Genomic DNA, 384,506 nt, shown 5'->3' with positions numbered 1-384,506 from the left:
GTGCGCACAAGCGCGCGACTGCTCTACGACATGCTGGGTTCCGTCTACGACCGACTCGGGTTCGACGTCGTCGACGATGGTGTGTTCAAGGACCTGGTGATCGCCCGGATCGTCGAGCCGACCTCGAAAGTTGATGCGCTACGGGTGCTCGACGACCTCGGCGCGACAACGGTGTCCTACAAAACGATTCAACGGCATCTGGCGCAGATCGGCTCCCACGGCTATCGAGACCGGGTCGCTGCCCGGTGTTTCGAGTACGCCGCAGAAACCGGCGGCCTGAGCTTGGTGTTGTACGACGTTACGACCCTGTATTTCGAGGCGGAGAAGGAAGACGAACTCCGCAAGGTCGGGTATTCGAAAGAACGCAGGGTCGATCCACAGATCGTGGTCGGGCTGCTCGTCGACCGCACCGGATTCCCGCTCGAGATCGGCTGCTTCGAAGGCAACAAAGCCGAAACCCACACCATCGTCCCCATCGTCCGCCAGTTCCAGGCCCGCCACGACATCGCCGGCGTCGAGATGGTCGTCGCCGCCGACGCCGGCATGCTGTCGGCGGCGAATCTCACAGCCCTCGACGAGGCAGGCTTGAAGTTCATCGTCGGCTCCCGCGTCACCAAAGCGCCCGGCGACCTGGCGAACCATTTCCATTGGAACGGTGATGTTTTCACCGACGGGCAAACTATCGACACCGTTACGCCGCGGCACGGGCGCAGTGTCGTCAACGACGTGAAGAGGCGAGCCGAACCGGCCTGGAATCCCGGCACACACGCAAGTTCCTGGCGGGCGGTCTGGCAGTACTCGAAGCGGCGGGCGGTCCGTGACAATCAGACGCTCAATGCCCAGGAAGCACGCGCCCGAGCGGTCGTCGACGGCGACAAAGCCCCGAAATCAACTCGGTTCGTCAAGACCACCCCCGTCGGCCGCAGCCTCGACACCTCTGCCCTGGAGCGTGCCCGATCGCTGGTCGGGCTGAAGGGCTACGTCACCAATATCCCCGCCACGACAATGGGGCCGGGTGAGGTGATCTCCAAGTACCACGACCTGTGGCACGTCGAGCAGTCGTTCCGCATGTCCAAGACAGACCTGCGAGCACGGCCGATGTTCCATCACACCCGTGACGCGATCGAGGCGCACCTGACCATCGTGTTCGCAGCGTTAGCCGTCGCCCGCTGCATCCAGGATCAGACCGGCGTCGCGATAGCGAGACTGATCAAGCAATTCCGGCCGCTGCGGACCTCCACCATCGCCATCAACGGCGTCACCGAAGACTTCCCACCGGTGATCCCGCCCGATGAGCGTGAAATCCTTGCTCTGCTCGGCCTCGAGGCGGGGCACTAAGCGAAATGTCCTAAGTCAGGTGTTCGGCGAGCACATGCAGATCGATCTCGTCAACGACGGACCGGTCACGCTGCTGATCGACGTGTAGTGGCGCAGTCACTCCGGGCGCAGCGTGAGAATCCTCGGACCATCCTCGGTGACGGCCACGGTGTGCTCCCAGTGGGCAGCACGCGTACCGTCCGCGGTAACCACCGTCCAGTCGTCTTCCAGGACAACGGTATCGGTGGTGCCGAGCGTCAACATCGGCTCGATCGCGAGCACGGATCCGACCACCAGCTGGGGACCCTTACCCGGAGCTCCCTCGTTGGCGAGGAACGGTTCCATGTGCATTTCCCGGCCGATCCCGTGCCCGCCGTAGCCGTCTACGATCCCGTACTTCCGGCCGTGTGTTACTTCCGCCGCGCGGGTTCCCAGTTCGATCGCATGAGAGATGTCGGTGAGACGGTTCCCGGGCAGCATGGCTGCAATTCCCGCGTCCATCGACAACCGCGTGGCTTCGCTCAAATCCTGATCAGCCTCGACGAGTTCACCGACACCGAACGTCCAGGCCGAGTCACCATGCCACCCGTCGAGAATTGCACCGCAGTCGATCGAGACGAGGTCTCCCTCGGCGAGGATGTCCTGCGCCGAGGGAATCCCGTGCACCACACGATCATTGACGGACGAACATATCGATCCGGTGAACCCGTGATAGCCCTTGAACGACGGCACCGCACCTGCGTCGCGGATTACCGACTCGGCTACCTCGTCGAGTTCGAGCGTGCTCACACCAGGCTTGGCCGCATCACGCACCGCCACCAGCGCTGCACCGACGATGGCGCCCGCGGCCGCCATCGCATCGAGCTCACCGGCAGTCCGGAAGGGAACAACTTTGCGCTTGCGCCCGAAGCCCATTTACTTGCCCAACGCTGCCAGTGCGCGCGAGTTGACCTCGTCGACCTCACCCAGTGCGTCGACGGTGAGCAGATCGTTCTTGTAGTAGTCGAGCAGCGGCGCCGTCTCCTCGCGGTACACCCGGAGCCGGTTGCGGATGACGTCTTCCTTGTCGTCGGCGCGACCACGGGCCAGCATCCGTTCCACGACGATGTCCTCGTCGGCCACGAACGAGAGAACGCCGTCGAGCTTGGTGTCCAGATCAGCCAGGATCGCCTCGAGTGCCTGCGCCTGATCGACCGTGCGCGGGAAACCGTCGAGAAGGAAACCGTTGGCGGCATCCGGCTCCGCGACTCGCGCCTTCACCATGTTGTTGGTGATTTCGCTGGGAACGAGATCTCCGGCGTCGAGGTACTTCTTCGCCTCGAGACCGAGCGGTGTCTCCTGGCCGATGTTCGCCCGGAACAGGTCGCCGGTCGAGATGTGCGGGACACCGAGCTTCTCGGAAAGAATCGCGGCCTGGGTGCCCTTGCCTGCACCGGGAGGACCAAGGAGGACAAGTCTCACTTGAGGAACCCTTCGTAGTTGCGTTGCATCAATTGACTTTCGATCTGCTTGACCGTGTCCAGGGCGACACTGACGAGGATCAGCACTGCCGCGCCACCGAAGATGCTGCTGGTGGTCTGGCTCCCGGACAGGAAGAAGTGGGGCAACACTGCGATCAGGCCGAGGTAGATGGACCCCGGGACCGTGATGCGGTTGAGCACGTAATTCAGGTAGTCCGCGGTGGGGCGTCCCGGGCGGATGCCGGGAATGAACCCACCGAACTTCTTCATCTCGTCGGCGCGCTCTTCGGGGTTGAACGTGATCGCGACGTAGAAGAACACGAAGAACACGATCAACGCGAAGTAGATGGTGATGTACACCGGATTGTTCGGGTTCACCAGATACTCGTTGATGATCCGCTGCCACCAGCTCGGATCTGCAGCCGACGTCGCCCCGGTGAGCTGCGCGATGAGGTTCGGCAGATACAGCAGAGACGACGCGAAGATCACCGGGATGATGCCGGCCTGGTTGACCTTCAGCGGCAGGTAGGTGGACGAACCGCCGTACATCTTTCGGCCGACCATGCGCTTGGCGTACTGGACGGGGATACGGCGCTGGCCCTGCTCGACGAAGACCACGCCGGCGATGATGGCGAGAGCGGCGACACAGATGATCGCGAAGATCAGCCCGCCGCGACTGTCGAGAATGGCTTTGCCCTCCGACGGCAGCCGGGATGCGATACCCGCGAAGATCAGCAGCGAGAAGCCGTTACCGACACCGCGTTCGGTGATGATCTCGCCGAACCACATGACGAGCGCGGCACCCGCCGTCATCACGAGGACGATGATGACGAGCCCGAAGATGCTCTTGTCGGCGATTATTTCTTCCTGACAGCCCTGCAACAGCTGACCGCGCGCTGCGAGCGCGACGATGCCGGTGGCCTGCAGAATCGCCAGCGCGATCGACAGATATCGGGTGTACTGCGTCATCTTCGCCTGGCCGGACTGGCCTTCTTTCCGAAGCTGCTCGAACTTCGGGATGACGACCGTCAACAGCTGAACGATGATGCTTGCCGTGATGTAGGGCATGATGCCGATCGCGAACACCGAGAGCTGGAGCAGGGCTCCACCGGAGAACAGGTTGATCAGAGAATAGATACCGGCGGAATCGCCGCCCGACAACTGGTCGACACAGGCTCGGACGTTGGCGTAGTCGACGCCGGGTGACGGCAGCACGGCACCGACGCGGTAGAGCGCGACGAGGCCGAGCGCGATGAGGATCTTCCGCCTCAGGTCCGGGGTCCTGAGGGCCGAGACGAAGGCGGAAAGCAAAGATCCTCCTGGCACGACGGTGGGTGGACGAGTCACTGGGACTTTGTCCGTGAATGAACTCTAGAACTCTAACAGTGGCGACTGAACGTGCAGTTGGGAGACCTGGGGCCGACCCGGTGCACAGCGGCAAATGGCCGCAGTACAGCCCGAAGCTGTACTGCGGCCATCTACTGGCTAGCGGTGATTGCTCACAGCTCGGTGGCGGTACCACCGGCAGCAGCGATCTTCTCCTTGGCGGAGCCGGTGAACTTGTCGACCGTCACCTGGACGGCGACAGTCAGGTCGCCGTCGCCGAGAACCTTGACGAGCTGGTTCTTGCGAACGGCGCCCTTGGCAACGAGATCCTCGACCGTGACCTGCCCACCCTCGGGGAACAGACGGGCGATGTCGCCGACGTTGACGACCTGGTACTCGGTGCGGAACGGGTTGGTGAAGCCCTTGAGCTTGGGCAGACGCATGTGCAGCGGCATCTGTCCACCCTCGAAGGCGACGGGCACGTTCTTGCGGGCCTTGGTGCCCTTGGTGCCGCGACCCGCAGTCTTACCGCGCTTGCCGCCCTCGCCTCGACCGACGCGGATCTTGGCTGACTTGGACCCGGGCGCGGGGCGCAGGTGATGCAGTTTGATGGTCATGGTTAGACCTCCTCAACTGTGACGAGGTGGCGCACCACGTTGATCAGACCGCGGTTCTGCGCATTGTCCTCGCGGACAACCGTCTGCCGGATGCCCTTGAGACCGAGGGTGCGCAGCGAGTTCCGCTGGTTCTGCTTGGTACCGATGGTGCTCTTGATCTGAGTGACCTTGAGTTCGGCCATTACTTCACGCTCCCAGCCTGTGCACGCGCACGCAGCATGCCGGCGGGGGCCACATCCTCGAGGGCGAGACCGCGACGAGCGGCAACTTCCTCGGGGCGCTGCAGACCCTTGAGCGCAGCAACGGTCGCATGGACGACGTTGATGGCGTTGTCGCTACCGAGCGACTTCGACAGGATGTCGTGGATGCCCGCGCACTCCAGCACGGCACGCACCGCGCCACCGGCGATGACACCGGTACCGGCGCTCGCGGGACGCAGCATGACGATGCCGGCAGCGGCTTCACCCTGGACGGGGTGCGTGATGGTGCCGCCGATCATCGGAACGCGGAAGAAGCTCTTACGAGCCTCCTCGACACCCTTCTGGATGGCCGCAGGAACTTCCTTGGCCTTGCCGTAGCCGACGCCGACCAGTCCGTTGCCGTCACCCACGATCACCAGTGCGGTGAAGCTGAAGCGACGACCACCCTTGACGACCTTCGACACGCGGTTGATCGTGACGACCCGCTCGATGTGGTTCGACTTCTCGGCTGACTGTCCGCCGCGACGATCGTCGCGACCGCCACCACGACGGTCGCCGCCGCCACGGTTGTCCCCCGTGTTGGGTCCATTCTGTCCGGCGGGTCCGCTTCCGCCGTCACGCCTCTGACGTCCCGGCATCAGGCTGTCCTTCCGTTCGAAATGATGGTCATCAGAACTTCAACCCGCCTTCGCGAGCTGCGTCTGCCAGGGCCGCGATGCGACCGTGGTAGCCGTGTCCGCCGTGGTCGAAGACCACGGTCTCGACTCCGGCAGCCTTCGCGCGCTCGGCGATCAGCTGACCGACCTTCGCGCTGAGGGTCTTCTTGTCGCCGTCCGCAGCGCGCACGTCTGCCTCGGTGGTCGACGCCGCGGCCAGCGTGTGGCCCGCGAGGTCGTCCACCAGCTGGACGTGGATGTGGCGCGAGGACCGGTTGACGACCAAGCGGGGACGCTCGGGCGTGCCGGACACCTTCTTGCGGAGACGGAAGTGACGACGCACCTTCGACAGGCGACGCTTCGTGGACGCATCCTTGCCCAGCGGAATTCGCTTGGCTTTCTGGTTTGCAGTCTGGCTCATATCACTTACCCGTCTTTCCGACCTTGCGGCGGATCTGCTCACCCTCGTAACGCACGCCCTTGCCCTTGTACGGGTCCGGACGGCGGAGACGACGGATGTTGGCCGAGATCTGCCCGACCTTCTGCTTGTCGATGCCCGACACGGAGAACTTGGTGGGCGACTCGACCGCGAAGGTGATGCCTTCCGGAGCCTCGATCGGGACCGGGTGGCTGTATCCGAGCGCGAACTCGAGGTCCTTGCCCTTGAGAGCAACGCGGTAACCGACGCCGTGGATCTCCATCTTGGTGGTGTAACCGTCGGTCACACCCGTGACCAGGTTCTGCACCAGCGTGCGAGAAAGACCGTGGAGTGCACGGCTACGACGCTCGTCGTCCGGACGGGTGACGCTGAGCGTTCCGTCCTCGTTCTTCTCGATGGTGATCGGCTCTGCGATGGTGAGGCCGAGGGTGCCCTTCGGCCCCTTGACCGTGACGTCCTGGCCGTCGATCGACACGTCGACACCGGCGGGGACGGTAACGGGAATCTTTCCGATACGCGACATTGTGGTGGCCTCCCTTACCAGACGTAGGCGAGGACTTCCCCGCCCACTCCTTGATTGGCCGCCTGGCGATCGGTGAGCAGGCCGGTGGACGTGGAAATGATCGCCACGCCGAGGCCGCCCAGAACCTTGGGCAGGTTGGTGGACTTTGCGTACACACGCAGACCGGGCTTCGAGACACGACGCACGCCGGCAAGGCTGCGCTCACGGCTCGGGCCGTACTTGAGGTCGACGATGAGGGTCTTACCGACCTCGGCGTCCTCGGTGCGGTAGTCGGCGATGTAGCCCTCCCGCTTGAGGATCTCGGCGATGTTCGCCTTGATCTTCGAGTGGGGCAACTTCACCTCATCGTGGTACGCCGTGTTGGCGTTGCGCAGACGTGTCAAGAAGTCTGCGATGGGGTCGGTCATGGTCATGAGGTTGACCTCTACCTTTCTCACAACGGTTCCCTCTGCCGTGTCCGGCGCAGGCCTATCGCGAAGTAGGTCTTACGTTTCCCGGCCCGAGATTACGAACCGGAAGTCTGTGGTGGGTGACGTCGTCATCGTCGAGGCGACGACGTCACCGGATCACCAGGAGCTCTTGTGAACGCCGGGCAGCTCGCCGGCGTGCGCCATCTCGCGGACGCAGATTCGGCACAGGCCGAACTTGCGGAACACCGAGTGCGGACGACCGCACCGCTGGCAGCGGGTGTAGGCGCGCACCGCGAACTTGGGCTTCTTGTTGGCCTTGTTGACCAATGCCTTCTTAGCCATTAGCTCAGTTCTCCTTGAACGGGAAGCCGAGGTGCTTGAGCAGGGCACGGCCTTCTTCGTTGTTGGTCGCGGTGGTCACCACGGTGATGTCCATGCCGCGCGGGCGGTCGATCTTGTCCACGTCGATCTCGTGGAACATCGACTGCTCGTTCAGGCCGAACGTGTAGTTGCCGTTGCCGTCGAACTGGGTTCCCGACAGGCCACGGAAGTCCCTGATGCGGGGAAGGGCCACGGAAACGAGACGGTCCAGGAACTCCCACATGCGGTCGCCACGAAGCGTGACGCGGGCACCGATCGGCATGCCCTCGCGAAGCTTGAACTGCGCGATGGACTTGCGTGCCTTGCGGATCTCGGGCTTCTGACCGGTGATCAGGGCGAGGTCGTTGACGGCACCGTTGATGAGCTTGGCGTCGCGGGCGGCGTCACCGACACCCATGTTGACGACGACCTTGACGACGCCCGGGATCTGCATCACGTTGGCGTAGTCGAATTCGCTGTTCAGCGCAGCCTTGATCTCTTCGCGGTAGCGAGTCTTCAGGCGCGGCTGGATCTTGTTCTCAGTGGAGGTCATGTCAGATGTCCTTCCCGTTCTTCCGGGAAATCCGAACGCGCTTGCCGGACTCTTCGTCGGTCCGGTAGCCCACGCGGGTGGGGTTGCCGTCCGAGTCGATGACCGCGACGTTGGAAACGTGGATCGGGGCTTCCTGCGTCACGATGCCGCCGGAGGAAGCTCCGCGCTCGTTCGCGGAAACCGCGGTGTGCTTCTTGATGCGGTTCACGCCTTCGACGAGGACCTTGTTGGTCGCGGGGTAGGCCTGAATGACCTTGCCCTTCGCGCCCTTGTCCTTGCCGGCGATGACCAGCACGGTGTCACCCTTGTGCACCTTCATCACAGCACCTCCGGGGCGAGCGAGACGATCTTCATGAACTTCTTCTCACGCAGCTCACGGCCGACGGGGCCGAAGATGCGGGTGCCACGGGGATCGTTGTCCGGCTTGATGAGGACGGCGGCGTTCTCGTCGAACTTGATGTACGACCCGTCCGGACGGCGACGTTCCTTCGTGGTGCGGACGATGACGGCCTTGACGACCTCGCCCTTCTTGATGTTTCCACCCGGGATGGCGTCCTTGACGGTGGCGACGATGATGTCACCGATCCCGGCGTAGCGGCGTGACGAACCACCGAGAACGCGGATGCAGAGAATCTCCTTGGCACCCGTGTTGTCGGCGACGCGCAGCCGCGACTCCTGCTGAATCACTTACTTCTCCTTGACCTGGTGTTTTCGACTGGAGCGACCAACTGGCGATCACTCTGTCGTGCACGGCAGATTTCCGACCCGACGTGCGCGGTCCGTACCCGTACCCTGCATGAGGCCGCCCTGACGGGTGGCACAACGGTGGGGTTGCCGTGCATCTGTCGCAAGGCAACCCCACCATCATACTGGACACATATTGTGGTTCTTACTTGGCCTTCTCGACGACCTCGACGAGGCGCCAGTGCTTCGTCGCGGACAGCGGACGGGTTTCCATCAGCTGCACGAGGTCACCGACACCGGCGACACCGTTCTCGTCGTGGGCCTTGACCTTGCTGGTCCGGCGGATGATCTTGCCGTAGAGCGGATGCTTGACCCGGTCTTCGAGCTCGACCACGATCGTCTTCTCCATCTTGTCGGAGACGACGTATCCGGTGCGGACCTTGCGGCTGCCGCGCTCTGTAGTGCTCACTGCTTTTTCCTCACTCATGCCGCGTCACCTGCGTCCGGACCAACGGCCAGCCCGAGCTCACGCTCACGCAGAACGGTGTAGATACGCGCGATGTCGTGACGGACGGTCCGAAGCCGGCGGTTGTTGTCCATCTGGCCGGTGGCCATCTGGAAACGAAGGTTGAACAGCTCTTCCTTCGACTCACGAAGCCGGGTGACCAGCTCTTCTTCGGTGAGCTCGCGGAGCTCTGCGGCTGGGGTTCCAGTAGCCATCAGAACTGCTCCTCCCTTGTCACGATCCGGCACTTGCAGGGGAGCTTGTGCATCGCGCGGCGCAGGGCCTCGCGTGCGATCTCCTCGTTGGGGTAGCTCATCTCGAACATCACGCGACCAGGCTTGACGTTCGCGATCCACCACTCGGGGGAACCCTTACCGGAACCCATGCGGGTTTCGGCCGGCTTCTTGGTGAGGGGGCGATCCGGGAAGATGTTGATCCAGATCTTGCCGCCACGCTTGATGTGCCGGGTCATGGCGATACGAGCGGACTCGATCTGCCGGTTGGTGATGTAGGCAGGCTCGAGGGCCTGGATGCCGTAGTCACCGAAGGTCACCTGGGTTCCACCCTTGGCGGCACCCGAACGGCTCGGATGGTGCTGCTTGCGGTGCTTGACCCGCCGTGGGATCAACATGCGTCAGCCCTCCTTCTGTTCAGTCGTAGCGGGTGCATCGGCGGTGGCGGTCGCTGCGCGACCGGCCTCGGTGCTGGTCGCGGTGGTGCCGGTGGCACCGGAACGACGGGGGCGGCTCGGACGCTCGCGCCGCGGACGATCGCCGGCGGGAGCAGCCACGTTGGCGGCGAGCTCACGCTTGCCACCGACGATGTCGCCCTTGTAGATCCAGACCTTCACGCCGATGCGGCCGAAGGTGGTCTTGGCCTCGTAGAGGCCGTAGTCGATGTCGGCGCGCAGCGTGTGCAGCGGGACGCGACCTTCGCGGTAGAACTCCGAGCGGGACATCTCGGCACCACCGAGACGACCGGAGCACTGGACCCGGATGCCCTTGACGTTCGGCTGACGCATGGCCGACTGGATGGCCTTACGCATGGCGCGACGGAAAGCGACGCGGTTCGAGAGCTGCTCGGCGACACCCTGGGCGACGAGCTGAGCCTCGGCCTCGGCGTTCTTGACCTCGAGGATGTTCAGCTGGACCTGCTTGCCGGTCAGCTTCTCGAGCTCGGAACGGATGCGGTCGGCCTCGGCGCCGCGGCGGCCGATGACGATGCCCGGACGCGCGGTGTGGATGTCCACACGCACACGGTCACGGGTGCGCTCGATCTCGACCTTCGCGATGCCCGCGCGCTCCATGCCGGTGGCGAGGAGCTTACGGATGGCGACGTCTTCCTTGACGTACTCCGCGTACTGCTTGTCTGCGTACCAGCGGGACTTCCAGTCGGTGGTGATGCCGAGTCGGAAGCCGTGCGGGTTGATTTTCTGGCCCACTACTGAGCACTTCCCTTCCGGCGATTACGGGTCGATGTTCCGGTCTTCGGCAGGCTCTCCACAATCACGGTGATGTGGCTCGTCCGCTTACGGATACGGAACGCACGTCCCTGTGCACGCGGCTGGAACCGCTTGAGGGTCGCGCCCTCGTCCACGTACGCCGTGGCAACGACAAGCGTGCTCGGGTCGAGGTCGAGGTTGTTCTCGGCGTTGGCTGCAGCGCTGGCGATCACCTTGGCGACCGGCTCGCTCGCTGCCTGCGGCGCGAACTTCAGGATGGAGAGGGCGTCTTCAACCGAACGCCCGCGGACCAGGTCCACAACTCGACGCGCCTTCATCGGCGTGACGCGCACGTGGCGCGCAATTGCCTTGGCGGTCGGGTTGGCGGTTTCGGTGTTGCTCATCGCCTCTTCGCCTTCCGATCATCCTTGATGTGACCCTTGAACGTGCGGGTCGGTGCAAACTCTCCGAGCTTGTGTCCGACCATCGAGTCGGAGACGAACACGGGGACGTGCTTGCGGCCGTCGTGAACCGCAAACGTGTGGCCGATGAAGTCCGGGATGATCGTGGAACGACGGGACCAGGTCTTGATGACCTGCTTGGTTCCCTTTTCGTTCTGCACGTCCACCTTCGCGAGGAGGTGGTCATCGACGAACGGGCCCTTCTTGAGGCTGCGTGGCATCCTTCACTCCCTCCTAGCGCTTGTTCTTGCCGGTACGGCGACGACGGACAATGAGCTTGTCACTCGCCTTGTTCTTGCGGGTGCGGCCTTCGGGCTTGCCCCACGGGCTGACCGGGTGGCGACCACCGGAGGTCTTACCCTCACCACCACCGTGCGGGTGGTCGACCGGGTTCATCACGACACCACGGACGGTCGGGCGCTTGCCCTTCCACCGCATACGGCCGGCCTTGCCCCAGTTGATGTTCGACTGTTCGGCGTTGCCGACCTCACCGATCGAGGCGCGGCAGCGAACGTCGACGCGACGGATTTCGCCGGACGGCATACGCAGCGTGGCGTAGGTGCCTTCCTTACCGAGCAACTGGATGCTGGAACCAGCCGAGCGGGCCATCTTGGCGCCGCCACCGGGGCGGAGCTCGACGGCGTGGATGGTGGTACCCGTCGGGATGTTGCGCAGGGGCAGGTTGTTGCCGGGCTTGATGTCGGCGCCTGCACCGGACTCGACCGGCGCACCCTGGAACAGGCCCTTGGGGGCGATGATGTAGCGCTTCTCGCCATCTGCGTAGTGCAGCAGGGCGATACGCGCGGTGCGGTTGGGGTCGTACTCGATGTGCGCGACCTTGGCCGGCACGCCGTCCTTGTCGTTGCGACGGAAATCGATCAACCGGTAGGCGCGCTTGTGACCGCCACCCTTGTGCCGGGTGGTGATACGACCGTGTGCGTTACGTCCACCGCGTCCGTGGAGCGGGCGAACCAGCGACTTCTCGGGGGTCGACCGAGTGATCTCGGCGAAGTCCGAGACGCTCGAGCCACGACGGCCCGGAGTTGTCGGCTTGTACTTACGGATTGCCATGAGTCTTCTCGTCCTCTATGTCTCGTCAAGTCCCGGCGCTTACGCGACCGGTCCTCCGAAGATCTCGATGGGCTTGCTGTCGGCCGAGAGGGTCACGAGCGCGCGCTTGGTGTCCTTGCGCTTGCCGTAACCGAACCGGGTCCGCTTGCGCTTGCCCTGACGGTTGGCGGTGTTGACGCTTGTCACGGTGACGCCGAAGATCTTCTCGACGGCAATCTTGATCTGCGTCTTGTTCGAGTCCGGGTGCACCAGGAAGGTGTAGGTGCCTTCCTCGATCAGTCCGTAGGACTTCTCGGAGATGACCGGAGCCAGCAGGATGTCGCGGGGGTCAGCGATGGTCGTCACTTGGCCTCCTCCTTGTTCTCTTCCTGGACGCTCTCGGCGGGCCCGTGGATGAACGTGTTGAGCGCCTCGACGCTGAACACGACGTCATCGCTGTTGAGCACGTCGTACGTGTTGAGCTGGTCGGGTGCGATGGGATGCACACCGTCCAGGTTCTGCACGCTCTTCCACGCCGCGATGTCTTCACGTCCGACGACGAGCAGGACCTTCTTGCGGTCCGAGATCTCGCCCAGGAACGCCTTGGCGCCCTTCGTCGAGGGAGTCTGACCGGCGACCAGCTCGGTGATCACGTGGATACGCTCGTTGCGCGCCCGGTCGGAGAGGGCTCCGCGCAGGGCGGCGGCCTTCATCTTCTTGGGCGTCCGCTGGCTGTAGTCACGCGGCTGCGGGCCGTGGACGGTGCCACCACCGGCGAACTGCGGTGCACGGGTCGAGCCCTGACGGGCGCGGCCGGTGCCCTTCTGGCGGTACGGCTTCTTTCCACCGCCGCGAACCTCGCCGCGGGTCTTGGTGGAGTGGGTGCCCTGACGCGCAGCTGCGAGCTGAGCGACGACAACCTGGTGGAGAAGCGCGATGTTGGCAGGCGCGTCGAAGATCTCCGCGGGGAGATCGACGGTGCCGTTGGTCTTGCCGCCGGCGACCTTGACGTCCAGCGTCAGCTTGGTCGTCGATGTCTCGGTGCTGGTCATGCCCGTGCACCACCCTTCACTGCACTCTTGACGATCACGAGGCCACCCTTGCGGCCGGGGATCGCACCCTTGATCAGCAGCAGGCCGTTCTCGGCGTCCACCTTGTGGACCGAGAGGTTCTGCGTCGTGATGCGGTCGCTACCCATGCGGCCGGACATGCGCATGCCCTTGAACACGCGGCCCGGAGTGGCGCAGCCACCGATGGAACCGGGGCGACGGTGCACAGCCTGGGCGCCGTGCGAGGCGCCCTGGCCGGCGAAGCCGTGGCGCTTCATGGTTCCGGCGAAGCCCTTACCCTTGCTGGTTCCGGTGACGTCGACGTAGGCGCCGTCCTCGAAGACCTCGGCGGTAAGTTCCTGGCCGACCTCGTACTCCGAGGTGTCGGCAACGCGGAGCTCCACAACGTGGCGGCGCGGGGTGACGCCGGCCTTGGCGAACTGGCCGGAAGTCGGCTTGTTCACCTTGCGCGGGTCGATGGCGCCGAACGCGAGCTGCACGGCGCTGTAGCCGTCACGCTCTTCGGTACGAATCTGGGTCACGACGTTGGGCCCGGCCTTCACGACGGTGACCGGAACGACCCGGTTGTTCTCGTCGAAGACCTGGGTCATGCCGAGCTTCGTGCCCAGGATTCCCTTGATCTTGGTATCAGTCATTGTTTTTGTCTCCGCCGCGCTCACTGAATATTGACGTCGACGCTGGCCGGAAGGTCGATGCGCATGAGCGCGTCCACCGTCTTGGGCGTCGGGTCGAGGATGTCGATAAGCCGCTTGTGAGTACGCATCTCGAAGTGCTCGCGCGAGTCCTTGTACTTGTGCGGCGAGCGGATGACGCAGTACACGTTCTTTTCGGTCGGCAACGGCACGGGTCCAACGACGCGGGCCCCGGTACGGGTCACCGTCTCGACGATCTTGCGCGCTGACGCGTCGATCGCCTCATGGTCGTAGGCCTTGAGCCTGATGCGGATCTTCTGTCCCGCCACGCTTAGTGTCCTTTTCTTGCCGCGTTTCGTAGAACCACCCGAGTCGGGCCGAACTACCTCGTCGTCTGCACAGTCCTTACCTGGGCCGCAACTGTCCGAACGCTAGGCGACCGGGACGCACCCGATCCGCTGCCGCTGTTCATCTGTCATGGTTCTCCGGTACACGCGGTCGGGCGTGTCGCCCTCCCACTCATTCTCCGACCCGCAACTTTTCAGCTTTCGGGCCGGGAATTCGCACCGGATGCACTCGAAATCGAGTGCACAGTAGGTACTGCTTCCGTCTTGCATGGGCCGCGAACAGCTCTTTCGAACCGCTCGACGACGTTCTTCACCCCACCTGTTTCAGGCCGCAATAGATCGCGTCCCAGACAAGGCAACCCGACCAGTATGCCGTACGAGGCCCGAGACTTCAAACCGACCCGGACCGGTGCCGCAGCCGCAGAACTTACTTTCGAGTAAGGTGTCGGGATGACGACTTCGAGTCCTACCTTCGCCGCCTGGCAGAAGCTTCCGGACAACGCCCTCGGTCACACTCTCTTCTCTCTGGCGATGTGTGTACGCGTTCCCTACTTCGGCTCGGTGCTCCCCCGCGTCGTCGACATGCGGCCCGGACGTTGTGAGGTTCACGCCCCGAAATGGTGGGGCGTGCGCAACCACCTCGGCACCTTTCACGCGATCGCCGCCTGCAACCTCGCCGAGGTCGCCATGGGCATGCTGTCCGAAGCGACCGTGCCGAGCACGCATCGATGGATTCCGAAGTCCATGACGGTCGACTACCTCGCCAAGGCGAACGGATCGCTGCGGGCGATCGCCGAACTACCGGAGCCGCCGGACTTTGCCACCATCACCGAGGGCGCCGAGCTGGTCGTGCCGGTACGCATCGTCGACCGCGCGGGGAACGAGGTGGTCCACGCTGACATCACGACGTGGGTGACACCCCGCAGTGCGGGACCGGAGACTTCCTAGCTCTCGGGCAAGCAGCCACGGTGAGCGCACCGACGCGGAAGCGGAGGTGGACGACGGCACGACGCATGTCGAAGCTCACATTTCGGTCCCGGCCCCTCCGCGGCGGTGAATTACCCTGCGGGAGTACCGCGGACACCGGGCCTGACGTTCGCACACCATGGCCGTCGACGTGGAAGACGCAGAGGTTGCGGCGGTCACGGGAGTGGAACTGGTACAGGTGTGCGGCATTTATCGTGTACCTGTCTGCGCGCGTTACAGAAGTTTCCCCGGCCCCTTCCCCGGGCGTGGACATGGTTCGCGGGTCTGGCTTCATCTCACTTCTCGCGTGCCATACTCGAGGACATGCCTGCACCTGACACCGCCGTACTTGTCGAGGGAATCGAAAAATCCTTCGGTGACGTCGCAGCGTTGCGGGGCGTGAGCTTCGAGGTACCCCGCGGCACGGTTCTGGGCATCCTGGGCCCCAACGGCGCGGGAAAGACCACCACCGTCAACGTCCTGTCCACACTGCTCCGGCCTGATGCCGGACGGGCCTTCGTCGCCGGGCACGACGTCGTCACCGAATCGGCGGACGTGCGGCGGAGCATCATGATGACGGGGCAGTACGCAGCCCTCGACGAGTCGTTGACCGGCCGCGAGAACCTCGTGCTGTTCGGGCGTCTGATGGGTCTGCCCAAGGGCGACGCGAAGGCGCGGGCCCAGGATCTCCTCACTCAGTTCGACCTCCTCGACGCCGGTGACCGAAAGGTATCCGGCTACTCGGGCGGTATGCGTCGACGCGTCGACATCGCGTGCGGTCTGGTGATCCGGCCGGAAGTGGTGTTCCTCGACGAACCGACCACCGGTCTCGACCCCCGCAGCCGTCAGGGTGTGTGGGGTCTCGTGTCTGCGCTGAAAGATCAGGGCATCACCATTCTGCTCACCACGCAGTACCTCGAAGAGGCCGACTTGCTGAGCGACAACATCGTGGTCATCGACAAGGGCACGGTGATTGCCGAAGGCTCGGCGGACGACCTCAAGGCCCGCACCGGCGGCAGCTATTGCGAAGTGGTGCCGGTCCAACTCTCCGATCTGCCGCGCGTGCGCGAGGTTCTTGCAGGCCTGTGCCCTCCCGACCGCGTCATCGAGGAAGGTTCCGACCGCTTGTCGATTCCGGCCGAGCACGGTGCCCAGACTCTCGCCGAGGTGCTTCGTCGCCTCGACATGGCTGGTGTGAAACTTGCCGACATCGCACTCCGACGGCCGTCGCTCGACGACGTGTTCCTCTCGCTCACCGGACATGCACGCGTCGACGAGAGCCTGCCGTCGTGACGGCGCCCCCGCAGGTAGCCTTCGAACGCGCTCTCGCGGGCAAGCACCGCAAGCCCCAGCCGTCCAACGTGCAGCAGTGGGTTGCACTGACCCAGCGAAATCTCCACACCATGTCGGTGACGGGTCAGTTCTTCATCGCGGTGCTGGCGCCGTTGATCTTCACGGTCGGCTTCTACCTACCGCTGCGTCTGGTGATGAAGTTCCAGGGCGTCGACTACGCCCAGTTCGTCATGCCGATCATCGTGCTCCAGGCGATGGCGTTCACGGCCGTGTCCGCCGCGCATCGAGCGGCGACCGAGGCGTCGAACGGTATGAATACCCGATTCCAGACCATGCCCGTGGGAGCAGCCATACCCTTGGCGGCGCGCATGTCGGCGTCACTCGTGCACTCGTCCATTTCGCTCGTCGCTGCCGTGACCTACGGGTATCTCATCGGTTTCAGGTTCGATGGCGGCACGCGGCTGACCCTCGGCTTCTGTGCCCTGGCGATGCTCATCGGGTTCGCACTCACGACCGGTGCCGATGCGCTCGGAACGCTGACGGGGAGCCCGGAAGTCACCAGCCAGGCGCTCACGCTCCCGCAGCTGATTCTGGGGATGTTCTCCTCCGGATTCGTTCCGGTGAGCCAGTTCCCGGAGTGGGCGCAGGGCTTCGTGCGGAACCAGCCGATATCTCAGTTCTCCGAATCGATGCGTGCCATGACCGAGGGGACGATCACCCTGCACCAGATGACGCCGACTCTGCTGTGGTGCGCCGGACTCGTGCTCGCTTTCGTTCCGTTGTCGATCTGGTCGAATGTGAGGCGCGGATGACCACCGAGTATCGAGCCGAGGCGCCAACCCGGGTGACGTTCCCCGCGGTGTCGAAGCCGCATCCCGAGAATTCGGCTTCCGCCCTGGTGGTTCACAGCCTGTTGCAGACGAAACGGCTTCTTGTGCGTTGGGCTCGCGACCCCGGAACGATGATCCAGGCCATCGTCTATCCCGCGCTGATGCTCGTCATGTTCTGGGCCGTGCTGGGCATTTCGATCACCAAGGCCACGGGCGTCAACAGTCTGTACGGCACCGTCCCCATGATCACTCTGGTCGGTGCCATGTTCGGCTCCATCGCGGGGGGACTGTCCCTCAAGAAGGAATGGGCCAACGGCCTGCTCGGCAGGTTCTGGGTTCTCCCCGTCCACAGGGCTTCTCCCCTGGTCAGCCGGCTGCTGGCCGAGTGTGTGCGCATCTCTCTGACGACGGTCCTCATCATCGCCGTCGGAATTGCCCTCGGTTTTCGGTTCGACCAGGGCGTCCTCGCCGGCGTGGGCCTCATGCTTCTGCCACTTCTCTTCGGCGTCAGCTTCGCGACGATGGTGACGGCCCTCGCTGTCAACGCGGGGAAGGCGCCACTCGTCGAACTGCTGTCCCTGCTCTGCACACTTCTGCTGTTCTTCAACTCGGGATTCGTACCCACCGCCGCGTACCCGACCTGGTTGCAGTCGTTCGTCGAGAACCAGCCGATGTCCTGTGCCATCGACGCGATGAAGGGTCTGTCGATGGGCGGTCCGGTGGCGGAACCACTGATCAAGACGATCGCCTGGTCGATCGGTGGACTGATCGTGTTCACCTACCCCGCGGTGCGCGGATACCGAAGGGCCGCAGGGACTCCCCCGTAGCACCCACGTCCGCCTGCGGTCCCGTCGAGTCCCGCGGAATCAGCGAGGGGTCCTGCCTGTGAGGGGTGGCTGAATCACCAACGGGTCGTCTGCGGCCGGCGGACCGTACACACCCCCGCTCCGAGTCGCGTTCTCCTGCCCGAGATCGTCGGGGCGTGGAACATTGACCGCACCACGCTGTTCGAGGTACTCCTGCGACTGGCACGTCCAGTCGAGGGCCGGTTCACGTAATTCCGCCTCGGTGACCAGTCGGCGGGGGGCGTCGTACACGCACATCGGGCCCTGCGTGCCGACGAGGAGCAGATCGGCCAGTCCGCCCTTCTCGATCGAACCGATCTTCGGCAGTGCCGTGGGCATGATCGACAAGCCGTAGTCGAGTGACGGTTGCCGATCCGCCACGATGCGGGTGGGGAGGACCAGATCGGCGAGCATGGTGCCGAGGGAGTCGCGGTTGCCGGCAAGCAGGGAGTCGAGGCTCGCCATCGTTTGGGGCGAGCGCCCCATCAATTCGACGAGGGCCGCATCGTTGGCCTGCAGTTGTTCGAAGACATTTCGTGCGGTGCTCGCCGATCCGGGCAGTGCTGCAGCCAATCCGTCGGCGCTGTCCAGGAGTGGCATTCCCGTGTCGACGATGGTGGTGAGCGCTTCTGTGCGGCTGTCGAGTAGCTGCGCTGCCTCGGCCGAATTGTCGAGCAGGTTCTGCAGGTCCGGTCCGGTTCCCTGGAAGGCGGTGCCGAACGTGTCGGCAATCGTGGAGAGGTCGCGCACGTCGAGTGTGTTCACCAGGTCGGTCGCCTGAACGAGGGTAGCGTCCAGCGACTTCGGAACCCCGTCCGCCGGGATGGCGATGACGTCTCCGTCGACCAGATAGGGCGGCTGGTCGGTGGTGGGCATGATGTCGAGCGACTGAATGCCGACCGGATTCTCGGTGCTGATCTTCGCGACGGACCCGATCGGTATCTCGGTGCCCGGATGCAGTTCGATTCCGAGCACGATGCCCGAACCGGACGGGCTGACGTCGACCGAATCGACTGTGCCCACTCCCACACCGCGGTAGTTCACCGAGGTTCCGCGGGCGAGCCCGGCTGCGTTGTCCAGCTCGGCGCTCAGCCGGAGAGGATCGCCGAACGTGTCCGGTCCGGCGACGTACCGCAACCCGAACAGGATCGCGACCAGCGAGATCACAACGAACATGACGAGCTGCGCCACGACGTGCCGGGTCATCAGCGGACACCTCCGCCGAGGACCTCGGCCAGCGTCCGGGCTTCCGGGACCTCGAGGGGCGCCGAGCCGGTGAGCAGTTTCGCGATGACCGCCGTGACGTCGAAAGTCCCGTTGAAGGTCACGTAGTCGCCGGGTGTGGCGGCGGCGAATCCACCGAGGAACCGTGCGACCGCGTCCAGTGTCGGCGCCAGCTCCGATTCGAATCCTTCGAGGGCGGCCAGTACCGTGCCGGCGTCATCGATTTCGGCCGACAGCTCCGTTCCGGCGCTCCCGAGGACACGTTCGGCTTCCCCGGTGAGTGCGGACGCCTGGTGCATGAGCGCGGTGATCTGTTCACGCTGGGACAGCAGTAGGTCGATCACCGGCGACATTTCGGTCAGCGCGCGATCCAGTATCGGCTGCCCGGCCGCCAATTCGGCGGAAAACGCATGGGACGCCCCTATTGCCCGGTTCAGTTCGTCACGGTGGTCGTCGACGACGACCAGCGTGTCGTTCAACATGTCCGCGAGGTCTCGCACCTTGTCGGAGCGGCCGGCGAAGGCTGCGCTCAATTCCCTCATGATGGTGCTCATCTGATCGATTCCACTGCCGTTGAGCACGGTGGCGAGCGCTGCCAGTCCACTTTCGATGTCTGGGCCGCGCGACGTGCGTACCAATGGAATCGTGTCACCGTCGCCCATCGGCGCCCCGATTCCGTCCTCCAAGTTCAACCGCACGAACGGATTGCCGAGGGCAGTGGGCAACTCGATCCGCGCGGTGACATCTCGAGGCACACGGACGTCGTCACGAATCCGCATCTCGAGCCTGGCCGTGAAGTTTCGGGTGGACACCTCGGATACGCGACCGATCACATCCTGTCCGGTCCGGACTTCGGCACCGGGTACGACCCGGTCGGCACCCGCGAACTCTGCGGTGATGCGATACGACGGCCCGTCGGGCGCGTGACCGACCGACAGGCCTTGAAGGCTGAGCGAGCATCCGGACGTGATCGCGGCGGCCCCGAGGATCACCACAGTCGTCAGTGCGTGCATTCTGCTGAGAATCGTCATCGTCCTCCGACCATGAGTTCACGTAGCCCGAACGGATCGGACATGCTGGGAGGGAATTGAATCGGGTTGGTGATTCCTGGTCCGCGGCAGAGGATCGGATCGACAACCTGACACAGAGGCGACGTCGGCTCGGCCTGCGCAAGATTGGTCGAGATGTTCAATCGGATGCGGGCACGCTGGTCGGGGGTGACCGCACGCTGAATGTTGTCGACGAGCAAGGGCAGCAGATCCATGATCTCGGCGAGGTCGGTGTCGTGCTGTCGAAGAACTCCACTCATTCCGGCGAGGTTGTCGATACTGGCACTCAGGTCGCCGCCGCGAGCGGCAACGAGCTGATCGATGTGGTCCAGCAGAGTCATGAGCTGCACTATCGTGGAGCCGGTCTCGAACTGCTGTCCGGCGAACTCGTCGCCGACGACAGTCAGCGACTGTGCCAGCGAGTCGACCTGAGCCTGCCGCGCCGAGATCGTCGTGACGAGCACCTCCACATTATCGATGAGGGCGCCGATGTCCTCGCTGTTGCCGGCGACGACCGAACTCGCCTGGGACAGCGTGCGGATGGCATCGTTCATCGCCTGGCCCGTACCGTGAGTGGACGCCGCGGTGGCCGAGAGTGCGGCTCCCACGTTGCCGCCTTCCGGACCGAGCACCTCGACCACAGTCTCGACACTGTCCATCAGTTGATCCCAGGTAATCGGCGAGTGACTGCGCTCGAGCGGGATGGTGTCGCCACTGCCCAGTACCGGTCCCCCGGTGTAGGCCGGTCCGAGTTCGACGAAGCGTTCACCGATCGCGGACGACACCAGCACATACGAATGCGCATCCGCAGGAAGGCTGACGTCGGCGGCGACCGACATGGTGACCAGAACGGTCGCACCCCTCGGTTCCACCGCCTCGACGGCGCCCACCGGGACACCCAGCACGGTGACCTTGGTTCCGGGAAAGACCCCGTTCACGTAGGCGAACTCCGAATGCACTGTGGTTGAGGACGAACGGAAGATCACCAGCCAACCGGCCACGGCGATCGCCACGACGAGCCCGACCGTCAGAGCGATCCCCACAGCCCTGCGCGCCGCGGTCTTCACGAACACCCCGTCAGCAGTCCGACGACGCACAGCAGGTTGTCCGCGATGAAGGCGGAGGGTGCGGAGACGTCGGCCCAATCGCCCGTTCCGGTCGAGTTGACCAGGGCGCGTGCGGCCGGTGCACCCTGTGTGAGGAGGGTATCGATATTGCCCAGGTTGGCGTTGAGGCGGTCCGTCACCGCACGTGCGTTCGCAAGCAGGAGGTCGAGATCGTGTGTGTTCTCGCCGAGGAACTGCGACGCCTGAGCTACCAGGGACTCCAGATCGTCGACCATCTGACGTATCGCTTCCCGTCGCGTCGCCAGCGTCTTCATGACGACCTCGGCGTTTCCCAGCAGCGTCGACAACTGGTCCTGTTGACTTACCAGCACATCCGTCACAGTTCGGGAACTGTCGAGCAATTGCGTGATCTGGTCGGCATTCTTGGCCAGGATCGCGGACGCTGCGCTGATCCCTGCCAGCGCATCCCGGTTGAGGGTGGCATCCGTGGGCATCGTGTCCGTGACCGTCGCAACCATCTTCTGCAGTCCCTCGACGTCCAGTTCGCTCGCTGCTTCGATCGCGCCGGACCCGATGTCGTCGAGGGAGTAGGGCACGCTGGTGCGGCTCAGCGGGATCACTCCGTTCGACGGCGTTTCACCCGGCCCGGAAGGCGCGACATCGAGATATCTCTTACCGAGGATGGTCGACAGTTTCACTCCCGCCGAAGTCGTGGAGCCGAGCCGTCGTTCACCGTCGAGCCGGAAATGTACGTGGACCCGATCGCCGGCAAGCTCGACCTCCGTGACCCGGCCGGCAGGAACTCCGGCGACGTAGACGTAGTCCGAGGTGGTCAGGCCTGCCGCGTTGGCGAGTTCCGCCGTGTACGCGTCGGTCCGAACGGTAAAGCTCAGCCGAGGCACGACGAGGACGACTGCCAGAACCAGTGTGGCGGCCGTGATTCCCACGGCTCCCACGGCAAGAGGACTGACCGGTCGCACACGTTTCTTGCCGGACAGGGAGTCCCAAACGTCCCGAACCTTGTCCACGAACGTCATTGGCAATACCTCGAATGCAGGTCTGGACCCAATGCGCCTTCCTGACCGTCGACATTGACGATGAAGGTGCACAGGTAGATGTTGAGCCACGATCCGTACTCGCCGGCGCGGTTGACGGAGGCGAAGAAGCTCGGAGTCGCCGTCATCAGATGGTCGAACTCGGCGTTCGCGCCGAGCATCGCACCCGTAAGCGAATTCATCCGGTCTACCGTTCGGGTGAGTTCGGGAACTCGGCCGTCGAGGATGTCGATCATGGAGGCACTGACGGCAGCCGTGTTGTCGAGGGTGTCGATCAACACGTCGTTGTTCTCGGCGAGCATCCCGGTGAACGCGGTGAGGCTTTCCACCAAGTGCGAGAGTTCTGGTCCCCTGGCGGCCGCGGTGGTGGCGACGACCTCGAGATTGCCGATGAGCTCACCGATGACCTGATCGTGATTCGCCAGATTTCCGGTCACCGCGGTGACCCGTCGCAGCAGGGTGTCGACACTGGTTCTCCGGCCGTCGAATACGGCGACGACCTCGGAGGCGAGTTCGTTGACCAGTGTGGGGTCGATCGCCTCGAACAGGGGCTTGAAACCATTGAACAGACTCGTCAGATCCAGGGCAGGCGAAGTGCGGTCGAGCGGGATCGTCTCCCCCTCCTCGAGCGTGCCTTTCCCGATTTCTCCTGCACTCAGGTCGAGGTACCGGACACCCAGCAAGTCGCCGTACCGGATGGCGACGGTGGTGTCGGCGGGCAACTTCTGATCGCGCTCCACCCGGAAATCGACCAGGGCAGAGGCGGTTCCGGCATCACCGTCCACGATCTGCACCGAATCGACCTTTCCTACTCGCACGCCGGCGATGGTGACGTCGCTGCCAGGCGTGACGCCCTGGGCGTCGGTGAACATCGCCTTGAATCCGACCGTCGGGCCGGGGACGGGGACGCGCAGGGTGTTGACCACGAGAACTGCGGCGAACACCGCGATGACCAGGAAGATCGCCAATTTGAAGGCCGATCTGCGGACGTTCATCGACCACGTCCTTCACCGCAGTTGGGCCCGCTGAGGCCGGGATAACGAGGGCAATCCGCAGCGGTGTACGGCCGCGGATTCGACAGGTCGGCGGCGACCCGCACAGCAAACTTGCCGGTCGCGAAAACCGATGCCCCTGCCTCGCCGAACGGACCGAGCTCGTCGAGTGTTGCCCGCAGCATGTCGGACTTACTCGCCATCGTGCCGAGGGTGGGTGAAAGATTCAGTGCCACAGCGATCAACGAATCGGCGTTCTCCTCCACGACTGCCCCCGAGTTCCTGGAGACGACGAGACTGGCGGCGAGAAACCCGGTGAAACTGTCGGCGTTCTCCACCAGGGTGTGCGACAGGGACGTCGCCGCCTCCATCGTTGCCAGTAGATCCGGGGATGCCGCACCCAGCTGCTCACTGAGACGGGCGATCTGCGGGGCGCGCTGCGCCACCGAATCGACGAGCGGCGCTGTCGCCTGCGCGACCTCGTGGAAGCTGTCGAGAGTGTGACCCAGCTGCTCGCCTCGGCCGCGCAGCGCGTCCGCGATCGCACTGAGGGCCGCCTGCATCTGTTCCGGCTCCACCTCGGACAACAGCTGGTAGACGCGCGAGTACAGGTCGTACATCTGCACCGTTTCGGTAGAGGTGTCGGGTGGGAGGTGCGCTCCCTCGGCGAGCCTCGCTCCGGCTGCGGCGCCGGTGGGTACGAGGTCCACGATCTGGTCGCCGAACAGGGTGCGGGGCACGATCCGAACGCGAACGCTCGCCGGGATGTAGTGGATCTGCTGGGGATCGAGGCTGATCTCCAACCCCGACTTCTCGATGCCGGGATCGACACTGGCCACGGTGCCCACCGCGGCGCCGCGGTACGACACCGTCGAATGCGACTTCACGGCGCCCGCCTCTGCAGGCAGGGTCGCGTGCACCACGGGATCGGTCACGATCGACTCGGTGCCGAAGCCGACGAGGAGAATCGATCCGGTGGCGAGGACGACGACGCCGAGCAGTCCGCGAACGGCGAGGGCGATCGTCCCTGGGCCGCCCGGGCGGCCCCGCATCACGGCAGCCCCAGCGCGGGAGCGGACGGCACGAGACCCCAGAGTGCAAGAGTCAACAGCAGGTCCACGATTCCGATGGCGAGGATGCTGGTGCGCAACGCGCGCCCGGCGGCCCGGCCGACGCCCTCGGGACCTCCGAATGCGTGATACCCGTACGAGCAGTGCACCAGCGCAATGATGGTGGCGAAGACGATCGCCTTGACGAACGAGTACAGGATATCGGTGGGAGTGAGCATGAGATGGAAGTAGTAATCGTAGGTACCAGCGGACTGTCCGGCGAAGGTGACGATCACCAGCCGCGACGCCAGGTAGGACGACAGGAGCCCCACGATGTAGAGCGGCACGACACAGATCAGGCAGGACACGAGCCGGGTGCTCGCCAGAAACGGCAGCGAGCGGATCGCCATCGCGTCGAGCGCGCTGATCTCCTCCGAGATCCGCATCGATCCCAGCTGCGCGGTGAACCCGGTCCCGACCTTGGCCGCGAGCGCTATCGACGCAATCACCGGCGCCAGCTCACGCGTGTTCAGAATCGCGGACAGGAGCCCGGACAACGACCCCATTCCCAGTAGATCGAGCCCGCGCAAACCCTCGATGCCCACCTGAGTGGCCGCAACTGCGGACATGGCGAACACGACTCCGATCGCGCCGCCGCCGGCGAGCACAGTGGCGCCACCGAAGCTGATGTCACCGACCTGGCGCATGATGTGCCGCCAGTACTTCACCACTGCGAGGGGGATTCCGGCGATTGCGCTTCCGTAGAAAGTGAATTCCCGGCCCAGACCCGTCAGCAGATTCAGGGGTTGACGAGCCTTCGACTTCGCCCAGTGCGCCGCGGACCATCTGGCATCAACCACCACCATCAGTAACCACCCACTGGGACGACGAGAACGGAATAAAGCTGACTGAGAACGGTATTCACGATGAACACCAAGATGAAAGCGAGGACCACTGCCTCGTTGACGGCATCGGCAACACCACTGGGACCGCCCTTGGTGTGCAGGCCCTTGAAGCTGGCGATCAGCGCTGAGGTGACGGCGAAGGCGGCGGACTTGACGAGCGCGACGACGAAATCCGAGAGCCGGGTGTACTGGGACAGTGCGGTGAGGAAGCTGCCGGCCGAGGTGTCCTGGACGACGACCTGAAAGAAGAAGCAGGCCGACACACCGATCGCCGTGACCATCGCACACAGCGCGACCCCGACGACGACCGATGCGAGAACCCTCGGGACGACCAGCCTTTCGATCACGTTGAGCCCGATGACTTCCATGGCCTCGACCTCTTCCCGGATCGTGCGCGACCCCAGATCGGCGCAGATTGCGGAACCCCCGACACCGGCCAGCATCAACGCGCATACCAGTGCAGACGCCTGCCCGACGATCACGAAGCCGACGACCGCCCCGGTATATCCCTCGGCACCGAGCTGACCGGCGAGACTGCCGATCGTCACAGCGATCAGAACCCCGATCGGGATCATGAGAAGCAGTGCAGGCGCCGAGGTGACCGACGCGAGCCGCCACGCCTGGTCGAGAAATTCTCGCCATGCCAGCCTGCGCCTGATGAGCACTCGCACTGCGGCAACCACAGTCGCAATCGAGAAACCGATGAGCGCGCCGACCTCATGGGCGAACTGGCTCAACGGCCCCTTCGTGGGTGGCAGTTCGAATGTCATCTCGGCACGGGTTCAGACTACGACGCTGTTCGCGCCGTGCATTTTTCGAAGTTCGCCCTTGACGACCTTGCCGCTGGCATTGCGCGGTAACGCCTCGACGACGACGACGTCTTTCGGATGCTTGTAGCGGGCCAGTTTGTCGTCGAGCCATGCCGTGAGCTCGTCGGCCGAGAGGTCGTCACCGTCGTCGGCGAGCGCCACGATGGCCACGGGCACTTCGGTCCACTTCGGGTCGGGGCGGCCGACGACGGCTGCCTCGCGGATCCTCGGATGTGCGAACAGTACGTTCTCCACCTCGGCGCAGTAGATGTTCTCGCCACCCGAGATGATCATGTCTTTCTTGCGGTCCACGACGTAGACGAAGCCTTCCTCGTCCTGCCGCACGAGGTCACCGGAGTGGAACCAGCCGCCGGCGAAAGCCTCGGCTGTGGCGGTCGGGTTTTGCCAGTACTCCTGCATCATGGTCGGTCCGCGGTAGACGATTTCGCCGACGGTGCCCGGCTCGACGTCGTTCATCTCGTCGTCCACGATGCGGGTGTGGAGCGTCGGGATCGGCTTGCCCACGGAACCGATTTTGCGCATCGCGTCGTCGCCGTCGAGCACGCACGTGATCGGTGACATTTCGGTCTGCCCGAACACCGCGACGATCAGAGCGTGCGGGAAGGTGTCCGCCATGGAACGGAGGACCGTATCCGACGCCGGGGCTGCACCCCAGCTGATGACTCGCAGCGCGAGATCGCGACCCTCGACGGTGGGGTCGGCACACACTGCCTGCCACTGAACCGGTACCAGGAAAACGGAGGTGACCCGTTCCTGTTCCCACACGTCCAGCATCTCGGTGGGATGAAAGGCCTTGAGGGGATGGATCACTGTGGTCCCCCCGAGCATCAGCATGGGGGCGACGGAACCGAGCGCGGCGACGTGGAATACCGGTGACGCAAGGAACCCGATGTCGTCACCCCGGTCGTAGCGCATGGCGCGGATGCAGGTGATGGCCTGCCCGACCATGTTCGAGTGGGACAGCACCGCCCCTTTGGGGGTTCCGGTGGTTCCGGAGGTGTACAGAATGAGCGACGGGGTGTCCTCCGGAAGGTCGACAGGGTTGTACGCAGGCCCGCCTTCGACGAGTAGCGCCTCGTAGCCGAGCACGTCGCCCTCGGTCACCGCGCCCATGTTCACGACCAGGCTCAGCTCCGGAACTTCCTGGCGTACGGCCGCGACCAGCGGCGCGAGCGCCGGCTCGGTGAACACGGCACGTACACCGGAATCGCGTGCGATGAACGCGACCTCAGGGGGTGTGAGCCGAAAGTTGACCGGCACGGCGATGGCGCCGAGCGCATTGATCGCGAGCACCGCTTCGAAGAACTCGGTCCGGTTGAGGGTCAGGAGGAGGACGCGATCACCGAACGCGACTCCACGGCGGGACAGTGCCCCGGCAAGCGCCTCGGAGCGGTCGTGGAGTTGACGCCAGGAGGTGTTCTGCCCGAGGAAGCGAAACGCGGCATGGTCCGGCTTCATCTCGGCATGGGTCGCTACCCAATTGTTCCAGTGGTTGCGGCGGGATTGCAGTGGCTGGGTGAGCAGCTCGCTACGAGATGGCATTGTGTTCGTGGTCCCTTCGCTGTACTCGTCTCTTCCAGCACGCTTCGACGGACCTGCGCGATGGCTGTGACGAGTATTACAGATCATGACTGTGATCGGAACGGTTTTGTTAACCGGAATTCGCATGCTGAACGGATGCGGACGGCTCGAATGATCGGTGGAATCACCCCAGGAAGCGAGCCGCTCGCTTGCCGAGCATCGCGGTCACTCCCTCGACGAAATCCTGCCCCTGCAGCAGTTCGGTCTGCCCGGCCTTTTCCCGCTCGAGGGCACCTTCGAGCGCTGTCAACGTCGATGCCGTGAGCGCCCTCTTGGTCAGTTCGACGGCACGCCGCGGACCATGAGCCAGCTTCGCCGCGACGGCGTCGACGTGAGCCGCCAGTTCACCGGCCGGTAAGACTCCCGTGATCAACCCTTCGCGCTCGGCCTCCGGCGCCCCCAGGCGTTCACCGAGCAACGCCATCCGGGTGGCCCTCGCGCGGCCGATCGACGCAGCGATGAGCGCACTGGAACCGCCGTCGGGCATCAGCCCGATGTTGACGAACGCAAGGAGCAGGTACGCATCCTGGCAGGCGTAGGTGAGGTCGGCTGCCAGCGCGATCGAGGCGCCGACCCCTACTGCGGCGCCGCTCACCTGCGCTATGACAGGCACCGGCAGGTCGACGATGGCTCGTACCACCCTGTTCGCCGCCTCCATCACCACCTCGGGTGACGCCTCCCTACCTCCCGCCGCCGCAGCGGCGGCAAGGTCGGCGCCCGTGCTGAAAGCCTTTCCCGCTCCGGAAATGACGACGACCCGGACGGAGCGGTCGGTGGCCGCGCCGGTGAGGATCGCGCCGAGAGCTGTCATGTGCGCCAGGTCCAGCGCATTCATCCGGTCGGGGCGATCGATGGTGATCCGGAGGATCCCGCCGTCGCTGACGACGCGGAGGCCGTCGACCGCGGGAGCGGTCACGACGCTGCCCCGACGCGCGTACCCGTCGCGTCCGAAAGTTTTCGAGTGATCAATGCTTCGGCTTCGGTGAATTTCGTTCTCAGCATCTCAGTGCACCTCTTCATAGGTGCCGCCCGGCGGCGGCCCGGTTATCGACGACGTAGAGCGCGCGCGGCCCCGAACCGGCTGAACGCGCATGCGAATACTGGTTAACTTATTCGCCAACTCACACCGGTGTCAATGCTGGGCAAGCACTATCAGTATGGGTACACAGCGATTTCGGCATGTTGGCGCGAGCCGGGACCCGGAACTGCACCCGGAGTCGATCGATACGCACGGGAGTGCCGGTTAAGATGACGAACAGATAAACTGGCAGCACAGGCCGACTACCGGAGGTGACCGTGGCCCGGACCAACACGGCGGCCGGCGCCGCCACCGAAAGGCCCATTCGCCGTCGGCCGAAAGACCGCAAGGCGCAGATCGCCACCGTCGCGGCGGAAGCGTTCAGCGAGCGCGGCTACCACGCCGTCGGCGTCGACGACATCGCAGCCACCATCGGAATCTCAGGTCCCGCCCTCTACCGGCACTATCCCAACAAGTACGCCCTGTTCGTTCATGCAGCCACCACGACCGCCGATGCACTGCGCACCGCCGCCGACGATGCACTCGCAGGCCTCGAAGAGGCGGCCGCCGGGGAGCGGCTCGACCGGCTGATCTCCGCGCTGGTCACCAACACGATCGAACACCGCAAACTGGGGGGCCTCTACCGGTGGGAGGGCAGGTACCTCCAGGCCGACGACCGCACGCGCATCCGGAACGTCTTCGTCCACGTAACCCAATGCGTGGCGGCGCCGCTGCGACAGCTGCGGCCGGAACTGTCGGCCGTCGATGCCACGACTCAGGGTGCCGCGACGCTCAGCGTGATGGCCAGTATCAGCGCACACCGCACCGCCCTGGCTACTCGTCGCCTCCACGCGCTTCTGACGAGCGCGTGTGAGTCGATTCTCCGCACAACCCTTCCGCCTGCCGTACCGACCGGTGACGTGCCGGCACGAGTCGAGGGCACGGGCGGGCTGACCATGACGTCCAAGCGCGAGTTGCTGATCAACGAGGCCGTGCACATTTTCGACCGGAACGGCTATCACGACTCGAGTATCGAGGAAATCGGCGCGGCCGCTGGAATCAATGCCTCCAGTGTGTACCGGCACTTCCCCAGCAAGGCAGATCTTTTGGCGGCAGTTTTCTATCGTGCGGCGGATCGGCTCGCAGTGGCGACGTCGGCTGCCCTGTCCGCCGCTACCGACCCTCGGGAGGCGCTGTGCACCCTGGCGGAGTCGTATCTGGAATTGGCTTTCCGCAATCCGGCCGTGCTGTCCGTCTACTTCGCCGAAATCGGGAATCTGCCCGAGAACGAACGACGAAATCTCCGCAACGTGCAGCGTCTCCACGTCGAGGAGTGGGTACATCTCGTCACCGCGGTGCGGTCGGAGCTTTCGGCAGCCGAGGCGCGGTTCCTCGTACATGCCGCGCTCGGCCTGGTACTCGACATCGGCCGGCTCATCCACTTCGATACCGCCGAGGAGTCACGCGCCCGGCTCCACGCTCTGATGGTGGCCGTCCTCCTCGGACAATGACGGACCAAGGGCGCCGCGGTGGTTGTCCTTGTCTGCGCCGAGGTCCCGCGGCCGGTAGCCCACCGGATAACCCGGATAAGTGCGATTGCGCGCGTCCCGGGCGGCCTTCGAGCTGGTGCGCGGCGGCAGGAAGCGTACGAACTTGCCCCGCAATCGGAGCACACGCCGGGCGGTGTGCTGCAACCACACCGGTGCAGCGTCGAAACCGAACGCCGACAGCATCATCGGGTCGAGCAGAGCATTTACTCCCTGCGCCACGAAGGGCCGCAACGGCCTGGGGAACCATGAGCAGAACAAATCTCGCGTGTAGGTTCCGACGCGGTGGTTGTCCTCCGTGTACCGGAAGTGTTTCCGCTCGTAGTCGGCTTTGAACCGGTAGAAGTCCTCGTAGCTCGTGGGAATGTCCTTGATACCCATTCGAACCCCGACGCCGCGGTAGAAGTGGAAACACGCGAGGCGCTCGTGCGGAGTGAGCCGCCGCCACCCGAAGCGGTCGATCCAATCGATCGGCTCGTAGATGAACGTGGTGAGCACGTACAGCATGTCGTCATTGTCGATGTCGTACTTGCCGTGCATGCGGTTGACCACACGCAGGGATTCGATCCCCCGCTCGGAGTCGTACCCGTGTTCGACCAGTTCGGCCATCAGGAGGGCCGTGTCGTCGTAGCGCTTCTGTGGCCGCTTCTCGAATTCACCGGTGCGCTGGAGCAATTCGGAGACAGTCGGGACACAGTAGGTCCGGAACAACGCGAACTCGAGGGACCGCTGGTAGTCCCAGGGAAACTCGAAACCTGCCGTGATGCGGTGAATCTCCTGGTGATCACGCACCGGATCGAGTTGTTCGATTCGGTGTACCCAGCCATACCTGCCGCGGGGAGCGGCGCCTGGGGACCTGTCGGCACTGTCGTTCTTCATCAGCATGGGATTGTCGCCCTTTCCGGCCGCACTCAACGCCCGTGACGGTTCTTCAGCATCCAGGCGGAAACAAGCATGTCGCGCTTCTTTCGCTCCATCGTCAGCAGATTCAACGGTGCCGCGAACCGCTGCCGGGCGATCGACTTGACCCTGCAGAACTCGCGCAGCCCGTCCGCTCCGTGGATGCGACCGAAACCTGAGTCTCCGACGCCGCCGAAGGGCAACGCAGCGACACCGGCGAAGCCGAGTACCGAACCGATCGTGACGACACCGACCCGCAAGGCTTCGGCCACGCGCATCGCCTTTCCGGCGTCCTTCGTGAATACGGAAGCACCGAGGCCGAAGGCGGTGCCGTTCGCTCTCGTCACCGCCTCGTCGAGACTCGCGACCTTGTTCACCACGACCGTCGGCCCGAAGGTCTCCTCGCAGATCGCCGTGCTGTTCTCCGGGACGTTGGTCAGGACGATCGGGCCCACGTAGCCGTCCTTGATGGAGTCGAGCCCGCCGACCACGGCGGAGCCACCCTTGTCCAACGCATCCTGTACGTGACGGCGCACGACGTCCGACTGGCTGGTCATCGTCATCGGCCCGTAGGACGCATCCTTCGGGCCTGGGTGCAAAGCTTTCGCCTTGTCGGTGACCAATCGGACGAAATCGTCGTAGACAGAATCGACCACGTAGATTCGCTCCACTCCGGCGCACGTCTGCCCGGCGTTGCCCATGGCACCGAAGACGGCGAAGCCGGCCGCTTCCTCGAGATCTGCGTCCGAGTCGACCAGCATGGCGTCCTTGCCGCCTGCCTCCACGACGAGCGGAGTGAGCGTTTCCGCACACGCGGCCATCACCCGCTTGCCCGTCGCGGCAGAACCTGTGAAGGCGATCTTGTCCACGCCGGCTGCGACGAGCGCCGATCCGGTGGACCCATCACCCGTGACAACCTGGAGGACAGGCTGATGCGGGACGAGGGCCGCCCACTTCTCGGCGATCCATACCGCCACCCCGGGGGTCAGCTCGCTGGGCTTGAACACTACGGCGTTGCCCGCCGCCATAGCGTAGGAGACGGAGCCCATCGGGGTGTACACCGGATAGTTCCACGGACCGATGACGCCGACCACACCCATCGGCTCGTATCCGACGCTGCTCGCCTGATTGGCACTGACCAGGCCGGAAGCCACCTTGCGGCGGCGCAAAACTTTGCCGGCGTTCTTGGCCGCCCAGTCGAGGTGCTCGATCGCGAGCATGACCTCGAGGAGTGCGTCGTCGTACGGCTTTCCCGTTTCGGCCGCAACCAGCCGGGCGAGTTGCTCGCCGTCCCGCGCCATCGACTTCTTCCAGTCGAGCAGCCACTTCTTTCGGCCGTCGAAACCGAGTCCCTTCCACCACTGAGCTGCGCTGCGGGCTCGCTCGACCGCGTCACGCACGTCACGCTCGCCGTGGATGGAGTACTCGGCCAGTACCTCGCCGGTGCGCGGGTCCAGGGACGAGAACGTTCCTGGTGACGGCTCCGCGGAAGGCAACGGCGTGGTGCCCGCACTCGTGTCGGTCGTTTCGGCCTGCTGTGGCATGGCACTTCCTCCCTGGGATCACATCAAATATATGTGATGTGATGTAATGTAGTGGACATCACAGTATGCGGCAGACCGCATTCCGGCAAGCCCCGCACAGACCCCTGCGCCGGGCCGGCCGTCCGCCGCCTCACCCACGAGGAGCCCTTCGCACATGAGCGTCGAATTCACCAGTGAACAGAAAGACTTCGCCGCGGCGATCGCCGATTTCTGCAGGCGCGAGACCGGCACCCGGGAACTGCGGGACAAGCTGACGAACCACGGGGAGCACAACCACAACCAAGACGTCTACGAGAAGATGGCCAAGCTCGGCTGGCTCGGAATCACGGTTCCGGAGGAATACGGCGGCTCGGGCGCAGGCCTCGTCGACATGTGCATCCTTCTGGAGGAGGCTGCCAAGGGAATGGCCCCGATCGGTGGCATCGGGCCGACGTGGATCACCGGTGGCGCATACGCCAAGTTCGGTACCGAGGCCCAGAAGGACGTCGTCCTGCGCGGCATCGTGGCCGGCCGATCGCAGTCGATCTCGATGTCCGAACCGGAGGCCGGATCGGACGTCGGAAATCTCAGCACCCGCGCGGAGAAGACCGCCGACGGCTGGGTGATCAACGGGCACAAGACGTGGTGTTCCAACGCGCACTTTGCCGACAACATCCTCCTCGTGGCCCGCACGGGGCAACCGGTCAAGCGCGGCGCGGGGAGTTCTGCCGGGGAGGGAAAGCACGAGGGGCTGACGATGTTCCACGTGCCCGCCGGGACGGAAGGGCTGACGATCAGCGGCATCGGCACCATGGGCGGCAAGGAGGTGAACGACCTCTACTTCACCGATTGCGCGCTTCCCGCGGATGCCGTGGTCGGCGAGGTCGGCAACGGCTGGCGGCAACTGATGACCGGCTTGAACTTCGAACGCCTGATCCTCGCGGCCATGATGCTCGGTACGGCGCAGCGGGCGTTCAACGACACCCTCGAGTTCATCACCCAGCGCAAGCAGTTCGGGAGGCCGGTCGGAACGTTCCAGGTACTACGTCACCGTATCGCCGATCTCGCCACCGAAATCGAGTGCTGCAAGCTTCTCGTCTACAGCGTCGCCAAGGAGGCCGACGCCCACCCGGACAAGATGCTGGCCCGCGAAGCGTCGATGGCCAAGTTGAAGGTCACCGAGACTGCCAAGAAGGTGGCGCTCGAAGGCATGCAGATGATGGGCGGTTACGGCTACGCCACCGAGTTCGACATGGAGAAGCACGTTCGCTCGACCCTCGTCTCCAGCATCTACGGCGGCACCAACGAAATTCAGCGCGACATCATCGGTAAGACCTACGGCTTGTAAGCACCGCTCGCGGTTTATGCTGGTTGCCGCATCTAAGGAGTTACCCATGACGTTGCCCTCCGTGTCACGAAGCTCAGCGGCCCTGCGCCGTCGACCGCAGCTGTCCGACGACGTCGCCGTGCACGTGCGGAACCTGATCATGTCCGGGGGCGTTCGTCCCGGTGACTTCATCCGCCTCGACGACACCGCCGCGGAGTTGGGAGTCAGCGTCACGCCGGTGCGCGAAGCCCTCCTGACCCTGCGCGGTGAAGGGCTCGTCGAACTCGTCCCCCACCGCGGCTACGTGGTCGCCCCACTCAGTCGCGAGGACATCCACGACCTCTTCTGGCTCCAGAGTCAGATAGGCGAGGAACTCGCGGTGCGGGCCACCCGGGCGGCCACCCCCGAGGCCATCGAGGAATTGACCGACATCAACGACAAGCTCGAGCGGGCGGTGGAGGACAACGACGCCGCCCGCATCGAGGATCTCGAGTTCAAGTTTCACCGGGTCATCAACCACCTGGCGAACGCGAACAAGCTGTCGTGGTTCCTTCTCAGCGCCACTCGCTACACGCCGGCGCACTTCTACTCCTCGGACCCCGACTGGGGCGAGTCGGCGGTCGCGAGCCATCGCCGTCTCATCGCGGCCATGGCGGAGAAGAAGGCCGACGTGGTGGGAGCCGAGAACAAGGCACACTTCATGGACGGTGCCCAGCGATTGGTCGCCCACCTCGACGAGATCGGCATCTGGGACTGAGTCCGTCCCGACTGGGTGCCGCCCTCAGGGCACGTCTCAGCCCACCTCACATGGGGCCGGGTTCCGGTCGGCGTACGTGGGGTCGAGAGCCCGCTGAATGATGTAGAGCGCGCGCGGATCGGTCGTCAGCTCGTTGTGCTCGGCAGCGTTCGACTCGCACCCGTCCTGAAGCCACACGTTGTGCACGGTCGCACCCGGTCCGGCGGTGAGGAACGTGTTCTCCGGCGGAGTCGAGACCGTGTCCCGGCGACTCGCGACCACTGTGTACTCGATACCCGGGTCCGTGTCGCCCGCGGCATTGAGAACCTGCAGGAACGGCGAACCGACCATCTGCTGGATGTACGAGGGCCCGACGGCCACGCCGGCGAGCGTCGTCACGGGCACACCCAGAGCCTGGGCGACGGCACCGAGCATCTGCACGTCCCCGAAACTGGTGCCGTGATTGGTAGCACCCAGCGTGACGAGCGAATGCACCTTGTTCAGGGCGGGATTGTTGCGATCGGCGCCACCCTCGAAACGGAGGTACTGCCGGGAGAGCGTGCCACCGAGCGAGTGCCCGACGATGTCGACCTGCGGGGCACCCGTCGTGGAACGGACCCGATCGACGAACACCGCGAGTTGCTGGGCCGACTCGGCGATGTCGGCACCGCCGAACATGCGCAGCAGATTGCCTTCGGTGAGACCGGCGACCTGCCCGTAGTTGAGGGCGAAGACGCAGTACCCCTCGGCCGCGAGAGCCGGCGCGAGGTCCTTCCAGGTGGCCGCCATGCTGACCCACGTGCCGTGCACGAGCACGACCGGGCGGGGGTGCTCGGGCGAGGGCTTGCAGTTCCAGTCATTCGCCCCGGGCAGCACCGCAGGATCTGCGACGGGCTCGGGCTCAGTCGCCGCAGGGTCCGCCGCTGCAGGTGCCGCACCGAGCATCAAGATGCCCGCAAGCACTAACATCAGGGCCTGGGTGGCCGACGAAATACGCATATGCCTCATATCCTGGATAGGCCGAAAATAGACTTCTGGTTACGTTACCCAAAAGTCCATCGAAGTCTCAATCTGTGATTGAGACTATGGGGGTGATCACCACCGGTTCGCATCCGCAACCCGACATTTCGCCGTCTCGGCAGTCCGGGAGGCGCGGAGAAACGAACCACCACTGACACACGATAGTCGGGATGAGAAAGCTACTGCCGATCGAGTGACTGGGGCGACTATGTATTTCTCCGTAGAAGAGGGGAAGAGCGATGATTCCGGAAAGGCCCCTGACGCCTCGGCGCACCAGGCACTCGAGGATCTGCGCGCCGAACTCGACGCCGTCGACGCCACGCTGCTCGACGCCGTAGGCCGGCGACTCGAAGTGTGCCGACGTATCGGTGAACTCAAGCGACGCTCCGACATCGCGATGATGCAACCGCACCGGATCGGCCTGGTGCACGAACGCGCTCGCCGCTACGCGGACAGCCACTCCTTGTCCCCCGCCTTCTTCGACGCGCTCTACGACCTGCTGATCGCCGAGACCTGCAGGCTCGAGGAGTTGGTCATCAACGGCGAGACGGGCGCGAGCGGTCCCGGTGACAGTGGCCACAACGGCCACCACCGCCCCCATCCCTCGACGAATGTCGAATCGTCATGAGTACGCGGACGCTGCTCGTCGACAACTACGACTCCTTCACCTACAACCTCTTCACCTTGCTCGCCGAGGTGAACGGCGAGCCCCCGACCGTGGTGCACAACGACGTCGAATGGGACTCCGTGCGGTGGTCCGAGTTCGACAACATCGTCATCTCCCCCGGTCCAGGACGCCCCGAACGCCCCCGTGATTTCGGCATCAGCGCCCGGGTCATCGCCGAAACCGGACTGCCCGTCCTGGGGGTGTGCCTCGGTCATCAGGGACTGTGCCAGTTGTTCGGCGGACAGGTCGTCCTGGCGCCGGAGCCGATGCACGGACGCGTATCGCTCGTCGAACACCACGGCAGCGAACTCTTCGAGGGCATCCCGTCGCCGTTCCCCACCGTGCGATACCACTCGTTGATCGCGCGGGATCTGCCCTCGGACCTCGAGGCGACGGCCTGGACCACCGACGGTCTCCTGATGGGCGTGCGTCACCGGAGCCGGCCCCTGTGGGGCGTTCAATTCCACCCCGAGTCGATCAGTACGGCGTTCGGACACGAACTGCTCGCGAACTTCCGCGACCTCACCCCGACGCACTCGGGTACACCGACTCCCGGGTCGATGCTGAAGATCCCCGTCCCGCACGCGCCGTACGTCATCTCGCAGGTCCGCATCGACCACGAGGTCGACCCACGCACCACCTTCGAGGATCTGTTCGCCACGGGGCCGAACGCCTTCTGGCTCGACGGCACGTCGGCATCGGAACCGACTTCGCGCTTCACCATCATGGGCAACTGCTCCGGGCCCCGAGCCGAGTACATCACCTACGACGTCGGTGAATCGATCGTGCGGATCATGCGCGAGGGGCTACCGGTTGAACAGGTCCACGCCCCGTTCTTCGACTACCTCGAACGCCAACTGGCGGCCAGGTCGGTTCCCGGACTCCCCGGCGTGCCGTTCGGGCTGGGCTACGTCGGCTATCTGGGCTACGAACTGAAGGCCCAGACGGGTGGCGCCGCCGCCCACCGATCGCCCACCCCCGACGCTGCACTCGTGTTCGCCGACCGAGCCGTGGTCATCGATCATTCCAGCGAACGCACGTATGCGCTGTGTCTCAGCGATCACCAGGACGATCCCGAGATGCGTCGGTGGCTCGACGAGATGGAGGCGGCGCTACGGCGGCTCGCGGAGCCCGACCACCCGGCGTCGGCAGTGCCTCCTATCAGGAAACCCGAATCGACCGAGCTGGCACTGCGTCACGACCACGACCGGTATCTCGAGCACATCGCGTCCTCGCTCGCCGAAATTCGGACGGGCGAGTCGTACGAGGTGTGCCTGACCAACATGGCGACCGTCGATCAGACGATCGATCCACTGCACACCTTCGAGCTGCTTCGCACCATCAGCCCCACTCCGTACAGCGCGTACCTCCAGTTCGCGGGCCTGTCGGTTCTCAGCGCGTCGCCCGAACGCTTCCTGCGGATCGGCCCGGACCGCGTGGTGGAGTCGAAACCGATCAAGGGAACGCGTCCGCGTGGGGCGACCCCGGCCAAGGATGCGGCCCTGCGTCAGGACCTGCTCGACAGCGAGAAGGACCGCGCCGAGAACCTGATGATCGTGGATCTCACGCGCAACGATCTGGCGCGGGTGTGTGTGCCGGGGTCGGTGCACGTTCCCAAGCTCTTCGACGTGGAAACGTATGCAGCGGTCCACCAGCTGGTGTCCACGGTGCGTGGGACGCTCAGTGCCGACGCCTCGGTCGTCCAGTGCGTCCGCGCCGCCTTCCCCGGCGGTTCCATGACGGGCGCGCCGAAGATCCGGACGATGGAGATCATCGACCGGCTCGAGTCGGGACCGCGCGGTGTCTACTCGGGAGCGATCGGCTACTTCTCGCTGACCGGCACCGCCGACCTGTCGATCGTCATTCGCACCATCGTCGCTACCGACAGCGAAGTGACCTTCGGGATCGGCGGCGCCATCACGGCACTGTCCGATCCGGAGGAAGAATTCGACGAGGCCATGGTCAAGGCCGCCACCATGGTGCGGGCATTATCCGTCACCGCGGACACCCCGAACGAAATAGGACCATGACCATTCCGGCGACATCATCCCGGACCGTCGCACTGATCGGCGGCCGCGGTGATGTCGGCCGAATGCTGACCGGTCGCCTCCGCGGCGACGGCATGCGCGTCCGGACCGTCGACATCGGCGTTCCGGATGTGGCCGACGCCGACTCCGTGCAGGGCGACATCACCGATCCGTCACCCGAGGTGCGCGCGCTGGTGCAGTCGGCTGACGCGGTGGTGCTGGCGGTACCGGAAACCGTGGCGTTGAACGCACTGACGTTCCTGTCCGAGTCGCTGGCCGAGCACGCCCTGCTGGTCGACACCCTGTCGGTGAAATGCCGATTCGACGCCGCTCTGCGGGCGAACCCGCTGCCCAACAGTGCGCTCGGAATCAACCCGATGTTCGCCCCCGCACTGTCGCCGCAGGGCAGGCCGATCGCGGCGGTGAGGTATCAGGACCGCGGTGACCTCGGCTGGTTCCTGACGTCGCTGTCCGGGTGGGGTGCGTCGATCGTCCATCTGGACGCCGAGCGCCATGATCGGCTGACCGCGCTCACCCAGGCACTCACCCACGCCGGTGTGCTCGCATTCGGACTGGCGCTGGGCGAACTGGGGGCCGACGGCGCCGAGCTGACGGCGATGGCAACCCCACCGCACCTGATGTCCCTCGCCCTCCTCGCACGCGTGGGGGGTGGGGTACCCGAGGTGTACCGGGACATCCAGGCCGGCAATCCGTTCGCCGCGCAGGCCCGACGCGCGCTCACCGACGCGATGCGCACGGTCGACCACACCGTCGAGAACGGCACCGACCAGGACTTCGCCGACCTCATGTCCCGGTCGGTCTCGACACTCGGTGACCGGCGCGAGCCCCTCGCCCGCCTGTGCGCCGAACTCTTCGCCGACCTCCAGCACACCGCGCCCCGGTTCTGGGACGGGAACGGAGAATCCTCATGACGATCGACAACACCCACGCCCTGCCGGAGCACGACCCGAACGACCCGGTCGAAAGCGCCGTGGTTGCCCGGCTCGCCCGCAATTGGGGGCAGCGGGCGACAGTGAAGAAGCCGGAACCTGATCTCGACGCCCTGTTCGACCTCGACAAGCGGGACTACCCCGACGAACTGCTGCCTTTCGCCGACCACGACAGTTTCCGCCACGCACCTGAGGATCAGCAGAACAGACTTCGCGCGTGGGGCTGGATCGCGTTCAACAAGAACGTGATGGACATCGAGCAGTACGTCGTGAATCCGGGCTTCGATCTCGTCGCCCACGACGCCCTCGACACCGGTATCGGCGACACGTTCGCGGTAGCGGTACACGAGGCCATGGTCGACGAGCAGTACCACACGCTGATGCATCTGAACGCGAGCGCGGTGACGCGCAGGCGCCGCGGCTGGGCCATGCCGAACAACGCCTTGCCGGACGTGCTGACACTGCGCCGCCAGCGTGCCGCCACCGCTGACGCCGCCGACCCCCGGAAGCGGGCGATCACCACCTTCGCCTTCATGACGGTCGCCGAGATCTCCATCAGCTCGTACCTGGACCTCATCTCCGAGAACGAGGCGATCCAGCCGGTGAACCGGGCCACGGTGCGACTACACAATCGCGACGAGTACTGCCACGCCTCCATCGCCGACGAGATCGCGGGCGTCGTCTACGACACGCTGGGGCCCGACGACCGGCGGCACCTCCTGGACGGGCTCGTCGATGCGATGACCGCCTTCAGCAGCAACGACTACTCGACGTGGCGCACCATCGTCGAGGTCATCGACCTCCACGACGGGCAGGCGATGATCGACGACGCCGAACACGACACAGGGCGTTCTGCTCTGGTGCAGGACTTCGGCGGTATTCACAAACTGTGCAAGCACCTCGGCGTCGCGGGCGAGATGTCGTTCGACTGGGCATAGCACCTCACACGTGCGCGCGAGGCTGCGGTCGCCGTTCGGCGCCGGCGAAGAGGCGGCCCAGCGAGAACGACTCCCGCTCGGGATCCCACGCACGGAACGGCACCCACATGAGGAGATAGAACGGCATCGCGGTCGCGGCGACAGCGAACGTCCCGAGGGCCGCCGACAGGCGCTTGCCGTGCAGCGCAAGCGTGCGAGGACCGCGCAGCACGTAACGCCAGTAACTACCCACCGGAGACAGATACCGACGACCGGAGATGCTCGCTTCCATCCCCGGCACCATCGCACAGGACAATCCCTCGCTCTGCAGGGTCAACGACAGATCGGTGTCTTCGTGGACGTCCTCGCCGTCGTGTAACGCGGACTTGATGTCCTCCCACGCCGTCTTGAGAATCGCCATGTTCGAACCGAAAAGTCCGGGCGCGGCGATCGACTCACCCCGCTCGAGTTTCGCCTCATTCTTCGCATTCATCTTTCGCTGCAAGGACGCGAACAGCCCCTGAAACGGAAGGTCATAGCAGATGCAGGTACCGGTCGCCGCGGCATATCTGTCGCTGTGCCGGGAAAAGAACGATTTGATATTCGCGGCCCAATTCTCATTAATTTTCGTGTCGACATCAATTCTCGCCACGATATCTCCCGTCGCGGAATTCATTCCCGTGCTACGCGCAGGCGCACAGCCCTGTGTCACTTCCTTGACGAGCCGCACCTTGGGTTCCCGGTGCTGCGCAGCAGCAACTATCGCTGCCGTCGCGTCGGTCGAGTTGTTGTCGACCACGATGACCTCGTCGATGTGATCGATCTGCTCGAATATCCTGTCCAGACACTCCTGGATTGCCGCTTCCTCGTTGTACGCCGGGATAACCACAGAGAGAGTTGAAATCGACATGCCTCAGTAATAGCAAAGGTGGGGCATATCCGCGCACCGAGGCCATCATTTGGACAATTGTTCAAAATACTCTAGGTCTGTCGCGAAGACCCTCGCCACCTGGAATTATCGAGTAATTCACACTGCACGGTACCGAAGGCGGGTTATGCGCCGATTCAGTGAACTCGAGGTATTTACCGAGGCGGAAATACCACCGGGGTCGGCTCCGGCCCGTCCTGGCGGCGGAAGAGACGAGCTCTCCCACCGCTCGGACGATGCGTCAGCGTCCGGCTCGGGACCGCGCCTGTGCCACCAAACCGGTCAGTGCCGCTACCCAGCACTGCCCGAAGTCGTCCACCTCGGAGGCCGTCAGAATTCCCGGGGGGAACGACATGAACGCCGTCAACTGCCGACCATCCGCGGTATCGGTGATCACCGACTGAATGTCGAGCACCGCCTGGGCAGGCATCTCACTGTTCACCTGTCCACCCGTCACCGAAGTCTCGAAATCGGGCAGCCAGTCCAGGCCCTGCGCCGCCTCGGGAATTTCCGCAGCATTGACGCGGCCGATGTAGTTGAACACGATCTGCGGTTCCGGCCAGTTGCTCATGACCGCGGCGGTCTCCGGGTTCAGGTAACGCAGCAACCCGTAGCCGATCCCCTTGTCAGGTACGACAGCGAGCTGATTCCGTACCGCCTGTACCGCGGCTGCCGCACTCGGGCCACCCTCGATCGCCTCACCGATATCGACCCCTGCGAGATCGAGTCGAGCCGGATACATCGTGGTGAACCAGCCGACCGTACGGGACAAATCTGCACCGGGAACCACTGATTCTTCGCGACCGTGGCCCTCGAGAGTGACTACCGCCGACGGCTCGTCGATCCCACGGCCCTGCCGCCAGGCGGCGACCGCGAGTGCGAGGCCCGCGGCGAGCACGTCACCGATTTCCGCGTCGAGTGCGCCGGGAGCCGTCCCGAGCAAGGCCTCGGTGACGGGGGCCGGCACATCGACCCGGGTGCGCTCGAGAGTGCTGACGACGTCGGACCGAAGATCCAGTTCCCGCGACCCCAGCAGGGGGTCCGGGCCGGTGAGCATCCGCTCCCACACGGCCAGTTCGGCCACCCGCTCCGGACTCGCGGCTGCCTCGAGGAGGCCGTCGGTCCACCGCCGCAGTGACGTTCCCACCGGCTCCAGCGACGGCGTCTGCCCCGCTGCGATCTGGGCACCGGCCGTTGCGAGGTCCGGCACCAGAATGCGCCACGAGACCGAGTCGATCACGAGGTGATGGGGCACCACCAGCAGTCGGCCCGCCCGGCTCGAATCGGCCGGGTCGAACCACACGAACTGGAGCATCGAACCTGTTCGGGGGTCGAGCCGGTCGAGCGCCTGCCCGAAGGCGGCACTCGCCACCTCGTCGAATTCCGGTGAACCGGGTTCGGCGGTGACGGCGACACGCTCCACGGCACCGTCGAGGTCGACACTGCCTGCGGGTGCGATCTCGAGGGCAGGCTCCGACGACTCCGACACCAGCGTGGCACGGAGAGCGTCGTGCTTGTCCACCACCGCGGAGAGTGTCGCGATCAGCTGGTCACGTCCGATGCCGGCAGGAAGCGTCACCATCAGCGGCATCACGAAGCGGTCGAAATTCCCACCGCGCTCGACCATCTTCCGGGCGACCGGAGTGAGCGGCACCGTGCCGACACCGCCGCCCTCGTATTCCTGCAACGCAGCTGCCGCGGACTCGCCCGAATCGGCGACCGCCGCCAGCTCGGCGACGGTGCGCCGCTCGAACACGTCGCGTGCCGTGAAGTGGATCCCGGCCGACCGTGCCCGCGCCACCAGCTGAATGGAGACGATGCTGTCGCCACCGAGCTCGAAGAACGAGTCGTCGACACCCACGCGGTCCCGCCCGAGCAGTTCCGCGAAGATCGACGCCAGCGCCCGTTCGCTGTCGGTGCGCGGCGCCCGGAACTGGGCCGCCGAGGCGAAGTCGGGCACCGGTAGGGCACGCCGGTCGAGCTTGCCGCTGGTACCCAGTGGCAGTTCGGCCAGAACCATCACGGCGTCCGGCAGCATGTAGTCGGGCAACGATTCTGCGACGAACCCCGTGAGCGCAGCCGTGTCGACAGCCGAACCCGGCTTCGGCACGACGTACGCCACGAGCCGTGCGCCGACCTCACTGTCCCGCACGATCACAGCCGCCTGCGCCACGTCGGTGTGGCGCACGAAGGCCTCCTCCACCTCACCGAGTTCGATACGCAGGCCGCGGACCTTCACCTGAAAGTCGGTACGGCCGACGAACTCCAGTTCACCGCTCTCGTTCCACCGCACGAGGTCACCGGTGCGGTACATCCGTGCGCCGTCGACGCCGAAGGGGTCGGCGACGAATCGTTCGGCGCTCAGCGCAGCGCTGTTGATGTATCCGCGCGCCAGCTGGGCCCCGTCGAGGTACAGCTCACCGGGCACACCGATCGGCGACGGCGTCAAGTTCGCGTCGAGCACGTAGGCCCGGGTGTTCCAGACCGGGCTACCGATCGGCGCGATGGTTCCGGTGCGCGAACGGTCCACGACCTGAGCCGCCGAGTTGATCGTGACCTCGGTCGGTCCGTACAGGTTGACCAGCTCGGCGGAACCAATCCGTGCGAGCCGATCCGCCGCCGACTGCGGAAGTGGTTCACCGCCGGCGAAGACCAGCCGCAGCGAACCGCACAGGTCGGCCGTGGCCGCGTCGAGGAACATCGTCAGGACCGACGGAACGAACTGGACCACGGTCACCGACTCCGCGCCCACCGTCTTCGCCATGTACTCGGGGTCGCGGTGACCGTCCGGGGAAGCGACGACGAGGGTGCCGCCGACCACCAACGGCAAGAACAGCTCCCACACCGAGGCGTCGAACGTGAAGGGAGTCTTCTGCAGAATCACGTCCTCGGCACCGATGCCGTACTCGTCCCGCATCCACTCGAGCTGGTTGGCCAGCGCCGAATGCGGAATCGCCACACCCTTGGGGCGTCCCGTCGAACCGGACGTGTACAGCGCGTACGCCAGGTTCTCCGGGTGGAGTTCACCGAGCCGCTCGGCATCCTCGACTGCAGTGTCGGCGTAGCCGGAGAGGTCGAAGTCCTCCACCAGATACACGGGCACGTCGACGTCGAGATTGGCGATGTCGTCGGCAACGCTCAGCACACACGTCGGGGCAGCGCTGTCCACCACGTAGGTGGTCCGGTCGGCCGGATGCTCCGGGTCGATCGGCACGTATGCACCGCCCGCCGCGTGCACGGCGTACAGGCTGATCACCATGTCGAGGGAGCGTCGCATCGCGATGCCGACCACCGAGTCCGGTCCCACGCCCAGCGCGATCAGGTGACGGGCCAGCCGGTTCACCCGCGCGTCGAACTGCGCGTAGCTCAGCCGATCCTGCCCGGCGACCACGGCGGTCGCATCCGGGGTGCGCGCCACCTGAGCACGGAACATCGAGGTCACGGACTGGGCGGAGACGCCGTGCGCGGTGTCGTTCCACCGGGACAGGACGAGGTCGCGTTCCTCCGCCGCCAGCAGGTCGAGATCGCCGACCAGCGTGGCACCGCCGGCAGCGATGGTGTGCAGGATGCGGTCCAGGCGTGCCCCGATCCGCTCGACAGTGTCTGCCCCGAACACGTCCGGGAGGTACTTCAGTACCAGCTGGACCTCGGCGTCCGACTGCGCCAGGAGGCTCAGCGGGTAATGCGAGGCGTCGCTGATCTGCGCACCGGTGACCCGCAACCCGTCGATGTCGCTGGACTCGGTGAGACCGGCCCGATCGATCGGGTACGACTCGAACACCGTCAACGTGTCGAACAGTCCGCCGATTCCGGCGATCTGCTGGATTTCGGGCAGCCCGATGTGGTGATGCTCGAGGAGGGCCGACTGTTCGGCCTGTAGACGCTCGAGAAGCCCGAGGAGCGACTCGCGGGGATCGATGCGCACGCGGATCGGGATCGTGTTGATGAACAGACCCACCATCGATTCGATGCCGTTGACCTCCGGCGGACGACCCGACACCGTGGCACCGAAGACGACGTCGTCGGACGCCGTCATCCGGGACAGGAGCAGACCCCACGCTGCCTGGACGATGGTGTTCATCGTCAGGCCACGATCCCGGGCGACGCGCGCCAGGTTCTCGCTGACCGCCGGACCGAGGCGTACCGCGAACTCGGCGGGCTCGGGGCGTACCGGACCGCTGGGTGCGGGGGCGAGCACGGTGGGACCGTCGAGCCCGGCAAGTGCATGCGCCCACGCCGTGTGTGAGGCGTGCGTGTCACGCGCGGACAGCCAGCTGAGGAAGTCGCGGTAGCCACGTACCCGCGGCAACACCGAGCTGTCTCCCCGGGTGGCGTACAACACCAACAAGTCCTTCATCAGCAACGGCATCGACCATCCGTCGAGCAGGATGTGGTGGTTGCTGATGGAGAAGCTGAAGGTATCCGGCCCCGTGCGAATCAGCAGGAAACGCATCAACGGGGGTCGCGCCATGTCGAAGCGAGCCGAGCGGTGCTCACCCAGAAGGGTGCTCATCCGTTCTTCACGTGCCGCCTCGGACAGTCCGGACAGGTCGATCTCTTCCCAGGGCAGTTCCACGGAATCGACGACCACCTGCACCGCTTCCCCGGCATCGTCGGTGACGAAGGCGGTACGCAGGTTCGCGTGACGCGCGATGAGCGCCTCGGCGGCAGCCCGCAATCGGGCGGCATCGACGGTGCCTGCGAGGCCGAGCACCACCTGTGCGGTGTACACGTCGACGGCGTCCTCGGCGAGCACCGAGTGGAAGAACATGCCGGACTGCAGCGGTGCCAGCGGCCACACGTCGGAGGCCTCCGGGTAGCGCTGTTCCAGGATCTCGAGATCGTGCTGGGTCACGGTGACGAGCGGGACGTCCGACGGGGTCAGGCCGCCGCCGTCGGGCCGTGACGCGTGCTCTGCCAACGCAGCCGCCGCCGCGTGCCAGAGTTCGGCCAGCTCCCAGACGTCGGATTCGTCGAGGATCTCCTCGGCGAACGCGATCTTCGCCTCGAGTTGGGGACCCGATGCCGATTCGGAGGTGACGGCGTTGATGCTGAGCACAGCAGGCGCGACCATCTCGTCGTCCATTGCGCCGCCGAACTCGCCCGAGTCGCTGTCGGGGACCCAGCCGAGGTCCCGGATTTCTTCCGGGAGGTCGACCGAACCCGCGCGACCGAGATAGTTGAAGCCGATCTGCGGCGTCGGCAGCGCTGCCAGCGCCGGGGCGGTCTCGTCGTTCAGGTAGCGCAGCAAGCCGAAGCCCATGCCGCGGTCCGGGACCGCCAGCAGCTGTTCCTTCACGGCCTTCAGAGCCGCACCCGCAGACCGTCCGCCGTCGAACGCCTCGGCCAGGTCGGCACGGGAGACATCGAGGCGCACGGGGAACAGGCTGGTGAACCAGCCCACGGTCCGCGACAGGTCGGCACCCGGGACAACGGATTCTTCACGGCCGTGGCCCTCGAGATTGATGAGCACCGACTGGTCGCCCGGGGCGTCGTCGACTCCGGTCTTGTTCCGGCGCCACTGCGCGACAGCGAGCGCGAGCGCCGCGAGAAGGCCGTCGTTGACGCCACCGTTCACGGACTGCGGGATCGAGGTCAGCAACGCCTGCGTCACCGGTGTGGAGAAGGTCATGCTCAGACTGTGAGTCCGGGCGATCACATCCCGCTCCGGGTCGAAAGCCCGCTTGCCCAGCAGCGGATCGGTGCCGTCGAGCATGGTCCGCCAGAAGTCGAGTTCGGCCACGCGGTGCGGAGACTTCGCTTCCTCCACCAACCCGTGCGCCCACGCCCGCACCGACGAGCCGACCGGCTCGAGCTGCGGCTTCTCCCCCCGCGCGATCTGTGATCCTGCGGTGGCGAAGTCGGGCAACAACACTCGCCACGACACACCGTCGACGACGAGGTGGTGCGCCAGCACCAGCAGTCGTCCGCTCTGTCCGGGCAGCGACTCGGCGGGAGCGAACCAGACGAATTCCGTCATCCGCCCCGATGCGGGATCGAGTCGGCTCGCGGCGCGGTCGAGTGCCGCACGCCCCAGCCGCTCGAATGCCTCGGTCCCCGGCTTGTCGGTGAACTCGACGCGTTCGAACAGCTCATCGGCGCCGAGAGCCTCGCCGACGGGCAGTGCGTCGAACACCCAGTCGTTCCCCGAGCGGGTCAACCGGGATCGGAGGATGTCGTGGTGACTCAGGATCGCGTCCACGGTCTCCACCAGCTGCTCCCGGGTCACGCCGGCGGGCGTGGTCAGCAGAACGGCCTGCGAGAACCTGTCGAATCGGCCCGCGCTTTCGGTCAGCCAGTGCGCGATCGGCGTGAGGGGTATCGAACCGACTCCGCCGCCGGGCAGTTCCTCGAGGGTCACCGACTCGACGTCGGTGGCCCAGGCGGCGACGTCGGCGAGTTCGGCAACAGTCTTGCGCTCGAACACGTCTCGCGCCGAGAACAGGACACCGGCGTTCTTGGCCCGCGTGGTCAGCTGGATCGACACGATGCTGTCGCCGCCGAGGGCGAAGAACGAATCGTCGACGCTGACCCTCTCCACACCGAGGACCTGCGCGAAGACGTCGGCGATGGCCTTCTCCATCGGCGTCGACGGCGCGCGGTACTCGGTGGCGACCGATACGAACCGGGGTTCCGGTAGTGCCTTGCGGTCCAACTTTCCTGCGGGTGTCAGCGGCACCGAGTCGATCGGCATGATCGAGGAGGGCACCATGTAGCCCGGCAGTGTCTCGGACACGAACGCGGACAACTCGGCGACGTCGATCGACGCGCCCGGGGCAGGCATCACGTAGGAGACGAGGACGGTCTGACCGGTCTGCTCGCGATGATGGCCGAGGGTGACCGCGAAGTCCACGCTCGGATGCCTTCCGAGTTCGGCATCGATCTCGCCGAGCTCGATCCGGAATCCGCGGACCTTCACCTGGAAATCGGATCGACCGACGTAGTCGAGGACGAGCTCGCCCTGTCCTTCCGATCCTTCGTCGTCGGCGTAGACCCAGCGGACGACGTCGCCCGTGCGGTACAGCCGCTCCCCCGGACCACCGAACGGGTTGGCGACGAAACGCTCTGCAGTGAGGGCGAATCGATTGTGGTAGCCGCGTGCCACGCTCGGCCCCGCCACGTAGAGCTCACCCGCGACACCGACCGGGACGGGGCTGAGCCGGGAGTCGAGCACGACCACGTCGACACCGCGCGTCGGACCGCCGATGGTGACGGGCCGATCGGCCCTCATCGGGGAGCTCGACGTGCTCCAGATCGTCGCTTCGGAGGGGCCGTACAGGTTGTACATGCGCCGGCCGGGCGCCCACCTCTGCATCAGCTCGGGCGGGCAGGCCTCACCGGCCACCGACAGAACCTCGATGCCACCCAGGCCGGCCGGATCCACCGTCGTCAGCGCCGCCGGGGTGATGAAGGCGTGGCTGACCTCCTGCTCCCTGAGCAATCGCGCCAATTCCTCGCCGCCGTACACGACTCCGGAGGCGATGACCATCGTCGACGAGGCGGCAACGGCCAGAAGCAATTCGAACACGGACGCGTCGAAGCTCGGCGACGCGAAGTGCAGGACCCTCGACTGCGGCGTGAGCCCCAGCCGTTCGACCTGTTCCCGCGTGACGTTCGCCAGCCCGGTGTGGGTGACGACGACGCCCTTCGGCAGACCGGTCGAGCCCGAGGTGTAGATGACATATGCGGCGTCGTCCACCCGCGTGGGGCGGATTCGGGTGTCGTCGGTGACGGCCTCGGACGAGACGTGGGCGCATGCACTGTCCATGTCTTCGTCGCCCAGGACGAGCCACCGCACCGTGTCCGGCAGGTCGGTGCTGTGCGCCGCCGTGGTCAGGCCGATCTCCACGCGGGAATCGGTGACCATGTGCAGAATGCGGTCGTACGGGTAGCTCGGGTCGACGGGCACGAAGGCGGCACCCGTCTTCGCGACCGCCCAGATCGAGAGGATCGACTCCACCGATCGGGTGAGTGCGAGAGCCACGAAATCGTCCGAACCGATTCCGCGGCCGATCAGTACCCGGGCCAGACGGTTCGAGCGCTCGTCGAGTTCGCGGTATGTGACCTGCTGGTTCCCGCACACGACCGCCACAGCCTCGGGGTTTGCCTCCGCCGCGGCGGCGAGGATGCGGGCCAACGTCTGCGGCGGAACCGATGCTGCACCGCGCACGGGCGCGAGGACCCGCTGCTCGTCGCTGTTCAGGACGTCGATGTCACCGATGACCACCGAGGCGTCACGGGTGATCGCCTCGAGGATGCGGCGGAACCGGAACGCGAACGCGGCGATGGTGCGTTCGTCGAACAGGTCGGTGGCGTAGGTGAACACCGCGCGCATCGGGGCGAAGCCACCGGTGTCCGCGGGCTCTCCGGCAGCGTCCGCGAGAGTCAGCTGGAGATCGAACTTGGCCGCGCTGACTCCCCCGTCGAGACCCTCGACTGTCAGCCCCGGAAGTTCGAGGTGGGCCTGCTCGATGTTCTGGAACGCCAGCGCAACCTGGAACAGCGGCGAGAAGGCGGTCGACCGCTCCGGCTGCAGAATCTCCACCAGACGCTCGAACGGAACATCGGTGTGCGTGAACGCGCCGAGGTCGTGCTGGCGGACCTGCGCGAGCAGGTCGGCGAATCGGTCGTCGACATCTACCTGCGAGCGCAGCACCAGGGTATTGACGAACATGCCGACGAGATCGTCGAGAGCTGCCTCACCGCGTCCTTCTATCGCGGTGCCGATGGCGATGTCCTGCGTGGCGCTGAGCCGGGCCAACAGGACTGACAACGCGGCGTGCGCCACCATGAACAGCGACGCATTGTGCTCGCGGGCGAGCACGCCGAGGCGTCGACGGAGTTCCGCATCGATCTCGAACTCGAAGTTGGCGCCTCGCATCGACTGGGCCGGAGGCCGGGGTCGGTCCGTCGGCAGCGGCAGCACGTCCGGCAACCCGGCCAGGGTCTCGCGCCAGTAGTCGATCTGCTTCGCGGCCAACGAATCCGGGGCGTTCTCGTCGCCGAGCAGTTCATGCTGCCACAACGCGAAATCGGCGTACTGGACGTCGAGCGGGGCCCAGTTGGGTTCGGATCCGGCGGCCCGGGCGCTGTAGGCGACCACGACGTCACGCGCCAGCGGCGCCGTCGAGGCACCGTCCGCGGAGATGTGGTGGACGACGATCACCAGCACGTGATGCTCGGAGTCGAGCCGCAGGAGGCGGGCCCGGACGGGTACTGCCTTCGCGACATCGAATCCGGCGGTGACGAGGGCGATCACGTGGTTCCGCAGACCGTCCTCGTCGGCGACGCTCTGGACTTCGAGTTCTGTGAACGCCTCGGCGCGGGACACGACGACCTGCCCGGGACCCTCTCCCGTGTCCGGGTAGCGGGTGCGCAGGGTCTCGTGCCGTTCGACGACGTCCCCGAGGGCCTGTTCGAGGGCTCGGACGTCGAGTTCACCGGTCAACCGAATGGCGAGCGGGATGTTGTAGGCCGCCGATGCGGTATCGAACTGGTTGATGAACCACATCCGAGATTGCGCCGGGGACAACGGGATCCGCGCCGGACGCGGTTGCGGGACCAGCGCGGGCCGGCCGACCCCCGCCGATTCGGATTGCTCGACCCGTGCGGACAGGGCGATCACGCTGGGCGCCTCGAAAAGCTCACGCACACCGATCGAGGAATCGAGTGCGGCGTTCACCCGGGCCACCACACGGGTGGCCACGAGCGAGTTGCCACCCAGGTCGAAGAAGCTGGAATCGACACTGACACGCTCGTGGCCGAGCACGTCCGCGAACACTCCCGCGACGATCTCCTCGACCGGGGTCCGCGGCGCCTTGTACTGGTCCGAAACCCCTGCGAACTCGGGCTCGGGCAGCGCCTTGCGGTCGATCTTGCCGTTGATGTTGAGGGGCAACCGGTCGAGCGTCACGAGTGCCGCCGGAACCATGTATCCCGGCACCGAGCGGCCGACGGATCCGAGCACGTCCGCGATGTCGAGTGCATCTTCGGACTCCGGCACGACGTAACCGACCAGCCGGTCACCGGTGTGGCGATCGCTGTGCACGACGACGACTGCCTGAGCCACCGCGGGGTGCGCGAGAAGCGCACGCTCGATCTCGCCGAGCTCGATGCGGAATCCACGGACCTTCACCTGGAAGTCGGAGCGGCCCACATAGTCGAGGTTGCCGTCCCTATTCCACCGCACCAGGTCACCGGTCCGGTACATCCGGGCACCCGAAGGCCCGAAGGGGTTGGCCACGAACCGTTCCGCGGTGAGGTCGTGGCGGCCGAAGTAGCCGCGAGCCAGCTGGTCACCCGCCAGATAGAGCTCACCTGTCACGCCGGTAGGCACGGGGTGCAGCCGGGTGTCGAGAACGTACGTCTGCGTGTTCCACTCGGGTCGCCCGATCGGGACGGAACCGCCCCGTTCGACGCCGCACCGGTAGTGCGTGACGCTGACCGCCGCTTCGGTCGGGCCGTACAAGTTGAAGATTTCGGCACCGCTGACGTCCCGCAGGCGCTGCACGGTGTCGGCCGGGAGAGCCTCACCGATGCAGAGAACCCGTCGCAACGACGCAAGCTGGGCAGATTCCGCCACCGAGACGAAAGCCGCGAGCAGCGACGGAACGAAGTGCACGTTCGTGACCTGCTGCTCGGCAACGAGTCCGGCGAGGTACGACGGATCTCGGTGACCGTCCGGCTTGGCGACGACGAGCCGTGCCCCCGAGGTCAGCGCCCACCAGAACTCCCACACGGAGAGGTCGAAGGTGGCCGCCGTTTTCAGCAACACCGCATCGTCGGCGGTCAGGGGGTACTCGTCCTGCTTCCATCGCAATTGGTTCGCGATGGCACCGTGCGTGATGGTCACGCCCTTGGGCCGGCCGGTCGAGCCGGACGTGTAGATCACATAGGCCGCGTGGGTCGACCGCAACGGTGCCCGGCGATCGGCATCGGTGATCGACGTGTCCGCCGCCCCGGTGAGGTCGAGCTCGTCGAGGACGACGACATCGACACCCGTCGGCAGCGACGCGACGACGCTCCGGAGAGTCAGCACACACACGGGTTGCGCGCTGCCGAGCACGTAGGCCGTCCGCTCGACGGGATGATCCGGATCGATCGGCAGGTACACGCCGCCGGCCTGCGCAATGGCATACATGCCGACCAGCAGTTCCACCGACCGCGGAAGGGCAAGGCCCACGACAGTTTCCGGTCCCACACCCAGATCGATGAGGTGGCGAGCGAGCCGGTAGACCCGTGCGGCGAATTCGCCATAGGACAGTGACTCGTCCTCGAACACGACCGCGGTGGCGTCCGGATCCCTGACGGCCGCGGCGGTGAACATATCGGCGAGTGTCGTCTCGGGCAGTGCCCGTGCCGTGTCGTTCCAGCCCGACACCACCTGGGCGCGCTCGTCGTCCCCGATCAACGGCAGATCGCCGACAGCGACCTGCGGTGACGCGACGGCAGCGGAGAGCACCCGCAGGAACCGATCCGCGAAGCCCTGCACGGTCACCGCGTCGAACAGGTCGGTGGCGTAGGTGAACACCCCGGACATCTCCTCGTCCTCGGGGCTGTCCCCGAGGACGAGGTGCAGATCGAACTGAGCTGTGTCGCCTTCCATGTCGAGCGGTGCGACGGTCAGGTCGGGTAGCTGCAGGTCGGACTTCGTCGTGTTCTGGAACGAGTAGCCCACCTGGAAGATCGGGTGATGGGCCATCGAGCGTGCCGGATTGAGCACCTCGACCAGCCGCTCGAACGGCACGTCGGCGTGCGAGAACGCCTCGAGGTCCGCTTCACGTGCACGGTCGAGGATCTCGTCGAAACTCTGCCCGTCGTCCACCTGCACGCGCAGGGCGAGGGTGTTGACGAACATGCCGACGACGTCGTCGAGTTCACGCTCACCGCGGCCGGCGATCGGCGTTCCGACCGAGATGTCCTCGGTGCCCGACAGCCTGCTCAGGAGCACCGCGAATGCCGCGTGGACGGCCATGAACACACTGGCGTTGTGCCCTCGGGCGAGCGCCGCCAGGCCTCGGTGCAGCGCCGCGTCGATCGTGAAATCGACCCTCGCTCCGCGCAGCGACTGCACGGGCGGACGCGGGCGGTCGAGCGGAAGCTCGAGAAGGTCCGGCACACCGGCCAGCGCCTTCTTCCAGAAGTCGAGCTGTGCCGAGATGAGACTCTGCGGATCGTCTTCGCTGCCCAGCAGTTCGCGCTGCCAGATCGCATAGTCGGCGTACTGCACGGGAAGCGGACCGAAGCCCGGCTCCCGTCCCGCTGCACGGGACGCGTACGCCACCATGACGTCGCGCACGAACGGTGCCGTCGACTCGCCGTCGGTGGACACGTGGTGCACGATGAGCGCGAGCACGTAGTCCTGAGGGGCAGTCTCGAACAACCGCATCCGGATCGGGGGCACGTCGGCGGTCACATCGAATCCCGCGGTGGCCATCTCCACCAGGCGGGTGCGTAGTTCGTCGCCCGTCACGGCAACCGGCGCGAGATCGACCGGTACCTGCTCGGCGGGGAGGATGACCTGATGGGGTCCGTCCGCGGAATCCGGGTAGGTGGTCCGCAGTGATTCATGCCGTTCGAGGACGTCGAACACCGCGGCCCGCAGCGCCTCCACGTCGAGGGCGCCCGTCAGCCGGACCGCCAACGGGATGTTGTAGGCCGCCGACTCGGGATCGAAGCGGTTGATGAACCACATTCGCGACTGCGCGAGGGAGAGGGGAATGTGATCCGGCCGCTTCCGTGGCCCGAGCACGGGTCGAACCTCGTCGCTGGTGGCAGTGGCCGAGATGCGGACGGCGAGCGAGGCCACGGTCGGCGCCTCGAACAACTCCCGGACGCCCACCCGGAGCCCGAACGCCTGCCCCACCCGGGACACGACGCGAGTGGCGCTGAGCGAGTTGCCGCCGAGGTCGAAGAAACTGTCGTCCACGCTCACCGCGGACAGACCGAGGACCTCGCAGAAGATCGTGGCGACGGTTTCCTCGGCCGGTGTCGACGGTGCGCGGAACTCTGCACTCGAGGACACGAACTCCGGCTCGGGCAGGCGCGCGCGGTCCAGCTTGCCGATTCCGGTCAACGGGATCTCGTCGAGCAGGATCACCACCGACGGCACCATGTACGGCGGAAGGGTTTCGCCGACAACCGTCTTCAGCGATTCCGGATCCACCGTCGCACCATCGACCGGCAGGACGTAGGACACGAGGGTCGTCAGGCCCGCGGGGTTCTCCCGGCCCACGGTCACGGCGAACTCGATGTCCGGCTGGGCCGCCAGTGCGGCGTCGATCTCACCGAGCTCGACGCGGAACCCACGAACCTTCACCTGGAAGTCGGACCGGCCGACGTACTCCACGCGGTGGTCGTCCGCCCACCGCACCACGTCTCCGGTGCGGTACATACGCGAGCCGGGCTCGCCGAACGGGTTGGCAACAAACCGCTCCGACGTGACCGCCGGACGGTTGTGGTATCCGCGGGTCACCGACGGTCCACAGATGTAGAGCTCGCCGGGAACGCCTTCGGGCACCGGGCGCAGGCGGGAGTCCAGGATGAGTGATTCGACACCGCGCAACGGCTTACCGATCGTCACCCGTTCCCCGGCCACCATCGGTTCGGTGATCGTGACGATCACCGTGGTCTCGGTCGGCCCGTAGGCGTTGCGCATCTCGCGGCCGGGCGCCCATCGGGCAACCAGTTCCGGTGTGCACGTGTCGCCGCCGACCACGACGGACCGCACGGAGTCGAGTCCCTCGGGATCGACGGTCATCAGTGCGGTCGGCGTCATGACGACGTTGTTGACCTGCTCACGGCGGATCAGGTCGGCGAGCTCGTCGCCGCCGTACACGTCCGCGGGTGAAATCACCAGAGTGGCGCCGGCACTGAACGCGGCGAGCATCTCACCGACCGAGGTGTCGAAGCTCGGCGACGCCACGTGCAGGAAACGCGAACTCGGCGACACGACGTAGTGCTCACGAACCTCGCTGGTGAGGTTCGCCAGACCGCGGTGGGTGACCACGACGCCCTTCGGTTTGCCCGTCGAGCCGGACGTGTAGATCAGGTACGCCGGGTGATCGACGGTCAGCTGACGGCGACGATCGGCGTCGCATACCGGAGCCGCCGACACCGTACGCGTCTGGTCGGCGAACTCGGGAGCATCGAGGACCATCCAGGACACCGTGTCCGGCAGGTCGTCTCGATGACGATCGACCGTGAGACCCAGGACAGCACCCGAATCGGACAGCATCTCGTTGATGCGCTCGAACGGAAGCTTCGGGTCGACGGGCAGGTATGCGCCACCCGCCTTCGCGATCGACCAGATTCCCAGGATCGATTCCACGGAACGGGTGATGGCGAGCGCCACGTAGTTCTCCGGCCCCACTCCCCGATCGATCAGCACGCGCGCCAACCGGTCCGACTGCTCGTCGAGTTCGCGGTAGGTGAGCTCGCGGCCCTCGAAGGACAGCGCCACCGAATCCGGTGCGAGGTCCACGCCCGAACGCAGCAGCTCGGGCAGTGTCCGCGGTTCGAGTGACCGGGGACCGCGCACAGGTGCGATGGCAGCCTTCTCGGCCGCGTCGAGAATGTCGATGTCGCCGAGAATCACGTCCGGCTCGGTCGCCACCGCTCCGAGAATCCGGACGAACCGATCGGCGAACCTCTGCACCGTCCGCTCGTCGAACAGATCGGTCGCGTAGTTGAACGACGCGACGATGCCTGCCGCTCCCCCGTCGACGTAACGCTCACCCACACTGAGCTGGAGATCGAATTTCGCGACATCCAGCGGGGTCTCCAGGACCGAGACCTCGAGGCCGGGGAACTCGAGAGCCGAGCTACCGGTGTTGTTGAACGCCAGGGCAACCTGGAAGAGCGGTTGGTGGGCGGTGGAACGGGGGACGTTGAGCACGTCGACGAGCCGCTCGAACGGAATGTCTCCGTGTGCGAATGCCTCGAGGTCGGTCTCCCGAACCTGCGCCAGCAGCTCCAGGAACCGCAACTCCGGATTCACCGAACTACGCAGGACGAGGGTATTGACGAACATGCCGACCATCTCGTCGATCTCACGCACGCCGCGGCCAGCGACAGGCGTGCCGATGGCGAGATCGGTATTCGAGCTGAGCCGCTCGAGCAGTACGGCGAACGCGGCATGCACGACCATGAACATGCTCGCGTTGTGCCGGCGGGCGAGCGCCGCCAGTGCGCGATGCGTGTCCGGGTCGATGTCGAAGTCGAACGTCGCCCCGCGCAGCGACTGCACGGGCGGACGCGGGCGGTCGGTGGGAAGTTCGAGCGACTCGGGAAGGTCGGCAAGTGCGTGACGCCAGTAGTCGACCTGGCGCGACGCGATCGAATCCGGGTCGGATTCGTCGCCGAGCACCTCACGCTGCCACAGCGCGAAATCCGCGTACTGCACGGTCAGTGGTTCCCAGCCCGGTGCGTCACCGCCGGCGCGGGCCACATACGCCTGCATCATGTCCCGGAACAGTGGTGCCATCGAGGCGCCGTCCGCGGCAATGTGGTGGACGACGAGCACCAGAACGTGCTCGCCTCCACTCATCTGGAGGAGGCGGACCCGGAACGGCACCGAGAGACTGACGTCGAAACCTGTGTTCGCGAGCGCACGCGCTCGGCGATAGGCGTCGGCCTCGTCCGTGGTCGGCTCGACGGTCAACTGCTCCACGGCCTCGGCGGTCGGAAGTATCACCTGATACGGACCATCGGGCGACTCGGGGAACAGGGTGCGCAGCGACTCGTGACGCTCCACCACGTCGGTGAGAGCAGCACCCAGCGCATCGATGTCGAGGTTTCCCCGCAGACGCACCGCCATCGGCAGGTTGTACGCCGCCGACTCGGTGTCGAACTGGTTGATGAACCACATCCGAGACTGCGCCAGTGACAGAGGGATTCGTTCCGGCCGCGGCCCCGCGGTCAACGGCAGGCGCTCGCGGTCGGCGTCGGCCGAGTGCTCGGCAACGGCCGCAACGCCCTCGACCGTCGGGTTTTCGAAGACCGAGCGGACAGTCAATTCCGTGCCGAGAGCCTCTTCGAGACGCGCCACCACCCGGGTGGCACTGAGGGAGTTTCCACCGAGGTCGAAGAACGAATCGGTGGCGCCGGCCCGTTCGATACCGAGAACGTCGGCGAAGACGCCGGCCACGATCTCTTCGAGCGGAGTACGGGGAGCGACGTACTCGTGGTCGTCGGAGTCGAAGTGCGGTTCGGGCAGCCGCTTACGATCCACTTTGCCGTTGTTGTTCAGGGGCATGGATTCGAGGACTACGAGGACGTCGGGAACCATGTGCGCGGGAAGTGTCTTCGCGAGCGAGGACAAGACTTCCCGCGAATCGATATCCCCGGCAGCCGGCACGGCGTAGGCGACGAGCCGCTGTCCCTGCGGGGTGTCCCGGACGACGACGACTGTCTGAGACACGTCGGGGTGCGCCAGCAGAGCGAACTCGATCTCGCCGAGTTCGATGCGCAGGCCGCGGATCTTGACCTGGAAGTCGGTCCTGCCCAGGAAGTCGTAGTTCTTGTCGCTTCGGCGCCGCACCAGGTCGCCGGTGCGGTACATCCTGGTGCCGGGAGCGCCGAACGGGTCCGCGATGAACCGCGTGGAGGTGATCCTGAACATGTTGCCGTAGCCGCGGCCGACCGCGATACCACCGACATAGAGCTCACCCGTCATACCGTCGGGAACCCGGCGGAGCCGGCCGTCCAGAACATACAGCGCCACGTTGTCGAGCGCGGGGCCGATGGGAAGCCGCAATTGATCGGACACCGCATCTTCGGGTGTGATGACGTAGGACGTGACGATGTCGGACGCTTCGGTAGGCCCGTAGCTGTTGTGGCAGCGGACTCCTCGGTCGAGGAACTTCTTCAGCGGCGCAGCCTTGACCGCCTCACCGCCTAGCGCGATGGTGCGGACGCTACGAAGTTCCTCGTTCTGCTCGAGCTCTGCGACGATCTCGAAGGCGCCGGGCGCCATGTTGACCACCGTCAACTCGTTCTCGTCGATCTGACGGAGAATCGACTGGGGCTCGAAACCCTCGACCGCAAGGTGGATCGCTCCACCCGATGACAGCGTTCCCCACACCGTCTTCTGCGTCAGGTCGAATCCGGGTGCCGAGGAGACCAGGACGCCGTCGCCCTGCTCGAGCGCGAGTTGGCCGCGGAACCACACCATCATGTTGCAGAATCCGGCCATCGGCACCAGCGCGGGTTTGGGCCTACCGGTCGAACCGGATGTGGAGATGACGTAGGCCAGGCGAGCGCCGGATCCGTCCTCGGTCCAGTGATTGACCGGGTCGGAGTTCTCGTGTGCCGCCAACTCCGATGCCACGGTGGGATCGTCGAGTACGAGAACGTCGGCCTCGACGTCGTCGGCGCCTGCCCACGCCGTCGTGGCGACGACGGCACGAGCACCACAGTCGTGGAGCATGGCGCCGATACGTTCCGCAGGGTAGGCCGGATCGATCGGTGCGTAGGCGGCGCCCGCTTTCCACGTTGCCAGCATGCCGATGATCCACTCGATCGAGCGGGGAACCACCAGGGCAACCACGTCGTCGGGACGGACACCGCGGGACGCCAGCTCACGGGCCAGCTGATTGGCCCGGGCGTTCAATTCCCGGCGGGAGAGAGCGTGGCCGTTCCCCTTCAACGCAAGGGCGTCCGGATTTGCCCGGACCTGCTCCGACCAGCACTCCACGAGGTCGACGGGAAGCGCACCGGCGCGGCGATCCGACGCAGAAGTGGCTTCGGCGATCACCCCCGCGAGCATGCCGGCGAACTGATCCGCGAAACCTTCACCGGATGCTCCGTCGAGCAGACCCGGCAGCAAGGTCGACAAGGCCACCGTCACAGCAGCCTCCGGTCCGACACCGACGCTCGCAAGCGTACGCGCCAGCTCACCGGACTTCTCGTGCCATTGCCGGTAGGTCACATCGTTACCGTTGTGAGACAACGCAATACCGTGAGGATTGATCGATGCTGCCGCATCGAGCAACTCCGGCAACGGCCGCGTCGCGAGCTCTTCCGCGACACTGTGCGACCCCAGCGATTCCACCGCGTCGCTGGAAGTGCCACCGAGTTCGGCATGTTCTGCGGCCGACAGGATGTCGATGTCACCCACGATCACCGAACTGTGCGCCACGACCGCATCGAGGATCGCCAGGAACCGAGACCGGTAGCCCTCGATCGTCGCTTCGTCGAAGATGTCCGTCGCGTAGCTGAACATCGCCTTCGTCGGACCGTCCGCGTCGGCGCCCTGCTCGTCGACGGCGAGGGTGAGATCGAACTTTGCCAGGTTGGCATCGTTGTCGAGTGCCGTCACCGTCAGACCGGGCAGCTCGAGCTTGGCCGCTTCGTTGTTCTGGAAGGTCAGCGTCACCTGAACGAGCGGTGCGTAGGTGTTCGACCGCGCCGGGGCGAGTGCCTCGACGAGCCTTTCGAAGGGGATGTCGGTGTTTCCGAAAGCACCCAGATCCGTGTTGCGCACGCTGTCGAGCACATCGGCGAAGGTCGCCGACTGCGAGACCTCTGTCCGCAGCACCAGCGTGTTCACGAACATGCCGACCAGATCGTCCAGGGCGGCGTCGCCGCGGCCGGCGACGGGCGTACCGACCACGATGTCCTCGGTACCGCTCATTCGCGCCAGCAGTACGGCGAACGCCGCGTGTACCACCATGAACACGGAGGCCTGGTGCGCCTGCGCGACCTCCGCGAGGGCGGCTTTCAGGTCAGGACCGAACTCGAACTCGACTCGCGCGGACTGCGGAACCCGGTTGGGCGTGCGCTGGCGATCGAGAGGTAACTCGAGAAGCTCGGGCGCATCGGCGAGCGTGCTCACCCAGTAGTCCAGCTGCCGGGCAGCCGGCGACGCCGGATCTTCCTCCGAACCGAGCACCTCCCGCTGCCACAGGGCGAAGTCGGCGAACTGCACCGCGAGGGGCGCCCATGCCGGAGCGGAGCCCTCGACCCGCGCGCTGTACGCCGTGAACAGGTCACGCGCCAGTGGCGCGATCGAGCCGCCGTCCGCGGAAATGTGGTGGATGACGATGAGGAGAACGTGCTCGGTGGAGTCCGCCTCCCCCACCCGGAAGAGCGCTGCGCGGACCGGCACGGACTTGGTGACGTCGAACCCGGTGGTGGCGACGGTCAACAGACGATCGCGGAGTTCCGACTCGTCGGCGACGTGCGTCACCCCGAGGTTCAGATCCACCTCGGCGGCCGGCCGGATGACCTGGTGCGGCCCTTCAGGGGAACTCGGGAACTGGGTACGGAGAGATTCGTGGCGTTCGAGCACATCGGCGAGAGCGGACTGCAGCGCTGTGACGTCGAGAGCACCCGACAGGCGCAGTGCCATCGGGATGTTGTACGACGGGGAGGACGGATCGTAGCGGTTGGCGAACCACATCCGCTGTTGCGCGAGCGACAGCGGGATGCGGTCGGGACGCGGACGCGGTGCCAGAGCAGGGCGGGCGGCGATGCCGGTGCCACGCGCATCCACCCGCGACGCGAGAGCGCCGACGGTGGGAGCCTCGAAGAGTTCGCGGACACCGATGTCCGTATCGAGGGCAGTGTTGATCCGGGACACGACGCGGGTAGCGATGAGCGAGTTGCCGCCGAGTTCGAAGAAGGCGTCGTCGAGCCCCACACGCTCGACACCGAGAACCTCGGCGAACACAGCGGCCACCGTCTGCTCGATGTGTGACTGCGGAGCGCGGTATTCGCGTGTGACGGCGAACGTTTCGGGAACCGGCAACGCCCGCCGATCGAGCTTGCCCACAGGGGTCAGGGGCACGGATTCGAGAGCGATGACAGTGGCCGGAACCATGAACGACGGCAGGAACTCACCCGCGAAGTCCATCAGTTCTGCCTGGTCCACAGTTCGTCCCGCCGCGGGCAGCACGTAGGACACCAGGGCGGCGTCGCCGGAAGAGGTGGTCAACGCAGACGTGGTGACGAAATCGACCGACTCGTGTCGCGCGAGGACGGCATCGATTTCACCCAGTTCGATCCGGAAGCCGCGAACCTTCACCTGTTGGTCCGACCTTCCGACGTAGTCGGCCGTCAGAACACCGCGTTCGTCCCGCTTCCATCGGACGATGTCGCCGGTGCGGTACATCCGGTCGCCGGGTGCGCCGTAGGGGTTGGCGACGAAACGTTCGGCGGTCAGCGGCGTACGCCGGTGGTATCCGCGAGCCAGCCCGAGCCCCGACAGATAGAGCTCACCTGCGATACCCACCGGAACAGGACGCAGACGATCATCGAGCACGAGGGCACTGGTTCCCCGGATCGGGCCACCGATCGTGACCGGGCCGTCAGCGGACATCGGGTCGCTGATGTTGGTCATGATCGTGGTCTCGGTGGGTCCGTAGCCGTTGAACAGTGAACGCCCGGGGGCCCAGCGCGCGGCGAGTTCTGCCGGGACCGCTTCGCCGCCGGCCACCACGAACTGGAAGTCGTCGAGACCCGCCGGGTCGACGGACGCGAGGGCGGAGGGCGTGACGAAACCGTGCGTGATCCGGTTCTCGCGCAGGAACTTCGCGAGCTCGGGACCGCCGTACACGTCCGTGGGGGCGATCACCATAGTGGCACCGGCGCCGACCGCGAGCAGCAGTTCGAGCACCGACGCGTCGAAGCTCGGCGAGGCGAAATGCAAGGTCCGCGACGCGGTGGTCACCTGGTAACGCTCACGCTGTTCGGCAGCGAAGTTCGCCAGACCGCGGTGGCTGACGACGACACCCTTGGGCTGCCCGGTGGTGCCGGACGTGTAGATGACGTACGCGCTGTTCGCCGGTGTCACCGACGAACGACGGTCCGCGTCGGTGACCGGAGCCGCCGAGTACTGCGCCCAAGCGACGTCGGCGTCGTCACCGTCGAGGAGTAGCCAGTCGACGCCGGCCGGCAGCCGGTCGAGCTCAGATGCGACGGAAAGCCCCAGCGTCACACCGGAATCGGTGACCATGTGGGCGATACGCTCGTCTGGGTACTTCGGGTCGATCGGCACGTAGGCGCCGCCACTCTTGGCAACGGCCCAGATGCCCACCACGGAAGCGATCGAGCGGGTAATGCCCAGGGCGACGAACGACTCGGCGCCCACCCCTCGCTCGATCAGTGCCCGCGCGATGCGGTTCGAGCGTGCGTCGAGTTCCCGGTAGGTGATCGATTCGCTGCCCGCGACGACGGCGACACCGTCCGGGTCGGCGGCAACGGCACCCGCGAGCAACTCCACGAGCGTCTGCGGCGCCGCTCCCTCGACGCCTCGGACCGGAGCCAGCTCAGCGGCCTCCCGCGGATCGAGGATGGGGATGTCTCCCACGGCAATGTCTGTGTCGGTCGCGACGGACTCGAGGATTCGCAGGAAGCGATCCACGAAGCCGTGAACCGTACTCGAGTCGAAAATTTCCGTCGCATACCCGAGCGACCCGGTGATGCCGGTGGCCACTCCCGCGTCGGACCACTGCTCCTGCAGGTCGACGGTGAGGTCGAATTTGCTGAACTCGACGTCGACCGCACCGGGAACGGCTTCCAGTCCCTCGAACTCGAGCGACGGAATTCCGTTGACCTGATGCGTCAGAACCACCTGGAACAACGGCGTGTAGGCGGTGGACCGGGTCGGCTTCAGGGCGTCGACCAGCTGCTCGAACGGAACGTCCTGGTGGCTGAAAGCTGCAAGATCCTGCTCCCGAACGTGTTCGAGGAGAGCCGTGAACGACGCACCGGGCTCGACCTGCGTGCGCAACACCAGCGTGTTGACGAACATGCCGACGAGGTTGTCGAGCGCCTCCTCGCCGCGGCCGGCAATCGCCGCGCCGATGGCAATGTCGGTACCCGCACTCACGCGCGCCAGCAGCACGGACAGCGCCGCATGCAACACCATGAACGAGGAGACATTGTGCTCGCGCGCAAGATCACTCAGCCGGCGGTGCAGGTCGGCATCGATGGTGAAATCGACGGCGGCACCCGTCATCGACCGCACTGCCGGCCTGGGCCGATCGGTCGGCAATTCGAGAACGTCGGGCAGACCCGCCAGAGTCTTCGCCCAGAAGTCGATCTGCTGCGCCGCAAGCGAGTGCGGGTCGTCTTCGGATCCGAGCAGAGCGCGCTGCCAGATCGCGTAGTCGGCGTACTGGATCGGGAGTTCGGGCCACTGCGGCTCCCCTCCCGACACACGCGCGGCGTAGGCCGCCATCACGTCGCGTGCCAACGGCAGTGTCGACGCGCCGTCGGAGGCGATGTGGTGCATCACCACGACCAGAACGTGATCGTCCGCGGCGATGCGGAACAGGCGAGCGCGGATCGGGAGCGTGTCCGTGACGTCGAACCCCTGCGAGCCGAACTCGAACAGGCGAGCCGTCAGATCCGACTCGGCGACCTCGACCGGATCGAGACCCAGGTCGACGTCCGATGCGGGAAGAATGACCTGGTGTGCGCCGGCATCGGAGTCGGGGAACACGGTTCGCAGGACTTCGTGACGCGCCACGACGTCGGACAGAGCCGACGCCATCGCGGTGACGTCGAGATTACCGCGGAACCGGACCGTCAAGGGCACGTTGTATGCGGGCGAGGTCGGGTCGAAGCGGTTGAGGAACCACATGCGCTGCTGCGCCAGCGACAACGGAAGCTGCTCGGGCCGCTGCTGCGCGACCAAGGCGGGTCGGGGCGCCCGATCACCGTCCTGCCGCTCGATGAAGTCGGCGAGTTCGGCGACAGTGGGGACTTCGAAGAGATCTCGCATGCCGACGGTGGCGCCTGTCGCCGCCGACAGACGGGACGCGACGCGTGTGGCGCTCAGCGAATTACCGCCGAGATCGAAGAACGACGCGTCGACGCTCACGCGGTCGACACCGATCACGTCACCGAAGACCGCGGCGACGACCTCCTCCAGCGGTGTGCGGGGTGCGACGAACTCGGCATTATCGGTGGCGAATTCCGGTTCGGGAAGCGCCTTGCGGTCGATCTTGCCGCTCGCGTTGAGCGGCATCTCGTCCACGACGACGAGCGCATCGGGAACCATGTGCGACGGCAGAACCGCACGCAGACGCGAGGTCACGTCGTGAGCCGTCACGGAGGCACCCGCTGCGGCGGTGACATAGCCGACGAGTCGCTGCAGTCCGTGACGCTCGGAGACCACGACGATCGACTGCTTGATGTCGTCCATCGCCGTCAGAGCCGACTCGATCTCGCCGAGTTCGACCCGGAGGCCACGAATCTTGATCTGGAAGTCACTGCGCCCGAGGAAGATCAACTCTCCGTCGGCGCGCTCGCGCACGAGGTCGCCGGTGCGGTACAGGCGCGAGCCCGCATCCCCGCGGGGATTCGCGACGAAGCGCGAGGCGGTGACATCGGCCATTCCGCCGTAACCGCGCCCGACCACGACACCGCCGATGTACAGCTCGCCGGTCACGCCGGCCGGGACGGGACGCAGACGCTTGTCCAAGACGTAGTACTCGGCACCGGGCAGCGGCGACCCGATGGGGATCGGGGTTTCCTCGGCGTCCGGAGCCGTCAGGTCGAGCTCGTAGGACGCGGTGACATCCGACGCTTCCGTCGGGCCGTAGGAGTTGACGAGGCGGACGCCTCGTCCGACCAGCTTGGCGTACGCGGCCGGTCGAATCTGCTCACCGCCGAGGACCACGCAGTCGAGCGACGCCATCGTGTCGTCTGCGTCGAGTTCGGCCAGCAATTCGAAGGCGCTGGGCGCCATGTTCACGATGCGGACGTCCGCCATAGCGAGGTGCCGCAGAATGTCGGCGGGGTCGAAGCCCTCGGCCGCCAGATGGACGACGCCGCCGGACATCAACGGAACCCACACGTTCTTCTGCGTCAGGTCGAACAACGGCGAGCTCGCCACGAGAACACCGGTGCCCTCGGCGATGCGCATCTCGTCGCGGTACCAGCGGTAGGTGTTCAGCACACCCGCCATCGGCACCATCGTCGGCTTCGGCCGTCCCGTCGAACCCGATGTCGAGATGACGTAGGCGAGACGTGCTCCCGCCTCGTCGCCCACCCACGGGTCGAACGCGAGATCGCTTCCGTCGCGGGAGTCCAGTGCTCGAACGGTGTCCGGGTCGTCGAGGACCACGGCCGTGTCGAGGACGCGATCGCCCAGCGGCTTCCGTGCGAGTTCGCGCCACGACGACGTCGTGATCGCCGCGCGAGCTCCGCTGGTGTCGATGAGACCCGCGATGCGTTCGAGAGGCCATGCCTGGTCGAGTGGTGAGTAGGCGGCACCGACCTTCCACACCGCGAGCATGCCGACGACCCAGTCGAGTGAACGAGGCAGGATCAGGGCGACGACGTCGTCGTCGCCGATACCCCGCTCGGCGAGCTCGCGGGCCACCTGGTTGGCGCGCCTGTTCAGCTCGGCGCGCGTGGTCGATACTCCCCCGGCGACCACCACGATCGCCTCGGGGTCGCGTTCGACGCTGTCCTGCCACGCCGCGAGGGGGGACTCCAGCCGGGCCGTCGCCGCGTCCGCCGGGGCCGGCTCCACGACGGCAGGTGCGGCCGCGAACTTCTCGAGGTCCGCGTCGCCGACAAGCCGGTACGCGTCGGCGATCACCTTGTCCAGGATCGCTCCGAAACCGTCCTGCCCGTCCTCCGACGGCGGAGCCATCATGATGGTCGGAACCAGACCGGACAGAACGACGGACACGATCGCGTCCGGAGCCATTCCCCGCTCAGCCAACGGCGCAGACATCAACCGGAGGCGTTCATCGAACTCCCGGTACGTCACCTGCATGCCGTCGTGTGCGACGGCTACGGCGTCGGGCGCGACGTCCACCGCGGCTGCCAGCAGCTGCGGTAGTTCGCGGACCGTCATCGTGCGGGCAGGTCGTGCTTGGCTCAACTTTGCTCTCTCGTGTTCGGTGAGAATGTCGATATCGCCTACGGCGACGAGTGGGTTCTCGACGACGGCCTCGAGGATCCGCACGAACCGCTGCGTGATGCGCTCCACACTCTCCCGTTCGAAGAGGTCGGTGGCGAAAGTGAAGCGGCCGCCGAGGCCGGACGGCCGGCCCTCGTCATCAGCCTTCTCGGACATGGTCAGGGTGAGGTCGTATTTGGCGCCCTCGGCCATGTCCTCGATGACCCGTACGGTGAGTCCGGGCAGTTCGAGCGATTCCAGGCGGTTGTTCTGGAACGCCAACATCACCTGGAAGAGCGGCGAATACGAGGCGGACCGGCGAATCTGCAGCGCTTCCACCAGTTTCTCGAACGGCACGTCGGAATGCCCGAACGCCGCGAGGTCGTTGTCGCGGATCCGTTCGATCAGCGCTGCGAACGAGTCACCCGCGTCGACCCGGGCCCGCAAGACGAGCGTGTTGACGAACATGCCCACCAGATCGTCGAGCATCTGGTCGGTTCGCGCCGCATGGGGCGTGCCGACCGTGATGTCGTCGCTGTTACTCAATCGTGCCAGCAAGGTGGTCAACGCCGCGTGGGTCACCATGAACAGTGACGCTCCGTGGTCTCTGCCGAGCTTCTCGAGCCCGCTGCGCAGTTCGGGCGAGATCACGAAGTCGACGGAATCACCGATCATCGACTGACGGGCAGGCCGCGCGTGATCGCGAGGGAGGTCGATCAGCTCCGGTACCCCGGCCAGTGCGTTCTCCCAATAGGAGATCTGCTCGGCCGCGAGGGACGTGCTGTCGGAGGGATCGCCGAGCACCTCGCGCTGCCACAGGGCGAAGTCGGCGTACTGCACCGGCAACGGCTGCCAGAGCGGAGCCGCACCCGCTGTCCGGGCGCTGTAGGCGACCATCACGTCCCGCGCCAACGGAGCCAACGAGGCACCGTCTGCGCAGATGTGGTGGATCACCAGCACGAGGAGGAACTCCGTGTCGCCGGTCGCGAACAGGCGGATACGCAGCGGCGGGGCCGCCGTGACGTCGAACCCTTCGGTGGCGAATGCGGTGAGTACCGAGTGAAGCTCGGACTCGCGCACCGGCACGGGCGTCAGATCGACCGGCACCTGGTCTACGTCGACGACCTGCTGGTACGGCCCGTCGGCGGAGTCGGGGAACACCGTCCGCAGTGACTCGTGCCGCGCGAGGACATCCGACACGGCGCTCGACATCGCCTCGATGTCGAGGCTGCCGGACAACCGGACCGCAAGCGGGATGTTGTACGCCGACGACGTCGTGTCGTACCGGTTCATCAGCCACATGCTCTGCTGGGCCATCGACATCGGAACCCGCTCGGGACGCGGCCGTGCGACCAGCGCCGGCCGGTCGGACCCCGAACCCGCGCCGTCGGTCACCAAGACAGCCAGGCGCTCGACCGTCGGCGCCTCGAAGAGCTCGCGCACACCCAGTCGTGTTCCCGCTGCCGCGTTCACTCGCGCGACCGCCTTGGTGGCGAGGAGTGAGTTACCGCCGAGGTCGAAGAACGACTCGGCCACACTGATTTTCGACAGTCCGAGTACCTCGGCGAAAACCCCGGCGACCAATTCTTCTGCCGCCGTTCGGGGTTCGACGACCTCACCCTGCAGCGCGTCGAAATCGGGCTCGGGCAGTGCCCGGCGGTCGAGCTTGCCCGCGGTGGTGAGCGGAATCTCGTCGAGCACCAGAACAGCACTGGGCACCATGTGTGCAGGCAGCGTGCCGGAGACGAATCGGGTGACCTCGGCGGCGTCCACCGTGCTCCCGGCCGACGGCAGCACATAGGACACGAGCGCTGTCGCGCCCGAGGGCATCGTGCGGCCCACCGTGGTCGCGAACTCGAGAGCGGGATGCTGAACCAGGGCAGCGTCGATCTCACCGAGTTCGATCCGGAATCCGCGGACCTTCACCTGGAAGTCACTGCGGCCCACGTACTCGACGCCGTACCCGGCGCGATGTTCGGAGTCGACGACGAACCGGACCACATCACCGGTTCGGTACATCCGAGAGCCGTTCCTGCCGAACGGGTTCGCGACGAAGCGCTCGGCCGTGAGGCCGAAGCGGTCGTGGTAGCCGCGAGCGAGTCCAGGTCCGGCGATGTACAGCTCGCCGTCCACACCGACCGGCACGGGACGCAGCTGCCCGTCGAGGACGTACACGGTGACGCCGCAGACCGGCCCGCCGATCTCGATCCGCTTGCCGGGCTCGAGCACGTTACTGACGTTGCTCATCACGGTGGCCTCGGTCGGACCGTAACCGTTGTACATCCGGCGGCCGGGAGCCCAGCGCTCCACCAGTTCCGGGGGGCAGGCCTCTCCGCCCACCACCACGACACCGAGTCGGTCCAACCCCGACGGTTCGACCGACGCCAATGCTGCCGGCGTGACGAACGCGTGCGTCACCTCGTGTTCAGCCAGGAAGCTGCGGAGTTCTTCACCACCGTACAAGTCTGCCGGCGCCACCACCATCGTGGCCCCGCAGCCGAAGGCGAGCAGGAGTTCGAGGACGGACGCGTCGAAACTCGGAGACGCGAAGTGCAGCGTGCGTGCTGCCGGAGTGACCCCGTAATGGGTGCGCTGTTCGGCGGAGAAGTTGGCCAGCCCTGCATGGGTCACGGTGACACCCTTGGGCAGACCGGTGGTGCCGGAGGTGTAGATCATGTAGGCAACATGGAGGGCCCGCAGCGGCGCGGTACGCTCCGAATCTGCCAGCGGTGCCGAAGATTCCCGCGAGCAGAGTGCATCGCCCTCGGCGGAGTCGAGGACCAGCCAGTCGAGGTTCTGGGGAAGTCCCTCACGCTGCGCCTCGACGGTCAGGCCCAGCATCGATCCGGAGTCGGCGATCATGTGCTCGACCCGCTCAGCCGGATAGCGCGGATCGACGGGCACGAACGCTGCCCCCGTCTTCGCGACCGCCCAGGTGGCGACCACGGAGTGCAGAGAACGCGTCATACCCAGCGCCACAGCAGTTTCCGGACCGACACCGCGCCCGATCAGGACGCGCGCGAGCCGGTTCGACCGCTCGTCGAGTTCGGCGTACGTCAGCGTCGCGCCGTCGGCGATGACTGCGAGGTGCTCGGGATCGAGTGCCACCGACGCGGACAGGATGTCGGGCAACAGAAGCTGTTCGGCGTCCTCGGTGCCGGACACCGCGAGGAGCGACGCACGTTCGGTGCCCTCGAGGATGTCGATGCGGGCGACCGGTGTGTCGACGTCGCCGGACACCGCCTCGAGAACACGGACCACCCGTGCCATGATCTGCCGCACCTGGGCGGATTCGAAGATCTCGGGCAGGAACTTCGCGGTCAGATGAAGGCGCGGGTCCGTCATCGCGACGATGGCGAGCGGGTAGTGGGTGGCGTCGTTGGACGTCACGTCGAGAACGCGGAGCCCTTCGATGTCACTGCTCTGCGTGAGTGCCTCACGGTCGAGTGGGTAGGACTCGTAGACCATCAACGTGTCGAACAGCGCGCTCAGACCCAGGCCCTGCTGAATATCGGTCAGTCCGATGTGGTGGTGGTCGAGGAGCTCGGTCTGCTCGTGCTGGATCCGGTCGAGCAGGGTTCGAACGGAGTCGCCGGGGCGCACCCGCACCCGCACGGGAAGGGTGTTGATGAAGAGGCCCAGCATCGATTCGATTCCGGGAACCTGCGGCGGGCGGCCGGAAACGGTGGTGCCGAACAGCACGTCGTCCCGTCCGGTCAGCCTACCCAGCACGATGCCCCAGGCCGCCTGGACCAGGGTGTTCATGGTGACGCCGAGCTCACGCGAGCGTTCGGTCATCGCCGCGAGCACCTCGTCGGGCAGGTCCACGACGAGTTCGTCCGGGGTGAGCGTCGCAGCCGTGTCCTCGTGCGCCGGCGCGAGAAGGGTGGGTTCTTCGACGCCGGCCAGTGCCTGTGCCCACGCGGCCACGGACTGCTGCGGATCCTGGGTGGCGAGCCACTCGAGGTAGTTCCGGTACGGGCGCGGCTGTGGCAGCGCCAGAGCCTCACCGTCCACCGCGTACAGGGTCAGCAGGTCCTGGATGAGGACCGGCAACGACCAGCCGTCGAGCAGGATGTGATGGTTGGTGACGGCGAAGCGGTACCGATCCGGCGCGGTCTCCACCAGCAGGAAACGCACGAGAGGCGGCGCCGTCATGTCGAACCGGTCCGTCCGGTTCGCGAGCATCAGCGCGTCGACTCGAGCTTCGCGGTCTGCCTCCAGCAGCGATCGCAGATCGACGTGCGTCCACGGGACGTCCACATGGTCGACGACGACCTGCATACCGGTGCCGTCCTCGTCCAGGACGAAGGCGGTGCGCAGGTTGGGGTGCCGCGCGACGAGGGCTTCCGCGGCCCGGCGCAGGCGATCGACGTCGACCGTTCCACCGAGGTCCATGACGAGCTGGGTGGTGTAGACGTCGGTGGTGCTACTCGCCAACGCGGCGTGGAACAGCAGGCCCACCTGCAGCGGGGCGAGTGACCACACGTCGGCGAGCGCAGGATAGCTGCTCTCGAGCGCATCGATCCGGGGCTGGTCCAGTGGTACGAGATCGAGATCGGAGGGAGTCCGTCCGCCGGCGTCCGGCCGCCGAGCGTGCTCGACGAGAGCCTCGAGCGCACGTTTCCACAGCCCGGTGAACTCCTCCACCTCGGCGGTGGTGAGCACACCCTGCGGAAAATCGACTGTGGCGGAAAGACGTTGCTCCCCTTCGACATCGACGATCATCGCATTGATGTCGAGCGCGAAGTGCACCGGCATCTCGCTGTTGCGGGTGCCGGTGAGTTCCATGGTGTCGGTGTCGGGCATCCAGCCCGCCGCACGCAGGGCCGCTGGGATGTCGCCCACCGACACGCGACCGAGGTAGTTGAAGCTGATCTGCGGGCTGGGCAGATCGGCGAGTACCGACCTCGTCTCGGCGTTCAGGTAGCGCAGCAGGCCGAAGCCGATACCGTGCTCGGGCACCTGCGCCAACTGCTCCTTGACGGTCTTGAGCGCCGTGCCCGCAGCCTTCCCACCGGCGAGCGCCTCCCCCAGATCGTCCACTGGCGCCGCCAGCCGAACGGGATACATGCTGGTGAACCAGCCCACTGTCCGGGACAAATCTGCTCCCGGCAGGACCGTTTCTTCACGGCCGTGACCCTCGAGGTGCACCAGAGTCGACGACTCGGAGATTCCGCGCTCCGCACGCCACGCAGCAACCGCCAAGGCAAGCGCCGTGAGCAGCCCGTCGTTGACACCACCGTGGAACGCACGCGGCACGTGGGTCAGCAGACCGTCGGTGACGTCGGCGGAGACCTCGAGCCGAACCCGACCGGTGGTGGAGACCACGTCGCGGCCGTCGAGAGCCCGCGAGCCGATCAACGGATCGGAGCCGTCGAGCGTGTTGCGCCAGAAGCCCAGTTCCGCAACTCGCCGTGCACTTTTGGCGTTGTCGGACAGTCCGTGCGCCCAGCGGCGCACAGACGTGCCCACCGCCGGAAGCAGCGGATCGGCCCCTGCCGAAATCTGCGACCACGCGGCCGCGAAGTCGGGCACCAGCACCCGCCACGACACACCGTCCACCGCGAGGTGATGGATGACGACGAGCAGCCGACCGGACTGCGGCTCCGTGCCCTCGCCCTCGCCTTCGGCGCTCGCGGCTTCGATCCCCTCGGGGGCGTCGCCGCCCGCTGCGAACTCCGCGGGCACGAACCAGACGAACCGCACCACGCGGCCTGCGGTGGGGTCCAGGGTGTCGACGGTTCGTTCGAGGGCGTGTGCCGCCAGCGCCTCGAACGAGTCGCTGCCCGGCCCCTCCGTGAACTCGACCCGGTCGACGAGCTCGTCGACGTCGACCGAGCCGATCGGCGAGATCTGCAGCGTCCAGACATCCGCAGCGTCGTTGCGCCGCAACACGGAACGAAGAGCGTCGTGGCGATCGACGACCGCCGACAGGGTGCGAAGCAGCCTCTGCCTCTCGACCTTCGGCGGGAGCGTGAGGAGAATGGACTGGGAGAAGCTGTGGAAGTCGCCGCCCAGTTCCGTCATCCAGTGCACCACCGGGGTCAGCGGCATCGTGCCGATACCGGCACCCGGCAGTTCCTCGAGAACGTGGACCGTTGCGGAATCGGAGGCCGAGGTGGCCACCTCGGCGAGAGAGGCCACGGTCTTGCGCTCGAAGACGTCGCGGGCCGTGAAGAGGACGCCGGCTTCCTTGGCCCGGGACACCAGCTGAATCGAGACGATGCTGTCGCCGCCGAGCGCGAAGAACGAGTCGCCGACGCTGACGCGCGGAACGCCCAGAACCTCGGCGAAGAGGCCTGCGATCGACTCCTCCATGGCGCTGCGGGGAGCGATGTATTCACTGGCTTCCGCCGCGAAGACAGGTTCGGGCAATGCCTTGCGGTCGAGTTTTCCACTCGCCCCGACCGGCATCTCGGCGATCACCATGACGGAATCGGGAACCATGTAGGACGGAACGGCGCGGCCGACGTGGTCGATCAGCGCTGCGACATCCACGTCCGAGCCGGATTCGGGGACGACATAGCCGACCAGCCGCTGCCCCAGGGAGCTGTCGTGCACCACCGCAACCGATTGCGCGACATGGGGATACGAGGACATAGCGGCCTCGATCTCGCCCAGCTCGATCCGCAGGCCCCGAACCTTGACCTGGAAGTCCGTGCGGCCGAGGTACTCGATACTGCCGTCCACCCGCCACCTGACCAGGTCGCCGGTACGGTACAGCCGGGACCCGGAAACCCCGAAGGGGTTGGCTACGAAGCGTTCTGCCGTGAGGTCGGGCCTGCCCTCGTATCCGCGAGCGGTTTGCGCCCCCGCCAAATACAGCTCTCCTGCGGACCCGACGGGCGTGGGTCGCAGGTGACCGTCGAGCACGTACGCCTCGGTATTCCACACGGGAGTTCCGATGGATACCGTGTGGACGGCCTCGCGGTCGACTTCTCCTGCGGTGGCGTGCACGGTGAATTCGGTGGGGCCGTACAAGTTGTGCAGCGCCGCGTCGGATCGTGCCCGGAACGCAGCCGCCACTGACGGCGGAAAAGCCTCTCCCGCAACGAGAACCAGCCGAAGAGAGGCCAGTTGGTTCCGGCCGGCCTCGGAGGTGAACACCGAGAGCATCGACGGAACGAACGAGGTGGCCGTGACCTTCTCGCGGGCGATCAGATCGGCGAGGTATGCCGGATCGCGGTGCCCCTCGGGCGCCGCGATCACGACGCGTGAGCCCGAGACGAGTGGTGCGAACAGCTCCCACACCGAGACGTCGAAGGTCGTGGGGGTTTTCTGCAGCACGACATCGTTCGCGTCGAGGTGGTAGCGCTCCGCGATCCAGGCGACCTGATTCAGCACGGACCCGTGGCCGACCGCCACGCCCTTCGGACGTCCGGTGGACCCGGAGGTGTAGATGACGTAGGCGGGATTGGCGGGCCGAAGGTCCGCCAGTCGCTCGGCATCACGGATCGGGCCGGCGTCGATGCTCTCGAGGTCGAGTGCGTCGATCTCGACCACGTCGTGGCCGGGCGGAAGTGTCAACCGGTCCCGGGTCACCGTCAGGATGCACTGCGGTCGGGCGCTGTCGAGGACGTAGGCGGTGCGCTCGGCTGGATGATCGGGGTCGAGCGGGACGTAGGCAGCACCCGCCTTGACCACCGCGTACATCGCCACCATCGAGTCGAGGGAGCGGCGGATCGCGAGGGCGACCTTCGTCTCCGGTCCCACACCACGCCCGATCAGCACCCGGGCCAGACGGTTGACGCGCGCGTCGAACTCGCGATACGTCCACTCCTGCCCCTCGAACACCAGCGCCGTCGCGTCGGGGGTTCGGGCGACCTGGGCGTCGAACAGGTCGACGATCGTTCCGGCCGGCGGTGTGACGACCTCGCCGTTCCAGCCCGACACCACCTGCTCACGTTCCTCGGAACTCATCGGGGCCAGATCCGACACGGGCGCGTCGTCGCCGGCCCCGAGGAACCGCTCGAAGAAGTCGAAGAATCGGCTGTGGTGCCGGTTCAACTCGTCCGCGGAATACAGATTGGGGTTGGCTTCGAAGTCGATGTGGATCTTGTGGCCCGCGACGCCCTGGTAGATGTTCAGGGAAAGATCTTCGACCGGGCCCGTCGTGAGCACATTCTGATGTCCGGTGACGGTGCCCAGCTTGATCTCGCTGTGGAACATCATGATGTTGATGGACGGGCCGAAGAAACCGCGCTGTCCCTGGGGCGCGCCGGCGTCGCGGCGGATGTCCTCGTGCCGATAACGCTGACGGCGCAGAGCGCCCGTCAGCTCGATCTGCACACTCTTGACCAGCTCCGGAACCGTCATCTCCGGAGTGATCTGAAGGCGGAGCGGCACGATGTTCGACACCATTCCGCCGGAGCGGCGCAGCGTGGCGGTGGTGCGTGCCGAGACGGGGAGGCTGAGCACGACGTCCGTGCGGTCGGTCATGTGGGCGAGGTAGGCGGCGAATGCGGCCACCACGACGGGAGCGGAACTTGCGTTCGTCCCGTCCAGTGCCTCGTCCAGCAAGGTCGCGGTCGATTCGGGCAGTGCCTCGGAGGAGAGCCGCGCGAACTTGCCCACCTTCGCGGCGCGACCGGCGAGGCTGGGCGCTTCCGGCAGGTGCGCGGTGCGTTCGGCCCAGTATTCCCTGTCTTTCGCGAACCGTTCGGAGCTGCGGTAACGCTGCTCGTCTTCGACGATCCGGACGAGGTCTTCCGCGCGCGGTGCAGGCGGCTCCGTGGACTCGACCAGCGCCGTGTAGATCTCTGCGATCCGGGCGATGAGCGCCATCGCCCCGAACCCGTCGAGCGCGATGTGGTGAATGCGGCAGAACCAGAAGTAGTGATTCTCACCGACGTGCAGAAGGTAGACCACGACCAGACGGTCTTCGAGAAGGTCGACGGGAGCGCTGTAATTGGCGCGCATCCACTTCTGGGCAGCGTCGACGGAGTCGTCCTCGCCGCGGAGGTCGACGTACGTGATGGCGTCATCCAGCGTCTTGTCGACGTACTGGTGCGGCACACCGTCGATCTCGACGAGGCGGAGGAAGCCCGAGCCGAATTCCCGGCCGGAACGGATGGTGGCTTCGGTCAGAAGGTCGAGGTCGATGTCTCCGCGGAGTTCGATGTACTGAGCGATGGTGAGAGGAATGTCGCCCATCGCATGTTGAGCGAACCAGATCCCTCGCTGCGCAGCTGACAGCGGAAAGGCTCCGATGGGAGCACCGTTACTACCCGCTGCATGTCCCGACCCCAAGGGTTACTCCGTTCTCGAACGCGTGGCTTGCCGCCGCCTGTGTGACTGGTGATTGGTAGCTCTGAACGCCACTACATGCACGTGCCTCGGTCCGAGGCCACTCGCGAATCGGGAACGGGACGGCCCACCTTGGGCTGATCGACGAGTTCCACCACAGTGGAGATCGATGCAGTGCGCCCTGGGGCGCTCTGGCATCCCGGATCATTCGCGGTGAGCGGGTTCATTCCTGGCTCCGTTCCTTCATCGATCCAACAAGCGGCCACCCAATCGGTGCTCGTCACCCTCGGAGTCGACAGACGTGTCTACGGCGGAAATGGACGTCCGAACTTTCGCCACACTCATGCCTGCACCCTCCTCTCACTCGTCGGTGACCATCTCGGTTCGTCCTGTGTCGAAATAACGCCGGGGTATACATCGGTCACATACCCACCACTGTTACCTGCCGAGCTGTGACCTTCCCGACCGTCGATACTTCCAGAATCAGTCGAAATTTGGATCGGCGACGCGCACATGTTCAACAGCGAGAACCACATTCCGGGCGTCGCGTACACGTGCGAGGCGAAAAACGTACCGCGGGTCGGAATTCCGCCGGACGGACAAATGTCGTGTCCACATTTATCGCCCCCTTCCCGAACAATCCACTTCGCGCGGTACCAAACGATCGGCTGATCGGCCGCGGGGGCGGACGTCGCACCGACCACCGCTTGTTTACCAACCATCGTGTCTACCAAAGCCCCGCGCAGGTCTCAAAGCGGAACACTCGCGGCGAAGGCGAGGCGGGAATGAAATCGAGAGCCGCCCAGGAGTGACGCGCACGCGCCTCCGGCAGCGACATCCCATGCGCTCGAAACTGAACTTCAGGGCGGAATTCGCCTTGACCTGCATGGGCGCGGTCAGTGGGGTCGTCTGGCGCGCGGATGCGGCACCGTATCGCCCGCGGCGGCGATCACACTTGGCCGACGATGAGACGAGATGCAGCGCGCGTGACGTCCTATTTGTCGCATCCCGGCGCGGGCGCTCGCTGGATCAATAGGGAGATATCTCACACCCCACGCCAAGCACCACGCCCGACCCACCTCTTGTTACCGGTCAGTAACAAAAGCAAGCCTTACCTGGTCAGCCACCCTGAGCCGCCGTGCGGCCATGCCGGGCGAACCAGTCGAGCAGTGCTGGATCATCGACGGCGCTGCGGTCGACTGAACGAGCCGCGTCCGCGCCTTGGAAAATTTTCTTGAGTGGCACCTCGAGCTTCTTGCCGGTGCGAGTGTGAGGAATGCCGGGCGCGAGGATGATGTCGTCCGGCACATGCCGGGGCGAGGCCTGCTCACGGATCGCACCCCGAATTCGGTCTTGCAACGCGTCGTCGAGCTCCACCCCGTCGACGAGGACCACGAAGAGCGGCATCCAATATCCGCCGTCCGGCAGGTCCACCCCGACTACCAGTGCTTCTGCGACCTCGGGCAGCTTCTCCACCACCTGGTAGATGTCCGCGCTCCCCATCCGGATCCCGTTGCGATTGAGTGTGGAATCGGACCTTCCGTGCATCAGCACGGTCCCGCGTTCGGTGATCGTGATCCAGTCACCGTGCCGCCACACACCGGGAAACACGTCGAAGTAGGCGTCGTGGTAGCGCTTCCCGTCCGGGTCGTTCCAGAACGACACCGGCATCGACGGCATCGGGGCCGTGACCACCAGTTCACCGACCTCGCCGCGCACGGGACTGCCCGTTTCGTCGAAGGCGTCGACGGCGACACCCAGACAGGGAGCGGACAATTCACCGGGCCAGACCGGAACAGTCCGCGCTCCACCGATGAAGGCCGAGACCACGTCGGTCCCACCGGTGATCGACATGACGGGAATGTTCCGACCGACGTTGTGCGCCAACCACAATGACGACGCGGCAGGCAACGTGGACCCGGTGCTGCCGACCGCGCGGAGCGCCGTCAGGTCGTGGTCGCGGACGGGTACCACCCCGGCCTTGTCGCAGGCGAGTACGTATCCGGGACTCGTCCCCACCACCGTCACACCGAGACGGGAGGTCAACGCCCACAACGCATCCGCCGTGGGCCACCCGGGGCTCCCGTCGTAACACACGATGGTGGCCCCCACGAGCAGGCCCGCGGTCTGGAAGTTCCACATCATCCAACTGGGACTGGTGTACCAGAAGAGGGTGTCGTCTCGGCCGACGTCGAGATGAAGCGCGAGTGACTTGAGGTGTTCGAGAAGCACTCCGCCGTGGCCGTGCACGATTCCCTTCGGAAGTCCGGTGGTTCCCGAAGAAAACACCACCCACAGGGGGTGGTCGAACGGGACGGCCACCGGTTCGAGTGCGGCCTCCCGGCCCGTGGCCTCAGCCCACGTGGTGGCGTCGCCGACCTCCGATTCCCGTCGAAGATGGGGCACGATGACGGTCAGGGCCAGAGAGGGCAGCCCGGCCTGCAGGTAGAGTACGGCATCGACGCGGTCGTGCTCTTTGCCGCCGAACCGATACCCGTCCGCGGTGATCAGCGCCTTCGGGTCGAGCTGTCCGAGCCGATCGAGGGCTGCCGGCGCGGAATAGTCCTGCCCGCACGCGGCCCAGAGTGCCCCCACCGAAACGGTCGCAAGGAACGCGATCACTGCCTCGGGAATGTTGGGCAGGTATCCGACGACGCGATCGCCGACACCGACGCCGTGATCCCGCAGTGTGGCCGCGAGCGCCGCGACCTGCGAGCGCAACTCGTCCCACTCGACAGCGACGTCGACCCCACCCTCACCGACGTACCGGATGGCGGGCCTGTCGGAGCGGGCATTGCGGAAGACCTGATCGACGTAATTGAGAGTGGCGCCGGGAAACCACACGGCGCCCGGCATGGAGGACTCGGCCAAGGCCGGACCCGGATCGGTCGCAGAGCGGATGTCGAAGTAGTCCCACACGGCTTGCCAGAACGCGTCGGGATCGGCCACCGACCAACGCCACAACGCCCGGTAGTCGTCTACCGGAACGTTGTGGCGCCGTGCAATGAAAACACCGAAGTCGGTGATCACCGCGTTGCGCAGATCAGCCTCGGTCGGTACCCACTGCGGATCGGCTGTCATGGTTCCATCTTCCCCGACAGCCGGAGTGCTCCGCGTTCTTTTGGTACCTAGCTGGTGGGAACGCGCACGATCAGTGCGTCACCCTGACCGCCGCCGCCGCACAGCGCGGCCACACCCACACCGCCGCCGCGGCGCTGCAACTCGAGGGCCAGATGCAGGGTGACCCGCGCCCCGGACATGCCCAGCGGATGCCCCACAGCGATCGCCCCACCATTGACGTTGACCTTCGCCGGATCCAGCCCCAGCTCACGGGTCGAGACGATCCCGACAGCCGCGAAGGCCTCGTTGATCTCGACGAGGTCGAGATCCTTCGGGTCGATGCCCTCCTTCGCGCACGCCTTCGCGATCGCCCGCGCCGGCTGCGACTGCAACGTCGAGTCCATACCCGCAACCACGCCGTGCGGGCCGATCTCGGCCAGCCACTCGAGACCGAGCTCCTCGGCCTTGGCCTTGCTCATCACGACCACAGCCGCCGCACCGTCGGAAATCGGTGACGCGGACCCGGCCGTGATCGTTCCGTCCTTCGCGAAGGCGGGACGCAACCGTCCCAGCGTCTCCACCGTCGTATCGGCACGCACTCCCTCGTCCTGGCCGAACACGATCGGTTCACCCCTACGCTGGGGAATGGACACCGGCACCACTTCGTCGTCGAACAACCCGTCCTTCCAGGCCCGGGCCGCGTTCTGGTGCGACGCCGCCGCGAACGCATCCTGCTCCTCGCGGCTGGTCTGCCGACCGGGTTCCGTGTTCTGCGACTCCGTCAGACTTCCCATGGCCTGATCGGTGAAAATGTCGTGCAACCCGTCGAACGCCATGTGATCACGCATCGTCACATCGCCGTACTTGAACCCCTCCCGCGACTTCTCCAGCAAATGCGGCGCCCGCGACATCGACTCCTGCCCACCGGCAACGACCACCTCGAACTCCCCCGCCCGGATCAACTGATCCGCCAACGCGATCGCATCGATCCCCGACAAACACACCTTGTTCACCGTCAACGCCGGCACATCCATCGGAATCCCGGCCGCGACCGCCGCCTGCCGCGCCGGCATCTGCCCCGCCCCCGCCGTCAGGACCTGACCCATGATCACGTATTCCACCTGATCCGGCGCCACCCCCGCCTTCTCCAGCGCACCCTTGATCGCGATCCCACCCAGATCCGAACCCGAGAGATCCTTCAACGAACCCATCAACCGACCCATCGGTGTACGGGCCCCGGCAACAATCACCGACGTAGTTCTTTCAGGCACTGCAGTTCTCCATTCCTGTGTTGTAACCGTGTGTACTCGTCAACCATCCGCGGCTGAAGAGTATTCACGGGGTCGTGCCGGATCTCCTCAGGATCGCCTCTGCGTGACGCAGGACGGGTGCGTCCACCATCTTGCCCTCGAAGGCGAAAACTCCGCGTTGCTCGTCGACGGCGGCCAGGACTCTCGTGGCCCAGTCGACGTCGTCGTCGGAGGGTGCATACGCCTCGCGGATCACCACGACTTGGCTGGGATGGATGGCGACCTTGACATCGAACCCGACCGCTACGGCGTCGTGCGCCTCGGCGCGAAGACCGTCGAGGTCCTTGATGTCCAGGTAGACGGAATCCAGGGCGAGGCGATGGAAGCCCTTCGCCGCCAGCAACGTGGACGACCGTACCTGCCGGGCCACATCGCGGTACGTGCCGTCCTCGCGGCGGCTGGAGTTGCCGCCCATCGCGGCCACCAAGTCTTCGGCACCCCACATGACACCGATGGTGCTCGCCGCGAGCGCGATCTCGCCGACGGCGAGCGCCCCGAGCGGCGACTCGACGAGGGCGATCACCTCGCGTGGCGCCAGCGACAACACCTGATCGGCGGTCTCACATTTGGCCAGCATCAATCGGGTGTAGCGAGTGCCGTCGAGGGCGAGGAGGTCGAGTTCGTGGTCGTCGGTGCCGACGGGATTGACGCGGACCACTGTTCGCTCCGGATCGAGCGGGGTGTCGATCAGCGCGACCCGCGCCGCTTCCTTGTCGGCCTGCGCGACTCCGTCCTCGAGATCGAGGATCACGACGTCGGCCGCCGCAGCCGCCTTCGCATACCGTTCGGGCCGGTCGGCCGGGCAGAACAACCAGGCCGGTCCGGGCAATGCCCAGCTCACGACGGCTTCTTCTGGACGAGGGTCTTGCGCACGGCGATCGCCACCACGTCGCCGTTCTGGTTGCGCCCGGTGTGCTCGAGCGTGACGATGCCCTCCCCCGGTCGGCTCTTCGACTCCCGCTTGTCGGCGATGCGTGTCTCCGCGTAGAGCGTGTCGCCGTGGAACAGCGGCTTCGGGAAACTGATCTCCGAGAATCCCAGGTTCGCGACGATGGTCCCCTGCGTGAGTTGCGCCACCGACAACCCGACCAGCGTCGAGAGGGTGAACATCGAGTTGACGAGGCGCTCACCGAACTGGGTGCCCTCGCTGTAAGCGGCATCGAGGTGCAGGGCCTGGGTGTTCATCGTCTGGGTGGTGAAGAGGACGTTGTCGGCCTCGGTGACGGTGCGGCCGGGGCGATGCTCGTAGACCGCTCCGAGTTCGAACTCCTCGAACCACAGCCCACGCTGGACGATCCGGTTCGGCTCCTCGGCTCCTGCTGCGCTCACAGTCCGGCCTCCCGCGCGATGAGCATCAACTGCACCTCGGTGGTGCCCTCGCCGATCTCGAGAATCTTGCTGTCTCGGTAATGCCGTGCCACCACGTACTCGTTCATGAATCCGTAGCCACCGTGGATCTGAGTGGCGTCCCGCGCGTTGTCCATGGCGGCCTCGGACGCGACGAGCTTGGCGATCGCGGCCTGCTTCTTGAACGGCTTGCCCGACAACATCAGTGCGGCGGCGTCGTAGTAGGCGGTGCGGGCGGTGTGGGCGCGTGCCTCCATGCGCGCGATCTTGAACGCGATGGCCTGGTTGTGCCCGATGGGTCGCCCGAATGCCTCACGCTCCTTCGCGTACTTGACGGACTCGTCGACACACCCCTGCGCCGCACCGACACTCAGTGCGGCGATCGCGATGCGGCCCTCGTCGAGGATGCGGAGGAAATTCGCGTATCCGCGACCCCGCTCGCCGAGCAGGTTCTCCTCGGGGACGCGCACGTCCGAGAACGTGAGGGGGTGGGTGTCGGAGGCGTTCCAGCCCACCTTGTTGTATGCAGGTTCGGCGGTGAAACCGGGGGTCGAGGTGGGGACGAGGATCGTGGAAATCTCCTTCTTGCCGCCGTCCTTCACGCCGGTCACGGCGGCGACGGTGACGAGCCGGGTGATGTCGGTGCCCGAGTTGGTGATGAATTGCTTGTTGCCGTTGATGATCCACTCACCGCTGTCGAACTTGGCGGTGGTCTTGGTGCCGCCCGCGTCGCTTCCGGCGCCCGGTTCCGTGAGACCGAAAGCAGCGAGGCTCTTTCCGCTCGTCAGCTGCGGCAGCCACTCCTGCTTCTGTGCTTCGTTGCCGAAGCGGTAGATCGGCATCGCACCGAGGGACACGCCGGCTTCGAGGGTGATGGCAACGCTCTGGTCCACCTTGCCCAGCTCCTCGAGGGCGAGGCACAACGCGAAGTAGTCACCGCCCATTCCGCCGTATTCCTCGGGGAACGGGAGGCCGAACAGACCCATGTCGGCCATGCCCGACACCACCTCGTACGGGAAGGTGTGGTTGGCGTCGTGCTCTGCCGCGACCGGTGCCACCACGTTCTTCGCGAAATCGGCGACCGTCTTGGCAAGCTGCTGGTATTCGTCGGGAAGCTGGCCGGTGGCGAGATATTCGGTCATGACTCGTTCTCTTTCGTGTCGGTGTGCGGGGTGACTCGTGCGAGCAGCTGGTCGACCATCACCTGGTCGCCGGGCGCGACGAGGATGTCGACGACGCCGTCGACGGGTGCGGTCAGCGAGTGCTCCATCTTCATCGCCTCGACGACGACGAGCGTCTGGCCCGCGGTGACGTGGGCGCCCGCTTCGGCGCCGACGGCGATGACGGATCCGGGCATGGGGCTGGTGATCTCGGCCTCGCCGGCATGTACGTCACCGGTGCGGACGCTGAGCTCCTCGACTTCCCGGAGCATCGTCGTGCCCTCGGATCCGGCGAGCCAGATGTGCCCGTCGGTCTGGGCGACCCGGTAGGTTTCACGTCTGCCGTCGATCACGACGGACAGTGTGGTTCCGTCGAGGGCCGCCGTCAGGGACAGGGTGTCGCCGTCCTCCACCTGCGCGGTGGCGTCGGCGGGGTGACCGGTGATCCGTACGTGGTCGGTACGCGTCGGCGATGCCAGCCGAATACTGGTGGGCGCGGGAACCCCGACCCGCCAGCCGCTGGGAACGTCCCACGGATCGGCCTGTGAACGCTCCGGCCAGCGCTGCAACCAGCGGAAAGCGGCCGCGGCGACGAGCGCGGCATCGGTGGCCTCCGCAGCGACGAAGTCCTCGAGCCGGCGGTCGAGCAGACCGGTGTCGAGGTTGCCCGCCACCACATCGGGATCGGCGAGCAGGAAGCGCGCGAACTCGATGTTGGTCACCACACCGAGCACACCGGTGCCGGCCAGCGCCCGGTCCAGCTTCCGCAACGCACCGGCGCGGTCGTCGGCGTGCGCGATGACCTTCGCCAGCATGGGGTCGTAGTCGCTGCCCACCACTGTGCCCGCGCGAAGACCCGAGTCGACGCGGATTCCCGGGCCCTCGGGTTCGACGACGTCGGCGACGAGACCACCGGTCGGCAAGAAGCCTCGGCTGGGATCCTCGGCATACACGCGGGCTTCGATGGCATGTCCGGTGAGGGTGATCTCGCCCTGGGTGAAGCCGAGCGGTTCGCCCGCCGCCACCCGTACCTGCCACTCGACCAGGTCGAGTCCCGTCACGAGCTCCGTCACGGGGTGTTCGACCTGAAGCCGGGTGTTCATCTCCATGAAGAAGAACTCGTCCGGCTTGTCGGCGGAGACGATGAATTCGACCGTTCCGGCACCCGAATAGTCGACACTGCGCGCCGTGTTGCACGCCGCCTCGCCGATACGGGCCCGCGTCTGCTCGTCGAGCAGAGGCGAGGGCGCCTCCTCGATGACCTTCTGGTGGCGACGCTGCAAACTGCACTCGCGCTCACCGAGATGCACCACGTTGCCATGCCGGTCGGCCAGGATCTGCACCTCGATGTGCCGGGGACGCAACACGAATCGCTCGAGGAACAGGGTGTCGTCACCGAACGCGGACGCGGCCTCGCGGCGTGCGCTGAGCAGGGCGTCGGCCAACGCGCCGGGCTCCTCGACCAGGCGCATCCCCTTGCCGCCGCCGCCCGCCGACGGCTTGACGAGGACCGGGTAGCCGATCTCGCCTGCGGCCGCGATCAGTTCGTCGTCGGACAGGCCAGGCCGGGCGATGCCCGGTACGACGGGCACGTCGAACTTCGCGACGGCGTTCTTGGCGGTGATCTTGTCGCCCATCACCTCGATGGCGGCGGCGGAGGGACCGAGGAAGGCGATGCCGGCGTCTGCGCAGGCACCCGCGAACTTCGCGTTCTCCGACAGGAACCCGTATCCGGGGTGGATCGCCTGAGCTCCCGTGGCCTGGGCTGCCGCGATCACCTTCTCGATCACCAGGTAGCTCTCCCGGGCGGCGGCCGGGCCGAGCAGGACCGCGGTGTCGGCCTCGCGGACATGCCGCGCGTCCCGATCCGCTTCGCTGTACACCGCGACCGAGCGGATTCCCATGGTCCTCAGGGTGCGGATTACCCGCACGGCGATCTCACCGCGGTTGGCGACGAGGACGGTATCTATCCGTGTCATGTCAGTCATGTCCGTTCACATCCGGAAAACGCCGTAGGAGACCGGTTCGAGCGGTGCATTCGCGCACACCGAAAGAGCCAGCCCGAGAACAGTTCTGGTATCGGCGGGATCGATGATGCCGTCGTCCCACAGGCGGGCGGTCGAGTAGTACGGGTTGCCCTGCGCCTCGTACTGCTCGCGGATCGGCGCCTTGAACGCCTCCTCGTCCTCCGCCGACCACGGGTTACCCGCACTGTCCAACTGCTCACTGCGCACCGTCGACAACACCGACGCCGCCTGCTCACCACCCATCACCGAAATTCGCGCATTCGGCCACATCCACAGGAAACGCGGGGAGTACGCCCGCCCGCACATCGAGTAGTTGCCCGCCCCGTAGGAGCCGCCGATCACGACAGTGAGTTTGGGAACCCGGGCACAGGCCACCGCGGTCACCATCTTCGCGCCATGCTTCGCGATGCCGCCCGCCTCGTAGTCGCGGCCGACCATGAAGCCGGCGATGTTCTGCAGGAACAGCAGCGGAATCCTGCGTTTGTCGCACAGTTCGATGAAGTGGGCACCCTTCATCGCCGACTCGGCGAACAACACCCCGTTGTTCGCGACGATGCCGACGGGATGTCCCTCGATGTGCGCGAAGCCGGTGACCAGCGTCTTGCCGTACTCGGCCTTGAACTCCTGGAAAGTTCCGCCATCGACGATGCGGCCGATGACCTCGTGAACGTCGTACGGGGTGCGCGGGTCGGTCGGGACCACGTCATACAACTCGGTCTGCGGCGCCGACGCGGGGACGGCGCTGATCACGTCCCACGGACGCTCGGCGCGCGGGCCGAGCGTGGCGACGATGTTGCGCACGATCCGCAGCGCGTCCTGATCGTCTTCGGCGAGGTGGTCGGTCACTCCCGACACCTTCGAGTGCAGGTCTCCGCCGCCGAGATCTTCCGCGGTGACGACCTCACCGGTCGCGGCCTTCACCAGCGGCGGACCGCCCAGGAAGATCGTGCCCTGGTTTCGGACGATGACCGCTTCGTCGCTCATCGCCGGCACATAAGCGCCGCCGGCCGTGCAGGAGCCGAGGACCGCCGCGATCTGCGGGATGCCCTGCGCGCTCATCGTCGCCTGGTTGTAGAAGATCCGGCCGAAGTGCTCGCGATCGGGAAACACCTCGTCCTGCCGGGGCAGGAACGCGCCGCCCGAGTCGACGAGATAGATGCACGGCAGCTGGTTCTGCAGAGCGATCTCCTGCGCCCGCAGGTGCTTCTTCACCGTCATCGGGTAGTACGTGCCGCCCTTGACCGTGGCGTCGTTGGCCACGATCACGCATTCACGGCCGGACACCCGGCCGATACCCGCGATCACACCCGCTCCGGGGCATTCGTCGTCGTACAACCCGTTGGCCGCGAGCGGGGCGATCTCGAGGAAAGGACTCCCCGGGTCGAGCAGGGTGTCGACTCGATCGCGCGGGAGCAACTTGCCCCGGCTGACGTGCCGCTCCCGCGACTTCTCACTACCGCCCAGAGCCGCAACGGCCAGCTTCGACCGCAGCTCGTCCACCAATTTGGTGTGCTCTACCCGGTAGCCCTCTCTCGTAGTGCTTCCGCCCAGTGCCATCCTGCCGCCTTCTCGTCTTGACGCCCGTGCCGAGTGAGTTAATACTCGATAACTGAATTCAAGATAACTGTGATTAACTGAGTTGTCCAGACCGCAACCCGAAAGGAGCGAGGCAATGACCGCACACGTCGACGAAACCGGACCGCCGGCAGCACCGGCAGCACCGGCAGCACCGGCAGCACCGGCAGCACCGGCAGCGTCCACCGACGGCGCCGGAGCACCGATCACGCGTCGCGAACAGATGAAGGCGGATCGCCGCCGGCAACTTCTCGACGCCGCCGCTCGCCTCATCGCCGAACGGGGATTTCTCGGCGTCCGGCTCGAAGACCTCGGATCCGCCGCCGGGATCAGCGGTCCCGCCGTCTACCGCCACTTCCCCAACAAAGACGCCGTATTGGTCGAACTACTCGTCGGCATCAGTACGCGACTTCTGGAGGGCGGTTCCCTCGTCGCGGCGGAGGCATCCTCCCCCGAGGCGGCACTCGACGGCCTCATCGATTTCCACCTCGACTTCGCACTCGGCGAATCCGAACTGATTCGCATTCAGGACCGCGACCTCGAAAGCCTTCCCGCCGAGGCGCGGCGTGAGGTCCGGCAGAAGCAGCGACGCTACGTCGAACTGTGGGTGCAGGTGCTGCTCCGGGTGGACCCGTCGCTCGACGAAACGGATGCCCGTACCAAGGCCCATGCAACGTTCGGGTTGATCAACTCCACACCGCACAGCGTCGATCCCGCGACTCCGGCGCGCACTCGGAAGGTTCTGCGCGAGATGGCACTCACCTGCCTGCGTCCGTAATTTCGGCTACCCAGGCGCACGGCAAGGGCCCCGCCCTGGATCGGACGGGGCCCGTGCACAGCCGGGTATCTACACTCTCCGCTTACTGGTCATGGACGTGTACGCCAAGGTCAGCACAGCTGCCGCAGCGATACTGATAATCCACCGTATCCAGTCGATTCCGCCGGTATCACCCTTGTCGCTGATCGCGCCCCACACCCAATATCCGATGAGGGCGCCTGCAATGCCGAGGACGATGGTGATGAGCCACCCCATCGCCTGCTTCCCTGGGATGACCAGACGCGCGAGCACGCCGATGACCGCACCGAAGATGATGGTGCCGATGATGTCTCCAACCATTACCCTCTCCTCTCCACACGCGAGTGCGAGCGGAAGGCCACCGCTCCTTCGCAGATTAGCCAGCGTGGCAGCGGTTCAACCGTGGTTGGACAAATCGTTGCCGAATGGTTCATCTCCGGGACACGAAGAGGCTTATGACCCGCCGATCAACGCCATCGACTGTTCACGCATCTCCACCTTGCGCACCTTGCCGGTCACCGTCATGGGGAATTCGTCGACGATGTGCACATATCTAGGGATCTTGTAGTGGGCGAGCTTGCCGGTGCAGAATGCCCGGACCGCGGCTTCGTCGAGCGGCTGCGCGCCGTCCCGCATGCGGATCCACGCCATCAGTTCCTCGCCGTACTTGGCGTCGGGAACACCGATCACCTGGGCGTCGAGAATGTCGGGGTGGGTGTAGAGGAACTCCTCGATCTCGCGGGGATAGACGTTCTCCCCGCCCCTGATCACCATGTCCTTGATCCGGCCCGTGATCGCCACGTACCCGTCGGCATCCATCACGCCGATGTCACCGGTGTGCATCCACCGCGCCGCGTCGATGGCCTCGGCCGTCTTTTCCGGGTTGTTCCAGTACCCGAGCATCACCGAGTATCCGCGGGTGCAGAGTTCACCCGGCTCGCCGCGGGGAACCGTCAATCCTGTTGCAGGGTCGATGATCTTGACCTCGAGATGGGGTCCGACCCGCCCGACGGTCGTCACCCGCTGGTCGATGGTGTCGTCGGAGCGGGTCTGCAGCGACACCGGTGACGTCTCGGTCATGCCGTAGCAGATGGACACCTCGGCCATTCCCATCTGCTCGATCACCTGCTTCATCACTTCTACAGGGCACGGTGATCCCGCCATGATGCCGGTGCGCAGGGTGGACAGGTCGAACCGGTCGAAGTCCGGGTCGGCGAGTTCGGCGATGAACATCGTCGGCACCCCGTACAGCGACGTGCATTTCTCTGCCTCGACGGCTCGCAAGGTTGCCCTCGGGTCGAAGGAAGGCCCGGGAATCACCATGGCGGCGCCGTGACTGGTGCAGGCGAGATTGCCCATCACCATGCCGAAGCAGTGGTAGAACGGCACGGGAATGCACACCCGGTCGTTCTCGGTGTAATGACACAGTTCGCCGACGAAGAATCCGTTGTTCAGGATGTTGTGATGACTGAGGGTGGCCCCCTTGGGGAAACCGGTTGTTCCCGAGGTGTATTGGATATTGATCGGGTCGTCCGACGACAACCCGGCCTGCGCTGCCTCGAGCCGCGACGGGTCGTCGGCGAGGGCCGCCGCGCCGTCCGTCATCAGCGTGCTCCACTCGGGACTGCCGAGGAGAACGACCATGTCGAGATCGGGGCACTCCGGGCGCACCTCCTCGATCATGGCGCCGTAATCGGAGGTCTTGAACTCAGAAGCTGACACCAGGAGCCGGATCCCTGCCTGCCCCAGCACGTACTTCAGTTCGTGCGCCCGGTAGGCGGGGTTGATGTTGACCAACACCGCACCGATCTTCGCTGTGGCGTACTGGATGAGCGTCCACTCCGGGCAGTTCGGCGCCCAGATGCCCACCCGGTCACCTTTGACGATGCCGCGGGTGAGCAGGGCCGCCGCGAGCGTGTTCACGTCCTGCGCCAGTTCGGTGTACGTCCACCGGCGACCCGAGGGAACGTCGACCAGGGCGTCGCGACGACCGTGCGCGGCCACCGTTCGATCGAAGTTGTCTCCGATGGTGTCCCCCAACATCGGGGCGTCGCCGAGCCCGGACGTGTAGCTGGGAAGTGGCGTTGTCATAGCTTTCCTCTCCAGGCGTCGCGACGGACACCTACGGGACGGGCAGGCACACGAGGCCGTTCCGTTCTCGAATTTACTCCCGGTCGACGTGACGCCCGGTCAGAGAGCTTCGTCCTTCGTCTCGACGAGCGCCTTCGTGCACACCAGGCTCACCACGGCCAGCCCGGCGAGCATGACGCCGATCGCTGCACTTCCGTATGCCGACGCGAGCGGCGCTGCGATCAGGGGCGGTACTGCCCCGCCGAGCACACCCGCGAGGTTGTAGCCGAGGCCTGCCCCGGTGTACCGGTAGCGGGTCTGGAACATTTCGGGCAGCAGCGCCCCGCAGGGGCCGTACGCGACTCCGAAGATCGCGAGCGTCACCATCACGCCGATCGCGAAGGCGACGGGTGAACCGGTGTCGAGCAGCGGGAACAGTGCCAGCGCCCACACCACGGCCAGCGCACAGGAGATCATGATGACCCGGCGGCGACCGATCCGGTCCGAGTACAGCGCGGACACGATGATGGTGAGCCCGAAGACCACCGCCGAGACGATGCCGACGGTCAGAACGAAGGGACGGCTGAATCCGAGCGTCGCGGTGCCGTAGCTGGTGAGAAAGGCTGTGCCCATGTAGAAGAAGGCGAAGAGCGTGGCGAGGGCACCGGCGGAGAGAAGGATTTCCTTGGTCTGGTAGCGCCACGCATCCATGAGCGGGAGCGTCCGGGGTGCAACATCGGCCCGGTCGGCCTCCTGCACGGCGCGGAACACCGGTGTCTCCTCGATCGCGAGGCGCATGTAGAGACCGATACCGACCAGGACGGCGCTGAAGAGGAACGGTATCCGCCACCCGTAGTCGAGGAAGGTGGAGTTCGTGTCACCGAAGACGGCGCCGGTGACGAGGAAGGTGGCACTCGAGAGGATGAACGCGACGGCGGGGCCCAGCTGGGGGAACATCGCATAGAGTCCGCGTTTGCCCGGTGGGGCGTACTCGGCGGTGAGCAGTGTGGCGCCTGCCCATTCACCGCCGACCGCGAATCCCTGACCGAATCGCAAGAGCACCAGAAGAATCGGGGCCGCGACACCGATTGTGGCGGCACCGGGAAGCAGTCCGATCAGGAACGTGGAGACGCCCATCAGGATCAAGGTGGAAACGAGGGTCTTCTTACGACCGATTCTGTCCCCGTAGTGACCGAAGAGCATGGCTCCTACCGGTCTGGCGACGAAGGCCACCGCGAACGTCGCGAACGACGCCACGGTTCCGGCGGTGGAGCCCAGGGCGGGGAAGAACACCTTGGGGAAAACCAGCGCCGCAGCGGTTCCGTAGATGAAGAAGTCGTAGAACTCGATCGTCGTCCCGATGCCACTGGCGACGGCCACCTTACGAACGCTGGTGCCGCCCTTGCGCACCGGCGCGGGAGTGTGGGGCACTCCCGCACTCGATGTGGAGACTGTGCTCACTCGATTCCTCCGTGGTCCGTGTGGATGTCCCGACTTCCGGGACAAGAGGAAAGGTAGTGACCTGGCTCACGTCGTCACCACCCCCGAATGGGGGGTGGTGACTTCCGCCTGCCCGGGAGGGCTTCAGGCCGGCGTGCCCGCAGCGCCCAGCAGCTCCCTGCGCAGTTCCGTCCACACCGTGGCATAGGAGTCGATGACCGGCTCGGCTATCCACTTCTTGTCTCCGGCAGCGGCTTTCGCGAGCGCGTCCGCGAACAGGTCCTGATAGCGGGACAACCGCGGGACGAACGCCGACAGGTCGTCGAACACCACGGAGGCGCGGCGATCGAGGTCTGCAAGCTGATCGGCGTCCGCGGTGTCGATCAGTGCGACGAACTCCTCGTGGAACGGCACGAAGCTCTCGTACACCTCCGCGATGGAATCCTCGTCGATGGACACCCGCTCGGCGTCGAGCTGGTCCTCGAGTTCGGCCAGTCCCGCCTCGGTCAGAGCGATCCGGCCGCTCGATACTTTCTCCGCCTTGCCCTGGCTCAGCAGGGCGTCGTAGGCGGCCTGCGCGGACGCCGCGGCGACTCCCAGGTGTTCGGCGAGCACATCGGCACTGACCTGCTCTTTCAGACGCACAGCCTGCAGTAGGGCCAACTCGTCCACATTGCCAGCGAAGGCCATAGGTCTTCTCCTCGTCATACCCGTGCAGGGTCGTTACGGGCAGACCCGGGCGGACCTGCCGACCCTCTAGGTAACACGACTACAGTTCGAGGATCTCCGAGGGGGCCGCCAGCGCATCCGCGCGGGAGGTGTCCTTCAAATCCACACCGGATCTGCCGAGCTTCCTGGCACCGACGACGAGCGACGCCACGACGCGCGCCGCGACCTCGTACCCGAGCCCTCCGGGGGGATGGATATTGGATACGCAGTTCCGGTCTGCGTCGGTGCGTCCGGGCCGGGGAAGGTGGGTCAAGTAGACACCCACACTGTCGGCCACCGACAGGCCGGGCCGTTCCCCGATGAGCAGTACGAGCGTCTGCACTCCCATCGCCTCGGCGATGTGATCACCGAGCGCCACCCGGGCCTGAGTGGCGATGACGGGCGGTGCAAGAGCGTAGGTGTCACCGAGCTGCGCGACCAGAGCCGACAGGAGTGGAACCCCGTGATCGGCCAGCGCGCGGGGTGAGAGACCGTCGGCGAGCACGAATCCGACCTCGGCGGTACCCCTCGGAATGGAGGACAGGTCGGCGGGGGACCTGCCGAGGTCCGGTCGTCTCAGGTACTCGCCACGGTCGCTCGCCTGACTGGCGACGACTACCGGCCGTCCCAGACCGACCGTCTCGACCTGGTCCGCCAGCGCTGCCGCGTCGAGCGGCTGGTGCACCGCATCGCGCGCCGCGGCGTGCGCCGAGCGGAACTCGAGCACCCGCCGAGTGGGCAGCGCATCACCGGCCCGGCCCAGCCCGATTCGGGCCTGCGTCGTGGCGCGCAGTTCGGTCCAGAAGTCCTGCGCTGCAGGTTCGTGCGCACTGTGGTTCACGATGCCACCGTCAGAGCCCGCAGCGGTGAGGCCGCCGCATCCACCGGCAGAATCCTGCCGTCGCCGTCGACCATGCCGAGACGGCGCAACCAGTCCTCGAACTCGGGTGCAGGCCGGAGCCCGAGGACCTGACGAGCGTAGAGGGCGTCATGGAACGACAGGCTCTGGTAGCCGAGCATCACGTCGTCCGCACCGGGCACCGCGATGACGAACGCCGCGCCGGCGACACCGAGCAGGGTGAGCAGCGTGTCCATGTCGTCCTGATCGGCCTCGGCGTGATTGGTGTAGCAGACGTCGACGCCCATGGGCAGTCCCAGCAGCTTTCCGCAGAAGTGGTCCTCGAGCCCGGCCCTGATGATCTGTTTTCCGTCGTACAGATATTCCGGTCCGATGAACCCGACCACGGTGTTGACGAGAAGCGGCTCGAGGTCGCGCGCCACGGCATACGCCCGGGCCTCGAGGGTCTGTTGGTCGACGGCCCGGCCGCCCGTACCGAGGTGCGCGCCCGCACTGAGCGCCGATCCCTGCCCGGTCTCGAGGTACATGACGTTGTCGCCGACGGTGCCGCGCCGCAGCGAGCGGCCCGCTTCGTTGGCTTGCCGCAGAAGCGCGATATCCACACCGAAACTCGAGTTGGCGCCCTGGGTTCCGGCGATGGACTGAAACACGAGGTCGACGGGAACGCCTGATTCGATCAGTCCCATGGTGGTGGTGACGTGAGACAGGACGCACGACTGCGCAGGGATGTCGAATCGCTGACGGATGTCGTCCAGTAGATGAAGGAGCTCCGAGGTGGCATGCGGGGAATCCGTCGCCGGATTGATGCCGATCACCGCGTCTCCGCACCCGAGGAGCAGACCGTCGAGTGTTGCGGCCGCGATCCCGCGCGGGTCGTCGGTGGGATGGTTGGGTTGCAACCGGGTGCCCAGAGTGCCGGGCCGGCCGAGCGTGGTTCGGAACCCGGCGGTGACGTGCACGGCCCGGGCCACAGCGATGAGATCCTGGTTCCGCATGATCTTGCTGACCGCGGCCACCATTTCCGGAGTCAGTCCCGGGCCGACTCGCCGCAGGATCTCGGCCGCATTCTTGCCCGCTGCCACCTCGAGCAGCCAGTCCCGGAATCCGCCGACCGTGAGATGGGAGATCTCACCGAAGGCCACCCGATCGTGCGAGTCGATGATGAGCCGGCTCACCTCGTCGTCCTCGTAGGGCACGACGAGTTCGTCGAGGAAGGTGGTGAGGGAAACGTCGGCGAGGGCCCATTGCGCCGCAGCACGTTCGGCGTCCGAAGACGCGGCGCAGCCGGCGAGCTCGTCCCCGCTGCGAAGCGGCGTGGCCTTGGCCAACAGGTCGACGAGCCCGTCGAACGTATATCCGACACCGGCTATCGAGTGCGTGTACATGGTCATCCCAGCTCTTCCTCTGCCTCCGCAAGAGCAGCAAACTCCTCGTCGGGGGAATTGGCAACCAGGTGATGGCGGCTGTACAGGCCGAAGTAGGCCATGAACCCGGCAAAGGCGATCAGCGTCCACAGTGCGGCGACCGGGTCGACGAGGAACGTGGCAATCACCGCAGCGGCCGCGATCACGAGGGCGAAGGAGGTGGTGGCAATTCCGCCCGGGGTGCGGTACGGGCGCGTCATGTCGGGTTCGCGGCGGCGGAGCACGATGTGACTGATCATCATCAGCACGTAGCTGACGGCTGCGCCGAACACCGCCATGTTGAGCAACATGGCACCTTCACCGGTGAGGGAGAGCGCGAAACCGATGACGCCCGGGACGATGAGCGCGAGGGTGGGAGCCTTGCGGGAATTAGTAACCGACAGATTCTTCGGCAGGTACCCGGCACGCGACAACGCGAAGGTCTGCCGCGAGTACGCGTACATGATCGAGAAGAAGCTTGCGACCAGCCCGGCCAGGCCGATGTAGTTGACCACCTTGGCGGCGGTACCGTCACCGAGGGCCTCGACGAGTGGATTGCCCGAAGTCGCCAGACCCTCGGCGCCCATCGCTCCCGTGGCGAGGAACAGCACAGCCGCCGCCGTAACGAGCAGGACGAGCATGCTGATGATGATCCCGCGCGGTACGTTCTTTTCCGGCTCACGCGCTTCTTCCGCGGCCAGCGGAACACCCTCTACCGCAAGGAAGAACCAGATCGCGAACGGTACCGCAGCCCAGATGCCGAACAGGCCGAACGGCAGGAAGCTCGACGCTCCCACCGCGTCGGTGGGAGCGATGTCCGTCAGATTCCCCGCATCGAACAGCCCGATCGCCGAGATCACGAAGATGACGAGCCCGACGAGGGCGATCGCGGTGATCACGAACATGGCCTTGAGAGCCTCGCCCGCACCCGTGAGGTGGATGCCGATGAAGATGGCGTACACGGCGAGGTACACCCACCAGCCGTCGGTGATCCCGAAGAGCTCGAGCGATTCGACGTAGCTGCCGATGAAGGTGGCAATCGCGGCGGGTGCAATCGCATACTCGATGAGAATGGCCGTGCCGGTGGCGAATCCACCCCACGGACCCAGTGCGCGCCGGGCGAAGGTGTAGCCGCCTCCCGCCGCCGGGAGCGCAGACGACAGCTCCGCCATACCGAGAACCATCGCCAGGTACATGCCTGCGATGACCACACCGGCGATCAGCAGACCACCGAATCCGCCCTCGGCGAGCCCGTTGTTCCACCCCGCATAGTCACCGGAGATCACATAGCTGACTCCGAGGCCGGCGAGAAGTACCCACCCTGCCGATCCCTTTCGGAGGGTGCGCTTTTCGAGATAACTGCTGTCCTCGGAGTGATAGTCCACACCATCGTGGTGGTCACCGGTTCCGGAATTCTTGGATGGTTCAACGAGTGACATTCCGTCCCCTACATCGATATGAATGCTGCCGCGGCGCACGTGCCGAGGCGAACGGTAAGCGTGCTGTGTACACGTCGTGTCAGCGTGGGGTGTCCACGACGTAAAAACCGGAGCCGCGTCATGTGCCCGGGCGGGCGCCGGGCACGGGGCAGGCGTCGACCGCCTCGGCGACCACCTGCGGCTCGGCGGACGGGGCGGGCCGCCAGCCCTGCTCCCACCGCTCACCGACGATGACGTCTTCGGCTGCGAGGCTGGTGTTCTCCTCGGGTGTGAAGGCGCGGGCCCGGCTGAGGAACCGCATCCCTTCGGGGCTTTCGACGCTGAAGCCCGACCCACGACCCGGCACGACGTCGAGTACGAGCTGCGTATGCTTCCACGCCTCGAACTGCGAACCGGAAATCCACACCGGAACCGCGTCGACGCCCTCGGGGTGCGTCGGCAACGTCTCACCGACGCCGAGACGGAGGTCCAGGACGCCGAGCAGCACGTCCCGGTCCCCCACGATGAACTCGCCGTCCGGGTAACACATCGGCGCGGAGCCGTCACAACATCCACCCGACTGATGCATCATCAGCGCGCCGTGGATACCGCCGAGGCGGCGGAGAAGCTCCACCGCCCCGGCGGTTGCCTTCAGGCGCGCGGGCGCCCGAACCGCGTCCATCAGAAGAAGCCCTGAGCCTTCGCGGCGTAGCTGACCAGCAGGTTCTTGGTCTGCTGGTAGTGCTCGAGCATCATCAGGTGGTTCTCACGGCCGATGCCGGACTGCTTGTAGCCACCGAATGCGGCGTGCGCCGGGTACTGGTGGTACGTGTTGGTCCACACCCGGCCGGCCTGGATGTCACGGCCCGCGCGGTAGGCGACCCCGCCGTCACGCGACCACACACCGGCTCCCAGGCCGTACAGGGTGTCGTTGGCGATCTCGATGGCCTGCTCGTAATCCTTGAACGAGGTGACCGACACGACGGGCCCGAAGATCTCCTCCTGGAAGATCCGCATCTTGTTCTGGCCGGTGAAGATGGTCGGCTGAACGTAGTACCCGCCCGACAGATCGCCGCCGAGTTCCGCGCGCTCGCCACCGGTGATGACCTTGGCGCCCTCACCCTTGCCGATCTCGATGTAGGACAGGATTTTCTCGAGCTGATCATTGGACGCCTGCGCGCCGATCATCGTGTCGGTGTCGAGCGGGTCACCCTGACGCACGGCCTTGGTGCGAATGGCGGCCATCGCCAGGAACTCGTCGAAGATGTCTTCCTGGATCAGCGAGCGCGACGGGCAGGTGCACACCTCGCCCTGGTTGAGGGCGAACATCGTGAATCCCTCGAGTGCCTTGTCCTGGTAGTCGTCGTTGGAGGACAACACATCCGAGAAGAAGATGTTGGGGCTCTTGCCACCCAGCTCGAGGGTGACCGGAATCAGGTTCTGCGAGGCGTACTGCATGATGAGCCGGCCCGTGGTGGTCTCGCCCGTGAACGCGATCTTCCTGATCCGGGGGCTCGACGCCAACGGCTTGCCCGCTTCGACACCGAAGCCGTTGACGATGTTCACCACACCGGCGGGCAGAAGGTCACCGATGACGGAGATCAGGTGCAGGATCGACGCCGGAGTCTGCTCGGCGGGCTTGAGCACTACTGCGTTTCCGGCGGCCAGTGCGGGCGCCAGCTTCCACACGGCCATCAGGATGGGGAAGTTCCAGGGAATGATCTGGCCGACCACGCCGAGCGGCTCGTGGAAGTGGTAGGCGACGGTGTCGTTGTCGATCTCCGACAGCGCCCCCTCCTGCGCTCGAATGGCCCCGGCGAAGTAGCGGAAGTGATCCACGGCCAACGGAATGTCCGCGTTCAGGGTCTCGCGGATCGGCTTGCCGTTGTCCCAGGACTCGGCGAGCGCGATGGATTCGAGGTTCTCCTCGATACGGTCGGCGATCTTGTTCAGGATGATCGCGCGCTCGGCCACGGACGTCTTGCCCCATGCCGGTGCCGCGGCGTGCGCGGCGTCGAGCGCGAGCTCGATGTCCTCGGACGTAGACCGGGCGACCTCACAGAACGGCTGGCCGGTGACGGGTGTCGGATTCTCGAAGTACTGGCCCTTGACGGGCGCAACCCACTGGCCGCCGATCCAGTTGTCGTAACGCGATTGGAAGGACATGACGGCGTCGGGCGAACCCGGGCGGGCATACACGGTCATCGATAACTCCCTGGTGTCGTGAAGCTCAATTGCTTTTCGGATGTGACTCACAACACTAGGGAACGTACCGTTGCAACTACGTTGCGTACTGCTGATCGAACAGATCGACCCGAGACTTGACCTGCGAGTACAGGGGCGAACGTGGATCGAGTCCGGCGAGATAGGCCTCCCACGCGGCCACGTCTGCTCGGCCGTGCACCGACGTGGTCCACCGCGCCAGCAATCGCTGGTCACCCTCACGGAGCAACGCGGCCTGCACCCGCGCACGCAGTTCGTCCCGGATGTCCTCGACGCCGGGTGCGTCGGATCCGGGCAGCACCGGACCGGAATAGATGTCCAGTGCAGCGGCGAGCTCGCCCCGGTCGAGGGCACTGCGCACCTGCTGCACATCCGACACCAGGTCGGCGAGCAACCGATACGGACGCGAACCGATACCGGCCGTCCCGAAAACTTTTCGGAGCCGGGACATCTCGGCCCTGATCGTGACCGAGTCCAGATCACTCTCGTCGAGGAGGACGGCGAGACGGTCCGAACTGAGCCCCTCGGGATGCTCGGCGAGGAGCAGCAGGATTTCTGCGTGGCGCCGCGACAGCGGAGTACGCCGGCCTTCACGGACGAGGCTGGGCCGACCCGAGCCCAGTACCTCCAATCGGGTGACGGTGTCGACGAGGGGCTGCGGCGAGCGCAGCAGATTCAGCCGTAGTTCGGCTTCTGCCGCGGCAACGGTGGCCCGAATCAGCGAGAGCACCTCGGGGACGGCTACCCGCGGACCACCGGTGATGTCGATCGCCCCGACGATCAGCCCGGTAGCAGGATCGTGGACCGGGGCAGCCGAGCAACTCCACTCGTGGACCGAACGGCTGAAATGCTCGGCACCGAAGATCTGCACGCAGTGATCGAGGGCCAGAGCCGTTCCCGGCGCGTTGGTGCCGACGGTGTCTTCACTCCAGTCGGCACCCTCGACGAAGTTCATGTTCAGCGCGCGATCCTTGGCCGTGGAATCGCCTTCGACCCACAGTAGCTGTCCCTTCTCGTCGGTGATGGCGACGAGAAGACCGGTATCGGCCGCGTCCTCGACGAGCAGTTTGCGCACGACCGGGCGGATCAGCGCCATCGGATGCGAGGCCCGGTACTCGGCCAGCTCCGAGGCGGCAAGATGATCTGCCCGGGCGGCGCCGTCCGGATTGACGCCCTTACGGGTGCTCCGCATCCACGAATCGAGGATGACGGAGCGGACGGCATTCTGCTCCGTGTCGGGGACGGCGGGCACGGACCGGTCGACGAACAATTGGTGCGCCGAAGACACCCGTCGTGCGAGCACTGCGACATCGTCGCCGGGTCGTACGGCGACCCACGGGTTGCCCCCGGTGGGCGGTTGCTTCTGCATCGGATCCTCCACGGCGTCTCTACTACTGTAACGCGGGCCACACTTCCGGCGGGCAAGGGCTGTCGGGCAGGTAGGGGCTGTCACCCCGAGAGGAAGGTACTGACCCGTTCGGCCACCATCACCGCGGTGGCGTGCGGGCCACGACTCGGCACCACCGGGAACACCGACGTGTCGGCAATGGTGAGTCCGTCGATTCCGTGGACGTTGCAGCGCTCGTCGACCACCGCGCCGGCGTCGTCCGAATCCCCCATTCGGCAACTGCCACAGAGGTGCTGCGACGTCCCCAGGTGGGCGCGCACCGCGTTGTCCGACACTTCCTCTGATACCGACTCCACCAGCGGGCGGAAGGCCGGCGATCGGAGAAGTTCCACACCGAGCGCGACGCCGTCCCGGAGCGCCCGGCGATCGGAGTCCGTTTCCGCGTAGCGATACTCTATCCGCGGACGAACGCGGCGGTGCGGGGACGCCAGCCGAATTCGACCCCGGCTCTCCGGGGTCATCATACCTATTCCGAGCCGGGGAACGGGCTGACCGGACCCGGGCACGAGGACATCGAAAGATGCCGTGTACGGACGGATTTCGATCTGCCCGACGTTGAGCACGGCCTCGAGCACCGGACTGGTGGCGTCGCGGCGCAGTGGAGCCCGCACCCGATAGGGCAGACCCACTTCAGGGTGGTCGCTGAAGTCGCTCCCGACACCCGGTGCATCCGTCACCGGACGAATGCCGTTGTCCCGCAGATGTTCAGCCGGCCCGATTCCCGAGTGCATCAGCAGCACAGGCGTCTCGACGGCGCCTGCCGTGAGAACGACCCGATCCGCCCGGACCACCCGTCGAGCGCCGCCGCTGTCGATCTCGACGCCGACCGCCCTGGTGCCGGAGAAAAGAATGCGAACGACGTGCGAGTCGACGTCGACCGTGAGATTGGGGCGATCGAGGGCGGGCAGCAGATAGGCCGACGCCGTACTGACCCGCCGGCCGTCGCCGACATTGAGCGGCACGGGTCCGATTCCCTCGCCGTCGCGCCCGTTCTTGTCCGCTTCCTCCGCGAACCCCAGGTCGAGGGCGGCGAGGTGGAAGGCTGCACTCACCGCACTCAGCCGATCGGCCGGTTGCCTGCGCACCGGCACAGGGCCCGTTGCCCCATGCAATGGGCCCTCGAAATCCACGTCTGTCTCCAGCGCGCGGAAGAAGGGCAGCACGTGCTCGTACGACCAGGACGGCGGCCACCGATCGAAGTCCGGCGCCGTCCCGCGGATGAAATATGCACCGTTGACGGCGCCCGAGCCTCCGAGGACATGACCGCGCACCATGGCCGAAGGTATGCCGGGCGTCAGTTCGATCCCGTAGGTGTCGCCGTAGGGACTGCGCGGGCCGACCGGCAACGTGCGGTAGTCGAGCACGGAGGAACACTCGGCCGCCGATCGATACCCGGGACCGGACTCGAGCAGGACGACGGTTCGGTCAGGATCCTCGCTGAGCCGCGCAGCGACGACACAACCACTCGAACCACCGCCGACGACTACCACGTCGGCAGCTCGGACGGGACCGGCCACTACGATTTCAGCCGAGGCTTCACGGCGTCGAAATCACGGGCAGCGATCACGCCCTTCCACAGTCCGGCACCGTAGGCGATGTCGTCGATCCGTTTGAACGCAGTGTGCCGCACGGGACCCAGTCCGCCGGGTTCACGGTGGGTGACCCAGTCGGCGACCCCCTCCGCGATCGCGATGGCGAGGGCGATCCGGCGGATCCGTCTCGACAGCACCACCGCCACGAGCGTGATCGGCCAGTAGTGCCGGCACATCGCGGAGGCGAGCTGCCAGGCACCGCCCGCAAACCCTTGGGCTGCGAGGATCGCGGCGATGCGGGTGGGCTGATCGAGCCCGGTGAACATGCGGCGAAGACGCACCACCATCATCGCCAGGGTGGCGACGGCTCCGAGCAGACCGAGCCGAGTGCAGGTGGCCGCGGCGATGCACGCGAAAAACGTCCACGGAGACATGGACAGCGGCGGAACCATCCCCGCGTGCCGCGAGGCGAGCGGCGCCGCACCTGTCCCGTAGAACAACTTGCGGTCGAACCACTTGCCGAAGGTGACCCGGTGATCATGCGCCACATGAGCCACAGGCTCGTACCGCAGCCGCCAGCCGGATTCCTGCAGGCGCCAGCACAGGTCTACATCCTCGGCGACGTGCATGGACTCGTCGAATCCACCGAACTCGTCCACCACCTCACGGCGGGCGATCATCGCCGCGCTGGGCACATACGACACGGGCCCACCGGATTGGACCGCCGATTCCTTGCGCCCCAGATCCAGTGAGGATCGGCCGTGCTCATATCGCGCGAGCGTGCTCGCCTCGGGGTCGAGAGCGACGATCCGCGGGGCCACGAGCGCGACCGCAGGGTCGCTGAAATGGCCGAGCATCACTTCGATCCATCCCGTTCGAGGCAGCACGTCGGAGTCCAGAAAGGCAACGAAGGGGGTTGCCGCGGAACGGAGACCGGTGTTTCTTGCCGCAGCGGGACCCCTGGCGGTGTCGTGGCGGAGAACGGTGACGCGTCCGCACCCGTTCTGCAACGCGGGCGAGACCACCGGAACGTCGGAACCGTCGTCCACCACGATCACTTCCAGGCCCCGCAGCGACGCAAGGAGGCGGTGGAGCCCGCCCGGATTGTTCTTCACCGGAATGACAACGGTGACGTCCTGGGGTGAGGGAGTGCTCATCGGCCGCGGATTGGCGACGCCGGAATCGAGGAGTCTGCGGGCGACCACCGCCGACTGCGGATCGACGACCTCCAAGAATCCGTCGCCGATCATGGCCGCAGCGGTAGGCGCGAGTTTCAACATGCGTGTCGGTGAACCGCCGATGAGGACTCGGCCGCCGGAATATGCGCGCACCTTCGGATCGATCCGGATCCCGAATCCATCGGGAAGTCGAGCTTGGCGCATCAGTCGATGGTATGCGGGTCGGACAGCACGGGCAGGTCATACCGGATATCGGGAACACCGAAGGTACGACGATGCGTCCTCAGCCACCCGAGGACTCCCGCGTGGGTCATGTGAGCCTCCCATCGGGGCCCGGCTCCCACCGGGCCAGTGCCTTGGACACGTCTTCGACGAGTGCGCCGAACAAGTGCGCCCCCTCCGCGGCCGTGGCGCCCGTCGGATCACCGAGCACGCCGTTGGCCGACACGGCGACCATACCGCCTTCGCGCAGTCTTGGCATCAAGCTTGCGAGAGGTTCGACATTGCCGGGTTCGGCGCTGGACAAACGTACCCGGTCGGGTGAAAGGTGTAGCAACAGGGACGTTTCCGTACGGCCGGCGTGCGCATCTGCACCCGGCACGGCGCAGGGTACCCAGGCGACATCCCGGCCCTCGTACCGGAGCAAGGCAACAGCCTTGACCAGCGCGGGACCGTTGCCGCCGTGACCGTTGACGAACAGCACCCGACCCGCCCAGCGGCACGCCGACCTCCCGTACTCCACCAGCACCGTGTCGAGCGCATCCGCGCCGAGCGACACCGTTCCCGGGAACGCCTCGTGCTCGCCGCTGGCTCCGTAGGCAATCGCGGGCGCCGCCAGCACGCCGGGCAAGGCCCCTGTCACCGCTGCGGCGATTGCCGTGTCGGTGTCCAGCGGAAGGTGCGGGCCGTGCTGCTCGAGGGAGCCGACGGGGACGGCGACAGTCGCCCCGCCGCGGTCCAAATCCGTCCACACTGCGTCCTCGAGGGGCCCGGAAGCGGTCATGCCCCGATGCTATGCGAGGCGGAAGAAGGCGCTGCCATCAGAGCGACAACGCGACCCGTTCACCCTCGATGACGGCGGAGTGCGCACGCCGCGGGGCGAGGACGTCGCCGATGCGATGCACGTCGAAGCCCGCGTCAGTCAACGGGGCCCACAGGTCGTCGTCGGGCTCCTGATGGACGGAAACCACCACCCAATCGACGGTCAGTCTGCTGACCCGCCCGGTCGGGTGATGCAGCAACGCAACGGCGACCCGCGATTGCTCGCCGGGATCACTGCCGGTCGGCACCACCTCGGTCAACTGGGTGATGCCCTTGCGGTGCGCCCGCTGGTTCCAGCCCTCGAGGTCCAGGGTGATACCGAGGTCCTGACCGACGATCATTCCCGGTGTACAGATCGTGACCTCGCACCCGCCGTCCGCAAGGAACTCCGCCACCGACGTTCCCTGATGGAACCCCAGGTCGTCGACCACCAGCACCGTCCCCTGCGGCCCGGCCCGTCTTTCGAGGACGTCGCGCACATCCACGATCCGATCGGATCGGCCGGCCCAGTGGGGGCGCACCGGACGAGCTCCCGTTGCCAGCACCACCACGTCCGGGGAGCAACCGGCCACGGCCTCTGCCGTCGCCGGTGTGCCGGTGCGCAGATCCACCCCGAGGCGGCGGCACTCCTTCTCCAAATTCGTGACCAGACTGAGTAATTCACGGCGGCCGGGTACCACTGCGGCAGTACGGACCTGTCCCCCGAGTTCCCGCGCCCGCTCGTACAGCGTCACGGTGTGACCACGCAGCGCGGCCGTCGCGGCTGCCTGTAATCCCGCCGGACCGCCCCCGACCACAACAACACGGCGCCCGCGGACCCGCGGTTCGGGCAGTGCCACGGATTCCTTGCCCGCACGCGGGTTGACGACGCAACCGAGCCACCGGCCGAGGCCCATCCGGCCGACGCATTCCTGATTGCACGACAGGCACGTCCGGATGCCGGCCGTGTCCCCCGCCAGCGCCTTCCCGGCGAAGTCGGGATCGGCGACCTGTCCGCGCACCACACCGATCAGGTCGCAATGACCTTCTGCCAAAGCCCGGTCGGCCTGAGCTGGATCCGTGAACCGTCCGACACCGACCACGGGAAGACCCACCCGTTGCCGGATGGCGTTCGGAATGAACAGTGCATAGCCGCGGGGCACCGCCATCGACGCTTCGATCATGTGCAGGGTTTCGGTGGCCATCCCGATCGAGGTGTTGATGTAGTCGACCTGCCCACAGGAATCGACGAAGGCCGCCACCTCCACGGCCTCGTCGAGCTCCACGCCTCCGTCGAACCGATCGTCACCGGCGAGCCGCACCCCGAGTGCACGGTCCGGTCCGATCGCCTCGCGAACCGCGGCCACGACCTCGAGGAGGAACCGTGCGCGGTTGCGGAGCGAACCCCCGTAACGGTCGGTGCGCTGGTTGGTCGCCGGCGCCAGGAAGCTACGGACGAGCGAAGAATGGGAGCACTGCAGTTCGATGCCGTCGAAGCCGCCGCGGATGCACTGCTCGGCGACGAGTGCGTACCCCTCGATCAGCGTCCGGATCTCCCCGCTGTTTACCTCCTTCGGTACTTCACGAAACAACGGGTCGGGTACGGCACTCGGCGCCCACAGTGGCCGGCGTGAATACAGGCTCGACCCCTGACCACCGTTGTGGTTGAGCTGAGCGAGGATCGGCACGCCGTACTCGTGCACGGCGTCGGTGATCCGCCGATACCCGGGCACCACCTCGGGGCGGTAACCCGCGATTACCTTCTCGTACGGCCAGTCACCGGGATGGGTGGCATGTTCCTCGGAGATGATCAGCCCGGCCCCGCCCCTTGCGCGCGCCGCGTAGTAAGCGGCGTGTTGCTCGGTGGGGAGTCCGTCGACGGCGTATCCCGTGAGGTGCGCCGAGAAAACCACCCGATTGCGCACGGTGAGCGGTCCGAGGCGCAACGGGGTGAAGAGGTGACGGTAGGCGGTGTTCACACCTTGGTGTTGCCCATGTCGAGAGCGACCTGACTTCCGGTGACCGTGCGGGAACCGTCACCCGCCAGCCACAGCACCGCATCGGTGATGTCGTCGGTGCCGGCCAGCGGATGCTCGGTGAGGATCGTTCCGAAGCTCGACAGATAATGGGGGTGCTTCTCGAGTATCACCAGACTGCCGGGGTCGGTGCCCATCGGGGTCTTGACACCGTACGGGTGAATCGAGTTGACCCTAATCTTGTACTCACCGAGCTCTTTTGCCGCCGTCTGCGTCAGGCCGACCAATCCGAACTTGGAAGCTGCATAATTGGCCTGACCCGGCAAGGGTTTGATACCGGCGACCGAGCTCACGACGATGATGGACCCACCCCGCCCGCCCTCGATCAAAGCCGGCACTGCCGCTTTCAATGTCTTCCACGCACCCGTGAGATTGACATCGATCAGCGTCTCCCACTGCTCGTCGGGCATCTCCCAGAATCTGCTCCAGTTACAGATGCCCGCATTCGCGATCACGATGTCGAGCCGCCCGAACTGTTCGACGCCCCGATCCACCACAGCCCGCAGCGCGGCGCTGTCCCGGACGTCGGCCTGCTCGGCGAGGATTTTGCCGCCTTCGGACTCCACCAGGCGCACCGTTTCGGCCAGATCGTCGGGCGTCGCCGGTTCATAGGTGTTGTACGTCGATACCGGTCCGCAGATGTCGACGGCGATGATCGCCGCGCCCTCACGGGCGAGCCGCACAGCGTGCGTCCGCCCCTGCCCTCGGGCGGCCCCGGTGATGAACGCTACCTTGCCGTCGAACTGTCCCATGACATCGTCCTATCTCTCGTTGACGCGGGTAACCGAAGGGCATGTGCCTCGAGGCGGCCTTCGCGGATCGCTTCGAGAAGTGTTCGGGGAGCGACGCAGTCACCGACTCGAACCGCGCCGGAGCGCAGAGTGTTGTCGGGTAACCGGGGGGAACAGTCGATCACGGCGGCACACGGCACCACTGTTTCCGTACCGGTGTACCGATTCCGGATCCGCGCACCCGAGTGTCCCGCCGACACGATCCGGCTCGACACGTGACGGGCGACACCCGCCCGTTGCAGACGCCCGTTGGCGTCGAACAGGTCGCCGCTCGGGCCCAGACGCGATCCGGCCACCGGGTCGGGAGTCACCACACCGACCTCGCGCCCCGACGCCGCGAGCCATTCGGCGAGGGCGACCGCGATCGGGCCTCCGATCGGATCGAAGACCAGAACCGGACCCTCGTGCAGGGCGGCGCCGCTCAACACGTCGACGGCGTCGACGCACTGGGTGGTCCCGTCGACGGGAAATGGCGCTGGGCGGGGCCGGCTACCGGTGGCCACCACCACAGTCACCCCGTTCTTGTGGGCGGCATCGATGTCCGCGTCGGACACAGTGACACCGAGGCGGAAATCGACACCCAAGGACCGGCACTCGGCTTCGAGCCAGTCCGTCAGAGGCTGCAGGTGCGGTGCATCGGCGGCGGCTGTCCTCACCAGACCGCCGAGGCGGTCTGCCGCCTCGGCGACCGTGACACTGTGACCGGACGTCGCGAGGATTCGCGCCGCTTCGAGTCCCGCCGGCCCCCCGCCCACCACGAGCGCCGTCTCCGCATCTGCGGATATACACGGATACGGTTGCGGTTCCGGTGGGTCGACGACCTCGTGCCCGGCGGTCGGATTGCCGACACAGGTCACGAGAGGATTGCGGGGGTCACGCACCCGGCAGGTCTGATTGCACAGGATGCAGGGGCGCGGCGCGGAACCGCTCCGGATCTTGGCGACCAGATCGGGATCCGCGATCTGCGCTCGCGTCATCTCGATGACGTCCGCGACACCGTCATCGAGCGCCCACCGAGCGAGAGCGGGATCGATCACGCTGCCCTGCAGGGCGACCGGAACGCCGTCCGCCACCGCCCGCCGAACAGACAAGCACGTATCCGTGTTGAATCCGGCCGGAGTGTGAAAATCGGGACGGTACGCCGTGACCGACAGTGCGCCGCCGCGGACCACGACCACGAGATCGAGCGCACCCGCCAGGGTTTTCGCCTGCTCTGCGGCGACGTCGGGTGTGATGCCACCCCACGACGTCCGCTCGTCGCACGAAAGACGCAGCGACAGTACTCGCCCCGGACCCAGTTCCTCCCGGACAGCGGCAATCACCTCGCGGGTGAGCCTGAGACGGTCGGCCCCGTACTCGTCGCCGCGTACATTGGTGAGCGTCGAATGGAATTGACGCAGTAGCCCCCTCGGCCCGGCGTCGAGTTCGACCCCGTCCATGTCTGCTTCGACCACACGGGCCGCGGCGGCGCGGAAACCCTCGACGAGTTCCTCGATTTCGCGCCGCTCCATCTGCATCGGCATCTCCCGCGACACCACGTCGGGCACGCGGGACGGTCCCCACAGCACGGACTGTGAATAGGCGCTCGAGCCCTGGAGTCCGGTGTGGCCCAGCCCGGCCAGCACCAGAGTGCCGTGTGGGCGGCACGCCGACACGACGTCACGCCAGCCGTCAACGCAGTCGGCAGCGAGTGGCGCGCGCTCGTAGGGCCAGTCTGAGGCGTGCACCGACGCGACCTCGGTGACGACGATTCCCGCACCACCCCTTGCCCGCCGCTCGTAGTACGCAACGTGACGCGGGGAAATAGACCGTCGCACACCGAGATTCGTGACATGCGGACCGAAGAGCACCCTGGAGGAGGCATGACGCCCCGCCAGGGTGATCCGGTCGGTCAGCTGCGCAGCCATCTACGCGTGTCGAGTCAGGATTCGGCGCCCAGGACGCGTTCGAATCCGGGCGGGATCACGACGTCGGATGCGCTGAGGTCGTGAATGGACGAGTGCCCCAGTCCGAGGAGCGCCGAATCGATGCCACCGCGCAGGACGTCGAGAACGTTTTCGACCCCGGCCTGACCATTCGCCGAAAGGCCCCACAGGTACGCGCGGCCGATCATGACAGCCTTGGCGCCGAGAGCGAGCGCCTTGACGACGTCGCTGCCGCGGCGGACGCCACCGTCCAGAAGGATCTCGACCTGATCGCCGACCGCATCGGCGATGGCGGGCAGCGCCCGAATCGGCGCAGGTGTGCCGTCGAGGTTGTTACCACCGTGATTGGACACCGAGATGGCCGTGACACCGGCGTCGACGGCACGCTTGGCGTCGTCGATGCGCATGACACCCTTGAGCATGAACGGTCCACCCCACTGCTCACGGAGCCACGCGATGTCGTCCCAGGTGGGCAACGGTGTCTGCATCCATTCGCCGTACGCCCCGAAGAACGTGGGCGGTTCCTGACCGGGTGCCGCGAGGTTCGGTGTGGTGAGATCCGGGATCTTCCGCGTCTTCGCGAACTCGTAAAGCCACTTCGGACGCGTGATGCCTTCCGGTGCGAACTGGATCATCGCCTTCAGATCCATCTTCTCCGGGATGGCCGGGCTGCCCCAGTCGCGCCCGTAGGAGAAGGACCAGTCGGTGGTGATGATCAGCCCCGTGGCGCCGGCCGCACGAGCCCGCTCCATCCGCTGAATCAGCACGTCCCGGGTACCGACCCAGTACATCTGGAAGAAAGTCTGGGGATTCGCCGCGGTGACCTCTTCGACCGACTTGCTCGCGAACGAACTCAAGCCGATCGCCGTCCCCCGGGCCGCCGCAGCACGTGCAACCGCGACCTCGCCGTCGGGGTGCACCGCCTGCACACCGGTCGGGGAAATCACGACGGGAAGCGAAATGTTCTGCCCCATCACGGTGGTCGACAGCTCGCGCTTGTCCGAGAGACCGACGGCGTGCGGGGCGAACCCCAGCTCACCGAACGCGGTGACATTGTCGTCGACCGTCAGCCCGCGCTCGGAACCGGCGATGAGCGCCGCATACACGGACTTCGGCAAACGCTTCTTCGCGCGACGCTGGGCCTCGGCCACAGTCTCGAAGAACGGATTCTTACCCATGTCGAAAAAACCTCTCATACCGACAGACGGTTTACGTCTGTTCCATTCCCGCAAGCGGGTTCTCGTCACAAATCTTTGCGGGCGGACGCACCATCAACGTCAGCGGAACCGGTGCCCGCGGAGTCCGACGCTGGCCGGTGCGGGAGTGGTCGACGCTGGATTTCGGAATGTCGCCGCGCTCACCTGCGAGCGCCGCCTCGCCGTATCCCTGAACACATTCGGGGTCGGGCCCGTCCATCGGAAGTCCGGTGAAGAACTTCGCGGCCATACAGCCACCGCGGCAGGAGTCGTAGTGGGCGCACTTGCTGCACGCTCCCCCGGTCTGCGGAGACCGCAGTTCCTGGAACAGGTCGGAGTGCTGCCACACATGTTGAAAGCCGCCGTCCGCCACGATATTTCCGGCGAGGAACTGCTCGTGGATGGCGAAGGGGCACGCATATACGTCACCGATCGGGTCGATCAGGCAGACTACCCGGCCGGCGCCGCAGAGATTCAGACCCGGCAACGCGTCACCGTAAGCGGAGAGGTGGAAGAACGAGTCGCCCGTGAGCACGCCGTCACCGTTGGCGACCAGCCAGTTGTACAGCTCACGCTGCTGCGCCTGGGTGGGGTGCAGCTCGTCCCACACGTCCGCTCCTCGGCCGGACGGGCGCAACCGGGTGATGCGCAGGGTGGCGCCGTACTTGTCCGCCAGGGCCTTGAAGTCGTCGAGCTGGGACACGTTGTGCCGGGTGACCACCACGGAAATCTTGGCGTCCTTGAAACCGGCCTCGGACAGATTCTCCAGCGCCCGCACCGCCATCGCGAACGATCCCGGACCACGAACGGCATCATTGACCTCGGCCGTCGCGCCGTCCAGGGAGATCTGCACGTCGACGTAGTCGCTCGCCGCGAGCCGGGCGGCAACCTTCTTGTCGATCTTCACCCCGTTCGTGGAGAACTTGACTCCCACCTGGTGCGCGGTGGCGTAATCGACGAGCTCCCAGAAGTCGGAGCGCACGGTGGGCTCGCCGCCACCGATGTTGACGTAGAACACCTGCATACGCTGCAGTTCGTCGATGATCGCCTTGCACTGCTCGGTGCTGAGCTCCCGTGGGTCACGCCGCCCCGACGAGGACAGGCAGTGCACACACGACAAGTTGCACGCGTAGGTCAGTTCCCACGTGAGGCAGATCGGGGCGTCGAGTCCCAGTTCGAACTGGTCGACGAGTCGGCCGACCGGGGCGAGCGAAGCGACGGGGGTTGTCACCGCGGAGGGCCTTTCGAGCATGGAGGTCATGGGCTGGATCCTCTGATACGGGGCGAAGAGAGCTGGTCAGGCGGGGACGATCATGTGCGACTCGGCCAAAGTGCCGAGGGCTCGCGCATACTGCGGAGCGGTGTCGTCCCCGATGCCCTGCGCCCGCAATGCGGACCGGGCGTCGGAGTGGTCGGGAAGGGCCTCCACCACCGCGACGATTGTGCGGTTCTTCAGGAACGACAGCTTGCGTGTCCCGAAGTGGTAGAGCAGCGCCCCGAACGGCTCGGGACGCAGCGCCACCTGCGGATGAAGCTTCCAGCCCACATCGAGATCGATACCGGCTGTACCGGTCGCTGCGGGTGCTTCGGGCATGTCAGTACACGCCGCACATGCCGTCGATCGACACCTCTTCGACGAGAGATTCCTCGACGAGGTCGTTCTCCAGCACGTTGTTGTCACGATCGGACATGATTTCCTCCTACTGTTCGGTGATACGTGGGCGAGTCACTGGGATGCTTCCCGTCATAGAGAGTTCTTCTGTGACTCGCCTCACCACTGTAATGGCATCGAGTGCAGAATGACAGACCGGGAGGGACGAAACATGAAAAGTCGTCGAAAACCAGCCAGTCGGATAGGGCGACGCCCGTCCACAACGCAGGACCGGATCAGTACCGTGGGGATCGAGCTGTTCACCCGGCAAGGGTTCGACGCCACCAGCGTCGATGAGGTCGCCGAGGCATCCGGCATCGCCCGGCGCACCCTGTTTCGCTACTTCCCGTCCAAGAATGCGATCCCGTGGGGCGATTTCGACGCCCACCTCGCCGAGATGCGCGCTCAACTCGCCGCACAGCCGGACGACATTCCGATCGCGGATGGCCTCACGGCCGCCCTCCTCGAGTTCAACGCCTTCCCTGCAAGCGAGGAAGTCAATCACCGCAAGCGAATGGGCCTCATTCTGCGGGTACCTGCGCTGCAGGCATATTCGGTGGTGATGTACGAAGGATGGCGCAACGTCATCGCCGAGTACGTGGCCGGCCGACTCGGAGTCTCACCCACCGACCACATTCCGCGCACTGTCGGCTATCTCCTACTCGGGGTTGCGATGTCGGCATACGAGCAGTGGCTCGATGACGATTCCCTCGAACTGAACGAACTACTCGCCAGCGGAATGCAATCGCTTTACGATGGGCTGAGTTCCCTCGGCGAGCCCGACACACGAACCTGATCTCCTCCCGCCGTCACCACTAGGCAAGGTTGCCTCGAATGTCCTCCACTCTCGACACCCCCGCTTTCGACTCTCTCGCTCCGTGCGAATCCGGTCTCTGGTCACACGGCCACGTCACGGTAGAGCGCGTCGCCGCCGGACCGCTCACGCTGACTCGCGACGGCGACTACTTGCGGGTGCGGCATGCCCTGACACCGGGGGATCTGAGCGAGCGGCTCGTGGCCTCGGTGACCGCGTCGATCGAGGACGCCGACTTCGGTCAGGACGAGTTCGAGTCGACCATGGTCGGGCTTGTGCGCTCCACCGTCGACGGTGCGCTCGAGGCCTGGACCGTCTACTACCGCAACTCTCTCGACGAATTACTGGACGGCACCGCCGACTTCGCACCGATCCACGAGAAGGCGGAGGAACTCGTCCGCGGTTCCGTCCTGGACCTCGGGTCGTGCTTCGGATTCTTGCCCCTGCGACTCGCCCGCGCGGGGCGCTCCGTCACCGCGACCGACATTCTGCCCGGCACCATGACCCTCCTCGACGCCGTGGCACCAGAGCTCGGACTGGACCTGGACACCCTCGTCTGCGACGCCGCGCACGTACCGGTTCCCGACGACAGCTTCGACACCGTCACCGCCATCCACCTCCTCGAACACGTCGACGACAGCATCGGTACCGCGGTGATATCCGAGGCCCTCCGCGTTGCCCGCGACCGGGTTGTCGTTGCTGTCCCCTATGAGGACGAGGCAACCGCGTGCCACGGACATATCCGCACATTCGACACCCGGTCGCTCACGAAGCTCGGCGAAGCGACAGGACGCCCGTTCGCGGTGTTCGAACACCACGGCGGCTGGCTCGTCATCGACTGCTGACCGCCTCACGATGCGCGCAGGTGCGCGGCCGCCGGTAGCGGTGGGGCCGTGGAGCGATAGTGGTGTCCGGTCGGGGTGCCGAGGTCGATGAGGTGGGTGCGGCCGGGATTGCGTAGCGGGCGGGCGTTCCATCCCGGTGCTTCCTTCGCGTAGTTGCAGGCCTCGCACAGCCCGGACCCGTTGTCCGCGCTGGTCGCACCCGCGTTGCTGTACGAGCGGATGTGGTCGTGATGGCGGATCGGGGCATCGCACCACGGTGTGCGGCAGGTGCGGTCCCGGAGATCGATCAGCGTCTTCAGGCTCTTCGGGAACGTGCGCGACTGGGATTCCATCGCCGTCAACGCCCCCGACTGTGGGCACGAATACACCCGCCGCAATGTCGTCTCGGCAACTCCATCGATGGCGTCAGCAACCATGTGTCGTGCTATCCCCGCCGGCACCGGCCCGAACCCATTCAGGTGGGCCGCCTCGTGGCCGCCGGCCAGCAGCGACTCGTCCGACAGCACCAGGTTCACCGACACCGGCACACCTGACGCCAGTGACGCTCCGGTGCCGCGCGCGAACAACAGGTCCACCATCACCTGATTGCGGGTGCGGCCACTACTGTTGCCGGTGGCGATGAGACTGTCGGCGTCCCGGCCCAGCGTGGCCTGCAGGCAGACAACCTGTTCCACAGGCATCAACACGCTGAGATACGCCATCGAGTCCGGCGCCGGACGGGTGGTGACCCGTCGCTCCGAGATTGCCTTGCGGTGCCTTCGGAGGACCGCCGCGGCATCGAGCTCGACCGCCAGGGCTTTTGCTCGTGCAACCAGACCCCGGTCGCCGACTCCGTCGAGAATGCCTGGGTCCGTGCACAACCGGCGATCGACGATCCCCCGATCATGCGCTGACAGACAGGCTGTCTCCCGTACCAACAATGTGGCCCGCCATTCGTTCATCCGCCCCGATCGCAACAAGTCCAGGGTGTGCGGCATTTCATGCACCAACGCCCGCGCGAACCCCAGATGCCGGCCACCTCGGTTCGGGGATTCCCTGCGCGCCAATGTAATTTGCGACGCAATCCCCCGGTCCCACTCGGACCGCGGCAGTTGTCGAGCTTCACGGTCTTGTCGGATACTCGTGGCGACGTCGTCGGTGATCACCGCCTGCACTGCGCAGCCCACCGACTTCATCGTCTCGATCGCATCGAGTAGATCGATGCCCAACCCCGCATCGCCGTCGGCAGAAGCCAGACGAAGCCGTGCGGTGAACGCACGCACCTCGTCCAGATCCGGTACCGCTAACTCCCCCATAACCAACCTCCCCCAAGGCCGTTCGAAACTTCGTTCGAGTCTAGCAACTGCGGGCCACCAGAGCAATAGACAGCGCGAATCACATTGCCGCGCAGGGTTTCGAAGCCGCCGGACCACTACTCAGGAGCCGCGACGTGATCCCGACACGTCAGCACGAGTGGCGCGCCGTCGGTGACGGCGATGGTGTGTTCGCTGTGTGCGGTACGGGACCCGTCGGCCGAGCGGATGGTCCACCCGTCGTCGTCGTAGATGATTTTGTCGGTGCCGGCGGCGAGCCATGGTTCGAGTGCGAGGGTCAATCCAGGCTTCAGCTTCAGACCACGTCCGGCGCGTCCCATGTTGGACACGTGGGGGTCTTCGTGCATGGTGCGCCCGAGTCCGTGGCCACCGAATTCGGTGTTGACCGGGTACCCGTAGTCGGCGGCGACGGCGCCGATCGCAGCAGAGATGTCGCCCAAGCGGTTACCGGGCAGCGCAGCGGCAATCCCCGCCGCCAGGGCACGCTCGGTCGCCTCGATGAGACGCTCGTCCTCCGGCCGCGGAACACCCACGATCACACTCCGCGCCGAATCGGCGACCCACCCGTCGATCGATACCGCGATATCCATGCTCAGCAGGTCTGCGTCACGCAGAACGTAGTCATGCGGAAGCCCGTGCAGCACTGCATCATTGACCGACAGACAGATGACATTGCGGAACGGCCCTCGCCCGAACGACGGCGCGTAATCCCAGTAGCACGACTGGGCACCGCGGTCGGTAATCAGCTGGCGGGCGCGGTGTTCGAGTTCGAGCAGGTTTACCCCCGGCTCGGCCCGGGAGGCGAGGTCGTCGAGCAGCTCGGCGATGAATACACCGGTGACGCGCATCGCTTCGATCTCCCGAGGGGTCTTCAATTCCAGCACAGATTTTCCTCTCCATCCGACCCGATAGCCGGTATTAAAATACCACCATAGTCGATGGTCCGGTATTTTTATACCAACCGTCGAGTAGGCTGGTGGCATGGTGCGTCTCCCGCTCACTCCGGCCCAACTGGCGGCAGGTCAGCGCTTGGGGGCGTATCTGCGCCGTGCCCGGGGCGATCGCACTCTCGCCGAAGTTGCTCAGGAGGCGGCGATTTCACCGGAGACTCTGCGCAAGATCGAGACCGGCCGGATGCCCACTCCGGCATTTACGACAATTGCAGCTCTGGCCCGAGTCCTCGCCGTACCCCTCGACGACCTCGCGCAGGCTACGAATTGGTGATGTCGCGTCGCCGGAACAGCACCACCCCGACGGCGATCACGACGACGGCGATCGTCGCGAGCAGCACGAGCGGCGCGGCCGTCACCTCCGCCGCGGGAACGGCGGGGACGTGTGTGAACGGCGACAGGTCGCGCACCACCTGAGGCAGACCGAGCAGTGGTCCGAGGAATCCGAAGATCAGGCAGGCGGCGAGCACGCCCCAGGAGATCCCGGTCGACCAGGCCGGGGCACCACCGAACGACACCACCGCCACGGCCGCGACCACTGCGATCGCAGGCACGAAGACCAGAGCGGCACCGGTCAGATGCACCACCTTTCCCGGTACGTCGTCGGTCACGAGACCGTACGCGAGCCCTGTTGCCGCCCCGGTCAGTGCTTGCAGGACAACGATTCCCGACACGACCAGGCCTACATGCGCGAGCATCCACCGCGGACGTGAGAGCGCTGTCGCGAGAACCGGTTCGAGTCGTCCCGCCGATTCCTCACCCCGCATTCGGAGTAATGCCTGTACGGCGTAGCCCGCGACCGCGATCGCCATCATGCCGAAGATGGCGGCAAAGTAGGCATCGACCATGTCGGTGGTACCGCCACCGAGCTGCTCCATCATGTCGGCCACCTGCTCGCCCTCGCCGAGGAAGTCGTCGATCTGGTCCGCGATTGCGCCGTACACCACGGCGAGGACGGTGATGCCGAATGCCCACCAGAACAGGATCGTCCGTTGTATCCGCCACGCCGAGCCGAGCGGCGTCGGCAACAACCCGGACGCGCGGGCGGGGCCGGGTCGGGTCGGTACGAGGCCCGAGCCGATGTCCCGGCGTTCGGTGAGGGCGAAGCCGACCGAGCCGACCGTGAGTGCAAACAGGACGGGCAACACCAGCACCCACCAGGCATTGTCGTCGTAAGAACGGACCTGTTCGGCCCAGCCGATCGGCGACAGCCAGGTCGGCCAGCTACTCACCACCCGGGTGCCGTTTTCCGTCACCGTCCCCGTCATGTCGCCCACTGCACGCAGCAGGAACGCCACACCCAGGGCGGCGCCGGCCAGTCCGTTGGCGGTGCGGGCACTGTCCGTCACCTGCGCGGTGACAGCGGCGACGGCGGCGAACGCGATGCCGGCCCCCGCGACAGCCGCGCCCAGAGCCACAGAACCCGCGAACGGCAGACCCTCCGCGACCAGAACGACGACGTTGATCAGTCCGAGAAGCAGATTGGCGCCGACCGCGACAACCAGTGCGGCCGTGAGCAAGGCTCTGCGCCCGACGACGGCGGCCTCGACGAGTTCGGCGCGGCCGGTCTCCTCGTTCTGCCGCGTATGCCGCACGACGAGCAGGGTGGTCATCAGGCCGGCAGCGAGAGACAGCGGCATGACGATCTGGCTGGCGAGCACGGCACCGACGCTGTACCCGGACACCAGTCCGTTGGTGGCCAGCGCGACCGGTGATGCCGCAGTGGCCACCGCGAAACTGCGCAGGTCACCCTCCGTGGGGTACAGGCCGAGCACACTCGACGCCGAGAACGCCTGCAGCGCTGCGAGTGCGAGTAACCACACCGGCAGCTGGACACGGTCACGGCGTAACGCGAGCCGCACCAGCCGGGCGGTTCCCGCGTACTGCCCGCGCCCCACCTTCTCCGGTGCCGTCACGGCGCTCATCGTGTCTGCGCCCCGGATTCGGCGCGCCGGTGGTTCACGCCCTCACGGGCCAGTTCGTCGCCGTAGTGCCGTAGGAACAACTCCTCCAAGGTCGGTGGCGTCGACGTCAGCGACGAGATGCCGAACGACAGCAGGTGGCGCAGCACCCCGTCGATCGCACTGGTGTCCACCTCACATCGAGAGTGCAGGCCGTCGACCCGCACGTCGTAAACCCCCTCGATGCTCTCGAGTCCGGTCACCGGCCGCTGTGTCTCGGCCGTGATCGACGTACGCGTGAGATGACGCAGTTCCGCCAGTGTGCCGGTCTCGACGGTCCGGCCCTCGCGGATGATGCTCACCCGATCGCACAGCGCCTCGACCTCCGCGAGAATGTGGCTCGACAGCAGGATCGTCCGCCCCGAGTCGGACATCTCCTCGACGCAGTCCTGGAACACCGACTCCATCAGCGGATCCAGCCCGGACGTGGGTTCGTCGAGCACGTACAGTTCGACGTCGGACGCGAATGCGGCCACCAGCGCGACCTTCTGCCGGTTGCCCTTGGAGTACGTGCGCGCCTTCTTCGTCGGATCGAGTTCGAACCGCTCGAGCAGTTCTGCACGCCGGGTCTCGTCGAGACCGCCGCGCAACCCCGCGAGGAGATCGATCGCCTCACCCCCGGTGAGATTGGGCCACAGATTCACATCACCCGGAACGTAGGCGAGCCTGCGGTGCAACGACACCGAATCACGCCACGGATCCCCGTCGAGTAGACGCGTGGTACCGGAGTCGGCGCGGAGCAGTCCGAGCAGGACCCTGATGGTGGTCGACTTGCCGGAGCCGTTCGGCCCCAGGAAACCGTGCACCTCACCGGCGCGCACCTCGAGATCCAGGCCGTCCAGCGCGCGGGTGGCGCCGAACGTCTTCACGAGTTTCTCCACCGAAATCGCAACAGCCATGGTAGGGACGGTACGCCGATCGACTACCGGTCACGGCTGTTTCAGATCAGTCCGAGCTTGCCCGCCTCGTACACGGCCTCCGCGCGCCTACCCACGTCGAGCTTGCGCATGATGTTGCTGACGTGGAACTTCACGGTGGTGGCCGAGATGAAGAGCCGTTCACCGATTTTCGCGTTCGACAATCCGGTGGCCAGCAGTTGCAGGACCTCGAGTTCGCGCTCCGTGAGTCCTTCCCGCGGGGTCGTCTGCCCGTTCAGCGACCGGATCACCGCGGAAGCACTCCGCGAGTCGAATGCGCTTTCTCCACGCGAGACCGCGCGGATGGCGCGCACCAGTTCGGTCGTGTCCACGTCCTTCACCACGTATCCCCGGGCGCCGGCTTGCACGGCACGGACCACCAGCTGCTCGTCGAGGAACGTTGTCAGCACGAGAAGTCCCAGTCCTTTGTTCGCGGACGACAACTGCGCGCACAGCACGAGCCCCTCGTAATCGGATGCCGCCGACAGCTTGAGATCCATCAACACGACGTCGGGTTTCACCTGTCCGACGACGTCGAGTGCCTCCCCGCTCGTGGACGCTTCCCCGACCACCTCGAGATCCGGTTCACGCTCGAGTACCGAGCGCAGCCCCTGCCGAAGAATCGCGTGATCGTCGACGAGGACGAGCCGGACCACCGACGTTGCTCGTGCAGCCCTCGCCTCGTCCTGCATAGGAGTTCGCATCGTCATCGCTCCACCTCGTTGTCGTTGTCTCCCCCGGAAGGTCTGTCGCCGAGAGGAATTCGTGCAGCCACTCGCACGCCGCCGAGTCGCGCCCTGGCCACTTCGAAGGTTCCACCGAATTCCGCAGCCCGGGCCTGCATGTTCGCCAGACCGCGATGGTGTCCGTCCAGGTCGTTGTTTGCCGCCATCCGCAACATGAGCCGCATCTGCTTCGGATCCCCGTCCCCGTCATCAGCGACGGACAGGAGTACAGAATCCGCCGAATAGGTCAGGCGCAGAACGGCGCGCGTCGCGTTGGCGTGGACAGCAGCGTTGAACAAGGCCTCGCCGGCAATGCGCAGCAGCGCGTGCTCGCGGTCACACGACAGCTCCGCCGGTGTTCCGCCGACCCGGACGCTGACCTCGAGGTCGTCGGGCATGTGCACCACACCGAGCTGCTCGAGCATCCCGGGCAGCGACGTGCGGTCCGAACTCTTGGAGTGATTGAGCGCGTAGATGGCCGAGCGTAACTGCTCGACCGCGCGACGAGTGAGATCCTTGGCCAGGTCGAGTCTTTCGCGACGTTCGTCGTCGGGCACTCCGCTCCTGCAGACCTCGATCTGCATTCCGGCGGACAGTACCGCCTGCGTGACGCTGTCGTGGAGCTCACGGGCGATGCGGTGGCGTTCCTCGTCGAGTACCTGATGCCGGTGCGCGGCGCCGAGCTGACGTTGGGTGGACTCGAGTTCGGCGTTGCGGACCGCAAGATCCGACGCGGTCCGCCGCGCCTCCGCGTATGCGTGCTCGGCGTGTTCAAGGAGCCGCTGCCCGCGCTGGTAGAGCGCCGAATTCTGCAGGGCTACCGCGGTCTGGCTCGCCAGGATACTCAGTACCGCACCATCGGTGGTGTCGAGTGTGCGTTGCGGCGCTGTCCACGCGGCAAAGGCTCCCACCACTCCGCCCTCGAGCACGATCGGCACGAAAGCATGGTGCGCGTCGATGACGGGCGCCCTGCCGGTGCGGGCGGACCTGATGTCGCCGAGACACGTGACCACCTCGTCCGGCAGCGGAGGTCCCTCGACGTTGTCGACCAGAAACGGGGTGGCGTCCGGTCCGAGAACCAGCCGGCGGGGACCGGCATCGGGCAGCATGCCGTCCGCCAGGGCGAAAGCCACCCAGCGCGCGTCGAGGTGTGCACGCGCCGCCTCGGCCACCGCGCAGATCAACGTCTCGGGCCCCTCGACCGTTCGCACCAGCGCCCGAGAGATGAGCTCGAGCGCATGGACGACGCGCTCGAGACGTTCGGCGGCGCCGCGGTACTGCGGGTAGAACGTCGGTTTGCCCGACCGGAGTCCGGTGAGTGCCGAGAGGTCCGGGGCGTTCATCGGCTCACATCGCAGTCCGGAAAAGTGCCACCATCTGCTGGTGTGTGGCCGTCCGCGGATTGGTGGACATGCAGGCGTCCCGCAGGGCGAACTCCGCGAGCCGCGGAAGGTCGGTTTCACGCACACCCAACTGCCCCAGTCCTCGCGGCACACCGACCTCCCGAGCCAAACGCTCCACTCGGTCCGCGACCGCGAGGGCCGCTTCCTCGGGGGTTCCGCGATGTTCCTCCAGTCCGAGTGCCGCCGCGATCGCCACGAACGGGGCAGCGTCGCTGGCCGCATTGAACCGAATCACGTGTGGAAGCAGGACACCGTTGATCACGCCGTGCGGCAGGTCGAGCAGTCCACCGACCTGATGGCTCATGGCATGCGCCGCACCGAGAATGGCGTTGGTGAAGGCCAAGCCCGCTTCGAGGCTCGCCTGGGCCATGACCGCTCTCGGCTCCATCTCCAGCGGGTCTTCGATGGTGTGGACCAGGGTGTCGGTGACCAGCCCGATCGCGCGAAGTGCGTGATGGTCCGTAAGCGGGTTGTGCGCCAGCGAGACGAACGCCTCGATGCCGTGTGTGAGCGCGTCGAGCCCGGTGGCCGCATTGAGCCACTCCGGCATGGTCGTGAGCAGGCGGGGATCGATCACGGTGACGTCGGGAACGAGCGCGCGGCCGATGATCGTGATCTTAGTACCTCGGGCCGTGTCCGTCACGATGCAGAATTGCGACACGTCGGCACCGGTGCCGGACGTGGACGGGACCATGACCAGAGGAGGGATCGGACTGGTCGCCTGATCCACCCCTTCGTAGTCGAGAATGCTGCCCCCGTTCGCGGCGAGCACCGCGATTCCTTTGGTGGCATCGATCACCGAACCGCCTCCGAGCGCGATCAAGACATCGCATCCACCTTCCTGGTAGGCCTCGTGGCCGGCCGCGACCTCGTGATCCTTCGGATTAGGCGTCAACGCACTCCATACAACGGGCGTCAGTCCCTGTTCCCGGAGCTGGTCCTGCAGTTCGGCCGCCCAGCCGGCGTCGATCAACCCGGGGTCGGTGACCAGCATCGGCCGCGAGCCGCCGAGGCGGAGGACGGCGTGCGCGGCCTCGACCATCGACCCGATACCGAAGACGATTTCCGGTGCATGGAATTTGACCAGCCGGTCGGTAGCGGTGGTGCGGGTGACCGGATACGACACAGACAAGACGACACTCCTCCCACGCCCCCGTGATGTGATCCAGGTTACAAGCGCTGAACCTCGACTCTACGGGCAGGGACGGACGCGCACACTGACCGAAGGGCAGGTCCGGCACCTACCCGATCGGGTAGGTAGGCAGCAGCCGTGATCAGGTCCGACCCTGCTCCACGACCCAGGCCGCGATCTGAGTCCGAGAGGCGAAGCCGAGCTTGGCGAGAAGGTGTTCGACGTGCCCCTGCGCGGTGCGAGGTGAAATCACGAGCCGGGCAGCGATCTGCTTGTTGGTCAAGCCCTCGGCCACCAGGTCTGCAACCTCTCGCTCTCGTTTCGTCAGGTCGGCGCCGGCGCGCGAAGAGGAAGGACGCTTGGGAGACTGCTCGCCTAGAGCGAACGCCACAGCGTCGTCGACGGCCAGCGTCCTGCCCTCGTCCCACGCCGACTCATATTCCTTTCTTCCGAGGGCACTGCGCGCATGCTGTTCGCACTCCTCGTGATAGACGAGTAAATAGGGGAACAGCACCGTGGAGCTTCTCGTAGATTTCGCGACCGACTCCGCCGCTCCCATCAGAATCGCGGCGCGTCGTGGATCGTGGTCGCCCGCGAACCACGCCAACGTTTCCAGGCAGGTTGCCAGGGTGACCGCGCTGTCGACCCGCCTGGCCAATGCGAGCCCGTCCTCGACATATCGGGATGCCTGCCGGACATCACCCTGACGCCACACGGCTACGCCCATCGCCCACATCGTGTGCGATCGGTACATCGACTCGCCGGTCGATTCGGTGATCTCGAGGACCCGCTCGTAATACTCGATCGCCCGAGCGGAGTCTCCGAGCAGTGTCCTGACGGTGCCGAGCGAGTCCAGGACCTCGATGTGCAGGGCCGGCCGGCCACAGTCCCCGGACACTTCGAGGGCGGATTCCAAACACTCGAGCGCGCCGGGCAGATCACCCGTGAACAACTTCAGCACACCCTCGGCATGAGAGATGTGCGCGCGGATCACGACGTTGTCCGTCTGTGCCGCGAGCGTCTTCCCTTCCGCGACCAGCGACGCCCCGGCAGCCACGTCGTTCTGGGCCTCGGCCAGCACACTGTTTCCGTACAGCGCCGCGACCCGTTCCTCGCTGACCTCGACCGGCGAGGTCTCCAGGAAACGGTCGAGCCAGTGGCGGCCCTCGCTGAACATGCCTCGGGAGAGCCAGAACAGAAACAAGGCGGTCGCGAATCGCAACCCGGACACCGAATTCGGCTCGGTCAGACAGAACTTCATCGCCTCCCGCAGGTTCGGCTGCTCGCGAGCGAGGCGGCGCATCCACGTCACTTGCTCGCGGCTGATCCACTCCGCCTTCGCAGTTTCGGCCAACTGCAGGTACCAGTCCCGGTGCCGCCGCCTCAGCCGGTCGGCTTCGCCGGCTTCCGTCAACTTTTCGCTGCCGTAGTCACGCAGTGTCTCGAGCATGCGGAACCGAACCACCGAGGCCGATTCCTCACGGATGAGGATTGATTTGTCCACCAGCGAGGTGACCGTATCGAGCAAGTCTTCGGCATAGGGAGGGCCTGCGCACACGCCTTCGGCCGCGTCGAGTTCGAAACTCCCGGCGAACACCGACAGCTGCGCCCACAACTGCTGTTCCTGCTGGCTGCAGAGCTCATAACTCCAATCGATCGACAGACGCAGAGTCTGCTGCCGCGTGGGTGCGCCCCTGCTGCCGAGGGTCAGCAGAGCGTAACGGTCTGTCAGGCGACGCAGGATCTGCTCGGCCGACATGGCCCGCAGCCGCGCTGCCGCCAGTTCGATCGGGAGTGGCAAACCGTCCAGTCGCTGACAGATCAGCGCCACTGTCTCCGTGTTCTCCTCGGTGAGCTCGAAGCCCGGCACCGCGGCGGCGGCGCGGTCAGCGAACAACGTGACTGCGTCGTACCGGGGCATTGCCTGAAGGGACGGGGGGCGGGCCGAGTCGGGGACGGTCAGCGGGGGAACCCGAAGCACGACTTCTCCGCCGATCCCGAGGGGTTCCCTGCTCGTCGCCAGGATCCGCAGATCCGGACAGCTACGAAGCAAGCTCTCGGACAGTCTCGCGACCGCGCCGACCACCTGTTCACAGTTGTCGAATACGAGCAGGATCCGGCGCGTGGCCAGAAAGTCCACGAGGGTGTCTTTCAACAAACTCGCCGGCCCGTCCCGCAGGCCCAGGGCCGCCGCGACGACGTCGACCAGAAGGGATTCGTCGTGCAATTCTCCGAGTTCCACCAACCACGCGCCGTCGGCGAATCCGCGTCGGACGTCGGCGGCCACACGGAGCGCGAGACGCGTCTTCCCGACACCGCCGATGCCCGTCAGGGTCACCAGGCGCGCATCGGACAGCTTCGCCTTCGCCTCCGTCAGCTCGCGTCGCCGACCGATGAAGCTGGTCAGTTCGAGTGGCAGGTTACCGTCGGCGCCGATCAGCGAATGTGCCGTGGGCTGCGCTGGTAGACGGGACCTCACTTGCGATCGGCCGGGCGCATCCCGCGGGGCGGCCATATCGTCGACGGGGAGTCCATTGTCTGCTTGCATCTGCCGCAGCGCGTCACCGAGTTCCGCAGCGGTCGCGGGTCGGTCAGCGGGGTCGGCCGCCATCGCGCGCGCGACCACCGCGCTCACGTCCTCGGGAATGCCTTTCTCCCGCAGATCCGGGACGGGTTGCGAGGTGATCCGGAGGAACTGTGCGATGACCTGCTCCCCGCTCCGGCGTTCGAACGCCGCGTGACCGGTGACCGCACAGAACAGCGTGGCGCCGAGGCCATAGATGTCCGAGGCCGGGCTCGGCGGATCGCCCCGCAGAACTTCGGGTGCCGTGAACGCCGGCGATCCCGTCACCGTTCCGGTCGCCGTTTCGAATCCCCCGGAGATGTGCGCGATCCCGAAGTCGGTCAACGCGGGTTCGCCGTAGTCGGTGAGGAGGATGTTGGCGGGTTTGACGTCGCGATGGAGGATGCCGAGGCGGTGCCCCGTCTCCAGAGCCCCCGCGATCTTCACACCGAGCCGAAGGACCTCGCCCAGTGGAAGCGGACCGCTCTTCCGGATCCGGGCGTCGAGTGAATCCTGCGGGTGGTAGGGCATCACGATGTAGGGACGACCGCTTCCGGTGACACCGACCTGGAGGACATTGACGATGTTGGGGTGTCCGGTCAGCCTGCCCATGGCCCGCTGCTCACGGAAGAACCGCGCCGTGTTCTCCTGGTCGAGTTCGGCGGTGAGGACCTTGACCGCCACCGTGCGGTCGAGCTCCGGCTGAACACACCGGTAGACGACCCCGAAGCCGCCGTGCCCGATCTCGTGCGCCTCCTCGAATCCAGCCGCTGCCAACTCCGTCGCGACGTTCGACGCCACATCGCGCTGGGTCTCGAGGGATCTTCAGCCGTCGGCACCATGCGCTCACCTCTCGATGACGTGCCCTCAGGATATCCCCGGCCACGGTATCGGAGGCACACTCGGCGGGGGCCGTTCATCGCAACGCGTGACCCAGTTCGGCGGCGCGGGCCAACAGTTGGACCGCGTCCCGCGCAACTACCACTCGGTCGCAGACTTCGGCGTACCGAGGCATCGCGCACGACGCCTGATCCCAGTACCGCTCGGGCTCCGGCGTAATCCACGCGAGGCGGTGCACCTTTCTCCGCAGAGCGGCGAACTCGTCGAGGCCCGGTGGCAATCCGTTGCCCCTTCCGTCACCCACGACGAGCACCGAGGTGCGCGAGTGAACCTCGTTGCCGAACGCGGTGAGGACCTCGGAGAACACCCGGCCGTAGTCGCTGCTCGCCTCGAGATCGATGCGGGGATCGGCGAGCACGGCAGCGAGTGCGTCGTCGTCTCCACCCGCGAGGAGTGTGTCCGTGACATCGACGGGCCTGTCCACGAATGCCAGGACTCGGCATCGACTCGCGCGGCGGTGCATCGCCTGCGCCAACCTCAGGGTGAAGGCCGTGACCGGTCGAACGGACAGCGAGACGTCGGCGAGAACGAGCACACGTACGCGGTCAGGACGCGGCGCCTTCACCATCAAGCGGAAGGGCACGCCCTCGGTCCGCAGGCTCGCACGGACCGTGCGCCGCATGTCCAGCCGTCCCGCGGTCAGCTCCCTCGGACGGGGACGCGCGGGGCCACGCATCCGCCGAAGGATCTCGTGGCATGCCTGATTGACCTCGGCGCGTGAGACCGCCGAACCCTGGCCGTCCGCCGTCGGGACATCCGCAGCGGCCTGCCCGGCGGCGTCCCGGGCGTCGGCCAGCGCTCCGACGAACGCCTCGACTGCGTCTGCCAGACGATTCAACTGGGCAGCAGTCAGCGGCTCGTCGACACCGGAGTCCGAGTACACCGCGCTGGGGTCGTAGGCGTCGAGCCACGCCAGAATCGACGCCGGATCGTCCCAGGACAGCGACCCCACGACGGCGCCACTCGTCGACGTCGCCAGGTCACCGACGGCAGTACTCGCCGCCCGCGAGACGTCGACGGTGTAGGTGACGCCGCGTCGGCCCGAATCGGCCTCGGAGTCGACGGACAGTTCGGCATCGCTCGACGTCATGCTGACGTCGTCGTCATCCTTGTGAGGATTGAAACCCTTCTCGGCCTCCGGCGTATCGAAGTGGTCGCCGACTTCCGCGGCGCGCTCGTTGTATTCGGCATAGCGGGCCGTGTCGACGTTGTCGGCAACCTGGAGGGCAGTGGGAAGCCCCTCCGCGAACTCGGTTCGGGACGGTGCGCGGAGATCGGGGGCGGCCGTGGCGACAGCACCGAAGAACACGTCGAAGGCCCGGTCGAATCCCGATTGCTCGTAGCGGTACTTGGCGCAGACCGCGCGCAGCGCGGCCCGCGTGGTGTCCGGCTGCCGTGCGCCGACGAGCCCCAGCACACGCCGGACGTCGATCACCTCCGCCGCAGACGCTGCCACACCGTACCGGCGCAGCAGTGCGCCGAACGACGCCGCCAGCACATCGAGGAGCTGCGACTCGGGCGCCGGCGCGCCTCGGACCGCGGACATCGTCATCGCCTCGCAGTACGGCCGTTGCCGACGCCGATGCCACCGCGGTCGCGGCCGCCGTGTCCGCGGAACACCGCTGTGGTCGTGTTGGCCGGACGGGATGCGACGGTGACGCGCTCTCTACCGTCAGCCTCCGGCGCCGGCGCCGGGGCCGGGTTCGCCACGCCGTCGAGTCGGCCGCGAGCAAGATCGACATCGCTGGTGTACTTGAGCAGCGCAGCGAGGAGGATGTCGCGGATCGCCGACTGCGATGTGATCGCCACACCGGTCGCCTTCAGCACCACCGCGGCGCGGGCGGCGTCGATGACCTCAGCGATGGACGGGCTCTTGCGTAACGGTAGTGCGCGCAGAGTCCGCGCAAGTTCGACGACATCCGCCGCGACGGCCGATTCCACCTCGGGCGCACGGGCGGTCACGATGTCCCGCTCACGTTCGGGGGTCGGGTAGTCGAGGTGGTAGTGGAGGCAGCGCCGTTTCAAGGCGGGCGAGAGCTCGCGAGTGTCGTTGGAGGTCAGGATGACCCACGGCGCAGAACGGGCGGTGAACGTGCCGATCTCGGGAATGGTGACCTGTCCCTCGGCGAGAACTTCGAGCAGCAGCGCTTCCATCGATTCCTCGGTGCGGTCCACCTCGTCGACGAGCAGCACCACAGGTTCCGGCGACAGGATCGCCTCGAGTAGCGGCCGTACCGACAGGAATGCTTCCGAGTACAGACCGAAATCCTGCGCCGCCAGAAACCTCGACGCGTCGGCGACGTCGTCGAACGCGGCCACCTGATCACTGAGCCGATCGCGCAGCATCTGCACGTGCAGCAGTTGTTTGGCGTAATCCCACTCGTACAGTGCACGGTTGTCGTCGAGACCTTCGTAGCACTGCAACCGGACGAGCCTGCGGCCCGCGGCCTCCGCCAGGGACTTCGCCAACTCCGTCTTCCCGACACCGGCGGGGCCCTCGAGGAGGAGCGGCCGGTCGAGCGCGGTCGCCAGGTGTACGACGACCGAGAACTCGTCGTCGGCGATGTAGTCGACTTCGCGCAGGGCTGCTTTCAGTTCGATTCCATCGGCGAAGCGGACATCCGCCAGGGATGGAGCGGTGTGCGGTGCGGTCATAGTGCGGCTTCCGTCCTTCGTCAGCAGTGTCGGTCGTGGGAACGCGTCCGGGGCGGGGCCAGGCCGAGACACGGGGCAAAGGCTGGGACACGCCCGCCCCGGACGCGAGTTCGGTGGAGCTAGTACGAGCTGTTGATCGCGTGGTCGACGACGGGCACCATCGACTCGACCGTCACCTCACGGGGATTTCCGGGCGTGCACCAGTCACCCTGGATGTGCTCGGAGATGGCGCGGATAGTCTTCTCGTCGCCCCGGATGGTGTCGCCGCGGCCCTCGTACTTCTTGGTGTTCATCTGGTTCTTCTCGTACGAGTCGGTGCGGACCTGCCCGAAGTTGTCGGGGATACCGACGTCCTTGGCCAACCGGATCGCGGCCTCGACGGCGGCGTCCGCGGCCTGCACCGTGGTGAGGTTCCGGGTGTCGACACCCAACGCCCCTGCCAACTGCGCGTAGCGCTCGTACCGCGAGGGAAGGTTGTACTCCCACACGCGGGGAAGGGCGATCGCGTTGTTCAAACCGTGGTGGCTGTCGAAGAACGCACTGACCGCGTGCGAGATGGAGTGCACGATGCCGAGACCACCGGAGTTGAATGCCTGCCCGGCGATGTACTGCGCGTTCATCATTCCCTCACGGGCCTTCAGGTTGCGCGGCTCGAACACCGCCTCCCGCAGGTTCTTCGCCACTAGCTCGACGGAGTAGAGCGCGTTGCCCAGAGACGGTGCGAAATCGAGACGGGACACGTAAGGCTCACTGCCGTGGGCGAGTACGTCGAATCCGCAGTAGGCCGTGAAGTGCTGGGGGCAGGTGTAGTACAGCAGCGGGTCGTCGATCGCCAGCGTCACGATGGTCGCCTCGTCGAAGCCGACCCACTTGTGCGGGTTGTTCATGTCGGACGTGTCGGTGATGACGTACGCCCATGAGGTTTCCGAACCGGTACCGGCAGTGGTGGAGACGGCGATGTGCGGCGGGTTCTCCTTGTTGGTCGACTTCGCGAATCCCTCGAACTCGTTGATGTTGCGACCGTCGTGCGCGACCACCACTCGAGCGCCCTTGGCCGCATCGTGGCTGGAGCCACCTCCGACCGAGATGATCGAGTCGCACTTCTCCTTCTGATAGAGGGCCGCGGCCTCCATCACGTTGTAGTCCTTGGGATTCGACTCCACCTTGTCGTACAGCACCACCTCGACGCCCTGGTACTCGATCTTGCCGACCAGTTCCTCGATAATTCCCGAACCGCGCAGACCGGTGGTCATGAGCAGCGTCCTCTTGAACCCGAGGTTCTTCGCCTCCACTCCGATGATGTCGTGCGCGCCCACTCCCATCAGTGCCCGCGGGAAGGGGTGGAACTCCTTGATGGGGAAGTCCCAGATCTGGTTGAGCTCGATGGCCATGGCCGTCTCCTCGAAGTTGTCGGTGTCGAAACTGAGCTGCCGGTGGAAGGAAAACCGTCTGCCGGTGTGATCGGCGTCTCAGCTGAGATTCACTGTGACTCACTTCGGGCACTCGTCACAGACCTGCGGGCCCGAACCGTCCGACTGCGGCGCACGAACTCTCCGATCGGCCAGGTGGGCACGGGCCGAACCGGTCAGGGCGGGGCTCGTTACGCTGGAGCGACCCGCTAGGCAAAAACTAGAACCTGTTCTATATTTGAGGCAGATGCAGGAGCGTTTCGACGCTGCGAATCATGGAGAGGACTACACACGCGATGACGACTGTCGAGGTGCCGCACAGCTCACGATCAGCGGTGCTCACGGTGTCCGAAGTGGTCGAGGAAACGTCCGACTCCCGGTCGCTGGTTTTCGACGTCCCCGCCGACCTCGCCGCGAAGTTCGCCTACAAACCCGGTCAGTTCCTCACCCTGCGCATACCCAGTGACCGCACCGGCTCGGTCGCGCGGTGCTACTCGCTGGCCAGCTCACCGTTCAGCGACGACGCACCCAAGGTGACGGTCAAGCGCACCTCCGACGGATACGGGTCCAACTGGCTCTGCGACCACGTCGCCGTCGGTGACACCCTCGAGGTGCTGCCGCCGTCGGGTGTGTTCACCCCGAAGTCCCTCGACCACGACTTCCTGCTGTTTGCCGCAGGCAGTGGCATCACGCCGGTGATCTCGATACTCAAGGCCGCCCTCACGGAAGGGTCCGGCAAAGTCGTACTCTTCTACGCCAACCGGGACGAGAAGTCGGTCATCTTCGCCGAAGAGTTGCGGGAACTCGCCGGCCGGTACCCGAGCCGCCTCGTGTCGATCCACTGGCTCGAGACCGTTCAAGGCCTCCCCTGCGTCGATCAGCTCGCCTCCGCTGTCGCACCCTACGTCGGGCACGAGGCGTTCATGTGCGGACCGACTCCGTTCATGGACACCATCCACAAGGCGCTCGCTGACGCCGGCATGCCGCGCACCCAGGTGCACGCCGAGGTATTCAACTCACTCGCCGGTGACCCCTTCCGCGACGCCGATGTCATCGAGGTCACCGACGACGAAGCGGCCGACGCCGCCACAGTGGAGGTCGAACTCGACGGGGAGGTCCACAATCTCAGCTGGCCCCGCAAGCAGACGCTGGTGGAAATCATGCTCGCCAAAGGTATCGACGTGCCCTATTCCTGCCAGGAGGGCGAGTGCGGATCGTGTGCCTGCACGGTACTCGAAGGTGAGGTCGAGATGGAGAACAGCGAGATCCTCGACCCGGAAGACATCGAGAGCGGCTACATCCTCGGCTGCCAGGCCCGGCCCGTCACGGACCATCTGAAGATCGAGTTCTGACACCCGTCGGCCGCGCCCCTCACTCCAGCCGGCCGAATCCAACCACTGCGGAGTCGCTCGACCAGTCGACGGTGTGCACGCGCACCCGGCCGAACTCGTTGCCTCCCACCGTCGTTGCGGTGTCGTCGTCCACCGCGACGACGAAGTTGGTGTGCTGACCGACCCAACTGGTGTTGTCGTAGAGCACCACGTCGCCGACCGAGGGCCGGTATCCGCTACCGACCTCCTCGAACCGGGACTGCGATTCGTAGTACTCCTGCAGCGTGTACACCCCAGGAATGCGCCAATGTCCCGAATTGGGGTTCGACAGGGGCCGACCGGACTCTCGCATGATCCAGCTGACGAAGTCGGCACACCAGGGTTCCTCCACTCCCTCGGAGTAGAAGGTGCCCGGTCGCTGCCGGCTGTGCTCGGTTTCGAGCAGGTCGATGATCGTCGCCTGCTGGGGCGACAACGCGGACCTGTCCACGGCAGGAAAGTCTGCGGTGTCCCAGGGCAGGTAGCGCGTCGGCGCCCACCACCACACCCCGACTGCCAGCACGGCTGCGAGGGCAAGGACGCCGACGAGGACCGACCCCGTGCGGCGGCGGCGACTAGGGGGATCGGCGAGGGTCATGCCACCGAATGTAGCGGTATCGCGTGCGGCACGGTCAGCGCTGCGCACGGTAGGCGGCTCGCTCCTCGGCCGTCAGGTGCTCGCAGGCATAGCTGAGCGCGGTCCGGCCCATCACGGCGGCGTTGCGGTCGAGAAAATCGGTGAGCAGAGCGCGGTCGACCCGCTTCCCCACCTCCCGCAGCATCCACCCCGTCGCCTTCTGGGTCAGATCCCGTCGGTCACCGAGCACCCGCTGCGCCACCTCCAGCGTGGTCGACGCGTCCCCTCGCCGGATGAACGCAAACGTGCTGAGTAGAGCCACGCGCCGGCGCCACAGGTCGTCATCCGCGGCCAGTCGGAATATCAGGTCCCGTGGTTTCTCGACAAGCCAGGTGCCGAGGATGTGATCGGCGGAGGAATCGACGAGGTCCCAATTGTTGACGCGTCCGCGTAACACGAGGTCGAGGTAGAAGCGGGCCACCTTCTCGACCACGGCGTCCTCGCCGGCGCTGGCTGCAGCCGTGCACTGGGACACCAGAATCAGCAGGCCGGCCAGACGGTGCTCGTGCACGGGGCTGTCGAGCAGGGTCTCGACCTCGGGCGGTTCGAGATCGCGGTGCCGGCGCACCACCCCCCGGGTAGCCGGAACCCGCACACCGATGAATACGTCGCCCTCCCCGTATTCACCCGGTCCGGTCTTGAAAAAGCGCGCGGATCCGACAGCGACTTTCTCGTCTGCCAGTTCAGCGAGTGCCTGGATCACGTCGCGCGCAGTGGAGGTCACCAACGCACTGTCCCACACGCCACCGACACCCTCGAGAATGGTTACGAAATGGCTTTGACCAGCGGCTGACGTTACTGGACTGCAACGACGCAAATATTGATCGGGCGGTCAATCAGGCGTGTACTCGAGGTGGACACAATCCGTTCCGAGGAGGCTGGACATGAAGTCGTGGAGTCGCATGCAAGATATAGCGGCCATCGTGATCGGAGTCTTCGCGGCGCTCTCGCCGCTGTGGCTCGACACGAATAATGCCGCCCGGTGGTCCCTGATCGTGCTGGGCGCTCTCATAGCGCTGTCCGGTCTGGTCCACATGTTCCGTCCGGATTTCACGATGGCCGAATACGCCATGGGCATCTTCGGTGTTCTGCTGTTCCTCTCCCCCTGGGTGATGAACTTCGACGGACTCCGGGGAGCGTCGTGGACCGCGTGGGTGGTCGGCGTGCTCGCGGTGGTCGTGGCCGTCACGGCAATGCCGGTGATGAGTTCCCGGATGCACGGACACGGAGGGCTTGCCACCCATCACTGATCCGTGCCGCATACCGAGAACACCGATTCGAGCGGGGCGAAGGAACGTGGATCCGGCGAAGTCATCGCCGCCCCGGCCTTCGCCCCGCCGTTCACGTCCGGAAAAGGCTCATGCACGCACCTCATCTCGGAATACCCGGCGTTCCCCCACCCCGCAAAGGACGGCGACGGCGTAGCGCGAAGATCGATGGCGATGCCCGGGAGCTGATCCTCGACGCCGCCGAATCCCTTATTGCGACACACGGATTCGACGCCACATCCACCGCCTCCATCGCCTCGGCCGCCCACGTCCCGAAAGGCTTGGTGTTCTACTATTTCCCCGCAAAGACCGACATCCTCCTGGCGTTGCTGTCCGAACGGCTGCCCACCGAACCGTTTCGTGACGTCAGTCCCCTCGTGAGTCCAGGCGATCCGGCGGCGAGCCTGGTGAACCTCGATGCCGCGTTGAATCTGCGCGACCACCACTCGTCGGTGATGCGGTTGATCATCTGGCGCGAGGCCGAGACCCACCCGGATGTTCGCGCTCATCTGCGGCGGTTCCGCGATTACCTCAGAGATATCACCGAACGGCTCCTGCAGGCGAGTTCGCCGTATCCGGTGCAACCGGGCACGTTGCGCGCGTGCGCAACGGCCTGGGTGGCTGCCATGTTCTCGATGGCGGGCAATGACCGTCTCCACGACCTCGACGACCTGCCACGCAGGTACGGCGACGAATTGGACAATGTGGCGCGCGTGGTGGCCGCCGGGATGGTTCAGCTGGGTTGAGACGCGCCCGCTGTGAGCAGTCGGCCGACCGGAAACGCACGCGCGCTCTCGGGGAGGCTGCCGGGTCGACCACTCAGGTAGACCTCGACGGAGCCGGTACGAGCGTGGTGTGCCCCTTCACCGTCACCCGCCTCACCGAGTGCATCGATGCGGCGAATGGTCTGCGCCGCTACCGCTTCCGCGCTGTCGAACAGTTGCACTCCCGCGGGGAGACTTGCCGCGATCTCGTCCGCCACCAGTGGGTAGTGCGTGCATCCCAGCACCACTGCCCCCACATCGTCGGGGGTGCGTGCTGCGGCCGAAGCGATGGCTGCTGTGGCCGCCTCGCGCTCGCCCCGGTCGATGGCCTCGGCCAGCCCGTGACAGGCAATGCTCACCACGGAACTTCCGTTGCCGAAACGCTCGATCAGATCGGCCTGGTACCGGCTCGCCGTGGTGGCCGCTGTCGCCCAGATCGCAACCGAGTCACAGGCAGCGGCCGCGGGCTTGATCGCCGGCACCGTACCGATCACCGGGACACCCGGTCCGACCAACTCCCGCACGTGCTCGAGTGCGGTGACACTCGCCGTGTTGCACGGCAGCACGATCACCTGTGCACCGCGGTCGAGGCAGCGCTGCGCGGTCTCGAGGACTCGATCGATCACCCACTGTTCCGGTTTGGGGCCCCACGGCGCTCCATCCGGATCGAGGGCGAGCATCAGGTTCAGCTCCGGCCGCTTCGTGCGTAGCCACAACGCAGTGGGCAGCATCCCCAGGCCCGAGTCGATGAGCGCAACAATCACCGGTCGAATCTATCGCGTCCTCGCGAACCGCCCTACGCCGACGCGGCCTCGAGAACCTCACCGATCGGTGTGCCGGCGGCGATCTTGGCGCGCATTTTCATCACCGCTCCTGCCATCCCGGCGCCGACGACTCCCGACAGGATGCCGTCGCGCTCGTAATACGCGAGGAACTTACGTCCGTCGTCCTTGACCACGTGCACCACGTCGGTGCCCGCCACGGCGCCCAACGCCTGGATCTTGAGGTCGTACTGGTCGCTCCAGAAGTACGGCACGTGCGCCGCGGGACTTCCACTCCCCGTCCCGGTCAGCGCACCGGCGAGAAGCTTGGCCTGCTCGCCGGCGTTACTCCAGTGCTCGACGCGTTTGCGGCCGCCCACCTGCAGCTGCCACGCGGCCACATCGCCGACGGCCCACACGTGCGGAACCGCTGTCCGGCCGACATCGTCGCAGACCACGCCGTTGTCCAGTTCGACGCCCGACCCCTCGAGCCAACCGGTGACCGGCACCGAGCCGACACCGATCGCGACGACGTCGGCGGTCACCTCGCTGCCGTCACCGAGCACAGCCCCGGTGACCCGATCTGTCCCGGTCAACGACTGCAGGCCGACCCCGGCCCGGAGATCGACGCCCTCGTCCACGTGCAGTCGCGCCACCAGGCCACCGATCTTCTCGCCCAGGATCGACGCGAGCGGTGTCGGTTGCGGCTCGACGAGCACCACATCCAGCCCGCCGGCCCGCATGCTGGCCGCGAGTTCGCAACCGATGAAACCGGCGCCCACGATCAGCGCACGCCGGGCATCGGCCATGTCCGATCGCAGCGCGAGGCACTCGTCGATGGAACGGAGAACGTGGATGCCGGCCAGTTCCGGTAGACCGGGGATGCGGCGTGGCACGAGGCCGGTGGCGATCACAAGTTCGTCGTAGGCCACCTCGGAGCCGTCCGCGAGTCTCAGGATGCGGGATTCCGGATCGAGAGAGGCCGCTACGACACCGAGCCGCAGTTCGATGTTCTTCTCGTCGAAGAATTCCCGCGGCTTGAGGGTGGTGTCGCTCTTCTCGCCACGCACCACCTCCTTCGACAGCGGCGGCCGGTCGTAGGGCAGGTGTGGCTCACCGCCCAGAAGTACCAGGTCACCCGCGTACCCCGCCCGTCGGAGTTCCTCAGCTGTGCGCAGGCCTGCCAGACCCGCTCCTACGATGACGATCTTCTGCACTGTCCCGTACCCGCCCAATCTGCCGACGCGACCCACATGATCGCCATCACATTCCGTGCACCAGTCATATCAAATGCTCACGGGTCAGAGGTCGGCGATGGCCTCGAGCGGGCGAGTGCGTGCTGCCCGGCTCGCGGGCCACAACGCTGCCAGCACCCCGACCACGCCGGATCCGAGGAGCATGGCGGTGACCTGCCCCCACGGCACCGTCACCTGCTCGAGCCCCTGATCCTTCAACGTGCTCACGAAGCCCCACCCGAAAGCGATTCCGAGCAACACCCCGACCGCGGCACCGAACACCGCGATGAGCATCGACTCCAGGTAGATGGTGCGACGCATCTGCGCACGCTGCATTCCGACGGCCCGGAGCATGCCGATCTCGCGGCGTCGCTCCACCACGGACAGGGCGAGCGTGTTGATGATTCCCAGGATCGCGATCACGACGGCGAGGGCGAGCAGTCCGTAGAGAATGGCGAGGAGGGTGTCGATCTGAGCACCCTGTGTTCCCTTGAACTGCTCTCGGTCCTGCACCTGAACCACGACGAACTGTTTGGTCGCGGCCTCGAGGTCTGACCGTAGTTGCGTCAGGTCTGTTCCCGGCTTCGCGTCGATCAGCACGGTGAAGGCCGGCAGGGTTGCGGCGGGCATCACCTGGCGATACACGTCGTCGGACACCACCCACTCCCCGATCAGCTGGTTGTCCTCGAACACTCCCGCCACCTGCGCGTCGACGACCTTGCCGTCGGCGCTCTTCATCGGAACCGTCGAACCGAGGGTCCAGCCCTTGTCCGTGGCCGCTGTCTGGGAGACCAGCAGGTGATTGGCCGTGAGGTCGGCGGCGCCCTCGACGAGGGTGTAGTCGAGCACCCCGTCGATGGGACCTTCGAGTGAGGCGCCCTGCTCTGCTTCGTCGTCGACCGTGACGGACACGGGGTGCAGAGCGGTGGCACTCTGGACGCTGTCGAGGTTCCGGACGGCGCGCGCCGCGCCGGACGGGACACCGATCTGGTTGGGTCCGGTGAGGATGTAGTCGGCGGTCACTCCCACGTCGACGAGCTGATTGACGCCCGTTTTGGCCGAAGACCCGAATACGCCGATCACCGAAACGAGCATGAGTCCCAGCGTGAGGGCGAACGCAGTCGCGGCCGTGCGCCGAGGATTACGGACGGCGTTGGTGCGGGCGAGCCTGCCGACCGGCCCGAACGGTTTCGCGAGGACGGCGCCGAGTGCACCGACCACCGGCCGGGACAGTGCAGGCGCGGCGAACAGCACGGCCAGGATCAGGCCCAGGGCACCGATACCCACCACTGCGGCCGCACCGCCTCCCGTCCCTCGCGAACCGACGACGAGGCCCACCACACCGAGCGCGCCGAGCACCGCACCGACGATCGTCCGGATCCGCAGCGAATCCCCGGTGGACGCGAATTCCTCACGCATCGCTGCCACGGGCGGAACCTTGGCCGCTCGACGGGCCGGTGCGTACGCACTGACCGTCGTGACGACGACACCGATCACCAGGGCGACGAGGATGGTCCGTGGTCCGACCTGGAGCGGCCCCTCGGGCAGGCCGAGGTCGAACGCGTTGAGCACTGTGCGCAGAGCGTAGGCCAGGCCGATCCCGGCGGCGATTCCGATCGCACTGCCGATCACTCCCACGACGAGTGCTTCGAAGACCACCGACCGGCCGACCTGCTGACGGCTGGCTCCGATTGCACGAAGCAGGGCCAGCTCGCGCAGTCGCTGAGCGACGATCATCGAGAACGTGTTGTAGATGATGAAGGTGCCCACCAGAAGGGCGATTGCACCGAATGCCAGCAGGAAATAGTTGACGAAACTCAGTGCCTCCGAGATTTCGGCCTTGGTCTCCTCGCGCACCTCGTCGCCCGTCTGCACCTGGGCATCGGGAAGGGCCGCGGCGATCCGGTCCCGCAGATCAGCCTGCGACAGACCGGTTCCGGCGACATCGAGGTACTCGACGTGCTCTCCGTCGGTGAACAGCTCACGCGCCTGGGAGTCCACGAACGTGGCGCTGAGGAAGCCACCGGTGTCGTTGCCCGTGGAATAGATGCCGGACACCGTCACGTCCACCATGCCGCGGGCAGGGACCAGGACCTTCGTGGTGTCGCCGACGGTGAGACCGGCGCGCTCGGCGGCGCTCGCGTTGACCGCGATCTGGCCGACCTCGGCCGGCGGAGTGCCCTCGAGGTACTCGTCGGCCTCACCCAGCGCCTGGTCCGGCGGCAGGTAGGACTCCCCGACGCTCGGCGCTCCCCCGGTCTGCACGGCAGCGCCATCGGAGCCGATGAGCACGATTTGTCCGCTGACCGAGGGCGCCACCTTGCGGACTCCGTCGACCGCGACGACCGTGTCCACGTCCGCGAGTGGAATACCGCGCGAGTTCTCCTCGGCGCTCGACACCCGGACGTCGACGCCCTGGGCGGTGTTCTCGAAAATCGAATCGAAGGTCTTCTGAAGTGTGTCGGTGAAGACGAAGGACCCGGCGACGAAGGCGGTGCCGAGGACGACGGAGAGGACGGTCAGGGCGAGCCGCACCTTGTGGGCGGCGAGATTGCGCAGAGAAACCTTGCGCATGGGAGCGCGAGAGGTGGACGCCATACCGTCAGACCACCGCGTCCGTGGCGAGTGCATGGGCGCCGCCGGATACCGATGCCGGCTCGTCGAGCCGCTTCATCGTGTCGAGGACCGAATCGGCGGTCGGATCTCTCAACTCGTCGACGATCTTCCCGTCCGCGAGGAACACCACCCGGTCGGCGTACGCTGCCGCGCGCGGATCGTGCGTGACGATCACGACCGTCTGGTGGAACTCGTCGACGGCCGCACGCAGGATGGACAGCACCTCCCCCGAGGACTTCGAGTCGAGGTTTCCGGTGGGCTCGTCACCGAAGATGATCTCCGGCTGTCCGGCGAGCGCCCTGGCGCATGCCACCCGTTGCTGCTGTCCGCCGGACAACTCGCCGGGGCGATGCCCGAGGCGGTCCTGCAGACCCAGTTTGTCCAGCACGTTGTTCAACCACACCGCGTCGGGGGCCCGGCCCGCGATGTCGAGCGGAAGCGTGATGTTCTCGAGAGCGGTGAGGGTCGGCACCAGGTTGAACGCCTGGAAGACGAACCCGATACGGTCGCGGCGCAGCTGCGTCATCTGCTTGTCCGACAGCGTCGTCAGCTCGGTGTCGCCGATGAGCACCGAACCCGAACTGGCCGAGTCCAACCCGGCGAGGCAATGCATCAACGTCGACTTACCGGACCCGGAGGGGCCCATGATCGCAGTGAACTCACCACGGGCGAACTCCGCGGATACCGCGCTGAGCGCGTGGACCTGGGTGTCGCCGGTGCCGTAGGTCTTCGACAGCTCGACAGCACGGGCAGCGACAGCGGGGGCATGCGTGCTCATGATCGCCTTTCGTTTCTTCCGTGACGGCCCCACCCCGTGGTGACGGGTCGGGCCGGCGCGCGGGGCGCACTCCACCATCTTGTCGAGAGGTGGGTCGGGCCGCCATCGGGGACCACCCTGATCTTTCGCGGACGACGATCGTGGACCGGCACCGCGGAAACCTGAGCAGCGCGAGAGGCGGGCTGAGAGAATTCGGACACACCGGCGCGAAGGAGAAGCTCATGACCACCGAGTCCCCTAAGCCGAGAGCAGGCGCGCGATTCGTCGACGCCTTCCTCCAGTCGCCTTTCGCCGGACTGACTCCGTGGATCGTGATGTCGCTGCTGTCAGGTCCGGGACGGTTCGAGGAATCGGTCGCCGCCGCTCTCGCGTTGTCGATCCTGTTCCTGTTTCTCAGCCATCGCCGGGGTGGAACCCTCAAACCCCTCGAAGTGTTCGACATCGTCTACTTCGGCTGCCTCGCCGCTATCGGACTGTTCGCCTCCGACACGGTGATCACGTGGCTGGAGACGTGGTCGGGTGAAATGTCGAGCCTTGCGCTGGTCGTTTTCGCGTTCGGCTCACTGCTGCTGCGCAACCCGTTCACCCTGCCGTACGCGAAAGAGACCACACCTGAGGAGTATTGGAGCTCACCGCTCTTCCTGGCGATCAACCAGCGCATCACACTGGTGTGGGCCCTGTCGTTCACGGTATCGGCGGCGGCCGGGCTGTTCGGCGACGCGGTGCTGGGGCAACCGGACAACTTCTGGACGGGCTGGATCATTCCGATCGGGGCGTTGCTGTTCGCCCTGTCCTTCACCGAGTGGTATCCGGATGTGGCGACTGCGCGGGCGCCGCGGGAACCCGGAGAACCGGAAGAAGTGGCACCACCACTCCTGAAACTGTTCGAGTTCCTGCCACCGTTCGTGATGGGCGTGGGAATCGCCATGCTCGTCACCGACAATGACCCGGACTGGCTGGCGATCGCGCTCATCGTGGTCGGAATAGTCGCCGGCGCCGCGTTTCGCCGCACCGGCGCACGCAGGCCGGCCGCTTCCGCCGGGTGAGGGCAAAACCGTCCTGAGCCGTCCCCCGGCCACTAACCTTGTGACTGATGTCACACAGGAGAGGTGGGCGCATGTCGGACGCCGCGAACGGAATCATCTTCGACCGGCTCGCGCACTGGGCGCAGTTCCGACCGAACACCATCGCCGTGCAGTTCCAGGATCGCGCGTACACGTGGTCCGAATGGCGCGACCGCATTCTGCAGATCGCCGGAGCTCTGGCGGAAGGAGGAATACGACAGGGAGACACGGTGGCCTTTCTCGACAAAAATCACCTCTCCTGCCTGGAGGTGACCTACGCGGCGGGTGTGCTCGGAGCGGCCACCGCGGTTCCCAACTGGCGGCTCGCCGGCGAGGAACTCGACTACGTGATCAACGACTGCCATGCCCGAATCCTCTTCGTCGGGAACGAGTTTCTGCAACAGGTCATGGCGCTGCGCGATCGGATGACCGGTATCGAGCAATTCATCACCGTCGGTGGTGAGCACGACGAATTCGAGCCGTGGTTGACGGAGGCGTCCCCGTTGTGGCGGCCGCCCGTCGTGGATCCCGAGTCGACGACGTTGATTCTCTACAGCTCCGGAACCACCGGTAAGCCGAAGGGAGTGCAGCTGACGCACCGCAACCTGAACGCCCACAACGTCGACGCACTCGCCGTGCTTCCCGCCCGGGAGGACGACTGCTTCCTCGTCGCGATGCCGCTCTTTCACGTCGGTGGTAGCTGTTACGCGATCATGGGAATCCACGCCGGCGCTCGATGCCATGTCGCTCGCGATGCCGATGCCCCGTCACTGTTCGCAGGTCTTGCCGCCGGAGCCACTATCGCGTTCCTCGTTCCGCCGGTGATCGCGGGCGTCCTGGCCGCAGGCGAACAGGCCCTCGCCGCATTCGGCGCGCTCCGCCGCATCACGTACGGAGCGGCGCCGATGCCACTGCCGCTACTCCGGAGCGCGTTGGCTGCTTGGCCCAGGACGGAATTCGTCCAGGTGTACGGGATGACCGAATGCGCCGGTGTCGTCACAGCCCTCCTCCCCGAGGTGCACCGCGACGAAACGCAGGTCGAACGCATGGCGTCGGCGGGACAGCCCATTCCCGGCGTCGAGATGCGCATCGTGGACCCCGTTACCACCCGGGACGTCGCTCCCGGGGAAACCGGCGAATTATGGTGGCGCACGGAGCAGCGGACGCCGGGCTATCTCGGCAAACCCGAGGCGACGGCCGAGGCGATCACCGCCGACGGGTGGCTCCGCAGCGGCGACATGGGGCGCGCGGACGCGGACGGATTCGTCTACATCGAGGACCGTCTCAAGGACATGATCATCACCGGCGGCGAAAACGTCTACTCGCCCGAGATCGAGCGGGTGCTGGTCGAACACCCTGCGGTGGCGGAGGTGGCGGTGATCGGTGTGCCCGACGAGCATTGGGGCGAAACTGTGAAGGCGATCGTCGTCCCCGTCGAGGGAACCGTCGCCGACCCGGACGAGCTGATCCATTACACCCACCAGCGTCTGGCAAAGTTCAAATGCCCGACCAGCATCGACGTCGTCGAGATGCTGCCGCGCAATCCGACGGGGAAAATCCTCAAACGGGAACTACGTGCACCGTACTGGAAGGACCGCAGCCACAAGCTGGTGTGAGCACCATCCATACTGGAGTCGTGACCGGTCGATGCCCCTGCCTTCTCGGTGAGCCGTACGACGACTGCTGCGGACGGTTCCACCGCGGCGAGGCCACCGCCCCGACCGCCGAGCGGCTCATGCGGTCCCGTTTCAGCGCCTTCGCCGTCCTCGACGCCGACTATCTCCTGGCAACCTGGCATCCGAGCACCCGGCCTGACGGCCTCGACCTCGATCCCGCGCAGCGGTGGACCCGGCTCGACATCCTCGGGTCGAGCGGCGGCGGACTCCTCGACACCGCCGGCACCGTCGAGTTCCGGGCCCATTTCGTGTTGGACGGCGAGCGCGGCTCGCTCCACGAGAACAGCCGTTTCGTCCGCGTGGACGGTCGCTGGCTGTATCTCGACGCACGTGCGGCCGGCCTCTCAGTAATTAAGCCGGGGCGGCGGCTCCCACCTGTCTGATCGCCTCCGGCTTACGATCGAAACATGAACAACCACCGGATCGGCCCCGTCGCCGTCTTCGCCGCCTGCGCGCTGGCCTTGACACTCACCGGATGTTCGGAGTCGAACTCCGCCAGCAGTGTCGCGGCGACGTCACCCGCCGCCGCGGCGACCACGAGCACCGCACTCGAACCCGACGCATCGACGGTCCCGACCGACGCGTCGCCGAAGTCGTCCGAGGCGTCCGGTCCGGCGAAACTGACGGTGACCGACATCCGGATCGGTCGGCACGAGGGCTTCGATCGAGTGGTCTACGAACTCGGCGGAACGGGCACGCCGGGCTGGCGGGTCGAGTACGTCGACGAGGCCGTTCAGGACGGCAGCGGCAGGTCGATCCCGATGTCGGGCAACGGAATTCTCCAAGTGCTGATCGACGGCTCCGCATATCCCTTCGACAGCGGCGTGGAAGGGTATGCCGGTCCGAACCCATTGCCCGGGGAGCCCGGCGGGGTGGTGACCGAGGTCAACGGTGCCCTCGTCTTCGAAGGTGTCACCCAATCGTTCATCGGCGTGACGCGCCCCGACCTGCCGTTCACGGTGTCGAGTTTGTCGGGACCGACGAGGGTGGTCGTCGACATCGCGAGGTAGGGAGCACGCTCGGCACCCCAGCGCTTGACCTCGAGTTCGGTTCAGGTTCTACCGTCGTGTCATACCCACGCTCTACCGTGTGGGTAGCGACAGGAGGCCGCCGGCATGAGCATGGAAGTCACAGCGTGGAACGCGATGTACAACGCGATGCACGCCCAAGAGGATCGTCGACCGTTCTCGCGCACCACGTTGCGGCGGATCGCCCGCTTCGCCGCGCCGCACCGACGGAGCCTGGCGTGGTACCTCCTGCTCAGCGTGATCACCGCGGCGCTGGCCGTGGCCACACCGGTGCTCGCCGGCCGAGTGGTGGAGGCGATCATCGACGGCGACGCCGTGTCCGCCGTGGTCCGTCTGGCCGGGCTCATCGCGCTCATCGCCGTCCTCGAGGCCGCGCTGGGCCTGTGGACGCGATGGTTGTCGGCCAGCATCGGCGAGAACCTGATCCTCGATCTACGAACCGCGGTGTTCGACCACGTGCAGCGCATGCCCATCGCGTTCTTCACCCGCACCCGCACAGGTGCCCTCGTGAGCCGCCTCAACAACGACGTGATCGGAGCGCAGCGCGCGTTCAGTGACACGCTCTCCGGTGTCGCCGCCAACCTCGTGACGCTCGGTATCACCCTCATCGTCATGATCGGAATCTCCTGGCAGATCACCCTCCTCGCGCTGCTGCTGCTGCCGATCTTCGTGTTGCCCGCCCGCCGGATGGGTGCCAAGCTCGCGCAGCTCAACCGGGAGGCCGCCAACTACAACTCGGTCATGAGCACCCAGATGACCGAACGGTTCTCGGCACCGGGAGCCACCCTCGTGAAGCTGTTCGGCCGTCCGTCGGAGGAGTCCGCCGAATTCGCGGTGCGGGCACGGCGGGTCCGCAACATCGGGGTCCGCACGGCGATGTTGCAGTCGGTGTTCGTCACCGCACTCACCCTGGTGTCGGCGTTGGCGCTGGCCCTCGTCTACGGTCTCGGCGGGTTCTACGCATTGCGCGGTCAGCTCGACGCCGGCGCCGTCGTCGCCATGGCGATGCTCCTCACCCGGTTGTACTCACCGCTCACCGCGCTCGCCAGTGCCCGCGTCGACGTGATGAGCGCGCTCGTCAGTTTCGAGCGCGTCTTCGAGGTTCTGGATCTGCAGCCGCTGATCCAGGAAAAACCCGACGCCACGGTAGTGCCCGACGGCCCCGTGTCGGTGGAATTCCGGAATGTGGAGTTCGCCTATCCGGCCGCCGACAAGGTGTCGCTGGCATCCCTCGAGGAGGTCGCGACCCTCGACACCCGGGAGGGCGTCGAGGTGCTGCACGGGGTGTCGTTCCGCGCCGAACCCGGCCAGATGGTCGCCTTGGTGGGATCGTCTGGAGCGGGAAAGTCCACCATTGCCCAGCTCGTCCCGCGGCTCTACGACGTGGATGCCGGAGTGGTCGAACTCGGCGGTGTCGATGTCCGGGATCTCACCGCCGACTCCGTCCGCGCCACCGTCGGCATGGTGACGCAGGACGGGCACCTCTTCCATGACACCGTCCGCGCCAACCTCCTGCTCGCCCGCCCGGGCGCCTCCGCCGCCGAACTGGACGAGGTGCTGGAACGGGCCAGGCTCACCGAACTGGTCGCAGCACTGCCCGACGGCCTCGACACGGTGGTCGGCGAACGTGGCTATCGGCTCTCCGGCGGTGAGCGACAACGACTGACCATCGCCCGACTGCTGCTCGCCCATCCGCGCGTCGTCATCCTCGACGAGGCCACCGCGCATCTCGATTCGACGTCGGAGGCGGCGGTGCAGGAGGCATTGGGCGAGGCACTGGCCGGACGAACCGCCGTGGTGATCGCACACCGGCTCTCCACCGTCCGCGCCGCCGACCTGATTCTCGTGATCGAGGCCGGACGAGTCGTCGAACGCGGCACCCACAGCGAACTCCTCGCCCTGGGTGGCCGCTACCAGGAGCTGTACCGCACCCAGTTCGACACGGGTACCCAGTCGTCGCCCACCCTGACGGAGGTCATCTCGGCTACGACGTAAGCCGGCGGATCGCGCCGAGGGGCAACGACATCCACCGCGGGCGGTTCCGGGCCTCGTACACCACTTCGTACACGGCCTTGTCCAGTTCGTAGGCGCGAAGCAGGACTGATGAAGACCGAGGGTCGTCACCGGCGACCGAGGTATATCCCTCGCAGAAGGCCGTTCCGTTGCGGTGGGCCCACTCACGCGCGCGGAACTCGCGCTGCGACGCTGCCGCTTCCGTCACGGAGTCGGCGAGCAGGTGATGTGCGGCGTAATCGAAGGAACGCAGCATGCCAGCGACGTCGCGCAGGCGGCTGTCCGGTTCCCGCCGCTCGGTCAGCGTCTTGGCAGGTTCTCCCTCGAAGTCGATGAGCAACCACCGTTCGGGGGTTCGGAGCACCTGGCCGAGGTGGAGGTCGCCGTGGATCCGCTGGACCGTGATGCTCCCCAGCGACTCGGCCTCCGCGTACCGTTCCCGAATGGCGGGGGCCACTTCCGCCAACTCGGGAACGACCTCGGTAGCCGCCTCCAGACGGCGCAGCATTGCCGCCACCGTCGTGGACGTGACTGCCTTGTCCTCGGTGCCGAGCGCCCGCGCGAGGGTGGCGTGCACCTCGGCGACCGCAGCGCCCATGCGATACGACTCCCCCGCGAAGTCCGTCCCGACCTCGTCTGCGCGGAGGTCCGCCTCCATGAGAAGGTCGCGCACGCTCCCGAGTGCCATGGTCCACCCGTCCGCGGAATTGGCGGCGAAGTCCTGGACCATCGCCAGGGTCGTTTCGATGCCTTCCACGTCGGATTCGATCCACGCGCGCAAGGTGGCCACGTACTCGCTGCCTGCCTCGCCGAGTACCCGGTGCATCTCCACGTCCGGGTTCGTCCCCGGGGTCACGAGGCGGAAGATCTTCATCAGCAACTTGTCGCCGAGCACCACGGACGTATTCGATTGTTCAGCGCCGAGGGTCCGCCCCTTCAGGCCGGGTTCGATGACGCTTCCGGGAGCGGTCCGCAGCCGGATCGGCCCCGAGCCCTGCGGCGACGCGAGCCGTTCCGCGTAGAGATCGATCACTTCGGCGTCGTGCAGGCCGTCGTAGGCGAACCATTCCGAACCGACATCTCCGTCGGGCGCAGGTAGCGCCCAGGGCACCAGGTCTTCGGGAAGGTGACTGCGGAAACCGAGCGGCACCTGATAGACCTGCGGTGGCCCGGTCTCGAAGTCCACCGAGACCAGGAGGTGATCGACCGCGAACCCCGGCACACCGGCGAGAGTCTGGCGCAGCAGGATCCGGACACCGGAAATGGTGTTCCCCTTGGCAGCGAACCAGCGGCGCTCGGGTAGCCATCGAGCGAGCTGGGGCTCGAGGATGTGGTCGGGGATTGTCGTCGGTTGATTCACGGCTGTACCGCCTGTTCTGCCTCGCTGCTCACCGGGTGACCGTCTGTCACTCCGCCGTCCCGTGGATCCGGTTGCAGGGCAAACCAGAAGAAGCCGTGCCCCGGCAATGTGACCATGTATCCGTCGTCCGTGATCGGCGGGAACGGAACCGATCCGGTGAGTTCCACCGGGATGCGACCGGCGTATTGCGACAAGTCGAGGATCACCGCCTGCGGATATCTCGACAGGTTGTTGACACACAGGATGACATCCGCGGGTGCGCCTTCCGAGCTGGGCGGCGTTTCCCGCACATAGGACAACACGGCCGGGTTGGCGCTGCCCAGTTCGGTGAACGAGGCGGTACCGAACGCCGGATGCTGTTTCCGCACCTGGATCATTCGCCGCGTCCAGTGGAGCAGGCTGTTGGTCGAGTTCATCTGCGCTTCGACGTTCACCGACTGATATCCGTACGTGGGGTCCATGATGACCGGCAGATACATTCGGGCCGGATCCGCGCGGGAGAACCCGGCGTTGCGGTCGGGCGTCCACTGCATGGGAGTACGGACGGAATCCCGATCACCCAGCCAGATGTTGTCGCCCATACCGATCTCGTCGCCGTAGTACAGGACGGGAGAGCCCGGCAGGCTGAGTAGCAGTGCCGTGAAGAGCTCGAGCTGGTTGCGATCGTTCTCGAGCAGCGGCGCGAGACGACGGCGAATACCGATGTTCGCCTTCATCCGCGGGTCCTGTGCGTATTCGGCATACATGTAGTCGCGCTCCTCGTCGGACACCATCTCGAGCGTCAACTCGTCATGATTTCGCAAGAAGATTCCCCACTGGCACGAACTGGGAATGGGTGGTGTCTGCGCGAGAATCTCCGAGATCGGGAAGCGGTTCTGTCGGCGCACGGCCATGAAGATTCGCGGCATCAGCGGGAAGTGGAACGCCATGTGGCATTCGTCGCCGACGTCCGGTTCGCCGAAGTACTCGACCACGTCGGAGGGCCACTGATTCGCCTCGGCGAGCAGCGCGCGGCCCGGGTACTCGGCGTCCATCACGGCCCGGCACTTCTTCAGGAATGCGTGCGTCTCGGGCAGGTTCTCGCAGTTGGTGCCTTCACGCTCGAACAGGTACGGGACGGCATCCAACCGGAATCCGTCGATACCGAGGTCCAGCCAGAACCGGAGCACGTCGATCATGGCGTCCTGAACTTCGGGATTGTCATAGTTCAGGTCCGGCTGGTGGGAGAAGAAGCGATGCCAGTAGTACTGTTTGCGCACCGGATCCCACGTCCAGTTGGATGTCTCGGTGTCGACGAAAATGATTCGCGCGTCCGGATATCCTTCGTCGGTGTCGGACCACACGTAGAAGTCGCCGTACGGGCCGTCGGGGTCGCTGCGCGACTCCTGGAACCAGGCGTGCGTGTCGGACGTGTGGTTCATGACGAGATCGGTGATCACCCGGATCCCGCGCCGGTGCGCCTCGTCGAAGAGGTGAACGAAGTCCTCGACTGTACCGAATTCCGGTAATACAGCACGGAAGTCACGGATGTCGTAGCCGCCGTCACGCAATGGGGAGTCGTAGAAGGGCGGCAACCACAGGCAGTCGACACCGAGCCAGGACAGATAGTCGAGCTTGGCGGTCAACCCCTCGAGGTCGCCGGTGCCGTCTCCGGAAGAGTCGTAGAAGGCGCGGACCAGGACCTCGTAGAACACTGCGGTTTTGAACCACTCGTGGTCGACCGTCAGTTCCCGGGCATGGGAGAAATCTTCGGACCGTGCCTCGACGATGTGGCCCTCCAGGTCGTGTTCCGGCTCGGCGTTGACGGAGGGCGACGGTTCTTCCAGGGGCATTAGCACCTCGGTATGCGACTCGATCACAGGAACCGCGAGGTTCCTCGGACACTTCCTCGATCGTAGGGCGGGTCAGCCTGAAGCGCTCGGAACGCGGGCAGCGGAGCGTCCCCGGAAGAGGCCGGCAACTTTCCTTGACTTCGACGGTAAACGCGGACAGAAGGTGTCCTCTATCGGCGCGAGACTGTGTTCATGAACGAGACGACGCACAACGACATTTCCGACGAACGCAGCCTGCTGCTGCTCCTACTCGAGCATCAGCGCACCGCGTTTCGCAACGCCATGTCGGGCCTGACAGAGGAGCAGGCGCGCAGCGTGCCCAGCGCGAGTGAGATGAGTCTGTCCTCACTCCTCAAACACGTGATCGACGGGGAGGAATCGATGACGGCCCGCGTTCTGGGAACACCGCGCGCCGAGGGGTCCGACCCGGTTGCCGCATGGACGGCTGCCTGGAATGTCGCCGAGGACGAAACCGTCGAAGTACTCCTCGCCCGGCTCGACCGAGCCGGGCGAACCACGGAGGCCGCGATCGCCGCGGAACCCGATCTCGGCAGGGACGTCCACCTGCCCGCCGACGTGGCGAAATGGATGACGCCGGGTGTTGTTTTCACTGTCCGCTTCATGCTCGTCCACCAGCTCGAGGAGATGGCCCGCCATGCCGGGCATGCCGACATCATCCGACAGTCCATCGACGGTGCACGGGCCGATACCCTGGCCGGCGGCACCGCCTGGTCCTGACGGGCGCGCAGTGCTCGGGTAGATTCACCGCTCGGACGGCGCTGCAGAGCCGCCCGAGGAGCGACGACGAGGAGTTCAGGTGGACGGTGTCAGCGGAACGCGGCGTGTGGTCGCCGCAGCAGCGGTCGGCATTGTGGCGACTTTCGGTCTGTCAGGAACGGCGTCGGCCCAGCCCTCGGCACCGAGTGTTCCCGGACTGGCGGAATTGCGCGCCCAGGCGGACAGGCCCGGTGAGCAGGTCGCGGTCGAGGCCCTGGCCTCGTCCACGGCGCTTCGGGACGTGGCCGGGACACACACCCCGTTCCTGTACACGGCACCGACAGTGGGCTGCGGCACCGTCGCCCCGGTCACGCTCACCCTGGCCTCGGGAACCACCGACCCCGCCGCCGCGGCGATCAGCTTCCAGGCGCTCTCCGCCTACCCCGGCGTCGTCCAGTCGTCCGGGCTCACCGTCGCGTGGATCAACACCAATACCGGCGCCAGCGGCATCCTGCCGCTCGACGGCGTCACCGAGGGCGGCTACCCGTCGCTGTCGAAGGTTGTGGCCACCGGACCGGGCACCGTCGTTGCGTCGATCTTCGGCACCGTCGGCTACACCGGCGCCACCTGTTATGTACTGCCCACCGTGGGGACGTTCCTCGTTCCCACCGAGGGTCCTCTACCCGCCGACGCGGCCGGTCAGCCGGCGCCGGCTCCCGCTCCCCCGGCGTAATGACCGGGGGCTCGGCAGGGCCTCTTCTCGGCGAGCCGCGCGGGTACTACTCGCGCGGCTTTCTTCTACTGTCGCGGTCACGCTGGAACTTGCCGGCGTCGCGGTCGCCCCGGGCAGGCCTTCCCGACGGTGGGCCGGAGTCGGGCTGAAGCTGGATCAGCACACCGGAGATGCGGGTGCGCCGCAGGGCCTCGAGCGTCTCCCGGGACAGGTCTGCTGGTAGTTCCACCAGGCTGTGATCGGGACGGATGCTGATGTGCCCGAAATCGCTGCGCCGCAGCCCACCCTCGTTGGCGATGGCACCCACGATGGCGCCGGGCACCACACGATGCCGCTTCCCCACCGCGATGCGATAGGTGGCGAGTTCCTGACCCTCCGGGCCCCGCGACCGGGTGGGCGGGCCGTCGTCGAATCGACGGGCCGGACGCTCCCGGGGTTCGCGAGGTTCACGCTCGCGACGCGGCGGAGGCGGCGGTTCGGGTGACATCAGGAATGCATCACCGTCGCGCGACTGCACCGCGAGCGCTGCTGCGATGTCGGCGAGCGGCACGTCGTGCTCCTGCTCGTAGTCCTCGATCATCTTGCGGAACAACGCAAGGTTGTCGGAGGTGAGGCTCTCGGTGATGGAGTCGCCGAACTTCGCGACGCGCTGCGCGTTGACGTCGTCGACGCTCGGAAGCTGCATCTCTGCCAGCGGCTGGCGTGTTGCCTTCTCGATCGCCTTGAGGAGGTGCCGTTCCCGGGGTGCGACGAACAACAGAGCCTCGCCCGCGCGTCCTGCTCGACCGGTACGGCCGATGCGGTGCACGTAGGACTCCGTGTCGTGCGGGATGTCGTAGTTGACCACGTGAGAGATGCGGTCGACATCGAGACCGCGGGCAGCGACGTCGGTGGCGACAAGGATGTCGAGAGCACCACTCTTGAGCTGGCCGATGGTTCGTTCACGCTGCGCCTGCACGATGTCGCCGTTGATCGCGGCAGCCGAGAACCCACGGGCGCGCAGGCGTTCGGCGAGATCTTCCGTGGCCTGCTTGGTGCGCACGAAGATGATCATGGCCTCGAACGACTCCACCTCGAGAACACGAGTGAGGGCGTCGAGCTTGCGCTGATGCGCCACCTGCACGTACCGCTGCGAGATGTTGGACGCGGTGGACGTCTTCGACTTCACCGTGATCTCGATGGGATCGTGCAGATACTGCTTGGAAATTTTGCGGATCGCGCCCGGCATGGTGGCCGAGAACAACGCCACCTGTTTCTGTTCCGGCGTATCGGACAGGATCCGTTCGACGTCCTCCTGGAAGCCCATCTTCAGCATCTCGTCGGCCTCGTCGAGGACGAGGTACGACAGCTTGGACAGGTCGAGCGTGCCCTTTTCCAGGTGGTCGATGACCCGGCCGGGCGTGCCGACGACGACGTGGGCGCCGCGGCGCAGCCCGGACAACTGGACGCCGTAGCTCTGGCCGCCGTAGATCGGCAGCACATGAAGACCCGGAATATGGGTCGCGTACTTACCGAACGCCTCCGCGACCTGCAGAGCCAGCTCACGCGTCGGTGCGAGCACCAGGGCCTGCGGCGACTTCTGGGTGAGGTCGATCCGGGAGAGGATCGGAACCGCGAACGCGGCAGTTTTGCCGGTACCGGTCTGGGCCAGTCCGACGACGTCGTTACCTGCGAGCAGAGGCGGGATGGTGGCTGCCTGGATCGGCGAGGGCGACTCGTAGCCCACATCGGACAGTGCCTTCAAGACCCGATCATCGATGTCGAGGTCGGCAAAAGTGGGCGGTTCGGGTTCACGTTCGATATCACTCATTGACCAGCAGTTTAGTGCACGACTCGGCGCCGCAGCGCCATGCCGGGTAAATACGCGGCCACCGGCACGGGAGACACCTGTGCCGGGTCGTCGCCTAGCGTGGACGGCATGGTCGATGTCGCCGTCATTCAGTTCGCCCCCGGTCAGGACAAGCAGGAGAACGCGAGCACCCTTCGCAGGCTGGCCACCGAGGCGTCGGGTCGCGGCGCACAGGTGGTCGTGGCCCCCGAGTACGCGATGTTCACGGCTCCGCGGACGGACCACCGACTCGTGGAGTCGGCGGAGGGACTGGACGGCACGTTCGTGACAGCGCTGGCCGAGACCGCCGCCCAGCTGCAGATACACCTGGTGGCCGGAGTCAACGAATTGCTGCCCGGCGACGACCACATCTCCAACACGTTGGTGGCTCTCGGCCCGACGGGAGACATCGTTGCCACGTACCGCAAGCTGCACCTCTACGACGCCTTCGGGTACAAGGAATCGGAGGTGATCCGCGCGGGCGAGATCGGGACCCCCGAGACGTTCGCCGTCGACGGTCTCACCTTCGGGATGCAGACTTGCTACGACCTTCGATTCCCGGAGGTCACCCGCCGCATCGTCGACGCAGGCACCGACGTCCTGCTCCTCCCTGCGCAGTGGGTGCCGGGACCGCTCAAGGAGGATCACTGGTCCACACTCGTGCGGGCACGAGCGATCGAGAACACCATCTACGTGGCCGCGGCCGACCAGAGCGCGCGCACGGGGGCCGGAGCCAGCATGATCGTCGATCCCATGGGTGTGACCGTCGCTGCGCTCGGCGAACGGGTGGGTACCGCCATCGCCACGGTGACCGCGGAACGCATCACCGAGGTGCGCGAGAAGAACCCCGCGCTCGCCCTGCGGAGATTCACCGTCACGGAGATCTGAGTTGTATTTCCGCGCCCGGAAGTGGAGTAGTTTCGAAGACGAACCGTTCTTCCCGATTCGGAGCGTTCGATGCAGTACACCAGTCGGGCGGACGCCGGTCGTCGGCTGGCCGCCTCACTCGAGCATCTACGCGGAAACGACCTGGTGGTCCTGGGCCTGCCGCGCGGCGGCGTCCCTGTCGCCTTCGAGGTCGCCGCGGCGCTCGCCGCCCCCCTCGATGTGGTTCTCGTACGCAAACTCGGTGTCCCCTGGCAGCCCGAACTCGCGATGGGCGCGATCGGCGAAGGAGACGCCCGGGTCGTCAACGACGACGTGCTTCGGATCGCCCGGGTCAGCAAGACAGCCCTCGCCATGGTCGAGGCCAAGGAGCGCCGGGAACTCGAGCGTCGAGCGCAGGTGTTGCGCGGCGGCAGGAACCGCGTGCCGATACGAGGACGCACCGCCGTCATAGTCGACGACGGCATGGCGACCGGTGCGACGGCGGCTGTGGCCTGCCAGTTCGTCAAGAAGTCGGGGGCGTCGCGCATCGTCGTCGCGGTTCCGGTGGCCGCGCCCGAGGCCGTCTCCCGTCTGCGCGTCACGGCCGACGAGGTGGTCTGCCCGTACACCCCATTCGACCTCGGTGGCGTTGGCAACGCCTACGACGACTTCCATCAACTTGCAGACAGCGAGGTCACAGACCTGCTCGCCACGATATGACAGTCGTTCTCGAGTAAATCTCAGCGAGAGTGCAACGTTCCTGGAGTGACGGTCGATACACCGGACAGAGCACAGAACAGACTGCCTTTGGAGGATCTCGTGACCGTCTCTGCCGATACCGTCGAAACCGTGGTGGCCGCATGTCGCGACCGGCTGGGTGATCCGTCCGGCTGGGTCACCTCTGATGTCTATCGGCACAGCCTCGCCCTGTGCATCATCGAGTCCGTGCAGTCGAGCGCGGGACACAGCGAGGTCGCCGTCGTCGATCGGTATCTGGCGTACCGCCGGGCGGACGCCGGACGGCCGCTCACCGACGGTGCCCGTGACCTGCTCCGCACGTTCGAGGAGGCAGGCAGTTCGGATCAGTGGGCCGGCAAGGTCGGCTCCTACAAGCGCCGCTACACCGCGACGGGTGTGCCGATCGAGGCACGCCACATCCAGCAGGCAGCCGAGCGACTACACCAGCTCCGCGTCAACAGCATCGACGACCTCCTCGAGGCCGCTCGGGACGAGGCGGCGCTGGAGCAGATCCATCAGGCCTGGGTCGACGTGTGCGGTGAGAACAGCGACGTCACGTGGGCGCACTTCCTGATGCTCGCGGGAATCCCCGGGGTGCGACCCAACCGGGTGGCGGAGGTCTTCGTCAACGGCGCCCTGGGCATCTCGGAGGCGACCGATGCCGGTGCCGCGGACGAAATCCTCGAGGCCACCGCGACCGAGCTCGGGGTCGACCCCGAGCAGCTCGACTACGCGATCCGGCGGTGGCTTGCGGCCAATTCTCGCCGCCTCGACGACGTCGCGTAGATACCAGTTTACGTCTGGTTACACATATTCTCGCAGGTCAGAAGCAACTTACCCAAAACGGACATCGGCGCTAGTGCGAAACCCGGACAATTGTGATCGAATGCACATCCGTCATGTTGTTTCAGTGGAGGGGTCATAGTGCGAGAGTTTTCGGTACCGCAGTCGTTCTCAATTCCGGAGGACGCCTCTATGGCCGACTCGGTCTTCCGTCATGCCGAGGAGGATCCGACGTTCGTACCGTTCAAGCGTCCGAGTAACGGCGGCTGGACGGACGTCACCGCCGCCGAGTTCGCGAAGCAGGTCTCGGCAGTCGCGAAGGGTCTGATCGCGTCCGGCATCGAACTCGGTGATCGTGTCGCAATCCTGTCCGCGACCCGGTACGAGTGGGTTGTCATCGACTACGCGATCTGGACGGCCGGCGGTTGCACCGTCGCCATCTACGAGACGTCCGCGCCCGATCAGGCCAAGTGGATCCTCGAGGATTCCGGCACATCGCTGCTCGTCGTCGAGAACGCCAAGCACGCGCAGGCCCTGCGGGTCGTCACCGACGAAGCCGCGGATCTGCGGGAGGTGCTGCAGATCGATGCCGGGGCGAGCGAAGCGACGGGAGAATCCTCCGGGGCTATCGAGGAACTGACGAAGCGTGGGCAGAGCGTCACGGACGAGCAGTTGCACGAACGTCGTCACCAGGTGCGAGCATCGTCGCCCGCCACCCTCATCTACACCTCGGGCACCACAGGCCGGCCCAAGGGCGTGCAGTTGACGCACGCCAATTTCTACGCCGAGTCCGCTGCCGTGAAGCTGGCGCTCTCCGATGCGATGTACGCGGGCCGCCGCACTCTGATGTTCCTGCCGCTCGCGCACGTCTTCGCCCGCGCCATCTCGTTCGGCGCCTTCGACGCGAAGGTCACCGTTGCACACACCGCGGATCTGACGACGCTGCTCGACCAGTTCGCCGCGTTCAAGCCGCACTTCATCCTTTCGGTTCCCCGCGTGTTCGAGAAGGTCTACAACTCCGCGAAGCAGAAGGCGTACGACGGCGGTAAGGGCAGCATCTTCGAGAAGGCGTCCGCCACCGCCATCGCGTACAGCGAGGCTCAGGACAAGGGTGGCGCGGGCCTCGGGCTCAAGCTCAAGCACGCCCTGTTCGACAAGCTGGTGTACTCGAAGCTGCGCACCGCGCTCGGTGGCGAATGCGACCGCGCCGTCTCCGGTGGTGCGGCTCTCGGTGCCCGGCTCGGCCACTTCTTCCGTGGCGTCGGCATTCCCGTGTACGAGGGTTACGGCCTCACCGAGACCAGCGCCGCCATCTCCGTGAACACAACGTCCGCGCAGAAGGTCGGCACGGTCGGGAAGCCGATCGACGGCCATGCCGCGAAGATCGGGGAGGACGGTGAGCTGCTCGTCAAGGGACCCGTCGTCTTCAGTGGGTACTGGCACAACGACCAGGCCACCGCCGACTCGATCCGCGACGGCTGGTTCCACACAGGTGACCTCGGGTCGATCGACGAAGAGGGATTCATCTCGATCACCGGCCGCAAGAAGGAAATCATCGTCACCGCCGGCGGCAAGAATGTGGCGCCGGCGGTCCTCGAGGACGCCCTTCGCGCACATCCGCTGATCAGCCAGTGCCTCGTGGTCGGTGACGGTAAACCGTTCATCGGGGCGCTCATCACCCTCGACGCCGAGACCCTCCCCGGCTGGAAGGAACGTCACGGGCTGGCCGCCGACACCCCGGTGTCCGAACTGGTCAAGAACCCGGACCTGGTCGCCGAGATCGACGAGGCCGTGGCCGAGGGCAACAAGAAGGTGTCCAACCCGGAACGGATCAAGAAGTACCGGATCCTCGAGGTCGACTTCTCGCAGGAAACCGGCGAACTCACCCCCACGCTGAAGCTCAAGCGCAACGTCATCCACAAGGAACACGGCGCGGCCATCGAGGCCATCTACGCGTAAGCGGCTCCGCCGCCCGTGAGTGGCCGAGGAGTGCATCGACTCCTCGGCCACTCACGTGCGCGTAGCGCCCAAGATGAAGTCGCGTACCACCGCGGTGACAGCGGGGTGAACCTTCTCGTGCAGTAGGTCGTGGCCGGCGTCGTCGAACTCCCGGAACTCGAGGCCGGCGATTCCCGTCGCCCATGTCCGGATCGGGTCGATGGGTGCGATGCGGTCGTCCACGCCGTGCACCACGAGCAGCGGCATCTCGAGAACGCCCAACATATCCGCCGTCTGCGCCGCGGCGGCGGACTTCGGTGTCCCGCACAGAATCGCACACCGGAAGCCCGCGTTCCCACGCGCGAGGAGTTCCATCGAGACGGCGGCACCCAGCGAATGTCCCATCAACGCCGTCGGGACGTGCGGTGCGCCTTCTTCGGCGAGGGCGGTGAGGAGCGCGCCGTCCTCGGCCAGTTCCGCGACGGATCCCGGCTGGTCGCCTTCGGACAGGCCGTGTCCCGCCTGGTCGATGCCCCACACGCCGATACCTGCCGACGTCAGGGCGCGCGCGAAGCGATGGTAGTGACCCGTGTGCTGACCCATCCCGTGCAGGAACACGAGCTGGGCGACCGGATTGTCGGCCGGCCAATGCCGGTAGTGCACTCGCCCGGAGTGGCCGTCGAAGAAAGGCATGGCTGCCATTCTGGGGCTGTCACACCCCGATGGCACAATCGGGCGCGTGAACTCACCGGCAGAACTGGGGACATAGCTGTGTTCCTCCTCGACGACACGATCGTCTACAGCGCGAGTGATCTCGCCGCGGCTGCCACGTGCGAGTTCGCCTTGCTGCGTCGACTGGACGCCACCCTCGGGTTCGCGGCGGCCGGCGCGGCCTGCTCCCCTTCCGACGATCCCATGCTGCGGCGCACCTCCAGCCTCGGTGACGCACACGAACACCGCAGGCTCGAGCAGTTCCGCACTGCCTTCGGCGACGGAGTGGTCACGATCGATCGGCCCGACTACACCGCGCTCGGCTTGTTCGAGGCCAATTCCGCTACCGTCGAGGCGATCCGGGCCGGTGCCGACGTCGTGTACCAGGGAACGTTCTTCGACGGCCGCTTCCTGGGTTTCTGCGACTTTCTCATCCGGGACGGCGACACGTACGCCGTCTACGACACCAAGCTTTCCCGACACGCCAAGGTGTCAGCCCTCCTGCAACTCGCCGCGTACGCGGAAGCTCTGCAGCGCAACGGTATTCCCACCTCCCCGGAGGTGCACCTGCTGCTGGGCGACGACAGCGACTCGTCGCACTCCCTCGGTGACATCGCGCCGGTGTATTCCGCCCGCCGGTCCGCCCTCGAACGGGTACTCGACGAACACCGCGACGAGCAGTCGCTCACCGAGTGGGGCGATCCCCGGTACACGGCGTGCGGCCGGTGCGACACCTGCGGGCCGGAGGTAGAGGGGCACCGCGACCTCCTGCTCGTGGCCGGGATGCGTTCGACGCAGCGGAGTCGGCTGATCGCGGGCGGTATCGACACCATCGATGCGCTTGCAGCGCACACGGGTAACGTCGACGGTCTCGCCGAGCGCAGCCTCGACTCGCTCCGCGCCCAGGCCGCGCTGCAGCTACGGCAGGAGGCGTCGGGAACACCCGAATTCGAGGTGTACTCGCCCGGCGCACTCGGCGGGTTGCCCGCACCGGACGACGGGGACATCTTCTTCGACTTCGAGGGAGACCCGCTGTGGGCCGAGGACGGCTCGTCCGACTGGGGTCTCGAGTACCTTTTCGGTGTCGTCGAGGGGCCGCCGCCGGGCGAGAAGTCCGCCGCCCCGGTGTTCCGGCCCTTCTGGGCACACAGCCGCGCCGAGGAGCGTCAGGCCCTCGTCGACTTCCTCGACTACGTCATGGAACGCCGCGCCCGCTACCCCGACATGCACATCTACCACTACGCCGCGTACGAGAAGTCGGCGCTGCTACGGCTGGCGGGGCGCCACGGAGTCGGTGAGGAGTGCGTCGACAATCTGTTGCGCGACAACGTTCTCGTCGACCTGTATCCCGTGGTCCGCTCAGCCCTGCGCATCGGCGAACGTTCCTACAGCATCAAGAAACTCGAACCGCTGTACATGCCCGAGCAGCCGCGCGACGGAGACGTCACCAATGCCGCGGCGTCCGTGGTCGCCTACGCCGATTATTGCGATCACCGTGACAACGGCCGCCTCGACGAGGCCCGCGACCTGCTGCAAGGCATCGCCGACTACAACGAGTACGACTGCGATTCCACCCTGAGATTGCGGAACTGGTTGCTGACACAGGCCGAGAAGCATGGTGTCGCTCTCCGGCCGCCGGGCGCGGCATCCTCTCCCGCCGCAGACGAGTCGACGCCCACGGAATCGGCTCTACGACAGTTCGCCGGCTCCGGACCCGGCGACACCCGCGGGCACGATCAGCAGGCGGCCGCCCTCATGGCGGCCGCGGTCGGATATCACCGCCGGGAGCGGAAGCCCTTCTGGTGGGCGCACTTCGACCGTCTCGTCGTCCCTGCCGACGAGTTGTCGGACATCCGGGACGTTCTGGTGGTCGCCACGGCCGCCGTCGAGGAGACCTGGCACAAGAGCACACCGCGGCAACGCAAGCTTCGTCGGCGCCTGAGACTCACCGGACGCTTCGGAACGGGCAGCACCGTCGGCCCCAAGACCACGATGTACGCGCTGTACGACACTCCCGCACCCGAGGCGGTCGCGGGTGACAACCCTCAGCAGAGGGGGACGTCCACCGTCAACGTGCTCGAGGTCGCCAAGGACGAGCGTCGCCGCGACGTCGTGACGGTCGAGGAGCTTCTCGGCGGCGAGGAGTATGCCGAACTGCCGGTGGCCGTCACCCCAGGTCCGCCGATCACGACGGACCGCATCGAATCGGCTATCGCGTCCGCGGCCGACACGATGTGCGAGGCCCTGCCCCACCTTCCCCTGTGCGCGTCGGCAGACATCCTGCGGCGCTTCGACCCTCGGACCCGGAGCGGACGAGCGCTTCCACCGGTTCAGGGCACCGACTACGCGGCGGCCATCACCGCCGCCCTCCTCGACCTCGACAATTCCTACGTCGCCGTCCAGGGGCCGCCGGGCACCGGCAAGACCTACACCGGCGCCCGTGTGATCAAGACTCTCGTCGAGCAACACCACTGGCGGGTGGGAGTTGTGGCGCAGTCACATTCGGTCATCGAGAACATGCTCGGCGGTATCGTCAAAGCTGGCGTGCCCGCGGAGTTGGTGGCGAAAAAGGACGGACGGCACCGCGCTGCAACGTGGACGGACATCGGCTCGAATGACTATCCCGGATTCATCGCCGAGGCGGAGACCACCGGATGCGTGATCGGCGGTACGGCCTGGGATTTCGCGAATACCGATCGGGTGCCACCCGGAAGTCTCGATCTTCTGGTGATCGACGAGGCCGGACAGTTCGCGCTGGCCAACACCATCGCGGTCGGCGGTGCTGCCCGCAACCTCCTGCTTCTCGGTGACCCGCAGCAGCTTCCGCAGGTCAGTCAGGGCACTCATCCCGAACCCGTGGACACGTCCGCGCTGGGCTGGCTCGCCGAGGGGCACGGTGCGCTGCCCCCGAGCCGGGGCTACTTCCTCGAACGCACCTGGCGGATGCACCCGCAGCTGTGCGCACCGGTGTCGGTGCTGTCGTATGACGGGAAGCTTCGGTCTCAGGAAACGGCAAGCACGGCGCGAAGACTCGACGGTATGGAACCGGGAGTGCACACGGTCATCGTCGATCATCAGGGCAATGCCACCCAATCGCCCGAGGAATCGCGGGAAGTGGTCAATCGGATCACCAAGCTGCTCGGGGCCGGGTGGACCGATCCCAGCGAGTTCGACGGCACGCGCCCACTGGACGAATCCGACATTTTGGTGGTGGCGCCGTACAACGCCCAGGTAGCGCTCATCGAGCGAGATCTCGCAGCGGTCGGACTCGACAAGGTAGAGGTGGGAACGGTCGACAAGTTCCAGGGACGCGAGGCGGCCGTCGCCATCGTGTCGATGACGGCGTCCGCGATCGAGGATGTGCCCCGCGGTATGTCGTTCCTGCTGTCCCGTAACCGGATGAATGTGGCCGTCTCCCGCGGCAAGTGGGCTGCCGTCATCGTCCGATCGGAATCCCTGACGCGGTACATGCCGAGCACACCGGAAGGGTTGACCGAACTCGGCGCCTTCATGCGCCTGTGCACGGATCAACCGAAGCATTGACCTTCGCCGCGATAGGTCGGTACCACGGTGCGGGAGCCGTCCGACTCGACGAGATGCAGCTCGGTAAATCGTTCGCACAGCTCACCCGCCTTCGCGTGTCGAAACCACACGCGGTCGCCGACCGCGAGTGACCGTGCCGCCCTCCCGGTCACGGGTGTCTGTACCTCCCCGGCACCTTCGTTGCGCAGCAGAGTCAGGCCTGACGGCCACACGGGCCGGGGCACGCGTGCGGAGCCTGCAGGCCCGGAAGCGATGTAGCCGCCGCCGAGCAAGGTGGCGATCGCGGGCGCAGGTCGGCGGACCGCAGGCAGAGCGAAGTACAGGGCGGGATGCGGGCGGAAGGACCGGTACCGGTCGAACAAGGTGGGAACGTACAGACCCGATCCGGCGGTCACCTCGGTGACCACCGGGTCTGCCGAGCTCACCTCCAGGGAGCCGGTGCCTCCGCTGTTCACGATCGAGAGGGTCCCCACAGCCGTCTGCACCGCATCCACGACGGCGCTCCGACGGGTGGCGAGTTCCTTCGCCGACGCGCGTTTCATCCATCTCACCGGCAGGCTGGAGTCGGGCAACCCGGCGATCTGGGCCTCGTAGAACATCACCCCGACGACGGTGAATCCGCGCTTGTCTGCACGGGTGGCGAGATCGGCGACCTGCGACGGTAGGCGCAGCGGTGAACGGCGTACTCCCATATGCACGGGCCCGAGGCGCAGCGACGCGTCCACGTCGATGCACAGCCTGGCGGGGACGGATTCGGTGCCTGCAGCGGCGGTGATGACGTCGAGGTGCTCGTCGCTGTCGACCATCAGCGTGATCCGGTCGAGAAGGACGGGGTCGGACGCCAGTTCGGCGAGGGCGCCGCGGTTCGCGGTGGGATATCCCATGAGGATGTCCTGGGCGCCGGAGCGGGCGAGCCACATGGCTTCGCGCAGCGAGTACGTCATGATGCCGCGAAATCCGTTGTCGGCCGTAAGACTTCGGCCGAGCGCGACCTCGAGGACCGCCCGGCAGCGTACCGACTTGCTGGCGACGCGGACCGGTGTCCCCCCGGCTCGTCGCACGAGATCCCGCGCGTTGGCGCGCAGGGTCGGTAGGTCGACCGCGGCCAACGGTGGATCGACCTCCGCCGTGGAGGCGATGAGCCGGTCGAGCGTCGAGGCGATGAGGCGGTCGAGCGTGGGGGTCACGGATCGTCCAATCGTTGCCGCGGGAGGCTGACTCGAACCGTCAGTGAACCACCGTGTTGGACGATTGTCCAGATCGTCTCGGTCGGTCGAGTACTCAGGATCAGGAGTGCTCGACGGCCTTCGACGCAATAATGTGCACCAGGTCGTCGAGCGCCGCGATCATGGCCTCGCTGTCGCGGTCGACGAGCCACCGCAGCACCAACCCGTCCAGCATGGCCAGGCCGAAACGCGCGATGGACTCGACGGGAGTGCTCCAGCCGACGTCGGAAATCCGCGCACACTCCGCGAGGAACTCGATGGCCTCATGGTCCATGGTGCGGTATTGCCGCCCGGCGATGTCGCCCGCCCGTTCACTACCGGAGGCGCGATGCCGCAGCGCCTGGGCGGTGATCTCGTAGGTGAGTAGCTGCCGGTCCGGGGTGGCCTCGATAATCGGCCACATCCCGCTGATCCCGATATGGAGAAGTTCACGCAATCCCGCGGCCCCCCGCAGGTCCGGCGCGTGCCGCACCTGACCGAAAGCCAGCCTCATCGATTCGCTGAGTTGCAATATCAGGCTCTCCCCCATCGCGGCGAGCAACTCTTCCTTGCTCTCGAAGCAGTAATGCACCACCCCGAGCGACACGCCGGCCTCCTCGGCTACGGCTCGAACAGTGACCGAAGCGACGCCACGTTGCTCCGCGATGGAGAGGGCCGATTCGACGAGTTGAGCGCGACGTTCGTCCGCGGGGAGCCTGTTCAGCATTCTCCGATCGTAGGACCTGAGCCGGTACCGGCACGGAACAACACGGGGTTGCGCGGAAGCCGTCATTTGCCTGGACGAGCGTCCAGGTTCATGATGAGCCCATGGGACAGGACACGTGGCACAACTGGGCGGGCACCGAAACGGCAAGCCCGTACCGTTATGCGACGCCCCGTTCCGTCGACGAGCTGAGCGCCCTCGTATCCGAGGCCGCGGAGCGAGGGCTGCGTGTGAAGGCGGTGGGAGCTGCGCATTCGTTCACCGGGGTCGCAGTCACGGACGGGATTCTCGTCAGCCTAGACAATCTGAGCGGAATCGATTCCGTGACGCTCGACGACCGTGCAGGCGCTCTCGTCACCGTATTCGCGGGCACCCGGTTGCACGAGCTGAACGAACAACTCTGGCACCGCGGATTGGCCATGATCAATCTCGGCGACATCGATGTGCAATCGGTGGCGGGCGCCCTTTCGACCGGCACCCACGGCACCGGAGCGCGTTTCGGTGGCCTCGCCACTCAGATCCGCGCATTGCAGGTGGTGCTGGCCGACGGTTCGATCGTCGAATGCTCGCCGGCCGAAAATCCCGACTTGTTCGAGGCTGCGCGTCTGGGCCTCGGCGCTGTGGGAATCATCTCCAAGGTCACGCTGCAGTGCGTCGCGCACTTCGTGATGCACGCCGTGGAGGCGCCCGGGTCATTGGACTCGACGCTCGATCGACTCGACCACGACCGCACCGGGGTGGACCATTTCGAGTTCTACTGGTTTCCCCACACTCGGCGGGTGCTCACCAAGCGCAATACCCGGCTGCCCGGCGACACCCCGATCTCGCCCCTTCACCCGCTCCGCGCCTACGTCGACGACGAGGTGCTCACCAATGTCGTCTTCGAGGGCCTCAATCGGGTGGCTACCCTTGCGCCGTCGGCGATCCCGAAGATCAATAAGCTCTCCTGCCGCGTTCTGGGCACACGCGAGTACACGGATCGGAGTTATCGCGTCTTCGCCTCGCAGCGGCGGGTGAAGTTCCGCGAGATGGAGTACGCGGTACCCGTCGAGGCACTCCCGGATGTCCTCGTCGCCATCGATTCGTGGGTCGAGAACTCCGGTTTCACGGTGGCGTTCCCCGTGGAGGTGCGGTTTGCCGCCGCGGACGATGTGTGGTTGTCGACGGCGAACGGCCGGAACACCGCATACATCGCGGTCCATCAGTACTACCGCCGCGACCACGAGCCCTACTTCGCGGCGGTCGAAGCCATTGCCCGCAATGTGGACGGCCGTCCGCATTGGGGAAAGATGCACGGCCGCACGGCCGACGACCTGCGCACCACCTACCCCGACTTCGACAGGTTCGTCTCCGCACGCGACAAGTACGATTCCGCGCGAATGTTCGGCAACGCGTACCTGCAGCAGGTCCTCGGTCGCTAACGTGGTCTAGGTGCCCCCCAGTCGATCTTTCGATCGTCGCGCATTTCTCCGCGTTGCCGGAATCTCCGGAGCGGCAGCGCTCGGCGTCACCGTGCTCGGCGCCTGCGGTGAACGACTTCACGACCCGGAAGTCCCCCCGTTGCCCGACGGCAGCCTGTTCGACCCGAACGCCGGTACCTCCGAGTTCGTGCCCACCGACAAGGCGACGTGGCGTCTGCAGGGCGCTCCGCTCGTCGCACCGACCGGTGACGGAGCGCTTGCCGGACTACGGGTTGCCGTCACCGATCTGTATGCCGTGGCCGGCAGGCAGATCGGGGCAGGCAGTGGGCGGTGGCTGGCCGGGGCGCCCGTCGAAACCACCACCGCCATAGCCGTGGCACGTCTTCTCGAGCACGGCGCCGAGGTCGTGGGTATTGCTCAGACCGACGACCTCGGTTACGGCCATTCGGGTGTCAATCAGCAGTTCGGGACACCGCCGAATCCACGGGCGGAGGACCGCCTACCGGGCGGAGCAACGTCGGGTGCGGCGAGCGCGGTCGCTCAGGGCGAGGCCGACATCGGACTCGGAATCGACACCACCGGGTCCGTCCGCATCCCCGCGTCGTATCAGGGCCTGTACGGGTTCTCTCCGTCGCGCAGTGCCGTGTCCAGTGAAGGCCTCGTTCCCCTCTGCCCGACCTTCGACACTCCGGCGTGGGTGTGCAGCGACATCGACACTCTCGCAGCCGTGTCGGGCGTGCTGCTTCCGCTCACAGCGGAGCGCCCCTTCGCCACAGCGCTGAGTTCGGACGGAATCAATGCCGTCGCCGACGCCGGGGTCCTCGCTGCGGTGCGGCGCGCACTCACCGCCTGGGAGAAGAGCAGCCTGCCGCGACTCGTGCGCACCGACACGGACATCGGCCGGCTACCCGACTGGTACGACGCCGTCAGCGACGTGCAGGGGTACGAGGCGTGGCGGCTGCACGGCGAGTGGATCGGGCAGGCGATCACCTCGCTCAGTGACGAACCGCGCCGCAATTTCGCCGCCGCAGGGCGGACCTGGGACTCGACGTACGCCCGTCAGATGAGAGTGCTGGCCGAGGCATCCGACACGATCACCCGTTTCATCGGAAACAGCCTGCTGGTGCTGCCTGCGACCTCCTCGGCTGCGCCGCCGAGGCAGAACGACCCGAGCGGCGAACGCTTCCGCAACATCATGCGCACCACCGGAATGCTCACCTCGCTGGCGACCATCTCCGGCCTTCCCAGTGCAACGGTGCCCCTACGCACGGACGACGGAATCCCGGTCGGGCTCTGCGTGGTGGGCCCTTTCGGGCGCGATCGCGACGTGCTGGCGGCCGTCACCAGTGTCGGCGACGCCGGGCTGACCGACTGAACCTCAGCGCCGGAGAAGTTCCGCCTTGCGTGCCTCGGTCGCGAACGAGGCCTTGATGGAGTTGCGCGCCAACGTGTCTTGTTCGGCGTCCGTGAGTCCGAGCTGATCGCGCAGCTGGGCGAAATTGTCGTCGACGTATCCACCGAAATAGGCGGGATCGTCGGAGTTCACGGTGACCACCAGTCCGGCGTCGAGCATGGTCCGCAGGGGATGCTCGGCGAGCGAGTCGACAACGCACAAGCGCACGTTGGACAGCGGGCACACGGTGAGGGGAATCTCCTCGTCCACCAGTCGTTCGACGAGCGCCGGGTCCTCGAGGGCTCGCACGCCGTGGTCGATGCGCTCGGCACCGAGGAGGTCGAGCGCCTGCCAGATGTACTCCGGCGGACCCTCTTCTCCGGCGTGCGCCACCACGTGCAGTCCTTCCGCGCGGGCGCGGGCGAAGACGTCCTCGAACAGTGACGGCGGATTGCCCCTCTCCGCCGAATCGAGTCCCAGCCCGATGATCGGAGACTGCAACCGGAGAATCTCCGAGAACATCTCTTCTGCTTCGCTAACCGGACGGTCACGCAGAATTGCAGCGATAGCCGCACTGCTGAGCCCGAACTCCCGCTCGCTGCCTGCGACAGCGTCCATGATTCCGTCGAGAACTTCGGTCAGCGGCACACCACGATTGATGTGCGCCTGCGGATTGAAGAAGAACTCGACGTGCGCCACACCGGCCGCCGATGCCCGGGCGAAGTAGGCGCGGGTCAGATCGGCGAAATCCTGGGCGGTCCGCAGAACCTGCATGTTGGCGAAGTAGAGATCGAGGAACGACTGCAGGTCGGTGAATTCGTACCGCGAACGCAGATCGTCCAGGTCTGCGTACGGCAGTGGCACCGCGTTGCGTTCGGCGAGCCCGAAGATCAATTCGGGTTCGAGCGACCCCTCGATGTGCATGTGCAACTCGGCGACGGGGAGGTTCACGGGAATGGTGCCTGCTTTCTCGGCGCCTAGGCGGCGACGTCGCGTTCGACGATACGGACGAACCCGTCGCCGTCGATACTCGCGGTGTCGCCGGTGTGAAACCAGCCACCCGTGAAGCTCCGTGCGGTGGCCTCCGGGCGGTTCCAGTAGCCACGTGTCACACCCGGTCCCCGACAGCACAATTCACCGAATCCGTGCTGCGCTTCCGGGCCGAACAGCGCCACCTCCATTCCACCGAACGCGATTCCCACACTTCCGGCGTGGGTCAATGCGCATTCGTCGGGAAGGGCCAGTCCGGCGCCGCACGTTTCGGTCATCCCCCACCCCAGGAAGTGCTTGGCGGCCGGGAATGTTCTGCGCAGGAACTGGGCCTGCTCGACGGACAGGCCGGCGCCACTGTAGTCGATCCACCGCACTGCCCGACGACCGAAGTTGGTCACCGGCGACTCCTCGACCGCACGCAGGAGGGTGGCCGGCGCCGCGGTCAGAACGTCGGCGCCCGTTCCACGCCACGACGCGGAATCCGTGCTCGTCGTCAACAGGGCGGTGCCGCCGACCACGAGTGTCGACAATAATTCGACGAGCGATCCGACGGTGTGCAGTTCGGGGTCGACCAGCAGATTACGCAGTCCCTCCGAGCTGAACCGCCGCGCGTGGATCACCGATTCGAGGGTGGACAGGACGTTCTCGTTGCTCAGTTCGACACCCTTGGGCGAGCCGTCACCGGTGTACGACAGCAGCACCAGTTCCTCGGGACCGGCGCCGTCGTCGATGAACGAGATTCCGTCGGGAAGCTCCCCGTCGAGGACCATCACCGACTCGCTGTCGGCGAGGACCGTGTCGGTGGCGGACTGGTCCAGTTCCGGACCCACCCCGACCGGTACCCCGCCTGCGAGGAGGACGCCGAGGAAGGCTTCGACCCAGCGCACTCCCACCGGTTGCCGGACGGCCACCCGGTCGCCGATCTCGACTCCCCTCGTCTTCAGGCCGCCGGCCACCCGGGCAGCCGACGTCCACAACTGCGAGAAGGTGAGCGTCCGGCCACCGTCCTCCTCGACCGCCACCCTGCCTGCGTAACGGTGCACGGCGATGTCGAGCAGTTCGGTGAGTGACGGCGTGAGACCGCCGTACCGGAGGAGGCCGTCGCGTCCGCGGGCCATCCGGTCGTCGTGGAAGAAGGCGGAACTGCACGGGTACTCGACGAGGGACGACGGCATGTGGACCTCCGCTGACTGACCGGAACGCTGCCCCGACTATATGACGCCGGTCACAATCATGTGCACAGTCGGGCGACCCTAGCGGCCTCGGTACGAGGCCTTGCCCGGCCCGTCGGTAAGAAAACTGCGGACCGCACCCGACAGGTCTTCGGTCTCGAAGAGCGCGCCGGACACTTCCGGTGTGATCGAGTCGGCGTGCGCCACTCCACCGGATCGCCACGCTGAGATGATCTGTTTCGTCGCATCGTGGGCGCGGGTCGGTCCGTCCGCGAGGCGCGTGGTCAGTGCCCGGGCCTCGGTGTCGACGTCGTCGTAGACCGCGTTCACCACACCCCAACCCTGCAGTGTCGCGGCGTCGTACAGATCTCCGGTCATCACCAGTTCGCGGGCACGGCCGGAACCGGCACGCTCGGCCAGTCGCTGAGGTCCCCCCATCGACGGAGTCAGACCCACCACGGTCTCGACCAGACCGAACTTCGCCTTCGGTGCGGCCAGAATGATGTCGCAGGCGAGGGCGATCTCGAATGCCGCGGTCAGGGTCAGTCCATGGGCGGCGTAGACCACCGGGCACGGCAGTGCCTCGATCGGATGGCAGATGTCCGCGAACAGCTGCTGCCACAAATCCGCAGCTTGCTCGGCGCTGAGCCCGTCGAAGAGATGGACGTCGACGCCCGCCGACACCACTTTGCCCTCCGCACGCAGCAGCACGGCACGCGGGGGGTCTTCGGTGAGAGTCGCGACATCGGCCTGGACGGCGTCGAACATGGCCTGGTCGAAGAGGTTCAGCGGGCCGTGGGCGAACGTGAGGGTCGCGAACTCGGCACCCGCATCGGTGCGGACGCGTTCGAGTCGGGTGGGGTGCGATGCGACAGCGGGATCGGTCATGCCGCCACACTGCCACACCGGCAACGTCAGTCCTGGAGCGACGATTCGCTGCTCGTCTCGACGTCGACAGTGTCGGCGGAATCCTTCTCCCGCAGCGGGCGGGCGAAGCAGACGGAGGCAACGAAGCCGACCAGCAGAATCGCGGCGGGTAGCCACACCGATTGGGACATGGCCGTGGCGAACGGGTCTTTCATGACCTCGGGCAGCTCGCCGACACCGGCGTCCTGGCTCCCGCCTGCCATTCCCTGCGCGGACAGCCGCGCAGTAATGAGCGCGCCGATAGCGGCGCTACCGAGCACGGCCCCGACCTGGCGGGTGGTGTTGTACACGCCGGCCCCTGCGCCCGCCTGATGCGGCGGCAGGTTGTGGGTGGCGGTGGCAGCGAGCGGGGACCAGATACACGAATTGGCCACGCCGATCAGACCGATGGGGAGCAGCAGCTGCCAGATGGCGACACCGGGCGACATGACCATCGCCAGCCAGCCCAGCGCGATCGCGAACAGCAGGAAGCCCGTCCCGGCGATGTACCGCGGGTGCGTGCGGTCCACCAGCCTCCCGACGAACGGGGCGAACACACCGGTGAAGACGGCCATCGGCACCAGCAACAAGGCCGACTCCGTAGGCGACAGGCCGCGCACGCCTTGCGTGTAGAACATCAGTGGCAGAACCATGGCCGTGACCGCGAACCCCATCGCGGTGATCCCGACGTTGGCGAGGGCGAAGTTGCGATCCCGGAACAAGCTCAACGGCAGCAACGGTTCGTTGCGATTCCACGACTGATACCAGACGAAGATCCCGATGAGGACCACCCCGGCGCCGATCGACAGCCACACGATTCTCGACCAGTCGTACGAACTGCCCTCCTGGATGCCGAACACAAGCAGGAACATGCCCGACGCACTGAGCACGACACCCGGGATGTCGAACTTGTGCGCGTGGGTTTCGAGCGCGGGAACGAGCCGCCATGCGAGCACGAACGCGATCACGCCGACCGGCACGTTGACGATGAAGATCCATTCCCAGCCCAGGTTGTCCACCAGCACACCGCCGGCGAGAGGACCGACCAAAGTCGCGACGCCCGCCACCGCACCCCACAGGCCCATCGCTGTGCCGCGCCGGTCGGGCGGGAAGGTACGGGTGATGACGGCCATCGTCTGCGGTGTCATCAGCGCGGCACCGAGTCCCTGGAACACCCGGGCGACGATCAGCATCGTGACGGTTCCGGACAGGCCGCACCACAGCGATGCACCGGTGAACAGCACGAGCCCGATCAGGTAGACGTTCTTGGGTCCGAATCGGTCACCGAGCCGGCCGGTGACGAGGAGGGGAACCGCGTACGCCAGCAGGTAGGCGCTGGTGACCCACACCACGCTGGTGATGTCGGTACGCAGGTCCGTCAGGATCGCCGGGTTGGCCACCGCCACGATGGTGCTGTCGACGAGGATCATGAAGAACCCGATGACCAGCGCCCACAGGGCGGGCCAGGGGTTGCCCTGTTCGGGCGGGGCGGCGGCAAGTCGTGCGGTGCGCTCGGTATCCATCGTCAATCCTTTGCTGAACCGGAATGGTCCGGGCGTGCGAATGTCAGGCCTTCGAGGAATTCCAGCCAGGACAGCGTCCCGGAGTCGATATCGCTCACGAGCGCGCGGAGCCAGTCGCGTTCCGCGCGGGCGACAGTGAGCAGATATTCGTTTCCCAGGCTGAAGATGCGCGGCGGTGCCTCGTTGCCGTCGGCGGAGGCCACGAGTTCGTCGATCTCCTGGTCGAGGCGGCCCAGACGCTCGCGTAGCAGGTTTACTACCGCACCCGACTCGAGGTTGTGTGCCTCCGCGAGCGCGAGCGGGAACTGCGGGTACTCCCGGGCGGGGGCGGCGAGCATGTCGCTCACCCGGCGGCCGAGGGCGTCCCGCCCGGAGTCCGTGATCTCGTACATTGTGCGCTCGGGCCGGTTGCCCGCCCTATCGGTGCCCGTGGTGCGCACCAGGCGTTCGGCCTCGAGCCTGTTGACCGTGTGGTAGAGCGATCCCGGCCTGATCTTCACCAGGCGTCCGCGACGGGTGTCGGCGAGTTGGTACATCTCGTACGGGTGCATCGTTCGCTCGTTGAGTAAACCGAGAATGGTGACGGCGAGCGGCGTCAGCACCATCTGCATCGCCTTCCGCCGTCGAATACTCCACACGGAATATACCGGACCGGCCACACGGGATCAGCGGTTACCGTTGCTGCGTGGATCCGCATCATCTCGACATCGTTCGACTCGCCTGGTCGCGTGAACTCGGACTCCCCGACGACGCGCTCACGGACAGGCCCGGCCGGGCCACCCGTGCCGATCCCGAGGCGGACACCCTCCGTTTCCTCGACCTGCGGGGCACCTCGGCCATGGTGGGTCCCGACTGGATACTCCGGCGCGCGGAACGACTTTCGGACCGGGACCTGACCGAACCCGCAACTCTGCTCGGCCTCGTCCAGGATCGTTCGGGCCGCTGCTCCGGACCGCTCACACTCTGGTTCACCAGCGACTATCAGGAACCGGCGACCGGGCGACCGCCTGTGGTGTCGGACGACCGCGAGCACGTGCGGGAACTGGAGACCGCCTGCCCACCGGACGACGTGACCGAAGCCCACCTGAGCACTCGAGACCGGTGGTTCACGATCCTGGACGACGCGCAGCAGCCGGTCAGTTCCGCCGGGTACAGCGAATTCCAGGGATTCGTCGCCGATGTCGCCGTCCTGACCGCTCCCCTCTTCCGGTGCCGGGGGCTCGGCACCCAGGCCGCCGGAATCGCCACCGACGATGCGCTCGACAGCGGACTGATCGCCCAGTTCCGTGCACCGCGCGATGCCCCGGCCTCCTGTCGGCTCGCTGCCCGCTCGGGTTACCGCGAACTCGGAACATACATCGAGGTCACCGTCTCCCGAAGTACGCTGTGAGACACCATCGACGGACGAGGACGGGTCGATCATGACCGAGCAGAAACAGGACGAATCGGGTTCGGCCGGCTATGTCGAACCCGGTTCCGAGTTCACTCGGGACACTCACTACATCGCCACGCGGATCACCGCTGACGGACGAGACGGGTACCCGGTCGAGCCGGGCCGCTATCGACTCGTGGCCGCGCGAGCGTGTCCGTGGGCGAATAGGGCGATCATCGTGCGGCGGCTGCTCGGACTCGAGGACGTGTTGTCGATGGGCCTGTGCGGCCCGACCCACGACGAGCGGAGCTGGACCTTCGACCTGGACCCGGGTGAGGTCGACCCCGTGCTGAAGATCCCGCGCCTGCAGGACGCCTACTTCGCGCGTTTCCCGGACTACGAGCGCGGAATCACCGTTCCCGCGATCGTCGACGTGCCCACCGGGCAGGTGGTCACCAACGACTATCCGCACATCACCCTCGATCTGTCCACCGAGTGGACGAAATACCACCGCGAGGGAGCGCCCGAGCTGTACCCGGAGGAGCTTCGCGACGAAATCGACGAGGTGGCCGAGTTCGTCTTCCGTGATGTCAACAACGGCGTGTACCGCTGTGGTTTCGCCGGCTCACAAAGCGCCTACGATTCCGCATACGACCGCCTGTTCGCGCGCCTCGACTGGCTCGAGGAGCGGCTGACCACCCGCCGGTACCTCGTCGGCGACACCATCACCGAGGCGGACGTGCGGTTGTTCACCACATTGGCCCGCTTCGATTCCGTTTACCACGGGCATTTCAAGTGCAATCGCAACAAGCTCAGTGAGATGCCTGCCTTGTGGGGCTACGCGCGTGACCTGTTCCAAACCCCGGGATTCGGAGACACCATCGACTTCGTTCAGATCAAGCAGCACTACTACATGGTGCACACCGACATCAACCCCACCGGAATCGTCCCGAAAGGCCCGGACCTGTCGGGCTGGTTGCAGCCGCACGGACGTGAGGAGCTCGGTGGCAGGCCGTTCGGGACCGGCACACCGCCGCCCCCGCCGCGGACCGGGGAGGAAGTGCCCGCGGGCCACGGCGCCTGAGCGGGTGGGGCCGTCTACGCGCCGGTGTAGGTGCCGAAGCTCCAGAACACGCCCTCGGGGTCACGGCAGGTGAATCCGCGCGATCCGTAGTCTTCGTCCCGCAGTCCGCGAACGATCGTGGCCCCGGCAGCGACCGCGCGCTGGTGGAGCGCGTCGGGGTCGTCTACGACGAGGTACACCGAGCCCGTCCCTGGCGGCAGGTCGCTGATGACCGAGTCCTCACTGGGCGAGCCGAGCATGATGCCGCCGCCCTTCGGCCAGCCGAGTTCGGCGTGCTCCACCCGGTCGCCCTCGCCGTACACCGCCTTCTCGACGAATCCGAAGGTGTCGACGAGGAAGCGGATCGCGGCGCGCGCGTCGCGGTAGACGAGGGTGGGCCATACACACGTAATTTGCGTCGAAGTAGTCATGTCGTCACTCTGCGCCGTCGTCGTGGTCGGAGTCTTGGACAAATGAGAACGGTTCGTTCTCGCGCCACCGCGACGGTGCGACACCCGCGAGGTCACGCCAGTCGCGGGCCATGTGAGCCTGGTCGTAATAGCCGCATCGTGCGGAGACCTCGGCGAGCGTGGCGCAGTGGGCCCGCTTCAGCATCCGGTGCGAGCGGTGAAAGCGCGACAACCGCGCCACATCTTTGGGCGTGACGCCGTACTCCGCAACGAATCGGTTCACCAGATGCCTTCTGCTCCAACCTATGTCGCGAGCGACCGCGTTCACTCGCACTGCCCCTTCACCGGCGAGCAACGTCCAGGCCTGCACGAGATGGGGGTCGATCTCCGCGTCGGCGATGCGCCGCCCGAGTACCTCGTCGAGAATGCGGAACCTCTCCTCCCACACCGATTCGAGGGACAGCCGTTCGACCAGTTCCGTCGCATCGGCACCGAGGAGGTCGTCGAGTCCGACCACCCAGGCACCGAGGGCCGACGCGGGCACGCCCAGCAGAGCCCGCGCACCGAGGGGACTCAACGCCAGCTGGATCCCGTGCTGATTGCCGTCGTGCCGAATCGTCACCGGGGCCGTCGCGATGCCACTGGCAAGCGTGTCGTAGAAGCCGGGCGCCTGCTCCGGCGCGGCCTGCTCGGCGATCTCGAGCGGCGCATCGAGCGAGACGACGACGGTGAGCGACGGCGAGGGCAGACCGAGGTGAAGTCCGGGCTCGAATCCCGTCAGGCGATAGCCTTCGTACCCCGACACCAGGGCGCGCAGCGGCGGGGCCGGTCGACGGCGTGCACCGTCGGACACGCCCCGAACCGGAGAAACGCTGCCCGCGACAGTCACGACAACAGCGTAAGCACCGCCACCGCCGTCGGCCACCGTCTTTTTCCCACCTACAGTCGTATCCGGCACACTCGAAGTACACGGCGAGACGGGAGCCCCGATGGCTGACAATGGTGGACGGATCGAGAAGGCCCTGGTCTCGGTTCTGGACAACGGGAGCAGACTGCAGGCACCCGCTGTGGCCAAGTACGTCGAGTGGGTCCGGCGTTCACATCCCGACGAATCGCCCGCCCAGATCGTCGAGCGCATGGAAAAGATGTTCCTGCTGGCAGTGACGGGTAGCGGCAGCGCAGTGGGCGCCGCGGCCGCGGTTCCCGGTGTCGGGACGGTGGCATCGATTGCGGCCGTCGGCGCCGAGTCCGCGTTCTTCCTCGAATCAGCGGCGTTGCTGACGCTCGCCGTGGCATCGGTGCACGGCATCTCCGCCACCGATCATCAACAGCGCCGGGCGCTCGTCCTGGCCGTCGCACTCGGTGAATCGGGCATGGAGATCGTCCAGAAGGCGACGGGCGTGACCGCGAAGAACTGGGGGACGGCCATCACCAGCCGCATCCCGGGCCCCACGATGAGAGGCATGAACAGCCGCCTGCTGCGCAAGTTCGTCACCAAGTACGCGGCCCGGCGCAGTGCGCTGATTCTCGGCAAACTCGTGCCTGCCGGGATCGGCGCAGCGATCGGCGGCGCCGGAAACCGGGCCATCGGCAAGGGCGTCGTGAAGAATGCGCGCGAAGCTTTCGGTCCCGCACCTGCCCGCTGGCCGGATCAGCTGAGAGTCATCGAGGCCTGACCGGTTTCGCGCAGATCAGTGCGCGAAGTGCTGCGCCGCCGAATGTCCGCCGCCCTTCTCGCGTAGTTCCGCGCAGACTTCCTCGATCGCCTCGGAGACCAGCGATCCCAGGTCTGCGCTGAACCCCTCGCGGACGACGATGCGCAGCACCGCCACCTCTTCTGCGTCTGCAGGCATCGTGTAGGCAGGCACTTGCCAACCCCGCGCCCGGAGTTCGTGCGACACGTCGAAGACCGTGAATCCGGGGTCCCCGACGAGCTCGAAGGCGATCACCGGGATGTCACTTCCGTCGCTGATCAACGTGAAGTGCTCGATTTCGGCGATGCGCTTACCCACACGGACAGCGGTGTCGCGCAACGTCTCCATGATCGCCCGGTACCCGGATCGGCCGAGGCGCAGGAAGTTGTAGTACTGCCCCACCACCTGATTGCCGGGACGCGAGAAGTTCAGCGTGAACGTCGGCATATCGCCGCCGAGGTAGTTGACCCGGAACACCAGCCCCTCGGGCAGATACTCACCGGCGCGCCACACGACGAACCCGATACCCGGATACGTCAGCCCGTACTTGTGGCCGCTGACATTGATCGAGACGACTCGTGGGACCCGGAAGTCCCACAACAGTTCCGGTTGGAGGAACGGGATCACGAAACCCCCGCTGGCCGCGTCGACATGAATCGGGACGTCGGGACCCCCCGACGCCGCCAGCTGCTCGAGTGTGTCGGCGATCTCGGCCACCGGTTCGAGCTCACCCGTGTAGGTAGTGCCGATGATCGCCACCACCCCGATGGTGTTCTCGTCGACCGCACCCCGTACCTGCTCCGGCGTGATGATGTACCGGCCCTTCTCCATCGGCAGGTAGACCGGCTCGACGTCGAAGTACCGGCAGAACTTCTCCCACACCACCTGAACATTGCTGCCCAGAACGAGATTCGGCCGGGTGGCGTCCTTGCCTGCCTCTTGACGCTGCGCGCGCCATCGCCACTTCAGTGCGAGACCGGCGAGCATCACCGCCTCGCTGGACCCGATCGTGGAGACACCCGTAGCGCTGGCCGGGTCGGTGGTGGAGAGATCCGGCGCGTGAAAGAGATCAGCAACCATCGACACGCACCGGGACTCGATCGCGGCCGTCGCCGGATACTCGTCCTTGTCGATCATGTTCTTGTCGAACGTCTCCGCCATCAGCTTGTCGGCCTCGGGATCCATCCACGTGGTCACGAACGTAGCGAGGTTCAGCCGCGAGCTACCGTCGAGCATCAGCTCGTCGTGAATGAAGCGGTAGGCCGCCTGCGGATCGGTTTCCTCGTCCGGCAACCGCAGCGCCGGGAACGGTTCCACCGACATTCGCCCCGTGTACGCCGGCGCCAGAACATCTCGGTGATGGTGGTGGTGCTTGCTCATGTATGCCCCCAATCGACTTCATACAGGATGCGCTGCGCCGAAGAGCCCTGTACGCCAGTTGGTGAATATCGGGACGGCTGCCCAGTAGGGTCGAGTCGATTCCACACGATCGTGTTCAGGGGAGGACGGCTTGACCACTGCAATGCCGGCAAGTGTCGCGGCGCCGATCGAGGTGTCCGGGCTGTCGAAGAGCTTCAAGAACGTCACCGCCGTCTCCGACCTCAGTTTCTCCGTTCCGCACGGTTCGATCACCGGTTTTCTCGGCCCCAACGGCTCGGGTAAGACGACGACGCTGCGGATGATCCTCGGACTCGTCCGGCCCAGCGCCGGAACCTCCGCAGTCGAGGGCGTCCCGATTCGGGCGCTGCGAGATCCTGCCCGCACGGTCGGCGCCGTGCTCGACTCACAGAGCCTGCACCCTGCGCGCACCGCGCTCGATCACTTGAAGGTGTACGCCTCGGCCATCGGGGTGCCGGACGCGCGGGCCCGACAGGTACTCGCGCTGGTCGGGCTCGAAGACGTGGCGGGGCGTAAGGCCGGCGGATTCTCCCTGGGCATGCGACAGCGCCTTTCGCTCGCGACCGCCCTGCTGGGCGATCCACGCATCCTGGTCCTCGACGAACCGGCCAACGGACTCGATCCCGAGGGGATCGCGTGGCTGCGGGAGTTCCTGAAAGGCTTCGCCGCCTCCGGGCGGACCGTCCTCGTCTCGAGCCACATCCTCCGGGAGGTCGAGCAGACGGTCGACACACTGGTCATCGTCAGTCGGGGTGCACTCGTCTATCAGGGAAGGATGGAGGACCTGCGGAAGTCGCAGCAGAGCCGCCTACTGGTCGCCTCCTCGAGTCCGGCTGCGCTGGCGACTGCTCTGGCCGCGCGAGGCATCGTCGATGCCCGGTCCCTGGCCGACGGCCGTCTCGCCGTGACGGGTGCGGCACTCGACGTCGTGCAGTCGGTGGCCGCCGGAGCCGGAGTGACGATCTTCGGCGCCGTGGCCGAGCACATCGACCTCGAGCAGCTCTTCCTGTCGATGACGACCGGCCAGTACGTTGCCGGTGCGAGCGCGGCTGCGCCCTCCGGATACGGCCCGCCCCCGGCCTACCCGCAGCAGCCCCACTACCCCGGCCACCCGGGTGCCGGCCCTCCTCCGGGGTACGGCCCGCCGGCTGGGTATCCGCCCGCGTATGCCCCGCACCCGCAGGGGCCGATGTCCGGAGGTCCGCGATGACCGCACTGCTCACCGCGGAATTCCGCAAGGTCACCACGTTGCGGTTCTGGTGGATGCTCGGGCTGACCCCGCTGGTCGTCGGGATGTTCTCGAGCGCCATCTCCCTGCCGGTGTTACGCGCCTTCACCGACGCGTTCGAAGCCGATCCGGCCGACGCCAACCTCGCTGCCACAGTGTTCGGGCTGGCCGTCGCCCTATCGCTCGTCGTGCTCTTCGCCGCCCTCTTCGGAGCAGTGAATGCCGGTACCGAGTTCCGCTACAAGACACTGACCACCACTTTCCTCACCGCACGTGGCCGAGACGGGGTGATCGGCGCGAAACTGGCCGTCACTGCCGCGTTCGGATTCTTCTACTGCCTCGTCGTCGAGATGGTCAGCGTCGCCCTGCTGCTGACGTTCGGCGGGGAGAACTTCGCACTGCGAGGTTCCCTCTTCGCGATGTTGGCCGCTGCCTTGGTTGCTGCCGCATGCTGGGCGCTGATCGGTGGCGGGATGTCGATGCTGACCGGCTCCTCCGTCGGCAGCTGCATCTCACTCGTCGTGTGGTACACCCTCGGCGAGATGATCCTGCGCTCGATTCTCAGCGGCATCGGCATCGGCGCAGTGGGCGACGTCCTCCCCGTGTCGGCCACCCTGGGATCCGTCGCCAACGCGGCCGCGGGCAACGACATCGACTGGTTGCCGTTGTGGCCCGCCGCACCGATCTCGGTGGTGGTGTGGACGGCACTCTTCGCCCTCGCCGGATGGGCCCTGACCCGCAGTCGCGACATCACCTGAGGAACGCCGCGACTGCGGTGTCGGACCGCAGCGCTAACGTGGACACAGTGGCTAACGTGGACACAGCGGCAGGTGAGAGCACATCCGGCTCAGTGATCGAGCGGGAGCAGAGGCGCGTACGCGACACGGTACGGCCCGGCTGGATACGCCGGCTCAGCGCCGAGTGCTGGGCACATCGCCGCGCGACCGTCGGGGCACTGACCGTGACCGTCGTCGCGGCCGGCATCGACATCTCGTTCCCGCTGCTCACCAAGTACGCGCTCGACGCCGCCGGTACGGACCGCGCCACCGAGGTCATCGGCATTGCAGCGCTCCTGATCGCGCTCCTCGCCTGTGTGCGCTTCGCGTGCCAGTACGGCCGGCGGATGCTGGCGGGCAAGCTGTCGCTCGACGTCCAGCACGACCTCAGGCTGGGTCTGCTCGGTGCCCTGCAACGCCTCGACGGACGAGGTCAGGACCAGATTCGCACCGGCCAGGTGGTGTCGCGGTCCATCACCGATCTGCAACTGGTGCAGGGACTCCTCGCGATGGTCCCGTTGTCGGCGGGCGCGTTGCTGCAATTCGTCCTCGCCCTCGGCATCATGGTGTGGCTTTCCCCGCTGCTGACAGTGGTCGCGCTGGTGATCGTCCCGCTCGTCTGTCTCGTCGTCTACGCGATGCGCCCGACGCTCTTCGCCGCCACGTGGTCCGCCCAGCAGCGGGCGGCCGACCTCGCGCAACACGTCGAGGAGACGGTCACCGGGGTGCGCGTCGTGAAGGGCTTCGGGCAGGAACGGCGGGCCGTCGATCAGCTCGAACACCACAGTCGGGCGCTGTATGCGGAACGCCTGCGGGCCGCCCGCATCAACTCCCGCTTCACGCCCACCATGGCCGCACTCCCCCAGCTGGGGCTCGTCGGTGTGATCGCGGTCGGCGGCTACCTGGCCCTGCACGGGTCCATCACGATCGGCACCTTCCTCGCCTTCGCCACCTACGTCACGACGATGACGGCGGTGACCCGCACCCTGTCGTCCGTGGTGATCATGGCGCAACTGTCCCGGGCGGCCGTGGAACGGGTGTACGAGGTGATCGACACCGAACCGGAGGTCGCGGATCCACCACACCCCACCCCGCTGCCGGGCGGACCGCTCGGCGTCGATCTGCGGTCGGTCACCTTCGGGTTCGAGCCGGGCCGCGACACCCTGCGTGGGCTCGACCTACAGATCGCCCCCGGTGAGACGGTCGCGGTGGTGGGAATGGCGGGTTCCGGGAAGACGGCGCTGTCGCTGCTGCTTCCCCGGTTCTACGCGCCCTCCTCGGGCACCGTTGCGCTGACATCCGGCGAGGACGTGTTCGACGTCGCCCAGCTCAGCGCCGAGCACCTTCGTGAAGCCGTCAGCCTCGTCTTCGACGAACCGTTCCTCTTCTCCGACACCATCGCCGCCAACATCGCACTCGGCAGGCCCGATGCCAGCGCCGAGGAAATCCGGGAAGCGGCGACGATGGCGGCGGCCGACGAATTCGTCTCCGCCCTCCCCGACGGCTACGACACCGTGGTCGGGGAACGCGGTCTCACACTGTCGGGGGGACAGCGCCAGCGGATCGCCCTGGCCCGCGCGCTGCTCACCGATCCGCGGGTCCTGATTCTCGACGATGCGACGTCCGCCGTGGATGCGACCACCGAGGCGTCCATCTTCGAGTCGCTCCGGGCAGGCCGCGGCCGCACCGCGCTCGTCCTCGCGCACCGACGTTCCACCCTGTCCCTCGCCGATCGGGTGGCCGTGCTCGACGGCGGAACGATCATCGACAGCGGCACGGTGGCCGAACTCGACGAACGGTGCGCCCTGTTCCGGGCACTGTTCGCGTCCCCGGAGGAGGAAAACGGTTCGGAAGCAGGCCCGCGCGCGGCCGATCCGATGTCGACCCAGCGCATCCCCTCCGCAGCGGAACTGTGGCCCGAGAGCCCCCGAGAGGTGCCGGACGCCACTCTCGCCGCCACCACGGCCGGGCGGACCCCGGCGCCCGCCACCGGACCCGGCGGCGGAGGTCGCGGCGGCGGTGGACCGATGGCCGGCGCCCTCGGAAACATCGCTGCCACCCCCGAATTGCAAGCCGCAGTCGACGCTCTGCCTCCCGCGCTCGAGAGTCCGGGCCTCGACACCCGCACCTTGCGGCTACCCGAGCCGAACTTCCACCTGTCGCGCATCCTGCGACCGGTCCGCGGCCTACTGTTCGCCGTGGTCGCCTGCCTCGCGCTCGATTCCCTCGCCGGGATCGCCTTCCCCTCCATCGTGCGATTCGCCATCGACAACGGGGTGCTCCCGCAGGACTCGGCGACGCTGTGGACCGCCACCGCGGTCGGAATCGCCCTGGTCGCCGCCGACTGGCTGGTGGTCGCGGCCATGACGGTGCTCACCGCCCGCGCAGGTGAACGCGTGCTCTTCGGACTCCGGGTGCGGAGCTACGCGCACCTGCAGCGGCTCGGCCTCGACTACTACGAGCGGGAGCTTTCGGGCCGGATCATGACCCGCATGACCACCGACGTCGACGCGTTGTCGTCGTTCATCCAGACCGGGATGTCCACCGCGGTGGTCAGTGTGCTCACCGTCGTGGGGATCTCGGTCGCACTCGTCGTCACCGACCTCACTCTCGCCGTCGTCGCCCTCGCCGTCATCCCGCCCCTCGTGCTCGCGACGCTGATCTTTCGCCGGATCTCTTCGGTGGCCTACACGGTGTCCCGGGAACGGATTTCCCTCGTCAACGCCGAGTTCCAGGAAAACATCGCGGGCTTGCGCGCCGCGCAGGCCTACCGCCGCGAAGAGTTCGCCGCCCGCAGGTTCGCCGAACGCGCCGACAGTTACCGCCGCAGCCGCATGCGGTCCCAGCGCGCGATCTCGCTGTACTTCCCGTTCATCGCGTTCCTCTCGGATCTGGCGCTTGCCGCTGTCGTGTTCGTCGGTGCCCGGCAGGTCGCGGGCGGCGAGACGTCGTCGGGAACGCTCGTCGCCTTCGTGCTGTACCTCGGCCTGCTGTTCGGGCCCATCCAGCAGCTGTCGCAGGTGTTCGACGGTTACCAGCAGGCCAGTGTCGGCCTGCTCCGGATCGGCGATCTGCTCCGCACTCCGAGCTCCATCGAGCGCGCCGCCGGCGACCATCGGACTCGGATCGACGGGCACCTGAGAGGCGAGGTGCGTCTGCGTGACGTCGGCTTCCGTTATTCCGGCGCGGAGAGTGACGCGCTGACCGACATCGACCTCCACATTCCGGCGGGCGCCACGGTGGCGCTGGTCGGCAAGACCGGCGCGGGCAAATCCACCATCGTGAAACTGCTCGCCCGCTTCTACGACCCGACGTCCGGCTCCGTACTCGTCGACGACGTCGACCTGCGTCACTATTCGCTCGGTGAGTACCGCGGGCGACTGGGCGTGGTCCCGCAGGAGGCGCATCTGTTCACCGGCACGGTCGCGACCAACATTGCGTACGGCAGGCCCGACGCGAGCCGCGAGGAGATCGAGAATGCCGCCCGCGCGGTCGGAGCGCTCGGCACGATCGGCCGGCTGCGGGGTGGGATGCGTCACCCCATCGGCGAGCGGGGGCAGGGGTTGTCGGCGGGTCAGCGCCAGTTGATCGCGCTTGCTCGCGCCGAACTGGTCGACCCCGACCTCCTGCTCCTGGACGAGGCCACCGCCACCCTCGATCCGGCCACAGAGCAGCTGGTTCTCGAGGCCGGCAGCCGCGTGACCCGGCGCCGGACGTCGGTCGTGGTAGCCCACCGACTGGCCACCGCAGCGCGCGCCGACGTGATCCTCGTCATCGACGGAGGCCGGATCGTGGAGACCGGATCGCACGCCACCCTGCGCTCGGCAGGTGGCCACTATGCGGGACTGTGGGATGCGGCGGAGAGCGGTGCAGGGAATAATCGCGGGGCGAGAACCGTCATCGATGGTGACCCCATCCGATGGCCGTGAGACAGCTCACACGTGCAGGCCTGGCGATTCGCACGTCACACGCGAGGGCTACTCTCATGTATATAGGCGCTCTGATCGGGTACCGAAATAGAAACGAGGCGAACACCTGCCGTGAGCAGCAGCTCTACATCCCAGTTCGGACAGAACCAGTGGTTGGTCGACGAAATGTACCAGCGTTTCCAGGACGATCCGTCGTCCGTGGACGCGAGTTGGCATGAATTTCTGACGGATTACTCCCCCGATGCCGCCGCCAAGGCCGGCGTAGCCAACGGACGCGGCACGAACGGCACCACCACCGCCGCATCTGCTGCCGCTCCCCCCGGCAAGACGTCGCCGCCGCCGGCCGCCAAGGCCGAGACCGCGCCCACGTCGGCGACCAAGACGGGCGACGGCGCCCCGGCGAAGTCCGCCGCCAACGGTGCAGCTCCCAAGGTAGCGGCGCCCAAGACGGCCGCACCGAAGGCCGCGCCGGCCAAGACCGCACCGGCCAAGGAGTCGCCCGCGAAGGCGTCCGCTCCCGAGACCGCTGCCGAAGAAACGAAGGTTCTGCGCGGCGCCGCTGCTGCCGTCGCGAAGAACATGTCGGCCTCGCTGGCCATTCCGACCGCCACCAGTGTTCGCGCCATCCCTGCGAAGCTGATGTTCGACAACCGGATCGTCATCAACAACCACCTCGCCCGTACCCGCGGCGGCAAGATTTCCTTCACCCACCTGCTGGGTTACGCGATCGTGCAGGCGGTCAAGGCGTTCCCCAACATGAACCGGCACTTCGCGGAGATCGACGGCAAGCCGCACTCCGTCACGCCCGCGCACACCAACCTCGGCCTGGCAATCGATCTGCCGGGCAAGGACGGCAGCCGGTCCCTCGTCGTCGCCGCCATCAAGAACACCGAAACGCACAACTTCACGCAGTTCTACAGCGCCTACGAGGACATCGTCCGGCGCGCGCGTGACGGCAAGCTCACCGGTGAGGACTTCTCGGGCGTCACCATCTCCCTCACCAATCCCGGTGGCATCGGCACCGTGCACTCCGTGCCGCGTCTGATGCAGGGACAGGGCGCCATCATCGGTGCCGGTGCCATGGAGTACCCCGCCGAATTCCAGGGCGCGAGCGACGAGCGCATTGCCGACATGGGCGTCGGCAAGCTGATGACGCTCACCTCGACGTACGACCACCGCATCATCCAGGGTGCCGAGTCCGGCGACTTCCTCCGGACCATTCACAACCTGCTGATCAGCGACGAGTTCTACGACGAGATCTTCCACGCGCTGCACATCCCGTACGAGCCGGTCCGCTGGCGTCAGGATGTGCCCGAAGGCGCCGTCGACAAGAACACGCGTGTCCTCGAGTTGATCGCCGCGTACCGCAACCGCGGTCACCTGATGGCCGACACCGATCCGCTGCAGTTCGTCAAGGACAAGTTCCGCAGCCACCCGGACCTCGACGTCATCACGCACGGCCTGACCCTGTGGGATCTCGACCGTGAGTTCAAGGTCGGCGGCTTCCACGGCCAGGAGAAGATGAAGCTCCGCGACGTGCTCAGCGTGCTGCGGGACGCGTACTGCCGCCACGTCGGCGTCGAATACACGCACATCCTCGAGCCGGAACAGCAGCAGTGGCTGCAGGACCGCGTCGAGGCGCATCACGTCAAGCCGACGGTCGCTCAGCAGAAGTACATCCTGAGCAAGCTGAATGCCGCCGAGGCGTTCGAGACGTTCCTGCAGACCAAGTACGTCGGCCAGAAGCGCTTCTCCCTCGAGGGCGCCGAGTCCGTCATCCCGATGATGGACGCCGTCATCGACCAGGCCGCCGAGCACCAGCTCGACGAGGTCGTCATCGGCATGCCTCACCGTGGTCGTCTGAATGTGCTGGCGAACATCGTGGGTAAGCCGTACTCCAAGATCTTCACGGAGTTCGAGGGCAACATGAACCCGGCTGCCGCGCACGGCTCCGGTGACGTGAAGTACCACCTCGGCGCCGAGGGCACGTACATCCAGATGTTCGGCGACAACGACATCACGGTGTCGCTCACCGCCAACCCGTCCCACCTCGAGGCCGTCGACCCGGTCCTGGAGGGACTGGTCCGCGCCAAGCAGGACATCCTCGACAAGGGCGAGGACGGCTTCACCGTCCTGCCGTTGATGCTGCACGGCGACGCCGCATTCGCGGGACAGGGCGTGGTGGCGGAGACGCTCAACCTCGCGCTGCTGCGCGGATACCGCACCGGCGGCACCGTCCACATCGTGGTCAACAACCAGGTCGGCTTCACCACCGCCCCGGAGCACTCGCGTTCCTCCGAGTACTGCACCGATGTCGCGAAGATGATCGGCGCGCCGATCTTCCACGTCAACGGTGACGACCCCGAGGCCTGCGTGTGGGTTGCCCAGCTCGCTGTCGACTTCCGGGAGAAGTTCCAGAAGGACGTCGTCATCGACATGATCTGCTACCGCCGTCGCGGTCACAACGAGGGCGACGACCCGTCGATGACCCAGCCGGCGATGTACGACGTGATCGACACCAAGCGCAGCGTTCGTAAGAGTTACACCGAATCGCTGATCGGCCGTGGCGACATCTCGCTCAAGGAAGCCGAAGACGCTCTCCGCGACTACCAGGGACAGCTCGAGCGGGTGTTCAACGAGGTCCGCGAGCTGGAGAAGTACAAGCCCGAGCCGAGTGAGTCGGTCGAGCTCGACCAGCCGCTGCCCACCAAGTTGACCACCGCGGTCGACCGTTCGGTCCTCGAGCGGATCGGTGACGCGTTCGTCAACGTGCCCGAGGGTTTCTCGGTGCACCCGCGCGTCAAGCCGGTCATCGAAAAGCGCCGCGAAATGTCTCGCGAAGGCAAGATCGACTGGGCGTTCGCGGAACTGCTCGCCTTCGGTTCGCTGGTCGACCAGGGCAAGATGGTTCGCCTCTCGGGTCAGGACTCCCGCCGCGGTACGTTCACGCAGCGTCACTCGGTGCTCATCGACCGCAAGACGGGCGACGAGTACACGCCGCTGCAGAACCTCGGCAGCCAGAACTCGGGTAAGTTCCTGGTCTACGACTCCGCACTCAGCGAGTTCGCCGCCGTCGGTTTCGAGTATGGCTACTCCGTGGGCAACCCGGACGCCCTCGTGCTCTGGGAAGCCCAGTTCGGTGACTTCGTCAACGGTGCGCAGTCCATCATCGACGAGTTCATCTCCTCCGGTGAGGCCAAGTGGGGTCAACTGTCCGACGTCGTGCTGCTCCTTCCGCACGGTCACGAGGGTCAGGGTCCGGACCACACGTCCGGCCGTATCGAGCGCTTCCTCCAGCTGTGCGCCGAGGGATCGATGACGGTGGCCGTGCCGTCCACGCCGGCCAGCTACTTCCACCTGCTGCGTCGCCACTCGCTCGACGGAATCCGCCGCCCGCTGGTGGTGTTCACGCCGAAGTCGATGCTGCGCAACAAGGCCGCCGTGTCCGATATCGAGGACTTCACCACCGGCAAGTTCCGGTCCGTCTTCGAAGAGCCGGTTTACGAGACCGGTGACGGCGACCGCAGCAAGGTCACCCGGGTGCTCCTCGTCAGCGGCAAGCTGTACTGGGAACTGCTCGCGAAGAAGCACAAGGACAACCGCGACGACATCGCGATCGTCCGTATCGAGCAGCTGTACCCGGTGCCGAGCCGTCGCCTGCGTGAGACGCTCGATCGCTACCCGAACGCCGCCGAATTCCGGTGGGTTCAGGAGGAGCCGGCCAACCAGGGTGCATGGCCGTTCTTCGGTCTCGCGCTGCCCGAGTTGCTCCCGGAGAAACTCGCCGGGATCAAGCGGATTTCGCGCCGTTCGATGTCGGCACCGTCCTCGGGTTCGAGCAAGGTCCACGCCGTCGAACAGCAGGAGATTATCGACGAAGCCTTCGGCTGACGTCGACTGAACTACCACTGAGCCGGGCCGAGTTCGCTGTACGAAGCGAACTCGGCCCGGCTTTGTGGTGTCCGGATCCGCTCGGTTAGGGGCTTGCGCTGGTGGCCGCGACCAGTGCTGCGGCGATCTCGGGCGCCGCCGCGACCGCGAGGGCGGGCAGCGCTTGGACGTTGAGTTCGATCAATTGCTCGCGGGTGAGCTGCGGATCGCGCAACCAGCTGATCGTGACCTCCTCGACGTATGCGATCCAGCCACGGACGGCCAGTTCCACCGCGGGTGTCCGCTCGACGCCGAGGATCGGGAGCTGCTCGAGGGTGCGCTCGGACATCATTGCCCGGGTCTCCTCGAAGACAGCCCGCATGTCGGGGTCGCCACTGGCTGTGCCTCGAAGCAGCGAGACGTAGGTGCCACGGTTCTCCGACACGTAGTCGACGTATGCGGCCAATACGGACCGCAGAATCTGTAACGGATCCCGGGCGTCGTCCACGTAGGGGTCGGGCGCGGTCCGGGCCAGCATCTCGCTGCTGGAGTGGCGCACGATGGCGAGATGGAAGTCGTGCTTCGAGGCGAAGTAATGGAAGAGCAGTCCCCGCGAGACTCCGGCCTGGTCGGCGATCTCCTCGACCGAGATCTGCTCGAGCGGCCGTTGCGCCAGCATCTTCACACCGAGGTCGATCAATTGTGCCCGTCGTTGCTCCGGGCTGAGACGGGTCCGCTTCACGACGTCCATGACAGCATCTTACTGAACGGAGGTCAATAGCTATTGACTACCCCTCAATAGCGCCCTATTGTCTCTTACATGAGTCTTCCCGTCACAGACACTTACGACACGACCGCGGGTGCCCGATACGTCGATACCTTGATCATCGGCAGCGGGTTCGCCGGACTGGGCGCGGCTATCAAGCTCACCCAGGCAGGCAAGACCGACTTCCTCGTGCTCGAGCGCGGCACGGAGGTCGGCGGCACCTGGCGCGACAACACGTACCCGGGCGCAGCATGCGACGTGCCCTCGCACCTGTACTCCTACTCCTTCGCGCTGAACCCGGAGTGGACACGTTCGTTCTCGACCCAGCCCGAGATCCAGAAGTACATCCAGTCGGTGGCGGACAAGTACAAGGTGCGCGATCGCCACGTTTTCAGTTGTGACGTGAAATCCGCGCATTGGAACGAGCAGACCACCCGGTGGGAAGTCACCACCACCAAGGGGAACTTCGTCGCGAAGATCGTCGTCTCGGCGGTCGGTGCACTGTGCGAGCCGGCGCTTCCCGACATCAAGGGCATCGAAGAGTTCGAGGGCGAGATCTTCCACTCCGCCCGCTGGAACCACGACGCCGACCTGACGGGAAAGCGGGTTGCCGTCATCGGCACCGGCGCCTCGGCCATCCAGATCGTCCCGGCGATCGGCAAGAAGGTGTCGCACCTCGACGTCTACCAGCGCACGGCCCCGTGGATCCTGCCTCGCGCCGACCGCGAGTACACGAAGGCCGAGCACGCCGCGTTCAAGTACCTGCCCGGTTTCCAGAAGCTGTGCCGTAGCGGGATCTACTGGATGCGCGAGAGCCAGGTCGTCGGGCTCGCGAAGGCACCGGTGTTCATGAAGCCGCTGCAGTTCGCGGCCGAGCGCCACCTGCGCCGCCAGATCAAGGACAAGGACCTGCGCAAGAAGGTCACCCCGAATTTCCAGATCGGGTGCAAGCGCATGCTGATCTCGAACAACTACTACCCGACGCTCGCGCAGGACAACGTCGACCTGGTGACCGAGGGCATCGCCGAAGTCAAGGGCAACGCAGTCGTCTCGAAGACCGGCACGGTCCGCGAGGTCGACGCCATCGTGGTCGCCACCGGTTTCCACGTCACCGACTCCCCCACCTTCCAGGGAATTTTCGGCAAGGACGGCCGCTCGCTCGCCGAGGTTTTCGACGAAGGCGGGCAGCAGGGTTACAAGGGCGCGGCGATCGCGAACTTCCCCAACATGTTCTTCCTCGTCGGTCCCAACACAGGACTGGGCCACACCTCGATGGTCTTCATGATCGAGTCGCAGCTCAATTACCTGGTCGACGCACTCGACACCCTCGACAAGTACGGCATCGGCAAGATCGAGGTCCGGCAGGACGCGCAGGACCGCTACAACGCCGACCTCCAGGAGAAGCTGTCGCACAGCGTGTGGAACAACGGCGGGTGCGCCAGCTGGTACCTCGACAAGCACGGCAACAACACGACACTGTGGCCGGGGTTCACCTTCCAGTTCCGCAATCAGACACGGCGTTTCGACCTCGCGGCGTACGACAGTGTGGCTGCCGCCGACCTCCCCGCACCGGTGCAGGTGAACGGTCAGGCCTCGAACTCGTTCGCCATCTCGGCACAGATCGACCTCGACGACGACAAGGTGGCAGCACAGTGAGCACATTCGCAGGCAAGGTGGTCGTGATCACCGGCGCCGGTTCGGGCATCGGCAGGGCTCTCGCCGTCAACCTGGCAGGGCAGGGCGCCAAGCTGGCGATCTCCGACATGGACACCGTCGGTCTCGCCGAGACGGCGCGACAGGTTGCCGCCCTCGGCGCCGAGGTAAGGTCGGACCATCTGGATGTCACCGAGCGCGAAGCGGTACTCGCGTACGCCGACGCCGTGCTTGCCCACTTCGGAACGATCAACCAGGTCTACAACAACGCCGGTATCGCGTACCACGGCGAGTTCGAGAAGTCCGAGTTCAAGGACATCGAGCGGATCATGGATGTGGACTTCTGGGGAGTCGTCAACGGCACCAAGGCATTCCTGCCGCACCTCATTGCCTCGGGCGACGGCCACCTGGTGAACATCTCGAGCCTCTTCGGTCTGTTGTCCATGCCGGGACAGACCGCCTACAACTCCGCGAAGTTCGCGGTCCGCGGCTTCACCGAGTCGCTGCGACAGGAAATGCTGATTGCGAAGCATCCCGTCAAGGTGACCTGTGTGCATCCGGGAGGCATCAAGACAGCCATTGCCCGAAATGCCACCGCAGGCCCCGGCGAAGACTTGGACACGTTCGCCCAGTTCTTCGACAAGAAGCTCGCCCGGACCTCACCGGAAGATGCTGCTGCCACCATCGTCAAGGGTGTGAGCAAGGGTAAGGCGCGGGTACTGATCGGCGCCGACGCGAAGTTCCTGGACGCCTGGGTGCGCGTGGTCGGCCCGAGCTACCAGCGAGTGGTCGCCGCCGTCGCCGGGCGTGTCCTTCCCAAGCCGAACTGAGGTCGCCGTGAGCTTCTCCTTGCCGCTCCCGGTAGTCGCCGCCGCGCTGCGGCCGTTCTACCGGCTGAGCCTCAACTCGCGGCTGCCGTATCCGGCGCAGAGGGCGCTGCTCGAAATGGCCGCACCGCTGCAGCAGATGCCGGAGGGGGCGGCCTGCCGGCCGGCCACCTTGGCCGGCCGGCCCGCCGAGCGGATCACGGTGGGCGCCACCGAGCGCCGGACCGCCGTGCTCTATCTCCACGGTGGCGCGTACACCATCGGCTCGCCCGCGACCCACCGGTCGCTGGCCGCGCATCTGGCACGTGAATCCGGAAGTGTGGTTTACACACTCGACTACCGCCTCGCCCCCGAACATCCGTTTCCTGCCGGGCTGGAGGACGCCGTGGCGGCGTTCCTCGAGCTGACCACGGAACACGGGTACGAGACAGGACGACTGGCCATCGCCGGCGATTCCGCGGGCGGTGGTCTGGCGGCGGCCACGGCGCGGCGCCTGATCGACCGGCACGGGGTCACCCCGGCCGCGTTGGGACTCATCTCACCGTGGGTCGATCCGTGCAGGCGCGACACTATCCGGGACCGTGACCTCGTGGTGAATACCGCGTGGTCGTTCCACGCCGCCGAGAAGTACCTGGGGAGCGGAAACAAGTTCGATCCCGGTTATGCCCCGCTGCACGGAGATTTGAAGGGGTTTCCGCCCACTGTCGTTCACGTCGGACTCGACGAGGTTCTGTATCCACAGATCTTGGAGTTCGTCGACAAGCTCGAGAAGTCGGGCGTCGACGTGACGCTCACCGAATACGCCCGACTCTGGCACGTTGCGCACCTCCAGGCCTCGTTGGTACGCGAGGCTGCGGAGGCCGTCGCCGAACTCGGGGCTTACCTGAAATCACACATGTGCGTCCAGCCAGACACGAGCGACGTCGGCTGAATCGGCACCACCGCGGACCTGTCCGATCATGTCGGCCAGGTCCGCTGTCGTCAGCTCCCCCGCCACCACGTTCAGCGCCTTGATCTGGGGCTCACCGAGCGCCCCGACCCGGTAGAGCGGCACCACGTTCTGGGCTGTGAAGATCGCCTCGTCGTCGTCCAGCAGAACGAGGTCCGAGCTCGCGACTTCCGGGGTCGCGGTGGTCACTCCTGCCACCACGGCGCCATCCGCCTGTGCGGGGACGGAGAGTTCCGCGACCGCCGCGGCTCCGTCCGGAACCGCGCGCGTCTGCGCGAACGTGCAACCGGTCAGATCGGCGAGTGAGCCGGCCTCGAAATCGGGGGTGAGCACCGCGACGCTACGACGGCACGCGGGAATGAGCTCGTCGAGCGTCGTCACCGCCATCCGGGTAGACGTGTCCGCAGACACCGCCAGCGCGGACCGATCCTCCGCCGCCGCGTAATCGGAGATCGAAAGACCTTGCGGCAGCGCCTGACTCAACGCCTCGAACACCTCGTCCTGTTCCTTTTCGGTCGACTCCGGATCGTAGTAGCGCAGCAGCCGGCCGGTGAACTCGGGCACCAACGTCACTTCGCCCGCATCGAGCCGCCGAAGATAGGCGGTGCGGTCGCCCAGTCCGGTCTCGGTGGATGCCGGCGCACCCGTCGATCGGAGAGCGCCCGCGTAGATTTCGGCCAGGACCCGGCTTTCCGCCGTGTCGCCCGACCCCACCACCACCTCACCCGCGGTCTGTCCCGCGGAACCGTCGAGAGCAGTGTTGCCGACATCGCAGGCCGACAGCGCGCCGGGAATCAGAATTAGCACCGACGCTGCCGCCCACGCCCCGAGACGAGCGGACTTCCGGGAACTCCCGCTCCCCGATCCGCCCTTACCTGTCTGTGCCACCTCGCACGCCTTCCCTCGCATCACGCTGAGCCGAAACCAGTGTTGCCCACCTGCCTATCGTTACACTGACGCCACATCGGCCCGGCGGTGTGCCCACCGGATCTCCCGATCATGCGGCAGTAGTGAACAACGGCAGTAGTGAACAAACGGCAGTGGCGAACAAACGGAAGGACGCGCATGCGCACCTCGAACACATCCTCGGGTCGCGGGTTCGCCCGCCGCACTCTGGGCGGCCTCGCGGTCGCCACGGTTGCCGTGGTCTCCCTCGCCGCGTGCGGGGGCGGTTCCGATCCGTTGTCGGCCGAGGGTGAAGGGTCCGGTGACGACGCGAACGCCGTCATCGTGGGTTCGGCGAACTTCCCGGAGTCCGAGACGGTGGCCAATATCTACACCGAGGTTCTCCGCGCCAACGGTTTCGACGTAACCACGAAGTTCGACATCGGAAGCCGCGAGGCCTACATTCCAGCGCTGAAGGACGCGTCGATCGACGTCATTCCGGACTACACGGGCAACCTGCTGCAGTACCTCGACCCGCAGTCGACCGCCACCAGCGCTGCCGACGTCGACGCGGCACTCCCGGGCGCACTCGGATCGGAGTTGACGATCACCACCCCAGCTCCAGCCGAGGACAAGGACGCCGTCGTCGTCACCGCGGAGACCGCGCAGAAGTGGAATCTGACCTCGATCGCGGACTTGGCAGCGCATTCGGCGGAGGTCAAGTTCGGTGCCCCCGCCGAGTTCCAAGAGCGCCGCGCCGGACTGCCCGGACTGAAGGAGAACTACGGACTCGACATCGCACCGGCCAACTTCGTCCCCATCGCGGACGGCGGCGGACCCGCCACGGTCGAGGCTCTGGCATCGGGGCAGATCACCGCGGCGAACATCTTCACCACCTCGCCGGCAATCGAGAAGAACAACTTTGTGGTGCTCACGGACCCGAAGAACAACTTTCCGGCTCAAAACGTTGTTCCGGTGGTGCGCGCAGCCAAGTCGACGGCCGAGCTGACTCGAGCGCTCGACGCACTGTCCGCGAAGCTGACGACGGAGGAGCTGGTGAAGTTGAACGATGCCGTGTCCGGTGACGCCAAGACGGAGCCGGCGGCAGCCGCGAAGCAGTGGGTCGTAGACCAGGGGCTCGACAAGCCGGTCTCCTGAGGAGTCGACGGTGATCACATTTTCGGGCGTCACCAAGCGGTACCCGGACGGCACCACGGCGGTCGACAACCTCGATCTGCATATCGACGCGGAGTCGTTCACGGTCTTCGTCGGGCCTTCCGGCTGCGGCAAGACCACATCGATGCGCATGATCAACCGGATGATCGCCCCGACGGCCGGAACCATCTCGGTCGACGGCCGGGACATCGCCTCGACCGATGCAGTGAAGCTTCGCCTCGGGATCGGTTACGTGATTCAAAGCGCCGGACTGCTACCGCATCGCACCGTGATCGACAACGTCGCGACCGTACCGGTCCTTCGCGGTGACTCCCGCCGTGCGGCCCGCATGGCTGCGCTGTCGGTGCTCGAGCGGGTGGGTCTCGACCCCGCGCTGGCGGGCCGTTATCCCGGCCAGCTGTCGGGTGGGCAGCAGCAGCGTGTGGGCGTGGCCAGGGCGCTGGCTGCCGACCCGCCCATTCTGCTGATGGACGAACCGTTCAGCGCGGTGGACCCCGTGGTCCGCGAGGATTTGCAGGCGGAGATGCAACGTTTGCAGGCCGACCTGCGCAAGACCATTGTGTTCGTCACGCACGATATCGACGAGGCGGTCAAGCTCGGTGACCGGCTGGCAGTCTTCGGACCGGGCGGCCGACTGCAGCAATACGATGCGCCCGACACGGTGCTGTCCTCGCCGGCCACCGATTTCGTCGCCGGATTCGTCGGCCGCGACCGCGGCTATCGTGGCCTGTCGTTCCGCGCGGCAGACGAGGTTTCCCTTCATCCCCTCCGGACGGCCACCGAACGGGAGCTGAGCACACTGCGGCTCGACCGCGGCGATTGGGCACTCGTGGTGACCGATTCCGGTGTTCCGCGGGGCTGGATCGACGTCACGGGCGTCGAAGGCGTGCGCTCGGGCCGCCCACTGTCGGAATGTACCGCCGCAGGCGGCTCACTGTTCCCGCCGGGCGGAGACCTGCGGCAAGCGTTGGATGCGGCCATCTCGTCGCCGTCGGGAATAGGCGTGGCCGTCGACAAGGACGGTGCCGCCCGCGGCGGCATCCTCGGGTCCGAGGTCATCGAGAAGCTGACGCAACAGCGGGCCGCCGAGGATCGCGCGCGGAACGCGCAGTTCTTCGCGCCCGCGTCCACTTCTCCCGACAGGCCGTGATCCTGTGCGGTGGCTCATCGACAATTTTTCCGTAGTCGTCGACCTGACGAAGACCCACCTGTACCTGGCGCTGATGCCACTCCTACTCGGCCTGGTCATCGCCGTCCCGGTGGGCACCGCGATCCGGGGTGCATCGGTGCTACGCAAGGTCACCACGACCGTCGCCGGCGTCGCGTTCACGATTCCCTCGCTGGCTCTCTTCGTCACCATCCCGTCCGTCGTCGGACTGCAGATCCTCGATCCGCTCAATGTGGTGATCGCCCTGACCATCTATTCCACCGCCCTGCTCGTCCGCGCCGTCCCGGAGGCCCTCGACTCGGTACCCGCCGACGTCGTCGACTCCGCGAATGCGATGGGTTTCCCACCCTTGCGCCGGGCACTGACAGTCGAGTTACCTTTGGCCCTACCGGTTCTCGCGGCAAGTGTGCGCGTGGTGGCAGTCACCAACATTTCGCTGGTCTCGGTCGGTTCGCTGATCGGGATCGGCGGTCTCGGGACCCTCTTCACCCGCGGCTACCAGCGTGACTATCCCGATCAGATTCTCGCGGGGATCATCGCCATCGTCGTCCTCGCACTGGTCTTCGACCTGGCGCTGTTCCTCCTCGCCCGTGCGCTCACACCATGGACGCGGCAGAAGAAGGAGGCGGCGGCATGAGCATCTTCGGCGGGGCGTGGGACTACATTGTGGATCCGGCCAACTGGGAGGGCAGGGCCGGAATCGGGGCCCGCATCCTCGAGCACCTCTGGTACAGCCTTCTCGCCGTCGCCCTCTCGGCCGCCGTCGCGGTTCCGCTCGGTGCGGTCATCGGCCATCTGCGTCGAGGCGAGGTGCTGGTGGTGGGCTTGGTCAACGCGCTGCGTTCACTGCCCACGTTGGGCCTGCTGACCTTCCTCGTGCTGCTCCTCGGGCTCGGTCTCATCCCGCCGATCCTCGCCCTCGTGGTGCTCGGCATTCCGCCGCTACTGGCCGGCACCTACTCCGGTGTCGCGAACGTCGACCGGACGGTGGTAGACGCCGCCCGCGCGATGGGCATGACCGAGTGGCAGGTCCTCAGTCGCGTGGAGGCACCGAATGCGCTGCCGCTCATGCTCGGCGGACTGCGCAACGCCACACTGCAGATCATTGCAACCGCAGCGGTGGCCGCGTACGTCAACCTCGGCGGGCTCGGACGGTACATCTTCGACGGACTCGCCTTGCGTCAGTACGACCGGGTACTGGTCGGTGCGCTCCTCGTGACGATCCTGGCCCTCGTCGTCGACGGGCTTCTCGCGCTCGCGGTGTGGGCATCCGTCCCGGGCACCGGCCGGCTACGTCGTGGAATCAGCGCCCAGGAGTGGGCCGACCTGGCCGCCGCCGCGAAGTCCCGCTAGAACGGCAAACACCCCGGGCGGGAACCTTGGTGCGGGCTCCGGTCCGGGGTGTTCAACGGATTCTCGCTAGTCGGTGACGCCTTCTGCGCGAGCAGCGGCGGCGACTGCCTCCGCAACAGCGGGGGCGACGCGAGGATCGAGCGGGCTGGGAACGATCTTGTCTACAGCCAACTCGTCACCGACGACCGAGAGGATTGCCTCGGCGGCGGCAAGCTTCATGCCTTCGGTGATACGGCGGGCGCCGGCGTCGAGCGCACCGCGGAACACACCGGGGAAGGCGAGCACATTGTTGATCTGGTTCGGGAAGTCGCTACGCCCGGTGGCCACGATCGCCGCGTGCTTCTTCGCGACCTCGGGGTGGATCTCCGGGTCCGGGTTCGACAGCGCGAAGACGATGGCGTCGTCCGCCATGGTCGCGATGAGTTCTTCGGGAACCGTGCCCGCGGACACACCGAGGAACACGTCCGCACCGTCGAGGGCTTCGACGATCCCGCCGTGCCGGCCGGTGGGGTTGGTGCGGGCCGCGAGGTCGACCTTGACCTCGTTCAAGTCCTTGCGATCGGCCGAGACGATGCCCTTGGAATCGAGCACGGTCACGTCGGCGATGCCGGCGGCGAGCAGGATGTTCGCGCAGGCGACACCGGCGGCGCCGGCGCCGGAGATGACGACGCGCAGCGCGGAGATGTCCCGCTTCTGCACCTTCACCGCACCCTTGAGGGCGGCGAGGACCACGATCGCGGTGCCGTGCTGATCGTCGTGCATGACCGGGCAGTCCAGGGCCTCGATCACGCGCTTCTCGATCTCGAAGCAGCGCGGTGCGGAGATGTCCTCGAGGTTGACCGCGCCGAAGCTCGGGCGCAACCGGATGAGGGTTTCGACGATTTCGTCGGGGTCCTTGGTGTCGAGCACCAGCGGAATGGAATTGAGGCCCGCGAAGTTCTTGAACAGTGCGGACTTGCCTTCCATCACCGGAAGGGAGGCGCGGGGGCCGATGTCGCCGAGGCCGAGCACCGCGGAGCCGTCGCTGACGACGACCACGAGGCGGCTGGTCCAGGTGTAGCGGTCGGCGAGGGTCTCGTCGGCGTGGATCGCGCGGGAAACCTGCGCGACGCCGGGCGTGTAGGCAATGGACAGGGCGCGCTGGGTATCGAGGGCGGTCGTGGTCTCTACCGAGAGCTTCCCCCCGATGTGGCCGGCGAAGATCTCCTCGTCGGTCAGCTCGACCTTCTGCGGTGTGGTGGGTTCGGACACGATGGACACGATGACACTCCTGCTAAGTCCAGGCTCACTCGGGGCCGGGTTACTGTGAAGTAACCATGCGGATCGGCGCTGATCTACGTAGTTACTCCGCGAACGACAACTGGTGAAGCTTCCGGTGCGCGCGATCACTTTGGCCGCAGAACTTCCGAAGCGTGGATGGCGCTGGGCGGGTGAGCCCTTGGCAACGCTGCCATAAATCCCCGCCGAAGGGCGGTGGCGCCGACGTCGGAGTGGTGCTAAGTCAAGCACGAAGATCGCTGCACAATCAAATCGCCACGGGAGTCAGACGTCTCACGTTTTCCGGCTTCTACCTGTGAGAACAAGTTACCGACGGGTCACCGTGAGAGCCGGTTTCACATAACTCTCCGAGGGTCGGTCAACCCCACCATTGGGTGGCCAGCAGAAGCGCTGCCGCAGCGAGGACGGCGACAGATGCGAGCACCGCGGCGAGACCGTCACGGCGGTCGGCGATCCGCTGGGCCACGACCACGACCACGGACGCGACGATGTGCGCGGTGATCGAGACTGCTCCCGGCCCCGGGAATCCCCTGCCGCCGCCCACATAGGCGGACCCGATCACGACGAGACACAAGATCACCACACCGGCCGCGACGGCGCCACTGAACGCGCGCGACGCCCTGACGACAAATGAGCCGCGACGTGGCTCGCGCGGGGGCATGGACCTCGGCGTCGTCGGGCCGTAGGGGTCGTCACGGTCAGCGTCGTAGCCGTGAGGGTCGTAGTGGTCGCGGTTGCCGTAGCGGTCCGAATCGCGTGCAGTCATGCCGAAATCACCTGTGTACCGGAGGCTTTGGAGGCGAGCTTGTCGAACTCGTCGGGGTCCGTGCCGAACTCGCCCAGCCGGATCGTCTTGTTCGTCCCGTGGTAATCGGAAGATCCGGTGACGACGAGCCCCAATTCGTCGGCCAGTCCCTGAAGGACCGCGACATCGGCCGACGAGTGGTCGGGATGATGCACCTCGAGCCCGTGTAGACCCTCACCGGCCAGCTCCCGGACGTGATCGAGCGACAGCAGCCGTCCCCGCGCCCGCGCCCGCCCGTGGGCGAGAACGCTCACCCCTCCGGCCTCGGCCACCAGTTGCACCGCCTCGTCCAAGGGGGTGTCGGATTTGTCGACGAAGTACCGGCCCCGCGGCGCCAGCAGGTCGACGAACGCCTCATTGACACTGCTCACCACTCCGGCCCGCATCAGCGCCCTCGCCAGATGTGGGCGACCCGCGGCGGGACCCGCTGCTGCCAGGACCTCGTCGGCGTCGATGGGCAGGCCGTCCTCCATCATCAGCTCGGCCATGGCCCGGATCCTGACGACCCGCTCGGTTCGCAACCGTTCACGTTCCCGCGCGAACGCGGCGTGCGCGGGATCGAAGAGGTAGGCCAGCAGGTGAACCGCGACGGGACGACCGTCCTCACCCCGGCCCGCGCAGGACATCTCCATGCCCCGAACCAGGGTCAACCCGGCAGGCATCGCCGCAACCGCCTCTGCCCACCCCGCCGTGGTGTCGTGATCGGTGATGGCCACGACGTCCAGACCCGCGGCACCGGCCGCGCGCACGAGGTCTGCCGGACTGTCGGTACCGTCCGAGGCCGTCGAGTGAGTGTGGAGATCGATGCGCACCTGCCCAGTGTGTCAGGTGCGCTCGGGAAGGGTCCGGGCGTGCGTGCGTCGAGCGGTGTCGTGTCGTCCGGTCGTCGGGGATTCAGGACTCCGGTGCTCACGTAGGATTGCGCGACACCAAGTCCTCGGTCTCGACGCTGAAGGGAGTGCTCGCGCCCATGCCCTCACTTCCGGCACAAGGCCGCGACAAGTCCGCGGGTCCCCGGATCCGCATCCCCACCGCCCGCGCCGTGGTGGATTGCGGCGTGTATGTGGACGGCATCCGTCTGCCCGGTAAGTACACCCATCAGGCTGCCCTCGCCGAGGTCCGGCGGCGTGGCCGGGGATTCGTGTGGGTCGGACTCCTCGCACCCGACGAGGGTCAGATGGAGAGCGTGGCCGAGACGTTCGGCCTGCACGAACTGATGGTTGAGGACGCTGTCCACGCGCACCAGCGGCCCAAACTCGAACGCTACGACGACATCCTGTTCCTGGTGCTGCGGACCGTCAATTATGTGCCACACGATTCGGTGGCGACCGCCAGTGAGATCGTGGAGACCGGCGAGATCATGGCCTTCGTGGGCGCCGACTACGTCGTGACCGTGCGGCACGGCGATCATTCCGGGCTCGCGAACGTCCGGCGCTCGCTCGAGGAGAATCAGGAGCGGCTCGCGCTCGGCCCCTATGCCGTCCTGCACGCGGTGGCCGACCATGTCGTCGATACGTACCTCGAGGTCACCCAGGCCATCGAACACGATGTCGACGGCATGGAGGAGGCGGTGTTCAGCCCGCGGAACACCGTCGCGGTCGAGCACATCTACCTGCTCAAGAGGGAGATCGTCGAACTCCGCAAGTCGGTGAACCCGCTGTCGAACCCGCTGCTGCGGTTGACGCAGTCGCCTGGCAATCCGGTGCCGAAGGAAGTGCGGCGGTACTTTCGCGACGTGCTCGACCACCACACCACCGTCGCGGAGCGGATCGCCGAGTACGACGAGGTGCTCAGCTCACTCGTCGACGCGGCTCTCGCCAAGATCGCCGTCCAGCAGAACACCGACATGCGCAAGATTTCGGCATGGGTGGCCATCGCCGCCGTGCCCACGATGATCGCAGGAATCTATGGCATGAATTTCGACAACATGCCCGAATTACATTGGCAATACGGGTATCACCTCGTGGTGGCCTTCATTGTGTCGGTCACGGTGGGGCTGTTCGTCACCTTCCGCCGAAACAACTGGCTCTAGAGGGACGCCGCGCCGCGGTTCGGGTCGCGCACGTCGATGCCCGCCTCGGTCCACGCTTCCCGTAATGCCTCGGCGCCGCGCAGTCGCACCCACGCTGCCTCGGTTCCGGTGAGGGGCACGGCGGCGAGGAACTGCACCGCGTCGGCGGGTTCGGGAAGGGCGAGGTCCGGAATCGAGGACTTGCCCAGGAGCACCGCCGTGAACGGCGTGTCCTTCCACAACGGCTCGCCGAGGTCGAGGAGCGCGTCCTCGACGAGGACCACCCCCTCCACCGACGGCGCGGCCGCCAGCACCGCGAGCGTGCGCGCGACACCCGAGCTCACCCCGGCTCCCCCGCGCAGCGTCAGCACGAGTTCCGCGCGCGGACCCCGCATCGGGTCGGCCACCAATTCCCCGGGATCACCCATCGGGTGCCGGGAGCAACCCAGAGTCACGTACCGGACGAGGTCGTCTTCGGCGGGCGGGAACCGCAGCACGTCGAGAGGCTCGACCCCCAGAAACGTCACCGAGGCGGCGGTCGGCTCGGGCCCCCCGATCTGTTCGAGCAGGTGCGCACGAACGGCTGCCACAACGCTGTCAGTCACCCCGCCATCAAACCACCGCCCGCGCTCACTCGTCCCCCGGCCTCTCGAGCCGGTAGCGTCGGGCCATGGTCTCGGTACTCGCGGTCTCCGACGAGACGATCGAGTCGTTGTGGACCCCGCAGGGGCGCACCATGAAGGTCGACCTCGTCCTCGGGGCCGGTGATCTGCCCTTCGACTATCTCGAGTATCTGATGGACGCACTCGATGCACCGTGCGTGTTCGTGCCCGGCAACCACGACCCCGACCTTTCCGGCTATTCCGCGGGCCGTGTCGGATGGATGCGTTCCGGTATGCCGTCGACGTGGCCCGGCCCGTGCGGCGCCGTCAACGCCGACGGACGGATCGTCCGCATCGCCGGCCTGCGGATCGCCGGCCTGGGCGGATCGATCCGGTACAACGACGGCCCCAATCAGTGGACCGAACGGCAGCAGCGCCGGCGTGCCCGCAACTTGGCCATGACGAGTGCGTGGCATGCGCGCCGATCCGGAGTAGCCGGTGTCGACGTGCTCCTCACGCACAGCCCCCCGCGCGGAGTCGGTGATCTCGAGGACCCGCCGCACCGCGGTTTCGAGTGTTTCGAGCAGCTGGCCGCACGGTTGCAGGCTCGGACACTCGTTCACGGCCACGTGCACCCGTACGGGACGACGCCCGTGGACAGAGTGCTCGGCTCCACGACGGTGATCAACACGGTCGGGTTCACTCTCATGGAGATGTCTTCGGGTACCGAACCGACGATCGTGAGGCGACGGCATGGCACGTGACACCGGTTTCCCCTCCGCCGACGCGGAGAACGACTTCACCCGTCAGCGCCGCCGCGCCGAGCTCTCCCGGCTGGTCAACTGGTTACGCAGGGAACCGGACGATGTCAACGAGATCCTGCCGTTCGACGAAGTGGTGGCCGCGCTCGGGAGGATCGGCGAACGGTCACTGGGGTTGCAGGTGATCCCCGTCAACTCGATCGTCGGGAGCGTCGACCGCACCAGTGATTTCGACCGGTACTTCCGTCCTACGTCCGCCCGGATACGCGAACGCTGGCAGCGGCTCGCCGCAGCGCAGCGCCGCGGCGAGTCGGTTCCGCCGATCCAGGTGTACAGAATCGGGTCGATGCACTTCGTCAGCGACGGCCACCACCGCGTGTCCATCGCCTACGCGATGCACTGGAGCACCATCGACGCGTACGTGACGGAGATCCTGACCCGGATCTCGCCGGACGGCATCACGCAGCGTGGCGATCTGCTGATCAAGGACCATCGGCGGCTGTTCCTGAGCCGGGTGCCCCTCACGGGCGCCCAGCGCAAGGCGGTGACGGTCACCGATCCGTGGGAGTACGCGGAGATCAGCGAGTGCGTCGAAGCTTGGGGGTTCCGTCTCATGCAGGAGATGGGCGAGTTCGTGGGTCGCGACACCGTGGCGCGTCGGTGGTTCGGCGAGGAATTCCTCCCGGTCGTGCGCATGGTCCGGGCCGCCGACATGCTGCCCGATCACACCGATGCCGAAGCCTACCTGTGGGTGGCTCGCGAACGATATCGCCTGGTGCGCCAACATGTCTGGAACGACGAGATCATCGCCGAACTGAGCCAGCGGGCGCCCCGCAAGCACCGGTCTACGAGTCCGTGAACCGCACCTCCCGAGTGACGGCCTCCGGGTGTGCGAACTTCAGCAATCGGCGACCCTCCGCTTCGATGGCCGGCCGATGAGACTTGGCGATCGTGGTCAACGGCTCCACCTCGAGGATCACCGCGTCCTTCCCCACGGTGGTGGTCGTGAAGCCCGCGACCCTGCCGCCCACCAGCACAGCAGGTTTGATGATCCCGTTCTGAGTGAAGACCCGCTTCCGCACCTCGTCGTCGAGAATCCGTCTGCGATCCGCATGGGAAAGAAGCACATTGTCGAAGGGCGCGAGGATGCGCACCGGCGCAGGCACCCCAGCCTCCGGCCGCGGCGCGTCCGGAAGGTCGAAAAGTTCCGTTCCCGATTCCGCGGTGAACACCCGCAACTGCGGGCGCAGCTCGTCCAGTATCTCGCCGAGCCGGGTCAAGCCTGACCACGCCTGTGCATCCAGGGCACTCGCCGGGCCGAACGCGGCGAGGTATCGCAGGACCATCGTCCGTAGTGACGGCGCCGGGTCGAGTGGTTGCCCCACCCACGACTCGAGTGTCGCCAGCGCAGGCTGTCCCGACCTGCCCCACAACCCCCGCGGTGGCACCTGGACCATCGGCACGAGCCCGCGCACCCCGTGCGCGAGGGCCGCGCCGTCGCGTCCGGGAAATCGCTCCTCGAGCAACGGCCGCATCTGCAGTTGCGTGCGCGGCCGATCCCGGACGAGGTCGCGGCCCGCAGCAGCGAGAGCGGCGACATCGATCCCGTCGAGGTGTGCGCGGTACTGCGTGTTGATGCGCAGATCCCGATCGAGGAGCGGCTGGACCAGCGGGCGGAATGTCAGGGCGTCGGCCGCCGACAACGCGAACACGGTTCCACGCATGGCGACGATGCGCACCACTTCGCGTCGCTCGATGAGCTCGGAGAGGGCATCGGGCCGGAATTTCTCGATGCGTGCCCACAGAGCGAAATACGGCGGCATCGGGGCCTGGGCCTGCAGCCCGCACAAGTGCTCGATCATCTCGAGAGCCGACGTTCCTGTTCGGCGTAGCAATCCCTGGCGGGCCAGCGTGGCCCGTCCCAGCGCCCGATCCGACATGCGTTCGGAACCCACCGCGTCGACCCCCTTTGTTAGTTAGCCCCAGTACCGTGTTTATCTGTCAGTGTCGACAGGACGACGCACGGAGGACCACATGAGCGCAGAACCCGGACCCACGCCGAGGATGCTGCTGCCGGTCATGTGCTTCATCGTCATGATTCTGGCGGTTCTCCAGACCCTGGTGGTACCGATCGTCGGCACGATCGGCGCCCAACTCGAGGTCGGGCCCACCGCCGTCGGGTGGCTCCTCACCGCCAACCTGCTCGCAGCGGCCACCGCGACGCCCCTACTCGGCCGGCTCGCCGATCTTCGCGGCACACGTCCGGTGCTGCTCGGTGTGCTCGTGATCGTGCTGGTGGGCTCGTTGCTCGGTGCGGTCGCCACGTCGATCGGTGTGCTCATCGTTGCCCGAGTGCTGCAAGGCGTCTCGTTCGCACTGTTCCCCATCGGAATTGCAGTCCTGCGCGACGAGCTGCCCCCCGAGAAGCTGACCGGGGCGATGGGCATTCTCTCGGGAACTCTGGGTTTCGGCGGATGTTTCGGGATCGTCCTCACCGGGGTGCTCGTCGCCGACGGCGCCGACTTCCACCGGATCTTCTGGCTCTCCTCTGCGATCACGCTTGCGGGTCTCGTCCTGGCGTGGTTCGCGATTCCCCGGCGCGCGCGGACGGGATCGGGATCCATGGACTGGATCGGTGCGGTGGGTCTCGCCGCCGGGCTCGTCCTCGTCCTTCTCCCGTTGTCCGAGGGAAGCACCTGGGGATGGGGTTCGCCCGCCACCATCATCAGCGGTGCTGCCGGACTGCTCGTCCTGACCGGGTGGTTCCTGTACGAGCGCAGAAGCGCCCATCCACTGGTGGCACCCCGGTTGCTCACCGATCCGCCGGTCCTCGTCACACACCTGTCCGCCCTCGTGGTGGGAATGTCGATGTTCGTGATGTTCCTGGGCAGTTCGTACTTCGTGCAGACTTCTCGTTCGGTCGCCGGGTACGGCTTCGGCGCCACCGTGCTCGAGGCCAGCACCGTGTACCTGTTACCCGGCGCGGTCAGCGGAGTCCTCGCCTCGATCCTCAGTGGCACGATGATCCGCCACGTCGGCGCGCGTGTCGTGCTCATCGGCGCCAGCGTGGTCGGCGTCGCAGGCTTCATCCTTTTCATCGTCGCCCACGACCACACCTGGCAGGTGATCACCGCCATCCTGCTGATCAACACCTACATCAGCCTTGCCTACGCGGCGCTGCCCTCGCTGTTGGTCGCCGAGGTCCCGCAGGACGAGACCGGCGTGGCCAACAGCATCAACTCGATCGCGCGGTCGGTGGGCAGCTCGTTCGCCAGCGCCCTCATCGCGACCCTGCTGGCCGAAATCACTCTCTCCGGCACCGACCTCGCGGCCGAATCCGCCTACCTCATCGCGTTCGCCACCGGCGCCGTTGCCGCCGCTCTCGCCGGGCTGCTGCCTTTCTTCGGTATCACCCGCGTGATCCGCATACCCTCCGACGCGGAAGAGGACGAGATCCATGCCACCGCGCTCGCCGCCGAATGGGGCACCGTAGGCGGCCTCGGTGGCGCGAACACGAGCTCCGGCGAACGGCAGAGGACATCGTGAGTTCGCCTTGTCCCCTCGGTCAGCGAGTGATATTGGCCCCGGAGTCCTGATCGAACACCGCGACTTTCGCGGGGTCGAACCACAACTCCACCGGGCTGCCCTGCGCCGCAGACGACTCGGTCGACAACCGGGCCACCAGATGTCCCCCACCCGCGACCTCGGTGCCCGAATCGGCAGCGAGCTCCTCGAGTTCCCGCGAACTCACCTGTGGTCCTTCGGCGGAGAAGTAGACGTACTTGTCCGAGCCCATCGACTCGAGCACCTCGACCTGGGCGGTGAACGTGGCACCAGCGGCTTTTTGATCCGCGTCGATCAACCCGGCGTCCTCGAAGTGCTCCGGGCGGATACCGACCACGACGTCCTTCGACGCCCCGGAGGAGGTGACCTTCTCACGCGAGCGCGGAGGCAGCGCGAAGTTCCCGAGGGGAGTCGAAATACCTTCCGCTGTCAGCTGTCCGGGGAAGAAGTTCATCGACGGCGATCCGATGAACCCGGCAACGAACAGATTGTTGGGATGGTCGTACAGCTCCTGCGGTGCCCCGATCTGCTGGACGAGTCCCCCGCGCAGCACCACCACCCGGTCGCCGAGAGTCATCGCCTCGGTCTGATCGTGGGTCACATACACCGTGGTCGTTCCCAGACGTTGCTGGAGGCGGGAAATTTCGGTACGCATCTGCACGCGGAGCTTGGCGTCGAGGTTGGACAGCGGCTCGTCCATCAAGAACGCTTTCGGACTGCGGACGATCGCCCGCCCCATCGCGACCCGCTGTCGCTGTCCGCCCGACAGGTTGGACGGCTTGCGGTCGAGGTGCTGGGTGAGATCGAGGATCTTCGCGGCATCGTCCACCTTGGCCGCGATCTCCGACTTCGACATCTTCGCCAGCGTCAACGGGAACGCGATGTTCTGGCGCACCGTCATGTGCGGATACAACGCATACGACTGGAACACCATGGCGATGTCCCGGTCCTTCGGCGCCTTCTCGTTCACCCTCTCGCCGGCGATGCGAAGCTCACCGGACGAAATGTCCTCGAGGCCCGCGATCATGTTGAGAGTCGTCGATTTACCGCAACCCGACGGACCGACCAGAATGATGAATTCGCCGTCGGCGATCGTAATGTCGACGTCGCTCACCGCCCGCGCACCGTCCGGGTAGAGCTTGGTTACCTTGTCCAGCACAATCTCGGCCACAGGTTTATCCCTTCACTGCGCCGGACGTCAGACCGGCCACGATGCGTCGTTGGAAGAAGAGCACGAAGACGATGATCGGAATGGTGATCACCATCGCAGCGGCGGCGATCGACCCCGTCGGCTCTTCGAACTGCGAAGCGCCGGTGAAGTTGGCAATCGCCGCCGGTGCGGTGATCGAGCGCTCCGTGGAGGTCAGCGAAATCGCGAACAACAGGTCGTTCCAACAGAAGATGAACACGAGGATTGCCGCGGTGACGATACCGGGCGCCGCAAGCGGTGCGACCACTTTCCGGAACGCCTGCGCCGGTGTGGCGCCGTCCATCTTGGCCGCCTTCTCCAGCTCCCAGGGGATCTCCTTGAAGAAGGCCGACAACGTGTAGATCGCCAAGGGAAGCGCGAACGTGATGTACGGCAGGATCAAACCGGCCCAGGTGTCGAACAATCCGAGTCGGCGCTCGATGTCGAACAGCGGGCTCACGAGGGAGATCTGCGGGAACATCGCGATCAACAGCGCCACACCCACCAGGAGCTTCTTGCCCGGAAAGTCGAGCCGGGCAATCGCGTAGGCAGCCATCGTCCCGATTACCACCGCGATCACCGTGGCGATCAGCCCGATGCCGATGGAGTTGATCAGCGCGCTGGTGAACGCGTCGGTGGAGAAGATTCCGCGGTAGTTGTCGAGCGTCCACTTCTCCGGGATGAGCTTGCCGTCCTTGATGGTGCCCGCGGGCTTGAACGACAAGCTGGCTATCCAGAGCACAGGAACGAGCGCATACAGCAGGACCAGCAAGTTGACCGCCGACCAGCTCAGCCTGCGTTGCCTTGTTTCGACCATGGTTATCGCTTTCCTTCCGTGTCGGACCCGGGAGCCGAGGCACCGAAGAGCTTGATGAAGACGAATGCGAGGACGGCCACGCAGAGAAAGATGAGAACGCTGATGGCCGAACCGATTCCGAGATTGAAGGCCTTGAACAGGTTGTCGTAGCCGAGGATCGACAGGGATCCGGTGTCGTTGGCGCCCTTGGTGAGCACGTAGATGTTGTCGAAGATCCGGAACGCGTCGAGGGTGCGGAACAACAACGCCACCAGGATGGCCGGTTTCATGAGCGGGAGAATGATGCGCACCAGCCGGGTCCAGGCCCCGGCGCCGTCGACCTGTGCCGCCTTGAGCAGATCGTCGGGTACCAGAGCGAGACCGGCCAGCAGCAGCAGGGCCATGAACGGCGTGGTCTTCCAGACCTCGGCGAGGACGATGATCGCGAGCGACGGAATCTGCTGCGTGAGGGGGGCACTGCCGTCGGGTAACAGATTCGCGAGGTATCCGGTTCCCGGCGTCCACGCGTAGTACCAGCTGTAGGCAGCGGCCACGGTGACGATGCCGTAGGGAATGAGCACCACTGTCCGCACGAGCCCCTTGCCCACGATCGTGCGGTGCATGACCAGGGCGAGGATCAGACCCAGCACGAATTCGATCACCACCGACACGGCAGTGATGCCCACCGTGACCGCGAACGCCTGCCACCAGTACGCGTCCGACAACACCGACACGTAATTGGCAAGGCCGACGAACTTACGCTCGTCGGGGAATCGGAGGTCGTAGCGCTGCAGGCTCAACCACACCGCGTAGACCACCGGATAGGCCGTCACGGCGATCATGAGAATCGCCGCCGGTGCCACCAGCCACAGTCCCAGCCGGCGCTCGGCCTTCTTCCCTTCGGACACCTGTCTCTTCGTCGGCGCTGCCGGCTTGTCGGTCCGGTCCACCGGCACGGCTTCGGTCGTCACGGAATCAGTCCTTCCGAGTTGACCGCCTTACGCACCTGCTCGGCGAGTTCGTCGACGGTACGCGGCGGATCGATGTCACCGACCGGGTTCAACGTGTCGGTGATCAGGGTCGAGATGCTCTGGTAGGCGGGTGAAACCGGACGCACTGCCGCCGTGTTCAGGCCGTCGCGCACCTGCTGCCAGGCGGGATACGCCTCCTGGAATGCCGGATCGTCGTACAGCCTCGCCAACGTGGGCGGGACACCACCGTTGACGGCGTTGTTGCGCTGGTTCTCCTCGTTACGCAGGCAGGACACCGCTTCGAACGCGAGGTCGGGGTGCCGGCTGGTCTTCGCGACCGCGATGTTGAATCCACCGATCGTGACCTCGGCCGGCCGGCCGGGAATCACCGCGGGGTACGGCGCGGCGAGGAAGTTCTGCTGCCCGTCGACCGTGAGCACCGTGTTGCCGGTATCGACGGAGGTGGTGTTGCCCTTGTCGTCGATGAACGGCAGGTCACCCTTCTCCGCGTTCTCGATCATGCCGGGAAGCACGAACGGCCAATTGACCTCGAAGGCCGCGCGTCCGCTTTCCATGCCGAGACGGGACGACGCCTCGTCGCCCTGCGAGATCGACGGGTCGGCGCCCTGTGCGGTGGCTACTCGCTTCATCACCTCGAGGGCTTTCAGCGCACCGTCACCGTCCGCGACGGTCACGGTGGTTCCGTCCTCGCCGACGACGGAACCGCCCGCGCTGGCCAGCAGGGTGTTGAACCACACCATCAAACCCTCGTACTGCTTGCCCTGCACCCCGATCCAGCTGGGCCGGCCCTCGCTCGCCAGCCTCTCGGAAATGTCGATCATCTGATCCCACGTCTGCGGCGGTTGCCCACCAGGCATGAGGTCCTTGCGGTACCAGAGCAACTGCGTGTTGGTGTTCAGCGGTGCGGCGTACAGCTGATCCTGCCACCGGGCCGACTCGAGGGGGCCTTCGAGCGTGCCCTCGGTGACCTCGGCCGCCACATCGTCGGGCAACGGCAATGCCCACCCCGCCTCGGCGAACTCGGCCGTCCACACGACGTCGAGCGTCATGATGTCGAGCGAGGTGTCGTTTCCGGTGAGGCGCCGGGCCAACTGCAGTCGCTGATCGTCTGCCCCCTTCGGAAGGGTGCGTTGCTCGATCGTGTATCGGCCACCGGCCGCGGCCGTGCAATTGGCTGCGGCCTCGGCATACTGTTCCGCACCGTCGGCCGCCGTGTAGAAGCTGAGCACGGTGCCGCTGTCCGGTGAAGCGCACGCCGCCAGCAGCGGAACCGTCAGGACGGTGGCCGCGCCGATGAGACCCCATCTGACTGCGAGTCCGGGCCTGCCCGGACGACCGGATTCTGTCGATGTACGCCGCACAGCCGCCTCCTCGAGCGGTCCTCACGAACCCAGTCGCGGTACGGCTGGCACGCAGGCCCGCACAGTGGTTCCTGCCGGATCGTGCAGTCCCGCCAGGTCACGGTTTCACCGAGGGGAAGACCCCTCGCATTGCGCCGTAAACCTATCCGAGATCGACCTGAAACTGGCGGAAATCACCGCGAACGAGACGAAAAGCGCGCAATCCGTAATACGAGCCCGCCCACGTCTCGGTTCAGAGCGCCAGCTTGGCCAGCATGTCGCGCGCCGCCTCCGCGGTCTTCGGCTCACACAGCACGTCGTATCGCCCGGCGACCAATTGCATGGTGGACGCGAAGTCACGGGTACCGCGAGTGGCCGCATACGGGATGGTGGTGGAGATCAGCCCGAAGATGATGCCGCCGACGATGCCCACCACGAGCGGTGCGAGGAATCCGCCCGTGACGATACCCAGCAGAAGGCCGAAGAAGACACCGAGCCAGGCACCTGAAACGATGCCGCCGCCAATGACTTTGGCCCACGTCAACCGGCCGAGTACTCGCTCGACCTGCATGAGGTTCACTCCGACGATGGTGACGTCCTCGACCGAGAACTCCTGATCCGACAGGTAGTCGACGGCACGCTGCGCCTCCGCGTACGTCGGGTACGAACCGATGGGCCAGCCCGTGGGAGGTTCCGGCAGAGCCCCTCGCCGCGCCCCGTTGGACTGTCCGAGTGGATTCGTCATCGTCAGCTGGTCTCCTCGTGTAATTCTCTCAGGATCGATCCTGTGAGAACCATTCTGCCTGTTTCGGCTAACCCTCGTCGGGCGGCGTGAACTCGGAGGTCCGCGTCATTCCCGCGGCCCGGCCCTTGGCCGAGATCACGAGGGCCATCTTCCGACTGGCCTCGTCGATCATCTCGTCACCGAGCATCACTGCGCCACGTCCTCCACCGGCCGCCGACGTGTGGAACTCGTAGGCGTCGAGGATCAGTTCGGCGCGGTCGAAATCGCTCTGTCGGGGGCTGAACACTTCGTTGGCCGCATCGATCTGCGTGGGATGCAGCACCCATTTCCCGTCGAAACCCAGAGCGGCGGTGCGCTGCGCAGAACGCCGGAACGCCTCCACGTCGCGGATCTGAAGATACGGCCCGTCGATGGCCTGGATGCCGTGTGCCCGTGCGGCCATCAGGATCGTCATCAGTATGTGATGGTAGGCGTCACCGCGGTCGTAGCCGTCCGGCTGTTCCCCGACCACCAGCGTGCGCATGTTGATACTCGCCATGAAATCCGCCGGCCCGAACACCAGCGTCTGCACCCGGGGACTGGCCGTTGCGATGGCGTTGATGTTGGTGAGTCCGATGGCGTTCTCGATCTGCGGTTCGATCCCGATCCGCCCGACCTCCAACCCGTTGGCCTTCTCGATCTGGGTCAGCAGTAGGTCGAGGGCCTGAACGTGGCTGGCGTCCGGCACTTTCGGCAGCAAGATGGCATCGAGGTGCGCGCCCGCACGCCCGACGACCTCGGCGACGTCGGCATGGGTCCACTCGGTGGTCCAGTCGTTGACCCGCACGACCTTGATCTGATCGCCCCACCCGTCCTCGGCAAGGGCGGCCGCGACGGTGACGCGGGCTTCCTGCTTCGCCAACGACGCCACGGCGTCCTCGAGGTCGAGGAACACCTCGTCCGCGGGAAGCCCCTTGGCCTTGTCGATCATCTTGCGACTGCTGCCCGGAACAGCCAGAACCGATCGGCGTGGCCTGAAGACGGAACTCATGACGGACGATCCTCCACTTTCCGCAGGTGTTCGATTCCCTGGATCCCCGTACGAGGATCTAGCCTGGCAATCATGGCAGCTGCGAACAAGGTTTTTGCAGCCAGGCTGGCCGGCCTGGTGGTACTCGGGCCCGACGGTGAGTCGATCGGCCGGGTGCGGGACGTGGTCATCACCGTTCGCATCGGGCGCCAGCAACCCCGGGTGCTGGGGCTGGTCATCGAATTGTTCACGCGCAAGCGCATCTTCGTGCCCATGCTGCGGGTCACGGCGATCGAGCCGAGTTCGGTGACACTGACCACGGGGAACGTCAGTCTGCGCCGGTTCACGCAGCGTCCGGGCGAGGTTCTCGCGCTCGCGCAGGTCCTCGATTCTCGCGTGCGGGTGGACGACCCGGAACTCGAGGAACTCCACGGGGTCGACACGGTGGTGGTCGATCTCGGCATCGAACTGACCCGTAGCCGTGACTGGGTGGTGTCGAAGGTCGCGGTGCGCGGCCATCGGGGCCGCCTCGGCAGGCGTACCGCCATTCACATCGTCGAGTGGCAGCACGTGCAAGGGCTGACGCATTCCGATCTGTCGATGCCGGGCCAGGGGGTGTCCGCACTCCTGATGCAATACGAGGGCATGCGTCCCGCCGACGTGGCCAACGCCATGCGTGAGCTCCCGGACAAACGGCGGCACGAGCTCGCACTCGCTCTCGACGACGAGCGCCTGGCCGACGTCGTGCAGGAGTTGCCGTCCGATGATCAGACCGACCTTCTGATGCACCTCGAGGTCGAGCGGGCCGCCGACATCCTCGAGGCCATGGATCCCGACGACGCCGCCGACCTTCTCGGCGAGCTGCCCGAGACGGAGGCAGAATCACTGCTCCAACTGATGGACCCGCAGGACTCGGAACCAGTCCGCAGGCTGCTCGAGCACTCGCCGGACACGGCCGGTGGCCTGATGACTCCCGAACCGGTGGTGCTCACGGCGTCCACAACGGTGGCGGAAGCATTGGCCCGCGCGCGCAACGAGGATGTGACGCCCGCGCTCGCGAGCATGATCTTCGTCGTCAGGCCTCCGACGGCCACGCCGACCGGCCGCTATCTGGGATGCGTGCACCTGCAGAAGTTGCTGCGGGAACCACCCGCAAGCCTCGTGGGCGGTCTGCTCGACACCGGTCTCCCACGTCTCGCGGCCGACGACTCCCTGGCGGCCGTCACGCGGTACTTCGCCAGCTACAACCTCGTGTGCGGCCCCGTGGTGGACGACGAGAATCACCTGATCGGCGCGGTCACCGTCGACGACGTCCTGGACCATCTCCTTCCGGAGGACTGGCGTGAAGAGGAGATCGACGGATGAGCGAGAAGGTCCCCAGCGTGTCGGCCCGTGGACTGTCGGATCGGCAAAGGCTCGACACCCCTCGCGGCGCCCGGCGCTTCCGCTTCACCTACGACGTGGAAGCGGTCGGCCGTGCAAGTGAGAACTTCGCTCGTTTCCTAGGGACCGGCCGGTACCTGGTGATCCAGACCGTGGTCGTGATCATCTGGATCGTCCTCAACATCTTCGCCGTCGAGCTGAAGTGGGATCCGTACCCCTTCATCCTCCTCAACCTCGCGTTCTCCACCCAGGCCGCCTATGCGGCCCCGCTGATCCTGCTGGCCCAGAACCGACAGGAGAACCGGGACCGCGTCTCGCTCGAGGAGGACCGGTCGCGGGCGGAACAGACGAAGGCGGATACCGAGTTCCTGGCGCGCGAACTCGCCGCCCTGCGCATCGCGATCGGCGAGGTGGCCACCCGTGACTACCTCCGCCGTGAACTCGAGGAGATCAAGACCCTGCTCGGCGACGAGGAAGAGGCCCGGCCCCGGCGCAAATGATCGCCGGTCATTCGCCCATTCCTCGGCACACGCAGTCACGAATATGTAACGTCGATCACAACTTCTCGGATGTACGCGGTGTGCGACAAGCAAGAGCACCGCAGGGGGTGGTGGAGTGCGGATACGTGGACTGGTGACGGTTGCTGCCCTGACGGTGGGCGCCGCCGCAACGCTCGGATCCTCGACGGGTAGTTCAGGCCCTGTCTCGGCCGTCGACACCCGTCAGAACGCGGCGGTCGAGACGGCCGCGCTGGCGTCCGCCACGCGTCTGTCTCCGGTGAGTGAACCGCAGGACGCCTACCTACCGCCCGCAGGCTTCGCGGCGCCTGCGCCGCGGGTCGCGAGATCGCAGCGCGCGGCGCCTCCGCCTCCCCCACCCGTGGTGATAAATCCCACATCGCCCGCGTCTCCCACCGGAACAGGGTTGATCGCCGCACCGGTGATCCTCAGTTCGCTCGGCATCCCGGAGATCGTGCTCAACGCGTACCGCTCGGCGGAACTCACGTTGATGGTGGAGGCACCCAAGTGCGGGGTGCCCTGGCATTTGCTGGCGGGTATCGGGCGCATCGAATCGGGGCATGCCGGTGGAGGGCGGACAGACTCGTCCGGCACCACCGTCACCCCGATTCTGGGACCGGTGCTGGACGGCCGGCTGGCCGGCAACGAGGTGATCCGCGATACCGACCGCGGCGCCACCGACGGCGACGCCGGACACGATCGGGCGGTGGGGCCGATGCAGTTCATTCCGTCCACATGGGCGAAATATGCGTCGGACGGCAACGCGGACGGCGCCGCAGATCCCAACAACGTATTCGACGCAACCCTGGCCGCCGCCCGGTACCTCTGCTCGGGCGGACTCGACCTCCGTGATCCCCTCCAGGAGACCCGCGCGGTTCTCCGCTACAACAATTCGGGGACCTACGCCGCCAACGTCATTACGTGGTCGAACGCCTACCGGAATGGCGGTACGCCCACCCCGAGTCAGCTGTCCGACTCGAGCACTCCGCCGCCCGGTGGCCTCACCGACGCTGCGGCGAACGGATCCGACCTCGCCCGTGAGCTCGCGGCTCCACCGGAGCTCCCGCCCGACGCGACACCGACTCCGACCACTCCGGCGCCTGCACCGCTGATCCCCGGCTTGCCTGCGCTACCCGCACTCCCATGTGTGTTCTTCTGCCCACCTGCCGACCCGGCCGCTCCCGCACCCGCGCCGGCGCCTGCGGAACCGGCCGCTCCCCCGCCGGCAATCGCCCCGGCCGTGGGAGTTCGCTAGAAGTTTCCTCGATCGCCGCCGCCCGGCCGAAGCCGGGCGGCGGCGGCGTTTTCGTATGCCTTCCGGGTTCTGGCGCCGCGTCGCGCTGCCTTCCGCGCTGAGCCGCATGCGGGCGTGACCTTTCCGTGTTCGTTACCCTTGCTAGACGGGTCCCTCAGGTAACAGACCCGCGCGCCTCACCCGTATTGATCACGGTTGCGTAACGGAAATGTCTCGAATCGGGTAGCCTCGTGCCGTCCAGTTCACAGGCACATCCCGAACGGGGTCGCAGGAGGCAATCGAGTGGGTCGGCACAACAAGAAGACGGATTCCCATATCCGCCGCAATTCGGTCATCGCGCTCACCGGACTGATTCCCATCGGTCTGGTCACCGCAGCCAACACGGCCGGCGCCACCCCCAAGGTCCCGTTCTTCAGCTCCGAAGCCGCCGCAGACGTCGCGGACGTTGCCCAGGAAGCGACCGCCGCACCGAACGCCGAGGCCGTCACCCCTGTCGCCGACACCGCCGCCGTGGAGGCCGCGCCCGCAGTCGAGCAGGCCCCCGCACCTGCCCTGGCCCCGGTTCAGGCCACGCCACCGCTTCCGGCCAGCATCGCCCAGGGCGCCCTCGGCATACCTGCCATCAACGTGTCGGCCTACCAGAACGCCGAGCGCATCCTTGCTGTCGAGCAGCCCGGGTGCGGTATGTACTGGACGCTCATCGCCGGCATCGGTCGCGTGGAGTCGACTCACGCCTACGACGGCAAGGCCGACGACAAGGGCAACATGCTCGACGCCGTTCTCGGTCCGGTCCTCGACGGTCACCTCGCCGGCAATGCCGTGATTCGCGACACCGACGGTGGACGGCTGGACGGCGACAGCAACTACGACCGCGCGGTCGGGCCCACACAGTTCCTTCCGGAGACGTGGAACCGCTACGCAGGCGACGGCAACGGAGACGGCGCCGCCGATCCGCAGAACCTCTTCGACTCCGCGCTCACCACCGGAAAGTATCTGTGTGACGGCAATTTGGATGTCCGCGACCCGATCCAGGCGGCCAAGGCGGTCCACCGTTACAACAACTCGGCTGCCTACGTCGCCAATGTCTTGGCCTGGTCCGCGGGCTACGCCAGCGGTATCGTCCCGGCTGCGTCAGACCTGCCGCGCATCCACTGAGGACACATCCCTACCATTGAGTTATGTCAGTCCTGAGCGAGTCCGCTGTTCGTAGCGCCTTGGCGCGCGTCCAAGATCCCGAGATCCGGAAACCGATCACCGAACTCGGGATGGTCAAGAGCGTCGACATCGCCGACGACGACAGCGTCGATATCGCCATCTACCTCACCACTGCCGGCTGCCCGATGCGGACCGAGATCAGCGACCGCGTCACCAAAGCCGTGGCCGATGTGCCGGGTGTGGGCGCGATCCGCGTCGAACTCGACGTGATGAGCGACGAGCAGCGCACCGAACTACGTAAGTCGTTGCGCGGCGACTCCGCCGAGCCGGTCATTCCCTTCGCACAGCCGGGTTCACTCACCCGCGTGTATGCGGTCGCCTCCGGTAAGGGTGGCGTCGGCAAATCGAGTGTGACCGTCAACCTGGCCGCATCGCTGGCCGCGCGAGGTCTGTCCGTCGGTGTCCTCGACGCCGATATCTACGGTCACTCCGTCCCCCGCATGCTCGGCACCGACGCCAAACCCACCCAGGTGGAGCGGATGATCATGCCGCCCGTCGCGCACGACGTGAAGATGATCTCGATCGCCCAGTTCACTCAGGGCAACACTCCGGTGGTGTGGCGTGGCCCGATGCTGCACCGCGCGCTGCAGCAGTTCCTCGCCGACGTCTTTTGGGGCGACCTCGATGTCCTGCTCCTCGACCTTCCGCCCGGAACCGGTGACGTCGCCATTTCCGTGGCCCAGCTCATTCCGGGGGCAGAGATCCTCGTGGTCACGACACCGCAACAGGCGGCGGCCGAGGTGGCGGAGCGGGCGGGGGCCATCGCCTTGCAGACCCGTCAGCGCATCGTCGGTGTGGTGGAGAACATGTCGTGGATGGACCTGCCCGACGGCACCCGGATGGACGTGTTCGGTTCGGGTGGCGGTCAGGCCGTTGCAGACCGGCTGACGAGGGCCGTGGGCGCCTCGGTGCCGTTGCTGGGGCAGATCCCCCTCGAGCAGGCGGTGCGTGAGGGCGGCGACGGCGGCGTGCCCATCGTGCTCGGTCATCCCGATTCGCCGGCGGCAATCGCACTCCGCGAGGTTGCCGACAAGCTGGCGGTGCGCAAGCGTGGGCTCGCGGGAATGTCGCTGGGGATCGACACCACCCGCCATCTCTGAGGCGCTTCGCGCCTGTGCGCCTTTCTGGTAGCAGGTACAACCAGAAAGGCGCACGAGCCCGGAGGGCCTAGGTTGCGTCGGTGTCGATGGGGGGACGCTCGCCTGCAGCGAGCGGCGTGTTCTGCGGCGGGGCGGGCGTCGACGGATCGGCGCTGACCGCCTTCGTTCCCGGCTTGTCGAACGACACCGTATTCGGCTTGTCGAAGTTGCCGGTGAGAATCGAATCGTCGCCGTCGAGCAGATGTTTGGTGATCACGGCGCGGGGGGTCATACCGCGAAGTTGATTGAGGTCGGCCAGCGGCTTGCGGAGATCATCGAACTCCGGTCCGAGTTCATCCTTCAGTTGCTGGCTCGCGCCGCTCGCGTACTCGCGGACCTGCCGCAAGGATCGCGTGACCCAACTGACCGCTCCCGGAAGCCGCTCGGGTCCCAGAATGACCAGAGCTGCGACGAGGAGGACCATGAACTCGCCCCAACCAATGTTGCCGAACACGTGGTCAGCCTACTGTGCGGTACGGGCCGACGCCCAGGCGGAAGGGGAACTCACAACGAATCGGGAGTCAATCCGAGGCCGGGGTCACGTCGACGTCGACGAGCCGCCCCTCACGGATCAGCTGAACCCTCACCGGCTGGCCGATCTTCTGGAGATTGACCGCGACCACGAGTTCGTCTGCGCTGGTCACCGTCCGATCCCCCACCTTCACGATCACGTCCCTCTCCACGATGCCGGCCTGCGCCGCAGGACTGTCCGACTGCACGTTGGCCACCTCTGCGCCGCTGGTGTTGTCGTTGACCACGGTGCGCGCATTGACCCCGATTTCGGGGTGGTGCATCTCCCCGTCGCGAATGAGGGTTTGCGCCACCGTCGTGACGTCGTCGATCGGGATTGCGAAGCCGAGGCCCACCGAGCCGCCGGACTCACTGAGCATGGCGGTGTTGATGCCGATGACGCGTCCGGTGTCGTCGACGAGCGCGCCGCCCGAGTTGCCGTGGTTGATCGCGGCGTCCGTTTGAACCGCGTCGATGACGGCGTTGGTGTCGGAGCCCTCGCCCGACAGCCGCATCGGCCTGTGCAGGGCGCTGACGATTCCGCGTGTGACGGTCTTGCTGAGGCCGAGCGGCGAACCGACGGCCACGACGTCCTCGCCTACCTGCACGTCCTCGGACCGGCCCAGCTCCGCCACGGTGAGGTTGTCGGCCGCCACCTTGAGCACGGCGAGGTCCATCTTGATGTCGCGCCCGACGATCTGTGCCTCGGTTTTGGTGCCGTCCGCGAAGATCACCTGAATCTTGCCGCCGTCCGGCGCGGTGGCCGCGGCGGAGATGACGTGGTTGTTGGTGACGATGTAGCCGGCACCGTCGATGACGACTCCCGAACCGGTGCTTCCCTGATCACCGACCGCCACCTGGATCGACACGACGGCGGGGAGCACGGCGTCGGCGACCTGAGCCACCTGCGACTGTCCGAGGTCTTCGTCTCTACCGTTCTGCGCGAGCGTGACCCGCTGGCTGGTGAGGGAGCTGCGGTCGGCGGTGATGACCGCGGCGAGGAGCCCGCCGATCAGGCCGATCGCCAGTGCGAGTGCGCCCAGTGCCGCGAGTGCGCGGGGTGCGACCTTGCCACCGAAGAGAACTTCGCGGGCCGTGAGGGCCGGGGCAGGGGGCTCCGTACGTTCCCGGGCGTGCAGGGCGGGCGATCCCAGTTCGACTCCCGCTTCGGGGTTCCGCCAGGGGTCGGCAGGGGGTGCCTCGTCGGGCGCTGCTTCCGGTGTGGTGTGGGGATCGCGCTGGATGGTCTCCGTCTCACCGGGCGGTCGGCCGAAAGCTTCCGCGAGGACGGGGTCGGGGGTGCGTACCTTGACGGCCGGTTCGCTCTCACGCTCAGCGCCGGACGGAGCGAAGGAGCCGGTGACCCCACTGGGGCGGCCGAATGCACGACTGGACGCTGCGTCGATCTGCGGCCGGTAGACCGGTCGGGGGTCGAGTCTCGGAGCGTCGGCGGGCCGCAGGGCCCCGTCCCCCGACGCGCGAGCATCGGATTCCGCAGCGTCGGTAGCCGGGGTCTTGTAATCCGCCGTCACGCTGTCGTGTCTCCCTCGTAAGAGTCAGTTCCGGGCCCCAGTATCACCGATGACTCCAGTATCACCGATGACTGCGGGCGCACGGACACCGCCGTCCCCGGTACCGAGAGGGTCAACGGCGCCAGCGCCGCGACCACAGCCGACTACTCACCGTCGAGTCCGCAGTGGGTCCGGCAAACGGGGCCTTGTCGGCGGGTTCGCCCGAATTGCAGCTGGGGATCTGGCTCAGCAGACCGAGAAGGCCCGACGGCATCGCCACGTCGGCACTGCGACGGAGAGCCCGCCGCGCCTGCTGCTGTGCGTCCACCTCGAACGCGCACTCGGCGCAGATCGACAGGTGGTGGGCCGCCCGCAGGTAGGCGGACATACGGAGTTCACCGTCGACGAAGGCGGCGATCGCCTCACTCGCCAAATGCTCCGTCGAGCCAAATTGGCGAGGTACACGCCCCTGCGTCATTCGTCCCTCCTGATAACTACCCGACACCGATCTGATCGGAGTCAACCTTTCCGTTCACAGCCAGATGCTCACGCAGAGCCTGACGGCCGCGGTGGATGCGACTGCGCACGGTTCCGAGTTTCACACCCAGTGTGGCACCGATCTCCTCGTATGACAGACCTTCGATGTCACAGAGCACGACGGCGGCGCGAAACTCCGGTGCCAGCGAGTCCAGCGCTGCCTGCAGATCGGCGTCGAGCCGGGCGTCGTGGTAGATCTCCTCGGGGTTGGGCCCGTCGGCCGGGACCCGGTCGTAGTCCTCGGGCAACGCTTCCATGCGGATGCGGTTGCGGCGGCGGACCATGTCGAGGAAGAGATTGGTGGTGATGCGGTGCAACCAGCCTTCGAAGGTGCCGGGCTGATAGTCGGACAAGGAGCGGAACACGCGAATGAACGTGTCCTGGGTGAGGTCTTCGGCGTCTTGCGCGTCGCCCGACAACCGGTAGGCCAGACGGTAGACACGGTCGCCGTGTTCCCGGACGAGTTCGTCCCAGGACGGCATGGCCGACTTCTCGCCGGTGGCGTCGAACACAGCGGTGCCCGTCAGCTCGGGTTCAGAGACGGCGTCACCACCGACCAGCGCGGGCTCGACACCCGGCTGCTCGGTTCTGTCACCGTCTCGCGCCATTGTGTGGTTACTCATCGAGTTAAGTGGATCCTCCTGGTCAGGACCGCGGATCACGTCACGTGGTATTAGGGGACAACTCCCGACGGTCCGGAATTGTTCCCGGGCCCCCGCCTGTACTTCACCTCGTTGCAATCTGCCCGCCGTGCGGTCTTCGGATCTGGCGATGGTCATACTCTCTCCCACCGCGATATGTGTGTGGTGTGAGCAAGCTGAGGTATTCCTGAGAATTTCGCTGTTCACCGGGCAACCCGCACACGCCGATCGGGTGGCATCGAGCGCGCCTCGCAGCGGCGATGACGAGACCCCGATAGCCTCATGTGCGTGCAGACTAACGCCGAACGGATACTCACCCACGCGGAAGGGGCCGTCCGTGAGGACGAGGCCCTCGGTGCGGCCAGGGAGCGGGCGGACGACCTCGGTGCCGCACCGGTACCGCCCGCGGTCGGTGCTGCTCTCGCTCTGTTCGCCCGCATGCTCGACGCCAAGACAGTAGTCGAGGTCGGCACGGGCGCAGGTGTAAGCAGCCTGTGGCTGCTCCGCGGCATGCGCGAAGACGGCGTTCTCACCACCATCGACAGTGAACCGGAGCACCAGCGCGCCGCCAAGTTGTCCTTCCGGAGCAACGACATCGCGCCCGCACGCACGCGGCTCATCAACGGACGCGCCCTCGATGTGCTCCCCCGCCTCGCCGACGGCGCGTACGACCTCGTCTTCGTCGACAGTGCACCCGTCGACCACCCGCATTACGTGCGTGAGGGCGTCCGGCTCCTGCGTCCCGGCGGCGCCATCGTCCTGCACAACGCGCTCCACGGGGGACGTGTGGTCGATCCGAGCCAGCGTGATGCCGCCACCGTCGCTGTGCGTGAGGCAGCCAAGGCTCTGGCCGAGGACGATCAGCTGATCCGGGTGTTCCTGCCGATCGGCGACGGCCTGCTGTGCGCGTCCAAGCTGTGAGCTAGATCCACACGCCCTTGCCGATGGCGACGACCCCGCCGTTGCTCACCGCGAAGCGCTGCTTGTCCCGTTCGAGGTCGACGCCGATGATCTCGCCGTCTCCGACCACCACGTTCTTGTCGAGGATGGCGCGGCGCACCACAGCGCCCTTGCCGATGCGCACGCCGGGCATGAGCACACTGCCCTCGACGGTGGCGCCGTCGTCGATCATCACGTTCGAACTGAGAACGGAGTTGCGGACCGTCGCTGCGGAGAGGATGCACCCGGCGCCCACCACCGACTCCTGGGCCAGCCCACCCTTCACGAATTTTGCGGGCGCCAGGTTCTCCGTCGCACCGCGAATCGGCCATCGACGGTTGTAGAGGTTGAAGATGGGGTGGACCGACACCAGGTCCATGTGTGCGTCGTAGAAGGCGTCGAGTGTTCCGACGTCCCGCCAGTAACCACGGTCGCGGTCGGTGGCGCCGGGAACGACGTTGTCCTTGAAGTCGTAGACCGACGCCTCACCGGCCTCCACGAGCGCGGGGATGATGTCGCCGCCCATGTCGTGGTCGGAGTCGGAGTTCTCGGAGTCGGCGCGGATGGCGTCGACGAGCACCTTGGTGGTGAAGACGTAGTTTCCCATCGAGGCGAACGTCATGTTGGGGTCGTCCGGTGTGCCGGGCGGATGCGCGGGCTTTTCGAGGAACTGCACGATGCGGCCGGATTCGTCGCTGTCGATGCACCCGAACGCGAAGGCCTCGCTGCGCGGCACACGAATTCCGGCGACCGTCACGCCGGCACCGGAATCGATGTGATGCTGCACCATCTGTTCGGGGTCCATGCGGTACACGTGGTCGGCACCGAACACGACGATGTACTCGGGATCCTCGTCGTAGACGAGGTTCAGTGACTGCAGAATCGCATCCGCGCTGCCCGTGTACCAGCGTGGACCCAGACGTTGCTGCGCGGGCACCGGAGTGATGTACTCCCCGGCAAATCCCGACAACCGCCACGTCTGAGAGATGTGGCGGTCCAACGAGTGCGACTTGTACTGCGTCAGTACACACAGGCGGAGATATCCCGCATTGACCAAATTGCTGAGCACGAAATCGATCAGCCGGTAGGCACCGCCGAACGGTACGGCCGGCTTCGCCCTGTCCGCTGTGAGCGGATAGAGACGTTTGCCCTCGCCGCCGGCGAGCACGATTCCAAGCACATGTGGCTGGCTCCTCACCCTGTCAACCTATCGGGCGGCCCCTCCCCCCGCCAGCGAAGCGCCGAGTCACCATTCGTCCGATATCCGAATGTGTCCGACATCGGTTGGCCCGAACAGGCCCGGACGGTTACGTTAGGCGCGTGCGGGTGGCGATGATGACCAAGGAGTATCCACCGGAGATCTATGGCGGTGCCGGTGTACACGTCACCGAGCTGGTTGCTCAGTTGAAGCAGCTGTGCGAGGTGGACGTGCATTGTATGGGTGCTCCGCGCGTCGGCGCCTTCGTGCACAATCCCGACCCGGCACTGACGGGAGCCAACGCCGCACTGGCGACATTGTCTGCCGAATTGCGCATGGCGGACGCCGCAACCGGCGCCGACGTCGTGCACTCGCACACTTGGTACACCGGGCTGGCAGGACATCTGGCGGCCGCACTGTACGACGTCCCGCACATCCTCACCGCTCACTCACTCGAACCCCGCAGGCCGTGGAAGGCGGAGCAACTCGGTGGTGGCTACCGTGTGTCCTCCTGGTCCGAGCGCAACGCCGTCGAGCACGCAGACGCCGTGATCGCCGTCAGCGCCGGGATGCGACTCGACGTGCTCGACGCGTACGCGTCGATCGATCCCGCCCGGGTCCACGTGGTACGCAACGGGATCGACACTTCGGTGTGGCATGCCGGGCCTTCCGGTCCCGGACGGTCCGCGCTCACCACGATCGGCGTCGACCCCGACAAGCCGATGGTCGCCTTCGTCGGTCGCATCACGAGGCAGAAAGGTGTCGGGCACCTCATCGCGGCCGCACACCATTTCGCGCCGGACATCCAGTTGGTGCTCTGCGCGGGCGCCCCGGACACACCGGAGATCGCCGCGGAAACCGAGCAGGCCGTCGCCGCCCTCGCCGCTCACCGGGGCAATGTGTTCTGGGTACGCGAAATGCTACCGACCGAGCAGGTGCGAGAAATCCTCGCAGCGGCAACAGTATTCGTATGCCCGTCCGTGTACGAGCCGCTAGGCATCGTCAATCTCGAGGCGATGGCCTGCGAGACGGCGGTAGTGGCATCCGACGTCGGTGGCATCCCCGAGGTTGTGGAAGACGGCGTCACCGGTCGTCTCGTGCACTACAACTCGTACGAGCCGGACAGTTTCGAACATGCATTGGCAGAGACGGTCAACGAGGTCGCTTCCGATACCGCCGCGGCCGCCGCGATGGGTAAGGCGGGGCGAGCCCGTGCCATCGCCGAATTCTCCTGGGCCGCCATCGCACAGCAAACCCTCGACGTGTACCAGGACGCCCTCTCCCGGCGTTGAACCGACTGCCGGGGACGGCCTTGTCAGCGGCGCCGGTACGTGGAGACCGTCACGGACGCCGTCACCGGATACTCGCGGGGCAGGTCGGCGATCGAGGTTGCGAGCCGCTCGGGTGTGAGATGGCGAGCCGAGGGCCCCATGCCGACCAGGCGCGTGAGGTCGTCGTGCGTCAGCGACATCGGGTACTCGACGTCCCTGACGTCGGTGCGGTCGAAGCGCCCGGACATGGCCGCACCGAGCCGCTCGACCTTACGGTCGTCGACACGCACCATGCCGAGTAGGTCGACGAGTTCGGCCAGGTGTCGCTCGGTCGGGGTGAGGACCACCAGTGCGCCGCCGTCGCCGAGCACTCGATGCGCCTCCTCTGCATTTCGCGGCGCGAACACGCACAACACGTGGCTCAGGACTCCGTCGCGCACCGGCAGGTGGTGCCAGACGTCGGCGACCACCGCCCCCGCACGCGAATGCGCCTTGGCGATGCGGCGGGCCGCGTATTTGGAGACGTCGAGCCCGATGCCTCGGGCCGTCGGAACCGCGTCGAGGACACGGGCAAGGTAGTGACCTGTGCCTGCGCCGATCTCGAGAATCGCCGGCTCGGGATCGTCAGTAACTCTGACCGCGTCCGCAGTAACTCTGACCGCGTCCGCGACGGCGTCCATCAACGGGTCGAAGCTCCCACCCGCCAGAAAATCGGCCCGTGCGGCAATCATGTCGGGACTGTCACCGTCGAACTTGCCGCCGGCGCCGGTCATCAGGCTGACGTAACCCTGGCGGGCCACGTCGAAGCTGTGGCCCGCGTCGCACAGGAGCGTATTTTCGTCGAGTTCGAGGCCGGCCCCGCATTGCGGACAGGCAAGCAGGTCCACCACATCAGACAACACGAGCGCGCGCCTCGTTTCCTTCCGGACAGGGAACAGGCCCCGCACCGACAACGGCGACGGGGCCTGACCCATGAGGTTCTCTCTGCACCCGACTAACTGGTGACGCCCTTGAGCTCTTCACCGAGTGCAGCAGCTTCCTCCGGGGTGAGCTCGACGACCAGACGTCCACCACCCTCGAGCGGAACCCGCATGACGATTCCTCGTCCCTCTTTGGTTGCTTCGAGGGGACCGTCCCCGGTCCGGGGCTTCATGGCCGCCATCCTCTGCTCCCTCCAGATCTGCGCTGCCTGCGTGCGCCTCGACAACTTGTGGTGCCTCGCCGAATCACTCGGCGAGGCTCGTGACAACCATTCTTCCCTATGGACACGAGTACCGGGAACCTGAGTTCCAAATAGGCGCGTTCACCGGCGGCTCAGGCGGCCGGTGGAACCCAGCACCCGGCGACATGGTCGTCGACCATCCCGGTAGCCTGCATCAGCGCATACGCCGTGGTAGGGCCCACAAACTTGAATCCGCGGCGCTTGAGTTCCTTGGCCATTGCGGTGGACTCGGCGGTGACGGCCGGAACGTCGTTCACGGTGGCCGGCCGGCTCGGGCGCGGCGGCGGGGCGAACGACCAGAGCAGGGTGTCGAGGTCGGTGTCCTGCAGCTCCAGAATCGCCCGCGCATTGCTCACCGAGGCCTCGATCTTGGCACGGTTGCGCACGATCGACGCGTCCGCCAGAAGGCGTTCGACATCCCGTTCCGTGAACCTCGCGACCACCTCCGGGTCGAACCCGGAGAACGCAGCACGGAATGCGTCACGTTTACGCAGGATCGTGATCCATGACAGTCCCGACTGGAACGCTTCGAGGCACAGCCGCTCGTACAACTCGTTTCGCCCGTGCAGCGGCCGGCCCCATTCCTCGTCGTGGTAATCCCGGTACAGCCGGGAGCCATTCGTGTCGACCGCCCACGTACACCGCACTCGATCATCGGGCTCGGTCACGACGACTCCGCCGGACGGTCGCGCGCCGACTCAGCCTCCGCCAATTGTTCACGCAGCGAATCGATTTCGCGAGCCAGCCGCGCCAGCGCCCAGTCCACCTCGCTCGCTTTGTATCCCCGCAACGTCTGCTGAAAACGCAAGGCCTCCACGTCCGCCCCGGTTACGCCCCGTGCCGGCAAGACCGTCAGGGTGGTGCCCGGAGGCAGCGGCTCCAGTTCCTCGGAACGGCCGAACACCGCACTGGCGGCGAGGAACAACATCGCACCGACGAAGGCCATGACGAGCAGATAGAGCAGGGCTGTCACCATGCTTCGATCCTGTCACGGACCTCCGACAGCAGCCACAGGCCGGGTTCCCGTCAGGGGCACACGGTGTTCATCGGAGGACGATCCGTCAGAGCCACTTCCGTCGTCGTCGGGACGAACGAATCGCCGTCGACGAGGAACTGGGTGAGACCGGCCCCCGAATCCTCCACTCCACACCTTCGCATCATCGTGCCGATGATCTGCCTGCTCATCACACCGAGTTCGGACAGCGGGCGGTTGCGGTGCTTACGCACCCCCAGATTGACCTGGCCGATGGCACCGAGGCCGAGGCGGTCGTAGGTGTCGAGCAGCAGCCCGATCTCGACGCCGTACCCCGGCGCGAAAGGCACCGCCGACAGCAGTTCGCGGGTGCCCGCGTATTCACCACCGAGCGGTTGCAGCACACTCGTCAATTCCGGCCGCAGAGCCGCCAGCAACGGACGCGCCACCAGTTCGGTGACACGACCCCCTCCGTTGGCATCCTCCGTCCCGCTGAGCCGCAACGGACGACGGTAGTAGCCCTTCACGAGATGGATGCCGTCGACGGTCAGCAGCGGTCCCAGTAATTTCGGCACGAAGGCGGGGTCCGGGTTGATCAGATCGGAATCGACGAAGGCGATGAGGTCGCCGGTGCTGGCGGCGACGGACCGCCACAACACCTCACCCTTGCCCGCCACCGGCGGGTACGCGGGCACAGCCTCTTCGCGGCTGATCACGGTGGCGCCGGCCGACCGGGCGCGTTCGACCGTCAGATCCGTCGACCCGGAGTCGAGCACGATCAGCTCGTCGACCAGCCCGCCCAGCAAGGGGTGGATCGTGTCGACCACGGCCGCGACGGTCTCTTCCTCGTTGAGCGCAGGCAGGACCACCGACACGGTCCTGCCCGCCTTGGCTCGTTCGAGTTCGGCGATACTCCACGACGGCTGATCCCAGCTGTTCGCCTCCGCCCAGGTGCGAGGGGTGTCGACCGCCAGCATCGAGCGGGGCACGCCCGCCCCGACCGCGCTCATGCCAGCCCCCGCACCGTGCGGGCGGGTGCGCGCCTACCCTGAATCGCGGCCACCATGTCCACCACTCGTCGAGTGGGGGCAACTTCGTGAACGCGGAAGACGCGTGCGCCTCCCGCTGCGGCCATCGCTGTCGCTGCCAATGTTCCCTCCAACCGCTCGGCGAGATCTACCCCTAGAGTCTCCCCGACGAAGTCCTTGTTACTGAGCGCCATGAGCACTGGCCACCCCGTATTTACAAGATCTTCCACTCGCCGCAACAACTCGAGCCCGTGATAAGTGTTCTTCCCGAAATCGTGGGTCGGATCGATGAGGATGGAGTCGGTGGGGACGCCCAGTCGAGCGGCTCTCTCGGCGGCAGTGACCACCTCCCGCAGGACGTCGGCCACGATGTCCGCATAGCGAACCCGGAACGGCCGGGTCCTCGGTACCGCTCCCCCCGTGTGCGAGCAGACGATGCCGGCTCCGGTCTCCGCGGCCACCTCCACGAGCGCCGGATCCGCGCCCGCCCAGGTGTCGTTGATGAGGTCGGCCCCCTCGGCGCGGGCCAGTCGCGCCACCTCGCTGCGCCAGGTGTCGACACTGACGAGCAGCTCCGGGAAGCGTTCGCGGATGGCGGCGACGAACGGCACCACCCGCCGCGTCTCCTCGGCGGCATCGACGACGTCACCCGGCCCTGCCTTCACACCCCCGATGTCGACGAGGTCCGCGCCCTCGTCCACGGCGCGCTCGACCGCCGCCATCGCCGCCGAGTCGGTGAAGGTGGACCCGCGGTCGTAGAACGAATCGGGGGTCCGGTTGACGATGGCCATCACCAGCGCGCGGTCGGTGGCGACCGGTCGCCCGCAGAGCGTGGACGACGGGCAGTCCGGGGCGGGTGGTGTGTCTTCGTCGGCCATGTCACCCATATTGGCACGCAGCGGAATCGAACCACCCGTGAGCACTTCTCAACAGTGGGCTGTTAACAAGTACTCACGGGCGGCGGAGGCGCATCGTCACCCCTTGGGGAGCGCGCCCTTCGCGACTTCGTCGACGTAACCCTCGTAGGACGGGCAGTATCCCTTGCTGCGTCCGGCGAGAACGAAGAGCCGGGCCGCGTCCTCCACGTCGTACCCTTCCTTGCGCAGTTCCACCTTGCGGCTCTTGAACGTCGACGTCTGTTCGAGGGAGTCGACGACACGGACGAACAAGGGCACGGCGTACGACGGCAGCCGCTCGAAGAGGAGGGACGCCACCTCCCGGCCGTCGAACTTCTCGCCGTCACACAACGTCACGGCCGCCATACCCGCGCGCCCGTCCGTCCCCGGGATCTCGACCCCGTAGACGACGGCATGCTCGACCGCGGGGTGCGCGAGGATCGCCCCCTCGACCTCGGTGGTCGCCACGTTCTCGCCCTTCCAGCGGAAGGTGTCACCGAGCCGGTCGACGAATGCGACGTGCGACCACCCCTGGCGGCGCACCAGGTCGCCGGTGTCGAACCAGCAGTCGCCGTCGTCGAAGCCGTCGCGAATCAATTTCTTGTCGGTCGCCTTTTCGTCGGTGTACCCGTCGAACGGCGCCCTGTCGGTGACCTTCGACAGCAGCAGCCCGACCTCACCGGTGCGCACCTTCCGCAGCCGGCCGTCGGAGTGGCGTTTCGGCGATCCGCTGTCCTCGTCGTACTCGACCACCGCGTGGGGAAGGGGACAGATTCCCGCGGTCTTGTCGAGGTTGAGGGCGTTGACGAAAGCGATGTTGCATTCGCTGGCCCCGTAGAACTCGGCCACCCGCGTGATGCCGAACCGCTGGGTGAATTCCGACCAGATTTCGGGGCGAAGGCCGTTGCCCACCATCAGCCGGATGGAGTTGTGCCGATCCCGCGGATCGGCCGGCTGGTTGAGCAGATACCGGCACAGTTCACCGATGTAGGTGAACGCCGTGGCACCGTTCAGTTCGACGTCTGCCCAGAAGTTCGACACGGAGAACTGTTTGCCCAGGGCAAGGGTAGCGCCCGACCCCAGCACCGAGGAGAGGGAGACCGTGAGCGCATTGTTGTGATAGAGCGGCAGGCAGCAGTAGAGCGTGTCGCTGCTACGCAGACGCACACCCATGTTGCCGAGGCCGGACATGCTCTTGAGCCAGCGGAAGTGGCTCATCAAGCTGGCCTTGGGAAGGCCCGTCGTGCCCGAGGTGAAGATATAGAAGGCCTTTTCCTTCGCCTGGATCTCCTCGCACACATCCGGGTCGTCCTGTTCGGCCGATTCCGCGAGCTGATCGAGGTCGTCGTAATACAGGACCGAGGACACCGCGGGTGGTTCGTCGAGGGAGTCCATGGCCTCACCGCAGGCCTCGGACACCACCAGCAACCGGCTGTTCAACAGCGCGATGCTGTGGGCGAGCACCTCACCGCGCTGGTTGTGGTTGAGCATGCCGGCGGTGGCACCGAGTTTCACCACCGCCAGTGCGATCAGCAGCGTCTCGGGCAGGTTCTTGCCGAGGATCCCGACGACGTCTCCGCGCGCGACGCCGAGGTCCGCGAGGGCGTGTGCGTAACGGTTGACGCGCGCATTGGCGGACGCGTAGCTGATCGATTCACCCTCGAATTTCAGGAAGGTGCGATCCGGGTGTGCCGCTGCCACCCGTTGGAAGACGAGACCGATCGATTCCTTCGCGTCCGGGGTGCGCATCAGGCCCCGGACACCCTTGGCCATGATCGGCAGTTCCGGGATCATCGCCGGCAGCCGCCAGGCAAGGTCGACCACACTGATCGTCGAACGTGCTTCAGAACGCATGACATCCCCTCAGGCCTGCAATATGAATCAGGTCACCTTACTGCACGGTAACAACCAGCGCCACGACGCCGGGGGATGCGGATCTCAGACCACGCAGGCGTCGAGCGCAGCCTCGACGTCGGTCCGGACGAGCAGTCGGTCGAGGGCACGTTGGGCCACGAATCCGCCGCCGCGCAGGCTGTCGAGCCATTCCAGCAGCCCGGTGTAGTGCCCGACCGGGTCGAGCAGGACCACGGGTTTGTCGTGCATGCCGAGGTAGCCCGCTGTCCACGTTTCGAAGAGTTCCTCGAGCGTGCCGATTCCGCCCGGCAGCGTGATGAAGGCGTCCGCTCTGTCTTCCATCACCTGTTTGCGCTGCCGCATGGTGTCGGTCACGACGAGTTCGTCGGCGTCGACATCGGCGACCTCCCGGTGCACCAACGCTTTGGGGATGACACCCACCGTGTTGGCGCCCGCAGCCCTCGCCGCTTCGGCCACCGCGCCCATCATCGACACATTTCCGCCACCCGAGACCAGTTGCCAGCCGCGGGCGCCGATGTGGGTTCCGATCTGGCGGGCGAGTTCGAGGAAGTGTTCGCCGACCGGCCCGGAGGCACAGTAGACGCACACCGACAATGGCTCGGCTACAACACCTTTCGGCATCACCACTGGTCCTCCGTGCCGGCCAGTGCGCCGTCGTCGACGCCCTGTTGCGCCTTGACGACGATCTGCACGGCCTCCTCGACACTGTCGGTCACGTGCAGCAAATTCACGTCCCCTTCGGAGATTTTGCCGGTCCGCTCGAGCGTGTTCCGAAGCCAGTCGACGAGCCCCGACCAGTACTCGGTGCCGAACAACACGATCGGGAAGCGGGTGACCTTCCGCGTCTGGACCAATGTCAGCGCCTCGAAGAGTTCGTCGAGAGTCCCGAACCCTCCGGGCAGGCAGATGAAGGCCTGGGAGTACTTCACGAACATCGTCTTACGCGCGAAGAAGTACCGAAAATTGATCCCGAGGTCGACCCACTCGTTGAGTCCCTGCTCGAAGGGCAGTTCGATGCCCAGGCCGATGGAGTAGCCCCCGGATTCGCTGGCGCCCCGATTGGCCGCTTCCATCACACCGGGGCCCCCGCCGGTGATGACGGCGAACCCTGCCTCCGCCAAGCCCGCACCCAGCGCCCGGCCCGCCTCGTACTCCGCATGGTCGACCGACGTCCGGGCGGAGCCGAACACCGTGACCGCCCGGGGCACCTCGGCAAGGGCACCGAAACCTTCGACGAATTCGCTCTGGATCCGCAGCACCCGCCACGGGTCGGTGTGCACCCAGTCGGTCGATCCCCGCTCGTCCAGCAACCGCTCGTCGGTGGTCGTGGCCTCGTCCTTGCGGGCGCGCCTCAACTGGATCGGGCCGCGGTGCTTCACGGACGACGACTTGCGACCGTGATTGTTCTTCTCGGGTGCCATGCGCCCCAGGCTAACGGGTCGCCCGAGCCTCCGATCGGGCAGTCAGGACGCCGTCAAGTACGCCCGCAGGACGGTCGAGACGTCGGTAATCTGCTGCACGGGCACGTGCTCGTCCCGCTTGTGCGCAAGATTCGGGTCGCCCGGACCGTAGTTGACGGCCGGGATACCGAGGGCCGAGAACCGGGATACGTCCGTCCACCCGTACTTCGCCCGGAACCGGCCGCCCGCGGCCTCGATGAGGGCGGCCGCCGCAGGATCGCTCAGCCCGGGTAGGGCGCCCGGCGAGAGGTCGGTGACCTCGAAACCGAGTTCGAGCCCGTCGAAAACCTCCCGGACGTGCTCGACCGCCTGCTCGGCACTGCGGTCGGGCGCGAAGCGGAAGTTCACATCCACCTCTGCGGCATCGGGGACCACGTTCCCGGCTACTCCGCCCGCGACCCGCACCGCGGACAGGCCTTCGCGGTACACACAGCCGTCGATGTCGACCGATCGCGCGGTGTAGTCGGCGAGGCGCTGCAGGACGGGTGCGAATCGGTGGATGGCATTGTCACCGAGCCATGACCGCGCCGAGTGTGCCCTCGTCCCGCGGGTCGTGAGGGTGACACGCAACGTTCCCTGGCACCCGGCCTCGATCTGTCCGGCCGTCGGCTCTCCCAGGATCGCCACGTCCGCCTGCAGCCATTCGGGCATCTCACGTTCGATCCGTCCGAGCCCGTTGTGGACGGCGGCAATCTCCTCGCAGTCGTAGAACACCAGCGTGAGGTCGTGCACCGGGTTCTCGATGGTGGCCGCCAGATGCAGGAACACCGCGTCACCCGACTTCATGTCGACGGTGCCGCACCCGTGCAGCAGGTCACCCTCCCGCCGCGACGGCACGTTGTCCGCGATCGGCACCGTGTCCAGGTGTCCGGCGAGCATCACCCGACTCGGGAGCCCCCGGTTGGTCCGGGCAAGCACGGCGTTTCCGTTGCGGACGATCTCGAATCCGTTCGTCTGGGTGCGCAGGGCGGACTCGACGGCCGCGGCGATCACCGACTCGTCGTGCGAGACACTCGGGATATCCACCAGCGCGGCGGTGAGGTCGATGGGATCGGCATGCAGGTCCAGTGTGCTCACCCGTCCACCCTAAGCCGCGGCCACACACGGCGTGCCTTGCCGCTAGCCAGGACGCGTTGTCGAGCACGCTGCCGTAGCCGGCGCAGACCTGCAGGGTTTCCCGGGGACGACCCGTTGCCACGACCGCGGAGGGGCACCCCCCTGACCACCCAGTAACCTCTAGTGCCGTGAGCACACAGGGAGCATCAGCAGTAGGCATCGCCAACGTGACGGTCGGCGGCACGGTTCTCGACACCTGGTTCCCGGCGCCCGAGCTGGGCACCTTCGAGGAAGCGGGCACCGTCCGGGTCGAGGGTGGCGACATCCCGTCCGATCTGGCACTCCTCGCCGGACCCGACGAGGCGCGTGAGGTGGACCAGATCGTGGTCCGCACCACGATCACCGACCTCTCGGCGCCGCCCGCGGACGCCCACGACGCCTACCTCCGCCTCCATCTTCTCTCGCATCGCCTGGTCGCACCCCACGGTGTGAACCTCGACGGCCTGTTCGGGTTGCTGTCCAACGTGGTGTGGACCAACTTCGGTCCGTGTGCCGTCGAAGGATTCGAGAAGGTGCGTTCCCGTCTGCGGATCCGCGGCGTCGTCACCGTCTTCGGTGTCGACAAGTTCCCGCGCATGGTCGACTACGTGGTGCCCTCCGGTGTCCGCATCGCCGACGCCGATCGGGTACGCCTCGGCGCACACCTCGCCAGCGGCACCACCGTCATGCACGAGGGATTCGTCAACTTCAACGCGGGCACACTCGGTAACTCGATGGTCGAAGGCCGCATCTCCGCCGGTGTCGTCGTGGACGACGGATCCGATGTGGGCGGCGGCGCTTCCATCATGGGCACCCTGTCCGGTGGCGGCAAGGAAACCATCTCGGTCGGCAAGCGGTGTCTGCTCGGTGCCAACGCCGGTCTCGGTATCTCGCTGGGCGACGACTGCGTGCTCGAAGCCGGTCTCTACGTCACCGCAGGCACCAAGGTCACCGGCCCCGACGGCACCGTCGTCAAGGCAAAGGAACTGAACGGCAAGTCGAACCTGCTGTTCCGCCGCAACTCGGTGTCGGGTGCCGTCGAGGTCGTGCCGTGGAAGGGCACCGGTGTCGAACTGAACGCCGCACTGCACGCAAACGACTGACTCTGTGAGCGGCACGCGAACACCCGACACCATGACCGACTCGGACACCCTGGGCCGCGGCCTGAAGGTCCGCCATCTCACGATGATGGGTCTCGGCTCGGCCATCGGTGCCGGACTGTTCCTCGGTACCGGTGTCGGAATCGCCACGGCCGGTCCCGCCGTGCTCGTGTCCTACCTTCTCGCCGGCCTGATCGTGGTCTTCGTGATGCGCATGCTCGGCGAGATGGGAGCAGCGATCCCGACCAGCGGGTCCTTCTCGCACTACGCCCGAATCGGCATCGGCGAGTGGGCCGGGTTCGTGATGGGCTGGCTCTACTGGTTCGGCTTGAGTAAGTGGCAGTTGTCCACTACTCACAGAATCGAGCCGCAATGTACAAGGTCATCGCCACAATCGTTACCCCTGTAGCCGCACTCCTCATGTTCGCCGGCACGGCCCACGCCTCTGAGATCACCACTTCAAACGATGCCAGCGAGGGAAGCTCCTCCTACGAAGGAACAAGCAACGACACCGCCGCTTCCAACACTCAAACAGGTCTCGTCACAGCAACCCCTCCCGGAACTGTCCTCAAGGTCATTGGCTACAAGCCCGTGCTCGATTCAGAGGGCAACCAGGTGTATCAAGCAGATGGTGTGACCCCAATGATGTTCAGTGTCTTCGAGTCCCTGCCCATCAGTTCCGGCGTGGCACCTGCAACTATCGTTCACAACTAGTTTCCTCAGCAAACCAAACAGACTCGGTGGTCCGCTTCAGGGTGGGTCACCGAGTCTTCTGCTGTTCGGGGTGGCATTATCGTTCCCATGGTTGAACGCAATCTCAACATCGACGGGGCAGTGTGCGTCACTACCTCAGCCGCGGAGAGGTAGCCGAATACCTGGGGATTTCACTCAACACCATCAAGGGATACGACAGGCGCGGATACCTTCCACCGCCAGATGCGCGAATAGGCCGCAGCTTCGGTTGGCTCCGCGAAACCATTGATGAGTGGTTGCTGACACGACCAGGTGCAGGGGCGAGGACCGACCTGCACGACCAATAACCCAACACCCATAACGGTGCAAGGTCACCCTGAAACCAGCCAGCGGTACGAGACGCCCGTCTTTGACGCCCACACCATCAGAGTCTGCGTAGACGGTTCTGTGCGCCCATTGATCCAACGGCCCACAGTTTCGCGAGTCACACCCAGAAACACGGACATCTCCCCAACAGTCAGACCACTGACCCGAAGCGCCTTACGCATCCGGTCCGCCTGATCAAACCGGGGAACAATCCCCGTGTCATCTTGAGAAATCATGTCTCAACTAGACAACACCACAAGTCTCATGTCAATATGAGACACGAAACGTAAAGACCCGCCGCGAGTTCGCACCTCACGACGGGTCAGGGTCCGACTAATTGGGAGTCGAACTGTGCATAAGCATACCTGCTCGCAGGTGACCGCATGAGCATCCGCCGTGGTCCCCGCGTAGCCGACAACTTCACCATCCTCCGCAACGCAGTCATCACCGATGAGCGCCTGTCCTACCGTGCACGAGGTGTCCTCGCAGACATCCTCTCTAAGCCGGCGGACTGGCGTACCCGTGCCGAAGACCTTGCCCGCAGATCCCCCACCGAGGGCCGCGACGCCATACGCACCGCACTGCGCGAGCTCGAAGTGGTCGGCTACCTCGTCCGTGAACGCAAACAGGATCCCACCACTGGGCGTTGGTCGAATGAGTCCACCGTGTACGAAGTCCCAGTTGATTGCTCTCCTGAACCGGAGCCTGGCAAACCGACTTCCGGAACCCCGAACCCCGGTCAGCCCGGCTCTCTTATAAGTACTGAGTCACAAAGGACTGAAACAAACCACCACCGCTCACCTAAGGCAGGCAAGTCACCTTCACCCAATCAGTCGGTGGTGAAAAGGTTCCCCGAACTGGATGCCCTCGCGGTGGCGTGCCGCCACGCGGGGCTGACCGCCCGTTGGGATGCACTCAAACCTGAGACTGCAGCGTCCATCACGGAACTGCTGGACCTCCACGGCGTCTCTGCGCTCGTTCATTCGGCTGTGACAGCGCACCGGCCCATCAACCCCACCAGGTACGCGCAGGGCTGGATTGAAACCTGGCGTGCACTCCCCCTCCCCCGCCCGAAGGCTGCACCCCTGTGCGGCTCCTGCGATGAAGGTTGGCTCCCGGACAACGAGTTGGGGCAGGCCGTGAAATGCCCGTGCCGTCTCACCAAAGCCGCCTGAACTTCCCCTCCCCAGATCGGAGTGACCACATGTCTGAACATCCGAATCACCTCTACGCCTCACTTGCCTACCTCCGCCAGTTCGAACTGTTCTCGCCGGAATACAAGGCGGTCGACGGGCTCATAACCGAACTCATTGAGAACAACGTCTACACGTACGCAGACCAGTACGAGTTTGAGCAGTACATCAAGGACACCGACGCGCAGCGCAACGCACAGAAGGGTGCCACCCAGTGAAGAACCTGTCCCGCAACATCGACTCCTATGCCACCTACGGGATTGCGGTCCTCGCGTTCGCGCTCTCCTACTCCAAGCTGACCGACCTTGCGTTGCGCGCCGGCTACGGGGAGATCATGGCGCACGCCTGGCCGCTCATCGTTGACGGATTGGCGATAGTTGCAACCCGTGGGGTGATGCGACTCCTCAACTCCCGCTGGTACGCCTGGACGCTACTTGCCGCGAGTACGTCGGTGTCGATCGTTGCAGCGGTTGCGAACGCAATGCTTCCCGCTGGCCCACTGCCACCAGTTGCAGCTGCAGCCGTATCGGTGGTGCCGCCACTGTGTTTGCTGGTCGCACCGCACTTGGCGGTTAAGTTGCACCGGGAGGCTCAACCGGCGGAGATTGCACCCGAGGAAGTTGCACCCGAGGTTGCGGATCCGGAAGTTGCGCCGCAACCCGACATGGCACCCAACAACATGGCAGCCGTCTCCCTGATCAAAGTTGCAACCGGAAGTGCCACCAACATTGCGACGAAGCGGAAGAGTAATCAGGAGAAGCGCGCCGAAGCAGTCGCACTCGGACTGACCCGCAACTACAAGAAGCGCGAGATTGCACGGATGGTTGGCGCATCAGATACGAGTGTGCGCCGCTGGCTGGCAGAGGCTGGGATTGCAGAAGAGGAACCCGCCCAAGTCGCAATGAACCTGTAGAACACACGTTCGAAGGTTTGATATCATGCGTGTGGCGGTTGCAGCTGGGAGGGAAGCCCACTGCAACCGCCCATCACATGTAGCACGGGTCTGATATGAATTGGCAATGGTCGACTACTTGAATCACGTCTCGTTCGCCCGCGGCTTCGCAACTATCCTTGCCGCTGCGGTGGCACTCGTGGCAGTACTCATCGGCGCACTGCTTGCCGCTGACGTGTATGTGATGTCGCTGCCGAGTTGGTTCGGCTCCTGGCCCGTCAGGTAGAGGCCTGAACACAGAAAAACGCCCCACCCTCGCAATGAGGATGGGGCGCATTCGAAAATTGCACTACGCGGCACCGCCCAAGAAGGACGCCAGCACGTAGTTGCCATGCCGATCAAGGTTTCCCCGCGCACGGTCGTACCGCTGAGTCATGCGTGGATCCGAATGGCGGGCCATGATCTGCACATCCCGCAACGGGATACCAGCGTCCAACGATGCCGTCACGTACCCGTGGCGAAGCACATGCGGAGACACCACCTTCGCGATGCCGCACTTCCTTGCAAGACGCTTCACCACACGATCCGCCGAACGCCTAGTCATCCGCGAACCATCCGAACGCAACACCAACGCGCCAGCGCTCCTGCCAGCCGCTGCACGGTCCATTGCCCTTGCAACAGGAACCGGAAGTGGGATCGTTGCCGGCTTCCCACCCTTGCCCACCATCCGCAACACCCGATGGTCACGCTCGAAGTCCTGGAAGCTCTCAATGTCCACGTTGCACGCCTCACTGACACGCAACCCCAGCAGCGCAAGCATCGTGATCAACGCGCCATCCGAAGCAGACGACGCACGAGCCGTCGCAACAAGTGACGACATCTCAGTACGAGACAGGCCAGTGATACGGGCTTCGTCGTGGTAGACCTTCGGCATCTTCACGTACTCGGCGGGATTCCGGTTAACATGCCCATCAACATGAGCCATCCGGTAGAACATCCGCAGGCACGACAAGCGACGATGAACCGTGGAAGGTGCGTTCCCACGTTCAATCTCAAGATGCCGTGCGAACAGTTCCAGATGCGGACGCTCAGCGGACAGCGGATCCAGCCCCACAGTGTTGCACCAGTTCGTGTACAGGCGAAGGTCAAGCTGATATGAGTCAAAGGTGCCACCCTTGTAGCGAGCAAGGAACCCGGCAACGATCAGTTCGAACGGGCTGAACCTGAAGCCGGTAACCGAGGTTGAGGCAGAAGAAGGCAGACGGGTAGCGTCGTGCAAGGTCATCACTCCATCGACGTGGTGTGGTGGCAAGGCTCCGTCTCGGTGTTGACGCACCGGGCGGGGCCGCTCCTGTTTCTCAGGGCCGACTTGCGATCGTACACATGTTCGATTGAGGACGCTAGGAGTTATGTGTCGCAGTCTTGAACGCAAAAAAGTGCCCCAGCCGGTGAGGGATTCTCACAAGCTGGGGCACTGTCGAACGGAACATAGTGAGCAATTCTGGGCGGGGTTGTGTCATTCACGCGACCAACGTAACCGGCGAGTAGGTACCGGTCGGTCTATATTACTTGAACCCCCCGGTTATGGGGGCTGAGATTCTGAGGGGACTCCGTGGGTAGTCAGACGCTTAAGCCGCCGAGGGTGCACAGCAATGATGCGGTGTGGTATCTCGCCGCCGGGGTGGTCGCAGCCATACTCGGGGTGGCCGTGGTCCTCTCCGGGTGGATACTGCTGGCCGCGATCCTTGCGCTGGGCGGGGCGGCTTGGCTCATCTCACTGCCCGCCAGAAAAGCGGTCATCGTGAGCACGGGACTCGCTCTCGCGATCCTGTTTGCGGTGCCGATCATGCGGGTGTCAGGCGAGCACACCTTCCTGCGCATCCCCGTACTCGCGTCGATCGTGGCTCTCGCGGCGCTCGCGTTGGCTCGATCGAAGGCCCGCGTCAGTGGCCGACTACTTGCTGCGCTCGGAGGAATCCTGGCGACCGGCACTCTTGCGAACCTCCGCGTCGATGATCCGTATCAGTGGTCGACGCTCGGCATGTTCGGGATCATCGCCGCAACCGGGCTGATCTTCGGGGCAGCAACTGTCCGCATGGATGCCATCCGACCCGTGTATGCCTGCGTCGTGTTCCTGGCAGCTGCCGAAGCTGCGCTCGCACTATTTGAACTGCAAACCGTCATGGAGCCATTGTGGCGAGGCGGCAAGGTTCTGCCCGACGGCGAGTCGGTTGCCATGCGATCGGAACTCATCCCCGGCCTACTGCGGGCACAGGGGACGTTCGCGCACCCGCTGATCTTGGCGTCCGTCCTGCTCGTCGCAGTGGCTATCACGCTCGGGTCTGACGTGTTCGTCGGCAAGGCGTGGATGAAGTGGGGTGTGACTGCCCTCTGCACGGCAGGAATCGCCGCGTCCGGTAGCCGGAACGCCGTCATTCTCTTGGCGCTGCTGTTCATTGCCCTCGCGGGGAAACGGGCGTTACGCGGCCTGTGGGCTCGGCTGGTGATCTACGGTGTTCCGCTTGCGGTCATCGCTGCAATCCTGCTGTACCCGCAGCTGAGTTACGTGGTTACGACAGGATCGTGGACTCACCGGATTGGGTCTATTACCGCCCTTCCCGAGTTCGCGTTCGGCCGGGACACCCTGACCATGTTCATAGGAGATGGCACCGCATCCACGCCACGGTTGTTGCAGGCGGGGCTGCTATTCAGCAACCGTTTCCTCGCGGTCGACAACCAATTCGTACTGATCCTGATTCAGTTCGGGCTGATCGGATTCGTGCTCATGTGCGGAATCCTCGTCGCAGCTCTCTCTCGGAGTAGCAGGTTGACCCGGATTCTGCTCGCCCTATTCGTCGCGCAGTTCTTTGTGTTCGATGTCCTGGCGTGGCCCAGCGTGGCGGTCCTGCTGTGGATTGCGGTGGGCCTGGCTTTCTCGACCGCACCGCAATCCGAGGAGCCTATGCCGACGTTGAGTCCACGATCAGCCCCAATGCAGCGAGTTTCGTGAGCAGATCGGCAAGCGCCGCATTACCGCCACGCGAGCCTGTCACCGACGACCGGGCTACAGGTGTAGCACCGAAGAAACCCATCTTGGACCCGGATGTCCCGATCTGAGACCCAGTGCCGCCACCGATGCCAATATTGCGGCCGTCGATGAAGGACATGCTCGTATACACATCGACCGATCCAGAGGCTGCGACCTTATTTCCCGACCACGTGGTGTTACCGCCGAACGTTCCAGTCTGGTTCACGTTGTCGAGGAAGTAGTTACCGACCACGTTGTTCGACCCAGAGCTGCCGGTTTCCTCCAACGCCACGTTGTGCGCCGCACCCGAGACGAAGTTCCCGGAGAACAAGCATTTGATGGCGTTGCGGGAGCGGATGCCGCAGGCGTTGGGTGTGGTATTCCCGCCCTGGTTGCAGTCCTTGACGGTGTTTCCAACAACGGTGACGTAGGACGACTGGTAGGTGACATGTCCGACCGAGATGCCTGGGCCGTTGAGTTTCCGGCAGGTATTGCCTGTGACGGAAACGTTCTGGCTGCCGATGACCACGATGCCGGGGTTCTGGTCGGAGGCGATTGCAGCTTCCCCGTAAACCGTGTTACCGGACACGGCGACGTTGCGGATGGTGCCGCCGCTGGATTCAGTCACCACGATCACACCCGTGGGAGTGCTGCCGCTTACCAGCGTTGTGCCGGTTCCGAAGTTGTTGCCCGTGACGGAAATGTTCTCGGAAACAAGCCCGAGCCCAGGCTCAATACCAACCACTTCCCGATAGCAGTCCTCCGCGATGTTGTTCGCGATGGCACCGTTGACCACACCACCGAACTGGATGCCGAAGTTGTCGGTTCCCTTCATGTGGCAGTTCACCACGCGGACGTTCCGGCACTGCTCCGACGCTGGTGGGACTGTCGGCGCGGCGCTGAAGCCGCCGATGTTGATGAACCCGCCCACCGTGGAAGGTGTGCCGAAACAATGCAGCCCGTCGACCAGGATGCCATCACAGTTGCGGAACAGGATTCCGTGCTGAACGTTCGCCCCACTGCGGTCGATGGCGAAATCGCGCAACACAATATGTGTGGTCAGGACCGAGTAATCGCTGCGGATCACATAGTTGGTGGGGCTGGAATAGACCGGCTTCAGTACCGAGGTCCTGCCGGAACCGATCAGCTTCGTGTTTGACCCGATAATCAGTCCCGTCGAACCGTTCAACAGGAATGTGCCTGGCGGAAGGAATACGATGCCGCCGCCCGCATTCTTGCAGGCATCAAGCTTCGCTTGAATGTGCGCCTTGGCATCGACTAGCCCAGTCCCAAAGGCGGGATCGACAGCGTAGGCGGCCTGATATGAGGTGGCCGCTGTTGCGATGCTGAGCTTCGCGTTCAGTGCGTTCTGCTGCGCTGTCGACACAGGCTTGTCCGCGTCAGACGTGTTGGTCACGTTGCCGAGTCCGACATGCGCCTTCGTGATACCGGTGGGAGTTCCCGTGAAAGCGGGCGAGTCCAGCGGGGCATAAGTGGCATTACCAACTGCGGTTGCCTCAGCCTGGGTGATATACCCATCAAGCTCAGTGCGCACCTCAGGAGCAAGCTTCGCCCGACTCACAACATCGTCAGGAACAGCGCCAGCCTCAACCTGATCCAAAATATTCTGCGCGTCAACTACCGCCTGCTGAGCATCCTCTTTAGCCTGCACGACCGTGGAAACAACCGGCGGCTCATAGATGAGCGTGGACTCAACCAACTCCCAGAAGTCGATTGACTCCTGATCTGGCAGCACCTTCTCAAACGTCTTCCGCCAGTTCCCACAATCGGCAATCAGCTTCACCGGGCCAGGCGCAATATCTGTGGTTGTGAACACCCCGTCCACAACATCGAAGTCACGTTCGTTGCCGTCGATCAGGGCACCGTCGTACCCGTAAATTTTGTTCGCTTTGACCGTGAGCATGCCATTCGACAACTCGCCGGCCGCGTTCTTAATAGTTCCTGTTATGACCGTCATGCGGTCGCCTCCTGGTATCCGACAGCGGCAAGCGCGTCAGCATGGGGAATGAATGATCCGGAGTGCCAGATGCCTTCCATGGTCGGTGCCTCAACAAAACCGGTAGCGTCACAGCCGATCACGAAAGACTGGTTGAAGGGCTCGCACGCACACACGTTCACGTATTGGAATCCCTCTAAGGGCTCATCCAGTTCGTACAGATTCGTTCCGGGAGGCATCCCAGCCACATCGGCCGCGATCAAGGTTGCATACATCCGCTATCCCTTCACTGTCACAAATACGGCACCGGATGCGCCCGCACCGCCAGAGTTGACACCCGACCCGCCACCGCCACCGGGCCAACCGCCAGCGCCACCGTTAGCGCCACTGACCGCCCATGCTGATCCAGCACCACCACCGCCACCGGCAACCGCGAGACCGTCTGTGGGGCAAGATGCGCCAGGCTGACCGGGGACTGTCGAGCTTCCGTAGAGTCCGCCGGGGCAAAGCGCGTTACCCGCGCCGCTACTGCCGGGGGTGCCGTCTGCCAGTTCCGCCAAACCGCCGTTGCCGGCGTCACCCGCGGAGGCGACGATGCCCTGCGCGGAGATGATGCCGCCCTGTGAGGTGGAGGGTGTTACAACGAGGTATGTGCCGAACGAACTCGTCAAACCGACAGACCCTGTTCCCGTGCCAATGGTCCGCCCCGCACCACCGGAGCCGACAGTGACCGTCACCGGGTAGGTCAATTCCTCAGAGGCGAATTCTTGGTACACGTACGGACTTCCGGTACCCCCGGGGTTCTGGGTGCTTGAGTCCCGGCCACCACCCTGCCCGCCACGCAGAACAGCCACACAAACCGTCTTGCCAGGGCCAGGATCAGCGAACGTCCCCGACAGCATGTACGTACTACGCACACCGCCCGAGAGCAACGATTCAACTTTGTTCTCAAGTGCAATCGTCTGCTCCTGCTGCGCCTGGGCATGATCAAAGATCCCGGAGAAGAACCCGCCAGTGCCAGCCGATGAACCAGTAAACGCGCTCGTCAAACCAGCCAGAAAGTTGGAAATGCTCGTGAACCCAGACCACTTAGCCTTCGTGTTGTCCTGCGCCGCGATATACCCAGGCAACGCCTTAGAACGGATCTCGGCACGAACAGACGGGTCATCATAATTCTGTGAATCGTGAACCGTCCCCCACACCCATGCACCATCAGGGGCATCCCCCACAGGCATCGTCATCGTTCACCCCTGTACTCCGCCAACTCGGCGCGCAACTCAGCGATCTCAAACAGCGCCGCTTCCAAAGACGTTTGTGTCTCCGTCAACTGGGCGCGCAAAGCTGACATCTCATGCTCATGACGAACCGCTTCCTCACGGCCCTGCCTCAGCACGGACTCCAACTGCGCAGCAACACCAGCCAACTGAATCGACAACGTAGAAACCCGCTGGTCATTCAAAATCTGGGCGGCAGCCTCAATTCGGGCCTGCCGTTCAATGCGTCTCACACGCCACCCCGAAACCCACTCGGCAACAGGGCGCAACATTTCTCTCACCTTGGTGAACGCGACCGAGGCAACCGCAATGATTGCCCCGATCACTCCCGCCCAAATAACCCAAGGATGAGTTTCGGGCGGCACCCGCTACTCCGCCGAGTGCTTGCCCACAGAAGGCTCCGCAGCCAGGAACGGCACGAAGTCCTCAATGAACTTATTCACACCAGGCAATGCCAGAACCTTCGTTACAGCGCCGGCCACAACAAGAACCTGTGCGCCGAGAACAGTCGCATCAAGGTCCGTGGTAACCAGAATCGTAGGAACCAACGTCACGAGCGACACCAGCACCGCAAATGCAGTGCGGGCAGTTGCACGCCAAGAGTTCTCAACCTGAGTAACAGCCATTACTTACCTGCCTTAACTACTTCAGCCACCTGGGCTGTGAGTGTGTTGAACTCACGCGTAAGCTTTTCCAGCTTCGCGTCCTGTTCCTGAATGAAGCGGGTCACCGTTCCGTGGAACACCTGATCACCGCTCTTTCCGTCCCGAACATCAAGCAGTGACGGATGGCCGGGATACTCCCCAGCGTTCCGCCCGCCAGTAAGTTCGAAGCGGACATCTTTCACATCAGACCCAATAGGGCCAACGAACGTTTCCAAGCACTCAAAGATGATCGACTTCAGATCATCACGCGAATACGGCAAGTCATCCTCCTCAGAACCAAACAGGCCCGCCAACTCGGCAGCAGTGCCCCTAAATGCGTTGACATCCAACGCGTAACCCGCAACAGCACCCTTCTGGGAGTACTGGAAGATTGCGACATCGAGACCGGCATAACCGTTCCAGCCCACGTCGCCATCACCCGGATAGATCGCCTTCGGGTTTCCGGCCCGCTCATTCCCATAGTTGGAAGACATCAGCGGAGGCAGACCCGACAAATTCGGGGAACCGATATGACCCGACCAATACCAGCGAGGCAGATAAATCAGATTGACTCGGTAGCCTCGCGCCACGAACTCGTTATGCACGGCCCACAACACACCAGCGTTACCGGAGGTCAGTTCGTGATCCAGCATCACCGGAATCTTCCGGTCAGGCTCCACCGACTCATAGCGGTCCACCTGGGCTCGCGCAGAATCCGCAGCCTTCACATAGTGGTATGCGCCGAACAGAAGCCCGTTCGCCCGCGCACCGTCCCGCTGCTCCCAATACCGTGGGTTCGTGTAGTCCGCACCCTCGGTGGCCTTCGCAATCACATACGAGAAGCCCTCAGCCTTCACGCGGGACATATCCAAACCGGCCTGCCAAGAGGCAATATCAATACCGAAGAACGTCATACGCCCATCTCCAACCGGGGCCGGATCAGCCGCTACCGGCTCACCAGGGAACTGCGCCCCTTCCAACATGGGCAGCGGATCCAACCTGTTCACGCCAGGCTGAGACCACACATACCGATGCCACTCCAAATGCAAATGCGGATCCACACCACCATTCAAGCTCGAATCAGGATTGATCCGGGCAATACGCTGCCCAGCAACAACCCGCTGATTCAAACCAACCTCAGGGATGATGTGGCCGTAAACCGTGGTGCCACCACCAGCCTCAGTTGGATGGTCCAGCACAACCCATTGGCCGAAACCGGAAGCCGGTCCGACCATCACCACCGTTCCCGATTGCACCGCGTACACGGGCAGCCCGCCAGAGCCGCCGTTTCTGCCGAAGTCAACACCCCAATGAGTTGTCCCCCAGCGAGCACCGAAACCGGATGTGACTACATGACCCCGCTGCAACGGCCAAAACTTCGCCGCCATCAAATACCTCTATTCTTAGGGTTGTTCAAAATCCCCTGACGTGCCTTACCGGTCATCTCCGCGGCCATCACCCGCCGCTTCTCCGTCATCGGAATGGGCGCGAGCAGATAGCAATTGACACCGTTGACTGTGTGATCTGCAGGGTTGAACTCTTCCCCGTACTCAACCGACGCCCCCGCGGGACCAGTCTCCATCTCGGGCAGTCGCCCCAACTGTCGGTAACGCTCCAACTGAACAGCCTGCTCGTGCGCCGTCAATAGAGCCGGATCCTGAATCACCATGGGAGGCGAGTCGGGTTCGTCAATGCCAACGACCGTTGCAGAACCGTTCAGCGAATGCTGCTGCCCCCGATGTGGTGCCAGAATCTTCTTCGTCTGCAGTTCCGGGTGGTGACGCAACCCGAGATCCCAGAACAGTTTGGACCAGTCGGGCCTGATGTTCGGCTCCACCGTGAACCATTCGTCACCGGTAAGCGGCAGTTTGTTCAGGAACCACTGGAAAACTTGGCGGGGATCCGGCTCCTCACCCTCTGCGGGCTGGCAGTCTTCATAGGTCGGAAATCTCATGATCACCTTTCAGATGCCCGCAGAGGGCTTGGAATGTTTACAGGACCCCGAGATCCCGCAGGAGTGAAAAGATGTCCTGGATGCGCTGCCAGGCCGCGGCAATGGGGTCTTTAGGCTCGCGTTGGCCGATCGTGATCTCCCAATGGGGAGTAGTCGCCCGATCCCACTTCAGAACCAACTCTGAAACACGGTCAACCCAGATCACCCCAGGAGGCTGACCCAGAACCGTGCAACCAATACGGTCACCGAGGAAGAAATGCCCATGCCCCCGCTGGCCAATGCGCCACGGTGCACCATCGGCAACCTTGAATTGCAAACTGATGTATTCGCGGGTTTCCCACATCCCAGCACGCATTGCCAATAACCATGCGAGCGTATAGGCGCGATCCGCCCCATCAGCCCATTTCTCATGATAATGGCTCCAACCAAGCCTTTGCGCACGCGCAATGTTCTTATGCTTACCGAAGGCCAAGAAAACATTTTCGTACAATGGCCGAAGAATGGCGTCCGCCACGCCCCCCAAAGGCGGCACCCCTGGGATCATTGCGCTTAGATCCCCAACCATCTGCACCCCGGCTGAAATGGCCTCATTAACGCCGGGCATTGACGAACCGCCAGCCACCACGCCCACATCAGTTGCAGGCTTCCAAACAACCTCAGAAGACTGAATACCCGTATGCTCAGACTCGCGGTAAATAACACCAGGAACAGACGGAACCGAACCCTTGTAGCCCGGCGTCTTATACTCGTTAGGCATATTCGGATCAGCCAGAACCTCAGAAGTCTGAGTAATTCCGTCGCCACCGATATTGATCAACTCATGAATCAAACCGTTAAAAAGGTCGCCACCAAATGACGTGCCTGTATTCCAGCCGGATTTATTGAGCAGATCGATCACCAAGCAGCCATGGCGAAGATCAGCACCAGGCCACGGAGGTTCATCGCCATCCAGGTAGCGCCTAAACTCCCAGGTCAACTGTGAATCGGCAACGATGTTCTTCGTCGCATCGTGCACAGTCTTGAACCGAGAAACGATCAGAGCGCGAACACTCGTGTCCTCATCCTGGTCAGGCTTAACAACCATCGACCACGTGGACTGATCAAAATTGAACCACTGATTTGGGTCAAGCGGATTATCGGGAAGCATCCACAGAGACGACTCCAAGCGCATAATGTTACAAAGCAGAGTCGTTTTACATACCCAGCGACTTCTGCCATAGAGCGCCCATACCTTCGGGAATTGTATTTCCGCGGGCAAGAATGGATTACTCCACGCCAACACATGCTTAAGTTCTTCATAATCATGTTTGAAAGTGGCTCGAATGTATGCGCGGTGGTTCTCATCCTTGATGACACGCATTTCTTCGAGCCGACCACCCCAACGGGCACCATCCTTATCCACAGTGATGTGAATATTGGTGGTTGAACGCGCCTTAACATCGTTCATCCACTTAGACAGGTAGTAGTCCAGCGGCATCTCAAGGACACCGATACCGGTTTCGTTGTCCAGGTACTGAAACTCGGCGCTGTTTTCTTTTTTGCAGATTCCCCGCAAGTTCCAGTCGCCATCCCACAACCGGATCAGGGGTGGAAGTATCCGGCGTTCTTTCTCCCGAATCTGCCGATTAGTGATTTCCTCGAAAACGGCATCGAAATCGATAGTCTCGACAGTTGCCATTACTGCAACCCCCACGGACGCGTCCACGTGCGAGGCATCCGCACCTGCACCCCCACACCGGCAGGCGCGTTCTTCACAGAGACAGGCAGGTACTTCTTCGTCTTCTGATACGGAGGGACCGGATACAGGAAGGTGACACCGTTCATCCGGAGCCACACCTGCGTGTCAATCGAGGACGCGACCTGCTCGTCTTCCTCATCGGTATTGACCTTCAGATGCTCCCCAGCCAGCAACTCAGGCATGACGATCTGTCGAGTAGCGTGCTCGTCCGCCATCTCGTAGCGGTCATCACCGAACGAGTAGTCAGGCAGCCGATAGATCGCGCCCGGATACGCCTGCACCGTCCACTTCAACCAAATCTCGGTATCGGTGGGATTCCAGACCGGAATTGTGCCCGTGTTCCAACTACCATCAAGGGTGTCGGTGTTCGAGATCCACTCTTTGGTGACATCAGGTTCCAGCCAGCGCGGCTTACCCGCCCTGCAGTGCATGTCGATCGTGCCGAACTCTTGCCCGTGTGGATCAAACTCGGGCTTCGCAACCGGAGTCTCAAACGGCCTCAGCGGCAGGTGCCGGCGCGAAGTCTCGGTCTGAACCCAAAGCTTCGAGTCCTTCTTGTAATTCCACGCCTTGCGCCACTCGGAATCGTTTGTCTCCCAGCTGGCGTCTGATGTCTTCTTGATGTGCGCCTTGAACAGCACATCCCTGTGATTGATGCGAATACCACCGAAGGTGGATCCGATCTGATACGCGTGCGAGTTCCAGATACTCTCGGTCGGCTCGTCATCAAACGCACCATCTACCTCAGTGCCGAGATGGACCCCCCGATTACCCTTGCCATCCCCGAGGAGCGTGAACCACTCCGTAGTTCCATCCGAAGTCGGCGCACCCTCCAACTCAATAAGTGTTTCCATTGACTCTCCTGTGAAACAAGAAACGCCCCCAACCCCGAAGGGTTGGAGGCGTTCTGTTGTGTGGTGCGCGCTACCTGCGGTTGAACGACAAGGACCGCTTACGCTGCTCCAGATTGAGCATCGAACGGAACTCGTTGATGTCAGCCACCGTCACGCCACTGATGTTGATGCTGTTATCCACCGACTGCCCCCCACCAGCCTCAGCCGGCGCAAGAGCATTGCCAGCGAACTTCCGCAACTGATCAGGGCTGTTGAAGATCGGCTCAGGCCGGTTAGACAGGTTGATGCCCATCTCCCCCGGCTGCAACCAACCACCGTTGTCGAACACCTTCGGAGCTTTGAACTTCTCCAACAACTCTTCAGGAGCACCGAACAGCTTCACCCAATCCGCAGGTGTGCCGGGAAGGCCACCGGTCTGACCAGCGATCTCCGCATCCGGCCATGAACCGGGAATGGCCTCCAGCTTCGGCTTCACAGCGTCAGCCAAACCACCGCCCGACTCACCAGAAGCGGCCTGTGCGGAAGTCTCACCGTTTGAACCAGTCTTGGTGAAGTCCGTAGTCCACCAACGTGACGAGGTAATCCCGAACGGGTCCTGGCCCTCAAGCGCAGTCATTCCGACATCCAGCATGCGAGTGCCGAACGTCTTCAGAATGCCCTTCAGGGAGTAGTCGCCCGATCCCGAAGAATCCGACTTCTTATCCTTGCCGTCCAGAACTTCCTGCAACGAGTTCTGCGCCTTCGCCAAAGCCATGTCAGCCTTGATGCGATCATTCTCAGTCGCCGTAGGATCCGCATACACTTCGTTGCGGCGCTCATTCGCATCATCCACCGACAACTGGGCGTCAATGCGCTCCATCTCCTTATCGGAGTACGCCTTAGCCAAAGCCGGGGCCTGCGGTGCCGGGCCTTCATCAACCCCAGCGGCAGCGTCGTCCTTCTTCTTCTGAAGTTCAACAACCCGCGCCTCAGCCTTACGGACCCTGAGGTGGGCCTGATCCAAGTCAGCCTGAGTCTTCTTACCCTCATTGAACTTGGCCTGAACCGCCGCTAGATCCTCCTCAGCCTGCGTGACAGACACATCAGCCGACTGCAGATTGAGTTCGTCCTTATCGGTCCACTCAACCTTCTTCTTCGTCCTCCCATACGAACCCAGCCCGAGAGTGCCGCTGACGACACCACCCGCAACAGCAGAGTTCGGAAGATGGAAGTACTCGGAGAACTGCGGATCAGTAGCACCGACCGCGGGAGCCCCAATGCGGGAATCCCCGTGCGAACCACCAGACTCGGCTGGCTGACCACCAACCGTGGCAGCCATATGCTCCTGGCTGACACCGACCTGGAACTGTGTCCCCGCCGGCCCCAAACCAGGCAACAACCCAGCGAACCCGTTCGAACCCATGAGATCGTAAGTGGTGTACAGCCGTTTGACCGATCCGGTGATACCCATCGCGATCTGCTGCAACCAACCAACAAACCCGGAGCAGTCGAAACGTTCCGGCCCGGACCCACCCCACAGGTACTTGTTGCCTGTGACCGCACGCCCAGCATTCAACGCAGCCTGGATGCCACCGCTAACACCGCCAATTGCGCCACCCTCAGCAAACTTGCCAACGACACCAGCTGCCAGCGCGGCGCGGAACCTGTACACGCCAGCCTGCCCGCCGAGCCGATCCACGTCCGCCGTAGTGAGCATGTGCTCACCTGGCATCGCGAGGATGGGAACGGAGTCTTGGCCGGCAATGCCGCCTGTGATTGGTCCACCATCAGCCTTCGGAGCACCGGGGAAGTTCAGGCTAGGACCACCCAGGCTCCCACCCGGAGAGTTGACGTTCACCTGCGGGGCAGGAAGGTTCACTTCCCGCGGTGCAGTAATGTTCGCCAGCAGGGTACCGATGTACCCCAGTTGGTCCTGTACCTCTTTGGCACCGTTCAGCTTGATCGCTGTAGCGATCTCAGGCGGATACAACTTGTACTGATCCGCGATCGCAGTAGCCTGCTCAAGGGTGTAACCAGCCTCTACGCGTTGCTTAATGAACTCATCGCGCACACGCTGACCAGCAGCCTCAGATGCCGCCGCAGCAGCTTCCTGTGACTGCCCCTGCTCGACTGCAGACTGATAGGCCGAAGCCCCAGCCTGATCGAACGCTGACTGAACCTGCTTCATCGAGTTGAACAGTTGCGAACCGGCAGCCGTAGCTGTATCGATCTTGCCTGATGCGTCGATAACACCAGTGCCGGCGGATGCAGCGGCCTCACCGAACCCGCGTAGGGCGTCATTGACCCTCTGCTGCGCTTCCTCAGCTGTCATCTGATCGCCACGAAGACGACCCATAGCCGAAGTCAAACCATCAACACCCTGCGCCGCCGAAACAGACTTGGTGTCGATGTCAGCAAGAGCGGTCTTGAACTGTCCCGCACTCGTCTGAGATGCAATGATCTCGGTGCGCATGTCCTTCAGTGGGCCAAGTAGCGCTAGACCCTCATCGCCCATCCCGTGCAGCTTCGCCGCAAGGTCCGAGAACTTATCGGAAGGACCAGTCAGCACCTTCCCCAGGTCACTGCTCGACATCCCCAACTTGTCGAACGCGGCTGTAACCTTCGCACCCGACAGTGACAGATCCTCAGCCTTCGCCGCGGTCTTGATCGCCGCACCATCCAACTGGCCATCCAAGATGTCCCAGCCGGTAGCGAATGAGCTGCCAATCTTGCCCCAGAATCCGGGACCGTCCTGCGCCAACTGTGCTTGTGCGCTCTTGAGGTCGGAAATCTGTCCCTCAACGATCTGAGACACACTCCGGTCAGCAACACCACCACTACTGTTGAACGCATCCTTCAGCTTCGAGTTGGACTCTTTAAGCCCATCGACGTAGCTTCGGTATGTGCTCGCGGAATCCTCAATACGCTTGTTCGCGGAACTGAACTGCGACCCCATGTAGATCGCCGCGGCACCAGCAGCCATCAAACCAGCCGATACCGGACCACCAAGCAGGCTGACCGCACTACCCAGACCGCTACGCAGGCCACCAACTGCAGCACCACTCAGGTTCTGAACACGACCAGCCATCACAGCGGCACCAGCAGCAGCGTTACGCAGGCCACCAACCATCAGCCCGGACGTTGCCGCCGCTCGCTGCTGGGCCGCCGCATAGGCACCCAACGCGGAAGTCTCCGACACCACTGCCGCGGTACGCACCCGGTGAGCAGCAGCAGTCGCAATCTCCGCTATCCTGGCCCGCAAAGTGAGCGCAGTGTTCGGGGCCTGAGCCCCTGTGTTCGCCCACAACGCCGCCGTATGGGCAATAAGTGCCCGAGTGAGCGCCATCTGGGATGCGATCTGTGCGGGCATCATGATCGCATTTGCGATCTTCGCCGCATGGAATCCGGTTTCGACCGTCTTAGCGATCGCCACCGAAGCCGCAAACCCACCCAGGGCTACAGTCGCCAACCCGGTGTGATCGGCAAAGAAGCCCATCACACTGCCGAGCGCCTTGATGCCCGCAACGGCAACGGTCGCCGTATCGCCACCCAGGGCAGCCAAAGCGAGACCGCCACTAGCCGCAGCATCACCAACCGACTTGAGAACACCGGTCAGGGTGGTAGCGCCCTCCTCAACCTTCCCCATTGCGCCGGCAGACTCATCGCCGGAACCCTTCAGCTTGTCAAGGAATGCAGTGAACTTCTCACTCGACGGATCCTTGATCGCCGCCCACAGGGCAATCGCACCTTCACGGATTCGGAACAGGATGTCAACGGCTTTCGAGTTCTCATCCAACCCGAAGGTCAACTTAGAACCGGCGAACTCGCCATCCTTCAGGATGGACCAGATGCCCTTAAGCCCGTCGCTCACATAGCGGGCTTTGACACCGAACTTCTCAAAGTTGCTTGCAGGACCATCGATAGAAGCACCGGATGATTGGAAGGCGCGACCCATCTCAGTCAGACCGGTAGCAACGAACTCGGCTCCCTGCTTGACCTTCGGGGCAATCTTGTCCGCCCACTGGGTGAGCGCGCCCAAACCGGACTTAAGCATGGGCAGGAACGGTTCGATAGCACCCGCACCCACACGCCCAAGGGCTGCCTTCATGTTCTCGTAGGAGCCACGAAGCGTCTTGCCCGACTCTAGGGCTGCACCACCAATGTTCTCTTCAATGACCTTACGGAAGGTCTCGGCATCAACCTTGCCTTCCTTCACCATGTCGGACAGGCCGTCAGCGGTTACGCCGTACTCTTCCTGCAGCCACTGGAAGATCGGGATGCCCCGGTCAGCCAACTGGTTCAGGTTGTCAGTGTAGGCCTTACCTGAGGTTGTGACCTTGTTGAAGATTGATCCCATCTCACCGAGTGAGGAACCTGCGATTGTCGCAGCATCACCCGTCAGAGACAGATACTTCGTCAACTCCTCACCAGGCTTGATGCCCGCGGCAACAGCCGAAGCTGCAATGCCCGCCGCATCACCCAACCCGTACGCGGTGCCCTTAACGGACTTCAGCGCCGAATCCATGATGGTGGCAACACCCTCAGCCGTATGACCGAGACCTGCCAACTTGCCCTTAGCGTCATCAATTGCGACAACGCGTTCCATGCCCTTTGTGAGGGCAGTGCCGATAGCGAGGCCGGCAGCCGCACCGATCGCAGCCCCACCAACCTTCAGGGTTGAGCCAAGCCCTGATGCAATCTTCGAACCAACACTCTTACCTGTGTTGTCGGCTTGCGCCTCAACCCCCGATAAGGCGGTCTTAACCTGACCGGGGATCTTCTTCGTGTCAACAACCAGCGACACATACGCGGTAGCGAGTTCAACGCCAGCCATAAGTAACCCCCAAATATGCGCTACTCATTGGCTTTGCTACGCCGTCTGCGCGCCAACTCATTACGAATTTCATCCAACGGAACCGCCTCAGAGTCAGACGACCGTTCCAGTTCCCAAACCTCACGAGGTCGCACACGCACCTCAGGCGGATTGCCCTTGCTGCCCGACCGCTGCCAATTCGCACCCTGCGACGCATGAACCAGCGCCGCCAGCAAATCGGTATCGTGCGTCCACCACCACGACTGAGGGAACCGCGCCCGGTAAAGGGCGGAGTCCCCCGTGGGGGGAAGATGCGTTACCAGTGAGGAAAACTCACGCCACGACAACCTGAAGGTTCCGATGTCCGCAAGACGGAACCCGCGAACCAACAGGTCGTACTCAATGGCCCCGGAATGCTCCTCTAGGAGGCTTCCGAGGCCGTAGATTCCCCCACCGAGACCGCGGACGAATCAACCCACGCAGTCGAAAGCGCCTCAGCCTGATCATCTTCAAGTGCGTCCACCGCTTCGAACGCATCAGGGCACTCAATCTCGACAAGCTTGCGGAGGAGGTCAGCTTCAGTGACCTGGCCAATGGATGCGCGAATAACCTTCGCGGACTCACGCGGCAGGAACTCCAGCTTCGGCAGCGAGTAAACCTTGCCGTTCGCCTTCAGCTTGAACGTGAAACGGTTCTCATCCTTCGCAGCAAGCTCAGGAACCTCGGACTTGGGAACAGTGAAAGCAGTCATTGACCAGACCTCAACTTATCGAAAAATGTGGGACCAGGCCCGAAAGCCCACCCGGCAAGGGTTGGCCTGGTCAAAGAAACACTCACCGGGTGAGTACTAGTTAGGAACCGGAGAAGATACCGTCGTCCAGGATTTCCCGAACATTGAACTTCTTGCCGCTGCCATCGACGTAGGCGAACGTTTCGAACGTCACCACGTACTTCACGATGTCGTTGTTGACCTGAACCACGTCACCAACAGTGGTGGGCTGGGCGATAGCAGCGATCTGCCGGCGCAGGCCCTTCCCTGCAACCGTGTCAAGCACATAGGTGCTCTTCGGGAGGGTCTCAGAGTTGTGATCCACAACGATCTGGGCACCCTTGGTGGAAGTGGCGGCAGTGAACGTCACATTGTCGTCACCGAACACCGTCTTCAGAACCTCAAGGCGGGTCGATTCCACGAACTCAACCTGAAGGGTTTCCGTGTAGTCAGACTGCGGGGTAGCAATGGTGTCCCCACCGAAGTCCTTGATCTTCTGAACGTCACGCGACATGGCATTGGTAATGCCGGCGTCCGAGATGCCGCCCAAATCCTTGAACGCAGCATCCAGATCTTCGGTTGCCGTCACAGGCAGCGTGGTACCCAGGGGTGCACGGTGGATGACACCCTTCACCTTCGGAGGTGCGGGAACATAAACCTTGGAAGTATCAGTAGCCATACTGGCTTCTCCTCAAATAGAAGAAGCCCCAACCCGCACAAGGGGTTGAGGCTCCATGAAAGTGTGTTTAAACGTTGGTCGCTATGCCCAGTTCGACTGTGAGCGTCCAGCGCCCCTTGTTGGGGTAGTCCGGATCTTTGTTGCTTGCCGGGCCACCAATTTCGTTGTGACCACTGATCCATGCCTGCGCAGTGCCACCATCCCCAGTCATATAGGGGACATATCCGCCCGGTGAGCCTTCGAGGATGTCCGCAACCTCCATTGCCAACTCCTCCGCAACAACCTCATTCGGTCCCCAACACTCCAACGTCAACATCGGAGAATCAGTGACCAGGTTGCGCTTCACCCCACCAACACGGACAACCCTCACCCACGAAGAGGGCAGGTTCTTCGGTGCCTCATCCATGACGGGCACCGGCAACGCGGCATTCAGCAAGGCAACAACCACCGACACCGCGGGCTTGCGTGCGTTACCTGCCACTGTCCAACGCCTTCAGTAATGAATGGTTCTTAGCGTTCCGGCGCATAGCTTTGATGTCAGCGGTGGCGATCGACACCCGCCAACGACCCTGAGGTGCCTTCTGGCCCTGTTGGGAACTCATGACGTACTTGCCCCCATCAGAGGAAGCTGCACGCTTCACCCTGCCCCCACGGGATTCCAGATCACCTCTAACGCCAGGGGCGGAACGCAACTGGTAGTAGCCGGCCGCATTGTGCTGGATCCGGACGTTACCCATGAGTCACCGCCGACACCCAACCACCCTCCGCAAAGGCTGCGAACAGGCGTCCCCCATCATCGCTGTACACCTCAAGGTTGTTCGTCCCCGTGGTATCAGTACGGAACGACGAATCAGGGAAGTCGCAGGTGTCCCCGAACTGATCTTTCACCGTCACAGTGGCCATCAGCCATCCACCTTCCCCAAGTTCACAACAAACCCTGGCTGGAAACCGAACGGGCCGTGGTTGAAGTCATCAGGATCACCGATGACATCGAGCTCACCCTTACCGGGCACGATCACCTTGTCGTACGGACCCACATCAAAATTGGGAGGTACAAGGAGTTCGACTTGCACAGTCACCCGGTTGTGGCCTGCAACTTTCGGCTCACGCGAATCCGGAACCGACCAACCATACAAAGCCTGTTCGACGGGTTCGGCCCACACATCGATCTGGCTGCCATGAGAGTTTGTGCCCCCACCCTCCAGATACTTCTTCGTCTGCACCTTCCACAGCAACGGCACAGGATATGCAACGGTCATCCCGCCACCTGCCTATCCGACGCAGACGGAACAGAACGCATCGAGATGCGGAACCGGCGCAACATCGTCTTCTCAGTCGCACCGATCCATGTAGCTGATCCATCCCCCACAAAGCTGCGGTTCACAGTGAACGGGCCAGCAGTGAACTGCTCCGACGACACAGCAGCAGAATCCTGTGTCGTCGGTGTCGTCAATGCGCGGGCCGCGATACGCGAAGTGACCAAACGCACCGTGGAGGGAACAGGATCGAAATCCTGATTGCAGTACCCCTCCACAAGTGCGGATGCCTCATCAAGCAAACCGGGAGCCTCAGCCGCCTCATCCGCCGTCAATGCCCGACCCAACCGGGTCGCAACGTCACTCAACTCAGCGAAAGCCATGCCGAACCCCCTGAGAACTTAGCTACCGGCAGCGACAGGTGCCACGAGAGCGACAGGCGAGTTCGAAGCCGCGGCAGCACCAGTAGCAACGTTGTCACCGAGCACGTATGCGTAGCGGGCAACGAAGCGGAGAGCAACCATGTCGCGCTCAGCCAGGTTGATGCCACCAACAGTGGCCTCCGACAGGTACTTAACCGTCACATCCTGGCGGATACCGATGATGACGCGCTCACGGTCAACAACGATGGCCTCAGCCGCCGTGCTGTCCCAAACCGGGGTGTCTCCACCTGCGCCGTTGTCAACGGTGCCGGTAACCCACGACGCGTTCAGGCCGTGGACCGAATCTTGAGCGCCGGGAGTGCCAGACAGGGCCGGGATGAAGATCGGCGCGCCGTTAGCATCTCGCTGGTTGGCGAGACGGAACCGCAGACCCTTGCGGGAAACGATGTTCGACGGGTCGTAGTGGCCGGCGACAACTTCAGCCGCCTGCAGGATGGACCCGGACAGGTCATTCGCTCCGGTGCCAACCGTGAACACCTGGCCCGCGTCCGTCGCAGCCGTAGCAAGGTCCTTCGAAACCCAGGTAGAGGGCTTGTTCACACCGAAGAAGATCGCAGCGTCCAGAGCGTTAGCGATTGCCTCACCACCAAGACCGGCGAGCTCCGAAAGAACATCCTCAGAGGCATCCGCGAGAACATTCTCGTGAATGGGGATGATGACTGCCAGTTCCTCGGCAATCAGTTCCTTCTTACCCCAGGTAGCCTGCGCAGTGGGCTTCTTGCCCTCATCGGCGGTTGCAGACTCACCAACCCACTTCGCGTGGGGCTTGGTCGCCAGAACCGGCAGACGAACAGCCTTGTTGCCCATGTCCCGAGTCGGGAAGGTAGCGAGAGCAGCGGAAGTGTCCCGTGCACGCCGCAGCAGGTCGGTTGCATAACCGTCCTGGATGAGGGATGCAACTTCGTCACGCGAGATATCAGCCATTTGTATTACTCCTAGAGAGAATTAGTTAGACAACGCCGGCACGGAGAGCCGCAACAGCGCGTTCGCGAGGATTCACAACAGAGGCCTCACGCACATATCCGGACCGCAAAGGCTTCTTGGGGGCAGGAGCATTCGCGTCCCGCCACTTCACGAGCTCGTCAGCCGAAGCCTCAAGCTCTTCCTTCGTGGTTCCGGTGAGATGGCCAACGGGAACGCCCTTTTCCCGCGCAACATCAGACTTCAACGCCTTCAGTTCCGTCTTGGACAGTTCCTCAGCCCGCTCAGCCGCCAACTTCTCGGCAGCAGTGAGACGTTCGGTCAGCTTCTCCAGATCCGACTGGTTAGCCTTCTCAAGCTCATCGAGCTTGGAGGCCTTCGACCTCAGATCCTCATAGTCAGCGAACTTTGCGCGCTCACGACCCAACCGCTCCGAGATAATCCGATCAAGATCGGCCTGTGAAGCGGGCGGCTGGTAACTACCGCCATCGGTGGACTCGACACCAGGCTTAACCTCGGTGGTGGTGGTCTCGACAGCGTTGTTTTCAGACATGCAAATATCCCCTTATAGGTATGGCAGAGCACCAGCCGTTAAGCGCCGGCTGTGAGCGCAGAAACCCGCCGAAACGGGGAAGTGTTATTTGTTGCGACGCATGTGGTTCAGAACCGCTTGCGTATCAATCGCGCCGTACTTACCGACCTTCTCGGTCGCGTTCACAGCGTCTACGTACTGCTTTTCCCAGTCATCTACGTAGGAAGGTGCCTCGTAGACCTCGCCAGGGCGGACGCATACCGCCATGCAACGACAGTTGTCATGGAACCGATCCCCAGACTCCTGACTGCCACGAACACGACCCCTACGGCCGATATCCCCACCAGTTCGCTGGCCCTTGTAGTTCCGCTTCGGCTCCCAGCGATCAGCACCCACCTCAAGGGCGGACTCCTCAGTGGAATAGGTACTTCCGCGGGTCGCAAGCATCTTGCAGAACGGGCACGCCGTTGCTGAGGCGTACCGGGCATACGTTGCCCCGGTCTCCATCCGCACACTGCCAACGATCGTTTGACGGGAAGCGTTGAACACCATCCGTTGCAGCGAACCCGCCAACAGATCCAATGGTGTTGCTGAGATGTCCCGGTGCAGTGCACTCAGCGCCCACCTGGTAGATCCTTCAACCTGGGCAGGCGGTGGCGGAGGTGCGACTACCGCCCGGAACGAAGAGTCCGGCAACCGCGAATCATAGAACTCGGCAGAAGCAACCCCTGCAATCGTCGCGTATTGGTCTGCGATCTCCGGAGTGGCAGCCAACAGGAACTCAGACGCCGTTCGGGCATCCAACTCCTCAATCCGACGCCAAACCTCCGCCAGATCCCGCTGCGCCAACGTCGAAACATCAACCAATAGGGCCTGCAACTCTTCAATGTCAGCTACCAGCGTCAACCGGCACACCTCCAGCCGGAACAGTGCGCTCAGACAGGCCAGCTACAACCGGATCAGCCTTCGCCGCGGCAGCTGCACCCCGGATCTGCTCCATAAACGCAGACACCTGACGCTGCTTCTGCAGCTTCGCAGCAATCTCCTGAATGCGCCGCTGCGTCATGCCTGGCACCAGATGCAATGTGTCTTCAATCGGAACGCCCTGGGACGCCATCTTGACCACACCGTCAACGACAGCACCGAAGCTACGAGCCTCAGTGTCACGCCAAATCATCTCAGCCTGATCGTCAACAGCGTTCGCTTCGTTGCCCTCAATCTCGGCACCAACCCGCAACAGACCACGGTGGCCTTCACCGTAGGAAGCCCGCATTGTCTTCAGCTTCCGCTGCTCATTCGCCTCCGCGGCAGCAAGAGCGTCAGCATTCACGTTCGCGATAGAACCAGTCACCTGAGAAGGCGAAATCTGTGCGACCATCGCAACGTGCTCAAACATCTCATTGAGCTCTTCGTTGTACGGTCCGATTGCAGCAGCCGGGAAGTGCTGGGCCTTCACGAACTCGTCTTCAAAGGTCCACACACGACGTGCAGACGCCGCAAGAACCTCACCCTTGCTACCTGACCAACCAGAGATGACCTTCTGCGGGAACGCGCCGAACCGGGACACGATCAGACGATCGAAGTTCGCCTCATTGATCTGTTCCTGCAAGGTGAGAAGCTGCTCAATCTCCCCAAGGACAACCCCGTCCTCATCGCGCCGGTTCACGTACCGGACAACGGGACAATGCGAAGCCTTATGAGGGAACGGCTTACCATCCAACTGAGGCGCAATCGAATTGACCTTCGTGCCCGAGTCAACGATCTCACCGAGTCTGACCGGGTAGACCATCTCATCCGAGTACACAAAACCCTTGCGGAACTTCCGCCGGCCCTCAACCTCAGTCCAGATCTCCAAAGCGACTTCCGGCCACTCGTCAAGCTCAGGATCCGAGTACGCTGCCAGCATCTTCAGAGGCGAACGCAACCGAAATTGCGCCTTCCCATTCTTGTCAGGGACTGCCGCACCGTAGGTGAACCCGTACGTGATCCCCGGAACGTAAATCTCCGCCTGTCGAGACTCCATTCGGTTGCGGGTCCACATATCCCACGCCGGGAGGTCTTCACCCGTCGCTGAGGACTTGTAACCCACTACGGCCAGGTTCTGCGCGAACGCCTCACGAACCAGAGTCAAAACGTTCTTATACGAGATACGAGCGATAGCCTTGACCTCAGCCGAAGCATCATCCGGAACAGTCGGACCACCCCTCCGCTCCTTCACGAACTCGCGGATACGGTCCAGTTCACCGCGCTCTTGCAAGTGCAAAGCCCACAGATCACCTGCAGCGCCAACAGCATCAAACTCTGACATAATTCCCCTAAACGAACGTTGCGCCGCCCGACTTACGCAACGGCTTCTTGACGTCAACCGCTGTAAATCCCCACAGCGCGAGGGTTGCCGCCACGACCGGCGTAATGTCCGACTCAGGATCCTTACGGGACCACGCCCACATGTCTTCAAGCTTCCGCTTACGCGCAGCACCGACCGCGACGTTCAAACCCGCCTGGTTCAGATGCCGCAGGTTCTTCGCAGTCACCGCAGCCGTGTAGAACTGTCCGCATGCCCGCTTCATGTGTGACGAGTTAGTGACAGTCGGCTCAATCTTTGCGTTCCGCAACGGATCGATGAGCTCAGATGCCGGTCCAGCCCCGTCAATCACGACAGCGCGCACATTGAACTTCCGGCAAGCCTCAACAATCCGCGGTATCACCCACTCGGGGTTGCCCAACTTCGTATCCTTCACATCGATGCAAGGGAACCCTCCGGCCACCGCCTGCACCGAGCACAACGAAGTCATGCCCCCATCGGGAGCCATATCGACAGCAATCGCCATCTGCCCGCCCGCATCCTGCGCGGATTGCAGCGAAATCGCTTCCCATGCCTCTGCGGAGATAACCCGCGCAGAACCCTTCGCGCCCCAGATGCCCAGGCGCTCACGCCCGAACTTCACATCCGACATCGAGTTACGCTCATCCTGGATCGCATTCAGCGGAACACGAATGCCAAGTGCAGGGTTCGCCTGAGCCCAAGCGGCAACGTCATCGAAGTCCGACTCAGAATCCGCAGACCATTCCATCCAGCACAAACGCTCATCGACACCACTCATGCCGGCATCCCGAATGAGCGTGAACACCTCACCGTTGTTCTTCTCAGACGGAGGAGTGCCAGCAATCCAAGCCTGAGGGTTATCCCTCGCAGCCATAGACGGCAGAATGTCCGACCAAGTGTCTTCCGAGAGCTCCTGGGCCTCGTCCAACATCAACGTGTCACACGAGAACCCGCGACCCTGACCGTTCTGACGGGCCATGAACCGCAAACGCTGACCATTCAGCAGTTCGATAGCCTGCTCACCGTTGGCCTCACGGATCTTGTAAACCTTCTTGCGGAGATCGTCCCAGTTGTCGAAGTACGCCTTCATGCGCCGGAAAGCCTCAAGGGCCGTAGGCACCAGGTGGGCGGAATGAATGATCAGCTTGTCACCGAACAGGCACAGGCCGGCCAATTCGCGAGCCTCAAACAGTGCCGTCTTCCCCGACTGTCGAGGAACAGACAACCCCACGCGAGAAGCAGCCCATTTACCTGCCTCATCTTCACCGAGAGAGCCTTTAAGGACGTACTCCTGCCAGTCATCCAGGATCAGGCCGTAGGAGCTACAAAGCTCAACCACGTCCTCAAAGTCATTATCGAAGAAATTCGGTATAGACTCGTAATGCGGTCTCTGGACCCCCAAAACCGTCATACCGAATCACCCCATTAGCCGCCCTTACGCTTAGCGGCTCTACGCGCAGCAATCTCATCCGCCTTCGACGTAGCCGCCGGCTTCTGGGACTCCAAAACCTGAATGCGTTCAACAACGCCCATGTAGCGGTTAGTAAGGGCCGCTAGGTCCCTTTTCGAATCACAATCATCGATTGCCTGCGCCAAGATCAGCCGTAACGCCCTCAGCTGCTCCAAGCCCGCCAAGTTATCCACAGCGGCCAGGGACGCAACGCTTTCACCAGCCATTTCTAATTTCCTCCTGTGGAAAACGGACCTTGGAGAGAGAGTGGAAGCAATGCCTGAGGGGCTTCCGTTGAGCCTGAAGGGGGTACCCCCCCACCCCTATTGATTGCTGCCCTCTGGTTGCTTCTGTGGGGCGTGTTTGTGGGGTGGGTAGGGTTACCAGTCCCTGAGGTGTGTTTGCGTGCTTGGTAGCGCTTTGTTTCCCCTGCTGCTGTTGCATCCGTAGTGTGCTGCTTGTAGGGGTCCGAGGTTGTGTCCGCCTTTGGACACTGGGGTGATGTGGTCTGCGCTGAAGCTCATGGGGTGTGGGTGCTTGAGGTCTGGGTTGATCCATCCTCCGCATAGGGCGCAGATGTCTGATTCGCGTTTGAGTTTGGCTCTTTTGGCCCGGTAGGTTCTGTGCCCTGTTCGCCCCATGTGTTACCGACCGAGGATGCTTGGTGCCTTGTCGGTGTACCCAACGAACTGGCGTTGACTGAACTTGGCGAAGGCTAGAGCTACATCCTCAACGTTCACTGTGTTGATGGTGATGGTGTTGTCCACCTTGGGTGCAGCAGCCTTAGGCTTCTCGGGTTCCCTCTGGATGTAACGCAACCGGTACATCGGGACCATGGCTTCAAGCTTCTGGGTGTCTTGTCCGCTCCAGAACTCTGCGACTACTACACCTTCAGCACTGTCATTGGTTGCGATGTGATCAGCGTTGATGGTCAGTGTGTCGTCGTTGTCGAGTCCAACAGTCCAAGTACTCAAGGTTATTACTCCAAAGGTGTTGTGGTCTGTGACCATGTGTCTCGCGTGCCAACAGTCCAAGCCTTGCGTGGTTGTGTTCTCGGCTTACCGTCTGCGTGTTGGATCAGTGTTGGTCCGTCGAGGTGGTCCACGAGTGAGGGGTTGGTGTATGCGATGGGGTGCCCATGGTCTTGTGCCCATGCCCCTATGCGGTAGTCGGCAGGGGTGGTAGCTGAGCCCACGTTGTTCAGCATGTCTGCCACTAGGTCTGTGCGTATGGCTACTGCTACTGCGTGCAGGAGTTGGTCGCAGGTGAGCCAGCAGGTGTTGTGCTGTAAGGCCCGTTCGATCCGCCCTTGGTATTGGGGTGGGCGTGACGTTCCTGTGTACAGGCTGACGATGGGTGCTGGTGCAACAGTGAGTGCAGCCTCAACCTGCTCATTGAATCCCTGCACTGGTTGTGCGTCATCTTCTAACACCACACACCAGTCGCTGTCTGCTTCTGCGGCTAGGTTCCATGCACGATCATGGTTGACACCTTGCCCGTAGGTTCCATCGTCTAGGGCTATGCGTGCGCCACCGAGTAGGGCTGATAGTCCGTGTGCTTGGTGTGCGCGTTCCTTATGCCCGACTATGGCGTAACTGATGGTGGTCACAGAGCATCCACCTCCGCCTTGTTGCGTATCGCCGCGAGCGTGACCGGTCCGTCTAGCCAGTTGCCGCAGTCTCTGCACTGCAACCGGTTGAACTTGGGTGTGCCGAATATGATCTCGTCCCCGTAGATCCCACGAAGTCGCGAGTGTGGGCACGTCTTCCAACGGTTACGTTCACGCCACCACTCAGACAGTCTCGTCATGCACCGGCCTTAACGTCTTGATGAACATGACCTGAGGGTTCCTAGACGTGTACAGCATCGGCAGTGCGCTAGCCATGAACTCTTCGGTGCAGCGCCTGTCTGCGTCATCCAGAATCAGGAGATCTGCAGTGAACCCACGACCACCACCATTGGTTCTTGCCGCCGAGATGATCGTGCCGCCATTGGTGAACTCCACGCGGGTAAAGCCGTTCGCCCGCGATATACGCTTCAGTAAGCCCCGCAACCCTTGGTGGGTGTCGATGACCTGGATCAGGTGGTTCATGTCGTCTCGTGCAATGTTGAAGTGGGACGAAGTATGGATGATTCGTTCCCCGTTGATCAGTCCAAGGATCTGCCTGGCAATGATCGTTTCGCGTCTGGCTTGTTCGCTGTGGGCTTCTATGTGGACCTCGTTCAGGATCACTTACGCCCCTTGCCCTCAAGTCCTTCGATCAGGGCTGCGAGGCCAAGCAGTCCGCCGGCCACCGCGAAGATTGCGGTCAGTGCTCCAGCCCAGATCCACAGCGGCGATGTAACCCACCACCAAGACCAGTTGATTGTGTCGGTGACCTTCAGGATCAGGAAGACGATGAAGACAACGAGGACAGGTCCGGGCTTGCGGTAGTGCTTTTTAGCGGTGCTCACGAAAGCTCCTTGTTTTGGGTATAAGAAAAGCCCACCGTGACCGAAGTCCGTGGGCACTCCCGAAGGAGAAAAGCTGCAGGTCAGGCAAGTGTCTCCACCGGCGGGTGAATCATGGTCACCAGTAGCGGTACATCTTGCGGTCCACTATCCAACCGTGGTGATACTCGGCGCGTTCTTCAGCCCGCTTGTACGAGTGCAGGCGGCACACCTTGAACGAATCAGGACCGTATCCGCATTTGTTGGGGATGCGAACTTCCCACCTTCCAAGAAACATCAATCTCCCAGTCGGTCAGTTTTTGTAGGCGCTCAATCTCAAGCAGAGCTTCCCGATACAGGTCTTGCAGATTCATCAACCCGCCGTCCCCGATCATGAACTGCTTAGCCCACGCGCTAGCGTCTTCGGGCACGTCACCCACCTCGTAGCTGTACGCGGTGCAGCGAATGAGTTCATCGATCTGCGCGAGTGACAAGGGTACGAACTCGGACAACACTTCTCCTACCGTTGTGGGATCAGTTCCCGCATCACATCAGGCTTACCCTCAGCGAACCTGTACAACTGGCAGCGAGATCGACCAGGATTCTCAGGACTCAAATCCCTGTCCGCCTCATGCCCAAACGCGTGCACAACACCCGGTATCCGTGAAACCGTACTCAGCGTGGAAGCGGCCAGATGGAAGGCGTTGTCCTCGTACCCCCATCGGGCGAAGCGCTCATCTTGCCCACCCAAAGACCAATACGTGGACCGAGTAGCAACAACCATGCCCCCAACAGACTGCCGATACTCACGCTCAACAACCCACTCACTCTCGGGTAGTCCAACTGACTCGGTGGTCAGGTACCTGTACCTGTCGAATGGGTACACCACACCAACCGGGTTCCGCACAGCCAAGCTCAGGGCGGTTTCATCTGGGATGGTGTCCGCATCCGCAACAATCACCACATCTGAGGTTGCCTTACTGACTGCCAGGTTCCTGGAAGCGGCAACGTTGAAGGTTTCGTGTTTGCGCGAGTCTGCTGTGATGACGTTGTATCCGCGGGCTTCGTACCAGGCTTTGACTCGTTTGAATGCTGGTAGCCGTTCAGGTTGCGATCTCCACGGTATGCAAACGTCAATAGCCATAACCTGAGCGCACCCCTTCGTGGTGGACTTTGATGCCGGGCACGAACCCGAACTTGTAACCCTGAGCCAACAACTGATCCCGCTTCGCATCCTCGGACCACTGGCCATCAGGCCAACCCTGTGCCGCAATCCCCCGCTGCCACACAGCAGGATTGCAGGTGAACGTTGCCGTCTGCAGGTAGATGTTCCGACTGATGCGCAGCCCAGGTTGGGCGACCAGTTCGAACTTCTCACCCTTAGCTTCCAACGCCTGAATCAAACCGCCGTGCTCATGTTCAATCGGGAAGTGGGGTCCACGGAGCAAAGCCAACTGGGCAAGTTTCGGGCGCTGATCCAACACTTCACCGAGCTCGGTCAGGTCGAACTTCACTACCGCCTTGAAGTCCTCTTCCCAGAAGCAAAATTGGCTACTTCCAGCTTCCGCGCACACAGCCTTCATTGCGACGTTGTACCCGCTGCGCCCGGTGTCCACGACCCTGCCGAACTGGGACAACCAAGCCTGGTGTTCAGGATCCCCGGAATCATCCACGAAGACGATTTCAGAAACACCCGAGACGTACTGGTCAATGCTTTCGAGGGCTTGGTTGATGTAGGCCTGTTTGCGGTACGTGCCGATGATCAGCTTCATGGGGCCACCGTCGCGAAATGCTCGTGATAGCGCCACACCCGCGGTTGCCGGTAGCAGTACACCTCAGGCAACGGGGTCAGATCAGGCTTGAAGTCGTCCAACGCTTCGTTGAGCCGTAGCGAGGCTTCTTCTGCAGTCCAACCGCCACGCTGCAGACCCCAGTTGTAGTCGAAATCCGAGCTTTCCTTCAGTCGGGACGCATCAACATCCTGGGTGAGATAGCGGGTCTTCCACACCAGTTCTGCAGGATCACGGAACTGGGGATTTGCCATCTCGTGCCGCGCAAGGTGAAGGGTCTTCTCTACCCGGTGAGAGTCAGACCCAGTTGACCACGTTTCAATCTCGCGGTCATACGACTTCTCCGCCAGCGTTCGCGCATCTTCTACATCCGTGAAGACGCCTATGACACTATGATCGGAGTACCCAGAGTCGCCATCATCTTCTACAACGACGTACACAACGTCACTCACTGTCGATCTCCAGTCTTCCGTTCCGGCATAAAGATCAACCCAGGACGTTCACGATCCGGCTGCTCATCCCCGTACCAACCTGAAGGGCGCGAATCTTCGTGCAACGAGTAGCCCAGGAAGTCACCCGGCGCATGCGCCAGCCATGGTGCGATCCAGTCCAAGAACTCTTCACTGGGGACGTACTTCGCTGAGGCGTGGACAACTAGTTGTACTGACCTGAGAGGTTGGGTACGCGGGTGGCGGGTGGTTGGCCGCCGAGTGCGGTGTGGCCTCGGTGGTAATTGTAGGTGTGCAGCCATCGCGGGAACTCGTCGCAGCGTTCGCGGTCGCTGGTGTAGAGGCGGGCGTAGGCCCATTCGTCGGCCAGGGTGCGATGGAAGCGTTCGACTTTGCCGTTGGTTTGGGGTCGGTAGGGGCGGGTTCGGCGATGCTTGATCTCACCGAGTGCGTCTCGGAACGCGTGTGATCGGTAGCAGGAACCGTTGTCGGTCAACACCTTTTCGACCGTGATGCCGTGCTCGGTGAACCACGCGTTGGCGCGTAGCCAGAACGCGGCGGCGGTGGCTTTGCGTTCGTCGCCCAACAATTCGGAGTAGGCCAACCGTGAGTGGGCGTCGATCGCGGTGTGCAGGAAGTGGTAGCCGCGGACCGGACGGTAGTACTTGTCGACCTCGCCGCCGCTTTTGTCGGCCCGGGCATTGCGGCTGCCTGCCGAGCGACCGACCTTCCGCCATCCGCCGCCGGCGGGGATCTTGCCCAGTTTCTTGACATCGACATGAACGAGATCGCCGCAGTGCGGTGAGTGCATGCGACGGATCACCCGTCCAGTCGGGCGGTCGAGCCACCGCAGCCGAGCCAACCCGTACCGGCTCAGGACCTTGTGCACTGTCGAAACATTCAGACCCAGCAGATACGCGATCCGGGCTGGACCCCAGCGACGGATGACACGGACCTTGATGATGCGCCGCTCGGTGCGCGTCGGGGTCTGGTTCGGGCTGCGATGTGGCCGTGAGCTGCGATCGGCCATCCCGGCCGGCCCCTCGGCGCGGTAACGAGCGCTCCAGCGTGCTGCGGTGGTGACCGCGACCTGGAACCGTTCGGCAGCCCGCCGCAGCGGCCACCCATCATCAACGACACATTGAGCAAGGCGCAGGCGACCCGTTTCGGACAACGGGGCATTACGGTGGACCACGAAGACCTCCTGAGTGAGTGATGCGTTCCTAGACAGCTCGCACTTCACTCGGAGGTCTTCTCTGTGTCACCTCGCCACGCCGTCACCAACGTCCGTGGTCAGTACAACTAGTTCGTGGTAGTACTGCCCGGACAGAAGGTTCATCCGCGTGAATTGCACCCGCCGGCTGATCTGATACACAGCGCCACCACTGCAGAAGATGCGGTCCCAGCCGCCGCCTACCGTGAAGTAGGGGTGATCATCGTATGGTTCCCAATCCCCATCACCGTTCGCCAAGTTGTCGAACCAGTCAACCAGAGCTTCGGGTGCATCTTTCTTGAGGTGCATCCGCATGAAGACTTCGGTGTACATGCCCACTGACTAGTTTCTCCTCGCGTATTCGCACATGATTGATCCGTCTGGGCGAATGACCTGCCCAATGCGTTGCACCTTGATCGGCTCACCAGACGTGTTCTCAGCCCAACCTGGACCTTCGATCACACCGCCGACAGCGAACTTGTCCGTGTCTGCATCTGAGAAGTAGCCCACTACGCATCAACCTTCAGAAGCGGATTCGACCATGACAGCATCTTTTCCAGATACTCATACTCATGCACATGCTCAATCTGATCACTGTCGTTCACACGCACACGCCCACACCAGCGACCCCAACCCACGGAATCGTGAGTCACATGAAGCGGGTCGTAGATCCCTAGAAGGTTTCGTGTGGCAGTCTCCACATCCACAGCGCCAGGAAGGCCACTGTCGTACCTCAGATTGAAGTCCGCATCCCACAACCTCGTGCGGATCGTGTTATCGGTCGGCAAACGATCGTTGGCACTCAAGCAGAACCCCTCATCGCTAGGTACACGTCATCAAGCGGACCCAAAACACCATCCAACTCGACCCTCGTGGGAAGCCAAGGGAACAACGCCCCCAGTTGCGCCCATACGTGAGAAATAGCCTCATCGACAATCCGCGGAACAGCCACAGCCTCAAACACCGCGGACAAATCACCCTCATACGGGTAGTCAGTCACACTCAGCCTCAACTTCATTCAGTGAAGCGATCAGTTCCGGCACCTTCCCCAACAAACCCTCCAACGAATACGTCACCACCCCGCCGAACGGAAGCAACAACGTCTGCGCAGACTCAACACCAAAATCCCCGAACCTTTGCTGACCAACCACAGTGGCGTAATGCGACACAACCCACGCTTCTTCAGTGCCCTGGTCTTCCTCGTTGGCGGCAACCAGTTCCTTCAGTGCAGCATCGAACGCCTCATACGCAGCATCCAGACGCTCACTCATCCAGGTCACCCAAGTCCAGGCCCCTGAAGTCGATGCTCAGCCGGTTCCGCAGTTTGCGAAGGAGTTTGCCCATGTCGGCACCTATGCTTTCTAACTCATGCCGAAGACACGGCAACAGCCTTGATTCAGGAAACTCAAGCCCATAAGCTTGACAGGGCAATCAGAAGACGTTCGCTGAAGACCAGCCACGCTCAGAGAAACCGGCACCCACAAGCATCCCCAACATGCCAGGTGGCGACCACACACCGAACTGATCCTTCATGTACTCCTTGGAACCCTCCGTGGCCTCCAGTGCAGGGCAACCGAACAATGTGCGCCCCTCGAACTCCAGGCTATAAAAGTGGTGGTAGTGAGCCATGAACCACAACCGTATGGAAGCGAGTCCAATGTCACCAAGGATTTGCTTCTCAATGGCGTTCTTCGTCTTCAGTTCGGTAGACGTGCCGCGGCCCTTCTCGATATACCCGTGAGAGAAGTAGCAACGCTCACCGGAGAGCTCAACAACCACACCAGGATCATCGTCACCGATGGTCCATTCAATGTGCGGTCCACCGAACTCTTCAGCCTCATCGAACAGCCGCTTAGCCTGCCGGGCAACGAACGTTGAAGCATTGTCATTGCGGGATGTCACGGGGTCCTTGGTGCCATTGCGGGTCCACTCCCCATGATTCGAGATCACCGACGAAGCGGACATGCGCAGCCCCAGCTTCGCGATCTCCTTCAGCGCCCACACTCGCAACTCAAAGTCCAGTTCCAACTGCTGCGTCTGGTTCAGTTCAATGATGTGAGACTGGTTGGTGTAGTTGTTGCAGACGCCTTCGCCCTCATCGCCCATCCAAGCAACGTGAACAGCCTCAGGGGACCGACCAAGCGCAATGAGGTCCTTGGCAACCTGAATGTGTGCGAGCACGCCACGTTTGTAGTTGGCGACCGCCTTCTGAGTGCCGACCTTCCCCAACTGGGGATCCGCAATCAGCATCACGTAGGTAAACGGCAGAGTCAGGCCTTGCTTCTGCGGGGTTACCCAGCCGTTCAGCAACTCCTGCCGGCAACGCTCCACCAACGCGGAACTGAAGTCCTCTGTAACCGGCTCCAGCTTGTACCTGTAGGTGCTGACCCGAGTGCCATCCGCCTTCCAGCGAACGTAAACGGACGGGGGCGCTCCAAACCTCACGCGAGAGGGGTCGTGATCACACGCCCGAAGGATCGCCTCATAATCAGAGGCATCGTGTGCACCCTCGATCACAGTGGTGAGCGCACGCCCGTCCTGCACGGGGATGCTTGGCTGTGGGGTTTCAGTGGTCCCGGTGAGTAGATCAGCTAAAACGCCCACAATGTGTTCCTAACTGTCAGTCAGCCTTAGCCCGATGCTCAAGGAGTTCCTTGAACAGCGCCGCCAACGTTGCGTGGTAGTCATCCGCGTAGTACGGCGGGAAGGTGTCCTTCGGCATTGGGGATTGACCTTCATAGTCGTCCCAGTCGAACTCTGCGTCGTACAGCCATTCACGCAACTGGTCATCGGTTGGGCGCTTTATGTGATGAACCTTGCTCACTGGTTACCCCTAGCCGAGCGTCGATGCCGTTGCGCTTGTTCCTTGCTCACCTGTTCGCGAGCCTCCGCCCAGATTCGTTCGACCGCCGCAGGAGACGACACGTCACGAGCTCCACGTTCGTACGGCCACAGCCGTTTGCGTGGAATGATTGTCGAGATCCACCCACCGCAATCACCACAAAGTTCCCTACGCTCGCCAGCAGTTGTCCAGAACCAACCGTCAGACTCGCGTACCGGATAGGTGACTGTCTCAGTCAGTTCAACCATCCTGTGGTCGTGGGCATCCGCATCGGGATCGCTTGTGGTCCTTCGTGGACGTGAGCCCGCCAGGAAATCCCGCAGTCTTGCAATGATCATGCAGTTCCTTCAGTTTCCCCGTCCAGGCTTCGAACTGTGCCCGATCTTCGTCGTCTTGCTGCTGTAACCACTGGGCTGTCACACACGCCATCAGACAGCCTCATAAGTGGCTGCGAAGATGTCCGGCTTGCAAGGATAGAAACCCTTTGCGTCCTGGATGATCCACTCACCAGTTTCGATCGCCATCCACACACGGTTAGCTGCAACGAAAAGCTCAGCAGTGCAGTCAGGGTTGCCGCACACCATGCGATCAATCTCTGCGAGTATGGCGAACTTGCCTTCACCGGTGAACTCGTGCACCTCGGTGAGGTTTTCGCCGGTCCATCGAACCGCCTGGATCTCGACTGGCCTCTTGCGGAACGTTTGGGGATGCACGTCTCTCCTAAGCTCGGGGTGGCCAGTTCCAATGACCAGGCGTCGGCTCCTCCGCAAACGGAAGCGCACGATCAGGGAAGAACAAGCCAGTCGGATTAATCACCGCGAGACGCACCGCCGACACATAACCGTCAGGGCCACTGTTCGGCTGCTCACTCAGCAGTTCCGGAACTTCCGTGATGATCGCAGCGCGAGGTTCAGGCAGGTATTCACCGCCAGGCGTGCCGTAAGAGGTGTAATGCACAATTGCTCCCACACTGGGCTTCTGAGCAGACATCGTTACCCCTTGTCCTCAACATCAGTGCGGTCCTCAACACCAGAAGCGCGACGAACCTCACGCAACACGTCAGGGTGCTCCTTCAGTGCGTCAATACGGTCAGGCGAATAGCCGTAGAAGACCGTTGTCCCACACTCAACAACCGGGGTCTGCTGAAAGCCGAGATCCTTCAACCGATCCGCAGCCGCCTTGTCCACCGACACGTCAACCTTGGTGTACGGGGTCTTGTTCTTGTCGAGCCTGCGCGCAACAGCAAGGCAGGGCTGGCAAGAAGGGCGGGAATACAGAACTACAGGCTTCAAAGCACACTCTCTCTAGTATCTTCCATGGAGTTTCACAAAGTTGGGAACCACACCAGCAAGCCCCAGAACACTCCGAGGCCAATCACAGATTGGATCCCCAGGAACACACCGGTACGTCACATCCGCGCCACCCAACGAACCCCTAGGGCCGTTCATCGTGTATCCCTGAACCTTCAGCCACGTGAAGGCCAGTTCAACGCCGCCGTTAGGGTCACGCGGATCTGATAGCAATTCCGCTGTGATGAAGCTGGTGTCCATGCCTTCTGCGTAGAGTTCAGCGATCGCATCCCCGGCAACACGGCTGCCCTGCGAATGCCCGATCAGATGAACTGTTGCGCAGGGGTTCAAAGCCCGATACTCGCGGATAACCCGTTTGGTTTCATCAATACCCATACGCACTGATGTGTCATACGTGTACGGCCCAATGGGGAATATCGATCCTGGGTAGCGGATGATCCATGCACCTCTGCCGGCGCGCATCTTCACGATACTGTTCGGATCCCCAACACTCCCGGTGCCGTCAACCCCGATCACCAAGTCTGCGCATGGTTTCGCGACGGCAGGTTCGGGGTTGCTGAACGCTGCGATTGCGTGGGAGGAGAGTAGGCCCGCGATGACCGCGGGAATGAGCAGGTATTTGCGCATGGTCACTCCCGGTGCGGACACTCGTTCTCAGGTTTGTTGCAGGTGCAGGTGAGCCCGTCGTTTGGGCAGCCGTCGTAGTCGTTTTGGGACTCGTATTCGTCCAACCACTTCTGAGTTGCGCGCTTCTCAAGGTTGCGGGCGCGACCGTTGCGCCGCGACACTGCTGGGGAGTGTCGGCGGCAACATCCATCGGTGTTGGCAAATGAAATTCCAAGCATCCGTGCCACAACGCACCCTCTCTGAAGTTTGTGTGCGGAAGATTGAGGAATCGAACCCCATGCACGTTCCCGTGCACCCATCGCTTTCAAGGCGAGTCCCGGCCCAGCCGAGTTAATCTTCCAGATACCAGTGCGGATTACAGGTCGTGAGGGATACCCACTGGCATGGGGCCGCTTTCGTCCATCTTTAAACCTGCGGGACGCGCCTCTCCCTGGATTTGAACCAGGAACAACACCCCATTATGTAGGGGCCGCTTTGACATTTGCGTAGAGAGACGATCTACCAACTGCGCTCGCGGGCAGTCGGCGCTACTTACCCGAAGGTCGACCAGCCGGCTACGGGGTCAGCTGCGTTGCCGGAAACTGATGCTGTCGGGGCTAAGCGCGCACTTGCCCTGAACGGTTGATGGGCTGGTTTGAATCCCAGCCAGAGCAACACGTACCCAATGCATGGACGGAGGGATTCGAACCCCCAACCGGCGGCTTTGGAGACCGCTGCTCTACCAATTGAGCTACATCCATTTGGCTGCAATGCCAGGGTTCCACACCTGGACCTTCCCCATGAACGGTGGGGCGCTCTATTTCGGGAGCTACCCAAGTTGAGCTACATCGCAGCAGGTCGCACACTTGTTCAGAGTGCCCGTTGCCCGTCCTCCAGCCAGGATTTGAACCTGGGTCGCCGGTACCACAAACCGGAGCTCTACCGATTGAGCTACAGGGGGTAGATGGTTGATAGTGAGTGACCCCGGAACACGCTAAGTGTCTTGGGGTTCCGAATGCCGCCACTCACACACACAAACAACATTAACAACCACACCCGCAAGGTCTTTTACGCTCAGAAGAGAACACCCTGTTCAACTTGCTGATGTGCGCGCCCACGACCAGGACCAGGCACAACCCGATGTTCCAGCATCCGCCGGCGGGCTTCCTTCTTCGCCGCCCGAAGCGAGTCTTTATCGAAGTACCATTGGCCGCGGCGTTTGCCGACCTTGACGAGTCCGGCTTTGCGCCAGCGGTGCAGGGTGTCGGGTGATCGGCCAACGAATCTTTGCGCATCCCAAATGTCCAGCCATACCACCACAACACCCCTACCGGTTATGTCCCCTTGACGTTTAGGATCTGCCGCAACTCGTGGGTCACGGTCACAAGATCCTTTGCGTCCTCCATCACCACATCAATGTCCTTGTAAGCGTCCGGGATCTCGTCAATCCACTCCGCGCCATGCCGGTACTCGATGCCCTGCATGCGATCCGCGAGGTCAGCCTCAGTGAAACGCTTCTTAGCTTCCGTGCGCGAGAACCTACGGCCAGCCCCATGAGGTGCAGACAACAAGCCCTTCTGGCTGCCCTTGCCGATGACGACATAGGAACGTGTCCCCATGGATCCGGGGATCACACCAGCCTTACCCTCGCTGGCATCGATCGCACCCTTGCGGGTCAGCCACACATTTGTGCCGCTGATGTCGGTCTGTTCCGTGTAGTTGTGGTGGCAGTTGATGCGCTCCACCTCAACCTGCTCCGGTTCACCAGTGGCACCCAACCAACCGTGGAACACGCGAATGTAACGGTCCATCATCTCGGCACGGTTCTCCATGGCGAATGCCTGCGCCCACCGCAAGTCATTGATGTACCGCCAAAACTCATCGGTGCCATGAGAGAGGAAGGCGTGATCCTTGTCCTCCAGTGGGACGAACCACTTCTTGCAAATATCCTGGGCTACCTTGATGTGCTTCTGGGCGATTTTGTTGCCGACGCCGCGGGATCCGGAATGCAGGAACAACCACACCTGGTCAGACTCGTCTAGACACAGTTCGATGAAGTGGTTTCCGCCACCCAACGATCCCAACTGTTCCCGCCACTTCGGGGAGTGTGAGAGGTCCACCCCATCCGCAGCCGCCTTGGCCTCCAGGCCGGCAATGCGATCTTTGGTGAAGTCGAATTCGTGGAGCGTCTTGTTGTAGTTCCCCGGAGACAGTGGGATAGCTGCTTCGATGGCAGCCCGCAGTTCGGCAAGGTTCAGGTCGGTGAGGTCCAGTGCGTGGACGTTGGTGCGCACTGCGATCATGCCGCAGCCGATGTCCACCCCAACCGCGGCTGGGATGACAGCGCCACGGGTGGGGATGACTGTTCCCACTGAGCTTCCCTTGCCAACGTGAGCGTCAGGCATTAGAGCGATGTATGGGTGAACGAATGGCAGGCGCGATAGTGCGTCAGCCTGTTCCAGCGTCTTTGGGTCGATGTCGGATGCAAAGTTGACTACTTCGGACACTCAGAATCCTCCGGATAGTTGGTCTTCGTACTCATCTACTCGGGCGTTGGGCAGTTTGAAGCCTCCGTAAACTGACCCTTGCTGCCCTGGTTCGTTGCTCTTGGTGCATTCGTGACCGTGGTAGGTGGCCTTGGGGCAACGTTTGCACCCGCAGTCTTTGCAGACGATCATGCCGTGGCTGATCCGACTCACCCAACCGTCAGGGTCGATGTCGTCCATGCGGTTGTGCCACTCGGTTTCGCAGTAGTGGCACCAGCAGACGTTGACTGGTTCCTTCTGCCCTTGGTAGTAGATGAGTTGGGGCTGGTACTCGGTTGTCACAGTGACTTGTTCCCGTGCCTGTAGGTCCGGGTCCGGTTGTACTCGATCTTGTGGGCCAAGGCGTCAACCACGGGGATCTTCCGCTCACGGGCCGTATCCAAAATACGAATGATCACATCCGCGAACTCCGCAGCCACACCCTCAGTCTTGTTCGGAACACCATCAGGGTCATGTGAAGGCGCACCAGGCTCACCGTCAACATCCCGGAAGTAGATGGCCGGAGAATCAATGCGCACCTCCTCCAACGCCTCAGAGAGCTCGGAGTGCATCAGTGCAATCTCTTCGCCCAGCGACCTTGGTTTGTCGTGCCAGCCTTTGTCTGTGGCTGTTTGGTGTACGTCCGCCTCCAAAGCGTTGAGTACGGATTTCACGAACACCGGATCCAGCGTGTCAGTCATTCTTTCCCTTCAAACAGTTTGCGTTCCAGAAACTCTGAGAACAGGTGGCCGAAGGCGGAGAAGCCGTAGTTGAGGTATTGGTCCACCCAGGCAACTCCGCCGTCTTCGGGTCGCGTGTCGTCCATGGCTTTGGTCATGAACTGTTCGATCTGTTCATCTGTGGTGGGCAGCATCAGTCAGCTTTGAGCGCTGCGAGGAAGTTCTCGCGGAGGTAGCGTCCAGCAGATCCGTACGTCTGGTACACATCCTCATCAGCGTCTTCATCCGGGTTGAATAGGTCCGGATCCGCGGCCTTGATGCGGTCAATGACAGCAAGCGCCTTGGCGATCCTGCCCGTCAACAGTTCGAACATCTCGATCGGGTCGCCCTCAATCAGCTGCTCCCGCATCTCATACAGGTCATTCACGGGTTCACCACCGTGATAGGAACCGCTCCGGGAGTATCCGAATAGCACCAGTCCCAGGTGAACTCTTCATCGAAGCGGCCAGGCTGAAAGTTGTGCGCCCACCGCCGCTTGATGCCGTCTTCAATGTCACGACCCATCATCGCGTCACGAAGATCCAGACCCACACCCATCTCCCGAACTTCGCGGTTGATCGCTGCGAGCAGACGCCGCGGATGGGGATGCCCGAATGCCGTCCACCCCCAGTCATCCTCATGACTGTAGAGGTGCACCCCATAGCGGTCCGGTCCGAACGTCTCAGGTGTGATTGTCCGGATGTGCGCCGAGTGCGTGGTGTTCGTCGGACTGCACGTCAAACCATTGCGGTTCATCCACCCGTCTGACTCATCCAGCTTCAGCACCTCGCCACATCCAGGGCAGTCCAACTTGTCCCCCACCTTCGGATCAACAACAACATTCACCACAGTGACTCCTGCCCATCATCAACAACCCGCTCCTCAACCGGACGCTCCAAATACACATCCAACTCAGGCCACACCCTCAAATTTGCGTCACGCACAGCCCGCACACCCTCCAACATCCCATCCGGGGCAACCCACCCATCACGCAACAAGCCGCAAATGTTCGCCGCCAAAGACCGCACTGGGCGCATATCCCCGTACAACACACCCTGAGGAATCCCGTTGACCCGCCACACCTGACCCGTATACGGGATGCCCACATGTTCAGCCCATGCCACGAGCACAGCCATTTCTGCATCGGCTGCGTCCATGGCACCCAGGTTCATGGGTGGTTTGGATTTGGGCTTGTCACCGGTTGTGACTTCGCGCCCGGTTTCTTCCCGCCAGGTGTCGGTTTGGTCTGCACCGTCTTGGGGGTTTGCTCCGTTGAGCATTTGGCTGCGGAGGAACATGATTGCGTCTTCGGTGTCTTGGATCAGGTCCGCTAGTTCACTGGTCATATGTCCTCCTCGGATGGCCTGTGAATGATCAAGGGCGGGCAACCATATTTCGGTCACCCGCCAGTCTTTCGAGAAGGAACTGTTAGATCGTTTCGTACACGGTGATCAGCTTCTCCACCGGCTTCACCTCAACGGTGGGACCCTCGTAATGCCCACCGTCATACGACGCATACCAACCGAGACGCTCAAACAGGCGGACCGAACCCTCAGCATCAGTGACGGAAATGACCATCGAGTAGCTATCGCCCTGGCCTTCGCCGCCCTCGGATTCGATCAGTCGGACAGTGCCGATACCTTCAAGCTCCGCGGTGACATCTTGATCCTTACGGAAGGAGTAGATGTCCTCTTCCAGACCATGCCACTCTGCACTGCCGGCGTCGTCGTAGTACTCGAAGTCGCCGTCGAACTCTTCGTCGTACTGCTTAGTGATCGCCCGGTTCAGATCATCAATCGTGTAGCTCATGCCAAACCCCTTCAGTTGATTTACGCCCGGCCCCATACAGTGATTACCTTCTCGACCTGCTTAGCCTCGAAGAAGTCACCGTCCCACTCAGTTCCGTTGTACGACTGGTAGTAACCGTTCTTCCGGAAGTGTCGAACTCCCCCCTCCGAGTCGGTCACCTCAAACACCACGAAGACGCCCGCCGCGTAGTCACCTTCGCCGGCATCCTCGCCATCAATCGCCTTGACCATGCCAATGCCATCAACCTCAACCGCATCCGCCTTGGCCTCGTACAGTTCAGACCACTCATCCCAGCCGCTGCTTCGACGGGTCCGCGTTTCACCCCCATACGTGTACGTATCAACGAACTCGTGATCCGCGATGGCGTTCTCTGCATCCGTGACTGTGTAGCTCATGTTCTCCCCCTACTTGACGCGTTCAAAAACGGTGATCGTCTTCTCAGCACTCACAACTTCGTAGAAGTCGCCGTCCCACTCGGTGCCACCGAAGGATGCGTAGTAGCCGTCCTTCTCGTACAGCTTCACCACGCCCTCGGCATCAGTGATCTCGAATATGAGGTAGGTGTGTTCCCCGGCACCCTCGTGCCCACCGAAGCTCTTGATCATGCGAACCTTCCCAACCTCGGGAACATCCTCGCCGGCGTCATCGGCTTCCCACTTCCACATGTACCAACCCTGCTCGCCGTCAGAGTTCGTGTAGTTCTCCAGTGCACTTTCGATGCTCACGCTGCATCCTCCAACTCGATCAACTTGTGTTCATTCGCAAGATGCACCGCCACATAATCCACATCAGGCCGGCGGAACACCTCAAAGTTCTCAACCAGGAACCGCGCAGACCAACCCTTAGTCAGGCTGGTGATGGTTCGACGCAACGCCCACGCATACGCCCGAGAAGGCGAGTACTGGTAGTTGTTCGGCACCATCAGGCGTTCCAGTGCGGTCACGTAGATCTCTTCGCGGAACAACCGCACCTGATCCTCAAATGGCATTGCCCGCAGCTTCTGCATATCCATCTGCACGGACTTGCCGTCCTTCAGCACAGACTCATACAGGGGCCGGTCACCGTAAGCCACCGACTCATGCAGGGAGTCGTGCACGTACCTGCGTCGGACAGCATCCGTGAAGAACTCATCTGACTCTTGGGTAAGGTCCACGATCTTCTTGCCGTGCTCGTCTTCCCAGACCCGGTACAGCAGGTTGTGCAACTCCAGGTCCAGGACCGCGCCAGCCCGCTTCAGTGCCACCACGTCGAACATGTGCTTGTTCCACGACCCGTTGCGCAACTCCCAATACGAGTGCGACACCTTAAGCGTGTAGAGCTCGTCCAGGGTCGCATGCCGGTTGGTTCCTGCCGGGATCCAATCTGCAAGGCGTTCGTCCCAGAATGCATCAACGCCCTCTGCCGGGGTTGGCGAGAGGGCGTCAATGTCTTTGGGGGTTCGGGTTCCCGGTATCAGCCGTTGGAGGGCTGTGGATCCGATGATGAGTTGTTGCATCAGTCACCGACCTTCCAGGGTTTCTTCAATGCGCCGCGCATACATGCCCGAAACGCCCATGGGTGAACACCACGTGTGCATGTTCGCCGCCATATCCCGCACCCGCTGTATCGTTGCCCGCGCCTCAATCAGATCCGCAACCGTGCCATCCAACATCGCCGTATATTCCTCATAGCTGGATACATGCGATGGGAACTTGCTGTGCCGCGACCAATACGCCAAGTCCTCATCAGTTGGTGATAGTGGCCCGTCGTCCACGTGATCTTCCTGGAACACATCCCGAGTAGGCGGATAGAAGTACGTCACTCAGCCCACTCTCCTTCACGGTTGATGCAATCCAGAACCTCCTGCGCAGCGCGATCGCCCCAGTCCTGCACCCGCATCCGGCAATGCTCCTCAACCTCCTGGAGGAGTCCCGCCACCTTGTAAAACGCCTTCTCGTAGTCGGGCGCATCACTCAAAGCTTCACGCCCACAAACCGCTTACCAGCAACCGTCACATGAAAATCCTCATCATGACCATCCGGCATGGCACACTCAATCAACCACGAGCCGCCAGCCTTCTTACGAGACAACATCGCCTTACACGGATCACCCGCCGGCCCCAAACCATCCAACGAAGACAAATCCAAAGTCGTATCCATCAAACCCTCCACACTCGAAACAAGAACGGCAATCACGCCGCAACACCCAACGAACGCGTCACCGCGGCAATCAAATCCCTCGCGGCAGGCGGAGTCACCGCATTCCCCGACATCCGAACCTGCTCACGCTTATTCCCCTTAATCACATACTCCGCAGGAAACGCCATCGCAGACTTGATCTCATGAGGTTCCAGCATCCGGAACGTCACATCATCGATCGACACTGACTTACCCTGAAGTGCCAGGGCATGAGTATCAACAGTCGTCACAGTCGGAAGCTCACGGCCCATCGGGCGCGCTGTCCCATTCCCGTAGTACGGCACCACCAACCCGTGATGAGTGCCCGACGCCGTAACAGTGCACAGCGGATCCGACACAGGCCTTGCAGTCGACCCGCCACCACGCAACTCGGCAATGAACGGGGCAATAGCAACCCCAGTCTCATTCCGTGTCGTCTGCGTACGCAACGGACGATCCGCGGGAGCAGCCTCCTTGCCGTCTCGACCCTCAACCGGAACCATCAACGGACCCCAGTACCGATCCATACCCTTCTGGATGCGTGCGAGAGTCTTCTCAGCCAACGGCTTGGCCCGATCCCCAATCCGCTTACCCTCAAGCGTCCAATCGATGATTGAGGAAGCAGGCAACCAGTCCGGTTCCAACACCTGGTTACGGCACGCCACGTTCGGGCACCGATACAGGTACTGAGCCCTATACCTACCCCACCGCTTATCAGGATTCTTGAATGCCTGCATGGCTCGAACCTCACCGCACACATCACAATGCGCGGTCGGACGTTGCATCGCCTCCATATCCGGCTTACGGTCACCCTTGCGCCAGAATGACACATACATACGGTCACGGGACTGCGCAGCCGGCAAACCCTCCGCCTGTGCATGCATGGAGTTCAGGAACACCAACTGGTGTTCGTAGCCGACCGAGTGCATAGCCATCAGCCACGCCTGGAACGGTGGCCAATGCCAGGCGTCCACTACATTCTCCACGAGGACCGCCCGGTACTTGTGATGCTCAGCGAACCGCACCACATCCCACATCGTTGCCCGTGAACGCTCCGCAGCATCCGCGGGCAGAACCTCCCCGAACAGGTCCGGTTGGGTGTCTGCCCGCTTCACTCCCTTCGCAACACTGTGATTTGTGCACTCCGGGGAAGCCCACAGGATGTCCGTCCGCGGGAACAGTCGCGGATCAACTTGCGACAGGTCAGCGCAGGCATGGTCCGCGTCGGGGTGATTCGTGTTGTGGGTTTCAACGGCTAACGCCCAGTGGTTGGCTGCCATCCGAACTTCGACCCCTGGCACCTGAACTGCACCTGTGCTGGAACCGCCAGCGCCGCAAAACAAATCTGTCATGGTCAACAACGCCGGTGACTCCTCTATTCGATTGGTGTGCCGTACCCGGCTTTGCGTAGAAGTTCCACGCCGCCCTCCAGGGGCATCACAAACAAGTTCAACGGCTTCTTTCCGGGACGTGACCGCTTCACGGAGAGGAACCCAACCTCAGCCCGCGCTTCACCGATCTGTTCATCCAGACCTTCCAGCCACTCTGACCACAGGGGGGTCTTGACGTCTTTCGCCTGGCAGATCACTGCCGGTCCAACTCCAAGCACGGGATCTAGGTGGAGGTCGCCGGCGTCACGTTCGTATCCGGCTTTGGTCCTCTCGCAGCCGGGGAAACCGTTCCCTCGTAGCCATTCGCGCAGGTCCCGTTCGTACCTGTCGCCTTTGGCCTTCATTCGGTTGGCCATATTCTCCTCTGTGTAGTTGTGGGTAGGGGCAGGCACGAACCTGCCCGAAATCAGTCAGCCCCCGAGTCGTTCAATCTCACGCTGAACGAACACCAGGCTCTTCCGTAGATCCTCAATCGTGTTGCCCTTGTTGCGTCCATCTAGTCGGCAAGACCGGGCAATGTACTGAACCGCCTGGCCTGCGTTGCTGGTCAACCATTCGCTGATGTGGATGACTTCAGCCCCGTTGGGGAACTGGTAGTGGTTGGGGCTGACTGGATCGTTCTTCTCCGCTGCAACCGGGCGGCTAAACCGTTCCGCTGTGGTCGTCACGGCGCGCTGGTAATAGTTCGGGTCAATCAGATCATCACTCATCGGCATCCTCAGGCTCCTCTGCACCATCGAACGGGTCATCGGGTAGACCGCGGCAGTGCCAGCAGTAGGCGGGGATCAGATCGGAACGGACACAGCGCCCATCAACAAGAGCCACTAGGCAACCAACCCCTTCGGGATGTCATCATTCTCAATGAGAACCTTGAACCCCTGCCGTGCCGCCGGCAGGTACACAATCACACCCTCAGGCTTCGCGAACCCCGGCTGAGCTTCCGAACCGTTGCGAGCAAGGTCCGCAACAACAGCATCGATTGTGGATGTGTCGAACGCTCCGCGATGCAGCACAGGAACCAAACCCAAATTATCTACTGCAGCCAATTCGTCGGCGTGAGACTGCCAACGGTCGGCGTTGAACAAGCTGAACCGCTTGTCGCCGTTCGTCAGCCCGTAGTCGCGTTGGATGCCCGAACCCCACCATTCGCCATAGTGGTAGCCCGGTCCGAGAGTGTCCGCGAGTGCGCCAGCATTGTCGTACACCCAACGGGCAAATCCTGCGTTGTCCGCTTCGGGGGTGATCACCCGGTTGCGGGACTGCGCTCCTACCTCGGTGCCATCTGCTGACACGATGACGCAAGCGTTGGTGCCATCGATCTTCTCAGTAATGAGCATTGAACGGTTGAGTCTGGGCGTTTTTGGCCAGGCGCGAAATTCGAAGTCGGTCATTGGGTCTCCTCCTAGTTAGGCAGTGGCTTTGTCGCGGATCAGCTGGGCAATGGGAGTGCCATACACGAGGGCAGCCCGTATAGCAGCAACCACAAGATCGGCCACCGCCTCATCCACAGCACCAGCTTCAGGTCCCGCAGTAGCGATCTGAAACCGTTCGAACGCTGACCGGATGGTTTCCGTCGTCTGGATTTCGTCTTCCCACAGCGGACCATCAAAGTCCCCACCCTCACTGGCATGGATCTCTGAAACCAACTGCACCAGATCCCCGGTGGGTGCCAGGCGGTAGCCGATGCTCCGCAACGCTGCCTCATGATCGAAGCCGCTGACGGAACCGATCAGGGCGTCAGCTGTGCCGGCGAGTGTGGACACTTCCCCGAAGATCAGCGTTTCCTGGTCCACCGAGTCGGGGTCCAGGTGGTGTGGGATTTCAACGCTGGTGACTATGACTCGTTCGAAGTAGTTCCGTGAGTTGGGGTCGTAGTGTGGTCTGCTCAGTTCGTATTCGGTGGGGTTGCCGAACCATTGTCCGCGGGGTGCGCCTACGGGTGTTGCGGTGTTGCTCACTCAAACTCCTTCAGGGCATACAAATGGGGTGCACCACCAACAGGCACACCCCTCGAAGAAACCGGTCAGATCAGTTGTTACGCGCCCACGTGAAGATGTCCTCACCCAGAGGAATCAGCATTACCTGCATGAAGCCGTCCAGCGCGTAACGGAGAGCTTCCACTTCAGTTGCGAACATCGCCGCAGCCGACCCATCTGATTGGTATGCAACCCATATCCCCGGGTTGTCAGGAGACAAGCCCATCAGTAACCGCCATGAGACGAAGGAGCCTTACCCCACGGATCCCCGCCACCGGAACCCTGCCCGCCGGATCGAGCCTCACGCTTCGCAACCGGGGCACCAACCTGCCGCACCGTCAGATCCAACGACACACCATCCGACCCATCATTCCGCTGATACTTCCGCTGGTACGCCTCACCAACCAGATCGATCTCCGTCTTGGTTTCGAACTTGTCCCGGATGAACTCAGCGAGCTCGCCCCAAGCCGTGCAGTTGTACACAACCTCCTGGGTGCGTTCCCACTCCCCCGTCTGTTCGTTCTTCTTGCTCTTGTTGAAGGCCACCGCGAAGTTCGCCACGGCCTGGCCGCTGGGGAGGAACTTGAACTCAATCTCCGGGGAGATGATGAAGCCGCGGCCTGAAGTGGTGGGAAGACTCATACTTTGTAATCCTTTGTTAGATGATGGTGTTGGGCTGTGAAGCTCTTCAGTGTTTGCGCACGACGGTATCCACCGCTACCCCGAAGAAGGTCGAACAAACGACAACAGTCATCACTGAGAAGATGATGTCGGCAGACGATCCGACATCCGCCAGGAGCAGTGCCACGCTGAGCACAACAAGAACCGCTTCGAACAAAACAAGCAGAAAAGCCATATCAAACCTCAATCTCATACGTAGTCGTCCATCGATCCGTAGTACTCAGCCTCAGGAGCCCACGGCAACCCAATCTGGGCCATATGCAACTTGTCCGGCCACGCCCGCTCCTCACGCGAACCACGCCACGACACAACATCCACACGCTCAGCACGACCCTTACCCGGATCGTCCTTAGCCCGCCGCAACCCAAATCCGAACTCAGGCCACCGACGCCACAGAGACGAACCAATCGGGCGCATCACCCGATTCCCCTGCATGTCATTCGAGTTACCCGCATGCGCCTCAGTCAGCAACGCGAACTCATGCCGCTCCCGTAACCCGTCAATCACATGGGCAACCTCACGCGCCGACACCTCTTCGGACGGATCCCGGTGGTGCAGCTTGTACAACGGCCCCAACACCAACAAGTCCGGGGCAATCGACGTGATGCAATGCTCCAACCACCCCACATCCCGACCCGACAGCAGATCGATCCCGCCGGGCCTGGTGTCAATGAACATCTGCTCATTCAGATCCACCGGACCACACCCGTGGGTTTCCCGGATCGCAGCTACCCGGTCAGTGATCCACCTGTACCGCCGGCGCGACTGATCCGCCGAGTTCTCACAGTCGATCACCAACACCCGAACCGTGTGATCCCCGTCGCCCATCACGTGCCCGCCGAAGGGATGCACCCCATGAGCCAGGGAAGCAGCTATTTGGGAACACAGAACCGATTTACCGCCACCCTCAGCGCCGGTAATAACCGTCCGGTCCATTCTTTCCAACAAACCAGGAACAAGCCATTGCCTTTTCTGATTCTCAATAGACAAGAATTGCTGCATACCAGTCGGCAACGGTATTTGTTTGTCAGTGGCCGTGTCCTCAGCTTTGTCGCACGCTTCACGCAATTTTGCCGTTGCAACCCTCAGGTCGGCTGCCCCGTCGATGTTGGATAGCGATTGCAGGCGCTGCACGGTCTCTAGGGCTGCGTTTAGTAGCTGCCGCCTACCCGAGAGCTCCCGGAGCCTCGCCGCGATCTGAGAGGCGCTCTCAGGTCTCCACGACATCTCCGTCAGTTTGAAGACTTTATAACCATCCCAATACCGGGTTAATCCCTGAGCCTGCAACTGCCCCGAAACAGTAACCGGATCCACCGACTGACCGGTCCGCAACATTTTAGTCAAAACACCGGCAAGTTCTTTATGATGCGGGTTATACCAATCATCCGGACCAATAGTCAGGAACGCATCACCACACTTATCCGGAAACATAACCGCCATACCTAATGCGGCCTGCTCCCCCATCTCGTCATACGATGGCTCATGGTCAAGCAGTTGATTCAATTATCACTCTTCCCAGTTTGAACCCGCCATGACCAAGGAATTACTCGGCTTCTTATCAGCCCGAATAATCCAGTTATTGAACGCGGCATCCCAGTTCGACTTTCTTTCATCCTTCGAGGCAGCCCAATTGCGCATCTCTTCGGCCAGCACGTTCACGTCCATGCCCTTGGCGGTCGCCTTCTGGATGTGGGTGTCGTTGGGGGTCCAGTCGGCTGGGAGGTGGATGCTGGGGCGCTTGCGCCTAACCCCCTGTTCCCCTGTTCCTCTGTTCCCCTGTTCCCCTGTTCCAGACACTGAAATTGCTGCAAGTTGCATGTCGTTTGCTGCAATTTCGGGATCGTCGCTGGTAGGGCGCGAAAAACGGGGCAGATTCGGTCTCGCGATGTGCTGATGCCGATCCCAATTGGAAACGTACAAAAGTGGCAGCCCGTCACCAACGGGAACCTTGTTCCGCAACTTGTAACCGGTGTACCGCACAATGCGATCATTTGCTGCAAGTTGCTGCAAGTTACATGCAACCCACTCGAAAGTGCCCGAAGGATCCCGCTCCAAGTCCGGAGCCCAACAGTCAGCAACAATATCCGCCAGACGATCAACACCCACACCATTGTCATCCACATACGACCAAATGGACAGAAACAACAGCCGCTGATCGCGAGTCAAAGAAGCAATATCCGGGCTACGCCAAAACTCGGGTTTGAATGATCTAATTCGCAATTCGCACGAAACCTCCTTCATTGTCTAAAAGGCGCATCGTTCCCCGATAAAGCACAGGGATTAAAGCGGGATCCCCATAGCTGGGGACAACATGACCCTCTTCGATGGCCCGATCACGCCTGGACTCAACGAGAGCATGATCTAGCGCGCACAGACCGAGCAGATTCGACGGGTAGTTGATCGCAGGATCCCTGGTTCCCCCAGCACGCCTGGGCTTCCGATGATGTACCTGTTGGATCTCGGACAGTCCGCAGATCTCACAGAGGTTGTCCGCCCGTTCACGCACAAGCTCGATGGTCGCCTTGCTTGGGCCGGTCTTTCTCACCCTTACGTCTCCTCCATTGGTAGCAGGCGGTACACAGATCCGTTGTGTGCCGTGCGCGCACACCCGCAACCTTCTGCGTGCCCTTTGCCCGCATGGGGCAGCCACACGAAACACAGTTAGGAAGGGCAGCTGAACGGGAAACTGTGCGCACCGCATCCCCGTCCAACCCGGCAATCCCCGCCAGCAACGCCAGAGGCGAGTCATCGTTGCCAAGCAGATTCCGGTAGCACCGCCTGCAGTAAGTGGCGTTTGATCTACGCGTCCAGGTGCTTGCCCGCTGATCCTCGTGGTACCTGTGCTTGAACATTGATCGGTCACAGTTCGTGCAGTAGCCACCGAAGGATTTGTTGTCGTCAACGGGTTTGCCCTCAGCGAGTGCTTGGGCTTTGTCCGCGGCCCTCACGAAGCTGCCGCCACGGATCGGACCACATCCGACTCCCACACCTCCCGGCACCCACCGCACATGCCGATGCCCCGGAATTCCTTGTTCGCACTCTTGCATAGCGGGCAGAGGACACGGGTAGGTCTGCGGTGGCAGGTGAAGCACTTGTCCGCTGAGGCTGCGTACACCCAGCCCCGTTCCTGCCCTTCCTTCGCGTACCAGGCCCGGTATCGTCCGCGCCCACAGTCCGTGCAGTAGCCGGCGAAACCATCCGGGGTGTCCTCGCCTGCGATGGCCAGGAGTTCAAGGATGGCGTTCACGTTGGCACGCCAGCCACAACCACACCCGAGATTCGCAGTGTGTAGGGCTTCTCGATCTGTTCCATGCCTAGTCCGAGGTCTCGTCGCACACCGGGCATGTAGAAGGGCCTGACTGCTGCTGCGGCGCATTCTTTGGTTACTGGGCAGCCATCGCACAACGCTTTGGCTGCTTCCTTTTCTTGTCCTGCAGGCAGGTTCTCTGTCTCCCAGTCGCGGGGGTCGCCGCCTGCGCACAACCCCCGACGCTTCCAGGCCTCACTCAATTGGTCACCCAGTACTTCACACCTGAGATCAGTGTTGTGTCATCGATCTCGCCGCGATCATGTTGGGCGGACAATGCCCGAACCTTAGCCAGGGGTACAGCGACCTGTTCGGCAGTGTTTGAGGCTATCCGGTACTGCTGGGACAGGGACTCAACGCGCTGCCACAGTGTGCGTACGTAGGTGACGACACGCATTTGGTCTGCGATGGCGAGTCCATCAGCGCGTGCGTCGCGGGTTTTGAACTCCAGGGATTTGAGTTCGTCGTCTGTGATTGTGCCGCTCACTCAACAACCTCCGTGAAAGGTCCGAACATGTCCAGCCAGTAGTCCCAGGTCCCATGAGTGTTGTGGTGACTTCGATTCACCCACCACCAGGCAGTCGGGCAAGGCGAAGTGCCCTTGGTGGAGTGTTGCCCGTATCGAAGGACCTTGCCGGTTGTGCTGCGGATTGCGATCGTGTCCCGGTCTTCAGGTTCAGGATCGCCAACGCGGAACACGCGTGGTTCAGGCTTCGGAGCCAGGATCTCGTGCGCAGCCTGGGCGGCCAGCAGCCAATGGTGCCCGTTCCGTGGGGTCGCATCATCAAAGGCGGGCGCATGGGCATCTGCCACACGCTCGTACATCTGCCGTGCCAGAGCCGCATGCGGACTCTCACTCACCGCTTGACGGAACCGCAACCGGTCAATGTAGGAGTCCAATTGGCCTAACGCATCGTCGTACTCCCCAAGCGTCGCGGCGGGCTCATCAGCGAGAGCACTCCGCACAGCCGCAACCTGATCAATAGTGACACTCATTCGGTGTACTCCAAGTCCTCAGTCGAACCGGTCTCTGAAGTTACTTCACGCCAACGGAAACGCATCTCGCTCCACTCACCGCTATCTCGCTTGTACTCCCAATGGTCCGGACCGACGTACCGAAAGAGGTCACCTTCGTAGTCGCGGAGGAACTTCACATCAGTGGGTTCCTGGTCCTCATTTGTGAACTTCCGGGGCTCACGGGGCTCTTCCATAACCTCAGTGAAGGGGCCGAACTCCTCAAGCCAGTAGCTCCAAGCAGCGTATGTCCGCTCACCCTCGGAGTCATTGACCTGCCACCACTCGGCGCGAGGTGTGCGTCTAGTCCTGCCATAGCTCGTCAGGTACTGGATACGCGCCTTCTCGCCAACGTGATTGCCAACCCCGAAGAAGCTTTCTTGAATAATCCGCCCCTCAAGGATCAGGCCATCCCTGTCGACAGGTTCAGGGTCCCCTGCTTTGAACACCCGAGGTTCCCGCTTCGGGGCCAGGTGGTCGCGTGCAGCCTTTGCCATCCGCAACCACTGCTCAGGACTCCGGGAATCGCCCAGCACCCGCAACAGGCCATCGTCGTAGTAGGCATCCCGGATAGCCTCAGCCAAACCCCGGTCAGGATTAATGTCCAACTCCAGCGCCCGTTCCAGATCCGTACGGGCTGCCTCCAGGGCCAACTTCGCCTGATCCACCTTGTACTGGGCCTGATCAACAATCGCACTCATACAGCAACCTCCGTCAAAGGGAACTCGAAATCGAACCAGCCACCACGCTTCGTGTTCGCCGGCAAATACCCGCCATCCCCAACACGCTCAGACTCCACGAACTTGCCGTTCTCCCCACGCACAAACACATGCCCGGAGATGGTGGTTACGGCTTCTACTTCGTCGGGGATGAAGTCCCCAACACCGAACTTCCTCATGCTGTTGGTCCTCCGTCATTCGCCACAGCGCAAGCCAAGGCAAGAGTTGCGTTAACCTGGGCCTGAGCAATCAAGTCCTCAGTGCTCAGATGCTGGTAGCCGTTGATGCAGGAGTCCGACATCCCCAGCAGTTCGATAGCGTTTGCCTTGAACGTGTCGAAGTCGCTCACGGCCTACCCCTTCCGGAAACGTTGATCTCAGAGCGCAGATTGCTGCTCCTCGTCTGCAACGCGTTCAACTCCTTAGACCCCTCATGCACCAGATCCTGTGTGTGCTTCAACGCCAACTCCGCGAACTCCACCGCATCCCGCTGCCCCTCCGTCTTCTGAAGAACCTCGGCATCACGAATGTCTTTGGAGTTCCCTGAAGCGTTCAGGCGGGCGTGCGCTTCAGCGTTGCGCAGAGCCGCCTTGGCCCTGCTGACCTCTCTCCGCGCACCATCAAGACGCTGCGCATTGCCCTGAAATTCCTGTTCCAGAAGCATGATGCGAGTGTTGATGTAGTGCGGAGTGCCCTGGTCGATCTGTTCGTACAGGGGCGGAACGTGAACATCACTCAAGGTCAACTCTCCCTGCACGTCGGATTGCCGCACCAATGGCGCGTATGCGAGAACGTGTAGTCGCACGGCTCGACCGCTGCCACCTTCTGGAACCCGGCAGCAATGATTGCGTCAGCAACCGCCACCAGGTTGAAATGACCATCCAACGTGGCATCCGTCAGATACGTGCAATCCGTGTAGTTGTTCATCGACGTTTCGTCATTACGCAACGTCCGCTCGATGATGTTTGCGATCTCTCCACGGTCACTCATCAGAGGCCTGCCACATGCGCACGGAACCGTTCAAGCAACTCCGCATCCCCACACTCCGAGATCTTGCCCTTACCACCAAACTCAGTGAACAACGCCGCTGCAGCATCAGGGGCGATCTCCTTCGCCCGCAGCAGATCAATCACCTGACCGCGAGCAACCTCAACCAGTGACGCCCCCCGCTCCTCGTACTCTGAATCAGGATCCGGGTCGTCAGTCGGCAAATGCAACACCTGCAGCAGCGCCGTACGATACGCAACCGACATCGCCTTAGCTGTTGCCTTATCCGCGAAGTCAGTGGCCTCCGAGGCCACCTCACAAGTCAAGACCGCACCATCAGTGCTGCGGAACGCATACTCAACCGTCAGCAACACCCACGCCTGACGCTTACCGCCACCCGATGTGATCTCCCTGGTGTCCTTCTCGACAACCCTCGGAGTGACAATGATGCCGCGTTCAGTGAACGCCTCGTGGGTTGCGTTCACCACCTGGTCAATGCCGCGGAAGTTGAACTTCTGAGCGGTGTTCTTCTGGTCCTTCTTGACGGCACCAACCGCCTTCGAGACTTCAGAGAGAAGCTGAACGATGTTAGTCAAGAGGATCGCCTTCAATCTCGTCTGCGTACTTCACCGCGGCACCCCAGGCCCAGCCAATGTCTTGCTTCACCTGAACCTGGAATGCCCAAGCGCGCACCCGATCGGAAAGCGAGTCAGGCAACACCGACTGCGCATCCGCAACGTCAGCGTTATCCCATGCAGCTACATCAGCAATCGGCTCACCCGCACGGATCGCGCCCTGACCGATCAGGCATCCACCGCACAGTTTGCCGCCAACATCATGAACGTAGAAGCACGATGTGCCGCCACCAGCCTGTTGCCCGCCCTGGTTCTTGTACACGTAGTCGGGGTTCTCGGCCGCCAACTCCCGAACAGCCGCAACCAGCGACCTATCATCCAAACTCACAGCACCCTCACTTCATCCGGAACCTCAGTTCGACCCACCAACTGGTTCTGCGACAGCACATAACCCCGCGGCTGAGGAACACCCAACACACCACGAGCGAACGCCGCATACCGGAACAGCAGCGCATCCGGCAACTCTGCGAACGAACCAACACCATCGAGATTTGGAACCAGCGCCTTCATCGCATCCCAGCCCGCAGCCGCAGCCACAAACTGGGGATCCGACTCCTGACGCTTCCTCTCCTCCTCCATCGCAACTCTGCGCTTCTCAGCCTCCGCGGCCAGCTGGCGTTGGTACTCTTCGCGAACCCGCTTCCGCTCTTCCGAGAACTCCTCAAGGCGGGAACGAATCGCGGTCTTCTCTGCGTCGTAGTCGCCTTCCAGCCACTCCAGTGAGTGAAGGATTTCCTGTAAGCGGAACTCGGAGATCTGATCCAGGTTTCTGATCACGCAGCAGTCAACTCCTTCAGTTTGGGGATCTTCCGCACACGCTTAACCTCAGCCGCAACCTTCGCCGCCTCCCAACCAAACGACAGATCCAACGGGTACAAACCAACCTGGGGATTCTCAGTAAGAATCGGGAAGTGCACCAACAGGCCAACAGTCGGATCGAGTTCCGGGTGAATCTCCCAGCGCCTACCCGTCTTCTGGTCATAACGCACACTGTGGCTGTAGCCAGACAGCTGAGTGGTAGGTGACAACGGATAGTTCGGGTCATGCTTACCCGTCTTCAGATCACCGATGACAACCTTGTTGCTGATGTCCTCAACAGTGCCGTCGAACCGGGTCAGCGTGCAGCCATCAGGCAACCGAACAACGAAGTCCGTAGAACCAGCCAACTGCAACTCGTCCTGGACCACAAACAGTTCCGCACCCAGGAACTCCAACCGCGACACCTTGCGCCGGTACTCATCGAACAAGCCCCGCAACTCCGGTGCCACAAACGCCGGCGACTTACCCTCATGCTCAAACTGGGCCAGCATGTGGAACTCGGTGCCAGCAGATGAGGCAGTCTCAGACCCTGCAGCCTGCCTCGCCTTCCACACAGCATCCTTCAGACGCTTCTTGCCGTCCGAGTTCCAGGGGTCACCGTTGAACTCGTTCATCAGCGAGTACAGGTCAGACCTGGCGGAGTCGGATCGGATGACACCCATTGCGGCCTGGCAGGCAGCCCAGTCGATCAAGTTTGACTGGTCGTCTAGAAGTTTGGAGTGCCCTGACATGCGGGAGTAGGCGGTTGCGTTCGTCGCGAGGAACCACTCTTTGAAGCGGTTCTTCTTGTGTTCACCTTGGAGGGGTTCACCGTTCTGGGTCACCCATGGCTGCCCTTTGTAGGAACGCAAAATTTCGTAGTCGGTGATTTTGACTCCTAGTTTCGTAGGGCCACTTCGCGCCCTTCTTGATGTTGCAAGGCGCACACGCCGGTCTGATGTTCGACAACATGTGAGGGCCACCCTTGGAGATGGGCTTGACGTGATCGACATGCTCGAACGGTCCGCCACACATCCAGCACTTGTTTCCGAAGTACGTCATCCGGGAGGCGATACGCTCCGGACTGATCTTTGCTACGCGTGAATGGGTGATCTGGCCGTTTCGGACTGCCATGTATGCCCTGTGCTGGGCACGATGCTTTTCGTCGTACCGCTTGACGTAGAGCCGGCGCTTATCCCGGTTCGCATCCGCCCACCTACGCTGGTAGTCAAGGATTGAGTCCTTGTTCTCCTCGTAGTGCCTTCGGGAGTATTCCCTGCACTTGTCGGGATTAGCGTCACGCCACACCTTGTTCACTGCCAGGATCTTCTCTTTGTTCTCCTGGTATCGAACCTTGCCCTTGGCCGCGAAGGCTTCCCTGTTCGCGGCGTAATAGGCGCGTTGCCGGGAACGACGACAGCCCCTACAGGTGTACTGCAACCCGTCAGGGGCGTGCGTCAGCTTCCCGAACTCTTCAAACGGTTTTTCCTGCTTGCATCGATTGCAAGTCTTCAAGCGGGCAGCACCTCAGCGAAAGGCGCGTACCGGTTCGCATACAACGAGTTGGGCGGGGCCACCACCGTGGAGTCGAACCACTCATTGGCGTTCACATTCCCTTGGTAGTCCGCGAAGTCGTAGTAGCCACGCTTCGAGCCGCGGAGGAACTTTCCGTTGTCGTTTACGTCCTGCGGGGTGAACCAAACACCGTCCGGAACATCCTCGGCGCGATCCCATTTGCGAGGCTCAGTGATCAACGTGAGCGAAGACGCCTGAATGTAGTCCCCATACGCGTCGCCACCGTGCGGCCAAACGAACAGGTCTCCGTCGCTGTCCTCAACCCCGTTGTGCCTGAACTCAACGATATCGCCAGTCTTGAACGTCTCACTCTTGATATCAACGCCCCAGATCGCTTCGCCTGTTATCCGCGCCCGGTCCCCCTCCTTGAAGACGTGAGGCTCAGTAGCAGCCAGGAGCTCCTTCTCCCAGTCTGCCAACTCTTCAGGCTCATCCTCGCCATCGTTCAGTACCGCCTGCGCGAACACCGCATACGTCACCTTCAACTTGTGCGGCAAATCCCCGAACGCTTTGATCTCCCGGCAACCCGTACTCGCATCATGGTTGGGGTTCCGCTTCCGCAGCGCATTCCAGCCACGCTCAGCCGCCTCAGTGCCGCCCAGGGCTTCCAGTTCAGCAGCCTCATCCTCAAGCGCCTTATCCAGCGCCAACTGGGCCTTACGTGCATCCTCCTCGTACTGCAACTGATCGTGGTAACCATCCAGCTTCATCCACACATCAAAGAGCCCATCCCGGATCCGATGACCATCGAGCACCGCATTCAGTGCCTTGCGAGTCTCATCCAGAGTCAACGACAGTTCAGCCATAACAGCCCCTTTCGGGCATAGCAGTGCCCCACGAAGGACACAAAAGGGAATCGGGCTAGAACCAGCCCAAACGAAACTTCAAATACGCCAAACCCGCCAGCAACATCACCGACGCAAACCCCACATCAAACCCATCCGGCAAATCAGGCTTAGGCAGCTGCTGCACCGACATACAAATTCACCCGCTTGCCATGCCGATCCAACGCAGACTTCCGAGAACCAACGCGACGAATCCGCTTCGCATTCGACTGCAACAACCTCGTCGCCAACGTCTCATCAGCCGTACACGGCAACCCCTCAGCAGTGAACACCTCACCAGACGCAATCAAACGATCCAACACAACCGCAGCCTGCACCTCATAGTGTTGAGGCCGACGCACACCCAACCTCCGAGCGCGACGCACCAAATGCTCCAACGTCATACCCAAACGGAACGCAATCTGCTCATCCGAGAACCCAAAGTCCCGAAAATGGTTGTACTCGTGAATGAAGTCATCCTTCGAAAGCGCCTTCACCGCAACCTCACATTGTGCTTGCGGGCAACCATCTTCGACAGCCAGCGCGGACCATTCACAATGGCATCCATATCAGTGGCTGTGCCCGCGGGATCCGCGAACGTCACCCGCGGCTCAACCCAACCATTCTCATTCAGCAACTTGGTTGCCTGCTCCTCCAACGTCACGCCACACCACCCACGTAAGCCCACATGGGGTAGCCGACGATGAACACTGCAGCCGCAGACCACACAGCAACCTCAACACGCCTCCGCATCAGACAGCCATGCCCATCACTCGTGCCAGTTCGGAAACACCCTCAGGGGTGACCCGAACCACAGCCGGCCGATGCCCGTTCGCCTTGTCGGTTTCGACCAGGTACTTGTCAGCAACCGGGCGTGGGGATCCGAATCCGTCCGTCCAGGCGATGCCGGTGTTCAGGAAGTTCTTGAGTCGGTTCTGACCGGTGTCGATGCCTTGTTGGTTGAGGATTTCGGCAGCCTCACGCAGCGTGTAAGCAACCGACTCGGGGGCTTCGAGGAGAACTTCAGTCAGTGGGTAGTCATCGCCAGAGAAGCTTTCGAAACCTTCGTCTTCGACGCCCTTACCTGCCAAGCGAATCGCATCTTCGAGGGTTGCGAACTCCCAGCCACCCCCATGATTCCGGAATGCGTAGTACTGCGTGTCATCGGAAGACCAAGGCTGAGCCTCAACCACCTTCACGTCTTCGGGGATTACGTCACCGTGATGAAACACCCGAGGAACGCGGACCGTTGCAACCTCGGGCTCCAACTCCTCCACCAACGCATACGAGATCGGCTCATCAACCTCAGCCTCAACCCCCGCAACACATGGATGACCGACCGCAACAGCCAAATCCTTCGCCAACCGATCAGCACGCTCACACTGATACGCAGCCTCAGACCGCAACTCAGCATTCTCATTCACCAACAACACCAACGCCCGAGACGCAGCCAAATGCGTTTCAACCGGCACAGTGATAGATTCAGACATCGAACAACTCTCTTCTCTCATCAGGTGGGGTTACGTTCACGGCCTGGCAGGTGCGCCAACACCTGTCAGGCCAAAGCTCTCTCGGCGCTCACGATCCGAGTACGGGGCAACATCAAAATCCCGCTGCCAATCCTCCCGCGAAGACCACACAGCAGTCACAACCACCATCACGTCCCCATCGAACTTCGTCGCCAAGGTGACACGACCAAACCGCCGGTTCATCGCACCTGGATACGCAAGCGACTCAACTACATCGTCTGGATTCGTCAGAGCACAAACAACCTCCGCAGGATCCAACGCCATATCCTGGATACGTTCCGTAGCGTGCCGACTCAAATACACCTTCTGCCCGTTGATTTCACGGACCGACTTCGCCGGAATCACAGTCCCATCTGCTCCATGATCGAATCCGCCAACCACATCTGGGCGAATGAAACCGTGGACCACAACTCAAGGGCAACCAACGCAACTGACTTCATGACATCTCCCGCCTCAGTGATTCGGTATCAACATGCGCGCCCCATGCCGGGCTCGAACCGGAACAACAACCAACAACTCACATGGGGCTACTTCTCAGATGTATTGCGCTCGACACCGTTACCTCAGCAACAGCTGGTGTAGGACTACTTGTCCCGTATTTCGTGTCGAACCTGCGTACTCCACCGCTACCGACACCACCCCTTGCGGACACGTCACGCAAAGGTTCAGGTACGATTACACGGCACCACGCAGCACTATGGAATTCTCAGGGAACATGCAGACAGCGATCTGACGAAGCACCACAACTGCGAACAGGTCTGGCAGGACCTGGAAGAAAGAAACTGAATGCAGCCCCATCGGGGAATGCGCGTCCCGGCACGGAATCGAACCGCGACCCTGAGGGTCACCACTCCGGGACTAGAAGGAATCAGGAAGCAAGCTGCACATCAAGAGATGCGGGGTTCTGGACGACAGACTCCGCGGCCTTCTGAAACTCGAATGTCAAGATGTCCAGCTGGCGCTGAGAGAGAGGTTCACACTTGGCCAGGAAGTTGGAGATCCACTCTTCCTCGGTCATGTACCTGACCGTGTTAACACTTCCGAGGTTTTCACCCCTACGTGCCGACAGATCTTGTGCACTTCTGAGAAGTTGAATCCCGTACGTGCGGTGCCGGCCAGCTTCTTCTTCAGCCTTCGGCGGGGGATCCCCGTAGAGGTTGAAACTGAGCGGATCGATGCAGCGGATTCGTGGAGGACTTGTCGTATCGTCTGCGATACGGCTTGGTCGGTTCGTTGCATATGGCTAGATTACGGTCCATATGGACCGATTGCAACCCGTTTGGGCAGAAATCTCAAGGATGTGATTCGAGTCACATCAGACCTGCAGGTCAGGGCACAGAAAAAGTAAAACCCCAGGTACAAAGCCTGGGGCATAAGAAGCCGAAACACATCAGGAACAAATAAAACCAACCGCCCCTTACCGCGAAGTAAGGATGCACTTGCGCATCGGTCCAATTGGACTACTATCAGTCACATGGGAACGAACGATGAAGACGCAGCGATGCTCATTGAACTCGGTAAGCAGATCCAGTTCGCCCGTATTGCACTCGGCCTATCTCAACTCCAACTAATCGAAGCGACCGGATTGGGAGACTCCACAATCCGGCGCATCGAAAAGGGAACCAGATCGGCAACCATTACCCAGCTAGGTAAGATCGCCCAAGCCCTCGGCATCACCGTCGGAGAGCTTGCCGGGCGCGCCGAACAGGCCATCGAAAGCAGCAAAGACGACTGACATAGGGCGACCCAACCAGCGGGCAGTCACCATAAGCTCCCACACATTGAACTCCACCACCCCATTCAGGCGGTCGTGGAGTTCTTGTGCATTCAAGCCCAACCGCTCACCCAACGCGGCGCAATCCATGGACCGCAACTCCTTCAACAGCGGACCCATAGCAGTGCGAATCATCTTCAGTCGTTCCCCTCAGTCAGTCCGTTCGAACCTTTGTTCGAACGATACAAGCACGGTGTGACACTCACAGCCGTATCGGTGTGATGTCGATGTCTTCTAGCCTGAACTTGCGCGTCCCCCGAGACGAGCGTTTGATCTCCACGGTCATCAGAGCCCGAACAACATTCCTCTTCCCGAGGATGCCCATGCCCTTCCACACCTCGGGTGCGTTAGGGCCGGCTAGCTGCTCTAGCTCTGGGATGGCGAAGGATGGCGCGGCTCTCCGCTCAGCGTCTTCGATCTTCCGCTGCAACTCCTGCGCGATACGTTTGAACGAGGCCGGTGCGATCTCAAGCTTCTGGGCCATCTCTTCGTACTCTTCGAGAGTCTCTTGAAGGGTGCGCGCCTCATCGGCTGCAGCAGCCGCCTCCGGGTCTTGCCGAGACTTACTAGGGATCGAAAGAGTCTTGCAGCGAGCAAGAACCGCTTTCGTAATGTAATCGTCAACCTGCTTGAGGTTTCGGCTGACACACCTGGTGTTCGCCGAGCATGTGTACGCGTCACGCCCGTGTGACTTGTTTCGGTGTACGACAGATTTGCAGACACCACATATGGCAATCCCTGACAAAAGATACTTCGGCTCAGTCCCGCGATGGGACCGCCTACCCGGCTTAGACAGAAGGGCCACGATTTTCTCGTGGTCCTCCGCGGTAATTATAGGTTCCCAAGTCCCTTTCGTTACAAACCCTTTGTGTGTCCTAAATCCTGCGTAGGTGGGACTTTTGACCATTGTATGAATACCCCAAGTGTGCCACCTAGCACCCCCTTGGGGGGTAGGAACGCCACGTTCGTTGAAGCTTTTAGCAATAGAATATCCGGTCTCACCAGCCAAGATGCGGCGGGCAGCCTCCTGGATAATTGGTGCATTCTGTGGGTGCGGGACCCGATTGATGATACTGCCCGAAACATCATCCACCACGGCCTTGTAGCCCCAAGGGACCCGGCCATGAGCGTTTCCATTCTTCGCGGATTGCGCATGGGCGGAACTCATCCGCTTACGGGCATGATCAATCTCGTGCCTTGCTACCGCACCAACAATCCGGGCGGTCATCTGCCCAGCAGGCGTAGATAAATCTAATTCCCCGGATTGAACTGTCCTAACAGTCACATGGTTTGTTTCACAAAGATTGATGAACGTCTCCAATTCCGCAGGAGACCTGTGCAACCTGTCGGTGTGCCATGCAATGATGGCTTCCGCTTCCCCGCGCCGCAGCGCATCGAGCATTGCCGTGTAGCCAGGCCTAGGCTTGCCGCTGTACGCCGAAATGTCGTTGTCCGCATAAACGAACACCACATCCCACCCCAGGCTGTCTGCGAGCCTCCTGCAGTCAGCCTCCTGGCGCTCAACACCCAACCCGGCACCAGTGCGGTCCTTCGAGATACGGCAGTAGATGAAGACCCTCATTCGCCCTCATCCATCTCACGAACGCGTGCAACAAGCTCATCACGGAAACACTCCGCGGACCCCTCCAGCGGCGGCAGGGCACCACCCTGTGCAATCTGCTCGCGAACAGTCCTCAGCAGGTTGTCCCGCAACCGAGACTCCTGCAGCGCCCCAGCGCCTTCCCTCACAATGTCTTTCATGCGGCCAACCGTAGCACTGCCAGTTTGACAAACTCTACTGGTTCATGCTGATCATGGTCCTCGGAGCCGAGATCACCGGCGCCTCGGGCATCGTCAGCGGCTGGCTGCCCGGGGTCCCGCAGTGGGTGGTTGCCCTGGTGTTCGTGATCTTCTTCGCGGCCGTCAACCTTGCCAAAGTCAGCAACTTCGGTGAGTTCGAATTCTGGTTCGCCGCTATCAAAGTCACCGTCATCATCGCCTTCCTCGCAATCGGTGTGTTGCTCGTGTTCGGGCTGCTCCCCGATACCGAGCCGGTCGGTACCACCAACCTCCTCGGACACGGCGGCTTCATGCCCGAAGGGTTCGCCGGTGTCGCCGCCGGTCTCCTGGTGGTGGCCTTCGCCTTCGGCGGTATCGAGATCGTCACCATCGCCGCCGCCGAGTCCGAGAACCCCGAACGGTCGATCGCCGTCGCGGTCCGCAGCGTCGTCTGGCGTATCAGCGTCTTCTACATCGGCTCGATCTCGATCATGGTGCTCGTCCTCCCGTGGGACTCGTCCGATCTGAAGAGCGGACCCTTCGTGGCGGTGTTGAATCAGGCGCACCTTCCCTACGTGGCCGGATTCATGGAACTGGTCGTGGTGATCGCGTTGCTCTCGGCGTTCAACGCCAATATCTACGGCACCTCCCGGATGGCGTACTCGTTGTCCCGCCGCGGCGACGGTCCGGCGTTCATGGCCCGGATTTCCCACTCGGGGGTGCCGCTCAACGCGGTGTTGTTGTCCGTGTTCTTCGGTTTCGTGAGCGTGCTCCTCAATTGGTGGCTGCCCGACGACCTGCTCGGGTTGCTTCTCAATGCCGTCGGTTCGGCGCTTCTGGTGATCTGGATCTTCATCGTCGTCTCCCACCTGAGACTGCGTCCGCGCCTCGAACGTGAGGGCAAGCTGACGGTGCGGATGTGGCTGTTCCCCTGGCTCAGCTACGCCACGCTCGCGCTTCTCGGCGGGTTCGTCGTGCTCATGCTCTTCGACACCGACGCCCGCACCCAGCTGTTCTCGACGTGCGTACTGTTCCTCGGAATCACCGCGCTCGCCTTCCTGAACGCGCGATACCGCAGGAAGGCCGTTCCCGCTACCGACCCCGGGCAGCGAGCGCGTTGACGAACACGTTGGAAATATCCGCCGGATCCTTCGCAACGTAACTCGACCCACCCGTCACCCGCGAGATCTCGGCGAGAGTAGCCGCGTCGGCGTCGTCGGTGATACCGATCGTCACGATGATGACGGGACGCGCCGGGTCCTGCTCCCGCTCGAGGATGCTCAGCAGCTGCTCCTTGGTGATGGAGTCCGGGTCCTCGTTGGCACCATCCGTCAGGATGATCACACTGTTGACGGCGCGTGGGTCGTACGATTCCTGCACGGTCCTGAAAGCGGCCAACGCCGTGTCGTACAGCCCCGTGGCGCCGCCGACGAGACCGTCCACCTTCTCCGCTTGCTGGGCCATGATCTGCCGTTGTGTGAGGCCGTCGACCACCGTGTCGTAGCGCCGGATCGGCACCATCTCCCGGTAGTCCTGCGGTCCCCCACCGAGACCCTGCGAGAAGGCCCACAATCCCGCCGACACGCTGTCCGGGAACATGGCGTTCCCGGCGAGCGCGGCGTCCACCGTGAGGTCCATCCGAGACCGGTTTCCTGCCGGCGTCTCCATCGACCCCGACACATCGATGGCGACGAGGGTGCGGATGGGCAGCGCCATCAACGCCCATGCACCGAGTGCCTCCTGCAACACCGTCTCGTCCACCGGCCCCAGCTCGGGGACCTCACCGACCCCGCGCCCGTCAGGCAATGGGCTGCCATCTGGGCAACGAAAACCACTGTTCTGCAGCACGGTTCGAGCGGAGTCACTCCCGAGAACTCCCGCGACGGCGCGCGCAACCTGGGTGGCCTTGTAGTGGCGGTCGGGTGCCGGAGACGTGACGACCAACGGATAATTCACGAAGGTGCTGCCCGTCGGAGGCACCGTCGCAGCGAGCGCCTGACCGGTATCGGCGTTGTAGTTCACTACGGCCTGTTCGGTGGCGACGGCGACGCCGCCGTTGTCGGCTACCCCGCGCAGCATCTCTTCGCCGATGGGTTCGTCTGCGGTGCGCGCACTCTCCTCCTGCGCGAGGGGCACCAGGGCGGCCCGCACGGTGCCCGCGGACACTGGGTCCGATCGGCCTTCCGCGAGGGCTGCGTCGATCGGCCCCTGTGCGACGCCGGTGACGAGCGGATTACCGAGCTGCAATTCTTTCAACTGCAGCGCAGCAAGCCAGGTCTCGGCCGCCGGCGCCTCACCTTCGCGGGACACCAGGACGATGGGCGAAGACGCGACCGACCCCGTCATCACTTCCACCGGACCCGCAGCGGTGAGTGCCGCTTTCCCTACCCACGCCCCGGTGTCGGGGATCCACAAGTCGGGGGCGTCGGCGCCCTTGCCCAACCGTCCGGCTATGTCACCCGAGGTGGCAGCGCTGACGGCGATGGTGGCGCAACCGGTGTCGGTGTCCTTCGCTGCGCTCAGAATGTCGGTGACCGCCGGCGCGATACTCGGGTCCGCCGCAAGGGTGTAATCGACCAGGCGGTCGCAGCCACCGGTCCAGGAACGCACCGCTTGCACGATGACGACGACGGACACCACCAGACCGATGACCACGGCGGCACAAACGACGTAGAACCCGAGGGAACGGCCGCCGCGCTCGTCGCGCGTACTCGAATGACGACCTCCGGCCATCGCCTGCCTCCCTGACTTTTCGGTCACGATCTGCCGAAGCTTCTACGCTTTGCTGCACTGCAGGTTCGATACCGACGCTCGTGGTCAGGCGATCGTATCGGCCGACCCGGGGGTCAGCCTTCGCGTTGGGCCACCTCGAGTTTCCGGGCCACCAACGCGGCCTGTATCTGACGCAAGCCGGAAGGTCGCGTCGGGTCGCACCCGGTCAGCTGCGCAATTCGCTTCAACCGATAGTCCACCGTATTGGTGTGCAGGTGCATCTTCTTCGCGGTGCGCTGACGGTTCAAGTCGTGGCTGATGTGCACTTCCAGGGTTTCGACCAGCTCCGGTGAGTTCGCCAACGGATCGAGAAGGCGTGCGAGATGGGTGCGGCCCGGACCGGGACGGGTGAGCTGATACTCGAGTGCCAGATCATTCATCTCGTATAGACCTGGAGCCAACGACAGCTGATGTGCGAGGTCGAGAAGTTCGTGTACCTGCTCGGCCGCCGTCGGGATGTCCGCCGTACGGACCCGGCTCACCGTCGCGGTCAGGGGTACTTCCGCGGCCGCGCCGACGCGGTCGAGCAGCGACACGATCCACGCCCGTTCCGGCGAGCCGGGAAGCAGAATGGTGCCGCCATCGGGACTCAGCGAGCACAGGGCTGCCCCGCCGGAGGCCTCGGCAAGTTCGATCTGCAGTCGCCGTAACTTCTGCCGCGCCACCACCGCCTTCCGCCGGTGCGCGATCGCCTCTGCCGGATGCGGCGGTACGGCAAGGCCCATGACGACGTAATTCTCCGCCGGCTCGACCCCGGCGTGCCGGGCGGCCGACGCCGCCTTCCGACCGCTGAGGAGGGCCGTGACGAGGTTGACGGCGGCGCCGTCGCGCTCACTGTTGACCGCCTCGAGTTCGTTGACGTAGCTGGTTGTGGCCGCGACCGTCACGCACTCGAGAAGCGCGAACATCACCTTCTGGATGACCAGAAGGCCCGGCAGGTCCTCTTCGCGGGCGTTGGCCGCCGCAAGGTCGCCGGCCTTGGTGATTCCCTCGTGGAGGATGCGCAGAACCAGCGTCAAGGGGAAGCCCTCGCGGGCCCACCGAGCCGAGGCGTCCCGCACTTCGGCGAGATCTTCGTCGGTGGGCGAAGTTCCCCCGTCGAGCATCTGGATGCCGAGGCGCAGGCACACGACCGTGAAATCGGTGACGTCGCTCTGGAGTTGCTCACCGGGCAGAGAACCGCACGGCGTCACGTTGTCCGCGAAATGCCGTACGAGTTTTCGGGCGACTGCGTGCGTGTCGCGCAAGGGGGCAGAAGCCGGCCTACCGTCGACGAGAATCTGCAAACCCGCCCCCGCACTGTGATCTGTCATAGATCTCATCACTCCAATATGTGGATGACACCGAACTCGCGCACCATCGACATCACGTGCACATAACGAGGGTTCGCTTCTATAACTGTTTTATCACGACAACGCTCTGTGCAGGGGGAATACGGCGATGTGCGGACCACAAGTCGGTCGGGAGCAGACCCGGCACCGGCCGGGCGGACCTCAGTCCTCCTCGGCGACCCGGACCACCAGCTTGCCGAAATTTCTTCCTTCGAGAAGGCCGATGAATGCTGACGGAGCGTTCTCGATGCCCTCGACGAAGTCTTCCCGGTAGGCGAAGCGTCCCTCCGCGATCCACGCCGCAACGTCCCGCTGGAAATCGGCGAACATCTCCGGCACGAACTCGCTCTGAATGAAACCGCGAATGGTGAGACTCTTCACCAGGACACGAGTGAAGAAGCCGGGCAACCGATCGGGCCCCTCGGGAGCCGCCGTGTCGTTGTACTGGGCGATCAAACCGCACACGGGAACGCGAGCATAGAGGTTGAGGAGCGGGAGCACCGCGGCGGCGACAGCGCCACCGACGTTTTCGAAGTAGACGTCGATACCGTCCGGCACCGCGGCTCGGAGTTGTTCGGCGAAATCAGGAGCCCGATGGTCGACCACGGCATCGAAACCCAGCTTCTCCAACACATAGGCACATTTCTCGGGACCGCCGGCGATCCCGACTGCCCTGGCGCCCTTCACTTTCGCGATCTGGCCGACCGCGGAACCGACCGGTCCGCTCGCCGCCGCGACGACGACGGTCTCGCCTGCCTTCGGTTGCCCGATCTTCAGTAGTCCGGAGTAGGCAGTGAATCCGGGCATTCCGAGAACGCCGACCGCGGTCGACAGCGGCGCCGCGGCGGGGTCGAGCGTGCGTAGGTGGCGACCGTCGACCACCGCGTGCGACTGCCACCCCGCGTAGGCGAGGACATAGTCACCGGCAGAAAATTGAGGATGGCGCGATTCGACCACCTGGCCGACAGTGCCACCCACCATCACCTCGTCGATCTCGACCGGATCCGCATAGGACTCGGCGGTACTCATCCGCCCTCGCATGTACGGGTCGAGCGAGAGGTAGATGACGCGGATCAGCACCTGCCCCTCTGAAAGTTCGGGCAAACTGACCACCTCGAGACGGAAGTTGTCCGTCGTGGGCGCGCCGTCCGGCCGGGACGCCAGGACGATCCGGGTGCTCTGAACAATGCTGTCGACACTCACTGTGCGCCTGCCCATCCGTAGTCGTCCGGTTCCGAACGCCACACTACCGACGTCAGAAGAGTTGGTTCTTCTGCACCTTTCCCATGGCGTTGCGGGGCAGGGAGTCGACCACCCTGATTTCGCGGGGTCGCTTGTGCACCGACAGTTCGGCGGCGACGTGGTCGATCAACTCGGTCTCCGAGACGTTCTCCCCCACCACGAAGGCGACCAGTCGCTGGCCGAGGTCGGGGTCGGGAACGCCGACCACCGCCGCTTCCCGCACACTCGGGTGACCGAGCAGCGAAGTCTCCACCTCGCCCGCCCCGACCCGGAAACCGCCCGACTTGATGAGGTCCGTGGATTCGCGTCCGACGATGCGATGAAACCCCCCTGGGTCGATGACGGCGACGTCGCCGGTCTTGAACCAACCGTCCTCGGTCCACGATTGGGCGGTCGCCTCCGGACGGCCCAGATATCCGTCGAACAGCATCGGACCCCGCACCTGCAGTCCGCCTATCGATTTCCCGTCGCGGGGAACGTCACCGCCCCGTTCGTCCCGCAGTCGGGTCTCGACGCCGCGAAGGGGGACGCCGACCCAGCCGGGGCGACGCTCCCCGTCCGCCCGCGTACTGAGGGTCAGCATCGTCTCGCTCATCCCGTAGCGCTCGATCAGTGCGAGGCCGGTCAGCTCGCGGATCTTGTCGAATACGGGCACCGGAAGAGGCGCACTGCCCGACACCAGCAACCGCGCACTCGACAGCGCACGAGCCGACTCGGGGTCGTCGGCGATGCGGCTCCACACCGTCGGAACGCCGAAGTACATCGTTCCGCGGGCGGCGGCGTACGCCTTGGGGACCGGTTTGACGGTGTGCACGAGCGGGCCGCCGAACCGTAGCGGTCCGAGCACCCCGAGAATCAGCCCGTGGATGTGGAAGAGCGGGAGTCCGTGCACCACGGTGTCGGCGCCGGTCCACTCCCACGCCTCGGCGAGCGCGTCGAGTCCGGCGGCAATCGCCTTCCGGCTGAGGAGTACGCCCTTCGGCGGTCCCGTCGTCCCGGAGGTGTAGAGAATGAATGCGGTGGCCGTGTCGGGCGGCTCGGGGTAGCTGTGCCAGGAGCGGGCGTGAAGCCGGACGGGGATGACGGGCAGCCCCGCCGCGTTCTGCGGAGCCTCGCCGAGCCACGCCTGGGCCCCGGAGTCACGCAGGATGTGTTCGAGTTCCGCGCGACCCGAATCAGGTGGAACGGGCACGGCGGTGACGCCGGCGATGAGACAACCCACCACCGCGAGCACAGTCGTCACACTGGGGGTGGCGAGGATCGCGACCCGGTCTGCGCGCGAGACCCGTTCCGCCACGGAGGTCGCTGCGCCGAGCACATCACTGCGCGACAGTGTGGAATCGCCGATCCGGACGGCGTCAGGAATGTCGTCGCCGCGGGCGACGGCCACAGGATTCAGGGATCGCAGAAGCACAGGGACAGCTTCTCACAGGGGGCGGGCGGCGCCGGCCGGGTCTCCCACGGGCGGACTGACGGTCGCCAGGGCGGCGCCCAGCAATGCCCCGGTGAGCACCGCGAGTCCGTGAGCGTCGCCTACCGCGACGAGCAGAACACCCGCCAGCACCACCCCCGCACTGAGGGCGAGGGATCGCCATTCCTTCGACTGCATGACCACCAGCCCGGCGATGGAGGCCGCGAGTGTGAGGGTGGCTCCCGAGTTGCCGGCGCCGGAGGAAGGAAAGAGAAAAGCGGTGAACAATCCGAAGATGACTTGACCGGCCACGAACAGCAGGACCGTCCGGGCGCTCCCCCACACCTTCACCGCCAGCGGCGCCACCCACGCGAGAACCGCCAGATTCAGCAGCGTGCCGGCGATCCCGCCGTCCTGAACCGCGACGGAGGTGACGATGCGCCACCACTGGTCGTCCCTGATCCGGTCGGGCTCCCGATCGAACGCATCGAGAATCGCCGGAAACACGATCTGCAGCAGCGACGGAACTGCGACCACCGACCACAGCACGACGGCGGTCCGGGGCGGGTGAGCCGGCAGTCGGTAGCCGACGAGAACCTGCCCGAGCAGCGCAGACAGCACGAGGACCACCGCGAAGAGGACCGCACCGGTCCATCCTTCGACTGAAGTGGTCACCGCGAAACTCTACAACGGCGCAGGCCCGGCCCCGTGTCCGTGGCACACCATGTCAGTGCCTGCTGACCACCGACCGGAGGAAGAATCGCAAGTTCGAGGGACGCTCCGCGAGGCGGCGCATGAAGTAGGCATACCACTGAGTTCCGTACGGTACGTACACCCGAACCTGCTTGCCCTCACCCGCGAGCCTGCGTTGTTCGAGGTCTCGGATGCCGAACAACATCTGGTGCTCGTATTCTGCGGATGCGCGCCCTGATTTCGTCACAAGTGGCCCGACTGCAGCGATGACTGCCGGATCGTGCGACGCCACCATCGGGTAACCCGATCCGTCGATCAGAACCTCGAGGCACCGTAAATACGACGCGTCGACCGCAGCACGGTCTTTGAACGCCACCGACTCCGGCTCCTGATAGGCACCCTTGCAGAGACGAACCCGGGAGCCGGCACCCGCCAGTTCGCGGCAGTCCTGTTCGGTGCGCCGCAGATACGACTGCAGCACGGCCCCCAGCCAGGGGTAGTCCCGCCGGAGTTCGCGCACGATCGAGAGAGTCGAATCGGTGGTGGTGTGATCCTCGGCGTCCACGGTGACCCAGACACCGGAGGCCTCCGCGGCCGCGCAGATAGTGCGGGCGTTCTCGGTGGCCACTTCAGTTCCACGGTCCGGGAGCGCCAGCCCGAGCGCCGACAACTTCATCGACACCTCGAGCCGGCGCACGCCCGACCCGCCGGGCGCCGCCTCGGGTAACGCTCCGAGGGCGGCGACGAGTTGCAGATACTCGTCGACCGTTGCCTGCGCTCCCTCCTCGTCGCGGGTGTCCTCACCGAGAAAATCGATGGAGACGGAGCGGCCCGAGTCGAGGAGGTCGCGGACCGTGCGCAGAACCGCGTTCCGGTCGTCGCCGGCGATGAATCGATCGACGAGCTTGCGGGTGACCGGTGTGCCCGTGACCGCCCGTTTCACCCGGGACGAACGCGAGGCCGCGAGGATCGCCGGCCGAAGCGGATTCGCGAGGGACGCGGGCGCTTTCATTCCGACCCCATGTGTGGGTAGCGATAGTCGGTGGCGGGCGAGAACGTCTCCTTGATCGTGCGCGCCGACACCCACCGCAGAAGGTTCAGCTTGGAGCCGGCCTTGTCGTTGGTACCCGAGGCGCGGGCGCCGCCGAAGGGTTGCTGTCCGACCACCGCTCCGGTCGGTTTGTCGTTGACGTAGAAGTTCCCCGCGGTGAACCGCAACGCGGAGGTCGCGGCTTCCACCGCACGGCGGTCGTCGGCGATCACGGCCCCTGTCAGCGCGTACGGGGCCGCCGTATCGACCGCGCCGAGGATGTCGGCGAACGCACCGGGCGCCGAATCGTCGTAGACGTGCACGGTCAGGATCGGGCCGAAGTACTCGGTGGTCATCGCCTCGTCCACCGGGTCGTCGGCGAGCAGCACGGTCGGACGGACGAAGTACCCGACGCTGTCGTCGTACTTGCCGCCCACGGCGATCTCGACGCCGGTGGTGGCGCGTGCGCGCTCGATGGCCGCGACGTTCTTCTCGTACGCGCGGCGGTCGATGAGAGCGCCGCCGAAGTTCTCGAGATCGGTGACGTCACCGTAGGTGAGCGCGTCGACTTCCGCGGTGAAGGTGTCGCGCATCCTGTGCCACAAGGACTTCGGTACGTAGGCGCGGGACGCCGCCGAGCACTTCTGCCCCTGATATTCGAACGCTCCCCGGATCAACGCGGTGCGCAGTACGTCCTCGTCCGCCGAGGCGTGCGCAACCACGAAATCCTTGCCGCCGGTCTCGCCGACCAGCCGCGGATAACCGGCATAGTTGCCGATGTTCTCCCCGATCTGCCGCCACAGGTGCTGAAACGTCCGGGTCGACCCAGTGAAGTGGATCCCGGCGAGACGAGGATCGCTCAACGCCACCTCGGACACGGCCTGCCCACTGCCGGTCACCAGATTGATGACGCCCGGTGGCATTCCGGCGGCCTCGAGCAGCTTGATGGTCCAGTACGCCGCGACGGTCTGCGTCGACGACGGCTTCCACACCACCGTGTTACCCATCAGCGCCGGCGCGGTAGGCAGGTTTCCGGCGATGGCACTGAAGTTGAACGGGGTGATTGCGTAGACGAAACCCTCGAGCGGCCGGTATTCGAGCCGGTTCCACACACCCGGTGACGAGATCGGCTGATCGGCGAGGATCTGCCGGGCGAAATGAACGTTGAAACGCCAGAAGTCGATCAATTCACACGGTGCGTCGATTTCCGCTTGTTGCACCGACTTGGACTGGCCCAGCATCGTGGCCGCCGCCAGCGTCTCCCGCCACGGTCCCGACAGCAGGTCGGCGGCACGCAGGAGGACTGCTGCTCGGTCGTCGAAAGACAGTGCCCGCCATTCCGGCGCTGCTGCTGTGGCGGCGTCGATGGCCGCAGATGCGTCGTCGTGGGTCGCGTTGCGCAGCGTGCCGAGCACCGCGGAGTGCCTGTGTGGTTGCACGACGTCGACACGGTCACCGGCGCCGTGCCGATGCGTCCCGCCGATCACGTGCGGGATGTCGATGGGATTTGTCGCGATGTCGCCGAGTGCGGTCTTGATTCGTGCGCGTTCGGGACTGCCCGGCGCGTACGAGTGGACCGGCTCATTGGTGGGCACCGGAACCTGGGTGATGGCGTCCATGCTGCCTGCCTCCTGCCCTCAGATCGTGAGGAACTGTGACCGGGAACGAACTGTGACGGGAACTTTTCGGACGGGACACCCGACCGAGTTGGACCCTGTGCCCAGGTTAGCGCCGGAGAGGGGGAGCCATCCGGTTTTGGCCGCGACTACACGTCGCGGGCGTTCGAGACCATCTGATGCACGTCCTGGTCGGCGGCGCCGAGACCGAAACTGATGATGCGACGCGGATGGATACGAATCGTCGGGCCACCGAGGCCCTGCGTCTGCGCAGCGTCCGCGTCGATCGCCTCCCCCCGGCCGCGGATCTCGACGCACCGCACCCGCCACGGATCGACGGAAGGAACATCATCTACCACGAAGGCCACCCGCCCGTTGTCGGCGACGTTGCGGAACTTCCGGCTCGCCGCCATGCGATAGCCCTGAATGTCGATCGTCGACGTCGTGGGGTTGTAGTGGAAGCCGACAGGGCTGACCTGCAAAGTCCCGTCGGGCTGGACCGTCGCGAGGCGTCCGAGGCGCTGAGTGGACAGGTACGCGAGTTCGTCGTCTGTGAAAGGCATGAACTCACGCTAAAACCTGAACCACGCTGGAGGTCAAGTGCTCACCGAAGATCCCGGACCGCCTGCTTCGCTTCGTCCACCCGCTGTTCGGCCCGGTCGAGTTCCCGTTCCGTCCGACGCACGCTCTCCGCCGACACCTTCTCGGCGTTCCGGGTGAACTGCCGTTCCTGCTCAGCGTGTTCGAGTTCCGCGCGCAACTCGTCGATGCGCCGGTCGATCTCCGCCAGCGTCGAGCGCGCCTGTTCGAGTTCCGACCGCGCACTGCCCAGCGCGTCCCGGATCTCCTCCGCTTGGGACGTGGCCTCGGCGAGCTCCGTCTCGGCGGCCGCTCGCTCGGCGTCGCGCTTGCGCGCCTCCGACTTCGTGTCCTTCCGAGATGCCGACCTCGGCTTGGACTCGGTCGCTGATTTCGGCTTGGACTCGGTAGCCGACATCGCGGACGAACCCGCGTCCGACGCGGTCGAGCTCCCCGATTTCTCGCTCTTCTTCGCCGGCTTCCCCGAGACGACACTCAGTCCGGCCGGACCGAAACCGCTGTAACTCGCAGCAGTCACCATCCGGCCGAGCCGAACCTGATCCGCCGTGTCGGAATCGGCGAGCGCCGCTGTAAGCGTCTGCCCCACCTCGCGTAAAGCGTCTTCACCGACCTGCCGCCCGCGCTCGGCCGCAATGTCCCCCGCCCGGCGAGCCAGGGCGCTCACTGCCTGCTGCCGTTGGGCGGACAGTTTCCGAAGGTCCGGCCCCGACAGATGACGTTGAGCGTCCCGAAGCGCCTCCCCCAACTGCAAAAGCGCGCCCACCTCCTCCGGCAACTCGCGCGAGAGTAGGTTGACCAGCCACCCCACCGTCGTCGGTTTCCGCAGCTTCCCGATGGCAGTCGCCAGCGCACGATCCCCAGCCTCACGGGCCGCTTCCACCCGAGCAGTGCGCGCCGCGACGAACTCGCCGGGGTCGAGGCCGTACAACTCGTCGGCGACATCGTCGAGGTTCACGGACACAATCCTGTCACCGCGAACCACCGCACCTCAGCGCAACCGCTCGGCCGCCGCCTCAGCGCAACCGCTCGGCCGCCGCCTCGATCCGCTCGTCACTGGCCGTCAGGGCGATCCGCACATGCGTGCCGCCACGGGGACCGTAGAACTCCCCCGGGGCGACGAGAATGCCGCGATCGGCGAACCACTCGACGGTGTCGCGGCACGACTCACCGCGGGTGGCCCAGATGTAAAGCCCGGCCTCGGAATCGTCGACGGTGAACCCGGCACCCCGTACTGCGGCGAGGAGGATGTCGCGGCGACGACGATAGCGCTCGCGCTGCTCGTTCTCGTGCTCGTCGTCGGACAGCGCGGCCGTCATCGCCGACTGGATGGGCAGTGGCACCATCATCCCAGCGTGCTTGCGCACCTCGAGGAGTTCGGCAACCAGCACGGGATCACCGGTGACGAATCCGGCGCGGTAGCTCGCGAGATTCGACGTCTTCGACAGGGAGTGCACGGCGAGCAAGCCGGTGAGATCGCCGTCGTTCACCCGCTCGTCGAGGATCGACAGCGCCTCACCCTCCCAGGTAAGTCCCAGGTAGCACTCGTCGGAGACGACGAGGGCGCCGCGCCGCCGCGCCCAGTCGACCACCTTGCGCAGATGTTCGAGGCCCAGCACCTTGCCGGTGGGGTTGGACGGCGAATTGACGAAGATGAGGGACGCAGCCTCCGGCCCCAACCGGTTGAGCCCGTCGGCGCGGATCACGCGGGCACCCGCGAGAAGCGCCCCCACCTCGTACGTGGGATACGCGAGTTCCGGAATGACCACCAGATCGTCGGACCCGAGCCCGAGGAGGCTGGGCAGCCAGGCGATCAGTTCCTTGGTACCGATGGCGGGGAGCACCGAGACCGGATCGATCCCCGCGATCCCGTACCGGCGTTTCAGCGACTCGACGGCAGCGACACGTAACTCCTCCGTGCCGTGCGTCGTCGGATATCCGGGGACAGCCGCGACCGCGGCCAGCGCCTCCTGGATGATCGGCGCAACGGGATCGACGGGCGTGCCCACCGACAGGTTGACGATGCCGCCCGGGTGCGCGAGTGCTTTCGCCTTGGCCGACTCGAGCGAGTCCCAGGGAAAGTCGGGAAGTGCCTTGGCTACCGAGATACGCGACACATCTAGTCCTCGCCCATGGGCGGCAACGCCTTGATGAACGGTGGGTCGTAATCGACCTTGCCCAACTTCGCTGCGCCACCGGGGGATCCGAGGTCGTCGAAGAAATCGACGTTGGCGGCGATGTAGCCGTTCCACTGTTCCGGGACGTCGTCTTCATAGAAGATGGCTTCTACCGGGCAGACAGGTTCACAGGCACCGCAGTCCACACACTCGTCGGGATGGATGTAGAGCATCCGCCCGCCCTCGTAGATGCAGTCGACAGGGCACTCCTCGATACATGCCTTGTCCAACACATCTACGCACGGTTCAGCAATCGTGTAGGGCACTGCCGCTCTCCCTGCCTTTCTGACGCCACCAACGAGCTGCGGAAGACCCGCAGAAGACCCTATTATCCCCTGCCCGGACTCCCACTTTTCGCTGAGGGTTACCTGACCCGGCGCAGTCCCGGGGTGAGCGCCGCGCGGGAGCTGATCCATTGCTCACCCTGCTTCGCCGCCCGCGCCAGCGCTCCCCGTTCACCGAGATACGCGGCCACCACACCGATCACCGGCACGTTGCCGAGCAGAGAGTAGGTGCTACCGGGCCCCGGCCGTTGATCGAGCTCGGTGGTGAGTGCACGCAGCGTGCGGGCCGTGCGCCACAAGACGCCTATCAGTGCGAACGGACGCCACGACGACTCCCCTGTGTCGGGGCGGGGCTCGTCACCGTCGGCAGACAGGGCGCGAGCGTCGGCCTCACGCCGGCACAGCACCGATGCCAGCAGCTCCACCTGCTCGGCCCGCTCGGTGACACCGTGCTCCCGCGCGACGGCGACGAGTACCAGAGCCTGGTTCGCGAACCCGAGCAGGTCTCGGATGGGCAATCGGTTCAGGAGAACGCCGAACATGCCCGGAAACGCGACCGCGATCGTGTTGAGTGCCCCGATGCGCGTCACCCACCACCGAGCGCGTTCGTCGTCGGACGCCTTCTCCCACGACGCCGTTCCCGGGAACTGGATCGTGTCCAGCACCCAGGCGATGCCGTCGAGCAGGGCTTCTGCGGCGCTGCGCTCCTCCGGTGTCGGGACGAACGTCCGGCCCTTGATTCCGAACGGGTCCGTCAGTGCCAGATCGAGCACAGGGTTGATGCCGCGCGCGGCCCGATCCAGTATCGCGACGACCTTGTCGTCTCCGAGCCGATCCGTATCGCTCATGCTGCCGGTGACCTTCCTTCGCGTCGGGCGTGGGTGGTGGTGCGTTCGCGTGCCGGGCGGCCGATCCCCTCGGCGATGGCCCGTAGTTCGGCGACGGTCTTCTCCGAACCGTGCTCGGACCCGGCCATCCGGGAGATGGTTTCCTCCATCAGGGTGCCGCCGAGATCGTTGGCACCGCCCTGCAACATCACCTGAGTACCCGTGACACCGAGCTTGACCCAACTGGTCTGAATGTTCGGGATCCGCCCGTGCAGCATGATCCGGGACAGGGCGTGCACGGCGCGGTTGTCGCGGTTGGTCGGGCCCGGACGCGAGGCACCCGCGAGATACAGCGGCGCGCTCTGATGCACGAACGGCAACGGCACGAACTCGGTGAAACCACCGGTCCGGTCCTGGATTCCGGACAGCACCCGCAGATGCCCCACCCAGTGCTTCGGATTGTCGACGTGGCCGTACATCATCGTCGAACTCGACCGCAGCCCCACCTCGTGCGCGGTGGTGACCACCTCGACCCAGGTGGCCGTGGGCAACTTCCCCTTCGTCAGCACCCAGCGGACCTCGTCGTCGAGGATCTCCGCGGCCGTGCCCGGGATGGTGTCCAGACCCGCCTCCCGCAATTCGGTGAGCCAGTCCCGGATGCTCTGCCCACCCTTGGCGGCACCGTTGACGATCTCCATCGGCGAGAACGCATGCACATGCATCGACGGCACCCGCTTCTTCACCGCCCGCACCAGATCGGCGTACCCGGTGACCGGCAACTCCGGATCGATACCCCCCTGCATGCACACCTCCGTCGCCCCGGCGACGTGCGCCTCCCACGCCCGGTCCGCGACCTCGGACGTCGACAGGGTGAACGCATCCGCATCACCCTTGCGCTGCGCGAACGCACAGAACCGGCAACCGGTGTAGCAGATGTTGGTGAAGTTGATGTTCCGGTTCACCACATACGTGACCTCGTCCCCGACCGCCTCCCGGCGCAGGGCGTCGGCCAGCGCCACCATCGCCTCGAGACCCGGACCCTCGGCCGTGGCCAACGCCAGGTACTCGTCGTCGGTGCATCCGGCCGGGTCGCGTTCGGCGCTGCGCAACGCCGCCAGCACATCGGTGTCCACCCGCACCGGGCCACTGAGTTCGAGGACCTGCTCACGGACGGTCTCCCAGTCCCCGAACGCACTGCCCAGATCGCTGCGGGTATCGGTGTTGCGGCCGTCGGTGTCGATTCCGGTGTGCAGATCCACCCGCCCGGTCGACTCCCACGACTCGTCCGGCTCCTGCCACGGCAACCCGACCGGGACCGTCTCCGGCCGCGCCAACCCGGTGTCCGGGTCGGCGAGGGCCTGCACGTGCCCGAGGATCCGCGGATCGATCCACGGCGAGCCGGCGAGCACGAACTGTGGCTGCGCCGCCGTGCGTTCGGTGAGCACGAACCCGGCCTGCGCGGTGATCTCGGCCAGGGTGTCCAGATTCGGCCACGGGCGTTCGGGGTTCACATGGTCCGGGGTCAACGGCGACACCCCACCCCAGTCGTCGACACCGGCACCGAGCAACGCCGCACATTCGGTGTTCGAGACCAGGTTGGGTGGTGACTGGATCCGCATCCCCGGACCGAGCAGCAACCGCGATACCGCAATCGACGCCAGAAATTCGTCGAGACCGGCATCGGGGACATCGCGCATCGCGGTATCCGGTTTGGCCAGGAAGTTCTGGATGATCACTTCCTGAATGTGCCCGAACGCCTTGTGCGATTTGCGGATCGCCATGATCGACTCGGCACGCTCGCGCACGCTCTCGCCGATACCCACCAAAATCCCCGTCGTGAACGGCACGTTCAACCGCCCCGCGTCGGTGAGCGTGCGCAGCCGCACCGCCGGATCCTTGTCCGGGCTGCCGTAATGGCATTCACCCTTGTCGGTGAACAACCGGGTGGCCGTGGTCTCGAGCATCATCCCCATCGACGGCGCCACCGGCTTGAGGCGGGAGATCTCTTCCCAGTTCATCACCCCGGGATTCAGGTGCGGCAACAGCCCGGTCTCCTCGAGCACCCGGATCGACATCGCCCGCAGATAGTCGAGCGTCGAATCGTAGCCGCGCTCGTCGAGCCACTGCTTGGCCTCGGGCCACCGCTCCTCGGGACGATCACCCAACGTGAACAGGGCCTCCTTGCACCCCAGTTCAGCGCCCCGGCGGGCGATCTCGAGCACCTCGTCCGGCTCGAGATACGCACCCCGGCCCTCGGCCCGCAGCTTGCCCGGCACGGTCACGAACGTGCAGTAATGGCACTTGTCGCGGCACAACCGCGTCAACGGAATGAACACCTTGCGTGAATACGTGACCGCCCCGGGTCTGCCCGCCGCCAGCAACCCAGCATCACGCACCTTCGCCGCCGACGCACACAGATCGACCAGATCATCACCACGCGCCTGCAACAGAACAGTGGCCTCGTCGACATTCAACGTCGCACCGTCCCGGGCACGCCGCAACACACGCCGCATAGCCGAGGCAGAAGGTGCCACTTCCTGCACCGATGCGCCAGTCGAGGTCGCCGCTCGAATACCCGGTATGGGAAGCATGGTGGGCCGGCCGGTCTCTTCACCTGAATGGGTCACCCAGCGATCATGCGCCACCCACTCGCGCACGTGCCACTCAGACTCCCCCGAGCGGCCCGTAACGCTATTCGCGCGGATAGTCTTCGTCGTCCGGGACGACTCGGCTCTGCTCCGCGGCATCCGCCTCGTTCACTTCCAAGGACGACACCCCTTCTACCTGGTCAGTGGGCTCGTCGTCGACGGCCAGTTCCTGCTCCAGACGGTCGGCCTCGGGAACCTCCGGAGAGTTGGCCGCATCGAATGACGTCATGTCTGCGCTCCTTTCGCTTCGGGGGTCCTCCCACGATAGGTCTGTTCTCGACAGAATGCCGGTGCACGGCCAAAGTAGGGGCATGAGTGCGCCCGCTACCGTCACCATGGCCGATCCGCTGTGGCGGCCCAGCCCCCGAGCCAGGCAGCTGTGGGCCATCAACGCCGCACTCTTGTGGCTCCCGGTCTTCGCCCTCCAGGCGGTGGGTGCCTTCGTCGGCACCTGGTGGCCGACCTGGGCTCAGATCAGCGTTGCAGCGGCCACTGTCGTCCTCGCCCTGTTGCATGTCACCGTCGTTCCGTTCTGGCGCTATCGCGTGCATCGCTGGGAGATCAGCGACACCGCCGTATACACGCGCACCGGATGGTTCACGCAGGAACGGCGCATCGCCCCGATCTCCCGGGTGCAGACGGTCGACACCGAACGCGGCCCGATCGACCGCATGCTCGGTCTCGCCACAGTCACTGTGACCACGGCGTCGTCGGCCGGTGCCGTCAAGATCACCGCCCTCGACCAGGACACCGCAGATCGCACCGTGGCCCAGCTCACCGAGATCGCCGGAACCAACGTCGGCGACGCCACGTGACTGCGCCGCCGCCGCCCGGAGTCGCGCCTCCCCTCGCTCAGGGGGAGGCCGCGGCCGCTGCCGAGGCAGAACAACCTTGGCTCCGCCTGGATCGGCGGATGCTGCTGGTTCATCCGGTGAGCGAGATCGTGAAGCTGCTGCCCGTGCTGCTGCTGTCGCTGATCGTCGGCAGCCAGAGTGGGAACCACGTGTGGGGTCTGATCGCGGTGGCGGCGTTCGTGGCACTCGGCCTCTCGCGCTGGTTCACCACGAGCTACCGCATCGGTCCCGTCCACGTGCAATTGAGGCAGGGACTCTTCCGCAAACGACTCCTCTCCATTCCCCGGAACCGCATCCGCTCGGTGGATGTCGAGGCGGGAGTGCTGCATCGCCTGCTCGGATTGTCGATCGTCCGGATCGGCACGGGACAACAGGTCGGTTCCAAGCCGGACGCGGCGAAGTTCGAACTCAATGCCCTCTCCGCCGTCCTCGTACCGGATCTGCGCGCCGCACTGCTCTCCCACACACCCGAAACAGTGCCCGGACCCGGCACGATCGCCGCCGAGCGTCCCGTACACGAGATCGGGCACTGGAGGCCCTCCTGGGTGCGATACGCCCCGTTCTCGCTGACGGGCGTCGTCACCATCGGCGCGATCGTCGGCATCGCATTCCAGTACGGAATCGCCCGCGAGATCGCACGGTCCTCGACGGTGACCGAAGGTATCGAATCGGCCGAGCGGCTCGGTATCGCGCTCGTGGTGGTCTTCGGAATCGTCGTAATCCTGATCGCTGCCAGTGCACTGGCATGTATTCGCTATCTCCTGGCGTACGGCAACCTGACCCTCACCGACAACGGACGGACACTGCACGTCAGCCACGGTCTCCTGAAGACCCGGCAGACGACGCTCGACCGTGCGCGGTTGCGGGGCACGACCTTGAAGGAGCCGTTGCTTCTCCGGCTGGCCGGCGGTGCCCGGCTCGACGCCGTCATGACCGGGGTCAGCGCCGAGAAACACGAGTCCTCGCTTCTGCTTCCCCAAGCGCCGCGCCGTGAAGCCGAACGGGTGATGGCCACGGTGATCGGAGACAGTCGTCAAGCCGCGGTGGCACTGAGGCCGCACGGAGCTGCCGCACGACGGCGGCGATACACGAGGGCGCTGATCCCGGCGGGTGTCGCACTGCTTGCCGCGCTCGTCCTCGCGGGGGTCGGCCGTCCGGTGATCTGGCCCGTGTGGGCAGGAATCGGTGTGGCCACGGTCGCCGGAGCTGCCCTCGCCTGGGACCGGTACCGCGGGCTCGGCCACGCGATTCTTCCCGGTTGGCTGATCACCCGCAGCGGCTCCCTCGACCGGGCCCGCGACAGCCTCGAGGCGAACGGCATCATCGGTTGGACCGTCCGCCAGACGTTCTTCCAACGCCGGTCGGGGGTGGCCACCGTCATCGCCGCCACCCCCGCGGGCACCGGAAAATACCTCGTGATCGACCTCCCCGCCGATCAGGCGTGGACTCTCGTCGAGTCCGTGACTCCAGGCGGAGGTGACGTGTGGGCGCGCCGCTGAACGATCTTGCGCGCCTCGACGCCGAACTCGTCGACTGCCGCGCCTGCCCACGTCTGGTGGAGTGGCGAGAGAAGGTGGCTCTCGAGAAGCGCGCCGCCTACCGGAACGAAACATACTGGGGCCGACCCGTTCCGGGATTCGGACCACCCGACGCCGCCATGCTGATCGTCGGACTCGCTCCTGCCGCACACGGCGGAAACCGGACGGGGCGGATGTTCACCGGCGACCGCAGCGGCGACTTCCTCTACGCGGCGCTGCATGCCGTCGGTCTGGCGAGTCAGCCGACCGCCACGCACATCGGTGACGGCCTCGAACTGTTCGGCACCAGGGTCACGGCACCCGTGCACTGTGCGCCGCCCGACAACAAACCCACGCCTGTGGAACGGCAGACCTGCCGTCGCTGGCTCGACGCCGAATTGAGAATCCTGCAGCCTCGGCTGCGCTCGGTGATCGTGCTCGGCGGATTCGGCTGGCAGGCACTGCTGCCCGTGCTGGAGGACGCCGGATGGGTCGTCCCGCGACCCCGCCCGAAGTTCGGCCACGGCGCCCACGTCGAACTCGCCGGCCGAAGCGGCCCTCTGCACCTGTTCGGGTGTTACCACGTCAGCCAGCAGAACACCTTCACCGGCCGCCTCACCCCCGCGATGCTCGAGTCGGTGCTCTCCGAAGCCGCACGCGCGGCCGGGTTGATGGGGTGATCCGGCTCCCCGGGCGAACGGTACATCCGACCCGTCTGAAGCGCCGAAAGTGCCGTTCACCCCAGTTGGCGCCGGTTGGGCAGTTCCTCGATGATGTATTTGGCCATGCTGCCCAACCGTGAGCGGGTGGGTTGCATGGTGTCGACACCGAGCACGGTGAGAGGCGACGCCGTCACCGAACCGACGCAGATCGCGGCCACCGGCCCGTTGAACGCGCGGACGAGAGCGTCGACGCGTCCGACGTCCTTCGCAGTGCTCAGCAGCGAGGACACCGCCGGCGCGCTGGTGAAGGTGACCGCGTCGACGTCACCACCGGTGATGCCGTCGACCAGCGCCCGCAGGGGTCGTTGATCGACGGGCCGTATCCACCGGTACACCGACACCGCGGTGGTCCGCGCGCCCGCCTCGGCCAGGGAGACGCTCAAATCGGTGATCGGTTCCCACTCCGTGATCGTGCCGTGCAGTTGGACCGCAACGTGTAGCCCCTGCACTCCCTCGGCGATGAGGTGTTGCGACACTTCCTCGGACGACTCCGTCTCCGGCGACCACTCCTCCCGCAGGCCCGCACCGCGTACGGCGCCCTTGGCTTTGGGACCGCGGGTGATGATGCGTGCCGAGCTCAACGCGCCGACGAGGGCCTCGTCGTTACCCCAGGCCCGTGCGGCGTCCATCCACCCCCGGAAGCCGACGGCCGTGCTGATGACGACGAGGTCCGGCGGAGAGGCGATGATGTCGGCCGTTCGCGCTTTCAGATCGGAGTCGTCGACCAAGGGCAGCACGTGGATGGCAGGTGTGTGCGTCACGGTGGCACCGTGACGTTCGAGCAGCGTGATGAACTCCGCGGCTCGGCGTTCGGCGGTGACGGCGATGGTCAGTCCCGCAAGTTCATCGTTCGACATTGTCCCAGTGTGACGGACGTTCCGGCTTATGCTGACGAGATGATCACTGCCGTGCACACGCTCGTCTATGCCGACGACGCCGAAGCTGCCCGCGACTTCTTCCGGGACGTGCTGGGCTGGGACCACGTGGACGCGGGAGGCGGGTGGCTCATTTTCCGCACCGGCCCCTCCGAGATGGGCGTGCATCCCACGTCGGACGACCGCGGCGGGGAGCCGTGGTCGACGCAGCCTCACCATGAGATTTCGCTCGTCTGCGACGACATCGAGGCGACAGTTGCCGAGTTGAAGGCGAAGGGCGCCGAGTTCACCCGCGACGTTCGCGACGAGGGGTACGGCCTGACCACCGCGCTGAGGATTCCCGGCGCCGGCGAGATGATGGTCTATCAGCCGCAGCACCCGGTCGCGTACTGAAGGTCGGGTACCCAGAGGTCCAGGCGCTCAGGCAGGAACTGGGGACGTGGGCGGCAGCGGCGACCCGACCTTCCAGAGATATGCGGCAGGCGGAATCAACGCGCCGAGAAACAGCAGCAGGGTCCACACGGACGCGAGCAGGAGAACGTCGCCGCCCGGCCCCCCGAGCATGCAGAGCAGGAAACCCACGATCCACCCGACGAGTGGGAGGACTGCGGCGCCCACCCGGCCGGTCGCGGACCGCGCGGCGATCACCAATGCCACATTGACCGCTCCGGCGACGAGGATGCTCACCGGGAACGGCGTCGCCCCGAGGTACAGCGGAAGGAAAAGTACGGCGAGGACGGCACACAAAAGGCCGTCGAACACCAGCAGGGCAAGGGTGGCCCTTGCCAGAACGTCCGTATGTTCACGTTTTTCTGCGGTGCCGACGGCCATGTGTCAATAGTGGATCAGGGGACCGGTGGGTAACCCAGCAGGGTCAGCAAGTGACTCTGCATGTCGGCAAATCCATACAGCACGCTGTAGTACAGCTCGCGCTGAGCGGGCCATGACGGCCTCAGCGAGTCGACGAACGCCACTATGGCGTTCTGAACATCCCAGTTGTACATCGAAGACCTCTCCTGACGGGCGTCACACGGACTCGGACTGAGCCACTGCGTGATGTGCGCCACAGTGTAATACGTAATGCCAGTCACAGTTAAGTGCGGTCATGCCCGGCACCGCAGAGGTCAGAGCTCTACACCGGCGAAGAGGTCACGCTCACGACCACGGTCGTCGACCTCCCCCGACCGACCACGGGCCAGCACGAAGTGTTCCTCCGAAAGGATCGGCTGGGCGACGGCGTTGGAGAGCGCGAACTCGGCACCTCCGGGCGCCACCCTCACCTGCGTGGCATGAGCCGCGAGTGCGGCCTGCTTGGCGTCCAGCACCGCCCGCACGTCGATCACCGTGGTGACCTGGGAGTCGGGCACGCTCGGTAGTTCGCCGGGCTCGGGCAGTCGCCATCCTTCGGGGAGGTCGCCGATCCGGCAGATCCCCGATTCGAGCGCGCTCGCCTCGGTGACCGTCCAGTACAGCTTGGCCACCGGCCACGGCTCACCGGCGTCGGGAAATGTCGTCGTCCCCGACGCCTCTACCGCCGCCTCCGTGAGGCGATGCGCCTGGATGTGGTCGGGGTGCCCGTAGCCGCCGTGCTCGTCGTAGGTGACGACGACGTGCGGTCGCAGCTCCCGGATGACCGCCACCAAGGCTACGATCGCCGTTTCTTTGTCGGCGTTGACGAAGGCGCGCGGATGAGCTGCCGAGGGCGTACCCGCCATTCCCGAATCGCGAAAGTGCCCCGCCCCTAACAGGAACCGCGGCCGGCCGGCGCCGAGAATCGACAGGGCAGACCTCAGTTCGCCGATCCGGTATCCGCCGAGCTGATCGGCGGCACCGGCAACGAGCCCGGCCCACTCGTCCCCGATCACCTCGCCTTCCTCACCCAGCGTGCAGGTCAGGACGTGTACCTCGACACCCTCGGCGGCGTAATGCGCGATGGTGCCACCGGTGGTGATCGTTTCGTCGTCGGGATGGGCATGGATGAAGAGAAGGCGCCGATCGGTCATTCCTCGATCCTGCTCCAACCGGACGCGTCACTGAAAATCCCTACCGGCACAGCGCCCGACAGCGACACTCCCTCGACACCGGGCCCTACCGCCACCAACGTGCGGTCCTGCATGATCGGTAGCACGGCAGCAAGATCCCACAGTCGGCGATCTGCGTCGGCCAGAGCCTGGGATACGTCACCCGCACCGCGCAACGCGGCGTCGATCGCGGGCTGCAGCGAGGGGTCGCACAGGCCGGACAGATTGGACGGCGCTTCCGCCTCTGCGGCGGAATTCCCTTCCGGTGCAGCCCCTTCGGCTCGAGCCGGCGTGTTCGTCGCTGCGGCGGGCGGGCAACTGTGCCGGGAGGCCAGCGCGGTTGCCGGATCGGAACCGTCGCGGGACCATCCGACGACGGCACCGATCTCGCCGCTCGTCAACGCTTCTCCGTACAACTCCTCCGCGGGTATTGCTTGCACACTGGCGTCCACTCCGGCACTACGCAGTTGGTCGGCAGCCGTGTTCGCGACAGCATTTGCGGTGTCATCCCCCTCCGGAGTTCCGATGACGAGCGAGAGCGGCACGCCACCACGGACGAGCCTCACCTGCGGCACGGTTGCGGCGGGATCGGGAGTGGGCGCGGCAATGTCGGAGACATAGCCGTATTCCGCGAGCTGCGCCAGCACCTGTTCGCGGGACGGGCGCGCGGGGGCGGTAGCGGTGTAACCCGGGTCGGACGGGGCGTACACCTGCGAGCGGGTGGGTACGGCGGCCGCTTCGCTTCCCGCCCCGACGACCGCCAGAAGGTCGGTATCGAGCAAGTCCAGCAGACTCCGCCGTACCCGGACGTCCGCGAGTTCGGGCACCCGTCCGTTGAGGGTCAGCGACAGCCCTCGCGGCTGGAACGACGCACCCGTGCGCACGGTCGGGATCGCCGCGAGCTGAGCGGAAGTGGCTGTGCCGCCGTGAATCTGCACGATCTGCGTGTCGTTGTTGCGCATCGAGTCGGCGAGCTGCGCGGGGGTTCCGTCACGCCGCATGAGTATCTGGTCCGGGGTCGCCGGCTTGTCCCAGAATCGATCGTTACGTTCGAGCAGAATTTCGTCGCGACCGCGGTCGATGTTTTTGATGTGGAAGTGTGCGCCCGACACCGGAATGTTCTCGGACAGCCCGGTGGCGAATCCCCCCGGCGAATCCTTGATCAGGTGCGACGGCAGGAGGTCGGTGAACAGCTCTCGCCACGCCGGGTACGCGGACTTCATCACCACGTTCACAGTCTTGCCACCGCCCGACGACCGCACGTCCTCGATGAGTTGATAGCCGGCCGGGTCGACGGCTCCCGGGGCGCTGATCATCTGCTGCCACAGGTAGCGGAAATCCTCCGCGGCGATCGGCGCACCGTCGGACCATTGCGCTTCGTTGCGTAACTGATAGGTGATGGTGAACGGTTCCTGCGACGAGACCTCGGCGGATATCACGAGCGAGGTATCGGGGATCCAGTTACTGCCACCCACACGCTGCGGGTCGGGGACGGGGCGGAACGGGCTCGGAAGGACGAGTGCGCTGACGGCGGAGTTCGCCGGCGACTGATCCGACAGGAGATGCGGGTTGAATCCACTGCCGACGTCGTCGATGGCCACCACGACGGGCTGCTTCTCCGTGGGTGAGACGGTGGGTTTGGGGCTGTCGGTGCTCTCGACGGGAGGCGGCGGGTCGGCCGTACACGAGGTGAGGACCGTCGTGGACACTGCGAGAAACACCGCGGTGGTCACGAGCCCGTTGCCACGCCTTCGACGCCGAACTCCCCACGCTCTGTCGATCGAACCCCCAGCAACCACCGCGCCGCCTTTCCTCAGAGAGACCGGAAGGCTCCGGAAACCCTCGAGCGAATGTACCTTCGGTCGGCGATCGACCGAAGGTACATTCGCCCGGTTGTGTCTTACGTGGTCGGACGCCGGACCTACAGGGCCGCCTTGTCGCGGGCCTTGGAACGCGAACGCTCACGGGCGCGGTCGGTGGCCGACAGGTGCACCTTGCGCACCCGCACGACCTCCGGGGTGACCTCGACGCACTCGTCGCCGGCGCAGAACTCCATCGCGCCCTCGAGTTCGAGCTTGATGGGCTTGGCGAGGGTCTCCATCACGTCGGCGGAGGACTGACGCATGTTGGTCAGCTTCTTCTCGCGGGTGACGTTGATGTCGAGGTCCTCCTGGCGCGGGTTGATGCCCACGACCATGCCCTCGTAGGTATCGGCACCCGGCTCGACGAAGAAGGTGCCGCGATCGGCCAGCTGGATCATCGCGAACGGGGTGACGGTGCCGGTGCGGTCCGAGACGAGCGAGCCGGTGTGGCGTGCCCGGATCTCGCCGGCCCACGGTGCATAACCGTGGAACACCGCATTGGCGATGCCGGTGCCGCGGGTCTCGGTGAGGAAGTCGGTACGGAAACCGATGAGGCCACGCGACGGGACGATGAACTCCATCCGAACCCAGCCTGCGCCGTGGTTCGCCATCTGGACCATCTTGCCCTTGCGGTTGGCCAGCAGCTGGGTGATGGCACCGAGGTACTCCTCGGGGCTGTCGATGGTGAGCTCCTCGAAGGGCTCGTGCACCTTGCCGTCGACCTGCCGGGTGACCACCTGCGGCTTGCCTACGGTCAGCTCGAAGCCTTCGCGGCGCATCTGCTCGACGAGAATGGCGAGCGCGAGTTCACCACGGCCCTGCACCTCCCAGGCGTCGGGGCGACCGATGTCGAGGACCTTGAGCGAGACGTTGCCGACGAGCTCCTGGTCGAGGCGGGACTTCACCATGCGGGCGGTGAGCTTGTGCCCACTGACCCGGCCGACGAGCGGCGACGTGTTGGTGCCGATGGTGACCGAGATGGCGGGCTGGTCGACGGTGATCCGAGGCAGCGGGACAGGGTTCTCCAGATCGGCGAGCGTGTCACCGATCATGATGTCGGGGAAACCGGCGACGGCGACGATATCGCCGGCAACCGCCCTCTCGGCAGGCTGACGCTCGACACCCTTGGTCGCGAGCAATTCGGTGATCTTGGCCTTGGTGACGACGGGCTCGCCGTCCACCTCACGGCACCAGGAGACGGTCTGACCCTTGGTCAGCTCGCCGTTGTGGATGCGCACCAGCGCGAGGCGGCCCAGGAATGCGGAGGCGTCGAGGTTGGTGACGTGAGCCTGCAGCGGCGCGTCGACGTTGCCCTTGGGTGCAGGAACGTAGTTCAGAAGCACGTCGAACAGGGCGTCGAGGTTCTCGGCGTCCGGTGCGTGACCGTTCTCGGGCTGACTCTTGGACGCCTTGCCCTCACGGCCGGAGGCGTAGAGGACCGGGAGGTCGAGAGCGAGTTCGGCGGCTTCCGCGGCCTCGTCGTCGAGGTCCGAGGCGAGGTCGAGAAGCAGGTCGTGACTCTCGGAGACGACCTCTTCGATGCGGGCATCGGGACGGTCGGTCTTGTTGACCACGAGGATCACGGGCAGCGAGGCAGCGAGGGCCTTGCGGAGCACGAACCGAGTCTGCGGCAGCGGGCCCTCGGACGCGTCGACGAGCAGGACGACACCGTCGACCATGGACAGGCCGCGCTCGACCTCACCACCGAAGTCGGCGTGGCCCGGGGTGTCGATCACGTTGATCACGGTGACGCTGCCGTCGGCATGGTGCTTGTGGACGGCAGTGTTCTTCGCGAGGATCGTGATGCCCTTCTCGCGCTCGAGGTCGCCGGAGTCCATGACGCGATCGACCAGCTCGGCGCGCTCCTCGAAAGCCCCCGATTGGCGCAGCATGGCGTCGACGAGAGTGGTCTTGCCGTGGTCGACGTGTGCGACGATGGCAACGTTACGGAAGCTGGTGATGGTCACGCGATGGCTCTCCTGGCTGAGTTGATTCGGCCACGCGAAAGTTCACTCGCACGACCTTCTGGCGGCCGCATTGTCATCCTGATTCAGAAATCCCTCGTCGAGGCGATGGCAAAATCGCTCATACAGGCATCGCGGCCACGTAAATACTACCCGCCCGCGGCCCGGTTCCGCGCATCGCGGACGTCGAGGGGCATCGGGCACCAGCGTAAAGTGATCTGCGCCACGCAATGTGCGGGCCGGTTCCAGGTCGGCAGCGGACGAAGTCGCGGCCACGCTAGCCTGGGTCGAGCGTCGCATCCGGTGTTCCGTCAGAGCTAGGGAGGCCGAGCCGAGCATGGGCAAGATCAAGGCCACCGAGGTCTCGGGCCTCAAGCCGAAGAAGAAGTGCTGCCGCAGCAAGAAGCGTTGCCTCAAGTGCCCGGTGGTCATCATGCGGATGAAGAAGCTCGAGAACGAAGGCGCCTCCAAGAAGGACCTGAAGAAGGGCCTCGTGAAGGCCCGTAAAACCTGAGCCGGCGGCCCGATCGACCGTTGTTCTCAGTTTCCACCGTCGAGGTACGGACGCAGGTCCGGCACCCATCCCCGATCGTTGCCGACCAGGTCGATCTCCCCGAGCTCTCGGCCGTTCACCCACCGCACCTCGGCATGGTCGAGCGCGGACGGTGTTCCCGACACCAGGTCCACCCGGTAGGCGCGGAGCACGCGCCCGTCGGGAAGGGGCACGTCGTCCCCTACCCTCGTGCCCCCTGCCACCTCGACGCCGAGTTCTTCTCGCAGTTCCCGCCTGAGCGCGTCCTCGGCCGTCTCCCCTGCTTCGGCCTTGCCGCCCGGCAGTTCCCACAGGCCCGCCAGCTCGGGCGGTCGCCTCCGCTGGGCGAGTAGGAGGCGTCCGTCGACGATTATCGCCGCAGCCACCACTTCGCCGTTGTTCGTGGCGGGTCTTGCAGGTTGCGTCGACACCGCACCATCATGGGGTATGACCGAGTTGCTGTCAGACGGAAGTATCGATGCCGGGCTCGCCGGACTGCCCGAGTGGCGGCGCACCGGCGACTCGCTGGTCCGCACCATCGAGTCGCCGAGCTTCATCGACGCGATCGAACTGGTCCGCAAGGTTGCCGCGGCCGCCGAGGCCGCCAACCACCATCCCGACATCGACATCCGGTGGCGCCAGGTCACCTACACCTTGTCGACCCACTCGGCCGGGGGGATCACACAGCTCGATCTGGATCTCGCTGCACAGATCGACGTGCTGGCAGGGTAGGCGTCAGCTTCGCCCGCCTGCCCGCCCAGGCAATCCAGGCATACACGGCGAATGCGCCCACCACGTCGACGGTGCCGAGCCACGCGAGCACCGCAGGCCGTGAGATGAGCCAGATCGAGTCCTGGAAGAAGCTCAGAACCCACGGCACCCCGATCAGCGTCGTGACGAGCCAGTACCCCGCGACGACCCGGGTACCGAGCATCGATCCGTAGGGACCGTGAAGAAGCCAGATCAGCATCGGGATCACCCATACCCAGTGGTGTGACCACGAGATCGGGGACACGAGCAGTCCCAGCAGCTCCACGACGACGAGTGTGCCCAACCTGTCGTCGCGGGCGAGAGCGCGCCAGGCGAGCACCGCGAGGACCACAGTGAGCGCGACGCCCACCACCCAGACTGCACCCGTTCCGACGTCGTACCCGAGCAGCCTCGACAACGCCCCGCGCAGAGATTGGTTCCATACCGAACCGACCGGACCGATGCGATCTGCGTCCCCGAGGAGGTGGGTGAAATACTCACGTGCCTCGGAACCGACCAAGAGATAACTGAGGCCGACGGTCGCCGCGAACGCGACGCCCGAGAAGACCGCCGCTTTCCACCTGCGCTGGAGCAGAAAATACAGCCCCGTGATGGCCGGGGTCAGTTTGATGCCCGCCGCGAAGCCGACGAGCGCACCCGACAGCCACCACCATGAACTACGTACCGCAGTCATCACGAGCAAGGCGAGGAAGACATTGATCTGCCCGTAGTCGAGTGTGGTGCGCACCGGCTCCAGCCAGACGCCCACCGTCGTCCACAGAAGTGCCACCGTCCGCCAGTGGGGTCGACGGGCCGCCGCGCCGAGCACGAGACTCAGACTCATGCGGGCCAACGCATACAGCGCGAGGATGGTGAGCAACTGCCAACAGACGCCGACCAGGGTGAACGGCAGGAAGTGCAGGGGAAAGAAGACGAGCGCCGCGAAGGGTGGGTATGTGAACGGCAGTGGAAAGTCCGGTGTCACTTCCGAATAGGTGAAGTCGTACAGGTTGCCACCGCCGAGAGCCTCCGAACCGTCGACGTAGACGTGTAGGTCGACGAGGTTCATCCCGTTGGGGCTCAGCAGTGTCCACGCCATCCGTCCGAGCACCGACAACGCGAGAAGCACAGGCGCCCAGCGCAACAGCGCCCGGCTTCCGGAAACACGTTGTGACGAGGGAGAAGACGGGGCCTCGGAGTCCACTCCGCCGTCGGACGCTCCTTCGTGGGACGCTGCTTGGTCGGACACAGTGTGGCGCTCTCCCGTGAGGTGTGTAGACGTCTCAGCCGATCCCGAAACGGTCCCGCACAGCGTAGACGCCCGGCCGCACACGCCCCGCTCTGTCCGTAGCAGCGCGTAACAGTTGCATCACCATCAACACTGATCACACCAGCCACAGGCTATGGTTCCGGGAAGGATCACCGCCGGGGTCACCATGCCATACACTCCCACCGGGGCGCCGCAGCTACCACGGGATGCACTCGTCAGCTGTACAACCCGGGGGCGCTGTACATAGAGTGGCCCCCCGAGCCGTAAGACGTGGATTGGATTGTCGTTCACGCTGTTATGACAAGGATGGGGAGACTGTGCTTCGAACCCGAGGTATGCGCAGGGCATTTACTGCTTTCGCAATTGCCGCAGCAGCAGCGATGGCAGTGCCGGTACAGGTATCCGCGCAGCCGACGCCGCCGCCCGTGCCCGAGGGCATGCCTGTGGAGATGCTCGCATCGTTCGCTCCCGCGATCATCGGCGCAGCCGCTGGTACCGAAGACATCGCTGCAGGCCCGCAGGCCGAACTTCTCGCGCAGGCACGCAACCTTCTCGAGTCTCCCGGCATTCCTCCCGAGATCAAGTCCACCCTCGAGCGCGTCATCACGTTCCTCGACGGCAGCGGTGGCGGCGGACCTGAAATCCCGCAGGACAACGCACCCGTCATCGCCCAGTTCCTGTACCCGACGCTCGGTAAGGGCTGCATCGGAGAGGGCGCCGATTCCGTCGGCACCGCACTCGCCGTGCCCGGACCCGCGCAGCTCCCGCCGCCCGGACCTGCGGCCGGACAAGCCGGCTTCGTGTTCACCGCGCTCGGAACCAGTGCGGTCGCTGCCGAGCAGCCCAATCCGCTGACCGTCACGTGGATCAACCTGGACAACCAGCGCCGCGAGACGCAGAACCTCACCAACGAGGCACGCATCAACCCTGACGGCCCTGCCACTCTGTCCGCGATTGCCGACACCGGCCCCGGTCGCGTCATCGCCGTCATCTCCGGCGGACTCACCACTCAGAAGGAAGGGGCGGCACCCATCACGTGCAGCTTCCTCCCGACCGTGGGTATGTTCCGCGTCGCATAGCAGTTCGACTTCACGAAAGGGCCCCCGGACTTCCGGGGGCCCTTTCGTCGGTCCAGCCCGATCACCGTGTGCCGACGACACCAGCGTGGTAGACCGAGGAATGCCCTCCACGCACTCGTTCCGCCGTTCTCGGCACGCCCACCGATCGATACTGTCGATTCGCTCGGAAGGGTCCATCCTCTCGATCGGGTCGGCCTACTCGGTTCTGTCGATCGGCAGCGTCGGCTCCGTCCTGTCGATAGGGTCGGCGGGCTCGATCGGGTCGGTGTTGAGCACGGGCTCGTTCGCCAGCCTGGGCTCTGCCCTGTCCGGACTCTCGGGCTGGTCTCTGATGTCCTGGCGGGGATGGCACGAGTCACCTCAGGAGCATCCCCAACTCACGGTCATCGCCGAAGAACCGGACCTTGCCCGGGACGCGACCGCGCACGTGCAGTCCTGAGCGCTACGACCCCGGCCGACCTTCCTTCGATCGGCGAGGCCAGCTCCGGCCTTCCAAGTTCTCTACCTCCGCGTTGAACTTCGACAGCAGTCGACGCAACTCTTCACGGTCGCCGTCGCTCCATCCGCCGATCACCCGTTCCACGCCGCTACGACTCAGCTGTCGATCACTGCGCAGGTGTTCGAGCCCGAGATCGGTGGCCTGCACCTTCCGCGCCAGTCCCCCGTCGGGGTCGGGGACGCGCTCGACCAGTCCTCGTCGCAGCAGTGCCCCGATCTGCCTGTTGATCGTCGAGATGTCCAGGCGGAACGCTTCCGATAGTTCTTTCAGAGTGACCGGATGCTCCAGTTCGAGGCGGCTGAGCAACAGGTAGGCCGAGCGATCGATCTGCAATCCCGCCCGTTGGGAATGCACGTAGTGCCTCGACAACAAGGTCAGCTCGTTCTCGATGTCGGCCGTCACCGCCTCGCGATCGGACACCGTCACCTCCAGAAGTTTTCTTCATCCTGCCCGATCGGCAGCGTTGTGCACCATACACATGATGTGTAGGGTACACATCTCTGGTGTCGTGAACGCGTCGCGCCGAACCTGTACACCCCGGGAGGTGTCGATGTCCGTTCCACCGCCGAACGCGGGTATCCGAAGCCGGCGGCACGCACCGTCCCTCATCCTCGGCGTCCTCGGCTCGTGCGGGATCGTGGTGGCGCTCATGCAGACGCTCGTCATACCGATCATTCCCGAGTTGCCCCACCTCCTGGGCGCGAGTGCGGCGAATACGTCCTGGGCGGTCACGGCGACTCTGCTCGTCGCCGCCGTCGTCACGCCGATCAGCGGTCGACTGGGTGACATGTTCGGCAAACGCCGCGCCCTGATCGGGAGCCTCACACTGCTGGTGCTCGGATCGGCGGTGTGCGCGATGGCCTCCTCATTGATTCCGATGGTGACGGGTCGTGCCCTCCAGGGTGCGGCCATCGGCGCGATCCCACTCGGAATCGCCATCCTTCGCGACGTGCTCCCGCCGAAAAGGGTCGGCGGCGCGATGGCGGTGATGAGCGCGACCCTGGGAGTCGGGGGCGCCGTGGGATTGCCCATCGCCGCCACCATCGCGCACTACACCGATTGGCACATGATGTTCGTCGTGTCCGCCGTACTCGGCTGCGCCTGTATCGCCCTGACCTTGCTCGTCATTCCCGAATCGCCCGTGCGGCGGCCCGGCCGCTTCGACTTCCTCGGAGCTGTCGGCCTGAGCGTCGTTCTCGTCACGTTCCTGCTGCCCATCACGAAGGGCGACGACTGGGGATGGGCGAGCGGGCAGACGCTAGGACTGTTCGCGGCGTCGTTCGTGAGCCTGCTCCTGTGGGGGTTCCTCGAGCTACGGACCGCCGCACCCCTGATCGATCTCCGCGTGAGCGCACGACCTCCGGTCCTGTTCACCAACCTTGCCTCGGTTGCCGTCGGCTTCGCGATGTACGGCACCTCCCTCTCGTTCCCCCAGTTGCTGATGGCTCCGGAGTCGACCGGTTACGGGTTCGGCCTGTCGATGATCACCGCGGGCCTGGTTCTCGCTCCCGGCGGCCTGGTCATGATGGCGCTGTCCCCGGTATCGGCGCGCCTGTCCGCCTGGCGGGGACCGAGGGTGACCCTGATGACCGGCGCCGTGGTGATCGGCCTCGGTTACGCAGTCGCGTACGTGGCGGTGTCCGCGGTCTGGCAGGTCCTGCTTGCCGGAATGGTGATCGGCGCGGGCATCGGCCTGTCATACTCCGCCATGCCCGCCCTGATCATGAGTGCGGTTCCCATCACGGAATCGGCGGCGGCCAACGGATTGAATTCGCTGATGCGGTCGATCGGCACGTCCACGTCGGCAGCCGTCGTCAGCGTGATCCTCGCGGGAATGACGGTCACCGTCGGCACGGCCGTCATCCCGTCGCTCGATGCTTTCCGCGCCGGGTTCATCGCCTCGATCATCGCCTCGATGGTCACCCTGGTTTTCGCCTGGCTGATCCCGTCGCCGAGGAAGGACCTACGACCCGTTGACGAAGAACGCGGTGTAGAGGACGGAGGCGATCGTGTAGCCGAAATCGATGAGCAGATCCATGGTGGAACTCCCGGTGTCGAAGTGAATGAAGTGACACCTGATGCATCGGCGTCGGCTCGCCGAGCGTTTCACCTCGCATCTCGCCCAGCGGAAACTTCCCCACGAACCGACTGAAACGTGTTCTCATTTTCGTAGGCGCACCCCTACGGGCGCCACGAGGGAAGGACACGGGGATGTCGTGGAGTCGGGCCGAACTGAACGACGCGTTTGCGCACTACCAGCGAACGGTCAGCCGGTGCGTCGAACTCGGGAATTGGAACGGCTTCGCCGATCTGTTCACAGAGGACGCCACCTATGAGGAACACGCGTTCGGGAATTTCGAGGGCCGCGAGGCCATCCGGGTATGGGTCACGCGGACCATGTCGACGTTTCCCGGCAGCCGGATGACACAGTTTCCCGCGAACTGGCACGTGCTCGACGAAGAACGCGGGTGGGTGATCTGTGAGATCGACAATCCTATGGAAGATCCCGGAGACGGTTCAGTGCACGCGGCCGCCAATATCACGATTCTCCACTACGCGGGCCACAACCTGTGGTCGCGGGAAGAAGACGCGTACAACCCGCTGAATTTTCTCGCCACGGCCAAGAACTGGTGCCGCGCAGCGGAAACCGCGGGAAAACTTCCCGACGACGCTCGCGAGTGGCTCGTTCGGATGGGCGAGAAAATCTCTGGCTAGCCGCCTCGGCACAGGTTAGCGGCGGAGCGAGCCCGAACGCTCACCACTGGCCGTAATCGGGCGCGAGAATGTCATTGAGGTCGATGCCGACTCCGTCGACAGTTCTGGCATCGATTTCGTACTGGTGCAGATGAGCTTTCGGGTGGACGTACCCCTCCGGAGTGCCCCAGTCGTGCTGCCAGTACCACGACCCGAGTCCGGCGAGAATAGCCAGATCCAACGTCGGCGAGTTTGCGTAGATACCCGTATTCGCCTTGCCTACCACCGATTCCCACCCCGCGAGATACGGCGCGATCATCGTGAGGAAGTCTGCGGGCGTCGGATTGTCGTCGATCGATGCATAGATCGGCCGATTCTCGGGACCTCCGGCGGCGAGGTGGAGTTCGAGTCCACGCTCCGCGTGACGCTTTCCGGCTTCGAATCCGCCGCGCCAATCCGCCGTCGACCCCTTGCCGAACTGGTAGCACGACACGACGGACAGCCCCGCCTCTTGCAGAGCGCTCGCCTCGTCGGCGCGGAGCGGCTTGCCCACCATCCACTCGGCTCCCGGTCGCCGGTCCGACACGTAGCGGATGGCCCCGGCGTATCCGGCTGCGCTGATCGCCTCGGCGGACGGAACGCCACCCGAGTAGTCGATGAGTGTGCCGAGGCTGTCGGCGTGCGCCACCGCGCCCGACACCAGGGTGGAAGTGAGCGCGGCCACTCCGGCCACGGCCGACCCCGCGGCCGCATACCGGAACAAGTCCCGTCGAGAAATATGCACTGTGCCCCTCATATCCAATCGGTCGCGCCCCGGCGTGTCGTCGACAAGTGTTTCTGCTCAGTCGCTATGTTGTTCGGTTTGCATTCCACCACACTCACTGGTGTCCCGCCAGCCACTTGGACGACATCAGTCACACTGGACACTCCCACGGCCGGGACGCGACATCGCCCTCATCACTGCGCTGCGTCGTTGTGGCGCGCAGCCGCCTGCCGGGGCGCCGTGAGAGACCCCACGTTGCACGTTACTTCAGATAACACTTACCTTGGGGCTGTGGGGCATAGACGCCTCGCACGACAGTTCGTTCCATCGCGAAAGGGCGGTGCGTCATGAGCATTGCGGTTGTCTCGATTCTGATCGCCATCGGGCTCGCTCCACTCTTCGTGAGCGGCGGCGCAGGGCTCGACTTCCGGGCCCGCCAACTCGAATACCGGATGCGGGCCCGCCACTGAGGCAGAGAGTTACGCCTTCGCCGCGAGGGCGAGTGCGGTCGATCCCAGTTTAGGCAGACGAAGGTCGGCAATAGGCGTGAGCATGTTGCCCAGCCGATTCGTGACGAAGGCAATCGACAGGCCCGTCTCCGCGTCCGCGAACGCACCCGACCCGCCCAAGCCGTAGTGCCCGAACGTCTTTGACGGCTGGGTGCGTCTCGCCACCATGCCGGCGTGGTAGCCGAGACGCCAATTCATGGGCAGACCCAGCACGTAGTCGCGACCCGTGGTCTGCACCTCACCGAGTTGCGTCACGACATCGGGTGCGAGGAACTCGACGCCGCCCACCGATCCGCCGTTTGCCAACGCCCCGTACATCTTTCCGAGCGCGCGGGCGCTGAACACTCCATTCCACCCGGGCATAACGCTGTCGTGAACAGCCGGGTTGCGGACGAGTAGATCGAAACCTGCCGGCATTCCGGCATCAGCGACGTTGCGCAGTCCCGGAAGTCGAGACATCGCAAAGGACGTCGCGGCCCAGGGGACACCGAACGGGTTGATGTGCGGAAAGGTCCGGGCGATCCGGCCGCGTTCGTCGAGCGGAACCGCGTACCAGAAGTCTTTCACCCCGAGCGGTTCGGCGATCTCGGTTTTCACCAGCTCGGTGAAGGGCTGTCCCGACGCCCGCGACGTCACTTCGGCGATCAGCGAACCGAACGTGACCGCGTGATACCCGGGAGCGCGCAGTCGGCGGCGATCGGGGGTCGCGGCAGCCAGCGCGGCGCTGACGAGGGAGTGGTCCATCAGGCTCAGCGGTTCGGGCACCAGGCCGCGAACCCGATGGAGTCCGGCACGGTGCGACAGCAGCTCGCGTACCGTGATCGCCTCCTTACCCGCCGCTGCGAACTCGGGCCAGTACTGCGCGATAGGGACGTCGTAATCGATGAGGCCGCGCCCCGCCAGTCGGTGTAGCACCGTGGATGCGACACCCTTACCGGTGGAGAAGGTCAGCGTGACAGTGTCGCCGTTCCACTGCGTCTTCCGGCTGGCCCAGCCCGCCCAGACGTCGACGACGGGCTCGCCGTGCAGATAGACCGACAGGGCGCCGCCGCCCTGCCTCGTGTCGCGGAACAGCTGAAAGAACTGGTCCACGAGCCTTCCGAAGCGCCGGTCCACCAGCATCCCTGCCGGCGGCCGCGCCGTTCGGCCGATCAACGGCCACGGCGTTGTGGTCGTCATGCCTGTTGTCCTAACAGTCTTTTCCCGTGAGCACTGTGCACACCTACTTCCTCTGTACACACCACGGAGGCTGCGGGTGGCGGTTGGCGGCCTACGTGACCGGTTCGTGGCCATACCGCAACGGAAAATGCGCCTGAACAGCGCACGAGCACCGCTTTTGCTATTTCGGTTCGAGTGAGCGGAAGTAGTCCGAGCGGACCTCTACGTCCTCGACGAGACGGGTGGTGGTCTGCACTCCCAGCGCGTGCTCCTTGAGCAGGTCACACAGCCGGTCCCCGTCGATGAGATCGATAGGCGGTGCTCCGTCACGCTTCGACTCGGTGCGGGCGTCACCAGTGAAGGTGCCGGTGGTGATGAGTAGCCCCTTCTCGCCGCGACCAGCCATTGCGCCACGGAAGTCGCGCACGGCGCCGGCGCCGACACTGCCGTTGTGACGCTTGCACTGGAAGAAGACCGGAAAGCTGAGCAGCGACAACTGGTAGACGCCGAGACCCTCGATGTCGCCCTCTCCCCCGCGCCACGTGACGGATGCGCTCGAGAACCCCGCTTCGCGCAGCAATCGCTGCGTAAGGCGTTCGAACGCGGCGGGCGACATCTTCAGAACGGTCTCGAGGAGCACGTCTTTCCAGCCGGCATCGGTGTCGACTTCGGTGATGTTCGTTTCCGGTTCGTCGGTCCTGCGAGACGCGGCCTTGGCCGATTTTCGGGCAGCGTTCCTCTTGCGGTTCTCCGCCGAGGACTCGGCATGCAGAGGCCGGATCTGACTTTCGGTGACCTCGCGGCCCTTCTCCGTGACACTCCACACCCCGCGGCGGCTGTTCGTGAGCAGACCCATCCCCTTGAGGTGGGTGCGGGCCCACGCCAGCCGGTATTCGATCTCGGTGCTCGGCCCGTCTCCGTGCAGCACACCCTGAACGTCGGACGACAGTCCTTCACGCTCGATGACCGCGTTGTCGAGTTCTTCGTTGGACGCCGAACCACCGAGCGCAATCACGGCCTGAAGTGCTGGCCACAGGAGGTCGACGTACCGAGGAACCTGAACAATCATGGCGACAAGCATGCCGGAATCGACCGGGCCCCCCACACACCGGACCCCGATCCGTTCACCCGGGCGAATTCTGCAACTGCCGAGCCTCCTCGCGGTTCTCGAGCTGTGCCCGGTAGATCGTCTTTCCGGATCGCCGCACGATGAGATATGCGAGGGCGACGGCAACCATTCCCGGGGCCAGCACACCGATGCTGCCTGTCATCTCGGCCACCATCAACATCACCGCGAGCGGCGCCCGGGCGATGCTGCCGAAGCAGGCCATCATGCCGACGATGACGAACGGTGCCGGACTGTCGGAGACGCCGGGAGCGATCGGTTCGAGCAGGCGCCACACCGCGGCACCGGTGAATGCCCCGATCACCATGCCGGGGCCGAAGATACCGCCGGAACCACCGGACCCGATGGACAACGAGGTGGCGAGAATCTTCGCGAACGGCAGCAACAGCACCACCCACAGAGGAATGGCCGCGAGGTCGACGCGGGCCATCGATTGCTGGATCCAGCCGTATCCGCTGCCGAGCACCTCGGGTAGTGCCAGCGCCATCAGCCCGACGAGTAGCCCCCCGACCGCCGGTTTGACGATGCGACTGCCCGGCAGCCGGTGGCTCAGGTCGACGAACGCATAGAACGTCCCGCTGTACAGCAATCCGATCAGTCCTGCCAGAATTCCGATGATCGCGAACCACACCAACTGTATGGGGGATTCGAACGTGTACTCCGCCGCGGCCGCACCGAACAACGGCCCGAAACCGAGGATGCTGCCGAACACCGAGTAGCTGACGATCGAGGCGACCATGCCCGGCACGAGTACGTCGTATTCGAAGTCGTCCTTGTAGGGAATCGCGCAGCACAGCACCGCCCCTCCCAGAGGTGCACCGAAGATCGCGCCGATGCCGGACCCGATGCCCACCGCGACAGCGATTCTGCCGTCGCGGTCGGACAGGTCGAGCTTGCGGGCGAGCAGCGAGCCGAAACCTGCCGAGATTTGCGCCGTCGGCCCCTCACGGCCGCCCGACCCGCCCGACCCGATGGTGATCGCGGAGGCGACCAGCTTGACCAGGACGACGCGGATCCGGATCATCCGCGGATTGCGGTGAAACGCCTCGATCGCCGCATCGGTTCCGTGCCCTTCAGCCTCCGGCGCCAGGGTGAACACGATCACTCCGGAGACAAGCCCGCCCAGTGCCACCACGAGTGGGACGGCCCAGGGGCGGGTGAATTCTCCGCTCCCGGCTGCACCGCCGTCTCCTGCCGCAGTCGGGGGCTGATACCCGGCGAGTTCACCGAGGAGCAGATGCGTAGCCCCCGCGAGGGCGACGGAGAACACCACCGCCCCCAGCCCTGCGATTGCGCCGATCACAATTCCCAGCACGAGCCACTTCGGTAGGTAGCTCGCATTCCGGACCCACGTTGCCACCGACGTCGGGATCGACCGCACGGCCTTCGCCAGGTGCGCCACGCGGGTCACTCCAGCTTTCCGAAGACCGTCCGGCCCTCCAGAATCGTGGCGAGCACCTCGAGACCCGCGATGTCGTCGGGGTCCACGCGCAACGGATTGGCCGACAGCACCACGAGGTCGGCGTGCTTGCCGGGTGTGATCGATCCGATGGCATCCTCACTTCGCAGGTGCCATGCCGAGTTGATCGTCTCCGCTCGCAGCGCCTCGAGGACGGGAATTCGTTCCTCGGGTGCGAGGACGCGGCCCGACCGCGTCCGGCGTGTGACCGCATCGGTGATATTGCGTAACGGGTTCGTGGGAGTGACCGGACCATCGTTGTGGAACGAAATACGCTGACCGGCCGCGATGGCCGAAGCGGCTGCCGCCCAACGAGACCCGCGCTCGGCTCCGAACAGGTCGTCGACGAGGACGTCACCCCAGTAGTAGAGATGGTCGACGAACATACTGCAGGTGACGCCCAGTTCCGTCGCTCTGCGGAACTGCTCCGGTCGCATCGCGCCTACGTGCTCGAGGCGCAGACGGTGGTCTTCGCGCGGTACTTCGGTGAGCATTCTCTCCCACGCGTCGAGGACCAAGCTGACCGCGTCGTCGCCGTTGGCGTGACACGAAATCTGCCAGCCCTTCTCGAAATAGGGCCGGCTGATGTCGTGGACCTCCTCGGCCGTGTAGTTCGCCTTGCCGCGTGTTCCGGCGAGCCCCAGCGCCCGGGTGACCTCCGAGTCGATGTACGGAAAACTGGTGGCGGCGTTGCCGACCCACGGAGACCCGTCCGACCAGATCTTGATACCCACCTGCCGCAGAAGGTCGTTCCCGACACCCGGCGACACCGCAGTGGCCCGTTGAGGATTCGACATCTCGTAGAGACGCAGTCGAGTGGTGAGCGCACCGGACCGTGCGATCGCCGTCAACGTCGCACTGAATCGAGGGTCGAACGCCATCTCACTCACGGTGGTGATGCCCACAGCGTTCATTCGTGCGCATTCAGCCGCGAGAAGCTCTGGCAGCCGGGCGGTAGCGCCGGCAAGCACATTGGCGGCCACCGCCATGACGGCGGGCGCTTCGAACGCCGAACCGTCGAGTTCGCCCGACGGGTCCCTGCCGTAACTTCCCCCTTCGGGGTCGGGCGTCTCGCGGGTGAGCCCGGCGTCGCGCGCTGCGACATCGTTGAAGTAGGCGACGTGCCCGGTGTTGTGCAGGATCACCATCGACGTCTCGGGCGCAACCGAATTGAGCCATTCCCGCGTCGGAGCGGGCAACCCCTTCTGCAGCAGCGGATCCCATCCGTTGAAGACGACACCCTCCTGGTGCTCGCCGACGGCCCGGCGGACGGTGTCGACCACCGTGTCGGCATCGGCGATGGTGACGGGGCGGATGTCCACCACGGGCTCGCCGAGCAGGACGGCCGAGTTCAGCGGATGCCCGTGGGCCTCGACGAACCCCGGCATGATGCACGCGCGGTGCACGTCCACCGTTGCGGTGGTGGGTCCGATCAACGGGAACACCGCGGCGTCATTTCCGACAGCGGCTATCCGCCCGTCGCGCACAGCAACGGCCTGCGCTCGCGGCCGCGTGTCGTCCATGGTGACCACGTCACCGAACAGCACCAGATCCGCTGCCTTCTCGTCGTTCGTGCCCATCAGTGCACCCTCCCGTCAGACCGGGCGCGGGCGAGTGCCCGCACGCCGGCAGCGAGCGTCGACTGGAACTTCAGATTACAACCCGGGATGCAGGCCATAGGGAGAAATAGGCAGCAAGAAGTTCCTGTCTCGGACAGCGATGACCCGAGCACTGCCCGATGGGGTTCGCGGCGACGGCGCAGCGGGGTACTAGACGGCGCAGCGGGGCACTACCGGAGTCGGGCCACCGTCGGAGTGGGGCTCGGCCGCACCGTCATGCACTGAGCTCCGGTATCGCCGGTCAATTACCCTCGACGGTGACGTCGGCCTGGTCGACGTTCACTCCCTCACCGGGGTTCGCCGTACCGTTCACGGAAATCCGGCCTTTGTCGACACCCTGCGCGACGAGCGCGTCGGCGACCGCATTGGCGCGTTGCTCGGCGAGTGCCTCCGCCGCAGCCTCATCGGAGTTGGCGGCGTACGCCGTGATTTCGACCTTGTTGTCGCTGGCTTTCAGTGCGGCGGCCACCGCGTTGATGGTCACGCCGGAGACGGCATTGAGTTCGGCGGACCCCGACTCGAATCCGATGGGGACCGCCGAGATCGCCGAATTGATGGCGTTCTGCGTGGCCTCGCGGGCCGTGTTCACCGCCGAGGACGCGGTGGCCTGCACGCTGCTCATCGCCCCTTCCATACGGTCCGACATCGACGCCGACGTCGTCGTCGTTGCTATCGGGGCCTGATCGGAGCTGTCGTCGGTGCAGCCGGCAGCGCCTACGACGGCGAGGGCCGCCACTGCGATGCCGCTGACGAGGGTCTTGCGCATCATGGATCCCCTATACGTGTGTATTGCCGGAAGCCTTCTCGTGAGGATAGCCGCGGTGCGAGCCCTCGACGGTGGTATTCGCACGAGTCCGAGTAGATCGGCCGGGTCCGTGTAGATCCGCAATCGGCGCCGCCACCGATTATTTACTTTGCGTTCCTCGCAATTCAATCTCTCGAATTGCGATCCCCATTCGATCACGGTAAGAAGGTGGACGGCGCCCGCTCAGCGCCACAAATTCCCACGACCGAGCAAGGAGTTATCAGCATGGATCTGTCCTTCCTTTCCGAGTTCTTCACCGCAGTCTCCGACCTCGTCGGTGCCCTCGATTTCTTCTCGGGCTCCGCTGAGGCACTGAGCGGTACGGAAGAAGCCGCATAGGCATCCGCTCCACTTGGCTGGCCATTTGCGCTGGTAGCTAGCTCGACAGCACGCGACGGTGCTCGCCCGTTCCTTGGGAGAGCACCGTCGCTTTGTCATTTCCTTGGCAATTATCGGTGCACGTAAACGCAAATCACAAGCGTGTAACGGAACCCTGCGCGCGCATCAACACTCGTGATCGTCGAGCATCAATTGCTATTTTGGTCGAACGACCAGTTGCATAATTCCCAAGATCAACTTTCTTCGCCGAAGATTAATTCACTCAATCCCCCGCCTTTGCGCATGCCGCGTGCCGGCAGGCAGCTCACCCGGCAGATTGAGTGCACATCTGTACACTCAAACCTCATGACCAAATCCGAGCTGCGGCGTCGATCCGAAATACAGGCACTCGCCCGGCTGGCCCTCGACGAAATCGGGGGCGCGGCAGACGGCATCGGGTCCATACACCGCGCCATCGCGACCCGCATCTTCGCCGGCATCCGCGCAGGCCTCGGGCCTTCGGTGCTACCTGTGCAGTCGCTGCACGACGCTCTCTCCGACGCGATCTACACCGCTGTCGCGAGCACCGCTCGCGTCGGCGGCGCTCTGGCCGGACATCTGCTCGACCTGCCGACTTCCGACAACGTCCCGCCGTCGCAGACGAAAGCCGGCGCTCAGGCGATCGCCATCATCTCGGGCCTGATCGGTGACGTGCTGGAAACGGAGGGCTCCCCCCTCGCGGAACCGATGGCGGTGCGGGTCGACGGGGCAGCTGTCCCCGTGGACAGCGGCGCGCTCGCAGCAGCGTTTCCCGAGGCGAGCCCACGTATCGTCGTCTTCCTCCACGGCCTCGTGGAAACCGAGAGTGCGTGGACGCTCGGCGGAAGGCCGACCTACGGCGAACGCCTCGAAACCGATGCAGGGTTCACAGCGCTGCAGATCCGGTACAACTCAGGACGCCACATCTCCGACAACGGGAAGTCCTTGTCCGAACTTCTCGACACGCTGACCGCGCGGTGGCCGGTCGAGATCGAGTCGATTGCCCTGGTCGGGCATTCGATGGGCGGACTGATCGCCCGTAGCGCCTGCTACGCCGCCGCCAAGGACGATCGACCATGGGTACAGCAGGTACGGCAGGTCGTGAGCCTCGGATCCCCACACCTCGGGGCGCCGCTCGAGCAGGCGGTGCACTACGTGAGCGCGGCGTTGGCGGCACTGCCCGAGACGCGTGCGGTCTCCGGATTGCTCCGTCGGCGGAGCGCGGGTATCCGCGACCTCAATCAGGGGTCGCTGGTCGACGAGGACTGGCGCGACCGCGACCCGGACGCGCTACGCGCGGCTGCCTGCAACGAGGTGCCCCTGCTCGAGGGCGTGATGTACTTCTTCGTCTCCGCCACCATCACGCGAAGTCCCAGGCATCCCCTGGGACGTCTGCTCGGTGACGGCATGGTTCTCGTGCCGAGCGCATCGGGCCGCAATAGAACTCGGATGATCGGGTTCCGCGAGGAGGACGGGATGCACCTGGCCCCCGCGAACCATTTCACGATGCTCAACCACGACTCGGTGTACGAGAAACTTCTCGGCTGGCTGACGTCCGCGACACCGGAGTCGGCCGGAAAGCCCCCGAACCCCCCGGCCGACTCTGGTCGTCACGAACTGGAGTCGTGATCGCATCAGGTTAACGCGACTCGGGCCGGCCGTCGGCTGTCTGTTTTCCCAGACTCCGCGGAGCACCGGTTATGTTGCCTCACAGGCTTCGAAAGCCGATCAGGCCATCGTCGTCTGCCACACGATGGCGGCCGCAAGCGCGCCTGCACCGTTCAACGACCAGTGCAGCGCAATCGGCGCGATGAGGCTACCGCTTCGGCGGCGCAACCACGTGAAGACGACGCCCGCCGCGGCGGTGGCTACGACCGCGGCGAGAACGCCGAGTATCTGACCGAGCAGCCCACCGCCGAGGAACCCTGACAGTCCCTTGTTCCCCGAGGTCAACCCGAGCGAAGACGCGATGTGCCAGAGGCCGAACAGAAGCGACCCTGCCGCGAAGACTCCGCGCGCACCGTAGACGCGCTCCAACGTTCCGTGGAGGACACCGCGGAACGCGAGTTCTTCCGGGATGACGGTCTGCAACGGGATCACGATCATCGAGGCGATGAGCGCCCCGGAGAGGGTGGCATACCGGTCGGCCATGAAGAACGGGCGAGTGATGGGTAGCGCTGCGCCGATCGCCACGACACCGATGACGATGGCCATCGCGGCCAGGGCGTACACCGACCCACGCCGCAAGTGGCGGGGTGAGAGTCCGAGTTCGGCCCAGCCGAGCCCTCGGCGACGCGTGAGAACGAGGAGGACAACGGCGGAGATGGGGACGGTCGCGATACTCGCCCACACGGTGGTGAAGTGCGCGATCAGGTTGGTGGCCGCGAGGACGATCACCACGATCGCGATGTCGAGGTAGGCGTGCAGCACGGGTTTGCCCGCGCGCTCGTCGCCGGATCCGGGTTCGACGGCAGTCACACAGCCAGCTGGTGAGGTCATGAGGTCAGCCGCAGTCGTTCGTGTCGTCGCATCAATTCAAGTGTACGGATTTGTCTGTGAGAACCCTGTGACAGCTATTTGAGAAACCCTGTGACAGGGGCCACAACGTCGCCCCCGGCCTCTGCCGCCTCACGTAGCCGCGTCTAGCCTGAGTACGAACTTCACACCCCTCGCTGTCCAGGAGATAGAATGGCCGACTTCCTCTACGAGGACTTGCTGCCGATCGGTGACGACCCCACCGAATATCGGTTGCTGACCACCGAGGGGGTGTCGACCGTCGAAGGACCGGACGGCCGCACCTTCCTGTCCGTCGAGCCCGAGGCCCTTCGCCTCCTGACCGAGACCGCTCTCCACGACATCTCGCATTACCTGCGCAGCGACCACCTGACGCAGCTGGCGAGCATCCTGGACGACCCGGAAGCCTCCGGCAACGACAAGTTCGTCGCCCTGGACCTGCTCAAGAACGCGAACATCTCCGCGGCGGGCGTCCTCCCGATGTGCCAGGACACCGGCACGGCGATCGTCATGGGCAAGCGCGGTCAGCACGTCCTCACCCCGGGTGACGACGAGAAGGCCATCGCGCGGGGTGTGTACGACGCGTACACCCGGTTGAATCTGCGCTACTCCCAGAACGCTCCGATCACCATGTGGGAGGAGAAGAACACGGGAAGCAACCTTCCCGCGCAGATCGAGCTGTACGCCGACACCGCGGCAGGTCACGAGAACTCCTACAAGTTCCTGTACATGGCCAAGGGCGGCGGCAGCGCCAACAAGTCGTATCTGTTCCAGGAGACCAAGGCCATCCTGAACCCGGACGGCATGATGCGGTTCCTCGAGGAGAAGATCCGAGCGCTCGGCACCGCCGCCTGCCCGCCGTATCACCTCGCGATCGTCGTCGGCGGTACCTCGGCCGAGTTCGCGCTGAAGACCGCGAAGTACGCGTCCGCGCACTACCTCGACGAGCTTCCGAACGAGGGTGCGATCACCGGTCGCGGCTTCCGGGATCTCGACCTCGAGGAGAAGGTGCTCGAGCTGACCCGCCAGATCGGAATCGGTGCGCAGTTCGGCGGGAAGTACTTCTGCCACGACGTCCGCGTCATCCGCCTTCCGCGGCACGGTGCGTCGCTGCCTGTCGCACTCGCCGTGTCCTGCTCCGCGGACCGCCAGGCCAAGGCGAAGATCACTCCTGAGGGCGTCTTCCTCGAGCAGCTCGAGTTCAATCCCGGCCGGTTCCTCCCCGAGGTCACCGACGCCCAGCTCGACGCCGAGACCGACGGTGTGTCCGGTACCGGCAAGGGTGCCGCAGTGAAGATCGACCTCACCAGGCCGATGCCGGAGATCCTTGCCGAGCTGTCGAAGCACCCGGTGAAGACTCGCTTGTCGCTCACCGGCCCGCTCGTTGTCGCCCGCGACATCGCGCACGCCAAGATCAAGGAGCGACTCGACGCCGGCGAGGACATGCCGCAGTACCTCAAGGACCACCCGGTGTACTACGCCGGCCCTGCCAAGACCCCCGACGGCATGGCGTCCGGTTCCTTCGGACCCACCACCGCCGGTCGCATGGACTCCTACGTCGAGCAGTTCCAGGCGGCGGGCGGCTCGATGGTCATGCTCGCGAAGGGCAACCGCTCCAAGCAGGTCACCGATGCGTGCAAGAGCTACGGCGGCTTCTACCTCGGGTCGATCGGCGGTCCCGCGGCGCGTCTGGCCCTCGACTGCATCAAGAAGGTCGAGATAGTCGAGTACGAAGAGCTCGGCATGGAAGCGGTGTGGAAGATCGAGGTCGAGGACTTCCCCGCGTTCATCGTCGTCGACGACAAGGGCGAGGATTTCTTCGCCGGTGTCTCGACTCCCACCCTCACCATCGGCAAGCGCCCGGGGCTCTAGGCGCTCCGCGCTCGTGCGCCTTTCTGGTAGCTGGGACTACCGAAAAGGCGCACGGGCGGAAGCCAGGGCAGTCAGCGTTTCGGCGCTGCTGTAGCGGGGCTGCCAGCCGAGGTTCTTCTTCGCCTTCGAGGTCTCCATCACCACGGACGTGCGCCCGGTGTGCAGCCATTCCAACATGGCCGGCACCGCCGGGAGCCATTCGAGGGCTGCCGAGGTGGCCTGCGCGACGGCCAAGGGGATTCGAACAGGCCTCGCACCCAACGCTGTCGCCACCTCGGACAGCGACACGGTTCCGTCCCCGGCGATGTTGTAGGCGCCGGGCGGTGCGTCCGTCGTGACCGCCGCGTCGATCGCCGCGGCCACGTCGTCGTGATGGACCAGTTGCAGCGGGATGCCGGGGTCGGGAAAGAGCGGGCGCGGAAGGGGCAGCGCACCGACGACCTTCGTCACAACTCCGGGGAGGCGATCGGCGACCTGACGCCACGGCATGGCGTCGGCCAGCGCGGTGGCGGTCGGTCCGGCGACGATGCACGGCCGGAGCACGAACACCTCGAGCCCGTTGCCGTCGGTGATTTCTGCCAGCACCGTCTCGAGTTCGGCCTTCTGTTCCGAGTAGTAGTGCTGCCGGGATCCTCGGGTGGGCACGTCCTCGGTGAGCGGGGTCGGATTGTCGGAGTGATACCCGTAGGCCGCCACCGAGGAGGTGTACACCAACCGGGTGGGGCGGGCGGCCGCGACAGTGGCTTCGAAGACGTTTCGCGTTCCGGTGAGGTTGATCCGATTGCTGTCGGCTCGCGATCCCATGATGAGGAATGCGAGGTGAACAACCACATCGGCTTCACCGACGAATCGCTCGACCGCGGCGCGGTCGAGGATGTCACCTTGCCGATATTCCGTCTTGGTCCATCCGCGCTCGCCTGGGTCGAACGGCCGTCGCGCCATGCCGAGGATCCGGTCGACGGTTGGGTCGTTCTCGAGCGCGGCAACCGCGGCGAGGCCGATCTCGCCAGTGGGGCCGGTGACAGCAACGGTGATGCCCATGGGTTCCACATTTCCCCGCGGAGGCCGTATCGAAACTTCCGCCTCGGTGCGGCCGAGCACGCTGTTAGCGTGGTCGGCAGACTCTGCACGGCAACCGAGGGGACAGCCATGACGTTCAGTCTTGCTCTCACGCCAGCTCAGAAGGATCTCGTCGAGCGGACGCACAGTTTCGCCGAAGACGTGATCCGGCCGGTCGCCGCCGAGTACGACCGCAAGCAGGAGTTCCCGTGGGACGTCCTCGAGAAGGCGGCAGCAGAGGGGTTCTACAGTCCACTGTTCTACCGCGACCTGATCGGTGATCCGACGGGATTGTCGTTGCCGTTGTTCATGGAGGAACTGTTCTGGGGTTGTGCAGGAATAGGACTCGCGGTCGTGATGCCGGCGCTCGCCTTGTCGTCGATCGGCCAGGCCGCGACTCCGGAGCAGATGCTCCGGTGGGCACCCGAGTGCTTCGGGCAGCCGGGAAACCTGAAACTCGCGGCCCTGTGCATCTCGGAACCGGAGGGCGGAAGCGACGTGCGGAACTTGCGGACCACCGCGACGCGGGACGGTGACGAATGGATCATCGAAGGTCACAAGATGTGGATCGGGAACGGCGGCATCGCGGACGTGCACGTCGTCAATGCGACGGTCGACCCCGACCTCGGTCATCGTGGACAGGCCCTGTTCGTCGTGCCCGGCGGCACGCCGGGCATCGAACTGGTGCGCAAACTCGACAAGCTGGGGTGCCGCGCGTCCCACACCGCCGAACTGAAATTCCATCAGGTGCGGGTGCCGGCGGATCATCTCCTCGGCGGTGACGACAAGCTGCAGAGCCGCATGAAGAAGGCTCGCGCAGTGCAGGAGGAGGTCGCGACAGGTGCACCGCGCCGGAAGTCGGCGACACTCGGCACGTTCGAGCAGACGCGTCCCATGGTTGCCGCGCAGGCGCTGGGAATCGCCAGGGCAGCACTCGAATACGCAACCGAGTACGCGAACCGTCGCGCCGCCTTCGGCGGTCCGATCATCGACAACCAAGGCATTTCGTTCCCTCTTGCCGAACTCGCCACCGAGATCGATGCGGCGCGGCTGCTGACGTGGCGGGCGTCATGGATGGCTGCGGCCGGCGTCGAATTCCGGCACGGCGAAGGCTCGATGGCCAAGCTCGCGGCCTCGGAGGTCGCGGTGAAGATGACGGAACGCGCACTGCAGACGATGGGGGGCTGGGGTTACATCAGCGACCACCCCGTGGAGAAGTGGTACCGGGATGCCAAGCTGTACACCATCTTCGAGGGCACCAGCGAGATTCAGCGGATGGTGATCGGGCGGGCACTGGGAGCAGCAGACGGCGCCCCTCCCCTGCATTTCGATCAGGCGACCGAGGGAACCGCTTTCAATCGGCGCTTCGGCCGGGGCACGTCGGTGCGCACCAGGGCCGGGGAATTCGCGATGTCCATGAAGGATCGGATGCCCGAGTCGGCGCAGCGACTGGCGATGCGCGTACTGGCGCCGCCGAAGAAGTGATCAGGTCCAGAGTGCGGCCACCAGAACGGTGACGACGGCCAAACCCCCGACCACGTGCACCAGTCCCGGCTTCTCCTGCCCGCGTTTCTGCCTGCCGCGCAGAATTTCGGCGAGCGCCACCACCACGAGGGACAGCAGAAGTTTCACACCGATCTTGACGTGGTTGTACTCCTTGTCGAGTGCCCCTTCACCGAGTCCGACGAGGATCAGTCCAGTGACGAACTGGAGTCGGGCACCCCACACGATCACCTCGGAGATCCGCGGAGCCGACAACACAGCGAAGTAGCCACCCACGAGTGCAGCCATGCCGAGTAGGTGGCCTACGAAAACGATGTTGTACACGACGGACATATGCGGAAGCCTAGCGGCCGAATCAGACCTTCACGATGCCCGCCTCGATCGCGGCCTCCCGGTACGACGCGGCGAGAGTAGTGACGGTTTCGTGCGCGTTGAGCCCACTGGGATTGGGCACCAGCCACAGGGCGGCCCCCTCCAGATCACCGGGCTGCCTTCCCTTCTTCGCCGCACGCTCGCGGAACGCCGTCCGGTATGCAGTAATTCCGGCAACCGCTACGACGTGCGGGCGGGTGCCGCGCACCACCGCGCGAAGTCGCTCGGCGCCGACCGCCAACTCGTCGGCGGTCAGCTCGTCGGCCTTGGCGGTGGCGCGCACCGCCAGATTGGTGATGCCGACTCCCCGCTCGATCAGATGGTCCCGGTCGGCGTCCGACATCCCCGCGGTGGGGTCGATAGACCGGTCGATGATTCCGGCAGCCAGCAGAGCCGGGTAGAACCGGTTACCCGGTCTCGCGAAGTGCGCCCCGGTGGCGGCGGTCCACAGTCCCGGGTTGATACCGACGAAGAGTAACCGGCATCCGGGTCCGATCAGGTCCGGAACTTCTGCGTCGCGGTACGACTCCAGCTCGGCACGGGTGAATCTCACAGTCGGCCGGCACCCATGAGACCCGCAACGGTGTCGGCGAGCGTCTCCGCCGAAGCGCGGTACTCGACACCGAGTTCCACCTCACTGGGCCGGTCGTCCGTGTCCGGCATCCGCGTGTAGTACTCCATCGCCGCTTCGGACACCGGCGTGTCGAAGGGAACGAATCGGTCGACCACATCGACGAGGCGTCCGACGAGGCGCAGCGCGCTGTCGGGAACCGGCAGGATACCCATCCTCCGTCCGGTGACGGAGGCGAGCATGTCTGCCACTGCGCTGATCGGGAGCCGGGGACCGCCGAGCATGAACCGTCGGGGGCCGTGCCCCGGCTCGAGCAGGGCGGCGTGTGCTGCCGCCACGTCCCGCACGTCGACCATCGTCCACGCCGCACTCCGCCCGGGCAGAAACCGCAGTCGGACGGCGGCCTCGACTCCCTGCGCCGCCTCACCGAACTGGTCGCCCGCGGGCGGGCCGATCACCATCCCCGGGTAGGTGATGGCGATCGGCGCACCGCCCGCCTGCAGGTCACGCGCATACTCCTCCACTCGGGCCTTGCTCTGCCCATAGGCGTCCGAGGGACCGCACACGGGCAGGTCCGGGGTGAGCAGGTCGACCCCGGGCTGGAACAGTGCGGCGATACTCGAGACGTAGACGACGGGATCGCAGCCCAATTCGATCGCCGTTCCGAGCACGTTCCGAGCACCGGCGAGGTTGGTCTGCTTCATCTCCTCGGCCCGACGCGGGTCGACCGCGACGACGGCGGCGGCGTGGACCACCGCGTCGCAGCCGTCCAACGCACGCCGCACCGAATCCGGGTCGGTGATGTCTCCGACCACGTGATCCGAGGTGTCGAGACCGAGCTTCGCCGCGCTGCTCTCGAGTCGAGCAGGATTCCGGACGAGGAAACGCACGTGGTGACCGGCGTCCACCACCGCCTTCGCGCTCCATGCCCCGATGAATCCTGTTCCCCCCGTGACCAGAACTCGCAAGGTGTGTTACACCGTCCCGGCGAGGCGATTGGCGAGGAGACTCGTGAAGTGCGCGGGATCGTCGAGTTCGCCACCCTCCGCCAACAACGCCATCCCGTAAAGGATTTCGGCCGTCTCCTTCAGGCCCGGATCCTCGCTACGTTCGGCGTGCGCCGTCCGCAGAGCCGTCACCAGCGGGTGCTCCGGATTCAGCTCGAGAATGCGCTTGCTGGTCGGCACCGGCTGCCCGGAGGCGCGATACATGCGTTCGAGCGCCGGTGACATGCTGAAGGCATCGCCGACCATGCAGGCCGGGGAGGTGGTCAGTCGCGTCGACAACCGCACCTGCTTGACATGCTCGTCGAGAGCTTCGGTCATCCAGGTGAGCAGGTCGGCGAAGTCCTTTTCCTTCTCCTCCCGCTCGGACTCGTGAGCCTTCTTGTCGTCCTCGGTGTCGAGATCGACTTCTCCCTTGGCGATCGACTGGAACGACTTGCCGTCGAACTCCGGAACCGCGCCTACCCACATTTCGTCGACGGGGTCGGTGAGCAGCAGCACCTCGATGCCTTTTGCACGGAAGGCTTCCATGTGGGGCGAACTTTCGAGCAGCTGGCGCGACTCGCCGGTCGCGTAGTAGATCTGCTCCTGACCTTCCTTCATCCGCGATACGTAATCCTCGAGCGACGTCAGCTGGTCGTCGCTGTGAGTCGACGCGAAAGACGAGATGGACAGCAGCGTTTCACGGTTGTCGGTGTCGGACAGCAGGCCTTCCTTGATCGCCCGGCCGAATTCGTTCCAGAAGGTGCGGTACTCCTCGGGGCGCTCGTTCTTGATGTCTTTGATCGTCGACAGAACCTTCTTCGTGAGCCGACGGCGGATGGCCCGGATCTGCCTGTCCTGCTGGAGGATCTCGCGAGAGACGTTGAGCGACAAGTCCTGGGCGTCCACGACGCCCTTGACGAAGCGCAGGTACTCCGGCATGAGCTGGTCGCAGTCGTCCATGATGAAGACGCGTTTGACGTAAAGCTGCACACCGACCTTGGCGTCCCGCATGAACAGGTCGAACGGGGCGTGGGACGGGATGAACAGCAGCGCCTGGTACTCGAATGTGCCCTCCGCCTTCATCGGAATGACTTCGAGGGGATCGTCCCAGGCGTGGGCGACGTGCTTGTAGAACTCCTTGTACTCCTCCTCGGAGACCTCGTCCTTCGAGCGGGCCCACAGGGCCTTCATGGAGTTGATCGTCTCGTCCGAGATGGTGACCTGTTCCTCGCCGCCTTCCTCGGCGGGCGGGGTCTTGCGCTCCACCTGCATCCGGATCGGCCACGCGATGAAGTCGGAATAGCGCTTGACGAGTTCCTTGATCTTCCATTCCGACGTGTAGTCGTGGAGGTGATCCTCGGTGTCCTCAGGCTTGAGGTGCAGCATCACGGAGGTGCCCTGCGGCGCGTCGTCGAGTGTTTCGATGGTGTAGGTGGCCTCGCCGGCGGACTCCCAGCGCGTGGCCGAACTCTCCCCCGCCTTCCGGGTCACCAGCGTGACCTTGTCGGCGACCATGAACGAGGAGTAGAACCCGATGCCGAACTGACCGATCAACTCTTCGGAGGCGGCGGCGTCCCGCGCCTCACGCAGCTTGCTGCGCAGTTCCGCGGTGCCGGACTTGGCCAGCGTGCCGATGAGGTCGATCACCTCGTCGTGCGACATACCGATGCCGTTGTCGCGGATGGTGAGTGTGCGCGCTTCTTTGTCCGTCTCGATCTCGATGTGCAGATCGGAGGTGTCGACGTCGAGGTCCTTGTTGCGGTAGGCCTCGAGACGGAGTTTGTCCAACGCGTCGGACGCATTGGAGATCAGCTCGCGCAGGAACGAGTCCTTGTTGGAGTAGATCGAGTGGACCATGAGGTCGAGCAGCTGACGAGCCTCCGCCTGGAACTCGAGCTGCTCGCGGCGCGGTGCGCCGCTCTCCACCGTTTGTGCGTTCACTTCGATTCCCTTCGACAGCAGAACCCTGGACACAGAGTCGTTTTTCGGAATGATATCCCGCCGGGATACGGCGATTTCATGGTGTCGGCATGGCGGGTTCAGCGGTATCCGGTGACGTCGGCGGGCATGCCGGCGTCCTGTACTTCGTCCATGTATCGCCAGCAGTCGGGCCGACTACCGTCGAGGTCGTCGAAGTCGTACACCCTCGCCAGTTGGCCGCTCGACAACGACTGCCCGTTCCACCTCGACACCTCCGGATCCTGGGCGAGCGCCGCCACCGCCCGTCCGACGAAGGCGGGACTCTCGGAGATCGCGAAATGCGGGACACGCTCGGTGGCGTCACGCCAGTTCGCCTCGGTGACACCGAACGCCTCGAGCATCATCTCCGAGCGCAACCATCCCGGCGTGAGCGACACCGCCGTCGCCCCGTGGGGCGGGAGCTCGTGCGCCAGCGCGAATGCCATTCTGTTCACCGAGGCCTTCGCCAGGTCGTAGAAGAAGGACACCCGGTAATGGGCGGAGTTGTAGTCGTCGGTTCCGTCGGTGACCTCGACCACCAGCCCGCCCGGAGTCTCGATCAGCAGCGGAAGAGCGAAGTGACTGGTAACCGCGTGGGTCTCCACGCCGTGTCGCAGATAGTGGAGGCCGATGTCGAGGGAAGACTCCCAAACCGTCTTGTCCCACTCCATGGTGGTGGCGCCCCAGATGTCGTTGACCAGCACGTGCAGGGCACCCTGTTCGTCGCGGATGCGGTCGACGAGGGCGCGCACCTCGCCCCGCACCAAGTGATCGACCCGGACAGCGATGCCTCGTCCACCTGCCTCGTCGACGAGTTCGGCGGTCTCCTCGATCGTCTCCGGCCGGTTCATCTCGGACGGCTGGGTGCGAGTGGTACGCCCGGTGACGTAGACGGTGGCTCCCGCGGCACCCAGTTGCACCGCAATGCCACGGCCCGCTCCCCTGGTCCCTCCGGCCACCAGGGCAACCTTGCCCGTCAACGGCTTCTCCATGTCTCGAACCTAACGCCCGTCGAGGCCGCCCGCGGAGGTTATTCGAATACGACTCGACGACCTGCCGAGCCGGTCGCGGAAACGTAATCTACTTCTGTGCAGGCCCCGTAGGCTTGCGAGATGGAACGAACTTCGACGAGGTGACGGTTGTGACCGAACTGATCCTGGGACCACTTCTGCGGCACGTGGGCAGGTGTGACGCGACGGTGTGGGTGGAGACTTCCGGACCCTGCACGGTCGGCGTACTCGGGCACACCGAGCACACGTGGGAGGTCGCCGGCCACCACTACGCGCTGGTGGTGGTGGAAGGGCTGGAAGCGGGGTCGAGCACGCCCTACGAGGTCACCCTCGACGACCGCCTGGTGTGGCCGCTGCCCGACGCGAAACCGTCGACCATCCGCACACTCGCCGACGACGGTTCGCTGGTTCTCGTCTTCGGTTCGTGCCGTTTCGCCACCATGTCCACCACCGAGGACAACAACCACCTCGGCACCGACGCTCTCGATGCCTTCGCGTTGAGGATGACGGAACAACCGGAGAGCCAGTGGCCTGATGCTCTCCTCCTCCTCGGCGACCAGGTGTATGCCGACGAACTGTCGGCGGAAACCGAGCGCAGGCTCGCCGAGATTCACGACTTGAGCGAGCCGCCGGGACCGCAGGTCCGTAACTACGAGGAATACACCTGGCTGTATGCGGAGTCGTGGTCCGACCCGCAGGTGCGCTGGCTGATGTCGACCGTGCCGACATCGATGATCTTCGACGACCACGACGTTCGTGACGATTGGAACACCTCTCAGTCGTGGCGGGACGAACTCGAGGCCAGCTCGTGGTGGGAGGAGCGGATCGTCGGCGCGTTGTCGTCGTACTGGGTCTACCAGCACCTGGGCAATCTGGGACCCGCGCAACTCGCCGAAAACGAACTGTATCAACGTGTTCGGAACCATGGCGGTGACGTGGAACCGATCCTCCGCGAGTTCGCATCCGCCGCCGACGAGGAAGCCGACGGCGCAAAGGGTGCGCAATGGTCCTATCGCCGCGACCTCGGGCCGGCGCGGCTCCTCGTCATCGATTCGCGCTGTGGACGCGTCCTCACCGACGGCCGGCGTGAGATGGTGTCCGATCCGGAGTTCACCTGGATCGAGCGCCAAACTCAGGGAGACTACGACCACCTCCTCGTCGGGACGTCGTTACCGTGGCTGCTGCCGCGCGCGCTGCACGACCTCGAATCGTGGGACGAGCGTCTGGCCGAAGGCAGCCGGGGACCACGCCTGGCCGCCCTCGCCGAGAAGATCCGGCGTGGGGCCGATCTCGAACACTGGGCGGCCTTCCGCAGTTCGTTCGATCGACTCACCAGATTGTTCGGCGACGTCGGCCGCGGGCAGTGCACCGGCCCGGGCGGGCGGGCGCCGTCCACCATTTCCGTGCTGTCCGGGGACGTGCACCACGCGTACGTCGCGGAGGCACACTATCCGGAGCCGACTCAGTCGCACGTCTACCAACTGACATGTTCGCCGCTGCACAACTACGTGCCTGCCGCAATGAAGGTGGCCTTCCGCATATCGTGGCGGCGCGCCACCGAACGGACGACCCGCTTCATTCTGGGCCGGGTCTCGAAGGTTCCGCCGGTGCCGATCGAGTGGAGCAAGATCACGGGACCGTTCTTCGGCGATCAGGTGGCCACCCTCCGACTGCACGGCAGGGCAGCTCACCTCGTCATGGAACAGGCGACCACCGACAGTGCGGGCACCCCGCAGTTCACCACCATGGCCGACCTCGTGCTGTCGACGGCGGACGATTCGGTGCCTAGCGCTTCTCGGCCTCCGCTTTGAGCTGTGCCAGGCCCTTGTCGAAGTCCTTGCCTACGAGCTTGTCCATATTCACGATGAAGCCGAACAATTTCAGCATCCAGTTCTTCCGGCCGGTCATCTGCCAGCGGACCGTCGTCCCGGCGCTGTTCGGCTCGAGTAGGAGCGTCGTGACGTTCTGCGCCGGAAACGGCTTCTGGAACTCCAGGTCGAGGACGACCTCGGTATCGGGTACCGATTTCGTGATCGACATCGAGCCTTTGCCCGCCTTGCGATTGCCTTCCCAGCTGTAGGTGGCGCCCACCCCGGAATCCGGCCCCGTGTAGGTCCGCCGCAGATTCGGGTCGACTCCTTCCCATGGCGACCACGCCGTCCATCGGTGGAAGTTGTCGATGAGGGGAAACACGGTTCCCGGGCTTGCATCGATCACGATGGATCGTTCGACGCGGAACTCGTCGGAAGTCTTCGGTGCCAACACTGTCTCCGTTTCGTCGCTCGAGAAGCCAGGTCGCTCGAACCGACCCTGCCGGTACCGCCCGAAGTCGGGGCGTTGCGCGGTATCGTCGAGGACGACCCGTACGACATGCTGTGGTAGGGGGTGCGACATCGTCAGCGACTCGATAGGTAATGTTAGCGACTCGATCCGCAATATCGCTCTGGTGGGACATCAGGGGAACGGTAAGACGAGCCTCGCGGAGGCAATGCTGTTTCGTGCCGGCGTCGTCACCCGTCCGGGGCGCGTCGAGAACGGCAACACCGTGCTCGACACCCAACCGGAAGAGCACGACCGTACCCAGTCGTTGACTCTCGGCCTGGCGTCGTTCGAGTGGGCCGATTGCCGGATCAACCTCCTCGATGCGCCCGGTTACGCCGATTTCGTCGGTGATGCGATGACGGCGCTGCATGTCGCCGACGTCGCCGTATTCGTCGTCGACGGTGTCAGCGGTCTGCAGGTCAACGACGAATTGCTCTGGCAGGCGGCGGCGGAACGCTCGATTCCCCGGATCGTGTTCATCAACAAGATGGACAAGGAGAGGGCATCGTTCGATCAGACGCTGGCAGGTCTCCGAGACCATTTCGGCGCCGGGGTGGAACCGCTCGATCTGCCGGTCGGTGAGGCGTCGGAGTTCACCGGCGTGGCCGATCTTCTCAGCGAGCACGTCATTCTCTACGACACCGGCTCCGCAACCACCAGCGACGAACTCCCCGCGGACATCGCCGACCGCGAGCACGAGCAGCATGAACACCTCGTGGAGGACGTCGTCGAGATCGAAGACGATCTGCTGGCCCGATACCTCGACGGTGATGCCATCAGTGTTCCCGAACTCGAGCACGCACTGCGTCGGGGATTTGCCGGCGGATCCCTGTGGCCGGTGCTGTGCGGATCGGCGACCGAGGCGATCGCGATCGACCGGCTGCTGGACTTCTTGTGTCACATCGCGCCGGCGCCTTCGGAGGTGCCCGGTGTCGAGGTGCGCAACGGGAACGGATCCGACTCGCTGACGTGTGATCCGTCCGGCGATCCGCTGGCGTTCGTCTTCAAGACACAGACCGACGAATACGTGGGTCAGGTTGCGTTGATGAAAGTCCTCTCCGGCACGCTCCATGCCGATGATGTGCTCGTCGACCAGCGAACCGGCACCAAGGAACGCCTCCACAACTTGCTCCGGGTTCTGGGCAGCAAACACACCCCGATCGACACCGCAGTTGCCGGCGACATCGTGGGGGCGATCAAACTCACCGACGTCACCACCGGTGACACCCTCGCCCCGATCGGGTCCTCGCTCACGGTCACACCGGTCGAACACAAACGCCCGGTCTACGGAATCGCCGTCGCCGCCGACAGCGCGGGTGACGAAGACAAGTTGTCGACCGCCCTGGCCGAGCTGGTGGGTGACGATCCGACTCTGGAAGTGGTCCGCGACAGCGAAACCCATCAGACCGTGCTGCGGGGGGCGGGTGACGTCCACGTCCAGGTGGCCCTCACCCGTCTGCAGCGGCGATACGGCATCACCGTCCGCACCGAACCCGTAAAAATCGCCTACCGGGAAACACTGCTCGCCCCGGTCGAGACGGAAGGCAGGCACAAGAAGCAGAGCGGCGGTCACGGGCAGTTCGGTGTCGCGACCGTCCGATTCGAACCTCTCCCCCGCAACGGTGGCTACGAATTCGTCGACGCCACGCGGGGCGGCGTGATCCCCAAGTCACTCATCCCCGCGGTGGGCAAAGGTGTCGCCGAATCGATGGAACGCGGCGGGCGACACGGGTTCCCGCTCGTCGACCTGCGGGCGACGGTTCTGGACGGCAAACACCATTCCGTCGACTCGGACGATTTCAGCTTCCGGATGGCCGGGGCACTCGCTCTGCGCGCCGCCATCGACAAGGTGGGCACGCTGATCCTCGAACCCGTCGACCGCGTGGAGGTCACGGTGCCCTCCTCCCTTCAGGGCGATGTGATGGCAGATCTCGGGCGGCGGCGTGGCCAGATCGAGGGCACCGAGCCCGCCGGAGACGGAGAAGTCACCGTGATCGCCTCAGTGCCCACCAGCGAGGTCGTCGACTACCCCGTCGCCTTGCGCTCGATGACGCATGGACGGGGCCGCCTCGCGCTGTCGTTCGAGCGCTATCAGGAGCGCCCTGACCCTCGGTAACCGCCACGCCCTTCCCCGTGATGGAGCTCAGTGTGGCGCAGCTTCGTCGCGGCTCCAGGTGTCCGTCTGGGTAAGCCAGAAGAGGTAAGCCAGCGCCGGCACTACCGTCACCGCGGCGAGGCCGACGACCACAAGCAGTCCGATGAGCGTTGCTCTCGCTCCCGCGGCGTCGGCGATGAGAACCTGGTCGACGAGAATCCAGGGTGTCTGGGCGACGCCCCAGCCGATCACGATCGCTGCCACGGCGACGAGCGCCGTGATCCGGGCTGCACCGAAGCGACTCCGCCACACCAAGATCAGTGTGGCGACACCGGCGAGCGCGGAGACAACGATCAACGGCAACGCGCTGCCGAGGAGACCTTCACCGAGAGTGGGCGAGTCGCGGCGGATGGGTTCGATCGCGGCCAGTGCGACTGCGCCGACGACGACACCGACGACAATCGTGCGCGGTCGCAGGTACGCGGCCAGCGTGCCGTCGCCCGAACGATCGGCGTCTGCGGTGAGGAAGACCCCGGCCAGGAATGCACACGTTCCGACGGCAATCATGCCGCCGAGGACGGATGTGGGATTGACCCATGAGATCATAACGTCGCCGTATCCGTCCGCGGGCACACGCCCCGAGGCGACTGCGCCCGCCACCGTGCCCAGGAAGAAGGGGGTGATCAAGGACGAACCGGCGAAGAGCACTCCGAACAGTCGCGCCTGCCCCATGGTCGCCGAGTACTTACGAAACGCAAAGTTGGCCCCGCGCAGCACAATGCCGAGAAGGGCGAGAATCAGCGGAATGAACAAGGTGGTCATGATCGCCGCGAACACGGTCGGGTAGGCCGTCCACAGAAATACCAGGATGTAGATGAGCCACACGTGATTGGCCTCCCACACCGGACCGATGCTGTGGTCGATCAGCACCCGAAGCCGACTTCCGCGATGCGGTCCGCCCGCCGTGAGATCCCAGAAGCCGGAACCGAAGTCGGCTCCACCGAACAACGCGTACAACACCACACCGGTGAACATGGCCACCGCAACGGTGTTCGACAGAGTCATCGCCCACTCCTCTGCCCGGCCTCCCCGGAGCGCTGCGTTTCGTCGACCGCCGAAGCCCCCGGCCCGTAGGGGCTGGCGAGATCCTCGTCTCCGGCCCGCCAACGCCTGGCCATGGACCGCAGCACGACGTACGCACCCACCGTCATCCCGAGATACACCAGCACGACGCCGAGGTAACTCCACCACAGGCCGCTGTTCTCACTGGCTGCGTCAGCCGTGCGGAGCACCTGCCATACCGTCCACGGCTGACGCCCGACCTCGGTGGCGATCCACCCGCACTCCAGAGCGATGATCGCCAGCGGTCCGGCAACAACGGCGCCTCGCAGGAACCATCGGCTGGTCAACGGGTCGTGTCGGCGCCAGCGCAGTAGCCAGAACACGACGACAGCGACCGCGAGCAGAGTGCCGATCACCACCATCGTCTGGAACGCGAGGTGCGTGATGTTCACCGGTGGCCGGTCCTCCGCCGGGACGGTGTCGAGTCCGGGAATCGGTGCCGTCAAGGAGTTGCGGGCGATGATCGAGCCCAGGCGGGGAATCTCCAGCGCCCACTTGACCTCACCGTCGATGAGCAGGCCGCCCAATCGCAACGGTGCAGGCCCTTCGGTGGTGTCCGCGAGTTCGAAGGCGGCCAGCTTGGACGGTTGCGTGTCGTGGACGCGCATTCCGAGGACGTGACCGATCACCGGTTGGAGTAGGGCTGCCACGCTGGCGAAGGTGAACGGCACGATGAAACCCAGACGGTGATGTTCGTCGCGGCGACCACGGAGGAGTCCGGCGGCGTACACGCCTGCCACCACGAATCCGACGAGCATGAACGCGCCCACCCACATGTGGGCGAACTGCAACCAGACACCGGAGTTGAACATCGCCTTCCACGGATTGACGTCGGTGACCTCACCGTCGACGAGTCGGAAGCCGGTCGGATTGTTCATCCATGCGTTGACGCTCACGACGCAGAAGGTGCCCACCACACCGGCCAGCCCCATCGGGACGAGCATCGCCAGATGCCGGCGCGGCGGCAGACGACCCCACCCGTAGAGGTAGATGCCGAGGAATATCGCTTCGATGAAGAAGGAGAGGCCCTCGAAGGCGAACGGGAGTCCGAGCACGTCCCCGTAGCGGCCCATCAGCCCAGGCCACAGAAGACCCATTTCGAAACTGAGCACCGTGCCCGACACCGCGCCGATCGCGAACAGAATCGCCGACACCTTGCCCCACCGTTTGGCCAGGCCGAGAGCGACCGGGTCGTCACGCACGATGCCGCGTCGATGCAGGACGTAGATCATGGCGGGGAAGGCCACCCCGAAACACGCCAAAATTATGTGCCAGCCCAATGAGAAAGCCATCTGCTGACGTGCGGGCAGCAGTCCGGCCGGACCGTCGGCGGCGAGCAGCTGGACGGCAACACGCCCACTCGGCACCATCACAGACCCTTCCCGTTCGTCCACCGTGCGCCGGTCATGCACGCCCGCGGCGTCTCCGCCCGCGCTTCCACCGGCATACCCGCTGGGTGGGCGAGGCAACCCGGCTCAGGAGGAGTCGGTCCGATCATGCGGGGCTGGTGTAGATCTCGAGACCCTTGGCGGAATTCACGGCGAGTGGCGGGCCGGTGGCGGATCCGCCATCGTTGTGAGACGCGCCCATGAATCGGGGTCAACGGACCGCCGAACGCCTCAATTGCCCGGCTCTAGATCACTCGGGGTGTCCCGATTGACGCCCCGAAAGCAAAATCATCACCGGACGGGTCAAACGGGAACGCGCAGCTCAGGGAGTCTCGGTCAACGCCCCCTTCCGGAGATGTGCCGATCAACGTTCCGCGTACGGCGAAGATTCCGCAACGAAGCATTGAGGACTCGTTCGTGCAAATTGTGACAGGATCGCCGAGGGTCGAAAAGGGTCGTCGGAACGATGTGAACGGCCGACGCGTCCCGCAATACGGTCCGTGCGCTGGCGCCTTTGCTGTGTGAGGGTCGTTCACGCGCGGAGCCAAAGGGGTGGCGGGGAAGTGTAGCCTCGTGGATGTCGAGGGTCATTCGAATATGCGCGGTCAAGCCATGTCGTCCTCGGCGCCCAAACCGGCCCGAAGTCAAAGGTCCGAGAACTGGAGCGCCGCGATGGCGTCGAACCCGACCAATGTGTCGAACTCTCTAGCGGTTTCCAAGTCATCTAGCCCTGCACGGGCACTGGAATCGACGCTGTCCTGCACGGCATGTCCGCACAGCCCCGATTCCCACGATGCGCTCGGTATTCGGTTTTGCGCCGTGACCTCGGACCGAAACCTCGACCGAAAGTGCATCTGCGCTGGCGAACAGACGACTGGACAGTTCTACTCCCGGTACTGAACGAGAAGTTCACCCAAACGGGAGCGTCGATGGCGGTACCCGGAGCACGGCATGTTTGGTGGATTTGAGGATCTCGAATTCGCCCGTTTCTCCGAACAGCCAGTGGTCGCGGTGCTCGGCGGCCGCGCTATCGCCGAGGAACACACCGCAGTCCTCGATCGTTCAGCCACCGGTCTTGCGGCCGCGGCAGGGATCAGTCGAGAGCGGGTCTACCAGATTCGCGATCGTCGCCGCTAATCCCAATCAATCCAATGGGAGTCATCGACCTCTCACATGACGTCGCTAGTTTGCGATAAAAGGTGTCGATACAACGTGGCGCGGCCAATCCCCAGGAGGCAGCGAACAGACCGCAAAGAGGGGTAGAACCTTTTGAGAGCCAACCTCCGGCCGGCGGGTGGCAGGAAGACGTTCCCGCGGATTCCAAGATAGTTGTGGCACTCTCATGACGCTGAGCCGGGTTGAGCGAATTCTGTCGGTCGTCCCGGGCATAATCCATCGGCGTGGGGGCGTGTTCGTGCTTCCCGTTTAACCGGAGGTAAGAGCATGTGGCAAGTGATCGGGGTTCTGGTCCTCGTCGGAATAGTGGTTGCAGCGATCAAGACTCTTTGGCCAGTCGCCCTCGTCGCGGGAATTGGTTATCTCCTGTACCGGCTTATCCGGCACATCTTGAAGAAGCGCTACTTCGCCAGCGAGGGGTTCCTGGCGCATAAGGCCGAGATCGCATCGGTGGCCGCTGAGCACAACGAGATCGCTGGCTACGTCGCCGAGATCCGCAGCCGAGGAACCTTCGTACTTGGCGGGTCATCGACCAGTGCGCGGGCGCACCTGGCGACGTTCGACAACACCAGCCGTCACAAGTACCGGCGTGACCGCAACCTGGCCACTTATCAGGCCCCAAACGTTCACAACTGCTCGCTGCAGGTCGTTCGCAACGCCAGTGTCGACCCGGTCAAGTACCTAATGAAGTACTTCGACATCAGGGCCAACGAGGAAGACCTCGCCGAGGTTGAGAGCCTCGGAGACGGCATCACCCGTCTGGAGGATGCGGTCGCGAATCTTCAGCACCGGGAAGCCAGCATCACCCAAATGGTCAACCCGCCGAAGTTTATCCTCAAGCACTACTCTGACGAGTTCATGAAGCACGTCGGAGTCGAGTTGTCCCCGATCAGCGTGCCGTATCCGGTCTATACCTTCGAGTACGTCAGTGCCGGTGGAAACAGCAGTCAGCAATCATCTGTCACTCTCAACCGGCAGACAATCGACGCGCTGATCGAAACTATGTCGCAGAAGATCAAGTGGCGGAGGAGTGCAGCTGGCCAGCGCGCGCTCATGACCACGAAGCTGCGCAACATGATCAAGACCCGTGACCAACACACTGCCGGTACTGCTCGATTTCTCTGTCGGCGGAACCGCACTTGTTGCTAGAGGTGGATCACATCATGCCTGTGTCCAAGGGTGGTCTGACAGCGCCGGGGAATCTCCAAACCTTGTGCTGGCGGTGCAACCGGACCAAGTCGAACAAGCTCATCGCGTCGGGGTAGGGCTTGCCTGCGGAGCGCCATATCGCCTTCCCCAAATTCTTCCGAAGCCGACCCGCCGGATCGAACCCAACCCGCCTGTCTGGCCATCTGTCCGCTCCCCTAGCCTCACGCCGTGATCTGACTGAGCGTAACGCGTGCAGCGTCTCGGCCGCTTGCTCCGACACCACACGGACTCTGTTGTTGTCCGCTGGCGGATCCATCAACGGTCGTCATTCATGCGGACCGCATCGCGGCTGTCCCAGGTCGTCGGTATTACGCGATCTGGAAGCGCTCGTCGCCGAGTTCGACCTCGACGCGTAGGGCTCCGCCGACGGCTTCGACATACCGGCGCAACGTGTCGATCTGCACACGTTCGAGGTCGCCGTGCTCGATGTTGGACACCCGGTTCTGCCCGACTCCGAGCCGCTCGGCCAGCTGTTTCTGTGTCATCGCCACCGATTCACGCAGCTCCTGAAGTCGATACGCACGCACCTCGTCGATCATGCGGGTCTTGTGTGCCTCGACTGCGCCGCGATCGACAGGACGCTCGGCGAGCATCTGCTCAAGGCTCTTTGCCATCGTGTTCACCTACCTTTCAACTCGTCGAGATGGGCCGCGAAGCGGTCATCGGCGATCGGGATGTTGAGCTTGTACCAGGTCTTCCATTGTCCGGCCTTGTTGCCGGCAACCAGCAGTATCGCCTTTCGCTCGGGGTCGAACGCGAACAGCACCCGCAGCTCCGAGCGGCCACTGGACCCCGGCCTGAGCTCCTTCATGTTCTTGTGACGGGACGCCTTCACCGCGTCGACCAAAGGGCGGCCGAGCTGCGCTCCGCGAGTAGCTCGAGTGCAAGCCACTCTTCGACCAGCGTCTACTTATATCTCATACTATCTGCCACTGACGCGGCCGATGCCGGAGATATAGGTACGTCACGGCTACCCGTGACACCGTGCGATGTGGCGGGTTTGACCGTGTCCCACACCGACGCTCGAGGTGCAGGAACAATTCTTATCTGATTCACCCCCGCCCGGGGTGTCGCGGTGGGAACACTGCGGCGGGCCCGGCGATGACGCGGCCGGCTCGGGGTGGGACTGGTCTTGTCGCGGCACTGCCGGACCGGCGCATGTTCGGTAACCCGAATCTCCGGGTTCTTCCCGCGCTTGCGAACAACTTTGCTGCGCCCCAGTAGTGCACGTTTAGCGAGGTTCACCCCTGCTACGTGATCACGATTGCCGCCGACCTTGCACCGTGCGCACCACGCCCGGTGATAGCCGCCCGGGCGGGAGAGCGTGTCGTTACAGCCCGGGCACAGCGCCGACGTTCCGCGGGCCGGGACGGACACCACCGTCACACCGACCCCCGCGGCCGTGTGTGCGAGAGCGTCGACGGCTTGGCGGCGGACGGACTGCGCGGCCCGATTGTTGTTCACCCGGCCGTGCCCCCGCGTTTCGAGGGTGCTGAGGTCTTCCACCCCGATCACCTTCGCGCCCGCCGCGATAGCGTAGTCGGTCACTTCCCGGCCGAAGTGAAACGCTAGCTCCCGGTTGATCTTGCCCCGTTTGACACCGACCGCGGTGCGGTGGGCGTCGAGGACCGCGATCTTGTTTTCCAGGTTGGCGCGCACCTCGGGTGGTGCGGTCGCGGCGAGCCGCGTCAAACGTGCGGCTTTGCGGTGCAGGTGTTGGCCTTCCGCTTGCAGGCGGGCCAGTTTGATTCCCAGACCGCGGTCGTCGTAGGTGAAGCCCCGGTAGTCCGAGACCAGTCCGTCGGGGCGTTCGGTGACGATCGCGGCTGCTCCGAGGGTGGCCGGTGACCAATCCACCCCCACGGCGGTTGTTGCCGCGTTCAGATCAGTGGTGGGCACGTGCTCGGTGGCCGCGCAGCGCAGCAGCACACCTCGGTGGTCGAGGACGAGGGTCGGCAGATGCCAGTCGGTGATTGCTCTGGTGTGCAGGTGTGGTGGGATCGCGGCGATCAGGCGGACCCTGCGCCAGTGCGCCCGACCTGTCGGGGCGGCGGTGGTGGGCAGTTTGACCGTTAACACCATCACACCGTCTGCGACGGTGATCTGCGAGAGTTGTCGATCGGCGGCGGAAAGCCTGGCCATCACCGATGTCCGCGGCGGTTCCTGTACATCGGTGATGCGTAGGCGTTCGGTGGCCGCGCCGTCGGTGCGGCGGGCGCGCGCAGTGAGTTGTCGTGCCACGCCGCGCGCGTAGCCGTGCGGCACGTATTCGCCGGCCGTGGTGGGCGGCGTCAGCCGGCCGGTGACGGGGTCGAACCTGGCCGACAGCGACCCGATGGCGTCGTCCCGGTAAGCCAGGGTGCGCAGCGTGCCGATCGCCTGGGCGGTGACCACCCGGCTCACCCGCGACGGCACGTACACACCGGTCGGGTAGGACGGGTTCCACCCCAGACGCGCCGCAGCGACATGCCCCTGCATCGGGAGCTTCCGGCCCTGACCATCACGTCCGGCGGTAAGGGCATCGAAGGTGGCCGGGTGCCACAACCGAAACACCAACTCCGACTGCGCGGCGCCGATCAAATCGAGCAACCACCGAACACGACGATCGATCTCGTCGAGCCCGAGCGAGGCGCCGGTAGCGTCGTCGACCGCCGCATACGGGCGGGTGGTGAACGAAAACTGGCGCGGCACAGTGAATCCGGCAACAGTCATCGGCTATCCCTCCTCCAACCTCGCTGCCGCATCGCCCGAGAAGTCGGCGTTGATTCTGCTTCGACCGCAACCGGTAGCACCGGCCCGAAAACGACGCCGGCAACCCCATGAAGTCATCGATCAACTCTTCCCCCCACCGATGTGTCGCCATGCTCCCGCAGGACCTCGACCGTAACCCCGACCACCGACATTTAGCCTCGGAGGGAGTCCGCAGGCGGGCCGAACGATCCCGCCACACCACCCGCACCACCGTGAAGTGGCCTTCGGCGGCGTCGTCGACGCATCCGGTCCACACCGGCCCGCGTTTCCCTCACACCAGAACCGCGATCCTTGTACACCCGGTACACGGCCCCGGAAGCGCTCTCACGCAACATCGACTCCTGATCGGCGAGCGAGGACTCCTGCCCCGTCGAGCCGGACACCCGGCAGTACAACGCTTCCACCCGGTCGACCAGAGCCTTGTCCAGGGCAGGAGGACGGCCGAGGTAGGCATCGAGGTCAGTGCGATCAAACACGCGCTGGCCGGAACCCGTACGCCGGGACGGCAACCGGCCTTCCGACGCGGCCTTACCGACGCCCACGACTGACATGTTCAGATACGCCGCGGCCTCGCCAATGCGCATGAATCGAGAGGAGCAGAAAGAATCAGGGAGTATCATATGTCAAACCAACTGTTGAGAGCCTTTCCGTCCGTGGGTGTCCGGCGTATAGACCAGCGCGGCGCGGGAAACTCATCGGTGCGCGATCTGGGCTCGCCGGTAGTCCTCGTGCTCGGGGCTCAGCGTGGCGTACTCGGCCGATTCTGGCAAGCCGCCTGATCTCGACCGTTCGCAGTGCCTACGCTGTTCTGGGCAGGGCCGCGCCGGCATGCGCCTGCTTCCGCAGGGCCTCGAGATTCTGTCGCCTCTGGGGTCGCATGTCCCGATGCTGCGGGATCAGACGCTAATCGAGCGAGAGCAGTGGGCGGTACGGCAGTCGGTCGATCCGATACGAAACCGTCCTGGCAGCCATGCGCAGCGGCGGCACTCGGGGCTGCGTTCGTCGATGCGCGTGACGCCGGCGACCGCGTCGTACCGCTGCCGGGCTTTCAGTGCTGCTTTCACACTCGGCCCTTCGGGACGTGCACCTCCTCCGCCGTCAGACGGACGGCGCAGTGGCCATGCGGTCGGCGGCGCCGCGTAGTGCGCGTGAGATCGCGTACATGGCGGGGGTGTACTGGCGGCGGGCGAGAGAGGCGATGTAGATGACGCGCGTCGGCACATGGTCCTGCTCACGAAAAGTCACCGTCCGGACGTCCGGCCGGTGGTAGGCCACGGCGAGTCTCGGTACCATGGCGATTCCGACGCCGGCGGCGACCATCGCTTCGATCTCTTGGTAGTCGTGGGCTTCGTAGACGACGTCGGGTTCGAATCCGGCTGCGCGGCAACTGCGGAGAAGAACCTCCCCTGCCGGATGGTCGTTGCTTCGGATGATCCAACGAGCATCGCAAAGATCCGGGAGCGCGATCTCGTCGTCGCTCCGATGATCGATGGGCAGCAACAGGACCGTCTCGTCCTCCATCAACGATTCCAGCGATAGCGACCGCTCGGCTTCCTCGGTCCACGAGTAGCTCCACAGCAACGCCAGATCCACCTCGCTCGAGTGCAGCATGTCGAGAAGTTGCGGGCGTACCGCCGAACGCACCCGCACGTCGACTTCAGGCCACCGTGAGTGGTACTCCTTCAGCGCGTCAGAGAGCAGCGACGCGCTGACCGTAGGGAAAGAACCGAGCCGCACAGACCCGCGCTGCAGGCCACGGATCGCTTCGAGATCGCCGCTCGCGGCGCGCATCTCGCGTCGGAACAGGCGAGCGCGGCTGGTCAGGACTTCACCGGCCTCGGTGAGCTGGACCCCACGGGGCAGCCGGGTGAGCACCGGCTGCTTGATGCTGTGTTCGAGCTTGGCGATGCGCTGCGACGCAGCCGAAGGGGTCATCCGAGCGCGCTCGGCACCGGCAGTCAACGAACCCGCTTCCGCAATGTCGAGCAACAGGAACAGCGTGACGACGTCGAATGAGTGCTGCACTCGACCTCCCGACTTCAGTTGAGCTAAAGGGATCAGTAACGAAACGGTATTGCCCTTAAGCCGGTGCCGTCAATAGTGTGATTTGGACGACGTTCAAGCGCTGAATGTGACCTTCTGCCCACGCCTGGAAAGCTCTCTTATGACCTCCATCGAGATCCTCCCGCTCATCGCGCTCGTTGCGATGTTCGCGATCGCCACCTTCTTTCCGATCAACATCGGCATTCTCGGCTTCATCGGCGCTTTCGTCTTCGGCTATTTCGCACTCGGGTACGACGACAAGGAAATTCTCACCGCGTTTCCGAGTTCGATCGTGCTCACCATCGTCGGAGTGACCTACTTCTTCGGCATGGCCAAGCGCAACGGCACCATCGACCTGCTGGTCAACAGCTGCATTCGTGCGGTGAACGGACGGGTCACGGTCGTTCCCTGGGTGTTCTTCTTCACCGCATCCGTGCTCACCGCACTGGGAACTTTCAGTCCCGCCGCCGTCGCTCTGATCATCCCTGCCGCGATGGCGTTCGCCGCCCGCACTCACATGAGCCCGCTGGTCATGGGCATCATGGTCATCAACGGGGCCCACGCCGGCGCCTTCTCCCCGATCTCCGTCTCCGGTGTCCTGGTCCGAGACATCGTCGAGTCGAACGGCCTCTCGATCGCCCCGTGGACGTTGTTCTTCTCCAGTTACGGCATCAACCTGCTGCTCTCGGTGCTGACGGTGGTCGGCTACGCCGCGCTCGCCCGCACCCGAGGACTGGAGTTCTCCGCAACCGGGTCGACTGATACCGCGCCCCTCGGCGGTTCACGTGACGGCGCGCCGCACCGGACGACACTGCCCACGGGCGGCAGCAGCAGCAGCTCCGGAGCACCGGGCACGCGGGTACTCACGCGGCCGGTCTCGACCACCCTCATCGATGCACCCGCACCCGTTACCCGCGCCCAAAAGCTGACACTGTTCCTCATCGGGGCCCTGTTGGTGCTGGTCCTGGTCCTGCATCTGCCGATCAGCTTCATAGCCATCGCGGCGGGAGCAGTCCTGGCGTTCACCGATCTGAAGAAGCAGAACGACGCGATCGCGGACATCAGCTGGTCGACGGTCCTGCTCGTGGCGGGCATGGTCACCTACATCTCCATCCTCCAAGAGGTGGGCACCATCGACCACCTGGCAGAGATGGCCATCACCATCGGCGCACCGCTCATCGTCGCGTTCGTGCTCTGCTACGTCATCGGCGTCACCTCCGCCTTCGCATCCTCCACAGCACTGCTCGCCGCGGTAATTCCGCTCGCCATGCCGCTGCTGGGAACGGGAGCGCTACCAGTGGTCGGTGTCGTCGCCGCTCTCGCCATCTCCGCCACCGTCGTCGACGTGTCCCCGTTCTCGACGAACGGCGCCCTCGTTCTGGCCAATGCCCAGAACATCGAGCGGCCGCGCTTCTACCGTCAGCTGCTGCTCAACGCGGGCATCGTCGTCGCCGTCGCCCCGGCGCTGTGCTGGCTGATCCTGGTCGTCGTGCCGGCACTGCTCTGACTCTTAAGCCGCACTGAACGACCACGACAGATTTCTCCATTGTGCTTGAACCTCGCGGACCACAGCCTGGAAGCACAGACACGATCGAAAGGTCCATCCGATGTTCACTCTCCGAGGCACCTGGATGCGAGGCGGGACCAGCAAGTGCTGGCTTTTCAACGCCGTCGACATCGACCCCTACATCGCCGGCGCCGGCGGACTCGACAACATCCTCACGGCCGCTTTCGGGTCCGGCGATCCGAGGCAGCTCGACGGCGTCGGAGGCGGCAGCTCCACCACATCCAAGGCCGCCATCGTGCGGCGATCCACCGTGCCGGACATCGACGTCGACTACCTGTTCGCTCAGGTGGCGATCGACGACCGGACGGTCGAATGGGGCAGCGACTGCGGTAACTGCGCCACCGCGATCGGCCTCTACGCAGTGCAAGCCGGGTTGGTCGCCATCGACGACACCCTCACCATCGTGCGCATGCGGAATCAGAACACCGGAGCCGTACTGCGGGCAGAGATCGCCACGCCGGGTCGCCACGTCCCCACCGAGGGAAGCGCCTCGGTCCCGGGCACGCCGGCACTCGGCGTGCCGGTGGGTCTGACGTTCACCGGGTTGGACGCCGATCGCACCACCCTGCTGCCGACCGGACAGGCCGTCAACCGAATCGAGCTCGGCAGCAACATGTATCGAGGAACACTCGTCCGGGCCGGCGCTCCAGCCGCGCTGTTCGACGCGACGGACCTCGGGCTCACCGGCGCAGAGGACAACGACACCCTCGCCGACCGGCTTCCCACGCTCATCGCCCTTCGCCGCGAGGCTGCACTCCTGATGGGACTCGCACAGGAGGTCATCGGTCCAGCTTTCGAAGGTGCGGCCCCGCTGGAGATCTGACCCGCCCATGCCCGGCCGGTCCGCGCATACGAATCTCAGTCCATTGGCCTTCGCATACGGATCGAACAGTTCCGCCTCCAGTCGGCTCGATGGTCCCCCGTGGTTGTGCAGCACGAGTGGTCCGCCCGGGTCACCGGCTTCGAGATACGTGATGGTCCGGTCGCCGACCTGGATACTTCCCTCTCGCGTCACCTGGACTCCTCACCGTGTTGGCCGGAACCCGAACCCGGGTCGGCGGCGTCGAAACTGCAGTTCCCTCGCAGACGTCAGCGACGCTGCTGAAGCCAGTCCCGATAGTGCGTGGGCGCCAGACGAGCGTCTGAACCCGCTGTGAGCACGTCTCCGGTAACTGCGCCGAACAACCCGGCGTTCTCGTCGAGAGTCACGGTCCGGGCATCGCCCTGCGCCGCCAACGTGATTCTGCCGAGTTCGTCGAGAGGAAAAACCTCCGGACCGGCAATGTCTCGGATACCTCCCAGCGGTGTACCAGTGGAGACTTCGACGAGCGCATCGACCACCTCCGCAGCGGCAATCGGCTGGAGTGGGGTGGAGGGCAGCCGCACTGTGTCGCCGTCGGAGGTCCAGGACAAGACGGCGTCGACGAACTCGAAGAACTGGGTGGCACGAAGGATGGAGTACGGCGTCGGTCCCTGCCGGAGCAGGTTCTCCTGGAGGGTCTTTGCCCGGTAGTAGTCCAACTGGGGCACTTGATCGACACCGACGATCGAGAGGACCACCTGATGCCGGACACCGGCACGTTCCCCGGCCGCCAGCAGGTTACTCATGGAGGCCCGGAAGAAGTCCAGGGACGCCTCATCGAAGGTCGGAGAGTTCGAGGCATCGATCACCACATCTGCACCCTCGAGTGCGCTGTCCAGACCCTGACCCGAGAGCAGGTCGACGCCGGTGGACTGCGACGCGGGAATCGCCTCGTGACCGGCTTCGTTCAGCTTGCGGACCACCTGCGATCCGATCAACCCGGTACCACCGATGACTGCAAGCTTCATCGTCTCACCTTTCACGGCCGTCGCCGACGGTCGGCGCCGAGATGCCGGAGGCCTCTGCCCATTGTCCTCGCTCGGCAACGCGCTGTGAACCGCTATCGCCGGGTCCGTTCGTATCTGGACATCATCGGACGACGGGAACTTTGACCGGATGCGCCTTCATTATCGGAGCGGGCTTCGACCCCGGTCCTGCGCGCTCACGATCGCTGCCGCGGTGGACGCGATCGTCCGGTCGCCGTCGTCGGTGAGCCTGCCGAGTGCCGCCCGGGCCGCCGTGCCGGGAATCTCCGCGAGGGCCTGTGTGATTCGCAGCCTGGTGGGTGCATCGTCGGCGTTGTCGAGTTCGCGCTGCAGGGCCTCGACGATATCTTCCGCCGGAGATGCAATGGTCGTCAGCAGGCCCAGGACTTCGGCCGCCTCGACATCGCGCCGCCCGTCGACGACCATCTCGAGGAGGGCCGGTATCGAGTCCACGTTTCCCCGAGAGCCGAGAGCCAGGGCGGCGTACCCGCGGATGCCGGCATCCGGATCATCGAGGGCTCGTCTCAGATGTACCGTTGCCTCCGCTGTGTGGACAGCCGCTATCGCGGCAGTCGCGCGACGCCGGACGTCGACCTCCTCCGCGTCGAGACCCTTGGCAAGATGCGCAAGTCCGCGACCGGCGACCCTCGCCAACGACCAGTGCAGCGCACCGGCCACATTGGGGTCTTCCTCCGCGAGGGCGGCCTCGACCAGCGCTTCGACGGGTAGCGATGCCTTCCCGCTCTGCGACAGGATCGCTTGTTGACGACGGGCCGCCGACTCCGATTCGAGTGCGCGCAGCAGGGCGACGATGCGCAGGACATCTTCCCACTCCGCCGGGGAGGCGGCGTCTACACGTTCGAGCTTCGCGAGCAGTTCCTGATCGGCAGCGATTCGCTGGCGGGTGTGCCGGATGAGGTCTCCCACCAGATCGGCCGGAGTGAAATCGGGCCCGTCCAATGCTCGTTTGACCTCGTTCAACGACAGCCCCAACGTCCTCAGGCTCTCGACGTGGAACAGCCGTCGGATGTCGCCGGCGGAGTATTCGCGGTAGCCGCCAGTGGTGCGGCCGGTGGGACTGACCAATCCCAACGTGTCGTAGTGACGCAGCATTCGCGTACTGACGCCGCACCGCCGAGAAACCTCGCCGATCAACATCCCCTCTCCTTCCGCTACGTGTCCGGGCCGGCGACCGCGACGCGCGTTGCCACCTCGAGTGCAAAGGTGAATCCGCTGTCGGGGTCGTGACAGAGCTGCTTCGTAGCATCGGCATGCGCACGAATCCTCGGATCGGGACTCGCCCTCGCGTCGTCGAGGACCGGTAGGACAGCATCCCCGAGTCCGACCAGCGCACGGCTCAGACTGAGCTGCAGGTGCTGATCGCCCCGACCTAGTTCTGTCGCCAGATCGGCCGCGAGCGCGGCCTCCTCGCCCGGCGGCACGAGCACCACGGCCGCCCGCCACGCGCTGCGCGCGACCTCGTCGTGGTCGTCGTGCAGCAGTCCCGACACCCCGGGCCAGGCGAGCCGATCCCCGATCTTGGACAGGGTGTGCAGCGACTGACTGCGGGCCTGCGCAGTGTCGGACCCGAGCTCTCGGACCAGTCTCGGCACCGTGAGCTCGGGCGGCAGGCGGCACAATGCCCAGGTCAGCATGTCGCGGACGAAGAAGTCCGGTTCGACGGCGCACCGAGCGACGAGAGCGTCCATGAACTGGGGGTCTGGGCGCGTGCCGGCCGCGAGCGCCGCCCGCAGCCGGCTCGACGGGCCGCCCGCAGCCAGAGTGTCGACGAGGTGAGCGCTCGACCCACCGTGGTTGGTTGTGTTCACGACAACCACCTCCTTCGCCGACCATTCGAGTCCTTGTCACTGTGTCAGGGTCAAGCGTTGCCGTCAGGGTGGGCGTGGATCAACTCGCAGATCCGGTTGCACGAGAAGAGTCACCCGCCTTCTCTACTGTGAGGGGTGCGAGTTCCACCGATGAGTTTGTCCGGCTCGCGGAGTCCAACCATCATCACCCTCTTCGACAGTGCAGGAGAAACTGAATGGATCAGCTGCTGAGAGTCCAGAACTTCACGGTGTCTCGCGACGGGTTCGGCGCCGGTGAAAACCAGAGCTTCGAGAGACCGTTCGGCCACGCCGACCCCGGCGAAATGTTCACCTGGGCCGGCGCCACGGCGAGCTGGCCCATGCGGACCGACCCCGGCGGGAGCCGCGGACTCGACGACTACTTCACGCGGGATTTCGCCCGAAACATCGGCGCCGAGATCATGGGCCGCAACAAGTTCGGACCCCAACGGGGGCCGTGGGAGGACCACAGCTGGCGCGGCTGGTGGGGCGACGAACCGCCGTTCCATACTCCAGTATTCGTGATGACTCATCACGAGCGTCCGTCGTTCACCCTCTCCGACACCACATTCCACTTCGTCGGAGGTGACCCTGCCACGGTTCTCGAGCAAGCGCGTGACGCCGCGGGCGGCAAGGACGTCCGACTCGGCGGCGGGGCTACCACCATCCGGCAGTTCCTCGACGCCGACCTCGTGGACACCATGCATGTGGTGGTCTCTCCGGTGCAACTCGGGTCCGGCGTGCGACTGTGGGATTCCCCCGATGAACTGCTCGACCGGTTTCATCTCGAGGTTGTGCCGAGCCCCAGCGGTGTGGCACACCACCTGTTCTGGCGCAGGTGATCACTCTGCCCGACGCACCTGCGGGGAACCGGCGCCTGCCGGTTCCGTCGCAGGGCCGAATCGGAGCCGCGCAGCGAGTTCGGCGCGACTGCGAACTCCCGTCTTCGCATAGACGGATTTCAGGTGATCCTGCACGGTATTCGCAGTGATGGCACGGCGCTGCGCGATGTCGGATGTGGCGTATCCCGCCACGACGTCGCTACAGATTTCGCGTTCTCGTGCGGTCAACCCATAGGCGGCGAGCAGCAGACCGGTGAGGTCGCTGCCACCGGCCGATTCGAAAGTGACCACGGTCTGCGGTTCGTCGCCACCGAGCATGGCGGTTGCTCGCACCAGAATCCAGCCGCCGTGTGCGTCACGGATGCGGGCCCGGAACATCCCGGAACTGCTGGACCGTGCACCGAATGTCGCGGCCCGTAGCACCACGGTCATCCGCCCGTGGGCGACTTCCTCGACGCGATCCCGCCAAGTTCGGGCCGCGGAAGTGAAGGAAAGGGGATCGCCCGTGGCACTCGTCAACACCACTGCCGGCCCCTGATCGTCCGGTGGGTGGGTAGCCGGAGCGTGCACTGCCGCCGCCCGGGTCGCGGCCGCCAACCCCGGTGCCACCAGCGCGAGGAACTCGACATCGCGGTCGGAAAAATCTGGCCCCGATCGAACGAAGCCGGCTCCACCCCAGCAGGTTCCGTCCACTCGGAAGATGACCCGAACCTCTCGTGGCAGACCGAGGGGCCGCCACACGGAACTGTGCCGGAGACTGCGCGCCACCTCGTCGACGTGCAGGTCGGAGGCACGCGCGACTCCACGACCGGTACAGGCGAGATCGGCGAACGTCGCGGGATCACTTCCGCCGTATTCCGACTCGGCAAGCAGCGGCTCGTATTCCTGAGGAATGCGATTGCGCCCGCTGGTCATCGAACTGATCGCGAGCGACTCCGGGTCGATCATCGCCCAACACGTCAGGTCACTGCGCACCGTCTGCTCGACCAGCTCGATGGCGCGCTCGTGCACTTGCGTGACGCCGGCACCCGATGCCGCCAACGCCACCACTTCCCGGCGGATCCTGTCCGCTCGGATCTCGAGCATGCAGCCAAGTATGCGCTGCTCACACCGTCGCGGCTATCCCAGATTTCTGGGATGGGCCACCGATCATCCCGGTTCTACGGTCGCAGTATGTCTACCCACGTTCACATCCTCCGCTCCTGTGACGGCCCACGCCTCACCATTCCCGACGCGGATATCACGGTGCTGGTACCCGGCGAGGTCACCCGCGGGGCATACGAGGTCTTCCTGGTCGAGAGTCGGCAAGGCAGACCGGGGCCACTGCATACCGAGCCGTGGCCGAAGTCCTACCACCTGTTGCGCGGCCGGATTCTCGTTCAGGCGGCCGACACCGGTTACGAACTCGCCGCGGGTGAATCCATCACCTTCCCCCCGGGAACGATGAACACCTTCACCGTTCTCAGCGAGTCTGCCGAGTTCCTCCTCGTCACGGCCGGTGCGCACATGAGCGGGTTCTTCACCGAACTCGACGCTCTCGGTCGCGCTCAGCACTCGGAGGAGGACGCCGCACCCCTTCTCCTCGAGGTCGCGAACGAGTACGGGATCACGCTGGCGAGCCAAGCGGGTGCGTCATGATCGTCATTGCTCAGATTGCCGCGCTGATCGCGGCGGCCGTTCACCTACTCGCGTTCGTGTGGGAATCGGTGGTGTTCCTCCGGCCGTCGGTGCACGAGCGGCTGTTCAGGATTCCCACCTCCGACGTACCGGCTGTCCGCCTGTGGGCGTTCAACGTCGGGTTCTACAACTTGTTCCTCGGTTCCGGCGCAGTGGCCGGTGTGGTTCTCTGGTGGGCCGGGTCGGACACCGCAGGCCGCACCCTCGTGATCTACACCTGCATCTTCATGTTCCTCGCAGGAATCGCCCTGGCCGCCTCGGACCGTATGGCCCTGAGCCGCCCTCGCGGGTCGGGCGTCGCCGGAGCCCTGTCCCAGAGCACACCTCCCCTGGTGGCGTTGGTGGCCCTGGCGATCGGATGAGCACGATCGTCTCGCGATTGCCAGTAAGTTCTCAGGCTCCGAACCCACCCGGGAGCGTCACCGGGCGGCACCATGGAGTGATGTCACAGATGACCGTGCTCGCCGTCGGTGGCACCGGCGAATCCCGTCCCGATGACCGCCGCACCGAAGTCTCGGGCCTCCTCCGCGAGGTGACCGTCCGACTCGACGACCGTTTTGCGCCCCGATGGGTGGGTTACCCAGCGTCGTACGGGCCGGTCGCGACGGGTGGCCTCAGCTACGTGCAGAGCACCGAAGCGGGCGTCTGCGCGTTACTCGACCGACTCCGGGAGGACGCCGGCCCGATCGCCCTGATCGGCTACTCGCAGGGGTGCACGGTCATCCGGGAACTTCTCGGAATGATCGCTGCGGGCATTGTCCCAGCGGGCCGCATCGTTGCCGCCGGATTCATTTCGGATCCGCAGCAACCGGCCGGGGTGGTGCCGGGCTGCGAGGGACGCGGCGTCGCCGGCGAAGGCCCGCCACTCCCCGCCGCGGTTTCGGTGATGTGGGTGGCGAACCCGCAGGACATGATCTGCAACGCCAGCGACGACAGCTACATCCGCGACATTGCGGATCTCACCCGATCGATGTCCTTGCACACCGTGCACACCTGGTGTACGCACATGTGGCAGCTGCTCCGCCACAACAGTTTCCAGAATGCGGCGAAAACCCGCTTCAGCCCCCGTCAGTGGCGTACCGACCTCCGGCGTCTGCGTATCGCACTCGTCGAAATTCTTGGCTACCTCCCGCCACGGCTGGCCTGGCGTGGCATTCGTATCGCCAACCGGCGGGGTGGACGGCACATCGCGTACGCAACCGAGCCCCTCGACGCGAGTGGGTTGACCGGATGTCAGGTGTTGGCACGCTGGCTGTGCGACACGGTGGATGACCACACGGTCTCCGAGTCACTGAGCCCGGCCGCCTGAACCGAACGCGCTACGACGGCCATCGACGCTCCCTCACCGACCGCACTGTGCACTGCCATCAGGCCGCCGAGGGAGATGAGAGCCACTCCCGCGTCGAGCGCCAACCTCCCGACCGCGAGTGCACCGGTCACCGTTTGTCGCACACTCATCAGGATCTCCCTCCGGTTGCCGACCGCTTCTGACACCTTCCTAAAGAGACGTGCCCGGATACCCGATTGCTCAACCACAGCTTCAGACCTGCGCCTGGAACGCCTCCCCTGGCGCCGACCGCCGCCGCAGTTCTGGAACGCCCTGGTTCCACATCGAAGGGGCGCGGGGTCATAATGGGTCGTTATGGACGCATATCACGCTGATGCGGCCACCGCAGATTCCGTCCTCGCCTCACCCGAGGACGCCCCCGCGGTGGTGAAGAAGGTTGCCCAGTCTGCCGCGACGCTGAGCGTCGAGCGGTTGGCTACGTTGGTGACCGCTATGGGCGGGTCGATCTCCGACGAAGATCACCTGGTGGTTGTACTGCAGCGAGCAGTGGAGATCGCGCACGAGGCGATCGACGGCGCCGACAGTTGCGGCATCACCATCGTGTCCGGCGGCCGCACCTTCACCGCAGTGCACACCGATGCGCGAACCCTGCAGGTCGACGCCCACCAGTACGAAATCGGCGAGGGTCCGTGCCTGCATGCGGCCACCACGGGCGAGACAGTGCGCGTAGACGTCGACAGTGCCGACGCACGCTGGCCCCAGTTCATCGCCGCCGCGAAAGAAGAAGGCGTCCGCTCGTTCCTCGCTGCCCCGCTCTACACACCTAGCGAGCGTTTCGGTTCGCTCAACATCTATGGTCGCAGGCCCGACGCCTTCACCGAGCAGGACGAAGCCGTCGTCGATGCCCTGACCGCCGCTCTGGCCCGTGCCATCGGAGACTATGCGCGCTTCCGGCATGCGCGGGATCTCGCCGACGGGCTACGCGAGGCCCTCGAAAGCCGCGCCCCGATCGAACAGGCCAAGGGCATGCTGATGGCCATCCACCGGATCGACGCCGACGCCGCGTTCCAGATGCTCGCCGAGAATTCGCAGCGCAGCAACCGAAAGTTGCGGGTTGTCGCGAAAGAACTGCTGGCCGCCGTCTCCGGAGTCGACGCCACAACCGCCGACGAGACGGCCAAAGAACCCTCCTGATCCGCTCACTGCAGCACAAAGTCCTGCCCGGCATAAGACCCACCGAACAGGACCGTGCGCGCCCTCGGAGCTGCTTTCTCAACTCCGCGCGCTGAGCAGATGCACACGTAGGAACGAGCAGCCACTTCCGGTCGAGAGTACGCGTGCTTCGGCGGCCCACGCCTGCGACAATGGGACGGTGTACGACGACGTCACCACACTGGGCAGCGAAAAGCTGACCGCCATCCTGGCGGAGCAGCGGGCACTCCTCGGAGAATCTGTTGCCAACGACTACGGCGAGGCGTATTGCATCCACGCCCGTGAGCGCATCGAAGAACTCGAGGCCGAGGTCGCTCGTCGCGGGTTGTAGTTCTCGCCGCACTGTCCCAAGTACGTGATCTGCTCAGAGCGCATAGTCCACGACCACCGGAGCGTGGTCACTCATCCGGCGGTCCGCCGCCGGATCCCGGTCGGTGCCGGCCGCGACCACCGCCCCCGCCAAACCTGGCGTCGCAAGGTGGTAGTCGATGCGCCACCCGACGTCGTTCACGAACGACTGCCCCAGCCACGACCACCACGAGTACGGACCGTCGACACCCGGATGCTGTCGCCGGACGACGTCGACGAGCGTGCGCGGCGACAGGATGGAGTCGAACCACTCACGTTCCTCCGGCAGATAACCCTCCACCTGGTTGCTGCGGCGCCAGTTCCGAACGTCGTGACGGGTGTGCGCAATATTGAGGTCACCCATCACCAGCAGTTCCCTGCCCCGTGCGCGTGCCGTGCGGCGCGCGCGGGTCAGCTGTCGCGCGAATGCGGAGAGGAACCGCATCTTGCGGTCGTAGCGGGCTCCACCGTCGGGCGCCTCCCGCATGCGCCCCGGCTTCTGGAGGTGCGCCGGAAGGCCGCCCTTCGGGAGGTACATCGACACCACGGTGATCGGCGCCTCGTCAAGGTCCACCTCGAGGTACCGGCCCTCGTTGGCGAACTCGCCCAGCCCACGGGCCAACGGCACAGGTTCGAGTTCGACTGTCTCGGTGTGCGTTTCCCCCGGTCGTTGCACGAGCGCCGCACCACTCCACGTTCGAATCGCGAGGGGCGCACACCGAGTCAGGACCGCCACACCATTGCGGCCCGCGAGCTCCCCCTCGTCGTACGCCAGGTGGTACTCGCCGAACACACCCGGCGGAATAGCGCTGGCACGGGCCCGCATCTCCTGGATCGCGACCACATCGGGTCGACGATCGGCCAGCCACTCCTCGAATCCGCGCCGCTGCGCCGCACGAATCCCATTGACGTTGAAGGTCGCGATCCGCACGGGACACAGTGTAGGGAGCCGGCTCGAGCGGCCGAAATCGGCTGGGTGGTCAACCGGGTCTACACGTTGAAGCGGAACTCCACGACGTCTCCGTCGGCCATGATGTAGTCCTTGCCTTCCATACGCACTTTGCCGGCGGCTTTGGCGGCGGCCATGGAGCCGGCAGCGACGAGGTCGTCGAAGGAGACGATTTCGGCCTTGATGAAGCCGCGTTCGAAGTCGGTGTGGATGACGCCGGCGGCCTGGGGGGCGGTGTCGCCCTTGTGGATGGTCCAGGCCCGTGCTTCCTTGGGGCCTGCGGTGAGGTAGGTCTGCAGGCCGAGCGTGTGGAAGCCGGTGCGAGCGAGTGCGTGGAGGCCGGGCTCGGACTGTCCGATGGAGTCGAGCATCTCCTGCCGGTCCTCTTCGTCGAGCTCGAGCAATTCCTGTTCGACCTTGGCGTCGAGGAACACGGCGTCCGCGGGGGCGACGGACGCGCGCAGCTCGGCGACCTTCGCCTCGTCCGTGAGCACTGCCTCGTCGGCGTTGAACACGTAGAGGAACGGCTTGGTGGTGAGCAGGCTCAGCTCGCGCAGCAGTGTGAAGTCGAGCTTGTCCTTCGCGCTGAACAGCGTCTTGCCGGTGTCGAGCACTTCTTGCGCGGCCAGTGCGGCCTCGTGCAGGGGCTTGAGGTCCTTGTTCTTCTTCGCTTCCTTTTCGAGCCGCGGCAGAGCCTTCTCCAACGTCTGCATGTCGGCGATGACGAGCTCGGTCTCGATCACCTCGATGTCGGACGCCGGGTCGACGCGGCCGTCGACGTGCACCACGTCGTCGTCGTTGAACACGCGTACCACCTGGCAGATTGCGTCGGCTTCACGAATGTTCGCCAGGAACTTGTTGCCGAGACCGGCGCCTTCGGAGGCGCCCTTCACGATGCCGGCGATGTCGACGAACGACACCGTCGCAGGCAGGATCCGCTGGGAAGCGAAGATCTCGGCGAGCTTGTTCAGCCGGGGATCGGGCAGTTCGACCAGGCCGACGTTGGGTTCGATGGTGGCGAACGGGTAGTTCGCGGCCAGCACGTCGTTGTTGGTCAGCGCGTTGAACAAGGTGGACTTGCCGACGTTGGGCAGTCCGACGATTCCGAGGGTAAGGCTCACGGTCGTTGGATTCTACGGCCTCGGCCGCGGTGACCGGTCACCAGTTGCGCGGGTCACCGTTCGGGGTGTAACCCAGTGATAACCCGGAGATGCCACACGGCTGCCGAAACTCCTGGCCGGGACCCGTAACGGGGGGCGTCGGGTTGACGATGTAACAAGGCTAAGCACCACACCGGAAGGACACAGTCAGCACGCGGTCCCGAACGATCACCGCACCGTAACTGAAACCCGTACCCCGGGCCCCTCTGACCTCCACGCCCCTACGGGTGTGGCGGTCACCCGCGACCCTCGGTCGTTGCATGGAGGGATCCTCCCCTTGGATTCTTCAACTTCATCCGACTCCCACACCGACAGGTTCGGTGCCGGCTTCCCGCTGTCGTCGGCGCAGCGCGGGATGTGGCTGGCGCAGCGGCTGACGCCCGAGGTTCCCCTCTGCATCGCGCAGTACGTCGAAGTGCACGGACCCTTGGATGTGGCCTTGCTGGACGAGGCGTCCGTGACCGCCGCGCGCGAGTTCCACTCCCCATACCTCCGGATTTTCGAGGTGGACGGCGAACCTTTCCAGGTGGTCGACCCGACCCTCGAGTTGTCGACCGAGTACGTCGACCTCCGGGCCGCCGCCGACCCGGTGGCGGCGGCGCACACGTGGATGGAGGACGACTACACGAGACCCGTCGACCCCGAGGCGGACATGCTGGCCGCATCAGCGGTTCTGCACGTCGGGGATCAGCATTACTTGTGGTACAGCAGGATTCACCACGTCGCGCTGGACGGATACGGGGCGATGACCATGGTCAATCGCATCGCCGCCCTCTACACGGCTTCCGTGCAGGGGCGCCCCCCGGAACCGAATCCCGCGGCGGATCTGCGCACGCTCTACGCCCTCGACCAGCAGTACCGGTCGTCGTCTCGATTCGAAGCCGACCGCGACTACTGGGCCCAGCGGATCGCCGGGTTCGCGGAGGGGTCGAGCCTGTCCGAGGTGGTCTCGCCGGCGGTCGCGAAGAGCATCCTCCTGACCACCTCGCTGTCGGATGCCGCGTCAGAGCGCCTGATGCACTCGGACGAGGTGTTCGGAGTTCCCGCAGCCGGCGTGGTCGTGGCTGCCTTCGGCTGCTACCTGGCGAGAATGAGCGGCCGCGAGAAAGTGTTACTCAGCCTGCCCGTCTCCGGTCGAACTACCACCATCCTGCGACGTTCCGGTGGAATGCTCGTCAGCCTCGCCCCACTGCACATCACCGCGCCGCCCGAGGACCGGGTGGGCGAGATGCTGCGCCGGTCCCAGTTGGAGCTCATGGGCGCACTCCGCCATCAGCGCTACACCCTCGAGGACATTCGCCGTGATGCCGGCGACCGATCGTCCGGCCGCCGTCTCACCGGTCCGATGGTCAACGTCATGCTCTTCCATCCGGAAATCACGCTGGGCCCGGTGACCGGGGAGTTCCACGTCGTCACGTCCGGTCCCGTCGAGGACCTCCTGGTGAACGTCTACCGCAGCGGCACACCCGAGAGGACGCTGGTCGAGTTCCGGGGCAACCCGCACCGGTACACCGACGAGGACTTGCGTCGGCACCATTCCGCTTTCGTCGCCCTGTTGGAGGAGCTGCTGGGGGCCCGCCCCGAAGACGCGACAGCGGACGTTCATCTCGAATCCGCCGCCGAAGGAGCACGCCGACGGCGGAAGATGGCTGCGCTCGACTATTGGAAGCAGACCCTCGACGGCCTGTCCGCGAACGACATTTTGCCCACCGACCACCCACGGCCCGTCGATCGCACACTCGTGGCCGACGGACGGGTCGATGTTCGCATCCCGGCCGAACTGCACCAACGCATGCACAGTGTCGGCGGCGACTGCCGATTCGCAGCCTTCTCCGCGATTCATACCGGTCTGGTCGCACTGCTCTCGCGACTGGGGAGCACCGACGACATCGCGGTCGGCACCTCTGGCGGTCCGGGCGGTGGGCCGCTGATCCTGCGCACCCCCGTCGACAGTGCTCAGACGTTTACCGACCTGCTCGGACGGGTCCGCGACACCGAGCTGGGCGCGTACACCCACTCCGACGTTCCCTTCGACGAGATCGCGGAGGCACTGGGCCGACGGGACGAGTCGTCCGGCCGGTACCCATTCCAGATCGGTCTCGAATTCGTGGGTACGGTAACGGACGCGTCACCGACCGACGGCGCGGACCTCTCGGTCATCTGCACGGCGCACCCCGACTGTTCGGGCGTCGATATCCAGCTTCTTTTCGCGACGGCCTTGTTCGAACCCGACACCGTGCGGGAGTTCGGGGACCGCATGGTGCGCCTGCTCGATGCCGCCACGCTCGACTCCAGTGCGGCCGTCGGCGATTTCGACGTCCTCACTCCCGCCGAACGCGCAAACCTGGTACCCGCTCTGGGACCACCTGCGCTGCCGCCCCGACTGCTGCCCGACATCCTGACTTCGGCCGCGGAGATCGATCCCGACGCCATCGCCGTCTCCGAGCGGGGCACGGACATGTCGTACCGGGAACTTGACGAGGAATCGAATCAGTTGGCGCGCCTGCTGATCGCGCGCGGTGCCGGACCGGACACCATCGTCGCGCTCGCACTGCCGCGATCTTCCGAGTTCGTGCTCGCGCTCTGGGCCGTCGCCAAGTCCGGTGCAGCGTTCCTCCCGGTGGACCCGAACTACCCGCAGGCCCGCATCGAGCACATGCTGACCGATTCGGGCGCAGTGCTGGGCGTGACCGATCACCGGCACCGCCTGCGTTCGCCTGCCGTGTCCTGGCTCGACTTGGACGACACACGAACCGAGACGACGGTCGCCGGGTGCTCACCTACCCGTGTGATCCAGGCGGACCGATTGCGGCCACTGCGGCGTGACCACGCGGCCTACGTGATCTACACGTCCGGTTCCACCGGCATCCCGAAGGGAGTGTCGGTCGGTCACCGGGGCATCGCCGACCTCGTCAGCGCGGAACGCGAAGGTCTGGAAATTTCACGGAAGTCGCGGGTCTCCCATTTCGCCTCGCCCAGTTTCGACGCTTCCATCTTCGAACTGCTCAGCGCATTCGGTGCGGGCGCGCGGGTGGTAATCGTGCCACCTGCCGTCGTCGGCGGCGCCGAACTGACCCGGGTACTCGCCGACGAGCACGTCAGCCACTCAATATTTACGCCGACTACTGCGGCGACACTCGATCCCGCAGCCCTCCCCGAGCTGACCGATCTCGCGCTCGCCGGCGAGGCAAGCCCGCCCGAGTTGGTCACGCGGTGGGCGTCTGACGCCCGGAGGGTCCGCAACGCATACGGCCCCACCGAGGCCACGATCATGTCTACGCTGAGCCCACCGCTCACGCCAGGGCAACGGGTGACCCTGGGCGGGCCGATCCGGGGATTCTCGATACTGGTTCTCGACTCCCGACTCCATCCGGTTCCGCCGGGAGTCGCAGGCGAGGTGTATCTGGGTGGTCCCGGCCTTGCCCGCGGGTATCACCGGCGACCCGGCTTGACCGCAGCACGTTTCGTTGCCGACCCGCACGGTCCACCGGGCGAGCGCCTCTACCGCACGGGCGACGTCGCCGCGTGGCGGAAGTGTGCCGGCCTTCCGGACGGAACACCCTCCAGCCTGTCGCTGGAGTATTTGGGCCGCAGCGACTTCCAGGTCAAGATCCGCGGGTTCCGTATCGAACTCGGCGAGATCGATGCCGTCCTGATGCGGCATCCCACGGTGAGCTTCGCTGCGACGGTCGACCGCGCCACCAGCGCAGGCGACCCCACACTCGTCGCATACGTGCGACCGGCGCAGGGCGCGCAGGTGGACGTCCCCGGATTGGAAACGCTCCTGCGACGCACCCTCCCCCGGTACATGCTTCCGTCGGCCATCGTACCGCTCGAGGAGGTCCCGCTCACCCCTGGTGGGAAACTCGACCGTGCGGCGTTGCCCGCACCCACCTTCCTGCCCGGCAGCACTCATCGGAAGCCGGCCACACCGACGGAGGCCACCGTCGCCGCCGTCTGGGAGACCGTGCTGGGGGTCAGCGGCATCGGCGCCGACGACGACTACTTCGATCTGGGCGGGAATTCGCTGACGGCGACCCGAGTGGTGGCGCGGGTGAACGCGGCCCTCGGCACCACGATGGGGGTCGCTGAACTGTTCGAGGCGCCGACCGTGGCGACACTGGCTGCGAGACTCGACCGGAAAGAGCATCGCGGGCCCGACCGTCCCGCCCTTGCCCCGGTGGCACGCCCCGCCGTCATTCCGCTGTCCTCCGCTCAACAGCGCATGTGGTTCATCAATCAGTACGACACCACGTCACCCGCCTACAACATTCCGCTGGTCGTCCGCTTGACGGGACGACTCGACGTGCCCGCCCTGGTGGCCGCGATCGGTGACATCGTGGAACGGCACGAATCGCTGCGCACCGTGTTCCCCGCATCACCCGACGGCCCGCACCAGGTCGTGCTGCCGGCCGCCGACGCGGTACCCGTCATCGAACCGACCCTCGTGGAGAACGAAAGCGAACTGGCACAACACCTTTCCGAGGTGTGCTCGACGAGGTTCGACGTCGCCACCGCCGTCCCCTTGCGCTGCACCCTCCTTCAGCTCGGCGACAGCGAGCACGTCCTGGCACTGGTTCTGCACCACATCGCGGCGGACGGGGCGTCGACCGCGCCACTGGCTCGGGACGTGACCACGGCGTACGCCGCGCGCACCGCCGGCCACGCCCCACAGTGGCCACCGCTCGCCGTGCAGTACGTCGACTACACCCTCTGGCAGCGTGCATTGCTGGGAAGTGACACGGACCCGGACAGCCTGCTGTCGCGGCAACTCGACTACTGGACCGAAACACTGAGCGGAAGTCCCGCTCTGCTCGAGTTGCCCACCGACCGCCCGCGCCCGGACACCCGGTCGCTGCGTGGCGGCCGTGTCGAATTCGCGATCGACCCCGAGCTGCACGGCGCCGTGCTCGAGCTTGCGCGAAACTCCACGTCGACGGTGTTCATGGTGTTGCACGCCGCACTGGCAGTTCTGTTGGCCCGGCTCAGTGGATCCGACGACGTCGCCGTCGGCACTCCGGTGGCAGGCCGCGGCGAGGCAGCGCTGGACGACGTCGTCGGCATGTTCGTCAACACCGTGGTGCTGCGTACCCAGACAGACCTGTCGACGGGTTTCGGCGACACCCTTCGGCACGCGCGGGACACCGATCTCGCCGCCTTCGGTCACACCGACATCCCGTTCGAACAGCTGGTGGAGGTGCTGGACCCCCCACGTTCATCGGCATATTCCCCGCTCTTCCAGGTATTGCTCGAGTTCGAACACATCTTGCCTTCGGGCCGGGAACTGCACGGTCTCGAGCTGCCCGGACTCCGCCTGGAGCCGGTCGACTACGACGCGGGAATGGCCAAGTTCGATCTGCAGCTTTGGCTCTCCGAACGCCTCGACACCAACGGCTCCCCCCTCGGTATGCAGGCGGGGGTCGTGTATGCCACCGATCTGTTCGACGAGCAGACGGTGCGGAAATTCGCCGAGCGTTTCGTGCGCATACTGGAGGCGGTCACAGAGAATCCGCAGACCCCGATCGGTGACATCGAAATCCTCGATGCAGCCGAGCGGCACGCCGCGCTCACGCCTTGGCGGCAGCCCGTCGCTCTGAGTGAAAGCCACACTCTCGCAGAAGTATTAATCCGCGCGGCAGCGACGTCCTCGAATCAGGGAGCCGTCACCTACGCGGGTGACACGGTCTCGTATGCCGAGCTGGCTACCCGCGTCACTCGCCTGGCCCGCCTGCTGATCAACCGCACGCTTACCCCCGAAACCGTAGTCGCCGTGGCGGTTCCCAGGTCCGTCGACTGGGTGGTCGCCGTGCTCGCGGTGATCGCAGCGGGCGGTGCCTGTCTGCCGGTCGAGGTGACCTGGCCCCCCTCCCGCGTCGAGCACGCCCTAACGTCGGCGGATCCCGCGATGATCATCACTCATCTCGACCTCGCGGCTGAACTCCCCGACACCGGTTCTGCTGTCGTCGCGCTCGACGCTCCCGACACGGTGCACGAACTCGCTGCCACGTCGGATGCGCCGCTCACGCATGCTGCGACGCCGGACTCGGCCGCCTATGTGCTGTTCACCGCCGGTTCGACGGCGCCGCCGAAGCCGGTCTCTCTCTCGCACCGCACCGTGCTCGCCGCCTTCGCTTCCGCATCCCAGTCTTTCGGCTTCGACCGTTCCGATGTGTGGACGACGTTCCCCACCCACACCGTCGATCTCTCCGTGTGGGAGCTGTGGGGTGCGTTGCTGCACGGTGGGCGGTTGCTGATCGTCGACGAAGACACCGCCCGATCTCCGCGGGAGACCGCAGCATTGATCGCCCACGAACACGTCACTGTCCTGAGCCGGACCCCCACAGCATTCGATCCGATTCTTCGCGCCCTGCCTACGGCGGGAAGTACTCCACTGTCGGCTCCGCGACTCGTCGTCCTCGGCGGCGAGGCCGTCTCCGCCGACCTGGCCGCACGATTGTCCACGCTGCCGGCGTCGACCACCGCGGTGCAGATGTATGCCTCGACCGAGACCGTCACCTGGGTGGCAGCGTCGGAGGTGCTCGCGACCGCACACCGGGAACAGGCCCTCCCGCTGATACCCGCGCCCGGGCGGCCGCTCGTCGTCCTGGATCGTCGGCTGCACATCGTCCCCGCGGGTGTCGTGGGCGAGCTGTATGTGGGTGGTACCGCCCTCGCACGTGGCTATCACGGCCGGGCACGTGCCACCAGCACCCGCTTCGTGGCGAGTCCGTTCGATGGTCCCGGGGAACGGATGTACCGCACCGGCGATCTGGCGCGAACCGACCGAGACGGGGGCCTTTACATCATCGGCCGTTCCGACTTCCGGTCGTCGCTCCGCGGATACCGTATCCCCCTCGACGAGATCGACGCGGCGATGTCCGCGCACCCGTCCATCGACCGGGCGGTGACGGTCGACTACACCACCCGTTCGGGTGACCACGCCCTGGTGTCCTATGTGACACCGGCCGCGAGTGCCGAAGTGGAGCAGGGCCGTCTGACCGAGTTCGCCGCGACTCTGCTTCCCGCGCACTGCATTCCCGCCGAGATAGTCGAACTCGACACTCTTCCCGTCGACGACACCGGTGCGGTCGACCGCACCGCCCTGCCCGTGCCCGAGTCCCTCGGGTACGCCGCCGAGTTCCACGCGCCCAGGACACCACGGGAGGAAGCGGTCGCATCGGTGTTCGCGCAGGTACTCGGTGTCGAAGGTGTGGGCGTCGACGACAACTTCTTCGAACTCGGCGGCACCTCCCTGATCGCCACGAAGGTGGTGGCCCGCCTCAACTCGGCGCTGGGCACCGGAATCGGTGTGCGCGCCCTGTTCGAGGCGCCGACCGTGCAGGCCCTGGCCGCCGTGCTCGACGCTGAGGACAAGGAGGCGTCCCTTCCACCGCTCCAACCGAGGGATCGCACCCGGCCGGTTCCGGTATCGTTTGCGCAACAACGGATGTGGTTCGTCAATCAATTCGATACCAGCTCCGCGGCCTACAACATACCGATGGTCGTGCGCATCAGCGGACCACTCGATATTGCCGCTCTCAGCGCTGCCCTGGTCGACGTCGTCACTCGACACGAATCGTTGCGGACGGTGTACCCCCTCACCGACGAGGGACCGGTCCAGGTGGTGCAACCCGTCGACGAGGCACAACTCGAACTCACGCCGATACCGATCCTCGACGACAAGCACCTGCGGGAACGGATCGACGACGTCATCGCCACCACCTTCGACGTCACGGTTCGGGCACCGCTGCGCGCCGAGGTATTCCGCGTGGACCCACTCACCCATGTCTTCGCGCTCGTGGTGCATCACATCGCGGCGGATGGGTGGTCGCTGGTTCCGCTGGCGCAAGACATGACCACGGCGTATGCCGCGCGCACGCAGGGTCACGCCCCCGACTGGAAGCCACTTCCCGTGCAGTACGGGGACTTCGCACTCTGGCAACGAGAGGTCCTGGGGTCCGCCGAAGACCCGACGTCGCCACTGTCCGAGCAGCTCACCTACTGGCGGACCACGTTGGCCGATCTCCCGGAGAGGCTCGAACTGCCGGCCGACCGTCCACGACCCTCGACCGCCACCTACCAGGCGGCCACCGCCCGCTTCACCATGTCGCCGGCGACACACCGTCGGCTGACCGAGATGGCGCGGGAACACGATGCCACTCCCTTCGTCACCGTCCACGCCGCTCTTGCGGTGCTGCTGTCGCGGCTCGGGAACACCGGCGACGTCACGGTAGGGTCGCCGATCGCGGGACGTGGCGAACAGGCACTCGACGATCTCGTCGGCATGTTCGTCGGCACCCTCGTGCTGCGCACGCGAATCGACCCGGCACTGCCGTTCGACAAGGTCCTGGCCCGCGTACGAGAAACGGATGTCGACGCCTTCGCACACGCGGATATCCCCTTCGAGCGTCTGGTCGAGGAATTGAACCCGGCGCGTTCCACGGCTGCACACCCCCTGTTCCAGGTGATGCTCTCCTTCCTGAACCTGGCGGAGGCGAAACCGGAACTGCCTGGACTGCGCGTGTCCACCCTCGACCTCGACTCGCACCTGTCCCAGTTCGACCTGAATGTCGTTCTGCGCGAGCACCTCACCGACGACGGCGCGCCTGGCGGAATCACCGGCGACTTCGTGTATTCCACCGATCTCTTCGACGAAGCGACCGTGCGCAGGTTCGTCGACATGTTCCTCCGCGTGATCGACACGGTCTCTTACCTGCCCACCACGGTGGTCGGTGATATTCCGTTGCTCGACAGCACCGAGCTCGAGCGAGCGCTCGACCGGAAGTTCGTCACCAGACACGACTTACCCGGTGACACGATCCTCGACCTCTTCGATGCCCAGCTCACCAGGGCACCCGAGGACACCGCTGTCGTGTTCGAGGGGAATGGCCTGACCTACCGCGAGTTCGACGCCTGGACCAATCAGCTCGCGCGCATCCTGATCGGGCGGGGCATCGGACCGGAGTGCGTGGTGGCACTGGCCTTGCCGCGATCGTTCGAACTGCTTGCCGGAATGTTCGCCGTCGTCAAAGCGGGCGCCGCCCTGCTTGCCCTCGACCTCGGACATCCCCCCGAACGCATCGCCTATCTGCTCGACTCCTCCGCGCCCGCATTGGTGCTCACAGTTTCCGGCGTCGATGTTCCGGTCCCTCCCGGCACCGAGGTTCTCGCCCTGGACGTCGTCGATCTCGAGGCTGTGGATGCGCGTCCGGTCACGGACGCCGACCGCATCGCTCCCCTGCACCCGGAGAACCTCGCCTACGTGGTCTATACCTCGGGCTCCACCGGAAGACCCAAGGGCGTCGCAGTGTCGCATGCAGCGATCACCAATCAGCTGGCGTGGTCCCAATCCCAGCTGCCGCTCCTTTCCGACGACCGCACCCTCCAGAAAGCACCGATCGCGTTCGATGTCGCTATCTGGGAGTCGTTCTCGGCATTGTGCGCCGGCAGCGCATTGGTCATTCTCCGGCCCGACGGCCATCTCGATCTCGAGTACCTGACTACGGTGCTGTCGACCGAGAACATCACCGTCGTCGAATTCGTGCCCTCGATGCTCGAGGTGTTCGTCGGCGACCACCGGCGCGCGTTCCCCTCGTCGCTCCGCCGGGTGTTCTCGGGAGGTGAGGCCCTGCCTGCCCGCACCGCCGACCGGGTGCTGTCCCGAGGCGTCGCGCTCGGGAACATGTACGGTCCGGCAGAGGCGTCGGTGACGGCCACCTATTGCGATGTCACGTCGCTGCCGCTCACACCCGTGATTCCGATCGGCACCCCGGTGTGGAATACCCGGGTGTATCTCCTCGATCACCGGTTGCACCCGGTGCCGCGCGGAGTGGCTGCCGAAATGTACATCAGCGGTGCGCAACTGGCCCGCGGATACCTGGGACGACCGGACCTGACCGCACTTCGGTTCATCCCGGATCCGAACGGTGCCCCGGGGAGCCGGATGTATCGCACCGGTGACCTCGCCCGCCACAACAGTCTCGGACAGATCGAGTATCTGGGACGCAGCGATTTCCAGATTCAGCTGCACGGCTACCGAGTCGAACCGGGAGAGATCGAATCCACACTGCTCCGCCACCCAGGGGTTGCCCAGGCCGTGGTGGCACTCCACCGGGACTCCCACGGCGCCGACCATCTGATCGGTTACGCCGTGCCCGAACCGGATGCGGAGATCGACGGGAACATCCTGATCTACCATGCCGCCTCTGCCCTGCCGTCGCACATGGTGCCGTCGACGATCCTCATCCTGCCGTCGTTCCCGCTGACACCGAACGGCAAGGTCGATCGCGGGGCACTTCCCGCCCCCGACTTCTCCGTCCGTGCAACGAGTCAGCGGATGCCGAGCTCGGAGGCCGAGCGCGTACTTGCGGCCCTGTTCGCAGAGGTACTCGGCCTCGACGCCGTGAGTGTCGACGATTCGTTCTTCGCGCTCGGCGGCGACAGCATCATGGCCATTCAATTGGTCGCGCGGGCACGAACCGCCGGCCTCACGGTGCAACCGCGGGACGTGTTCGAACACAAGACCGTCAGCCGGCTCGCGCGGGCCGTATCGATCCAGCCGTTCGCCGCACCCGCTCTGGAGGAACTGCCCGGTGGCGACACCGGAGAGTTCCCCCCGACTCCTGTCATTGCCTGGTTGCTCGAGCTCGGTGGCGACTTCAGCCAGTTCTCGCAGGCCGCACTGCTGACCACCCCGGCAGGGGTCGACCACGAGACGCTCACGCGTACCCTCGGGGCCGTCGTCGAGCACCACGCCGCGCTGCGCGCTCGGCTTCGTCTCACCCCGGGCCGCGACCCGATCATGGAGGTACCCGCAGGACCCGCGCCCGGCGGCGGCGATCTTCTCCGACGGGTCGCGGTCGCGAGGGTCACAGGCCCGGAGTTCCATCGCCTGGCGGTCGCCGAACTGGAGGCCGCAGCCGGCCGGCTCGATCCGGCCCGGGGCGTCATGCTGCAGGCCGTCTGGTTCGACGCCTCCCGGGACCACCGCAACGGCGACCTGTCAGCGCAGGAGGGCCGACTCCTGCTGGTGATCCATCACCTGGCCGTCGACGGCGTGTCCTGGCGAATCCTGGTACCCGACCTCGCCGCCGCCTGGGAAGACATCACCGCCGGCCGGGACCCCGACCTACCCGAGAACGGAACCTCGATGCGCCGCTGGGCGCACGCCCTCGTCGACACCGCCCCCGAACGGGCCGGTGAACTCGACCTCTGGCGCCGCATCCTCGACGGACCCGACCCCCTCCTCGGATCCCGGCCACTCGACCCCGCCCTCGACACCCGCGCGACGTCCCGCGACCTCACGGTCGACGTGCCGACCGGCGTCACCGAGGCACTATTGGCCGACGTGCCCAAGGCTTTTCACGCCGGCACCGACGACGCACTGCTCACTGCGCTCGCGCTCGCGATCGCCGTCTGGCGACACCGCAGGGGCCTTCAGGTGAACGAGGTTCTGGTGACCGTCGAGGGGCACGGCCGCGGCAACAGCCTCATTCCCGGCGCGGACCTCTCCCGCACCGTCGGCTGGTTCACCACCATCCACCCCGTCCGACTCGACCTCACCGGCATCGACCTCGACGACGCCCTCCACGGCGGAGACGCCGCCGGCACCGCCATCAAAACCATCAAGGAACAACTACGCACCATCCCCGACCACGGCGCCGGATACGGACAACTGCGCTACCTCGACCCCGACACCGCCGAAGAACTCCGCACCTACCCCGACCCCCAGATCACCTTCAACTACCTCGGAAGGTTCACCACCGCCGCAGATGTCGAGGGACGGAACTCGGCGTGGGCGCCGGTCGAGGATGCCGACCTCGGGGGACGTCAGAACGCGGAGATGCCCGCACCTGCGGTGCTGAGCATCGACGCCGCCGCGGTGGGGGCCGCGGGTGCACGAGAGTTGAAGTCCACGTGGACGTATGCGGCCGGAGTCCTGACCGCTGCGGAGGTGGGCGAACTCGCCGACCTCTTCACCACCGCACTCACCGCCCTCACCACCCACACCCACCAACCCCACACCGGCGGACACACCCCCACCGACTTCGAC

At 64.9% G+C, this 384,506-nt stretch carries 349 protein-coding genes, 3 tRNA genes and 6 pseudogenes; 99 read left to right on the top strand and 259 right to left on the bottom strand.

Translation table 11 applies throughout. The annotated features are described in order from the left end of the window. A partial coding sequence (locus tag ACH49N_RS14290; protein ID WP_358272970.1) for an IS1634 family transposase occupies nt 1–1,338 on the top strand: 1,338 nt, incomplete at its 5' end. A 19-nt stretch (nt 1,339–1,357) separates the two neighbouring features. Then, nucleotides 1,358–1,426: pseudogene (locus ACH49N_RS14285) on the top strand (D-aminoacyl-tRNA deacylase); the annotation flags it as partial. 8 nt (nt 1,427–1,434) lie between these two features. On the opposite strand, the gene map (ACH49N_RS14280) reads toward ACH49N_RS14285, so the two are convergent. From map (ACH49N_RS14280) to rpsJ, 24 genes are all read right to left on the bottom strand, one after another. Beyond that, the gene (gene map / locus ACH49N_RS14280) at nt 1,435–2,232 is read right to left on the bottom strand and encodes a type I methionyl aminopeptidase (RefSeq protein ID WP_159925632.1); all 798 of its coding nucleotides are present in this window, start codon (nt 2,230–2,232) and stop codon (nt 1,435–1,437) included. After that, nucleotides 2,233–2,778, bottom strand: a complete 546-nt coding sequence (locus tag ACH49N_RS14275; protein WP_109331573.1) for an adenylate kinase — start codon at nt 2,776–2,778, stop codon at nt 2,233–2,235. It lies immediately after the preceding gene. Continuing rightward, on the bottom strand, nt 2,775–4,088 hold the full coding sequence (gene secY / locus ACH49N_RS14270; RefSeq protein ID WP_213577168.1) for a preprotein translocase subunit SecY: 1,314 nt from the start codon (nt 4,086–4,088) through the stop codon (nt 2,775–2,777). Before secY ends, ACH49N_RS14275 begins: the two co-directional genes overlap by 4 nt. Before the next feature lie 188 nt (nt 4,089–4,276). Beyond that, complete coding sequence (rplO, locus tag ACH49N_RS14265; protein ID WP_109331575.1) at nt 4,277–4,720, bottom strand: 50S ribosomal protein L15; 444 nt, start codon at nt 4,718–4,720, stop codon at nt 4,277–4,279. Nucleotides 4,721–4,722: 2 nt separating this feature from the next. Beyond that, nucleotides 4,723–4,902: a 50S ribosomal protein L30 gene (gene rpmD / locus ACH49N_RS14260; RefSeq protein WP_005253859.1), complete on the bottom strand. Its 180-nt coding sequence runs from the start codon at nt 4,900–4,902 to the stop codon at nt 4,723–4,725. Further along, the gene (rpsE, locus tag ACH49N_RS14255; RefSeq protein ID WP_109331576.1) at nt 4,902–5,558 is read right to left on the bottom strand and encodes a 30S ribosomal protein S5; all 657 of its coding nucleotides are present in this window, start codon (nt 5,556–5,558) and stop codon (nt 4,902–4,904) included. Before rpsE ends, rpmD begins: the two co-directional genes overlap by 1 nt. Before the next feature lie 31 nt (nt 5,559–5,589). Further along, complete coding sequence (gene rplR, locus ACH49N_RS14250; protein WP_109331582.1) at nt 5,590–5,997, bottom strand: 50S ribosomal protein L18; 408 nt, start codon at nt 5,995–5,997, stop codon at nt 5,590–5,592. A 1-nt stretch (nt 5,998) separates the two neighbouring features. Further along, nucleotides 5,999–6,538: a 50S ribosomal protein L6 gene (gene rplF, locus ACH49N_RS14245; protein ID WP_109331583.1), complete on the bottom strand. Its 540-nt coding sequence runs from the start codon at nt 6,536–6,538 to the stop codon at nt 5,999–6,001. Nucleotides 6,539–6,552: 14 nt separating this feature from the next. Beyond that, entirely contained in the window at nt 6,553–6,951 is a 399-nt protein-coding gene (gene rpsH / locus ACH49N_RS14240) for a 30S ribosomal protein S8 (protein ID WP_005239657.1), read from the bottom strand. Nucleotides 6,952–7,104: 153 nt separating this feature from the next. Further along, nucleotides 7,105–7,290, bottom strand: a complete 186-nt coding sequence (locus tag ACH49N_RS14235) for a type Z 30S ribosomal protein S14 (protein WP_005239644.1) — start codon at nt 7,288–7,290, stop codon at nt 7,105–7,107. A gap of 4 nt (nt 7,291–7,294) precedes the next feature. Next, the gene (gene rplE, locus ACH49N_RS14230; RefSeq protein WP_109331587.1) at nt 7,295–7,861 is read right to left on the bottom strand and encodes a 50S ribosomal protein L5; all 567 of its coding nucleotides are present in this window, start codon (nt 7,859–7,861) and stop codon (nt 7,295–7,297) included. Nucleotide 7,862: 1 nt separating this feature from the next. Next, nucleotides 7,863–8,180 carry a 50S ribosomal protein L24 gene (gene rplX, locus ACH49N_RS14225; RefSeq protein ID WP_109331588.1) on the bottom strand — a complete coding sequence of 106 codons (318 nt, stop codon included), beginning with the start codon at nt 8,178–8,180 and terminating at the stop codon, nt 7,863–7,865. Beyond that, entirely contained in the window at nt 8,180–8,548 is a 369-nt protein-coding gene (gene rplN, locus ACH49N_RS14220) for a 50S ribosomal protein L14 (protein ID WP_005239639.1), read from the bottom strand. The genes rplX and rplN overlap by 1 nt, the downstream gene beginning before the upstream one ends. A 202-nt stretch (nt 8,549–8,750) precedes the next feature. Beyond that, the gene (gene rpsQ / locus ACH49N_RS14215; protein ID WP_109331594.1) at nt 8,751–9,032 is read right to left on the bottom strand and encodes a 30S ribosomal protein S17; all 282 of its coding nucleotides are present in this window, start codon (nt 9,030–9,032) and stop codon (nt 8,751–8,753) included. After that, nucleotides 9,029–9,265 (bottom strand): 50S ribosomal protein L29, encoded by a 237-nt coding sequence (gene rpmC / locus ACH49N_RS14210; RefSeq protein ID WP_109331597.1) that lies wholly within the window; start codon nt 9,263–9,265, stop codon nt 9,029–9,031. Before rpmC ends, rpsQ begins: the two co-directional genes overlap by 4 nt. After that, a complete protein-coding gene (rplP, locus tag ACH49N_RS14205) occupies nt 9,265–9,681 on the bottom strand; it encodes a 50S ribosomal protein L16 (protein ID WP_005239636.1) in 417 nt (138 codons plus the stop codon). The genes rpmC and rplP overlap by 1 nt, the downstream gene beginning before the upstream one ends. A 3-nt stretch (nt 9,682–9,684) precedes the next feature. Beyond that, the gene (gene rpsC / locus ACH49N_RS14200) at nt 9,685–10,491 is read right to left on the bottom strand and encodes a 30S ribosomal protein S3 (protein WP_005239635.1); all 807 of its coding nucleotides are present in this window, start codon (nt 10,489–10,491) and stop codon (nt 9,685–9,687) included. After that, the gene (rplV, locus tag ACH49N_RS14195; RefSeq protein WP_109331598.1) at nt 10,491–10,895 is read right to left on the bottom strand and encodes a 50S ribosomal protein L22; all 405 of its coding nucleotides are present in this window, start codon (nt 10,893–10,895) and stop codon (nt 10,491–10,493) included. The genes rpsC and rplV overlap by 1 nt, the downstream gene beginning before the upstream one ends. Next, nucleotides 10,892–11,173, bottom strand: coding sequence for a 30S ribosomal protein S19 (gene rpsS, locus ACH49N_RS14190; protein WP_003940820.1), 282 nt, complete (start codon nt 11,171–11,173; stop codon nt 10,892–10,894). Before rpsS ends, rplV begins: the two co-directional genes overlap by 4 nt. A gap of 13 nt (nt 11,174–11,186) precedes the next feature. Then, nucleotides 11,187–12,023 (bottom strand): 50S ribosomal protein L2, encoded by an 837-nt coding sequence (gene rplB, locus ACH49N_RS14185; RefSeq protein ID WP_015889918.1) that lies wholly within the window; start codon nt 12,021–12,023, stop codon nt 11,187–11,189. A gap of 39 nt (nt 12,024–12,062) precedes the next feature. Continuing rightward, complete coding sequence (gene rplW, locus ACH49N_RS14180) at nt 12,063–12,368, bottom strand: 50S ribosomal protein L23 (RefSeq protein WP_109331599.1); 306 nt, start codon at nt 12,366–12,368, stop codon at nt 12,063–12,065. After that, on the bottom strand, nt 12,365–13,054 hold the full coding sequence (gene rplD / locus ACH49N_RS14175) for a 50S ribosomal protein L4 (protein ID WP_109331600.1): 690 nt from the start codon (nt 13,052–13,054) through the stop codon (nt 12,365–12,367). Before rplD ends, rplW begins: the two co-directional genes overlap by 4 nt. Further along, nucleotides 13,051–13,707: a 50S ribosomal protein L3 gene (gene rplC, locus ACH49N_RS14170; RefSeq protein WP_009479366.1), complete on the bottom strand. Its 657-nt coding sequence runs from the start codon at nt 13,705–13,707 to the stop codon at nt 13,051–13,053. Before rplC ends, rplD begins: the two co-directional genes overlap by 4 nt. Nucleotides 13,708–13,727: 20 nt before the next feature. Next, nucleotides 13,728–14,033, bottom strand: coding sequence for a 30S ribosomal protein S10 (rpsJ, locus tag ACH49N_RS14165; protein ID WP_003938093.1), 306 nt, complete (start codon nt 14,031–14,033; stop codon nt 13,728–13,730). A gap of 468 nt (nt 14,034–14,501) precedes the next feature. Here rpsJ and ACH49N_RS14160 point away from each other — a divergent pair, with 468 nt between their 5' ends. From ACH49N_RS14160 to ACH49N_RS14145, 4 genes are all read left to right on the top strand, one after another. Then, nucleotides 14,502–14,999, top strand: coding sequence for a hotdog fold domain-containing protein (locus tag ACH49N_RS14160; RefSeq protein WP_159925628.1), 498 nt, complete (start codon nt 14,502–14,504; stop codon nt 14,997–14,999). A 342-nt stretch (nt 15,000–15,341) separates the two neighbouring features. Next, nucleotides 15,342–16,310 (top strand): ATP-binding cassette domain-containing protein, encoded by a 969-nt coding sequence (locus ACH49N_RS14155; protein WP_109331608.1) that lies wholly within the window; start codon nt 15,342–15,344, stop codon nt 16,308–16,310. Next, nucleotides 16,307–17,122, top strand: a complete 816-nt coding sequence (locus tag ACH49N_RS14150) for an ABC transporter permease (protein ID WP_109331609.1) — start codon at nt 16,307–16,309, stop codon at nt 17,120–17,122. The genes ACH49N_RS14155 and ACH49N_RS14150 overlap by 4 nt, the downstream gene beginning before the upstream one ends. Then, nucleotides 17,119–17,967, top strand: a complete 849-nt coding sequence (locus tag ACH49N_RS14145; protein WP_109331610.1) for an ABC transporter permease — start codon at nt 17,119–17,121, stop codon at nt 17,965–17,967. The genes ACH49N_RS14150 and ACH49N_RS14145 overlap by 4 nt, the downstream gene beginning before the upstream one ends. Before the next feature lie 39 nt (nt 17,968–18,006). Here ACH49N_RS14145 and ACH49N_RS14140 read toward each other — a convergent pair whose 3' ends face one another. From ACH49N_RS14140 to ACH49N_RS14095, 10 genes are all read right to left on the bottom strand, one after another. Continuing rightward, nucleotides 18,007–19,191, bottom strand: a complete 1,185-nt coding sequence (locus tag ACH49N_RS14140) for an MlaD family protein (protein WP_358272963.1) — start codon at nt 19,189–19,191, stop codon at nt 18,007–18,009. Then, on the bottom strand, nt 19,191–20,222 hold the full coding sequence (locus tag ACH49N_RS14135) for an MCE family protein (RefSeq protein WP_358272961.1): 1,032 nt from the start codon (nt 20,220–20,222) through the stop codon (nt 19,191–19,193). The genes ACH49N_RS14140 and ACH49N_RS14135 overlap by 1 nt, the downstream gene beginning before the upstream one ends. A 14-nt stretch (nt 20,223–20,236) precedes the next feature. Beyond that, on the bottom strand, nt 20,237–21,325 hold the full coding sequence (locus tag ACH49N_RS14130; protein WP_358272960.1) for an MCE family protein: 1,089 nt from the start codon (nt 21,323–21,325) through the stop codon (nt 20,237–20,239). Next, a complete protein-coding gene (locus ACH49N_RS14125; protein WP_358272958.1) occupies nt 21,322–22,362 on the bottom strand; it encodes an MCE family protein in 1,041 nt (346 codons plus the stop codon). The genes ACH49N_RS14130 and ACH49N_RS14125 overlap by 4 nt, the downstream gene beginning before the upstream one ends. Beyond that, the gene (locus ACH49N_RS14120) at nt 22,359–23,375 is read right to left on the bottom strand and encodes an MlaD family protein (protein ID WP_358272956.1); all 1,017 of its coding nucleotides are present in this window, start codon (nt 23,373–23,375) and stop codon (nt 22,359–22,361) included. Before ACH49N_RS14120 ends, ACH49N_RS14125 begins: the two co-directional genes overlap by 4 nt. Continuing rightward, nucleotides 23,372–24,424 carry an MCE family protein gene (locus ACH49N_RS14115; RefSeq protein WP_358272998.1) on the bottom strand — a complete coding sequence of 351 codons (1,053 nt, stop codon included), beginning with the start codon at nt 24,422–24,424 and terminating at the stop codon, nt 23,372–23,374. Before ACH49N_RS14115 ends, ACH49N_RS14120 begins: the two co-directional genes overlap by 4 nt. After that, nucleotides 24,424–25,284 (bottom strand): ABC transporter permease, encoded by an 861-nt coding sequence (locus ACH49N_RS14110; protein WP_109335228.1) that lies wholly within the window; start codon nt 25,282–25,284, stop codon nt 24,424–24,426. The genes ACH49N_RS14115 and ACH49N_RS14110 overlap by 1 nt, the downstream gene beginning before the upstream one ends. Before the next feature lie 2 nt (nt 25,285–25,286). Beyond that, nucleotides 25,287–26,096 (bottom strand): ABC transporter permease, encoded by an 810-nt coding sequence (locus tag ACH49N_RS14105; RefSeq protein ID WP_358272955.1) that lies wholly within the window; start codon nt 26,094–26,096, stop codon nt 25,287–25,289. 12 nt (nt 26,097–26,108) lie between these two features. Beyond that, nucleotides 26,109–27,698 (bottom strand): fatty-acid--CoA ligase FadD5, encoded by a 1,590-nt coding sequence (gene fadD5 / locus ACH49N_RS14100; protein WP_358272953.1) that lies wholly within the window; start codon nt 27,696–27,698, stop codon nt 26,109–26,111. A gap of 163 nt (nt 27,699–27,861) precedes the next feature. Beyond that, the gene (locus tag ACH49N_RS14095; protein WP_358272952.1) at nt 27,862–28,653 is read right to left on the bottom strand and encodes an enoyl-CoA hydratase; all 792 of its coding nucleotides are present in this window, start codon (nt 28,651–28,653) and stop codon (nt 27,862–27,864) included. Between the two features lie 374 nt (nt 28,654–29,027). Between ACH49N_RS14095 and ACH49N_RS14090 the strand changes: the two genes are divergently transcribed. Then, complete coding sequence (locus tag ACH49N_RS14090; RefSeq protein ID WP_397504595.1) at nt 29,028–30,266, top strand: TetR/AcrR family transcriptional regulator; 1,239 nt, start codon at nt 29,028–29,030, stop codon at nt 30,264–30,266. On the opposite strand, the gene ACH49N_RS14085 is transcribed toward ACH49N_RS14090, so the two are convergent. Further along, nucleotides 30,216–31,187 (bottom strand): oxygenase MpaB family protein, encoded by a 972-nt coding sequence (locus ACH49N_RS14085; protein ID WP_358272996.1) that lies wholly within the window; start codon nt 31,185–31,187, stop codon nt 30,216–30,218. The two genes, ACH49N_RS14090 and ACH49N_RS14085, sit on opposite strands and share 51 nt — an antisense overlap. A gap of 26 nt (nt 31,188–31,213) precedes the next feature. Continuing rightward, on the bottom strand, nt 31,214–32,746 hold the full coding sequence (locus ACH49N_RS14080) for an aldehyde dehydrogenase family protein (protein WP_358272948.1): 1,533 nt from the start codon (nt 32,744–32,746) through the stop codon (nt 31,214–31,216). 154 nt (nt 32,747–32,900) lie between these two features. Between ACH49N_RS14080 and ACH49N_RS14075 the strand changes: the two genes are divergently transcribed. Further along, nucleotides 32,901–34,073, top strand: coding sequence for an acyl-CoA dehydrogenase family protein (locus ACH49N_RS14075; protein ID WP_358272946.1), 1,173 nt, complete (start codon nt 32,901–32,903; stop codon nt 34,071–34,073). A gap of 46 nt (nt 34,074–34,119) precedes the next feature. Then, nucleotides 34,120–34,809, top strand: coding sequence for a GntR family transcriptional regulator (locus ACH49N_RS14070; protein ID WP_159925600.1), 690 nt, complete (start codon nt 34,120–34,122; stop codon nt 34,807–34,809). A 36-nt stretch (nt 34,810–34,845) separates the two neighbouring features. Here ACH49N_RS14070 and ACH49N_RS14065 read toward each other — a convergent pair whose 3' ends face one another. Next, entirely contained in the window at nt 34,846–35,787 is a 942-nt protein-coding gene (locus ACH49N_RS14065) for a triacylglycerol lipase (RefSeq protein WP_159925598.1), read from the bottom strand. A 229-nt stretch (nt 35,788–36,016) separates the two neighbouring features. On the opposite strand from ACH49N_RS14065, the gene ACH49N_RS14060 reads away from it, so the two are divergent. The 4 genes from ACH49N_RS14060 to ACH49N_RS14045 are packed head-to-tail and all read left to right on the top strand — an operon-like array spanning nt 36,017 to nt 40,390. Then, nucleotides 36,017–36,436 (top strand): chorismate mutase family protein, encoded by a 420-nt coding sequence (locus tag ACH49N_RS14060; protein ID WP_213577824.1) that lies wholly within the window; start codon nt 36,017–36,019, stop codon nt 36,434–36,436. Next, nucleotides 36,433–38,505: an aminodeoxychorismate synthase component I gene (gene pabB, locus ACH49N_RS14055; protein WP_358272944.1), complete on the top strand. Its 2,073-nt coding sequence runs from the start codon at nt 36,433–36,435 to the stop codon at nt 38,503–38,505. The genes ACH49N_RS14060 and pabB overlap by 4 nt, the downstream gene beginning before the upstream one ends. Next, nucleotides 38,502–39,434 (top strand): prephenate dehydrogenase dimerization domain-containing protein, encoded by a 933-nt coding sequence (locus tag ACH49N_RS14050; protein WP_358272942.1) that lies wholly within the window; start codon nt 38,502–38,504, stop codon nt 39,432–39,434. Before pabB ends, ACH49N_RS14050 begins: the two co-directional genes overlap by 4 nt. Further along, the gene (locus ACH49N_RS14045) at nt 39,431–40,390 is read left to right on the top strand and encodes a diiron oxygenase (protein WP_358272941.1); all 960 of its coding nucleotides are present in this window, start codon (nt 39,431–39,433) and stop codon (nt 40,388–40,390) included. Before ACH49N_RS14050 ends, ACH49N_RS14045 begins: the two co-directional genes overlap by 4 nt. 4 nt (nt 40,391–40,394) lie before the next feature. Here ACH49N_RS14045 and ACH49N_RS14040 read toward each other — a convergent pair whose 3' ends face one another. The 9 genes from ACH49N_RS14040 to ACH49N_RS14000 form a co-directional block, all read right to left on the bottom strand. Beyond that, nucleotides 40,395–41,279 (bottom strand): glycosyltransferase family 2 protein, encoded by an 885-nt coding sequence (locus ACH49N_RS14040; protein ID WP_358272939.1) that lies wholly within the window; start codon nt 41,277–41,279, stop codon nt 40,395–40,397. A gap of 259 nt (nt 41,280–41,538) precedes the next feature. Further along, nucleotides 41,539–75,315: a non-ribosomal peptide synthase/polyketide synthase gene (locus ACH49N_RS14035; protein ID WP_397504592.1), complete on the bottom strand. Its 33,777-nt coding sequence runs from the start codon at nt 75,313–75,315 to the stop codon at nt 41,539–41,541. Nucleotides 75,316–76,527: 1,212 nt separating this feature from the next. Then, complete coding sequence (locus ACH49N_RS14030; RefSeq protein ID WP_159925587.1) at nt 76,528–78,489, bottom strand: acetoacetate--CoA ligase; 1,962 nt, start codon at nt 78,487–78,489, stop codon at nt 76,528–76,530. Nucleotides 78,490–78,536: 47 nt separating this feature from the next. After that, on the bottom strand, nt 78,537–79,691 hold the full coding sequence (locus ACH49N_RS14025; protein ID WP_358272994.1) for an acetyl-CoA C-acetyltransferase: 1,155 nt from the start codon (nt 79,689–79,691) through the stop codon (nt 78,537–78,539). A 112-nt stretch (nt 79,692–79,803) separates the two neighbouring features. Beyond that, nucleotides 79,804–80,619: a CoA ester lyase gene (locus tag ACH49N_RS14020; protein WP_159925585.1), complete on the bottom strand. Its 816-nt coding sequence runs from the start codon at nt 80,617–80,619 to the stop codon at nt 79,804–79,806. Beyond that, nucleotides 80,616–81,107, bottom strand: coding sequence for a MaoC family dehydratase (locus ACH49N_RS14015; RefSeq protein ID WP_109331659.1), 492 nt, complete (start codon nt 81,105–81,107; stop codon nt 80,616–80,618). The genes ACH49N_RS14020 and ACH49N_RS14015 overlap by 4 nt, the downstream gene beginning before the upstream one ends. Further along, on the bottom strand, nt 81,104–82,267 hold the full coding sequence (locus ACH49N_RS14010; RefSeq protein WP_358272935.1) for an acyl-CoA dehydrogenase family protein: 1,164 nt from the start codon (nt 82,265–82,267) through the stop codon (nt 81,104–81,106). Before ACH49N_RS14010 ends, ACH49N_RS14015 begins: the two co-directional genes overlap by 4 nt. Continuing rightward, nucleotides 82,264–84,264 carry an acetyl/propionyl/methylcrotonyl-CoA carboxylase subunit alpha gene (locus ACH49N_RS14005; protein WP_159927532.1) on the bottom strand — a complete coding sequence of 667 codons (2,001 nt, stop codon included), beginning with the start codon at nt 84,262–84,264 and terminating at the stop codon, nt 82,264–82,266. Before ACH49N_RS14005 ends, ACH49N_RS14010 begins: the two co-directional genes overlap by 4 nt. Nucleotides 84,265–84,279: 15 nt before the next feature. Continuing rightward, the gene (locus ACH49N_RS14000; RefSeq protein WP_159925583.1) at nt 84,280–85,869 is read right to left on the bottom strand and encodes a carboxyl transferase domain-containing protein; all 1,590 of its coding nucleotides are present in this window, start codon (nt 85,867–85,869) and stop codon (nt 84,280–84,282) included. Nucleotides 85,870–86,110: 241 nt separating this feature from the next. Between ACH49N_RS14000 and ACH49N_RS13995 the strand changes: the two genes are divergently transcribed. After that, the gene (locus ACH49N_RS13995; RefSeq protein WP_159927530.1) at nt 86,111–86,665 is read left to right on the top strand and encodes a TetR/AcrR family transcriptional regulator; all 555 of its coding nucleotides are present in this window, start codon (nt 86,111–86,113) and stop codon (nt 86,663–86,665) included. 69 nt (nt 86,666–86,734) lie between these two features. Here ACH49N_RS13995 and ACH49N_RS13990 read toward each other — a convergent pair whose 3' ends face one another. The 20 genes from ACH49N_RS13990 to mftA all read right to left on the bottom strand — a co-directional run bounded on the left by ACH49N_RS13990 (nt 86,735) and on the right by mftA (nt 109,581). After that, complete coding sequence (locus ACH49N_RS13990) at nt 86,735–87,004, bottom strand: GlsB/YeaQ/YmgE family stress response membrane protein (protein WP_159925581.1); 270 nt, start codon at nt 87,002–87,004, stop codon at nt 86,735–86,737. A 132-nt stretch (nt 87,005–87,136) separates the two neighbouring features. Beyond that, nucleotides 87,137–88,774 (bottom strand): AMP-binding protein, encoded by a 1,638-nt coding sequence (locus tag ACH49N_RS13985; RefSeq protein WP_159925579.1) that lies wholly within the window; start codon nt 88,772–88,774, stop codon nt 87,137–87,139. A 99-nt stretch (nt 88,775–88,873) separates the two neighbouring features. Then, complete coding sequence (locus tag ACH49N_RS13980; RefSeq protein ID WP_201453448.1) at nt 88,874–90,214, bottom strand: MFS transporter; 1,341 nt, start codon at nt 90,212–90,214, stop codon at nt 88,874–88,876. Between the two features lie 123 nt (nt 90,215–90,337). Next, complete coding sequence (locus ACH49N_RS13975) at nt 90,338–90,883, bottom strand: hypothetical protein (RefSeq protein WP_159925577.1); 546 nt, start codon at nt 90,881–90,883, stop codon at nt 90,338–90,340. Nucleotides 90,884–90,962: 79 nt separating this feature from the next. Beyond that, nucleotides 90,963–91,742 carry an ethanolamine ammonia-lyase subunit EutC gene (gene eutC, locus ACH49N_RS13970; RefSeq protein WP_159925575.1) on the bottom strand — a complete coding sequence of 260 codons (780 nt, stop codon included), beginning with the start codon at nt 91,740–91,742 and terminating at the stop codon, nt 90,963–90,965. After that, nucleotides 91,739–93,151 (bottom strand): ethanolamine ammonia-lyase subunit EutB, encoded by a 1,413-nt coding sequence (locus ACH49N_RS13965; protein ID WP_109331683.1) that lies wholly within the window; start codon nt 93,149–93,151, stop codon nt 91,739–91,741. The genes eutC and ACH49N_RS13965 overlap by 4 nt, the downstream gene beginning before the upstream one ends. Beyond that, nucleotides 93,148–94,602 (bottom strand): ethanolamine permease, encoded by a 1,455-nt coding sequence (gene eat / locus ACH49N_RS13960; RefSeq protein ID WP_159925573.1) that lies wholly within the window; start codon nt 94,600–94,602, stop codon nt 93,148–93,150. The genes ACH49N_RS13965 and eat overlap by 4 nt, the downstream gene beginning before the upstream one ends. A 118-nt stretch (nt 94,603–94,720) precedes the next feature. Then, a complete protein-coding gene (locus ACH49N_RS13955) occupies nt 94,721–95,263 on the bottom strand; it encodes a DUF779 domain-containing protein (RefSeq protein WP_159925571.1) in 543 nt (180 codons plus the stop codon). Continuing rightward, entirely contained in the window at nt 95,263–96,786 is a 1,524-nt protein-coding gene (adh, locus tag ACH49N_RS13950) for an aldehyde dehydrogenase (RefSeq protein WP_317767965.1), read from the bottom strand. Before adh ends, ACH49N_RS13955 begins: the two co-directional genes overlap by 1 nt. Before the next feature lie 76 nt (nt 96,787–96,862). Further along, nucleotides 96,863–98,173 (bottom strand): helix-turn-helix domain-containing protein, encoded by a 1,311-nt coding sequence (locus ACH49N_RS13945; RefSeq protein ID WP_159925567.1) that lies wholly within the window; start codon nt 98,171–98,173, stop codon nt 96,863–96,865. A gap of 80 nt (nt 98,174–98,253) precedes the next feature. Further along, nucleotides 98,254–99,729, bottom strand: a complete 1,476-nt coding sequence (gene mftG / locus ACH49N_RS13940) for a mycofactocin system GMC family oxidoreductase MftG (RefSeq protein WP_317767964.1) — start codon at nt 99,727–99,729, stop codon at nt 98,254–98,256. Then, nucleotides 99,729–101,126, bottom strand: coding sequence for a mycofactocin biosynthesis glycosyltransferase MftF (gene mftF, locus ACH49N_RS13935; protein WP_317767963.1), 1,398 nt, complete (start codon nt 101,124–101,126; stop codon nt 99,729–99,731). Before mftF ends, mftG begins: the two co-directional genes overlap by 1 nt. 106 nt (nt 101,127–101,232) lie before the next feature. Then, on the bottom strand, nt 101,233–101,925 hold the full coding sequence (gene mftE, locus ACH49N_RS13930) for a mycofactocin biosynthesis peptidyl-dipeptidase MftE (RefSeq protein ID WP_109331689.1): 693 nt from the start codon (nt 101,923–101,925) through the stop codon (nt 101,233–101,235). A 37-nt stretch (nt 101,926–101,962) separates the two neighbouring features. Then, nucleotides 101,963–103,921 carry a mycofactocin system FadH/OYE family oxidoreductase 2 gene (locus ACH49N_RS13925; protein ID WP_358272930.1) on the bottom strand — a complete coding sequence of 653 codons (1,959 nt, stop codon included), beginning with the start codon at nt 103,919–103,921 and terminating at the stop codon, nt 101,963–101,965. Then, complete coding sequence (locus ACH49N_RS13920; RefSeq protein WP_109331691.1) at nt 103,918–104,730, bottom strand: mycofactocin-coupled SDR family oxidoreductase; 813 nt, start codon at nt 104,728–104,730, stop codon at nt 103,918–103,920. The genes ACH49N_RS13925 and ACH49N_RS13920 overlap by 4 nt, the downstream gene beginning before the upstream one ends. Next, nucleotides 104,706–106,676, bottom strand: coding sequence for a mycofactocin system FadH/OYE family oxidoreductase 1 (locus tag ACH49N_RS13915; protein ID WP_358272927.1), 1,971 nt, complete (start codon nt 106,674–106,676; stop codon nt 104,706–104,708). Before ACH49N_RS13915 ends, ACH49N_RS13920 begins: the two co-directional genes overlap by 25 nt. 14 nt (nt 106,677–106,690) lie before the next feature. Then, on the bottom strand, nt 106,691–107,872 hold the full coding sequence (gene mftD, locus ACH49N_RS13910) for a pre-mycofactocin synthase MftD (protein WP_250769214.1): 1,182 nt from the start codon (nt 107,870–107,872) through the stop codon (nt 106,691–106,693). A gap of 31 nt (nt 107,873–107,903) precedes the next feature. Beyond that, entirely contained in the window at nt 107,904–109,151 is a 1,248-nt protein-coding gene (mftC, locus tag ACH49N_RS13905; RefSeq protein WP_358272925.1) for a mycofactocin radical SAM maturase, read from the bottom strand. A gap of 36 nt (nt 109,152–109,187) precedes the next feature. Beyond that, nucleotides 109,188–109,484: a mycofactocin biosynthesis chaperone MftB gene (gene mftB / locus ACH49N_RS13900; RefSeq protein ID WP_109331694.1), complete on the bottom strand. Its 297-nt coding sequence runs from the start codon at nt 109,482–109,484 to the stop codon at nt 109,188–109,190. A gap of 1 nt (nt 109,485) precedes the next feature. After that, nucleotides 109,486–109,581 carry a mycofactocin precursor MftA gene (mftA, locus tag ACH49N_RS13895; RefSeq protein ID WP_005573048.1) on the bottom strand — a complete coding sequence of 32 codons (96 nt, stop codon included), beginning with the start codon at nt 109,579–109,581 and terminating at the stop codon, nt 109,486–109,488. Between the two features lie 132 nt (nt 109,582–109,713). Here mftA and mftR point away from each other — a divergent pair, with 132 nt between their 5' ends. Both mftR and mftM read left to right on the top strand, forming a co-directional pair. Continuing rightward, complete coding sequence (gene mftR, locus ACH49N_RS13890; protein ID WP_109331699.1) at nt 109,714–110,337, top strand: mycofactocin system transcriptional regulator; 624 nt, start codon at nt 109,714–109,716, stop codon at nt 110,335–110,337. Between the two features lie 38 nt (nt 110,338–110,375). Next, on the top strand, nt 110,376–111,200 hold the full coding sequence (gene mftM / locus ACH49N_RS13885; RefSeq protein ID WP_358272923.1) for a mycofactocin oligosaccharide methyltransferase MftM: 825 nt from the start codon (nt 110,376–110,378) through the stop codon (nt 111,198–111,200). A 5-nt stretch (nt 111,201–111,205) separates the two neighbouring features. On the opposite strand, the gene ACH49N_RS13880 is transcribed toward mftM, so the two are convergent. Then, nucleotides 111,206–112,495 carry an HNH endonuclease gene (locus ACH49N_RS13880; RefSeq protein WP_358272921.1) on the bottom strand — a complete coding sequence of 430 codons (1,290 nt, stop codon included), beginning with the start codon at nt 112,493–112,495 and terminating at the stop codon, nt 111,206–111,208. A gap of 116 nt (nt 112,496–112,611) precedes the next feature. Beyond that, nucleotides 112,612–113,397 (bottom strand): type I methionyl aminopeptidase, encoded by a 786-nt coding sequence (gene map / locus ACH49N_RS13875; protein WP_358272919.1) that lies wholly within the window; start codon nt 113,395–113,397, stop codon nt 112,612–112,614. Between the two features lie 97 nt (nt 113,398–113,494). Here map (ACH49N_RS13875) and ACH49N_RS13870 point away from each other — a divergent pair, with 97 nt between their 5' ends. After that, nucleotides 113,495–113,737, top strand: coding sequence for a helix-turn-helix domain-containing protein (locus tag ACH49N_RS13870; protein ID WP_208961157.1), 243 nt, complete (start codon nt 113,495–113,497; stop codon nt 113,735–113,737). Here ACH49N_RS13870 and ACH49N_RS13865 read toward each other — a convergent pair. The 9 genes from ACH49N_RS13865 to mdo form a co-directional block, all read right to left on the bottom strand. Then, on the bottom strand, nt 113,724–115,388 hold the full coding sequence (locus ACH49N_RS13865) for an anibiotic ABC transporter (protein WP_358272917.1): 1,665 nt from the start codon (nt 115,386–115,388) through the stop codon (nt 113,724–113,726). The two genes, ACH49N_RS13870 and ACH49N_RS13865, sit on opposite strands and share 14 nt — an antisense overlap. Beyond that, nucleotides 115,385–116,323 carry an ABC transporter ATP-binding protein gene (locus ACH49N_RS13860; RefSeq protein WP_358272915.1) on the bottom strand — a complete coding sequence of 313 codons (939 nt, stop codon included), beginning with the start codon at nt 116,321–116,323 and terminating at the stop codon, nt 115,385–115,387. The genes ACH49N_RS13865 and ACH49N_RS13860 overlap by 4 nt, the downstream gene beginning before the upstream one ends. A 41-nt stretch (nt 116,324–116,364) precedes the next feature. After that, entirely contained in the window at nt 116,365–117,051 is a 687-nt protein-coding gene (locus tag ACH49N_RS13855) for a response regulator transcription factor (RefSeq protein ID WP_358272913.1), read from the bottom strand. Beyond that, the gene (locus ACH49N_RS13850) at nt 117,048–118,409 is read right to left on the bottom strand and encodes a GAF domain-containing sensor histidine kinase (protein WP_358272911.1); all 1,362 of its coding nucleotides are present in this window, start codon (nt 118,407–118,409) and stop codon (nt 117,048–117,050) included. The genes ACH49N_RS13855 and ACH49N_RS13850 overlap by 4 nt, the downstream gene beginning before the upstream one ends. Nucleotides 118,410–118,413: 4 nt before the next feature. Beyond that, nucleotides 118,414–119,601, bottom strand: coding sequence for an iron-containing alcohol dehydrogenase (locus tag ACH49N_RS13845; RefSeq protein WP_358272910.1), 1,188 nt, complete (start codon nt 119,599–119,601; stop codon nt 118,414–118,416). A gap of 142 nt (nt 119,602–119,743) precedes the next feature. Further along, nucleotides 119,744–122,965, bottom strand: coding sequence for a protein kinase (locus tag ACH49N_RS13840; RefSeq protein ID WP_358272908.1), 3,222 nt, complete (start codon nt 122,963–122,965; stop codon nt 119,744–119,746). Nucleotides 122,966–123,080: 115 nt separating this feature from the next. Beyond that, nucleotides 123,081–124,610 (bottom strand): VWA domain-containing protein, encoded by a 1,530-nt coding sequence (locus tag ACH49N_RS13835; protein ID WP_317767950.1) that lies wholly within the window; start codon nt 124,608–124,610, stop codon nt 123,081–123,083. Between the two features lie 2 nt (nt 124,611–124,612). Continuing rightward, the gene (locus tag ACH49N_RS13830) at nt 124,613–125,719 is read right to left on the bottom strand and encodes a MoxR family ATPase (RefSeq protein ID WP_317767949.1); all 1,107 of its coding nucleotides are present in this window, start codon (nt 125,717–125,719) and stop codon (nt 124,613–124,615) included. 119 nt (nt 125,720–125,838) lie between these two features. Then, nucleotides 125,839–127,110, bottom strand: coding sequence for an NDMA-dependent methanol dehydrogenase (gene mdo / locus ACH49N_RS13825; RefSeq protein WP_317767948.1), 1,272 nt, complete (start codon nt 127,108–127,110; stop codon nt 125,839–125,841). 314 nt (nt 127,111–127,424) lie between these two features. On the opposite strand from mdo, the gene ACH49N_RS13820 reads away from it, so the two are divergent. After that, nucleotides 127,425–128,480, top strand: coding sequence for a ferredoxin--NADP reductase (locus ACH49N_RS13820; RefSeq protein ID WP_159925525.1), 1,056 nt, complete (start codon nt 127,425–127,427; stop codon nt 128,478–128,480). A gap of 19 nt (nt 128,481–128,499) precedes the next feature. Here the strand turns inward: ACH49N_RS13820 and ACH49N_RS13815 are convergent, their stop codons facing one another. Together ACH49N_RS13815 and ACH49N_RS13810 are read right to left on the bottom strand one after the other, a co-directional pair. Then, nucleotides 128,500–129,096: a CHAP domain-containing protein gene (locus tag ACH49N_RS13815; protein ID WP_159925523.1), complete on the bottom strand. Its 597-nt coding sequence runs from the start codon at nt 129,094–129,096 to the stop codon at nt 128,500–128,502. Nucleotides 129,097–129,130: 34 nt separating this feature from the next. After that, a complete protein-coding gene (locus tag ACH49N_RS13810) occupies nt 129,131–129,862 on the bottom strand; it encodes a DNA alkylation repair protein (RefSeq protein WP_201453653.1) in 732 nt (243 codons plus the stop codon). A gap of 157 nt (nt 129,863–130,019) precedes the next feature. Between ACH49N_RS13810 and ACH49N_RS13805 the strand changes: the two genes are divergently transcribed. Both ACH49N_RS13805 and ACH49N_RS13800 read left to right on the top strand, forming a co-directional pair. Beyond that, nucleotides 130,020–130,385 (top strand): SPW repeat protein, encoded by a 366-nt coding sequence (locus ACH49N_RS13805; RefSeq protein ID WP_201453447.1) that lies wholly within the window; start codon nt 130,020–130,022, stop codon nt 130,383–130,385. 110 nt (nt 130,386–130,495) lie between these two features. Then, on the top strand, nt 130,496–131,149 hold the full coding sequence (locus ACH49N_RS13800) for a TetR/AcrR family transcriptional regulator (protein ID WP_250768771.1): 654 nt from the start codon (nt 130,496–130,498) through the stop codon (nt 131,147–131,149). Here ACH49N_RS13800 and ACH49N_RS13795 read toward each other — a convergent pair. From ACH49N_RS13795 to ACH49N_RS13780, 4 genes are all read right to left on the bottom strand, one after another. Next, nucleotides 131,137–131,931, bottom strand: a complete 795-nt coding sequence (locus tag ACH49N_RS13795) for a glutamate racemase (RefSeq protein WP_159925517.1) — start codon at nt 131,929–131,931, stop codon at nt 131,137–131,139. The two genes, ACH49N_RS13800 and ACH49N_RS13795, sit on opposite strands and share 13 nt — an antisense overlap. 32 nt (nt 131,932–131,963) lie before the next feature. Continuing rightward, the gene (locus ACH49N_RS13790; protein ID WP_317767947.1) at nt 131,964–133,145 is read right to left on the bottom strand and encodes an FAD-dependent oxidoreductase; all 1,182 of its coding nucleotides are present in this window, start codon (nt 133,143–133,145) and stop codon (nt 131,964–131,966) included. Between the two features lie 84 nt (nt 133,146–133,229). Beyond that, nucleotides 133,230–135,761 carry an ABC transporter permease gene (locus tag ACH49N_RS13785; RefSeq protein ID WP_159925513.1) on the bottom strand — a complete coding sequence of 844 codons (2,532 nt, stop codon included), beginning with the start codon at nt 135,759–135,761 and terminating at the stop codon, nt 133,230–133,232. A 4-nt stretch (nt 135,762–135,765) separates the two neighbouring features. Beyond that, nucleotides 135,766–136,557, bottom strand: coding sequence for an ABC transporter ATP-binding protein (locus ACH49N_RS13780; RefSeq protein WP_109331726.1), 792 nt, complete (start codon nt 136,555–136,557; stop codon nt 135,766–135,768). Nucleotides 136,558–136,778: 221 nt separating this feature from the next. On the opposite strand from ACH49N_RS13780, the gene ACH49N_RS13775 reads away from it, so the two are divergent. From ACH49N_RS13775 to ACH49N_RS13755, 5 genes are all read left to right on the top strand, one after another. Continuing rightward, nucleotides 136,779–137,603 carry a hypothetical protein gene (locus ACH49N_RS13775; protein ID WP_317767946.1) on the top strand — a complete coding sequence of 275 codons (825 nt, stop codon included), beginning with the start codon at nt 136,779–136,781 and terminating at the stop codon, nt 137,601–137,603. Nucleotides 137,604–137,674: 71 nt separating this feature from the next. Beyond that, nucleotides 137,675–139,237: a long-chain-fatty-acid--CoA ligase gene (locus ACH49N_RS13770; RefSeq protein ID WP_317767945.1), complete on the top strand. Its 1,563-nt coding sequence runs from the start codon at nt 137,675–137,677 to the stop codon at nt 139,235–139,237. Further along, nucleotides 139,234–139,680, top strand: a complete 447-nt coding sequence (locus ACH49N_RS13765) for a YchJ family protein (RefSeq protein WP_159925507.1) — start codon at nt 139,234–139,236, stop codon at nt 139,678–139,680. Before ACH49N_RS13770 ends, ACH49N_RS13765 begins: the two co-directional genes overlap by 4 nt. A 24-nt stretch (nt 139,681–139,704) precedes the next feature. After that, nucleotides 139,705–140,307: a hypothetical protein gene (locus tag ACH49N_RS13760; RefSeq protein WP_159925505.1), complete on the top strand. Its 603-nt coding sequence runs from the start codon at nt 139,705–139,707 to the stop codon at nt 140,305–140,307. Between the two features lie 105 nt (nt 140,308–140,412). Then, entirely contained in the window at nt 140,413–142,320 is a 1,908-nt protein-coding gene (locus ACH49N_RS13755) for an ABC transporter ATP-binding protein (protein ID WP_250768755.1), read from the top strand. Here ACH49N_RS13755 and ACH49N_RS13750 read toward each other — a convergent pair. Further along, the gene (locus tag ACH49N_RS13750) at nt 142,310–143,698 is read right to left on the bottom strand and encodes a phosphotransferase (RefSeq protein WP_317767942.1); all 1,389 of its coding nucleotides are present in this window, start codon (nt 143,696–143,698) and stop codon (nt 142,310–142,312) included. The genes ACH49N_RS13755 and ACH49N_RS13750 overlap by 11 nt on opposite strands. Next, nucleotides 143,695–145,530, bottom strand: coding sequence for a maltose alpha-D-glucosyltransferase (gene treS, locus ACH49N_RS13745; protein ID WP_213577102.1), 1,836 nt, complete (start codon nt 145,528–145,530; stop codon nt 143,695–143,697). Before treS ends, ACH49N_RS13750 begins: the two co-directional genes overlap by 4 nt. 192 nt (nt 145,531–145,722) lie before the next feature. On the opposite strand from treS, the gene ACH49N_RS13740 reads away from it, so the two are divergent. Both ACH49N_RS13740 and ACH49N_RS13735 read left to right on the top strand, forming a co-directional pair. Then, a complete protein-coding gene (locus ACH49N_RS13740) occupies nt 145,723–146,268 on the top strand; it encodes a DUF664 domain-containing protein (RefSeq protein ID WP_250768749.1) in 546 nt (181 codons plus the stop codon). Nucleotides 146,269–146,347: 79 nt separating this feature from the next. Further along, the gene (locus ACH49N_RS13735) at nt 146,348–146,980 is read left to right on the top strand and encodes a hypothetical protein (protein WP_201453446.1); all 633 of its coding nucleotides are present in this window, start codon (nt 146,348–146,350) and stop codon (nt 146,978–146,980) included. Nucleotides 146,981–147,026: 46 nt separating this feature from the next. Here the strand turns inward: ACH49N_RS13735 and ACH49N_RS13730 are convergent, their stop codons facing one another. Beyond that, on the bottom strand, nt 147,027–148,790 hold the full coding sequence (locus ACH49N_RS13730; RefSeq protein WP_159925495.1) for a DEAD/DEAH box helicase: 1,764 nt from the start codon (nt 148,788–148,790) through the stop codon (nt 147,027–147,029). A 108-nt stretch (nt 148,791–148,898) separates the two neighbouring features. Between ACH49N_RS13730 and ACH49N_RS13725 the strand changes: the two genes are divergently transcribed. The 4 genes from ACH49N_RS13725 to ACH49N_RS13710 all read left to right on the top strand — a co-directional run bounded on the left by ACH49N_RS13725 (nt 148,899) and on the right by ACH49N_RS13710 (nt 153,155). Next, nucleotides 148,899–149,696, top strand: a complete 798-nt coding sequence (locus ACH49N_RS13725; protein WP_358272903.1) for a carbon-nitrogen hydrolase family protein — start codon at nt 148,899–148,901, stop codon at nt 149,694–149,696. A 69-nt stretch (nt 149,697–149,765) separates the two neighbouring features. Next, nucleotides 149,766–150,395: a phosphoribosyltransferase gene (locus ACH49N_RS13720; protein ID WP_159925491.1), complete on the top strand. Its 630-nt coding sequence runs from the start codon at nt 149,766–149,768 to the stop codon at nt 150,393–150,395. Nucleotides 150,396–150,494: 99 nt separating this feature from the next. Continuing rightward, a complete protein-coding gene (locus tag ACH49N_RS13715; RefSeq protein ID WP_159925489.1) occupies nt 150,495–151,199 on the top strand; it encodes a heme peroxidase in 705 nt (234 codons plus the stop codon). A 138-nt stretch (nt 151,200–151,337) separates the two neighbouring features. Beyond that, nucleotides 151,338–153,155 (top strand): long-chain fatty acid--CoA ligase, encoded by a 1,818-nt coding sequence (locus tag ACH49N_RS13710; RefSeq protein WP_159925487.1) that lies wholly within the window; start codon nt 151,338–151,340, stop codon nt 153,153–153,155. Between the two features lie 51 nt (nt 153,156–153,206). Here ACH49N_RS13710 and ACH49N_RS13705 read toward each other — a convergent pair whose 3' ends face one another. Then, nucleotides 153,207–153,827: an alpha/beta hydrolase gene (locus tag ACH49N_RS13705; protein WP_159925485.1), complete on the bottom strand. Its 621-nt coding sequence runs from the start codon at nt 153,825–153,827 to the stop codon at nt 153,207–153,209. A gap of 78 nt (nt 153,828–153,905) precedes the next feature. Here ACH49N_RS13705 and ACH49N_RS13700 point away from each other — a divergent pair, with 78 nt between their 5' ends. After that, the gene (locus ACH49N_RS13700) at nt 153,906–157,388 is read left to right on the top strand and encodes a bifunctional RecB family nuclease/DEAD/DEAH box helicase (protein ID WP_250768740.1); all 3,483 of its coding nucleotides are present in this window, start codon (nt 153,906–153,908) and stop codon (nt 157,386–157,388) included. Here the strand turns inward: ACH49N_RS13700 and ACH49N_RS13695 are convergent. Then, nucleotides 157,373–158,551, bottom strand: coding sequence for an amino acid deaminase/aldolase (locus tag ACH49N_RS13695; RefSeq protein ID WP_159927526.1), 1,179 nt, complete (start codon nt 158,549–158,551; stop codon nt 157,373–157,375). The two genes, ACH49N_RS13700 and ACH49N_RS13695, sit on opposite strands and share 16 nt — an antisense overlap. 124 nt (nt 158,552–158,675) lie before the next feature. Beyond that, nucleotides 158,676–159,320, bottom strand: coding sequence for a TetR/AcrR family transcriptional regulator (locus tag ACH49N_RS13690; RefSeq protein ID WP_109331755.1), 645 nt, complete (start codon nt 159,318–159,320; stop codon nt 158,676–158,678). A gap of 101 nt (nt 159,321–159,421) precedes the next feature. Between ACH49N_RS13690 and ACH49N_RS13685 the strand changes: the two genes are divergently transcribed. Together ACH49N_RS13685 and ACH49N_RS13680 are read left to right on the top strand one after the other, a co-directional pair. Then, nucleotides 159,422–160,738, top strand: a complete 1,317-nt coding sequence (locus ACH49N_RS13685) for a D-arabinono-1,4-lactone oxidase (protein WP_317767930.1) — start codon at nt 159,422–159,424, stop codon at nt 160,736–160,738. 10 nt (nt 160,739–160,748) lie between these two features. Beyond that, nucleotides 160,749–162,113: an amidase family protein gene (locus ACH49N_RS13680; RefSeq protein ID WP_159925479.1), complete on the top strand. Its 1,365-nt coding sequence runs from the start codon at nt 160,749–160,751 to the stop codon at nt 162,111–162,113. Between the two features lie 3 nt (nt 162,114–162,116). On the opposite strand, the gene ACH49N_RS13675 is transcribed toward ACH49N_RS13680, so the two are convergent. The 5 genes from ACH49N_RS13675 to ACH49N_RS13655 form a co-directional block, all read right to left on the bottom strand. Continuing rightward, the gene (locus ACH49N_RS13675) at nt 162,117–163,082 is read right to left on the bottom strand and encodes an adenosine deaminase (protein ID WP_109331763.1); all 966 of its coding nucleotides are present in this window, start codon (nt 163,080–163,082) and stop codon (nt 162,117–162,119) included. Nucleotides 163,083–163,108: 26 nt separating this feature from the next. Further along, the gene (locus tag ACH49N_RS13670) at nt 163,109–164,299 is read right to left on the bottom strand and encodes a class I adenylate-forming enzyme family protein (protein ID WP_159925478.1); all 1,191 of its coding nucleotides are present in this window, start codon (nt 164,297–164,299) and stop codon (nt 163,109–163,111) included. A gap of 78 nt (nt 164,300–164,377) precedes the next feature. Beyond that, a complete protein-coding gene (locus ACH49N_RS13665) occupies nt 164,378–165,184 on the bottom strand; it encodes an enoyl-CoA hydratase/isomerase family protein (RefSeq protein ID WP_159925477.1) in 807 nt (268 codons plus the stop codon). A gap of 26 nt (nt 165,185–165,210) precedes the next feature. Further along, on the bottom strand, nt 165,211–166,725 hold the full coding sequence (locus ACH49N_RS13660) for an MFS transporter (RefSeq protein ID WP_159925476.1): 1,515 nt from the start codon (nt 166,723–166,725) through the stop codon (nt 165,211–165,213). A 2-nt stretch (nt 166,726–166,727) separates the two neighbouring features. Then, complete coding sequence (locus ACH49N_RS13655) at nt 166,728–167,330, bottom strand: PadR family transcriptional regulator (RefSeq protein WP_159925475.1); 603 nt, start codon at nt 167,328–167,330, stop codon at nt 166,728–166,730. A gap of 80 nt (nt 167,331–167,410) precedes the next feature. On the opposite strand from ACH49N_RS13655, the gene ACH49N_RS13650 reads away from it, so the two are divergent. After that, nucleotides 167,411–168,115, top strand: a complete 705-nt coding sequence (locus ACH49N_RS13650) for a GNAT family N-acetyltransferase (RefSeq protein WP_236603285.1) — start codon at nt 167,411–167,413, stop codon at nt 168,113–168,115. 31 nt (nt 168,116–168,146) lie between these two features. Further along, nucleotides 168,147–169,181, top strand: coding sequence for a glutathione S-transferase family protein (locus ACH49N_RS13645; protein ID WP_250768709.1), 1,035 nt, complete (start codon nt 168,147–168,149; stop codon nt 169,179–169,181). A gap of 14 nt (nt 169,182–169,195) precedes the next feature. Here the strand turns inward: ACH49N_RS13645 and ACH49N_RS13640 are convergent, their stop codons facing one another. Further along, nucleotides 169,196–169,591, bottom strand: coding sequence for a VOC family protein (locus ACH49N_RS13640; protein ID WP_159925474.1), 396 nt, complete (start codon nt 169,589–169,591; stop codon nt 169,196–169,198). Nucleotides 169,592–169,595: 4 nt separating this feature from the next. After that, entirely contained in the window at nt 169,596–170,459 is an 864-nt protein-coding gene (locus tag ACH49N_RS13635) for a helix-turn-helix domain-containing protein (protein WP_159925473.1), read from the bottom strand. A gap of 100 nt (nt 170,460–170,559) precedes the next feature. Between ACH49N_RS13635 and ACH49N_RS13630 the strand changes: the two genes are divergently transcribed. After that, a complete protein-coding gene (locus ACH49N_RS13630; protein WP_159925472.1) occupies nt 170,560–171,246 on the top strand; it encodes a hypothetical protein in 687 nt (228 codons plus the stop codon). Nucleotides 171,247–171,261: 15 nt separating this feature from the next. Here the strand turns inward: ACH49N_RS13630 and ACH49N_RS13625 are convergent, their stop codons facing one another. Then, nucleotides 171,262–172,644 carry a glutamate decarboxylase gene (locus ACH49N_RS13625; protein WP_250768706.1) on the bottom strand — a complete coding sequence of 461 codons (1,383 nt, stop codon included), beginning with the start codon at nt 172,642–172,644 and terminating at the stop codon, nt 171,262–171,264. Nucleotides 172,645–172,774: 130 nt separating this feature from the next. Between ACH49N_RS13625 and ACH49N_RS13620 the strand changes: the two genes are divergently transcribed. The 4 genes from ACH49N_RS13620 (at nt 172,775) to ACH49N_RS13605 (ending at nt 182,486) form a co-directional block, all read left to right on the top strand. After that, on the top strand, nt 172,775–173,872 hold the full coding sequence (locus ACH49N_RS13620) for an ABC transporter ATP-binding protein (RefSeq protein ID WP_159925471.1): 1,098 nt from the start codon (nt 172,775–172,777) through the stop codon (nt 173,870–173,872). After that, the gene (locus ACH49N_RS13615; protein ID WP_159925469.1) at nt 173,869–174,648 is read left to right on the top strand and encodes an ABC transporter permease; all 780 of its coding nucleotides are present in this window, start codon (nt 173,869–173,871) and stop codon (nt 174,646–174,648) included. The genes ACH49N_RS13620 and ACH49N_RS13615 overlap by 4 nt, the downstream gene beginning before the upstream one ends. Further along, entirely contained in the window at nt 174,615–178,595 is a 3,981-nt protein-coding gene (locus ACH49N_RS13610) for an ABC transporter ATP-binding protein (RefSeq protein WP_374433234.1), read from the top strand. Before ACH49N_RS13615 ends, ACH49N_RS13610 begins: the two co-directional genes overlap by 34 nt. A 111-nt stretch (nt 178,596–178,706) precedes the next feature. Beyond that, nucleotides 178,707–182,486 carry a multifunctional oxoglutarate decarboxylase/oxoglutarate dehydrogenase thiamine pyrophosphate-binding subunit/dihydrolipoyllysine-residue succinyltransferase subunit gene (locus tag ACH49N_RS13605; protein WP_358272898.1) on the top strand — a complete coding sequence of 1,260 codons (3,780 nt, stop codon included), beginning with the start codon at nt 178,707–178,709 and terminating at the stop codon, nt 182,484–182,486. A gap of 85 nt (nt 182,487–182,571) precedes the next feature. On the opposite strand, the gene ACH49N_RS13600 is transcribed toward ACH49N_RS13605, so the two are convergent. Then, nucleotides 182,572–183,216, bottom strand: coding sequence for a TetR/AcrR family transcriptional regulator (locus tag ACH49N_RS13600; RefSeq protein ID WP_250768697.1), 645 nt, complete (start codon nt 183,214–183,216; stop codon nt 182,572–182,574). A 69-nt stretch (nt 183,217–183,285) separates the two neighbouring features. On the opposite strand from ACH49N_RS13600, the gene ACH49N_RS13595 reads away from it, so the two are divergent. From ACH49N_RS13595 to ACH49N_RS13585, 3 genes are read left to right on the top strand one after another with little or no spacing between them, the layout of a single operon-like run. Continuing rightward, on the top strand, nt 183,286–184,887 hold the full coding sequence (locus ACH49N_RS13595; RefSeq protein WP_250768696.1) for an NAD(P)/FAD-dependent oxidoreductase: 1,602 nt from the start codon (nt 183,286–183,288) through the stop codon (nt 184,885–184,887). Beyond that, entirely contained in the window at nt 184,884–185,714 is an 831-nt protein-coding gene (locus ACH49N_RS13590; RefSeq protein WP_250768694.1) for an SDR family oxidoreductase, read from the top strand. Before ACH49N_RS13595 ends, ACH49N_RS13590 begins: the two co-directional genes overlap by 4 nt. Before the next feature lie 7 nt (nt 185,715–185,721). Beyond that, nucleotides 185,722–186,642 carry an alpha/beta hydrolase fold domain-containing protein gene (locus tag ACH49N_RS13585; RefSeq protein WP_250768692.1) on the top strand — a complete coding sequence of 307 codons (921 nt, stop codon included), beginning with the start codon at nt 185,722–185,724 and terminating at the stop codon, nt 186,640–186,642. Here the strand turns inward: ACH49N_RS13585 and ACH49N_RS13580 are convergent. Further along, on the bottom strand, nt 186,601–187,548 hold the full coding sequence (locus ACH49N_RS13580; protein WP_250768690.1) for an ABC transporter substrate-binding protein: 948 nt from the start codon (nt 187,546–187,548) through the stop codon (nt 186,601–186,603). The two genes, ACH49N_RS13585 and ACH49N_RS13580, sit on opposite strands and share 42 nt — an antisense overlap. 177 nt (nt 187,549–187,725) lie before the next feature. On the opposite strand from ACH49N_RS13580, the gene ACH49N_RS13575 reads away from it, so the two are divergent. The 4 genes from ACH49N_RS13575 to ACH49N_RS13560 are packed head-to-tail and all read left to right on the top strand — an operon-like array spanning nt 187,726 to nt 191,242. Then, nucleotides 187,726–188,703 carry an ABC transporter substrate-binding protein gene (locus ACH49N_RS13575; RefSeq protein ID WP_159925455.1) on the top strand — a complete coding sequence of 326 codons (978 nt, stop codon included), beginning with the start codon at nt 187,726–187,728 and terminating at the stop codon, nt 188,701–188,703. Between the two features lie 10 nt (nt 188,704–188,713). Next, nucleotides 188,714–189,871, top strand: a complete 1,158-nt coding sequence (locus ACH49N_RS13570; protein WP_358272896.1) for an ATP-binding cassette domain-containing protein — start codon at nt 188,714–188,716, stop codon at nt 189,869–189,871. Nucleotides 189,872–189,875: 4 nt separating this feature from the next. Beyond that, the gene (locus tag ACH49N_RS13565) at nt 189,876–190,526 is read left to right on the top strand and encodes an ABC transporter permease subunit (protein WP_250768686.1); all 651 of its coding nucleotides are present in this window, start codon (nt 189,876–189,878) and stop codon (nt 190,524–190,526) included. Further along, nucleotides 190,523–191,242, top strand: coding sequence for an ABC transporter permease (locus tag ACH49N_RS13560; protein ID WP_159925449.1), 720 nt, complete (start codon nt 190,523–190,525; stop codon nt 191,240–191,242). Before ACH49N_RS13565 ends, ACH49N_RS13560 begins: the two co-directional genes overlap by 4 nt. A gap of 66 nt (nt 191,243–191,308) precedes the next feature. On the opposite strand, the gene ACH49N_RS13555 is transcribed toward ACH49N_RS13560, so the two are convergent. From ACH49N_RS13555 to ACH49N_RS13545, 3 genes are all read right to left on the bottom strand, one after another. Continuing rightward, nucleotides 191,309–192,502: an NADP-dependent malic enzyme gene (locus ACH49N_RS13555; protein WP_250768683.1), complete on the bottom strand. Its 1,194-nt coding sequence runs from the start codon at nt 192,500–192,502 to the stop codon at nt 191,309–191,311. 376 nt (nt 192,503–192,878) lie between these two features. Continuing rightward, a complete protein-coding gene (locus tag ACH49N_RS13550) occupies nt 192,879–193,181 on the bottom strand; it encodes a hypothetical protein (RefSeq protein ID WP_397504603.1) in 303 nt (100 codons plus the stop codon). 101 nt (nt 193,182–193,282) lie between these two features. Continuing rightward, complete coding sequence (locus ACH49N_RS13545; RefSeq protein ID WP_159925443.1) at nt 193,283–194,137, bottom strand: PHP domain-containing protein; 855 nt, start codon at nt 194,135–194,137, stop codon at nt 193,283–193,285. 158 nt (nt 194,138–194,295) lie between these two features. On the opposite strand from ACH49N_RS13545, the gene corA reads away from it, so the two are divergent. Continuing rightward, on the top strand, nt 194,296–195,357 hold the full coding sequence (gene corA, locus ACH49N_RS13540; RefSeq protein ID WP_109335247.1) for a magnesium/cobalt transporter CorA: 1,062 nt from the start codon (nt 194,296–194,298) through the stop codon (nt 195,355–195,357). Here corA and ACH49N_RS13535 read toward each other — a convergent pair. Beyond that, the gene (locus ACH49N_RS13535; protein WP_201453445.1) at nt 195,354–195,941 is read right to left on the bottom strand and encodes a suppressor of fused domain protein; all 588 of its coding nucleotides are present in this window, start codon (nt 195,939–195,941) and stop codon (nt 195,354–195,356) included. The genes corA and ACH49N_RS13535 overlap by 4 nt on opposite strands. A gap of 65 nt (nt 195,942–196,006) precedes the next feature. Here ACH49N_RS13535 and ACH49N_RS13530 point away from each other — a divergent pair, with 65 nt between their 5' ends. Continuing rightward, nucleotides 196,007–196,702: a metallophosphoesterase gene (locus ACH49N_RS13530; RefSeq protein ID WP_109331819.1), complete on the top strand. Its 696-nt coding sequence runs from the start codon at nt 196,007–196,009 to the stop codon at nt 196,700–196,702. Next, entirely contained in the window at nt 196,692–197,558 is an 867-nt protein-coding gene (locus ACH49N_RS13525) for a chromosome partitioning protein ParB (RefSeq protein WP_159925441.1), read from the top strand. Before ACH49N_RS13530 ends, ACH49N_RS13525 begins: the two co-directional genes overlap by 11 nt. On the opposite strand, the gene ACH49N_RS13520 is transcribed toward ACH49N_RS13525, so the two are convergent. Continuing rightward, nucleotides 197,545–198,654, bottom strand: a complete 1,110-nt coding sequence (locus ACH49N_RS13520) for a winged helix DNA-binding domain-containing protein (RefSeq protein ID WP_317767904.1) — start codon at nt 198,652–198,654, stop codon at nt 197,545–197,547. The two genes, ACH49N_RS13525 and ACH49N_RS13520, sit on opposite strands and share 14 nt — an antisense overlap. Nucleotides 198,655–198,733: 79 nt before the next feature. Between ACH49N_RS13520 and ACH49N_RS13515 the strand changes: the two genes are divergently transcribed. Further along, nucleotides 198,734–200,245 carry an MFS transporter gene (locus ACH49N_RS13515; protein ID WP_317767903.1) on the top strand — a complete coding sequence of 504 codons (1,512 nt, stop codon included), beginning with the start codon at nt 198,734–198,736 and terminating at the stop codon, nt 200,243–200,245. A 19-nt stretch (nt 200,246–200,264) separates the two neighbouring features. Here the strand turns inward: ACH49N_RS13515 and ACH49N_RS13510 are convergent, their stop codons facing one another. From ACH49N_RS13510 to ACH49N_RS13485, 6 genes are all read right to left on the bottom strand, one after another. Then, on the bottom strand, nt 200,265–201,434 hold the full coding sequence (locus ACH49N_RS13510) for an ABC transporter ATP-binding protein (RefSeq protein ID WP_159925435.1): 1,170 nt from the start codon (nt 201,432–201,434) through the stop codon (nt 200,265–200,267). A 4-nt stretch (nt 201,435–201,438) separates the two neighbouring features. Next, nucleotides 201,439–202,269: a carbohydrate ABC transporter permease gene (locus tag ACH49N_RS13505; RefSeq protein ID WP_159925433.1), complete on the bottom strand. Its 831-nt coding sequence runs from the start codon at nt 202,267–202,269 to the stop codon at nt 201,439–201,441. Nucleotides 202,270–202,271: 2 nt separating this feature from the next. Beyond that, nucleotides 202,272–203,219, bottom strand: a complete 948-nt coding sequence (locus ACH49N_RS13500) for a carbohydrate ABC transporter permease (RefSeq protein WP_159925431.1) — start codon at nt 203,217–203,219, stop codon at nt 202,272–202,274. Beyond that, on the bottom strand, nt 203,216–204,535 hold the full coding sequence (locus ACH49N_RS13495; RefSeq protein ID WP_201453649.1) for an ABC transporter substrate-binding protein: 1,320 nt from the start codon (nt 204,533–204,535) through the stop codon (nt 203,216–203,218). Before ACH49N_RS13495 ends, ACH49N_RS13500 begins: the two co-directional genes overlap by 4 nt. Nucleotides 204,536–204,833: 298 nt before the next feature. Next, complete coding sequence (locus ACH49N_RS13490; RefSeq protein WP_109331840.1) at nt 204,834–205,325, bottom strand: general stress protein; 492 nt, start codon at nt 205,323–205,325, stop codon at nt 204,834–204,836. A gap of 67 nt (nt 205,326–205,392) precedes the next feature. Next, nucleotides 205,393–206,355 carry a CoA ester lyase gene (locus tag ACH49N_RS13485; RefSeq protein ID WP_159925427.1) on the bottom strand — a complete coding sequence of 321 codons (963 nt, stop codon included), beginning with the start codon at nt 206,353–206,355 and terminating at the stop codon, nt 205,393–205,395. A 72-nt stretch (nt 206,356–206,427) separates the two neighbouring features. On the opposite strand from ACH49N_RS13485, the gene ACH49N_RS13480 reads away from it, so the two are divergent. The 5 genes from ACH49N_RS13480 (at nt 206,428) to ACH49N_RS13460 (ending at nt 211,805) form a co-directional block, all read left to right on the top strand. Next, nucleotides 206,428–207,699 carry a magnesium transporter MgtE N-terminal domain-containing protein gene (locus ACH49N_RS13480; RefSeq protein WP_159925425.1) on the top strand — a complete coding sequence of 424 codons (1,272 nt, stop codon included), beginning with the start codon at nt 206,428–206,430 and terminating at the stop codon, nt 207,697–207,699. Continuing rightward, a complete protein-coding gene (locus ACH49N_RS13475) occupies nt 207,696–208,217 on the top strand; it encodes a DUF1003 domain-containing protein (protein ID WP_109331843.1) in 522 nt (173 codons plus the stop codon). Before ACH49N_RS13480 ends, ACH49N_RS13475 begins: the two co-directional genes overlap by 4 nt. Before the next feature lie 115 nt (nt 208,218–208,332). Continuing rightward, on the top strand, nt 208,333–209,490 hold the full coding sequence (locus ACH49N_RS13470) for a lytic murein transglycosylase (protein ID WP_317767901.1): 1,158 nt from the start codon (nt 208,333–208,335) through the stop codon (nt 209,488–209,490). A 282-nt stretch (nt 209,491–209,772) separates the two neighbouring features. Then, nucleotides 209,773–210,645 carry a lytic murein transglycosylase gene (locus ACH49N_RS13465; protein ID WP_159925422.1) on the top strand — a complete coding sequence of 291 codons (873 nt, stop codon included), beginning with the start codon at nt 209,773–209,775 and terminating at the stop codon, nt 210,643–210,645. A gap of 23 nt (nt 210,646–210,668) precedes the next feature. Beyond that, nucleotides 210,669–211,805: an Mrp/NBP35 family ATP-binding protein gene (locus ACH49N_RS13460; RefSeq protein WP_208961115.1), complete on the top strand. Its 1,137-nt coding sequence runs from the start codon at nt 210,669–210,671 to the stop codon at nt 211,803–211,805. A 67-nt stretch (nt 211,806–211,872) separates the two neighbouring features. Here ACH49N_RS13460 and tatB read toward each other — a convergent pair whose 3' ends face one another. The 4 genes from tatB to sigE form a co-directional block, all read right to left on the bottom strand. Beyond that, nucleotides 211,873–212,298, bottom strand: a complete 426-nt coding sequence (gene tatB / locus ACH49N_RS13455) for a Sec-independent protein translocase protein TatB (RefSeq protein WP_159925420.1) — start codon at nt 212,296–212,298, stop codon at nt 211,873–211,875. A gap of 67 nt (nt 212,299–212,365) precedes the next feature. Beyond that, a complete protein-coding gene (locus ACH49N_RS13450) occupies nt 212,366–213,886 on the bottom strand; it encodes a S1C family serine protease (protein ID WP_159925419.1) in 1,521 nt (506 codons plus the stop codon). Nucleotides 213,887–213,998: 112 nt separating this feature from the next. Continuing rightward, nucleotides 213,999–214,343 carry an RNA polymerase subunit sigma-70 gene (locus tag ACH49N_RS13445; RefSeq protein ID WP_109331858.1) on the bottom strand — a complete coding sequence of 115 codons (345 nt, stop codon included), beginning with the start codon at nt 214,341–214,343 and terminating at the stop codon, nt 213,999–214,001. 16 nt (nt 214,344–214,359) lie between these two features. Next, entirely contained in the window at nt 214,360–215,025 is a 666-nt protein-coding gene (gene sigE / locus ACH49N_RS13440; protein ID WP_397504572.1) for an RNA polymerase sigma factor SigE, read from the bottom strand. A gap of 300 nt (nt 215,026–215,325) precedes the next feature. Here sigE and ACH49N_RS13435 point away from each other — a divergent pair, with 300 nt between their 5' ends. Beyond that, complete coding sequence (locus ACH49N_RS13435; protein ID WP_159925418.1) at nt 215,326–215,964, top strand: O-methyltransferase; 639 nt, start codon at nt 215,326–215,328, stop codon at nt 215,962–215,964. Nucleotide 215,965: 1 nt separating this feature from the next. Here ACH49N_RS13435 and glgC read toward each other — a convergent pair whose 3' ends face one another. Next, nucleotides 215,966–217,180, bottom strand: a complete 1,215-nt coding sequence (gene glgC / locus ACH49N_RS13430; protein WP_109331864.1) for a glucose-1-phosphate adenylyltransferase — start codon at nt 217,178–217,180, stop codon at nt 215,966–215,968. 122 nt (nt 217,181–217,302) lie between these two features. On the opposite strand from glgC, the gene glgA reads away from it, so the two are divergent. Further along, on the top strand, nt 217,303–218,472 hold the full coding sequence (gene glgA / locus ACH49N_RS13425) for a glycogen synthase (protein ID WP_159925417.1): 1,170 nt from the start codon (nt 217,303–217,305) through the stop codon (nt 218,470–218,472). 23 nt (nt 218,473–218,495) lie between these two features. Here glgA and ACH49N_RS13420 read toward each other — a convergent pair whose 3' ends face one another. The 10 genes from ACH49N_RS13420 to dapE all read right to left on the bottom strand — a co-directional run bounded on the left by ACH49N_RS13420 (nt 218,496) and on the right by dapE (nt 226,982). Continuing rightward, entirely contained in the window at nt 218,496–219,353 is an 858-nt protein-coding gene (locus ACH49N_RS13420; RefSeq protein ID WP_159927518.1) for a putative RNA methyltransferase, read from the bottom strand. Nucleotides 219,354–219,445: 92 nt separating this feature from the next. After that, nucleotides 219,446–219,613, bottom strand: a complete 168-nt coding sequence (locus ACH49N_RS13415) for a DUF3117 domain-containing protein (RefSeq protein ID WP_003936084.1) — start codon at nt 219,611–219,613, stop codon at nt 219,446–219,448. 152 nt (nt 219,614–219,765) lie between these two features. Next, a complete protein-coding gene (locus tag ACH49N_RS13410; protein ID WP_159925416.1) occupies nt 219,766–220,341 on the bottom strand; it encodes a DNA-3-methyladenine glycosylase I in 576 nt (191 codons plus the stop codon). Further along, on the bottom strand, nt 220,338–220,649 hold the full coding sequence (locus tag ACH49N_RS13405; RefSeq protein WP_109331868.1) for a DivIVA domain-containing protein: 312 nt from the start codon (nt 220,647–220,649) through the stop codon (nt 220,338–220,340). The genes ACH49N_RS13410 and ACH49N_RS13405 overlap by 4 nt, the downstream gene beginning before the upstream one ends. 50 nt (nt 220,650–220,699) lie before the next feature. Beyond that, nucleotides 220,700–221,656 carry a glucosyl-3-phosphoglycerate synthase gene (locus tag ACH49N_RS13400; protein WP_109331878.1) on the bottom strand — a complete coding sequence of 319 codons (957 nt, stop codon included), beginning with the start codon at nt 221,654–221,656 and terminating at the stop codon, nt 220,700–220,702. Continuing rightward, nucleotides 221,653–222,552 (bottom strand): dihydropteroate synthase, encoded by a 900-nt coding sequence (gene folP, locus ACH49N_RS13395; RefSeq protein WP_109335250.1) that lies wholly within the window; start codon nt 222,550–222,552, stop codon nt 221,653–221,655. Before folP ends, ACH49N_RS13400 begins: the two co-directional genes overlap by 4 nt. A gap of 96 nt (nt 222,553–222,648) precedes the next feature. After that, nucleotides 222,649–224,424, bottom strand: coding sequence for a long-chain-acyl-CoA synthetase (locus ACH49N_RS13390; RefSeq protein WP_358272888.1), 1,776 nt, complete (start codon nt 224,422–224,424; stop codon nt 222,649–222,651). Between the two features lie 84 nt (nt 224,425–224,508). Continuing rightward, entirely contained in the window at nt 224,509–225,066 is a 558-nt protein-coding gene (locus tag ACH49N_RS13385; protein ID WP_109335251.1) for a TIGR00730 family Rossman fold protein, read from the bottom strand. Next, the gene (locus ACH49N_RS13380; protein WP_159925414.1) at nt 225,066–225,866 is read right to left on the bottom strand and encodes a TIGR00730 family Rossman fold protein; all 801 of its coding nucleotides are present in this window, start codon (nt 225,864–225,866) and stop codon (nt 225,066–225,068) included. The genes ACH49N_RS13385 and ACH49N_RS13380 overlap by 1 nt, the downstream gene beginning before the upstream one ends. Before the next feature lie 42 nt (nt 225,867–225,908). Continuing rightward, nucleotides 225,909–226,982 (bottom strand): succinyl-diaminopimelate desuccinylase, encoded by a 1,074-nt coding sequence (dapE, locus tag ACH49N_RS13375; protein WP_358272885.1) that lies wholly within the window; start codon nt 226,980–226,982, stop codon nt 225,909–225,911. A gap of 167 nt (nt 226,983–227,149) precedes the next feature. On the opposite strand from dapE, the gene dapD reads away from it, so the two are divergent. The 4 genes and pseudogenes from dapD (at nt 227,150) to ACH49N_RS13355 (ending at nt 229,140) form a co-directional block, all read left to right on the top strand. After that, the gene (dapD, locus tag ACH49N_RS13370) at nt 227,150–228,103 is read left to right on the top strand and encodes a 2,3,4,5-tetrahydropyridine-2,6-dicarboxylate N-succinyltransferase (protein ID WP_159925410.1); all 954 of its coding nucleotides are present in this window, start codon (nt 227,150–227,152) and stop codon (nt 228,101–228,103) included. Between the two features lie 31 nt (nt 228,104–228,134). Then, nucleotides 228,135–228,431: pseudogene (locus ACH49N_RS13365) on the top strand (amino acid permease); the annotation flags it as partial. 41 nt (nt 228,432–228,472) lie between these two features. Further along, entirely contained in the window at nt 228,473–228,814 is a 342-nt protein-coding gene (locus ACH49N_RS13360; RefSeq protein WP_358272884.1) for a hypothetical protein, read from the top strand. Nucleotides 228,815–228,936: 122 nt separating this feature from the next. Beyond that, entirely contained in the window at nt 228,937–229,140 is a 204-nt protein-coding gene (locus ACH49N_RS13355; protein WP_358272882.1) for a helix-turn-helix domain-containing protein, read from the top strand. A gap of 24 nt (nt 229,141–229,164) precedes the next feature. Here the strand turns inward: ACH49N_RS13355 and ACH49N_RS13350 are convergent, their stop codons facing one another. Then, nucleotides 229,165–229,341, bottom strand: coding sequence for a helix-turn-helix transcriptional regulator (locus ACH49N_RS13350; RefSeq protein ID WP_358272990.1), 177 nt, complete (start codon nt 229,339–229,341; stop codon nt 229,165–229,167). A gap of 201 nt (nt 229,342–229,542) precedes the next feature. Between ACH49N_RS13350 and ACH49N_RS13345 the strand changes: the two genes are divergently transcribed. From ACH49N_RS13345 to ACH49N_RS13330, 4 genes are all read left to right on the top strand, one after another. Continuing rightward, entirely contained in the window at nt 229,543–230,334 is a 792-nt protein-coding gene (locus ACH49N_RS13345; RefSeq protein ID WP_358272880.1) for a replication protein, read from the top strand. 29 nt (nt 230,335–230,363) lie between these two features. After that, entirely contained in the window at nt 230,364–230,570 is a 207-nt protein-coding gene (locus ACH49N_RS13340) for a hypothetical protein (RefSeq protein WP_358272878.1), read from the top strand. Further along, on the top strand, nt 230,567–231,265 hold the full coding sequence (locus ACH49N_RS13335) for a DUF2637 domain-containing protein (RefSeq protein ID WP_358272877.1): 699 nt from the start codon (nt 230,567–230,569) through the stop codon (nt 231,263–231,265). Before ACH49N_RS13340 ends, ACH49N_RS13335 begins: the two co-directional genes overlap by 4 nt. A 106-nt stretch (nt 231,266–231,371) precedes the next feature. Then, nucleotides 231,372–231,530, top strand: coding sequence for a hypothetical protein (locus tag ACH49N_RS13330; RefSeq protein WP_358272875.1), 159 nt, complete (start codon nt 231,372–231,374; stop codon nt 231,528–231,530). 63 nt (nt 231,531–231,593) lie between these two features. On the opposite strand, the gene ACH49N_RS13325 is transcribed toward ACH49N_RS13330, so the two are convergent. After that, nucleotides 231,594–232,529 carry a tyrosine-type recombinase/integrase gene (locus ACH49N_RS13325; protein ID WP_358272873.1) on the bottom strand — a complete coding sequence of 312 codons (936 nt, stop codon included), beginning with the start codon at nt 232,527–232,529 and terminating at the stop codon, nt 231,594–231,596. Between the two features lie 357 nt (nt 232,530–232,886). Here ACH49N_RS13325 and ACH49N_RS13320 point away from each other — a divergent pair, with 357 nt between their 5' ends. Next, the gene (locus tag ACH49N_RS13320) at nt 232,887–234,254 is read left to right on the top strand and encodes a hypothetical protein (protein ID WP_358272871.1); all 1,368 of its coding nucleotides are present in this window, start codon (nt 232,887–232,889) and stop codon (nt 234,252–234,254) included. Here ACH49N_RS13320 and ACH49N_RS13315 read toward each other — a convergent pair. The 79 genes from ACH49N_RS13315 to ACH49N_RS12925 all read right to left on the bottom strand — a co-directional run bounded on the left by ACH49N_RS13315 (nt 234,205) and on the right by ACH49N_RS12925 (nt 290,384). Further along, on the bottom strand, nt 234,205–236,250 hold the full coding sequence (locus ACH49N_RS13315) for a hypothetical protein (protein ID WP_358272869.1): 2,046 nt from the start codon (nt 236,248–236,250) through the stop codon (nt 234,205–234,207). The genes ACH49N_RS13320 and ACH49N_RS13315 overlap by 50 nt on opposite strands. Continuing rightward, a complete protein-coding gene (locus ACH49N_RS13310; protein ID WP_358272867.1) occupies nt 236,247–236,504 on the bottom strand; it encodes a hypothetical protein in 258 nt (85 codons plus the stop codon). Before ACH49N_RS13310 ends, ACH49N_RS13315 begins: the two co-directional genes overlap by 4 nt. 962 nt (nt 236,505–237,466) lie before the next feature. Further along, a complete protein-coding gene (locus ACH49N_RS13305; protein WP_358272866.1) occupies nt 237,467–237,868 on the bottom strand; it encodes a hypothetical protein in 402 nt (133 codons plus the stop codon). A gap of 3 nt (nt 237,869–237,871) precedes the next feature. Continuing rightward, nucleotides 237,872–238,129, bottom strand: coding sequence for a hypothetical protein (locus ACH49N_RS13300; protein ID WP_358272865.1), 258 nt, complete (start codon nt 238,127–238,129; stop codon nt 237,872–237,874). Further along, on the bottom strand, nt 238,129–239,535 hold the full coding sequence (locus ACH49N_RS13295) for a GH25 family lysozyme (protein ID WP_358272863.1): 1,407 nt from the start codon (nt 239,533–239,535) through the stop codon (nt 238,129–238,131). The genes ACH49N_RS13300 and ACH49N_RS13295 overlap by 1 nt, the downstream gene beginning before the upstream one ends. Further along, nucleotides 239,535–240,101 carry a DUF2744 domain-containing protein gene (locus ACH49N_RS13290; RefSeq protein WP_358272861.1) on the bottom strand — a complete coding sequence of 189 codons (567 nt, stop codon included), beginning with the start codon at nt 240,099–240,101 and terminating at the stop codon, nt 239,535–239,537. Before ACH49N_RS13290 ends, ACH49N_RS13295 begins: the two co-directional genes overlap by 1 nt. Nucleotides 240,102–240,138: 37 nt before the next feature. Then, nucleotides 240,139–241,779, bottom strand: coding sequence for a phage tail protein (locus ACH49N_RS13285; protein WP_358272859.1), 1,641 nt, complete (start codon nt 241,777–241,779; stop codon nt 240,139–240,141). After that, nucleotides 241,779–242,693, bottom strand: coding sequence for a phage tail protein (locus ACH49N_RS13280; RefSeq protein WP_358272858.1), 915 nt, complete (start codon nt 242,691–242,693; stop codon nt 241,779–241,781). The genes ACH49N_RS13285 and ACH49N_RS13280 overlap by 1 nt, the downstream gene beginning before the upstream one ends. Nucleotides 242,694–242,763: 70 nt before the next feature. Beyond that, nucleotides 242,764–247,506, bottom strand: coding sequence for a tape measure protein (locus tag ACH49N_RS13275; protein WP_358272856.1), 4,743 nt, complete (start codon nt 247,504–247,506; stop codon nt 242,764–242,766). A 400-nt stretch (nt 247,507–247,906) separates the two neighbouring features. Then, on the bottom strand, nt 247,907–248,236 hold the full coding sequence (locus ACH49N_RS13270; RefSeq protein ID WP_358272855.1) for a hypothetical protein: 330 nt from the start codon (nt 248,234–248,236) through the stop codon (nt 247,907–247,909). A 100-nt stretch (nt 248,237–248,336) separates the two neighbouring features. Then, nucleotides 248,337–248,933, bottom strand: coding sequence for a hypothetical protein (locus tag ACH49N_RS13265; RefSeq protein WP_358272853.1), 597 nt, complete (start codon nt 248,931–248,933; stop codon nt 248,337–248,339). A gap of 67 nt (nt 248,934–249,000) precedes the next feature. Next, nucleotides 249,001–249,414, bottom strand: a complete 414-nt coding sequence (locus tag ACH49N_RS13260) for a hypothetical protein (RefSeq protein WP_358272852.1) — start codon at nt 249,412–249,414, stop codon at nt 249,001–249,003. A gap of 421 nt (nt 249,415–249,835) precedes the next feature. Beyond that, nucleotides 249,836–250,192, bottom strand: a complete 357-nt coding sequence (locus ACH49N_RS13255) for a hypothetical protein (protein ID WP_358272850.1) — start codon at nt 250,190–250,192, stop codon at nt 249,836–249,838. Then, nucleotides 250,189–250,572: a hypothetical protein gene (locus ACH49N_RS13250; protein WP_358272848.1), complete on the bottom strand. Its 384-nt coding sequence runs from the start codon at nt 250,570–250,572 to the stop codon at nt 250,189–250,191. Before ACH49N_RS13250 ends, ACH49N_RS13255 begins: the two co-directional genes overlap by 4 nt. An 18-nt stretch (nt 250,573–250,590) precedes the next feature. Next, nucleotides 250,591–251,556 carry a phage major capsid protein gene (locus ACH49N_RS13245; RefSeq protein WP_358272846.1) on the bottom strand — a complete coding sequence of 322 codons (966 nt, stop codon included), beginning with the start codon at nt 251,554–251,556 and terminating at the stop codon, nt 250,591–250,593. 25 nt (nt 251,557–251,581) lie between these two features. Beyond that, nucleotides 251,582–252,106, bottom strand: a complete 525-nt coding sequence (locus ACH49N_RS13240) for a hypothetical protein (RefSeq protein WP_358272845.1) — start codon at nt 252,104–252,106, stop codon at nt 251,582–251,584. A gap of 84 nt (nt 252,107–252,190) precedes the next feature. Next, complete coding sequence (locus tag ACH49N_RS13235) at nt 252,191–252,991, bottom strand: hypothetical protein (RefSeq protein WP_358272843.1); 801 nt, start codon at nt 252,989–252,991, stop codon at nt 252,191–252,193. Further along, nucleotides 252,975–254,393, bottom strand: coding sequence for a phage portal protein (locus ACH49N_RS13230; RefSeq protein ID WP_358272842.1), 1,419 nt, complete (start codon nt 254,391–254,393; stop codon nt 252,975–252,977). The genes ACH49N_RS13235 and ACH49N_RS13230 overlap by 17 nt, the downstream gene beginning before the upstream one ends. Before the next feature lie 7 nt (nt 254,394–254,400). After that, entirely contained in the window at nt 254,401–255,822 is a 1,422-nt protein-coding gene (locus ACH49N_RS13225) for a hypothetical protein (RefSeq protein WP_358272840.1), read from the bottom strand. 683 nt (nt 255,823–256,505) lie between these two features. Beyond that, nucleotides 256,506–256,871 carry a hypothetical protein gene (locus ACH49N_RS13220; protein WP_358272838.1) on the bottom strand — a complete coding sequence of 122 codons (366 nt, stop codon included), beginning with the start codon at nt 256,869–256,871 and terminating at the stop codon, nt 256,506–256,508. A gap of 782 nt (nt 256,872–257,653) precedes the next feature. Next, nucleotides 257,654–258,094 carry a hypothetical protein gene (locus ACH49N_RS13215; protein ID WP_358272836.1) on the bottom strand — a complete coding sequence of 147 codons (441 nt, stop codon included), beginning with the start codon at nt 258,092–258,094 and terminating at the stop codon, nt 257,654–257,656. After that, nucleotides 258,091–258,315 carry a hypothetical protein gene (locus tag ACH49N_RS13210; protein WP_358272835.1) on the bottom strand — a complete coding sequence of 75 codons (225 nt, stop codon included), beginning with the start codon at nt 258,313–258,315 and terminating at the stop codon, nt 258,091–258,093. The genes ACH49N_RS13215 and ACH49N_RS13210 overlap by 4 nt, the downstream gene beginning before the upstream one ends. Before the next feature lie 218 nt (nt 258,316–258,533). Continuing rightward, on the bottom strand, nt 258,534–258,803 hold the full coding sequence (locus ACH49N_RS13205) for a hypothetical protein (RefSeq protein WP_358272834.1): 270 nt from the start codon (nt 258,801–258,803) through the stop codon (nt 258,534–258,536). A gap of 8 nt (nt 258,804–258,811) precedes the next feature. Beyond that, a complete protein-coding gene (locus ACH49N_RS13200) occupies nt 258,812–259,435 on the bottom strand; it encodes a galactosyltransferase-related protein (RefSeq protein ID WP_358272832.1) in 624 nt (207 codons plus the stop codon). After that, the gene (locus ACH49N_RS13195) at nt 259,425–260,063 is read right to left on the bottom strand and encodes a glycosyltransferase (protein ID WP_358272830.1); all 639 of its coding nucleotides are present in this window, start codon (nt 260,061–260,063) and stop codon (nt 259,425–259,427) included. Before ACH49N_RS13195 ends, ACH49N_RS13200 begins: the two co-directional genes overlap by 11 nt. After that, on the bottom strand, nt 260,060–260,533 hold the full coding sequence (locus ACH49N_RS13190; RefSeq protein WP_358272829.1) for a hypothetical protein: 474 nt from the start codon (nt 260,531–260,533) through the stop codon (nt 260,060–260,062). The genes ACH49N_RS13195 and ACH49N_RS13190 overlap by 4 nt, the downstream gene beginning before the upstream one ends. A gap of 202 nt (nt 260,534–260,735) precedes the next feature. Beyond that, nucleotides 260,736–261,725: an IS481-like element ISRhosp6 family transposase gene (locus ACH49N_RS13185; RefSeq protein WP_358272827.1), complete on the bottom strand. Its 990-nt coding sequence runs from the start codon at nt 261,723–261,725 to the stop codon at nt 260,736–260,738. Nucleotides 261,726–261,791: 66 nt separating this feature from the next. Continuing rightward, on the bottom strand, nt 261,792–262,082 hold the full coding sequence (locus tag ACH49N_RS13180) for a hypothetical protein (RefSeq protein ID WP_358272825.1): 291 nt from the start codon (nt 262,080–262,082) through the stop codon (nt 261,792–261,794). Nucleotides 262,083–262,735: 653 nt separating this feature from the next. Next, entirely contained in the window at nt 262,736–263,014 is a 279-nt protein-coding gene (locus ACH49N_RS13175) for a hypothetical protein (protein WP_358272824.1), read from the bottom strand. A 160-nt stretch (nt 263,015–263,174) separates the two neighbouring features. Then, the gene (locus ACH49N_RS13170; RefSeq protein ID WP_358272822.1) at nt 263,175–264,347 is read right to left on the bottom strand and encodes a hypothetical protein; all 1,173 of its coding nucleotides are present in this window, start codon (nt 264,345–264,347) and stop codon (nt 263,175–263,177) included. Between the two features lie 16 nt (nt 264,348–264,363). Then, the gene (locus ACH49N_RS13165) at nt 264,364–264,567 is read right to left on the bottom strand and encodes a hypothetical protein (RefSeq protein WP_358272820.1); all 204 of its coding nucleotides are present in this window, start codon (nt 264,565–264,567) and stop codon (nt 264,364–264,366) included. 446 nt (nt 264,568–265,013) lie between these two features. Then, nucleotides 265,014–265,298 carry a hypothetical protein gene (locus tag ACH49N_RS13160; RefSeq protein WP_358272819.1) on the bottom strand — a complete coding sequence of 95 codons (285 nt, stop codon included), beginning with the start codon at nt 265,296–265,298 and terminating at the stop codon, nt 265,014–265,016. A gap of 279 nt (nt 265,299–265,577) precedes the next feature. Next, nucleotides 265,578–265,877: a glutaredoxin family protein gene (locus ACH49N_RS13155; RefSeq protein ID WP_358272817.1), complete on the bottom strand. Its 300-nt coding sequence runs from the start codon at nt 265,875–265,877 to the stop codon at nt 265,578–265,580. 12 nt (nt 265,878–265,889) lie between these two features. After that, nucleotides 265,890–266,522: a PE-PPE domain-containing protein gene (locus ACH49N_RS13150; RefSeq protein ID WP_358272816.1), complete on the bottom strand. Its 633-nt coding sequence runs from the start codon at nt 266,520–266,522 to the stop codon at nt 265,890–265,892. Between the two features lie 253 nt (nt 266,523–266,775). Then, nucleotides 266,776–266,862: transfer RNA gene (locus ACH49N_RS13145), tRNA-Ser, on the bottom strand. Between the two features lie 327 nt (nt 266,863–267,189). Then, nucleotides 267,190–267,262, bottom strand: a tRNA-Trp gene (locus tag ACH49N_RS13140). Between the two features lie 128 nt (nt 267,263–267,390). After that, nucleotides 267,391–267,462 (bottom strand) — tRNA-His (locus ACH49N_RS13135). Between the two features lie 113 nt (nt 267,463–267,575). Continuing rightward, a complete protein-coding gene (locus ACH49N_RS13130) occupies nt 267,576–267,818 on the bottom strand; it encodes a helix-turn-helix domain-containing protein (RefSeq protein ID WP_358272814.1) in 243 nt (80 codons plus the stop codon). A gap of 17 nt (nt 267,819–267,835) precedes the next feature. Then, nucleotides 267,836–269,008: an RtcB family protein gene (locus tag ACH49N_RS13125; RefSeq protein ID WP_358272812.1), complete on the bottom strand. Its 1,173-nt coding sequence runs from the start codon at nt 269,006–269,008 to the stop codon at nt 267,836–267,838. Between the two features lie 317 nt (nt 269,009–269,325). Beyond that, nucleotides 269,326–269,727 (bottom strand): hypothetical protein, encoded by a 402-nt coding sequence (locus ACH49N_RS13120; RefSeq protein ID WP_358272810.1) that lies wholly within the window; start codon nt 269,725–269,727, stop codon nt 269,326–269,328. Continuing rightward, nucleotides 269,724–269,900, bottom strand: coding sequence for a hypothetical protein (locus ACH49N_RS13115; RefSeq protein WP_358272808.1), 177 nt, complete (start codon nt 269,898–269,900; stop codon nt 269,724–269,726). Before ACH49N_RS13115 ends, ACH49N_RS13120 begins: the two co-directional genes overlap by 4 nt. Continuing rightward, nucleotides 269,900–270,133: a hypothetical protein gene (locus ACH49N_RS13110; protein ID WP_358272806.1), complete on the bottom strand. Its 234-nt coding sequence runs from the start codon at nt 270,131–270,133 to the stop codon at nt 269,900–269,902. The genes ACH49N_RS13115 and ACH49N_RS13110 overlap by 1 nt, the downstream gene beginning before the upstream one ends. After that, nucleotides 270,130–270,591 carry a hypothetical protein gene (locus ACH49N_RS13105; RefSeq protein WP_358272804.1) on the bottom strand — a complete coding sequence of 154 codons (462 nt, stop codon included), beginning with the start codon at nt 270,589–270,591 and terminating at the stop codon, nt 270,130–270,132. The genes ACH49N_RS13110 and ACH49N_RS13105 overlap by 4 nt, the downstream gene beginning before the upstream one ends. Further along, on the bottom strand, nt 270,588–271,091 hold the full coding sequence (locus tag ACH49N_RS13100; protein WP_358272802.1) for a hypothetical protein: 504 nt from the start codon (nt 271,089–271,091) through the stop codon (nt 270,588–270,590). The genes ACH49N_RS13105 and ACH49N_RS13100 overlap by 4 nt, the downstream gene beginning before the upstream one ends. Nucleotides 271,092–271,173: 82 nt before the next feature. Beyond that, nucleotides 271,174–271,590: a hypothetical protein gene (locus ACH49N_RS13095; RefSeq protein WP_358272800.1), complete on the bottom strand. Its 417-nt coding sequence runs from the start codon at nt 271,588–271,590 to the stop codon at nt 271,174–271,176. Continuing rightward, nucleotides 271,575–271,949 carry a hypothetical protein gene (locus ACH49N_RS13090; protein WP_358272799.1) on the bottom strand — a complete coding sequence of 125 codons (375 nt, stop codon included), beginning with the start codon at nt 271,947–271,949 and terminating at the stop codon, nt 271,575–271,577. Before ACH49N_RS13090 ends, ACH49N_RS13095 begins: the two co-directional genes overlap by 16 nt. A gap of 9 nt (nt 271,950–271,958) precedes the next feature. Then, on the bottom strand, nt 271,959–272,279 hold the full coding sequence (locus ACH49N_RS13085; RefSeq protein ID WP_358272797.1) for a hypothetical protein: 321 nt from the start codon (nt 272,277–272,279) through the stop codon (nt 271,959–271,961). Further along, a complete protein-coding gene (locus ACH49N_RS13080; RefSeq protein ID WP_358272795.1) occupies nt 272,276–273,049 on the bottom strand; it encodes a hypothetical protein in 774 nt (257 codons plus the stop codon). The genes ACH49N_RS13085 and ACH49N_RS13080 overlap by 4 nt, the downstream gene beginning before the upstream one ends. Before the next feature lie 3 nt (nt 273,050–273,052). Beyond that, nucleotides 273,053–273,355 carry a hypothetical protein gene (locus ACH49N_RS13075; RefSeq protein WP_358272793.1) on the bottom strand — a complete coding sequence of 101 codons (303 nt, stop codon included), beginning with the start codon at nt 273,353–273,355 and terminating at the stop codon, nt 273,053–273,055. After that, on the bottom strand, nt 273,352–273,510 hold the full coding sequence (locus tag ACH49N_RS13070) for a hypothetical protein (RefSeq protein WP_358272792.1): 159 nt from the start codon (nt 273,508–273,510) through the stop codon (nt 273,352–273,354). The genes ACH49N_RS13075 and ACH49N_RS13070 overlap by 4 nt, the downstream gene beginning before the upstream one ends. After that, nucleotides 273,507–273,728 carry a hypothetical protein gene (locus tag ACH49N_RS13065; protein ID WP_358272791.1) on the bottom strand — a complete coding sequence of 74 codons (222 nt, stop codon included), beginning with the start codon at nt 273,726–273,728 and terminating at the stop codon, nt 273,507–273,509. The genes ACH49N_RS13070 and ACH49N_RS13065 overlap by 4 nt, the downstream gene beginning before the upstream one ends. Next, nucleotides 273,725–275,062, bottom strand: a complete 1,338-nt coding sequence (locus tag ACH49N_RS13060; protein ID WP_358272988.1) for a DNA cytosine methyltransferase — start codon at nt 275,060–275,062, stop codon at nt 273,725–273,727. Before ACH49N_RS13060 ends, ACH49N_RS13065 begins: the two co-directional genes overlap by 4 nt. Nucleotides 275,063–275,085: 23 nt before the next feature. Continuing rightward, complete coding sequence (locus tag ACH49N_RS13055) at nt 275,086–275,457, bottom strand: hypothetical protein (RefSeq protein ID WP_358272789.1); 372 nt, start codon at nt 275,455–275,457, stop codon at nt 275,086–275,088. A 54-nt stretch (nt 275,458–275,511) separates the two neighbouring features. Further along, nucleotides 275,512–275,811 carry a hypothetical protein gene (locus tag ACH49N_RS13050; RefSeq protein ID WP_358272788.1) on the bottom strand — a complete coding sequence of 100 codons (300 nt, stop codon included), beginning with the start codon at nt 275,809–275,811 and terminating at the stop codon, nt 275,512–275,514. A gap of 114 nt (nt 275,812–275,925) precedes the next feature. Then, on the bottom strand, nt 275,926–276,492 hold the full coding sequence (locus ACH49N_RS13045) for an RNA ligase family protein (RefSeq protein ID WP_358272787.1): 567 nt from the start codon (nt 276,490–276,492) through the stop codon (nt 275,926–275,928). Nucleotides 276,493–276,507: 15 nt separating this feature from the next. Further along, entirely contained in the window at nt 276,508–277,059 is a 552-nt protein-coding gene (locus tag ACH49N_RS13040; RefSeq protein ID WP_358272786.1) for a hypothetical protein, read from the bottom strand. Between the two features lie 243 nt (nt 277,060–277,302). Further along, the gene (locus tag ACH49N_RS13035; RefSeq protein ID WP_358272785.1) at nt 277,303–277,719 is read right to left on the bottom strand and encodes a single-stranded DNA-binding protein; all 417 of its coding nucleotides are present in this window, start codon (nt 277,717–277,719) and stop codon (nt 277,303–277,305) included. Nucleotides 277,720–277,765: 46 nt separating this feature from the next. Continuing rightward, the gene (locus ACH49N_RS13030) at nt 277,766–277,933 is read right to left on the bottom strand and encodes a hypothetical protein (RefSeq protein ID WP_358272783.1); all 168 of its coding nucleotides are present in this window, start codon (nt 277,931–277,933) and stop codon (nt 277,766–277,768) included. Nucleotides 277,934–277,947: 14 nt separating this feature from the next. Further along, the gene (locus ACH49N_RS13025; RefSeq protein ID WP_358272782.1) at nt 277,948–279,261 is read right to left on the bottom strand and encodes an AAA family ATPase; all 1,314 of its coding nucleotides are present in this window, start codon (nt 279,259–279,261) and stop codon (nt 277,948–277,950) included. Between the two features lie 3 nt (nt 279,262–279,264). After that, nucleotides 279,265–279,924 (bottom strand): hypothetical protein, encoded by a 660-nt coding sequence (locus ACH49N_RS13020; RefSeq protein WP_358272780.1) that lies wholly within the window; start codon nt 279,922–279,924, stop codon nt 279,265–279,267. A 778-nt stretch (nt 279,925–280,702) separates the two neighbouring features. Continuing rightward, nucleotides 280,703–281,005, bottom strand: a complete 303-nt coding sequence (locus ACH49N_RS13015) for a hypothetical protein (RefSeq protein ID WP_358272779.1) — start codon at nt 281,003–281,005, stop codon at nt 280,703–280,705. Continuing rightward, the gene (locus tag ACH49N_RS13010; protein WP_358272777.1) at nt 281,002–281,268 is read right to left on the bottom strand and encodes a WhiB family transcriptional regulator; all 267 of its coding nucleotides are present in this window, start codon (nt 281,266–281,268) and stop codon (nt 281,002–281,004) included. The genes ACH49N_RS13015 and ACH49N_RS13010 overlap by 4 nt, the downstream gene beginning before the upstream one ends. Beyond that, a complete protein-coding gene (locus ACH49N_RS13005; RefSeq protein ID WP_358272775.1) occupies nt 281,265–281,552 on the bottom strand; it encodes a hypothetical protein in 288 nt (95 codons plus the stop codon). Before ACH49N_RS13005 ends, ACH49N_RS13010 begins: the two co-directional genes overlap by 4 nt. Continuing rightward, nucleotides 281,549–282,061, bottom strand: coding sequence for a hypothetical protein (locus ACH49N_RS13000; protein ID WP_358272773.1), 513 nt, complete (start codon nt 282,059–282,061; stop codon nt 281,549–281,551). Before ACH49N_RS13000 ends, ACH49N_RS13005 begins: the two co-directional genes overlap by 4 nt. Continuing rightward, a complete protein-coding gene (locus ACH49N_RS12995; protein ID WP_358272771.1) occupies nt 282,058–282,780 on the bottom strand; it encodes a hypothetical protein in 723 nt (240 codons plus the stop codon). The genes ACH49N_RS13000 and ACH49N_RS12995 overlap by 4 nt, the downstream gene beginning before the upstream one ends. Beyond that, on the bottom strand, nt 282,777–282,977 hold the full coding sequence (locus ACH49N_RS12990) for a hypothetical protein (RefSeq protein ID WP_358272769.1): 201 nt from the start codon (nt 282,975–282,977) through the stop codon (nt 282,777–282,779). Before ACH49N_RS12990 ends, ACH49N_RS12995 begins: the two co-directional genes overlap by 4 nt. Beyond that, entirely contained in the window at nt 282,974–283,147 is a 174-nt protein-coding gene (locus ACH49N_RS12985) for a hypothetical protein (RefSeq protein WP_358272767.1), read from the bottom strand. Before ACH49N_RS12985 ends, ACH49N_RS12990 begins: the two co-directional genes overlap by 4 nt. Continuing rightward, nucleotides 283,144–283,536, bottom strand: coding sequence for a hypothetical protein (locus ACH49N_RS12980; protein WP_358272766.1), 393 nt, complete (start codon nt 283,534–283,536; stop codon nt 283,144–283,146). Before ACH49N_RS12980 ends, ACH49N_RS12985 begins: the two co-directional genes overlap by 4 nt. A gap of 2 nt (nt 283,537–283,538) precedes the next feature. Then, complete coding sequence (locus tag ACH49N_RS12975; protein ID WP_358272765.1) at nt 283,539–283,787, bottom strand: hypothetical protein; 249 nt, start codon at nt 283,785–283,787, stop codon at nt 283,539–283,541. After that, complete coding sequence (locus ACH49N_RS12970) at nt 283,787–284,380, bottom strand: ERF family protein (protein ID WP_358272763.1); 594 nt, start codon at nt 284,378–284,380, stop codon at nt 283,787–283,789. Before ACH49N_RS12970 ends, ACH49N_RS12975 begins: the two co-directional genes overlap by 1 nt. After that, nucleotides 284,373–284,747 (bottom strand): hypothetical protein, encoded by a 375-nt coding sequence (locus tag ACH49N_RS12965; protein ID WP_358272761.1) that lies wholly within the window; start codon nt 284,745–284,747, stop codon nt 284,373–284,375. The genes ACH49N_RS12970 and ACH49N_RS12965 overlap by 8 nt, the downstream gene beginning before the upstream one ends. After that, nucleotides 284,744–285,196, bottom strand: coding sequence for a hypothetical protein (locus tag ACH49N_RS12960; protein WP_358272760.1), 453 nt, complete (start codon nt 285,194–285,196; stop codon nt 284,744–284,746). Before ACH49N_RS12960 ends, ACH49N_RS12965 begins: the two co-directional genes overlap by 4 nt. Next, nucleotides 285,193–286,062 carry a hypothetical protein gene (locus ACH49N_RS12955; protein WP_358272758.1) on the bottom strand — a complete coding sequence of 290 codons (870 nt, stop codon included), beginning with the start codon at nt 286,060–286,062 and terminating at the stop codon, nt 285,193–285,195. Before ACH49N_RS12955 ends, ACH49N_RS12960 begins: the two co-directional genes overlap by 4 nt. Further along, a complete protein-coding gene (locus tag ACH49N_RS12950) occupies nt 286,046–286,732 on the bottom strand; it encodes an HNH endonuclease signature motif containing protein (RefSeq protein WP_358272756.1) in 687 nt (228 codons plus the stop codon). The genes ACH49N_RS12955 and ACH49N_RS12950 overlap by 17 nt, the downstream gene beginning before the upstream one ends. Continuing rightward, entirely contained in the window at nt 286,729–287,598 is an 870-nt protein-coding gene (locus ACH49N_RS12945) for a hypothetical protein (RefSeq protein ID WP_358272755.1), read from the bottom strand. Before ACH49N_RS12945 ends, ACH49N_RS12950 begins: the two co-directional genes overlap by 4 nt. 770 nt (nt 287,599–288,368) lie before the next feature. Beyond that, the gene (locus ACH49N_RS12940; RefSeq protein ID WP_358272753.1) at nt 288,369–289,106 is read right to left on the bottom strand and encodes a hypothetical protein; all 738 of its coding nucleotides are present in this window, start codon (nt 289,104–289,106) and stop codon (nt 288,369–288,371) included. A 36-nt stretch (nt 289,107–289,142) separates the two neighbouring features. Continuing rightward, nucleotides 289,143–289,490: a hypothetical protein gene (locus ACH49N_RS12935; RefSeq protein ID WP_358272751.1), complete on the bottom strand. Its 348-nt coding sequence runs from the start codon at nt 289,488–289,490 to the stop codon at nt 289,143–289,145. A gap of 523 nt (nt 289,491–290,013) precedes the next feature. Then, nucleotides 290,014–290,163 carry a hypothetical protein gene (locus ACH49N_RS12930; protein ID WP_358272750.1) on the bottom strand — a complete coding sequence of 50 codons (150 nt, stop codon included), beginning with the start codon at nt 290,161–290,163 and terminating at the stop codon, nt 290,014–290,016. Beyond that, nucleotides 290,160–290,384, bottom strand: coding sequence for a helix-turn-helix transcriptional regulator (locus ACH49N_RS12925; RefSeq protein ID WP_358272748.1), 225 nt, complete (start codon nt 290,382–290,384; stop codon nt 290,160–290,162). The genes ACH49N_RS12930 and ACH49N_RS12925 overlap by 4 nt, the downstream gene beginning before the upstream one ends. 235 nt (nt 290,385–290,619) lie before the next feature. Here ACH49N_RS12925 and ACH49N_RS12920 point away from each other — a divergent pair, with 235 nt between their 5' ends. After that, nucleotides 290,620–290,880 carry a helix-turn-helix transcriptional regulator gene (locus ACH49N_RS12920; protein WP_358272747.1) on the top strand — a complete coding sequence of 87 codons (261 nt, stop codon included), beginning with the start codon at nt 290,620–290,622 and terminating at the stop codon, nt 290,878–290,880. A 241-nt stretch (nt 290,881–291,121) separates the two neighbouring features. Here the strand turns inward: ACH49N_RS12920 and ACH49N_RS12915 are convergent, their stop codons facing one another. Further along, nucleotides 291,122–292,501, bottom strand: a complete 1,380-nt coding sequence (locus ACH49N_RS12915) for a recombinase family protein (RefSeq protein WP_358272745.1) — start codon at nt 292,499–292,501, stop codon at nt 291,122–291,124. After that, on the bottom strand, nt 292,498–292,680 hold the full coding sequence (locus ACH49N_RS12910) for a hypothetical protein (protein ID WP_358272743.1): 183 nt from the start codon (nt 292,678–292,680) through the stop codon (nt 292,498–292,500). The genes ACH49N_RS12915 and ACH49N_RS12910 overlap by 4 nt, the downstream gene beginning before the upstream one ends. A gap of 32 nt (nt 292,681–292,712) precedes the next feature. On the opposite strand from ACH49N_RS12910, the pseudogene ACH49N_RS12905 reads away from it, so the two are divergent. Then, nucleotides 292,713–293,819, top strand: a pseudogene (locus ACH49N_RS12905) (amino acid permease); the annotation flags it as partial. Here the strand turns inward: ACH49N_RS12905 and ACH49N_RS12900 are convergent. The 14 genes from ACH49N_RS12900 to ACH49N_RS12835 all read right to left on the bottom strand — a co-directional run bounded on the left by ACH49N_RS12900 (nt 293,791) and on the right by ACH49N_RS12835 (nt 309,555). Then, a complete protein-coding gene (locus ACH49N_RS12900; protein WP_358272742.1) occupies nt 293,791–295,431 on the bottom strand; it encodes a substrate-binding and VWA domain-containing protein in 1,641 nt (546 codons plus the stop codon). The pseudogene ACH49N_RS12905 and the gene ACH49N_RS12900 sit on opposite strands and share 29 nt — an antisense overlap. A 113-nt stretch (nt 295,432–295,544) precedes the next feature. Next, a complete protein-coding gene (locus ACH49N_RS12895) occupies nt 295,545–296,783 on the bottom strand; it encodes a helix-turn-helix domain-containing protein (RefSeq protein ID WP_358272740.1) in 1,239 nt (412 codons plus the stop codon). Nucleotides 296,784–296,963: 180 nt separating this feature from the next. Further along, nucleotides 296,964–298,004 carry an NADP-dependent oxidoreductase gene (locus ACH49N_RS12890; RefSeq protein WP_358272986.1) on the bottom strand — a complete coding sequence of 347 codons (1,041 nt, stop codon included), beginning with the start codon at nt 298,002–298,004 and terminating at the stop codon, nt 296,964–296,966. A gap of 52 nt (nt 298,005–298,056) precedes the next feature. Next, nucleotides 298,057–299,457 (bottom strand): acyl-CoA synthetase, encoded by a 1,401-nt coding sequence (locus ACH49N_RS12885; RefSeq protein ID WP_358272739.1) that lies wholly within the window; start codon nt 299,455–299,457, stop codon nt 298,057–298,059. 12 nt (nt 299,458–299,469) lie between these two features. Next, nucleotides 299,470–300,129, bottom strand: coding sequence for a rhomboid family intramembrane serine protease (locus ACH49N_RS12880; protein WP_358272737.1), 660 nt, complete (start codon nt 300,127–300,129; stop codon nt 299,470–299,472). A 52-nt stretch (nt 300,130–300,181) separates the two neighbouring features. Then, a complete protein-coding gene (locus tag ACH49N_RS12875; RefSeq protein WP_159925403.1) occupies nt 300,182–301,159 on the bottom strand; it encodes a proline dehydrogenase family protein in 978 nt (325 codons plus the stop codon). Further along, entirely contained in the window at nt 301,156–302,796 is a 1,641-nt protein-coding gene (gene pruA, locus ACH49N_RS12870; protein WP_159925402.1) for an L-glutamate gamma-semialdehyde dehydrogenase, read from the bottom strand. Before pruA ends, ACH49N_RS12875 begins: the two co-directional genes overlap by 4 nt. A gap of 146 nt (nt 302,797–302,942) precedes the next feature. Next, a complete protein-coding gene (locus ACH49N_RS12865; RefSeq protein ID WP_159925401.1) occupies nt 302,943–303,356 on the bottom strand; it encodes a PPOX class F420-dependent oxidoreductase in 414 nt (137 codons plus the stop codon). Nucleotides 303,357–303,397: 41 nt separating this feature from the next. Continuing rightward, nucleotides 303,398–304,348, bottom strand: a complete 951-nt coding sequence (locus ACH49N_RS12860; protein WP_358272735.1) for a hypothetical protein — start codon at nt 304,346–304,348, stop codon at nt 303,398–303,400. A gap of 58 nt (nt 304,349–304,406) precedes the next feature. Next, a complete protein-coding gene (dapC, locus tag ACH49N_RS12855) occupies nt 304,407–305,507 on the bottom strand; it encodes a succinyldiaminopimelate transaminase (RefSeq protein WP_358272734.1) in 1,101 nt (366 codons plus the stop codon). A gap of 2 nt (nt 305,508–305,509) precedes the next feature. Then, a complete protein-coding gene (fdxA, locus tag ACH49N_RS12850; protein ID WP_109331903.1) occupies nt 305,510–305,833 on the bottom strand; it encodes a ferredoxin in 324 nt (107 codons plus the stop codon). 98 nt (nt 305,834–305,931) lie between these two features. Further along, on the bottom strand, nt 305,932–306,699 hold the full coding sequence (locus tag ACH49N_RS12845; protein WP_358272732.1) for a hypothetical protein: 768 nt from the start codon (nt 306,697–306,699) through the stop codon (nt 305,932–305,934). Beyond that, complete coding sequence (locus ACH49N_RS12840) at nt 306,696–309,269, bottom strand: bifunctional FO biosynthesis protein CofGH (RefSeq protein WP_358272984.1); 2,574 nt, start codon at nt 309,267–309,269, stop codon at nt 306,696–306,698. The genes ACH49N_RS12845 and ACH49N_RS12840 overlap by 4 nt, the downstream gene beginning before the upstream one ends. Nucleotides 309,270–309,369: 100 nt before the next feature. Then, the gene (locus tag ACH49N_RS12835) at nt 309,370–309,555 is read right to left on the bottom strand and encodes a hypothetical protein (protein WP_109331905.1); all 186 of its coding nucleotides are present in this window, start codon (nt 309,553–309,555) and stop codon (nt 309,370–309,372) included. Nucleotides 309,556–309,637: 82 nt separating this feature from the next. Here ACH49N_RS12835 and ACH49N_RS12830 point away from each other — a divergent pair, with 82 nt between their 5' ends. The 3 genes from ACH49N_RS12830 to ACH49N_RS12820 are packed head-to-tail and all read left to right on the top strand — an operon-like array spanning nt 309,638 to nt 312,377. Continuing rightward, the gene (locus ACH49N_RS12830; RefSeq protein ID WP_358272730.1) at nt 309,638–310,141 is read left to right on the top strand and encodes a PH domain-containing protein; all 504 of its coding nucleotides are present in this window, start codon (nt 309,638–309,640) and stop codon (nt 310,139–310,141) included. Next, a complete protein-coding gene (locus tag ACH49N_RS12825; RefSeq protein ID WP_358272729.1) occupies nt 310,138–311,679 on the top strand; it encodes a PH domain-containing protein in 1,542 nt (513 codons plus the stop codon). Before ACH49N_RS12830 ends, ACH49N_RS12825 begins: the two co-directional genes overlap by 4 nt. Beyond that, complete coding sequence (locus ACH49N_RS12820; protein ID WP_358272727.1) at nt 311,664–312,377, top strand: uracil-DNA glycosylase; 714 nt, start codon at nt 311,664–311,666, stop codon at nt 312,375–312,377. The genes ACH49N_RS12825 and ACH49N_RS12820 overlap by 16 nt, the downstream gene beginning before the upstream one ends. A gap of 56 nt (nt 312,378–312,433) precedes the next feature. On the opposite strand, the gene ACH49N_RS12815 is transcribed toward ACH49N_RS12820, so the two are convergent. Beyond that, entirely contained in the window at nt 312,434–313,276 is an 843-nt protein-coding gene (locus ACH49N_RS12815; protein ID WP_159925390.1) for a uroporphyrinogen-III synthase, read from the bottom strand. Between the two features lie 39 nt (nt 313,277–313,315). On the opposite strand from ACH49N_RS12815, the gene ACH49N_RS12810 reads away from it, so the two are divergent. Next, entirely contained in the window at nt 313,316–313,687 is a 372-nt protein-coding gene (locus ACH49N_RS12810; RefSeq protein WP_109331918.1) for a VOC family protein, read from the top strand. A 27-nt stretch (nt 313,688–313,714) separates the two neighbouring features. Here ACH49N_RS12810 and ACH49N_RS12805 read toward each other — a convergent pair whose 3' ends face one another. The 5 genes from ACH49N_RS12805 to typA all read right to left on the bottom strand — a co-directional run bounded on the left by ACH49N_RS12805 (nt 313,715) and on the right by typA (nt 319,144). Then, nucleotides 313,715–314,125, bottom strand: coding sequence for a hypothetical protein (locus tag ACH49N_RS12805; protein WP_159925388.1), 411 nt, complete (start codon nt 314,123–314,125; stop codon nt 313,715–313,717). A gap of 14 nt (nt 314,126–314,139) precedes the next feature. Then, nucleotides 314,140–314,298: a hypothetical protein gene (locus ACH49N_RS12800; protein WP_201453444.1), complete on the bottom strand. Its 159-nt coding sequence runs from the start codon at nt 314,296–314,298 to the stop codon at nt 314,140–314,142. 120 nt (nt 314,299–314,418) lie between these two features. Then, nucleotides 314,419–315,297, bottom strand: coding sequence for an N-acetyl-1-D-myo-inositol-2-amino-2-deoxy-alpha-D-glucopyranoside deacetylase (gene mshB / locus ACH49N_RS12795; RefSeq protein ID WP_159925386.1), 879 nt, complete (start codon nt 315,295–315,297; stop codon nt 314,419–314,421). Then, nucleotides 315,294–317,114, bottom strand: a complete 1,821-nt coding sequence (locus tag ACH49N_RS12790) for an ABC transporter family substrate-binding protein (RefSeq protein ID WP_358272724.1) — start codon at nt 317,112–317,114, stop codon at nt 315,294–315,296. Before ACH49N_RS12790 ends, mshB begins: the two co-directional genes overlap by 4 nt. Before the next feature lie 122 nt (nt 317,115–317,236). Beyond that, on the bottom strand, nt 317,237–319,144 hold the full coding sequence (gene typA, locus ACH49N_RS12785; RefSeq protein WP_109331922.1) for a translational GTPase TypA: 1,908 nt from the start codon (nt 319,142–319,144) through the stop codon (nt 317,237–317,239). A gap of 334 nt (nt 319,145–319,478) precedes the next feature. On the opposite strand from typA, the gene ACH49N_RS12780 reads away from it, so the two are divergent. Beyond that, entirely contained in the window at nt 319,479–319,655 is a 177-nt protein-coding gene (locus ACH49N_RS12780) for a hypothetical protein (RefSeq protein WP_358272722.1), read from the top strand. A gap of 26 nt (nt 319,656–319,681) precedes the next feature. On the opposite strand, the gene ACH49N_RS12775 is transcribed toward ACH49N_RS12780, so the two are convergent. Further along, nucleotides 319,682–320,062: a (deoxy)nucleoside triphosphate pyrophosphohydrolase gene (locus ACH49N_RS12775; protein ID WP_358272982.1), complete on the bottom strand. Its 381-nt coding sequence runs from the start codon at nt 320,060–320,062 to the stop codon at nt 319,682–319,684. A 58-nt stretch (nt 320,063–320,120) separates the two neighbouring features. Between ACH49N_RS12775 and ACH49N_RS12770 the strand changes: the two genes are divergently transcribed. Beyond that, nucleotides 320,121–320,405 (top strand): 4a-hydroxytetrahydrobiopterin dehydratase, encoded by a 285-nt coding sequence (locus ACH49N_RS12770; protein WP_358272721.1) that lies wholly within the window; start codon nt 320,121–320,123, stop codon nt 320,403–320,405. Here the strand turns inward: ACH49N_RS12770 and ACH49N_RS12765 are convergent. Continuing rightward, nucleotides 320,353–321,672 carry a mannosyltransferase gene (locus ACH49N_RS12765; RefSeq protein ID WP_397504555.1) on the bottom strand — a complete coding sequence of 440 codons (1,320 nt, stop codon included), beginning with the start codon at nt 321,670–321,672 and terminating at the stop codon, nt 320,353–320,355. The two genes, ACH49N_RS12770 and ACH49N_RS12765, sit on opposite strands and share 53 nt — an antisense overlap. A gap of 356 nt (nt 321,673–322,028) precedes the next feature. On the opposite strand from ACH49N_RS12765, the gene ACH49N_RS12760 reads away from it, so the two are divergent. After that, nucleotides 322,029–322,772 (top strand): hypothetical protein, encoded by a 744-nt coding sequence (locus ACH49N_RS12760; protein ID WP_109331925.1) that lies wholly within the window; start codon nt 322,029–322,031, stop codon nt 322,770–322,772. 100 nt (nt 322,773–322,872) lie between these two features. Beyond that, nucleotides 322,873–323,211 (top strand): hypothetical protein, encoded by a 339-nt coding sequence (locus ACH49N_RS12755; RefSeq protein WP_159925380.1) that lies wholly within the window; start codon nt 322,873–322,875, stop codon nt 323,209–323,211. A 3-nt stretch (nt 323,212–323,214) separates the two neighbouring features. Here ACH49N_RS12755 and ACH49N_RS12750 read toward each other — a convergent pair whose 3' ends face one another. Beyond that, nucleotides 323,215–323,697 (bottom strand): MarR family winged helix-turn-helix transcriptional regulator, encoded by a 483-nt coding sequence (locus tag ACH49N_RS12750; protein ID WP_159925378.1) that lies wholly within the window; start codon nt 323,695–323,697, stop codon nt 323,215–323,217. Between the two features lie 124 nt (nt 323,698–323,821). Here ACH49N_RS12750 and ACH49N_RS12745 point away from each other — a divergent pair, with 124 nt between their 5' ends. Beyond that, a complete protein-coding gene (locus ACH49N_RS12745) occupies nt 323,822–325,423 on the top strand; it encodes an MFS transporter (RefSeq protein WP_358272720.1) in 1,602 nt (533 codons plus the stop codon). A 59-nt stretch (nt 325,424–325,482) separates the two neighbouring features. Next, nucleotides 325,483–325,986 carry a nuclear transport factor 2 family protein gene (locus ACH49N_RS12740; protein ID WP_159925374.1) on the top strand — a complete coding sequence of 168 codons (504 nt, stop codon included), beginning with the start codon at nt 325,483–325,485 and terminating at the stop codon, nt 325,984–325,986. Nucleotides 325,987–326,026: 40 nt separating this feature from the next. Here ACH49N_RS12740 and ACH49N_RS12735 read toward each other — a convergent pair whose 3' ends face one another. Continuing rightward, nucleotides 326,027–326,761 carry a DUF1906 domain-containing protein gene (locus ACH49N_RS12735; RefSeq protein WP_109331950.1) on the bottom strand — a complete coding sequence of 245 codons (735 nt, stop codon included), beginning with the start codon at nt 326,759–326,761 and terminating at the stop codon, nt 326,027–326,029. Nucleotides 326,762–327,075: 314 nt separating this feature from the next. On the opposite strand from ACH49N_RS12735, the gene ACH49N_RS12730 reads away from it, so the two are divergent. Then, nucleotides 327,076–327,198, top strand: coding sequence for a hypothetical protein (locus ACH49N_RS12730; RefSeq protein WP_268962523.1), 123 nt, complete (start codon nt 327,076–327,078; stop codon nt 327,196–327,198). Nucleotides 327,199–327,207: 9 nt separating this feature from the next. Here ACH49N_RS12730 and ACH49N_RS12725 read toward each other — a convergent pair whose 3' ends face one another. The 5 genes from ACH49N_RS12725 to ACH49N_RS12705 all read right to left on the bottom strand — a co-directional run bounded on the left by ACH49N_RS12725 (nt 327,208) and on the right by ACH49N_RS12705 (nt 333,368). Beyond that, nucleotides 327,208–328,416: a serine hydrolase gene (locus ACH49N_RS12725; RefSeq protein WP_159925372.1), complete on the bottom strand. Its 1,209-nt coding sequence runs from the start codon at nt 328,414–328,416 to the stop codon at nt 327,208–327,210. A 160-nt stretch (nt 328,417–328,576) separates the two neighbouring features. Further along, the gene (locus ACH49N_RS12720; RefSeq protein ID WP_358272978.1) at nt 328,577–329,476 is read right to left on the bottom strand and encodes a restriction endonuclease; all 900 of its coding nucleotides are present in this window, start codon (nt 329,474–329,476) and stop codon (nt 328,577–328,579) included. Between the two features lie 43 nt (nt 329,477–329,519). Further along, entirely contained in the window at nt 329,520–330,932 is a 1,413-nt protein-coding gene (locus ACH49N_RS12715) for a chloride channel protein (protein WP_317767883.1), read from the bottom strand. Then, on the bottom strand, nt 330,929–332,560 hold the full coding sequence (locus ACH49N_RS12710) for an amidohydrolase (RefSeq protein ID WP_358272718.1): 1,632 nt from the start codon (nt 332,558–332,560) through the stop codon (nt 330,929–330,931). Before ACH49N_RS12710 ends, ACH49N_RS12715 begins: the two co-directional genes overlap by 4 nt. Nucleotides 332,561–332,840: 280 nt before the next feature. Further along, nucleotides 332,841–333,368: an OmpA family protein gene (locus tag ACH49N_RS12705; RefSeq protein ID WP_236603282.1), complete on the bottom strand. Its 528-nt coding sequence runs from the start codon at nt 333,366–333,368 to the stop codon at nt 332,841–332,843. A gap of 720 nt (nt 333,369–334,088) precedes the next feature. On the opposite strand from ACH49N_RS12705, the gene ACH49N_RS12700 reads away from it, so the two are divergent. Beyond that, nucleotides 334,089–335,390: an alpha/beta fold hydrolase gene (locus ACH49N_RS12700; RefSeq protein WP_358272716.1), complete on the top strand. Its 1,302-nt coding sequence runs from the start codon at nt 334,089–334,091 to the stop codon at nt 335,388–335,390. 99 nt (nt 335,391–335,489) lie between these two features. Here ACH49N_RS12700 and ACH49N_RS12695 read toward each other — a convergent pair whose 3' ends face one another. After that, nucleotides 335,490–336,260, bottom strand: coding sequence for a type II CAAX endopeptidase family protein (locus ACH49N_RS12695; RefSeq protein WP_159925362.1), 771 nt, complete (start codon nt 336,258–336,260; stop codon nt 335,490–335,492). A gap of 189 nt (nt 336,261–336,449) precedes the next feature. On the opposite strand from ACH49N_RS12695, the gene ACH49N_RS12690 reads away from it, so the two are divergent. Then, nucleotides 336,450–338,147 (top strand): fumarate hydratase, encoded by a 1,698-nt coding sequence (locus ACH49N_RS12690; protein WP_109331958.1) that lies wholly within the window; start codon nt 336,450–336,452, stop codon nt 338,145–338,147. 36 nt (nt 338,148–338,183) lie between these two features. Here ACH49N_RS12690 and ACH49N_RS12685 read toward each other — a convergent pair whose 3' ends face one another. Next, nucleotides 338,184–339,188 carry an NAD-dependent epimerase/dehydratase family protein gene (locus ACH49N_RS12685; protein WP_358272713.1) on the bottom strand — a complete coding sequence of 335 codons (1,005 nt, stop codon included), beginning with the start codon at nt 339,186–339,188 and terminating at the stop codon, nt 338,184–338,186. A 108-nt stretch (nt 339,189–339,296) separates the two neighbouring features. Here ACH49N_RS12685 and ACH49N_RS12680 point away from each other — a divergent pair, with 108 nt between their 5' ends. Next, entirely contained in the window at nt 339,297–340,691 is a 1,395-nt protein-coding gene (locus ACH49N_RS12680) for an acyl-CoA dehydrogenase family protein (RefSeq protein ID WP_358272711.1), read from the top strand. On the opposite strand, the gene ACH49N_RS12675 is transcribed toward ACH49N_RS12680, so the two are convergent. The 5 genes from ACH49N_RS12675 to ACH49N_RS12655 all read right to left on the bottom strand — a co-directional run bounded on the left by ACH49N_RS12675 (nt 340,692) and on the right by ACH49N_RS12655 (nt 345,592). After that, a complete protein-coding gene (locus tag ACH49N_RS12675; protein WP_109331972.1) occupies nt 340,692–341,042 on the bottom strand; it encodes a hypothetical protein in 351 nt (116 codons plus the stop codon). It lies immediately after the preceding gene. Between the two features lie 22 nt (nt 341,043–341,064). Further along, a complete protein-coding gene (locus tag ACH49N_RS12670; protein ID WP_159925356.1) occupies nt 341,065–341,634 on the bottom strand; it encodes a mismatch-specific DNA-glycosylase in 570 nt (189 codons plus the stop codon). Then, a complete protein-coding gene (locus ACH49N_RS12665) occupies nt 341,631–342,620 on the bottom strand; it encodes an SDR family NAD(P)-dependent oxidoreductase (protein ID WP_358272708.1) in 990 nt (329 codons plus the stop codon). Before ACH49N_RS12665 ends, ACH49N_RS12670 begins: the two co-directional genes overlap by 4 nt. Nucleotides 342,621–342,626: 6 nt before the next feature. Beyond that, nucleotides 342,627–344,567 (bottom strand): molecular chaperone HtpG, encoded by a 1,941-nt coding sequence (gene htpG / locus ACH49N_RS12660; RefSeq protein ID WP_358272977.1) that lies wholly within the window; start codon nt 344,565–344,567, stop codon nt 342,627–342,629. Between the two features lie 113 nt (nt 344,568–344,680). Beyond that, a complete protein-coding gene (locus ACH49N_RS12655) occupies nt 344,681–345,592 on the bottom strand; it encodes an SDR family oxidoreductase (protein ID WP_358272707.1) in 912 nt (303 codons plus the stop codon). 149 nt (nt 345,593–345,741) lie between these two features. Here ACH49N_RS12655 and ACH49N_RS12650 point away from each other — a divergent pair, with 149 nt between their 5' ends. After that, entirely contained in the window at nt 345,742–347,421 is a 1,680-nt protein-coding gene (locus tag ACH49N_RS12650; RefSeq protein WP_358272706.1) for an alkaline phosphatase D family protein, read from the top strand. Here ACH49N_RS12650 and ACH49N_RS12645 read toward each other — a convergent pair. Continuing rightward, nucleotides 347,396–347,872 carry an SRPBCC family protein gene (locus ACH49N_RS12645; protein ID WP_358272704.1) on the bottom strand — a complete coding sequence of 159 codons (477 nt, stop codon included), beginning with the start codon at nt 347,870–347,872 and terminating at the stop codon, nt 347,396–347,398. The genes ACH49N_RS12650 and ACH49N_RS12645 overlap by 26 nt on opposite strands. A gap of 145 nt (nt 347,873–348,017) precedes the next feature. On the opposite strand from ACH49N_RS12645, the gene fusA reads away from it, so the two are divergent. Continuing rightward, on the top strand, nt 348,018–350,048 hold the full coding sequence (fusA, locus tag ACH49N_RS12640) for an elongation factor G (protein WP_317767970.1): 2,031 nt from the start codon (nt 348,018–348,020) through the stop codon (nt 350,046–350,048). 27 nt (nt 350,049–350,075) lie between these two features. On the opposite strand, the gene ACH49N_RS12635 is transcribed toward fusA, so the two are convergent. Next, nucleotides 350,076–351,092 carry a cytochrome d ubiquinol oxidase subunit II gene (locus ACH49N_RS12635; RefSeq protein ID WP_358272703.1) on the bottom strand — a complete coding sequence of 339 codons (1,017 nt, stop codon included), beginning with the start codon at nt 351,090–351,092 and terminating at the stop codon, nt 350,076–350,078. Continuing rightward, a complete protein-coding gene (locus ACH49N_RS12630) occupies nt 351,089–352,519 on the bottom strand; it encodes a cytochrome ubiquinol oxidase subunit I (RefSeq protein ID WP_358272976.1) in 1,431 nt (476 codons plus the stop codon). The genes ACH49N_RS12635 and ACH49N_RS12630 overlap by 4 nt, the downstream gene beginning before the upstream one ends. Before the next feature lie 615 nt (nt 352,520–353,134). On the opposite strand from ACH49N_RS12630, the gene ACH49N_RS12625 reads away from it, so the two are divergent. The 4 genes from ACH49N_RS12625 to ACH49N_RS12610 all read left to right on the top strand — a co-directional run bounded on the left by ACH49N_RS12625 (nt 353,135) and on the right by ACH49N_RS12610 (nt 354,978). Beyond that, nucleotides 353,135–353,437 (top strand): RGCVC family protein, encoded by a 303-nt coding sequence (locus ACH49N_RS12625; RefSeq protein WP_358272974.1) that lies wholly within the window; start codon nt 353,135–353,137, stop codon nt 353,435–353,437. A 51-nt stretch (nt 353,438–353,488) separates the two neighbouring features. Then, nucleotides 353,489–353,674, top strand: coding sequence for a hypothetical protein (locus tag ACH49N_RS12620; RefSeq protein ID WP_358272702.1), 186 nt, complete (start codon nt 353,489–353,491; stop codon nt 353,672–353,674). A 306-nt stretch (nt 353,675–353,980) separates the two neighbouring features. Next, the gene (locus ACH49N_RS12615; RefSeq protein WP_358272700.1) at nt 353,981–354,862 is read left to right on the top strand and encodes an HNH endonuclease; all 882 of its coding nucleotides are present in this window, start codon (nt 353,981–353,983) and stop codon (nt 354,860–354,862) included. A gap of 2 nt (nt 354,863–354,864) precedes the next feature. Then, nucleotides 354,865–354,978 (top strand): HNH endonuclease signature motif containing protein, encoded by a 114-nt coding sequence (locus tag ACH49N_RS12610; protein WP_358272972.1) that lies wholly within the window; start codon nt 354,865–354,867, stop codon nt 354,976–354,978. Between the two features lie 252 nt (nt 354,979–355,230). Here the strand turns inward: ACH49N_RS12610 and ACH49N_RS12605 are convergent, their stop codons facing one another. The 5 genes and pseudogenes from ACH49N_RS12605 to ACH49N_RS12585 form a co-directional block, all read right to left on the bottom strand. Then, nucleotides 355,231–355,536 (bottom strand): helix-turn-helix domain-containing protein, encoded by a 306-nt coding sequence (locus tag ACH49N_RS12605; RefSeq protein WP_358272698.1) that lies wholly within the window; start codon nt 355,534–355,536, stop codon nt 355,231–355,233. A gap of 5 nt (nt 355,537–355,541) precedes the next feature. After that, nucleotides 355,542–355,793: pseudogene (locus ACH49N_RS12600) on the bottom strand (type II toxin-antitoxin system RelE/ParE family toxin); the annotation flags it as partial. A gap of 35 nt (nt 355,794–355,828) precedes the next feature. Beyond that, nucleotides 355,829–357,634: a zinc ribbon domain-containing protein gene (locus ACH49N_RS12595; protein ID WP_358272694.1), complete on the bottom strand. Its 1,806-nt coding sequence runs from the start codon at nt 357,632–357,634 to the stop codon at nt 355,829–355,831. Nucleotides 357,635–357,825: 191 nt separating this feature from the next. Next, the gene (locus ACH49N_RS12590; protein WP_358272693.1) at nt 357,826–358,257 is read right to left on the bottom strand and encodes a helix-turn-helix domain-containing protein; all 432 of its coding nucleotides are present in this window, start codon (nt 358,255–358,257) and stop codon (nt 357,826–357,828) included. 514 nt (nt 358,258–358,771) lie between these two features. Continuing rightward, nucleotides 358,772–359,698, bottom strand: a complete 927-nt coding sequence (locus ACH49N_RS12585; protein WP_358272691.1) for a LysR family transcriptional regulator — start codon at nt 359,696–359,698, stop codon at nt 358,772–358,774. Nucleotides 359,699–359,837: 139 nt separating this feature from the next. Between ACH49N_RS12585 and ACH49N_RS12580 the strand changes: the two genes are divergently transcribed. Both ACH49N_RS12580 and ACH49N_RS12575 read left to right on the top strand, forming a co-directional pair. Beyond that, nucleotides 359,838–361,223 (top strand): SLC13 family permease, encoded by a 1,386-nt coding sequence (locus ACH49N_RS12580; protein WP_358272689.1) that lies wholly within the window; start codon nt 359,838–359,840, stop codon nt 361,221–361,223. Nucleotides 361,224–361,347: 124 nt separating this feature from the next. Continuing rightward, nucleotides 361,348–362,058: pseudogene (locus ACH49N_RS12575) on the top strand (PrpF domain-containing protein); the annotation flags it as partial. Here the strand turns inward: ACH49N_RS12575 and ACH49N_RS12570 are convergent. The 4 genes and pseudogenes from ACH49N_RS12570 to ACH49N_RS12555 form a co-directional block, all read right to left on the bottom strand. Then, a pseudogene (locus ACH49N_RS12570) lies at nt 362,046–362,298 on the bottom strand (alpha/beta fold hydrolase); the annotation flags it as partial. The pseudogenes ACH49N_RS12575 and ACH49N_RS12570 overlap by 13 nt on opposite strands. A 74-nt stretch (nt 362,299–362,372) precedes the next feature. Further along, nucleotides 362,373–363,113 (bottom strand): NAD(P)H-binding protein, encoded by a 741-nt coding sequence (locus tag ACH49N_RS12565; protein WP_358272687.1) that lies wholly within the window; start codon nt 363,111–363,113, stop codon nt 362,373–362,375. A gap of 159 nt (nt 363,114–363,272) precedes the next feature. Then, on the bottom strand, nt 363,273–364,289 hold the full coding sequence (locus tag ACH49N_RS12560) for a MerR family transcriptional regulator (RefSeq protein WP_358272685.1): 1,017 nt from the start codon (nt 364,287–364,289) through the stop codon (nt 363,273–363,275). A 14-nt stretch (nt 364,290–364,303) separates the two neighbouring features. Beyond that, nucleotides 364,304–364,969 (bottom strand): HEAT repeat domain-containing protein, encoded by a 666-nt coding sequence (locus tag ACH49N_RS12555; RefSeq protein WP_358272683.1) that lies wholly within the window; start codon nt 364,967–364,969, stop codon nt 364,304–364,306. A gap of 206 nt (nt 364,970–365,175) precedes the next feature. On the opposite strand from ACH49N_RS12555, the gene ACH49N_RS12550 reads away from it, so the two are divergent. After that, a complete protein-coding gene (locus tag ACH49N_RS12550) occupies nt 365,176–365,820 on the top strand; it encodes a dihydrofolate reductase family protein (RefSeq protein WP_250776615.1) in 645 nt (214 codons plus the stop codon). Here ACH49N_RS12550 and ACH49N_RS12545 read toward each other — a convergent pair whose 3' ends face one another. Further along, nucleotides 365,821–366,906, bottom strand: a complete 1,086-nt coding sequence (locus ACH49N_RS12545; protein ID WP_358272681.1) for a helix-turn-helix transcriptional regulator — start codon at nt 366,904–366,906, stop codon at nt 365,821–365,823. It abuts the gene before it with no gap. An 87-nt stretch (nt 366,907–366,993) separates the two neighbouring features. On the opposite strand from ACH49N_RS12545, the gene ACH49N_RS12540 reads away from it, so the two are divergent. From ACH49N_RS12540 to ACH49N_RS12520, 5 genes are all read left to right on the top strand, one after another. After that, nucleotides 366,994–367,458, top strand: a complete 465-nt coding sequence (locus ACH49N_RS12540) for a hypothetical protein (protein WP_159925276.1) — start codon at nt 366,994–366,996, stop codon at nt 367,456–367,458. Beyond that, nucleotides 367,455–367,859 carry a DUF1304 domain-containing protein gene (locus tag ACH49N_RS12535; RefSeq protein ID WP_250776612.1) on the top strand — a complete coding sequence of 135 codons (405 nt, stop codon included), beginning with the start codon at nt 367,455–367,457 and terminating at the stop codon, nt 367,857–367,859. The genes ACH49N_RS12540 and ACH49N_RS12535 overlap by 4 nt, the downstream gene beginning before the upstream one ends. Nucleotides 367,860–367,939: 80 nt before the next feature. After that, complete coding sequence (locus tag ACH49N_RS12530) at nt 367,940–368,806, top strand: PE-PPE domain-containing protein (RefSeq protein WP_358272680.1); 867 nt, start codon at nt 367,940–367,942, stop codon at nt 368,804–368,806. A 333-nt stretch (nt 368,807–369,139) separates the two neighbouring features. Then, complete coding sequence (locus tag ACH49N_RS12525; RefSeq protein ID WP_358272678.1) at nt 369,140–369,979, top strand: GAF and ANTAR domain-containing protein; 840 nt, start codon at nt 369,140–369,142, stop codon at nt 369,977–369,979. A 178-nt stretch (nt 369,980–370,157) separates the two neighbouring features. Next, nucleotides 370,158–370,328 carry a hypothetical protein gene (locus ACH49N_RS12520; RefSeq protein ID WP_201453441.1) on the top strand — a complete coding sequence of 57 codons (171 nt, stop codon included), beginning with the start codon at nt 370,158–370,160 and terminating at the stop codon, nt 370,326–370,328. Nucleotides 370,329–370,361: 33 nt separating this feature from the next. On the opposite strand, the gene ACH49N_RS12515 is transcribed toward ACH49N_RS12520, so the two are convergent. Both ACH49N_RS12515 and ychF read right to left on the bottom strand, forming a co-directional pair. Beyond that, a complete protein-coding gene (locus tag ACH49N_RS12515) occupies nt 370,362–371,276 on the bottom strand; it encodes an exodeoxyribonuclease III (protein WP_358272677.1) in 915 nt (304 codons plus the stop codon). A gap of 59 nt (nt 371,277–371,335) precedes the next feature. Further along, on the bottom strand, nt 371,336–372,415 hold the full coding sequence (gene ychF, locus ACH49N_RS12510; protein ID WP_159925266.1) for a redox-regulated ATPase YchF: 1,080 nt from the start codon (nt 372,413–372,415) through the stop codon (nt 371,336–371,338). Nucleotides 372,416–372,731: 316 nt separating this feature from the next. Here ychF and ACH49N_RS12505 point away from each other — a divergent pair. After that, the coding region (locus ACH49N_RS12505; protein WP_358272675.1) for an amino acid adenylation domain-containing protein at nt 372,732–384,506 on the top strand (11,775 nt) is incomplete at its 3' end.

Origin of the sequence: Rhodococcus sp. NPDC019647 (assembly GCF_044389235.1) — a bacterium.
Lineage (GTDB): Bacteria > Actinomycetota > Actinomycetes > Mycobacteriales > Mycobacteriaceae > Rhodococcus_F > Rhodococcus_F oxybenzonivorans.
This window is presented reverse-complemented; position numbering and strand designations above follow the sequence as displayed.

Bases quoted from the DNA above. Each gene is read 5' to 3' on its own strand.
- fadD5 (WP_358272953.1), bottom strand. From the start codon at position 27,698: ATGCCATCTCGTAGCGAGCTGCTCACCCAGCCACTGCAATCCCGCCGC.
- ACH49N_RS13850 (WP_358272911.1), bottom strand. From the start codon at position 118,409: ATGAACGCCCCGGACCTCTCGGCACTCACCGGACTCCGGTCGGGCAAA.
- ACH49N_RS13095 (WP_358272800.1), bottom strand. From the start codon at position 271,590: ATGGGGCCGGGCGTAAATCAACTGAAGGGGTTTGGCATGAGCTACACG.
- rplE (WP_109331587.1), bottom strand. From the start codon at position 7,861: ATGACCTCCACTGAGAACAAGATCCAGCCGCGCCTGAAGACTCGCTAC.
- ACH49N_RS12830 (WP_358272730.1), top strand. From the start codon at position 309,638: ATGAGTGCGCCCGCTACCGTCACCATGGCCGATCCGCTGTGGCGGCCC.
- ACH49N_RS13775 (WP_317767946.1), top strand. From the start codon at position 136,779: ATGACCACCGAGTCCCCTAAGCCGAGAGCAGGCGCGCGATTCGTCGAC.
- ACH49N_RS12605 (WP_358272698.1), bottom strand. From the start codon at position 355,536: ATGGCAAAGAGCCTTGAGCAGATGCTCGCCGAGCGTCCTGTCGATCGC.
- sigE (WP_397504572.1), bottom strand. From the start codon at position 215,025: ATGAGTAACCACACAATGGCGCGAGACGGTGACAGAACCGAGCAGCCG.
- ACH49N_RS13990 (WP_159925581.1), bottom strand. From the start codon at position 87,004: ATGGTTGGAGACATCATCGGCACCATCATCTTCGGTGCGGTCATCGGC.
- ACH49N_RS13200 (WP_358272832.1), bottom strand. From the start codon at position 259,435: ATGGCTATTGACGTTTGCATACCGTGGAGATCGCAACCTGAACGGCTA.
- ACH49N_RS12620 (WP_358272702.1), top strand. From the start codon at position 353,489: ATGTTTGGTGGATTTGAGGATCTCGAATTCGCCCGTTTCTCCGAACAG.
- ACH49N_RS13480 (WP_159925425.1), top strand. From the start codon at position 206,428: ATGGCAGCTGCGAACAAGGTTTTTGCAGCCAGGCTGGCCGGCCTGGTG.
- ACH49N_RS12810 (WP_109331918.1), top strand. From the start codon at position 313,316: ATGATCACTGCCGTGCACACGCTCGTCTATGCCGACGACGCCGAAGCT.
- rpsS (WP_003940820.1), bottom strand. From the start codon at position 11,173: ATGCCACGCAGCCTCAAGAAGGGCCCGTTCGTCGATGACCACCTCCTC.
- ACH49N_RS12615 (WP_358272700.1), top strand. From the start codon at position 353,981: ATGTGGCAAGTGATCGGGGTTCTGGTCCTCGTCGGAATAGTGGTTGCA.
- rpsQ (WP_109331594.1), bottom strand. From the start codon at position 9,032: ATGAGTGAGGAAAAAGCAGTGAGCACTACAGAGCGCGGCAGCCGCAAG.
- mftR (WP_109331699.1), top strand. From the start codon at position 109,714: ATGAAAAGTCGTCGAAAACCAGCCAGTCGGATAGGGCGACGCCCGTCC.
- ACH49N_RS14160 (WP_159925628.1), top strand. From the start codon at position 14,502: ATGACGACTTCGAGTCCTACCTTCGCCGCCTGGCAGAAGCTTCCGGAC.
- ACH49N_RS13050 (WP_358272788.1), bottom strand. From the start codon at position 275,811: ATGAGTGATGATCTGATTGACCCGAACTATTACCAGCGCGCCGTGACG.
- pruA (WP_159925402.1), bottom strand. From the start codon at position 302,796: ATGGACGCCATCACCCAGGTTCCGGTGCCCACCAATGAGCCGGTCCAC.
- mftA (WP_005573048.1), bottom strand. From the start codon at position 109,581: ATGTCCGATCGTGACAACAACGTGCTGGAGAACGACCTCGTCGAGGAA.
- ACH49N_RS13575 (WP_159925455.1), top strand. From the start codon at position 187,726: ATGCGCACCTCGAACACATCCTCGGGTCGCGGGTTCGCCCGCCGCACT.
- ACH49N_RS14050 (WP_358272942.1), top strand. From the start codon at position 38,502: ATGACCATTCCGGCGACATCATCCCGGACCGTCGCACTGATCGGCGGC.
- ACH49N_RS13435 (WP_159925418.1), top strand. From the start codon at position 215,326: ATGTGCGTGCAGACTAACGCCGAACGGATACTCACCCACGCGGAAGGG.
- ACH49N_RS13725 (WP_358272903.1), top strand. From the start codon at position 148,899: ATGGTCGATGTCGCCGTCATTCAGTTCGCCCCCGGTCAGGACAAGCAG.
- ACH49N_RS13270 (WP_358272855.1), bottom strand. From the start codon at position 248,236: ATGACTGCTTTCACTGTTCCCAAGTCCGAGGTTCCTGAGCTTGCTGCG.
- ACH49N_RS14040 (WP_358272939.1), bottom strand. From the start codon at position 41,279: ATGTCGATTTCAACTCTCTCTGTGGTTATCCCGGCGTACAACGAGGAA.
- ACH49N_RS13475 (WP_109331843.1), top strand. From the start codon at position 207,696: ATGAGCGAGAAGGTCCCCAGCGTGTCGGCCCGTGGACTGTCGGATCGG.
- ACH49N_RS12910 (WP_358272743.1), bottom strand. From the start codon at position 292,680: ATGAAAGACATTGTGAGGGAAGGCGCTGGGGCGCTGCAGGAGTCTCGG.
- ACH49N_RS13645 (WP_250768709.1), top strand. From the start codon at position 168,147: ATGACCGAGCAGAAACAGGACGAATCGGGTTCGGCCGGCTATGTCGAA.
- ACH49N_RS12990 (WP_358272769.1), bottom strand. From the start codon at position 282,977: ATGAGGAAGTTCGGTGTTGGGGACTTCATCCCCGACGAAGTAGAAGCC.
- ACH49N_RS13995 (WP_159927530.1), top strand. From the start codon at position 86,111: ATGAAGGCGGATCGCCGCCGGCAACTTCTCGACGCCGCCGCTCGCCTC.
- rpmD (WP_005253859.1), bottom strand. From the start codon at position 4,902: ATGGCCGAACTCAAGGTCACTCAGATCAAGAGCACCATCGGTACCAAG.
- ACH49N_RS13175 (WP_358272824.1), bottom strand. From the start codon at position 263,014: ATGAGTGAGCGTCTGGATGCTGCGTATGAGGCGTTCGATGCTGCACTG.
- ACH49N_RS13685 (WP_317767930.1), top strand. From the start codon at position 159,422: ATGGGACAGGACACGTGGCACAACTGGGCGGGCACCGAAACGGCAAGC.
- ACH49N_RS13275 (WP_358272856.1), bottom strand. From the start codon at position 247,506: ATGGCTGGCGTTGAACTCGCTACCGCGTATGTGTCGCTGGTTGTTGAC.
- ACH49N_RS13830 (WP_317767949.1), bottom strand. From the start codon at position 125,719: ATGACCGCACCGCACACCGCTCCATCCCTGGCGGATGTCCGCTTCGCC.
- ACH49N_RS13855 (WP_358272913.1), bottom strand. From the start codon at position 117,051: ATGACGATGCGAACTCCTATGCAGGACGAGGCGAGGGCTGCACGAGCA.
- ACH49N_RS13280 (WP_358272858.1), bottom strand. From the start codon at position 242,693: ATGGAAACACTTATTGAGTTGGAGGGTGCGCCGACTTCGGATGGAACT.
- ACH49N_RS12580 (WP_358272689.1), top strand. From the start codon at position 359,838: ATGACCTCCATCGAGATCCTCCCGCTCATCGCGCTCGTTGCGATGTTC.
- ACH49N_RS13670 (WP_159925478.1), bottom strand. From the start codon at position 164,299: ATGCCGTCGTCCCTCGTCGAGTACCCGTGCAGTTCCGCCTTCTTCCAC.
- ACH49N_RS13610 (WP_374433234.1), top strand. From the start codon at position 174,615: ATGGGCCCTGACCCGCAGTCGCGACATCACCTGAGGAACGCCGCGACT.
- ACH49N_RS12780 (WP_358272722.1), top strand. From the start codon at position 319,479: ATGGGCAAGATCAAGGCCACCGAGGTCTCGGGCCTCAAGCCGAAGAAG.
- ACH49N_RS12800 (WP_201453444.1), bottom strand. From the start codon at position 314,298: ATGTACAACTGGGATGTTCAGAACGCCATAGTGGCGTTCGTCGACTCG.
- ACH49N_RS13865 (WP_358272917.1), bottom strand. From the start codon at position 115,388: ATGAGCGCCGTGACGGCACCGGAGAAGGTGGGGCGCGGGCAGTACGCG.
- rplX (WP_109331588.1), bottom strand. From the start codon at position 8,180: ATGAAGGTGCACAAGGGTGACACCGTGCTGGTCATCGCCGGCAAGGAC.
- ACH49N_RS13150 (WP_358272816.1), bottom strand. From the start codon at position 266,522: ATGCGCAAATACCTGCTCATTCCCGCGGTCATCGCGGGCCTACTCTCC.
- rpmC (WP_109331597.1), bottom strand. From the start codon at position 9,265: ATGGCTACTGGAACCCCAGCCGCAGAGCTCCGCGAGCTCACCGAAGAA.
- ACH49N_RS12530 (WP_358272680.1), top strand. From the start codon at position 367,940: ATGTCACAGATGACCGTGCTCGCCGTCGGTGGCACCGGCGAATCCCGT.
- ACH49N_RS13360 (WP_358272884.1), top strand. From the start codon at position 228,473: ATGTACAAGGTCATCGCCACAATCGTTACCCCTGTAGCCGCACTCCTC.
- ACH49N_RS13615 (WP_159925469.1), top strand. From the start codon at position 173,869: ATGACCGCACTGCTCACCGCGGAATTCCGCAAGGTCACCACGTTGCGG.
- ACH49N_RS14030 (WP_159925587.1), bottom strand. From the start codon at position 78,489: ATGACAGCCGATCCGCAGTGGGTACCGACCGAGGCTGATCTGCGCAAC.
- ACH49N_RS12725 (WP_159925372.1), bottom strand. From the start codon at position 328,416: ATGACGACCACAACGCCGTGGCCGTTGATCGGCCGAACGGCGCGGCCG.
- ACH49N_RS13820 (WP_159925525.1), top strand. From the start codon at position 127,425: ATGACGACTGTCGAGGTGCCGCACAGCTCACGATCAGCGGTGCTCACG.
- ACH49N_RS14155 (WP_109331608.1), top strand. From the start codon at position 15,342: ATGCCTGCACCTGACACCGCCGTACTTGTCGAGGGAATCGAAAAATCC.
- ACH49N_RS12735 (WP_109331950.1), bottom strand. From the start codon at position 326,761: ATGAGGGGCACAGTGCATATTTCTCGACGGGACTTGTTCCGGTATGCG.
- ACH49N_RS13625 (WP_250768706.1), bottom strand. From the start codon at position 172,644: ATGAGCAAGCACCACCACCATCACCGAGATGTTCTGGCGCCGGCGTAC.
- ACH49N_RS13405 (WP_109331868.1), bottom strand. From the start codon at position 220,649: ATGGTGACAGCCCTGCTCTATCTGCTCGTCATGGCCTTCGTCGGTGCG.
- ACH49N_RS13720 (WP_159925491.1), top strand. From the start codon at position 149,766: ATGCAGTACACCAGTCGGGCGGACGCCGGTCGTCGGCTGGCCGCCTCA.
- ACH49N_RS12630 (WP_358272976.1), bottom strand. From the start codon at position 352,519: ATGGTGCCGAGTGGGCGTGTTGCCGTCCAGCTGCTCGCCGCCGACGGT.
- ACH49N_RS12560 (WP_358272685.1), bottom strand. From the start codon at position 364,289: ATGTTGATCGGCGAGGTTTCTCGGCGGTGCGGCGTCAGTACGCGAATG.
- ACH49N_RS12695 (WP_159925362.1), bottom strand. From the start codon at position 336,260: ATGACCTCACCAGCTGGCTGTGTGACTGCCGTCGAACCCGGATCCGGC.
- ACH49N_RS13080 (WP_358272795.1), bottom strand. From the start codon at position 273,049: ATGCAACAACTCATCATCGGATCCACAGCCCTCCAACGGCTGATACCG.
- ACH49N_RS13490 (WP_109331840.1), bottom strand. From the start codon at position 205,325: ATGACGAATCCACTCGGACAGTCCAACGGGGCGCGGCGAGGGGCTCTG.
- ACH49N_RS13220 (WP_358272838.1), bottom strand. From the start codon at position 256,871: ATGGTCACAGACCACAACACCTTTGGAGTAATAACCTTGAGTACTTGG.
- rplR (WP_109331582.1), bottom strand. From the start codon at position 5,997: ATGAGCCAGACTGCAAACCAGAAAGCCAAGCGAATTCCGCTGGGCAAG.
- map (WP_159925632.1), bottom strand. From the start codon at position 2,232: ATGGGCTTCGGGCGCAAGCGCAAAGTTGTTCCCTTCCGGACTGCCGGT.
- ACH49N_RS13660 (WP_159925476.1), bottom strand. From the start codon at position 166,725: ATGGATACCGAGCGCACCGCACGACTTGCCGCCGCCCCGCCCGAACAG.
- ACH49N_RS14235 (WP_005239644.1), bottom strand. From the start codon at position 7,290: ATGGCTAAGAAGGCATTGGTCAACAAGGCCAACAAGAAGCCCAAGTTC.
- ACH49N_RS14120 (WP_358272956.1), bottom strand. From the start codon at position 23,375: ATGAACGTCCGCAGATCGGCCTTCAAATTGGCGATCTTCCTGGTCATC.
- ACH49N_RS12685 (WP_358272713.1), bottom strand. From the start codon at position 339,188: ATGGGCATCACCGTTGCTGTCACCGGCCCCACTGGCGAGATCGGCCTC.
- ACH49N_RS12895 (WP_358272740.1), bottom strand. From the start codon at position 296,783: ATGACAGATCACAGTGCGGGGGCGGGTTTGCAGATTCTCGTCGACGGT.
- ACH49N_RS12865 (WP_159925401.1), bottom strand. From the start codon at position 303,356: ATGCCTTTCACAGACGACGAACTCGCGTACCTGTCCACTCAGCGCCTC.
- ACH49N_RS14060 (WP_213577824.1), top strand. From the start codon at position 36,017: ATGTATTTCTCCGTAGAAGAGGGGAAGAGCGATGATTCCGGAAAGGCC.
- ACH49N_RS13295 (WP_358272863.1), bottom strand. From the start codon at position 239,535: ATGGCGGCGAAGTTTTGGCCGTTGCAGCGGGGTCATGTAGTCACATCC.
- ACH49N_RS12535 (WP_250776612.1), top strand. From the start codon at position 367,455: ATGATCGTCATTGCTCAGATTGCCGCGCTGATCGCGGCGGCCGTTCAC.
- ACH49N_RS13115 (WP_358272808.1), bottom strand. From the start codon at position 269,900: ATGCTGCCCACCACAGATGAACAGATCGAACAGTTCATGACCAAAGCC.
- ACH49N_RS12545 (WP_358272681.1), bottom strand. From the start codon at position 366,906: ATGCTCGAGATCCGAGCGGACAGGATCCGCCGGGAAGTGGTGGCGTTG.
- rplV (WP_109331598.1), bottom strand. From the start codon at position 10,895: ATGAGCAACACCGAAACCGCCAACCCGACCGCCAAGGCAATTGCGCGC.
- ACH49N_RS12840 (WP_358272984.1), bottom strand. From the start codon at position 309,269: ATGCTTCCCATACCGGGTATTCGAGCGGCGACCTCGACTGGCGCATCG.
- ACH49N_RS13060 (WP_358272988.1), bottom strand. From the start codon at position 275,062: ATGACAGATTTGTTTTGCGGCGCTGGCGGTTCCAGCACAGGTGCAGTT.
- ACH49N_RS12540 (WP_159925276.1), top strand. From the start codon at position 366,994: ATGTCTACCCACGTTCACATCCTCCGCTCCTGTGACGGCCCACGCCTC.
- ACH49N_RS13330 (WP_358272875.1), top strand. From the start codon at position 231,372: ATGGTCGACTACTTGAATCACGTCTCGTTCGCCCGCGGCTTCGCAACT.
- ACH49N_RS12815 (WP_159925390.1), bottom strand. From the start codon at position 313,276: ATGTCGAACGATGAACTTGCGGGACTGACCATCGCCGTCACCGCCGAA.
- ACH49N_RS14145 (WP_109331610.1), top strand. From the start codon at position 17,119: ATGACCACCGAGTATCGAGCCGAGGCGCCAACCCGGGTGACGTTCCCC.
- ACH49N_RS13045 (WP_358272787.1), bottom strand. From the start codon at position 276,492: ATGACCGACTTCGAATTTCGCGCCTGGCCAAAAACGCCCAGACTCAAC.
- mdo (WP_317767948.1), bottom strand. From the start codon at position 127,110: ATGGCCATCGAGCTCAACCAGATCTGGGACTTCCCCATCAAGGAGTTC.
- ACH49N_RS13870 (WP_208961157.1), top strand. From the start codon at position 113,495: ATGGTGCGTCTCCCGCTCACTCCGGCCCAACTGGCGGCAGGTCAGCGC.
- ACH49N_RS13315 (WP_358272869.1), bottom strand. From the start codon at position 236,250: ATGACGGTCATAACAGGAACTATTAAGAACGCGGCCGGCGAGTTGTCG.
- ACH49N_RS12900 (WP_358272742.1), bottom strand. From the start codon at position 295,431: ATGGCCGGAGGTCGTCATTCGAGTACGCGCGACGAGCGCGGCGGCCGT.
- ACH49N_RS12740 (WP_159925374.1), top strand. From the start codon at position 325,483: ATGTCGTGGAGTCGGGCCGAACTGAACGACGCGTTTGCGCACTACCAG.
- ACH49N_RS12915 (WP_358272745.1), bottom strand. From the start codon at position 292,501: ATGAGGGTCTTCATCTACTGCCGTATCTCGAAGGACCGCACTGGTGCC.
- ACH49N_RS13945 (WP_159925567.1), bottom strand. From the start codon at position 98,173: ATGCAGAAGCAACCGCCCACCGGGGGCAACCCGTGGGTCGCCGTACGA.
- ACH49N_RS14005 (WP_159927532.1), bottom strand. From the start codon at position 84,264: ATGACACGGATAGATACCGTCCTCGTCGCCAACCGCGGTGAGATCGCC.
- ACH49N_RS13630 (WP_159925472.1), top strand. From the start codon at position 170,560: ATGGCTGACAATGGTGGACGGATCGAGAAGGCCCTGGTCTCGGTTCTG.
- ACH49N_RS13225 (WP_358272840.1), bottom strand. From the start codon at position 255,822: ATGACGGTTTTGGGGGTCCAGAGACCGCATTACGAGTCTATACCGAAT.
- ACH49N_RS13290 (WP_358272861.1), bottom strand. From the start codon at position 240,101: ATGAGATTTCCGACCTATGAAGACTGCCAGCCCGCAGAGGGTGAGGAG.
- eat (WP_159925573.1), bottom strand. From the start codon at position 94,602: ATGTCACTCGTTGAACCATCCAAGAATTCCGGAACCGGTGACCACCAC.
- ACH49N_RS13805 (WP_201453447.1), top strand. From the start codon at position 130,020: ATGAAGTCGTGGAGTCGCATGCAAGATATAGCGGCCATCGTGATCGGA.
- ACH49N_RS12565 (WP_358272687.1), bottom strand. From the start codon at position 363,113: ATGAAGCTTGCAGTCATCGGTGGTACCGGGTTGATCGGATCGCAGGTG.
- ACH49N_RS13250 (WP_358272848.1), bottom strand. From the start codon at position 250,572: ATGGCTTTCGCTGAGTTGAGTGACGTTGCGACCCGGTTGGGTCGGGCA.
- ACH49N_RS12995 (WP_358272771.1), bottom strand. From the start codon at position 282,780: ATGAGTGCGATTGTTGATCAGGCCCAGTACAAGGTGGATCAGGCGAAG.
- ACH49N_RS12730 (WP_268962523.1), top strand. From the start codon at position 327,076: ATGAGCATTGCGGTTGTCTCGATTCTGATCGCCATCGGGCTCGCTCCA.
- ACH49N_RS13265 (WP_358272853.1), bottom strand. From the start codon at position 248,933: ATGGCTACTGATACTTCCAAGGTTTATGTTCCCGCACCTCCGAAGGTG.
- ACH49N_RS14105 (WP_358272955.1), bottom strand. From the start codon at position 26,096: ATGACATTCGAACTGCCACCCACGAAGGGGCCGTTGAGCCAGTTCGCC.
- ACH49N_RS13550 (WP_397504603.1), bottom strand. From the start codon at position 193,181: ATGCCCCCGCGCGAGCCACGTCGCGGCTCATTTGTCGTCAGGGCGTCG.
- mftB (WP_109331694.1), bottom strand. From the start codon at position 109,484: ATGCCCGAAGCACCCGCAGCGACCGGTACAGCCGGTATCGATCTCGAT.
- ACH49N_RS13640 (WP_159925474.1), bottom strand. From the start codon at position 169,591: ATGACTACTTCGACGCAAATTACGTGTGTATGGCCCACCCTCGTCTAC.
- mftD (WP_250769214.1), bottom strand. From the start codon at position 107,872: ATGGGTAAGAATCCGTTCTTCGAGACTGTGGCCGAGGCCCAGCGTCGC.
- ACH49N_RS12920 (WP_358272747.1), top strand. From the start codon at position 290,620: ATGGGAACGAACGATGAAGACGCAGCGATGCTCATTGAACTCGGTAAG.
- ACH49N_RS12760 (WP_109331925.1), top strand. From the start codon at position 322,029: ATGCGCAGGGCATTTACTGCTTTCGCAATTGCCGCAGCAGCAGCGATG.
- ACH49N_RS13380 (WP_159925414.1), bottom strand. From the start codon at position 225,866: ATGGCACCCGAGAAGAACAATCACGGTCGCAAGTCGTCGTCCGTGAAG.
- ACH49N_RS13310 (WP_358272867.1), bottom strand. From the start codon at position 236,504: ATGTATGCAACCTTGATCGCGGCCGATGTGGCTGGGATGCCTCCCGGA.
- ACH49N_RS13340 (WP_358272878.1), top strand. From the start codon at position 230,364: ATGTCTGAACATCCGAATCACCTCTACGCCTCACTTGCCTACCTCCGC.
- ACH49N_RS13920 (WP_109331691.1), bottom strand. From the start codon at position 104,730: ATGGGACAGTTCGACGGCAAGGTAGCGTTCATCACCGGGGCCGCCCGA.
- ACH49N_RS13835 (WP_317767950.1), bottom strand. From the start codon at position 124,610: ATGTCCGCGGTCCGAGGCGCGCCGGCGCCCGAGTCGCAGCTCCTCGAT.
- ACH49N_RS13240 (WP_358272845.1), bottom strand. From the start codon at position 252,106: ATGTCTGAAAACAACGCTGTCGAGACCACCACCACCGAGGTTAAGCCT.
- ACH49N_RS12595 (WP_358272694.1), bottom strand. From the start codon at position 357,634: ATGACTGTTGCCGGATTCACTGTGCCGCGCCAGTTTTCGTTCACCACC.
- ACH49N_RS13400 (WP_109331878.1), bottom strand. From the start codon at position 221,656: ATGAGCGCGGTCGGGGCGGGCGTGCCCCGCTCGATGCTGGCGGTCGAC.
- ACH49N_RS12975 (WP_358272765.1), bottom strand. From the start codon at position 283,787: ATGAGTGACCGTGGAGAGATCGCAAACATCATCGAGCGGACGTTGCGT.
- ACH49N_RS13815 (WP_159925523.1), bottom strand. From the start codon at position 129,096: ATGACCCTCGCCGATCCCCCTAGTCGCCGCCGCCGCACGGGGTCGGTC.
- ACH49N_RS12940 (WP_358272753.1), bottom strand. From the start codon at position 289,106: ATGTCTGAATCTATCACTGTGCCGGTTGAAACGCATTTGGCTGCGTCT.
- ACH49N_RS13350 (WP_358272990.1), bottom strand. From the start codon at position 229,341: ATGCGTAAGGCGCTTCGGGTCAGTGGTCTGACTGTTGGGGAGATGTCC.
- ACH49N_RS12655 (WP_358272707.1), bottom strand. From the start codon at position 345,592: ATGGAGAAGCCGTTGACGGGCAAGGTTGCCCTGGTGGCCGGAGGGACC.
- ACH49N_RS13770 (WP_317767945.1), top strand. From the start codon at position 137,675: ATGTCGGACGCCGCGAACGGAATCATCTTCGACCGGCTCGCGCACTGG.
- ACH49N_RS12525 (WP_358272678.1), top strand. From the start codon at position 369,140: ATGGACGCATATCACGCTGATGCGGCCACCGCAGATTCCGTCCTCGCC.
- ACH49N_RS13730 (WP_159925495.1), bottom strand. From the start codon at position 148,790: ATGAGTGATATCGAACGTGAACCCGAACCGCCCACTTTTGCCGACCTC.
- rplF (WP_109331583.1), bottom strand. From the start codon at position 6,538: ATGTCGCGTATCGGAAAGATTCCCGTTACCGTCCCCGCCGGTGTCGAC.
- ACH49N_RS13690 (WP_109331755.1), bottom strand. From the start codon at position 159,320: ATGCTGAACAGGCTCCCCGCGGACGAACGTCGCGCTCAACTCGTCGAA.
- ACH49N_RS14045 (WP_358272941.1), top strand. From the start codon at position 39,431: ATGACGATCGACAACACCCACGCCCTGCCGGAGCACGACCCGAACGAC.
- ACH49N_RS13860 (WP_358272915.1), bottom strand. From the start codon at position 116,323: ATGGCTGTTGCGATTTCGGTGGAGAAACTCGTGAAGACGTTCGGCGCC.
- ACH49N_RS13705 (WP_159925485.1), bottom strand. From the start codon at position 153,827: ATGCCTTTCTTCGACGGCCACTCCGGGCGAGTGCACTACCGGCATTGG.
- ACH49N_RS13460 (WP_208961115.1), top strand. From the start codon at position 210,669: ATGTCAGTCCTGAGCGAGTCCGCTGTTCGTAGCGCCTTGGCGCGCGTC.
- ACH49N_RS13325 (WP_358272873.1), bottom strand. From the start codon at position 232,529: ATGACCTTGCACGACGCTACCCGTCTGCCTTCTTCTGCCTCAACCTCG.
- ACH49N_RS13100 (WP_358272802.1), bottom strand. From the start codon at position 271,091: ATGACCAGTGAACTAGCGGACCTGATCCAAGACACCGAAGACGCAATC.
- adh (WP_317767965.1), bottom strand. From the start codon at position 96,786: ATGACCGTGTATGCCCGCCCGGGTTCGCCCGACGCCGTCATGTCCTTC.
- ACH49N_RS13755 (WP_250768755.1), top strand. From the start codon at position 140,413: ATGAGCATGGAAGTCACAGCGTGGAACGCGATGTACAACGCGATGCAC.
- ACH49N_RS13975 (WP_159925577.1), bottom strand. From the start codon at position 90,883: ATGGCCTTCGCTGGCAATGTGGACGAGTTGGCCCTACTGCAGGCTGTG.
- ACH49N_RS12720 (WP_358272978.1), bottom strand. From the start codon at position 329,476: ATGCTTGTCGCCATGATTGTTCAGGTTCCTCGGTACGTCGACCTCCTG.
- ACH49N_RS12925 (WP_358272748.1), bottom strand. From the start codon at position 290,384: ATGCAACGAACCGACCAAGCCGTATCGCAGACGATACGACAAGTCCTC.
- ACH49N_RS12930 (WP_358272750.1), bottom strand. From the start codon at position 290,163: ATGACCGAGGAAGAGTGGATCTCCAACTTCCTGGCCAAGTGTGAACCT.
- ACH49N_RS12835 (WP_109331905.1), bottom strand. From the start codon at position 309,555: ATGACGTCATTCGATGCGGCCAACTCTCCGGAGGTTCCCGAGGCCGAC.
- ACH49N_RS14125 (WP_358272958.1), bottom strand. From the start codon at position 22,362: ATGACGTTCGTGGACAAGGTTCGGGACGTTTGGGACTCCCTGTCCGGC.
- rplO (WP_109331575.1), bottom strand. From the start codon at position 4,720: ATGACCATCAAACTGCATCACCTGCGCCCCGCGCCCGGGTCCAAGTCA.
- ACH49N_RS14025 (WP_358272994.1), bottom strand. From the start codon at position 79,691: ATGGGTCGGTTGATGGGTTCGTTGAAGGATCTCTCGGGTTCGGATCTG.
- mftE (WP_109331689.1), bottom strand. From the start codon at position 101,925: ATGACCGCTTCCGGGCCCCTCGAGGACGCAGTGTGGACGGATTTGGAC.
- ACH49N_RS12710 (WP_358272718.1), bottom strand. From the start codon at position 332,560: ATGGGCACGAACGACGAGAAGGCAGCGGATCTGGTGCTGTTCGGTGAC.
- ACH49N_RS13345 (WP_358272880.1), top strand. From the start codon at position 229,543: ATGAGCATCCGCCGTGGTCCCCGCGTAGCCGACAACTTCACCATCCTC.
- ACH49N_RS13000 (WP_358272773.1), bottom strand. From the start codon at position 282,061: ATGAGTGTCACTATTGATCAGGTTGCGGCTGTGCGGAGTGCTCTCGCT.
- ACH49N_RS13915 (WP_358272927.1), bottom strand. From the start codon at position 106,676: ATGGCTGCGCAGCTGACCGACCGGATCACCCTGGCGGGGCGTCATGCC.
- ACH49N_RS13760 (WP_159925505.1), top strand. From the start codon at position 139,705: ATGAACAACCACCGGATCGGCCCCGTCGCCGTCTTCGCCGCCTGCGCG.
- ACH49N_RS14135 (WP_358272961.1), bottom strand. From the start codon at position 20,222: ATGCACGCACTGACGACTGTGGTGATCCTCGGGGCCGCCGCGATCACG.
- ACH49N_RS14115 (WP_358272998.1), bottom strand. From the start codon at position 24,424: ATGCGGGGCCGCCCGGGCGGCCCAGGGACGATCGCCCTCGCCGTTCGC.
- ACH49N_RS14085 (WP_358272996.1), bottom strand. From the start codon at position 31,187: ATGCTGATGAAGAACGACAGTGCCGACAGGTCCCCAGGCGCCGCTCCC.
- ACH49N_RS13530 (WP_109331819.1), top strand. From the start codon at position 196,007: ATGGTCTCGGTACTCGCGGTCTCCGACGAGACGATCGAGTCGTTGTGG.
- ACH49N_RS12590 (WP_358272693.1), bottom strand. From the start codon at position 358,257: ATGCGCATTGGCGAGGCCGCGGCGTATCTGAACATGTCAGTCGTGGGC.
- rpsH (WP_005239657.1), bottom strand. From the start codon at position 6,951: ATGACCATGACCGACCCCATCGCAGACTTCTTGACACGTCTGCGCAAC.
- ACH49N_RS12745 (WP_358272720.1), top strand. From the start codon at position 323,822: ATGTCCGTTCCACCGCCGAACGCGGGTATCCGAAGCCGGCGGCACGCA.
- ACH49N_RS13780 (WP_109331726.1), bottom strand. From the start codon at position 136,557: ATGAGCACGCATGCCCCCGCTGTCGCTGCCCGTGCTGTCGAGCTGTCG.
- ACH49N_RS13655 (WP_159925475.1), bottom strand. From the start codon at position 167,330: ATGGTGCTGACGCCGCTCGCCGTCACCATTCTCGGTTTACTCAACGAG.
- ACH49N_RS13030 (WP_358272783.1), bottom strand. From the start codon at position 277,933: ATGGCTTTTCTGCTTGTTTTGTTCGAAGCGGTTCTTGTTGTGCTCAGC.
- ACH49N_RS13300 (WP_358272865.1), bottom strand. From the start codon at position 238,129: ATGGCTGTTACTCAGGTTGAGAACTCTTGGCGTGCAACTGCCCGCACT.
- ACH49N_RS13090 (WP_358272799.1), bottom strand. From the start codon at position 271,949: ATGAGCTACACAGTCACGGATGCAGAGAACGCCATCGCGGATCACGAG.
- ACH49N_RS14010 (WP_358272935.1), bottom strand. From the start codon at position 82,267: ATGACCGAATATCTCGCCACCGGCCAGCTTCCCGACGAATACCAGCAG.
- ACH49N_RS12690 (WP_109331958.1), top strand. From the start codon at position 336,450: ATGGCCGACTTCCTCTACGAGGACTTGCTGCCGATCGGTGACGACCCC.
- rplP (WP_005239636.1), bottom strand. From the start codon at position 9,681: ATGTTGATCCCACGGCGGGTCAAGCACCGCAAGCAGCACCATCCGAGC.
- ACH49N_RS12945 (WP_358272755.1), bottom strand. From the start codon at position 287,598: ATGGCTGAACTGTCGTTGACTCTGGATGAGACTCGCAAGGCACTGAAT.
- ACH49N_RS13965 (WP_109331683.1), bottom strand. From the start codon at position 93,151: ATGACCATGTACACGCACTCGATAGCCGGTGTCGGATATACGTTCGAC.
- ACH49N_RS13560 (WP_159925449.1), top strand. From the start codon at position 190,523: ATGAGCATCTTCGGCGGGGCGTGGGACTACATTGTGGATCCGGCCAAC.
- ACH49N_RS13055 (WP_358272789.1), bottom strand. From the start codon at position 275,457: ATGGCCAACCGAATGAAGGCCAAAGGCGACAGGTACGAACGGGACCTG.
- ACH49N_RS14070 (WP_159925600.1), top strand. From the start codon at position 34,120: ATGACGTTGCCCTCCGTGTCACGAAGCTCAGCGGCCCTGCGCCGTCGA.
- corA (WP_109335247.1), top strand. From the start codon at position 194,296: ATGCCCTCACTTCCGGCACAAGGCCGCGACAAGTCCGCGGGTCCCCGG.
- mshB (WP_159925386.1), bottom strand. From the start codon at position 315,297: ATGACCGATCGGCGCCTTCTCTTCATCCATGCCCATCCCGACGACGAA.
- folP (WP_109335250.1), bottom strand. From the start codon at position 222,552: ATGGCCGACGAAGACACACCACCCGCCCCGGACTGCCCGTCGTCCACG.
- ACH49N_RS13035 (WP_358272785.1), bottom strand. From the start codon at position 277,719: ATGAGTCTTCCCACCACTTCAGGCCGCGGCTTCATCATCTCCCCGGAG.
- ACH49N_RS13515 (WP_317767903.1), top strand. From the start codon at position 198,734: ATGAGCGCAGAACCCGGACCCACGCCGAGGATGCTGCTGCCGGTCATG.
- ACH49N_RS13880 (WP_358272921.1), bottom strand. From the start codon at position 112,495: ATGGGGGAGTTAGCGGTACCGGATCTGGACGAGGTGCGTGCGTTCACC.
- ACH49N_RS13525 (WP_159925441.1), top strand. From the start codon at position 196,692: ATGGCACGTGACACCGGTTTCCCCTCCGCCGACGCGGAGAACGACTTC.
- ACH49N_RS13195 (WP_358272830.1), bottom strand. From the start codon at position 260,063: ATGAAGCTGATCATCGGCACGTACCGCAAACAGGCCTACATCAACCAA.
- ACH49N_RS13385 (WP_109335251.1), bottom strand. From the start codon at position 225,066: ATGCCGAAAGGTGTTGTAGCCGAGCCATTGTCGGTGTGCGTCTACTGT.
- ACH49N_RS13985 (WP_159925579.1), bottom strand. From the start codon at position 88,774: ATGACAACGCCACTTCCCAGCTACACGTCCGGGCTCGGCGACGCCCCG.
- ACH49N_RS14065 (WP_159925598.1), bottom strand. From the start codon at position 35,787: ATGCGTATTTCGTCGGCCACCCAGGCCCTGATGTTAGTGCTTGCGGGC.
- pabB (WP_358272944.1), top strand. From the start codon at position 36,433: ATGAGTACGCGGACGCTGCTCGTCGACAACTACGACTCCTTCACCTAC.
- ACH49N_RS13785 (WP_159925513.1), bottom strand. From the start codon at position 135,761: ATGGCGTCCACCTCTCGCGCTCCCATGCGCAAGGTTTCTCTGCGCAAT.
- rplC (WP_009479366.1), bottom strand. From the start codon at position 13,707: ATGACTGATACCAAGATCAAGGGAATCCTGGGCACGAAGCTCGGCATG.
- ACH49N_RS13285 (WP_358272859.1), bottom strand. From the start codon at position 241,779: ATGGCAACTGTCGAGACTATCGATTTCGATGCCGTTTTCGAGGAAATC.
- ACH49N_RS13600 (WP_250768697.1), bottom strand. From the start codon at position 183,216: ATGGACGTCGTGAAGCGGACCCGTCTCAGCCCGGAGCAACGACGGGCA.
- ACH49N_RS14035 (WP_397504592.1), bottom strand. From the start codon at position 75,315: ATGGGCGACATTCCTCTCACCATCGCTCAGTACATCGAACTCCGCGGA.
- rpsE (WP_109331576.1), bottom strand. From the start codon at position 5,558: ATGCCGGGACGTCAGAGGCGTGACGGCGGAAGCGGACCCGCCGGACAG.
- ACH49N_RS14075 (WP_358272946.1), top strand. From the start codon at position 32,901: ATGAGCGTCGAATTCACCAGTGAACAGAAAGACTTCGCCGCGGCGATC.
- ACH49N_RS13505 (WP_159925433.1), bottom strand. From the start codon at position 202,269: ATGGTCGAAACAAGGCAACGCAGGCTGAGCTGGTCGGCGGTCAACTTG.
- ACH49N_RS12755 (WP_159925380.1), top strand. From the start codon at position 322,873: ATGCCCTCCACGCACTCGTTCCGCCGTTCTCGGCACGCCCACCGATCG.
- mftM (WP_358272923.1), top strand. From the start codon at position 110,376: ATGTCCTCCACTCTCGACACCCCCGCTTTCGACTCTCTCGCTCCGTGC.
- ACH49N_RS13955 (WP_159925571.1), bottom strand. From the start codon at position 95,263: ATGGACGCGGTTCGGGCGCCCGCGCGCCTGAAGGCAACCGCCGGGGCG.
- ACH49N_RS13255 (WP_358272850.1), bottom strand. From the start codon at position 250,192: ATGACCGTTGCATATCCTGTGCCGTTGCTGTGGAAGGTGCAGACGAAG.
- ACH49N_RS13740 (WP_250768749.1), top strand. From the start codon at position 145,723: ATGAACGAGACGACGCACAACGACATTTCCGACGAACGCAGCCTGCTG.
- ACH49N_RS12635 (WP_358272703.1), bottom strand. From the start codon at position 351,092: ATGACTCTGTCGAACACCGTTGCGGTGGCCATGTTCACCGGTGTGGTG.
- mftC (WP_358272925.1), bottom strand. From the start codon at position 109,151: ATGACCTCCATGCTCGAAAGGCCCTCCGCGGTGACAACCCCCGTCGCT.
- ACH49N_RS14140 (WP_358272963.1), bottom strand. From the start codon at position 19,191: ATGACCCGGCACGTCGTGGCGCAGCTCGTCATGTTCGTTGTGATCTCG.
- rplB (WP_015889918.1), bottom strand. From the start codon at position 12,023: ATGGCAATCCGTAAGTACAAGCCGACAACTCCGGGCCGTCGTGGCTCG.
- ACH49N_RS13230 (WP_358272842.1), bottom strand. From the start codon at position 254,393: ATGTCAGAGTTTGATGCTGTTGGCGCTGCAGGTGATCTGTGGGCTTTG.
- ACH49N_RS14000 (WP_159925583.1), bottom strand. From the start codon at position 85,869: ATGGCACTGGGCGGAAGCACTACGAGAGAGGGCTACCGGGTAGAGCAC.
- ACH49N_RS12675 (WP_109331972.1), bottom strand. From the start codon at position 341,042: ATGTCCGTCGTGTACAACATCGTTTTCGTAGGCCACCTACTCGGCATG.
- ACH49N_RS13415 (WP_003936084.1), bottom strand. From the start codon at position 219,613: ATGGCGGCCATGAAGCCCCGGACCGGGGACGGTCCCCTCGAAGCAACC.
- ACH49N_RS12680 (WP_358272711.1), top strand. From the start codon at position 339,297: ATGACGTTCAGTCTTGCTCTCACGCCAGCTCAGAAGGATCTCGTCGAG.
- ACH49N_RS12625 (WP_358272974.1), top strand. From the start codon at position 353,135: ATGCGCGGTCAAGCCATGTCGTCCTCGGCGCCCAAACCGGCCCGAAGT.
- treS (WP_213577102.1), bottom strand. From the start codon at position 145,530: ATGCCCCTGGAAGAACCGTCGCCCTCCGTCAACGCCGAGCCGGAACAC.
- ACH49N_RS12805 (WP_159925388.1), bottom strand. From the start codon at position 314,125: ATGGCCGTCGGCACCGCAGAAAAACGTGAACATACGGACGTTCTGGCA.
- ACH49N_RS13120 (WP_358272810.1), bottom strand. From the start codon at position 269,727: ATGACTGACACGCTGGATCCGGTGTTCGTGAAATCCGTACTCAACGCT.
- ACH49N_RS13485 (WP_159925427.1), bottom strand. From the start codon at position 206,355: ATGAGTTCCGTCTTCAGGCCACGCCGATCGGTTCTGGCTGTTCCGGGC.
- ACH49N_RS14080 (WP_358272948.1), bottom strand. From the start codon at position 32,746: ATGCCACAGCAGGCCGAAACGACCGACACGAGTGCGGGCACCACGCCG.
- ACH49N_RS13595 (WP_250768696.1), top strand. From the start codon at position 183,286: ATGAGTCTTCCCGTCACAGACACTTACGACACGACCGCGGGTGCCCGA.
- ACH49N_RS12550 (WP_250776615.1), top strand. From the start codon at position 365,176: ATGGATCAGCTGCTGAGAGTCCAGAACTTCACGGTGTCTCGCGACGGG.
- ACH49N_RS13390 (WP_358272888.1), bottom strand. From the start codon at position 224,424: ATGCGTTCTGAAGCACGTTCGACGATCAGTGTGGTCGACCTTGCCTGG.
- ACH49N_RS13445 (WP_109331858.1), bottom strand. From the start codon at position 214,343: ATGACGCAGGGGCGTGTACCTCGCCAATTTGGCTCGACGGAGCATTTG.
- ACH49N_RS12700 (WP_358272716.1), top strand. From the start codon at position 334,089: ATGACCAAATCCGAGCTGCGGCGTCGATCCGAAATACAGGCACTCGCC.
- rplD (WP_109331600.1), bottom strand. From the start codon at position 13,054: ATGACCAGCACCGAGACATCGACGACCAAGCTGACGCTGGACGTCAAG.
- ACH49N_RS13245 (WP_358272846.1), bottom strand. From the start codon at position 251,556: ATGGCTGATATCTCGCGTGACGAAGTTGCATCCCTCATCCAGGACGGT.
- ACH49N_RS13665 (WP_159925477.1), bottom strand. From the start codon at position 165,184: ATGACCGATCCCGCTGTCGCATCGCACCCCACCCGACTCGAACGCGTC.
- ACH49N_RS12770 (WP_358272721.1), top strand. From the start codon at position 320,121: ATGACCGAGTTGCTGTCAGACGGAAGTATCGATGCCGGGCTCGCCGGA.
- ACH49N_RS12705 (WP_236603282.1), bottom strand. From the start codon at position 333,368: ATGATGCGCAAGACCCTCGTCAGCGGCATCGCAGTGGCGGCCCTCGCC.
- ACH49N_RS13800 (WP_250768771.1), top strand. From the start codon at position 130,496: ATGCACGCACCTCATCTCGGAATACCCGGCGTTCCCCCACCCCGCAAA.
- ACH49N_RS12845 (WP_358272732.1), bottom strand. From the start codon at position 306,699: ATGAGCGATACGGATCGGCTCGGAGACGACAAGGTCGTCGCGATACTG.
- mftF (WP_317767963.1), bottom strand. From the start codon at position 101,126: ATGCGCCAAGCTCGACTTCCCGATGGATTCGGGATCCGGATCGATCCG.
- ACH49N_RS12875 (WP_159925403.1), bottom strand. From the start codon at position 301,159: ATGAAAGCGCCCGCGTCCCTCGCGAATCCGCTTCGGCCGGCGATCCTC.